Raw genomic sequence first — 461,373 nt, 5'->3', positions numbered from 1 at the left:
GAGGCCGTTCCCCTGTTTGAAGAATTCATCAAGAAGTATCCGGATAACGGCAGTTACACTCAGCAGTCGTTATTCTATCTGGCGTCTTCTCTGACATCCCTGGGACGCTGGAAGGAAGCTATTGAAGCGGATTCGGCTTATATCGAGAAGTATCCCGATTTCAAGGATAACCCCTTCATCGGAAATATGCTCTATGACCGTGCGTTCAACAATCTCCAGCTCCAGACAAAGGAAAACGATGCCCTTGCCTTGAAGGATTGCAAGACGATCATTGACAATCTCCCCGAATCGAAGGTGTATCCTCTGGCTCTTTTGCTGATGGGTAATATTTATTCTTCCGAGCCGTCCAAGATGGATGAGGCGAATGAATTCTATGTTAAGAGCTATGAAGCGGCCAAGAAGATCGGTAACAAGCGTTGCATGTCCGAAGCCGTGTATAATCTTGTCGCCAACTATGCCGGTGACGGCTCTCACCATAACGAAGAGCTGGCGAAGAAGTACTACGATATCTTCTGGGCCGACTGCGATGCGGAGAAGAATCCCTTTGCTCTCCAGACAGCCGTGGCCGGTATGGGGCTCTACAAGGACGGCAAGAAGCCGGAAGCTTTTGAAGCTGCCCGCAAGAAGCTTGCCGACATCATTGTTCGCGAAGGCCAGCTGGATTCCAAGAACCTCAAGGTGGAGCAAGCCGTCGGCAGCTACACGAAGTTCTATCTGGATGCGCATAAGGCTATGGGCAAGGAATTGACCCTCGACCAGGTGAAGGAACATTTCTACAACTTCCCCGGAGTCAGCAAGGACGATATTTCCCTCAAGACGATTTTGCGCACGGCCGTGATTGGCGTGTATCAGGATGAACTGGCACAGCTCAAGCCTGAAGAATCGGAGAAAAAGGCCATCTTGGAAGGGATTATCAGTGCTTTCTTCAAGGAGCTCAAGAATGACTATAAACCGTCGGATTTGACGCCTTACATTCTCCTGAAGCTCGGGACGTATATCGGTCAGACCGATCAGCCTCTTGAGGCTTTAGCATACTACGATGAGATTCTGAAGCGCAACAAGGGTTACAAGAAGGAAGCCAACTTCGGCAAGGCTATAGCCATGGGACGAAGCAGTGACAAGGGCAAGATCGACGAAGCGGTTAAGCTGATGAATGATGAGCTTGTCGCCGAACGCGCCAAACCTCAGCCGGACCGCAAGTCCATGGAAGAAGCCCAGATGTACATGGTGCGTTTCCAGTTGGGCAAGGAAGATTATCCCAAGGCTGCTGAAGAAGCGGAACGCTATCTGGCTGACAAATCCTACAACAAGTTCAAGCCTGAGGTCATGTTCAACCTTGGTATTGCCAATGTCAAGCAGGGCAAGATGGACCAGGCTATTGCGGCCTTCCTCAACCTGGTGAATAACTATAAGGGCATGATCAAGTGGTCTGCTCCGGCTCAGGAAGAGCTGATGAAGGCATTCTGGCAGAGGAATAATCCCCGAGTCGGTTTCGAAAAACAGTCCGACCGCTATATCGCATGGCAGAACGGTACGAATTACATCTCCGTTACCAAGCCGAATTTTATGAAGATGTCGGTGGATGAACGTAACAAGTGGCGCAAGGTCGAAGATCTTGTGAAGAAGTACGGTGCGGATCCCTCCGTCATGGAAGAACACCGTGATTACGAAGCTCGCAAGGCTGCCATCAAGGCGTCCCAGGGTAAATAAATGGTCAAATACTTACTAGAAAGCATAACAGATATGAAACGTTTTTCCATTCTCCTGTTGGCTGGCGCCTTTTCCTTGTCCGGACTTGCGTTCGGACAAGCGGCCGAACAACAGCCTTCTTTGAGAACGCGCGTCAAGTCCTCCGATCTGCCTAGCGGCGGAGCCACGGATATTTTCGTCGTTGGTGGCAACCGGGGGACGATCCTTTATAAACTCAATACCGTTCAGGTGGATCCGATGCAGTTGCCTTTCAACAAATTCGAGTACTTCTACATGATGGAACCGCCCGAATATTTATCTGCTTTGGAATCTTTCCAGAATAACAAATTGCAGGAAGCTCGCGCCAAGTTTGCTGCATTCAAGGATAAATACAAAGCGATCCTCGCCGTTCCGGACAACTATGTCCAGAAGGCTGCGTTCCTGGAATTGGAATGTGCCATTGAGATGCAGGACTGGCCTGCCGTAGCTGCACTGTACAAGGCGTTCCCACGGCAGGCGACTCCTCCGGCGGAAATGATTGTGTCTCTTGAGGCCATAGAGCCTCTTTCCAAGCTGGATGCCAAAGCATGGGCCGATGTGATTTCCGCTACAGGAACAATGCAGAAGCAGAAGAACAAGTGGAGTCTGAAGGATTCGGCCCGCATTGCCTATGCCAGAGGCGTTGCTTTGGCGGCAACAGGCAAGCCCCAGGAAGCCTTGGACGAGTTTGCACGCACGATTGTCGCTGAACACGGAGCCTATTCTCCTCTGGCTTCTGCTGCGTTGTTGCAGTCGGTGGATATTCTTGCCGCAGATCCGAAAGTTGTTGAATTCATGAAACATGAACCCCAAAAGAGCAACTTTGCCAAGGCTCCGCAGGCGTTTCGCGATGCAGCCGCTTTTGTGTATCTCCACAAGAATGTTCTTTTCCCCGAGATTAAAATGGATCCGAAGTACGATGCGTTCCTGAATGGGTATGAAACTCCTACGGAACGTGTTGCCCGTGAAGGTGTGCGTCCCAAACCCCAAAAGGAGGAGACTCCCAAGGAAGCCGGCAAGCCTGCCGCTCCCGCCAAGGATGCCAAAACCGCAGCTCCGGCTAAGGATGCCAAAGCGGCTCCGGCTAAGGCTCCCGCTAAGAAGAATAGCGGTAACAAGAAGAAATAAATTCCCGATCTGATTAAATGGTATCAGGGCCGTTTCTCCGGAGAGGAGAGGCGGCCCTGTTTAATTGGTGGAGGTTCAATGATGAGCAAAGAAGAAAACGCTAGGCCATTTGTGCAAGCCAGGCGGCATAGATATCGGGAGAAATCTCCGAAGGCTTGATTTCCGACCGGATACTCCAGAAAACAGCTGTATGCAGAACGGGGATGCCGCATGCTTCCAGGTGGGCGTCAATTGCGTTCTTATGGGCCAGGACGATGTCTTTTTCCATTCCATGGACGACGCCCATGATCTGGGCTCCGGCGAACGGTGCGCCTCCGGTTCTCCAATAGCAGTGGGTCATGCAGATATGACGACCGCATTCGGCTCCTGCCCGGGCTTCCATGCCTTCCGGGACAGTCCAGTGGAAAAGGCCGTTATAACGCGTCACGGGGCCGTCCGAGACTTTCTGTTGCATGTGTTCCAGGAAGGTTGCGAAGCGGCCGATGACTTTTTGATGGTCCAGTTTTTCAGCAATGGAGCAAAAGTGTTCCGTCGTCATGCCCAGGGAAGCTGCCCGGCGTTCCCATGGTTCTTCGGTGATTTCTTCATCGAGGAGTTCTTCCTTGAGCACGAGCAGGACTCTCCATTCCTCCGGAGTGAGGGAGGCGTGACGGGTTTCTTCCATGGCGGCGGGTTCGGGAGTCTTGTCTCCGGGTTTGAGACTGCGGCGTCTCATGTGACCTACGCCCAGGGCAAAGATGCCGCGGGCGGGTAATAGGACGAATTCCCGTGCACCGATGTGACGGGAGAGAACGGAGCAATGTCCTTCCAGCGTGTTGCAACCGACGGGAACTTTGAGAGTAGTCCAGAGTCTGAAGTTGCTTCCGGGAGTCGGTGCGTCCGTTGTTCGGAGGACAACGTGCCCTGTAAAAGGGTCTTCGTGCATAAGCCAGTCGAATGCATCATGGAGACGTTCTTCGGGGATATCCCAGGCGACAAGTGCTCCCTGGGCTAGTTTGGTTGCCAGCAGAGTTTGTCTGATACGGCGCACGACGCTAGCCTTTTTCATGGCTTTGAGACGTTCCAGGACGACGGGCAGTTCCAGTCTGCTTTGGCGGGCGATGGCATGAAAGGGATGGCGACGGAATCCGTCGATTCTATCTTCGGCGACGGAAAGCAAGGCCATGTTAACCGGATCTTCGGGGCTGACTGGGATGGAGTTCACGGTTGGATACTCTTCCTGCGAGAGATGAATTTGTCAAGTTGTTTTTAGATTAATTCCAAATTTGTGAATGAATCTTTATCTTTTGCCTATGTACGTCTGAATGGAGCGATAAAAGGATTTCGTTGCCATTCCAGAGCAATGGTTGTGGCGGGGCCATGTCCCGGGCAGATGATAGTTTCTGGCGGAAGGCTTCTCATGGCGGCGAGGATGTTGTGCATGGTTTGCTGTTCGTTTCCTCGGTATTTGCCAATGGAGCAGGCAAAGATGGAATCTCCAGGGAAGAAGAGAGGAGTACCCCGGTAGATAGTGAACCAGCCGATACCGTCCGGAGTGTGGCCGGCAAGGTCGAGAACAGTCCATTCCAGCCCGGCTATTTGCCGAGGCTGGGGATCGGGGCGTGTATTGGCTGGGTCATGGACAGGGACTTGGGAATAGGCATCCGTGCCTCCGGTGTGATCTCTGTGAAAGTGGGTGATGAGAATGGCCGCCGGAGTGTGCCCTCGGGTTGCTGCTATAAGTTGATCCGGAGAGAGTCCCGTATCAATAACGACGAGTCCTCCGTTGGCCGGAAGTGTCCAGATGTTGAGTGTCCATTCTCCAAAGGGTAGAATGTGTCTCTCCAGGCCATCGGGCAGAGGAATGGGAGGAATGGCATCGGGCATGGTCAGGAATGCTTGTGGATCCAGATGAAGGCGGGAGGAAAGAAAGTTCGGCCATTCTTCTGGAGTCTTGGGGAGTTCTTTGCGGTTAATCGCCATGTGTGACAGGGCTTTGGCAATCACATCTTTCCGCGTGTCTTCCAGAGGCAGGAGTTCGTCGGGTTCTGTCATGGCGGGGAATGAGAATGGGACGGGAATGAAAAACCCGGACATTGAACGAATGTCCGGGTTGAGATGAGGGGGAGGTGTTGTTATCCCGCCTGGTAGAGGGCTTTATTGTCGTACCTGGCGTCGTAGATGGCAAACTTCTCCCGGTGAAGCGTGGGATCGCTGCGGAAGATGAGGCGTCCGCTGTGCTTGCGCTCCAGCTCCATGAGGAGCTCCGAGTCTTCGTTCTTGAAGCGCGAGAGAACTTCGGAATTGACGACGATAACCATGTCGCCGACCGTGTCGTGGTATTTCTGGATAGCGGCATTGATTTGTCGCTGGATTTCCACGCTCATCGTCATGACGGATCTGATACGGCCGCGTCCGTTGCAGTAGGGACAAGGATCGTGGACGTATTCCCGGAGGCTTTCGTTGAGGCGCTGGCGGGTCATTTCCATCAGGCCGATGGGAGACATTTGAAGAACCTGGGTTTTGGCTTTGTCGCGCTTCATGCGGTCCTTCATCATCTTGTAAACGGCCATCTGGTCCTTGCGGTGGCGCATGTCGATGAAGTCCACGACGACGAGGCCGCCGATATTGCGCAGGCGTAGTTGGCGGGCGATTTCGGAGGCGGCTTCGAGGTTGGTTTCCAGAATGGTCTTGTCCAGGTCCTTGGAACCTTTGTTGCGGCCGGTGTTGACGTCGATGGCAATGAGGGCTTCCGTCTCGTCGATGACGAGATAGCCGCCGCAGGGCAGGAGTACCTGGCGCTGGAAGGCTTCATTGATCTGTTTCTGGATGCCGAGTTCTTCGAAGATCGGCAGGCGAACGGGGAAGTGCTGGATGTGGCGCTTGGCACGGCGGGAGATTTTGCCGGCGATGGCGCGCATGTTTTCAGTGGTTTCGAGATCGTCGCAGACGATGTTGTCCACGGCATCGGTCAGGAAATCGCGGGCGGTACGCTCGATCAGGTCCGGTTCCCGGTAGACATTGACGGGTGCCGGGTTGGCATCGCGCTTGGCTTCTACCTCATGCCACTGTTCCATGAGCATGGCCAGATCGCGGACGAAGTGGCGGTAGCGCTGGCCTTGGGCCACCGTGCGCATGATGATGCCCATGCCATCGGGGACATTGAGCTTCTGCATGATTTGACGCAGGCGGAGGCGTTCTTTGGGATCTTCGATCTTGCGGGAAATGCCGAACTGGTCCGTATAGGGCATCAGGACGAGGTAGCGTCCTGCCAGGGAAATATTCGTGGTGACTCGCGGTCCCTTGGTGCCAATGGGGCCTTTGGTGACCTGAACCATGATTTCCGAGCCGATCGGATAGATGTCCGGGATGTCCTTGGAGGTGATTTTTTTATGTTGTTTCTTGGGGCGGCCTTCTCGTTCGATTTCTTCGAGTCCGGAATCAAGTGCGGCGGGCAGGGCGTCCCAGAAGTGGAGGAATGCGTTTTTGTCTTGGCCGATATCGACGAACATGGCCTTCAGACCGGGTTCGATATTCTTGACCTTTCCTTTGAAGATGCCGCCGACGATGTTGTCTTCTCCTTCGCGTTCCAGGGTGTATTCTTCAAGGATTCCGTTTTCGAGAAGGGCGACGCGGCGTTCCAGTTTTTCCGCATTGATGACAATGGTAACACCTTCTTTGGGGTCACAGGACCCAAAGCCGAAGGCGCGTTTAATTTTTTTAAGCATTTTGAAAAGCACAGTTGTAAGGATATATGCTGGTTGTATGCAGGTATCCCGTTATGCGGTCCATGGGCGTTGTCGCCGTGATGGAGGATTGGTAACCGCAGGGCAAAGCGGACTGGGAATCCAACTCATGCCACTACCGCTTCACGGGAGTGTGCGATGAAACTATAAGATGAGATGATAGGATTCTATTGGGTTTCCGTCACATTGGTGAAGAAGTCCAGTTCCTGCAGGGCCTTGCCGGTACCTTCGGCGACGGCACTGAGGGGATCTTCAGCGATGTGGATGGGGAGTCCTGTCTGAACGTGCAAGAGTTCATCCAGGCCGCGGAGCAAACCTCCTCCGCCAGCCAGTACGATACCTCTGTCAACCAGGTCGGCTGCCAGTTCGGGGGGGCAGCGTTCCAGTGTCGTACGGACGGCGTTGACAATCGTATTCAATTGATCGGCGAGTGCTTCGCGTATTTCCTCGGATGTGATGACCACGGTCTTCGGAAGTCCCGCTACGAGGTCGCGGCCTTTGACTTCCATGGACAATTCCTTGGCCAGGGGATAGGCAGACCCGATGCGGATTTTGATGTCTTCGGCGGTACGTTCCCCGATCATGAGGTTGTACTGCCGTTTCATGTGGGAAATAATGGCGTCGTCGAGTTCGTCGCCCGCACAGCGGACGGAACGGCTGTAAACGATGCCGGAGAGGGAAATGAGCGCGACTTCGGTGGTTCCTCCGCCGATGTCGACGATCATGTTGCCGGCGGCTTCCTGAACGGGAAGACCAACTCCGATGGCTGCTGCCATGGGCTCTTCAATGAGATGGACCTTGCGGGCGCCGGCTGCCAGGGCGGATTCGATGACGGCCCTGCGTTCTACCTCCGTGATGCCGGATGGAATGGCGATGAGGACGCGGGGACGAAGGAAGCTGTGGCGAGTTGCCGCTTTTTTGATGAAATAACGGAGCATTTCCTCCGTGATGTAGAAATCGGCAATGACGCCGTCCTTCAGGGGACGGATGGCGGTGACGGACCCGGGCGTTCTGCCGAGCATGCGCTTGGCGTCATCACCGACGGCAAGCACCCTGTCTCCCTTGACGGCGACGACGGAAGGCTCCCTCATCACGATGCCCTGGTCCTTGACATTGACCAGGGTATTGGCCGTCCCCAAATCAATCCCTATGTCATAGGAAAAGAAATTGGTGAGCTTTTGTAGAAAAGAAGGCATAAAGTATTGATAGATAAAAATTCTCGACGTCTGGAATATCCGGCTTCCGGAGTGATTCCGTTTCAAGGGACTTGTCGGGAAGCCGGGAAATTGCTTGTAACGGTGATTAAACCGTTTCAGACGTCAAAACTATGAAAAGAGACGGGCCGCAGGTCAAGCCGAAGATGACAAATGACAGGATGATCGGGCGGTTTTTACCGGGGTGGAACAAATCATTGGACGGGAATGGGATTCCGAGCCGCCGGGAATTGTCTTCCGGGACGGAAAATATGCTTGAATCTTTCCGTCGTCATGGAATGAAATACGTTCTGCGACAAAGCCGCCCATAACATTATGTACAGGGATAAGTTCATCAATATTTTCTTTTGGATCCTCCGAGTGGGGACGGGGGTGTTTTTCCTGACGGTGGGCGGGATGAAGGCCATGCACCTGGATCGCTTGGAAGCGGACATCGACCGTTTTGATATTGTTCCCCATGACTGGGCCTGGCCGATGGCCTGCCTGGGTATTGCAGTGGAGCTTATCGTGGGCGGATGCCTTCTGTTCAAGAGGATGTATATGGGGGCTACGGCTTTGGGTGTAGCTTTGACCGGGGGGTTTGTCGCTATTTTCGTGCAGGGGTGGATACGCGGGTTATCTTTGTCCTGCAGTTGCCTGGGAGTCCAGCGCGAGGTGGATAATTATCCGTTTGAGGTGACGTGGCGCGTGCTGCTGCTTGGCGTGATGCTCTTGCTGTTCTGGGACGCCAACCATCGCGAGAAAGTGTACTTCAAGCCTGTCCGGCTGAATTTTAGCGATATCTGACGGGAGAAGTCTTCCTGTTTACGATGGTATTTCCCGAAGCCATGCCCGCTGTTGCAGAGCATCGGTTGCAGCGGCTACTTCGGCCTTGCGCTTGCTGGCTCCGAAACCGGAGCCGATCGGTATGCCGCGCCAGAGAGCGGTGGAGGAGAAGCGGCGGGGATCTCCGTCTGTTTGGTTGAGTTCCTTCGTTTCATAGGAAGGGGACTCGGGGAAGATGGTTTGCAGGGTGCTTTGCAGTTCGCCTTTGGGATTGTGTTCTCGGAGGTCGGAGGAAGCGGTGCGGATGGCTTCCTGAAGAATACGCAGAGCTATAGTCCGGGCTGTTTCATAATCGGAATCCAGAACGATGGCTCCGAAAACGGTTTCAAAGGTATTGGCGAGGTTGGAGAGCCGGACGCGTCCCCCGGTGCGTTCTTCTCCTTTGCCGAGAATGATGTATTTGTCAATTTCCAGCTTTAACGCCATGCGGTAGAAATGCTGGCGGCTGACGATGCGGGAACGCATGTGCGTCAGGACTCCTTCGGGGGCCTCGGGCAGGGCGTCGAAAAGTTCCCGACTGACGGCAAGTTCCAGTACTGCGTCTCCAAGAAATTCCAGGCGTTCATATGTGATGCGCGTCTTCGGGTTGGCCGAGGCGCTGGGGTGCATCATTGCCTGGACAAGCAGGGAGGGATTGTTGAAGGTATATCCCAGTTTTGCTTCCAGATCTGCGTAATCCATGGCTCAAGCGTAGGGCAGGTTCGCGAAGGACTCAAGCCTGGAAAGTTTCCAGATGCTGTCCCGAGAGTTTAAGGACGGGGAGCGGCGGTGCGGCGGTATCCATCCAGCCGAGGGTGGTGGTGGTGATGATACTCTGGGAATCGGCCGGCAGAGAGTTCATCAGGGCGTTGCGACGTGTGGTATCAAGTTCTCCGAAGACATCGTCGATCAAGTGGATGGGCGACATGCCCGTTTCTTCCTTCAGAAGGGAGGACTGCGCCATTTTCAGGGCGATGGCGATGGTGCGTTGTTGTCCCTCGGAGGCAAATTCCGCGGCACGCATGCCGTTGAGAGTGATGAGAATGTCATCCCGGTGTGGGCCTGTCTGGGTTTGTCCGGTACGGAGGTCGGAGCGAAGGGTGGCGGCGAGTTCTTCTGCAAAATCCCTGCGAACCGACGGAGCATAGGCGATCTCAATCTTTTCCGCTGTCCGGGTGATTCCGTGGCAGGCCTGGATGATGTGCGGGCGCAAGAGGTCGATGAGCTCCGCCCGGAGTGTGCCGAGCCTGGTTCCATGGTTGACGAGAGCGGCGGAATAAACCTCCCTCTGGGCCGTATCGGCAGGGCGGTGCTTGAGGAGGTGATTCCTCGTTTTCAGTACGCGGTTGTACCGGAAGAGCTCTTCCCGGTAGGCAGGGTGCCATTGCGTGCCAATAGCATCAAGGTATTTGCGTCGGGCATCCGCACTGGCTCGCACGAGTTCCATGTCCCTGTTGCCGAACCAGACGACGGGGAAGCTGTCTTCCAGGTAACTGCGCTGGTCGGTACGGCGGCACCCGTCTACTTGCAGATCGTGCTCGCTGCGGCTCCAGACGATACGGCGTGTTTGCGTACCGATGGTGCCGCGTACGCCCAGGCGTTCCGCTCCCTGGCGCATCATGACGGATGGACGCCCCGTGCGGGGTGAGACGAGGCGGAAGAGGAAGCAGACTGCTTCCAGAAGACTCGTCTTCCCTTCGGCGTTATTGCCGATGACGATGGCTCCTTGGGACGGAACATCCCATTGAAAATCAGCGTAGCAGCGGAAATCAAGCAAACGGAGCCGCGACAGGATCATGGCGGGAAACTATTCCTCAACGGGAAGGGCGCGGATGGCGTCCATCATTCGCTGGGCGAGGTGGGTGTATGCTTGTTTGCCCCTGGCATTGAGTTCTTCAGCGGTGAAGTCGATCGGGTCTCCGATCGTAATACTGACGGGATGGAACTTCATCCTGGCGGATCCGGCCGGCAGGATCTCCCGGGCGCCATGGATGCGCAGAGGTTGGACGGGAACTTTCGTTTTGCTGAGAATGAGGCCGACTCCGGCCATTCCTTCATGGATGGAACCGTCTTCCGTGCGCGCGCCTTCGGGGAAGACGAGGACGCGGTTGCCGGCTTTCAGGAGTCCGATGACTTGTTTGATGCTTTTGGGGTCCGGATTATCCTGGTCGATGGGAATAGCCTGGCACAGGGGAAGCCCCCATTTGAAAATGCTTTTGAAAAGCGTTTTCCGGGCGAAGAAGTAGATGCCTTCTTCGTAGCAGATTCCCAGCATGGGGGGGTCGACGAAGCTCTCGTGGTTGGAAACGATGAGAACCGGGCCTTCTTCGATGAGTTTTTCCCGGTGGATAACCTTGTGGGAGAAGAACGCGCGCGATGCCGACTTGAAGAGAGTATAGAAGAACCAGTAGAAGGAGTTCATAGAAGGGCCGTTTTGGTGCGGATATCGTCGACGATCATGGCGACGACTTGGTCAATCGTCAAGTCGGAGGTGTCGATCAGGCGGGCATCCGGAGCCTGCGTCAGCGGAGATGCCGCCCGGGAAGAATCCTTGCGGTCTCTTTCGGCGATGGAATCCTGCTGTCCCTGGGCTGCCCTCCGTGCCTGCCTGACTTCTTCCGAAGCAGTGACGAAGTATTTGAAGGGAGTGGAAGGAAAAACGACGGTTCCGATGTCGCGCCCTTCCATGACAACGGCTTCGCGGGTGTTGTATTCCCGCTGGCGGTTGACGAGGAGTTCCCGGACTTCCGGAATGGCGGCGATGGCGGAAACGTTGCTGTTGACTTCCGTGCCTGTGAGTTCGTCCGTCAATTCCCTGCCGTTGTAGAGGACGATGGAGACGGCGCCCTTCTTCCCGAATTCCAGGGGAGCTTCCGGCAGCAAGGCAATGACGGCTTGGGTATCGGCTGGGGAAATTCCCCGTGAGAGGACGTACCACGTCATGGCGCGGTACATGGCTCCGGTGTTAATGAATGTGTATCCCAGTTTTTCGGCGACGATTCGGGCGACGGTCGACTTGCCTGAAGCGGCGGGACCGTCGATAGCTATGGCGGGGAACATGGCAGGGTGTTGGAAATGCAGAGTGCGGGGAGATCGGGAAGTCTTATTGGGGCTTGGCATCCAGGACAATGACCTGGAAGGGCTGGAGGGTCAGCGTGACGGTTTCTCCGGCCTTCATGGATGTGATGCCGGTGTTGCTTCCGTTGGGTGAGGAAACGGAAAATGTCGTTACGGCTCCGGCAGGAAGTTCGAAAACGGCTGCCGGATCAAACGAGAATGTCTGAACCTGGGCGGACGGGTTGCGGAGGCCGACAATGCCCTGCTTCGGAGACCAGGAGGCCCAGCCGTACACGTCCAGTTTGGCCGGGTTGCCGCCGATCCAGTGGGTGTCGACGAGGGTGGCTTCATTGGCGCGGGCCCATTTGACGGCGTTGGCGAGGTCATCCCAGTTCTTGTCCGTCATCAGGGACGGGCTGATGTAGATTTCCTGCATTTGGGTGCCGTAGGCCATTCCGGACCAGATTTCGTTGGCGAGGTCGTTACCGGGGTCGGTATTGAGCTGGCGGGCTTTGGTGGCATAGATGATGCCGTGGGTCATCAGAGAATTGATCGGGAAGAGCGGAGCCTTGACGACATTGTTGTTGTAGATATTGGCGTCGCGGAAGGTCATCCACTTGTTGCGGTTGGAGCCGACGCCTACGAATTCGTGATCCCAGCCGTCGCGCCAGATGGAATCCGCAATGCTGAACCAGAAGGGCGAAGGCCAGGTTCCTGTCGTGAGGTTGATGTAGATGTCCGGGCGTTCCTTGCGGAGTTCTTCAATCAGGGAGATTACGGCCTGGAAGTCGCTGGTAAACCTGCTGCCGGGCAGGTTGCGTTCTTTGGTGGAGGTCCCGTCGAGCTTGAAGTGGTTGATGCCGTTTTCGCGGATCATCTTCAGGCACATGTTCTTAAAGTGGTTGTAGTACTTGGGGCCGGCGAGGCAGAATCCTTCTTTGACAACTTCGAATCCCTTGTCTTTGGCTGCATTGATGCGGCTATCCTTGGGCCCGCCGTAACCTCCCCACGGGGAGAACCAGACGCCGGGGCCGGAACCGATTTCTTCGGCGGCTTTGCGAACGTTTCTGAATTCCTCTGGCCATCCCTTGTGGAAGCCCCAAAGGGTAGAGACGTCGTCCCATCCGTCGTCCATCAACATGGAGTCCAACTTGACGCCGCGTTTCTTGACGAGTTCATCGCCGAATTTCTTAATCGTTTCAATGGCTTCCTTTTCACTGTAACGGTTGAAGAACCCCAGGTCGTACCAAGTGTTGTAGTTCAGGTAGAGAGAGTAGGGCCTGGCGCGTTCCTCATTGATGTAGGAGAGCTGGAAGGTACGGCGGAGCTGCCCGGGAGCGGCGACGCCGAGGACGGCGGAGACTTCTGTGGAGGAGTGTCCGGGGAGGTCGAGTTGCTTGTTAATGGCGCAGACGATGCGGTCATCTCCTTCGACGTAGTTATTGCCTAGAGGGGATTCGATGCCGGTGAAAAGTTTCCCGTTGGAAGCGGTAATCGGAGAACCCTTGACGGAGCCGCGGACAATCGGATCGGGAGCCGAGAAGTCCAGTACCCGGATTTCCCGGACGGAATGTCCCTGGTGGCGGCAGTGTACGGTGACGAAAATACGGACGTAGGGAGCGTCTTCCCGCAATTCCGCCTTCCACTCCGGCTGAAGACCGTTGTCGGCAATGGCGAATTTCATCGTAGCTTGCACTCCGGGCTTGCGGTCTACAAGGCGACGGGCCTGGGGGGCGGCGGCGATGGGCGTGATTTCGAAGCCTTCCGGGATGAAATCAGCGGGGGACAGATAGACGAATTTGTTCTTTGTCGTCGGATCGGGCTTGATGAGTGCCTTGCTTTCGACCGGATCCTCGGCTTCTGTGTCGATGCCGAGACGGAAAAGATTGGGTTTCAGGTCATAGGTGGCGCCGTTGACCTTATCGATGAATTCTCCTCCGGTAACTGTATTGTCGGCGATGGTCACCTTCAGGGCGACATGGTTGTTGGAGAGGATGAGAGTTTGCCCGTGAACTGCCGGCTCGATTTGGGAAACGAGGTGGGATGTCTCAAGAGAGTTTTGTGCGAATGCGGACGGAAGACCGAGACTAAGCCCTAAAATGGAATAGAGGAAAATTTTTTTCATGGCGTTGAGGCATAAGCCAATTGTCGTTCACACTATGGATCAATGAGGCGAAAAAGCAAGCGAGGGTTCTGTCCTCTTGGATAAAAAGAGGTTTCCTTTTGTTCGGCAATAAGGTAAATAGTGCCCTATGCCTGAGGCTGCGAGTCAAAAAATGGTGGATTTGAAAGATCTCCTTGGCGATAACGTCCGCGTTCCTTCGCTTGTGCTTTCTTCCGCTGAAAAGTTGCTGGGTCTGGAACGGCTGAACATTGCCTATGATAAGATATCCCGGGATCTTGCCAAGGAAGGAACGACCGATAATTTCTTTGATTTGTCCATCAAACACCTGAATCTGAAATACCAGCTCAGGCCGGGAGAGCTGGAGCGCATTCCGAAAAAGGGCCCCGTCGTCGTGGTGGCCAACCATCCGCATGGTTTGTCCGACGGTTTGATGATCGGGCAGTTGCTGACCCGCGTCCGAAATGATGTCCGTCTGGTTGCCAACGAACAGTTGACGCTTTGCAAGCATCTGGAACCCTGGATGATTACCGTCGATGTGTATGATGGTCCCGAAGCTCGGAGGAGGAATATGGCCGGAATCAAAAAGATGCTCTCATGGTTGGGCCAGGGTGGTTTGATCGCTCTTTTCCCTGCGGGGACGGCATCTAGTTATTCCATCCCTGACAAGCGGGTGACCGACGACGAATGGAACCGCAACATTGCCTCAATTATCCGACGTACCAATGCGACGGTGGTGCCGCTGTACATTCCCGGCAGGACGAGCCTGTTTTTTCAGGGGATTACCCTGATCAACAAGGAAGCCCGCGTGCCCTTCCTGGCTCGCGAAGTCGGGCGCGACAGCCGGCGCGTTCATAAAATCGTCATCGGGAAGCCTCTGTCCGGCTCTTCGTTAAGCCAGTACGAGTCAGATGAGGCCCTTATGTCCCACCTGCGCCTCAGGACTTACCTGATGGGGAGGAATTACGAGAAATCCCGCAAGCCGTATATCGCCAAGCATGGTTCCCGCAAGAGGCGTCTTGCTCCGTTGATTCCGCCTGTGCCGCGCGAGGAACTGGAACGCGAAGTCGCGGCTTTGCCTGCCGAATGCAGGCTCGTTCATCAGGAGGACGGAGACTGGTCTGTGTATGTGGCGGAAGCCAGCCGCATTCCTAATCTTTTGAAGGAAATAGGGCGTTTGCGCGAATGGACGTTCCGCGAAGCGGGAGAGGGTTCCGGCTTGTCCTGCGACCTGGATGAATTCGACGGACATTACCTGCACCTTTTCCTGTGGGATAAAACCAACGGCAAGGTGGCTGGAGCCTACCGGATGGGGTTGACTGATGAAATTTTTGACCGTTTCGGAACGAAAGGCCTTTATAACGGAGGCTTTTTCCAGTTTTCTCCCGACATTCAGCAAGTCTTAAGGAAAGGGCTGGAAATGGGGAGAGCGTTTATTACGCCGGAATATCAGCGTAAACCCCTTGCCCTGGGACTTATCTGGGTCGGGATCGGGCAGTTCATGGTGCATAATCCCCGATACAGGTATTTATACGGTACGGTAAGCATTTCCCGCGACTATACGAATCTCTCCCGTTCTCTCATCGTTTCCTATTTGGAAGCCCGAGAAATGGATTTCCAGTTGAGCACGGGGGTTAAGGCTTTTCATCCGCCGCATCGCCTTCGTTTGAAAGGCCCCGAATTGAAAATTCTCCCCGTGGGATTGACCGATCCCCAGGGTTTGTCCCAGCTTGTTTCCGATATCGAACAGGATGGCAAGGGGATACCTGTCCTGCTGCGGCAGTACCTGCGTTTGAACGGCAAAATCCTGTCCTTCAGCATCGACAAATCTTTTGGAGATGTGCTGGATTGCCTGATACTCGTCGATATATACAAAACGCCCGAGCGCTCGATCAAGCGCTACATGGGCAAGGAAACGTACGAGGAACTTCTTCCCTTCATCAATGAAGCACAAGAGGAAGGATGATAAGTAGGACCGATTGTAATCGATAAAGAGTAAGGTTTCCAAGCTCGTCCGGAATGATTGCACAAGACCGTTACGCGAAGCGGTTCGAAACGTGGAGCGGATGCCCCCGGCATTGACAAGCTCCTCGTTCGGATCGGTGAAGCAGGAAGCGATCTTTTCGGACACTCGGGGAAGATGCCTCCCGCAGAATGTATATCTTTTCTGAGGGAGGCGAGATGTTTCCTATTCTCTCTCTGAGGATAACGGAGTATAGTCCGGTCCGGAACCCGGCGGGGCGAAGCCCTGAAACAAGTTGTTTTGTGTGGAGAAAATAAAAATATTTGGCAATGAGGAAAAATACTCTTGGTGTTTTATTCCGATGGGTGTAGTCTGTCTTCCAGACAACGGTGTCTGTTTTATTCGAAATTGGGTAATTCTAATCCCGGACCTTCGGGAGCACATTTAAGAAAATTCAGAATGCCTGTCGAATGAAAATATGAACACAAAAATGTATGTAGGGAATTTGTCCTTTGATGCAGCTGAAGAAGACTTGAGAGATTTGTTCGGCGCTCATGGTGAAGTAACGGAAGTATTTATGCCCACGGATCGCGACTCCGGTCGTCCCAGAGGATTTGCTTTTGTCTCCATGGAGTCGGCAGATGGCATGAACGCTGCCATCGAAACTCTGAACGGGCAGGAATACATGGGCCGCGCTCTGATTGTCAACGAAGCAAAACCGCAGGTCAGCAATGGCGGCGGCGGTTACCGTGATCGCGGTAACGGCGGCAGCGGATACCGCGGTGCCGGACGTCGTGATGACAACGGCTATGGCCGTGGCGGACGCGGTGGACGCCGCTAAGAGCATTTCTGCTGCGCAAGGGTATGAATGTGCCCTTGCTTCTATCTTTTTCATGAGGTTGAGTACATTCAAGTACTCAGCCTCATTTTATATCCACTGTTGCAATTGATACTCGGACAATCAGGAAGAGAAAATTCCTCAGGAGACGGTGAAAATTCCGTCGTTATCGATGAACATGTATGCTTTTTGGATTCCGCTGGTTATAAATAAACTGTCGGGCTCCTTTTGAAATCTCCTTGGCATAATTCAGGTTTTTTCCCCTGATCGCTGTTGAGGACGGACGTAGACGATCATCTTGAGTTGCGGATGCCAGGGTTGCCTGATGTAGATGATGAGGCATCCGGTTTGGCGATCAAGGTGATGCCTCGGATGGCATTATTTATTTCAGGGAACAGAGGAATGGAGCCAATGTACTGAAGTTCATTTTCCTGGATGGTTTATAGGTCTCTTTTTAAACAATAAACCTAGACTCTAGTTCCATAAGATGAAACTGGGAGCAATGCGATATATAACACATGGATCATTTTGTCCTTCCTTCCCTCCCTTCATGCTTAGTTACAGATAATTGTATTTGTTTCTACATCCAGAATTTCACGAGAAGATGGATGCTTGAGCCATAGAATTCGGTAGTATCTGTCAGTGATTTTTAGAAGATGTCCTATGTCATGGTGATAGACGATAAACAGATATCCTTCTTTCAAGTTGATAACAGATTCCTGCTTCCAATTGGGATGTGTGATTGTAACAGTATTGGCCCGGCCTCTTGTTTTTTGAGGAAACATGAAAAGTTTTCGTCTTCCTTCTGCCTTGATTCTTGTATCAAGATCTTCCGAGTCATAGAAAAATAAGGTATGCTCATCATCCATACTGATCATGTGGATGTGTTCGGAATGGCTTTTTCGGAAAAGACCCAGATAGAATTCATCCAAATGGAGAGGAACCGATAGTTTATTGTTGCAAATAATAGCAATTTCTTCTCGGTAAGTTTCGTAGAGTTTTCTGAAAATACTGCTTTTCCCTCCATAAAATCCTCCCCCGCCAAGCTCTTCCCCCCAGCTGACATTGATCATCACAAACTCATGCTGAAAGAAATCGTAGTAATCACCAATGGCAAAATCAGCATCGATAAAATAAATGTAATCATATTGATCCCATAAATTGAATTGATCAAAATGCTCTCCGATGACGTTGTTTTTCAACATCGGACTGTAAGGCCACAGGATACCCTGGTAAGGATGGCTTTGGACGCCATCAATAGCCTCAGATTGATCGGTAAATAGTAGAAAATCCACATTCCGCCCATTCATAAAATACTCCCTGTTATAAGGAAGATAGCGTTTTACGGATTCAAAATAAATGGGGTCTTTTCCCGTCGCGATTGTACAGAGAGCTATTTTCATAATGATTTTCCGAATTTGTTACTAGCCAGCCTATCTGGTGATAGATGATGGTATGATGGATCATGAATTCCACATTGTTTCTTTGCATTTTGATGGTCTATATCCTCTTACGACCGCTATATATCCTATTGTTTCTTTCATGATACGGGATCCTTTCTTATATTATTCTAATTTATCTGCAGCATAGATTACATATATAACAGATCTATTTTTTATGAGCTATTTTACACCAATCGCTGTCTCTAATTTTGGTGAATTTTCCATAAAGCATTACGTGATCTATCGTGAAAAAATCATATTTTTTAATATTTTCTTTTGTGTAAAATACAGATAATAATTTTTTGACGTTTGCGTCTTTGATTTTTTGTGATGTGTCGTATATTAAAATGTGCATGTCTTCATCTACCAAAATAGCTAAATTTCTTGGTTTAAATGGGTTAATGGAATTATCATATTCGAGTATTAATATTTTTTTACCATTTGATCCAAAAAAACAAATTCTGGATTGTTTTTTCTTGCTTCGCTGAAATTTATTTCATTTGATAATTTATCAAGATAATAATCGGCAATATACGTATTGTATATAATACCCGACATTCTATACATATATATAAATATGAATATAAATGTTAGGAATCCGATTGTTTTTTTTGTCATTGCAGTAACGTGTTTGAAATTTAAAATTCAAATAATGGCAATGGAATTATAATACATTCCTGAGAACGGTATTATTTCTATAGGGATGTTTCCATTCCTAACTTTATTTGTTTGTAAAACTATTTTCAGAGGGCTGATTAACCTTACTGTCTCTTATTTTAGTATATCCTTCTAGCGACATTATAAATTCAATAGAAAGGTTTTTGTGTCTTTCGTTGCATTTTTTAGTATAAAACAATGATAATAAGTCTTTTGCTTTTCTGTGCCATTTTTTTCTGGAAGAATCATATATTAAAATGTGCATATTTCCATCTACAATTATAACCAAGTTGTTTGCTTTAAATGGATTGTATGAATTTTCAAATTCCAATATCAGTATTTTTCTTTCATTTGATTCAATACAATCAAATTCGGGGTTATTTTTCTTTATTTCATTGAAATTAATTTCATTTGATAATTTATTGAAGTAAGATTCTGCTGTATGATTGGTGTGTGTAATGCTAAATAGTTTGGTTGTGAATAAAAACAAAGATGTGAACAATGTAAGTATGATTATTGTTTTTGTTTTCATTTTCCAATAATTTTAGTATCTTGTATCATTTGAATATTTTTTCTAAAATTGCTGAAAAGAAATCATTTGAGACATACTTAATCTTCTTTGCGTATAGTTTGTTGTGATTTTATTTCTTGCTCATTCTATTATCGATTTCATTTTGGTTCGTTTTTATCTAAGAATTCTTCATTCAATTTTATGTTTTTATCTCCATATTCCGGATATTCTCCTTCTACTGGTACGATAGGTTGCATTTCGCTTGCAATTTTTCGAATGCTGGAGAAGAGGTGCTTAAAAATATACAACGTATCCTTTTCAGATATATATTTTATAGAATAACAATTACCCGAAATACCAAGTTGAAAAGGTAGTCCGAGCTTGATGATTTCAAAAACATTCAAAGAAGGATCTGGAAATTTGTAGCACGTTGCACGATCGCATATATCCGATATTATGGGTAATAAACTATCGATATCTTTTTTGGAAATCTTACCAAGTTCTTTAAAATACGATATGCCAAGATGGACTGCTACGCTTGATTCTGTTAATGTATATTGATCTTTGTCTTTTTCGATGGAGTAAACAAGTGTTGTTCTGTTTCCTTTTTCCCAATGAAGAGAAGATCTGCAGGAAACTGTGATAATAGACCAGTCGTTATTCAATGGGCATCGTTGAGTATTTGAACAAGACGAAATTACTAGAGAACTTACTAGTAATATTGCTATTATTATAGGTGTTTTTAATACGTTCATAATGGGGAATGGAAAAAATCTTATTCGCTGGGGCGATACCTGTATGTTGACAGGTCTTCATTCAATTTTATGCTTTTATCTCCATATTCCGGATATTCTCCTTCTACTGGTACGATAGGTTGCATTTCGCTTGCAATTTTTCGAATGCTGGAGAAGAGATGCTTAAAAATATACAACGTATCCTTTTCGGATATATATGTTACTGCAGGCTCATTATGTGAATTTATATTGAGTTGAAGAGGTAGTCCGAGCTTTTTAATTTCAAAAACATTCAAAGAAGGATCTGAAAAATTGTAGCACGCTGCACTATCGCATATATCCGATATTATGGGTAATAAACTATCGATGTCTTTTTCCGAAATCTTACCAAGTTCTTTAAAATACGATATGCCAAACTGGACTTCTACGCTTGATTCTATTAAAGTATATTGATTCTTATTCTTTATAATAGAATAAACAAGCGATGTTCTATTGCCTTTTTCCCAGTGAAGAGAAGATCTATTAACAATTGTGATATTGAACCAGTCGTGACTCATTGGACATCGTTGAGTATTTGAACAAGACGAAATTACTAGAGAGATTACTAGGAATAATGTGATTTTAATAGTCATTTGTCTTCTTTGATTTTGAAGTTGCAATCTTTTAGCTCCTTTCCAAATATATCTGCTAGTGAAAATATTTGTGCTATGTGTCGCGGTTTAATCCCTACCTTGCTAATAGAGCGTGTATGAGGGCCCATTATTTTGGTAAGTCTGATATTTTTTTTCTGGATAAATAAAAGTTATGTTCTTCAGGTGTGCGGTTAATCTTCTTGCCGAATGATTAAAAATCTATTAACAAGAAGCAAATGACGTCGATATAAAAAATAAATGATATTTTTTTCATAATTTATTATGTCTCATGACTAGATGAGTGACTTCAAGTGTATTGTAACATATTCTTGATGAGTATAAAAACTGTGATAGGATAGTATCTAAGTTCGATGGGTAAGTTATTGAAAATAATGTTGGTTTTGTAAATATGGTTATTCGTTGTTTGATAAAATATTAAATAAATCAATAAACATTTTATCTGACTCTGATTTTTTTACATTTAGTAGATCTGGGAAATATTTGTCTCTATCGCATTGAGGCCGTTGTGTTTTTAAAAAAATATCAATAAATACAGGATGATTTGAACAAAACGTGGAAAATTTTTTCTTGTTTTTCATCTCAGATGGAATGCCCAATGAAAATCGAGGGATCATATAGTATTCATTGTTATCGGTAGAAATCCATCCCCAACCATGCCAACAATAGGATTTTCCATTCAAAATAAAATAACCTAATGGTGACCAAATTGAAAGAATTCGCGGTGGTTCTTGCGGTTTTTCCTTTACCAAATTTTGTATTATTATTTTTATTTTATCTGGGGCTACGATATAATTATGTTCTGAATAAGCAAAGAAGCATGTATTTATTGTTTTTGATTTATGCATTAATTCTTTTCTGATATCTTTTTTTTTCTTCACTATGTCCATTATTGAGTCCAGGTGCCCAGGATAGGTTAGCATATGAATCTCCCTCCGGCCAAATTACGCTTCCGCATGGAGAATAACAACTAGTCAAGGCAAGTGATAGTATTATAAAATTCGCAAAATGCATGACTATGGCTTTGGTTTGTTTTTATTTAAGAATTCTTCATTCAATTTTATGTTTTTATCTCCATATTCCGGATATTCTCCTTCTACTGGTACGATAGGTTGCATTTCGCTTGCAATTTTTCGAATGCTGGAGAAGAGGTGCTTAAAAATATACAACGTATCCTTTTCGGATATATATGTTACTGCAGGCTCATTATGTGAAGTTATATTGAGTTGAAGAGGTAGTCCGAGCTTTTTAATTTCAAAAACATTCAAAGAAGGATCTGAAAAATTGTAGCACGTTGCACTATCGCATATATCCGATATTATGGGTAATAAACTATCGATGTCTTTTTCCGAAATCTTACCAAGTTCTTTAAAATACGATATGCCAAACTGGACTTCTACGCTTGATTCTATTAAAGTATATTGATTCTTATTCTTTATAATAGAATAAACAAGCGATGTTCTATTGCCTTTTTCCCAGTGAAGAGAAGATCTATTAACAATTGTGATATTGAACCAGTCGTGACTCATTGGACATCGTTGAGTATTTGAACAAGACGAAATTACTAGAGAGATTACTAGGAATAATGTGATTTTAATAGTCATTTGTCTTCTTTGATTTTGAAGTTGCAATCTTTTAGTTCCTTTCCAAATATATCTGCTAGTGAAAATATTTGTTCTATGTGTCGCGGTTTGATCCCTACCTTGCTAATAGAGCGTGTATGAGGGCCCATTATTGATGTTTCATAATCTTTTGGTAAGTCTGATATTTTTTTCTGGATAAAAAACATTATCCGTGTATTCATCATTTACTGCCCAGGAATGTTCTCTGGTTCAGGAAGTCATTCTTTTCAATCCGAAGGGAGACATCGAGGAGGCCTTGATGAGAAGATTAACTATACAAGATGAAATGATTAATCAATTTACGAAGGTTCAGTAGTCATGAACCATGAAATAAATTAACAAATTCTTCTTTCTCGAAAATCCACTTCTTGTTTATTAATTTGTAGTAATATTTTTTTTTCTGGCGGGCGTAATCTGGGTTCCAGTTTATATTCATATGTTATTATAGATATTTCTCGATTATTTGTATATATTGAAAATATTTTATTGTCTTTAGAATTATAGCTTTCTTTGATTTTATTCAGCATAGGCATGAATAGACGTGGATCGATTTTTTCCAATATTTCCATTTCAGGAAGAGAATCAAAATCTAATTCTTCAGACAGAGACGACAGGCCTCTTCTTACGGAGCCATCGAATCCAATGACGTAATAATAACTTTCGTTTTTGGTGTACTTTGAATATATTTCAATATTTCTATCATAGAAATTTATACCAATTTCAATTTTTATATTCTGTTTTTCAATATTTAGTTTTTTTACAAGCACATCAAAAATTAGCTGTGATTTTTCGCAAATGATATTGCAATTGAAATTTTCGCAATTTGCAATATTATTAAATATTAATAATATCAGTATATAAATAAATTTCATCTTGGTCGTGGGTGATAAATAAGATCATATCCTTGTCTGTTTACAGGGGAGAAAGGTGATGCATTAGTGCCCCTGCGTGATCTTTGTCTCTAAGCAAACGATGCGTCGATCATCTTATCGGGTTGGATATCTTCCTCCAGGAGGACTTGGGGTCGGCATTGCCAGTTGGTCGAATTCTTCATCATTGAAAAAGAAACTGACCGGTTTTGTGGAATTATATTCTGAATATAGTTCCGCTTTATGGCTATCATCGGTAACGAATCTAATTTCTTTGACATAAATTCTCCCATCGAGAACACTAATTATCTCTACATCATCACCTGTATCCAATAATTCAAGCAAATATTCCTTGGAACCATGGGGTGGTACTACTATTGTTCTTGATGAATTATCACTATATCTGTTCCATATAACAATGGATTGTTTTTTGTCTGAAATGTTTTTAAGATTGATAGTAACTTTATTATCTTGAAATTTTAGTTCAGTTTCAAATGGTATGATGCCTGGATTTTTATTTTTCCTCTCGGTCCTGTTCCTTTCAGAACCTTGGATTTGTTCATAAATATAATCAATTGAAAAAAAAGAATATGGAACAACCAACGTTTCTCCCTTGTATTGCGCCAGAAAACAGTTGGAATCCTGAAAGTATGTATCGTAGCTTATGTGTGAGCTCACTTCTTCTGGAGTTATCGAAAAGAGGCCGTCTTTATTGGTTGCACCTGTGTAGATGTGGATATACTGGTTGGTCGTTTTTCCTTGCATCGTCAAGGCTTCCATTTGAACCTCAGGAATAGGAGCTCCCGTCGAAGCTGTTGCAACATAGGAAAGCAATCCAATAGATCCAATTCTTGGAACAATGGCGAATTGACTGTAATAGAACATTTTATACAGTAGTTTTCCTGTTTTCTCCGACTGTAATTCAAGGATATAATACCCTGTGTGTTTACCGGGAATAGCGAGTTCACCATGAGGAGAACTTATCTTTTTTGAGACGAGAACTTGTAAATTGTGATTCGACAGGTAGGAAGCATAATCATGCTTGTTGTCCATAAACAAAGACAATTCCTTCGGTGGCACTTTGGATTTCAATCTTTCGCAGATCTCGGGAGTCAATTGGTCAAATCCTTTGAATAGATTGATTAGTGAAATGAAACCTTCATTGATAGCCGTTTTATAAATGGAAGCATTTATGGAATTCTCATCGCTGATATCCCCGTGAATGGATATAGTTCCGCCACTATCCAATGTGACTGATACACCTTCCCAATTGAAAGAAGGAGATATCTCATTTTTCGAAAATGCTAACGGAGAGAAGATAAGAAACAGAAAGTATATTATTTTTAATCGCATGTGACTAGTCGCTTGAAGTGGATGGACCGGGCTTGGCTGATAGCTGCTCAATGAGTAAGTATGCGATTGCCGTGGTAGGCAATAGGAATAATATTTCAAATATTGAGTTCGTGCTTTTATGTGGAAATTATTGTTTTATCATTCATTGAATATTTGATTTGTAATAAATTTAAAGAAAAACCATATGTTGGCAGTTGAAATAATCGATAAAACAGATGTCCTTGAAACCATATTAACCAGACTCCCAATACGTGTTGCCAAGGGAAAAATAACCGTGACAAATTACGGAGCCTAGAGGAAATTATTCTCATTCCATAGTTACTGTCTAGCATTCAAAAAGTCACATGTCTATGAATTTCTGCAATAAATTTGATGTTGGCTTTCACGGAAATTTTCCCTGCTTGTTCTTCTGCGGAAAACGGGTGTATTGCCATGAATTCAAAATAGGAAGGCTATGATAGATCAGCATTCTCTTTGAATATATAGAGGCAATTACTCGTACTGATCGGATACGGAGCAAGGTGATTTTTTGAAATTATTGGATGCTCCTGCAATTAAGGCTTGCGAAATTTGCAAAACTTGCTAGAAGGAGTATAACAAATAGGAATATGTTCCTATGATCCGTATTCCCATGGATCGGATCAATAGATCGAAATTGATTCTCAATCAATAGCTTAAAAATACAAAGTTATTGGTTCTTGTGTATTGTATTTATGAAGTTCAAATATCATGATGCCGGTTCTTGATGTGGGGAAGGACTGGGAACACCGAATTTTGATTCATTTCTCGTCCCCAAAATTTAAAAGTAGAAATAAAATGATGAAAATTGCAATATTGTTATTATGTGTAACCGTGGCAAGTCCGCTTGCCATGGCTGATGGAAGTTGGACTATTCCGGGTGACCCTAATGTGGCGAAAGAGCATTACACGAGTCCTCTGCTCAATAGTATGGAAGTTTGGTTGATGGCGGAGGACGAGGCCTATCGGGGTGGTCCTCGTTATCCAACAATTACGAAAAGGGAGGCACGTAAGAGAATGATTGTCCAAATCAAAAAAGGACTTGGTCTTAATGATTATTGGTCGTGTGATGGGAAAATAACCTCTCCGCTTACACTGGCAGTCAAGATGAAGGATACTGACATTCTTCGATTGCTTCTCGAGACAGGATCTGATCCCAATCATAAAGCGAATTGTCAATTGATGGAAGATATTCTGATGTGTACTCCCTTAGTTCGTCAAGGAGGTACTCTTGTTTTTGATGGTGGAGCCACCTACAAGACGTGCCTTACTTTTTTTGATTTGCTGCTCCAGCATGGCTGGGACATGAAGCTAAATGAAGCTTATGTGTTCGGATTTGCTCCCAAAGAAAATGTGCATCCCCTCAGTGCAGCAGTTAATTGGAGGGTAGCCCCTTATGTCCGATTCTTTCTGGATCATGGAGCGGACCCATTATTGAAGGACAAATCCGGGAATAATGCGCTCCTCTATTGCGAGAAGAAGCTGGCTGAAGTGAAAGCAAATAACAAGCCGGACAGAGTGAAGGCTATGGAGGAAATCCACCGCATGTTGCTCGACCACATCAAGGCGAAGCAATCGGCGTCATCAGCTACTGACGAGAAGTAATCAAACAATCCATTCAGAGGATTGTCGCTCTGGGCAGCCCTCTGGATGGATCAATTATAAAGATCAAACCGCAAAGTTAATGATGAAAATGGCGATATTGTTCTTCTGTGCAACCATGGCAAGTCCGCTTGCCATGGCTGACGGAATTTGGATCGTCCCTGGCGATCCAAATGTGCCGAAAGAGCATTACACGAGTCCTCTGATTGATAGTATGGATGATTGGGTGATGGCGGAGGACGAGGCCTATAGTGGCGCTCCGTATTATCCTAAAATCACGAAGAAGGATGCACGTAGGAGGATGATTGCTCAAATCAAAAAAGGACTTGGTCTCAATGATTATCGTGTATGCGATGGATCATATGAATCTCCTCTTTTGATGGCTGTTGGCATGAAGGATCCTGATATTCTTCGACTTCTACTTGAGAGCGGTGCTGATCCTAATCATGAAGGTAATTGTCAATTGATGGCTTACATCCTTAAGCGTTACCCTTTAGTCTTTGATGGAGGTGCAACCTATAAGATTTTTCTCTCTCTTTTTGAGATATTACTCCAGCATGGCTGGGACATGAAACTAAATGAAGCTTATGTGTTCGGATTTGCTCCCCAAGATGTGCATCCGCTAAGTGCCGCAGTCAATGGCATGGTGGTTCCGTATGTCCGATTCTTTCTGGATCATGGAGCGGATCCATTATTGAAGGACAAATCCGGGAATAATGCGCTCCTCTATTGCGAGAAGAAATTGGCTGAAGCGAAAGCGAATAACAAGCCGGACAAGCTGAAGACTATGGAGGAAATCCACCGCATGCTGCTTGACCACATCAAGGCAAAACAATCGGCGATACCAATTGCGGACGAGAAACCGTAGTTCACAATTCCTGTTCAATTCACGATGTACGGGCGGACGAAAAAGGCTCGAGTTTGCTAGACTCGAGCCCGTGTTACTGCCTTGGATGAGGTATGGTGCCGTTTGCGTTTTGGTGTTAGTGATGGTTGTTGGACGGCATGGAGCAAGGGGGATTACAGGCGGGTGATTTTGATATTTTTCCAGCGGACTTTGACATTGTCTCCGGAGTGGATTTGGAGGGCGATGCGTCCTTTGCCGCGACCGATTTTATCGTCATTGAAGTTCACCATGGGCTGGCCGTTGAGCCAGGTTTGGATATTGTTCCCTTGTGCTTTGATTCGCATGGTGTTCCATTGTCCATATTTGAGGATGTTTTCTTTTGCCTCGGGGATTTGAATCAGCCAACCGCGTCCGTAGGATTCGTAGATTCCGCCAGAATCTTTTCCTGGTGGGGCGATTTCGACCTGCCATCCGTTGATTTTGACTCCGCTTTCGATGAAGGAGCGAATGAAGACGCCGGAGTTGCCATCAGTTTCCTGCTTGAAGTCCAGACTCAGATCGAAGTCGTCGTAGTACTCCCGGGTAGCCAGGTAACCGTATTGTTTGTCTTGGCCGCTTTCACAGACCAGTTCTCCGTTATCGACATACCACTTTTCCGTGCCGTAGGCTTGCCAGCCGTCGAGATTCTTGCCATTGAAGAGTGCAACTTCTTTGCCGGGCTTTCTGGGGAGTTCTTTAATTTTGATGTTGCGGAACGATGCGGGGTAGCCATGGTCCTGCAAGCAGATGACACCTTTACGCGCCAAGCCGTACTCTGGGGCGTTCTGCCATTTGCCGCTGTTCTTTTTAGCGAACCAATCATCGGTCCATGCTTCGAATTGAAGGATTTTTTGACCATTCAGCCAATGTTCGACATGGCCGTTGTCGAACACGATTCTGGCGTTATTCCATTCGCCGTACGGGTTGATCTTCATTTTCGAGCGATCCGGCAGGTGCATGGCGTAGTCGACACCGGTTTTCTGCCATTCTTCGAGGGGTTCCGGGAAGTTGGGTTCGTCGATCAATTGGTATTCAGGCCCGGTTACGTAAGGAACCTTGAAAAGCGGGTTTTCGACGACGTGGTAGAGCATGCCGCTGTTTCCTCCTTTGGAGAGTTTCCAATCCCAGGAGAGTTCGAAGTTTTCGTATTCTTTGTCAGTGACGATGTATCCGGTGGCGTCGCTACCAGTTCCCTTGGCCTGGATGCAGCCATCGACGACGTGCCACGGTACTGTCAATTTGCTGTCGTTATAGTCTTTCCAGCCCTTGAGGGTTTCCCCATCGAAGAGGAGAACCCAGCCGTCGGCTTTTTCTTGGGGTGTCAGGGTATTGTGAACGGTGTCTGCCCATGCATTGCCTGCTAGGGACAGGACTCCGCAGGTCAATGCGATCCAAGTGGTTTTGTTCATGATCTTAGCGTTGGTATGGTGTTTGATGGTGTGGGTTGAAAACTTAGAGTTCGATGGCGCGCCCGGTCAGACGACTTTCTTCGGTGGCGAAGCAGGTCTTGTGGCTGTCGATTGCCGATTGCAACGAAGGGGTGTCTTCATCACAGGTGTGGTTGAACGAGGCGATGAATTCTTTCATGGTGCCGATGTCGGCAGTCACGTGAAGCGACGGCTGGTTGGTCGAGTCAAAATCGTGGACTTCGCTCTTCTGCGTTTTGAAGTTCGTGACGATGATGGAATGCTCGTTAGCGACGATTTCGCCGAAGGCGCATTTTAGTTCGATCAGGCGTCCGTCATTGAGGGTGAAGCAATTCATGGTCAGGTTCACGAGGACGCCGTTTTCCATCTCCATTGAGAGGATCTGGTGGTCGGCTACATTGTTGTCACAGTGGTACACGCACCTGCCGTAAGGGCCGTGCCGCATTTCTTCCCAAAGGACATCATGGAGCGTCATGCCATTCGGCACTGTAAAGTTCTTCGTCCATTCGCCACGCCGCAGGTAGAGGTCAATGGCCGAAAACGGGCACGATTCCTCACACGGGCAGTCGCAGCATCTCCGGGCACTATCCTTCGGCGCGTTTTTTCCGTGAAACCACGTGAGAGAACCAGAGGAAAAGACGCGCTTGGGTCGGCTGCCTGAGTACCAGTTGATCAGGTCGATGTCGTGGCAACACTTCGCCAACATGATGGGGGTGGAGGTATTTGAATTATTCCACAGCCCGCGTACATACGAATGCGTCGTCCTGTCGATGCCGACATTGACCGTGTGATTGATGGAGATGAGGCGCCCCAGGTCTCCCCGGGCCAGTATGGACTTGAGCTTCTTGAAATAAGGGTGGTAGCGAAGGACGTAACAGACTGTTACCGGGATCTGCCGCTCTTCCGAGCGAAGCAGGATTTGTTCGCATTCTTCGAGCGTTTGGGAAACAGGCTTTTCTAATAGAACGCGGTACCCCATATCCAGCGCTGCCATGCAGGGCCCGTAGTGGAGGTGGTCGGGCGTGCCAATAACAACGCCGTCGAGGGGCAGAGGCTGAGCGAAGAAATCATCGATGCTGGAGAAGCAGTATTGGTCATCCAATCCGAATTTCTTTTGGGCTTCGTGCAGCCGCAGGGGATTGGAATCCACTACGGCTGCAAGTTGAACCTGGTCGGGGTACTCTTCGACGTATTGCAGATATTTGCGTGACCGGTTGCCATATCCGATGGCAGCCACGCGAACAGGCTTGTCAGACATTTGTATATCTATGAATGTTACTTTTGAGCAGCTTGAGCACTTAAATCCAGGACGCGGATATTTTTGAGCATGAATCCGGCCCCGTGACCGCAATACGAAATAAATCCCTTCTTATTGAACATGCCCGGGTGATCCCGCTTGTCCATTGTGTAGGGATTCTTTTCACCTGCTTTCGGCGACACATTGTGGCCCTGGCAGGCTTCCCGCACATTGGCATCCAGGATGACTTCGCCATTGACTGTGACCGTAATGTGATCGCCCACGACCTTGATTTCTTCTTCATTCCACTGTCCGATGGGTTTGAGTTTGATGCGGCGAGCCGGTATGATGCCATACACCGAGCCATGGTACTGGTAATCGGCGAGGTGGGCATACTCAGGGGCGTCATTGTCGATGATCTGCAATTCGCACATGCCGTCGTATGCTGCATCGACACCTACAGGAGTTCTGACTCCGATGCCGTTGTTGACGCCTGGGCGGGCAAAGCAGAAGCTGAATCGCATGACGAAGTCCTGGTATTCCTTCCTGGTGTACAGGTTGTGACCGTAGTCCTCGACGACGTGGATGGCTCCGTTGGCAACTTTGTATCCCGTGGCATTATCCTGCCACTTGGAAAGATCCGTCCCGTCGAACAAAAGTTCGAATCCCTGCTTCTTCTCGTCATCGGAAAGGACAAAAGGCTCTACGGGTTTCAATTCGGTGAGCAACTTCTTGATGGCGTCCACAGCGTAGCCGTCATCAGCATTGCCCGTCTCTTTGAGAATTGCTATGGCTTTGTTGAGCGCCGGGAGCAGTTCTTTATTGTCGATGGGAACCGATTTGTTGGAGGCAATGGATTTGACGGTATTGGCGGCTTCGTACGCGGAATCCGGATCATCTAAATACTTGGCAGCCAATGTGAAGGAATCGCCCGTAGGTACTGTGGACAGCGCAGAGACAAGGCTCTTCTTGATAGCTGTAGAGATATTGGATTGAAGGAGTTTTCCATACTGGCCGCAACGTTCTTTGAGATTGCCCTTACTGCTTTGGGATAAAGCAATGAAACGGGCAATCACGGGTTCCGTAGCCTTATCCTGAGCAATCAGGGTCCACAGGAACTTCAAGACCGGAGGATTGGACATCTTCAGTAGTTCAGCCAAAGCCTTGTCGGCTGATTTGCCACTGTTGTATTCCTCAATCAGGCGTGTGGCTGCCGCATCCGTACCCGCAGAGGCCAGCAACGAATAATAGATCTCTGGGCGGGGCGCGTTCGCCATCCAGTCCGAAATGGTCTGCAACTTCTTGTCCGGGCTCATGGCCAACATGGCCATCTTGATGGCTTCCTGCAACTTGGGGAGGTCGGTTCCATCAGGCTTCTTGAGCATCTCAATGAGACGGTTCAGATCGGCTTCCGACACGACGCCGTTGAGTGCATTGTAGGCAGCTTGGCGCAACTGGGCATCCGGGGAATCCAGCAAGTTGAAGACTTTGTCGGCGACCTGCTTCATGCGTCGCTGAGATACAATCGACAAGACCTGTTGCTTCACTTCCTTGTCGGGAGCATCCAGCAAGGCCGCCAATTTGTCGACCAGGTTGGTCTTGCTGGCCAGAATAGCCTGGGCAGCCACTTGGCGGTTGGGGCCAGAAAGCTGCGAGACGAGGAGTTGAGCGGCGCGTTCGGTCTTCAGTTTACTGGCGGCAATCAAGGCTGATTGGCTCAGGGCAGGTTTTCCTTCCTGAACGGCTGTCTCCATGATGTCCATGCGGTCTTCGGCATGGGTGTTGCCCAGCCAGTTGACGAGGTCAATTTTAGCTGCATCCGTCAACGCAGGATAAAGAGCCGGGAGACATGTTGTAATCTCTGCTGTCATGCGTGGCGACAACATTTTGAGAACGGCATTTCTGTATTCCGAATCGGGATCCTTGAGCGTTTCCTGAAGAATCGGCTGGATGTCGGCTTCCATATTGATGACTGCTTGCATGGCTGCCGTGCGAACCTGGGTCGGCTGGTCTGTGAGCAGGGCGCGGGCACGCTGTTTGATATCATCCGACGGTGCTGCTTTCGATAGTTTCTGGAGCAAGTTCAGGTAATCCACCATCGAGATGGGTGCCAAGGCGTCCAGAGATGCTTTGCTGCCGCAGGAGGCCAAAGCCGAGCAGATCATTGCTTTTGTCGAGGCATCCGCTTCGTCCTTCAACCAGGCCAGCAAACTTGTTTCGGCTTCGGCGAGAGCCTTTTCCTTAACGGCATAGGCAAGGAGATTACGATCGAACTTCTGCTCGTTCAGCATCTTGATAATCAAGTTATCTGTCCCCGGTGTCTGGATGAGGGCATTTATCGCTGGCGAGGCAAGTTCTTTGTCCTGAAGATAAGCAGTGAGGGCGTCGGAATCTTCCGGGCCGCTGCACCATTGCAACTGGGACATTAAGAATGCCTTGCCATCGTTGAAGGGGCATTTCTGAATGGCGTTTCGCAGGCCGGCTCGGACGCTGGCGAGCGCCTGATCCTGACCAGCGGCAGTTACGTGAGAGACCAGACCGCTGATGGCGTATTCGACCTTGGCGTTCTGTCCTTTGGCTGGGTCGGTCAGCATGCTGCCGAGGATTTCCACGATCTGCTGTGGTTCCTTCAGGAAGTCCTGCATACGCTGTTGCTGTTTGGCTTGAGAATCAGCGGGGAGCTGAGCCAATACGTCCATGACGACCGTTTCAATTGTGCGTTGCTGGCTACCTGTAGACTGAGCGAACAGGGGAGATACAGCCAATAACGACATAAGGTATAAACCTTTCATTGGATATTCTGGGATTATGGTTGTTGTGTTTGTATTACATGTATCTGCCCCACGAGCCGCGCATGGGTTGGTCGATGAGCCGGTTTGCCGCATCATCGTTAATGAAGAGCTGGGTCTTCGGATCAAAATGCAGCGTGCGATTCAATCTCAAGGCACAGACTCCCATATTGACGATGGTACAACTGTGGTAAGACTTATCTTCGTCGAGGGCGAATTGTTGACGCGTTCTCACGCATTCCAGGAAGTCCGTGTTGCGGATTTCCGGATCGGGCATCGCAGCAATTTTTTCCATGACATTTGGGATGGTGCATTCGAATCCCTTATAAACTTTGCCGTTCGGCCCTTCGATATAGGGAACTTTACCCGGGCTTTCGAAGCCTTCACCTTCCAGAATAATCTTGCAGCCGTCTTCGTAGGTGAAGACGATTTTTCTCCAGATGCCGATGGCGTCCGGGTGCTGTTGAGGGGCATCGACTTCCACCTTGATGGGGAAGGTATTGTCTTTCCCCAGGATGTATTGAACGGGGTCGATATAATGCTGGCCCATGTCGCCCAAGCCACCGCCATCGTAATCCCAATACCCGCGGAAGGTCTGGTGCGTTCTGTGGGCATTGTAGGGCTTGTACGGAGCCGGCCCAAGCCACATGTCGTAATCCAGGTTAGCCGGGACGGGTTCCGGGGTCAGTTTGTCCCGTCCCGTCCAGAAGAATTTCCATGCAAATCCCGTGGCGCCGGAGATTCTCACGGTAAGTGGCCAGCCCAGCAAACCGCTGTCGACGAGCTTCTTCAAAGGTCGCGTTTCGGTTCCAAGTCCGTAGAATGTATCTTTGAATCGGAACCACGTATTGATGCGGAAAATACGGCCATGTCCCTTGACTGCCTGTAAGATGCGTTTGCCTTCTCCAATGGTACGAGTCATCGGCTTTTCACAGAAAATATCCTTGCCTGCACGGGCTGCTTCGACGGCCATAATGCCGTGCCAGTGCGGTGGGGTTGCGATATGAACGATGTCAACATTGGGGTCGTGGATCAATTCCCGGAAGTCGTGGTATGCTTTGACCTGTTGATTGAACTTCTGTTTGGCCATATTGACTCCGTTTTTCAAGTGATTGGAATCGACATCGCAAACGCCTACCAGCCGACAGGTTTGGTCGCTCGTCATGTGAAGCGGTCCTGTACCGATACCGCCTACTCCAATGATGGCACGCGTTAGCTGATCGTTGGGGCCGATGTATTTATCTCCCCCCATAGCACCCAAAACGTGTCTTGGTAAAATAGTGAATGCAGCGGCACCAATAGCTGCTTTTTTGATAAAGCTGCGTCTGTTGTTGTTCATGGTTTTAGTGGTTGTTCGAGAGTATCAAGGGATTAATGCCCGTAGATGAGGATATACCCGTATACTCTTTGTACGGTTAGGGGTATTTCATTCTTTCAGTTGATCCATTTTTGGTAAATATGTGGTACCCGTCGACCAGATTGGAAAATATGATCTTTAGTTTTTATGATAAGCGAATTCTGATGAAATTTGGAAAATTTCCATGCACTTCTTGATGTGATTCGCGATGTTATTTGGATGTACCTCCGACTGGTACAGAGCGATTTTATATGTCCGATTCTTTCCGGATCATGGAGCGGATCCATTATTGAAGGACAAATCCGGGAATAATTCGCTCCTCTATTGCGAGAAGAAATTGGCTGAGGCGAAAGCGAATAACAAGCCGGACAAGCTGAAGACTATGGAGGAAATCCACCGCATGCTGCTTGACCACATCAAGGCAAAACAATCGGCGATACCAATTGCGGACGAGAAGCCGTAGTCCACAATTCCTGTTCAATTCCTCAAGGTGCGGATGCCGGAGAACTCAATCCGGGTTCCCGTATTGACGGGCATCAGATGTATTTGCGCTCGATGACGAGGGCTTTGGCGGGGTCGCTGGCGGTGAGGTGTGCGAAGGCGATGGCGAGGGCATCCGCTGCATCGGACTGGGGTGTTTCCCGGAGTTGGAGAAGAGCCCGCATCATGAAGGCGACTTGTTCTTTGCGGGCGGTGCCTTTGCCGACGGCGGCAAGTTTGACGCTGGTAGGCGAGTATTCGACGACTTTGAGACCATTTTCAGCGGCGGCCAGGATGACGGCCGCCCGGGCGGAGCCCATGATGATGGCCGTCTGGTGGGATTGGACGAAGATGATGCGCTCGACGGCAACTTCTTCCGGCTCCCACTTTTGAATGAGGGCGGAGATGTGGTCTTTGATCGCGAGGAGGCAGGCGGACTGGGCCAGTTTGGCGGGCAGTGAAATGGTGCCGTAGTCGACGGCGTGAGCGTCCCGGACATGATCCCCTTCAATAACGGCGTAACCGGTATTGCGAATGGCCGGGTCGATGGCGAGGACTCGCATAAAAGGGGGAGGTTTGTGCGGCGCGTATCGTGGAGAGGGGTTACCTTCTTCGTCCGCGCTTGGGCATGGGGGGCTTCGGTTTCCGGACGGGGCGGATGGGTTGGTCGTCGAGGATAGCGCTGTAGGCGTAGTCGAAGCCTTCAAGCTTTTTGCGTTCGATCTTCTGGTTGACGAATTCTTCGACGGCTTTGGCGAAGTCGAGTTCGTCGGCGGTGAGGATGGTGAAGGCTTCTCCGGTAGCTTCGGCGCGGCCGGTGCGGCCGATGCGGTGGACGTAATCTTCGGGGTTTTCCGGGACGCGGTAGTTGATGACGTGGGTGACGCCGCTGACGTCGATACCGCGGGCGGCGACATCGGTGGCGACGAGGATGGCGTATTTGCCGCTCTTGAATCCCTTGAGTGCTTCCATACGGTCCTTTTGGGAGATGTCGGAGTGCATGACGGCGGCGTTGTCGCGGTAGCCGTTGCGTTCGAGCATGGAGCAGACGCTGTCCGCTTCGCGCCGCGTTCGGGTGAAGATCATGACGGAGTGGAAGTCCGTCTTTTTGAGGAGGTTGATGAGGAGTTCGTCGCGCTGGTCCATGGCGACGGGGTAGAAGGCGTGGCTGATGGTGGCGGCGACTTCCTGGCGTGCGATGGTGATTTCGATGGGGTCGTGCAGGCACCAGCGGGCGAAGCTGGAGATAATTTCCGGCATGGTGGCGGAGAAGAAGAGCGTCTGGCGGCCTTCCCAGGGGCAGAGGCTGACGATCTTGCGGACGGTGGGCAGAAACCCCATGTCGAGCATGCGGTCCACTTCGTCGAGGACGAGGGTTTTGATGCCGCCGAATCGCATGGTGGCGCGGTAGAAATGGTCGATGAGGCGTCCGGGGGTGGCGACGACGATGTCGGCTCCGTTTTTCAGGTCTTCGGTTTGTTGTCCATAGCCGACGCCTCCGTAGAGGAGGGCTACCTTGAACCCGGTGAACTGGGCGTATTCGCGGAAGGATTCCGCCACTTGGTCGGCGAGTTCGCGGGTGGGTTCCAGAACGAGGATTTGTGGTTTGCCCGTCGGTTCCAGCTTGCTGAGAAGGGGGAGGGCGAATGCGGCGGTTTTTCCGGTACCGGTCTGGGACGCGCCGATGATGTCGCATCCTTCCAGGATTTTGGGAATGGCTTGTTCTTGGATGGGGGTGGGGTGGTCGTAGCCGCAGGCTTCGACGGCTTTGAGGACGGATTCTGAAAGTCCAAGTTCTGAGAATAACATGTGTCTGATAATGATAGGGTACGAGAGGGAGTGGAGCCGCGCCGCGAGGGTGGATCAGTAAAGATAGGGATTGGTCTGTTTTTCGTTGCGGACGGTCGTGTAAGGGCCGTGGCCCGGAAAAATGGTTGTGGAAAGGGGCTGGCTGAGGATCGTGTTTTCCAATCCTTTGAGCAGGAGTTTGGTGTTGCCTCCGGGGAGGTCGGTTCTGCCGATGGAACCGGCAAAGATGGTGTCTCCGGAGAAGAGGATGTCTTCGTCCGGCAACTGGTAGACGATGCTGTCGGGAGAGTGTCCGGGGACGTGGTAGAGGTGCCAGATGAGGCCTCCCCAGGTGGCTGCTTTTTTGTTGTCGTCGATGAGGTCGTCCACGTCGTAGGGAGGAACTTCGATGTCCATGTTCCACTCTTTGGCGGCCATGTCGACGAGGGAGAGTTGATCGGAATACGCGGCACCCGCGTGAATGGCGCATCCGAACACTTCTTTCATGCGGGCGGCATCCTGCACGTGGTCGAAGTGCTGGTGCGTAATGAGGAGATCTGTGATCACGGCTTTTGGGTTTTTGGATTTGATCCAGTCAGCAAAGCCTTCGGGTGCATCGATGGCGATGTAGGTATTTTCTCCGGTTTTGAAGAGGTACCCGTTGCCAGCCACAGCGCCACCCGTATAAACACGAATCCGATTCATGGGAAAAATGATAGGCGATTCTGCCGGATTGGCGAGCGCAAATCTCGTACTATCCGGTGCGTTCTCGAAACATGGACTTGAAAAGGGATAGACATGGTCGTTTAAATACGTAAATCTTACTGTATCGGCCAGGTTCAGGATGGTGCGGCCTTTTCATCTTATTAATAGATTTTTTTATGCATATTGAGTCTCCCAAATGGTTCCGCAACATGGTCTGCTGGGCATTTGCCTCCATGATGCTCGTCTCCTGCGTACAGGGAGCGACGAACTTTGATGATGTCGGCAAAATGACGGCAATTCTTTTGCAGAATATGCATTTTTCCCGGAAGGAGCTGAACGATAAGGTTTCCGGGGATTGCCTGGACATGTATTTGAAGCGTTTGGATCCGTCCCGGATTTTTTTTACGCAGCAGGATGTGGATACGCTCAAGTCTAACTACGGTACCAATCTGGGTTATTACATGTTTACCGGCAAGCTGATGAATGCGGCTGTTCCCATGTACACTTTGTATTGCCGGAGAGTGGAGCAGAGAGTCGGATATGCCCGGGAGTTGCTGGAGAAGGAGAACTTCCAGTTCGACCGCAAGGAATATGTGCCTCTGTCCCGTCGCAAGGTAAACTGGCCCAAGGATGAAGAGGAGATGAACAAAGTGTGGCACGATATGGTGGAGGAGCAGCTTTTGTCTGAAATTTTGCGGCGCGAGACAATGGCCCGCCTCGCCAGGGAGCAGAACAAGCCCGATCCGGCGGCTTCCGAAAAATCCCCCAAGGAGAAGCTCTCCCTGCGCTACGAACGCCTTCTGAGGAATGTTAAGGAATCCTCGGACGAGGAGGATGTGGCCAGCGCGTTGTTATCGGCTGTGGCTTTGGCTTATGACCCGCATACGGAGTATATGGATGCCCGGGAAACGGATGAATTCAGGAGTTCCATGGATATGAGTATCAGCGGTATCGGTGCCCTTTTGGGAGCTGAGGACGATGGCTCCGTCAAGATCAGCGGTATTGTTGTCGGCGGCCCTGCGGACAAAAGCGGCGAGTTGAAATTGAATGATCGCATTCTCGGCGTGTCGCCGAACGATTCGCATGTGATGACGGATGTTCTTTATATGCGTGCGGACAAGGTTGTGGAGTTGGTCCGCGGAAAGGAAGGTACGCGCGTTCGCCTCAAGGTGGAACCGGCGTCTACCCCCGGACATATCAAAGAGGTTGTGCTGACGCGCGCCAAGGTAGAGACCAAGGCGGAGCTGTGCCGAGGGGAGATTATGGAGATGAAGCAGGATGACGGCAGGATCGCCAAACTGGGGATTCTGACGCTGCCCTCATTTTATGTGGACATGGATGGCGGTTCTCGAAGCTGTGCCGCGGATGTGAAGAAGATTCTCAAACGCATGGTCAAGGAGGGGGTGGAAGGTCTGGTTCTCGACTTGCGCGACAATGGCGGCGGTTCGTTGGAAGAAGTCCGCTTGATGACCGGTTTCTTCATCGGTGCAGGTCCCGTGGTTCAGGTTAAGGATTCCAGAGGCAAGGTATCCGTACTGGAGGTCTGGAATAAGGAACCTTTGTTCAAGGGACAGATGGTTGTGCTGACCAACAAATTGTCGGCATCCGCCTCGGAAATTCTGGCAGCGGCCCTTCAGGATTACGGTCGTGCGGTGATCGTCGGCGATAAGTCGACTTTTGGAAAGGGTACCGTCCAGAGCCCCATTGAGTTGAATCGTTTCCTTCCCTATTTCTCCGATAGTTCGCGGGCAGGGACGCTCAAGCTGACCGTCCAGAAATTTTACCGGGTGGCTGGCGGATCAACTCAGAAGAAAGGCGTAGAAAGCGATGTGGTACTTCCTAGTGCGCTGGCCTCCTATGAGCTTGGGGAAGAATCGTTCGATTATGTGATGCCTTACGACCAGATACCCGGATGCGAGAAATACCGGAAGGACAGATGGATCGGCACGGTGCTGCCGACGCTCCGGGAGAGAAGCGGGAAACGCGTGGCCCGTGACCGCGACTTCCGTATCATGGAGGAGGACGCCTTGGAGATGAAGAAGCGGCAGGATGAAAACAAACTCTCTCTTAACAAGGAGGAACGCGAAAGGGAAAATCGCCAGCTCTTGGAACGGCGCAAAGCCATCAATGAGGAACGCAGGGTGCGATTTGCCGAAATGGCAAAGAATGATGCCGAACGCTACAAGATTTACCGTTTGACGCTGGATGATGTCAATGCGGACAAACTGCCGCAGGCCGATCCGGAGAAAGACAACGAACAGTTCATTAAGATTGTGGAGAATCCGGATGATGAGCTGGACGATTCTCCCGAATATCCTTCCGGTCTGGACCCCGAACTTCGGGAAAGTCTGAATATCGTGGCGGATATGGTGAATCTGAAGAAAGGCGCCCCTCTTGCCTCCAGTAACTCCTAATAGGAAAGGAACTTTGCCGAGGAAGATGAAAAAGGCTGTCTCATTGTTTTTTTCCCGTCCGGTTTGGTTTGTTCTGATTGTACTGGCCGTATTGCTGCCGTTGGGGCAGGGTGCCGTGAACTACGATGAGGCGGGAAAGCTGATGTTCCGGATTTTGAAGAAGGAACACATTTCTCGCCGCGCCTTTGACGATAATGCCTCGGAACGGGCTCTGGAGATGTACCTGAAGAGCCTGGACCCGTCCAAGATCTACTTTACTCTCCAGGACGTGAACAGGCTGCGTGCTAAATTCGCTACGGATCTGGATGATTATATCCGTGATGGAGAGGCCATGCAGGTGGCCCGCCCCCTATTCATGCAGTACATGGCTCGCGTCGCTCAGAGAACGGAGTACGCGCGAGAATTGCTGGCTAAGGAAGAATTCAAGTTCGACCGTCAGGAGGGCGTGCCGCGTTCCCGGAGGCATATGGAGTGGCCCCGCAACGATGAGGAAATGAAGAAGGTCTGGAGGGACAGGATCGAGATGGAACTGCTGCAGGAAGTCCTGCAACAGGGGAAAATCGACGGCAAGGAGTATGTAGCTCCCTCTGAAGAGGCCCTGCGAAACGCCCGGAAGAATATTTCCCTTCGTTACGAACGGAAGATTCGCGATCTGAGGGAATTGACCGCTGCTGAAGATGTTGCCGAGGCTTTGCTGAATGCCGTTGCCATGGTGTACGACCCGCATACTTCGTATATGGGGGTGAAGCAGCAGGGCTTTTTCATGTCTTCGGCGAGTGGAGAGTGTACGAGTATCGGCCTGGGGGTACGGATGGATGACGACGGCGTGTTCCGGGTGGCGGAAGTTCTGCCCGGTACTCCGGCGGATACCTGCGGGAAAATTCACCGGGGAGATCGTTTGATTGCCGTGGATTCCGGCAACACGGGCAAGCTGGTGGATATCCGGTACATGAATCAATCCAAGGTGATTGATCTCCTGAGCGGTGCCGAGGGTACGGTCATTCGTTTGAAACTGGAGCCTGCAGACAATCCTCAAGAGTCCCGGATCGTGATACTGGAGTGTGTCTTGCTGGAACTGGAGGACGAGTTTGCCCGAGGCCGGGTTGTCGATGTTCTCCGCACTCCGGGAAGGAAGAATGTCAAACTGGGGATTTTGACTCTTCCGGGATTTTACAGTGCTTCTCCCGGAGAGAAGGGGCATCGGTCCGGAACCGATGTCGAAAAAATTCTAGCTAGAATGGTTCGGGAAAAAGTGGATGGCGCAGTGATTGATCTCCGGCACAATGGTGGAGGTTCACTGGACGAAGTGGTGCATATGATCGGATTGCTGACCGGAGCCGGGCCTGTTGTCCAGGTACGTGATGGGGATGGAAAGGTGGAACAGCGCATTTCCGACAGGAAAGAACCGTTGTTCAAAGGCCCTCTTGTCGTGTTGACCGACAAATGGTCTGCCTCTGCCTCTGAGCTGATGGCCGCTGCCTTGCAGGATTATGGGCGGGCCCTGATTGTGGGTGAAAAGGCAACATTCGGCAAGGGTTCCGTCCAGGGAGTGATTATGCTGGGGCACCTGATGTCGGCCTATTCGGATCGTTCTCGGGCCGGGTGTTTGAAGGTGACGATATCCAAATTCTATCGTGTTTCCGGAGGTTCGACCCAGTTGAAAGGAGTGGAGAGCGACATTGTATTGCCCGGTCTGACGACGTATTACGGGATGAGCGAGGACGGCATGGACTATGCCTTGCCGTACGATGAGGTTCCCCCTTGCGGCGATTATGTGAAGGACAAATGGCTCGCGAGCATTCTCCCCCGCCTGCGCGAACGGAGTAGCAGACGTTCTGCCGGGGATATGGATTTCCGGCTTATTGCCGCAGAGGCGGAACGCATGCAACAAGAAAAAAAGGACAATGTTCTTTCGTTGAATCTTGAAGAACGGATGCGGGAGATGAAGGAGGAAATGACGCGGATCAAATCCATTGAAGAAGAAAGGTCTGTTCGCTATAAGGCGATGAAAAAGAAAGAGTCGGAACGTTACCGCATGTACCGGTTGTCCTTGAAGGATGTCGATGCCAGACAGCTCCCTCTGCTTACGGAAAAACAATCCGGAGCACAACGGATGGAGATGAGGGAAAGATTCCACAAAGAATTAATCAGTCCGGAAGGCTATCCTTCCGGTCTTGATCCCGTGCTGCGGGAGGGGATGAACATTCTGGTGGATATGGTGGATTTGAAGAAGGGAGTTGCTCCGTCTCGCCTGGAACCCCTGCCTTCTGTTGATGATTCTCTGTCAAAAGGATCGTGATATTCTTAGAGTGTGAAGTGTCTTGTCGCGGCCCGGAGTTTTTCCTCCCTTCCGCATGACGGGTTTAATGACAGGACATGAACTCGAAAAAGAATAGACAAAGGACCGTAAATACATAAACCTGCCTTGTAAACGTTATGATAGCCGCGCGTGGCGTCGGCAGCAACAAGATACAAGCATGGTTTTTCCCACAATGAAGATACAGCTCAAGAATTGGGTTCGCAAGGTGGCTGGGGTGGTTCTCGTCGGCCTCATGGTGTCGTCCTGCGCTCAGGGGGCAACGGATTTTAATGATGTCGGTAAACGAATGTCCATTCTTTTACAGAGCCTCCATTTTTCCAAGAAGGAGTTCAGCGACAAGCTTTCCAATGACTTTTTGGATATGTACCTGAAACGTCTGGATCCCTCCCGCATCTTCTTTACGAAGGAGGATGTGGATTCCCTGCGTTCCCGGTACGGCAAGGAGCTGGATGATTATTTGCTTTCCGGTGAAGTGATGAAGGCGGCTTTGCCGTTGTATACGTTGTATTGTCAGCGGGTAGAGCAGCGTATCAAGTACGCCGAAGAACTTTTGAAAAAAGATGACTTCAAGTTTGACCGCAAGGAATACGTTGCCCGTTCACGCCGCAAGGTAGAATGGCCCAAGGACGAAGAAGAGATGAATAAAGTGTGGCGCGACATGGTGGAGGAGCAACTCCTCTCCGAAATCATGCGGCGTGAAACGATCGCCCGCCTCGCCAAGGAACAGAACAAGCCCGACCCGGCGGCTTCTGAGAAATCCCCCAAGGAAAAGCTTTCCCTCCGCTATGACCGTATCCTGAGAAACCTCAAGGAATCTTCCGATGAGGAAGATGTGGCCAATGCTTTGCTTAGTGCCGTAGCCTTGGTCTATGATCCTCATACGGAGTACATGAGCGCCCGTGAAACAGATCGCTTCAAGTCTTCGATGGGTGGATCTCTGACGGGAATCGGCGCCCTCCTCGGTCAGGAGGACGACGGTGCCGTCAAAATCAATGGTATCGTCGTCGGGGGGCCTGCGGACAAGAGCGGGGAACTCAAACTGAATGACCGTATTGTGGCCGTCGACAGCAACAACACGGGAGAGATGACGGATATACTCTTTATGCGTCTGGACAAGGTTGTTGACATGATCCGGGGCAAGGAAGGGTCTACGATTCGCATGAAGGTGGAGCCTGCCAGCAATCCCGGCCAGGCCAAGATCGTGACGTTGAAGCGTTCCAAGGTCGAGCTCCGTGACGAACTGGCCAAGGGCGAAATCCTGGAAATGAAGCAGGACGACGGCAAGATCATCAAGATGGGGGTGTTGACGCTCCCGTCGTTTTACGCCGACATGGACGGAGGTGACCGTCGTTGTGCTACGGATGTGAAGAAGATTCTCCAGCGCATGGTGAAAGAAGGTGTCGAAGGGCTGGTGATCGACTTGCGTAACAATGGCGGCGGTTCGTTGGAAGAAGTCCGCCTGATGACCGGTTTCTTTACGGGCAGTGGCCCGGTGGTGAAAATCAAGGATTCCCGCGGTGAAGAGGCAACCAAGGACGTGTGGAACAAGAATCCCCTTTTCAAGGGTGAAATCGTTGTTCTGACCAACAAACTCTCGGCATCCGCCTCGGAAATTCTGGCGGCGGCCCTGCAGGATTACGGGCGTGCCGTCATTGTCGGCGACACATCCACCTTCGGGAAGGGTACTGTCCAGCAGCCGATCGAATTGGGGCGTTTCCTGCCGTACTTTTCCGACCGTAGCCGTGCCGGGATTTTGAAACTGACGACGCAGAAATTCTACCGTGTAGCGGGCGGATCGACCCAGCTTAAGGGAGTCGTCAGCGATATTGTACTGCCCAGTGCGACAGCCGCTTTTGAAGTGGGCGAGGACAAACAGGACTACGCCATGCCGTATGATCAGATCGCCAAATCCAAGGATTACGTCAAGGACAAATGGATAGACTCCGTCCTCCCGAAACTCCGGGAAAGGAGCGAAATCCGCGTGTCCCGTGACCGTGACCTTCAGATCATGAAGGAAGAGATCGAGATGGTGAAGAAGCGTCTCGCAGAAAATAAACTCTCTATCAATAAGGAAGAAAGAGAGAAGGAAAGCAGCGAACTTCTGGCTCGCCGGAAGTCCATCAATGAGGAACGTAAAACGCGGTTTGCCGAAATGGCGAAAAATGATGCCTCGCGTTATAAGATCTACCGTTTGACTTTGGATGATGTCAATGCGGACAAATTGCCGCAGGCCGATCCGGAGAAGGACAACGAACAGTTCATGAAGATGGCGGAAAACCCGACGGATCAGCTGGACGATTCTCCGAAGTATCCCTCCGGTCTGGATCCCGAACTTCGCGAAAGCCTGAATATCGTAGCCGATATGGTAGATATGAAGAAGGGGGAACCCCTCAGTAAATTGGAACAAGAGCCCGCCGCAGGGAAGTAATCATTCGTTTTACCGATCCCAACCAATCAAAAGCTTGTTCCGTCAACCGTGCGGAACAAGCTTTTTTTGAATTACCGTTGGTGGTGCGTTTTACCGGGATTATTGCCCGACGCGCATGTAGATGATGGAATCGACGATGAGTTCACCCTGCAGGGAATCTCCGACGATGACCAGCGGCTGACCGTCCTGCACGTAACCTTCTTTTTTCAGAATGTCGATGGCTTGGTGGACCATGAGGGATGGATCTTTGAAGAAAACGAGAGGGAAGGCAGTGACGTCGCGGGCCAGGGCTAGGCGCCGGACGACGATGGGGTCGTTGCAGAAGGCGAAGATCGAGGCTTTCTCCGGCCTGAGCACGGCGGCGTCGATGGCCATGATTCCTCGGCGGGTAAAGATGACGAGGTTGGCTCCGTCGATAGAGTCGGCCAGGTCGATAGCGGCGCGCAGCGTCTTCTGACGGTCGTTTTTCAGGATGGCTTCCGAGGAGAAGTGGCTATCTTCCTCCCGCTCCATGCGGCGGGCGATGGAGTCGAGCATTTGGACGCAGCGGACGGGATAGAGACCGACGGAAGTTTCTCCGGAGAGCATGACGGCATCGGCCTGTTCGAAGATGGCATTGGAAACGTCCGTGACTTCGGCGCGTGTCGGGGTCGGCTGTGTGATCATGGATTCCAGCATGTGCGTGGCGATGATGCTGCGTTTGCCGAGCCTGTGGCATTGCCGGACGATGTCCCGCTGGATGACGGGCAGTTCCTGGATATTGACTTCGATGCCGAGGTCCCCGCGGGCTACCATGATGACGTCGCTGGCGCTGATGATGTCGTCAATGTGGCGGATGGCCTGCTGGTCTTCGATTTTAGCGATAATCTGGGCGTTTCCTCCCAGGCGTTCAATGTGATCCCGGAGTTCGGCGATGTGTGCGGCGTTGCGAACGAAAGACATGGCTACGTAATCGACGTCGCATTCGACAGCCAGTTCCAGGTCGGCGAGGTCTTTCTCCGTCAGGGCGGGGAGGCGAAGGGCTACTCCGGGGAGGTTGATGTGGCGGCGGGAACCGAAAACGCCTTCCGTCATAACGGTGCAGACAATGCGGTCCGGCATGATGTGGTCGACTCGCATCAGGAGTGCTCCGTTATCGACGACGATAGTGTTGCCTTCTTGAACATCTTCCAAAAGGCCGTCGTAGTTGACGGTTGTAGAGTAGGGCATCCCGGGGGCGGCGGAAGTCAGGCGGATTTCGAGCTGGTCGTTTTCCTTGAGGTGATAGGGTTCTGGCAGTTCTCCCGTACGGATGGAGGGCCCTTGCAGGTCGACAAGAATAGCTATGTTTGCCTGATGCCGTTCCGCTTCCAGACGGATGGCGCGGATGAGGTTGCGCACCCACTCGTGCTTGCTGTGGCTCATGTTGAGCCGGAAAACGTTGGCTCCCGCATCAATGAGCTGGCCGAGCATGTCGCGCGATTCGGTGGCTGGTCCAATGGTGCAGATAATTTTTGTGGAGCGTTTGTCGGAAATGGTGTTCATGATAGCGAAGTAGTGAAGGTCAAAGTTTCCTTCACTCGGATTATGGCCCAGGACAAGGCGAGGATAAAGATTTAATTTTTCCATTTCGGCCGGTTGAAGCTGTTGCCACCTGCGATTCAGGAGTGCATAGTGTCGGTATGGGAACATGTACCGTAGAATTGGTGAATACCGGCACGGAGTTGTTGCTGGGCAATGTTGTGAATACGAATGCCGCCTGGCTGGGGCAGAAGTTGTTTTCGATCGGGTGGCGTGTTTCCCGCCAGACGGTGGTACCGGATGGAGATGCCATTTTATCTGCCTTGCGCGAGGCGTCTGCCCGGTCTTGCGTGGTACTTGTGACCGGGGGGCTGGGGCCGACGAGTGACGATGTGACTCGTGATGCTCTGGCTGCATTGTTCGGCGTGGGAATGAAGGAGGATGCCGAGGTTGTCCGGAGGTTGCAGGACTATTTTGCTTCCCGGAATCGGGACATGGCTCCAGGCAACCTCCGGCAGGCCATGGTGCCGAAAGGGGCGGAAGTCCTTTGGAATTCCCATGGAACGGCTCCCGGATTATGGATGCCGGGCAAGCCGGAATCATCCCTGCCCGACGTGGTGCTTTTGCCCGGTCCCCCACGTGAATTGTTTTTTATGATGGAGGAATATGTGTTGCCTCGCCTGAAAGTCCGTTCGGGGGGGGCGCATGAGCGCATGATCAATGTAAAGACGGCCGGGATCGGAGAAAGCGATTTACATGAACTGGTGGATGGAGGACTGGCTGCCGTTCCCGGGTTGGAATGGGGATATTGCGCCCGTGCCGGGGAGGTGGATGTCCGTCTGATCGGGCCGGAATCTGCGTTGGCTTCTGCTTCGGAGGTTTTGAAACTGCGATCCGGAGAATATATTGTATCTGATGACGGGGCATGTCTTGAGGAGGTCCTGGTGCGGGAACTGGCTGCGAAGGGAAGAACCGTAGCGACGGCGGAAAGCTGTACGGGCGGTTTGATTGCGAAGCGCTTGACCGATGTCTCCGGGGCATCGGGGGTGTTTCATTTCGGCTGGGTGACCTATGCCAATGAGGCGAAGGAAAAGGAATTGGGGGTTTCCTGTCAGTTGTTAAAAGCCTTCGGTGCCGTGAGCGAACCTGTTGCCGGAGCAATGGCCGAAGGAGCTCTGCATCAGTCTCACGCCGATTTGGCGGTTGCCGTTAGCGGTATTGCCGGTCCCGGTGGAGGAACTCCGGAAAAACCGGTCGGTACCGTGTGTCTGGCCTGGGCTCGCCGGGGCGGGGAAACCCTGGTAGAGACGCGTCATTTCCCGGGAGACCGCGATTTTTTCCGTCAATATGTGGCTCAAACGGCATTGGCGGGCCTGTTGAGAATCCTGCGGGAGGGCTAGGTCCTTTCTAGCGCAATGTCTCGAAGGAAGGGCCGGAAAAATGTGGGGGCTGCCCTGTCGGAAGACAGGGCAGCCCCCGGTTTTTCTCTTTATTGCTTCCGATATCAGAAGTTGTACCGGTAGCCTATGCTGCCGTTGATCGTTGTCATCCGGGTTCGGATATCAGCGTTGGCTTCCATGAAAATACTTCCCTGATCTCCGGTCGGGATACTCAGGCTTGTACCGCATTGAATGGCTGTCGTACCCGCTTTGCTTCCCTTGACGGTGCGTCCGTAAGCGGGGGATGCGAGGAAGCCGACAGTGCCCTCATTCCGCGTATCTCCGCAGTCCTGGGCGATTTGAAGTCTCACTTCGCCCAGGGATTCACGCCCGAAGAAGTTGCTTCCGACAAGTCCCATCAGACGTCCCCCGAGGGAGAAGGTAGCTGTTGTTCCTTCGAGATCGCTGACATGCAGTCCGGCATTGTCAGCTCCCGATTCCGCGAAGCTGTCAAGTTTGTTCTTCATGACGGAAACGTTGAGCAGCGGTTGGAAAATGGCGGAATGATTATCATTGAGTGCGATATCGTAGGTTGCCTCGTACATGGCTCCCCAAGTCAGGCCGTTGGTGGTACTTGAGGCGATGTAGCTGTCATTTCCGAAGCATACGGTACGGCTGACCTTTGCATCGCTTCTTCCTGCGGTGACGATGAAATTGTGTCCCCATTTCCCGCTTTGGTAGCGGGCGAAGAGGTTGGCATAATAGGTATCCATGTCTCCGCTGAGATGATCAGCGGCATCTGCGGTCAGTTTGCCATAGCTGGCTGTGATAGCCATGCCCAGCGTGAGTTTTTCACTGACGTTTGCATCAATGCCGAAGGTGCCTCCCCATGTATTGAACCTGAATCCGGCCGCGTCTCCGGAGCCGTCCAGGTTATTGTAGGTGCCGTTTGCCTGGATCCAGGTATTCCATAAGGGGAGCTCGTTGCCGAAGTCGTATCCTTCGGGAAGTCCCATGATAGTCATTCTATTGCGAATCAGCGTTTGCTGGTATCGGTAGTCGGCCTTCTGGGCTCCCATGAGGCTTGTCAGGGTATTCCCTGCGCTGGCTGCCATTGCCCGGCTGGCGATTCCGGTTTGACCGGCCTGGATGGCATCCATCGTGAAGGCGAGGATGCGGTCCAGATTGGATCCGCTTGTTTGTAATCCGGCATTCCAGAGCATGTCGGCTCCGGCCGCGGCCGTTTCCGATTGGGCGTATTGTTGAAGCAGGTTGTCTTGCCGGCTTCCGGTCGGAGTGGCGACAAGCTTTTTGCCGCTGGTATCAAGGTGGAGCGTTGCGGTGGTGTAGAAAAGGGCGATGCTCTTTTCTAGAGTCACATTCCAGTCGCTCATTGTTGTTTCCTTACCTATGATTGTCCCGTTGGCATTCAGGAAACCTTGATCCGCATGCATGACAAGGAGATCGGGCAATGGGGCTTCCCAGCCGTCAGATTTGTAATTGACCAGCGTGACGGACAATGTCTTCGGCAGAGTGATGGTACCCATGGATACGACGCCTCCTTCGGAGTTGGGAACGATGGTGCTGATAGACGAACCTTCTGCGAAAACGGCATTTCCTTTCAGAGTCAAGCTGACGGGATCGGAAACGATAGCTGCCGAATTCGATCCCAGGACGAGGGCGGCTCCCCGGTTGACAGTCAGGCTTTCGGCATAGGTATCGGCAAGAATATGCAATTCCGTCGTCGTGGCATCTGCCGTACGAAGCGCCGGGTTGCCGTCCGGTTGTCCGACATTGATATGGGCGTACTCGATCGCGTTGCTGCCTGTTTCCGGCGCGTTGACGACCATGACTCCGTTTTGGATATCAATGTTGAAATTCCTGTTTCCGGACGTATTCAGGAACTGAACGCCCCGGCCTGTTTTGAGCAGGGTTCCCGCTCCCAGAAGCTGGCCGGAGAAGGTGGCTTGCCTGTCGCCGGCAAGCGTGGCAGTTGGTGAATTCCCATTCAGCGTCAGGTTGCCCGATCCGGAAAGTTCCTGGAACGTGGTATCCGCAGCGATGGAAGCGCTGCCTGTTCCCGACATGGAAACAAGAATATCTCCCTGGAACAGAACACCGTTGTTGGTGAAGGTTGCTCCTTTGTCGACGAAGATGATACCGTTACCGTTCAGGACGGAACCTTCCGCCAGGATGCTTTCTCCATCGGAGAGGGAGATGAAATCTCCTCCGAAGTTGAGTTCCGTTCCTTGATCCATGGATAGAGATCCGGCTCCTATGTTGCCGCTTACCGACATGGAACCTTTCTGCAGATGGATTCCTCCGGAAATAGCCGCATCGCCGGTGACGGCAAGTGTTGCCTTGCCGGGATCTCCGTTGTTGTAATCAACGATGACGGAAGTCGCCTTGAGTCCTTGTCCGACGGAGAGATTGCCTCCCGCAAGGTGGAGGCGGGCCGTGGTAAGGGAACCATTGATGATCATGTCCCCTTCGGTAATGGTCGTAAACCCTGCTGAGGTGGCGACATTACCGCCGATTGTTTGAGTGTACTTTCCTGTTTTTCCGATGGAAGCACCTCCGGAAATGCTGCCGGCGTAGGTATCATCCATGATGGATTTATCCATAAGGAGCGTTACTGAAGAATCGTCCCCTGTCTGGATCATGGCGCTTGTGGTTTCGCCTCGGAGATCTTTGAGCGTCATGGAGGTATCGGAAGAAAGCTCTATGTTCAGCGTTCCGTCCACTTCGATGAAGGGGAAGGAATCCAGTTCCCGTCCGCTGGTGAATGTGACTTGTTCTTCTTCCGCGATGATGTACGGCATGTTGGGATCCACTGCTCCGATGGTGATGACGCCTTGACGGATGCCTTCCAACGTGTAGCCGATGGCCTTCAACAACGGATTGAAATCAATCCTGGCGGTGTCGACATCCAGGTTTCCGTTGGTGACGAGGAAGTCATACGTGTAGTTGTTTTCCCTCTGATCCATCAAAAAGTCCTTCATGCTGGCGATCCCCAGTTGAAGATGTCCCGAAATGGACAGTTGGTCAGTGGTACCGTCCTGGAACAGAACCGCGTATTTCTTGCCTTCCATGGATGTTCCTTGCTGGAAAAGGTTGTCCATGGAGAGGGTCAGGGAAACGGAATCCAGGCTGACAGTTCCGTTAATGCCCGAGACCGTAGCTCCTGCAACGGTTTCCAAGCGGGAAATTCGCTCTCCCAGGATGCCGTTTAGCGCGACATCTCCGTCGGCGATGACGGAAACGGTCGTTCCTTCCCCGATTTGCCGGAGAGAGCCGGAATGCATGGTGACGGTCCCGTCCATGGAATTGCCGCCCATATCGAGCGATCCGTTGTTCGTGACAGTCAGAGCTCCGGTACCGATGCCCGAGGTGGTGGAAGCGATGCTGAGGGAGGCGCCGTCGACGGTCATGGAGCCTCCGTGCAGGGAAAGACCTGCGAGTGAGGCTGCCTGTCCTGCTATTGTTAAGGAGGAATCGGTGTGGGCGAGGTTCACAGTCCCGGTGAAATCGTCGAGGTTTTCCAGGCGAAGACGGACGGTCGTATCCTCTGTTCCGAGGTTAAGGATACCATCGCCGGAGATCGCGTTGGAGACGGTTCCGTCGAACTTGAGGGCGGCTTGGGAACTGGCGCCATTGACGGCCAAGGCGGATTGGCTGCCCAGGGCCTCGGCATTACCGAGGATGAGGGTTGATCCGTTTTGGACTGTTGTGGGGCCGGTATGCGTGTTGCCGGAATCCGGGCTGCCGGTCAGTGTGAAGGTTGATCCCTGATCAATAGTCAGGCCGACATTGCCGGAGATGATGCCGGAGAAGGAGGAAGCTGCGTTTGTGCGTCCGATCGTCAGGACAGTGGCGGAATCGGAGCTGTTGGTGATTCTTCCCGTTCCGGAAAGGATGGAGACGGTATTGCTTTCCCAAAGGTCGAGTGTTCCGCTGTCACCAATTGCCAGCTGATTGGAATGGGCACGATCTACGCCCAATGCCTGAGTGTGGTTGGCGATCAATGTTCCTTCGGCAATATTGAGTCCGGGCAGGTAATTGGCGCCGCTGATCATCAAACGGCCATCGCCCGTCTTTTTGAGGGTAAATTTGGTGCCGTCATTATTCGGATCGTCCATGCGGGATATCTGTCCGGCCAGTTCAACTTCAGCATCGGCAATGTTCTTCGTAGAGGAAGTCACATGGAATGTGTACGAGTGTTCGTTGCTGGTACCGAAATGGGAAATATCGGCGTCAATAACCAATTTCCCGGCGCCTTGCGAACCATCGTAGGAAAGTGCCGTACTTCCATTCGTGGTGAAGAAGAAGCCCAGAGAGTTCGTATTGCCTTCGCCGGAGTTTGTGATCAGCATGTTTTCTCCGGTGCCTCCGGCTTGCAGGGTTTTACCCAGCAGGAGAGCGGTTGATTTGTAGTAGCCGGCAGAGTTGCCGTTCAAGTCCAGCGTACCTCCTGCCATGGAGATCTGCGTTTGTACGGATGTAGCAATTTTAAGTGCGTTTCCGGATGCGAGAACAACCGTACCTCCATTGATAGTGAGGGCTTCCGCATTGCCATTGACCGATCCGCTCTGTCCGAGGGTCAGGGAACCTGTCCCGTTGACAACGAGGCTTTTCTGTAAGGCATTGGCCCAGGATACATGGTTGCCTCCGAGGTCGACTTTGACGGCGGCAGTGGAAGAGGCGTCAATCAAATCGGAAATATCCTGGGAAGCTTCGTTGCCGTAGGCAAGGGTACCGCCGTTGAACACAAGCTTGTTTCCGGATACCAGAAGGTCGCCGGATGCATCCAGTTTCAGGATGCCGGAAGCCGAAGCGAGATTCACGGCTCCGGTGCCGAGCCCCTGCGTTGTACGCAAGGTGACGGTGCCGCCGTTGATGGTAGAGCCTCCGGAGAAGGTGTTGGCTCCATTGGAGATGACGAGCTCTCCCGAACCGTTTTTGACAAGGGTTGTCTGTGTATTGGGAGCATCGGCAATGATGCCGGTGCCCTGCCAGGTATAGCTTGTTCCGTTGCTTCCCGCCGAGTTGCTGACGGTGATGGCTCCGGGGGCGACTGTGCCTTCGATGGTGAGCGTCGAGGAGGCGATGCCGGAGAGATCCAGGAAGGTGACGGCGGAAGGATCCGCATAGGCCTTGTCTCCATTCTTGCCCCAACCAGTGTTATCGCTGGCAGTGCTCCATGTGCCAGTGGCTCCTCCATGCCATTCCAGGCCGGGAGCCGTTCCCAGCATAAAGAGCAGGGATTTGCCGTCCGTGCCGCCCATGGTGAGGGTGTAAAGCGTCGAGGAATCGAGGCCTGTGACGGTGAAGGTTCCGTCGATCCAGTCCTGCGTCAGAGACGTATCGGTGGTGAGCAGGGTGTAGGTGGCCTTGTCGAGACCGTTGAAGGCGGAGAGATCGAGAGTGGCGCTGCCTCCCGTTCCCGTATTCAGGGTGCCGTTAATCGTGAGTGCCGTACTGCTGCCTGCGGTGAAATCGTCGGCTCCCAGCCTGATGGTGCCTCCGAGCAGTTCCACATTGGCCGTGAGACTGGCTCCCGTATTAGCCGTCAGGCTGATGTTGGTCGCCAGGGAATAGGTGGCGGTGTTGCTTTCACTAGCCAGTGTCAGCACAGCATCTTTGTCCATCGTAATGTTACCGTTGAAGGTCCCTGAAGCGATGGATGCCGTACCTGTGATTCCCCCGGTGATGACGAGAGACTGGCCTTGCTTGTAGTTACCGGCAAAATTGACGCTGCCACCCGCCAGCGTGATTGTATTGGCGTCTGCCCCAAAGGCGTTGGCATGCCCCGAAATGACGGTTCCCGCCTTGACGACCATGCCGCCGGAGAACGAGTTGTCAGTGGAAATGGTGACGTCGCCAGTACGGTTGAGGATGAGTTGGCCCGTCCCGGTGATGGAGCCTGCCCAGGAACCGGTTGTTCCTCCGTCGCCCAGTTGGACGGCCCCTTCCGCGATTTTCAATACACCAGTGGTCGTACTGTCCCCGGTCAAGATCCAATCTTCCGTACCTCTCTTGATGACGTTGTTGATTCGGTTGTTCGAGGCTAACATCACTTTGCCAGAGTAGGTGGCTCCTCCGGCCTTGTCGATTTGGACATCGATATAGCGGTCTCCAGCAGATCCATAGTCGGCTTTGAAGTCTCCGGAACCAGTCAGGTTGCCGATCTTGAAGGCATTGTCTTCTGTTGCGAACGAGGTGCTTCCGAGAGTGACATTAGCGCCGGCGTCAATGATGAGGTCCGGTCGATAATCATCGGCGAATGTTTGCCCATTGGCGGTAGTGGGCGAAAAGATGATATAACCGGCATTACTCTGGATAGTTCCGTCAAACTTGCTGCCTATGGTGTCTATGACGAAATTAGAAGATCCCGATTTGGCGAACGTTCCGCTTCCTTCGAGTTTGCCTTTAAGGGTTGTCGCGCCGGTGAGATTTAGCTGAATGGTGCTTCCTTGTGCGATGGAGACCGTACCGTTTTGCCATATGTCCCCTGTCACATCAATCCGTGCCGTTGCTGCCGCCGTGTTTGTCAGGATGCCTCCGTTGGAGAATGTCAGGGCATTGGAGATGGTCTGTCCATTCAGATCCAGCGTGCCTGTCCCGCTTAGGGTGATAGAAGTTGCCGAGGTAAGGGTATCGGCAGATGTGATCTGTACGGTACCTCCTTGAATGGTGAGGGAATTGGCGCCGATAGCACTGGCGGAGTTGAGAGTCAGTATTCCTGTTGTGCCGTTAATCGTCAGGTTTTTGTTGATGGCTGTTCCCCATGAGACCTGTGCTGCCCCTAGATTGATCGCAACGTTCGCCGTGGAGGAGTCGCTGATCAAGGTGGAAATATCCTGATTGGCCGTATCCCCGTAAGAGAGAGTTCCGCCATTGAAAATCAACTTGTTTCCTGATTTCAACAAATCTCCATCCGCATCCAGCAGGAGCGTTGCATTGGCGCCGGACAGAGTGATTGTGCCGGTCCCGAGGCCTTGGACGGCTTGAAGCTTGATGCTCCCTCCGCTGATGGTAGTGCCTCCGGAGAAGGTATTGGCGCCATTGGCGATGGTGAGTTCTCCGGATCCTTCCTTGAGCAGAGTTGTCGTGGCGGATTCTTCGGAATCAGCGATGATGCCGGTACCTTTCCACGTGAAGGATGTCGCCGTGTTATTGACAATGATCTGCGACGGTTTGACGGTACCTTCGAGAGTAATTTCGGAAGCGGTTATGTCGGGTATGTCCAGGAAGGAGACTTTGTCCCCATCCTTAAAGCTGTTGACGCCGGCGCCTGTCCACCCCGTGTTGCCGCTGGCGGCGCTCCAGGTGCCGGAGGCTCCGCCGTTCCAGGTGAGGGAAGAAATTCCGGATGCCTTCAGGATGGAAAGAATCAGGCTCTTATCGTTTGTGCCTCCGAATAGCAACTCGTAGGAATCTGACGCCAATCCGGATACGGAGAAGGCATTCAGAATGTTTTGTGTCAGTGATGTATTACTTGTCAGGAGTGTGTAGTTTCCCTGCCCGAACGATGCGAAGTCGGACAGGTTGAGAGTGACTGTACTTCCCTCGGAAGCAAGACTCAGGGAACCTCCGAGAGTGAGTGTCGTGGTGGTATTGGCCAGGGCGTCCGTCGAATTCAGGACGATTGTCCCGCCGTCCAAAACCATGTTGCCGGTGAGGGTTGCCCCTGTGTCGGCCATGAGCGTAATCCCGGTACCCAGAGAATAAGTAGCGGCATTAGCCCCGCTGATCAGGCTCAAGGCGGCTCCCTTGCCGATGGTCAGGTTTCCATCAAAATTGCCCGAAGCGACGGTAGCAGTGCCGCTGCCTCCGGCGATGACGAGAGACTGGCTCTTCTTGTAGTTGCCGGCAAAATTGACGTTGCCACCCGCCAGCGTGATTATATTGGCGTCTGCCCCAAAGGCGTTGGCATGGCCCGCGGTGACGGTTCCCGCCTTGATGACCATGCCGCCGGAGAACGAGTTGTCAGTGGAAATGGTGACCTCGCCGGTACGGTTGATGATGAGTTGACCTGCCCCGGTGATGGAGCCTGCCCAGGATCCCGTGGTGCCTCCGTCGCCCAGTTGGACTTTGCCTTCCTCAATTTTCAGTACACCTGTGGCGGTGCTGTTTCCCGTCAGGATCCAGTCTTCCGTGCCGCGTTTGATGGCATTGTAGTTTCGTGTATCACTAGTCTTTTGGAATTGACCCGCGAAGATGGCGCCTCCTTCCTTGTCGATTTGGACATCAACCCAGAATGGTCCTGTCCCGTAGTCTCCTGCAAAAATTCCACTTCCGGTAACATTGCCGAGCTTCAGTGCATTCGCTTCCGATTTGAATGAATTGTCCATGGTAACCTTGCCGTCGGCTCCGATGATCAAATCCGGGCGGTAGCCTTCGGCAAAGGTTTGGGCATTGGCCGTTCCGGGATGGAACGCGAAATAGCCCTGGCTGACTTTGATGGTTCCGTCGAAGGTATTACCTGTCGAAACCAGTTGCAGGTGACGGACTCCGTTCTGTACTTTTTCAAAGGTTCCGGATCCGGTGAGGTTGGCATCCAACGCACCATGATCCGATGTCATATTGATCTGAAGTGTCTTTCCTGCATCAATGGAGATGGTTCCGTTGCTCCAGAATTTGGTGTTGATGCTAGGTCCGGCGACACTGATTTGGGCGATGGTGTCCGACGAGTTGGTCAGGATGCCGCCTGCCGTGAAGGCCAGAGTCTTGGAAATTTCCTGACCGTTGAGGTCAAGCGTGCCTTTTGCTCCGATGTTGACGGCGGAAGTGCTGCCCAGGGCATTGGCATGGTTGAGCTTGAGTGTGCCTCCGAGGATATTGGTTGCGGAGGTATAGGTATTATTGCCGGAGAAGGTGACGGTTTGCGTTTTGGAGGCATCCGTGTCTTCTCCGATGTTGAGGGTACCTCCGCCGGAAAGGACGGCGCTGATGTCCCATGAATTGGTGCGGAGCAGGTTCAGCGTACCGTCGTTTTGGAGAATGCCGGTATGCAGCGTGCCGTTTCCGGTGATTTTGAGATTGACCTCGCTTTCGACCAGGATGGTGCCGGTAAAGGCGGTATTGTCTCCTGTCAGGATATAAGCCTGGTTGGTGCCTCCCGATTTATTACGGAAGGTCAGGGTGGCCTCCGTTCCCGCTCCGTCGGCGTTGGCTATGCTGCCGGTTAAGGTGAGCGTTCGTTTGTCCCCATTATGGTTTTGAAGGATGATGCCGCCGTTGGATCCGATGAGCAGTTGGTTGCCCCATGTCCAGTTGCCGGATGATGCCTGGCCTCCTCCTTCGGTACCGTAGTTGACGCCCAGCGTACCTCCGTCCAGAGTGACGGAGCCGGAACCGATGCCTCCGGTAAAGCTGCCCGGTACTGTATTCCAGAGGGCATACAGAGAGGAATTTCCAGTGATGATCCAGTTGACGGAGGGGATGGCGCCTGACGCGGTATCAATGATGGCGAGGCCTCCGCCCGTCAGGGTGATGGTATTGGCGCCTTCGCTGCCGAAATAGCCTCGGTTGTAGTTTGTCGAAACGCCGATGCGCAATACCTTGCTGGCGGCAATGTCCCATGTCTGGCTTGCGGTGACCATCAGGCTTTGGATGATGGCTCCGTTGCTGAATTGCGAGAGAACAATCCCCCCTTCTCCGATTTTGAGTGCATTGCTGCTGTTTGCCGCGCCGGATGCGTTGGTGACAATACGCACCAATGCGTTGGCCTCGTTGGAATTGTCCAGTTCTAGCCTGTAAACGGCTAAAGAAGCTTCCTGTGTGATGGCGGCTTCCTGGGAAAATGTCCCGGAGAAGCGGATCGTATTGATTGCTTCAGGGACAGAACCTCCTTCCCAGGACTCTGCGCTGTTCAGGGAAATGACGTTATTGGCTTTGATAATAGCATCACCGGTCAGGGAAGGCAGGGAGGGCAGGGTGGCGGTACCGTAGAGGGAGCCGTCCTGCGTAGGGGCGTAGCTTCCCGTTTCCCAGGAGAGATGGGACAGGAAGCCGTAGGAGAGCAACCCGTCGATGCTTCCGACGGAAAAGGCGTCCGTCAGGGTGGTTCCCCCGGCAAGGGCTTCTCCGATGAGTTGCCCGTTGCGCCAGACGTAGTACCCGGCATCGACTCCCTGAGTATTGCCGTCGGCCATGTATGTAATGCGGAGATCAAGATTCTCGTTGCCCTGGCTGCTGGAATAAAGCAGTGTGTTGTTGCTTCCCCAGTAGATGCCCGTGTTTGTGATCGTCAGGAAACCGTTGCCGGTTTCCCCGTCCCCCAAGGACATGACCATGCCGTTGCCGGAGACGGAATAGAGCTGCATGCTGGCTTCGACGGTGAAGCCTGTAGAGGCCGCGACCTCCCAGCCGGTTGCCGTCAGGGAAGCGGTAGATTTGTACCCGGCATTGATAAGAAGTCCGGAAAGTCCAGAAGACGAATCGCTATATGCTTGCCATTGATCCGGAGACGAAATTGTGAAATCTCCCAGATGGTCGAGAGTAGGAGTCATCCGGTGGCTAAAGGTGGTTGCCGCCTTGCTTTCCAAACCCAGGGTTCGCTGCCCGATGCCGAGAGCTCTCGCAAGGTTGCCGGCGACGATGAGTTCTCCCTGTTTATTGGGATGTGCTCCTGCGTTGTCGTAGTGGACGCTGGGTGACGTGCTGACCCCGCTTCCGACATTGCCGTAGGAAACGTTGGACGTTTCGGTCGACCAGGTCTTGAGGGCTTCTGCCAGTTCGGCATTGAACCCGTCGCTCAGTCCGTAGGTCCCGTTGTTGGACGCGGTCGGCAGAAGTCCCATGACCAGGACGTTAACGTTCGGATTGTACTCTTGGTAGGCCTGGACGATCGAGTGGATGTTCCCGATGACGTCGGCATTGGTATAGGCGCTCGTACTGCCGTCGGGCCGGGAAATAGCGGTTCCGTTTCTGACTGCAATCAGGTCGTTGATCCCGATCATCAGGCAGACAGTGTCCGGTTTTTTATCACCATATTTGGAAGCATACGTCGGTCCCGCGTATGTTTGAAGGTTTCCACCGTTGTAAAAGGTGGTTGGACTGCCTGTATGGGGGTTGTTGAGTCCGAGGAGGTTCCAGACCGGTGCTTCGTGGGGACGTGTGCCGGGATTGTTGTTGTATCCCCTATTATTTTCTGGAATACCGGACCATGTATAAGTTCTGGCGCTGGCGGCAGCTTCGTGTGTAGGATCGAAGTTTTGGCCTCGGTAGGGGGCGGATACGACATTTGCCCCGGTTCCTGTCGAGGTTACTTCTCCTATTCCCATGGGGGTATAGGCCACGCCGTTATCGACAAAATTTTTGAACAGGGAATAGCGGTAACTGGGTGATCCGGGCGCATAATCTACGCCTCCCCAGTGGCCGCCTTGTGTGATGGAATCTCCGACAAATACGATATTGCCGGGAGAGGAGGACGTGGTGGCTGAGTAGGCGTTGAATACCATTGCATTCAATAGCATGGACGCGAGTAAAAGAGGGAGTCGGAGTTTCATGGTTTTATTGGGAGTGAACGTACAGTTGCACGTTCCCTGGCGGGGTGTCAATGTAAACCCTGATTACTCAAATTGGCTGGAATACTCTTTGATTGTATATATAATTAACTTATAATCAGATATTTATGAGATTGTTTTCTGTGTTCGTTTGGAGGTGGTCTTTTTATCAAGAGGTGGGTGTCTGCTTTTATTTAATACAATAAATTGAAATACAATATATTATGCAAATTAATCGAGAAGATTTTGGTTTGCTATTTGGTCGGAAAATTCTATTTTGATTGATGTTAATATGCTTAATATCAATCAAAAATGTGGTTGAATCAAATAAGGGATTTCACAAGGGAAGAAATGGAACAAAGAAATAGGACCTTGGATGTGATCGGGATTGATATCTTCAATATACCGGGTGGAAATAGAACAAAGAAATAGGGACTGCTCCGTCTCCCGACGGAACAGCCCCCTGTCTTTCTCTTTCTCTTTTCTTTGTTTCTTCTGGTTTCAGAAGTGGATCGGTAGTCTGCTTTTCCGTTTTGTATACGGGAAGCTCCTACAGTTTCCTAAAACCTGTTCCTGAGAGCCGTGCGGCTCAGATCAAGAATAAAGGTTTCCCTTGTCTGTTACCACGGTGACATGATGATGACTGGGGTTAACAATGGGAACCGGCTTCTTCCTTCTTGCTTCGCTACCGGGATATTGGGCGTAACCGCGAATGAATCACAGAACGCCCAATATCCTGCAGCGTAGACGCGAGCGATAAAAGCCAGACATCATTGCTGTGTTAGGGAGTTGGCCTACTACTAGTGAATTCTTTTCTTATCGTCAAGATAAAAAAGTATTTTATGTGAATATTTTTTTTCTGTGGATCAGGATGTCACGGTGGTGTAAAAAATGATATAATATGCTTATTGTAAATAATAAACGATAGTACTTAATGTGCTTGTCGGTGTGTTCGTGTGTGCTTTTGCAACGTGAAAATATGTTATTTTAACGTTTTTAAATACGATTTTTTGTGCAAGGGTGCAGTTTCCGGTGAATGATTTTCCGGGGAATTTGGATTAGATTCCGAGGTAGTCATTAAGGACGGGCCGATCGGCGGGAGCCCATGGCAGAGTTGCCAGGTGCTGCGGGGAGAGGAGGGCAAGAGCCGCGTGTTCACGGCAGGCCGGGAAGGGAGAATTGGGGGCCAACTTGCAAATGAAGGGGAAAAGGCGGATGGCATGGGTTCCGTAATCATGCTCGTGGGGAGGCAATGGAATGAGCTCTGAGATTTCGCATCCGAGTTCTTCCCGGATTTCCCGGATGATCGCTTCTTCGGCACATTCGCCCGGTTCCAATTTGCCTCCGGGGAATTCCCAAAGCCCGGCGAGATGGGAATTGCTGCCTTTGCGGGCAGCCATGGTAATAGTGCCACCGATTTCCGTATGGATTTCGAGGAGAGCGCAGCAGACGTCGATCATGGATGGAAGGTCAGGGGATGGATGGTGAAGGTTTTTGCCTCCGTGTCGAGAATGCCGTAGGAGGATTTGCCCGATCGGTTGCCGACGACTTCACCGGGATTGGCCAGGATGCAGGAGCCGATGCGTGAAACGGCCGCCCGGTGATCGTGACCGTAGAGAACGGCATCGTACATGCCGCTTGCTGCCAGTTTACCTGCATGGTGAGGGTAGTGGGTAAAGGCAAGTTTGAAGTTGTCCGAGGTAAGTTTGCCGACTGATCCCTGAAGGGTGATGTGGGCGGCTTTGGATGCGACCATTTGAAGCCCGTATGCTTCGTCGTTGTTGCCATAGGCAATGTCGACGGGAATTCCCCGGGTTGATTCGATCAGTTCATGCAGGGTGGAAGGTTCGCAAATGTCCCCCATGCAGACGATGCGGCTGCAGTTGCTCTCCCGAATTTCTTCCAGAATCAGAGCCAAATTGACCGTGTGGTCGTGGATGTCGCTGATGGCTGCAATGAGCATGTTGCCATGCTAGCGTTCTCTGACGGGCCAGGCAAGTAACTCTTCGGGAATTTCCGGAAGCCGGGAAGGAATGGAACCTTTTTTGGCGAGAAGGCAGGTGAATCCCCCTGCTCCCAGACCTGCCGTAGGTAGAAGACGGTAACAGGGGAAAGGGGCTGATGGTACTTGGAAGCGGGCCAGTGCCGGAGTTTCGACGGCGTACATGTCCTGGTTGCGCTTCAGGAGCCAGGCGACGGTTTTTTCATTTTCTTCCGGGGCGTATGTACAAGTTGTGTAAAGCAGATGCCCCCCCGGCGAAAGTGTTTTCAAGGCACACAGAAGAATTCCTCTCTGGCGTTTGGCGTTGCCGCTGATCGTGGATGTATGGAAACAACCCGGATTGGGGATGCCTTTGGCGAGCATGGAGTGCCCGCTGCATGGGGCATCGACCAGAATGAGGTCGAAACATTCCGGAGCCTGTGCCGCCCATTGGTCTGGCCGGAGGCGCTGGGTGAACATGTGGAAGAACCCGCAGCGAGATAGATTGTGGCGCATGATGCCCAGGCGTTTGGGATGGATTTCGTTCGAAATGTGCAGACCGGGGCGGAGTCTTGCCTGAGCCAGGATGCTTTTCCCGCCCGGAGCGGCGCACATGTCCAGGCATCTTTGCGGGGGAGGGAGTTGTGAGAGTGGGGCGGTTTCCCAGACGGAGGAAAGATCCAGCGGGTAATAGTAGCCTTCGGCATAATCGCCGGGCGCACCACAGGAATCTTCGTCGCAGGGAACCGTTTCATCCACGGGGTAGATACCTTCGCCTATCCAGGGGGGGATTTCCCCGGAGCCTGTTTGGGCACCGGGAGGAATATAGCCTTCCGGGGCTCGCGGAGTCAGGACGAGCGCTCGACGGGAGGATTGCCCTTGTGTCAGGCAGACCTTCAAAGCCTTTGCCTCATCCGGGGGGATTCCCAGGCGGGAGATGAGGCGGTCCTCCGGGGTGGGGGCGTCTTGTCCCATGGAAGGGTCAGGCGTTTGTTTCCCCGGAGAATGTGTCGCGGGCCAGGCGCGCTGCCCCGATGATGCCGGCTTCCGTGCCGAACATGGCGGGGATGATCTGCAGGTGCTTGACGAGCGGTTCCGGCATTTGCTCGCGCATAAATGTTTGCAGGGGATCGAACAGAAGAGCCTTGGCCTTGGAAACGCCTCCGCCGATGACGATGACTTCCGGATTGAAAAGGTAGCAGCAGTTGATAAGAGAGCAGGCGAGTTTGCGGGCGATGTCGTTCCAGATCTTCAGGGCGATTTGGTCTCCGTTGAGAGCAGCTTTTTCCAGAGTAATCGGATTGCAGTCCACAATGGTTTTGTCCTGGCCGTGGGAGGCGTACATGGAACGGGCATCGGCGGCGAGCTCCTTGTTGCCGATGTAATCTTCGAGGGATCCGCGGTTGCCATAGTGACCGAGCCGTCCATTGTAGTCGATGCTGGTTTGTCCCAGTTCTCCGGCGGAACAGGTTGCTCCGCGCAGGAGAGCCCCGTTAACGATGATGCCGCTGCCGACTCCGGTACCCAGGGTTAGACAGATGGCGTGTTTTTTGCCGCGAGCCGCACCGAGCTGCCATTCGGCGTAGGCCATGCAATTGGCGTCGTTTTCTACACAGACAGGAAGGCCGGTGGCGGCCTGGAGCAGATCGCGGACAGGGATATTGTCCCATCCTGCGACATTGGTAAGCGTAAAGACCGTTCCTTCATAATGGTTGACGAAGCCGGGCATGCCCATGCCGATAGCCGAGGCTTCCGGATGGCTGGCGCGAAGCATGCCGACGAACTGAGAAATGGCCTGAATCAATTCCTCCGGGGTTTCATACTCCTGAGTGGCGATGGAAGGTGCCTGGGCGATCACCTGGCTTCCGAGGACGACTCCTAATTTAATAGAGGTGCCTCCAAAGTCGATACCGATGGTTGGAATTTCATTTTGGCTCATTTCTTTTTTCCATACCAAAAAATATGCCGGGAAGGAAAGCCGAAAAAAGAAATGCTGCCGGCTTTGCCGCATTCTCCGTGGAATAGACCGGCAGGCTGGCAGAGATCATAACGATTCTTCTTGAACCGGAGCAAAAAAAACATATATCCTTCTCAAAGCTGGGTTACGGAGAGCTCCGTTCCCGTGCATCCATCCTTCAGGAATCCGGCGCCCAAGCTGGTTCCTCCCAAAAAACAACTTCTGGAAAAACGCCGTTTCATCGGCCGCGAATGAACACACTATGAAAAAAGAAACTCCCCAGTCTTCTTCCGCCCACGGCGGGAAAAAGAATTCGGTTGCCGACGCTCCACCCGTTGAGGCCGTAACGGCCGCTACGGTTAAGAAAGCCCTTTCTCCGGCGATGATCAAAGCTATGGACGATCTGAAAAAGGACGCCAAGTGGATGAAGTTCGTTGAAAGCCAGAAGCAGCATCTTCTGGATCTTCGGGATAATATTCTGGATTCCATGAATGGCGTTGCCCGGGAAGCTCTTAAAACGCATCCAGAAGGAAGCGAGGCTTCCGGTTCCGGAGAACACCAGGCCGATGCCGGCAGTGATGCCTATGACCGTGATTTCGCACTGAGCCTTCTTGCCAAGGATCAAAACGCCCTGTCCGAGATTGAAGAAGCCCTCAAGCGCATCGAAGTCGGAACGTATGGAATTTGCGAAATGTCCTACAAACAGATCCCGATTTTGCGTCTGAAAGCCATTCCTTTTGCCCGGTTAACAGTTGAATGCCAGGCAAAATGGGAAAAAGAAAAAGGCCGCGCCGTCAAGTTCACGACCCGCGATGCCCTGGGCTTCGCAGGCATGCAAAATGATCCGGACTTTACAGTTTCTCTTGACGAAGACGAGGAATAGTGTAAAAGCCTTTTTCCCGAAACTTATATTCATCATGCCTAGAGACATCATCATCCTCGAATGCACCGAGGCCAAAGCCGAAGGAAAGCCGACGTCCCGCTACGTCACCACGCGTAACAAAAAGAGCCTGCGTACGCCTAACCGTCTGGAAAAGATTAAGTATAATCCTTTCCTGAAGCGCCGCACTCTTCACCGCGAAATGCGCTAATCGTATTCCTTCCGGTTTACCCCAATCATTTTTACTATGTCTACAGAACCTAAGACTGTCGAACGCCGTATTCGTTTTCGTCGCTGCAACCGCACGATGCCGCGCCGTCGCCACGATATTCCCGTTGACCAAATCAATTTCCTGAACCCGGAATTTCTTTCCAAGTTCACGTCGGAAACGGGCAAGATCCTGCCCCGTCGCGTGACTGGCGTTTCCGCCAAAATGCATCGCAAGATCACTCGTGAGATCAGGAGATCCCGGGCAGTCAATCTGCTCCCCTAATCTTTTTCGGTGATCTTTCGGTAGAATTATTTGTCTTTAAGGCGGGAGTCTGTCCGGATCATCCGGGCAGACTCTCGTTGTATTTCCTTTCGATGAGTCCGATTCAAAATCTTAGGGATACCCAGGCGGAAAGAGATTCCCGCAATATCTCCATTGACCGGGTGGGAGTGAAGGGAGTTCGGTATCCCATTGTCATCAAGGACAAGGAAAACAGAACCCAGTCGACCGTGGCGACTCTTTCCCTGGCTGTCGATCTCCCTCAGGAATTCAAGGGAACGCACATGAGCCGCTTCCTGGAAGTGTTGCATAATCGCGGTCCCCAAATGGATGTTCATTCAGCCGTTTCCCTGCCGAAAGAACTGCTGACCCGGTTGTCGGCGAGCCGTTCCCATGTGGAAATGTGCTTCCCGTTTTTCAAGAGCAAGAATGCTCCCGTCACGGGGATTCCCGGGTTGATGGATTATGAAGTCTGTTTTGAGATGGAAGCCGTCAGGGATCGCTTGATCGATTTCATCCTGACTGTCCGCGTTCCCGTGACGACGCTCTGCCCTTGTTCCAAGGCGATGAGTGAACGCGGTGCGCACAACCAGCGCGGGATTGTAACCTATTCCGTGCGTTTTGCGTCGCAGCCGATCTGGATCGAAGATTTGATTGAATTGGTGGAATCCTGTGCCAGTTGCGGCGTGTTCAGCATTTTGAAGCGCCCCGATGAAAAGTGGGTGACGGATCACGCCTATGAAAATCCTGTATTCGTGGAAGACCTTGTGCGCAATGTGGCTATGAAAACGGAACAGCACTCCGCATTCAGCTGGTATCGGGTGGAAGCTGAAAATTTCGAGTCCATCCATAATCATCAGGCGTACGCCGTGATTGAAAGAGTGTTGGAAAAGAAGTAAACTGCGGTCATGAACGATCAATACTGGATGATCGCCGCGGTTGTCTGGGCTCTCTGTGTGTCCGGATCCGGTGCGCTAAGCCTGTTCCATCCCGGCCGGAACAGGCGCTTTGTGTGGGTATTGATGCTGGTATTGATGCTGATTCAATCCGCAGCTTTGATGGAGCGTAGCGCTTTGGGGGCGACATGTCCGATCCGCGGACGTTCCGAAGTGTTGTTTTTCCTGGGATGGGCTTTGAATGCCTTTTACCTTGTTCTGGGGCGTCCCTACCGGATGTCGGTGATCGGTGCGTTTACGGCACCGTTGGTGGCTGTTTTATCCTTACTGGCAGTATTGTTTTACGATCCGGTGGTTCAATCTCTTGCCGGGCAGGGCTGGCTGACATGGCACATTGGCCTGGCAATGCTGGGATATGGGGCGCTGGGCCTGTCGGCTCTGTCGGCAGTCGTATTCCTGATTCAAAATTCCTTGATGAAGGCCGGGCGTTTGACGGGGTTGAGCCGCAATCTTCCTCCGGTGAGAACTTTGCAATCATGCATGATCCGGTTGATTGATGCGGGATTTCTTCTCCTCATGCTGGCCCAGATATGCGGATTGCAAGCCTGGATGGCGATTCCCGTTGCGAAGTGCGTTGTGGCTGCGGCCGTAAGCGTAGGGTATTTGCTGTTGATCTCCGTAACGTATCTGCGTGGCTTGCCCGGAAAGGTGCTGGCGTGGTGGTCGATCGGACTGTATGTGTTGTCTTTGAGTATTTTCCTTGTTTTGCAATGAGTTTGTCGTGTTTGGGATTGAATTACCGGACGGCTCCGGTGGAAATCAGGGAATGCTTTGCCATTGCCAGGCCTCGCCTTGCCAAAGCAGAGGCGGAGCTTTTGGAGCAAACTCCGATTGACCAATGTGTCGTGCTTTCTACCTGTAACCGTATGGAAATTTATTTCTGTGCGGATGACCATGAGCTGGCTGCCAAGGCTATCCGGGAGTATTTCACGGGTTCCCGGGAAAATATCGAGTGCCGGGACGGGTATTTTTACCAATGCTCGGGAGTAGATGCCATGAGGCACTTGTGCCGCGTATTGAGCGGGTTGGATTCCATGGTTCTGGGAGAAACGGAAATTTTCGGACAGGTCAAGGAAGCCTACCGCATCGCTTTGTCCGCCGGGATGACGGGGGGGATTTTGAACAAGGTGTTCCAGAAGGCGTTCAGCATTGGAAAGAAGGTGCGCCGTGAGACGAAAATCAACGTGGGAGCGACTTCAATCGGCTCTGTTGCCGTGGATTTGGCCGGGCAGATTTTTGGCGAATTGAAAGGTTCCCAGGTCTTGATTCTTGGTGCGGGTGAAATGAGCCGGGTAACGGCCCAATCCTTGAAATCTCGCGGCGCCAAAAGTATTTTCGTAGCCAATCGTACGCATGAACGCGCTGAAGAACTTGCCCGCATGGTGGAAGGCGAAGCGATCCGTTATGAACAGTGGTGCGAGTATCTCAAGCATATCGACATTGTCATTGCTGCGACATCGGCCCCGCATTATGTGATTACCCGGGATCTGCTCCTGCCCCTGCGTGAGGCAAGAAAGTTCCGTTCCCTCTTCCTGATTGATATTTCCGTTCCCCGTAACATTGATCCTGCTACGGCAGATATTGATGAAGTTTATGTGTACGACATCGATACCCTGAGACTTCTCGCGGATGAAGCTCGCCGTTCACGAGCGAGGGAAATCCGGCACTGCGAGGATATTATCGAACAGGACATGATGAAACATTTTCCCACACTCGACCAGTTATGACCCGTTCCAGCATCATTCTCGGTACGCGCGGCAGCGCTCTGGCCCTCAAGCAGACGGATATGGTGAAGGAGGCTTTGTCCCGTGCCTGGCCGGATCTTGGCGTGACTGTGAAGATTATTTCCACGACGGGAGATCGGAGGACGGATGTACCTCTTTCCCAGGTGGCTCGTGTAGCGGGTATTGCGGACAAGGGGATTTTCCTGAAGGAGATCGAGCAGGCGCTGGAAAACGGAGAAATCGATTTTGCCGTCCACAGTCTGAAGGATATGCCCAGCGAATTGGATGCCCAGTTTGAGCTGGCTGCCGTTTTGCCGCGGGCTCATGTGGATGATGTACTGGTGTTCAAGGGGCAAAATTCCCGGTTTTGTCGCCGCATTGCAACGGGAAGTGTCCGGCGGCGCAGGATGGGGGAGGTCTTTTGGGGGGAGAAAACGAAATTTGAAGATTTGAGGGGTAATGTACCGACGCGTCTGGCCAAGCTGGCGGCTAATCCGGCGCTTGACGGCATTATCCTGGCTCGTGCCGGGTTGGAACGCCTTGGGTTGTTTGCATCGGAATCTTGCTGCGACGGTGTGTCCCTTCGCATGGAACTGCTTCCGGGAGACGTGTTTGTCCCGGCTGCGGGTCAGGGGATTGTGGGCCTGGAAATCCGGAAGGAAGATGCGGGAATGCGCGCGATTCTCTCCGCGATCGACCATGCCGAAACTCATTTGCAAGCGCGGGCGGAACGTGAGTTCCTCAGGTTGCTGGGAGCAGACTGTTCGACGCCTGTGGGCGTACACGCGGAACTTTTGCCGGGGGGCATGATGAATTTGCGAGCCCTTTTATTCCGCGACAGTGAAGGCTTGCCTCCGTTTGCCGATTCCCTCGAAGGCTTGGCTGACGAGCCGGAAATTCTTGCCGAACGCCTTTGGAAGCGTTTGTAAGGAAAAGGCTTTTGCTTAACGGCCGGGAAGGTTGAATTTCCGGGCAAGTTCCGCCATGGAGAACATCGTCATGGTCGGCTTGCCGGACGGGGTGCAGTAAGGAACTTCGCAATTGAGAAGGCGCTCCAGAAGGTCGGGAGAAAGGGAAAAATTGATTTTTTCCGAACGGGACGATTTTTGTGCCAGTTCTGTAGAAAACGCTTCGAAGGTCAACCTGCCCGCTTTTTTTCCGGATTCGGTGTCTGTGATGCGGTCGATGAGTTCCAGAATGAAGGAACGGGCGTTTTCCGGATGTAGCATGGCGGGCAGGGATTCGACGCGCATGGTGCGTTGTCCGAAGGGAGACATGTTGATGCCCGCTTGTTCGAAGTGAGGGGCAAGCTCGTTCAGGACGGCGAAGTCGCGCGGATCGAGTTCCAGCATGACGGGATCCAGCAAAGCCTGGCTTTTGATGCCTTGGCGTGCATGTTTCATGAGCTCTTCGAAAATGATGCGTTCTCTTGCCGCCCTGGGGTGGAGGAGGACGAGTCCATCGTTGTTTTCAAAGAGGGCGTAGGTGGCGTTGAGGGATCCCAGATAGTGAAAGTCGGCGCTTTTTCGCAGGGGCGCTGGCTGTGGTCTTTCCAGGGGCAGATGGGATTGTGCTGCAGGCAGAGGTCGCAACGCACCTGCCGGAGAGGCGGCTCGGGGAGGAGGCTGGAGACTGTGGGCAGAGGAGGGGATGCTTGGTTCCTTTTTCGAAAGCGGGGGCGGTATTTTTTTACCGGGTACAGGTTCTGCCTGAAGTACGGCAACAGGTTGTTGATGAGGAGGGGCGGGGGGGGACTCCTGTATTTCTTCCGCAGCTTTGGGAGGCTTTATCGACTCTGAAATTTCCGGATCGCGATCGGCTCGAGCATGGGAAGACAGGGCACTGGAGATAGCCTCGATGACGCAGGAGACAATGTCCGATGGTCTCCGGAAACGGACTTCTTTTTTTGCCGGGTGGACATTGACATCGACGAGGGCAGGCTCTACTTCCAGATACAGGTACAGAGCGGGATGGAGGCCGGAGGGGAATCCTCCGAAGCCGTCGCGGATGGCGCGGCCGACAAGTTGGTCGTCGATAGGGCGATGGTTGAGGAAAACGAATTGTCCCTTTTTGTTGCGTCGTGCTTCAGAGAGTGGCAGGAGATAGCCGGTAGCGGTGACGCCTGTACCGATGGTTTCCGGGATGGTGATCAGGGCATCCGCCGTGCGGTGGTCTGTCAAGGCTGCGATGCGTGCCTGCAGATCGTGCGTACCGGGGAGGTCGAAAACTGTCTGACCGTCCTTGCGGAAGATGAACCGGACTTCCGGGAACGCGAGGGCGTGCAGGCGGAGCTGGTGTTCGACATGGGCTGATTCCGTTTCCTGGGATTTCAGGAACTTCCGGCGGGCGGGCGTGTTGTAAAAGAGTTCGTGGACTTCAATGCAGGTTCCCGGTGAGATCCCCGAGGATTTCGGCTCTTCCGGAATTCCGGCATGGATGTTGAGTTCACAGCCTTCGAGGGCGTCTTTTTCCCGTGTGGAGAGCTTGAGGCGCGATACGCTGGCGATACTGGGGAGGGCTTCTCCCCGGAATCCCAGATGATGGATGGCGAAAAGACCGTCAAGGTCCATCAGTTTGCTTGTCGCATGTCGCTGGAGGCAGAGCAGGGCATCTTCTCGGGACATGCCCGATCCGTCATCCGTGACCTTGATGAGGGCGGTGCCGCCCCTGGTGATTTCTACGGTGATGGTGCGTGCCCCGGCATCGAGGCTGTTTTCCACGAGTTCCTTGATGACGGAAGCGGGACGTTCCACGACTTCTCCAGCGGCGACCTGGCTCGCCAGAATATCGGACATGACGTGAATGTTGCTCATGGTTTGGAGATGGGAAAGGGGTACGAATTGCCGTGTGGAAAATCGTTTTTTTCATACCATGAACAGGAGAGTTTGGCGAGCAGATTGCCTGTCCTCTTCCGCTGAAAACAAAAAGACCGCCCGGAGGCGGCTTTTGCAAACTGGCAACCAGTACGGGAATCGAACCCGTGTTGCTCGCGTGAAAGGCGAGAGTCCTGGACCGCTAGACGAACTGGTCGTTGACCGTTTGCGCGGCGGGATTTAATCATAGCGCTAAAATTCTGGCAAGAAATTTCAACGATTTTCGGTATCAGAAATGGTGTCGAGTGCGCAATACGGTTGAGTTTCAGTTTTTCCGGTAGTATAACAAGGCGATTTTATGCTGACTGATTTTCGTCTCAAAGTTTTTGAAACGGTTGCACGGAGGTTAAGCTTTACACGGGCTTCGGAGGAGTTGTTTATTACGCAGCCTGCCGTGACGCGTCACATCCGGGAGCTGGAACAACAGTTCGGGTGCAGGTTGTTCAAGAGGAGCGGACGTAAAGTGGCGCTGACGGAGGAGGGGAAGAAACTCCTGGTGCCTGCCAGACGCATTTTGAAGGAGTATGCTCTGCTGAATGAGGTTATGGCAGGGGATTCTTCCCGTCTGCAGGGGTATCTGCACATGGGGGCCAGTACGACGCTGACCCAGTATGTCCTGCCGCCCATCCTGGCATTGTTTCACCGTATGTATCCTGATATCCGGGTTGATTTGATGGATGGAAACACGGAATGTATTGAGGCGGCAGTTGTCGGCGAAGTTGTCCAACTGGGACTTATCGAGGGCAGCGGCGAGCATGCCGATCTCCATTACCGATCCTTTATCCGGGATGAGATCGTGCTGGTAACGGCAGTGTCCAATCCGGCTCTGGTCCGTCGGGAATGGACGGTGGAGCAATTGAGGGAGCTTCCTTTGGTGCTGCGGGAGGCGGGATCCGGAACACAGGCTGTTGTCAGGAAGGCCCTTGGTGAGAAAGGGATTCTGGAAAATGAACTGAGCGTGTCCATGCGTCTGGGTAGCAGTGAGAGTATCAAACGCTATTTATCGAAGTCGAATGCTTGCGCGTTCCTGTCTCTTTTTGCCGTACGGGAGGAATTGGAACGGGGAGCTTTGGTGCGTGTCCCCGTCCGGAATTTTGATGTGACAAGGGTATTCCGATTTGTGACTCCGCATGGAGAACAGAGCCGTCTCAGCGGGTTGATGATTCGATTTTGCCTGGATTATTATAACAAAATGTAATTGATCATAAGATGTTATTATTAGATATTTTGATGAAAGAGGCGTATAAGACCATCCGTTCTGCATCTTTTCCCATTTAATATGTTTATTCAAAAACACGGTAACATCCTCCATGGCATTCTCCTGATTGTCCTGTTCTCCTGTTCTGCTTTTTATATTGCCGACATACCGTTCGTCAAAAGTTTGTCTTTCAGCCCCTTGATTGTCGGCATTATTTTAGGGATGATCTATGCGAACAGCCTGAGGAACCAGTTGCCGGAGACCTGGGTGCCGGGTATCTTGTTCTGCACGAAGAGGATTTTGCGTTTGGGGATTGTCCTGTACGGATTTCGTCTAACCTTTCAGAGTGTGATGGCAATCGGGATTCCGGCGATTGCCGTTGATGCCGTAATCGTTGTCTCAACGATTATTCTCGGCGTACTGGCCGGACGCCTCTTGAAGATGGACCGCGATACGGCTCTGATGACGGCGGTGGGCAGTTCCATCTGCGGTGCCGCAGCCGTGCTTGGCGCCGAACCGGTGGTGAAGTGCCAGCCGCACAAGACAGCAGTGGCCGTATCGACGGTTGTCATTTTCGGAACTTTGTCCATGTTCCTGTATCCAGCCTGTTACCGGGCCGGGTTGTTTGACCTGACTCCGGAACAGATGGGATTGTTCACGGGGGCAACTCTCCATGAAGTGGCTCATGTCGTTGGTGCAGGCAATGCCATGGGTACTGAAATTTCAGATCCGGCGGTGATCGTGAAGATGATCCGTGTCATGATGCTGGCTCCCGTGCTGTTGGTGTTGAGCATATTTCTGGCACGTCGCGTGGCCCGGGCAAGTTCGGCGCAGGGAGCGGAGAAGACGGTCATTACCATCCCTTGGTTCGCCTTCGGCTTTCTAGCCGTGATCGGAATCAATTCGCTGGATCTTCTCCCGGTTTCCCTCGTCCAGGGAATTAACAGCCTGGATACTTTCCTGCTGACAATGGCTATGACGGCACTGGGAACGGAAACAAGTTTTGACAAGTTTAAAAAGGCCGGAGCCAAACCCTTCCTTCTGGCCGCTATTTTGTATGTATGGCTGGTTGCGGGCGGCTATGCTTTGGTGAAGTACGGGACTTCCCTGTCGGACTGAAAAAAATATTCCCCGTCGTTCAAGAGAACGATGGGGAATGAATGGCTCCAGAGGAAATATCCGGCTTTTTATTTGCTGGCTTGATAAACGCTAAAGAGCAGGATAGCCATGCCCGTTAATGCTGCACCGGCGATGATGCCGGATGCGGTCGGGATTTTGAACTCTTTGGATTTGCCGCTGATGAAACGGTCGGCAACCCAGCCGAGGACGGCACCCAGGAAGAACAGGAGGGAATCATTCCATTGGATGGCCCATGCCAGTCCGAATCCTATGGGCGTGGGAAGCCATTTAGCCGTGGCGGGAATATAGCGGGGCGCAAGGACGAGAATAATCCCCAGAATGCCGCCTATGATGATAGACAGTACTTTGATGCTGTGCAGGTGGCTGAATCCCATGCCGAGGGCCTCCGCCGTGGCTGCCCAAGTTCTCGCTCCGGGCGCATTGAAGGCTTGCAAGGCATCGACATCGGGTACGAGAGAGCGGAAAGCGAGAACGGAGACCAGTGTTCCCAGGAAGATGCCGGAGAACTGGGCGATGAATTGCTGTCTGGGATTGGCTCCGAGGAGGTAGCCTACTTTCAGGTCTACGAGCAAGTCTGCGGAGGCGCTGGAGGCTCCCGAAGTGATGTTGGCGGCCATGAGGTTGGCTGTGACGTGTCCCGGAGCGATGCCTCCGAAAATGAGCTGGGTAACCTTGCCCATGGCACCTGTCGGCGTAATGTTGGCCTCGCCGGTGATGCGGCAGACGACGAGAGCCAGGAAGAAGGAAATGAAGACGGCGATGCAACTCATCCAGTAGGGAATGTCGAACGTGGTGTGGGCGAGATAGCTCAAGGCGATCAGGGAGATGAGCTGGCCAGTCAGGAACCAGGTCATCGGCGTCTCGATTTTTTCCACATCTGTCAGTTCTCGCTTTTTCCCGAAGGAGAACATGGCTCCCAGAGAAGAGAAGGAACGGGCAATGCTCTTCCATTGAAAGAGGAAGGAAACGAGACTGGCGACAACCATACAGGCTGTCCCTCCCCAGAGGGTCCATCCGACGCAATCGCGGTAACCGGCGCCGACGGCGAGAAGCCCCTGGCTTTCGAGCCACGGTACATACAGAATCCAGCATACCGTCCCTCCGATGAACAAACTCAGGGATGTTTTCATCCCGACGAGGGCGCCGGCGCCGACAAACATGAGGTCCCATTTGAAGAAGACGGTTCTTTGATACCAGTTACCGATGATTTGTTGCTGGATATGACCAAGCCATTTTTCCCCGCCACAGGCCATGGCAATGGCATTGGCGGATGCGAAGAGGGCGGAATAGAGCAGGGCCTTGGCTTGGCCGGCTGCCTTTTTACCTTCGGAGTATAAAACTTTGAGAGTTTCTGCCGTTGCGATGCTGTCGGGGAAGCGGATTTGTTCGATATTGATCATTTGCCGTTTCATCGGAATGGCCATTGTGACACCCAGGACAGCGATGAAGAAAATCCAGCCGAACGTGACACCTAGAGGCATGTGCTGCCCCGTCAGCAGAAGGAGGGCGGCGACGGCGGAGGTTAGCGTGCCCCCGGTAGAATAACCGGCGGAACTGGCAGCGGACTGCATGCACGTGTTTTCAAGAATGGTCATCGGGTTTTTGGAAATCCCGATTTTGACGAAGGCATTCCACAGAGCGAAGGAAATGATGCCGGCCGTCAGGGCTACACCGAAAGACCATCCCATTTTCAGGTTGGCGTACAGGTTGGTCAGCGATAGGATGGAACCGAGCAGCATGCCGACAACGACAGCGCGGACAGTCAATTGTTTAATCGTGTCTCCGGAACCGCGGTAAACCTGGTCATACCATTGTTGTTCAATTTCATCAGGTGTTCCCTTAAAGCCGTCCAACGGCAGGGGTTTGTCTAGACAAGAGAGAGGGGTTGGCTTCGTTTCGTCAACATTTTCCAGCATACGGGAGACAAACTACCATAGAAAAAAGAACATGGGAAGAAGGAAGAGCTATGAAAAGACCGATAATAGGAAATCATCTTAAAGTAAGAAACCCATGTACTTCTGTACATGGGCTTCTTTACCAACTTACTACCTTTTTGTGACTCAGTACTGCTTCTTGGAGAAGTAGGGGGAAGCTCTCTCCTTCTTCCACACCTGACTGATAAGGGTAAGACCTCTTGGAAACGGGATTTGTTCAAATGTCCGGGAGACCTTGTGTCATGCAAAGTTTCCCGGGGGGGTATTTATTCTGAAGCGGATTGTTGTTTTTTGACTTCGTCGATTTTCTTGAGGGCCGCTTCCTTGAGCTGCTTTTCCTGTTCCAGGTTATGAACCGAGTTGCCGGATTCCTTGCGACCGGGTATTTCCTTGTAGATGAGGCTTTCCTGGGGCGGAAGTGTTTCCAGTTCCAGTACGGCAGAGGCGGGCTTTTGGGCTCCGGGATGGAGGACTTTGGCCATGAGCTTGATCTTACCGGATTTGGTTGTACTGCGGATTATGACGGGAGCCGTACCCCACTGGACGGCGCGGGGATTGGCTCCGATTGAGGCATCGCCGACGATGGTTCCTTCTCCTTCGATGGAGAATTCGATCATTTCGTTATTGAGGCGTTTGACGTTACCATCCTTGTCGGTAATGGATGCGATGACAACCATCATGTCCGTACCGTTGGCGCGAAGGGGGATTCCTTCGTTGTCCGGCGTTAGCGTGATCAGGGATGGGCGTCTGGCGGGAGCTACCCGGTGCGAGGCGACGACTTTACCGTCGATCAGCCCCTCGGCCAGCATGTAGCATTGCTGCCCTTTGCCTTCGCGCGTCAATGATTTGAGAGTCATGAAATCAAATGCCTTGGGGAAGAGTACCGTCGATCCAGGGCGCATTTGGCCTTCCTTACGTACTTTCAGGGTGACGGGTTCGCGCTCGAATGCCGTGAGACGCACTTCGTCGCAATTAGTGAAGACGGTGACGTCCTGGGGCGAGAAGGGATCCATGTCATTGGCGATGTGCACGACGGGGCCGCTGGCCATGGACGAAGCACTGGTATCCGCCGGGCGTTGTGCCTGGAAGGCGTACCAGGATGTTTTCGGCTGGCGGAAGGCATCCATGATCCCACCGTAGAAAGGGTCGGGGTGGTAGCCGCGCTGGTGGTCGAAGGGGTGCCAGAGGGCACCGCCGATATGGTAAGCGGGAGCCTGGGACAGGGTTTCCCAACAGGTGTAATTGTAGTTGGGATTGGTGTAATGATTGGCCTGAATCAACATGGGGACTTCGCCCCATTCGCGGGCAACGCGGCTCGACGAATTGTGGGAACCCCAGTCATCGACATTGTCGCCCCATTCACGGGTGAAGTAGGCTTTGCCTTTGAAGCGGCGCGAGTCGTTGAGGGGACCGGCTGCGCTGACCGTGTTTTCCGTGACGGTGGCAGGGTGGCTGTAAATCAGATCGTATTTGTTGGCACCAGCTTCCCTGTCATCACATCCGGCATAACATGAAGGATATGGGTATTCTTTGTGCGTGGTCTCGTATGCTTTTTGCGCGAATTCGCCGGGGTAGGGCGTTTCATTCAGGATGGGTTCCCAGACCCAGACGCTGGGGTGGTTGCGGTCACGCCGGATCATCTGACGTATATTGTCGTAGACGAGTTCTCCGAACTGCGGGTTTTTGTTCCAGAACTGCCAGCCGGGAGTAGCGACGATCACGAAGAGCCCCAGTTCGTCGGCTGCGTCCATGAAGGCGGGATCCTGAGGGTAGTGGGCGGAACGGACGACTCGCAAACCGGCGTCGCGGAGTTTTTTCGCGTCGCGCCACTGTCCGATGTTGGGAAGGGCATTGCCGAGGTAGGCGAAATCCTGGTGGCGGTTGCCGCCGATCAGCTTGCCGGGGAAAGGCTTCCCGTTGAGGATAAATCCCTGGTCGTTCATGACGAAGTGGCGGATGCCGACTTTGATGGTTTGGGAATCCAGGACTTTACCATTTTCAATGACATTAACGGTGAGGCGCGATAACCGGGGAAAGTCGGGTGACCACAAGTCAGGGGATTTGATATCCCATTCTCCATCCACATGTGCGGATGCTCCCGGCTTCAACTTGAGGGGAGATTTGTAGCCGCCCTTTTTGTTGCCTTGTGAATCGGTCAGGACGGTCTCAACAAACAGGCTACGCTCACGGTTACTTTCATTGGCGACATGGACTTTGGCTCCGACTCGGGCTTGGTCGTCGGTGGCGGACAGAGTTCGGAAAAAGATTCCGCCTCCGGCTTCCTGGTTGGCAACGTTGGCATCGGTGATGTGTACCGGATCGGTTTCAATGAGGTAAACATCGCGGTAGATGCCGCCGAAGTACACGAAGTCCAGTGTTTCCTGGGGTTTGCCTGGCGGATAGGATGGATCGTTTTTGTTATCGACGCGGACAGCGACGATGTTTTCCTGCCCGGGGATGAGGATATCCGTTACGTCGACAATGGCGGGCAGATAACCTCCAAGATGGGTTTGTATTTTCCGGCCGTTGACGTAAATGTCGGCTTTTCCCATGAGGGCTTCGAAATACAGGGTGACCTTTTTACCTCGCAGCGATTCCGGAGCTGTGAAATGCTTGCGGTACCAGGCCGGGCCTTGGTAATTGGAGCATCCGCTGGCTTCTTCCGGAACGAGCTCCAGCCCATGCGGGGTGTTGACAATTTCCCACGCTGAATCATCGAAGCTGATTTCCTGTGCCCCCTTGGGATCTCCCTTAACGAAGCGCCATCCCACATTGAAATCGTGAGCCTGACGTGGGCTGCCCTGAGTGTTGAAGAATCCGGCACTTGCAAATTCCGGAACGGGACGAGGATTGGGAGGTGTATTTGAAATTCCGGGGAAAGAACTTAACAGCAAAGAAGCAATGAGGATGGGAGTCGTTTTCATTGACGTTAATATACGAATGAACAACTCGAATTCTATCATGAAATGACCGATGCCCCCAGACAAGACACCCGCGCTGCCGACTGTGCGGAGCGCGGGTGTTGGAGCTTAATTGGCGTCAAACAGGGAGGAGATTATTCCTGCCCCGTCATTTTTTCGTAGGCTTCTACGGTGTCGCAGGAACAGACGAGATTGCGGTCGCCGTACACGTTGTCCACGCGTCCGCAGTAGGGCCAGAATTTGTGGACACGGAGTTCTTTGACCGGATAGGCGGCTTCGGAACGAGTATAGGGATGCGTCCAGTTGTCGGAGCAGACGGCTTCCGCAGTATGCGGAGCGTTCTTCATGACGTTGTCATCCTTGTCTGCCTTGCCGTCGATGATGGCCTGGATTTCAGCATGGATGCAGGTCATGGCTTCGATGAAGCGATCAAGTTCGCGCTTGGGTTCGGATTCCGTAGGTTCAATCATGAGCGTTCCCGGTACGGGGAAGGACATGGTCGGAGCATGGAAACCGTAGTCCATAAGACGTTTGGCAATGTCATCCACGGTGAGGTGGGCGGCATCGTCAATGGGCCGGGTATCCAGAATGCACTCATGGGCGACGAGTCCCTTGTTGCCGGAGTAAAGAACCGGGTAGAGACCGTTGAGCTTTTTGGCAATGTAATTGGCATTGAGAATAGCGACGGCAGTCGCCTCCTTGAGTCCGGGTTCTCCCATGGTGGCGAGGTAGGTCCAGCAGATCGGAGCGATGGAAGCGCTGCCCCACGCGGCAGATGCCACGGCTCCCTGTTTTTTGTCCAGGCTGAGATGCCCGGGCAGGTGGGGGGCCAGGTGGGAACGGCATCCGATGCATCCGATGCCTGGGCCGCCTCCGCCGTGAGGCATGGCAAAGGTTTTATGCAGGTTGAGGTGGCAGACATCGGCTCCGATGAATCCGGGATTGGTCCAGGCCACCTGGGCGTTCATGTTGGCGCCGTCCATGTAAACCTGGCCTCCGTTCTGGTGGACGATGTCGCAGAGCTCGACAATAGTGGGTTCATAGACACCGTGTGTGGACGGGTAGGTAACCATGATGCAGGCAAGGACATCTTTGTGGGTCTCGGCCTGCTTGCGGAGATCTTCTATGTCGATGTTGCCGCCTTCATCGCATTTGATGCCGACGATCTTGAATCCGGCCATGGCGGCGGATGCGGGATTGGTGCCGTGGGCGGATGTGGGGATGAGGCAGATGTTGCGCATTCCCTGGCCGATGCTTTCCAGATAGTTGCGAATGGTCATCAGACCGGCGTATTCACCGGCTGCCCCGGAATTGGGTTGCATGCTGAAGGCGTCGAATCCGGTGATGGTGCAGAGGCGTTTTTCCAGATCGGCGAGCATTTCCCTGATGCCTTCGGACTGGTCTGCGGGCACGAAGGGGTGCAGGGCGCATGCGGTTGGCCAGGTGATCGGGGTCATGATCGTGGCGGAGTTGAGCTTCATCGTGCAGGATCCCAGGGGAATCATGGCTTCGTTGAGGGCCAGATCCCGGGTTTCGAGATGGTGGATGTAGCGCATCATGTCCGTTTCCGAGTAGTAGGAATTGAACACGGTCTCCGTGCAGAACGGTGTTTTGCGGTCGAAGCATTCGCACCAGGCGGGGCGGCCTTCCGCTGGGGAGGGGGCAGTTGTTCCCGTCAGGGCTTGGGCGAGGGCTTCGACATCTTCGCTGGTTGTTGTTTCATCAAGTGAAACGCCGACCCGATCCGCGTCGATCAGGCGGATGTTGTAACCGGCTTTCAGCGCGGCAGCCACGAGATCGTCGGCTTTACCGGGAGCTCCGAAGACGATGGTGTCGAAAAAGTCGCCCGTGTACATGGTCAGTCCGGCTGCTTTGACAGCGGCTGCCAGCGTTTTCGTGTGGGCATGGACGGTTTCGGCGATGCGAAGGAGGCCTTTGGAGCCATGGTAAATGGCATAGAAGGCCGCCATGAGGGCCAGGAGTACCTGGGCCGTGCAAATATTGGAGGTGGCTTTGTCGCGGCGGATATGTTGTTCGCGCGTCTGGAGGGACAGGCGGTAGCAGGGCTTGCCATGTGAATCTACGGACATGCCGATCAGGCGGCCTGGCATGCGGCGTTTGAGATCGTCCCTGACCGACATGAATGCGGCATGGGGACCGCCGAAGCCCATCGGTACGCCGAAACGCTGGGAGTTGCCCACGCAGATGTCGGCACCGAAGGAACCGGGCTCTTTCAGCATTGTCAGAGCCAACAGATCGGTGGCGACAACGCAAAGCGCCTTGACTGCATGAACTTTTTCAAAGAAGGAGGCGTAACATTCAACTGTACCGTACGTATCGGGATACTGGACGAGGACGCCGGCAAGGCCTTCACAGGAGGCGGGGTCGAACGTCTTCCAGTCACCAACGATGACTTGGTAGTTTAACGGAGCGCAACGGGTCTTGATGACTTCAATTGTCTGCGGATGGCAGGCATCGGAAACGAAGAAAGTAGTGGATTTGGACTTGGAACCCATGCAGAGGAAGACGGCTTCGGCTGCTGCTGTGCCTTCGTCAAGAAGGGAGGCATTGGCGATGGGCAGTCCCGTCAGGGAGGAAACCATCGTCTGATAATTCATCAGCATTTCCAGGCGTCCCTGGGAGATTTCCGGCTGGTAGGGAGTATAGGCCGTGTACCAGCTCGGGTTTTCCAGAACATTGCGGAGGATGACATTAGGCGTTAGGGTGCCGTAGTAGCCTTGGCCGATGTAGGAATTGAGAATTTTGTTTTTGCCGAGCATGGCGCGAAGCTGGTCGAGGGCTTCGTTGTCGGATAACGGAGCGGGAAGGTCCAGAGGGGCTTTCAGGCGAATGTTTGCAGGAACGACGTCGTCCATGAGATCGTCCAGCGTTTTATAGCCGAGGAAATCAAGCATAGCTTGGCGGTCGGCGCCCAAGGGGCCGATGTGGCGGTTGTGGAAGTCCGTAATGGCGGGCATGATGAAAAATAGGGGGATGAAGATTGTGAATGAAAATAAAAGAGCCCCGGTGAGACTGGACTCGCCGGGGCGGGGAGAAGAATGCTTCAGGAACAGAAGCTTTCGTAATCGGCGGCGTTCATGAGATCGTCCAATTCTGAGGGAAGCTCAATGCGCACCTTGTAGATCCAGCCGGCTGCGTACGGGTCGGAGTTGATCAGTGCGGGATCATTGGAGAGTTCTTCGTTCACTTCGAGAATTTCGCCGGAGATGGGCGTGTACACATCGCTGGCGGCCTTGACGGATTCAACGACGGTTACGGCGTCACCGGCAGAGATGGAATCTCCGACAGTGGGCAGATCAACAAAAACAACGTCGGACAGTTCTGCCTGGGCGTGGTCCGTGATGCCGATCGTGGCAATATCACCGTTGACTTCGACCCATTCGTGGTCTTTGGAGTACAGCAGGTTTTCAGGTACGTTATGCATAGCTTGAATGTGGAGTTAAAATGAGAGAAATATTCCGATTTGTCAGTTTCTTTTTTTTAGAAATCATTAGCCTTTCTTGTAGAATGGCTTTTTGACGACGACAGCAGGGAATTTCTTGCCGCGTACGTCGATTTGGAGCTCCGTTCCGACCTTGGCGTATTCCACGGGGACGTAAGCCATGGCGATTCCCTTCATCAGGGATGGAGAGAGAACTCCGCTGGTGAGTTGTCCCAATTCTTCCCCGGAAGCGGAGAAGACGGAGTAGTGAGAGCGGGGCGGTGCGCCCTTGCCCGTGTATTCGATGGCGACGAGGCGGACTTTGGGGCCGTCGGCCTTTTGTCCGCGAAGGATTTCCGCACCGGTGAATTCGGTATCGAGGGCGCAGAAGAAGCCGAGTCCGGCTTCGATCGGGGTGTGATCCGGATCAAGATCGGAGCCGTTGAGGGGATAGCACATTTCCAGGCGCAGGCTGTCGCGTGCGCCGAGACCGCATGGTTTGGCACCGGCGGCAACGAAGGCTTCGAGCCATTCGATGCCGTGTTCAGCGGGGCAGAAGAATTCGAATCCGTCTTCTCCAGTGTATCCGGTGCGGCAGAACCAAAGCTGTTGTCCCTTGATTTCGTGGGTGGCGATACCGTTGCGGACAGGGAGTTCGAGGCCGGGGAAGACCTTGGCGAACACATCCTGGCAGAGAGGTCCCTGAATGGCCATGCCGGCGTAGCGGTCGGAATGGTTTTCAAGGGTGATCCCTTCCGGTTTGTGGGAGGACAGCCATGCGTAGTCTTCGTCGATCTTGGAAGCATTGACGACGACGAAATAGGTGTCTTCTCCGCAGCGGTAAATGATCAAGTCGTCGATAACTCCGGCTTTTTCATTGAGCATGATGGTGTATTGCCCCTGGTTGATGCCCAGCTTGTCGATGTTGTTGGTCAGCATGGAATTCAGCCATGCTGCTGCACCCTGCCCGGAGACGATGAATTGCCCCATATGGGAGATATCGAAAATGCCGCAGGATTCGCGCACTGCCTTGTGCTCGTCAATAATACCGGTGTATTGGACTGGCATGTTCCAGCCTGCGAAGGGAACCATTTTGGCACCAAGTTCAATGTGCTTGGAAGCCAGAGGTGTTGATTTGATTGGGTCGTCGCTCATAGAGGGGATGAAATTGAACGTCCATAATCCTGACAATGCAGAAGCGGAAAGTCAATGGATTAGTGATTGATTTTAACAAAGATTAGGAGAATATCTCTGCCATATGCGTCGTTGGACTTCCATTCTCTTGCTGCTCGCCATATTCGGGCTGCTTCCGATGTGTTCTACCCGTCCGGGAGGGGATGGAAACGACGCTGTGCGGGAGGCTTTGGGCAGTGTGGGCATTACAACGGTGACGGGGGAGGATTATCATGGGTTGATTGTCGTGCCGGTGAAAATCGACGGAAAGGAGTGCCATATGGTGGTGGATACGGGTGCCAATGCAACGGTGTTGCGCAGGGATTCCTTCCGCCGCAACTGGTCGAAGCGGAAGACGGTTCCGGTGAATCCCGGGGAAGGAAGCAATATCCGCAGGGATGTCGATATGGCGTTTGTCCGTTCGTTAGCTGTCGGAGGTCTGAGCGTTTACGGCATGAACCTGCTTGTCATGGATATGCCTCAGTTGGGAAATTGCAGAGGAAAACCCGTGGATGGTCTGTTGGGAATGAATGTGATGGGCATGTTTCCCCTTCTTGTCGATTTGCAGGAGAATACGTTGACCTTCTTGCTGGGGGTGCCCGCGGACGATTTGCTGGAGCGCCTCCACGCCACTCCTCTTCCCGTTTCCGTCCGCAATGGTCATATGCAGGCTTTGATGTCGTTGGACGGGACTGCCGTGCGTCTGGTCATCGACACGGGAGCAACGCAAACGTGCCTTCCTTCCCGGGATTGGAAAGGGGAGGTCAAGGAAAGAAAGGGCGATGTCGTCTGGCTGGATGTCAACGGGAAAACACGTTTCGCCTCCACCAGTATTGTGGAAGTCGCATCCGTTCGGTGGGGCGGACTGGAACTTTCCGGTATCCAGATCATGCTCGGTTCGGATCTGGGGGTTGTCGGGGCGGATATCCTCTCACGGGGCAGAATCCTGCTTGACTTGAGATCCCGGCAGGCTTGGTGGATTCCGAGAAATTGATACGACTTGATGCAGCCCGCTCCCTCAAGGGAAACAGAGGGAGAATTAATCAAGTTCCCGTGCGGCAAGTTCTTGAGCGATGGTGACGCATTGCCGGCAGGGAACTTTGCATTCCTTTTTGAGTTGGAGGCAATACGTAGAACCGGCAGCTTGGAGGAATGCTTCTTTTACGGCTTCGTGACGATGAGCGGGGATGATTTGGAGGGCTCCGTACAGGGCTCCGCAAAGACCGTCCGGAGCTTTACCTCCGCCACAGGAGGAGAGTGATTCCAGAAGGTCGTCCCGGCCGAATGCGGCACAGATGGATTGGGCGCAATTGTAGCGGTAGGGATCGGTGCGGAAGAATGTAAGAGCGTTGCTGTACTGCATGATACAGGAAACGTAGATTTGCCCGGAGATGAGGTCAAGAGCAATGATTTTTATCTTCCCAAAAGGCGATGAATGGTTCAGCATGCAGACATGTCATCAGGTGAGGCCTCAATTAGAAATTCTTGCGTTTCCCGCATTAAGTTGTGCATTAATGCCTGTATTTTGTTAGAGACGGTGGCGATCCCTGTTTTTGTCGCATGTACGGTAATAGCGGCTTTGGTGTATTGGAACCGTCGTGTGGACATATGGCCGTGGTTTGTGCCTTTGGTGGCCGGACTGGTTGCCGCCGGTTTGGTTGTTTGGGCCTGGAAGGGATGTTCGTCCCGTTTGTTTTCGCGCCGGGACACTCTGGCGTTGATGGATGAACGCTTGGGGTTGAATGCGGCTTTAAGCGCGGAAGAGGAATGGGGAATTCACGTTCGCATAAGCGATATTCCTGCGCGTTCAATTCTGAATGTCAAAGCGGCTCCTGTCCTGGGGTGGCTGGCAGGCGGTGTGGCGATTCTGCTGGCAGGGTGGCTGATGCCTTTGCCGGAAATGAAGAATGCCTTGCCTCAATATTCTGAGAAATCGCCCGCTCTTGCCCAGGTGGAGGAATGGATGGAGAAGTTGGATGAGATGGAGGAAATCGCGCCTGAATCGACGGAGGAACTGAAAAAGGAGATGGAGGAATTGCAGAAAATGACCGGGGAGGACATGTACTCTCATGCCGGGTTGGAGGCTGCTGATACCCTGGCTTCGCGGACGATGGCGGCGATGAACGAAATGGCCGGTAATTTATCCAGCGTGGAGGCGGCTATCCAGCAAAGCATGCAGGGGGGGAATGCCTCTGATGCCCTGCAAAACTTGAAAGAAGCTCTTAAGGGGATGGAACAGGGAACATTACGTCCCAGCGGAGACTTGGCGGCACGTATGGATGCGATGGCTGCAGCCGGGATGAGTTCCTTGTCGCCCGACCAGCTTCGCAAGCTGGCGGAGCAACTCCGCAATGCATCCAACCAGTTGAATGATTTATGCGATAATCCGGGGAGTGGCATGTCGTCCGTCGTCAATCCCGATGATTTTCCCTCCCTTTGCAAGGATGGGAACGGGAATGGGGAAAAATGGGGGAGAGGCGGAATTTCCCGCGGCAGGGGCGATGCTCCTTTAGCTTTCGGCGATTCCAACCAGCAGTTGCAGGACGGCTCGCGTACAGGAGTTAGCAATACGGATATGTCCCATGCGGCTCTCGGTTCCATGACGGGGACGGAATCCTCGGCTCCTTCGATGGATCAGGAACAGGAAGCTGCCGGTAGAAACGGCGGGAAGGCTGCTACTCCGGCCAAGGGCGGTGATTCTATCTGGAAGGATGATCTGGATCCTGCCGAACGTGAAGCGATGCGCTCTTTTTTCAAGTAATCGGATGCGGTTGTTTTTCAGACGGTTTCGGTGCGAATGTCGTCGTGATCCTGCCTTCCGTTCTTTTTTCCGGGGAGCAGGGATATATTGAGGCGAGTGAGCAAAGCATCGGCCAGCATCAGGATCAGGAATGCCCAGATGAGGCCGTTGCGCGTATCCAGAGAGGATATGTTGCGCGGGGATTGCATGATGGAGGTTAGATCAATGCGTTCCTGCCCTCCTGATTGACGCACCATGGAGAGGAAATCCAATTTGCTTTCCGGCGTCATGGTCCATTCCGGATCCATGGACATGCTGATGGGGCCGAAGGGGATGTTGCGATCGCCGATGCGGATAGCTCCTCTCCAGGTTTCTCCATGAGCCGCCGGGAAGGAACAGCGGAAAACTCCCGGACGGATATGTTCCCAGACTCCCTTGACGGTTTTCGACATTTGCTTGCCGGTAACATTCATGGTGAGCTCCGGCATGCGTTTAGCCATTTGCAGAACGGCTTCGTCCGAGTAGAGAAGTTCCACATCAAGCCGTTCTCCGCGCATCGTGGCCCGGACGGAGAATCCCTCCGGCATGTCTCGGCGGATAAGCCAGCGGGCAAAGGTTTGGATGAAATCTCCGTAATTTTTCCATGCCAGGACGTTGGCTGCATATTTGCCGCCCGTGGGGAAGGTGATGGCTGCCGATCTGCCCGATCCGCGGTTCCAGAAGGCGACGAGGGGTGCTTTGTAGGTATCGCCGGTGATGCAGGCGGCCGTGGCACCGTCCCTCAGGTAGCATAGGTTGTAAGCGTTGACGGAGGTGGGCCATTCCATGCGGGCGGGTGATATCTGATTCCATCCGGCGACGGAATGCAGAGGGGTGTTTTCCCGGATAAAGGTAGCGCGGGCGACAGAGACGGTTTCCTGGGCGAAGACGTGCGGAATATCTTTGGGATTGTCGCAGAAAAAGATGCGGCCTTCTCCCAGTTTGGCGATTTCCTTGAGCAGGTTTGCATCGCCGTCTTTCGGCGTTCCGAGTGCGATGACGCTGACGGTGGCTCCGTTTTTGCGCATGTCGGCCAGCGTTTTTTTGTAATCGTCCGGTTCTTCCGAGTCGGCGGCATCGGCAAACAGGATGAGGTGGCGGTTGCCGAAGTCGGTTTGCTTCAACTGGCGCCAGCCCGCTCGGAGGGCTTCTCCGATGAAGATGCCTCCCCCCATGGATTCGATTCGTGGAACGACACTGAGCATTTTGTCTCTGTTGGCTCCGACGTTGCACATGGAGACGATGGCATGCGGAGAACTGTCGATGGCATGGACGGAGACGTAGTCTTCCTGTCCCAGAAGTTTGATCGTCTGGACAACTCCTGAGTTGGCCAGATCCATTTTCGTTTTGCCACCGCTTCCCGCTGACATAGCCATGGAACCGGAACGGTCCAGCACGATGCTCATGGCTGTCATCAGTTTGATTTTATCGTTTTTCAACTCCATGGAAACGGGCAGAAGTTCATCGACCGGCGAGTTGAAGTACCCGCCGGATCCGAATGAATTGGAACCGCCGCATATGAGGAATCCTCCGCCTTGTTCTCTGACGTAGAAATCAAGCCCTTTGAGGAAGTCCGGGGAGACCTCCGCCGCAGAAACATTGTTGACGATGACGAGTCCGACACCCGTCAGTGAGTTGGCGTTCAGCCGGAACGGATCGTTTGGACGGAGGATGTCGAATCCCTGAGCCCGGAGGAAGGGCTCCATGGGATCCGATTCGAACGGACTGAGGAGGAGGATTTTATTGCCACCGGTGATTTCCATGACGCATTCCGCCGTGTTGTTAAGAGTGACGGTATCGTTGGCGGGTAGGACGGAAATGTCATAGGAGACTATGCCCGGAGTGGCGCTGCGGTCGGTCAGGCGGACGGTAGCCCGGCCTTTGTCGAGAGTGGCCGTGCCGGAAATGGTAGACCCTCCGTTCTTGACGACTTTCCAGGGGACTGTGGTGTTTTGGGCGGGATTGCCGATAATGTCGAACGTCAGTGTGGCTGCTTCGCCGGGGCGGATGCGCGGCGGGCGCTGAATATCGCCGATGCGAATGTCGTCCGACATGTCCGGGGCGGCCAAGCGGTAGTCCAGAGGAACTTTTTCTTCGATAAGCCTGGCCGTGATGACGTCAAGAGGCTGGGTGGAATAACCGTCCGTCAGCATGAGGATACGATTGGTCCGCGTCCTATCCATCTGCGCCAGAATGTAGGAGATGGCATCTTCCATTCGCGTCCCCGGGATCATGCTGGAGAAGACGGGATCCCCTTTGCCGCGGAGGATGGCTTCTCCGGCAAAGTCTACGAGGCGGACGCGGTCGCCGGGCCGCTTGGCTTTTTCCAGAATGGACTGCAACTCTGTGGATTGGTTGGTCGGTATGCCTCCGGTGGAATTGGATTGGTCCACCATGACCCATAGGTCCATTTCACTGCCTCCCTTGTTGAAAACGGGGTGTGCCAAGGCAAGGATAAAGGCAATCAGGGCTGCTGCACGTACGGGTGCATGGAGGCGCAGGAACCTGTATTTCCAACCTGCGAGGGCTAGCAGGGGCAGGAGGAAAAGCCATTCAGGAGCGAGGAGGCGGAGCATCATTATGCTTGATTCCTCCTTTCCGAAGCGGGGGTAAACCAGGATCCCAGCATGCAGCAGCCGGCCAGGAAGATCCAGAAGGGAACGAATGGATCGGGTTCAAACATTTGTTCCAGGAGAGAGGCATTCTTATCGATGATTTGTTCAAAACTGCAACAACGGGTAAAATCGCTCTGCCTGGTGTCGGCGAACCAGACGGATCCTTTGAAAAGGGGCTGGGCGTCATCCCCGGACGGATCTATCCGGATGAGACAGGATTCCCCCGGGGTAGTGCCCTTGAAGATATCGTGGCGCACACTTCCGTTTTTTCTTGTGACGGTCATCCGGGAACCGTGGGGAAAGTCCAGCCGGGTCCCGGATGGGACATTGTCCTGGAGTGTTCCGGGAGCTTTGTCCTGAACGTTTCCCATGAATCTGCGGATAGCCAGCAAGGGGGCGGGAATTCGGTCGGCATTGGATTTTTCCCACTGCCAGTTCAAGACGAGCCTGTTGCCATGGAGCCATGCCAGGGGTGTTTCTCCATGCCAGAGAAGGATGATGTCCATGGGTTCCGGCGTGAGATCTCCCGGGGCGGCAATGAGGAGAGATCCCCAGCCGAGGCTTTCGGTCAACGGATGTTTTTCCGGGGTGATGGAACCTTGCGGAGGGGCGGACATGGAGTTGGCTGCCAGTACGATAGCCGGTTCGGGGGCCTGTTGCGGCTTGTATTGGGAACCGGAGATAATGCTGAGTTGCGGCTTCTCTGTCGGGGATGCCTTCCGGAATCCGGGAATGCCTTGCGCCAGTTTGAGGATGGAATTGGCGGCAGCTTGGTCTTTCAGGTTGATCGAGAAGGCGACCGGATGAGGCTGAGGGTGCACCAGGGTCAGGGAATCGTCTTCCGGAAAGGCATCGGGAGTCAGGGTCAGCTCCATGGAATCGACTCCGTTGGGCAGTACCATATCGAACTCGACGACGGATTGCGGGTTGAGTTTGAGTGTCCGGGTGGACGGTTTGCTTTCTTTGCCCGGGATGCGGACAGTCAGTTCCCGTTCCTGGGGGGTGGCGGCATTGTTCCTGACGGCGATGCGCCATTTGGGCATGGCGCTTTGTTCCTGAGGCGTAATCCCGGCGAATCCGGTGTTGTCCAGCGGTTTCCCGATACCGGTGGCCGACTGCGCCGGAGGTACCATCTCCCTGTTATTAGTGATGAAATGGGTGATTCCTATTTTACCGGCAACAGCTTCGGCCGTGCGGAGGGCGGGGGCGGGATCGTGGGTGCCGGATCGCGGTTCCCAGGAGCCGAGTGCGGTGAGAGCTTCTCGGGCATTTGTTCCCCTGTATATCGACGTGTTACGGGACGAACTGGGCATAATCGTCCAAATCGAGGGAATTCCCGAAGCGTCCAGTTCTCCCATTCGCTTGGCGACGGCCTGGATTGCCTCCTGGCGGAACGGGCCCATGGAGATGGAATCATCCACGACGAAAATAACCGGACGGGACGTGTTTTCTCGAACCCATTGCGGAGAAACCAGCACCCACGTCAACAGAAGGACACATAGGATTTGAAGCCAGAATGTCCGGGAGGTTCGCAGCCTGTCCCAGAACCTCCCCGTACGATCCTCGGGAGAGAGAACTTCCAGCAGGAACATGGTGGAGGTAAGCTGTTCCTTCGTCTTGTGCCGGAGAAAGTGGATCGCAACAATGAGGGGAATACCCAGTAATCCCCAGAGGCCGATCATGTTGGAAAGATGGGGTAGCATGAAGATGGATCCGGTGGCTTGTGGGAGGTGGTGGTTAACGCATTTCGACGGTTTCCTGTCGGAGGGCATCGCCGCACAGGGCATTGCTCAGGGAGCCTTCCGCCGGGATTCTGGCCATTGATGCGGAGAAGCGGCGGCAGGTTTCCCGCCAGAGGGAAAAGTGGCGTTCGTAGGCACGTTCATATTTCGCCGCCAGCGAGGGGGTGATTCGCTGGATTCGGGTCTGGCCGGTTTCACAGTTTTTCAGACGGATGTTGCCGATGTGATTGAATGCTGCTTCTTCCGCGAGGGCGGGAGCCAGGATGACGGATGTACCTCCTCCGGCATTCATGGCTCCAAGCAGGGTGATGGGGTCACCCGGATAAAGAAGGTCCGAAATCAGGACTTTCATACCGTCTCCCTTCCAGACGGGAATGACTGGCATCGTTTCATCGGCGCCCAGGCCATGTATGAGTTCTTTCCAGGAACCGGAGCGGACGGCATCGATTTCCAGCGGGATAATGCGGTTGCCGCAGACGGCATGGAAGCGGACGGGGGAACCGTTGCCGAGGGCGGATTCGAGGCAGAAGAGCAAAAGGGATTCTGTGCGAATGGCTTTGGTTTCGGTCATGAACATTGAGGGCGAGGCATCTAGGACAATTTCTACAATGGGGGATACTTCCGCCCGGTACAACTTCATGGTGAGTTGCCCGGTTCTGGCGTAGGCTGCCCAGTGGATGGCCCGGGGATCGTCGCCCCACTGATAGTCGCGATGATCCTGGAAGTCGATGGAACTGCCCGTATCGTTACCTTTCCAGCCACCTTGACGCCCCTGCCACGACTGGCGGGAGAAGGGCAGGCTGAAGCGCCGGGAGGCGTGGAGAGCTTCCCGGTAGGCTTCGGCGGATGTATTGTCGGGCTCGGTCATGGTTCGGTAGGATGACCCTCGGATTTTTTATGGAGTGCCGCTGCGATTGCCGATCCCTTCTTCCATACCCGGAACCAGGGTTGGGTGAGGTAGATCAGCCAGAGGGCGGCAAAAACGGACGAGAGGATACTGGACCATATGATGAGAATGGATTCGCTGCCGGTTCCGGCGTCCTTCAGCAAGACGATGACGCTGCCGTTGGGGATCAGTGCGGTCAGGAAGTCAGCCTTCATCATGGTGAAAATGCCGCATATTCCCAGGAAGATGTAGAAGAGGATAACATAAATGATGGGAGTGGCTATCCCGAGTTTTTTCTGGAACGGATACAGGAGCAATGCCGGTACGATGGTAGAGTACCAGGCTGCAAGAGTCAGGAAGAAGAACATGATTTTGGGCATCTTCTCAAAATCTTCCGGTAACAGGAAAGAGGCGGCGGCGGAGTAGAGGAAGAAAACCAGCAGGGTGAATGCCGCAGCGGAGGGAAGGCCGGGCATGAAGAAAATCTTCCGGATCAGACTGAATCGTTTTTTCGAAGCATTAATGATATGGATGGGTAAAAACGTTGTCGGTGTCGTTAGTTCCAGAATGACGATCAGGGTGACGAAAAACGAGATGAAAACGATTTGGAAAGGAATGAGGTTTTCCCAGGATGAATTCATCGTCAGCACGCATGAGGGGATGATGGACAGCAGGGGAAGACAGCGGAGCAAGGTCGCGGTGTTGATGGAAGGTGGGGAAAGCCAGCGCGCCGACAACAACAGGAATCCGGCGATGAGGATAATACTGTCCGTTACCATGATGGTCAGCGTGGCTGGTACGTCCAGAGCGTCAATAAGCCTGGCGGTCTCCATAGGCACGAAGAAGGAAGAGAGTAACGTGATGGAGAAAATACCGGTTCCCAGTGAAAAAAGCGCCCTCAGGACGATGGGCATGCCGGATATCCAGATGGCTCCCGCCGTCAGGATGGAACAGGAAAGATAGGTACAGAACAGAAGGAACAAGTCGTTGGCCAGGCTGATCTGGCCTCCGAAGTAGCGGATGATGGCAAAGGGCAGGAGGGAACAGATGATCAGGGCTGCCAATGCCATGTAGGCAACCCACTTTCCCCAAACCGTGCGGCGTGGAGTCAGCCGTGTGAGCATGATCAGGTCTCCGCTTTTGTCTGCGATGTCGACCCGCATGGAACCGAGAGCCCAGTTGGGGACGAGAATGGTCATACAGAGAACGAGGATACCCCAGAACCAGTTGTTGAGGCTGCTCTGGCCGATGATCGTATCACCGTCTGGCGTGTGGATAAGGCTGAGCAGGAATATGATGGCGAGAGAACAGGGGACAATCGTCAGCATGTTCATAAAGGCCGGGGTTCGCATGCACTGGCGCAGTTCTTTGACCAGAGCCGGAGGAATCCAGAGGGGGAAGTCGCGGGAAGAAAAGATGGTATTCATATGGCGGAGGAAGGTGGGGTATTCGTCTGGACTTCGGAGGGAGTGGAAAGCATAGCTGCTTCGATAGCAGGCTGTTGTTTCAGAATGTCGACAAAGGCTTCTTCCAGCCTCCGTTCACATTGGCGGAATCCGCAGACGGGAATGTCCTTGACCATCTCCCGGAGCTCGGCGGCGATGGCGTCCGGAGAATTGCTATGGAAGGAGGCGAGGGCTCCCTTCTTCCGTTGTTCCCGGAATTTCCAGCCGGGACGGAGGGAAAGCCACATGGAGAGCTTGTCCGTATCAGCGTCGGCAAGTTCGATTTCGAATGGCCATCCGCTTTGCTCATCATGCGTATGGAGCAGATCTTCCTTGTTGCCGTCATGGATGATGGTTCCTGCATCCATGAAGATGAGCGAATCGCACATTTCTCCGAGTTCGGAAAGGATGTGAGAGCTGATGAGAATGGTTTTTCCCATGTCCTTCAGCAAATGGACAAGGTTTTTGAATTCGAGGCGGGCTTTGGGATCCAATCCAGCGGCCGGTTCGTCGAGAATCAGCAATTCGGGTTTGCTGATAAGCGTGCGGGCAAGGCACAGACGTTGTGTCTGGCCCTTGGATAGCTTGTCGACCATGCGGTCGAGCAGACTTCCCAGTTCCGTGAAGTTGATAACGTCTTCCAGGGCATTGCCGATTTTATCCGAGGGAATGTCGTAGGCTCTGGCGAAAAAGTCGATGTATTCCAGGACGCTGGTGTTTTTATACGGGACGAATGCATCCGGCATCCAGCCGATGAGACTGCGTACTTTTTCCGGGTAATCGACAGCGTTGGTTCCATTGATGATGATTTCTCCGGAGTCGGGGAAGTCCAACGTAGCCAGCATGCGCATGGTGGTTGTCTTGCCGGCGCCGTTGGCGCCGATGAGGCCGATGACTTTGCCTCGCTCCAGCTGGAAGGAAATGTTGTCAACCGCCTTGAGCTTCCCGAATGAACGGGAGAGATTTCGGACGGTAAGCAAAGGGGAAGAAGTCATGCTTGTCAGCGGGTTGTGGAAGGTTGGATGGAGACGGGTCCGGTAACCTGGATTGTATCCTGGTTCCAATGGATATCCGGGTGCGAAGGGATGGGACCGAGTTTATCATTCTTCTCGGCATCGGCTAAGAAGGTGTTTTCCTGCATGTCCTTGTACTGCTGGTTCGGCTTTTCCACGGGTTGGGCCGAAACCTTGGTTCCGGTAGGAAGATTGGGTATCTTCCAGAATTGACCGTGTTCATCCCTGAAAATCACGTTGCTGAGGCTGGTTGGGAATGTACTTAGCAGAACGGGAGCTCCGTCTCTGCTCTCAGGCAGAAGAGTCACTCTGGCGCGTGTTTGAGTGAAAGTGCCGAGGCTTTGCTTGAGCATGGACCGGTCCGGGAACCAATTGCCGGATGCCGTGCTTCTGTTGCGTACATAATTCCCCTCATGTTCCATGCCCATGGAAGTCTCGGTGATATTGGTGATACGAGATGATTTCATGTCGACTTTTTCATCCAGGGGAAAAGACTGTCCGATGATGACCCCGGTCCGGCAGATTTGGTTCTGGCAGATGAAAGCGGAATGCGAATCGGGGAAGAGGAGAATCCGGGTTTTCCGGATGCCTTGCCCGCCTATTCCCTCGGAGAACAGGATAGCGACTGCCAGGATGGACGAAAAGACGAGTGCCAGAGAAGGGATGATGACGAACAGCCTTTGCCGTTTGCCCACGGGTGCCCAGTATTTCAAGCTGACCGGCCCGGCAAGGAGAGCGAAAACAAAAAGAAGGAAGCCAAGAAACATGGAGGGTTCTCCGAGCTTGTAAGCCAGAGCTTCCTGGTTGGTGATCGTTGGCTGGCAATTGGGCATTTTTTGCAGATTTTTACGGGTGTCTTTAATGAGTGTGTCGAGGAAGTCCTTCCGTTCCTTCAAGGAAAGTTCTTCAATGTCGGGAAGATGGAGGATCCTGCCGAATTGATGGTTTTGGATGGGCTTTTTCAGGTTCTTGTCATTGGTGACCAGCCAGAGAACGCCACCTGTGGCAACCCAGTCCAGGATGGCTTGCCGATGGGGGGTATCAATACGGTTGGTAAAAGTTTCCTCCGGGACGATAAGGATTTCCTTACTGGTGTAGACCCGCGGGTCGGCAGGCCAGTCCATGATCGAGAAGGAGGCGTTCCAATTGCCATTGTCCTTGATCGCGTCTTCGAAGGACGTTGCCTGCTTGGCCGGGAGGGATTTTTCTCCGATGTAGGAGTATTCTTCCCGGGTACGCCAGCCTGGGTTGTCCGTCAGAGAGATGGAGGAGGCTGCTTTACGTTCGATGGCAGTGCCCTCCCAGCTTGTCCTGATATCGCGGTAATCTTCTCCCAGGTTCTGGTTGAGGTAGATGATTTCCCGGAGAGTGCCTCCGGGAGGGACGGAAAATCGGTACGGCAGTTGTGTTTTGCTAAAGATAGATACCTCCCAATTCCCTTGATAGGGGGTGGAATTGGAGATTTCGATGAGCACCGGCATGAACCCATTGCCGTTCCATTCGTCGAAGGCGGGTGTCATCTGGATGGTGATCCCGCTGTTTTTAGCCGTCGGGATGGGGATGGTTTTAGCGTCGGAAACCAGGGCAAGGGCCAGGGTACACAATGTGCACAGCAGGAAGGCGCCTCGGCGGAGTAATGCCGGAGTATTCATGAAGGGGGGGAGAGAAGGATGATCGGAGAAAGGGATTATTTGACTTTGGCCGCGCTCAGGGAATCGGGAAGCGATTTTTCCTGGGCGGGGATTTCCTCAAGAATCCTGTCGACAATATCGGAGGGAGTAGTTCCTTCCAGACGAACCATGTGGTTGAGCAGGATGCGATGTTCCAGGACAGGATGGAGTACATACTGGACATCCTCAAACGAGCAGAAGGATCTTCCCTGACTTAGAGCCCGGGCCTTGCCCGCTGATGCGAGGGCGAGGGCGGCGCGGGGACTCGAGCCGTATTTGACGCCTTGGGAAGCTTTCGATTCTCCGGGATGGGTTGCATTGACAAGACGGCCGATGTAGTTGGCAACGACTTCCGGAATGCCGATGCGTGAAACAAGGTCCATGAGCTGGAGGAGGGTTTCGGCATCCAGAACGGATTTTACAGTCGGTTCGACTCCGATTTCTCGATTCAGGACGATTTTGGCAAGGACATCGGCCGGGTTGCGGTCCACGCGGATCTTGAACAGGAAACGGTCGAGCTGCGCTTCCGGTAACGGGTAAGTGCCTTCCAGTTCAATCGGGTTTTGCGTGGCGAGGACGAAAAAGGGGTTGGGAAGGGAATGGGTTTCTCCCATGACGGTGACGCGGCGTTCCTGCATAGCCTCCAGAAGGGAGGACTGCGTCTTGGGGGAGGCTCGGTTGATTTCATCCGCCAGAAGAATATTGGTAAAGACTGGTCCGGGTTGGAAGACGAAATCCCTTTTGCCATCCTGTTCTTGCAGGATGGGATTGCCGGTGATATCGCCCGGCAGAAGGTCCGGGGTGAATTGCACGCGCCGGGCCGTGATGCCGAGGGCTTTGGAGAGGCCTTTGACCAATTCCGTTTTTCCCAGCCCCGGCAGGCCTTCCAAAAGGATGTGGCCACGGGCGAGAACGCCGATGATTGTCAGATTGATGAGCTCTTCCTTTCCGTACAAAACCTGATTCAGTTCTGCGGCAAGTGCCTGGAGTCGGGTGACGGCCAGGGAGAGTTCATCTTGGGTGGGAAAGGATGGTTCAGTCATAGAAACTCAAATAAGTTATTCTATAGAAATATTCCGGAAAATCTACAAGTCAAATCAAGTCGGCAAAGGGAAATATTTTTTCCTCCCCGCATCAATTTTCTCTTTACTTGCCCGGAACCCGGTGATAGAAGAACCCCCGTTACAGCAAAAAGGCCTGTGGTGTAATTGGCAACACGACGGATTCTGGCTCCGTTGTTTCAGGTTCGAGTCCTGGCAGGCCTACCAAAAACTTTCAAAGGAGCCTCCCGGCTGGGACGGCTCCTTTTGCGTTAGGGGTTGATGGTGTTGTGGTTGGAGGTGGATTGCTGGGGGGGAGGGCGAGATGGACTCATCCATCGATTCTGACGTAGAGCCTGGCTTTGCAGAATTATTTACTGTTACGCTTCTTGGAGAGGTACTTCTCTATAAGCTATCTGAAGAGGTGGAACAGCCTTGATATTTAGCGAGTAGCAGCAAGGTAAATCTGACTTCAACTTTATTGATGAAGTCGGCTTTCCCTGAATAATGGGTAGTAGATAGATAGGGGGGAACTCAAGCATGGAGGGCATACGACGCGGCGTGGAGGACTGTGTTTATCAAGGCAAGACGATTCAAATGTCCGGTTTTTAGAAGCGTCTTCAGATAAAAGATTGGAGATCTCAGAGGGAAAAACGCAACAGTGAAACCCAGCATCAACATATTGCCCAACAATTCAATAAAGGAATTTCCAACTTCTGGCAGACAGATTCCACGTCATCCGCCTGGACGTTGAGAAATTCATGGAGTTCTTCCAGAAAAGAAAGGATGAGATCAAATGGACACGTCAATCAAGTGACATGCATTCTTCGTAAGCATGGAAAGAATGTCACAGAACGCCAGGCGAAGGAACTGAAGAGGTGTCTTGAAGCGTATGAAGTGATTGAATCAGCCTACATGTTCAAGAAGAGTTCTGTAAGCTTTTAAACAAGACGGATCAGGCTCAGGAATCCTGCAAGAGAAACATCCGTCATCTTAAGGGACTGATAGCCATCTTGTGGTACGAGGTATCCGAGAAGTTTGTGAAATTGGCTGATAACTTAAGTGATTGGTTCCTGCCGATCATACGCATGTGGGGGATATACAAAAATAATGGAATAACGAAAAGTTACCAATGGAAAATGAAACTGATTCAGAGAAGAACCTATGGATAACGAAACTTTGGAACTATCGTCTCCGAGGTCTTGTTGAATGCTCTTGTTATAGCTTTAAAAATAACGATTTTCTCCCATTTTGATATTGATTCAAAATACTTAAATGAACTCAAAAAATGAAATATTAAATATGATCTTTCGGGTGATAATGCTTATTTGTTGATATATAAATATATTTACTATTTGTTGTGTTAAGTAGTTTCTGTAAGGCTACAAGATAAGAAAAATCATATGCAAATAAGATTGACTATATATATCTAAAGATGCTTTCGCGATCAGATATTTTAATTGTTTGATTTTTGTGCGAAAAGTCTTGAAATCGAGTTATTTAAACAATCAAAAACAGGTTATTTTTTGGATGAAGAAATGCCGTAATGTTCTTTGACCAGGGGACATTCTTGCAAATATTTTAAACTTTGTTTGATTCCATGAAAAGAGTTCTGGCTAAAGTGTTCCTGTTCGACGATCAGGTACTTTGTCCCGGCTGTATCGGTGTTACGGAAAATGGCATCAAATCCCACCATTCCACTTTGTCCTATTTCTCGTTTGTCCTTGATGTGCAACAGTTCAAAACGCCCTTTGTACTTGTGAAAATAATCAACGGGGCTTTGTTGAGCAATGACCATCCAATAGACATCCATTTGGAAAAAAACGTATTTTGGGTCAGTATGTTCAATCATGTAATCATACATCAATTGTCCTTCAACTTTAGAAAATTCGTGGGAATGATTGTGGTATCCGAACGAAAGTCCCCTTTCCCTGCATTTTTTTCCTATTTCATTGAAGTAGTTACAGTAAGTTTGCAAATCTTTCAATGTATTGGGAACGGATAGCCATGGGACGATGATGTAGGTAATACCTGCTGTTTTGTGGTCGTCAATACAGGCGTTCCACCATTTCAACGATTCTCTGAAATCTCCAGACTGTAATTCATTTCTGCTCAATTCTTTTCCTACATGTGAAGATAAAGGACGAAGTCCTACTTCTTTAAGATTTTTTTTGAAGTCCTCCGGAGTCAGGCCGTAGAATTTTCCATCTCTATAATTAGCAGCTTCCACCATTGTGTACCCCGTTTCCCTGACTTGTTGAATAGTATGTTTGTAATCCTTTTGCAGGTCATGCCTGACGCTGTAAAGTTGCAGAGCAATATTTTTTTGAGGAAGGGCATTGACTTCTGCGAAGACTTGTTGTCGGTCGAAACAAAGCGCTGAGAACAGGATACACATAATTCCTGAAAGAAATGCTTTTTTTGAGTTCATTTTTTGACGAAAGTGCATAAATGGCCTGTGTTCGTAGTCAAAACGGAACACAGGCCATGGTTGTTAGAGTGAATGCCGAATCTTAGTCGAGGACTTTGATCTTGATGTTTCTGTACCAGACATCGTCTCCATGGTCTTGGAGGCCGATGTAGCCTTCTTTGGTCTCTCCCCCGCAATTGTTTAACAATTCAAAAGCCAACGGCCATTTCGACTTGCTGAACTTGCTGGCCTGCAACATGTCTGTCCATTGTTGAGTCCAAAGGTGATATTCTAGGACATTTTCGTCGTTCTGGGAGTGGACAACTGTTCCTTTGTATACAAGGATTTTGGCCTTGTTCCATTCTCCGGAAGGCTTGGCATTCTGAGGATTGGCGGGAATCATGTCGTAAAGCGACATCGACTTTCTGTTGCCTTTCTTGCCTAGTCTTGCATCCGGGTGATTATCATTATCCAAAACCTGTGCTTCTGGGGAAGAAATGTAAATGGGTTCCATTCTCCATGTGTTGGTTTTGGTGTCCTTGGATTGAATTTCTCTTGCCAGATAGAAAATTCCAGAATTGCCTCCCTTGGAAACTTTCCATTCCAATTCAAGTTCGAAATTCTTGAATTTATGGGCAAAAATAAGGTCTCCGCCTTCTTTGGTTTGGGCTTCTCCTCCTCCCGTACCGTTGAATTTGATGGCTCCGTTGTCAATGGTCCACTTGCTGGGAACGGCATCTTTTCCGTATCCTCTCCAACCTTTGAGTGTCTTCCCGTCAAAGATGTGGATGTATCCGTCCTCATCTTTGGCAAATTGACTTAAATCGACGGAAGGCTTTTCCAATTCCTTATATTCAATAGTTTGATTGTCTTCTGTGTTGACCGTTTTGACAGAGGCTTCTTTAGCGTTTAACAGTGAGCCTAATGTCAGACAACTGCTCAATACTGGGATGATGTATTTCATTTCAATAATAGATGATATTGTTGTGTTTCAATGTTTTTTAATCATGCACTTAGTGTGGCATTTCCGGAAGTTTCCATCCGTCACGATAGGTGTGCTTGATCAATTCGTTGGCAAATGCGATGGCATTGACAGGATCCGTCCATTTTTTCGAAAAAGTCGGGTGACCATCTTTGATCTGGAAACCGTCTTCGATAACCGTCCTGATTTTTGCATCGGTAGGGATGTTGGTGAATTTCATGTTTTCGCCGTCCCAGTGTAATTCCTGATTGAGGGCCTGGAGACGTATAGCGAGAACACCCATGACGACCATTTCGTTGAGAGGCCCGGCTTCCGAGAAGGGTGAAGCCGTTTCCGTCCGGTTTGAAGCACTTTCCTTACAAGCTCGAACCCAGTCCATTTCATGAGAAGTGGTGACTTCTCTCAGACCCTTAGGAACATGGGGAACTCTGCCCGATAATAACCACGGATCTTTGCCGTAACATCCGCAAATCAATGTATCTTTCGTTCCGTGAAAGATGACACATCCACCACCATCGTTGAGATCTTTGCCCGAGGGAAATCCTTCGGGCAGGGACGGCCTAAGTCCACCGTCATACCAGACAACTTCGACTTCCGGCATGCTGACTTTGGATAAATTGTCACGAGACGGGAAAATGAACCGGACAGTTTGTGCCTGAGGCGCACAGTCCGTTAGTAACAACGTGGAACTTCCTTGAACTTTGGTGGGGTAACCCAGATGAAGAGCTTTGAAGACAGGGTGTAGAATGTGACAGGCCATGTCTCCCAAAGCACCTGTCCCGAAATCCCACCATCCGCGCCAGTTCCACGGAGTGTATACCGGAGCATAATCTCTGTACGGTGCCGGACCGAGGAATAAATCCCAGTTTAAAGTGTCCGGTACAGGGGAACCTCCTGCGGGACGATTTAATCCCTGAGGCCAAATGGGTCTGTCGGTAAAGGCTTCCACTTTGCGAATTTCACCGATTTCTCCGTTCCAAATCCATTCACATATTTTACGGACACCCGGACCGGAAGCTCCTTGGTTACCCATTTGAGTAGCTACTTTGTATTTTGCGGCTAGTTTGGTGAGTAATCTGGATTCATAAACACTGTGAGTCAATGGCTTTTCACAATAGACGTGTTTACCCATGGTGATGGCTTCTGCAGCCATGATAGCATGGGTGTGGTCTGGTGTTGCGATGACTACCGCATCTGCCTCGTTACCGAGTTCTTCATACATTTTCCGGTAATCGCAGTATTGTTTTGCTTTAGGATAACGCTTGAAGACATGGTTACTGTATTTTTTGTCAACATCACACAGACCAATGATGTTCTGGCTTTCCAATCCGCGGATAACTGCTGATCCACGACCACCGATACCTATCGCAATGATGTTTAGTTTCTCATTGGGTGATTTGGAAACATTTTCCGCTTCTGCCCCGAAACTTGTACCCAATATGGTCGGGATAACCGAGAGTCCCACGGCCGCCTTGCTCCCCGTACTGAGGAAGTGTCGTCTTGATATGTTCGTTTTCATGATTTTACGCTGAAAATTGGTTGCGTACTTATTTGGTACGTTTCGGGGAGGAAAATTCTTACAAGAGAATATTGGGGGTCTATTAGGAACCGTTTTGGTTGGTGAAGCGGCGATAGGTTTGGAACCGGTAAAAAGGAAGTTGCCAAAGGGTGGGATATTTCTATAATGAAACTGTTGTTGAACCCTTTGTTTGTATTGCTATGAGTCCCGCTGTTGCCCAAATCCGTCAGTATCTTCAATTGGTTGCCATGCAGTTTGTCAAGAATCCGCAAATGGCGGAATTACGCGTGGCCGAGGTACCGGACAGTAATATTGTCCGTTTCCGCTTGATTTTGGAGAAGTCGGACGTTGCCCGCTTGATTGGCAGGAACGGCATGACTGCTTCGGCGATCCGTTCATTGGCCAAAGCTGCCGGAGAGAAAAACGGACTCAAGGTGATTGTGCACATGCTTTCCCATGAGGAAGCCGCGGCGGAAGCTGCCGGCCAGCAGGGGTAAAACGGGTCAACGTTAAAATGAGTGGGAACTGTTATTTTGAGAATATAGCCTGAGTATGCAACGAGTATTAAGAGACGATAGTTAAGTTCATCTCTACTCATTTTGACAAAGAGTTATATCTTATGCTCTGTTAAAAAACCACGCCCGGACAATACCGGGTGTGGTTTGAGAATTCAGTCTTAATGAGGGGAGAAGATTACTTCTTGGACTGAATCACTACCGGAGGAGGAACTGAGGCCGGGGCATTTTGATCCTCGCAGCAGCAGGATGATAGAATGCCGGCCGCGAAAACGGAAAGAACAAGAATGATTGTTGTTTTCATAAACGTGATTGTAAAGAATGAGTGATATTATCTATTCGAATCGCTGCCTGTCTTCTCAAAAGCCAAGGCTGACTCCGGCGTTGATCTGGTGGTATACGCCCGATCCCCTGACTTCCAGAAGATATCCGGCAAATACACGCCACTTGTCGTTTAGATCAAGCATGGTGTTGAAATCCGCACGGAAAGCATGGCGGGACGGGTCCGCACTGCCGACCTTCCACGGTCGGAAGCCTTCCATCGTCGCGAGTGAATCCGGATTGGAGCGGGAGACATCGAAGGCGTAGGATAGCTTCAGAGTATTCATCCAAGGCTTTTCCCAAAGCGAACCGAGTCTGTCTATCTGTATCCCGACAGGTACGGTCAACTTCTGCAAACGGGATTTTTCGTAGATGGCATCGGGAGTATTGTTTCCTCTCGTCCGGAAGGCGTCGCGTTTGCCTTCCGCATATTCCAGTCCGGCAAAGGGAGCCCATGTCCATGTTTCATCTATTTTCAAACGGTAGGAGGCCTCCATCTGCAACAGCCAGCCGTTGTTGTCCCATTTACCCGTACTGGACGAACCGTCCGAGTGGTAGGCGCTCAGGTGGTTTTCCGACTGGCCGAATGTCAGGGCTCCTTTGAGAAGCCAGGCTCGATCCTCGGTGGCTTTCAATATGTTACCCCAATAGACGGTTCCCATGATCGTGTCCTGGTCGATTTGCGAGGCATAGTCCCGGCTTTGCATTGTTCCCCAGATTTGCCCTATGGCGACACCCAGGAATCCGGCGTTGCCGCACAAGCGTCCATCCATGCCGGCGGCATATCCGCCGCCCGCGTAATCAAATCCGTCAATTCCTCCACGGGATTTCTGATTGGCAAAGTCTCCGATACCCTGAACCCACAAGTTGCGGCAGGGACCGGCGACCATGCGGTAGGGATTCATCTGCTCCAAGGCTCCGTTCCCCATGGCGTTCAGGTTCGTATCAAGCCCCCAGAGAGAATTTTCGACAAGTTCTCCTTTACGTTCGGAGGTGATTTCAGGCAACCCCGGACATATGGAAGATTCTGGAGATGTGGGGACTTCGGGGCATTCGGGATAATGCGGCAAATCGCAAGGCGGACATGTTCCTTCATCATCACCTTCCCAGTGAATGACGAGATCCCCATCGACAACGCGCAATGCCCAGCCTTCTCCATAGTGGTCGACCTGCAGTTCAAAATGCCGGAGGTCATCATCCGTAAGGTTCTCGTTCACGTAGTCCAGCAGCGTATAGTCGTACTTTTTATTGTAATCGCCCAGGCAGTCGACTGCGAACGTAATGGTTTCCGGATTGCCGGCACTCCAGCCGGAAGTTCCAATGATCAGGGATTGGAGAGGATGTTCGCGCATGGTGGCGAATTGGACGCTTCCCCGGGTGAGGAGCAGGTTCTCAATGGAGAAGGTTCCGGTCAATAGACGGGAGAGATCCAGTTTCCCCCCCTGGAGGGAAAAGTTGTTACGGTGACGCAGGTGGGTCCGGTCTCGTATGGGATCGAATCGATCGCGGTCGCTGTAGAATACGTCGCCGTCTTCGACGCTCATGGTCCCGTTGTATAATGTGATATTGACGGATTGGACAATCGCGGTTTTCGCGAAATAAATAGCTCCGGCATATTTTTCTCCATTTTCTCCATCCTTGTTGATCCAGACAACGTTGTCGCGGGAGGATACGGATTCGTAGTATGTGCCATCTTCTGATTTCCTAATGTTGAGGCCGCGAATGCCCCCACCAAAGTAGATGGTACGTCCTTCCTTGGCTTCCAGGTAATTGTGGTTCAAATATCCATGTAGATTAGACGGTATTTCTTCAAAGTTGAAGATGGAGTTCAGATAAATATCGTTGGGACCTTCGATATAATCCGCTCCATTGTGTTCATCGCCAAAATGACTGTGCATCGTATTATTGGAGAAAAACACATCCTTCTGATCAGCTCGTATGGTCAGGATGTGTCGGTTGATGATGGCTCCCCCTAGATCGGAACGGTTGCTGTAGAAGTCCGAGTCAATGATTTGGACTGTTCCGGCCATATTGGCTATGGCCCCTCCTCCCACCGAAGTCTCGTTTGAATTGGGATATTCCATATCCTCTACGGCGTCATTGCCCCAGAACAGGCTGTTTTTGATGTAAAGTGTTCCAACATCAGATGTGCTTCCGTTGGCAATGGCGCCCCCAAATCCTCCGTGATTGCGGTTGTTGATAAACTGGACATTGTCCAGATGGGCGAGAGCACCCTGTACCAAGAGGTTGCCTCCGGAGGATGCTCCATTGTACAGGCCGGCTCCAAAGCCTCTTCCTCCTTTAAAAATCATGGTATTGTTTTTAATGACGCTGTCGGTGAGGGTGAGTTCCGGCATGGAAGAGCTAAAAGAGTCGGAATTATAAATTGCCAGCCCGTATCCTGTTCCGACACTGTCGGAAATAGTGACGCGATCCAAGGTTGCTTTCCCGTGGTTGGTGACAATTCCCTTGCCAATGGTATCGTAATACTTCCCTTGGAGAGTTCCATTCATGAGTGTTAACGTAGAAGACTCTTTGATTTGGATACCCCATTGGAGTTTGTCGGAAACCGAGCTTCCTGTTTTTCCGAAAGTAATCTGATGGCCCTCAAGATCGATTAGAAGATCTCCGTTGTTGAGTGAAACTGAAGATGTTGTCTTGAGGTTGGTCGCCAGGATATAACTGTTGGACCCGCTATTATTGTTGACGGCATTAGCCCAGGATTCAAGAGAATCAATGACCTCTTGCGCATCGGAGATGTATGCAAAAGGAGCACAGGCAAGGAGAGGTAGATATTTAATGTTCATTGGGACATATTTGTTGTTTATGGGTAATGGAGAATTAGCGGATTTCAAAACCGCTAAAATTTCTATAATTAGCTTATTGTTAGTGATATTACAATGCGCGGACTCTATGGATGTACCGCTTTAGGATTCGTGACTGGAGCCGAATCGCAACTGATAATAAAAAAGATATTAACGAGAAAAAAAATACTTGTGCACGGTTTTGAAATCCGTAGCAAATAGATAGCAATTTCTATTTTTGACTATTTGATGAATCTTGTCGTAATAGTGCTAACATACTGATGAACAGACTCTAGAGATAGTGTGTTTCTCTCTGTTTTTGTCGATCGAGAGAACGATAATCGTTCAGAGACGTACGGTTCCGTCTTTTTCTCGTTGCCTGAATTCAGGAGCCATATGGCTCAACGTCAAAATGGATGGGAACTGTAATTTGGAGGATGCAACTCGAACATTCAACGAGTGCGTGGTACAATATTGGCAGAGTTCCGGTATCCATAGGCTCTGCGCCAAATCAACTTCATTTTGACGGAGGGTCGGATTTTTTACAAACGGAAGATCAATATAAGTTTCCCTTCCGGAGTACTCTCGTTTCTGGAAGAGAATATGAAAAAGGGTTGCCCCGCATGAGACGGGACAACCCTTGGATGAATTTCTTTCAGGAGAAGGGAAACCTTCCCGGGTGAGATTATTGAACGATGCCGAGGGGGGCGGTCGTCTTCCAGTCGCCGCGGGTGAAATCCGGGAAGACCTGCGGCATGCCGCCTTGGGCAACGGAGGTTTCGGAAAGCGGGGTTACGGCAGACCAGAAGGCGCCTTCGTAGACGTTTTGATCCATGGGTTCACCCTTGCGGAGGCATTCGATCATGCGGTAGAGCATGATGAAATCCATGCCGCCGTGTCCGCCCATTTTTTTGGCGAGGTCGCCGAGGCGCTTCCAGAGGGGGTGATCGTATTTTTCGTAAATCGGAGCAAGGGCTTCGTTGCCTTCGATCCATGCATGGTAGTTGCCGTTCCCCAGTTTTTCACCGGCTACGCGGGTCGGGAATCCGGCAAGCGTACCCAGGACGCCCTGGATGAGGTTCATGCGGGAGTAGGGGCGCGGACTGGTTTCATCCCATTCCACGAGGATAGTGCGTCCCATCGTGGTCTTGATGATGGATGTGTTCATGTCGCCGCCCTTGAAGTCGAGCTTGTTCCACTTGTGGTCGGCGGGGAAGTTCTTCTTGGCGAACAGGGCGCGTCCGATGGAGGGGCTTGAGAAGGAGACGAGGCGGCCGAAGTTATCATCCGTACGCGCGAGGTTCATGTACTGGGCAACGGGACCGAGACCGTGTGTCGGGTACAGGTTGCCATTGTGTTCGGCGTAGTGGTAGGTTCTCCATGAACCGGTGCCGGCATTGCCTTTACCGGGGGTGTCCTGATACATTTGTCCGCGGAGTTCATGGATGTAGGCGGCTTCGCCGTGCAGAAGGTCGCCGATGACGCCTTGGCGAACCATGTTGAGGAACATGAGCTCTTCACGCCCATAGTTGACGTTTTCCATCTGCATGCAGTGAACCTGGCAGGCTTCGCAGGTGTTGACGATGTCCCAGAGTTCGTCCATCTTGATGGCGATGGGGACTTCCGTGAATGCGTGGATGTGGTTCTTCATCGCGTCGCAGGTGATGCGGGCGTGCCATTCCCAGCTGGGGCAGATGATGACGGCATCCGGCTTGACTTCCTTGAACATGCGGAGGTAGTCCTGGTCGCCTTTGCAGAAGATGGGGGGGCGTTTGCCGGTCTTCTTTTCAACGGTGGCTGCGTTGTGTTCGCAACGGGCTTCGTAAAGGTCGCAAATGCCGACGACTTCGGCTCCTTCGATCGAGCACATTTGGCTGACGTGCATTGAACCGCGTTCGCCAACGCCGACGAAGGCTACCTTGACGACGTCAAGCTTGGGAGCGCGGAAGCCTCCCATATATTTGGAACCGGCGGGACGGGGTGTCCAATCGGTGGAGGGCCCGATCATGTCGGGATTGGGGACAACGATTTGGCCGGCGGCGGATTCCTGGGCTCTTGCAGGAGTGATGAGGCCTCCTGCGGCAATGGCTCCTGATGCCAGACCGAGAGTCTGGAGGAATCGACGGCGAGATGAAGATGTATCCATAGTTGGCTATTAGAATATGTGTGAGCGGGTCTCATAACATAAAACGATCGGGAATGGAAGGATCTTTCGTGAAATTGGGCAAAATGACTTATTCTTTTCAAAAAAATGGAAGGGAACTCTCTCCTGGATCTCTTGATTGTCTACCGGCTTTTTCCATTCATTGTGACCGCTTGATTCAGAAAAAAAGCGATTGTGCGGATTTTTGTTGTCTCCATTCGGGGAATTGCTAAGATACTGGGCACTGAATTCATTTTCCCCCTCTTTCACAACCTACTGATCAGATCTCTTCCAATATGAAACTCAGACTACCTCTCATGCTGGCAGCTGCCGTTATGGCCTGCTTCTCTCAAATGGAGTCCTTTGCCGCCAATAAATTTCTGGATGGCGTTACTACGACCATTAATGCCTCGAACTTTGACGCCATGAAGGCGGATCTGGGAGAGTTATGCGCAGGAAAAAATGTATCTGCCAATATGACGGAGGGCATTACCACCAATCTGACGCTGGACTTTGCCGGCAAGACGTGGGACAAGGAAATCAAGGGAGGTAACTATCTTTCCGGTAATTATACGTCCAAGGTCACATCGGCAAATTTGACTTTCAAAGCGGGTACGTTTTCTGCTGCCGTCTTCGGAACCGGGAACTATACGAATAGCGGTGGTTCCTACGAAGTGGGAAGTACGAATATTACTGTTGAGGGCGGGACTTTCTCTTCCCGTATTTCTCTCGGCGGCTGGAGTACAGCATCGACAGGCAAGCCGATAGAAATCGGAACCGCTAACTTGATTGTGACGGGGGGGACGTTTACCGGGAACAACCAGGGTCTATATGGTCTTGGTCGTTCGGCAGGTTCTTCCAAGGAACATGTTCAGAACGTTAATTTTACGATTGGTGCGGCACCGGTATTTTCCGCTACGGGATTCATCATTTCCGGAGGCGGATATGAACCCGCAAATGCCGGTACGGCCGACCATAAAAAGCTGACGCTTGACGGAACGAACAATGTGGACCAGTTTAAGACAGTTCTTTTCAAGGAGTGGGACGAAATCAGCGTGATCAATGGCGGTAACGCCTCGATATACTCTTTTGACAACAGTGGTAACAGCAACGGTACTACTGTCATCAAATCCGGTGCCGGCACCCTGACCCTCGTGAATGCCATGACGTCTTTGACGAACGGTTTCACCTTGCAGGAAGGGACTCTGGTTGCCAATGTGGCCGGTGCACTCGGTACGAACGGCAAGTTGACTGTCTCCGGACGCGGTACTATCCAAGGGGTATCGGATGCTTTCAAGAATATTACATTGCAAACCGGGGCCTATTTGACTGTCGGGATTGATGCAAATCTTCTCGCTCCGACTTCTTTGACGACGACGGGAACGGCGTCCATCCAGGGTAACGTTGCGTTTGCCGCCGATTCCAATATCAGGCTGGCCGATCTTTTGACTATCACCGGATCGGTGGCATTTGACGGTCCGGCGACTGTGAACCTCGTTGATTTCAAAGGTGGTAGTCTGGTTGCCGACCGAGAATACGAATTGATACGTGCCGGATCGTTGCCTGGTTTCAATCCCAGCAATCTGGGGCTGATCAATTACAACCTGAGCGGGTATGTTCCTACTGTGTGGAGTACGACAGGGAGCATTTCCTTCAAATTGACTTTGTTGAAGACTTCCCTTCAGTGGGGAGGGACTGGTTCTATTTGGAGTACTTCTTCCGGTGCCGATTGGACGATTCCCGGTGGTGGGGCTGCCATTTATGTGGATGGTTCCGGTGTAACGTTCGGCGATTTGGCCCCGGGAGGCATTTCCGATGTGAGAATTACGTCGAATGTGGCGCCTGCTCAAGTAATTGTCGATGCTGAAACGACGAATTACACGTTTAGCGGCAACGGAGCCATTATCGGATCGACAAGTCTTGAAAAGAGCGGCTCCGGAACATTGACGATCAATACTGCCAATAAATATACGGGAGGAACGGTGATTTCCGGCGGTACAGTGATCAGCAACAATCTTTCCGGACTGGGCTCGGGCAGTATCTCCGTCTCCGGGACGGGTGCTGTGAAGATCGGTGGAGACGGAACGTTGGCCAACAACATCACTCTTAAAGACGCCGGATCGAAGCTGTATCTCATCGGAGGTGGCGATATCCAGCTTTCCAGTACAGTGACGGGGGATGGTTCCATGACGGTCGCCATGGATTCCCAGGACAAGGTTGTCACGGTAGACGGATCCAAAAACTATGCGGGAGGGACAACGATTGAGAAAGGTACCCTTTCCATTTCGGCATTGGATGCTCTCGGGACGGGTGATATTACCATCAATGGCGGCAAGCTTCTCGTCAATGCCAACGGAACCTTCGAGTATACGATCCTCGGTGGAGAGAACGATGGAGGTGTCCTTGAATTCGGCAAGGGCGTTGCCAGTGCGACTACAAATTACAATAAAGGACTGACGGGAAACCTCGCTCTTATTTACAGTGGTACAAGCGATTTGAATATTAAGACGGCAGCATTGATCACAGGTAATAATTATACCTATACTGGCGGTACATGGATCAATTCCGGGCGCCTGGTGTGGGGATCTGGTTCTCAAGCTACGACTGGTGCTCCTACTTACAGGCTTGGTACGGGAGCGATTTCTATCGCGAACAGTGCTACTTTGTATATTCACTTTGGCGGAACGAAAGGTTCGTATACGGATCGTGTTCTGGTTCCCAATGCTATCAATCTGGCTAATGGATCAACGCTTCATGTCCAGGATGGCATGGTTGATTTTACAGATACACTCCATGTTGATGGCTCTGCAAAAATGACTATGAACTGGTCCAAACAGCAGGTGTGGCTGCGGAAGCTTTCTGGGGATTCCCTGGCAAACTTGAGTCTCTATGGATCAACCTCAGAAGCTGGCAACCCGGATTTCTATATAGCAGATAGTGGTACGAGCGGTTATGCCGGTACGATTACCGTGAATGGTCCTACGGGAGGAACGGCTGCTGATACTCATCGTACGGAACTTGTGTTGCAAACGGACCAAGCTCTTAATTCTGCAACGATCAATCTGCAAGGTTCCGCCAATGGACCGGCTTTGTTGGTTTTGGCTACGGAGAATGCAACGATCGGTGGGCTTGACAGCAATACGACAGCAAAAATTCTTCGTAATGGGACGCAGGCGACTACGACTCTGCTTGCCTTTAATGCTCCGTCTCTTGCGGAGAAATCAGCTACATTGACGATCAATGCCAAATACGGCAGTAAATTCAACGGTACGATCGGAAGCAAGATATCCCTTGTCAAGGATGGTTCCGGAGTGTTGACTATTAATAGTTCCAGCGCGGAGTTCGACGGAAATCTGACCCTTAAGAACGGTTCCGTGTTTTTGGGCATGTCCGATTCTCTCGGTGCCATGGGGACATTGAACCTGACGGTTGCTGGAGGTAACCAAATGCAGTCTACTTTCGGTATGTCAACAACCGGCAGTAGTTACACGGTGAAAACGTTGAATTTGCAGTCTGGTCATTTAAATATTTCCGGAATCGGTACGGCTGGTTCTCTGGAAGTTGCTGCAGACGGGCTGACTTTTGCGGGCGGAACCGGTATTGTTATGGACATCGGTTCAATTCAGGATCAGCTGAATTTGAATCAGAGCGTCGATTTTGGCGGTCAACGTTTTGTGCTCGGCCTTTCCTGTTTCAACACTCAAACAGGAACGAACTATACGGTCATGAGAACGACTGGCTCGTTTTCTAATATCAACGATATCGAGCTCGATTTTCAAAGCCGAGGAGCTAGCGGTACTTTGGTATTGTCTGGAGAGAATAATACAATCCAGGTACATATGCTGACAACGGGTTCGTCGTCGGAATTGACCTGGGTTGGTACGTCCGGGAATAACCAGTGGATCACGAAAGGGGGAGTAGATAACAATACACCATGGACCGGAGGGGCTAAGGGCGATAACCAATTTTACCAGAATGACAGTGTGATTTTTGGCTCCACTGGCGAAAGAAACGTTGAAATTGTTGGCAATGTCGTTCCGAACGCCATCCGAGTGACTGGCGACGGTTATGTTTTTGGTGGTACAGGATCGATCATTGGCAAGGGAACCCTTTACAAGGAAGGTTCCGGTGATTTGACGATCAAGACGGACAACTCCTACACTGGCGGTACGGTTATCAGCGGCGGTCGCATTATTCTAGATGCCCGTGACGCTCTTGGTTCCGGGCCTATTACGTTTGACGGCGGCTCTCTCGTTTACGGAGACGGGGTTGGTACGGACTTGTCCGACAGACTGTATCAGGGGACAGGGTTCGTGAATGTCGATATTAACGGTAATAACGTTACCTGGGCGAATTCGTACGAATCCAGTTTTAACAAGACGTACAATATTTCGGATTCTGCAGGGAAGGACAGCAAGGGATCTCTGACGATTTCTAATATCAGCAGCGTGGCCAACATTATTTCCAACGGCGAAGGAACTAATGTCGTCTTGCAAACTTCCGGAGAACTTGATTCCATTGGAGGTAACGGCGATTTTACGACGAATTTGACAGGTAAGCTGACCATCGGTTCAATCCAGGGGGATGCGAAGACGGGTATTCCTGCATTTACGGGGAATTTGACAGTCGGTCCCGTTGTAGGCGGCGGTACGACATTCTGTTTGACTCTGGACTCTGCAAACACGGCTACGACCCGTTTCGGTCTGAACATTCAGGCAACCAACACCGGAAACGGCTTGGATCTTTCCAATGCCATGAATGGGAAGACTCTTTACTTGAACAAACTCGAAGGTACCGGCGTTATTTCTTTCAGGGAAAATAATGATTCGAAAGTACAGACGACGGTCGACCTGTTGCTGACGGAAGATACGACATGGTCCGGGCGCGTCTATATCGGTGAAGCCAACGATAACACCCACATCATTAATCTGACTCTGACCAGTGGAGTGCCAGCCGGTGAAAAGGTGCCCGTCTTTACGATTGCCGGGGATAACGTTTCCTACTGGAACAACGGAGAATTAGCGTCCGGAGCCGGAAAATTGACAATTTCCGACGGGGGCTACATCAAGTTCATTGACGGTGGCGTCTGGGGAGGCAACATCAGTATTTCCGATTCCTCAACGGTCGAGTTCGCGTGGGATGAGAATCGTACATATGTCGGTACTCTTTCCGGTAGAGGTACAGTGTTGTATACCGGAGCCGGAACGTTGACGATTAACAATTCGTCGGTGTTTACCGGAACGTGGAATCTCGAATCCGGAACAATCGTCGCCGGCATTGACAATGTGTTCTCCGGAGGAGCCACTGTGGTGATTAACGGAGGCAATCTGAGTTTGAACGACAAGACCGCCAATTGCGTGGTCAATTGGGATCATGGCGATTTCACCGGCTACAAGAATTTCAAAGGTAGTTTGACGATTGACCAGCTTCCCGATGCTAATGGAAACTATGTTCATAACGCGGTCATGTATAAGTTGCCCGGGTTCGACGGGTCGAAGCTGACGTCGGTTAACGTAGGGGTTAACTCCGCTATCGATGAAGTTTCCGTCATTTCCGGTATTGAAGGCAATGTGACCTTGAATTACAACGGCAAGGGTACGACGCGTTTCGGCGTATCGTCCAAGATGGTAGGCAATACTGTCGCTCCTCCCGCTTCGAATGCGGCATTGCATGTTTCCTCCGGTTCTACCGTGACGATCAACGGCAACCTGACGCTTGACCTGACGATGGAAGCTGAAAACGTTCTACTCAATGCCTACCTGGCCAGCCCGCGCAACGATTACTATATTCGTCTTGTCTCCGGCGGCCTGGTGTACTCCGGCGATACGATCTTTAATGCGAACTTCGGCTTGTTCAACGACATTTACCGTGGAACCAAGACGATGTCCGATGGGTCTCTGCAGCTGATTTTTGCAGAAGAGACGACCCGCCTTGTGCTTCATGAAGGCAATCAGTACCGTTACGATATTACTTCCTATGGCCAGATCGATGCCTTTACGGGTGTGACGTTGATGGGAGATTCCGTTCTTTCCATCAATATTACGCAAGCTCCGCCCAATGCGGATGGCTTGATTATCCGCGATCTTGAAGCGGGTAGCGCAAATGCCCTGGTGAAGACGGGCGATTCCGATGCGAATGCCAATAGCTTGATTTCTTTCGAGAAAAAGGCTGATCAGAAGTCCGTATTTGCGGGTTCCATCCTTGGCAAGGCTCAACTTGCCAAAATCGGCGACGGGTTGTTCCATGTCGGTGGGGACGTCTCCGGTTCCGCGCTGACCGTGAAGGAAGGATCCATGTTGATAGGCGGTTCCCTGAATGTTTCCGGTACGACCGGCTTGCAGGAGGGTACGGAATTGACTGTTCAGACCCGCATGGATTCCAATATCACAACCATCAATAACGATGCCAAGCTGAATCTCAACGGCTCTGAAAACAATGTAGGCAACCTGACGATGGCAGGTAAGGCTTCCATGAATCTCGGTCTTGCCGCCAATGCGAATGTCGGCATGCTGACGATGACTGAGGAGTCTGTTATTACGGTGAACCAGGGTAATCTGGCCGTGAACGGATCCGTTGATCTGCTCGGTTCCATCCAAGGCACGGGTACGTTGACGGTTAACGATGGCGTGCTTACCAATCCTGAAAATATCGAAGCCGGGCAGTTCCTGGTGAATCTCAAGAACGGCACTTCCTCCATGATTGTGAAGACGGCTACGATGCCGGACTTCCGGGGGTTGAGCGGCCTCGGTTCTGTCGAACTTCAAGGTTCCACCTTGTTGATCAGCGGTGACGGCGGCGATTACTCGGGCAATATCGTGGGTTCCGGCGTGATTCGCAAGACGGGTGTCGGAACGCAGAAGATTACCGGGAACGGTAATGAAATGGTTGCCATTGAAATGGGCGATGCCAAGGACAAGACGAATACGCTTATCCTGAGCAATGCGTATTCGACGATGAATTATCGTGCCCTCTCTGTTGGCGATGCAGCGAACAATGTAGCCAATACGTTGATTGTCGAAGGTTCTCTCCAGACTCCCGAAACAACGGTTTCCAAGAATGGCGTGCTTTCCATCGGCAATGAAAAATACGAAAACAACCCCTATCCGAGCTTGATCAAGGGCCAGCTGACCACGGACAAGTTGACGATGGAACGTGGCGGTACGGTTTCTCTGGCGATGGACAAGGCTCAGATCGATACTCTGGCTCAGACCTCGTCGACGATCCTGAACGTGAAGGAAATGCATCTTCCGGCCAACGGTTTGACGGAACTCAACCTGAACACGCTGGGCAGCCAGTTCGACTGGAAGGGATCGGAATATACGATTAATCTGATGACGGCCGAAAGCGGATTGACCGAAGGTTCTCTCTCCCAGATTGACGTGACGATGTCCGGTCTGCTGGGGAACAAGAATTTGGAATACTTCATTTCCGGCGTGACGCTCAAGGATGGCAAGACCGTTCAGGTGAAGGTTGTTTCCAGCGGCAGGAACGGGATTCTCCGCTATGCCAATTCGAACAACTCCACCCAGGCCGCACAGGCTCTGTGGGCGGCTCGTTACGCCTTGAACGGCGGCACGACGCTTAGCAACATCATCGACGCCGTGATCGCCGCCGAAACGAAGTACGGCATGACAGCCGACCAGGCTACCGCGACACTGTCCGCCGTTGCCGGGAGTTCCGTGACGGCTCTGGTGGGATCTCAGCACGATGACCTCCTGCAGCAGGTCAAGTGGGTTCGCAACCGCGTTGCTCAAATGGGGCTTAATCCGGACGTGAACTATGATTCCGCTCCCTACGTCAATGCCTGGGTTCAGGCCAACGGCGGTTACGGGAAGCTCTCCTCCAGCGGAGACAAGGCCGGTTACACGATGGACACCTGGGGTGCAACTCTCGGTTGCGATGTTGACATCAACTCCCACCTCACGGTTGGCGGCGCGTTGACGGCAAATCGTTCCAATCTGTCCACTTCCGGCTATGACAATGGATCCGGAGACAATGATGGTACGTATTTCAACCTCTTCCTTCGCGGGCAGAAGAAGGCCTGGGGCCATACCCTGATCTTCACTACCGGCTGGAATGATGCGACGATGAACCGCACGATGAACGTGCCGGGACTGGATCCGATCCATACGCAGGGTTCTACCTCCGGCAGCAGCTTCGGCCTCTTCTATGAAGCCACGTACGACATCAAGATGAACGAAGAAAAGGGTACGATCCTTCAGCCTCTGGCCAGCCTTGGCCTGTATTCGACCAAGATGGACGGCTACACCGAAACGGGTGCCGGCGATGCGTCCCTGAAGGTTGACGGCCAGGATGCAACCTACGGACGTGCCGCTCTCGGCGCCCGTCTGATGGGGCTTATCGGCGACAACATCTTCGGCCGCGATGCCCTGGGTGAAGTCCGTGTCCAGGTTGTTCAGGACTTTGGCGACGAAACCAATAAGGCTACGGTATCCGCCCTTGGCATGCCGGCTGTTCCGATGAATATCGAAGGTTCCAAGGTGGGCCGCACCGGTCTTCAATTTGGCGCGGGCCTGGCGATTCCGGTTGGTCAGCAGAGTTCCGTTTACGGTGACGTTGACTGCGATATCCGCAGCCGCCAGAGCGGGTTCTCGGGTAACATCGGTTTCCGCTACACGTTCTAATCCGGGTAGATTGCCGTGAGAACATTTCCGGGCCGGTTCGCTCTTTTGCGGACCGGCCCGATTTTTATGGGCAATACCGGCCGTCCCGGTGCGAAGAAGCCGGATTATAAATTGTCGGGATGAAATACATTCTCATTGATTGATCGAGGCAATGCGGCACATAATGCTTTCATGAAACGATTGGATCAACTGACCGCCTTTTTGCGCTTTCCGAGTATTTCCGCCCAGAATGTTCATGCTTCGGATGTGAGTGATTGCGCTGACTGGCTGGTGGATAAATTATCTTCCATGGGATTTGCCGCCCGCAAATATGCGACTCCCCTGCATCCGGTTGTCGTAGCGGAAGGCCCGAAAGTTCCGGGCAGGCCGACTGTGTTGATCTACGGACACTATGACGTCCAGCCGGTGGATCCGCTTGACGAATGGAAATCCGATCCGTTTGAACCGGAAATCCGCGGAGAGCGCCTGTATGCACGCGGGGTGTCCGACGACAAGGGAGAAATCATGGCCCACATTCTGGGAGTGGAGGAATTGATGGCTCAGGAAGGGGGGACGCTTCCTCTCAATGTTAAATTTATCTTTGAAGGAGAGGAAGAAGTCGGCAGCGTCAATCTTTCTGCGTTTTTGCAGGAACACCGCGATGAATTGGCCTGTGACGTGGTTGTCGTTTCCGATACGGGGATGGTAGCTCAGAATCTGCCTACGCTGTCCTATGGTTTGCGCGGAGTAACGGGGGTGGAAATTGTCGTGCACGGGCCGGAGGCCGATCTCCATTCCGGTATTTTTGGAGGAGCCGTTTCCAATCCCGCAACGGTGCTCTGCCATTTGATCGACTCGTGTCATGATGCCGACGGTCGTGTGGCTGTCGAAGGTTTTTACGATGGTGTGGCTGCACTGGAAAACTGGGAGAGGAACATGTGGGGCAATGTCCAGGGCATGTCCAATGCCGATATCGCACGGCTTGTCGGTGTGGAAACGCTGATGCCGGAAACCGGCTATACGGGGACCGAGTGCATTTACGCCCGGCCGACTCTTGAAATCAATGGTCTCGGAAGCGGATACCAGGGTGAGGGCAGCAAGACGATTATTCCCTCGTCCGCGTTTGCCAAAATTACTTGCCGTACTGTTCCGGGACAGGATGGCGCGCGTATCCAGGATCTATTGGAAGCCCATTTCCGTCGCCTGACTCCTCCTTCGGTCAAGCTTGAGTTCCGCCGCCAGCACGTCAGTACTCCGTATTTGTGCGATCCCAAGTCTTCATTCAGTCGCGCCGCGCAGGAGGCTTTGGAGGAGAGTTTTGGAGTGAAACCCGTCCTCGTGCGCGAAGGGGGCAGCATCGGAAGTATCACGGAGTTCAAGGACATCCTCGGCGTGGATAGTTTGCTGATCGGCTTGTGCCTGCCTGACGCCCGCATCCATTCTCCGAACGAGAATATGCCCGTTGAACTGTTCAACAAGGGCGTGGAGATGAGCAAGTGCCTGTTGCGCCGCCTTGCCCAAGTGCAACTGTCGTGAGTTATTCTGCAATCTGATCCCTTTCCCATCACGATGATTCCTGCTGTCCGCGTCACCAATCTGCATAAACAATTCCTGACCCCATGGGGCAGACCGGGAGTCTATGCCCTCAAGGGGGTTTCCCTGGATGTCGGCGAGGGAGATGTGTACGGTTTGATCGGCCCCAACGGCTCCGGGAAATCGACATTGATGAAGGCCTTGCTGGGATTGGTCAAGCCGACGGAGGGAACCTGCTCGATATTCGGCATTCCCGGTACGGATCCGGACAGCCGCAACAAGGTGGGATTCCTGCCTGAGAATCCGTATTTCTACAAGTTTCTGACAGGAGCCGAGACTGTGGCTTTCTACGGGAAGCTGTGCGGTTTGAAGGGAATCGCCTTGAAGGAGAAGGTTGCGGAACTGCTTGATCTGGTCGGGCTGGAAGATGCGGCCGACAGGCGTCTTGGTGGGTATTCCAAAGGGATGCTTCAGCGCATAGGACTGGCTCAGGCTCTTGTGCAGGACCCCCGGTTGGTGGTGCTGGATGAGCCGACTGCCGGTGTCGACCCGATCGGCTCCCGTGCGATCCGCGACATTATCCTGAATTTGAAGAAGCGCGGAATGTCGGTGTTCCTCTGCTCTCACCTTTTGGAGCAGGTGCAGGAGGTATGCGACCGCGTCGGTATCATTTACAAGGGGGTGATGATTGCGGAAGGTTCCGTCGATGAACTGACGCGCGATTCTTCCCGGACGGAGATTCTTCTGGATCATGCGTCGCCTGAATTGATCGACGGGATCAAGCGGCTGGTGGCCGAGGATCCTTCCGTGACTCTGGAGAGTACGGGACATCCTCGCAATTCTCTGGAGCAAGTGTTTTTTGCGAGCCTTGCCAAGTGGATCAAAAATTCTGAGAAAAAGGACTCCGAATAGGAGGACTCCCCAGGATATCTCGTTTCCTCCTTTCCTTACAGGGGCACGAGCAGCCATTCGCAATACCATGCCCACAGCTCGTAGCCGCCCAGAATCCAGATGGCGGCGGCGAATAGCAGGCAGGGCCCGAAGGGGATCGGTTTCCCGAATCCGATGCGCCCTGCCAGACCGGCAATGATACCGGTGAGGCTTCCGGCAACGAGGCAGAAGAGGACTCCCTCCCATCCGCAAAGTGCGCCGATCATCATCATGATCCACGCATCTCCGTAGCCCATGGCTTCCCGGTTGGCTTGAATGTGTTCCAGCGTGCCGGAGGCAGACTTGATGGATTCGATGAGGAAGATTGTCCCGTCACCGGAGACGATGCGGTTCTGGTACAGGGTGAATGTATCCCCGGGAACGGAAGATCCGTCAATTTCCAACTGCGCTGCCGTGAAAATGGCCCGGTCGCTGTCGCGGGAGAAGAGATCGGACCAGGTGTAGTCCCCGTCGGGAAGCACCAGCGTGAGTTCTTCTTCGTCGGTGGACGGCTCGCGGAGTTCCCACCGGCTCCCGACTGGAAAGTCCCGCTTCCATGTGCCGAAGAGCTTTTTCCCCAGTTCAATGACGAGACGAATGCCGATATAGCCAGCGGCTGCTCCGATGAATGAGGCTTCGAGACGTTCGGTCAGGAAAGGAAGTTCTTCCATCCAGGGGGGAGAGAGCAGAGCGGCAGACACTCCCAGAAGTCCGGCGATGACCGTATCTCTTGGGAAGACGATCATGTGTTCGGCGTCGATGAAGGCGATGGCGATTCCCATGGCTGTCCATCCCAGCAGGGGGACGAGGAGCAGAGGGGATTCGTCCTGGCAGACATAGGCGGCCGCTGCAAAGAGCAGTGCCGTCATAACTTCGACTATCCAGTACCGGAAGGAGATCCGGCTATGGCAGTTGGCGCATTTTCCGCGCAGGATGAGCCAGCTGGCGACGGGAATGTTCCGGTACCAGGGGATGGACTTTTTACAGGCCGGACAGAAGGAGCGCTTCGGTTCGTTGATGGAGAGGTTCCTGGGCAGCCGGTAGATGACGACATTGAGAAACGACCCGATGCATGCGCCGATCAAGGCGCAGGCGGCGGGCAGGAACCAACAGGGAAGGTAGTCCGGCATGATGGAGGGGGATGATTGCGGAGGAGGCTCTTCAGGCTTCGGGGTATTCGTTGATGCGGTCGATCAATGTGCGGAGGCGTCCGTAGCTGGAACGGTTGAAGGTGAAAACAAGCCGGGGCATGTTGAAAATGAGAGGTTCGTCGTCTTCTTCCGGAAGGGCGTCGCAGAGCGTGATGGAACCATCCTGAATGATGTCCGCAAACTCAAGCTGGAGTCTGGATATCCATTCCTGGCTGATGGGGGTGTTGAGGCGGATGCTGATGATGTCGCCGATGAAACGGTACGAGTGGAATATTTTGTAGAACTGGTCAATGTGGTCGATGGCATCTTGAGGGCTCTTGGTCAGATAGATGAAGTCCATGTCATCGTTGGAAATCAGGCCGGATTCGAGCAATTCTACTCGGATAAATCGCAACCAGTTGATCCAGAATGTCTTGCCTGGTGAATCCAGGAGGACGAGAGGGAAGATGGACGCCTTGCCTGTTTGGATGAGCGTCAAGGTTTCAAAGACTTCGTCCATGGTGCCGAATCCGCCGGGGAAAGCAACCATGGCATCGGCCTGCGATACGAAATTGAGTTTCCTCGTAAAGAAATAGTGGAAGTTGACGAGCCTCTCGCTGTCTTTGACAATGTGGTTGGAATGCTGCTCGAAGGGAAGCTTGATGTTCAGTCCGAAAGAACGCGTTACGCCGGCTCCTTCATTGCAGGCCTGCATGATGCCCGGTCCTCCCCCCGAGATGACCATGTAGCCGTGTTCCGCCGCTTCTCTGGAAAAATCCAGGGCGGTTCGATAGGCCGGTTCTTCGAATTTGATGCGTGCGGAGCCGAATACCGTGATTTTACGGATATGACGGTAGGGGGCGAATACCTGGTCGGCTTTCAACATTTCATATACTGTGCGGACCATGAGGGCGTAGTCATGCTGGGGAAGATCGGACTGTGCCATGACGGCGCCCAAGGTGATCAGGGACTGCAGGTAGCGGGGATCGAAAGTCGTTGATACCCTTTCCGAAAATTTTCTGATTTCTTCATCGAGCTCATCGACGCCTGTCGTAAGGCCCTTTTCTTCCAGGGCGGTGGCTCGTACGCAGAGGATGTCTCGTTCATTCAGGAATTGGGGTTGTTTCATAAAGGAGTGATCTATTCTCCCTCTATAAATGCCCTAAACAGGGCGGTAAGTCACAGATTTTTTTTATACAGAGAGAAAAAGTGTTGATTGTTTTCCGTGTCAGGCTAGAGTTTCCGCCACGCGAGTTGTCATTAAAACTTGCCGTAGGTCCTCCCAGGGAAGAGGTTAACTCATTCCCGGTCAGCTCGCCAGGAGGGAAACCCGGTAAACCCAATACGACCATGTCGGATCAAGAAAACATACAGGATGAAGTGACGGTTTTGAGCCGTTTCGAAGTGCCTAGCCATCTCGAAAAGATCGAAGACCCCGAAAACCCCAACCGTCTGACCTTCGTTGCCGAACCGTTTGAAAACGGATTCGGGCATACTCTCGGCAACTCCCTGCGCCGCGTACTTCTCGGCTCGCTGGAAGGCGCTGCCATTACGTCCGTTCGCATCGCCGGTGCGCAGCATGAATTTTCCTCTCTTCCCGGCGTTGTGGAAGATGTGACGGAAATCATCCTCAACCTCAAGAAGGTCCGCTTCAGCCACACGAGCAAGGAACCCCGACTCTTGACCCTCAAGGTCCAGAAGGAAGGGGTCGTCACTGCCGGTGACATCTCCGACGATACCGTTTACAAGGTCGTTAACCCCGAACAGGTCATTTGCCACCTGGACCAAAACACTCTTTTCGATTGCGAATTCGAAGTGCGCGTCAGCCGCGGCTTCAAGACAGGTGAAGAAAACAAGCAGCCCGACATGCCCATCGGCGTGATTCCGATCGACTCGATCTTCTCCCCCGTGACCCGCGTGAAATATTCCGTCATGAATACGCGTGTCGGCCACATGACCGACTTTGACAAGCTGACGCTGGAAGTTTGGACGGACGGCCGCATTTCTCCTGCCGACGCTATGCTTCAGGCTTCCGCGATTCTTCGCCACCACCTGGACGTGTTCGTTAATTACGACGATAGCAAGGTTAGCTTCGAAGAAGCTCCCGCCGCCGTGCAGGACGAAGAAACCGCTCGCCTCCGCAAGCTTCTTAATATGAGCGTCAACGAAATTGAACTTTCCGTTCGTGCCGCCAACTGCCTCAACAATGCCAACATCACAACGGTTGGTCAGCTGGCCATGAAGAGCGAAAGCGAAATGCTCAAGTACCGCAACTTCGGTAAAAAATCCCTCAACGAAATCAAGGAAAAGCTCGCAGACCTCGGTTTGTCTCTTGGCGTCCAGGTTGATCCTTCCCTCCTGAACGGACCTGCTCCGCAGGCCAAGACCCGTATCGGAGTCGAAGAGGAAAGTCCCGTAGGCCTTGCCGACCTGATTGCACAGAATATCGAAGACGACGAAGATTAATTAAACTTAACGCAAAACCTAACAGAAACACATTACCATGAGACACGGACGTAAAATCTCCAAACTTCAGCGCAATGCTTCCCACCGTCGCGCTCTGCTTGCCAATCAGGCAGTCAGCCTGATCCTGCATGGCCGCATTACGACGACGCTTGCCAAGGCCAAGGCCCTGCGGCCCTATGTTGAAAAGCTGATTACGCTCGGCAAGCGCGGCGACCTGCATGCCCGCCGCCTGGCCATCGGTACGATTCACAACACGGAAGCCGTCAAGGTGCTTTTCGGCGCCGTTGCTACGGCCTGTGCCGAACGTTCCGGCGGTTACTGCCGCATCGTCAAGCTGGGACAGCGCATGAGCGACTCCGCTCCCATGGGTATGATCGAAATTATCGATCTTCCCCGTGAAGAGAAGACGGAAGAAGTTGCCGCTACTGCGACGACGGCTACTGCATAAGTATCCTTCCGGTCGAATAAGCCGGATTTCTTTTCTACAACCTCCTTTCTGCATGTTGCAGAGGGGAGGTTTTTTTGTGAGGAATATGCCATACAGGAGGCATTTGGAAGAAATCGTTCTGACAAGGCAGTCAAAGAGCGATGCTTTCATCTAGAAGTAGTTGCCGGATTTGCGGGCGAGGATTCAATTTGACAGGAGGGCCTCAATATGCCATGTATTAACGGGTTCCCTTATTTGCTAGTATGAAGAACAGATCCTTTTCCCGCCACGTGTTCCGGGGAGGCGCCATCGCCTCCTTTTTGGTGATTGTTATGATTGGTGCGATCCTGTGGGGAGCTTATTATGTCTACCAGAATAAACAGGAGAGGGATAGGGCAGCCCGCATTGAACAGGCGGAAAAGAAAAAAGCCCAGCAGGAAAAAGTGCGCCAGGAAAACCTGCGTATTGCCCAGCAGGCGGAAGCACGCCGCAAGGAGAAGCTGGAACGCCAGAGGAAAATGAGCGAGGAAGCACGCCGCAAGGCTGATGAAGCCAAGAAGGAAGCTCTGAAAAAACAACAGGAGGAAGAGGCCCGCAGGAAAGCGGAGGAGGAAGAAGCCCGCCGCCAGGCCGAAGAAGATGCGGCACGCAAGGCAGAACAAGACGAAGGCAGCCAGGAGGAACCGGACTTTGATGCGCTTCGCAAGTCGGATTTTCCCAAGCCTTTCGAGAATAAGATGCCCGATTTGAGCAAGTTTTACCCCAAATCCGCGGACAAGATTCCCATGAATGAGGACAAGGTGATCGGGACGTGGTCTTGGGAATCCGCCGATAAATATACGGAATTGACCGATTTCCCGACGGAGTCTTCAAAGTGGAAGGATCGTTCCAAAGCGGCGGAAATGGTGGAAACTTATCAGAAATGGAGAGGACAGGATTCTCGGATTAAGGCGAGTCCGTCCGCCAAGGATTTTCCCGGATTGCCCGATGAAGGAGCCGAATTGGTGACGAGAACAGTGGAAATCGATTCTTCCATCGGAGGCTGGCACAGTACGGGATTGTATGCTCCTCCCGGGGCCAAGGTAACCTTCTCGTTTTCCGGTAGTGCTCCCAAGGGGCAGTTGAGTGTCCGTATCGGTTGTCATACGGACAACCTGATGAATGAGAAGACGACGGAATGGGCGCGTCTGCCAATTATCGGCAACAGTACGGGCGTCAACAAGGCCAGAGTGCATTTGGCTGATCCCAGCGGCGGCTTGGTGTATGTCTGCGTGAATAAACGCAACAAACAAGCCAAGACGTTCAAGGTGAAAATTTCCGGAGCAATTCCCGCTCCTCTCTACATCATGGGAGAAACGACCCCCGAACAATGGCAGGAACAGCTTGCTCAGACAAAGGCTCCCTGGGGAGAAATCCGCATGCCCCGGTTGGTTTTCACCATGCCGACGAAAAAATTAAAGGAATGCGTCAAGATCAAGGAAGTTGCGGAACTTCTTCAGAAATGCATGGCTCTTGAGGACTGGGTGGCCGGCTGGGATGATATGACCGACCGTATTCGTACTCCCATGCGTTTTGTCGTTGACCGGCAGATTTCCGTAGGTTTCGGACATTCGGGTTATCCTGCCATGGGGTATATGAGCTGGGCGGATGCCGTAGCGGACGGTTCCATTTTGACGGAAGGGAGTTGGGGGCTTTGGCATGAACTGGGGCATAACCATCAGGGAGCACCCTTTGCGATGGAAGGTCAGACGGAGGTATCCGTCAACATCTTCTCGCTCGTATGCGAGGTGATGGGAGTCGGAAAGAAACCCTATGCTGTCCGCGGCATGTCCCCGGATGTGATGGCTCCGGACATGTGTACGTATTTGACAAACAAGACGGCCGGATACAATGATGCCGAAAACGGGACCCAGTTGTTCCTATGGGGTGAAATCATGTATCATTTCGGTTGTGAATCGTTCCGTGAAGTGAACAAGGCTTACATCAAGCATCCCTACAAGAACGACAAGACATCGGATGATGAAAAGTGGAACTGGGTGATGAAGAATTTCGGTAAAGTGCTTCAGAAGGATTTGACCCTCTTCTTTGAAACCTGGAAACTTCCTATCAATAATTCTACCAAGGGCCAGTTGAAAAAATGGGAACACTGGCAGCCGACCAAGAACTATCCCGGGTGCTACCTCGGACTTGATGAGGGCGAAACTCCTTCCGAATAGGTCGAATTCAGGATGCGATCTTTGAAATAAATGATAAACGAAAAGGGGCTGCTCCGCTTGTTTGTGCGGAACAGCCCCTAAAATAATACAGAGAAAGTTTAGCGGATGGCAGCGAGGGCTTCTCGTGTGCGTCGTCCTATTTCTTCCCAGTTGGAGGTATCAATCAGGGATGCTTCACAGATCCAGGAACCGCCGCAGGCGACAACTTCCGGAATGGAGAGCCAGTTGGCGATGTTGTCGGCATTGATCCCTCCCGTCGGCATGATGCGGATGCCCGTGTGGCGTACGGCGGCCAGGATGGCCTTCAGCATTTTGGGACCGCCCGCCGGTTCCGCCGGGAAGAACTTCTGGAAAAGGCACCCCATTGTGAGGGCCTGGCAGATTTCCGATGCTGTGGCAATGCCGGGGGCAAAAGGCAGTCCGTCTTCCTGGGCTGCCTTGACGACGACGGGATCGAAACCGGGAGAAACGCCGAAGGTGGCTCCGGCTTTTTTGGCTCGGACGACTTGATCGGGAGTGAGCAGGGTACCTGCTCCGATCAGCATTTCAGGGACTTCCCGGGCGATGCGGACAATGGATTCTTCGGCAGCTTCCGTGCGGAAGGTAATTTCGATGCCGTTGCATCCGTTGTCCACAAGCGTACGTGCCAGAGGGACGGCTTTATCCGGATCGTTGAGAACAACGACGGGAACGAGTTTGAGAGAGGAAAGAGCCTCGATAATAGTTTTCATGATTTAGAAGTTAAAATAGTTTTTAGCGTTAAAGTAAGAAATATCACTGACCATGGTGCCGATGAGCTCCATATCGTCCGGAATGAGTCCTCCGACCATGTCGCGCCCGAGAACGCGGCATAGAATGCGGCGGAAGTATTCGTGGCGCGTGTAGCTGAGGAAACTCCGGCTGTCCGTCAGCATGCCGACGAAGCGGGAGAGAGTCCCAAGTTGACTAAGAGTTTCGAGGTGGTTGATCATGCCGTCCATCTGGTCCAGGAACCACCAGGCGGCTCCGTATTGCATTTTGCAGGGGCTGGAACCGTCCTGGAAACTACCGCAGAGAGCAGCCATGAGGGCATTGTCTCGTGGATTGAGGTTGTATAGGATGGTACGGGGCAGGGCTCCTTTTTGCGCGGAACGATCCAGGATTTTGGCAAGGGGAGAGGCGTAGTTGAAATCGGCGATACTGTCGAACCCGGTATCCGGACCAAGCGTTCGGAGGGCTTCTCCGTTCGGGTTGCGCAAGGCTCCGACGTGGAGCTGGCGCACCCAGCCGGAACGGGCATCCAGATCGGCGAAGAAGTCAATCATATAGTTGGAGAAGCGTTCGGCGTCTTTGACGGCGATTTCCTGTTCCTGGCGTGCTGCGGAGAAGATAGCGGCCGCTTCCTCGTCGGACAGCGATTCTTCATCCATGAATTCGAGGGAATGGTCGGAGAGCTTACAACCGTGGGCGGCGAAATAGTCGTGCCTGTCGGAGAGGGCTTGTTTGAAGGCTTCCAGCGAGTCGAGCTCTTTGCCGGCAGCTTGTTCGAGGCGTCCCGTCCAGGTATTCCATGTCTTGACGTCCTTGAGTGCTCTTGCCTTGTCCGGGCGGAAGGTCGGCAGGACTTTGGTGGAACAGTTCGATGCTGCGATACGGGCATGAGCCTCCAGGTTATCGGCAGGATCGTCCGTCGTACAGACGGTTTCGACTTTCATGGCACGCAGAATGTCCCGGACCCCCATGTCTCCGGCTTGGAGCATGGCGGCTGTTTGGTCCCAGATCGCGTCGGCTGTATCCGGCCCGAAGAGGACTCCGGTGATGCCGAAGGGACGGCGAAGTTCCAGATGTGTCCAATGATAAAGGGGGTTGCGAATGAGAAGGGGAACAGTTTTTGCCCAGGCATTGTATTTTTCCCGGTCGGACGCATTGCCGGAACAGAATTGTTCCGGAATGCCGTTGGTACGCATGGCGCGCCATTTATAGTGGTCTCCATCCAGCCATATCTGGGCGATGTTGGAGAACTGTTTGTTTTCTGCAATAGCTACGGGGTCCAGGTGTGAATGGTAGTCGATAATAGGCAGGTTTTCCGCATACTCGTGGAAGAGGGTGCGAGCCTGCGGCGTATCAAGCAGGAAATCGTCTGTGATCATGATATAAATACAGGAGGGGAATGCTGTTAAACGCCGGAGAAGGCGAGGAACCCGCCGTCGACGGGGATGGTAATGCCGGTGATGAATCCGGCTTCATTGGACACGAGGAACTTGAGGGCACCGCACAGGTCTTCCGGTTCACCGAAACGGCGCATCGGTGTTTTGGCGATTACTTTTTTACCTCGGGCCGTAGGAGTAACTCCATCCTGTTCCATCATCAGGAAGCGATTCTGGTTGGTGATGAAGAAACCGGGAGCAATGGCATTGACGCGGATGCCCATGGGGGCCAGATGTGTGGCAAGCCACTTGGTGAAATTCTCTACGGCAGCTTTGGCGGAACCGTAGGCACCGACTTTGGTGAGGGGCAGGAAGGCGGCCATGGAGGAGATGTTGACGATGGTACCTTGGGTCTTCGTCAACAGTTTGCCGAAGATCTGCGAGGGCAGGATCGTCCCGATCATGTTCAGGCGGTTAACGTACTCGAAGCCTTCCATATCCATGCCGAAGAATCCGTCCTTTTCCGGAGTGTCCGGGGTGCATTGTTCGGCGGGTGTAGTCCCGCGCGGATCGTTGCCTCCGGCTCCGTTGAGAAGGATGTCGAGTTTGCCCCAGGCGGCAACCAATTTGTCGCAAGCCTGTTCCAAGGCCGCCTTGTCAAGGACGTCTGCTGCGAGGATGATCGTCTGAGTCAGGCCTTCTTCCGCCAGTTGTTGCTGGAGTGCGACGAGTTTGGATTCTGTCCTGCCAAGAAGGGCTACCTTGGCTCCCGCCTTCAGGAGACTGCGGGCCATGACGGAGCAGAGGACTCCGGCGGCTCCCGTGACAACGGCTACTTTACCGACCAGGGGACGGCTGGATGCCAGTCCAAAAGCCAGGCCTCGCAATTCGGCTATGCCGATGACGCGTCCGCCGTACGAATATCCGGCGTAGCAGTGTTTTTCCAGATCGATGTCCATGAGCTTGCCATGGTCCGGGCGGACGGGAATTTCCGCACATTCTTCGCCGGTTTCGCGCCTGCGGGCTTCTTCGTTGATCAGGCACTGCATGGCATAGGCCATGTCCGTGTGACCGCAAAGATGGGTCCCCGATTCGCGGAAGGTATCGGGATTCTCTCCGTCATAGACAGTGTTGCGGAAGTGGGCGAAATAGACGCGGTCGGCGAATTTTTCCATTAGCAAGTGCGGGGCATTGCTGCGGAGACCTCCCAGCGAACCCGTACAGAGAGTGAAGCCCGAGTGCATGGACGGGACTTCCCGGATAAGTTGTTCCATGTCTGCCTCGTCGCTCATGATGCGCGGCAATCCGAAGATCGGACGGGGCGGATCGTCCGGATGGATAGCCATGCGAATTCCGGTCTCTTCACAGACTGGCATGATTTCGTTGAGGAAATCGTACAGATTGCGGCGGAGACGGGCATCGTCGATCCCTTCGTAACGAGCCAGCATTTCCTTGAATTGATCCGGCGTCAGGTCGTCTACAGTACCGGGGAGTCCGAGCAGGATGGAATCACTGAGTTGTTTTTTCTGCTCGTCCGTCATTGATTCGAAGCGGCTTTGCGCACGTGCCAGCGTGTCTTGATCGTAGTCCTTTTCTGCGCCTGCCCGTTTCAGGATAAAGATGTCGAAAACTGCAACTTCATCGGCATCGCACTTCAGGACGCTACTGCCGTCCGGCAATTGCCAGACGAGATCGGTACGCGTCCAGTCCAGGACAGGCATGAAGTTGTAGCATACGACTTTGACTCCTCCCTTGGCGAGGTTGCGAAGACTTTGCTTGTAAACTTCAATGTAGTGTTGCCAGTTGCCGGAACGGGTTTTGATATCCTCATGGACGGCGATGCTTTCCGCTACAACCCATTTCATACCGGCTGCTTCAATCATTTTAACGCGTTCGGCAACAGCCTCTTCCGTCCACAAGTCACCGCAGCGGACTTCGTGGAGAGCGTTGACGATGCCGGAAATGCCGGCCTGCCTGATGTCGCGTAGCGTGATGGGGTCTGATGGTCCGTACCATCTCCAACTTTCAATCATGGTCGTAGGAATGGGTTAGCGGTTGACGCGGGCTGTGCCGCCTTTCATGACTCGTTCGACTTCGGAGAGCGATGCCGTCGATGTATCGCCGGGAGTGGTCATGGCCAGGGCTCCGTGAGCGCAGCCGCAATTGACGGCGTATTGGGGGCCTTTGTCGGCCAGGAAACCGTAAATGAGGCCTGAAGCAAAGGAGTCTCCGCCTCCGACGCGATCGAGGATTTCCAGATTCGGAAGGGAAATGGAGTCGTAGAATTCGCCATCGTAGTATAGCATGGCAGCCCAATCGTTAAAGGTTGCCGTACGGGCGACGCGCAGGGTGGTGGCTGCTGCCTTGAATCCGAATTCCTTGACGGCCAGGCGGATCATTTTTTGGTAGGCATTCTGGTCGATATGGGCGAAATCATCCGTGGAGCCCTCAATCGTGAGACCGAGCGATGCCTGGAAGTCTTCTTCATTGCCGATCATGACGTCAACAAAAGGGGCGATGGCGCGGTTGACTTCCTGGGCGCGGGCCTGGCCGCCGATACTCTTCCAGAGAGAAGGACGGTAGTTGAGGTCGTAGGAAACGATAGTGCCGTGTCTACGGGCGGCCTGGACGGCTTCCAGAACGACGGCACTCGTCGTTTCGGAAAGTCCGGCATAAATCCCGCCCGTATGGAACCAACGGACTCCTTCTTCTCCGAAAAGCTTGTCCCAATCCACATCGCCCGGCTTCATCTGGCTCGCAGCGCTCAGACCTCGGTCGGAACATCCGACTGCAGCGCGGACTCCGTAGCCGCGTTCCGTGAAGTTGAGGCCGACGCGGCAATCACGGCCAATGCCGTCGAAGGGCGTCCAGGCAACATAATCCAGGTCAAGCCCCCCTTGGAGCATGCAATCTTCCAGCAGGCGACCGACGGGATTATCGCAAATGGCAGTGACGACGGCGCCTCTTAAACCGAAGCAGCGGCGGAGTCCCCTGGCTACGTTATATTCGCCTCCTCCTTCCCAAACTTTAAACGTGCGAGTCGTGTGAATGCGGCCTTCTCCGGGATCAAGGCGCAACATGACTTCTCCGAGGGAAACGATGTCCCAGCGGCAGGCGCTGGCGGGTTTGATAGATAAGCTCATAAGTGTGTTATGTAAAATGATCGTATCTTAGTACGGTGTGATTTCCTACTTCTTACGAAAAAAAACAGAATCTGGCGAGCTAAAGAATAACTTTGTGTAATATCGATGTGCTCGTGTTCTGTTTTGTTTTTACATAATACATTTATTGTTAAGTGTTAATTGGTGTGATGAGTGAGATGTCAAATGTGCAAAACTATTTGATTTATTGGAATTGTAACTTTTTTTTACAAACATTTGATCCGCTGTAGAGAAAACCGGCGAACAGGATCTAAAATTACGTTAAAAAAATACTTTAGTATTTCACTGTTTTTACCGTTTTGGAGAGATAATTCGGAAGAGTTGTAGCTAATGGTGCGGAATGAAATGAAGAACTCTTGAATTCGATGAATCAAAGGATCATGTTTTCGGAACCTTTCACCGTTATTTGTTGGTGGATAGGAATACGGGATCCGAGATGACGGAGAAGGAGAAGTTAATATCGCACGTTATTTCTTACCGGGTAAATGTTCCAAAATTGAAAACAAATCCGACTCAAGGAGAGTTTTGCTGTGAGATCCGATGGCTTTTGAGGGGGATGCGTCTGGGTGTACCTGGATTACAGATGCCGGGAATGCCGACCTGGGTGATTTTTCGCAGCTTCGTGTTCTCCTGTTCGTTCCTGTTGGTTGGAGGTGTATGGAAATGAATTTTCTGACGAGGAAAAAAATAGATTGAAAGCATTCTTTCCATGTTTGACTGATTCGGGTAGGATGTTCCGAAAGGGAACGCTTATGATGATTATTGATACTCCCTGCTTTCTCATGGGAGATATTCATGGGAAGCCGGAAGCTCTGGAGAAATTCTTACGCTCACGGACGGGCATCAGCCTGATCCAGCTGGGAGATTGCGGTTTTGGATTTGTGCCCCGTTACCGGGAAGTGCTGGAAGAAATGGCTAGGGAGACCGGCAATCATGTGTACTGTCTTCGTGGAAATCATGACGATCCTGCCATGTTTCGCAATCCTCCGGTTGGAGAATACTTTCATCTTCTGTCGGATTATTCTGAACTGCTGTTGAATGGACGTCGGGCTCTGGCCGTGGGCGGAGGCGTTAGTGTGGATCGGTCATTCCGCGCTCCGGGTAGAGGTTGGTGGGAGGATGAGGTGATTCCATGGAATGGGGAGTTTGTGGCTGCTCATGCCGGCAAGATAGATATCCTTTTGACTCACGTCGGGTTGTTGCCTCCATCCGAACCCTCGTTGAAGGAAGCGAATCCGGGACTCTTGGATCGTGATCCGGATTTAAGGTTTGATCTGCCCAAGGAACGCAATTTACTGATGGATCTGATGGAAAAGCTCCAGCCTTCCGAATGGTATTTCGCTCATTTCCATGTGTCCGCAACCTGGCAGGTCAATGAGAAGACGAGGTGCCGGGCTCTGAAAATCGACGAAATTGTCGAAATATAAAATAAGAGAGAGGCAAAGAGTGGAGTGGGAGCAAGATAATCAATTTCTTGCTTCCAATACTTTCTGGCAGCGTTTGCTGATGGATCGGTATGTGGTGTCTGGATAGATGGATTTGAACAGGTTGATATCAAGAGTTTCTTGTTTGTTGATAAATGTTTCAAGGTAAGGTGCGTATCCGGCTTTCAAAAGCACTTTGCGGTACGTGTCGATTTCCTCCCAGTCTTCGCGGGTGAAACGATCCAGGGAAGTGATTCCTCGGGTGAGCCAAAGAAACATGGCTTCCATGTTTCCTTGTCTGGCTGCTTTTCTCAGAGCCTCGGAAGCTTGCCGGAATTTTTTAACGGAAGTGGCACTGCTGTAATCGAAAAACAGAAAGGAGACGATATTTTGAATGGTACTTCCAGCCAATGCCGGATAATCCATTACGATTTGTTTGTATATTCTTAGTCTATTGTTAAATTCATCATCAATTTTCATCCCATAAAAGCCCATTGGGGAATTCCTGCATAGTAAGAGAGCGGAGGCCAAATCGTATTTGTCCTGGCTCCGAGCTCTCAGGCTTTCCATGAGCATTTTTTCTTCCTGTATGATTTCATCATGGCTTGCCATGGTGTATGTAACTGGGGAGAGAATACTCTTGAACGCGAGATAGGATAATAAATCCCCTTCTCTCAGTTTTTCCTGGAAGGTTGAATAACCGGGGAGATTTTTGTAATTAACTTGAGAGAACTTGTCTCCAGATGAACGTGTTTTTTGTGTGGACGAAAGATCATTGATCTGGATGATTGCTTGTTGTAAATGAGAGAAGAAATTTTTCTCCGGATTTTGTCCGGGTACAAGTCGGTTGATGTGAAGTGAATTTTTGACGATATGAGTCTGAATAGAGCTTGTGGGAGGGGATTTGCGGGCGATGATAATCAGGCTGGCTTCTCGATTACCCTCCAAAGTTAATTTCTCCAATTCATGCTCTGTTAATCCGGAGAGGGGGAGTGACGGGGATGGAGTATCCGGGATGGTAATGGGGAAGGATGTTGCCTTGTCTGCCAGTGTTGTGTTGTTGTCAGTAAGGCGCTTCGTTATATCGTTTACCTTTTGATTGTACTCATAGTTGTTTTTCATGAACGCAGGCATAGATGATAGGTTGTGCTCCAGCCTGATGTTTCGTTGAGTGAAAGAATACATATAATGTGATTTATCCGTATCGATTCTGTAGTGGAGAGGTATGAGGGAGTTGAGCTCGTTCCATAGCGCTCTCTGTTGCTCCAAATAGCTTAAATTGTTCTCCCTGAGGATCAGGCAGAGAGAGCTGATGATGATAACGCTCACAAAAATACACACTCCAACGATGAGTTTGCGATTTTTCTCAAACATGAAACTACCATTAAGTCCTCTAAAAGATAAAGTCAAAGATGTTCTTCCAAAAAATAATTAAAAAATTAATTGAATCCCATCTTGATGCTTGAATGAAATCATGATGTGGCAAGGAACAATAGCGCCTGAACGACGTAGAATTCGTTCAGGCGCGGAAGAAAGGGAACAATGCCAGTCGGAAGAATCCGGTTTAGGGGAGTTTGCCCTGTCGTTGTTTGGGCTTGTCGATATCTTGAAGGAGAGCCTTCACGGCGATTTCCAGTTGTTCGTCTCTGCCGGCAACGATTTTTTCAGGAGAGTTGGCGACTTTGATATCGGGTTCGAGCTGAGTATTTTCAAGATAGGAACCGTCGTCAAGCCGGTAACCGATGATAGGAATACCGTACACGAGCGAGGAGTCTTGCAGATGTTCCCAGCAGACACTGGTCATGGTTCCGGGTACGGGCATGCCGACGAGTTTGCCAATGCCTTGGTGGCGGTAAACCCAAGGAGTACCGTGGGCATTGGAGTAGTTTGCTTCGCAGGTCAGCATGATCGAGGGTTTGTTCCAGCGGCGGCTGGGCATGTCGCATGCTTCCTTGCCGCGAATGACTTGAGTGAAGTATTTCTTTCCGCTGAAGAGTACCTCGATATCTTCGTGCAACCGCCCTCCTCCGTTGAACCGGGTATCGATGACAATACCTTCGCGGTCATTGTACTTACCGAGGATTGCGGAGTAAATGGAACGGAAACTGGGATCTCCCATGGCCTGGATATGAACGTAGCCGAGACGCCCGCCGGAGAGGCGGTCCACTTCTTCTTCACACTGTTTGACCCAGCGGGAGTAGAGAAGGGAATTCTGCTTGCTGCGGGAAATGGGAATGATGACTTCCTCAAAGCGTTCCTGCGTTTCCGGACGGTAAAGGGAAACCAGAACCTTTTTCCCTGCCTTGTGGTTCAGGAGCGGGAAGTAGTCCATGCCTGATGGGATAAAGGTACCGTTGATTGTTTCCAGAATATCTCCGGGACGAACATCGAGGTGTGATTTATCAAAAGGCCCCTGGCGGATAACTTCCTGAATGCGAAGCCCGTCTCCCGTGTAATCCTGATCGATAAAGAGTCCGAGTTCCGCCGTTTCGTCGTTACTCAGGCTGGAGGGCTTTCTGTAGGAGCATCCCGTGTGGGATACGTTCAACTCACCGAGGAGTTCGCTGACCATTTCCGCAAAATCGTAGTTGTTGTTGATATGAGGCAGGAATCGGGCGTAATTGGCTTGCATGGCTTTCCAATCGACTCCGTGCATGTTTTCCGTGTAGAACCGTTTTTGTTCTTCCCGGCAGACATGTTTGAACATGGCGGAACGTTCGGCTGCCATGTCGATGGCTCGTTCAGCCTTGGCTGAAATGGATGTGAAGGCATTGTTTTCCGCCTTCATCCAAGCGGGTTTTGTTCCAAGGATAAAAAGCATGGACATTTTTTTGTCCCATTGCAGGGAAGACGGGGAAACGTCCGGACGAATGATTTTTGCCGAACGGTTTCGAAGATCCAACTGCCATAGATCGAAGCCTTTTTGGAAAGCACAAATGTAGTAGAGTTGTTCTCCTTTTTTATCGAGGATGGCGTCCCCCAACTGACTGGATGCGGGGGTGAGACGGACGAGTCTTTCGTCAAGATCTTTCAACTCGATCTTGATAGGAGCGACAGTTTTTTTCTTCTTTTCCTTTGACTCGGATTCCTTGTCAGAACCCAGTAAAAGTTCTTTTTCCTCCTTGCTCATATTGAATTGCTCGTAAGCTTCCTGATTTAGGAAAATCAGGATGGCGTCAGTCAGGGATCCCCAGGAGGCATGGTTGCGCATGCCGTAGCGTTCGGAATGGAACAGGATGGCGTTTCCGCCGAGGACCCATCGGGGGTTGGTGTCCGTGTAGCCGCTATTGGTGAGGTTGATAACTTTCCCTCCTCCATCGGCACTGACGATGCCAATATCGGTGTAGGGGTCATGGTGATTGCTGGTGTAGGCCAGAGTAAACCATTTACCGTCGGGAGACCATTCATAGTCGATTTGTCCGCTGGTGGAATAGGTGGTCGCTCCATCCGTGATCTGGCGGACGTTCCCCGTCTTGAGATTCATGACCATCAGGCGGCTTCGGTCTTCAATGAAGGCCACTTCCTTGCCGTCTGGGGAGAATTGAGGGAGTTCCCGTTCATGTTTATTATTGTTAATGAGCGGTTTTTCATGAATGACCATCGCGTTGGGGAAGTCGGGGTCTTCCTTGCGGGCAATTTTGGCCAGGTAAATATTCCTGCTACCGTCGCGCTCCGAGGTATAGGCAAGCGTCCGGGCATCGGGAGAGAAGGCGGGTGAACTTTCCTGTTCTGGAGTTGTGGTGATCTGCTTGGTCGTGGGATAAGAAGCGGATGTGACGAAGATGTCTCCGCGGTTGACGAAAGCTATCTGTTTTCCGTCTTCCGAGATGGTACCGTTCTTCATTCCTACAGAGAGTGTTTCCTTCTCTTCCTGGGAAATGTCTCCGGTAATGGATACCTTGACCGGTTGGGCGGCAGCACCCTGGGGTTGGATATAAATGTTTCCGTTATATCCGTAACAGAGAGTCCCGTTATTGGCGATGGAGAGAAAGCGGACGGGATGGGTTTTGAAATTCGTGACTTGTTCCGGAGCTTGCTGTTTGTTGTTGAGGGCAAAGCGCCAGACATTGAAAGTACTGCTCCTTTCGCTGAGATAATAGATGTATCCGTCATCCGGACTGAAGCGGGGATCCCGGTCTTCCCCAGCGAAGCTTGTCAATCGGGTGTGGCGATTTTTGACGGTATCGTAGAGCCAGATGTCGCGTGTGATGGAGGACTGGTGATGCTTGCGCCACTCGTTTTCACCGCCTTTTTTATCCTGGTAGAGAAGGAGGGTTCCGGAATGAGAGAAAGAGACCCGTTCGGCGGGAACAGCCAGAATTTGTTCCGGACGTCCTCCGTTTATAGAAACGGAGTACAATTCTTTCATCGATGAGTGGGGATGGAGCATACTGGAGGCAGGATCGGCAATTGATGCGCCAAACAGGATGTTGCGTCCGTCATTGGTAAAGCAGTAGGGGATTTCCGCTCCGGAATGCGTGGTGAGTCTCTGCGGAGCCCCACCTTGTGCGTCGACGAGATAGACATCGAAATTACCGTATCTGTCGCTGGCGAAGGCAATCTTGCTGCTATCGGGTGACCACACCGGGGCAAAGTCATGGGCGGGATCAGTGGTCAGGCGTTGAGCTTTGCCTCCTTCGGAGGGAACGGTATAAATGTCGCCTTTATAAGTGAATGCGATGGACTTGCCGTCGGGGGAAATGGAAGGATAACGCATCCACAGAGGTGCGGCTTCCAGGGCCGAACACGAGAGAACCAGGGAAAATAAAAGGAAAAAGTGTTTCATGTCTGTTTAGAGAAAGAGAAGCGTTGTGTTGAGTCAGGAAATGACCGGACTATGATACGAAACTACTTCTCTATTTTATTTACTCTACGTTCAAGAAGGGAGAAGTCTGTCAAAATAATATGTCATGAGTGTGATTTTTGAGAGAGACACTACTGGAATTTGTCATAGCATCGGTTGTGAAATTAACTTCGACGTGTGAATGAGGAGAGGAAAGCGATGGCTCCTGACTGGGATTGAATTGAACACTTTATCCTATTTTAGAATCATACCACATATGATGAAAACGAAGAGTATTTTGTCCTTTGCTGCCGCCATTTTATGGGTTGTTCCGGCTTTTGCCGATATTCCTGAAACATCCGTTCCGGCGGAGGTCGTTTCCGGAGTGAAATCCGCTTACGCCCAGGTGCGCAAAATCGAGTGGGATTTCAATAATCGTACCAAACAGTACGAAGCGGAATTTCGCATCAACGGCTTTGACGTCGAAGTGAAGCTTACTTCGGACGGTAAGATAGTTCGTGTCAAAGAGGAAATCGATCCAGCCCTCACTCCGGAAATTGTCCGAACAGCAGCTTTGAAAGACTATCCTCAGGGAAGAATCAAGGAAGTTAAAAAAATCACCGAGGGTCAGACTGTCAGTTACGACATAGAAGTGGTTACTGACACCGAAGATTACGACCTGCTGATTTCTGCCGACGGCAAAGTCCTTCGTACAGAACGCTGATCCGGACTCGTGACTTTTGGTATATGCAGGATAGAAATAAGAAGCCCTTGCGAATTAAGGTATTCTGCAAGGGGGAGGAAAAGGCGAATTGGTACGGGTGATGGGAATCGAACCCACGTCACAAGCTTGGGAAGCTTGTGTCCTACCATTGAACGACACCCGCGTGACGCTATGTGGAGAAATGCTTACGCTGTTTTCTGAGGGGTGTCAATCATATTGTTTGCAGATAATAGAAGGAAAAAAATGAATTACATCTTGACTTCTGGTGAGGAAAATGTAGATTCTTCTCACGTCAGGCGGGTATAGCTTAGTGGTAAAGCTCCAGCCTTCCAAGCTGATCATACGGGTTCGATTCCCGTTACCCGCTCCAACTTTTCTTAAGGCTTCTCCGCAAAATCTTACGGAGAAGCCTTATTTTTATTCCGGAACAGAGTATTCCCGGATAGATACTGCCTGTATGCTTGTATGCGGGGAGTAAGCAGGCGAAACTTTATTTGACGCATGGCCAAACCGGGCCAATGGGGTCAAATGGAGGTCTGGTCCCTTGATTGAATGATGGATCGGGAAGGGAGTAATTGGTTCGGAATAGGGGCAGTATCGGAGCACCGCTGGGGTCTTTTTTAGCATAGACGGCACCAATTTCTTCGATTAACAAAAAGGCGGAAAATCCGGCTCCGGGTACTTCTGAGATCATAATTTCAATGGGATATATTTCATTGGCTGTGACAGAGAATTCAGGGCCGACAATCATTCCATTCAAGCGACTGTTGTAGTGTCCCATGGTACTGTATTTATAGAATTTGGCAGGGATGTGGTAGATGCCCGATCTCTGGATTTCTCGTTTGAGTATGGCATTTTTGGCTTTGCCTTCCATGACGAGAAAGATCTCTTCGCTTTCCATATACCTGCCTCCCATTGTCATGTAGAAGTAGCCGTGATCATATACTTCCTTGCCGTTCAGACGGACGGTCATGATATCGTCCGCGAGTCCTACGAAACGGAATTTCCCGGTTTTGGGAGCAACGATTTTTCCTCGGTAGATGGCCACCCAGTGTTTGGGCTTGACTGTGTTTTCACAACCGAATGCTTTCGGAGCTTCCTCGGCTGATCTGTGGGAGATGAAAATGTGTGAGTTGTACAATTTCCTCGGTGCTTTGTAGTATTTGGCCAGTGTGCTTTCCTTCCATCCCGATTGAACGAATCTTTTTAAGATGTTCGTGTGTTCTTCGTAGCTCAAGTCTTCTTTGAGTGGTTTCCGGGATGCTGTTTGTTTGAGATCGTAGAATGTACCAACCAGGGAACTTCCTGCTGGAGAGTCCGTTCCGAAACCTCCTCCTTCCGTACCGGGATCGTCACCTACTCCTGTACCGAAATCGACGCCCAGTTCGAGACTTTGGCCCAGATCGGAAAACTCCGGAGTGTCGATGTCTACCGAGCTAATTGCTACATCGCTTACTGTGTCGGAAGTGATGATGCTGGCGTGATTTTGAATGCTCGCAGTCGGTCGGGTGATGACTCGTTCCGGTGTCAATGGAGTATCCAGGGGAGCTCCTTCTTCGTTGCTTGCAGCATAGGCAACTATTTCCGGTATTTCCGGTTTTGATACAACGATTGCAACCATATACAGAGTTAAGCCGAACAAGCAAAAAGATAATATGGCTAAGACCAAAGCTGTCAGGAAGTTATATGTTTTCATCCTGTGGATAGCCAGGTCGGCTTCTCGGGTCATCCTAATATGAAGGCTCATATGTTTTTCATGGTGTGAAGAGGTAGGGAACCCGGAATTTTCCGTTTCCGGGCTGCGGTTCGATTGTTTTTATGTTTCGGTAGGAGACGCGGCTAGAGGTGCATTCGGTGACGCCAATTGGTTTTGTTGAGGGCGGCTCCTCCTTGCGTGTGGAGGAGCCGCCCCGCTGTTTTTCTCTTTTATTCCGTCTTCCGTTTTTATCAGAAGTTGTACCTGTAACCGATGCTGCCGCTAGCCGAGGTCATGCGGCTGCGGATGTCAGCATTGGCTTCCATAAAGACTGTGCCTTGTTCTCCGGATGGGATGCTGATTCCGGCTCCGATTTGAAGGCCGGTTGTTCCCATTTTGCTTCCTTTGACGTTTTGGCTGAAACCGGGATTCCCCTGGAATCCAACGCGGGCTTCATTCTGCGTGTCACCCATATCCTGGGAAACCTGCATGCGAAGCTCAGCCAGGGATTCTCTGCCAAAGAGGTTTCCTCCCATGAGGCCCATCCAGCGGATGCCTGCCGATATGGTGGCTGTTGTCGCGTCCATGTCTCTGACTGCGAGTCCGGCGTTTCCTGCACCGGTTTCGTTGTAGTCGTCAATGCTGCTCTTGTGGAGGGAGATGTTGACGAGTGGTTGGAGGATGGAGCTGTTGTTTTCGTCGAGGGAGATGTCGTAGGTGGCTTCGTACATGGCGCCCCAGGTGTTGCCGCTGGTTTCACTGTGTCCGGCGTAGCTATATTGCCCCAGGGGAACGGTGCGTTCGGCATCTCCCTGGCTCCATCCGGCGGTGAGGATGAAGTTGTGTCCCCACTTGCCGCGCTGGTAACGGCCGAAGAGATTGACGTAATAGTTGTCCATGTCTCCACTGAGACTATCTGCCGAGTTGGATGTCAATTTTCCATAACTGGCTGTCATGGCGATACCTGCGGTGAATCCGGGCGTGAAGTTGGCATCGACGCCAAAGGTGCCTCCCCAGGTGTTGTATTGGTACCCGGCATTGTCTCCATCGCCATTGAGGCAGTTGTAGGAGCCAGTGGCTTGCATCCAGGTGTTCCACAGAGGCAGGTCGCCGCCATAGCTATATCCCGAGGGCAATCCCATGGTGGTCATGCGATTGCGGAGCTGGGTCTGCTGGTAGCGGAAATCAGATTGTAGAGACCCCAGAAGGCTGGTGACTGTGCTGCCTGCCGAGGCTGCCATGGCACGGCTGGCTCCAGCAGCATCGTGTGCCTTGATGGAGGCATCTACGGTGTTTAGGAGGGCTGCCAGGGTACTAGTCTTGTCGGATGTTTGCGGGTTGAGGGTAATGAGGACCGTGTCCATGAGTCTGGCCCCCGACTGTGCAACTTCGCTCAGTGCATGGTGGATGTAGAATCCTTTGCGGCTGGCTGAGGTTGTGAGTACCATGGTACCGTTGATGGTTTCGACATGCGGTTGGGTTGGGTCGAAGTATTTGCCGAAGAGTTCGTCAAAGACGATCTGGACTCCGCCCTGTTGAATGACGTGGGATGCCAGAGCGATTTGCATTGGCATGGTACCGTTGATGACGCGTTGGTTGTCACCAGCGGCGATATGGATGGTGGCTCCATCGCCCATGGTGAGGTTTTCCTGCTCTCCGGTGGTGATAAGCGGTTTGGTGGGGCTCAGGCTTCCGTCCGCTTCGGTGTTCAGAACGAAACCAAGTGTGGAGTCTCCGCTGATACTGCCGCCACGTGTCAGGGTGAGTGTGTTGTTGGTGCCGGAGCCGTTACCTGCGATGAGGGTTAGCCGGGAGGATCCACAGATGGTGATGTTGGCGTAGGCGGCTTCGCCTTCGGTGTAGTCCAAGGTGAGGCTTGCTCCACCTGTAGCGGACAGGCTGGCTGCCTTGTTACCGATATTGCCGAGGGTGAACTCTCCCCGATCAACTGCAATTTGGCCTGAGAAGTCGGCGAGTGTACCCCGGTAAACGGCTCGCCCGGTGATGGTGAGCGAACCTTCGCCGGCGATCGTGCCGAGCCCGTTCCAATTGTTAATGGTAGCGCTGGTTTCTTTGTCGTCGAGATCAAGATTGGTTCCGTAAGCCGTAGTGAGGTTGATTCCGGCGAGTGCGTTTCGGGCTCGAAGGATGATTGTACCTTCTCCCAATTCGAGCGTTCCGGTTTCGTCCTGGCCTCCGATGGCCCGAATAGAGCCGGTGATGGTGCTACCACTGGCAATCCGCAGGATAGAATCCCCTCCCAGTTGAATGATGCCGTCGGAGTTTTCCAGCGTATTGACGGTTACGATACTCTCGATGCCGGAGATAGTCAGCATGCCATCCTTGTAGATGGAGAGCTTGCCGATGGTATGTTCACCGTCATTGCGGGTGAAGTCCATTCCTCCTTCTTCGATGCTCAGGCTGCCTGCGAGAGAAATATCTCCTACGATGCTGAGGGTGGCTTCACCTGTTTTGGAGATGACCGTGTGTTCATCGGATTGGAGCTTGCCTGCAATGGTGGAATGCACCAGATCTCCATCGCGATCGCGGTCATTGTAGAACTGGACGCGTGCCGTCCCTGTTCCATCGCTGTTGATGGTGAGATCGCAGCCTTTCTTCCCGCTGGCGTACTTGATGGTGAGTACCTGATCATCGCTGCCGGGCAGAGTGATATTCATATCTCTGTCCAGATAAACGGCACGGTAGTCGTTCATGTTTTCATAACCGCTAACGTGCCCTTCTTTCGATGTTCTCCAGACGGAGAGATTGCCGTCGGCGATGATGCTTCCTCCATCAATTCCGGCGACCTTGAGCCCCCATATCTTGAGGAGTGGATCTAAGTCAATCCGCTTGGGATCTACATTGAGTTTGCCATTGGTAATGGTGAAGTAGAGTCTGTTGATTTTGTCGCCAGAGTCTCCATAGTCGGGCAGGAGCTCTTCCTTGCCGAAGTTGACGGCAAATTGGTCGAGTACGTTTTCCTTCAGGTCGTCTCCGAGATTCAGGCACAGCTTCGTTCCTTCGCTTAGGGTGATGCGATCGTCTGCCTGGGCATCTGTCTGGCCTGATCCGAAGTTGATTGCGGTAATTCCGTCTCCAGTGATATCGTCCGTTGATGCTGTATATGTTTTCGTGTTGGAGACACCCAGAGTGAGGTTTGCCGTATCAAGCTCAATCGTTCCGTGGCCGATTCCCTGTACTGTGGAACCGTCGCTCGTCACAATCTTCTTGATGGCACTTGCCTTGATGTCTCCCAGGGCGATGCAGTCTGGGCCTGCCGAAGTGTCAATACTGACATGGCTGTCCCAGTTGGAAGCGTTGGTGAGACTACCGGAATACAGAGTGATGTCGTTTTGAAGAGCGAGTCCCGCCAGATCCAGAATGCCGCCGGAGACGACGAATTCGATATTATTTCCGATGCTGACTCCTTCTTTGAGGGTAACGGATGTTTTGCCCAAACTTTCGCCATCCACACGAATCTTGAATCCGCCGGTGAGGGTACCGGAGAGTTCGGCCTCCACCAATTCCAGAGTTTGCCCTTCAGCTCCGGTGACTGTGCTTCCTGAGGAAGCTGTGAATCCGGCGAGACGCAGGGTAGCGTCCGTTTCGGTCCCCAAGAGAAGTTGACATGGAGCCGTACCATTTCCCAGGATGATGCGGACATTGTCTTCCACGGTGGAAGCGGAAAGATCGAACGTGCCATGATGGAGCATGAGGCTTCCTGGCTGGCTGTCGACTTCTGCAAGACCTCTAATTTTGCCCGCGATGCCGATGGTGGAGCTTCCGGCGTTGATCGTGGCTTGACCACCATCAGCGTTGACAGTGATTCCTCCGGATAGCGTATTGGCCGATCCGGTCAGGCTGAGGGTGGCTCCATTGCGAAGTTCCAATTTGCCGTCCCAACGTCCGGCGCTTGCAATAGAGAGTTTTTTCCCGGCATTGATCAGAATTCGGCCGTCTCCCTGAGCCATATTTGCCAGAGTCAGGGAGTTATTGCTTGATCCGTCGATGATAAGGGTGTTGAGGGAATCAATGGTTACCGACTTGTAGGAAGCGCCCTGAAGAGTCAGGCTTCCTCCGGAATCCGAGCGTCGGATGCGTATGCCGGCCTCTTCCGTAGTGGCATCGGTGATGTGCATGTCTCCCGCAAAGCTTTGTGCGAGAGTTAAATTTCCGGCTCCGGACTTGGTCAGGAGCATTTGAGCGTTGTTCCTGATTCCGGTCGCCAGATTGGCGAGAGTGATGCTGACATTTTCGGAAACAGCCAGTTTCAGTTTGTTTTCGTTAACGATGAAGCGTGCTGAAATATCCGTGGCATTGTTGCCGAATTCCAAAGTGCCGTTATTGAAAATGATGGCTCCGTTCTTGCCCAAGGCATTTGCATTCTGAATGACGACGGTTCCTTTGTTCAGTGTGACATCCCCGGAGAATGTATTGGCATTCTGGAGGATGACGGTTCCTGTTCCGGCCATCATCAAGGCGGTTGGCTTCGTGTTGCCCGCTCCCGTGTAGTCTGAGATGGCCCCTCCCGTGAAGGTGTAGGAAGCATTGGATTGTATCTGGACGAAGACGGGGTTGACTCCTGTCTCATCAATGTGAATTGTTTGATCCAATGGGGATTCAGCTCCGAAGAAAACAGCTTTTCCTTCGGGGCCTGTTTCCTTGTCCTTCCAATCTTCAGCCGAGGTGTTTGACCATGTCCCCGATGAAGCGCCCTTCCACTGCCAGGCTTTGTTGTTGTCGATGCCGGCATGGAGGTAGAGTTTTGTTTTATCGTCGGAAAGCACCAAATTGAATTCGTAGACATCGGAAACATCATCCCAAAGTGTGCCCCCGAGCGTGGTCCCTGCCACAAAGCAGTTCGGGTCCAGTCCGCCTGAGACACTCAGAATGGTGTAGTTACCTTCGCTGATATTGTTGGACATGAAGTCGTCTCCGAGTTTGATGGATACGCTACCATTACCACTGACTGAGAGATTGCCGGATACCGTTATGGAGGCATCATCCCGAGTCAGGTTAAGAGCATCGATACTGATGGTTGTTCCTTCTGCCAGAGTGAGATTGCCTGTTGTGGCAAGCAGGGCTCCGGTACCGAGTGTGAGGCCGCCACTGGACGTCAGATTGGCTGTCGAGACCGTGATCCCTGCATCCATGGACAGTGACGCCACTGATAATGTCCCTGTTGTGGAAAATGCCCGGCGGGCGACTACATCGCCAATCGAAGCAGACGCGTTTCCGGAGATTGTTCCTCCTGTGGCAATAATCTTGTTGGCGAGGGCTTTGTCTGTGAGATCCAGCGTGCCTCCCTGAAGGTTGATGTCTCCATTGCCCAAGGCAGTGTCCGTCCCGGCACGAAGTGTACCGTTTGTTATGGTAATGGTGCCGCTGAAGAGCGAATCCCCATCATTGTTGCCGGAAATGACGGTTGTTCCTCCCTGGACGAGCAAGGCGCCGTCACCACGTAAATTGGCCGCGCCCATATCTCCAAGAAGAGTCAGTGCTGCGTTGCTGGCTATCTGTAAAGTTCCATTGAATGCGGAGTTGTTGCCCGACAAGGCGAGTTTGGTTCCTGCGGCGGTTTCGACTGTTCCCGCTTCAGTTGCATCGACTCCTTGTGCCGACAGGATTCCTCCGTAGTTGTACCCTTCCGTCTTCGTGGTTTTGAAGGTGAGTATGGCATCCTTATGGATGGAGATTTCCGTGGCGGCCAGTTTGGCATCGGCATTGCTCAGAATGAGTTTCCCGGTTCGGACTTCGATGCCTTTGGCGATGTTGTACTGCCCGGAGATATTCATTGTTCCGGCGCCCAGCTTGATCAATGTGCGGGTGACAGCCTCTCCGCCGGTTGTAATGAAATTGCCCGAAACCAGAAGGTCATTGGCGGCAGCCCCATCGGCGATGTCAAAGATGTTATCATCCTGCCGCAAAGAAACTTGGGTGGATATAATGGATTCTTTCGATGAAGCCAGAGTCTTTACCTGAGTTGTCTGTCCGTAGAAATCAATGCGTCCCGTACTGCCGGAAAGCGTACCGCCCTCCATGGTGACAGTCAGATCCGTGAATGTCTGGTTGTCGCTTGTGGTGAATCTGACTTCCCCGTTTTCTCGGATTGCCAGGGAAGAGACATTGTTGGCGGCCTCCCCCCATCCTGTCATGCTGACGGCGTCCAGGCTGAGAATGCCATTGACGACATCGATAGCTCCCTTGACGGCAGCGGGAGTCGTGCTGCCTCCCCCCGTCATGGAGACGATGCCTCCGCTAAGATTTTTGGTTCCGATGGTCAGGGAGCCTGTGATTCGGGCGCTTCCATTCAGGATCATGGTTCCGTTGCCCAGCTTGGTGACATGGGCCTTGTTGGCAATGGATGTACCGAAGATTACTTTGTCCTCGGCTCCGGCGATGTTCAAGGTGACATGGGAGTCTGCCTCCCAGTTTATGCGGGAGGAGACATCCTGCTGGTTGCCGGCAAGCCAGCTCAGTGTCGTTCCGTTGTTCAGGGTGATTTTGCCTGTTCCGAGGCCATCTTGTGCGAATTTCAGTTCGCCTGCCTTGACGTTGATCGTTCCTTTCCAGCTGGCATTGGCCAGGTTCATGCTGAGACTTCCACTGTTGAGTGTCAGGGAACCGTCTCCGGTGATCGTTCCCTCGGTTCCGGAATTGAAGACGTAGTCTCCGCCCTGGATTTCGATAGCTCTCGGTTTGACTGTCCCGGTGATGGATACGGTTTTGTTGCTGGCTCCAGCAGTGAAGATGACTTTGTCCCCCGTGAAGAAACCGGTATCGGCGGAAGTGATGTCGGCCGTCCACGAGGATTGTCCGCTTTTCGTCTGCCAGAGACTGCCATTGCCAGTCCATGTCAAGGTGACTGGAGCGGATTTGGTAAGCGACATGGTCGTGATGTATTTGCCTCCGAGTGTGCCTTGAGCGAAGGAGAGGGAGTCACGCGATGTATTGTCCACAATCAGGCCTTTTGTTTCGATGTCGTCGAGCGTTAATCCCGTGAAGTTGTTGTTGCTCTGGAACAAGGTGAACACATAAGGGGTATTGCTGGCTGCCAACGAGAAGAGGGAGTTGAGGTCGAGAACGACTTTGGGGGCTGTTCCCGTACCCAAAGTCAGATTGCCGTCAATGATGTACTGTGGAGTTTCCGTCGTGTCATTCAGGACGGTGACAGTACCTCCGTCGAGTACCATATTGCCAATCAGGCTGCCTGCGGAAGCCGCGCTGCCCGACAAGGTTGATGCGGCAGATAAAGTGAAGGAGTCTCCGACTTTCAATTGCCCTCCGGCAAGGCGGTATTCCGTAGCGGCTGTTCCCAGATGAGTGGCTCCGCTAATGTCCAGAATTCCAGCCCGAGCTTCCCATATCCCATTGAAGGAGGACATATCTCCGGTGAAGAAATGGGTTCCTTCACCGGCTTTCACAATGTTGACGAGCGTGCCGATGCTTCCGCCGAATGTATGGTTGGCGGCATCCCCCACGATCAGATCAACGGTACCGATGGTTTCATCTCCAGTGACAAGGCCTCCTTGTCCTTCCAGGCCGGCGACACTCATATCCCTCTGAACGATGATTTGTACGGAGTTGGGGGTGACGCTGTCATCAATGATGCTGGTATCGCCTCCTTCCGATTTACTGATGCCGACGGTTTTGATAATTCCTCCAAAAGTGTTATCGGCAGAATCCAGATAAAGCATGGTACGGTAGGCATATTGGTTTGCATCCCAGTCGGTTCCGAGCAATTCGAGTGTGCCCGTGAATCCGGCTGTGCTTCCCTGGAGAGTCAGATTGCGGAAACCATCGTATTGGCCTTGTGTTTCCGGGACGTCAAAACGGAAGGTTCCGGTTCCCGTCCATTTGGATTCTGACCCAAAATTCAGGTGATGTTTCCACAGTGACGTCGTGCGGAACATGGCTCCTTCCTCGATATGGAATGTTCCGGCATCGAATGTTTTATTGCTGCTGATGTAGAGCTTCCACGAACCATTTCTGAACACGAAGGTGCCTTCTTTTGTGCCGGTCGCATTCGCGTTGAAGGTGCCCGAACCATCCAAAATCAGTTTTCCCCCATTGGCGGCAAGCATGCCTCTTCCCGTGAAATTGTTAAGGATCAACTCGCCTTCGCTAGCAGTCAGCGTGCCGTTGAAGGCGCTCATGTCTCCACTTAAAACTTGTGTGCCGGTACCTGTTTTATTGATGCTGATTCCGGCCAGTACAGTTCCGGCATATGTCAGGGTGTCTTTACCGGAATAATTGATAGTCAGAACACTGTCAGTTAGTGTTGACCCACTGGTAATTCCTACAGTGATGTGTTCTGCTCCGGTCAGGACGGATTCCAGACCGGCAATGGTACTCTCCGCGACACCCAGGGAGAGCCCGGAGAAGGCTCCCTGCAATGAGATGAGAGCTTTTTCAGCTGCCAATTGATGATTGAGAATCAAGTGGGTTTTCTTTTCTCCATCAACTCCTGTAAGCTGTATTTTCCCGGAAAACCGGCGAGTTGCATCGTCATCCGCTCCGGTGATCACCAGGCTTGATTCCGGAACCATACTGCCGCCGTAGGATATTCCGCCGACACGTTCAAGTTTGATGGTGCCGGAGCCATTGAGTTTGGAGGTTAACAGGCCACGCTGTCCCGAGGAAAGGTAGATCAAAGCGACGTCATCAGCCGCTGCCGTAGCTTCAATTGTGATACCATTGATGAAATTGATATTTGCCATGTTGGCACCGCCTCCCTGATCGTCCGCCCAACCAACGCCTCCGTACAGGGTGCCTCCTTCCTGCAGAGTAAGAGCGGAAGATATGGTATGGGCATTGTCATTGACTGCCGGGAATTTAAGCTTCAGGGAGCTTCCGGAGTAAATGTAAAGGTTTCTGCCCAGGGAATATGTTTTTTCAGCGTCAAAAGAACCTCCGGGTAGCCAGACACTTTCTCTGTCTCTGATTTCAGTGCGTGTATTGGTCAGTCTGTTGTCCGTAGCCCATGAACCGACGGTAGCGCCAATGAGCAGGAGAGTGCCATCGCCCGAAATATTGTTGAAAGTGAAAGCATTGGAATTGGTGTCGGAGAGGATGATTTTTGCTCCGGATTCCAGTTTGACTGAGTCTCCCCCAAGACTTCCTAATCCGGTTATTGTGATTTGGGAACCGTCGTGGAGAGTTCCCGGTTTAAGCGTTCCTCCGGTGACCTTGATCGTGCTGGAAATGGTGTCGATAATCACGGAGCCGTTTCCGGACAGGACTAGCTCATTGTTAAAGGTTGTGGCACTGAGGTCCAGGGTGGTTCCTTCTGCCGTTTGCAGCATGGAAGGCCCGGTCATATTGAGCCTTCCTCCAGAGAGAGTCAGGGAACCTGATTTGAGAATGAGCCCATCCGTAGAAATGGTTCCATCCAAAGTTAGTGTGGAGCCCTCGGCATGGGCATAGATGAAAGCTGCCTGCTTCCCCGTTCCCCACGCCAGAGAGCCCGTACTTCCGCTGGTATCGGACCATTCGGCTGCTGTCCACGCAGCTGTCCCAGCAGGAGTGATACGGTGGAGAACCGTTCCTTCGTAAGAATCGACGATTTGAATGCCGGCGATGCCGCCACGTTTGCCCTCATTGTTGTTGTAGCCTCCAATGATGGAGAGGTCTCCGGTGAGACCTCCGATGGCGATGGTATTTTCCTTCAGAACGATATCATTCCTGCTTCCGGCTTGTCCCCATGCGGCATCGGATTCGACCAGATTTCCAGCTTCATCGTAGGAGTAGTACTGTCCGTTGACGAGGGGTGCAAACCATTTGCTGCCGTTATCGGTAGAATAAACAATGTAGACCGTGTATTGCAGCATGTCGATGCCGCTCACATTGATGGTCGTTGGGATATCTTTGCTTTCTCCCAGCCAACGGTCGAGGAAGTCGTTGCCGGCATCAACACGCCAGTCGCACAAGGAATTCCAAGCGACAGTCGGACCATTCGCCATTTTTTTGGAACCGGTCGTATCCGTGCAGAGGAACCAGTCTTTTCCGGCAACAGACTCCATACCGATGGATGTGTTACCGAAGAAAAGGTCTGAAGAACCTCCTTCTCCGAAGATGAGAGATCCGGCCATATTGGTGCCATCCTCTCCGAATTTGATACTCAACGTATCGGAGGCGGAGGAGGGTGATAATTGGGTGAAGCAAGCCAAAACGGCCGCCGCCAGTTGGAGGGGTAGTCTGAGTTTCATAGTGGCGAAGTAGTATTTTTTAATTTGTTGTTAGATGGAGGATGTCATGTCGGCTGGGGAGGAATAGCGGGGTTACTGTGAGGGAGGAATCGTGTGTTCCAATGATTGTTTTGTCGGGAATAGAGTGCGGTCGCTGTTTGATCTCTATTCGGATGAATCCTGGGGTAAATAATAGCTGTTTTATTTCTGGAATGTATTGTCTATAAATGGGATGTTAGCTGTTGAATGAAAGATTCCATGTGGTTTCGCCTCCGCGAGATGAAGTGAGGATCAGTTTGATTAAATCCTTGTGTCCGGGAATGGGGTTGATGGTGATATCGGCGCCTTCTGCCTCGGCTTTGTCAGGCGTCATTCCATTTGTCGCCACGATGATTTCGTACGGTTCGTTTGCAACGACGAGGGAACATCCCTTCAATTTGTGTTGCGATTTGTCCCATGTGCAGGATTTCATATCGATATAGCCCTGCATCAGGTGCCGATTGGTGGACAGATACTGGGGAACTGTCTGTTTTTTGCGGATGGAGAGCATGCGTGCTTCCCCAGGGCGGAGCGTCTGGGACAGTACATCCGTTCCCTGGATGAGTCCCATGTAGCAATCGTTCCAAAAGTCGTACACATGATAGGATGCCTGGGGGGCAAGCTCCATACCACCCTCGTTGAGTGAGGCACCGAGGGCAATGCTCAGGGTATCCGGTTTTTGGGTATCGGGATTATAGAAGGTTAATTGATGCCAGTCGGGCGTTACAGCAAAGTCATACACGCGGCAGAAGTTGTCCCGGCTGTGAAAAGCATCAAGAGGGCGTGCGCTTTGGGGGGACGTGTGATAGGGAAAGGTGCGGGAGAAATCCCTCATTTCTTCCGGAGAAAGTTGAGCGAATCCCCGTCCCATCAGGAAACGTCCGCTGGTGACGTAACACATGGTTAACATGGCTTTATTACCATCGCGATTTTCCAGGGGGGCGACATTGACGGGGTCTTTGGCATCCATATCGTAGTTGACGACGACGCGATTCTTGTACCAGCGCAGACCGCAGCGTGTGACCATTTCGGGGGTGATGATATCTGTATCCGCCCAGACTCGCTGGGAGGCGACCAGTCCCAGCGTAATGTCGGAACCGCGTAGAAGATTGCGCTCATCCAGATAACATTTGTCGCCGAGTCCCTCGTAGGCGAGTCGGTAAATTTCCCGGTAAGCGTGGGCTGTAGTTGCATTCTTGTCCTCGAATCCTCCTTCGTAGGCCCATCCTGTCAGATCCGGGTAGTCGTACATAATCCCGGCGATACCGGCATCGTGGAGGTTTCGATATACATCCTGCATGTGTTGGACGAATCCGGGATCGGTCAAGTCATAACCCCACACCATTTTATCAGTCCACCAGTGTCTGTAGTATCCTCCGACGGCATCTTCATATTCCGGCCCCGGGATGACCTTGTACCTCAAACGTTCCGGCTGGTTCATGACTTTTCGTACCGTATTGAACAGCATGTGGTCGGGATGCTCCTTCGCATAGTCCTCCGAGCGGCGCGTACCTTGGAAGTAAGTTATGGGAATGCCTCCTTTGGAGAGGATTTATCCGGCCCAGCTTTTGGTCGTCAAGTAGGGAGCGACGTAGTGGGGGCCTTCGGAAGACATGGGGTCTCCGTATCTGGCCCAATGTTCGTCGTCCCACCATCCTTGCTGATTATCCGGACCGTAGGCATCCGGGACAAGCCGTATGGCTACGCGGGTGTAGCGGGTGACTCCGGATTGTATGGCACGGTTCATTTCTTCAACGGCTCCCTTGGAGTCATTGAAGCGTGGACGGTTTTTTTCTCGGTTGATGTAGCTGGCATACCAGAGGCATTCTGTGGGGAAATCATAGTAATTCAACTTGATGGCTTGGGCTGTTTTGAGCGTTTTCCCGTAAAGTTCCAGCGCCTCAAACGGATTGGGATTATTAAGACAGACGTAGAATCGTTCGTCCGGCAAATACCGACTGCCGGCAGGAACGCCCTTGCCGACGGGATCCTCTGCATAGATATCAATACACATCTTTTTATTCTGTCGGTTGACTGCGACGAATTTCTCGAATTCTTTGTAAGTCAACCCTCCCGCAACAAAGATGCGGAGAGCGTCTCCGGTTCCGAAACGAAAAAGGAGGTTGTTAAAAGAATCGATATTGGTAGCGTTGTTTTTTACAAGGGTACGGGCGCCGCCTCCGTGACCGTCCAGAGCCTTGAAATGATCCGTGTTGTCGTTTCCTGCATAAGAACTACGGCTGGTAAGAGGATGGAACACGGCGAGGCGGTAATCTTGCCGGGTATCGTTTTCGACTCCCATGTTGAACACGACATACGGAGCGTCATCATACATGAAGACTTGCCAGATGATATTGACGTCATCTTGGAAATTAACATTGACCGTTAGACATTTACCTGTTCCTAAATCATCGTTGACATCTGCCGTGGAGTAGGTTCGTGTGGCTTCCTTGTCCTTGGAATGGAGAGCCCCGAGTTGAAAGTAGGCATAGTCGATGGCTTTTTCCCCTTTTTCATCCAACATGTAGTAAAATCCATCGGATAGGTTAAAGGAGAGTGTGTTCTTTGCATTGGAAATAGTGACCCAATTGCTGGTTTGTTCAATGCTGGTGTGGGCGTGAACAATGGGAATGAGAGTCAGACAGAAGGAGAGAATAAGTCTTTTCGAATTCATACCCTTCACTGTATAACGATTTTATGTTCTTTTGTCGTTCATTTTACAACTTTGTTGGATTTTGAACATTTTGAATGTCTCTAAAACAGGAGTACCACCAGACAAGAGTAGATCAGAGAAAACGAAAAGGCATGCCCTGAAAGAAGGCATGCCTTTTGACAATGAAAGAATTAGATTTGGATTAGACCGGAAGGAGTAACTCTTCCGGAAATCTGAATTTTCCGGTTATCGGAGATAATTGGTCGGATCTTGAAGTCCGGCATTCCGGAATGCTTCCTTGCGTTCCATACAGGTACCGCAAGTGCCGCAATGGATATCTCCTCCCTTGTAACAGGAGTAGGTTTTGGAAAAATCGACGCCGAGGTCGTGGCCGGTACGGACGATGTCTCCTTTGCTGTATTCGATGAAGGGTCGGAGAATTTCCATTCCGGCATAGGTGCCCAAGCGGATCGCGTCGGACATGGCTTTCATGAATTCTTCCCGGCAATCCGGATAGATTGTGTGATCTCCGGCATGGGCGGCAATAACGAGAGCGGTCGATTCCATGCTTTCCGCAATTCCGGCGGCTATGGAGAGGAAAATCCCGTTGCGGAAGGGGACAACGGTCTGGATCATGTTGGATTCGTCGTAATTGCCGTCTGGAATAGGATCCCCCCCTTCCAGAAGAGCGGACTTGAGGTGGCGGGAGATAGCGGAAATGTCGATCACCCGGTGTTCGATGTCCAGGGAGTCTGCTTGAAGGCGGGCGCATTCGAGCTCATGGACGGCATGCTTGGATCCGTAGTGGAAACTGAGAGCCAACCGGACGTTATGGTATCGGGATGCCCAGTGAAGGGCTACGGATGAATCCAGACCGCCGCTGAGCAGGACTGTGACTTGTTGACGGTCCATTATGTGTGGAGGTCTGGATTAAAGGGGGCGGTTTTCCGGACAGTGCTCGGCCGTGGTTGTAAGCTGGATGCCGCCGCGGGGCGAGAAACGGCCTTCTACTTTCAGCCATTGTGGCTGGATGGCGGCAACGAGGTCGTCCACGATGCGGTTGACTATTTGCTCGTTGAAGGACGGGTAGTTACGGAAGGAAGCAAGATAGTATTTAAGGGATTTCGTCTCTACGCATTTTTCAGCCGGGACATAGGTGATGGTCATGTGGCAGTAATCGGGTTGGCCGGTGACGGGGCATAGCGAGGAAAACTCGTGTGTATCAAGCGTGATGACATAGGGGCGTCCGGGCGTTCTGTTGGGGAATGCTTCCAGTTTGGCATCGTCAGGATTGGTATAGAAGGAGCTTTGTGCTCCGAGTAGGGACAGATCGTTGCTCATAGTATTGGAGATGAATGAAAAGTTGAACGGGTCAGGTTGGAAAAGCGAAGTAGTCGGTTCAGGAAACGGACGGAGTTACTGGCGGAGAGGCTGTAGGGGGGATGTCTTTTGTCGAGGCAGAAGATTGTTCCTGGGGTTGCTCAGGAAAGGATTTGACGTAAATGTCCTGTTGTGGGAAAGGAATTTCGATGCCATTGTCATTGAATGTATGGTAGATGGCTTCGCGGACTCGTGAGAGGGCGGATGCTTTGGCTCGGACTGGAACCCAGACCCAGACTCCGAGGTTGACGGAGCTGTCCCCGAAATTGTCCAGGACGACCAGGGTATTCTTGATTTTGGAGAGGACATCGATTTTCCGCGTTGCATCAAGGATCAATTGCCGGGCGAATTCGACATTGGTGCCGTAGGAGATACCGACTTCGACCTTGATGCATTCGTAGAGGTGGTTGCGTGTAAGGTTGCGGAAGTTCTTGTTGAATAACTGGTTGTTTTGGAATGCGATAATGGAGCCGTCTGTTGTTTCGATGAAAGTGGTGCGGTAGCCGATAGATGAAACTTTGCCGCGGATGCCGTCGCATTCTACGATGTCTCCTTGGCGCAACCGCCCGAACATAAGGGAGAGTCCGCAGATAATGTTGTCGATGGTATCTTTCAAGGCAAAGCCGATACCCATGCTCATGCCGCCCATGACCATGAGGAGACCGTGATAGTCGGCATGGACGATGGTGAGTGCCGTGAAGATGAAAATTCCCCACAAGGCGAAGGATGAAAGGGTGATGAAGGTGGGGATGGCACCCGTTTCGTACTGGTCCTTATAGATTTCATGAAGGGTGTGCTTACCCAGGGAGATCAAGTAGTGGAGGATGATTCCTATGACGATAATGATTATGATGTTATTGACAGAGAGCTCTTTGATAACATCGTTGATGGAGTAGGCTTTGGAAGACCAGTCCGTGAGCATGTGAGTCATGTCGAAAATATCCGCAGGCCACAGGAAACTGTAAATGATCAGGATGACGCTCATCAGGGGGAGAGCCAGCTTGGTGACGAGTATCTGAAACCATGATGTATTGTTTGTTGGGCTCTTTTTGTTGAGGCGGGCCTGAAACTGATGCAGGAGCTGGGAAATTGCCGACAGGAACAAGAGGCTGCTCATGAGCATGATCCAGATGAGAGTACAGAGGAAACTCATGAAGCAATATCCTTTGAAACAGGCGATGGTTCCGGCGATGGTGACAAGCAGGGAGACGGTGCTCAAGGCACGATCGATCATGGGGAGGCTTTTTTCCGTTTTTCTGACCAGCAGGGCGTTGAGGAAAGCCATGATCAGGAAGATGAAAGGAAGGGAAAAGTTGATGATGATGTTGGGCACCATGCAAATGCGGAAAGAAACGAAAATGGCGCACAGGACAACCATCGGAGAATAAAGACGCAATCCGGCCCACATTTTTTCATGAGGCAGTCGTATTGTCAGGGAAAGGATGATGGCGGCGACAATGAAGAAAAACTCCGTACCCAGAAGGGTGATGCTTGCCATGACGTCCAGATTTTGGAAGGTATTGACGGCGATAAAGCAGAGGGCCAGGAGGATGAAAGTGCCTGCCAGCGTATAGAACGGTATTTTAGGAAGAGCGTTTCTTTTGGTCATCAAGGATTTGAGGAAGACTCGGAAGATGAGTCTGGAGACTAGGTAACATACGACCAAAAAGATGAAAAACGAAATGCCCAATAGGCGAAGCTCTTTGTTTTTGATGGTTCCGGTGTCCTTGGTGTAAGTTGTACGGAGGGCATCAATGAAAGATGGCCAGTTGTCTTTGAAATTTGAAATAATGGGTATGGGCTGCCAGAAAGCCTGATTCATCATTTCATACATTTGACCGTCATTTCCAATGGAACCATTTTGGTTTTCAGTGGCTGGATGCGGGGCCGTGGAGACCGTATCGATTGCCGTATCCAGGATTTTTGCGACTGGAGCAGGTAGAATACTGTCTGTTTTCGTTTCCACTTGCTCTGTTTCCGAGGAAGGAGCCTGTGCCTTTTGAGGAAGGGATAATTTTTTGATATTGACGGAATTGGTGTTTCCGTTGGCGTAAGTGTTAAGTTCTTCAATTTCTTTTCCAAGTTGGATGAACAATTTTTCGTCCGCTTGGACTTGTTCGTCAAATGCTTTGATACTGCTGTTGAGCTCATCGCATGATCCGATGGCTTTTTCCCGGGCGGATTTCCCGGCAGAGGAAAGAGAGGAGGGATCGATGTTCTCCAATGCCAGCTTGAGCTGGGATAGTTTTTGCTGTTCGCTGAGGATGAAGCTCCTGAAACGGTTGAATGGAAAATGCTTTCCGTGGAATGTGGTGTTGATGTCGGCGACTCTCTGGCAATAATAGGTGAGTGAGAAAAAGTTGGCGTAACTTTGCGAATAGAGGACAACGGCCAGTTCATCCAAACTGCTTTTCAGGCGCGTCCTTTGGTTCATATAGTCGTTCCTGAGGGAGTCGAAGCGAGTCATCTCCCTGGGGAGCGTGTCTAAGCGGTTGGACAATTCGGCAGAGAGGGCCTGAATTGTTTGATCAACGGTGGCTTCCTTTTCGACCGCCTCCAATTGCATTGGATTGGCCCAAAATGCAAGGAGCAAGAGAATCAATAGGTAAAGGCGGGATATCATGGAGATGTACGCGCTAGTTCTATGTTCTTTCATCCTTTCGGTCAAGTGAGGACTCCCGGTTGCAGAGCATGATTCCGGACAAAAATGAGGAAATTTGACGTGATCGGGACAGTGACTGCATCATAACTCAAGCTTACGGCTATCCAAATTGGCTTGATACATTACGGTTTCCTAGGAAGAGAAAAATCACCAATTCCGGTATTGACAGGTATAAGGGGAAAGTGGTAGTTTCCTGCCCACAACCTTGTTAACGGAGCGGTGGCTGAGTGGCCGAAAGCACTCGTTTGCTAAATGAGCGTACTGGCACAACCGGTACCGTGGGTTCGAATCCCACCCGCTCCGCCATCAGGTTGATATGAGGCTCCCGGCAATAGGGAGCTTTTTTATTTGCATGTTTTACTATTGTTGGTCATGAGTTCATTTGTGTTTTACAATTCCGTATCCGGACAGGATTTAGGGGATGGCGTTGTACGGAAGATACTGGCTCATGACGAGAAACTGATGATGGTGGAGGTATCTTTCGACGCGGGGGCTGTCGGGGCACTCCACAATCATGAGCATGAACAGGTTTGTTATGTGCTGGAGGGACTTTTTGAATTTACGATCGGCGATGAGACCCGCCTGGTCGGCAAGGGTGACTCCCTGCATTTTTCATCGATGGTGATGCATGGTACCCGTTGTCTGGAGGCAGGGAGGTTACTGGATGTATTTACGCCCTGCCGTATGGATTTCCTTTCCTGAAGAGAATGGCGGAGGTGACAAAGCTGCTGTAAGATCGCTTCCCTCTTGAGCGTATCTTTTGCATCGCTTATGAGAAGTTCGAGAAGCAGATTGTATGGATGGGCTGTGTTTGCGGCTATGGTTCCGGTCGGAGTGGCTGTCATGTCTATTGCCGAGGCTCGGACACTTTTGAATTTCAATAGTGATTGGGGGTTTTGGCGCGGAGAAAAACCGGGTGCCGAGAAGCCGGGGTACGATGATTCCGGATTTGCCCGGATAACTCTCCCCCATACGATGCGCCTGGAAACCAAGCATTGCGGCGGAGCGGCCAATGTTTATCAGGGCATTGGCTGGTACAGACGTTATTTTACGGTACCGGATGAATTTCGCAACCAGCGTGTTGTGCTGGATTTCGAAGGGGTGATGATTGACAGTACGTACTATTTGAACGGAGAAGAAATCGGTACCAGAAACGGAGGATATATCGGATTTTCCCTGGATATTACGGACAAAATCAAATGGGGGGAATCTAATGTGCTGGCCGTGCGCGTATCCAACAGGGACAATCCGGATACTCCTCCTGGAAAGCCTCTGGCGAATCTGGATTTCCATTATTACGGAGGTATTTACCGGGACGTTGCCATGAAGGTGACGGATAAACTGCATATTACGGATTCCCTGTCGGCGGATCGCGTGGCGGGTGGCGGCGTATTTGTGACGTACCCGAGTGTCTCCGAAGAAGTGGCGACGGTTCATGTCCGAACCCATGTTAAAAACGACCGGGAGGCGGCAGCCGGGTTGAAGGTCCGCACTTTATTGAAAGATGCGGACGGACGGATTGTTGCACGTGGGGAGACCCCGGCGAGTTCCCTTTCTTCCGGAGACGACCGTCATTTCGAACAAAAGCTTGATGTACCTCATCCTCATTTGTGGGATACGAAATCCCCCTACCTCTATACGCTGGTGAGTGAAATTGTCGTCGATGGGCGGCCGGTAGATGTGGTGGAAACCCGTATCGGGATCCGTACGATTGCCTTTAAGCCGGATGGTTTTTACTTGAATGGGAAAAAGTTGTATTTGCGCGGCGCCAACAGGCATCAAAGCTACCAGAATGTCGGGGATGCAGCCCCGAATTCCATGCAGCGCAGGGATGCCTTGCAGATCAGGGACAATGGGTTCAATTTTGTCCGTGCGACGCACTATCCCCAGGATCCCGCTTTTCTGGATGCCTGCGACGAGCTCGGGCTTTTGGTGATCGAGTGTCAGCCCGGGTGGCAGTTTTTCGGGAAATCCCGGACGTTTTACGACAGGACTCACCGGGATACGCGTGAGATGATCCGCCGGGATCGTAATCGTCCCAGCGTCATTCTATGGGAGACGTCCCTCAATGAAACGGGGTATTCCGAGCAGTGGGCTCGTGAGTCTACCGAGATTGCCCATGCCGAGTACCCGGGGAACCAGATGTATACGGCGGCGGACTATGGCTATCATGGAAAGTATTACGATGCCTGCTACAAGGTGGTGGATTGTTCTCTGGATGGCGTGCAGAAGGATTTTAATCCCGACAAGCCTTTCCTGACACGTGAATGGGGAGATTGGGGACATCAGTCTTTGCGGAAGCAAGGGGAAGCTCTCATGTTGGACCAGGTTCATGCCCGGCAGGATCAGCTCAATGGTCGCGGTTATCCCGATTGGGGCGGGCTGGATGCCAACAAGCGTATCGCCGGTTATTGTTTGTGGAGTTGGAACGATTATGCACGCGGCTCGGCTTCTGTCACACTTGGCAGCGGAGCAGTGGATATTGACCGTTTCGGCAAGTATAGCGCGTATTGGCTGGAGACGATGCAGCCGGCGAGGGATCCCCAGTATGGACCGAAAGTATTTGTTGCCAGTACTAATTCGCCCGATTCTTCTCTGGATGTCGATGTCTTTTCCAATTGTGACAGTGTCAAATTCTACCGTAATGGAAAATTCGTCGGTGAACAAACGCGTGAAGAAGCCTTGAAGGCATGTCCGCATATTGGAGAAAAGGGAGGCAGTCCGATTTTCCGGTTTTCTCTGTCCGGTTATGAGGCTGGTGAACTGAAGGCCGAAGCCTATCTGGACGGGAAGCTTGTCAAAACGCATGCCGTGTCCACTCCCGGCAATCCCGCCCGCGTGGTTGTGGAGCCGGATTTGAAAGGGATTGCTCCTGTAGCGGATGGGGCCGACCTGATCCCCGTGCATGTCAAAGTCGTAGATGCCGAAGGGACGGTAGTTCCCGGTTTCAAAGGGAATGTCCGGGTTGGTGTGGAAGGGGCAGGAGCCCTCGTCGGAGGAAAGATGCCGCGCATCCGGGTGGAGAACCAGCAGCCCGATGGCGGAATCGGCTTTTTCTTTGCAAAGACGGGGAACTCCCCAGGAAAACTTATTTTGAAAGCTTCGTCCGATGGGCTGGAAGCTGGCGAAGCGGTTGTGGAATCCCTCCCGTTTACAGGACGTTTTGTACCGGGACCGGAGCCCCGGTGGACGCGCAGCGAGGCCGATTTGGAAGACAAGGCTGAATTGTTCCTCAATTTGGCGGCGGGGTGTCCTGTAACGGTTTCTTCCGCCCAAGAGCAAAATCCTGCTGCTGCGGTGACGGATGAAGACGAAGGATCCCGTTGGGCTGCCTCGGATGGTTCATTCCCCCAGACGGTGGAGATAGATCTGAAGGCTCCTGCATCCATGTCGGCCATTGAGATCATCTGGGAGAATACTCTTGCCTATGTCTTTCGTCTGGAAACATCCGGAGATGGAAAAACATGGTTCCCTGCTGTAGAAGGCAAAGCAGTCCAGGGACGCAGCTTGAGTCCGGTGCGTACTCATGCCCGTTATGTCCGAGTGGTAGTGACGGGAGTTGAAGGCGAGGCGGGTTGGGCCTCCATCCGGGAAATTCGCGTTCGTCCCCTAGGAGAAGGGGAGGAACTGTCTCCGGGGGAACCTGTTCCCAATGCCGATGTAGTGTGCTTGACTGCTTCAGCCCCTTCTGAACCGGATCGAGGAACGGATAAGCTCCGTGATGGAGAAACGGTGATCGGTTCCGGCTGGTTGTCGGCTTCATCCGAATGTCCCCAGTCGGTGACGATGGAGTTCAAATCACCGCAGACTTTGACTGGCAGCCGGATTTATTGGGAAAAAGACAGTTCCCAATACACTTACGACATGGAGGTTTCCTCCGATGGAAAAAACTGGAACAAGGTGATGGACCAGCGTCAGGTGGCGGGGCAGTATTTCAAGCCGGAGTTTTTCCCGGTTCCCGTAAAGAATGTCCGTTATGTCCGGGTGACGCTTACGCAGGTGAATTCCGGGGCTGGCGTTAACAAGATCGGAATGGCGGAATGGATTCTATACCGCCAGCCCGGGACATAATTATTGATTTTAAGCGATAATATTTGAGAATATAGCAATGAAGACTCCCTCTTTGCTTCGTTTTTGTGCTGTTGGTATGTTGAGTCTGTCCGGGGTGATGTGCCCGGCAGCGCTGTCCCTGTCTGCCGGGGCGGAGACTCTGCCGGCATGGCGTTCTCCCCATCCATTGGATCTTGAGAGAAAGGCTCCGGTGGCGCTGCTTCCATTCCCTTGCGAGCTTGCCTGGGGAAAACAGACGGATTGTGTAGCTTCATCCCCGGGTATTGCTGCCTGTGCCTTTTCCGGTGGTTCTACCCTGTGGGCATTGAAGGAAATTTTCCCCGGTATCCGTGTAGTCAAAGGGGAACCGGGAAAGGGAATCTCCTCCGTGCGTTTGAACGGTAAACTTGCTACGGGTTCTGAGGGTTATGTTCTCCGGACATGGCCGGATCGTTTTGAGCTGGAGGCAGCAACGGAAGCAGGCTTGTTTTATGGACTCCAGACCTTGTGTCAGTTGGTTCTGGGGAAAAACGACCAGGGACAGGAGGTTCTTGCCTCCGCTGAGATTCGGGATATGCCGGCATTTCCTCACCGGGGATTCCTGCTCGACGTCGGACGGAATTTTATGCCGATCGATACGTTGAAGAAGCACATCGATCTCATGTCGCGCTTCAAAATCAATCTCTTTCACTGGCATTTGACGGACAGTCCCTCCTGGCGTGTGGAGTGCAAGTCTTTTCCTCGGCTGAACGATCCTCAATTCCAGGTAAAGGGGCGTGATCCCGGGGCTTTTTATACTTACGACGAGATCCGTGATTTGATTGCTTACGCTCGTAAGAGACATGTGATGGTGGTTCCGGAGTTGGACATGCCAGGACATAGCGATTACTTCAAAAAGGCTTTTGGCTTTCCTATGGAAAGCCCTCAGGGTATGGATGTTTTGGAAAAGCTGCTGGATGAATTCTGCCGAGAAATTCCCCGTGAGATGTGTCCCTGGCTTCATATCGGAACTGACGAGTGCCATGTCCCTAATCCGGTGGAGTTTGCCAAACGCATGGTGGGCAAGGTGGTCTCCCTCGGCAGAAGGCCGATGCAGTGGAAACCGGGGTTGCCCGTAGCGGATGGAGCAGTGGCTCAACTGTGGAATGACGAGGGAATTTCCGTCACTCCCGGCCGGGAGAAGAGTGCATATATAGATTCTACTGCAGGATATATCAATGCTCTGGATCCAACCGTTATGGTCAGGAAGCAGTTTTTCCGGCAAATGTGCGGGCAGGAACGGGGAGATGACAAAGCCTTGGGGGGAATTGTTTGCCTGTGGAATGATGTCCGGGCCGATAACCCCGAGCAGATCGAACGGCAGAATCCCATGTGGCCCGGAATCATGACTTTTGCGGAGAGAAGTTGGAAAGGTTCTTCGATTGACGCAACGTTCTACAAAGGAGTGCTGCCTCCCCGGGACAGCGAGGCTTTTCAGGCTTTCGAATTGTTTGAGCAACGCTTGGAAAAACTGGGGATGAGATTGGGGCGTCCCTTTCCGTATTGGCCCCAGTGCGGTGTTTCCTGGAGGGTGACTGATCCTGTGCCGGTGAAGGATGGAAGCAAGGTGGAAGCGATGAGACGCCGCATTGTTTCCGGAGAACTCTCTCCTTTGACGAAGCAGGCGGATGGAGGGTACCTGGCGTTGAAGACCAGAGTAGATCCCTGCGGAATTTTTGCAAAAGAGTCTCCAGGGGTGACCGTCTGGTGCCGTACCGAACTGGAGTCTCCTGCCGACGGGGTTCAATATGCAGTAATCGGGTTCGATGCCCCGGCTCGTTCCAATCGTCGTTGCTCCGGGATTCCCCGGAATGGAGAGTGGTCGTCCTTCGGATCGCGGATTTGGGTAAACGGGCAAGAGATCAAAGGCCCGAACTGGCAAATGCCCGGTAGCCGCGGATACCGGGAAAACACGTGGTTCCGGCCTCCCAATGAACTCCCTTTTACCGATGAGGAATTCTGGTGGACTCGCGAACCTGTGGCTATCCCCGTTAAAAAGGGCACCAATACGGTCGTGATTGAAAATCCGTTTACCGTGCCTCAGCAGAACTGGACGGTAACATTTATCCCCGTTCGCAAGTCCGGGGATAAATGGGTATCGGCTCTTCCCTGAGCCCGGATAAGGCGGAAAAGCTCAGGATTCTTTTGCCTTGTATTGGAGGGAGGGGAAACCGGGTGAGGGGCGGTATTCCCGGTCCAGAATGGCAATGGCCTTGTCGATCAAGTCGCGGTGCTGGGCTGCAAGATTATTTTTTTCGAAAGGATCCTTGGAGATGTCATAGACTTCCCAATTATTCGGTTTTTTCTTGGGGAAAAGGTTGCGCCGGACGATTTTCATGTCTCCGAGGCGTACGGCAACCTGTCCGCCATATCCGCCTCCGGCCCAGACCATGGGGTTACGGTTGGGGAGGGATTTTTTCTTGCCGAGAATGACGGGGGTGAGATCGGTCCCCAACGGTTTACCGGGTTTTGCTCCGACGATGGCGCAGAGTGTCGGCATGATGTCGGCGTGGTAGGCCGGCTGGTCGATGATTGTACCGGGTGTCACCTTTCCCGGCCATTTGATGATTCCGGGTACGCGGATGCCGCCTTCATAGAGTTGGCCTTTCAAACCACGCAATCCGGCCACCGAATTAAAGAATTTGTGGTCGACGCCTCCGACATCGTGCGTAGTGCCGTTATCGCTGGTGAAGATGACGATGGTGTTGTTTTCCAGTCCGCAAGCCTTCAAGGTATCCAGCAGACGCCCGACATTGTGGTCCATCTGGGAGATCATGGCGGCATAGGCCGCCTTGGGGCGGGGATGAGGCAGGTAACCCGTACCTCCACGGAAAGGAGTGGGATCCCATTTCGTCGGGTATTCGTCGATCCATTTTTGCGTGGGCTGCAACGGAACATGCGGTTCCAGTGGGGCGTAGTAGAGGAAAAAGGGTTGCTTGTGATCGGAGCGGGCCTTGACGAATTCGAGCATCTTATCTGCGATCAAATCAGAGGAATGAATCTCGCCCCGGTAGTCGTCCGCGTTGATTTCTCCCTTGGGGAGGGGACCGAAAATATGACCAATTGTGGCGGGAGGATTTTTTTTGTTCAGAGCGACTTTTTCCCCGTCGTCCCAGATGAAGGGAGGGTAGTAGGAGTGGCAGGCTTTCTGGTCGGTGTAGCCGTAGAAGCGGTCGACTCCGTGCTTGTCCGGAGCACCTGTTGTCCCGAATTCTCCAATGCCCCATTTTCCAAAAATGGCCGTAGCATATCCGGCCTTTTTCAAGGCTTCGGGAAGGGTGTAGGCGTCTTTGGCTATAGGCCAGTCTCCGGCACGCAGATCGTCCCAGCTTTCTCCCGGATCGACGCGTTTCAAGTCCTGAACGTCATTGACTCCGGTGTGGCGTCCGGTCATCAGAACGTTGCGGGATGGAGAGCATACGGGAGCTCCGGAGTAGAAATAAGTCCATTTCTGCCCTTGGGCGGCAAGCTTGTCAATATGGGGCGTTTTGATCTTTTTCTGCCCGTAGCAACCGACTTCCGCCCATCCCAGGTCATCGGCATTGATGAGCACGATATTGGGTTTGGCCCCCTGACTGGCAAAGCAGCATAAGGCGTACGCCGCCGCAACGAAAAAAATTGGAATTTTCATGGGAAGGAAGAAAAAATTAAAACTAACTCATAGTAATTACTTCCATTCCCAAGTCAAAAAAAAATGGGTAAGAATTCGAAACCTATTAATCGGAAGACGGCGGGATCAGGGAGCATCAGCCAGGCAGCCGGGACAATTGCGCACCCAGTGGCCGGGTTGGATTTCGATGAGTTCCGGGATGCGGTCTCTGAGGCAGAGCTCCGGAGTGCCCAGCGTGTTTCTGGGGCGGAAAGTACAGCCGGACGGAGGGGATATCAAGTTAGGAGGGAGGCCGGGAATCGTGTACAAAGGAGTGCCCTTGGACTGCATGCCGGGGATGGAACGGAGGAGGGCACGGGTGTACGCGTGCCTTGGATGGAGGAGGAGATCGCCTGCTGGGGCGCTCTCAACGAGGCCTCCGGCATACATGACGTTGATACGATCCGCATACTGGCGAACAACGCCGAGGTCGTGCGTGATGAGAATGACGGCTGTGCCGAGTTCCTGCTGGCGCTGTTTGATGAGGTCCAGCACCTGTTTTTGGACGGTGACATCAAGGGCGGTCGTAGGTTCGTCGGCGATGAGGATTTCCGGTCGGGTGATTAAGGCCATGGCAATCATCACGCGCTGGCGCATGCCTCCGGAAAATTCGTGCGGATAGGCCATTGCCCTCTGTTCCGGATCAGGGATGCCGACGAGAGCCAATTCTTCAATGGCTCGGCTCAGAGCTTGTTTCCGAGACATCTTTTCGTGAATGACAAGGGGTTCCGCAACCTGTTCTCCAATGCGCAGATAAGGATTGAGCGATGTCATCGGATCCTGGAAGATCATGGAAATGCGTTTGCCCCGGATGCGGCGCATCACTGCTTCTGTACAATGAAGCAGATCAGTTCCGTTAAAGAGGGCCTGACCGGATTCTATTTTTCCGGGAGGCATGGGGATGAGCCTCATTAGCGAGTAGCAGGTAACGGATTTGCCGGATCCGGATTCCCCGACGATCCCCAGTGTTTCTCCGGGATTAAGGGTAAACGACACATCTTCGACGGCGCGGACGATACCGGCTCTCGTGCGGAAATGTGTTGTGAGATGGCGGACATCCAGAAGCATGATGTCGGAGAGGAGGTGTGGTTTCCAACTGTTCGTGTCAATCGGAGGTTCTGATGCGTGAACGCGGAGAGAAGAGGATTGGGATGCCTAAACCGGGTGTGCTCTGGCGGAGAGCGTTGCGCAGATATTGAGAGTAGCTGTCCGTGAGGAGGTTCTTGTCGTTGACGAACAGGACGTACTTCGGGACGGGAATGATGTCGTATTTGGGATCGACTGCTGCTGTAGCATAGTAGAGACGCAGGCGCTTGTGTCCGGATTTGGCAACTTTGGGAGGATTGCTCTCCATGGCTTTTTGCAGGATGCGGTTGAGCTTGCCGGTGGAGGGGTAGTTCTGGGCGATTTCTCGAATGGTGTCGATCTGGCGGAAAATGTCGTCGATGCCATTGCCTTTCAGGGCGGAGACTGTAACGAAGGGCGCGTAGTCCAGGAAGAAAAGCTCGGTCCGGATATGTTCCTTGGCTTCTTCTCGTCTGGCTTTGAAAGGAGCGGTGGGATGGTAGAGGTCGAATTTATTGACGACGATGATACAGGGCTTGCCTTCTTCGGCGATGATTCCGGCGATGCGGCGATCCTGCTGGGTGATTCCCAGAGCGATGTCGATGACCAGAAGGCAGATATCCGAACGACGGATGGCTTTTTCGCTGCGCATGGCGGAAAAGACCTCGACGGAGGTATCTCTTTTGGAGCGAGGACGCATGCCTGCCGTGTCGATGAGCATGTAGGGTTTGTCCCCGTGGGTGTAGGGGATATCGATGGCATCGCGCGTGGTACCGGCTATGTCCGAGACGATCGTTCGCTTGTCGTTGAGGATGGCATTGATGAGGGAGGATTTACCGGCATTGGGGCGTCCTACGACGGCTACTTTGACGGGGCGTTCGCCGTTTTGCTCTTCTTCATCCTCCTGAGGGACGGCAGCTTCGATTTCTTCGCGGGTGGGGGCGCCTATGGCTTTTAGTCTGGTGTCGAGAAGTTCCGCCAGTTTTTGGAAGCCCCTTCCATGGGCGGAGGAGACGAAAACGTGCTCTTCGATGCCGAGGCCGGCGAATTCGCCGATATTGAGTTCCTGGGTTTCATGATCCGCTTTGTTGAGGATCATGATGACGGGAACTTGCGACTTGTGCAGCTGGGCGGCGATAGAAAGATCGATGGGAGTGACGTGATCACGGCTGTCGAGGACAAAGAGGATCAGATTGGCTGTCTGCATGGCAATGTCCGCTTCCGCGGCGACGGCATCGGCAAAGGTATCGTTGAGCGTGGCACCAATCCCTCCGGTATCTACGACTTCGCAGGCATAGTCGGTGATGGTGCAGGGGGCGCTGAGACGGTCTCGCGTAACGCCTGGTTCGTCATGGACGATGGCGATGCGTCGTCCGACCATCCTGTTGAAGAGGGCGGATTTGCCTACATTGGGTCTTCCGACGATAGCAATGGTGGGGATGTCGCGCATAAAGACATCATGCACCAAATCCGTTGACCGGGAAAGCCTTTTCCCGTGGTTTTCCCTGAGGCATGCGTCAGCCCCTGTTGAGTGCTTTCCTGTGAAGGTACCAAGCGACGGCAAAACCGATGATGTTGGGTGTCCACAGCAGGATGTAGGGCAGGGGACCGGGCGTTTTTCTTGAAAGGTCGGCGAAAACGAGTGCAACAAAGTACAAGGCGGCAATGATAATGCCCAGGACGAATCCCGTCGAGGTATCTCTGCGGCGGGCGCTGATGGCCAGCGGGACGCCGATCAAAGCGAAGACGATACAGGCCATGGAGAACGATGCCCTCCGCGGGAGTTCCGTTTCAAACTCCAGCTTCTGGCGTTCATTCAGGTAGCCGGGCGTCTCTAGCGCCTCATGGATTTCATCATTGGTGAATCTGTTGGCTCGTATTTTACGGGACTTGATCTGGTTGACGCGAATCATCCACGGCATGCGTTCGACGAGCATGACTTGGCTTTTGCCGTTCGGTTGGGACATTTCCACAAAGGTATTGTGCAAGATGAAGTGGAGAATCTTCTCTTGATCATCGAAGTCGACATCGACTTTTTTTGCATGCATGGCTTTGGATTTACCGGTTGCATCATCGTGCTGGTAAACGTGCATGCCGTAGATGGTGTCTCCTTGGCGTTTGTCGATGTAGATTTCCTGATCGTCGAATTTAGTAATGGCCTGGCCTTCGTTCAGAAGTCCCTTGGGATCGATGGCAGCAGCTTTGACGATGATTTCAGTGATAGCCTGTTTGGCTTTGGGGGAGATGTCGATGTTGACCCAGTAACAAAAGGCGGAGAGAATGCAAGCGATGACGATGGCCGGAGCGCTGAGACGGAGGAGACTTTGTCCCGCCATGCGCATGGAAGTCAGTTCGTTGTCGGCAGCCAGCCTGCCGTATACGAGCAGGACAGCCGTGAGGAATCCCCACGGGATGGAAAACATCAGGGAGAAGGGGATGACCTGGAAGATGAATTCCACGACGATGCTGGTCGGAGCCCCGCTGTCCAGCAGGAGCGGCCGTAATTCCTTGAACAGGTTGCCAAGCAAAAGCAGGGCACTGAGGGCCATAACCCCGATGAGGGTGACTCCCAGAATTTGCCTGGCGATATAACGATCCAGAATTTTCATGAAGAGACGGCCTGTGTTCCTGTGTGGAGATTACCGGGCTCGCATTCTTCCGAATGTCCGTCCGGTTTGCGGTAAGCGTGGTTATGAGCGGATCAGGTCGAAGCCGTCTTTACGGTCTTTGATTGTCCATCCCAGGTCGGCGACCTGGCCTCGTAGGGTATCGGCTGCAGTCCAGTCTTTGTTCTGCTTGGCGATCCAGCGTTGTTCTGCCAGGGCTTTGACATCTTCCGGTGCTTCTTCCTGTGACTGTTCCTTGGCTACTGGCGTGATGCCGAATGCGGACAGGATGAAGTGGAAGGCGATCCGGACGGCATGGGCTTGTTCCTGTGAAAGTTCCTGGACATTGATGCGCTTGATGGCGCTGTACACGTGGCCGAGTGCTTCGGGCGTGTTGAGATCGTCATTGAGACTGTCCCAGGCTGCCTGGAATTCTCCGAGATCCGGCGTTTTCCGGCAGAGTTGCTTGTAGGGCGGGATAGCTGCATTGCCGGAGCGTTCGGCCAGTTGCATGTCGAATTTAGAGAGGCGGACGAGTGAGGCTCGAGCATCGTTGAGGGAGTCCAGCGTAAAGTTGAGAGGGCGGCGGTAGTAGCCTCCGGCCAGAACATAGCGGACGGCTTCCGGGATGTGTCCGAGACGGGAGAGATCTTCCAGCGTGTACATGTTGCCCAGGGATTTGGACATTTTGCCTCCGTCAACCAACAAGTGGGTGATATGAAACCAATTGCGGGCAAAATGGCCTCCGCAGGCACAGCGTGATTGCGCTACTTCGTTTTCATGGTGCGGGAAGACGAGGTCGACTCCTCCGGAGTGGAGGTCGAAATCCGGACCGAAGTATTTGTTGATCATCGCCGAGCATTCAAGATGCCAGCCCGGACGACCTTCTCCCCATGGCGATTGCCAGTAGTTCGGCCCGTCTTCGGGGCGGCGGGCCTTCCAGAGGACGAAGTCCGCAACGGAATCCTTTTCGTATTCGTCGGCATTGGAACGTTCATTGGCGGTTTTTCCCAAGTCGAGTTCCCTTTTGTCGAGATGGGAAAGCTGGCCGTATTCTCCGAAAGAGGAAATTTTGAAATACACGGAACCATCTTCCGATGCGTAGGCATGACCCTTGGTCATGAGGTCTTCCACCATGCGGATTTGTTCCGGAATATGGCTGACAGCGGAAGGTTCGATATGGGGAGGAAGGCAGTTCAGAGCTGCGCAATCGGCATGGAATTTGTCCGTCCATCCCTGAGTGAAATCCGCCAGGCTCATACCGGCTTTTTGAGAGTCCCGGATCGTTTTGTCGTCTACGTCGGTGAGATTGCGGACATGCATGGTCGTGACTCCGCCGAGCTCCAAGACACGGCGGAAGACGTCTTGAAGAACAAAGGTCCTGAAGTTGCCAATATGGGCCGGGCCGTACACCGTCGGACCGCAACAGTAAAACCGGAACCGTTTGCCGTCGATTGGTGACAATTCCCTGATGGTTCTGCTTTGCGTGTCGTAAAGATGCAACATGGTTTGTCCATTGCAGAATAAAACAGGCGGGCGGTCAAGCCGCCAGCACGTCAGAGGAAATGTTCGGGCAGGTATTTTTTCAGTGCCCCGAACCTTCCCAGGCCGTTACTTTGCCTTTGCTGAAGAGGACGTAGGAAGTGTTCGGAGGAATGGTCGAGATGGGGAATGTCGTACCGATGCCCGTACCGATCATGGAGGATCCGTTATGGTAATGACCGACTCCTCCGCCGACGCCGAAGGAGAACCCGCTGCCGCCTTTCTGGTAGATCCATCGTTCCGAGGGGATTCCGTCCAAATTGCCGCGGGAAATGGAGTCCGGATCTCCCCAGGCCAGTTTGACGGCTTCCGGAGTCATACCGAGAGAGATTTGCCCGGCAAGAACGAGGGATTGTTCTTGTGGAGCTAGTTTCTGGAAGGCCGGCAAGTTGGCGTCGATGCGTTCTTGCGGAGTTGTCGAACAGGATGCGACCAAGAGGCCGGACAGAAGCAAAATGGGGATGAAAGTAATTTTCATGATAGAAGTTGGTTTGCCCGGACTGGAATGTCCGGTATGGGATATGATTCGTTCTGAACGAAGAATGTTCAATAGAACAAGAGTCAGATCATTGTCTTTTATCGACATAGGCCCGGTCTTCGTCACTGAGCAGGTTCAGAGAAGAACTGAATTGGGTCCCGTCGAATTCCTTAAGCCATACCATGTTTTTCTTGGGATCGTAACGGACGAATTTAGCGAATATTTTGGTGCCGTTTTTGCCTGTCCAATCACGATATCCGGCGGAGCTGAGATGTTTTTTGAAATCGGAGAATTGTTTGTTGGCCGTTTCAACATCCTGGCGGATGCGGTCCATGACATTTTTGGAATTTCCTCCGGAATATCCCTTCCAAGAGGCGACCTGGCGTCCATCCGGTGTGAGAATAATAACGTTGGGAGTTCCCTTTACTCCATAATGGGAGAAGGCTCTCATGACGTATTCCTTCTTTTTGGTAGCGAGATTGCCGATAATGACGTTCTGATCCTTGTTGGGGGTGGTTGTGTCGTACTCGGCTGATTTGTCGTAGCAGACGCGGATCAGGTTGTCTTTGGCCCAGTCCTCAAATGCATCGGATTTGAACAATTCCGCACTTATTTTCTGGCTGGCCGGGCTATATTTGCTGTCATGGAACCAGATGAGAATCGGTTTGCCGGAACGGCGGGCATCTCGTAGAGCCTTGGAATAGCTTTGCTGCCATTGTTTGGAACGTTCGCTTTGGAGGGAAAACGCTTCATCCAATTCCTTGATGTCGGCATAGGGATTGTCCGGGTCGGTGAAGATGATGTCTTCATCTGCCTTGAGAGTCAGAAGGTCTTGCGTGCTTTTGGTCTCCAGTTCCTTGAGTTGCTTCCTGTTCCCTCCGCTCATGAGTCCCGGCGGCATGAATCCGTCGGGATTGCTGAATCCCTGTGTTTCTTCCGTCAATTGGGAGAGGAATCCCTTGGATTGGGCCTCCTTGCTATCCGGCTTGTCTTCTGCCGGATCCGTTGTGGCACAGGACACCAGCAATACGGAGGCAACCGCAATGATCGAAATTTGCAGCAACGACTTTCTCATGTTCCGATTTGTAGCATAAAGAGCCGCCTGTCTCAATCTCCAAACGGGAAGCCCCCGGGATTTCATGGCTCTCCGTAAGAAAATAACCGATGTTCGGGCCCTTTGCCGAATCAATCCCCGGATTTGAGAACGCGGATGAAGGCTTCCTGCGGGATGTTGACCCGGCCGATGGCCTTCATACGTTTTTTCCCTTCTTTTTGCTTTTCGAGAAGTTTGCGTTTACGGGTGACGTCGCCTCCGTAGCATTTGGCAGTTACGTTCTTGCGCATGGGAGAGATGCTTTCCCGTGCGATGATTTTACCGCCGATACAAGCTTGGATGGCAACAGTGAACAATTGCCGGGGGATGACTTCCTTAAGGCGAGATGCCAGATCGCGTCCACGGGATTCTGCCTTTTCGCGGTGAACGATCATGGAGAAGGCGTCGACGGGTTCTCCGGCGATCATCATGTCCATCTTGATCAGATTGGCAGGGGCGTAACCGTCATGTTCGTAGTCCATGGAACCGTAGCCGCGCGTCATGGATTTGAGCTTGTCATTGAAATCGACGAGGATTTCGGCGAGAGGAAGAGTGGCGGTGAGCATGACGCGCATGTCATCGATAGTCTCGGTGTTGACGACATTACCGCGTTTTTCCAGAACCAGTTGCATGATGTCACCGATGTAGTCGCCGGGAAGCATGATGAAAACCTTGACGATGGGTTCGCGGATTTCCTTGATTTCCTGTGGTTCGGGCAGAAGGCTCGGGTTGTCTACCAAGAGCTCTTCTCCGTTGGTCTTGGTGACCTCGTAGATGACGGACGGGTAGGTAGAAATGACATCCATGTTGAATTCTCGCCGCAGGCGTTCCTGGACGATTTCCATATGCAGCAGCCCGAGAAAACCGCAGCGAAAACCGAATCCGAGGGCGATAGACGATTCCGCCATGAAGGTAAAGGCGGCATCGTTGATCTGAAGCTTGGCCATGGATGCTTTCAAGGCTTCAAAGTCGGAGGAATCGACGGGGTAGATGCCTGAAAAGACCATGGGACGTATTTCCTTGAAGCCGGGCAAGGGCTTGTCGCATGGGTGGACGATGTCGGTATAGGTATCGCCTATTTTGACATCGGAGGCTGCCTTCATATTGGCGATGATGTAGCCGACGTCTCCGGTGCTGAGTTCGTCGGACTTGGTCATTTTGGGAGTGAAAATGCCGACCTCCTTGACTTCATATACTTCATCCGTGGCGAAGAGCTTGACGCGCATGCCGCGCTTGACGGAGCCGGAAACGATGCGTACGTAGGAGACGACGCCCCGGTACGAGTCGTACACGGAGTCGAATACAAGGGCGCGCAGCAAGCCGTCGGGGCTATCCTTGGGAGGAGGAATTCGTTCGACGACAGCTTCCAGAATGTCTTCGATGCCGATACCGGCTTTGGCGGACGCCTGGATGGCTTCTTCGTGGGGGATGCAGATGATGTCTTCAAGTTGTTTGAAGACTTTCGGGAGATTGGCGCTGGGAAGGTCGATCTTGTTGATGACCGGCACGATAGCCAGTTTCTGGTCCATAGCCAGGTGCATGTTGGCTAATGTCTGGGCTTCAACCCCTTGAGCGGCATCGACGATGAGGAGCGCGCCTTCGCAAGCGGCCAGAGAACGGGATACTTCGTAAGAGAAGTCCACGTGACCGGGGGTATCCAGCAGATTCAGTTCGTAGGTTTGTCCGTTGCGCGCCTTGTAGCGCATGGTTACGGGGTGGGATTTGATGGTAATGCCTTTTTCCCGTTCCAGATCCATGGCGTCCAGAAGCTGGTCTTGTTTCTCACGGTCGGAAATCGTGTTGGTGTACTCCAACAGACGATCGGAAAGAGTCGTCTTTCCGTGGTCGATGTGGGCGATGATGGAAAAGTTGCGTTTCTGCTCAATGCTCATAATGGATACCGGCCTTCCGAGGGTAAAAAATTCCGGCGAATGCTAATAGTACGAAGTATGAGCGTCAAGCGAAGAGACTGTCTGTGCATGGTTTCGATTGGTTTTGCAAGACTTGCGGATCGTCCTGTTCCATACATCGGTATGTTCTTACTGGCTGGGAGTATTGGGACAAGAACGTTTTACATATTCGGAAGTGGAATTCGACGGGTGGTAGAGGAGCCAAATGTTGGGGAATTAAAATGCGAAAGGCTGTAAATTAATGGTTGAGTTGCATCGGTGAATTCCATAGCATCACTTAAATTTATGCAAATATCCGGTTTGTTCATGATGGAAAAAGGAAGAAAAGTGCTTGTTGTGTGCGGAGTTGTTCTTCTTTTGTTTGGGGGATTTTGTTGGTCTCGGACGCCTCAGGATCAGAATATCCAGCCGGATGTAGCACGGGATGTTTACACGAAGACGAAACGTCCTCCCGTGGAAGAGCGGTTGTTTATTTCTCGAAGTATTGATGAAGAAATTGCACGCGTCAAAGGGATGTTGACCCATCCGAAGTTACGCTGGATGTTCGAGAACTGTTTTCCCAATACTCTGGATACGACGGTGCATTACCGTGAGAAGGACGGAGTGGATGATACGTTTGTCTATACCGGGGATATTGCCGCCATGTGGTTGCGCGATTCCGCGGCTCAGGTGTGGCCGTATGTTCCACTGGCTAACAAGGATGAGAAGTTGAGGAAGATGCTGGCGGGGGTGATCCTCCGTCAGATGAAATGCATCAATATTGACCCCTATGCTAATGCGTTTAATGACGGGCCGACTGGTAGCGAGTGGGAGTCCGACCTTACGGATATGAAGCCGGAAATCCATGAGCGTAAGTGGGAAATCGATTCCTTGTGCTATCCCATACGGTTGGCCTACCGTTATTGGAAGACGACGAAGGACGATTCCGTGTTCGGTGCGGAATGGAGCTCGGCTGTCCGGCGTATCGTGGCAACTTTCCGAGAACAGCAGAGGAAAGAGAATCCCGGGCCTTACAAATTCCAGCGCAAGACGGAAAAGGCCTCCGACACGGTCATGAATGACGGATGGGGCAATCCCTGTAAACCGGTGGGTCTGATTGCCTCCGTATTTCGTCCGTCAGACGATGCAACGACGTTTCCTTTCTTGGTGCCGTCGAATTTCTTTGCCGTGTCCTCGTTGCGCAAGGCGGCGGAAATCCTGCAATCGGTCAATCATGATGAAGAACTGGCGGGCGAATGCCTGGCTTTGGCTGACGAGGTCGAAGCGGCGTTAAAGAAATACGCGGTCGTGGAGCATCCTGTATTTGGTCGTGTGTACGCTTATGAGGTGGACGGGTACGGTAATCTCCTGTTTATGGACGATGCCAATGTACCGAGTTTGCTTGCCATGCCTTATCTGGGGGATGTCCCGGCGGACGATCCGGTTTATTTGAATACGCGCCGCCTGGTGTGGAGCGAGCATAATCCCTACTTTTTCAAGGGAAGGGCAGGCGAGGGAATCGGAGGACCTCATGTGTCCCATGTTTCGATGAACATGATTTGGCCGATGAGCATCATGATGAAGGCGTTTACGAGCCGTGACGATGAAGAGACGGCTGCTTGTATCAGGATGCTGCTGGAAACCGATGCCGGAACCGGGTTCATCCATGAATCTTTCCACAAGGACGATGCCGGCAAGTTTACCCGCGAGTGGTTCGCATGGCAGAATACGCTTTTTGGAGAGCTCATCCTGAAACTGGTCGGTGAAGGAAAGACCGATCTTCTGAATCGTCTCCCCTGACTTATTTTTTAACTGATTATTATACGATTATGAACAGCAAGACACTACCTGTTTTCCTTTCGTTCCTATGTATGGGGTTTGGCGATGCCGTCAATACCTTTGTGGGAGTGGCAAAAGATCATTTTTCTCTGACGACATTCGAATCCAGTTTCATTGCATCGGCGGGGTTTATCATGTTCGGCCTGCTCTCGGTGCCAATGGGGCTTTTCCAGGACAAATGCGGTCGCAAAAAGACGTTGCTGACAGGGTTGATCGTTGCTCTGATAGGTATTCTGACTGTGATGTTGTTCGGGTTAGACAGGTATGCTGTCTTCCTGCTTTCCATCCTTCTTCTGGGAGGCGGAGCTACGATCCTTCAGGTGGCCGGCAACCCGATCATGCGTGACGTGTCGGATGAGGGAAGGTATTCCAGCAATCTTTCCCTGGGGCAGTTTATCAAGGCTATTGGTTCCTTTACGGCTCCGCTCGTTTTTTTCATGGCGGGCAAGATGGGTTATACCGAGACTCAGAGCTGGAATGTTCTGTTCCCTATTTTTGCAGTAGCCGTTGCGGTATCTATTATTTCCGTTGCTACGTTGAAGGTTCAGGAAAAGTCTGATGCGGGCAAGACGGCTTCTCTGGGGTCGTGCATCCGCCTTCTGGGGGATCCGTCCGTGGCGTTTTCCGTCCTTGCCATTTTCGTGTATGTGGGAGCCGAAGTTTGTATGGCATCCGGCATGCCCGTGTATTTTTCCGAGCAATTCGGAATCAATCAATCCCTGGCGACCAAGTTTGTGATGTATTTTTTCGTGACGATCATGATCGGGCGTTTTCTGGGGGCGATGCTGCTACGTAAAGTACGGCCGGGACGTTTTCTGGTGGCGACATGCTATGTATCTCTGGCTGGATTTATTCTTCTGGTCTTGGGTAGCAGCGCGGTCGGGCTGATTGCTTCTCCCGATGCCCGTGAGATTGTGACGACGGCGTCTCTTGTCGTGCTGGCTCTTGGGTTTGCCAACATTTTCCCCCTTGTGTTTTCCATGGCGATCGACAGGTTGCCCGACAAGGCGAACGAGTTGTCAGGATTGATGGTATCCGCTATTTGCGGAGGGGCTTTCCTGTTGCCCCTCATGGGGTGGATCGGCGATGCCTCCGGCAATCTTTTCTACGGTTTTGTTGTACCTCTTGTGGCCGTGCTCTACATATTGGGGGTCGGGTTGGTAATGAAATCCGAAAAGAAAGAAGGGAGGGATGCCTGAGGTGGACTCCGACCGTGATGACCGCATTGTTCTGACTTTGGATGCGGGGGGGACGAATTTCGTTTTTGCCGCCATGCAAGGGAACCGCCGTATTGGAACTCCGGTTCGGCTTGCTTCGGAAGCCCGGAATTTAGAACGTTCCCTGGAGAATATCAAAAAAGGGTTCAGAGCCCTGATTGAAGAAACGGGGCAGGCGCCTGCCGCCATCAGTTTTGCATTTCCGGGACCGGCCGATTATCCCAGGGGTATTATTGACAATGTTGGCAATCTTCCGGCCTATGCAGGGGGCGTTCCCTTGGCGGATATCCTCCAAGATGAGTTTGGTGTGCCCGTTTTCATTAACAACGACGGCGATTTGTTTGTCTATGGCGAAGCCGTGGCCGGATTGCTGCCCCAGGTTAATGAGGCGCTGGCGAAGGCGGGTAGCCCGAAGAAGTTCCGCAATTTGTTTGGTGTGACTCTGGGGACCGGATTCGGCGGGGGGCTTGTGATGAATGGGCAGTTGTATATAGGCGATAACTCCAATGCCCTGGAAGTGTGGCTGATGAACAATAAGCTTCATCCGGGGACTTTTGCGGAAGAGGGCGCGTGCATCCGTGCGATTCAGAAAACGTATGCACGAGAAGCAGGGCTGCCGGAGGCCACTCATTTATCTGCCCGGGACATTGAGGAGATTGCCCTCGGTAAGCGTGAGGGGGATTCTCGCGCCGCCCGTGAGGCGTATCGTGAAATGGGACGCCTGCTTGGCGATGTTTTTGCAACGGCTGCGACGTTGTTCGATACCTTGATTGTGATCGGCGGAGGTCTGGCCTACGGACACAGGCTTTTCATGGACAGCGTTCTGGAGGAAATGAACGGGACAATCAGAAGTTACGATGGACGGGAATTGCCACGATTGGTTCAGAAGGCTTTTGATCTGGAAGATCCATCTCAGATGGAAAACTTCCTGTTGGGAGACGAACGCCGGTTGATCGTACCGGGTTCCGGACGGGAAGTCATTTACGATCCTCGGAAGAGAATCGGCATCGGTATCACGCGATTGGGAACCAGCGAAGCCGTGGCCGTCGGGGCGTATGCCTACGCCCTGAGAGCCATTGACTGTGCAATGCGATGATGATGCTTATTCAAAAGTAGCATCCACAGTCATAGGACTATCTTTGACGGTGGCTGTGATGTCTTTCGTGTTTCCGGAGGCATCCTGATAGCGGAAGGTGTAGGTTTTGTTCTTTTCCAGAAGGAACGTCAAGACATCGTTCATGTCCTGTAAGGGGCCGGAAGTACGGCCTCCGTCCATTTGGAGCTGACCGTCGAAGACATCGACGTTGACGGCGACTCTGTCTCCGGAATTCGAGTTGCTGCCGGAATTTTTAAAGATGCGGATGGAGACTGGGACATGCGTGCCTTGGGAGACGGCTTGTTCTTCCATGGCCTCGCAGGTGTCGATGTATCTCTGCGAAACGTTGACGGCGTGGACTTCCTGGGATTGATCGTTCCAGACCATGGGGAAGGATTCTCCCGTTTGTTTGAAGGAAGTGGCGTAAATGGCATATTGGCGATTGTCCGGGTTAGCCTTGCCGGCGTTTGCCAGGAACCACGGGTGATCGAGCTGGCGGGGCATATAGTATTCCGTGATGTACCATTTGCCGTCCATCCATACTTCTACCCAGCTATGATTGCCGCGATTGTCGTGCCATGAAGCCGTTCCGGCGAATCGGGCCGGAATGCCGACTGACCGAAAGGCATCCACTAGCAGAATGGCCAATCCGGTACATGATGCCATATGCTGGCGGATGGACTCCGAAGGGGATTGGTTGGGCTTCTCCCGGAGCGTATTATAGTCCACCCCCGTCAGTTTGCCTATTTTTGAGTTGATGGAGAGCACTGCATCCCGGATGGATTTGCTGTCGTGAACGAGTTTCCCAAAGAGGCCGAAGAATCCCTGACGCCAGTTTTCACGGGTTTCATCTACGACGGCATAGGGGAGGACATCGTTGAGGAAGATGTCTTCAGGGATGTCACGGCCCCAAGGGAAGGATGCTCTCGCTTGATAGGCCAGGGCGATGTTGGAGGAGAGGAGTGCTTTGTCGATACTGGTCAAATCCCGTTCCGACATGTGTTCGATGAGAAAAGCCGCTCCGGCTTTTTGTTCGGCAGGCAGTTCGGATAACAAGTCTTGCAGGGGACGGGCATTGGAACCGGCTTTGGAGAGGGCTTGTTCCAGGCCTGATGTTGATGAAGTAGCTCCTTGGCCGCCAAAGGATCCGGTTGCCAGCGCCATGCAGACGCAGGGGATGAGTATTCGATTCATAGTTGTGGTGAAGTGGGGAGAATAGTTTGTTGATCGACATTCCAGCCTTCGACGGTGACCGCCGGAATTCCGTTGTCTCCGGGAATATAGTCGATAGGAATTTCCCGGGTGGAGCCGGGAACGAGGGAGACATAGTTGTCCTGGTAGAAGGCAGGCATGATACGTTTACCCGATTTGGCGTCCACCAGGGAGATGCGGTTGAAGAATGCTATCCCTCCCTCTTTCGGGGCGGTAAGTCGGACGATGACTGTTCCCGGTTTCGGAGAGGTGGCTGTTACCTGCAGATCGGCTTTGCTCATGGAGCGGAGTCCGGAATATTGTCCGTCCTGATTCGGAAACCAATAGAAATTGTCACTGATGAGTTTCCCATCGGCGTCCATTAGCTGGAGCAGAAGGAAGCCTCCCTTGTCCCGGCATACATCCTTGATTCTTGCAGACAGGGACATGATCTTCAGACAATTGGAGGCATTGACGTAGCAGAATACCTGGTCGTTCTTTTTCTCTTTGCCTTCCGTGTTGAACAAACGGACGACGAGCATGACATCCCGGGCCGGCTCCAGTCCGTTGTTGACGACCATGACTTCTCCCGTAACAGGGTTGCACATGGCATGGAGGGGTTCGCCACCCTTGCGGGTCCCGAAGAGGCAGGCGTTGGGGTCCAAATAGTAGTCGTACATTTGTCCCCGCATGGCCGTCCATGGATTTTGTGTTTTCCAGATGATAAATCCTGTGTACCAGTCCCACATATGGGAGGAAAATCCTTCCATAATTGCCCGGTATTGCTCATAGTTGACGAGTTGAGCCTTGCGGGTAAAGTCCCGCACATCGGAAGGGGGACCATAGGGGATCAAATGGTCTTCGTATCCGACTCCCGTGTATTTGTGGTAGGTCCAGACATCGTTGACCTTTTCTCCGAAAGGTTCGGTTGGATCAAGGGTAGGGACGATCATGGAATCTTCGGGGATGAATCGTTCGAGGGATTCATAGTCGCCAACTCCGATCGAGCCTATTTCCGAGTTGAACGGCCAGGTTTTTTCCTGCCAGAAAGTCGATATCGGCTGGATTCTGTATGGACCGTCCCCATTTCCTCCCAGAGAATTGTAGGACATCTCGCAGGAGTTGGAGTAGTCGATGAACCAGCGGGTTCCATCCAGGCTGGGCAGGATGCGGTTTCTGAGGGCATCCAGAATCCCGGACGGAGGGGGGATTTCATTGCCGCCGCACCAAGCTGCAAGAGAAGGATGGTTACGGATCATTTTGACCATGTCTTCCGCAGCTTCCAGTACGAGGGCATGATCGTCGGGATACTTCCTGCGAGTCCATTGATCATCCGCTTTTAGTGCATCGCGCCAGCGACCGTTGCAATCGCCGGAAAACCAGAAATCCTGCATGACGAGCAGACCGTAGCGATCGCAGGCTTCATAGAATTCCGGACGTTCCGTCAGAGCCCCTCCCCAAATGCGGATGAGGTTCAGGTTCATGTCCCGGTGGTAGCGGATTTCGGCATCGTAGCGTTCCGGGGAGAACCTGAGCATGGCGTCGGAAATAATCCAGTTGCCGCCTCGAATGAAAAGCCGTTGCCCGTTGACGAACATTTCCCGGCTGCGGGTCCGTTCGTTCCATGCCGTGTCGAGTTCTCTGACACCGAAGTTGATGGAATGAACATCCGAAGCGGATAGCTGTCCGTTCTCCCTGAATTCAAGGCGAAGGGTGTACATATTCTGGGGACCGTAACCGGTTGGCCACCAGAGTTTGGGATTCTCCAGAACGATCTCTGGTAGTTTTGCTTGGACAGTGGAGTTCGGAGGGATTTCCACACGGCATTCTGTCTGTTTATTGCCGAGGAGACAGGCAAGCGTACCGCGAACTGTTTGCCCGGTGGGGTTTTCCAGTTCGGCAGAAAGGTTCATAAAGGCATTTTCCTGGGGAGATGATGGTTTCCTGACCCCGGGGACGCGGGTGACGATATGCGGTTCCTTGATGCGGATACGTCCGGTTTTTTCCAGAATGACCTTGTCCCATATGCCGGTGTTACGATCTCGGATAGGTTGGATCCAGTCCCATCCGGCCACATATTGATGCGTCAGGTTACGGGCGATGCGTCCATCTCCTCCCTGGCCCCCGTTCGGATTGCCGACATGATCCGGGGGATAGACGATTACGGCCAGACGGTTCACTCCGTCGGGCTTCAATAAGTCTGTGATGTTGAACGTTTTCCTCAGGAACATTCCCCGATAGGGTTTGGCGTTGACCTTGTGACCATTCAGGAAAATATCACAGGAATAATTGATGCCTCGAAACGTTAGCCATACCTGCCCTCCTTCCTTGGGAGGAAGTTCCCGGAAGTCCTTGACGAACCAGTAGGTATAGTATTCTCGGCCCGTGGCATGGATGTCCGGGATCTTTTCATTGTTCATGCCGTAGAACGGATCGGGAATTTCTCCATTGGCCAGCTGCGTGGTCAGGACGGTTCCGGGCACAACAGCGGGTTTCCAGTTGTCCAGAGCGAACGAAGGATTGGAAATTGTTTCTCCGGAGGCGGTTGTTTGCGTGGAGGGAAGACATTTCCAGTCCGTTTTCAATTCATAATGATCATCCATGGCAAGAGCCGGAATGCCGGCGGCAAGGAGGATGAGCGGAATCAGGAATTTGAAGAACATAGCGGAATGTCAGGGATTGGAAGCCATGGAGGACTCATTGCAGGACGGCAGCCAGCAGAGGGAGGAATCCCCGGTCATCTGGATTTCCAGTGTTCCTCCGGCTGCAATGTCCTTGAAGTCGATATACTTCAGTGAATGCGGTCTTCCGTTCAAGAGAATTTTTCCGATATATTTACGTTCGGGGCTATTGTCGCGGACGATGATACGGAATGTTTTCCCGTTCCCGACCTGGAGTTCCGCTCCATCGACAATCGGACTGCCGAATACGAATTTGCCTCCTGCCGGCTCTACTTGGTAAAATCCGAGGGCGGAAAGGATGTACCAGGCGGACATTTGTCCCATGTCTTCATTGCCGCAGAGTCCCTCCGGCGTGTCGTCATACATGGTGGAAAGTATTTCCCGGACTTTATCCGCTGTTTTCCATGGTTTGTCGACGCAAGTGTACATGTAGGCGACGTGGTGGCTGGGCTCGTTGCCATGCGCATACTGCCCGATCATTCCGGAGATGTCGGGGGAGGCGTCTTTGCCTAGATCTCCCTGTGCCGTAAATAGCCCGTCTAGTTTGGCCAGGAACTTTTCCGTATTCCCGAACAATTCGACAAGTCCTTTTATGTCGTGCGGTACCAGCCAGGTGTATTGCCATGCATTGCCTTCGGTATAATCATTGTTCCGGTGGACGGAGACAAACGGGTCGAAGTTTTTTCCGAACACTCCTTCCGAGGATAATCCCCGGACGAATTCCGTTTTTGGGTCGAAGTAATGCTTATAGGATTTACTCCGTTTCAGGAAGTAATCGTGATCCTGGGTTTTTCCGAGTTTGTCCGCAACCTGGGCAAGACTCCAGTCGGCGACGGCGTATTCCATGCATTTGGAAAGACCTTCTCCTTCCTTGTCATAGGGAATATAGCCGTATTCCTTGAGGTACTTGAGTCCGCGTTCGTCTAAAAGGGAAGATTCCTTCATGGCTGTGAATGCCTTTTCGGCTGATATCCCCTCAAAATTTTTCATTACGGCATCTGCGACGACGCAAACGGCCGGATTGCCTACCATGCAGTCTGTTTCACAGGCCATCAGGTGCCAGACGGGCAATTTCCCCTGCTTTTGGTAGATGTCCAGCATGGAGTTGATCAGGTCGGGTACTTTTTCAGGTTGGATGAGAGTCATCAGGGGATGGGCTGCACGGTAGGTATCCCAAAGAGAAAATCCCGTGTACTGGAGATGAGAGCTTTTGTGGATGTTGCCGTCCGCCCCGCGATAGTCCCCGTTGACATCGGAACAGACGGCAGGGTAGATCATGGTATGGTACAAGGCGGTGTAGAAGATGCGGCGTACTTTGTCGTTACGAGTGGAAATGGAAATTTTGGAGAGTTCGCGGTTCCAGGCCTGATCGGCTTGGATCACGGTTTTGTTGAAATCCCAACCGGGTAGTTCGGCTTGCATGTTGGCCTTGGCATTTTCCACGCTCACCAGTGAGATAGCGACTTTGACGAAGACGGGGTTCTCGTCCCTTGTATCGAAGACAGCCTGTCCGAAAGGCTTGCCGGGACAGTTTGTCGACGGATGTGAGCCTTCGGATTCCATCCATTGTTTCATCGGACGAGAAAATTCTATGACGAAGAAGAGCTTCCGATTGTTTGCCCAGCCTTTGGTGTGGCGGAATCCCGATATGACGGTATTGCTCTCCCGGTGGAATTGGACTTCGGTTGGGTTTCCACTGCCGACCCCATGTTTCAGGTCTACGATGATTCGTGCGTCTTCAGTCTTGGGAAACGTGTATTTGTGGAAACCTGTTCTCTGTGTGGCTGTTAATTTCACATCAATCCCGAATCGGTCCAGATGGACGGCATAGTATCCGGGTCGAACTTGTTCCGAGGAATGGTCGAAGGATGATCCGAGTCCGGAAAGCAGATTATCCTTGGAACCGCGGGACAAGGGAACTTCTCCGATGACTGGCATGAGGGAGATATCTCCAAGATCGTGGCATCCTGTACCGCTCAGATGCGTGTGGCTGAAGCCGATGATACTTGCGTCCGATATGTGGTATCCGGAACACCAGTCCCAGCCTTGGGAAACATTGGTAGGACCAAGCTGGACGAGTCCGAAAGGCACGCTGGCTCCCACAAAAACGTGTCCGTGCCCTCCCGTTCCAATGTGGGGATCGACGAATGAGGAAGGTGCCGGGCGGGGGAGCTCCTCTCCCTTTGATTCGGACAAACATGGCAGGAATGTTACAGCCAGGAGCATGAATGCCCTCCAAGAGGTGAGAAAGGAAAAACTCATACAATCACCTACGCCCGGAGGAGAGGCAATCTTTCATGGAAAAGATATTTCCGGATGAATGGGAATGAATTTTTCAGAAAAAATCAGGATAAAGGAAATTTTTATCCTTACAGGAACGTAAGTGGTCATGTACAGAATTTATTCATCTACCATTGTACGATACCATGAAAATCAAGTTATTAGTAGCTGCAGCTCTGTTGAGTTTGAGCTTTTACGCAAACCCGGCCTTGGCCGGGGACGAATATTCATTTGACCACGGTCCCTATTTGCAGGAAGTCGGCAATAAGGGGGTTTCCTTCCTGTTTACGACAACGGGGAAAGGATTTTCCTGGGTTGAAGTGAAGAAACAAGGCGCTCCCGACAGTGATGCCAAAGTTTATTATTCTCGTCGAGACGGGTTGAAGGAAGCCAACAATACATTCAATGCCATTCGCGTTCACGATTTGGAACCGGGTACAGCCTACCAGTACCGGCTTTGTTCTAAGGAGATTACCACTTTTCAACCTTACAAGGTGGTGTATGGCAAGGAGATCCAGTCTCCGTGGTATGATTTCAAAACCTTTTCACCGAGAATTGACAAATGTTCTCTGTTTGCGGCCAGCGATATTCACGATGACCCCGGCAAACTGAAAAAATTACTGGAGCTTGGAGACTATGGTTCTTGCGACGCCATGTTCCTCGTGGGGGATATTACAAGCTACTGTACGTCTGCGGGACAACCTTACAAGAGCTACATTGATTTGTGCGTCAATATGTTTGCCAAAGAAAAGCCCTTTATTCTTGTCCGAGGCAACCATGAAACGAGAGGGGCTTTGGCTCGCGACTATTCTGGCTATGTTCCTCAAGAGAGCGGGAATATATACGGAACGCAAACGATTGGAGATACGTTTGTCATATTTCTGGATTGTGGAGAGGATAAACCCGATACGCATCCTGTTTATGCCGGATTGACGGATTTTGATCATTACAGGACGGAACAGGCCGAGTGGTTGAAGGGTGTTCTGCAAAGTCCGGATTTCAAAAAGGCACGCCATCGCATTGTGATGTCCCATTTCCCGATTTCTGAAATTGAGCAATATAACAAGGAACATGGAATGAACGACATCAGCTCCAAGATGCTCAATATGCTGAATAAGGCTGGGATTGATCTGATGATTGCCGGGCATACGCATAGGTATGACTTCCATGAACCGGTACGAGGAAAGAGGAACTATCCTCTTCTGGTCGGTAGCAACCACAGCGGAGCCAGACTGGATATTGACAGGAGCGGCATTAAAATGCGCGCCTTTGATACGGATGGCAAGACGTTGATTGAGAAAAAATTCCCGACCAAACGTTAAAATGTACCTTGGCTTTTTGAATGGCCTGCTCGGGCGGCTTAACGTTCTCAAGGAACGGAGCCGCCCGTGTTTTTATTGATGAAAGATTGTGTCAGAGATAGTCGTATTTCTCGTATCACACAATTTTTTTATGAAAAACCAATATCTCCTCTTAGTGTCGGCGCTTGGTGCTGTTCTTGTTTCTGCTGGTTGTTCCAGTTTACCGGAATCGACGAATGCCGTCGCTTCAACCCAGGTCCTCCCTCCGCTTTCTTTGAAACCGCAGATGTTTGTCAATTTGGATCCCGCTACTTGTTCGGTACCCGACGGCATGTCTGTGGCGGCTGACGGAAGCATTATTCTTTCCGCCCCGAATTACATCGACTATGAGAAGGTAGGTGGATCCAAATTGTTCCGTATCGATAAAAACAGGAATGTAAGTATTTGGTTCGATAAACTGACTCCTCATCCGGACACGGGCAAGGTACACCCCATGGGCATTGAATTTGGACCCGACGGTAATCTGTACATTGCCGATAATCAGTATTTTAACGACAAAAACTACAAATCTCGCCTTCTTCGTATTGTTGTGGAAAACGGGAAGCCCGTACGGTGTGAAGTGGCGGCATCCGGCTTTAAACTGGCCAATGCCGTGCGTTGGCATAATGGAAAGGCATATGTCAGCGATACCCATTTCGATCTTCCCGGCAAGCCGAATCAGAGCGGGGTTTATGCCATTTCCCTCGATGAGATGAAGAAAGGCGAAGTGAAGCTGCTTCCCAATGCTTCCGATCCTCATCTGGTAGCCCAGTATGATGCCAAACCGTCTGCAGATCCCCAAGCGGAAACCGACGGAGCCGATGGCGTTACGTTCGATAATCAGGGGCGCATGTACAGTGGACGGTTCGGTGACGGTGTGATTTCCCGGACGACTTTTTCCGCCAGTGGCAAACCTCTTAAGCAGGAAATCATTGTCGATGATCCTTCGATCAATTGCTGTGATGGCATCGTGTGCGACCGGGATACCAACAAAATCTACGTGACAAATTCGAAACGAAATTCGATCCATATGTATGATGTGGATAAGTCTACCTTCCGGATCATCAGCGAAAACGGCAATACAACCGGTGCCGGAGGCAAACTTGACCAGCCTTGTGAACCTCTTGTGATCGGGGACGAGCTCATCATCGTCAACTTTGACATGCCATTTCCCGGGATGAAGAATACCAAGCATGACCTCCCTATCGGCTTGTCCGTGATCAAACTTGATAAGTAATAATCACCATTCCTCCTCTGCTGATATGAAGAAAAGAATGAAGCTTTTGTCAGGAGGGCTTTCTCACCTGCGTACGGTAGCGTGCGCATCTCTTTTGTGGTACTCTGGAGTTGGAACCGTTTTGGCATCACCTCCTTCCATGCCTCCTTATGCGGAAGACTGCGAGGTTGTAGCCGATGACGGTGCCTGGTGCTGGTTTTCCGATCCACGCGCCGTGTATGTGGACGGTGTGATCATTGGCGGAGCGGTAGACAGGGAGGGCAGTATCCGGGCTTTTTCTATGAATCCTACCTCCGGGGAGAAGAAATCGTTCAAGCTTCATGACAAGCTGGATTATGACGACCACGCCAATCCTTCTTTCCTGGTTCTTCCTGACAAGCGTGTGGCAGTATTTTATTCCGCTCATGGAGGGACGAAGAATTCTCCGATCTATTACCGTGTAACTAAAAAGCCCGGCGATATATCGGAATGGGATGAAGAACTAAGTATCAGACCCGATGTTAAAGGTCCGATGGGGGTTTGCTATACCAATCCGGCTTTGCTGACTGGAGAAAACGGCAGGATTTACCTCTTGTTCCGAGGACCGAATTTCAAACCGAACATGGTGTATACGGATGATTTGAAGACGTGGAGTCCGGCACAGACCTTGATTCAGGATGAAAAGACGAACAATTCCGTACGACCCTATCTGAAGGCCACCAACAACGGGAAGGATAAGATCTTTCTGGCTTTCACAGATGGACATCCAAGGAATGAACCGACAAACTCCATCTACTTCGCCATGTACCGGGATGGCTCCCTCTGGGGAGCTGATGGGCGTCTCATTGGCAAGTTGGCGGATGGCGGAGCGGTGCCTCCTTCCCGATGCGACAAGGTCTATGATGCTGGCAAAACGTTGGAGAAAGCGTGGATCTGGGATGTGGCTTTCGATGAAAACGAGTATCCAGTCCTTGTATATGCCCGATTTAGCAATGTCCTGACGGAACATTCCTACTGGTATGCTCGCTGGGATGGCTCGAAGTGGAACAATCACAAGATCACAAAGGCCGGTCGGTGGTTCCAAAGAAACGTCTACCCCAAAGAACAGTCGGAATACGAATGTAATTATTCCGGAGGGGTGTACCTCGACCATGATAATCCCGATGTTGTCTATGCTTCGCGCCCGGTGAAGGACATTTTCGAAATTGAGCGCTGGGAAACATCCGATAAGGGTAAAACATGGAAATCGGAACCAGTGACGGCATCGTCCCGGAGGGACAATGTCCGACCATTTGTGGTAAGTGGAACCCAGGGTAAGTCCAATCTTCTGTGGATGTACAACTATAAATATCCGGGATTTCGTGCTTTTGAAACAGCCATTCGCATGAATGCCCCGGCACGGTCATATGCTTCGGACTTCCGGAAGCAGGATGTGCTGAATATTGCACGCAAAGTGGCTGATTGGCAAATTTCGTACTTTCCGGATCAACCCTCGTCCCGGTCTCCGCAGAGCTGGCTCAATGGTGCCCTGTATGTAGGCATGTTCGACTGGGCGGAATTGAGCGGCGATAAAAAATATGATCAGTGGCTCCAGAAGCTCTTTAACCGTATGATATGGCAGGTGGGGCCTTACATGTATCATGCCGACGATATTTGTGTCGGTCAGGCATACCTGGACATGTATGCCAAGCATGGGAAGAAGCTGATGAAGATGCCGACGCAGGCGCGGGCCGACTGGGTGATTGCCAATCGCTGCATGGATCCAGCCAAGATGATTCATGGCACCTCCGGGCAGTATGAACGCTGGTCGTGGTGCGATGCCCTGTTTATGGCGCCTCCTGTCTATGCCCGGCTTTATACCTTGACGGGGGATGAAAAGTATATGGAGTTTGCCTCCAGTGAATACAAGGCAACCTATGACAAACTCTACGATGTTGAGGAACGCCTGTTCTTTCGCGATGCCTCGTACATCAATAAAAAGGAAGCCAACGGGCAGAAGGTTTTCTGGGGGCGTGGCAATGGATGGGTGATGGGGGGCTTGGCAGAGATACTCAAGGCACTGCCTGCCGATGACAAGAGGTACAGACCCTTCTATGAAAAGCTTTTCGTGGAAATGTGTGACCGTCTTGCCGGACTCCAGCAGGAAGACGGATGCTGGCACGCCAGCCTGTTGGATCCAGCCAGTTATCCCGCTCCGGAAACTAGTGCGACAGGCTTTATGACCTATGCCATGGCTTACGGTATCAATGCGGGATTGTTACCGAAGAAGCGTTTTCTTCCCATTGTCCAAAAGGGATGGAAGGCTCTGGTGAACTCTGTCGATACAGAAGGCAAACTCTGCTGGGTGCAACCCGTTGGAGCCGATCCGAAACAGGTGCAGAAAAGCAATACTGAAGTGTACGGCACTGGCGCGTTCCTGATGAGCGCCGTGGAGGTGTACAAGCTATCGGATTAGCAGTTTCTAAAATTATCGATATTCAACGGGGCTTTGGAGGGATGACTCCAAAGCTCCGTATATTGTTGGCTGTGTTTCAACTTCTGTTTTCCTGAAGATAAAATCATGGATGAGAATAATTAAGAGTTCAATTGCATCTTTCAACGGAGAATGCAGAATGGAACGTAAGGAATGATTCGATGTTTGAGAAATTCAACAAGTAAAGGAATGTTACGGGGTACGGGAAAAAGAGTGTGTATCCTGGGGGGGATTGTGCTTGTCTTGCTGGCGGCTTGCTGGGTGGCATGGGTGATGTGGGGAAGGGGGCTTGTAGTATTCAATCCGCAACCGATGAAGGATGCGAATACTTATGCCCGGCGTTATGCCGCATGGTCGGAGAGCAGACGGAGTTTTGAGGTGAGGGGAGAACAACTGGATGGATGGTTTCAGGAGAAGCCTGGGGCGCCTTTGATTGTTTTTTGCCCGGGAAGAGGGCGTGATGTTGCCAGTTATCTAAGTGCTGTCGATTCCTGGCCTGTGGCAAAGCTCCTAGTGAATTACCGTGGTTCCGGGAGAAGTTCCGGATGGCCGTCGGAGGAAACAGTAGTGGACGATATGATCCGTGTCGTGGAAACTATTTTGCAGGAGACGGGCCGGAATTGGTCACAGGTGGTTCTGGTAGGTAACTCGTTGGGAACCGGAGTAGCAACGCACATAGCAGCCCGGCGCTCCGTAGGAAGATTGATCCTCTGTGTGCCGTTCGACAGTTTCGGAGCATGTGCCCGGATGTATGCCCCGGATTGGATGGTGTCCGTGCTGGTGGGTGGAATATTCCGTTCCGACTTGTATGCTCCCCGGATCAAGGTGCCGGTCGTCATCCTGGCCGCGACGCATGACCGGCAGATTCCGGTAGAACAGGCCCACAGGCTTCGAGACAGATTTGCGGATGTTTCCTATGAGGAATTCCCTGGAGGGCATGAAGCGATTTGGGCGAGACCAGAAGCCCGACGTTCCTTGAAAGAACATGCCTGTGCTCCGTTGTGAGTGCGGATACCGTATTATTGATAAGCAAAAGAGTCAACTATAATTCAGAAATAGACAAATGGGGGCTACTCGCCCCCAATCCCCCCGGCAGCGTGCGACGCTGCATCCGGGGGAATTATTTTTTTCGTTAAGCTATTGAGATAAATGATTAGAGAATGACAGCAGGCAATAAGTGCACACTTTCGTGTTTTTCCCACAGAGAGAAAATGTTTGTACTTCGCCTGCAAGATTTCATTGCACCTCAAGGCACTAACCGTTGCCAAATAGAGAAGATGGCGCAGTTCCTTTCTGCCCCCATGTATTTTGCGTGTTCCTTTCATCGTTCCGCTTTCCCAGGAATAAGGCACTACTCCGAGTAGGGCTGACGCCTGCTTTCTATTAATGCTTCCCAATTCGGGCATGAGGCTAATCAACGCCATGGCATTGCGTTTCCCTATTCCTTTAACATTCAAATAGGTTTCATACTTTTCTTTTAGCTCTTGATGAGTATTGATGAGTTTTTCCATTTGAACCTGCAACGCCTCTATGCGTTTTTCTTCCTGCTTCAGGGCTTGATCCAATTGCTGTTTCAGAAACGGCTGATTGGTTGCTTTTTGCTCGTTTTTCAACTGTGCCCGTCTTTTGACATAAAAAGTAAGGACACTTTCGTATTCTTTGAGCTGAAGAATTTCTCGGGTAAGTGGATAGTCTTGCTCAAGTTGTTTGTCTTTTCCCAATTGGCAGAGCACCTGAGCGTCCAAACGGTCGGTCTTGGCCTGTAGTCCTTCACTTCTGGCATAGTTTCTTACTCGTACCGGATTAAGGCATGTTTGGGAGATATTGGCGTCCATGAAAACGGGGATAAGCCGACGGCTTAAATAGCCGGTGGACTCATACACGACATGAACTGGTTGTTCCTGTTTTTCAAAAAGACGGAACATGTTCTTATGTCCTGTCTTGTTGTTGGTGAATCGGTAGGTTTTATGCTGAAGGCAGATATCCAAATAGTCTTTGGATATATCTACTCCGGCATAGTTCTTTTGAGGTATGTTTTCTCCTACTTCACGATTGATTTTTGTTTTGTTGGGCTTCATTCTGATCTCCTCCTCAAATGCGGACTCATCTCGGGGAGACGGTCCTTTCAACTATTCGAGATTTGGAATGATCGGATCCCCGGATGGGGCTTGTATCGGCACTGACTCTTTGACATTCTCCGCCCTAGGGCGGGAATCTGGCTGTCTCTCGTGCTCAATACAAGCCAGGGCTTCGTGGTTGCGATCCTCGAAGCCCTGCTCCGATTCCACGAAGCATTTTACCCTCCGTGGTAATCAAATATTAGCTCTTTTTATTATTTGAGGCTGTTCCGAGCATGCGGAACAGCCTCTGAAGTTTTGGAAGGGGATTCTATCGGCTTCGGGATGACTTAGCGGTCTTCACCGAAGTTGATGGAATCTTCGATTCCTCCTTCTCCGTCGTCCGGAGTTTCGGGGGTAGGTATGATCTCTTCGACTCCGTCGGCGGGATGTACTTCAATGTTACGGTAGGTCGAAAAGCCCGTGCCGGCGGGAATGAGGTGCCCCATGATGACGTTTTCCTTGAAGCCTTCCAGCATATCGGTCTTGCCGAGAGTAGAGGCTTCCGTCAGGACGCGTGTCGTATCCTGGAAGGAAGCGGCGGAGATAAAGGATTCCGTTTCGAGGGATGCTTTCGTGATACCGAGGAGAACCGGTCGGGCAATGGCGGGAGTACCGCCTTTGGCGACTGTTTCTTCGTTGACGCGGTCAAAGGTGGTTTTGTCGACCTGGTCGCCCCACAGGAACTCGGTGTTGCCGGGTTCGATGATGACGACTTTACGCAGCATCTGCCGAATGATGATTTCGACGTGCTTGTCGTTAATTTCCACCCCTTGGAGACGATAGACTTCCTGAACTTCGTTGACGAGGTGTTCCTGAAGTTTTTCCTTGCCGCAGACGTCGAGGATTTCATCCGGGGAGACTGAGCCTTCCGTCAGTTGATCGCCTTGATGCACGTGGTCGCCTTCGTGGACGACGATATGCTTATTGAGCGGGACGAGGTGATCGACTTCTTCTCCCGTGGAGGGATCGACGACGATAATATTCTTCTTGCCGCGGGAGTTGGGAACTCCGTCCATTTTGACCGTACCGTCGATACGGGCGATCGTGCAGGCATCTTTGGGCTTGCGAGCTTCAAAGAGTTCGGCAACGCGGGGAAGACCACCAGTAATATCCTTCGTCTTGGACGCCTTGCGGGGCGTTCTGGCCAGCATGGTACCTGCGGTGATGTTTTCACCTTCCTTGACGGAGATATTGGCGCCAGAGGGAATGGCGTAGGAAGCCAGGATTTCGTGGGTCTTGGAATCCTTGATAACGACCTGCGGATGGAGTTCCTGTTTGTGCTCAATGACGACCATGGAAGAGGTGCCGGTCTGGTTGTCCTTTTCCTTGGAAACGGTGATGCCGACAATGATGTCCTTGAATTCTACTTTACCGGAGAATTGCGAAATGACAGGTACGTTGTACGGATCCCAAGTGGCGAGGGTATCGTCCTTGTTGATTGTACCACCGTTTGGCACATAGAGAACGGTACCGAGGATGATCTGGTAGGAATCGATTTCGCGTCCCTTGTCGTTGACGATGGATACGGAGCCCTGTTTGTTGAGGACAACGTGGTTGCCATTGGCGTCTTCGACGACGGTGAGGTCTTCGGGGTAGACGACTTTACCGGGATTTTTGACCTTGATGATAGGCTGTTTGAATGCTGTGGTCGCCGTACCGCCGACGTGGAACGTACGCATGGTGAGCTGCGTACCGGGTTCACCGATGGACTGGGCGGCAATGATGCCGACGGCTTCGCCGATTTTTACTTCGAGGCCGGTAGCGAGGTTGAGACCATAGCATTTGGCACAGCAGCCGCGCTTGAGGTCGCAGGTGAGGACAGAACGGATCTTGAGCTGTTCCACACCGATTTTTTCAAGCTTGTCGGCCTGCTTTTCATCAATGAGCTGGTTGACGTCCACAATGACTTCGCCGGAGACCGGATCCACGATACGTTCACAGGAAACGCGTCCGTAAATGCGGCTGGCGAGGGAGGCTACTTCGTCTTCACCGTCATAGATGGCATGAACGGTGATCCCGTTGGATGTGTGGCAGTCGTCGGCGAAGACGATGACATCCTGGGCTACATCGACGAGCTTGCGGGTCATGTACCCGGAGTCTGCCGTCTTCAAAGCGGTATCAGCCAACCCCTTGCGGGCGCCGTGGGTGGAAATGAAGTATTCCAGCACGGAGAGGCCTTCTCGGAAGTTGGACGTAATCGGGCGTTCGATAATTTCACCACTGGGCTTGGCCATAAGACCGCGCATGCCGGAGAGCTGCTTGACCTGGGCCTTGTTACCGCGGGCACCGGAGTCAACCATCATATAGAGCGGGCTGGCCATGGCGGAACCTTCGTTGTGTTCCAGTTTGGAGTAGAGGGCTTTCTGGATGATGTCGGTGGTCTGAGTCCAGATGTCGACGATCTTCTGATAGCGTTCGCCATCGGTGATGATACCGTTCTTGTACTGCTTGGTGACTTTTTCGACGGCTTTGTAGGCCTTGTCGATTTCTTCCTTCTTCTGGGAGGGAACGACCATGTCGACAATACCGATAGAGCACCCGGAACGCGTAGCTTCCTTGAAACCGAGGTTTTTGAGAGCGTCAAGGGTTTGAACGGTACGTTCCTTGCCTACCGTCTGGTAGCAGCGCCAAATGATATCCCCCATTTGCTTCTTGCCGACGTTACGGTTGATGTAACCGATTTCCTCAGGCCAGATTTCATTAAAACGGACACGTCCGGCCGTAGTGATAAGCACCTTTTTGGTGACGTCTCCGTAGACGACTTCTTCGGGCTTTTTACCGTAGTCGGGGTTGCGGAGACGAATCCAGTTGTGGTAGCCGATCTTGCGGGCGGCAATGGCGTATTCCACTTCTCCGATAGACTCGAAGAGGGGAAGAAGGTGGGGATTATCTTGTTGGTTCTTGATTTCCACGGCACGGGTGTGCGTGAGGAAGTAGGCGCCGAGAATAATGTCCTGCGTAGGCGTGGTGATGGGCTTGCCGGAGGCCGGGGAGAAAATGTTGTTGGTGGACAACATGAGCTGCCTTGCTTCGAGCTGGGCTTCCACGGAAAGAGGAACGTGCACGGCCATCTGGTCTCCGTCGAAGTCAGCATTGTAGGCATTGCAAACAAGCGGATGCAAGCGGATTGCAGAACCTTCGATCAGAACCGGTTCAAATGCCTGAATGGACAGGCGGTGAAGGGTCGGGGCGCGGTTCAGCATGACCGGATGTCCCTTGGTGACCTCTTCAAGGATGTCCCATACTTCAGGCGTCTTGCGGTCGATGAGTTTCTTGGCGGAGCGTACGGTATGGACGTATCCGAGTTCCTTGAGGCGGTGGATGATGAAGGGTTCGAAGAGGACGAGGGCCATCTTCTTGGGAAGACCGCATTGGCTCATCTTCAGTTCCGGTCCAATCACGATGACGGATCGTCCCGAGTAGTCGACACGTTTGCCGAGGAGGTTCTGACGGAAGCGGCCTCCTTTGCCCTTGAGCATGTCGGACAGGGACTTGAGGGGACGATTACCGGCTCCGGTTACGGCCCGGCCATGGCGACCATTGTCGAACAGGGCGTCAACGGCTTCCTGAAGCATGCGCTTTTCGTTGCGAATGATGACTTCCGGCGTCTTGAGCTGAAGCAGGGTCTTCAATCGGTTGTTGCGATTGATGACGCGGCGGTACAGATCGTTGAGGTCGGAGGTAGCGAAGCGTCCGCCTTCGAGGGGAACGAGAGGACGGAGGTCGGGAGGAATGACCGGCAGGACATTCATGATCATCCATTCCGGGCGGGTATTGGACTGGAGGAATCCCTGGGCGAGTTTCAGACGCTTGGCGATTTTACGCTTGTTCTGCTTGGAATTGGTGTTTTCCATTTCCTCCTGCAGTTGGGCGATAAGAGCTTCCAGATCAATGTTTTTAAGCATTTCCTGGATGGCGTCGGCTCCCATTCCTGCCTTGAATGCGTCGTCACCGTATTCGTCTTCATAACTGCGGAATTCATCCTCAGTGAGGATCTGTCCCTTTTCCAGGGGCGTGTCCAGAGGATCGATGACGATGTAATCTTCGTAGTAGATGACGCGTTCCAGATGGCGTGCCGTCATGTCCAGCATCAGGCCGATGCGGCTGGGCATGCACTTGTAGAACCAAATGTGGGAGACGGGGACGGCCAATTCAATGTGTCCCATGCGTTCACGGCGGACTCGGGAGTTGGTAACTTCTACGCCGCAACGGTCGCAGACGACACCCTTGTGCTTGACTCTCTTGTACTTGCCGCAGGCGCATTCCATATCGCGCGTCGGTCCGAAAATGCGTTCGCAGAACAAGCCGCCTTTTTCTGGCTTGAACGTACGGTAATTGATTGTCTCTGGATTGGTAACCTCACCGAAGGACCAGGCGCGGATGGCGTCGGGATTGGCAACGGTGATGGATACTTGATCGAACGACTTGGGCTTGTCGTTATATCCATGGAGTTCCCGGATGGAAGGGGCTTCAGACATATCTGATTAAGCTTGGAGTGGTGGGGTTTTGCCTTGCGCCCCTGAAGACGCAAGGCGGATTTTGAACTGTGTGTGTTCTGGTTGGACGAGGATATGGTTACAGGTCACCGAGGATGTCGTCATCAGAGGAGATGTCGGGCATATCGGCGGACATGTCGAAGGAAAGGTCGAGGTCACCCAGTTCGTCCAGCTCGTCGCGGGACTTCGCGAGGTCTTCCTTGCTGCCGGGACGGACATCCAGGCCAAGGGACTGCATTTCCTTGATCAACACGTTAAAGGATTCCGGGGTACCGGCTTCCAGGGAGTTGTCCCCCTTGACGATGGATTCGTAGATACGCGTACGGCCCTGAACGTCGTCGGATTTGACGGTAAGGAGTTCCTGTAGCGTGTATGCTGCGCCGTATGCTTCCAGTGCCCACACTTCCATTTCCCCGAAGCGCTGACCGCCGTATTGGGCTTTGCCGCCGAGGGGTTGCTGAGTCACGAGGCTGTAGGGACCGACTGCACGGGCGTGGATCTTGTCTGCAACCAAGTGGTTCAACTTGAGCATGTAGGTATAACCGACCACGACCGGGTTGTGGAACGGTTCGCCGGTGAGACCGTCGTAAAGAGTGCTCTTGCCGGCCACTGTGCCGTCTTTCCCGTCGCCAATCCAGGTGAAACCGTCGATCTTTTTAGCTTGGGACATGTAATCCCAGATCTTGGATTCGTGAATGCCGTCGAAAACGGGGGTGGCTACCTTGAAACCGAGAGCCTTGGCTGCGACGCCCAAGTGAGCTTCAAGCACCTGGCCGACATTCATTCGAGAAGGCACGCCCAGGGGGTTCAGCACGATGTCAACTGGAGTTCCGTCCGAGAGGAAGGGCATGTCGGCTTCGGGAACAATCTTGGCGACGACGCCTTTGTTTCCGTGGCGGCCTGCCATCTTGTCACCGACGCCGAGCTTACGCTTGGCTGCGATGTAAACCTTGACTTCTTTGATTCCGCCAGGTTCGGATTCATCTCCTGATTCCATGAGGTCGAGGCGATGTTCGCGTTCTTCATCGAGTTCGGTGAAGCGTCCTTCGAAGGAGGTGATGATTTCAAAGATTTTGTTGCGGATCGGGCTCGGGTCGATTTCGATGTGGTCGTGGACGAGGGCGAGCTTGCGAAGTAGGGTCTTGGTGATCTTGCGATTGGCAGGAATGATGATTTCACCCGTCTGGGCATTGACAACGTCGAGCGGGATTTTTTCACCCAGCAGGATGTCGGAGAGCTTCTTGGTAAGCTGATCAATCAATTGGTCGATCTTCTTCTTGTGCTCGTCGTTAATCTTCTTGAATTGCTTCTTCTTCTCGGCTGTGTCGACGATCAGATCGTCATGACCGCGGGTGGAACTGTGGGACGACGTGCGGACATCCATTACGATACCTGTACAACCGGAAGGTACGCGCAGGGAAGTATCTTTCACTTCGGCTGCCTTCTCACCGAAGATGGCTCGCAGGAGGCGTTCTTCGGGAGCGAGTTCCGTTTCGGACTTCGGAGTGATCTTGCCAACGAGAATATCGCCGGGTTTCACTTCGGCACCGATGCGGATGACACCGTCGTGGTCGAGGTTTTTGAGGGCTTCGTCGCCGGCATTCGGAATGTCCCGGGTGATTTCTTCCGGTCCCAGCTTGGTATCGCGAGCCTGTACTTCGAATTCAGAGATGTGAATCGATGTGTAGGTGTCGTTCATGACGACACGCTGGGAGATGACGATGGCGTCTTCGAAGTTGTATCCGTTCCAAGGCATGTAAGCCACGAGAACATTGCGTCCGAGGGCGAGTTCTCCTCCGTCGGTGTTCGGGCCGTCAGCCAGGACATCTCCGGTCTTAACGGCCTGTCCGCGACGGACGATAGGTCTCTGGTTGATGCAGGTGCCTGCATTGGAACGCATGAACTTGCGAAGAGGATAGACGTAGATGCCGTTGTCGCGATCGGTCTTGACGCTTTCCGGATCGGAAAGGAAGACTTCGGGACGGACGGGCAACTGACCATCGGGGGTGGTGATGATGACTTCGGCCGACGCGGAGGCGACGATACCATCGGCTTCTGCGAGTACGACGGAACGCGAATCGCGGGCCGACTTGCCTTCGAGACCGGTACCGACGAGGGGAGATTCGGCGACCATGAGAGGCACACCTTGGCGCTGCATGTTCGAACCCATGAGTGCACGGTTGGCGTCATCGTGTTCGAGGAACGGGATGAGGCCTGCGGCGATGGAAACGAGTTGCTTGGGTGAAACGTCCATGTAGGTGACGTCCATCGGGTCGACTTCGATGAAGTCGCCTCCGAGACGGGCGGTCACGTTTGCCGTGAGGAAGTTGCCTTCGTCGTCGATTTTGTTGTTCGCCTGGGCAACGAGGTGTCCTTCTTCCTGGTCGGCGGTGATGTACTCGATTTCGTTGGAGACACGACCGTTGATGACTTTACGGTAGGGCGTTTCGATGAAACCGAATTCATTGATGCGTGCATAAGTACACATCGAGTTGATGAGGCCGATGTTGGGACCTTCCGGCGTTTCGATCGGGCAGATGCGTCCGTAGTGGGAAGGATGTACGTCTCGAACTTCGAATCCGGCGCGGTCGCGGTTCAGACCACCCGGTCCGAGGGCGGAGAGACGGCGCTTGTGGGTCAGTTCGGCCAGGGGATTGATCTGGTCCATGAACTGGCTCAACTGGGAACGTCCGAAGAAATCGCGGACAACGGCGCTGAGTGCCTTCGGATTGATGAGCTTGCTGGGGGTGACTCCTTCGATGTTCTGGTCGATGAGGGTCATGCGTTCCTTAACCAGGCGTTCCGTACGAGCAAGACCCACGCGGCACTGATTGGCCATCAGTTCACCAACGGCACGTACACGGCGGCTACCAAGGTGGTCGATATCGTCGACCACACCTTCACCCTTCTTGAGTTTGAGAAGGTACTTGAGGGAACTGAGAAAGTCCTCGGCAGTCATCAGACGCTGGTCGAGGCTGGTCGTGAGACCGAGCTTTTGGTTGATCTTGTAACGTCCGACACGGGTCAGGTCGTACTTCTTCGGATCATTGAAGAGACGGTTGAGCAAAGTGCGGGCTTGCGTTGCCGTAGCGGGATCGCCGGGGCGGAGACGCTTGTAGATTTCCTTCAAGGCGGAATCTTCATCCTTGGCAGGATCCTTTTTGAGGGTCTTGATAAGGACTTCTTCCTGAGACTGGTCGATGACTTCGATTTCTTTAACTCCGAATTGGAGAAGCTGGAGAACGACCCCCTTGGTGACGGCATCGAATGCCTTGACGATGGTCTTTTCGTCGCGAATGACGGACTCGACGACGACGAGGTTGGTGAGTTCCTCTTCGGTGAGATCTTCGTTCAAGTCCAGTTTCTTGATATCGTAGAATTGCTTGACGATATCCCGGTCGGACGTGAACCCGAGGTAACGCATGAACGTTGTGGCAAGAAACTTGCGGCGGCGGCGGCGGCGGTCAAGGTAAACGTAAAGGAGATCGTTCGTGTCGAACTGGACTTCAAGCCAGGAACCGCGATCGGGGATGATGCGGAAGGAATGAAGCATCTTCCCGTTGAGGTGCTGGGTACTTTCAAAGCAAATACCCGGAGAACGGTGCAACTGGGAGACGATGACGCGTTCCGCGCCGTTGATAACGAATGTGCCGCGATTGGTCATCATGGGAATTTCTCCCATGTAAACGGTTTCCGTCTTGGATTCATTTTCGGATTTCAGACGGAAATTGACCTGTAGGGCAGCACCATAAGTTTCGCCGGAGCGGATAGCTTCGTAATCACTGACTTTGGGATCTTCAATTTCATAGGAAACGAAGTCCAGTTCAATGTTTTCGTCGTAGCTCTTGATGGGGAAGATTTCCTTCATCACTCCTTGAAGACCGATATCCTTCCGCTCTGCTGCGGGAGTGTCTTTCTGGAGAAAATCAAAGTATGATTGAAGTTGAATCTCAATCAAATTTGGCGGTTCGATGACTTCCTTAATGTTCCCGAAGTAGAGTCGCTGTGACATGGGCTGCTGTAGAGGAGATGTTACTGGTTGCATCCTTGCGCCCGGATGCTGGGCTTGGTTCGTTTTAGACAGAACCGACCGGAACCCGCAGGTTCACTCCGGCGAACTCCGGTCGATCATGTCATGGGGGGCATCCCGAATGGATGCACGCGAACGCAGCAGGAGAAGGATTTGCGCCCTCTCCTGCTGCGCAGGGGAGAAAAAGCTTACTTGATTTCAGCCTTGGCACCGGCAGCTTCCAGCTTGGCTTTGCCAGCTTCAGCTTCATCCTTGGAGACACCTTCAAGCAGGACAGCGGGAGCGCTTTCCACAAGCTTCTTGGCATCGGCAAGTCCGAGACCGGCCTTGACTTCGCGGACAACCTTAATGACGGCAATCTTGTTGGGACCACCTTCAGCGATGACGAGGTTGAATTCGGTTTTTTCTTCAGCAGCTTCGGCGGGAGCGGCAGCGGCACCGGCGGCGGCTACGGGAGCGGCGGCGGAAACGCCCCACTTTTCTTCGAGGAGCTTGACGAGTTCAGCAGCTTCAAGGATGGTCAGCGTGCCGAGGTCTTCTGCGATTTTATTAATATCAGCCATTGTATTGTATTAGTTTAGGTTCAAGTCGCGCCGGGGGGCTCCCCGGCATTTCAGTTCTCCGGCCGGAGTTCCGACAAAGGAACCATTCTGGAGATTCAGGCTCGGTTGGGTTGGATGTTATAATGCAACCGAGCCATCTGGTCAAGTGATTAGGCGGCAGGGGCTTCGTCCGATCCGTTTTCCTTGTCCACATAAGCCTGGATAACGCGAGCGAGGGCGGAGCCGGCAGCGTTGATAGTTCCGAGGAGTTTGGCAAGGAGGGCTTCACGGGAGGGAAGTTCGCCGAGGGCTTGGATAGCGGCGGCATCAAGAACGGAACCGTCAACCAGGGCTACTTTGTAGGCACCTTTTTTAGAGGTCTTGTTGAAGGCGTTCATGACTTTAGCCGCTCCGATAATGTCGGAAGAACCGGTGATGAATGCGGTTTGTCCGGTGAGGTATTCTCCGATGTCCGGAAGGCCTGCTTCTGTCAAAGCTTTGTGCATGAAGTTGTTCTTCACGACGTGGCACTGGGCGCCGGACTCGGAGAGCTTGGCGCGAAGACCGGTAAATTCGGGGACGGTAACCTTCGTGTAGTCGATAACAATCAGGAACGGAGACCCGTTGACGCGGGCGATCAAGTCGTCGATGATGATGCGCTTATCAGGATTCATATGTATTGTGTTCCGGTTTGTGTTTACAGTTTGCCGAGTTCTGCGGAGTCAACGGTCAGACCGGGGCACATAGCGCAGGAAATCGTGGCGGATTCGATGTAGGCGCCCTTCGCGGAGGAGGGACGAGCCTTGACGACGGAATCGATGAATGCCTTGGCGTTTTCAGCGATTTTTTCGTTATCGAAGGAGAGCTTGCCGACAGCGGCAGAGATGTTGGCGTTTTTGTCGACCTTGTAGTCGACACGACCGGCCTTGACTTCGCGAACAGCCTTGGCTGTGTCGTCGGTAACCGTTCCGGTCTTCGGGTTGGGCATCAGGCCGCGGGGACCGAGGACACGGGCAACCTTGCGGACCTCCGTCATGGCGTCGGGGGTGGCAATGGCCGAGTCAAAGTCGGTAAATCCTTCCTGGACTTTCTTGATGAGATCTTCGAAACCAACGTATTCGGCTCCTGCTTCTTCTGCTGCTTTTGCAGCATCACCCTTGGCAAAGACGAGAACGCGTACGTTCTTACCGGTACCATGGGGAAGGGAAACGCTCCCGCGAACCATCTGGTCGGACTTGCGGGGGTCTACCGTCAGGTGGAACGAGACGGTGACGGTGGGGTCGAATTTGGGAGCGGGGAAAGACTTCATCGTTTCCACGGCTTCCGGGATGCTGTAGCTCTTACCGGGGGTAACGAGCTTGGCTGCTTCTTGATATCGCTTGCTGCGTTTTTTGGACATGTGTGTGTTGGGCAGTGCGTTCGGATCCTTGAGGGGGGATCCTCCTGCGGATGGAAATTACATACCTTCGATTTGGATACCCATTTGACGGGCCTGGCCAGCCAGGATGAGGGCGGCCTTTTCTGGATCCTGAGTATTCATGTCAGGGAGCTTGGTGTTGACGACTTCCATAAGCTTGGCCTTGGAGATCGTGGCGACCGTTTTCTTGTTCGGTTCTCCAGAACCGGAAGCAATACCGGCAGCCTTCTTGAGAAGAACGGCACCCGGGGGCTGCTTGGTGATGAAGGAGAAGGATTTGTCCTTATAGACGGTGATCACGACGGGAAGGATATCGCCAGCCTGCTTCTGTGTGGCTGCGTTGAATTCCTTGCAAAACGCCATGATGTTGACACCAGCCTGACCGAGGGCGGGACCCACGGGCGGCGACGGATTTGCCGCGCCGGCAGAGATCTGGAGCTTGATGATTTTTGTTACTTCTTTTGCCATGGTTTTACTTTGTTAGCGGGGAAAGGGGGGAGTTGACGTGGAGACTCAGGCTTTTTCAACCTGCCAGAATTCCAGATCAACGGGAGTGGAACGTCCGAAAATGGAAACGCTGACGCGAAGTTTGCCTCGTTCAGGATCAATTTCCTCAATGATGCCTTCCTGGCTCTGGAAGGGACCTTCCGCCACACGGACGGTATCGCCCACTTCAAATTGAATTTTCGGACGGGTACCTTCGGAACGTTCCTGGATTTGGGCAAGCATGTCTTCCACTTCTCGTTCGCGCATAGGCATGGGCTTGTCTCTGGAACCGGCAAAGCCGATAACTCCATCGGTCTGAAGGACGAAATACCAGACGTTCTTGTTCAATGAACCGTCGGGCTGGAGGAGCGCCATATTGGCCAGGACGTATCCAGGGAAGAACTTGCGCTTGGTTTCCATTTTCTTTCCGTTGCGGATTTCGGAAACCATTTCGGTCGGCACAAGGATGTCGAAGATATATTCACCCATCTCTTCGGCGCAGACTTTGCGGAGAATACGGTCACGGACACGTCCTTCCTGGCCGGAAAGAACGTGCATCACATACCATTGATTCTTGGGCTCAGGGATACTGGACATGGAAGTATTGCGTATCGGGTGGGATGGATTAAAAAAATTGCAGGCGGATTAACTGGCGACACTGATGATCCAGTTAACGACAAAGGCAAGGATGACGTCAAAAGACGCCACATAAGCGCCTAGCAGTACCATTGCGATCAGAACGACCAATGTGGATCCCCAGAGTTCGCGATACTTTTTAAAGCCTTTAGCTTTCGGATCGCTGTCCCAAGGCCAAGTTGTTTTTTTAAGTTCGCCTTTAATCTCGGCGATGTATTGGAAAATCTTGCGAAACATGCTTCAAGGGATCATCTGATGAAAAGTGGCAGGGTAGGAGGGGCTCGAACCCACAACTTGCGGTTTTGGAGACCGCTGCTCTACCAATTGAACTACTACCCTGTGATAACTTTTCTTATTGTTCGGTATATTGAGGGTGCCCCATCCGGAGGCACCCTCAACATGACCAAGGGTGCAGATCTACTGCAGCCCAGTATTAGGATGCTTAGTCGAGAATGTCGGCAACACGGCCGGCACCCACGGTACGTCCACCTTCACGGATAGCGAAACGCATGGTTTTTTCCATGGCGATGGGCGTGATGAGTTCGATGGTCATGGAGACGTTGTCGCCAGGCATAACCATTTCCGTTCCTTCGGGCAGGGTGACGCAACCGGTCACGTCCGTCGTACGGAAGTAGAACTGAGGACGATAGTTATTGAAGAACGGGGTGTGACGACCGCCTTCATCCTTGGAAAGGACGTATACTTCAGCCGTGAACTTCTTGTGAGGTTTGACGGAACCCGGCTTGGCAATCACCTGGCCGCGTTCGATGTCTTCCTTCTTGAGGCCACGGAGAAGCAGGCCGACGTTGTCACCGGCACGACCTTCGTCGAGCAATTTGCGGAACATTTCGATGTCCGTAACGGCGGTCTTCTGGGTGTCCTTGATGCCGACGATTTCGACTTCTTCCATCTTCTTGATGATACCGCGTTCGATACGGCCGGTAGCAACGGTACCACGACCGGAAATGGAGAACACGTCTTCGACGGGCATGAGGAAGGGCTGATCCACGGGACGTTCGGGTTCCGGGATGTAGGAGTCAACTGCGTCCATGAGGTCGAGGATCTTCTGCTCGTATTCGGCAACGCCTTCAAGAGCTTTGACGGCGGAACCGGAAACGATCGGAATGTCGTCGCCCGGGAATTCGTAGGAGGAAAGGAGTTCGCGGATTTCCATTTCCACGAGTTCGATGAGTTCAGGATCGTCGACGAGGTCGCACTTGTTCATGAAAACAACAACGGCGGGCACACCTACCTGGCGGGCAAGAAGGATGTGTTCGCGAGTCTGCGGCATGGGGCCGTCGGCGGCGGAAACAACGAGAATGGCTCCGTCCATCTGGGCGGCACCCGTGATCATGTTCTTCACGTAGTCGGCGTGTCCGGGGCAGTCGACGTGTGCATAGTGACGTTTCGCGGTTTCGTATTCGACGTGAGCCGTGGAAATCGTGATGCCGCGTTCGCGTTCTTCGGGGGCGGCGTCAATTTCGTCGTACTTCTTAGCGGTTGCGTTGAAGCCCTGCTTGGCGAGTACGGTGGTGATAGCGGCGGTAAGGGAGGTTTTACCGTGGTCGACGTGACCGATCGTGCCCACGTTGACGTGGGGCTTGTTGCGCTGGAATTGCTCTTTGGCCATGATTTTTTGAATGGTTTGGGCTGCTTTGGTCTAGCGGGAAAAAGTGGAGCTTCTGGCGGGAATTGAACCCGCGACCTCATCCTTACCAAGGATGCGCTCTACCCCTGAGCTACAGAAGCGTTCTCTTTCCTTTTGCTTTTCGCTGGAGCTTATACCGGGGCCGGTAGCCCGCCCAAACCTTCGGTTCTAGCGGATGCTCATCCTCCCGTATGGCGCCTGACGAAAAGCGGAAAACAGTTTAGTGTTACAGTGGTGTTCTGTCAATGATAAAGGCAAATATTTTTCTTTTTTATATTTTTGTTATCATATAAATCAGTGATTTCCAATGTATTTATCCTGTTTTGAACGATTGGATTCGTCTGTCAGTTTGAGATTGGGGTCGACGTCACAATCCAGAGGGTGGTGATGCCCGTGTAATGCGTGATGCAGGCCGGCGAATGCGATCATGGCTGCATTATCTGTTGTAAATGCAGGAGAAGGAAGGATGAGTCGTATGCCGTGGAGATTGCATGTTGCTTGCAATTGGTTTCTTAACGCCTGGTTGCAAGAGACTCCTCCGGAAAGTGCAAGAGACTGGTGACCGGTTGAGCGAAGGCCGCGAAGGGCTTTGGTAATCAGGGTGTCGATAACCGCTTGTTGAAAAGAGGCGCAAAGGTCGCAAAGCGTTTGTTCCGGAAGATCGGCCGGGTTTCCGGATGGTGTCAGTTTGGGGAGGGTGTAGAGAACGGCTGTTTTCAGGCCGGAGAAACTGACGTTCATGCCGGGGTCTTTGAGGAGAGCCCGGGGTAGGTTAAAGGCACCCGAATCGCCTTGCGCAGCGAGTTTGTCGATTTCCGGGCCTCCGGGGTAGGGGAGGCCGAGCATTTTACCGACTTTATCGAATGCTTCTCCGGCTGCATCGTCCAGCGAACGGCCGAGGAGACGGTAGTTACCGAAGCTTTGAACGTCGATGTAGAGGGTGTGACCGCCGGAAACGACAAGAGCGAGGTGGGGGATGATGCCTTCGTCCGAAGTAATGAAGGGGGAAAGCATGTGCCCTTCGAGGTGGTTGACGGCGATGAATGGTTTACCTGTTGTCAGGGCAAGAGCCTTGGCGGTGGTGTTGCCGACGAGCAGGGCTGCGACGAGGCCGGGACCGGAGGTGGCGGCGTATGCGTCCGCTTGGCCGGGCTCTATGCCGGCCTGCCGGCAGGCTTCGCGGATGACGCGCGGCAGATCGACCGAGTGGTTACGCGAGGCAAGTTCCGGGACGACGCCTCCGTGCTGCCTGTGCAGGGCGATTTGGGTGGAGATGACAGAGGAGAGGAGAGTGGGGGCTTTGCGTGCGCCAGTGGATACCGGTGCACGCAAAATGGCTACGGCCGTTTCGTCACAAGAGGATTCGATACCGAGTACGGTGATTTCCTTCATGTCCGGATATGATCGGCTGAGTTTTAGGGTTTGGTGGCTATGACAGGTTTTTTACCCTTAGCGACAACATCTTTGGTGATAGTGACGGATTCGACATCTTTCATGCTGGGGATGTCGAACATGACGTCGAGCATGAGATCCTCGAAAATGGCGCGGAGAGCACGGGCTCCCGTACCGCGTTCAATGGCTTTTTTGGCCATGGCTTTCAGGGCTCCCGGCTGGATGTTGAGCACGGCACCTGATAGGGCCAGTAATTTTGTATACTGCTTGACGAGGGCATTGCGCGGCTCGGTAAGCAAGCGGACAAGCTGGTCTTCGTCCAGGGTGGTCAGGGCGGTAAAGATCGGGAAGCGGCCTACAAATTCGGGAATCATACCGAAAGAGAAGAAGTCTTCCGGCATGGCCTGGCTGAGGACTTCTTCTTCGGAAATTTCCTGGCGGTTGCGTTCGGAGTCGATGGCTGCGAATCCCATTTGGCTGGCTCCGAGGCGTTTGCGGATGATGTCCTCCAATCCGACGAAGGCTCCGCCGCAGATGAAGAGGATTTTTTCCGTGTTGACCTTGATGTATTCTTGTTGAGGATGTTTGCGCCCTCCGGAAGGAGGGACGTTGCAAATGGTCCCTTCGACAATTTTCAGGAGGGCTTGCTGGACGCCTTCTCCCGATACGTCGCGTGTGACGGAGACGTTCTGCGTTTTGCGACCGATTTTGTCGATCTCGTCGATATAGATAATGCCTCGTTCAGCTTTGGCAACGTCGAAGTTGGCTGCTTGAAGGAGGCGTTGAACGACATTTTCGACGTCTTCGCCCACGTAGCCGGCTTCTGTCAGTGTGGTGGCATCAACAATGCAGAAAGGTACGTCGAGAATTCGTGCGAGGGTTCTGGCAAGAAGAGTTTTTCCGGATCCTGTCGGGCCGGCCATGAGGATGTTGGATTTTTCGATTTCCACATCATCCATGGAGCCGTCAATAGATATCTTGTTCTGCCGAAGGCGCTGGTAGTGGTTGTAAACGGCGACGGAAAGCACTTTTTTTGCGCGAGCCTGTCCGACGACATATCCGTCAAGCGCTTTGCAGAGTTCCGCCGGCGTCGGGAGCTTGCGCGTAGCAAAGTCGTCGTCGCCAATGTTCGTCTCGGGTTCGGGTTGTGCGGTGCCTTCCAGCGGAGTGGGCATGGAGCGCTGGATGGCTTTTGCGAGGGATTCCGGGCGGAATCTCGCGACGAGGTTCAGGATGCGGTCTCCCTCGTTTTCACCCAATTCGCGCAGGAAGACAGCCGCACAGGCTTCTCCGCAATTGCTGCAGATGTTGATGGTTTCCGTGGCCCGAATGATTTTCGGAACGTCTTTTTCTGTTTTGAGGCAGAAGGAACAACGGAGGAGGTTGTTCTGGTCGGATGTGCTCATGGAGTCTTTGGTAGTGAGTGGGCGGGCTGAGAAGGGAGGAGAATTAGTCCTTTTTGTCTGTGGTCGCTTTGTTGTGTTCCAGGACTTTGTCGACCAGACCGTAGGCAGCTGCTTCTTCGGCGGTCATATAATTGTCGCGATCGGCGTCATGTTCAATTTGTTCGACGGTTTTTCCGGTGTGTTTGGCCAGGATGCCGTTGAGACGTTTTTTCAGGTTGAACATGAATCCGACGGTGCGTTCCACATCGGAGGCTGTGCCTTGTGCTCCGCCGGAAACCTGATGGATCATGACATGGGAGTTGGGTAGACAGAAGCGTTTACCTTTTGTGCCGGCAGCCAGGAGGACGGAGCCCATGGAGGCGGCAATGCCGAGGCAGTAGGTGTTGACGTCGCAGGAGACGAATTGCATGGTGTCATAGATGGCAAGGCCGGATGTGACGGAGCCGCCGGGGGAGTTGATGTAGATGTGGATGTCCTTTTTGGGGTCGGCCATCTGGAGGAACAGAAGCTGGGCGATGACGGAGTTGGCGACAAAGTCGTCAATGGCGGTACCGATGAATATGACGCGATCCTTCAACAGGCGTGAGTAGATGTCGAAGGAACGTTCTCCGCGTCCATCCTGTTCAATGACGATGGGGACGTAGTTGCGTACGGGGGTAGGATTCATGGAATTCAGATTGGAAAACATTGTTGTCTTTTATTGGTTAAAGAAGAAAAAAAGGGGGAGAAAGGAGCTTGAGCTCCCATCTCCCCGGGGGATGGAAAAGAAGGTGTTACCCTTACTTGTCTTCGCTCACCTTGACGGTAGCATTCTTGACGAGAGAGTCGAGAACCTTTGCCGTCAGCAGGCTCATACGGATGCCGTGGATGCGGCCTTCGCGCCGAAGCTGGCGAATATATGTTTTTGGATTTTGCTTGGAACGCTGGGCTTGCTGGAAGATTTCGGCAGTCAACTCCTGGTCAGTGACGTCAATTTTTTCTTCTCGGGCAATTTCCTGAAGCATGAAGTAGACTTTCAGATTGCGTTTAGCATCTTTGGTGGCTTCTTCACGGACAGATTCCATGCGGCTTTCCATATCTTCGGGGGTGGTAACCTGACCGGAGTACATGAGTTCCTGCATTTTTTGCTGGGTGATGCCGTAGGATTCGCGCTCAATCAAGGCTGCCGGCAGTTCGAAGTCGAGAGCATCGGCGAGTTTTTCCGTAATCTGGTCGGCCTTGATGTTGTCGATCTCGTTCTTCTTGCGCTTGATGAGGTCTTCCTTGAGCATGACTTTGACTTCTTCCAGGCTCTTGCCGGGCATCAGACGTTCCGCGAAGGCTTCGTCGATAGCGGGGACGACCTGTTCCTTGACTTCCTTGATGGTAACGTGGAAGACGACTTCCTTGTTACGCAATTCGGTGAAGGGGAAGGAATCGGACAAGGTAACGGGGATATCCTTGGTATCTCCGGCTTTAGTGCCTTCAAGCCCCTTGGAGAAACCGGGGATGAAACCGTCTTCTTCTACCTTCATCCACTGGCCTTCACGACCTTCCAGGAAGCCGGCGGGTTTGCCGAGTGCTTCGGCGACGGGCTTGCCGTCGAGCGTGGTTGTGAAGTCGATAATGGTGACGTCGCCTTCGGCGGCAGTTTTTTCGACGGTGTTGTATTCGGCAAGGCGGTTGGCCAAGTCGGAGAGGGCTTTCTCAATGTCGTCTTCCGTTACTTCTTCCGAAGGGACTGTAACTTCGATACCCTTGTATTCGGGCAAGGTGAAGTCGGGGACGATGGTAAGGCTGGACGTTACGGTGAAAGCGCCATCCTGTTCGTAGGATTCTACGGGTTTGCCAAAGTCGAGCACTTTGAGTTTGGGATTCTTTTCGAGGGCTTCGGAGCAGATGTCTTGAAAAAGGGAATCGGAGAGTTCAGCGGTGATTTCCTTGTTGAAGCGTTTTTCAACGGTGGAAGCGGGGGCTTTGCCGGGGCGGAAACCCGGGAGCTTCACGCGGCTGGCGTAGGTGGCGACGATGGCCTTGCGGCGTGAGGCGGTATCGGCGGCGGATACGGTTGCTTTCAGCGTTGCTGTGCAATCGGGCTGTGTCTCGACAGTGATGTCCATGAATGTAGAGTGTTGAGTAAAATGATGCAACGGGATAGGTGTGTTCGGTCCCAGGGGAAACGGGGAATCCCGGCTGGGAGAAGTTAGGCTTCATTGTATCTCTTGGCAAGAATCTTGAATGGAAATGACACGATTGTTCCTCTAAAAAGCATCACACCCTATTTAGTGCCTTGACTAGATAGAAGGAAAAGTCCTCAATACACCGACACTGATCCCGTCCAATAATTTCATATGTCCCTGAACAACTACTACAAAAAGGCATGTACGGTTCTGGCAACTGCTCCCATTTTTGCCGGCGGCGCAACAGCACAGGATGCTCTCCCTCCCCAGAATTCTCCATTTACAGGGGAAATTATGACAGCGGAACAGGTGATGAAGGAACTGGGGCCGGGAACGGGTCTTTTTGCCGGTGACCAGGCCTATGACGGGTTTACGGTATCCAATGTAGGTATTCGCTATAAAGGGGCCGGTGAAATGGTGGACAAAGCCCGCTTGTTGGACCGTATTTCCACGAAGAAAGGGGGCAAGTATTCTTCCGAAGTGGTGAATCATGATTTGGAGCGCCTCGTCAATGACGGACTTGTAACGGGCGATACAACGATTGCCGTGGAACCTACGGGCCCCAATTCCGTCCAGATTGTTTTCGAAGTGTCTTCCCAGAAGCTTTTGGGGGGGGTCGGGTTTACCGGCAATGCCGAGTTCGACAATCAGGAGCTGGCGGAAGAAACGAAGCTCGTCGGCGGCCAGGTGTTGAGTGATCGTGCCATCAGCGACGCGTTGACTAAGCTGCGTTCCTATTATCAGGATTCCCGTTATCCCGATGTGTCAATACACTACCGTTTTGTACCGACGGAACGTCCGGGCTTCGTCGACTTGATCTTTGACATTCAGGAAGGGAAGCATATTAATGTAATTGACATCGATTTCGTCGGCAATCAACATTTTGATTCCCGCCAGCTTCGCGAAGTTCTTAAGACGAAAGAACGCGGCTGGTTGACATGGATCACCAAATCGGGCCGTCTTGATCGCGAAATTTGGGAGGACGACCTGGCTGCCTTAATTACTTTCTACCGTAACCACGGTTACCTTCGCGCCCGTCTTGCCAAGGTGGAACAATTTGTCCGGGGTTCCGGCAACAAACAGCTTGTTACATTCAAAATTACAATTGACGAAGGAAAACGCTATAAAGTTAATCGTGTAGCCTTCGGGCCGACGAAGGTATTCACAGCGGAAGAGCTCGTCCCCGGGTTGAGCATGTACAACGGCGATGCCTACTCCGGTCAGAAGGTGGCTGACGACGTGACGATGATTCGCCGTTATTACGGTTCCCGCGGATACGCCGATGCCCAGGTCGCCCCAGACATTCAGGAAGTGGGAACGGATGCCAACGGCTACGGTTTGATCGACATCGTCTACCGCGTCAAGGAAGGGGATCCCTACCGCGTCGGCAATATCAGCATCACGGGCAACAGCAAGTCCAAAGACTATGTGATTCGCCGGGAACTTCCCCTCCAGTCGAACGATCCTCTTAATTCCGTCGATTTGGAAACCGCTCAGAAGCGTTTGATGAACCTGGGCTACTACGACATGGTGGACATCAGCCAGCTGGCTTCGTCCCGTCCCGGCTACCGCGACGTGAATATCGAAGTGATGGAACGGCGCACGGGAATGCTGAACATCGGTGTGGCGTTCTCGTCGATTGAAAGCGTTTATCTGTTTGCAGGTGTGACGCAGTCCAACTTTGACCTTTACGACTGGCGTTCCTTTGTCGGTGGCGGCCAGCGGTTTGCTATTAACGGAAAACTGGGTACGGAAACACAGGATGCTTCCATTTCCTGGGTTGACCCCTGGTTCATGGATCGCAAATTGTCTCTGGGTACGGAAATCTTCTATAGCAATTCGACGTATTTCTCCGATTTCTACGACCAGCAGAACTACGGTGTTTCCGTTTTCCTTCGTAAACCGTTGGGTGACCTTGAATCCGTCAAACTGGAATATAGAGTCGAAAACTTCGATATTGATGCCAAAGGTGGTGCGCCTGCTTATTTCCGTTCCCAGGACGGCAGCTATCTTCGCAGTCATATTGAGCTGTCTTACCTTTATGACAGCCGGGATGCCCAGATATTCCCTCGCAAGGGCGGCAAGTTTGAAGCCATTGGCGGTTATTCCGGTTTGGGAGGTGATGTCAAGACGTACAATTTCGGCATTAATGCCGCCTATTATTGGAATCTCAAATGGGATACCATTTTCAGCATTAACGGCGGCCTTGCAACTGTCGAAGGAACGGACAATAACAAAAATGTTCCTATCTTCGAACGTGAATACCTTGGCGGTCCTTACAATATGCGCGGTTTCCGTTTCCGCGATGTCGGTATTCATTCCGAAGAACTTACGGGAGATGAAACGATGGGCGGAAAGACGTCTGCCTTTTGTCAGTTTGAATTGTCCGTTCCGGTCATTGAGGAAGTCCGCGTGGCCTTCTTCTACGACATCGGTTTCGTTCATGAAGACGCTTTTGACTTCAAGGGCAAGAATGTAGTGTCCGATTACGGTATCGGTCTTCGTCTGAATTTGCCGATCGGCCCGCTTGCCGTGGACTATGCCATTCCGATTCAGACGGGGAATGCAATTGACAGAGGTGGTCAGTTCCAGTTCTATTTGAACTATTCCTATTAAAATCATCAGGTCTGGGACGTCTGGATCCGGGCTGAGGCCTTGTTCTCTCCTGCCGTCCTTTTCCGCACCCCTCATCCGCAACATGAACAAAACACAAATTGCCATTTTAGCTGTCCTGCTCCTGTGTCTCGTTGGGCTCGGAGGCTTGTATCTGATGAATGCACAGAAGTTCGATGAGCTCCAGCGTATGCAGGAACAGCAGGCTCTGGATAGTAAATTCGCCAAACAAGAGCAAGAGCTTGCCATGCTCCGTAAGAAGAACGCATCCCCCTTTGAAGGTGCGTCTTCCGGTACGGACACAGCAACAGATGTTTCGCGACCCGCCGCCGGAGGAACGACTGCTTCGTCTAATCAACTGCAGGATTCCATCGCCAGTCGCCAGAAGGCTGAAGAAGAGCGCATTAAAAACAAACAAGCACTTGAAGCGGAGGAAAAAACCCTGTTCGCCACCAAGGATGCCGAGAAGAACAATGCCTCTCTCAAGGAGGTCAATCAAGTTATGGATGCTCGCCTTGTCGGCAAAGTGACCTTCTATGACCGGGAGAATAATCTGGTGATCCTTCAGCCTGTCGGTCAGCCGATTCTGAAAAATGGCGAGGAACTTGCCGTCCGTAGACGCGGAGCCATTTTCGTCACTCTTATTATTGAAGAGCTGGATCCCCAGACGGGCAATTATTCGGCAGAGGTGAAAAGGAATGAACTCTACGATTCCAACAAGGAAGATTCCTTGATCGTTGGTGATGAAGTCATTATTGCACCCAAGGAACTTGAGCTTGATTTGCCCGATCTCAAGACGAATCAGCTCAATACAAAACTTCCTCCCATTCCGATGGAGCCGGACTTTGCGCCTGCTTCGTAATTATCCTTTGCCGTGCATCTGCTAGACCTGATCTCCCTGTCGGGGCCGACCTTTTCTTTTGAGTTTTTTCCTCCCAAAAACGAAGAGGCGGCCAAACAACTTTATCGGACTATTAAAGAGCTTGAGGAATACAAGCCAACTTTTGTCAGTGTTACCTACGGTGCCGGCGGTTCCACTCGTGAACTGACTCGTGACGTTGTCATGAGAATCCAGGAGCAGTCCATGCTGCCTACTGTACCTCATTTGACCTGCGTCGGTCATTCCCGGGATGAAATCATCTCTATCCTGAGTCGCTATGCCCGGGCGGGCGTCAGTGCCGTACTGGCTTTGCGCGGAGATCCACCTCGTGGAGAAACCCGGTATGACCGTTCTTCGGATGCGTTCCAACATGCTTCGGAGCTTGTCTCGTTCATCCGCGAGTATAACGAGTCCGGAATGCATCCGGACAAACGCGGTTTTGCCGTCGGCGTAGCTGGTTTCCCGGAAGGCCATCCGGAGATGCCCAACCGCCTGCTGGAGATGGATTTTCTGAAAGCGAAAATCGATGCCGGAGCCGATTATATTTGTACGCAACTGTTTTTTGACAACCATGCCTTTTTTGATTACCGCGAGCGTTGCGCCTTGGCAGGGATCAAGGTTCCCATCATTGCGGGCATCATGCCCATTACCAGTCTTTCCGGGATGAAAAGGATGGCGGAGCTTTCGGGCGGTACCTGTTTTCCGGCCCGCTTGCTCAAGGCGCTCAACCGTGCCGGAGGAGATCCCGACGCTATCCGCGAGGTCGGCATTCAGTACGCTTCGTCTCAGTGTGCCGAATTATTGGACAACGGGGTGGACGGCATTCATTTCTACACCCTGAATCAATCCGGGGCGACGCGGCGTATTTATCGTAACCTCGGACTCAAAGATTCCAGGCAATTGCAGAAAGAAGGTGGCAGTGCATGAAAAACGTCATTGATTTGCCGTCCTATTCCAGTTAGTTATTTTCCCCAAGCACCTCTATGAAGAAAAATCCTCAGAACGTCGATGATCTGTTCGCCGCGGAAGGCGTCCGCCCCGTGGCCGAAATTGAAGTTGGTCCCGCCAAGCACGAGCAGTTCCTTGATAAAAATTATAAAAAAATTACCTTGATTGTCCTGGCTGCCGGACTTGTTTTTGGCGGACTGATTGTCTACAACGGCATTTCCGAAGATCGGGAACATAGTGCAGGCGCTGCGCTTGTGGCTTCCTTCGACAAGGAGGGGCAGTTGGATCTTGCCAAGCTGCAGGCTATTCCTGCCAATTATTCCGGTACGGCTGCATCTGTAACAGCCGGTTATCTGGAAGCTATCGCCTTATGGAACCAAGGCAAGGATAAGGAAGGATGTGCCCGTATGGAAGAATTCATCAAGAACGCTCCTTCTGCCGAGTTTTCCAACCAGGCTTTGGCCGTTCTTGGATGCCAGTACATGAGGATGGGACAAACGGAGGATGCCATTCGCCAGTTCGAAACTGTCATTGATTCACAGGAAGGGATTTATACCCCTCTGGCTTATCTCTGCCTGGGCGATATGGCGCGTGCCAAGGGCGATTTCAAAACTGCACAGCAGTATTATGATAACATTGCCCAGAGATTTCCGGACGGTGCGTTTGGCACGAATGAATTCGGTGTTTCTTCCCGCGAAGATCTTTTGGATATTACGGCTCCTGAAAAAGTGGCTCCTCCGGTTTCTCCTGCTCCCGCACCTGCTGGAGAAAAAGATGCTTCTGTTCCCCCGGTTTCGGCGGGATCGGAGCTTTCCGGGGAGACCAAGTAGGCCCCGGGTTTACAGAAATGATTGATTTTCCAATGAGGAACCGGCAGTTCTGCAATTGCCGGTTCCTTTTTTGTCCTGTTTCCTGGGCGGTGGGCAAAGCTCAAATTTTGGAGATAATTAGGATTTCTTAAATAAGGCTTGCATTGGAAAAGGCAGAAAGGTAGTTAGTATACCATGATGAAATCAGCCGTAGCAACATTGCTTATGGCGGCGACTGCCGCCAGTGCCTATACGTATATGGAAGCACTGGATAGTCCCCGGCCTGTAAGCTATTACCAGAACAATTTGTCCGGGAGCGCTTCCATCGGTTACAACTCCCGGTATACTTATCAGGACATCGCAGCATCTTCATGGCTGAACAAGTCCGGCGTATTCAATGTTTCCGGCTTGGTGAATCTTCCTTTGATGCGGATGCAGCAACATATCGGCGCGACGTACGGAGCCGTTCTGGATGGTCGTTTGTCCGACCGGGACGTGTTCCAGGCCAATTGGACGGCGGATACGGAAATCTTCCCTAATTTGAAAGCAGGTGCGGGATACGACTTGAACTACGGCGGCCTGCCCGGTTATGTGGCCAAGATCTGCGGCAAGGCTCCCCATTCCCTGGCTCAGGACTTTAAGGGTTACCTCAGCTATGATGATCCCGGACGTGGGCTTTTTGCCTCGGCAAAACTCTATGGCGGATTTTACGGCTTGACCGGCTGGCGTTTTGAACTGGAAGCCGGCAAGCGCTGGCAGGGATTTCTGCACTCCCAGGCGGATCTTGAGGTGAGTGCCGGAACCGGGCTTTCCTACGGATTCTGGGCGGGAGGCGTCCATGGATGCGACCAGCTTAATGTGAAAGCCGCTTTACCATTCAAAATCAATTCGGCAAGTTTCGACCACGGGTTTAAAGTTGTTCCGTTTATTCAGGCTTTGTGGGCCGGCGATACCCGGGGTGAAGTCAATCGCGCTTGTGGAGTGCGGGTGATCGACGCTTTCCAGCTTGTGGCCGGTGTCCAGGCAGTTTACTCTTTCTGATTTTTAAGACATCCTGACGAAAGCCTCCCCTCATGTTCTCCTTTGAACTTGAGGCGGAGGCATTTCTCATCTAATGTCTGGGCATGGCGCTTCGGAAAAGTCAAAGCCGATACGATGTTGATGAACCCATTGGGAGGGAAGTCCCCCGATCCCATTGGACCGATCGCCTGTGGGGATGTATTCCGATGGCCTGCGGTTTGTTGCTGATCGTTTGCCTATCCTCGTTTCGTCTGGAGGAAATCAGTTGGGACTTTTTGAATGAAACAGGAATTGTTGTTGACCTGAACACCAATGTATTAGGTGTTTTTGGCCTCTATCTGGCCGGATTGTTGTATTGGTGTTTTGGCATCGGAACATGGTTTTTGGCGGTATTGTTGGAATGGATTGGTTTTTATCGTATTTTACGTGGAGGTGACCGGATCAAATTCATGTGGTATGCGGGGGGTGTCGCCGTAACCTGCGCTTGCATTTTCATTGCCGTTCAGCCTTGGGCCGGAAGAGCCTGGGCGGAAACCCATGCCGTCTATGGTCCCGGTGGTGCATGGGGGTATCTTCTGGGTGTCAAATGTCTGCGGAACCTGATGGGGACCGGGGGGACTCTTGCTTTGTCCTTCGTGGTTTACAGCCTGGCTTTTATTTATGCTGTCGCTTTGACGCCCAAGGCCATATGGAAAGGTCTTGCTGCGGAATACGTTGCCTTCAGGAAACGCCGCCGCTCTAAACGCGAAGCGGCCTGGAGTCTGGCTGAGAAGAAGAAAGCTCTGGAAGAAGAGGAAAAACGCGAACGAAGTCGCAAGAAATTTTCCGAGCTCAAACAGGAATTGAAAGAAGAGATCTTTTCGCACGAAAAGAAACCTGCGGTCATTGATACGGACGCTCCCGTTGTGCCTCGTCCGCGCAAGAGAACGGGAGATCCTCTGGAAATTCTTGAGGAAGAAGTCGAGAAGGAGATGGCCCAGCAACAGCTGCCCCTGACCTATACTCCCAAGATTTTTGATTCCAACCAGATGGTAAGGCCTACGGCGACTCCACCTGCCAGACCTGCGTCTTCCTTGTTCCCCGCACAGGGGAATTTGGAGAATTATGTCTTTCCTCCTTATGAATTGATGAAGAAGGTGGAGATCCCGAAGGAACAAACAGCCTCGGAAAGTCAGGAACTCGTCAATACCCAGAACGTTATTGTCGAAACGCTCAAATCTTTCGGGCTCTCCGTGACGCCGGGCAACATCACCAAGGGGCCGACGATTACCCGTTACGAGGTCTATCCGGCTCCCGGTCTGCGTGTGAACAGGATTACCAACCTGAAGGACGACCTTGCCCGCGCCGTTAAGGCCGTTTTCATCAATATCCTGGCTCCTATTCCCGGCAAGGACACTGTCGGTATCGAAATCGCCAATGACAAGAAAGTGCCCGTTTCGCTCCGTACTCTGCTGGAAGATCCGGGCTTTACTTCATCCAAGAAAAAAATTCCCATCGCGTTGGGAAAAGACGTCTACGGTAATACCGTCATTGGAGATCTGGCCGCCATGCCCCACTTGCTGGTGGCCGGGACGACCGGTTCGGGTAAATCCGTCTGCATCAACAGCATCATTACCTCCATCCTCTACCGTTTCCGCCCCGACGAACTCAAGTTTATTCTCGTGGACCCGAAAGTCGTGGAAATGGAACCCTATTCCCGCCTGCCTCACCTGATCGTTCCCGTTGTGACGGATCCCAAAAAGGTTGTTGGCGCCCTCCGCTGGTGTGTCAATGAAATGGAGCATCGATATGGCCTTTTCAAACGCGTCCATGTCCGTAACTTCGAATCCTTTAACAGTCGGCCCAAAGATGCCCCCTTGCCGGAAGAAGAAGAGGAGGAAGAACCGTTTGTCGATGAACTCCTGGCCGATTCTATTGCTCGTGAGTTTGAATCCCAGGGCGAATCTCCTGCTTCTGTGTGGGAAGCCGAAGATGATGACCCCGGATCCGATGAAGACGAAATCCCCGATCGTCTTCCATATATCGTCGTGATTATCGACGAGTTGGCCGACTTGATGCAGACCGCGCCCGCCGATACGGAAGGCTACATCGGCCGCCTGACTCAGAAAGCAAGAGCCGCCGGCATCCACTTGATCGTCGCGACACAGACTCCGCGTTCCAATGTCGTGACCGGCCTGATCAAGGCCAACATTCCGAGCCGTATCGCTTTTCAGGTATCCAGCTCTCTCGATAGTCGCATTATCCTCGATCAGGGCGGTGCGGAAAATCTCGTCGGCAAGGGAGATTTGCTTTTCCTTCCTCCCGGTTCCGCCAAGTTGGAACGCGCCCAGGGTGCTTTCGTTTCCGATGAGGAAGTTGAAGCCATCGTGGCGCACTGCAGCAAGCAGGCCAAACAACAGTTCCTGCTTGATGCCCAGCAAACCGTCGAACTTGGTGGCGATTCGCCTGAAGAAGAAGGCGGGGTCGATCCCGCCGATGAAGAAACCTTCGAAAAATGCGTTGAAGTCGTCCGAGCCGAACGCAAGGCCAGCACCTCGCTTCTGCAGCGCCGTCTTCGCATAGGTTACAGCAAGGCTGCCCGGATGATGGAACTCCTTGAAGCCCGCCGCGTCATCGCTCCCTCCGATGGAACCAATCGTCCCCGCGAGGTTCTGATTAAGCCGCACGAAGAATAAGAGAAGTATAGAGAGGAGTCGTCGTTTACCCTTTGTGGCTTTTGTATTGAAAGCGATAGAGGGTGAGTGGATATCCTGTTTTTATGAATGAAAATTTCTCTTCTGAAATAGATTGTACGTTGTCGGGGATATGCTAGTTGTTATGAGTATGGATCGCATTTTTTAGATTAATACGTACTCCAAACTCCTTTTATATTGAAACAATGGAATCACATTGTGCTTGCAACTCCGGGGGAGTTTTTGGTTCGGAGACTCCAAGTCCCCTGATAAGGTGAGTAGCACTGAACTTGCGGCGGAAATCACCTCCACCTGATTCCAGCAACACATTTTCCTGATCGGAAGAGATCAAGCAGGACATGCGGTTGCTGATTTGAACAAATCCTTTGCGATTGACTAGCCCCAGAAGCATGAAAATATGAAAGCATTAAAAATCATGATATTATTGGCAGCATCGACAATGATGCTGGGTGTACCTCAGACATTGGCAGATACTGTGTCGGTGCCGAGAGATGAATCTGCTCTTCAGGTGGAATCGTGGTTGAGGAAGAGTATCCCGCTGATCAAAACGATCAAGGCAGGATCAAGCATAGCTGATCTCAATAGATTGTTCATGCCTGCCGGGGGGCTGGTAGCTCCCGGCAAAGTCGCAACTTATGTGTTCAAGGCATGCCCCATGATCAAAATCGATGTAGAATTTGATACTGAGAAAAATGCCGAAATGGGTCGAGGAACAATCGTCAGTGTTTCCCGCCCGTATCTGGACGATATGGTAGCCTTTGATTGATTTCATTCCCTTCGTCACCGAAACTATCGCTCCCGTATCCCCAATCATGCTGGGCATACGGGAGTTGCTTGTTCTGGTGACTGGCTTCCCTGGCGAAAAAGCGAGGGAGTACCATGTCAACCCATCGGTAGTGGAGGCTCAGCTTTTGAATAATCAGAAGTAGGCGGGGGAATGCTTGTGGGGGGAAATTTCCGGTCTCAAACCTTGGAGAATGTTTTTGACGAGGCACGGGGATGAGGAGAGAATGGGGGCATGGAACAGAATCGCGTGTTGATTGTGACGGGGGATGGCAAGGGGAAGACGATGTCGGCTTTCGGGATGGCTTTGCGTGCCTTGGGGCACGGGCAGAGGGCGGCGGTGGTGCAATTCATCAAGCATGATGGAGGGTATGGCGAGGTGGAGGCTTTGAGGCTCTTGCCTGGGGCAGAGGTAATTTGTTCCGGGCTGGGTTTTACTCCGCGCCATGAGGATTCTCCGCAATGGGAACGCCATGCCGATGTCGCTAGCGGTGGTTGGCGTTGTGCCTTGGAGAGGATGCGTGACGAGGCGATTCGGACACTGGTTCTCGATGAGGTGTTCTATCCGATCAAGTACGGCCACATCGCCCTTGAAGATGCGCTGGATGCCGTACGGGAGTTTCAACAGTCCGGCGGTGGTCGTGTGCTGGTGATGACGGGGCGCGGTGCTCCGGAGGAATTGGTGGCTTTGGCTGATACGGTCAGCCGGGTGGAATGCGTCAAACACGCCTTGCAATCGGGCGTGAAGGCACAGGAGAATGTGGAGTTCTGACGCGTTGTTTTTCTAATTTCTCCAACTCTTTCTGCTTATGGCCTCGGCGATGTGCCGGGGCTGTCTTGTCCTGGTGTATCCGCGGCGGAAGAAGGGAGGAATCCGGGGATTCTTTCTAGAGCCTTGAGGAGTTCGAGCGCGCAAGCATCGGCGGATTGGTGCGTGGTGTCGATGTCGAGCTTGTAGTCCATGCACTGGTGGATGGTGCTGGCTTGCCGGAGGGCGTGGGGAATGTCCGGTTGGCGGTCGGTGCGGGAGTTTTCGCGGGCAACGAGCATGTCCTGGGCGCAATGAACCCTGATTGCCTGGAGGGGGAGGGAACCGAGGCGCATGTTGAGGTCGCGCACCCAGGCGGCGCTTTCTCCGATGACGTGATCGACGACGACGAAGGCTCCGGCGCGGGCGGAAGCGGCGATTCCGGCGTGGAAGGCTTCGATCAGGGGAAGCCGTGTATCATCGACGGCTTCGGCAACGGATTGCCCGGCACTGCCGCAGATGGGCAAAAAGCTGTCGATAGAGAAGATCATGACGGGGAAGAGGCAATGCTGGCGAAAGGCATGCGCCAGACTGGTTTTGCCGGAACTGGAGGCTCCGTTCAGGAGCAGAACCCTGCCCGCGTGGCGTGGAACGGAGCTCTGGGGAAGGGTGGTTTCCGGCGTGTGAGCCCAGTAGAGGTGAATGTACCCGGCGCGGATGTTGTTGTGGACGACGCCATCGCGGCATTCGTTGCCGCGGAGGTCCCGGTAGCTGTACAGGGGGGGATAGGACTCGTGCAGTTCCATGTCCGACCAGTGGAATTCGTGCCCGCGCAGGCTCGTGGCTCCGGGGAGCCATGGGAGGGAGCCAGGGACCAGCTCCACTTCCCGGTAGCCCAGGGAACGAAGCTTTGTTCCCATGTTGCAGGTGCCGTTGATCAGGCCGCACATGGGGTAGGCGTCTCCCCGTGCGGTGATGAGAGTTGTGCCGAGGTACATGTAGCCTCCGCATTCGGCAAAGATACTTTTCCCGGTGGCGGCAAAGGTTCGGATGGATTCCCTCATGGAGCCGTTGCTTGACAGTTCTTTGGCGAAGACTTCCGGGTAACCGCCGCCGAGGTAGAGCATGTCCAGATTATCGGGCAGGGAGGTATCGTTGAGGGGGGAGAAGGGGACGAGTTCCCAGCCCTGTCGGGTGAGGTGGTCGAGGTTTTCGTCGTAGTAGAAGCAGAAGGCTTCATCGCGGGCGATGCCGATGCGTCCTTTGCCGCCAAGTGGGGGCGTGGCGCCGCCCTTGGCGAGTTGCTCCGGGGAGTTTGTCCGCGTGAGTTCCAGAATGGTGTCGAACTCGAACCATTTTGTGTTCCACTCGCCGTCCAAAGCGTCGAACCATGATTCGAGCTGGTCGTATTCTTCCGCCGGAACGAGTCCCAGTTGACGTTCGGGCAATTTCCATTGCTCCTGATTGGTCAGTGCTCCGACGAGCGGCGGGAGGCCTTCCAGCTTCAGGGCTTCTGCGAGAAGGCACGCGTGTTTGATGCTGCCGACGCCGTTGGCGATGACTCCCGCGATGTGAACCCGGGGATGGAAGTCGCGGAACCCGGCGACGAGTGGGGCGATCGAGCCCGCCATGCCTTTGGCCGGGACGACGAGGATGACCGGGATGTCGAGAGCCAGCGCACAGTCTGCGGTGCTGCCCGCCATGTCTCCCGGCTGGCGAGAATCGAACAGCCCCATGACGCCCTCACAGATGGCGATGTCGGCTTGTGCCGCGTACTTTTGCCAGACGGCGCGGACGCCTTCATGCCCCATCATCCAGGTGTCGAGGTTGAACGAGGGATTGCCTGTTGCCTGGCGGTGGAAGGAGGGATCAATGTAATCCGGCCCGCATTTGAACCCCTGCACGCGCATCCCCCGGTTGCGGAAGGCCCGCATCAGCATCAGGACAATCGTCGTTTTGCCGCCCCCGGAATGCGGAGCTGCGAGGCAGAAGGCATGGAAGGGGCGCGAGGATGATGGGGAACCCTGAGAGGCTCCGGGTGATTCTGATGCTTGCGACATGAGCGAGAGGGAGAATAGAGCTGGGGGAAGCTTGGGGAATTGTTATTCGCCGGGTGAAACGTCGTACTTGTCGTCGTACCCGCGAGCTTCGTAGAGGGTTTCCCCATGGCGGCGGGTGCGATGGCCGCCAATGAGCACCAGCGACGACATATCCACGCGATCGCGCGGGAACTCGGCGAGCGTACCCACCCACTTTTCCTCAGCGGGGCGTCCCGCATGGCGAACAATCGCCGAGAGCGTTTCGTTTCCGCGCACCGAGGAGAACAAGTCCAGGGCTTCTTCCAGCAGGTGGCGGCGTTTGCGTCCGGCGGGGTTGTAGAGCACGACGGGCAGTTCGGTTTGCGCGGCGTTGCGCAGGTTGGTGCGTACTTCGTCGGCAGGGACGAGGAGATCGGACAGGCTGATGAGGCAAAAACCATTCTGTAGCGGGGCCCCGAGACTTGCCGCAGCGATGTTGGCGGAGGTGATGCCGGGCAACACGCGGATGGCGACTTCCGAAAATTCGGGGCTCTTTTCCTGCATTTCGTAGAGCAAGCCCGCCATGGCGAGGATGCCGGGGTCTCCGGAGCAAACCATGCAGACCTCGCGCCCTTCGGCTGCCGATTGCAGGGCGGCGCGACAGCGCGAGACTTCGCCGAGCATCCCCGTCTGGATCAAGGGCTTGTCGCCAATGCGGTCGCGGATGAAGTCGATGTATTTGGTGTACCCGGCAATCTGGTCACAGCGTTCGATGGCTTCTGATACCTCCGGCGTGATGTGCGACGGCGAGCCGGAACCGAGTCCGACGACGACGATGCTTCCGCGTTTTGTACCCTGGTTGGGCTTGCTCGCACCGTGCGGTACCTGAGCGAGTGCCAGAGTGATGCCCTCGTACTTCGTCTTGCAAACCTTGATGGGGCCGCCTGAGGCAAGGATGGCGGATGCTTCGGAAACGGACGGCGTGCCCGTCTTCTCCCGGACGATGTCGGATGGCGTGGGCGTCTCTACCTCGGCGAGTTGTTCCGCAGAAAAATAACTCACGGGCAACTCCAGATGACGGGACAATTCCAGCAGGGCGGGTTCATCCGCCTTGATCTCGCAACTTGCCAGCCCTACCACCTGACGGGGGGCGATGGTGTTGCTGCTCAGGAAGTCCGCAACGGATTGTTGCAGAAGCTCACAGGTCGTACCGCGTTTACAGCCAATCCCCAGTATGTAGGAAGCCGCCGGACGGATGACGAGCGCGCCGGGAACTTCTATCTCGGCATGACCCCAGACAACGAGGATGTCTTCCGGCATTTTGTCCGCTGCAAGTCCGTGGCGAACATGGGGAAGGCTCTTCCAGTATCGATCGTACAAGTCCACGGGACCGTCAAAGAGGATGGGACTGCCATCCAGCAGGGCGGCATTGGCGGTCTTGATCGCTTCCGGATTGCTGACGCATGCGCCTTCGAGGGCGGCGGCTTCGTCGAATGCCGTTATGCCTCGGGTGTCGGTCGCCGTGCTGATGACGGCCTGACCTCCGGTGATGCGGGCGATCTTGCGACTGAGGCGGTTGGCTCCACCCAGATGGCCGGAGACGAGGCTGATGACCCATCCACCGTCTTCCGTGCAGGAAACGACGGCCGGGTCTCCTGCCTTCGAGACGAGCAGGGGGGCTGTTTTGCGGACGGCGATGCCGGTGGCTCCGATGAAAATATGGGCGTCGTAGTACTTCCATTGGCGGGCCAGCAGAGCATCAAAATCCGCCGATGCTACCAGTTGGATGCCGTCCCTGATTTCTCCGGGCTGTCCCGGGCGCGTCGTGAAGATGCGGCTTCCCTCCATGGCTGAAGAGAGTTCGCGCGCCTTCGATACCCCCTTGTCCGTGAAGGCGTAGATAGCGCATGTGCCGTCGAATTGTTCTTGGGGAAGGTGGTTGCGGTAACCGTGGCTGAACTTGTGATCGTAGAGCTTCGACTGGGCTCCGCTGCCTTCCAGTGCCTTCCCGACGAGAATGAGGGCCTGTCGCCCGATACCGGATTCCTCGGCCAGCCCGGCAATGGTGCCGAGTGTTCCGCGAATGACCCGTTCATCGGGCCAGGACGCGCGATAGACGATGGCGGCGGGCGTGGAGTCCTCCAGTCCTGCCGTCATGAGTTCGTCCGCGAGGGGACGAATGTTGCCCATGCTCAGGAAGAAGGCGAGCGTGGCTCCCGTTTTTGCGAAGGCGGTCGGGTTTTCTCCAGCGGGCATCGGTGTACGCCCGGCAGTGCGCGTCAGTACGAGGCTTTGGCTGAGTCCGGGGTAGGTGAGTTCGGTTTTGAGTGCGGCGGCGGCGGCAAAGACGCTGCTGACTCCCGGGACGACTTCCGGCTCGACTCCGCGCTGTCGCAGGCCTTCAATTTGCTCGGCGATTGCGCCATACATCGAGGGATCGCCCGTGTGGAGACGGACAACTTTCTTCCCGGCAAGGGCGTGTTCGGACAGGATGCTCACCTGTTCCTCAAGGCTGAGTTTGGCGCTGTCGTGGCAGATACAGCCTTCCTGGCATCGAGCAAGGTGAGCCGGGTTGACGAGGGAACCCGCATAAACGACGACGTCAGCCGTTTCCAGAAGGCGCGCGCCCCGTTGCGTGATGAGGTCTTCCGCGCCGGGACCGGCACCAACGAAATAAACGAGGGGGGAGGAGAAATCTTGGATCATGGCTTGCTGAAGGTGACGAGGGTGATGCGGTGTTGCTGTTGGAAGTGGTGATATTTGCCGGCGATGCGGCATTCTTCGGCGATGGAAATTTCCTGGCATCCCGTGCGGTATTCCGGGTGCCAGTTGCGGAGTTTGTGCGTGCTCTCCAGCGTCACCGAGGTGGCGACGATGATGCCCCAGGGCGCGAGTGCCTCAAAACAGGCGTCCAGAATGACCTCCAGATTATCGCCGCCGCCTCCGATGAAAATGCGGTCGGGGCGGGGCAGGTCTGCCAGCGCTTCGGAGGCGGCTCCGGCATGCAGAGTGTAGTTGGGGAGAGCCATCTGCTGCTGGTTGGCAAGGATGAGTTCCAATCGGGATTCGTTCTTCTCTACTCCATGGACGCGTAGCCCGGGGCGGAGAGCGGCGGCTTCCAGCCCAACCGAACCACTACCCGCGCCGACATCCCAGAGAACGCCCCAGGCGGGCAAGCGCAGTTTGGAGAGAGCGATGGCGCGGACTTCCTCTCCAGTGATGAGATTGTTTTCCTTCGCGAAACGGGCGTTGTCGGAGCCCAGAGGCAGGGTTGGCGCCATCCGCGCGTCCCCAGTGGGGAGTAGCAACAGCATCGAAGTTGGCGAGCATTCCTGCCCCGAAAGTTCATGCAGGCTGGCGGCACAAATGCGTTCGTCGGGCGTGCCGAGATTCTCCGCGAGAATGGCATGACGTCCGGCACAGGATGGCAGGAACTCAACGCATCGTTGAGCCAACCTCGCCGCCGTGAGGCGCGTTCCACCATACACGACGGCCAGCGGACAGGAGAGGATTTCGCCCAACGGGATGTTCTCCGTTGCATGGGCGCTGAAGACTCGTGCCTTGTCCCAGGGAAGCCCCAGGCGGTGGAAGAGCGTCTGGAAGGCGGTTTCTGCCGGGATGAAGCACAATTCATCTTCATCTCCAGCCAGATCGTAAAGCGTGCCCCCGATACCGTGGAACAGGACGTCGCCCGAGCCCAGAATCAGCACTCGCTTTCCGTTGCGCGAGGCCTCCAGAGCTTCCTGTGCTTTGGCGCGGGCATCGGCGCCGAGGACAATTCCCTTGGCTTGAAATCCGGGGAATAGAGCCAGCAATTTGGCGGAACCGTACACGCAATCCGCCCACTCGGCCCAGAGTTCCCATTGGGTGGAACGGGGCAGGCGGGATTCGGATTCAACGCCGCAGGAGAGGAGGGTCAGGGGAGGCATGGCAGGGAATCTTGTGAAGTGGTGTCCAGCAGGAGGCTTCCGTCAAAATCGCAGATCAAAAGCCGGAATTCAAGCAAGGGAGCCCGGCGGGCAAATTGGCGGAAGGCCAGTGTGCATAGCCGTCTGTAAAGGGGGAGCCGACAATCGGCAGGGATGTGTTCGAGTGCCTGCCGGACGGAGGCACATGCGGCGATGGCCTGTCTATCCTCGGCAGTGGGGGGGTGGAATTGTTCCAGCGTATCGAGGAAGAGGTCGATGTCCTGGCGGACGCGGTGGGCGTGCGTGTTGTCGAACCCGGCGGCATATTTGCACAGTTTGCCGGGCATGCAGGCGATGGTGAGACGACGCAATCCTTGCTCACGGGCGGCATGGAGGCTGTCGGCAATGAAGTCCCCCATGCAGACGAAACTGGCATCCGGGATGCCGGGAAGGTGGCGTTTTGCTCTGCTTTGAGTGCGGCCTCCGGTGCAGAGGATGACTTCGTCGAATCCGGACAGGCGGGCCGACCTCATGCAGATGCGGATGGTTTCGATGTAGGCTTCGTGGCTGAAGGGGCGGACGATGCCCGTCGTCCCGAGAATCGAAATCCCGCCGAGGATGCCGAGCTGGGCATTGAGGGTTTTTGTCGCCAGTTGTTCGCCGTTTTTGACGCCGATTTCCGCGATGAAACAAGCGGAGAACGCGGAAGCTTCTGCCAGATTATCGGCGATCATGCGACGTGGACCGATGTTGATCGCCCAGCGATTTTGTTCGCAATCCAACCCCGGGCGTGTGCAGAGTCCTATTCCTTCGACGGCGCGGAGAATGAGCATGCCTTCTCCTGCATGGAGCACGTAGTCGTGTTCTCCGGCTTCGTCGGGAGTGCCCCGCCGGACGCGGGCGTAAATTTCAGCAAGGTGCGTGCAGTCGGGATCGTCGCCTCCATCCTTGATGGTCGAGGCAAAACCGGGGGTCTGATCTTTCATAATCAGGACGCGGTGTTTGCCATCCGGAAAGAGAATTACCCTCTCGGCGGCATGCCGACACAAACCGGAACACAGGGATTCCCATGCCGCCATGATGACAGCCGTGACGCAGGCTCCCGTGGAGTAGCCCTGTCTCAGGTGTCGGCGTGTCGGCGAAGAAGGCATGACTGGCGATAATAGGCAAGCAAATGCTCTTTAGGCACTTTCAATAATGGCATGCAGAGTGGCAACGGCCAGGGCACTGCCTCCACGGCGACCTTCGAGGACGATTTGCGGGACCTCGCACATGCCGAGCAACTGCTTGGATTCCACGACATTGACGAAGCCTACAGGCATGCCGATGACGAGGGCTGGACGCACCTTTTCCTCCAGAATGTAACGTGCGATGCGCGCGAGACACAGCGGAGCATTGCCGACGAGGACGATGCCGCCATCCAGCAGGGGCAGGGCTTTTTGGGCGGCACTGAGGGCGCGGGGCTGATTGGCAGCTCGCGCCTGGGCAACGACATCGGGATCGCTGATATAGCAATGGATGTCTTCCCGTTCATAAGCGGGATTGAGGCGTCGGAGGCGCTCAACCGAGATGCCGGCGCGGATCATGTTGGTGTCGCAAAATATGGGGGCACGGCGTTTGAGTGCCTCCAGCGCACATTCGATGGGGGCGTGGCGGAATGCCAGCGTGCGGATGATCTCCATATCCGCCGTCGTGTGGATCAAGCGGCGTGCAACGCGCCATTGAGGCTGGGGCATGGAGGCCGCTTCCGGGCATTCGCTTTCAATCGTGCGGAAACTTTCCTCTTCGATTTCCGTGGCACTGAGGTTCCAACGCAGGGGCGGGTAGTCTTGGGGAGAATCAGGCATGGTATGTGAAATGGACTAATGGGTGTAATGGATGAACAGAGCTGTCACCACAATGAGGATGATGACGCCGATGATGCGGGAAAGCTGCATGCCTACGACAATCGTTACGGCTTCCCTGGCCGGGAAGATGCCCAGCGCGGAGGGGAGATTGCGGCGCAAGGCGCGGAAGGGGTTGCCGATGGCACTGCCTACGAACATGGCCAGCAGGATTTGGGCGTTGGTTACGGCTCCGTGGTCGCGCAGGTTGGCGGCGACGGCGGCGGCCTGGACGAGTCCGCCCATTTGCGTGGCGACGATGCTCATCAATTCGGGCGGGAAGATGCGGTTGACCCAGTCAGGCACGAGTTGTTCCCAGAAGTCGAACAGGCCTTTTTTCATCATCCATTCTACCAGGAGCATCAAGGGCACCGTCAGAATCATCATGCGGAACAGGAGGGTACAGACGCGCTGGATGGTCTTGATCCCGGTTTGTCCCCAGGAAAGAGGGGCTTCGTAGGGGCTATGGCTATCCGTGGTGCCCACTTCACCGGAATCCGTATTCGATTTCCCGGCCATCCTGCGTCTGTGCCAGAGCAGAACCCCCAGAATGAAGAGGAAGCCGAAGCTGAATTGACCGCCAAAATAAAGTGCGCCGGGGATGCCCACGGCTCCGAGAACCGGGTACATGACGCGCAGGGAGTGCGACAGGTAGGAGAGGTAGCTATTGGCCATGCCGCCGGCAATCAGCGTCGAGTGTTCGATTTTGCCTTCGGCATGGCTGCTGACGAGCATGCTGTTGGCTGCCGTGTTGGAATACAGGGCAGTGGGCATGGCGATGCTGACGATGGCGGGCAGGCGCATCAGGCGCGAGAATCTCCCGAGGATGTAGCCGAAAATCAAATGCCACTTGCGTGCTTCCGCAATGCTGCCGACCATGGCGGCGATAGACACCATCAACAGGAGCTTGCCAATAACGGAGGCTTTGCGCTCGACCTTGCTCCACCATCCTTTGTTGGTAGTAGAGGTGCTGTGCCGCTTCTTCATCATGCCGCCTTCACTGCCTTCAGCTTTTGGGGAGGCAGGGGTGGCGATGGTATTGGAGGCCGCCTTTCCATGCCTTTTGGGGGTGACGTTGGGAGAATCCGCTGTGAATGCTGCGGCAGGCGAAGGCATGTCCATTTCATCTCCCCTCATGTTGTTGCCGGACGGCATCGTCTGGATCAGAACCAGCGAAGAAGCCAGTGCCAGCACGAGCCAGAACCACTGCCACGGACGTTTCCAGGGGGGTAGATGAGAGGCTTTTTTCATGCCTTTTTCACCATCATCAGGGAGAGGTATTCTTCGGGACGTTCCAGGATTTCTTCACCATTGTGGGAGATGAATTGTCCGGGCATGCCAAGGCGTTCGCCATAGACGATCCGGGTGCCGGGTTCATTGAGTACCCTGCGGATGAGGGCATTGCGGCTCCGGTAGGTTTTCATCAGCACCGTGGTTGAATTGGGCGGGAAGTCGAGCTGATCGACCATTTCCGCACGGAATGCCGGGATGACGCGCAGGCTTTCACCATTTTCCACAAGCACCGTTTGGGAGAGTGAAGAGAGCGTGCAATACGAGGTAATGCCCGGTACGACCTCCGTCTTCAATCCGGGCATTTGTGTCTGCAACAACTTGAGGATATATCCGAATGTGCTGTAGGTCATGGCGTCGCCCAGCGTGGCAAAGGCACAGTTTTTGCCTTCCTCCAGCTGTTGGGCAATAATCATGGCGTTGGCAGCGATGTGAAGCTCGCGATCCGTCTTGTCGCGCGACATGGAGAAGAGCAGGGGGACGATGGTGCCCTTGATGGCTCCCAGCGATTCGACAACGGAGGACGAAATGCTGGTTTCCGTGTTGGGCCCCGTTACTGTGAAGATGATGTCTACTTCCGCGAGAACCCTTGCGGCACGAAGCGTCAGGTACTCTGGGTTTCCGGGGCCGATGCCCACGCCGTAAAATGTGCCGAGTTGCATAGATGTTTATTCTTTCATTCCTTTTTTGACGACCAGGATGTTGTCCGTCGTTTCGCGGGCGTGGCGCAGAAAGACATTACGGATGCCTTGCAGTTCGCCCAGTCCCTTGAGGTTCAATTTGACTTCGAAGCCCTCCTTCTTCAGGACGCTTGCCCAGGAGTCTTCTTCGTCTCCGGCGAGGTCATTCGTGGCGTGGTCGCCAGCAACGATCATGAAAGGTGCCAGCCATACGGTTTTGAGCCCCTGTTTCTGGAGCTTCTTCAGTTCGGCAAGGATGGAATCGAACCCCGTTGTTCCTTCGACTGTGGCCAGGAATGCCTTGGGATCCTTCCGGTGAAGCTCGGTTTGCACGGCAGCGAACACGAGGTCGGCGCGGCCTTCCTTCTGACCGTGCCCCATCAGAACAATGGCTTCGTCTGCCTTGCGTTCCTGAGGGAACTCCGTGAGGATGGCGGTGACCACTTCCTGCATATCGCGGTTGCTTTCCAGCAGGGGGCGACCGATCAAAACTTTTTCAAATGCCCCGGGATTGTGCTCCAGATAACGCTGAATCGTGCGTTCCATTTGGGAGAATTCTTCTCCGGCTGCCATGTGGAGCGACTGGACGCAGAGGGTTTTGACGCCTTTGTCCGAGAGCATTTTAAGGCTTTCCTGGATAGACGGAACAGGGCGGCCTTCTTTGGCGATCTTGTGGCGGATGATGTCGGAGGTGTAAGCCCAGGATGTTTTATCTGCCGGGAAACAGGTTGTGAGTGTTTTCTCCGTACTGGTGTAGGACGTCAAAGCTTTTTGATGGCTTGTTCCGAAGGCGACGATGAGGAGACCGTCCCGGTCGATTGGAGTCTGGGCGGGGAGCATGGAAGTACCAAGGCTGGCGGTGGCGAGGATGCAAAGGGTTTTGAAGAAGCGGAGGATCATGGTAAAATGGGATTCAAAGAACGGGTGTTTTACGAATAAAGAAATCAGACAAGGCAACCCCTCAATCATGAGGTGAAGACCCAGCAAAAAAATGTCGGTTGCAAAAGCCCTTAACCAACAACGGCAAGGTTCGTCAGCGATGGCGGTAGAGTCTGTGCCCAGGGTGACGGCGACAGGGCGAAACAAGGAGGTAAGCCCTTCTTCAGAAGAGTGTTTGGATCAATCATGCGTTGAATAGTCTATGTGGTCATAACGGATATTCGGACTCCGGGCTTCATTTCTTCTCTTCGCCTTCACCCCTTGCGGGACTGGCTTAAGCGTGTGACCGCCTTGAAGAGTCGTAACCCGATACCGCAGCGCGACTGTTTCCGGTTCTCACGGAATTCCCCGTTGCTTGGCGAAAGTGATAGAGAAATCATGCCTCCAAGTCAACTGTGTTGGATGGTATTTTCTTCTTTACGGGAAAAACAAAGCCGTCTCAAATGATGAAAACCATTTGAGACGGTTGGTGATGATTCGGAGCAAAGATGTTTTTACCTTCCCGTTCGCTGGAGGACGATGGCGGTGCGCGGAAGGAGGTAGAGAGAGAGCTTACCGTTGGCGGTGAAGTGGTGGATGGCGTTATCCTGACGCCCGAATCCGCCAAAGCGGAGGTCATCGGTGTCAAGGATGATGCGCCATTCTCCTTCTTCATCAACGGGCAGGAGATAGTCGGGCAGGGCCTTGTCGCCGGACCAGTTGAAGATGAAGATCAGTTTGCCCCGGCGGAAGGCGAGTACCTGGTTGGTTTCGTCGATGTTGAGAGGGTAGGCGTTGGAAACGGTCAGCAGGCGACTCTGTTTCGCCATATGCACCATGGCTTTATCGAATTCCCGGAGGAAGTCGAATTTCAGAGAGGGATTGTCGACAAGCGACCATTGGCGGCGGCAGTATTGGTAGGACCAGTTGTTACCTTCCCGAGGGAAGTCGATCCATTCCGGGTGGCCGAATTCATTGCCCATGAAGGTGAGCCAGCCTTCACCGCCGGCGGCGAGGGAAACGAGGCGGATCATTTTGTGCAGGGCGATGCCGCGGTCGACGACGATGCTTTTCTGATCTTTGCTCATGGACCAGTACATGTCGGTATCCATGAGGCGGAAGGCAAGGGTCTTGTCGCCGACAAGGGCTTGGTCATGGCTTTCGCAGTAGGCGATATGAGGCTCGCCATGGCGGCGGTTGGAGAGGGTGTACCACATATCGCCCATGCGCCACTCTTCATCCTTCTTTTCTTTGATGAGTTTGATCCAGTAGTCGGGGATGCCCATGGCGAGGCGGTGGGTGAAGCCGATGCCTCCTTCATCGATGGGGCGGCAGAGTCCGGGCATGCCGGACATGTCTTCCGCGATGACGATTGCTCCCGGCTTGACGGACTGGATGAGGGTGTTGGCGAGTTGAAGGTAGGCTACGGCATCGTGGTCGACGGAGGGGCCGAAGTAGGCTCCTAGGTTGTCGAATGGTTCATGTCCTCGGTGGAAGTAGAGCATGGAGGTGATTCCGTCGAAACGGAATCCGTCGAAGTGAAATTCATCCAGCCACCACCGTGCATTGGAGAGGAGGAACTGAATGACTTCGTTGCGTCCGTAATCGAAACAGCACGAGTCCCAGTCAGGGTGGTGTCCGCGTTGACCGGAGAGGAAATATTGTCCGCCGGAACCGTCGAAGTTGCTGAGCCCTTCGGCCTCATTCTTGACGGCGTGGGAGTGAACAATGTCGAGGAGGACGGCAATGCCAAGGCCGTGTGCCTTGTCGATGAGGTACTTGAGATCGTCCGGTGTACCGAATCTGGAAGAAGGTGCGAAAAAGGAGGAGACATGGTAGCCGAAGGAACCGTAATACGGGTGTTCCTGGATAGCCATCAGCTGGATGGTGTTATACCCGCCGGCGGAGATGCGCGGAAGGACATGGTCGGCAAATTCACGGTAGCTGTGGATGCGTTCTTCTTCCCCCGACATGCCGACATGGGCCTCATAGATCATGGGTGTGTCGATGCGCGAGGGGTCGAACTGGGGAGTTTGCCAGTCGTATGGTGTTGACGGATCCCATATCTGGCCGGAAAAGTCATAGGTATCCGGGTTTTGAACGGCTCTATGGATCCACGCGGGGATACGGTCCTTGTGCTCTCCGTCGGCTCCGATGACATGGACTTTGACTCTCTGTTCGTGGATCAGGGAATCGGAGGGCAGGCGGATTTCCCAGACACCGCGGTTGTTGCGTGTCATCGGGTGGGAAGTGCGGTTCCAGCCGTTGAAGTCACCGATGAGATAAAGTTCCCTCGCACCGGGAGCCCATTCGCGATAAATCCATTCTCCGGTCTCAGGATCGCGGTTGAATCCGTAATACCTGTATGCGTTGGCGCATTCCTCCAGAGTGCCGAAATGTTCCCTGATCCCTTTGAGGCGGAAGTCGAACATGCGTTGTCTGTCCTTGATTTGGCGGGTGAAGGGTGCCAGCCAGCCATCGGCCATGACGAGTCCGGGAATTGGAGGTCTTCTCATTGTTTCAGTGTAGGGAGTGGAGATGGGTTTGTCGATGAACTTATCCCGTCCGATGGGGAATTTGATGGAGTTTTTGCCTGTTGCTTCATGCGCCGGTATGTTGCCAGAACGAGGCGGATGGGGAGGGCGAAGGTTTCCGCCCGGTTGGCACGGGCGATGTTGAGACCGATGATATTGCCGTCGAGGTCCATCAGAGGGCCTCCTGCCATGGAGGGTTGCAGAGGGGTGTCGTGCTGGATGACCATCGGAAAATTATCACGGCGAGAACTGACCCGTCCGTTGATGTCTTCGTTGGGATCAGGGGCGTCTTCGTCTTTCACGAAAGCAGATCTGGCCGCCAGGTGCATGGTAGCATCGATGCGGGCGCCTTTGCGGGAAACGGAGATGGGGAGGGCGTCTCCCGGCTTTTTGTCCTGCATGGCGGGGCCGAGATCTTCCAGAGAGGAGACGGGATGGCCAGCCAGGCTGATGACGGTATCCCCAGGCTTTAGTCCGGCTTGGTCGGCGGGGGTTCCGGAGACGACTTCGGCAATGCTGCAAGGCGGTTCGAAAGCAATTCCCATGTAAGGGATCAGATCAGATTTCCGGGGAATGGAACGCGTGGTGGCGCCGACCGTGCCGAGGCGGATACGGCGGTCTTTTCTGGTTGTGGAGCCGTTGCTGACGACGATCGTGCCGATGGGGGGAGGTTCTTCCCGGAAACGGGGCTGCGGCATTTGCATGCCGGGAATATGGAACAGGGCCAGGTCGGTGGAGGGATCCCGGGCGATGCAGATAGCTTCGGCGTAACTTTGATTACCTGCCCGGACCAGATAGGTTTTACCTTCCGGGACTTCGGAGGATTTGGTCGTGACGTCCCCGTCACTGCTGACGGGGATACCGTAGGCGATGGAGTCGTGGCCGTCGTAGAAGACCACACTGGCGTTTTGTATGTCCTGCCGCACGGGGGCGGCGGAAGCGAGAACTTCGCGACCATTGAGGCGTTTGTCGAATTCAAGCCCGGTCGAGTCCTGGACAGCCGATGGTTCGGAGGGGGACTGTTCCAGCAAAGCGGTAAAGACAGCGATGGGGATGTGGACGTTGTCTTCCAGTCCGGTGCCTACTTTACTGTGAATGCCGACGAGTTCTCCTTTCATATTGAAGAGGGGGCCTCCGGAGTCTCCTCCGATGACCTTGCAATCCGTCTGCAGCATGCCGTCCTTGACGGACACGACACGCCCCAGACGGACGACCGGGCCACGGGCGGCATCATAACCGCCGGGGTGTCCCAGGGCAAAGACCCATTCGCCGACGACAGGTGGAGCCGACGCGATGGGAACAGCCGGGCGTGAAGTAGTGAACGGGGGGGGGAGGAATGCGATCCCGGCGTCTGTCTCCGTATCCTGAATGATGGTTCTGCCTTCGATTCGTTCTGATCCTGGCAGGGTGATCTGGAGTTTGGTGCCCGGTTGACGTGTGACGTGGGCTGCGGAGTAGATGCAACCGTCGCGGTTGACGAAAACGCCGCTGCCGTGATTGCCGGCAGCGTAGATTTCCACAATGGAAGGGAGGATTTTCGGGAGAGCGTCCCGGAGGGCTTTCTGGATGGTTTTCAATTCCTCTATGTCGGCGGGCGTTCCTGCGGGAAGAACACTCCGGGGCTTCGGTGCCTGGTCGGCTGCCGGGGCGCCCGTGGACAAGATGAGGCAGCAGGCGCAGAGGAATAGCCGGAAGGGAAAGCGCATGCCGGGAAAGGGAAATATGTTACTGGATGTCTGCCGGAGTCGCATCTTCTGCTGGGGGGGCAGATGGTTCGTCCGGAAGCGTTGTTACGGCCTCCGTATTTTCCTGGATGCCTATTGCGGCAATCAGGTCGTCATAGAAATGAATTCCTGCAAAAATTCCAGCCAAGGTTACGACGACGATGATGATATCTCTCATGGTTGATGCCAGTGTATGAATTTACCGGGAACATGCCAGTGATTTCTATGCATGATCCCCGTCTTTTGCGGAAGGCTTCCAGGAAAGGGTTAGCTCCGAGAAGTTTTCCGGCAGGGTGATTGCTGCGACTCCATTCTGACGATGGGCAACAGGGACCGGTATGCCGTCGATTTCGCAACCGAGTTCTCCTGCGATGTCTGGCAGAGCATGGACGAGGAGGGTTTGGCTGGCGTGGAAACCGCTCCCTTCCCCTTCCCGGTGGCGGATGAGTTTGAATCCGTCAGCCTCGGAACGGTAGGAAAATGTGCTAAAGGTGAAGTTGCCTTCCAGGTGTTCGAATCCGTCTCCCGAGTCTTCGTACAGGTGGCTTTCGCATTCCGTATGGGGAGCCCACCAAAGATCCAGGAGAGAATCCGGACGTTCGAACTCGCCGACGAATTGCTGAACGGGCCAGTGCGGGATTACGGCGCCTCCGCGGACGAAAACTGGAATGGTGGACAGGTCGCAGGATAGCCATGAATCGGACTTGACTCCGTCCAGGCTGGCATCGTCCCGGTAGGAATACCAGTGGCCGGGCGGAACATAGAGTGAACAGCCGCCTGTTTGAGGATTGAGGACGGGGACGACATACATGTGTTCCCCTACGAAGAATTCGACCCCGCGCCAATAGGTGTCCGGATCGTGGTAACATTGCAAGGGAAGGGAACGGATGATGGGCAGGCCCTTCTTGGCGAACAGGTAGAACTGGGTATAGAAATAGGGCAGGAGGCGGTAGCGGCCTTCGATGGCTGTCCGGACATAATTTTCGATTTCTTCACCGAAACACCATGGTTCCTGACCTCCGTATTCTCCTGAAGAGTGGTTGCGGAAGAAGACGTGGAAGGCAGCCAGCTGGATCCATCGGCAAAACAGTTCTCCTGACGGATGTTCCAGGAAGCCTCCTGTATCGGATCCGGCAAAGGAGACTCCGGAAGCTGCCAGACGCTGACATTGGAAATTAGCCATTTTCAGATGTTCCCACGTGGAGCAGTTGTCGCCTGTCCATGTTGCGGCGAATCGCTGCATTCCTGCATACCCGGAACGGGTAAGGACGAAGGGCCTCCTGTTACCTCCAAAGCGCAACATGCCTTCGCGGGTAGCCATGGCCATGCAATGGCCGTACACGTTGTGGGCCTTGGTGTGCGAGCACGGCCTGCCGTCATAGAAATGCCGGGTGTCTTCGGGGAATGTTTTGTCCGGGAAAATGACCGGTTCGTTCATGTCCGTCCATATTCCCCTGATACCGAGTCGCGATACATCGTGTTCGAACAGGTCGGCCCACCAGTCCCTGACGTAGGGGTCCGTATAGTCGGGGAAGTTGCACAGCCCCGGCCACGCAACGCCTTCCAGCAGGGAACCGTCGTGTCTCCGGCAGAAACAGTTGAACTGGTAGCCGGAGCGCCAGATAGATGCATGATGGTCGATTTTGATGCCGGGGTTGACGATAGTGACGGTTTTAATCCCTTCCTCTTCCTGATGATTGATGAGCTGGCCGGGATTGGGAAACATGGACGGATCCCAGGAAAAACTCTCGTATTTGTCCATGTGGTGGATGTCCAGGTGGATGGAATCGCACGGGATGCTGTCTGTACGGAGTTTGCCTGCCAATTCGATGACGGTGTCTTCAGGATAGTAACTCCATTTGGACTGGTGATAGCCTAATGCCCATAAAGGAGGCATGGCGGGAAGTCCTGTCAAGCGGGTATAGGCGGCGATGATGCCGATGGGGGACTTTGCATGGATAAAGTAGTAGTCCATCATTCCGCGATCGGCGCCGAAGAGAAGGATGTTTTCTTCCGTTGCTCCGAAGTCGAAGTAGGTCCGTGCCGTATTGTCGTAGAAAATTCCGTAGCAGGATCCTTCACTGAGTCCCAGGAAAAATGGGATGTTTTTATAAAGAGGGTCGGAGTGTTCATGGAAGGCGTAGTGGTCGGCTCCCCACATTTCCAGGCGTCTGCCACGAAGATTAAGATCGCAGGGTTTGTCTCCTAGTCCGAAGAAATACTCTTTGGGGCGGATGGTTTTTCTGACCCAGTTTTTCTTCCCTCCCGTCCAGGCGTTGATTTCGTAGCCGAATCCATGCTCGTCTTTCTGGAGGAGTTTGCCGTCATGCTGGGAATAGAAAGCGAGCTTCAGCGTTTCCTTGTCGATGGTGATTCTGAGATCTCCAGTGGATATCCTGTGGTATGTCTTGTTGGACTGTTCTTCCAAGGAGAGGGGCTGGGAGACGTATCCGGGATCGACGGCATAACTGGGCCAGGCTTCGAGCAGGTTGCCGACAACATAGCGGATGCGGATGATTCCGCTTTCCAGAATGTTGAGTCTGAGTGAATATTCACCGCCGGCCGACTCAAAGTCACGGATCTCCCCACCGTTGGCCGGACTGTCCAAGAGAGAGGCGGCGGTAGTGGTTGTCCGTTTCTTTCTGGGGATTTGTGAGAAAGAAAACATAATAGGTACGCCCTCTCATTCTAGTGGTTTAAATTTGCGAAGACAAGAAGGTTTTAGTGAATATTAAGTTATTGCGGCATATTGAAGTTTTTTTGAATAACGGCTAGACTGAGAGTTGTCTTTGCTTTATCCTAGATACAATCTCGAAGAGGGTGGGCGTTGCATGAGCCTTCCCTAGATAAACCAAGAAAGAAAAGGAAAAACAGATCCCATGAGTAAAATTAGAGTATTAGAGCTCGGCTGGGAATTTCCCCCGATGGTCAACGGGGGATTGGGTGTGGCCTGTTTGGGCTTGTCCAAGGCATTGGCGTCCAAAGTTGAGTTGAGCGTGATTGTTCCGAAGGCGGATCTCATGACTCATTATCAGGGATTCCAACTGACGGGTATCAATAACATCAGCCTGGAGGATGTGGAAAACGTGGAACGCCGGTATGCTTATGAAAGTTTTGCTCTTGTGGAGCGCGCTCCGATCGCGCTTGATCCGTACACGACGGTGGAAGGCTCCAAGGATCGCATTGTTTTTACTCAAGAGGGGAAAATCAATTTTTCCAGGACCAGCCGCGAGGATTTGGGACTGTTTCAGTCATCCGAGGATTTGTATGCGGGCGATTTGGCTCGGAAGGTGATTGAGTTTTCCAAGATTGCCGCCAAATTGGCCTTGAAACATGATTTTGACGTTGTCCACGCACACGACTGGCTGACCTATCTTGCCGGTGTAGAAATCAAAAAAGCGACCGGCAAGCCGCTGGTTGTTCACGTGCATGCCTCGCAGTTCGACCGGGCCGGAGCCGATGCCCGGGGCTGGATTTACGATATTGAAAAGTACGGCATGGAGCAGGCGGACGCCGTGATTCCCGTCAGTAAATATACGGGTACGGTCGTCAGCGGGCATTATGCCATTAACCCGCGCAAGATTTTCCCGGTACACAACGGGGCGGATCCCGTATGCGCGTTCCGAGGGAAAAAGAAATTCCCTGAAAAACTGGTTTTGTTCCTGGGGCGTTTGACCGCGCAGAAAGGGCCGGAATTTTTCCTGCAGATTGCGGCCAAGGTTTTGGAACAGACGGATAACGTGCGTTTCGTCATGGCCGGCACTGGAGAGAAACTCCGCCAGCTAATTGAAACGGGAGCTTTCAAGGGAGTTGGGGACCGTTTCCATTTTACGGGTTTCCTCAACAAAAAGCGTGTCAACGACCTGCTTTCCATCACGGATGTTTACTGTATGCCGTCCGTATCCGAGCCGTTCGGCCTGTCTGCTCTGGAGGCGGCCCAGTTCAACATTCCTGCCGTTATTTCCAAGCAATCCGGTGTGGCCGAAGTGATGAAGGGGGCGTTGAAAGCCGATTTCTGGGATGTGAACATGATGGCTCAGCATATCGTATCCCTGATTACGGATGACGAGCTTTATGACAAGGTCGTCCGCCAAGGGGCAGCCGATATTCAGGCTTCCACCTGGGATGCTGCGGCCGACAAGGTGATCAAGGTTTATAACAAGGTGTTACACCGGGATTGAGAGCTTTTCCTTCTTCCATAGAACTTAACTCATTATTGATACTACTTCCATGAGCAACATCTGCCTGACATTCACCGCCCACCAGCCCAACAGGCTTATTCCTTATGACTTCTTCAAGATTGGCGAACACGCTTTCTATGAAGACGATGCGTTGAACGGTCGCGTTCTGAGCGCTGTTTCCGAACGCTGCTACTTACCTGCCAACCGTTTGATGAAGCAGCTCATTGAATTTACGGAAGGGAAATTCAGATTCGGGCTGGCTTTGAGCGGCGTGGTTCTGGAACAGGCCACCTACCATCGCCCCGATCTGGTCGAATCCTTGCGTGAATTGGCCGATACGGGATGCGTGGAGTTCATGATCATGCCGTATTACAATTCCCTGGCTTCCGTTTATTCTCCCCAGGAATTTGCCGACCAGGTACAGGAACACCGGGATCTGTTGAAAAAACTCTTCGGGACGGAATCTTCCGTTCTGGTCAATACGGGCATGCTCTATTCCAATGCCATTGCCTCACAGGCGGAAACCTTGGGATTCAAGGGCATACTGGCGGATGGCAATCCGACGGTTCTTCAGAATTTCTGGGATAACGAGGTTTTCCTGGCTCCCCAGGTGTTTCGGACGACGACCATTTTCCGGAACAGGACGCTTTCCAATGATCTGGCTAACCGCAGAACGGATTCCTCCTGGTCGGAATATCCTCTTTCCCCGTTGACGTTTACCGACTGGCTCTCGAACCAGCCCGGTTCTGTGACCACGCTTTCCATGGACTACGAAACTCTTGGAGAACGGCAAAATGCCGCTACAGGAGTGTTTGAATTCTGGAGGACGATGATCCTTAACTGTGTGGAACGCGGCAATACGTTTATGACACCCACGGAAGTAGCGGAAAAAATCAAACCTGCCGGAGTTTGCAATTGCACGAGGGAGATGACTTGTTCGACATTCGGTTCCATGTCGCACTGGAACGGCAACGTCATGCAGGATGAAGCGATTAAGAAAATTTATCGGCTTGAAGGCGCAGTCAAAGCGGCCAATGACGCCGATCTGACCCATGTCTGGAGAAAGCTTCAGAGTGCCGACCACTTCCATTATATGGAAAAAGGCAATTCCTTTACGCCGTACGCATCACCCTTCGATGCCTATATTTATTATATGAACGCTCTTTCCGACCTTCAGATCCGCGTCAAGAGGACGGCGGCCCTGCTTGCGGCGAAAAAGAACGAACGGCTGGTCTGATTTCCACGCATCCGGTTTATCCGATTCATCATGCAACGAAGGGAGGGGGCCTGACGATCTCCTCCTTTTTTCGTTGGAGGCATCGGAAAGAACTAATCTTGTTTTTTTGTCGGTATTCCGGGGTACAGAACGTGATTCGATGCCACCCTGAGGCAGAAGTCGGAGCGGCTGTCTTGTTCCATGCTTGGCAAAGGGGTGGGAGTTCGGATAATTTCTGCCCATGATTGAATTCACTCTTTTTGGCTTTCCCATTCGCATCCGGCCCATATTTTGGCTGGGGATGGCTTTTTTGGGTGGAGCGTTGCGGATTACCAATTCATCGGATCTGATGATGGTCGCCTTGTTCATGATTGCCGGAACCCTGACGATCCTCATCCATGAACTGGGTCATGCTTTGGCAGGACGTTGGTTGGGGAATGCGTCTGCGGCGATCGAAATGGTTTTCCTCGGAGCCTATACGCAATATTTTCATCCTCGGTTTGGGAAGCATGGCCGGGCCTTGTCCATACTGGCCGGTCCTTTGGCGTCGCTGATTCCCGGTATTCTTGCTGCTCTGATCTTGTTTTTTTATACCGGAGGCAATATGTTGGCCTGGTGGGTTTCCACAGTAGCCTTGTCGCTTTCCCCGTGGCATGGGTTCCAATTGGCTGAACCCCTGGGTTTTGACGACCAGGTTGGCATTCAACTGTACTTTCTGGGATGTCTCCTTTTTACATCCTTTTGGTGGACCGTGTTGAATGTGTTGCCGATCTATCCTCTCGACGGCGGCCAGTTCCTGGGAGAATACATGAAGTCTCCCAGGCGTCTTCACCAGGTTGGCTTGGCTCTTTCCGTCATTTTGGGGGCTTTCTCCTTCCTTTACATGGGAGCCATGCTCTTGGGCTTTTTCATGATTATGTTCGCCTTTGAAAATTATCAGGGCATGAAACGGGCCCCGTTTTAACTCTTTTTCCATCACACACACCTATGTCCCAACAAACTGCCATCACTCCTACCCGGGCCCAGGATTTCCCGGAATGGTATCAGCAAGTCATTAAGGCCGCCGACATGGCGGAAAATTCCGAAGTCCGCGGCTGCATGGTCATCAAACCGTGGGGCTATGCCATCTGGGAATTGATCCAGAAGGATCTTGACCGCCGGTTTAAAGAAACCGGGCACAGCAATGCCTATTTCCCGCTGTTGATCCCTATCTCCTATTTGGAGAAGGAGGCCGAACACGCAGAGGGTTTCGCCACGGAATGCGCCGTAGTGACTCATCACCGCCTTCAGGCCCGGAAGGATCCCGCGACGGGTAAAACCCGCATGATTCCGGAAGGAGAACTGACTGAAAAATTTGTCATTCGCCCGACTTCGGAAACTGTCATTGGCGCTGCTTTCGCCCGCTGGACATCCAGCTACCGTGATTTGCCTCTCAAGATCAACCAGTGGTGCAACGTCATGCGCTGGGAGATGCGCCCCCGCATTTTCCTCCGGACGGCGGAATTCCTTTGGCAAGAAGGGCATACGGCTCACGAAACGCGCGATGAGGCCATCGGCGAAGCCAGGACGATGCACAAAGTGTATGAGGATTTCCAGCGCGACGTGCTGGCTATCCCGACGATTCCCGGTGAAAAAACGGAGGCGGAACGCTTCCCGGGGGCAGAAATGACTTTGACGGTGGAAGCGATGGTGCAGGATCGCAAGGCCATTCAGGCGGGCACGTCTCACTTCCTGGGACAGAATTTCTCCAAGGCTCAGAACATCAGCTTCACCGGACGCGACAACACGGTTCAGTTTGCCTGGACGAGCTCCTGGGGCGTTTCTACCCGCATGATCGGCGCCCTGATCATGACGCACTCCGACGACGATGGCCTCGTTTGCCCTCCTCGCGTTGCACCTCAGCAGGTGGTGATTATCCCGGTCACGCCCAAGGCCGACACCGCCGATGCCGTGATTGCCCATTGCGAAGAATTGGCGGCCGGGCTGCGCTCCCAAAGGTTCCATGGCGAGCCTCTGCGCGTTGTTGTTGACAAGCGCGACTTGAGCGGTGGTACGAAGAAGTGGGAATGGGTGAAGAAAGGGGTTCCGGTCCGCCTTGAAATCGGCCCTCGCGATTTGGAAAAAGGTTCGGTTTGCTTGCAACGCCGTGACCAATCCACGTCGGAAAAGGTTTTCAAACCGGAAGCTGAAGTCGTTGACGGCATGGTGGCCCTGTTGGATGACATCCAGCAGAACCTGCTCCGTAAAGCCACCGAATTCCGCGATTCTCATATCCGCCGGGCTTCAAGCATGGCGGAGCTGGAAGCCAACTTCTCCGGAGAACAGGATGCCGACTGGCTTCTTGTGCCGTGGGACGGTTCCCCCGAACAGGAAGAAGAACTGGCCAAGCGCCTCCGTATCTCGATCCGCTGCATTCCCGTCGGTTCCATGGGGACAGGAGAGGAAGCCCCGTGCATCCTGACCGGCAAGCCGACGACGCGCCGCGTGATCTGGGCTCGTAGTTATTGATCCTCGCTTTCCCTGTTTTTATTTTCTAAAACCCCCATCTGTTCTCTGGTAACGGATGGGGGTTTTTGCTAGGGAATGTAGAGCGAGGTTTTCATGGGAAACTTTTACGGAACCGTTGCCGTAGGAATACATGATCAGGAAATTATGCATGAAGAACTGATTCGGTGAGTATAATGAGAAATATATTAATCCTTGTGATTGCTTTATTATCAGGAATTGGCGCCTATGTTTCGCGTGCCGAGGTGTGTCCGGAATCCCCGGCGTGCATTCCTCAATTGCGGGTCAAGAATCCCGCTATTGATAAACTTTTGGATCTATTAAAAGAGAAAAAGTATAAATCGTATTACAAGGAGCTGCGTGAATTTGGTGCTAAAAATCCTCGAGATATAACTTCTGATAAGGATATTGATGAGGAATTTCGTAATTTTGTATGGTATTGCTATTTTCTGACTAGCCTTCCTGTGTTTGATTCGAAATTATATATGGAGACAGAATCGGAAACTTATCACTATCATGAATTTAATGAAATTTTTGATTTGTGGCTTAAATTGCAATCTACACCTTCGCTTGCAATCGCTAATAGAAAGCTTCATGATTCTAATAAAATTAAGGAATCATTGAAGAAGCAAATATTGACGCGGACTATTCTTTCCTACTATGCTTGCATCCTCAATCAGTTCAAGAATGCGCATGAAACGAATCCTTGGGGTGAGAGGTCAAGTGAAGATCGGCTGCGCCTTGGAATTGAGGTCGTATTTCGACAGATGCCGGAAGAAATGCAGAAGACAGGTTTTACAAATTCATTTATCAATGCAAGGAATAGTTTTGTGGAGACTGTGACTCCATGGATGGAACCGCAATTTATGAGAACGCTCGTGCATGTTTTTCCTGGCAGGTATAACGATGTGAAGGAATACCTATTGAAGGCGGGGTACACGGAAGACGAAATTCCCGGATTGATTGACCGGACGGTAGGAAGGGATGCGTCAACGGACTTCCTGTATCGCGGGAAGCACCGTCAGGAGAACGATAAGTTGCTCAAGAAAAAGGCCGCCCAAGCTGCGAAGGCTTCGGCGGCTCAATAAATATTCCGATAGATCGCCGGGTGTTTATCTTTTGATTGCCTTGATGGTGAGGGTAGGGGGATTTTGGCGGTTGAGGTAGGCTTCACCGAAGTTACGGACGAGTTCGTAGTAAGGGCGGGCCATCGTGAAGTTTTCGGCCTTCATCAGTTGGTAGAATGCTCCGTCGGCCTGATCGCGTCCGAGTGGTGCTCCGTTCATGATGGCATGCAGCATGGCGTCGTGGAAGAGGGTGGGGGTGAGCAATTTGGCTGTGGTGGGGCCTTCGGTTGCTCCGTCCCAGACGTAGCCCGGTTCGATGGTGAAGGTTTTGCCGCGAGCCGTCATGCAGAGTTTCTTGTTCCGGGTGTCGAAGGCTTCCCAGTACCCCAGTTCGTGCTGGAATGTCCAACTGACGCGGGTGCCGGTCATGTACATGGTTTTCTGATCAATGGTGACGCAGCGGTACCAGGGCTGGTCGTCGTGTTTCAGGGAAACTTTGGCGATGGTGCCGACGCCTTTGCCGGAGCAGAGGCAATCCGAGCATGAGGTGAATGCCCATGGCAGCAGGAGAGCCATGCCACAGGGGATGACCAAACGGAAGTTGATGGGGCTTGTACTCATGATTTTCTAATCCTTCCAGTAATTTGGAACAAGTTCCGCTGATTTGCAAGACTTGGAGGCCGAGCATGACGAAAGGACGAGAAAAAACCGTGAATCCTGCCGGAGAAGTGATAGGATGCCCCACGCCCATGGGAAAGATCTCGGAGGAAAGCATCAAGCGCGTTCTTGGGGCCACGGATATCGTGGACCTGATCAATTCCTATATCCCGTTGAAGAAGGCGGGAGCCAGTTGGAAAGGTGTCTGCCCGTTTCATAACGATACGCATCCTTCGATGACCGTCAGTCCCGTGCGCCAGAGCTTCATGTGCTTTGCCTGCCAGACGGGGGGGGATGCCTTGAGCTTCGTGATGAAGTATGAGAATCTGCCCTTTGCCGATGCTGTGCGGAAGCTGGCGGAACGAGCCGGGATTCCGTTGATTGAGGAGCAGAGCAGTCCGGAAGAAGACCGACGCCGCAAGCAAAGAACGGGGCTGTTGGAGGTGAACCGGATGGCAATGGAGTATTTCCACAACCTTTTGATGAAATCGAAGAAGGCGGATCATGCGAGAGAGTACATGAAATCCAGGGGATTTGGTTCGGACATGGCCGCCCGGTGGAAGGTGGGGTGGGCTCCCGACCAATCGTCCTCGTTTTTGCGCTGGGCTCAGTCGAAGAATATTCCCGCCCGGTATTTGATCGATTCCGGTTTGGCGAGTATCGGGGAAAGAAATGACATGTACTGCCGCTTCCGGGACCGTCTGATGTTTCCCATCTGCAATGACCGGGGCGAGTGTGTGGCTTTTTCCGGGCGCGTTTTGGGGCAGGCTGTAAATACGGGTAAATATGTGAATAGCCCGGAAACGCAATTGTTCCGAAAGCGGGACATTTTGTTTGGGCTGGACCGTGCCAAAAAGTCGTTCGACAAGATGGGGCGCGTCGTACTTTGCGAGGGGCAGCTGGATGTGATCGCCTGCCATGAGGCAGGGCAAACATGCGTCGTGGCTCCCCTGGGTACCGCTTTTACCAACGATCATGTACCGTTGTTATTACGGTACAGGCCGAAGAAGGTGTTGTTATGCTTTGATGCCGATCGCGCCGGGATGTCGGCTGCGGATAAGGCTTTTCGTATTCTCGCTCCGGCGGGGCTGGATGTGGAATTGGTAGATCTTCCGGCAGGCGATGATCCGGATTCTTTCATCAAACGCGAGGGGGCCGAGGCGTTCGCCGCTCTTCTGGACGGGGCGCGCCCCTTCTTCGAAGCCCGGGTGAACCGGGCCAGAAACCAGGGACTGTTGAACGATTCTTCGTCCCGGATGGCATTTTCCCGCGATATGATCAGTCTGATGGGATGTATCAAGGATGCCGTTGCACGGGATCTTGCTGCATCGGACATGGCTACGCGCATGCGCATGGGATTTGAAGAAACGAAGCGCGAGGTACAGAAAGCCGTCCGCTCATTTCGGTACGAGCAGGCATCGAACTCTTCCAGAAACGAGAAGGAGAACGCCCGGGATGAAGAGAGGATAGAACCTATCCGTGTGGACCGTTCCGTCGTCGTGCTGTGCGAGATGGCTTTGAACGATGTGAAGGCTCAGTCCTACCTCGTAGAACGCATTGAGGATATTTGGGAAGCCATGAACTGGGTGCCCGGCGGAGAGGTGTTGAGGAAAATCCTGAACAAGGCTCCATGTCCCGAAGATCCGGCAGCTATCCAGGCGTTCATTCACTCCCTGCCTCCTGAAGAAAGCGCCGCCCTGTTGCAGATGAATATGAACACTCCTCCCATGTCTGACCCGGAACGGGCTGCAGCCGAAGCTTGTTCCGGCCTTATCCGTATTTCCCTGGAACGCCAGAAGGATGCCGTTCTGGCGGAGTTGCAGGATGAAAATTTGCCGGTTGAAAAACGCATGGAGCTGATACAAAAAAGTATTGACTTGAAGAACCTCCTCTTTAGTATTTTCACCCACACGCCCTAGGAGGGCTTGTATAATGGTTGCATAGTGCCCAGAATTTTTTCTTATGTCCAAATCCGGTGATTCATCGTCTTCGTCTTCAGCCAAGGATTCTTCCGCCAAGAAGGTCAAATCTTCTTCCGCGTCCAAGGCTGATGCCAAAAAAACTGCCTCCAAGGCAGCCTCCGGCACCGGGGCTAAAGCCCCTGCTGTCAAAAAGACACCGGTAAAACCCGGTGAACCGAAGGTATCTCCAACGACCAAATCGGCAAACCCGGCTTCCGGGAAGGCTGACAAATCCGCCAAATCCTCCAAATCCGCTCCGGCATCCAAGCCGGCTGCTCCTAAAAAGAAAGCTGCAACCAAGGCTCCCGCCGCTTCTTCAGCCCCGGCTAAACAACCTGCTGCGGAAAAAACTCCTGCCAAAAAAGCTCCAGCCAAAGCGACGGGCAAAGCTCCAGCCAAGCCAGCCGCTAAGCCGGTCGTAAAACCTGCCAAGGCTGCCAAATCCTCTCCGGATGCCGAAACGAAACAGGCCCCGGTCAAGCAGCCGGCGGCTAAGAAATCTGCGTCCAAGTCATCCAAGACTTCCGAGGAAAAGACTGCTGCTCAAAAAGAAGGGGAACGCATTAAAAAGATCAGTGAACTCCTCGAGGAGGATCGTGCCCGCGCTGCCCGCCGCAAGGTGAACAGCCCGATCGATGCTCCGGAAATTCAGGAAAAGATCCGTGATTTGATCAAACTTGCCAAGGAGCAAGGCTACCTGACTTTCGACGACATCAATGACGCTCTTCCCAACGACATCGTCGATCCCCAGGATTACGAGAGCATCATGGAACGCCTGCGTAGCATGGCATTCGATATCATTGATGCCTCCGAAGTAGATACTTATACGGATCGCATCCGCATTCGCGATACCGAGGAAGAGGACGAGGAGGAAAAGCTGGAAGCCAAAATGGACATTCTGGACGATCCCGTCCGCATGTACCTCAAGCAGATGGGGCAGGTTCCCCTGCTGACCCGCGAGCAGGAAGTTGAAATCTCCAAGCGTATCGAAACCGCCGAACAGAATGTTCAGCGCTGTGCCCATAAGTTCGGCTTCATTGCCAGAGCTTATCTGAAAGTGGCTTTCCACCTGAATGAAGGGGAAGAACGCTTCGATCGCGTGATTCTCGACAAGAAGATCGATTCCCGCGACCGCTACATGAAAGCTTTGCCCCATCTGTGCAATCAGATCGTACAGGCACATGCCGACGCCGAAGTCGCTTATAAGAAGCTTCATCAGACGCGTAAGTCCGGCAAGACAACGAAGGCGCGTGAAGCCGAGTTTCAGAAAATTCACTCCTCGCTGGTGAAACTGTATGGTCGCCTGTATTTCAAGCACAAGATCATTGAAGATTTTTGTACAATGATCGACGAAGCCAAGGAAAGCGTGGTTCGTGCCGTCAAGAAGATTGATTCCCCGACAGAAACTCCGGATGAAAAATCCGCTGTTCAGGAAAAGCTTCTGGAATATGAAATGCGGATGTGGATGACGCATGAAGAAATGGGAGTTGCCTACAAGGAACTTCGCAAATGGATTCGTGAAGCCCGCCGGGCCAAGGATGAAATGGTGGAAGCCAACCTCCGCCTTGTTATCTCCATTGCCAAGAAGTACACGAACCGCGGTCTTTCGTTCCTGGACTTGATTCAGGAAGGCAACATGGGGCTCATGAAGGCCGTGGAAAAGTTCGAATACCGCCGTGGCTATAAGTTTTCCACGTATGCGACGTGGTGGATTCGCCAGGCGATTACGCGTTCGATTGCCGACCAGGCCCGTACGATCCGTATTCCCGTCCACATGATTGAAACGATCAACAAGCTGATGCGCGTGCAGAAGCAGTTGGTGCAGGAATTCGGCCGTGAACCCTCCCCCGAGGAAATTGCGGAAGAAATCAACCTGCCGGTCGAACGGGTTCGTTCCGTCCTCAAAATGGCTCAGCAGCCTATTTCTCTGCAGGCTCCGGTCGGTGATTCCGACGATACCTCCTTCGGCGACTTCATCGAAGACAAGGCGGCTGAAAACCCGATGGAAGAGGCATCGTTCTCTTTCCTGAAAGAGAAGATCAAGGACGTGCTGGATACCTTGACCGAACGCGAACGCGAAGTGATCGAACAACGTTTTGGCCTCCGCGATGGCAGTCCCCGTACGCTGGAAGAAGTCGGACGCCAGTTCAATGTGACGCGCGAACGTATCCGCCAGATTGAGGCCAAGGCTCTCCGTAAGCTCCGTCACCCCATTCGTCTGAACAAGATTAGAGGATTCCTAGAAATGACGGAGTCCTGATCCGGAATCTCATCTTTTTCCATACCGGGAATGGGCGATTGCCGCTCATTCCCGTTTTTATAACTGTCGACAGTATATGATCTCCCATAATTTGAAATGCCTTGCCTGCCTGTCCTTTGCTTTTCTGACGCTGGGGATGGCGGGATGTACTACATCTTCTTCTCCCGTTCAGCCTTCTTTGGAGCAGCCGAATTCGCCGGTTATGCCCCATGGCTTTACCTATGTCGATGAAGTGGCTCCCCGCGTTCTTGCCGATCTGAAATACGCTGGAAACGATAATTTCATTGGGAGGCCGATGGCTGGCTACCGGGGAAAAAGACCCATTCTACGGACGCAGGCGGCGGAAGCGTTGAAGCAGGTTTCCGACGATTTATGGTCTCAAGGATACCAGTTGCTGATTTACGATGCCTACCGCCCCCATATTGCGATGATCGACATCAATAACTGGGGCAGGGATCTGTCCGACCAGAAGATGAAACGGAAATTCTATCCCGGTATTGAGAAGAAACAGATTTTTGAGGACAAGTACATCCGCGATTGTTCGGAGCATTCCCGTGGCGTTGCCGTGGATATTACACTGGTGAAGCGCGGATCCCGCAAGCCTGTCGATATGGGAGGGCACCATGACTTTCTGGATCCGACCTCGGCAACGGATACCAAGCTTGTGACTCCTGCCCGGCAAAAGAACCGCCAGCTTCTCAAGCAAGCCATGGCAAGGAGAGGATTCGTCAATTACGAACCGGAATGGTGGCATTACCGCCTTTCTCCCGAACCGGATATGACTGCCTACTACTACTTCCCCGTTTGGGATGGGATGCGGAAAGAGACGGTTTCTCCGGAAACTCCGGCAAAATCTTAGGGAACCAAGTCTCTTTCTCGAATCCGATTCCCGGAAGGAGGACGCCGATTTTGCTGGGCAAGCCTTTTTCATCGCTGTATCTTCCCGCCAGAACCATGATTGAAGATTGCTTCAGAAAGAGATTCCTGCGTTTGCTATGCCTGTTGATTATGGTGTTTTCCGGCATGGTCGCAGTAGCTCCGCAGGATGCAGCCGCTGCCGGTTCGCATTCGGTGACGCCCGCGTACCATGCTGAGGACGAAGGGGTGAAACCCCAGTTCAGCCATTTCCCCGTACCTTTGAGCGTTTATGAACAGGAGGAAAAGGCGGCAGGTATTTCGGGGGTGTGGGACCAGCTTGTGTTCCGCGTCCAGAAGGATCCCTTCAATCTGGCTGTGACCCTGGTTTTCCTTGGGGCGATTATCCATACGTTCATGGCTGCCAAATTTGAACGGATTTCCCATCGTCTGGCCCAGAGGCACAAGGCCAAACTTCAGAAGTCCGGGTACCGGGTGATGCATCCGGAGGAGCGCCCCCCCGTGTCGTTCCTGTCCGTCGTGTTCCACTTTTTAGGTGAAGTGGAGGCGGTATTCGGTTTGTGGATCATCCCGTTTCTGATCGTCTGTAACAATTACTACAGTTTTGAAGATTTCAAGCTGTATTTGAATTACGATTGCTCGTTTACGGAGCCGTTGTTCGTGATGGTCGTTATGATCATTGCTTCCTCCCGTCCGGTGTTTCGTTTGGCGGAATCCGTTCTTCACATGGGGGCGAGGCTTGGCGGGGCGACTCCGGCTGCCTGGTGGCTGTCTGTCATGTGCCTGGCTCCTCTACTCGGGTCCCTGATTACGGAACCTGCCGCGATGACGATTGGAGCTCTTTTGCTGGCCAAACGCTTTTACGACCTTAAGCCGAGCCGTCCTCTGATGTATGCGACGCTGGCGCTTTTATTCGTGAATATTTCCATTGGCGGGACACTGTCTTCCTTCGCTGCTCCTCCCGTAGTGATGGTGGCCGAAAAATGGGGCTGGGGGATGTCCCACATGGTGATTCATTTCGGATGGAAGGCCGTGGCGGCCATTATCATTTCCAATATCGTGTATTATATGGCGTTCCGGAAGGAATTCCGGCGTTTGACCGCAGAGAGCGAAGCCGCTTCCGAGTTTGGAGATGCCATTCCCCTGGCCTGGGAGGATCGCAAGGACAGTATCCCGGTCTGGGTGACGGTGGCACATGTGCTTTTCCTGGCATGGACGGTGTATTTTTCGCATGTTCCAGTGTTGTTCATCGGCGGTTTCCTGTTCTATATGGGCTTTACGCTGGCAACTCCCCAGTTCCAGAACAATATGACGATCAAGGTGCCGATGATGGTGGCCTTCTTCCTGGCCGGCCTTGTGATTCTTGGTGGCGTACAGGCTTGGTGGCTGCAGCCCGTGCTGATGGGGCTGAATGCGGACGACGTCATGCTGGGGGCGACTATGTTGACGGCTTTCAATGACAATGCCGCCGTGACTTTCCTGGCCTCGACGGTGCCGAACCTGAGCGAGGGCGTTAAATATGCCGTGGTGGCCGGTGCTGTGACGGGGGGCGGCTTGACGGTAATTGCAAATGCTCCGAATCCGGCCGGGCAGGCGATCCTCGGCAAGTATTTCAAGGGGATCAATCCTCTTTGGCTGTTTGTGTTTGCCATTTTCCCGACGGCGGTCGTGTATGTGTTCTACACCTGCTTCGGACATTGAATAGAATAAGAAACCATGTTTACTGGACTTGTTGAAACAACCGGCAGAGTCAACCGTATCCTTCCCATAGCGGGTGGGGCCAGGTTGACGCTGGATATCCCTTTTTCCGGGGAGTTGAGCCTTGGAGATTCCGTGGCCGTCAATGGTTGCTGCCTGACGGTGGATGCTCTGGATGGACACTGGGTGAGCTTTGACCTTTTGTCCCAAACTTTGAAGGTAACCAGCCTCGGCTTTTTGAAGGAGGGCGGCACGGTTAATTTGGAACGCGCCATGCGGGCTTCCGACCGCTTGGGCGGGCATTTTGTCATGGGGCATGTGGATGCCTGCGGACGGGTGACGGCTTTGGAACCCGTTGGGCAGGATCACCGCCTTGAGGTGGAGATTCCCATGGAGTACATGCGCTATTGCATCGATAAGGGATCAATCACGATTGACGGAATCTCGTTGACGATTGCCAATATCAATGGAAGGAACCGACTTGAATTCTGGATTACCCCCCATACGTTCGATCGAACTAATTTGCAGGCGATGTCTGTGGGGGATCCTGTGGACGTTGAAGTGGATATGCTGGCTAAGTATGTGGAACGCCTGTTTGGCGCGACTTTGGCGAAGGCAGGTCTTCCCGGACAGGTAACGGAACCGCATTCTCTGCCGGAAGGCATGGAGAAGAAGGAGAATATTCCTCTGTCGTTTCCGGAGATGTCCCGGGAAGATGCATGATGTTGTCTCCGGCTGGAGGAGAGTGACGATTTTGCCACCCTCTTTCCGTTGCTGTGAGAGGGGTGCCGTCTAGACTGGCGGTACATGAGAATTGATTTTCTGACGGATGTTGGTTCGTCTTCGACATGTGGCTCTGCCGTGGTTTTCCGGCAGTTGGTTGATTCGTTTAAACTGAGGGGGCACCGGGTGTCCTCCCGGGACGTGGATACGGGTTGCAAGCTGGTGGAAAGTGAGTTGGCGTTTGTTGCCGACCCGGACGATGATGTGTCAGGCGTGGATTTTAAATCTCGCTGGAGCAAGAAAAGACCGGATATTGTCTATCTGGCGCTTACGCGGACAATTACCTCGTCTCCCGTGCGCTTGGCACGCAGCCTGGAAATCCCGGTAGTGCTGGATCTTAGGGCATGGCTGGACGGAGAAGAGACATTCGACAGGCTGGCTGCGGAAGTAGCCGAGATCAACCATCATGGGTTGCACGTCATTATTCAGGATGAGTCGTTTGCGGCCTTGCTGAGCTCTTTGGAGATTTCCCGTGTATCGCTTCTCGATCAGGGGGTGGACAGGCGGATGTTCCATCCGGGACGCAGGGATGACACCCTGCGGACATCCTGGGGAATTTCTGCGAATACGGTCGTTTTCGGGATGGCTGGCAGGTTCGAGCCTGATGCCCGGTGTTATGCCATGTTGGAACGTTTCCGGCGTTTAAAGCTCCATTGGGGGCCCCGTGTTGCCCTGGTTGTAGCTGGGGAGGGAAGGCTCCTGCCGGCAATCAGGGATGAATTTCCGGATGTCGTGATCCATCCTGTGAAATCCCGGGATGCCAAGTCTCGGGTGTTTGCTTCCATAGACGTGTTGTTATGTACGGATCCGTCCTGTGTTTCTGGACAAACTTTCCGCGAGGCTTTGAGCAGCGGGACTCCTGTTGTTTGTCCCTGTACGGGGGATTGTGCAGATAGTATGAACGAAGGCGATGCCTCGCCTGTGCATTGTTTTGAGCCCGATGACGATTACTCCTGTATGAAGATACTGGACGCTCTGGCCGGTTCTGCGGGAACGGATGATTCCATGCGGCGGAATGCCCGGGAAATGACGTTTCCCATGGATTCCCGACGAATTCATGGAGAAGTGGAACAACTGCTCCGTCTGTGTCTTCTGCAACCGGAAATACGCGGTTCCGGTCGGGCTCCCCGGGATGCCGTGCATACGTGCCGGACGGTGTTTCTTTCCGATATCCATCTCGGAACCAAGGATTGTAAAGCGGATGAATGCCGGAGGTTCCTGAAACATATCCGGGCAGACAAGATCGTATTGGTCGGAGACATCATTGATGCATGGGCCTTGTCTCGCGGGTCCGTTTGGCGCAACAAGCACGGCAGGCTCGTTCGTGCCTTGTTGAGGAAAATGGACCGGGAACAGACTGAGATTGTCTATCTCCGCGGGAACCACGACGAGGTGATGGAGAAGTTCATGCCTATGACGTTGGGCAAGCTTCGTCTGGCTGGCGAATACGTCCATACGACGCGCAGCGGAAGGACTTATTTATGTATTCATGGGGACGGGTTTGACAACGTATGCTCCCATTTCCGGTGGCTGGCTCTCCTCGGTTCCCTGGGATACGATGTTCTTCTGTGGATCAACCGTTTTTATAACAGGTTCCGTGCATGGCGCGGCAAGGAATATTATTCCGTTTCCAAAGCCATCAAACAGAAGGTTAAAAGTGCTGTCAACTTTATCGGAGATTATGAGAAACAGCTCGAAAACATGGCAAGAAGGAGCCGCTGCGACGGCATGATTGCCGGACACATCCACCATGGCGCAGACAAATGGATCGGCAATATCCATTACATGAACTGCGGAGACTGGGTCGAGTCCATGACGGCTATTATTGAGGAATCGGACGGTCGTCTCAATCTCATCCAGTACGACGAGTGGATGAGGCGTCTGACGGTGGAGCATTCTGTCACATATGAGTGTGACGAAATGTCCTAGGTGGGTTAAAATGTCACACTTATTGTGGGTATTCCAACTAGGAATAGGAGATATCAATTGTAGAGTGTTTTGTTTTTCCAATTAAAATATTGTTGATAGTAAGATGGTTATATGTATTTGAAGTCCTGTGTCGAAAAATTGGCACGACATTTGCACTAAAGAAAGTATCGAAACAAGTGAGGATTGCTTCCGGAGGGGGAGCATCCATGATCTACTAACAAATAAAATCAAGAGAGGAATAAAACAATTATGAGCAAGATTCTCGGTATTGACCTTGGGACGACCAACTCCTGTATGGCCGTCATGGAAGGCGGTCAGGCGACCGTCCTTGAAAACAGCGAAGGAGCCCGTACGACTCCTTCCATCGTCGCGTTCACCAAGAGCGGCGAACGCATCGTCGGCCAGGCAGCCAAACGCCAGGCTGTCACTAACCCCAGAAACACGATTTTCTCGGCCAAGCGCTTGATCGGGCGCAAGTTCAGCGAACTGAGCGCGGAAGACAAAAACGTTCCTTACGCTATCGTTGAAGCCCCTAATGGCGATGCCCACATCGAAGTGGAAATTGCCGGAGAGAAGAAGGTATTTTCTCCCCAGGAAATCGGAGCGATGGTGCTCGGTAAACTGAAGTCCGACGCTGAAGCCAAGCTTGGCGAAACGATTACGGAAGCCGTGATCACCGTGCCAGCCTACTTCAACGACGCCCAGCGTAATGCGACGAAAGCCGCCGGTGAAATCGCCGGCCTGAAAGTACGCCGTATCATTAATGAACCGACGGCTGCCGCGTTGGCCTACGGACTCGACAAGAAGAGCAATGAAAAGATTGCCGTCTATGACCTCGGCGGCGGCACTTTCGACGTGTCCGTCCTTGACATCGGCGACGGTGTATTCGAAGTAATGGCTTCCGACGGTGATACCCACCTTGGCGGCGATGACTGGGATAATGCCATCGTCAAGTGGATACTGGACGAGTTCCAGGCTGCCAACGGCATGGATATTTCCAAGCAGGCCGACGCTATCCAGCGTATTAAGGAAGAAGCCGAAAAGGCCAAGATTGCCCTTTCGTCCACCCAGTCCTACGATATCAGCCTGCCGTTCATTACGGCCGATGCCACGGGACCGAAGCACATCCAGCTGACGCTGACCCGCAGCAAGCTCGAACAGCTTACAGAAAATCTGCTGGATCGCACGAAGCGCCCTACCGAAGGAGCTATTCAGGAAGCCGGTATTTCCAAGTCCGACATCAATGAACTCGTGCTCGTCGGTGGCATGACCCGTATGCCGGCCGTTCAGGAAATGGCTCACCGCCTCGCAGGTAAGGAACCTCACAAGGGGGTGAATCCGGACGAAGTCGTCGCGGTCGGCGCCGCCATTCAGGGCGGTGTTCTCCAGGGAGACGTGAATGACGTCCTTCTGCTCGACGTGACTCCTCTGACGCTTTCCATCGAAACGATGGGCGGTATCGCAACGCCGATGATCGACCGCAACACGACCATCCCGGTTCGCAAGAGCCAGGTGTTCTCGACGGCGGCCGACAACCAGCCTGCTGTGGACATCCGTATCTGCCAGGGTGAACGCAAGATGTTCGAAGACAATAAGCTTTTGGGCAACTTCAAGCTTGATGGCATTGCCCCCGCTCCGCGTGGAGTGCCCCAGATCGAAGTGACGTTCGATATCGATGCCAACGGCATTCTCCACGTGTCCGCCAAGGACAAGGGGACGGGCAAGGAACAGCAGATCTCCATCCAGGGATCCAGCGGCCTTTCCAAGGATGAAATCGAACGTGCCAAACGTGATGCCGAAGCCCACGCCGAAGAAGACAAGAAGCGTGCCGAAAACATCGAAGTCATCAACCAGGCCGATTCCCTCGCCTTCTCCGTGGAACGTCAGCTCAAGGACCTTGGAGACAAGGTGCCCGCCGACCTCAAGAGCGATCTGGAAGCCCGCATCAAGACTCTCCGCGAAGCTGTTGAGAAGAAGGATGTGGACGCCGCCAAGAGCGCCAAGGAAGCTCTCGAACGCAAGCTCGAAGATCTTAACCGTGCCGCCCAGGCTGCTCAGGGTGCAGGTGCCGGCCCCATGCCGGGAGCCTCTCCTGCCGATGCTCCGGAAGACTCCGGCGAGCCCCGCAAGGCTAAAGGCCGTGTTGTCGACGCTGAAATCGTTGACGACGACAAATAACCCTCATCGTCTGCACGGGATGTCCGGGAAATGGACATTCCGTGCGGACCTCCGATTCTTGAATAACAAGACGCATTTCTACAAAACGGTAGAACAAACCAACATACATAATAACTAAAACATATGGCTACAATCAAACCACTCGGACAGCGCGTTCTTATCAAACGCATCGAAGCTGAACAGAAAACGGCTGGCGGTCTTTTCCTGCCGGACACTGCCAAGGAAAAGCCCCAGGAAGCAGAAGTGATCGCCGTAGGTACCGGCGGTCGTGATGACCAGGGTAAGCTGATCGAATTCACTGTCAAAGTTGGCGACCGCGTTCTGACCTCCCGTTACGGTGGCACGGACGTCAAGATTGATGGCGTTGATTATGTGATCATCTCCGAAACCGATATTCTCGGCATCATCGGCTAAAACATTTTCCCTGAAATCCAGGACACTTATTTAACAATTACCAAGACACATTATTATGGCTAAACAAATTGAATTTGAAGAACCCGCACGCCAGTCCCTTCTTCGCGGCGTGGAAAAAATCGCCAAGGCTGTCAAGAGCACGCTCGGGCCTGCCGGACGCAATGTCGTGATCGACAAGAAGTTTGGCTCTCCCATGATTACCAAGGACGGTGTTACCGTGGCCAAGGAAATCGAACTGGAAGATCCCTATGAAAACATGGGCGCTCAGCTTGTTCGCGAAGTTTCCTCCAAGACCAACGACATCGCCGGCGACGGAACGACGACTGCGACCGTGCTTGCCGAAAGCATCTACCGCGAAGGTCTCCGCAACGTGACTGCCGGAGCCAACCCGATCTCCCTGCAGCGCGGCATCATGAAAGCTGCCGATGCCATCGTGGAAGAACTCAAGGTGATCAGCAAGCCTGTCGATTCCGCCAAGGAAGTTGCCCAGGTCGCTACCGTTTCCGCTAACTGGGACGCTGAAATCGGCCAGATTATCGCCGAAGCCATGGACAAGGTCGGCAAGGACGGCACGATCACTGTAGAAGAAGCCAAAGGCATCGAAACCACGCTTGACGTGGTGGAAGGCATGCAGTTCGACAAGGGGTACCTGTCTCCCTATTTCGTGACCAATGCGGAAACGATGGAAGCCATTTTGGAAAATCCCTACATTCTCATCCATGAGAAGAAGATCACCAACCTCAAGGATTTCCTTCCTCTTCTGGAAAAGGTTGCCAAGACCGGCCGTCCGTTCCTCGTCATTGCCGAAGACATTGAAGGCGAAGCCCTCGCAACTCTCGTTGTGAACCGCCTCCGCGGCGTCCTCAATATCTGCGCTGTCAAGGCTCCCGGCTTCGGCGACCGCCGCAAGGCCATGCTTGAAGACATCGCCATCCTTACCGGTGGCAAGTGCATCACCGAAGACCTCGGTCTCAAGCTGGAAAATGTCGGACTCGAAGATCTCGGACAGGCCAAGCGCATCGTTGTCTCCAAGGATGACACCGTGATTGTGGAAGGCAGCGGTTCTTCCGAAGCCATCTCCGCTCGTGTGTCCCAGATTCGCCGTCAGATCGAAGATACAACCTCCGATTACGACCGCGAAAAACTTCAGGAACGCCTTGCCAAACTGGCCGGCGGCGTAGCCGTCATCCATGTGGGTGCCGCTACCGAAACCGAAATGAAGGAAAAGAAGGCCCGTGTGGACGATGCTCTGCATGCTACCCGCGCAGCCGTGGAAGAAGGTATTGTTCCCGGCGGCGGCGTTGCCCTCATCCGTGCCCAAAGCGCGATTGAAAAACTGACGCTCGAAGGTGACGAAGCGACCGGTGCCCAGATTGTGTATCGTGCTATCGAAGCACCGCTTCGCCAGCTTGCTTCCAATGCCGGCCGCGAAGGCGCTCTTATCGTTGCCAACGTCAAGAAGATGGACCAGGCGAACATGGGTTACAACGTCGTGACTGACAAGTATGAAGATCTGCTTGCCGCCGGTGTCGTCGACCCGACCAAGGTGACCCGCTCCGCTCTTCAGCATGCTGCCTCCATCTCCGGCCTCCTGCTTACCACGGAATGCCTCATCGCTGACCTTCCCGAGAAGAAGTGCAGCTGCGGTGGCGGCGCTCCCGACATGGGCGGAATGGGTGGCATGGGCGGCATGATGTAATCATCCCCTCCAGTCAAACCAATACCGGAATTTGACTCTCGGAGCCGCTCCCTTGATCGGGGGGCGGCTCTCGTTTTTTGTCTCGGCCGGGCAGGATTCCCTACCGGGATTCGGTATGGAATTCAGGAAAGGAAGGAAAACAGGAAAAGTCTTTTCCTACAAGGGACTCACCATCAGATCTTATGAATTACATCTGCCATGCTGCAAAATCCCGCTTGTCTCCCCTTCGTCAATTCTCTATACTCTTGCCCCGTTAACGGCCCCGTAGTTCAATGGATAGAACGACCCTCTCCTAAAGGGTAGATATGAGTTCGATTCTCGTCGTGGCCGCCATAACATAACTAACTAAAAAATAGTCTATTAAGTGTTGTTGTAAGAGGCTCGTAAAAATGTTTTTGATAGACAAAATCGGACAAATCTAGACAATGAGTTGAGCCAAATTGAGCCAAAATCATGCCCTTACCCTCATTGACTGTTCATAAGGATGGTTCCTATTTCAGGATATTCGTTCCAGCTCGTTACTCTTCTACCGGGAAAAGAATGACTCTGCGCTTTGAGTCGAAGAAAAAAGCTTCAGAGTGGCGAAAGGATTTCCTCAATAAGATCTCAAAAGAGGGGGAATCGTCACAATCTTTGAACGCAGCGCAGATACAGGACGCAATGGCGGCCATGTCGTTACTTGCTCCATATGGAACGTCCCTAAGTGATGCTGCCAGAGCCTGGATACGCACGAACGCAGTTTATAAGACAGAAACACCGCTGGAAGATGTCTGGACTCTATTTGTGGACAGCAAGGCCGGATTGAGCAGATACGTTTTTGAGAAAATCAACAGGCTCGAAAAGATCCTTGCAAAGGTAATGAAGCGGCAGATTGGATCTATATCCTCAGTTGAATTGTCTGACATTATCACAAAGGACACCAGAACAGACTCTATGTTCAATGAGGCGTTGGGAGTCGCATCTGGTTTTTTTTCCTATGCAGCACGTATGATGTTCATAGAGCGCAACCCGGCAGAGGCTCTTTCAAAAAAGAAGACGGTCTCTAGGGATATATGCGTCGTTACTCCCGAACAGGCAGAAAGGATGATGTCTTACAAAAAGACTCAATTGCCTGTTGCCTTGCTGCTGTTTTCAGGTATCCGGCTATCTGAGCTTCGGAGGTTAAGATGGGATGATGTTGATCTTGATGAGCATAGAGTTATTAGGATTAACGGGAAAACGTCAAAGACTGGATCATTCAGACTTGTCGAGGTCAATGATACGTTGAAAGCCTGGATGGAGAAAGTTCCACCCTCGAAGAGGACGGGAGGGTTCCTGCCTGTGAATTGGGAAAACGACTGGAAGAAGTGCAGGAAACAAGCTGGGATCGTGGGAAAAGGACTTGAGAACATTTGCCGGCATTCATACGCATCGTACCTTCTCGCTGTTACGAACGATATCAATCACCTTAGAACACAGCTTGGACATGATACTGATGACGTTACGTTGAGGCATTACAGGGCGCGGGTGTACAGGGAAGCGGCTGAAAGGTACTGGCAAATCATGCCATAGTTGCAGTAGGCACATGACAGGGCTACGATGTCGAAGGTGCTGGCGGCGGAGTATTGGAGGATTTGAGTTGAATGTGGTAGAAACGGATGTCTCTATAACGTATTAATATTGAGTAATATTACGGAATTGACTTGCAAATTATACTATTGGGTCTATGAAGAGAGTGAATTCTATGGCCGCTCCTAAGAAAATGAAAATTGTAGAAGTAGCTAATAAAATAGCTCATGAAAAAAAATGCGATGTATTTCTCCTGAATGGGGATATGTCTTATTTTTCGTATATAAAAGTCAGAGAACAATTTACTTGGCGGAAAAGCAAGAATGAAAAATTATTGTTTATTTTGGTTACTTATGGCGGATCGCTAGATGTTGCATACAGAGTTGCAAGATTAATTCAAAATAATTATTCTTCTTCATCAAGCCTAATTATAGGTCCATGCAAAAGTGCTGGAACTCTATGTGTGTGTGGATCTAATGAAGTTGTTGTATCTGATGTGGGGGAATTGGGCCCTCTTGATGTTCAGGTTTTACGTGAAGATGATATAGCATCTCGCGAGTCTGGTCTTGTTGTTAAGGAATCTATTCAACAACTTCAAGAACAAGCATTATCTATTTTTAATAAAATATCTTTTGATTTGAAAGGAAAAGGTATATCGTATAGTAAAGCATCTGAAATCGCTGTAAATATTACAAAATCTATTATATCTCCAATCAGTGAGCAAATTAACCCATTAAGGCTAGGAGAATACGAAAGATATTTAAGAATAGCTAGTAAGTATGGTGAACGGCTTGAAAAAAATAGTAAAAATTTGAAAAAAGATTGTTTATCCCGTTTGGTAACGGGTTACCCCGATCATGGTTTTGTCATTGATAGAGATGAGGCGAAAGAACTATTTCATAAGGTACGTGATTTGGATGAATATGAATTAGAATTAGTGGAAAATTTTGCAGAACATGTTTTTGAACCTGTTTCTGATAGAATGATTTTTTACATTAATGGAGAACCTGTTCCTAGTGAATGAAATAAGTATGTGACAAGAATTATGAATACTAACTATCTTTATAGTATGTCTGATGAAATTATCCAAAATATCCAATCTGAAAAAACTCCTGAAGAAAAAGAAAGATTGAATATTCAAAAGGTTTCTATTTTTTTGAAAGGAATGCAAAAGAAAGATTCCGATTATAAAAATATAATAAGAGCAGTCAAAAGAAATATTAAAGACGTTGTGAGAAAAGAAGATAAAAAAGAATGATTTTTTTTACTAGGGTTATGTATATATTTATATATTAAGAATGACTTATAGCCCCTGGGAACAGGGGCTTTTTATTATCAGGTGATGCAGAAGCATATAACAAGCGGAGTAGTTTATAATCCTGCTTTTGCTTCACCCTACTCGGTACGTGAATTGAAACTTGGATTAAAGTCTGGAATCTGCCAAGCGGGTGCAGTTCTAGGGGGGAGGGCTATTCGTAGTGTTTGCGGAGGGAGCGGATGAAGATGGTTGCCGTTTCTTCGTCTACGGAATAGATGATGCGGTCTTTGGTGTTGATGCGACGGGACCAGTAACCGGAGAGGTTGCCGACAAGCTGCTCGGGTTTGCCTTTGCCAGCATAGGGAGTTTCAAGTATTTCCAACAATAGGGCGGTTACTTTCTGCGCAGCCTTGCGATCTGCCTTTTTCCAAAAGGCGAGATCTGACAGGGCTGTTTTGGAGAATTCAAGTTTCATGCTCCAGGGGTGTTCATGAAGTTCATGAGGTCGTCCGCTGTCATGATGATGGTTTCCCCACGACGTTTTTCTTCGAGGGACTGGTCCAGGTGGCGTATGTTGGACGGGGTGTCTAGCTGGTGGATGGTTTCCATCCACGAGTCGTATTCTTCACGGGGGATCATGACTACTTCTCGCTGCCGCGATTTGATGATGACGGGCACGGAATCGTCAACGCAGGTTTTGATGGTATCGGCCAGATGCTGCCGGGCTTCACTGTATGAAAGGGATAATGGGGTCATGAATAAAACGTACAAGTTTTCTGTACTCTTGTCAAGTGATCTCTCGGAGGGAGGGCTGACCTGTTTCTGTTTACGCAGTCACGCATTCTGCGCGATACTCGCCGCCTGCTTAGCAGGCCACCCCGGTCGCTTTTTTGTGTCTTCCAAATCCTAGAACCAATTTCTCCATGATACATTTGACTTATGGAGGTAGATGTGTGTAGGATACATAGGAAAAATATGGTAGGCCGCAATATAAAAACCCTGTTACGTTATCCGGGAGGAAAGCAGAGATTAGCCCCATTTGTGGCGTCGTTGATTGCGGAGAATGGTTTGGAAGGTTGTGATTATGTAGAACCCTATGCGGGCGGAGCAGGAGTTGCTATGGAACTTTTATTTTCTGGAAAGGTAGCTAGAGTCCATCTCAATGACAAGTGTCCTCAACTATTGATGTTTTGGGAATCTCTCAGAGATGATCCAGAAAGATTTGCTCATCGGATCGATTCCGCTGTTTTGAATGTTGATGAGTGGAAAAAGATGAGAACCATAATACAAAGGTTTGAGAATTATTCTCGCGAAGATGTAGGGTTTGCTTTTTTTTATTTAAATCGTACGAATTTTTCTGGAGTAATCAGTGGTGGGGTTATTGGCGGACTTGAACAGAAAGGTAATTATAAAATGGATGCTCGATTTTATCGGGAGAGATTGGCGAAATTAGCCCGATCCTATGCATCATTTTCAGATCGTATCTTGCTTTACCATGAAGATGCGATCAATTTTATCCAACGTATTCCTTTGATGTCACAAGGAAAGTGCTTTGTCTATTGCGATCCTCCATATTACCATAAGGGACAGCAATTGTACTTAAATTCCTATGGACACAATGATCATGCCAATGTAGCTCAAGTGATCAAAGAGGTATTATCCAATGAACATTGGATTGTATCGTATGATACTGAAGAAGCGATTCGCGATCTTTATGCAGGATTTCGTCAGTTCATATTCAATTTACAGTATAGCGCACGCACTAAAGTCATGGGCAAAGAAGTTTTTATTCTTGGGAACAAGGTGAAGATGCCGGCGACTCCGTGCTTGGAGCTTGTGCCTGTGGTGTGACGGACTCAAAAAGAGTGACTAGATGGGGAGTTATATTCTCGATCAAAGTTGTGATGTCTTCCTGGCTTGGTTGCCAACTATCACAATGAACAAAATTATTGAGTTGATCACGGGCAGATCCAGAGTTTTCTGTATTAGCTACACGATTCAAAAATTCATGGGTTTGAGGGAATTGTTTTTTGAAAAAATCTCTGCGATACAATTCTCTACAATAATTTTTTAATTTTCCAAGTGGATATAGTTCAAGTCCCATTGTTCGTATTGCGTGTTTGACTGCATATTCTAATATACATCGGAGTAGGAAAGCTGATGCATTAGGGAGAAAAGAATTCTTTTTTGTAATTTTACTGAGTTCTTCAATACATCTGATTGATTTATAGCATTCAGATTTACAACAAGATTTTTTTATATTATCTATGCATTCTGGAATAAGGTTTATTTTTTTATTATTAGATTTGCGAGGAGAAGTTTGATCGGTAGATGGAGATGAAGGATTTTGATTTTCAGATGAATTCCGAATTTGTTGTTCAAAATTCATCTTGCTTAACCTTTCCTGCTTATCTACATCTTCAACAGGGTAGAGGTGATACTCAGTTGTGAGCTTTCCCGGGAATGATCCATCGCGGACATCTGAGTATGTAAGATAATCCTTATCATCTGCTTTCCCTAATTTCATGAGCAGCTTTGTTATGTTATCAACTAGATCTACATCAAGATTATGAGGATACAGTTTACTCAGCTCATCTATGTTCAGATTAAGGACAGATTCCAGTTGACCTCTTTTCAGGGTTTCCTGTAACAATGTTAGGGGATAATCTGTTGTCCATTTGTGAAAAAGCTCAACAGATATTTTCTGTTTGCAATAATTAAGAAAATTGTCGATTAATACAATATAAGGACTATTTGGATTATCATATCGATGTCTCATGAGAATACCCCAGTCCTTGCCTGATCCTGGAGCATTTTTAACATGCTCCATCTGAATAAAGGCTATTGCTTGTATGTCTTTTTCTGACGATGCTTCGCAAAGAGGAATTTTTTTATTCTTATCTTTCCAGATTTCACTTGTTTTTTGTATGGTTTCTCGTATTGATGGAGAAATATTTTTCAATTTTTTAACATCAACATAGCCTAATAATAACTTCATAATTGCTGTTCGTCGATTTCCATCCATGACTTTAAAACGTCTTCCGACTTTAAGTGCAACAATTGGTTTTGATGGAATATATCCTTCCCGCTGGATGCGTTGCATCGTTTCTAAAAAATCTTTAGGATCGTCTGCAATTAGAGTATCTATTAGTTTGTTCTCATGCATATTTTTTTCATATGGAATACGTGGATTCCGGACATCAAGATAAAGACGATTTACTGCAATTTGTTTAGAATGTTCCATTATTTATTTTTTGGGTCGAATATTTTTTTAATAAGATTTATTCAGAAAATTATATCGTTATTTGATCATGTCGAAGTTGTCTAAATAATAGTAATCAACTTCTTCGGTGATGTTTCCGTTGTAGAATTCGAGTTTCCCGTTATTCATTCTGATTTTAATGGATACATTACCGTTTGGATAACTGATGGCGCCTTTTCTGATGAGTCGTTCTAAATCAATGGAACTTAAAATTATGTAGCGATTGATGTAAGCGCTGTTTGTCAGGTATCTGAAAACAATGGTGTAAAAAATATTTGTATTTGTGTTGTTGACAAAGTTGTTTGGCTTTATTGTGACGGATATTTTGTTGTCAGCAAACAGGGTTGTCTTTACTTGGATGAAAAAGAATTTGTCATTTTTTGAAGCTGTGATGTCAATTCCTTCATCAACGGACATGATGCTGGCACTGTAGCCTCTGAATAATAATTCGCTGACTACTGCAAATTCTCCTGCTTTGCCGAAATATAGTTTTCCGGTATTTGCCGTTATCCCTGTTTCATTGAAGGATGATGCTTGAGGCTGTTGCTGTGCAGGAAATAGAGGGAGAGCAGTTTGTGAGTTTTTGTCTGGGCGGATTGAGGATTTTATCTTTTTAGGAGGAGCAATAGAATAGACTCCTTTTTTGGGACGTCCAGTTTTGGGGTTGATCGTTTTTTTGTAGATTTTGTTTGTTTTGCTTTTGACGCTGGCAGCAAGAAATGCATTCACCCTTTTTTGGATATCCGTAGATTCCTGGTCTTTATACTCATCAATATTTGATTTAATGTATTCTGTAATTTCATTCACATGAAGAGACGATTGGTTCTTCAATTTGAATACAAGTGCAATAGCTTCTTTTATGGTCATGATTATTCGGAGATGAATTTGAGGAGTTTGCCGACGGTGCCGCCGAGAGATTCGATGTCAGAGCCAACGTCGGCGAGAAGGCTTTTGAGGTGTTTGAGCTTCTGTTCTGCTGTTTGAGCTCTCTGCTGCCATTCGGATTCCTGAATGTTTGCTGTGTCGGTAGCTTGGATGGGGATATCAGAGACACCCCAGAGGTAGTCCATGGAGACACCGAAATATGAAGCAATTCGGCATAGTTCCTCTGATTTTGGGGTAGTTTTTCCGAGACTGTACGCCGAAATTGTAGCTTGTGAAATTTTTACTATTTTAGATAACTCGCTCTGAGTAAGAGAGTTGTCTTTCAATAAACCTAAAAAACGAGAAACAAATACAGCTTTTCTTGAATCTTTTTCTTGCATGTTAGAGTTTTCCCTGTATAGCTTTTCTTTGTAACGGTTCTCCATTGGCACGGTGTGACCGTCACGCAATCTGAGAAACTACATAAAACGAATGAGAAAGGGAAGAAAATCATGACGCTAACACCAGAATATTTAGCCGGGCGCGGCTATACGATTTCACGCGCGGCGCGGGCCGTCGATGTGAGTACGACGCATTTGCGTTTGGTGCTCAAGGGGCAACGCACGGGAAGCCGGGAGCTGCTCAAGAAGTTGAGGACGCTGCCGAAGTATCACCCGATTACTCCGCGTGTGAGCTATACGGAGACGAAACCGGAAAAGTGATAGGCGTAACGGAAAACCAATAGAAGACTGTATGATCTACTCTTCTGTCAGCAATCTGGAAACGGCTTTTTTAAGCCCTTCCGGAGTAAGTTTTTTGAGTGCTACCAAGCCGGAAGAACAGGAGAGGCGGATGATTTCCGAGCGGCTCATTTCAAATTGCTCGGCTGTTTCGTCGATCTCTTCAATTTGTTTTTTTGTAAATCGAATCTGGAGCGAGATTGTCGCGGTGTTCTCTTTGTCGATAGGGCGCATGCAAAAAAGATATACTGTAATGTCTTACAGTACAAGGGAAAATGAAATCTGTACTGATAAACAGTACAAAAGTAGATTGACAACGAACTGGAAAACAGCACAATGAAAAGCATGGCAACGTTATCACAATCAATACAGGTTCGTCTCCTTCAGGAAGACGACGAGGAACTCAGGGCCTTGTCCAAGGCAACGGGCGTGCCGTACTCGGCACTTTTGAGGCTTTCCGTACAACTGGGGGTGCCTCTTCTCAAAAACCAACTGAATCAGAAAACCCCGAACCCGAAGAAAGCCGAATGAAGATACTAGATAAGATCGCGAAAGTCGTGATGCCCAACATCCGTTCTGGCTATTGTGGATTCCCCCAAAAGCGAGCGATGACGATTGATGTATTTCCAAGCGAAGTGAGAGATCTTGTAGGGAAGTGCGTCAGTGATGTAGCCATCCCCATCACAGATGATGATGCCATCGGCTTCAAGTCCCTTGACGATGCGATCACAGGGGCGGAGATGGTTTGTTCTCGTGTGTTGGAGTATGTAGAACCTCAAAATCTGTTTCTCGTCTTCAGTGAGGATTTGCAGGCGATATTGCATGCGTTTTTCGAATGCAAGTCTGCCTATCGTTCCCTTTATCCATACAGGAAGGGTTACGAATATGAGAATGGCGAGAAGTACAATAATAGCAGCTCCAATCACGGTGCCGTGATTTTCTTTAAGTTGATGGACTCCAAGGATCTGGATCCATTTTTCGGGAAGAAACATTATTGCCGAACAGGCTGCAAGAAGGGCTACAAGGTAAGCTGGTGCGAGCTTCAAGAGCTCAAGGAAAGATTTTACAGGGTCAATCATGCTACGATGGTAGCTGATGGGGTCGCTAAGGGCAAATGCGAAGGTGTTGATCCTGGCATAAAGCTAAACAGGGAGGGAACCGTATGAACCCTATATGCCCAAAATGCGGTGGACGGACTGAATGGGATAGCTACGGCGTAGGTGGTTACTGCATATGCAAAGATTGCGGTCACAAATTAACTGATGAAGAAATTACCGGCAAGTGGAGCAATCCACAAAATACATCTGAAAGGGAATATTCAACTTACCCTATAGGGGGTTCTTTAAGTGAAATCCATAACTATCCACACGCATTATATAGCAACTATTAAAATAATTAAAGCAATGAAGACAATAGAGCCATTTAGTGGATCATATTATTCCACAAATCCAAAAACACGGACCATATGGGATGAAGTAACAGATATACCCATGTGCGAGCAAGAAGCACGTGAACGCCTCAAAGAGCTTCAAGCGTGTATTGATAATCTGTCGTCTATGGAAGATCCACGTGATCCAATGGACATTTATAAAGAGAAAATCGAGTCACTATGATTGACGAACCTGTAATTGAAGAACTCAAAAAACTGGGCTGGGATTATGAATAAGGAACTTATGGAAAATCTACTTTCAGCAGTAACAAATATTGCGGAAATACTGAGCAAGGCTCTTGAAGAAGATACGCCTTCTTCGCCAGAAGCGGCATCGGTTGGAAGTACAACGCATAGACCTAAGCGATTGCTTACAAAAAGCGAACTGGCGAATTTATATACCGTCTCTGAAAAAACAATCGAAAGATGGGTGAAAGATGGGTGCTCACATCAGAACATTGGAACAAGTGAAGCACAAATATATAGGTTCGATCCTGAAAAGGTTGAATTGTGGTTAAGACGAGGTGGCAGACTATCTCGATTTAAGAAAAGAGCTTCTAGCTTTGCTGTAATTTCTCCAAAACAGGCAAAGAGGATGGGAAAACAAGATTTGTTTATAAACAGATGAAACTCTTAATAATCATTCGCGATATCATTCTTGGTACGCTTGTAGGAGTTGGAATTGCTGCGATTTTCTACATTTGCATGTTGGATGACGACGCTGAAATTAAATCAGGGAAAAAAGTAATACTTTCGGGGTTTGGCCCCAATTAACCGCCCCGGACGGCATCCGGGAAACTAACCAATACAACAATAATGAATACCGAAGAACTGGAAGAAATCCTTGAAAAGCACCGGAAATGGATTAACAGCGAATATGGCGGCAAGCGTGCCGACCTGCGCGGTGCCAACCTGAGCGATGCCGACCTGCGCGGTGCCAACCTGAGCGATGCCAACCTGCGCGGTGCCGACCTGCGCGATGCCGACCTGCGCGATGCCGACCTGCGCGGTGCCAACCTGAGCGATGCCAACCTGCGCGGTGCCGACCTGCGCGGTGCCAACCTGAGCGATGCCAACCTGCGCGGTGCCAACCTGAGCGATGCCAACCTGCGCGGTGCCGACCTGCGCGATGCCGACCTGCGCGGTGCCGATTTAGGATTTGATTGTTGTTTTGCATCCACAATAGGTCAGCCGATTTACCAAGTGTGCGGAGTTGGAGCGCATCGTCGTGCTTTAACCTTGCATGCCAAAGGATTACGCAATGATTGGGTTTGGTTTGCAGGGTGTTTCTCGGGAACTGAAGAAGCTTTGCGGGAGGCCGTAGAAGAAAAGTACGGCAAGGATTGCGATTACATGGACGCCATTGAGTTTTTAATCAAAACCGCAGAACGCCATTCGGGAGACTTCAAGCAGGAAGCCTAAAAAATGGCGGAAGTCCGCAGCAACGGACGACCGCCTGTAAACAATGATTTCTATCAAAATATCTACAGACATATGACTACTAGAACAGTACGCCCGGATCAAGTTGAAAACACGGGCAATAATTCACAGGAGGGTTTGATTCCTTCTTTTTCTTCGGGCGGCGGTGCGTTGGCTGCTATTACCGGCAATGCGGCGGCAACGTCAGTTCTTGCGTCCATCTGGGTGGCGAAGCAGTTTCCGCGCAATTTGGCGGAGGTAACGGCGAGGATGAGTCAGGCGTGTTCCAGGCTGTCTTTGGCGCAGTCTGCGACGTATGCTTTCCCTCGCGGCGGAACGACGGTGGAGGGGCCGAGTATTCGACTTGCAGAGGCTTTGATTTCTGCCTGGGGGAATGCGGAAGCGGGCTGGCGCGAGGTTGCCCGGCATTGGGATCCTCAAGGGGCTGATGGGCTGGGTTGCAATGTTTCGGAGTGTGTGGCGTTCTGCTTCGACAAGGAAACGAATGTTCGCCGTGAGATTGCTTTTACGGTGAACCATACTCGCGATAAGAGCGAGGTTGATTCGCGTGGGCGAAAAACAGGAAAGATGTTGCGCGTGCCGCTTGATAGCGAGCGGGATGTGTATGAACTGTGTGCCAATATGGCGAGTCGCCGCATCCGTGCTTGTATTTTACAGGTGTTGCCGGGGTGGCTTGTTGATGAGGCTCTTGAGGTGACGGCAAAGGCGATTAAGGAGGGTGATACTCGCCCTCTGGCTGATGTTGCCCGGAGTATGGAGGCGAAGTTTCTTGAGCTTGGCGTGACGCGCGATCAGTTGGTTGCCAATCTGGGTCACTCTATTGAGGAGATTACCCGGCAGGATGTTGTCCGGCTTGGGAAGATTTACAACTCCATTAAGGAGGGGATGGTTTACGTGAAGGAGGTTTTCCCGCCTGTTGCGAAGAAGCCTGATATTCCAGCCGAGCCTCTGGATCCGACTGTGACGGATGATATCCCGTTTGTGAATGAGGTTGCCGCTGCATCCTCTGCTGCTGAAGAACCCCAAACCCTGCTTTGAACAATGGAACTTGTTACTCTTAAAATTGAAACGCGCGGCGAGGTGTTGTCCTCGAACCTGAAGGAATTCCGTGAGTCTGTTAAAATGGCTTTGTCGTCTATCAATCAGAAGCCAGAGACGGATGAGGATTTCGGGAAGGCTGAACTCGACGTGAAGGCCCTGAAGAATGCGGAGTCTGTTGTGGAGCAGGCAAAAAAGGAAGCTCTTGCTCAGGCGGAGGACCTGCAAAAGCTTTTCGCAGCTCTCGATGAGTCGAAGGGCGAAATCAGCGCGGCTCGTCTGGGGTTGGAGAAGGTGATTGATAAGCGCAAGAAGGAGATCCGGGCGAACCTTGTTGACAAGGCGAAGGATCGTCTTGATTGCGCATCGCATTTACGGAGTCGCTACGATGATTTGATTGAAAGCTCTATTAAGGGAAAGCGGACGATCAGGTCTATCCAAGAGGGGTTGGATGTGGCCGTGGCTTGCGCGAACAAGTCGATTGCTGAGACGAAGAAGGTGATTGATGAGTTTGTGGCGGAGTACGGAGAAGACATGGTGATGGATCGCGAGGAGTTGGAGATCAAGCGGGCTGATGTTGTGGGCGTTGAGCTCAGGCGTCGTCTGGAGGTCAAGCGGGCAGCGGAGGAAAAGAAGCGTCTTGAGGAGGAGGCGAGGATTGCCCGCGAGGCCGAGAAGGCGGCGAGAGAGGAAGCGGCGGCGAGGGATTTACCCCCTGCGTTGCCGACGTTGCCTGTACCACCGCCGAATGTGTCTTTTGTAGGAACTGTTTCCAAAAAGAAAACAGTTCAGGAGACAGAAGAACAAGAGCTTGCAGGGTTCTGCACCCGTGTGGTTTCTGTGTTCGGTGGATTGCGTGCAGCCCGTGAAGTCTTGAAGCATCCCGGAAATATTGAACTGGTGAATGAGTTTGCCTCATCGGTGAATGAAGCATTTGCCAAGCTGAAGAAGGGAGGAAGCGCACAATGAAGATCTGGCCGAATATGGAGCAGAGAACGGAGGAGTGGTTCCGCGCCCGCGCTGGTCGGTTGACGGCGAGTAATTTTGGAAGGTTACTGACGCCGAAGACTGGCAAAGATTCCTCACAATGGGAGGCTCTTGCTATTGAGCTTTGTTGTTCGTGCATTCGCCCGGATGAGGTTCAATGGGAGGGTAATTTCCATACGGACCGGGGGGAGGCTTTGGAACCGGAAGCGAGGGAGCTGTTTGCCCGGACTATGGAGCTTGTGGTTGAGCAGGTAGGTTTTGTGACGAAAGACGATAATCCTGTGATCGGATGCTCGCCGGATGCCCTGGTCAAGCTTGACGGGAGGTATGCGGGAGGTCTTGAGATTAAGTGCCCTCTCGCGAAGAATCATGCCCGGTATATTCTGGATGGCGTTGTGCCGGATGAGTACAAGGCCCAGGTTCATGGGTCGATGGTTGTGACGGGGTTGCCGTGCTGGTATTTCATGTCGTACTGCCCTGGGTTCCCGCCTTTTATCAGGCTGGTTCCGTGGGATGCGTACACTGATAAGCTGGCAGATGCTCTTGATCGGTTCACGATTTACTACTCGGAAATTCGTAGCCGGATTATGCCAGTCCTTACCAGAAAGGAGGCCATATGAGTCAGTTGCTTGTATGCCTACCCCATACTCCGCGCGATCTCTCACCGAATGGTCGAACGCACTGGGCACGGAAGGCGGCACTGACGAGGCGTTGCAAAACAATGGCATGGGCACACACGATGGAAGTGCTGAAGGGGCGTAAGTTCGAGGCGTCCCGGTACTCCGTCAGATGGTATTACAAGGGGATGTGCCCGGATGCTGATAATGTGCTCGCTCGGCTAAAGTCGTACCTTGATGGGGCTTGTGCCGCTATGGGTATTGATGACAGAGGGCTGAGCGTCGGGAGCATCGACAGGGTTCATGATTTGAACCGTGCCGGGAAGGTGGAAATTGTTTTTGAGATGGGAGAATAAGCAATGAGACTATCAAAAGAAGAAATGATTAATTCAATAAAGGATTTATTTGGTATTTTAGCATTTGGTCTATTTATGTTATCGGTATTATCCGTATTGGGTTATTTGATTGCTAGAGTCGTAATGTTCCTTTTTGAATGAAGAAAGTATTAATCTGATGAGACTAGAACAAATTAAACAGTGGGACCTTATTGAGTACAGACCAATTAAATACGATGACAGTCGTACTGAAAAAGCAATTATTCTAAATGTATTCGAGCAAAAACCATGTGTTAGAATACTAGGGGAATTTATGGTGGAATCTATAGTAATTGACATGGACCAAATCACCCGCATTCTCTACAACATCGGAGACCCGTTCAAGCAACAGGAAAATCCAACGGAGTTTTGCACCTTATCCGAGGCTCTCGTTAAACTCGAAACCGGCGAGTGGAAGGAAGCCGTTGATGTAAAAGGGGATATAATCAAGATTCGTGAAGACAGCAAAAGAGCCTATTGTTTCCGCAGAAGCAACGGAAATTACATCTATGTGGATGGTTTTGGCTTCAACGGATCCCGTGAGTGGACTGAGCGCAAAAAGCCAGAAGAAGAATTAAAGCCCTGCTTTTGCGGGAAGCTTCCCGAGCTTATTGCATATTCGAAGGACGGGAGGACGTTTAATTATTACAACTGTGATTCTACTATTGATGAGGGTTTCAATCATTTTTTAAAGGCAGATGACGCTGGTGATGAATACGACGCTCGGGAAAAATGGAACATATTAATGAAACAGATTGATAATTGCTATGGAAAATAAACATTCTTTATGCCCTCTTTGTGGAGGAGAACCGAAACGGTTTGAATCTCCGTTTCAGTCTGAATTGTATGCCTATGGATGCCCGGAATGCGAGTTTACAACCTTTTGGGGTGTAAGGCTTCATTGGTTAGCTTGGGAAGCTCTTGTTTCCAAGTTCCCGCCGATCATGCGTATTGAGATATGGGACATTTTAGAGCTTTGTAATGGAGACCTTGTAACTGTATCGGATATTAACGAAGAGAGGGATCATTTCAAAACTAAGGGCGGTAACGTATGGTTGAATAGTTCGGTTGTGCGTACATGGCCTTGGGAGCTTGAAGTGAAAGGAGGCGACCAATGATTAAAGAACGTCCAATATTGATGTCCGCTCCGATGGTACGAGCTATCCTTGCCGGACGGAAAACGCAAACGCGGAGGCTTGTTAAATCCAAGAATGACATTAACGCATATGATTCCGTCGATGTTTTATCGAAAGAAGAATACAACGAATATGTTGCGACTGAATTCAATGCAAAGGTTGTGGCTAAAAAGCCCATGGCATTATTCTTCAAAAATTTTATCAACGACCTTGATATTGAATGCCCGTACGGCAATGTTGAAATCGTTTTTGAGACGGGAGGCGAACAATGAAAATTAATCACTTTAATTGGTCATCCGATTTAGCATTTGCTCACATGTTTGAAAACAAAGGGAAAGTCATGGAATACATTAATCCCTTTGGAAGCATCACAAAAGTAATGTGGAATGGCGCTTTTTGGATGCGGATAAACAAAGATGGAACTCGAGAAGTAACGGGATTTACGTCGTACATGACTAGATCGAAATTCCGTCCTGAAAATACGGAAGGAGGCGAGCAATGATTCATATTCTTCTATCCGTCAGGCTCCCCTATTCTGAGAAGATCCTTTCAGGGGAAAAATCTTGGGAACTGCGGAAAAACGTACCGCGTCTCAAAAAAGGCGACTCCGTAACGCTTTGGCTTTACGAGTCCGGAAAAGATGGGGCGAGGGCTATCATCGGCAAGTGCCGGATGGTCTCCTATGTACGCATGCGCCACATGCCATTCCGCTGCATTCCTGATGACTTTATAGAGGACTTTTGCGTAACGGGCGAACACCTGCGCGACTACCTCCCTTGCTATGCTTGGAGGCTTCAAGATCCTGTAAAACTCCCCCGTGCCGTCCATCTCTCGGAAATCGGAGTGACCCGCCCACCTCAAAGCTGGCAGTACATCAACGAGGAAAAGGCGGTCATTTTGGAAAAGGCGGCGTCATTGACTTCAAAGACTTGCGTTGAATGTGAGTGGTGGAGCGGTTGGGATGGCTGTTGCATGTCGTACGAATCTGGCCATATATGGGACGAGATGCCTCCGGATCATCCTGCATGTGGTAAGTTTAAACCCGAAGAAACAGAACAGGGGGAAGATGATGAAGGATCTTGAAGGAAAGGAGGTTGAGTGATGGCTGGGGACTGGATTAAAGTAGAAAAAACAACCTTGGATAAACCGGAAGTTTGGGAACTGGCCGAAAAACTTGGCATGTCAGATCCAGATTACGTTTTAGGCAAACTCATGCGTTTTTGGATGTGGGTAGACGGAATTACTGAAGATGGACAAATCAAAACATCTTACGCTTTTATTGACCGCTTAGTGCATTGCTCAGGTTTCGCTAGGGCGCTCGCAATGATTGGCTGGTTGGAAGGACGCGATGGCCTTCTTTCAATCCCTAATTATGACCGACACAATAGCCGACCTGCTAAAGCGAGAGCACTTGAAGCCGAAGCTAAGAGCCTAAGACGCAAAGAAAATAAGAATGTCGGACAAATGTCCGACACATGTCCGACAAAAACAGCAGAAAATGTCCGACCAGAGAAGAGAAGAGAAGAGAATATAGGAATAAACAAAGTAGAGAGCCATTCCACCGTGGTTAATGGGAACGAAAGCAGCACGAAAGGCTCGCTCCAATCATCTCAATTTCCAAAATCGGTTGATGAAGTCAAAGCTATACTCCAAGCCGAGGTGGACAGGTGTTTGCTGCTCCTAATGCCAGATGATCTCCACGACTGCGCTTATCAGTACTTCAATGCAATGGAAGGCTGCGGCTGGCTGGATAGTCGCGGCAGAATGGTGACAAAGTGGCAATCGCACGCAAAAACCTACGCTGCAAAGTGGGCTAAAAACATAAACACCTACTCCAAGGACGAAACCAAGGCCGGAATCTCTCTGGAATCCATGCCTTGCCTGAACGAAAACAATCAACTTAACCAACCAAACTGAAAAATGAACACTTCAATCATACTGCCAAATGCCCTCATTGCCGCAGAAAGGACGGTTCTCGGCGTTTGTTTGTCAAATCCGGTAAAGATATCGTCACTGATGCTGAAAGGCGTTTCTAGGGCGTTTTTTGCGCTTCCAGGGCATAAGGCTATCTGGGGGGCTTTGGAAGATCTTTCGAAGACTCCTGAAAAATGCAACGCAATCGAGCTTGCAAAGAAGATGGAAGCGGAGGGAACGATCGATGATGTTGGAGGGATACAAGGACTCACGGAGATTGTGTCAGGGTATTCATACCTCTACCAATTCGATGATTCTCTTAATGTCGTCATAGAAGCAAAAAAACGGCGCGATGCAATGGATGCAATCAATAGACTTCAAGAAAAGGCTGTTGATTTATCCGTTGATTCGGATGATCTGCTCGCCTATATCGAAAATGAACTTGTCGGCCTCAGAAAGACAAATAAGAATGCTTCTATCAGGCGTATCGGTGATGCGGCCGCAAAGGTTATTGACGATCTTGAATTCCGCATGGCACACCCTGGAGCTATTCGTGGACTTTCAACAGGATTTCCTTCTTTAGACAGAACTCTTGATGGACTTCAAGACGGTGCAATGATTGTTGTTGGTGCAAGACCGGGTATCGGTAAAACATCATTTCTGGTCAATATTCTTCAACATCTTACACTTTTAGAGCCCGCAATAAATGTTGGTATGATTTCTTTAGAGATGCCGGCAGATCAACTTCTTGAACGTGTTCTATTCCAGATTTCAAAGATTAATTCCGCTGAGTTGAGACGAGGAAGCAAAATAACTCAGCACCAATCACAAGCATTTACACGAGGATTAAAGGTAATCAAAAATGCTCCATTCTACATTGCGGATAAATCAGCAATGACGATAGGCGAGATACAGGCTGTTGCGCGACAGATGGTTAATGAACACGGCATTCGCTGTCTAGGTGTTGACTACCTGCAACTTGCTAAAGGCATGAGCAAACAGGGAGTAGGAAATCGTGAGCGTGAAGTATCCGAGATCTCAGCCGGTCTCAAGGCAATTGCCAAGGAGCTGAGCATACCAGTGATTGTTCTCGCGCAGTTGAACAGAGATGTCACAAAACGTGATGGCAAAGCAGCAATACCAAAAGTTTCTGATTTGAGAGATTCCGGCTCCATCGAGCAGGACGCAGACCAGGTGCTTTTGCTTCATCGTCCATCGCCTGACGACAAGGAAGCAGATAAAACAGAAGCAAGCTTGATTGTTGGTAAAAACCGATTTGGGCTAACAGGACACATAAAGCTTAAATGGAATGCAGGATTAACACAATATATGGAGGCATAAAATGACTAAAATAGAAGAATACGAGAAAATATATGATGAAGTGGAAGAAGCTGTCAAAGGCTGGAGTCATCAGACAAAGGAGGATGTTTTAATCAATATCCTTTGCCTGTACGTTTCAACGGCCAAGAACAAGAACAAAGAGGTCAGTAATCATCCTTTTGTTATTCGTATAACAGATGTTTTGCGGAGACATGGATTAAAAACAAAGGAAGAAATCATAAACGAAAAAAGGAATAAAAATGAATCAGGGATATAAGCCAGAAGTACAGGGGCGAATTGAAAAAGCAGCCATGTTGATGCGCCAGGGGTTACCAAAGTGCAGAGCATGCGTAGAAGCAAAAATTGATGTCCCCCTTGTCAATTACTGGGAAAGACAACGTCCAGACGTGAAACAGTTGATTGCCGAATCGCTGTTGATTGGAAAAACAAAGATGAAATAATCAATTTTTTAATTCCGGACTGTATGATATAGGGAAAATAATCTATGCGGCAACCGGTGATTACAGTCAGACGCAATTCATCCAAGTCAAGAACGCTTGGCTGGAAGGCTCGTCTTACTGTAACGCCGGATGCCAAACTAAAGGGAAGGACTGTTGAAATTGGGCTTGGCACCAGGTCAGAGGCAGAAGCTATCAAGAAAGCTGAAATTATCGCTCGTGCTATGTTTGCAGCAGGGTTTATCCCTAAAATGATTCCAGTCAAGATGGATAATAGAACAGTAACCCGTTTTGAACAAGTGGACAAAAAGAAACCTGAGCAATTACTGTTGAACCTATGAGCATCGATCTGAAAGAGTTTATTGCAAGTCATCCTGCACCGCAGGGACTGAGTGAGGAAACATGGGCAACCCTTGCGTCTGTGATGTCAAAGAGTTCTCTGTTTGATTCCAGGACGGAGCGGGTGAAACTTTATGCACGTTTGATGGAAATGACCGGGGAAGTCATGACAAACGCTAAAAAGACTCTCCCGGATGGAAGGACTGTTTCGAAGACTCAAGGGAAATCTGACTGGGTGAGTAAGGCGCGAGAGTTCATGATTTCAGAAGGAATAATAGAAGCTGAGGCAGTGGGGAAGAGCTATCACAATGATGTGAAACGTACAGGATCTCTTGCTCGTCTTCGTCTTGTTTTTGATGTGGCCGTAAGATCGGCTTTGGCAAAAGGAGCATGGGAGAAAGCAATGTCTCCAAGCGAGCTTGAAGAAAATCCTGCCTATCGTTTTGTGCGTTTTCCTGGAGCAAAGATTAAGCGTAAAGTTCATGAGGAAAACGAGAATGTTGTTCGCTTGAAAACGGATTACAAGTTTTGGGCTGATGAAATGAATTCGCCGGAAATTGGAGGATTCAAGCTTCCTTGGGGACCGTTCGGGTTTAATTCTTACATGTACCAGCACCCAGTAAGTCGGGAGGAGTGCGAAAAGATTGGACTTTTGAAGCCAGGGAAGAACGTTCAAGATACTGCCGGTGCCAATAGATTTGGTATTGATCTACCAGAACGATATGGAGCGGAAAAGAAGGTGAGCGTAAAGGATGTTCCTGAAGAACTGAAAGAACGTCTTCGTGAGCAAATGAGACAAATGTTTGGTGCGGACGCAATTGATCAGGATGGAAACGTTGCTTTCCCCATTGAGGAGGCTGCAAAACGTGCTCGCGAAGAAGCCGCGAAGGTTACGCGAGATATACGCGAAGGGCTTGCTCTTACACAACTTGTCAGTAAGGTTAGCGATAAGCTGGATATTCAGCCGGCACGAACTGGTATTGTTGATATTGTAAAGGAGGTGCCGAATGTTATTGATTCCGTTCACAAGGATGGTCCGTTGAACAAGATTCCGGTGTATCCGAAGAAAATTGATGATATGGGGCGTGATTCGAATGGTGGATTCGTTTACTACAGTGATTTATCGAATCATGGGTATGATCGTATAGCAGTAAAGTCTACGAGCAAGACGCCGATGATTACAATGGTTCACGAGGTTGGACATTTTATTGATTTGAGGGGTACTCCTGGTGAAGGGTGGGGGACGGATTCGGAGTTGTTCGATAGTTTTTTTAATGCTGTGTATGAGACGGATGGGTATCGCCGGATTTTTGATTGTTACGATTTGAAGTGGTGCCGGTATGCAATTCAGAAGAAGGAAATTTTTGCGAGGGCATATTCACAATATATTATGGAGAAGTCCCAGCACCCTGTGATGTTGCGTGAGTATGAGATGGCAAGGAAAGGCTCTGACGGGTTCTTCGATTTATGGGAAAGAGATGATTTTAAGGTATTAATTGATGAAATAGATGTTATATTCAAAAAACTAGGATGGTTATGAAACGGATTGATGAGTTGAACAGTCAGGAGGCTGAGGCATTTGCCGAACAGGAATCTCGGGCGCATGATGGGGAGATTAGCGCAGATGAACTAAGGCAGTGGATGGTGGAGAATGATATTTTCCCGGATCCCATTGTGTTTGTCGCTTTGGCTCAGACGATTGCCAATCGGGATGCTGAGAAGACGGGTATCCAGGTTATTTATTAAATATGAAAGAGGAAACAACAAAGAATAAAAAGCCAAGGAAGGATTCTAGGAGTATTCCTATTGGTAAGTTTAATGATATTTGTGAAGCTGTTGCTTCTGGAAAAAGCCTTACACATGCTTGTAAAGTTCAAAAAGTTTCACGTGCTTCGTTCCTACGGATGTGTGAGTTAGACGAAGAAAGGCGAAACGAGTACGTGCGCGCGCGCGAAGCATGTCTTGAAGTGTGGGCTGACGAAATTATCGATATTTCTGATGAAGCGGAAATAGTTGCCAATACACCATTTACTGGAGGAAGCGCCGTACAAGCAAAAAGTGTCAGAATTGATTCGCGCAAATGGATACTATCAAAACTTCTTCCTAAAAAATACGGTGATGCGAGTAAGCTTGAACTCACTGGTGCAGATGGTGGACCAGTTGAAGTTGTAGAACAACGTACAGCAGAAGAGGATAAACGTTTTGCCGAAATGCTGGCATCTGTACAAGCGAAGGTGCAAACGGAAGATGGACAATGATCAACCTTGCCGACAGCCCATCATATTTTGCTTATAGATATTTAGGACTGACGCTCTATCCGTGGCAGGTAGAGACTCTTGAGGCGATTGCGGCGGGAAAGAAGACGGCTTTGAGGGCTGCGAATGGATCCGGGAAGACGGCCGCTGTAATCGCTGTGGCGATTTTGTGGTTTTTATGGAGGCATCCAAAAGGGAGATGTGCTGTAACATCAGGATCATGGATGCAGGTTGAAAGCCAGCTCTGGCCGGCTATGGAGCGTTTCAAGAATCTTCCTATTTTCAAGGGCTGGAAGTGGAACCATTGCCACATTTCAACTCCACAGGGTGGGTTTGCAATTGGTTTTTCGACGGTGAATGCAGGACGTGCGGAAGGTTGGCACGGAAGACCAGGTGCGCCTGTGTTTTATGTGGTGGATGAGGCGAAGACGGTGGGTGAGGGAATATTTACTGCTATTGATAGATGTACGTTGCAATATCAGCTTTATGCGTCGTCTCCGGGTGAAGCTGCCGGACAGTTTTACAGGTGTTTTTACGATGAAGCATCATTGTTTTATAAGGTTCATGTGACGGCGTTTGATTGTCCGCATATTACAAAAGAACGTATTGATCGTGTATTGACGAAATGGGGAGAGGATCACTGGTTGACTCGATCAATGATCTACGGAGAGTTCACGGCTGATAGCGACATGCTTGTGTTACCGCCTGATGAATTGAAAAAGGCTCTCTCAATGCCTCCGTCTGAGCGGATGGGTGGTCACAGGACGGTGTTTATGGACGTTGCTGCAGGTCGTGACGAAAATGTTGTTGCTGTACGTGATGGTAATTGCATCTGGATTGAAGAAGCATGGCATGACAGAGATACAGTACAGGCTGTACGGAGAGCTATCGAGATATTCAAACGTATTGGAGTACATGATTGTGACGTGTGGGTTGATGCCCCTGGGCTTGGTGTGGCGATGATTAACGATTTCCGTGAAGAAGGATGGTATGTGAATGAATACTGGGGTGGAGCACAGCCGGAGGATCAAGAACGGTATGTATCTCTGAATGCTGAAGTTTGGTTTTCGGGATCAGTGGATATTACGCAAGGCAGGGTGAAGTTGCTTGATTTAGATCCTGTGTTGTTTAGACAGTTGACAACGCGACGGATGGAGTATGCGGATAAGGGGAAAGTGCGTCTTGAGGACAAGAAAAAGATGGCTGAAAGAGGGCTAAAATCTCCCGATAGAGCAGATGCTATACTTGGTGCAATCTGGACAGGAACGGCCATGTCTGGCGTGTGGACTGGTGAGGGCACTGCTCCTGAAGTGGGAGAGGCAGTCTATCAGCCCGAAGTTTATGCATTTGACACTCCAATTTAGCCCGTTTTGAGATAATGGACAATACTTGCTCTAGTGTCGCATGATTACGGCATGGATCTTGTGTTACATCTGGACACGCGCGATGTTACGAACAATGAAGGAAACCCGATTCGCCCGCTTTATTTGAAGCGTGGCGATGCTGCTCCGTGGAGGGTGCGTGTAGAAGGTAATGGATATGTAGGTTCGACGGTGACGTTTGCGGCTATTGTCCCGTCTTTTTCGTCAGGTGCGAATGTGATTAAAGTCGATAGCGTTATTGGTGCTGATGGATATGCAACCTTAACGCCCCAGTCACATACAACTGGACTCGACGAAGCACTTGGGCTTGGAACCTCAAATGCCGTCAGGTCTGTTATGCTTGCCGGAGAGTTTAAGCTGTCCACGTCTAGCGGTATTGTCATTGCAACTCTTGATATCCCATTGCGTTACATGATGGGGATTATCGTTGATGGCTCCGATCCGGAACAACTTGAATCAACAAAGCTTGTGGCCGGAGAGACGGTTACATTGCCGGCAGGAAGTCAAGCGGATGCGGATATTGTGTATGCGGGAGGTAATTATGTGGCTACCTTTGCGATACCTCAGGGAGAGAAAGGTGATCCTGGTCCCAAGGGCGACCCAGGCTCCAAGGGTGATCCGGGGCCTAAAGGGGATCCCGGTCCCAAGGGGGAGACGGGACCGCCTGGTGGTGTGGATAAGATTGGCAATGCGACTGGGGTTATCACGCTCGGAACGGGGTTGTCGATGTCCAATAATATGTTGAGCGCGGAAGCGGGGATGACGTGGCTGAAGCCGCATCAGCCGAGTGAGAATTATGCTGAGATCCGGGGATATAGCGAAGTGCATGACAATGTCGCTCTTGTCGGCAATTATTCAAACGCCGGAAAATTTCCGTACCAAGTGCCTCAGTTGTACTTCAAGTACAACATGGTTAACTCGTCGATTTATGCTCGGCCTTCGGTTGAGGTCTCGTCGTACAATGAGCGATGGCTTGTTAATGTGTCGATGGTCAAGGCTTTGATTGATGGTTATGGCGGCGGTGGAGGAAGTGGGGATACGACTGATGTTCCCGGAACAGGCGATTATCTTCCTGTTTATTCCCATGGGAGCAACTATTCTCCATATAGCGAACGCAGTGAGATATATGATCCTATCAATATAATTGGAGAGTATAGCTCTGATTACAATACGTCCGTGTATGGTGTGCCGTGGATGCAGTTTAGAGATACTGGTGGTACAAGCTATTACAATAAGCCTGGCGTTGGGTTTAGCGAGTATCAAGACAAATGGCTGGTAAACGTCGGAATGGTAAAAGAGCTGATTGATAACTATGGGTCAAGTGGGGGAGGCGGAAATTATCTACCTGCATCATGGTCCGATGGTGGTAATCGTTATGATATCGAGCATAATGTTTCAATCCAAGCCGGTAATACTCTCTCTGCAGACTATTTTGAGACGCGAAAAGGTGCATTTTTGAACACGGATGATTATTCCAGTAAAAATAGATTTATTATGGGTATTACTGTACCTGAGTCTAATTTTTCGTCTGGAAATTACGGATACATGGGCTGGCCGCGCCTGGGTGCATGGCGAGTAAACAGATCTGGTGATAAGAGAGATCACCACGATGCTGTATTTCCCTTCGGAAATTTCAGTACAATGGACAATACATGCATCGTAAACCTGGGGGTTTTAAAATATGCGCTCTTAAAGTTTATGGAAGAGTGGTCAGGCGGCAGTGGGACGCTGGGTCCATATTGGAGCAATTACAGTCAACTTGATCAATATTGATATGAGTGATAATAGTTTAACGTTTGTATGGTTTACGTTTCGGCGTGACGGGAGCCACCTGTTGCGTTCTGTGCAGAGTGTGCGCAGGCTGTATCCTGATGCGACACTTATTGTTGCTGATGATTTGAATGATCCGATGAGGAAACGAGCTATCAGGACATTAGAGGGTTGGGGGTGCTTGATGGCTCCTACATCGTGGCAGCGCAACGGGAACCTTCGTGGCTGGCATGTGGCGCAGGCTATTGCACGTACATTGTCCTGGGCGCAGCGCATGACAGGGGCTAGTGCTGTCGTTAAGATCGACAGTGATGTTGCCATTCTCAAGCGTGGGTGGATTGACGAATTTATTGAGTCGGACTGCATTGCCGGAGGGTTTAGGAGTAAGTGCGGACGTGGACTGTGTGGGCCATGTTATGCGCTGAAGCCGGAGGCATTAGAAGAGCTGCTACAGAGCTATGAGATGGAGATTCCATCTTATTACAATACGGAGGAGGATTATGAGATGACATCTCGTCTGATGCGGACTCATGGGACGAATCCTGACGGATGGATGATGCAAATCCCATACAGCTTTTTAGGCATGTCTCCTGAGTTTTATGATGCACGCTGTGGAATGTACTTGTGGACTCAGGATAGCCCTGCTTGGCGCAATATGATTGCTCGTCAGTGGGAAGCCCTGTGTGTCGGTTATGATCCTGCTCCACCGGATGATGCTGTTACTGCTGAACATATGACTAAACGCGGTCCAGTGAAGGTTGCAATGACAGCAAAAGGATGGGCGTTGTGGCAACGTGCGCGAGTGGCTAGGTGCCGAGTGATGAGGGATATGATGAAACTTTCAACCAACAAATAAAAAACAATGACTATGAATAATCAATGTGACCACGATGATGTAATTGGCAAGGCGTTTTATGATGTGATTGTCGATGCAAATATAGAGTACGGCAATAAGCCGTGGAAGCCCTGGAACGAGCTGGATGAGCCTCAGCGTGAGGCGTTCAGAGTTTTGGCTCGGAAGGCGCTTCCTATTATTGGAAAGCATGCCCTGGATGATGTGAAAGATTATCTGGGGGGTCAGATGGCGGCGGAATCTGGCTGGAAGCGGGTTATGTATTGGCTGGCTGCGGCTGTGATTGGTGGTGTGGCAACGTTCTGTCTGTCCGGTTGCGGACACGATGTGACTGTTGCACCTGGACATAGCGAGATCTGCAAAGATGGAACGTGCCTGGTTATTGATCGTGACTCTCAGACAATCACGTATCGTCAGGATGCGGGAGATCCACAAGATCAGCCGATTGTCGTCCAGAAGGGCAAGTGATTTTGGATGGCTCCGGTCCGTGGTGCGGTCGCGACCGACTGCATAAAAACGCGTTCGGGCCGGGGCAATCCAACTATAAAAGAATACTTACAAGTTCAATTTATGAAAATAATCACTGAGTTGATGGTTTACATCTGTGTCGCGTTTGCGTCTATGGTGTTTGGTTATTCTACCGCAAAAGACAAATATAACCCAGTAGGATCGATAGATGTCGATGCCAAGGGTTTTGGATATATCGTGTCTGTCCCCAAAGGTAAATCAATAACACTCAGAGCACCAAGCGAGCGCGAAATTACCGTTGTCCCTGATGCTAAATATTTTATCGGAGAAAATCATGAAAATTGCAATTGATATAGGACACGCGAATGGAACGGGATCACGTGGAAACGGGATGGAAGAACATGCTGTGGCAACGAAGATCGGCACCAACTTAGCTGTGATGCTGGAAGAGCAAGGCCATGAGGTCGATGTGATTGACTTTCCGAATCTGAGCAATACCGCGGATATCAATAAGACTGTCGCGGCTGTGAATGCCGGGAATTACGACATCTCGGTATCAATCCATTGCGATTCATCCGACAGCCCGAATTCTTGCGGTGCTCATGTGTGTTACAACCGAACGTACACAAAGACTGGGGATATAATCGACAGCGTCAAGGGTAAGGCTCTTGCTCGTTGCATAGCTGCTCGCATTACCAAGATACTTCCAGGTCGAGCCGATACTACCCAAGCGCGGCCAGACAAGAGCAAAAAGCTTTCGAGTATTGCTGTTCTTCGGGATACAAGGCCGCCCGCTGTGCTCGTCGAGTGCGGGTTTATCACCAACCAGCATGATGCGGAGATGATGAGAACCGCCCCTAACTGTATTGCCCAGCAGATTGCTTTGGGTATTAAGGACTTTGCCAAATGACGAACATCGGAGTAATGACCTGGATCATGGCTTCCGCTGCGGGAGTCAGTAGCGCAATGACGGACATGCCGGCATTGTCAGAATTTGCTGGATTTGGCGCACTTGGAACTATGGCTTGGATCGTGAATGCCGTGATCAAGTCACAGAAAGAAGCTCGCGAAGCACTTGAAAAACGTATGGCCGAAGAACGGGCAGAATTTCAGGAACGGCTTAACAGAAAGGATGCGCGAAACGAGGAGTTGATGAATCAGCTTATCGACAAATGCCCGAAGTGTGTCCTGGCACAAGCAGCTAACAAATCCCTCATTGAGGACGAACTACCACGAAAATGATCAATCCATTTAAGCGAGTCTATACTTATGTTGTCGAGCGATACGCTCAGGACAAATTCGACCATTGGCCGACAATATATCTTGATCCTAAAAATCTGAAAGGACTCAAGGAATCGATTGAGTCAGGTCAGCTTGATAAGCAGGAACAGCTATTCATGGCGATGATCCAGGGATGGCCTCGACTGAAGAAAAACCTGAATGAAGTGGCCGGAGCTGTATCGCGTCTCCAATGGGGCTGTACTGCATGGGCGGAGCGTGGACAGAAACCGACACCAGAAGATCAGGAAATTGCCGATATGGTTGATTCCGCGATTTGGCGAACGTCTCCTGACCCTACAAAATGGGAACAAAGCACTGAGGACCTTTTGAAGTCTTTGGCGTATATCGTTGCCTGCGGCCAGACGGTCCATGAAATCATGTGGAAGAGTGATGATATCATCTATCCTCGTGCATTTTGTCCTGTCTCTGCAAAGTATTACGCATGGGCGTATAAGCATAATGAACCTGACTGTTTGAAGCTATATCCTCAAGGCATAGACAGAATGCCGGACGGTATCGATTTCCCTCCGAATAAATTCCTTGTAGGGCTTTCTAAGGGCGACTTATTTCATCCTATTTTCAATAGCAAGCTGAGAACGCTTGTGGGTTGGTATGGTGCTTCGATGTGGGGGCTGACGTGGTTGGTTAATTACTGCCAGATATTCGGGATTCCTTTCCGTATTGCAAAAGCTCGTGGCGCGAATGCTGTTGAGGAGGCAGGCAAGGCTATGAAGCAACTGGCTTCTGGCGGGTATGCTGTTTCTACAGAGAACTTCGAGTTTGAAGTTCATGATGCGACAAAGTCCACGTCATCTATTCCGCAATCCGTCTTAATCGAACTCGCTGACAAGGTCTGTGACAATTTGATTCTTGGTCAGACGCTTACTTCGGACAACAAGGATGGTGGAGCCTATGCCCTTGGCAAGGTGCATGAGGGTATCCGGCAAGAGGTAATCATGGATATCGCTTCTGTGGTGGCAGAGGTGCTCAATACGCAGCTTGTCAAATATATCATACAACTCAATTATGGTACTCTTCCATCTCGCTTGCCTCGCTTTGTACCGACATTCCCTGGTGATGAGGCAAACCTTGATAAGGTGGAGTTTCTGCAAAAGGCGAAGGATCTTGGTTTGGATATTCAAAAGGATTGGTCATATGAGTTCCTTAGCATCCCGCAACCATCTGACGGCGATGATGTACTATCGAATGATGGTAGCGACGATTATCCAGATGATTATCAGGATGATACTGAAGATGACATTGATCCAGATGAGGATGATATAGCCAAGGCTGCCTATGAGCGGGGAAAATATCTGCGCCTATCCTGAAGGCCGAGGATATGGCGCGGAAAGCATCAATGGCCGCCGAAAGCATCCATGCAGAATGGATTTCACCTGTCCGGGAGTGGATCGAGAACATGATCCGGCTGGCAGAGGATGAAAATATATCGGAAGATGACTTTTTCGAGCAACTTCAAAACGGGCTAAAATCTTTGCCGGAAACGCGAGATGATATCTTTATTGATCGGTTGTGGGATCTTCAGGCAAATGGGTTTAAAGCAGGCTGGGAGGCCGACTGGGACGAATACGACGAAATTCATGCAAAGGGTACAAGTGAAGGTGCTCGAAAGGGATGGGATAAGCGCGGAAGAGGAAGAAGAGATGACTGGAAAAAAGCCCGTGAGGGTATGACTCCAAAGCAGAATCTTGCAAATGCTATACGCGCAATGCGTTGGGTGATGAAACACAAAAGAACTGCTACTCGTGTTATGTATCGCTATGGTCTTGGATGGGTTAATTTTCCGTATGGACTCCCTGGACATAAACGCCCAAACTCTAATGGTGTAACGCATACTGATGGATATGGTTTATCACACATCCTTGATAAACACGGGGATCGGGCTTTACGTAGAATGCCTTTGATTCTTGCATATGGGAAACTAACAAAGCATATAGACAATGAAAAAATATCTATTACATATGGTAACGAAGTTGTTCATCTTAGGAGAAATAAGGGAAGAACAAAATCTTGGGCTATAACTTCTTATGACTCCACAAAAGGAGGTAAAAGAGATGATTACTAAAAATAAAAAAAGCGACACATGATGCCGCTTCTACGATCAGATTCACGGGACCGAATCCGTCCCCAGCTACTCAACAAACCATCTGATTTCACTCTTGTCTTAGTGGAATGTGAGGTGCCGACCGGACATTTACGATACAAAAACATAGCAATCTGTCAACATGGAATTTGATATTACAATAGACCTGAGTGGTTTCGAAGGGATGGCGTTGAAGAAGTCGTTTGAATCCATTGATACGTTGCAGAAAAATGCAGTAAGATCGATGGGTAGCAAAACAATGGATTGGATTGTTGGATGGTATCAGGAGAAGGGGGAAGACTATTTTGACAATCCTGAAAGCAAGACACATGGAGCAGGTCGCCAAGATACGAGGTGGGCCGAAGGAATGCTTCAGGGATGGACGTATACTTCGACCGGTGATACAGCTATTATTGGTTTTGCACATCCTAGGGCACCAGGTAGCTTTTACTACAAGGTCCATGGTGGGACTATTACAGCAAAGAATACACGTGCCTTAACGATTCCCATCAATCCTCTGGCACATGGTAAAAAGGTTTCAGATATTGAAGCTTATTTAGGTGAAAAGCTATTCCGTCCGTATGGAGCGGATGGGAAAAAGGCTGATTATCTTGCCGCGCAGATACAAGGGGAAGGGCTTGTTCCTATGTTTGCTCTTCGAAAGTCAGTTCATATCGATCCATGGCCTGGTGCTGTGCCTGAAGAGTCTGACATCAAGGCTACCGCAACGTATGCGGCGATGAATTTTTATATAGACAATCTGGGCTAAATTAGCCCGTTTTGATGACGTTGCGCGATTCGTGGATTGTTGCCATGTTGGCGGCATGATTGTTACGAGTGTTATTGAAAACGGCGGTAAAGCCCCCGATGCCATCCTTTGGATGCCGAAGGGGGAGCATATTATTTCTGCGAGTAAAAACGGGAAGCCGTACAGGGGAAAAGTTATTGTGACGGCTGCCGCTGTTCCGAAGTTGCAGGCGGATCTTGAGGCGAAGCTTGCCCGGAATGTGAAGCCAGTTATCTATTATGATCACAAGCGGGGGGCTGTTGCTTACCAGCCCGCCAGATTTGAGTGGGATGATGATAAGGGTATTGTTCTTTGTGGTTCCTGGACGCGTGGAGGCAGGAATGCGGTTGAAGGGGGGGATTACGGATATTTTTCTCCGGCATTTTTGCTTTCCAAAACGGGCGAAGTTGCGGGTCTTCCGCGTGATATTGAGGTTGGATCTCTTGTAAATGACCCGGCATTTGAAGAAATCGAGCGTATTGCAGCCGCTTTTCACGACTGGACGGACGAAGAATTAGCCCGTTTTGCCGATATAGACGATTTTCAGGAAAACGATAACAATGAAAGCCTGAAAGCAGAAAATCAACCTGCATCAACCAGCAATAAAAACATGGACATTAAACAATTACAGGACATTGGCATTCTTACTGCTGATGAAGTCAAGGCGGCAAACGCTGAGACTATCGCACTCGACAAGCTGAAGAAGATGAAATCTGATTCTGAAGCGAAGTCCGAGGAACTCGAAGCCACCAAGAAGAAGCTGACCGACAAGGAAGGCGAGCTGACCAAGTGTCAGAAGGAACTTGATGGCTACAAGGATGAAATCAAGGCCGCCCGCGATAATACTGAAGCCCAGGCAAAAGCCAAGGTTGAGGAAGCCGTTAAGGCTGGCAAGATTGGTCCTAAAGACGAATCAGCTCAAGCGTTTTGGCAAAAGGCACTTGAAGACGATTTTGTTACTGCTTCCAAGCAAATTGACGCAATGGGAGCTAATCCTGCCCTGAGCACTGAAAAAGTGGCTGGCGGGAAAACTGTAACAGAAAAGAAGGAAGACGAAGAGGAATCAGGTTTTGACCGCCTGACTGCCGCTTTCAATGAAGAACTCAAAAACGATTAAACCATTATGCCTAAATTCCTAACACTACTGGATATTCAGAAAAAGAATGGGACCAGTAAAGATGTCGCCATGATTGACGAAATCATGATGACAGCACCGGAAGTTACTTCCGTTTCATCCCGGACTATTGCCGGGACCACGGCGAAGACATATATTCGAACCGGGGTTCCCCGTGTCGGATTCCGTATGCCTAACGCTCCCGCTGATTACGTTGCCTCAACGTATGAAGTTAGAACTCTCGAATTGTTTTCAATGTCTACACTTGTCTTTGTTGACGATTTGATTTTGGAAGCTTCCGTTGACGGCCCTGCATCTGTCATGTCGGCAGAAACGATCGGAGTTGCTCAGGGGTGTGCCTTGTCCCTTGGCTCTCAAATGTTCTATGGAAAACGTATCGACAAAGACGGTTTCCCTGGACTGTATGAGTTTATTGATGACTCAATGCTCATGTCTGCAAATGAAGCCAAGAAGGACACTGAAGAAGGTACGTCCGTCTATGCCATTGTGGAAGGCCCTCGTGGCGTTCAGTGGTACTATGGAAACGGCTCCGGTATGAAGCTTGGCCCGTGGGCGGACAAGGAACTTCCCAGGAAGCTGGAAAACGGTGAAATCGGTTCCGTGCCTGGAAAGGGCGCAAAGCTCAATTCCTGGGTTGCCATTGTCAACCATTCGAAACTGACTGCTGCACGACTGAAAAACATCGGTGATGCCGAAGGAACAACTCTAGATGATGACAAGATTGCCGATCTTCTGATGCGTTTCCCATCCGGTATCAAGCCCACGAAGTTGATCATGAACCGCAAGGCTCTAAACCAGCTTCGAAAGAGTCGTCAAATTGTAGCCGCATCCGTAAATGGTGGAAGTGTTGGTGGTGGTTCTATTACGACTGCTCCAATTCCTACCGATGCATTTGGTATTCCGATCCTTGTAACAGATTCCATTTTGGATAATGAAAGTGATTTGAGTTCCATCAAGGGCATCTCGCATTACGGCCAGAAGCCGCAGGGCAAGATCAAGTAACAATTCACAACAGAAAGGAAACTGAAATATGTCCATATTTGGAATCAATCATACACGCAAAGATGCCTTGCTTACTTCCGTTGTTACGATGACATCAACAGCCGGCACGAGCGATGTTCTCGATTTGACTCAGGTTGGAGGAATTGATGAAGCACGTCTTGCTTTTTCGTCTGCTTTGGCGAGTACCAAGGTTGCGACGATTACGCTTGAAGGATCTTCAGACCAGAAAACATGGGTTGCTGTACCGAATGTGAGCGTCAAGCTTACCGGTGTAGCTGACGGAAGTCTTCAGTCTGCATCGATTCGTATTCCACCTGACTGTCCGCAATTCATCCGTGGGAAGGTGACTGGCGAAGCTGGTCAGGTTATCGAAATCGCTATCTGCGTTTAATCATTCTTCTGTATTCATTCGTATTAGTTGGTTATGGCCCTCAGTTTGATCACTCGTGATACCGTTTCTGCGTACCTTCAGGACTCGGAGATAGACATTGTCCCGGTTGACAAACTGGGGGCTATGATTACTGCTCAATGCAATCAAATCGCTTGCTTTGTCAATGCATCCGGCAAGTACGGTAAAATGCAGCTCAACACGGACATGGTGCCGGAAGAGCTCGTCAAAGATACGTGCATCCTTCTTAGGACTTCAATCCTGTCGATGTATCCGGGAACCCAGCTTGCAGAATCGCTTGAAGGCGATGTCCGCAAGGCCGAATACAAAACGGCGGTTGAAAACATGGAATCCGTGAAAGACGGTGATTTCCGACTCGAACAAATTGATGAAGAGGGAACACAAGAAGTTACTTACGGAGGTCCAGTTTACATGAAAGGGTTTGAAACTCCGATATGAAAACGTTGCCTACAAGTCCTTTGATTGGACTTTCAGAAGCAATCTATCAGAAGATTGATCAACTTTGCAAAGAGTATGATCCTGATGCTGATATCTGCATCCGAGGCTGGGATGCGAAGCTTGTCAATATCATCACTGAGACTCTGAAGAAGCTGGCAATTGCCTGTGTAATAACTGCTCCGTCTTTAACTGCAATTGAAGACATTGCGGGTGGGTATCAGAGAGCTACAGTGAAGATACTTATTGAGTCAAACCCTCTTTTGCAACCTCAAACAGGATCTAAATCATGGAGTGCATACGATCTTGCGTCTGTGATCTCTGGTGAGATGGACGGCAGTACGGCCAATGTATCAGGAGTCAAACTTGTCAGCGACGAAATCAGAGTGAAAAGCATCGAGCAATCGAGAAATGGAACGAACGAAACAGCATCAATATCACTTGAAACACTTATTCAACTATGAGCACAAAAAACACTGAAACTACGAAGCAGGATGAAAGTCCTGCACCCCTCAAGCTCTGCAAGTGCCGTGTACTTGTCGATAAGCTTGAACTTCCTCACGGCATAGCCGCGAAGGGCGCAATTGTCCACCTCTATGAGGACGACACTTTTAAGCGTCACGAAACAGCAAAGAATATTCAATTTATTACCTACGTCTAATATGGCCGCAACACCCACATCACCCATTGTCAATAAACGGACAAAAGCCGGTAATGTCATCGATATCTGTCTTTTTGGCACGATGATCAGCACCGATGAAGTTTCTGAGACGTTCAAGCCTACGGAAGAAGACCCCGAATGGCAGTCTGCCGGGAACTGTATTGATTATCAGATTAATCCTCAGACAGAGGACGATCAGATTGACTACTTCAACCGTGACACTAAAGCCTGGACTCAGGACAAAAATACGGCTGTAACGTCGAATCAGATCACGTTCACTATGGCAGAAATGAATCAGGTCGTTTGGCAAATCCTGTACGGCGTTGATAAAAAAATGACCGTTGGAACGAAAGTCACGCCGTTTGTTCGAAACTCTGCCGGCGTAAAGTGCTGGCTACGCATGACAAAATACGACGCAGACAAGAATAAGTTGCTCGTGCTGGAAGTCTGCGGAGAACTGAAGGCAGAATCAACTACGGAGAACAACAAGCTCATGAGACCGAAATTGACGCTCGATGTCATTCAAACGTCTCTGAACGAACTGTCTCCTGAAGCTGGTGTCGGTTATCCGACTGCTTAACAATTAACGCCCTTCCTGGGTATTGTTCCGGGAAGGGCATATCTCTTGCGCCATGGATACGAGAACGAAAAGCTATATCTCAATTACGTTTACGGGTAAGAACAGGAGCGGCGAAGAGGAAATGAGGCAGATCCTTGGTGTGAATTCTATCCTGGAAGGTGAGGAACTGGAATTTCCAATGGAGATTTCAGGAGATGCAACTCCTACTATCAGAGGGAAGCAATATCTCAAAGGCAAGAGAAACGAACTGATATCACTGTCTTTTACTGTCGTAGAAGACTTTAAGAATCCTGAAAACGCGCAGTATGCAATGCTTCGGACTATTTCCGACTGGTGCGAAATGAGTGAGGGAACAGTTGAAATATCTGCTTATGGAGGCATGGGACCTATGCTCTTCGATGCTATAGTCAACAGCGTATCGCCTCGGATATTACACTACAAAAACAGGCTTTTGATTACTTACACACTTACCTTGTCGCCTCAAGATGATTGACGTTGACCTTGATAAACTTCCCGCATCGAACATACAGACAACACGTCCTTCTTTTGCCTCTGCTACGGTATCATTTTCTTTGCCTTATAATAGTAGGTCACCGTATCAAAAGCTTACAGAATGCCGTGTTTGGCTTCATGGGGAAATTGTTTTAATTGGACCTGTTACCGAATGCGAAGAATCGCGTGATGCTGATGGGGAACGAGTCTGGAATATCGAAATTTCTGACAGGTGGTATTGGCTGGAAACGTGCAGCTATGTTACAGAGCTGACGAGGTATGGTAAACCATCCTCAAAGGCGTATGTGCCTATGTGTGTACCTGGTGGGCGATACGTCATGGTTGACCCTGGCGTGTACAAACCTAAAGAGGACAAATCTGATACCACATTAACGCCTACTATTGCAATAGGTGCTGCCATTACCGATATAATCGACAACAGTAAACACCTGAACTGCAAGCTCAAACTGGACTTTGACCACGAGCAGGAAATGATACCTTTCGAGGCATCCTTGAGTTATCTTGCAGATTTGATGCGTGCTGTACAGCAGTGGCGGCCAGGACTGACGACGTTCTTTGATTATGCAGACCCGGATAAGCCTGTTCTTGTGATTACTGACAAGGGGGATGTGATTACGCTGGATGCAAAGAGAGACAATCTGACGACAATCGCATTAAAACCTCGTCCCGATTTGATTCCTCCGGCAGTTGGTGTGCTAGGACTTGCTACAACCGGCAGTCAAAATATATCCTATACGATGGCGGTTTATCCTCCGGATTCTGAAAGTAAATTCAAGGATCCTGGGGCGTTGCTATTATCCGTTTCGCTTCCTTCCGGAACTCAGACCTCCGAATCTGCTCCGTCACGTGGAGCACTCACAAACGAGCTGATTAACATGACTCCTGAAGAAGCTGCAGAACTTCTTGGGATACCTGTCGTCAAGTCTGCCGATGTTCAGAATGATGTGTTGCCCAAGGTGGCAAACATGCTGACATACAATGCTGCAAGGGCAATTTTACGTGGTGAAAAGTTTCCAGAAACGCTAGAAGAATGGGCTAATTGGTGGAAGAAGAAGGCTCCTCAACTGTTTGAAAACTGCGAGATACAGGCAAGAAAACAACCTGTCAAAAAGCCAACTACACCTGATGCAATCTACTCGAATCATGTGACGACAGATCTGCCTTATGAGTGGACATCTGGACAGTACAATGGAGTAGGAAAAGGCGTTAAATGGACAGCCCTCAGAATAGATCAAGAAATCTATATCAAGAATCCACCCGACAGGCTTAAAGGTCGTTTTCCAACACATGTTGGAGGTGGTGTGTACATGGGAAAATTCAGTTGTTATGTGCATGCAGTCGGAAGAAAATATCAAGCTTATGCGCTTGATGAGGACGGGACCGAACTTCCCGGTGAAGGCATCCCCGAACCAGATCCGGAACCTGAAGAAGACCCTGGATCTGGTGGTGATCCGCGTCCCGAACCTACGATTGATGAAGCGATACCTCAATACGATCAAGTGGTAGAAGCTGTATGGAAGGCGAGTCAAAAGCTCGAATTTGAGGGGACAATCAGTGTTATAGGCAAGGTTATGTCTGTACGTCCTGGCGACAAGATTAACATTGTAAACGATCGTCCAGAGTATGCCGGCATGGAAACAACAGTACAGTCTGTGACAGTTGATGAGTATGCCGGAACCATGACGCTTTCCGTAGGGCCGGCGAGTCATTTATCTCTTCAGACTGCCGCAGAACGTGCAAGAATCATGTCTGATAATGCAAATAAAGCATTATCCAAAACAGACGAGTTGACTACATCGTTAAATCTCAAGGTTGTCTCTGAAGGTGAAACAGAAGCCCCAGGACCAACCGAAACGCCTGGAACTGGTGGATCGTCAATCATCAATTATCCCCCTAGGCAACGTCCTCAAGCTGCTGAGGTTGGACCGTGCTTTAGGATGATTGAAGCTTCTGCGGGAAAGGTTGATATCGTTGCTGAATTCAGTGTGCGAGGCGTGTGGTCTGACGATGGAGAAACATTGAAAAGTGTGCAATGGTATGGAGGTAATGTCTATGGTCCCAAGGATTCTCTGTCTGTCGGAAAACAAGGTGAGTGGAATGACTTGGCAATTACGTCAGGAAACATCTACTGCAATATTACGATAGACAAAGAAGGAAAGGTTACGTCTGCAAAAGTAGAGAACTCAGAAGGAACAGCATATGAAGGGAAAATATGGTCTGTTGGGAAGAAGGGTAAAAGTGGAGACGATTACACGCCGTCAGGCTCAGGCTGGGATGGCGAAGATGCGACGGTATCAATACTGATTGCTTCCGTGGCAAAGGATAACATTGTTCATCATCACCTTGGATCAATATCAGTTCCAGTTATGCCAAAATACGTTCTCTTCGAATGCAAGGATTATGTCGAAGAGGATTCGCCGGCAAGCGATGACGTATCATTGATCGCTGACAAAAACGACAGATATACATTGTTGAAAAGGCTGATGCCTGGAAAGGAAGTCAAGTTTGGGGGTATCTCCGAGGCGGACCCGCCCAAGGGCTTCCTGAAGATCAATGCCCGTGAGGTCAAGATGGAGGACGTTCCCCAAGAGAAGGGATCAACGATTACACCAGGAACATCTCTGATTGATAAGGATAAGGTCAATGAAAAGGATGATGTGAACTGGGAACGCACCTTTTATTTCAGAAGCATAAAAGCGATGGAACATGAAGATTATGAACGATACGACGGAGGGGAACCGAATGGGACGCGCTGTCGTGTGGTTATCGATCTTCGTGATGGAGTCCTTCTTATAGGTGCCTATTCAGGCACAATGACAGATCCACCCTAACACACAATTACTATGATATCATTTGTATGGTTCTCGTTTGAAGGTGACTCAGCATGTCTTGTTGAGTCGGTCAAGTCAGTACGTCGCGTATATGGCAGTGACGTTCCAGTTTGTATCTTTGATGATTCAAAAGCTCCTATATCTGCAGATGATCTCACTACGATTTCACCGTCACTTTATGAAAAAACAGAGTGGGATCGTGGAGGAAATCTGAGGGGAGGAATTGCAATTACAGGAATGATCGACTGTATGCGACGAGCTGCAGAGGTTACAAAAGCCGACTGGGTGAGTAAGATTGACTGCGATACTATTTTGATTAAGCCCTGGTTGGACGATGATCTGAAATGGGCATATCAAGGCACGAGCTGGGGAAGCGAACAGCTTGGAGCAGGATTAAATTACATCATGAGAAAAGACGTTCCGGCACGGATACTGAAACATATTGCTGGCCGTCCAGGTATTTTCAAGGGGGAATGCCCAGAAGACAATACGATAGCCCTTCTTGCTGCTACATGTTTTCCTGGTGGTCTTTTGATTCATGACTCCGCATATGGTGGCAAGAACCGACTGGCCGCAGGCTGGGTTTACAGCAAATTTCGACCGTCCACCCCACAAGACTGCATGAAATTTGCAGCAATCACATTTGGTAACAGGTACATGATGCAGGATCTCCCAAGGGAAAAGCGCAACAGTCAAATTGCTCGTGACCGGGTAGCTCAGACAATGAGGATGTTCAATAGTTGGCTGGTCAATCAAGCCTGATTGAGTTCCGTGTGTTTGGGCTGTGGGTTTTTCGGGATGAGAAGTTGCAGAGGGATATTGAGTTCGGAGTGGAGGCGACTAATCATGGCAATGGACAGCTTTCTCTTGCGGTTGAGTACTTCAGATACCCTTGGCTGTGAGCCGAAGTAGGGAATCATATCCTTGGGTTCCAGATTGTTTTGTTCCATCCAGAAAAGGATGACATCAATCGGATCATGTGAATCCTTGATGGGGTAAGCGTGGTTTTCCCAATCGGAGATGAGCAGAGAAAGAGCCCTGAATTCGTTGCCTTCCGGGGTATTGGGAACAAGAGGTTTTGCCATGAGCTCATCCAGCCGTGCCAAAGCAGCACGGTAATCGGATTCATTATTGATGACAGGGATGTTCATGATGTTTTGTTATTCTATGGGGCATATTTTGTCGTATTCGGCATGTGTGCCGATCCAGTCGATTTTAAGAGTTCCAAAAGCATAGACGGCTACAACAATGAGACGGAATTTATTCCCCCCTATGTTGAAAACGACTTTGTCATTGGGGCAAATAGATGCAGATGAAAAGTCGTTCTTGATGTCTTGGGGGCAGGTCCAATCTGCCTGTTGAGCGATACAGAGCCATATATCTAGCGATTTCCTGGCACGGGCATTCTTCTTTTTGAAATCATCAAGAATATCTCTGTGGAGAATTAGCATCTGGAGTGGATTTGATGATGTGTTAATATACCAAAATGGGATGAATGTCAAGTTGTCTTATTTTTAGCCCGTTTTGAGATCGTGGATGGACTGATGTTCTTATGCCATGATGGCTTCATGGCTGACAACGAATTTGAAATCAAGGCAAAGCTCACCGCCGATACAAAGGGGGCAAAAGAAGCGACTCAGGCACTCAAGGAAGTCAAGAAGAGCGTCGATGAAGTAACACAATCTACGAATCATACAACAGGTGATGATACGTTTGAAAGGTACGCCAAATCAGCGCAGAAGGCAAAAAGCCAGTTTTTGGAACTGAAGGCTGCCTTGAAGGCAATGAGGGAGGAACTCTCTGCAATGGGAGATGATCCATATGCCAAGGCAAACCTGGGAACAATTGCTGACTTTGAGAAGCTTATGCCTCAAAAGAGTGCATTCAGTTCGCAGAACGTTGTAGAATTGGACGAAGCCACGCGCAAAGTCAAAGAGCTGACACAGGCATTTGATCAGCTCATGGACACAGGAAGGCAAATGACTGTGGATCCAAGCGCGGAAGTTGAGAAGGTCATCAAGGCTCACGAGAAGAGAATTGACGCAGCGGAAAAGGCATATGACCGTGAAGAAAAGGCTTCTGCCAAAGCGGCGGCCAAATCTGCTGCAGACGAGGAACAGAAACGTCTTGCGGCAGAAAAGTATTTCAGTTCCTACATGAACGGTCAGAAGCGCATTGCTGCTACTTTACAAGAGCTACAGGCTGAGTATGGGAAGTATATCCAGAAGCTCAATGAAGCCAGGGCGGCCGGTGACCGTGACGGTGCGAAAGATGCCATAGCAAACCTCCGGCAGCTCAAAAGCCAGATGGCGAGCGTTGAACGTCACGCCGAAGTGTACAATCATAGAATGGCTGTTACGATTCGTCGATTTACAGGCATATCAAGGGGGGCTTTGAATGCTGCGTCCGCACTGTCAGGGCTGAGTGGGTCGATGGGTACGCTTTCAAAGGGATTGGGGAATATTGCTTCAGGTGCTGTGTTCGGTGGTGTTTGGGGTGCTGCATTTGGGGCTGTCACTACTGGTATTGAATTGCTTGTTCAGCATATGAACGAGAAAACAGAAGAGGCTAAGAAGTCTCTTTCTGAGTTGGAAGAATTTGCAAAACGAGTTAAAGAAGAACAATCTAAACTCGGGAATGAAGCAACAGAAAACTATTATGAAGGAGTTCTTGATAGAACTCTGAGGAAAGAGGAAGCCATTACCGAGGAACTGAAGCGTCAGCTTGGTTACATTCAGAAGAAGATTGATTTGGAAAGCGGATTTGCCGATGACGAGGCGGAGATTCAGCGTTTGGGTGTAGAAAAGGATTACATCAATGGCAAGATTGGCAGGGGGGAACGTGACCTTCGTCTTGCCAGGATCGAAATGGAAGCCGGAAAGAAAAGACGGGATTTCGAGGAAAAGAAGGCTCAGGCCGCTGTTGATACGGCGCAGAAGGCGAGAGATAATGCTCAGAAGGCTTATGATGAGAGTAGCAAGGATGTGAGTGTTTTTTCCGACGATCGAGTTCTTGGGCAAGGTGAGGCAAGCCGACTGGCGAAGCTCATTGAAGGTCGGGAGGCTCAAATGAAAGAATTGCTGGAACAGATGACGTCAGACAGCCAGATCAGTTATTTGACGGGACTTCTGGAAGAAAGTGAGAAGTATTATGGTGTGGATAGCCCCCAGTATCGGAGTATCAGAGATAAGATTGCCGACCGTCGTTTGCAGTTCCTGAAGCCTATGGAAGTGATGCATGGACAAAATCTTGAGGACCAGGGCAAGCTTGATCGCAGTGACGAAGCCTTACGGGCTGCCGGATTTCAGACTGGTTACAAACCGGAGGATCACGACAAGGCTATTGAAGCTTATTGGAAGAAGCACAATGATTTCTTCAAGAAAACTGAGGATGCTAGCAAGAAACTGGATCAGGCGGATCTTGCCTTAAACGACAGTCTGGACAGTTTAGATTTGCTGCAACGCCGCAATGATTCCAGGAGCCGTGTTGACGAAGCTCGGTACAAGAATGTCGAAACATCCGTAGCCGTTGAACGGGAAAGGGAAGCGGCGATGAAGGAAATAGAAACTCTTCGGGGACAGATTGCGAATCTTCGTAGGGAGAAACAGTCTCTTCAGCAAGCCCAGCGAGGAAAACGCTCTGGTAACGATATTGCCGAGCAGGCATTGGATAAGGATATACTCAGATTGGGCGAGTCTGGCATGAAGCAAATTGGCGATCCGAATTCTTCCCTGGGCAATCTTCTGGCTGCCCTTCGGACAAAGGGGAAGGATGGAATGATAGATGGCCAGGAACAGGCCGAGCTTTTGAGGTCGCTTGATGAATGGGTGAAAGAGTTTACCAAAGGTAAGACGCCGACAAGAGAACAGAACAACGCTATTAAACGCATTACAGACATGATCCGGAGGTTTATTGCCCTTACAAATGATGCCAAGGGAGAAACGAACAAGGAAATTGAAGATATTGACTCCAGAATCACAGGTTTGGAAGATAGAATAAAAGAGTTGGGAAACAGGAAGTTTGGTGCCGGTGTTTCTTCCAATGGCTCTATGCCTTCTTCTGGTCTTCGTGTTGCCACTGGAAACGAAACAACAAAAGTAAGGGAAATTACAGAGCAGATTGCTCATAGCATTCCCGAACAACAGCCACTTGATGTATCTGAGATTGTTAACGGAATCATGAATTTGTCCGGTACCTTCATTCAGAAATTCGCGGAAGCCCATACATCTAACCAGAGTGCGATTGACTCTGCTGGTAGTCAGATAGCATCCCTGAATGATGCTGTATCCAAGCTTGATGCGAGTCTCAAGATAACGAATAAGACTGCAGAAAGAGCCGATAGAACAGCGACCCAGCTCATGAATTGGAAAAAATTCAATTCGAGAATATAGGGGTTGACCAAAGCCATGACTGCGATGTAGCGTTGTAGTCATGGCGAAATTCTACTATTGCTACAATGGGAATGTCCTAGGTCCAGAAAAATTGAAAAAAATTAAAGAGACATTTGGAAATATCCAGGTGTGTGAAGAAGGCGGATCGGAATGGGAGGAAATTCAAGATGCTGAGAAACGGGAAGACCATATTCGCGATGCTATTATATCTATTGGTTTTAGTACTGTCTTCGCAATTATTTCTTATATTATTTCCAATGATATTAGATGGATATTCTTGCTGATTGCTGTAATATCTTTTATTTTGTTTTTAGATAATATAAGGCGTCTTATCTTAGATTTTGAGAAACGCAATGATAAGTATAATAAACGTTCAAATGATGAAAAAAATACTGTTGATGCTTCCAAAGAATCAAGCTCACAGGGTACAAACGACGTTGAGGAAGAACCGTGGGAAGTAGTTATATCTCAAAAAATAGGTCAAAATACGACCTTGTTCGGGTTTCTAACATTTTTCGGATGGGCAAATATTGTCTTGGGAATCATCGCTATGATTGTCTTGCTCATTGTTGCAAAGTCAACGGACTCATGGCAGACAGCCTTGTATGCTCTCTTCGTGCTCTTGGGAGCAATCCAACCAGGTATAGTCATGCTCGCATTAGCGAGAATTCTTGAGCCAAAATTGAGCCAAAACTGAACTTTTTCAAAAATTGAGATTACAGCAAACAGTTTTTATTTAGTCTGTTATGTGTAATTTTATTGCCTCTCCTCCTAAAGGGTAGATATGAGTTCGATTCTCGTCGTGGCCGCCACTTGTAAATATGAGGAGCGGTTTGTTTGCTGGGGGAGATGTGTCAGATCTTGCGTTGGCTCATGAAGACATGGGCGGATTCCATAATGCCGAAGACGATTTCCGAAACGGTTAAATTGGAAGTGTTGATGGAGAGATGTGAACTCTCCTTGTACCACGGAGTTCGTTCGGCTGTCAGGTCGGAGAGTGTTTTACGTGGATTTGGGGTACGGAGCAGGGGACGGTTGGAACAACGGGATACGCGTTGCAGCAGGGTATCGACATCGGCATGGAGCCAGATGACGTAGCCGAGGGAACGGAGCAATTCCCGGTTTTCCGGACGGATGACGATGCCGCCCCCTGTCGAAATAACCATGGATCCGTTTTCCGGAGTTGTCAAAATGCGCCGGAGAAGGCTTGTTTCCAAGCCCCGGAAATAATCTTCCCCCTGACCTGCAAAGATCTCCGGGATCGTCGTGTTCTGATCTTTCTCAATAACGGCATCCGTATCAAGGAAAGGAAGATTCATGGTACGGTGGAGTTCCCTTCCGACCGTTGTCTTGCCACACCCCATCAATCCAATCAGGACGATGTGGAGCGGTGTCGAGGAGTCGGAGGTGGAGGTCTGCATCTGACATGACTTTAGAGAACCCCCGTCTTCTGGGCAATGAAATTGTTCCGAAGCATGGAGTTTAGTGGACAATATTTTTTTTTGAATGATTTTTAATAAATCCTTTGGGAAAAGGAAAAAGAGGGGAGAATGCTTCTCCGATAGAATGGACAAGATGTGGTAATGTATGGATTGGAACGAGTTATAAAGGCAGTTATTTTTTTTGTTATTTTTTGTAGAAACTATCTTGCTATCTTTCGATGAGTGGGTAATCTGAAACAAGTGGTTTCTCTGCGTCCTCTGGGGAATGAAGTCAATATCTGTTGATAGATTTCTACATGTTTCCTCCCGGTACAGGAGAAGGCAACTCTCTGTTTATTACCGAAAATTCCTGCGAAAAAATTCTCTCTTTGATTCCATGAAACTTAGATTACCAACCAAGTTATTGGCAGCCGTTGTTGCTGCGTGTTCCGTGTGTTCCTCATTCGCAATTACAATTATTGATGCTGGGGAAAACACGACGATTTCCGCCGAAACTACGGGTATGTATCCTATTTTGGTTATTAATGGAGGTATTTTGACTTTGAATAATGTCGAGTTGCTGAATATACAGAATAATTCCCGTATCAGCTTAGGCGGCAATGGCTCCAAACTCGTTACGAGCGGCAGTACATCGATCATGCCGAGTCTCAGCTCAACGGGTAGCAATACGATTCAAAACGGCAATACGGATGCGAGTGACTTGTTGATTGATACTCTAACGGTAACAACTAATATTGATGATCAAGGGGATCCAAAGGCAACGCCTCTGACGATCAAGAATATGACAGAGAGCCGTACTGTGGTGAGGTTTCTCTGGGCCCAGGATGGTGCGATTAATATTGCCGCACCTGAAAGAGCGGGGATATGGAGTGAGACTGTTCTTGGTACAACGGGAACCATACAAAACAGTAGTGCGGATCTTATCGTTACTTCCGTTGGTGGGGCTACCGGCAGCAATCCCCATTCCGCCAAGATGAATCGTCTTGTCCTTGGTGGAGTAGGGGATTATACCGACAATCAAGATGGAACGTTTTATGAAAACTTTGCCATCCGCTCCATGACGTTGGATGGCGATGGATCGGAAGTTATTTTGGCTAGAGACGTTGTAGACATTGGTAATAATTTGCCTATGGGGATTACGACTGTGACAGGTTCCTTGAGTGGCGGCGGTGTTATTGCAGCCCAGGGAAAGCAGCGTTTGAATCTTTCCGGTATGGAATCGACGACTTACTCAGGCGTTTTATCCGATAACAAGAGGAAGATTGCCAATAACCGTATCACTTTTGAAGACAATCCGGACAACGTGTTGTCCGTATCCGTTTATGAGGCGGATGTTACATTGGTGAATGCTCCCAGATACACCGGTTTTACGATGGTGAGCCATCAATCCAAGTTGGCTTTTGAGGCTGGTGAAGTGACTTTGCGTGATATTCAAGTTTCAGATACTTCGTCGCTTTCCTTTGACGGGAAGCTCAATTTGGCCGGCAATCTCTGGATGGAGGGTCAGGGGCGCCTGACAACGGGAGGAGACATGGTACTCAAAGGTGATGCGAACAGTGAGGAGGGGTACGGAAACACGATTGGTGCGTCGTCGTCTACGCCGGATGATGTACGCATCCAGATCGGGGGAGCTTTGGTTGGCTCTCTTGATGAAACCTATTATATCGATGGATCAACGGCATCGGATGGTGTTAATTATGTGTTGACCGCTGCGAAAGGTTTTTCCGGTTTGAAGGATTCTTCTTTTGCCGTTCTGGCTGAGCCTGAAACTTTGCAGAAGGCTGACTTCTGGGTGGATTTGTCGGATACAGGATTGATACTCAATAAATTGTCGATTGCTGACGCGGAAGCCGTGTGGAAAAATGCCGCCGGGGCTACTTGGACGGATGGTGCTGCTGGTTGGACAATTGGTGGCACGGAGACAGATGGCAGTTTCACGAATAATTCGGCTGTTCGTTTCCATGATCTAGCTGACGATACGGTGCCGACGACCCATACGGTGACAGTTGCCGATGATGGTGTGACGGCCGGCGACATAACGGTTGTTGCCGGAAAGAATTCCAATTATACGTTGGAGGGCGGGGCTGCCACGGCAACGAAATTGACCAAGTACGGTGCTTCGACATTGACGCTTTCCAATGCAAATACGATCAATGGCGATATCCTTCTCAACGGAGGTACGCTTGTGCTGAACAATGTTGGTGCTCTAGGCGGTACCGGTAAATTGGCTTTTGGTGCGACGAGCGGTCAGTTGAAATACGGAGATGGAATTGCACCCACTTTCGAAACGACTGTCGATGACTTGTCCACCCGTGTCAGCGGCGTAATGCGTCTGGATTTGAATGGCAATAAGGTTACGTGGACGACTCAGGCGAAGAACAGCACCGACTGGCTGACGGATGTCACGCTGTCCAATTCCAACACGGATACCGTGGGGGCGTTGAAGACCTCGACTCTCCCGAGCGGAACTTTGACATTGGGCAAGGGTACGGAATGGGTGTTGAATATGTCGGATGGTGCATTTACGGTTCCTACGGCATTGAAGGGAGAAGGTGCCGTCCGGTTGTCGGGTGGTACGGCTGGCTTGATTCTGTCCTCCACGGGCGTACCTGTCTCTTTGGAAGCCCAGGAAGAATTTACCGGGAAATGGATTTTCGACAATTATTTCGAAAAAAATCTGGATCTGACGCAACTTGGAAAGAATGCAACGGTCGTGTTCGATAATTGCAGCTCGGATACGGATCGTTATTTTGCTAGTGGAATATTAACTTTTGAGCAGAATATAGAATTGCTCAATAGCGGTTTGACTCTGAGGAACGGATATTCCACTGCCGTGTACACATTTACAGGGAAGTGGACGGGAGATGGCACATTCAATCGTTCGTCTGTTATTGCTGATACTTATATTTTTGCCGGAGATATGTCGGAATTTGCCGGCAATATGACGACTAATGCAAATAATAGTGTCTTTTTTGGAGGAAGGGATTCCGCCGCCTGGGCAACGGGAGATTTGAACCATGTTACGGGAACCGGTGCGATTACGGCAGGAAAGGAGATTGTGTACTTCTATAGCAATGACGTTAAATCCGCCAACTCTTATGCCGGTACGGGAACCCTGATCAAAAAGGGAACGAATGCCATGACGTTGACGAAAGACGTGACAATTGCGAATATTACGATCGAGGGCGGTACTCTTACCCTGGGCGCTGGCGTGACCCAACTGACCTCGACGAGCATTGCCAATAATGGCGCGTTGAAGTTCTCCCTTGGCTCAACCAACATGGCGGTGAACAGCAATATCTCCGGAAACGGAGGGATCACTCATGCCGGATCGGGGAATGTGACGCTGAACGGCGACAATACGTATCAAGGCAATACAATTGTGTCCGGAGGCGGTACGCTGACGGCTACGAAGGATGGATCTTTCGGTGCCGGCAAATTCATACTTACCGACGGTATCCTGGATCTCGGTGGTAAAACCATGGGTAACGAGATGCTTTTGGAAAAAGGTAGCGTTCTTCAGGCAGAACAGTTTAACGGCGTTAAAAATGTAACGGTGAAGATGACGTCCGGAGCTGGAGACATGTCTCTTGGCGGTATGGGCGGTTCTGCCCTGAAATCCATTGATACTTCAGCTGTTAATTCCGCTACGGATTCCGGGCCGGTTATATCCGGCATCACCGGAGGAATGTCTTTGGACAAACTGGCCCTGACTGTCCGGGCCGGCAACATTTACATTGCTTCCAATCCGGAAGTGCTGGATCTTGCTTCCGACCGGGCCGAGGCGGTCAATCTTGTCCAATTGGGAGATTCTGTTGATACGGTTACGGTGGCTGCATCCAAATTGTCCTTCAATCTGAATAATGAAGCGACGATTTCTTTGCTGAAGGACTTGCGCAGCCAGAATGATCATGGTGTTGCCGGGATTGCCGTGACGAATGGAAAACTGGATGTTACGGGCAATATTAATGATGTCAGTGCGTCTCCTCTCCTGGGGTATCTCGGTTTTGCCGCTATCGGCAAAGACGATGCGGCCTTGGGATGGAAGGATGACGGTTGCTTGTATATGAGCGGTTACACCGGCAAGGTTTATTTGGTGACGGATGATGCGGACACAACCAATTCGCATGTGATCGAAGCTTATGGAACCATGGAGCCGTTTGAATCCATCGCTGTGGAAGGAGACCAGACTCTGAAGATCAACCTCCCGGGGGCTCCTGAAGCGGATCGTGAAGGCCGTGGCCTGGAACTGAAAAACCTGATTGCGGATGAAGGCTCCCACATCCTTGTGACCAATACGGCGGGAACCGGGAATGCTCTTGTGGATATCAACAGCGAAATTTCGCAGAACGGAGGCTTGATTGTTTCCGCTGATTTGTCCGGGAAAAACGGTGTTGATTTCCGCAAGACCGGAGAGGGTACGACGGTTGTTGACGGAGACATAAACACGGACGGCGCTTTGATTGCTGGCGATGGAACGTTGATCTTGAACAGTAAATCCGTCACGACCGGCAGTATCCTGCTGGACGGCGGTGTTCTGGATATTGCCAACTCCATTACGACTGGCGCCCTGGGCGGTACGGACGGTTCCTTGACGATCCAGGACGGTAAAGTGCTTACTCTTACCGGGACGGATGGTTCCGAATCCGTCTTGTCCGGCGTGACTGTTTCCGGAAAAACAACATGGATGCTGAAGGGCAATGCCAACCTCAAGATGGGGGAAGGCAGCCGATTATCCGGGCAGGAATTGGAAGTCCGCGAGAATGCCGTTTTCAATATGGGGGCGGAAACGCACTCCGTGTCATCGTTTAACGGCGACGGTACCTTGAAGGGCGAGGGGGGCCGGCTGACGGTGGCAACAGACGGCAGCGATGTCTTTTCCGGTCAATTGTCCGGAAACGGTACGGTTGCCAAGGATGGTAGCGGTTCTCTTTCTTTGAAAACTGCCGGTACCTCTGGTATCGCTTTATCCCTGAACAAAGGTATTCTGGCCCTGTCCGGCTCTCCTGACGGACATGTTGCCTATGCCGGGCTGTCTACGGCTTCGGGGACGACCTTGAAGCTGGCTCCCGGTGCGGATGGTTCCTCCAATATGTCGATGGACCTGGGGTCCGGTAATTTGGAGCTTGCTAACAACACGCGTGTCGAATTGTCCGTGATTCCGCTTGTACGCGCCGGTATGGCGGGCCCCGTCGTGACGACCCAGGGGAACGTATCTGTCGGCTCCGGTTCATTGTTTGTACTGGGCTGTGGGGAAGAGTACAAGAATCCGGAAAGCTTCTCTGACCTTTCCATGGTTCTCTTCAAGGGATCTCAGGCGAGCCTGGGGGATCATGTGACGGTAGAAGGCAAAGGACTCTTCCTGGTGTATTACACCGATCTTGCGCTTGTTAATGACGGTGCCGGTTCAATTGTTCTGACAGGGCGTCAGCAGGATGACAACATCTTCCTGCGCGTTGCCCAGTCCTCCAATGCCCGGGCCGGTGCCGAACTTGCCTGGGATGCCCGTATGGCGGTTAGTGAATCTTCCGTCCTGGGAAGCGCTCTGGCGGCGATGGCCGATTCGGTGTATTCCGCCGATTCGTCTACTGTTTCCAAATCGTTAGCAGCCATGGCCGGTAGCTCCATCCCGAGCTTGTTGACTGCCCAGAAGGATATGCTGCGCACACAATTGTCGCAATTACGGAACCGGACGGTCTTCATGGGAACATCGCAGGGATTCGAAACCAAGGATCTCCCCTACTACAACATGTGGGTACAGGCAACCGGCAATTACAGCCAGCTGGATGCCGATGGTGACGATAGCGGCTACAAGATGAACTCCTGGGGCGGCATGCTCGGCATGGATTGCGACGTGACGAGGAATCTGACTCTCGGCGCGGCTTTGACTGTCTCCTACGGAGACTTTACTTCGAACGACGTGGATCACTTGTCGGCCGATACGGAGTACTACTACCTGAGTATGTTCGGACGTTACCAGAGCAAGGCCTGGGGGCATACGCTGATCTTAACCGGCGGCTGGAACAATGCGGACATGGATCGTACCGTTGCCTACGATGGCGGCAGTTATACGGCAAAGGCCAAGCCGACGGGCTTCGGATTCGGCGCCATGTATGAATTGACCTACGACATCCCGGGAGACGACAATGGCAATACGGTCTGGCAGCCTCTGTTCAACGCATCGGTAATCCGGGCCAATCTGAACGACTTCTGCGAAAACAGTGCAGGTGATGCCGGATTGGATGTTCGTGACCTGAGCGGTACGCTCGCAACGCTGGCTCTCGGCGGCCGTGTGGTGACGGTTGGCGGAGAAAACATGTTTGGCCGTGGATCGATCTTCCATCTGCGGTTGAACGTGGCCCAGGATTTTGGAGACACTCGCAGCGAAGCGAAGGTGAACTTGCTTGGCAATGCCGGGTTCTCACAGAAGGTGCGTGCATCGGAAGCAGGGACGACAGCTATCCAGGCCGGTGCCGGCATGGCCGTGCCGGTGGGTGTGGATGCTGCCATCTACCTCGACTTTAACTTGGATGCCCGCAGCCGCCAGATTGCTCTTGATGCCAGCCTTGGTTATCGCGTGCAACTGTAAAAATCCCGGTTTTATCGGTACAAATCCTTTCATCCCCTGTCCGGATTGTTCCGGGCTGGGGATTTTTTATGGACGGATTGTTCTCTTTTCTACTGTCGCAGTTTTCTGCAGGAGAGTGTTCAAAGCCCTCAGCTATGTCTTGACTCTCCTACAGGGAAGGTTAATCTGGTTACACAGGATGGCTGAGATGATTCCCGTGGAGGATAGGCTGTTCTACACCGTAGTCGATTTTAACTTATGGAAACAAAACCAAGTCTGCTTGATCGCGTTTGCAGTATTCTTGTTCAGCGTGGAGATGAATTTGAATGGATTTCCGAATCGGGGGATTTATCCACGAAGACGGGCATTGCCTACGTCCAATATGATACCATGATTCCGACGAGCTTTCTTTTCACGGAGGCGTCCAATCCCCAGACTCTGATTCTGGATGTGCTCTTTGCTGCCAAAGTTCCGCAGGACAGACATGTGGAAATGAGCCTGATCCTCGGTAAATTGAATGAAGACCAAATGTGCGGCGATTTCCGTCTGGATCTCAATAGCGGGTATGTGTATTTCCGCCAGTCCGTTGTGGTTGAAAAACTGAATCTTTCCGCAGAACAGTTTAATCAGCTTATCTTCAATCTGGAACGAATCGGATTGGATACGGCTGAAACATATGCGCAAACGCTGGAAACCGAATTCCCCGGTTAAAGGGCGAATTCTCGGCGAGCCATTTCATGAAACCGGATGCTCATAAGGGAACGCAATGGGTGCTCATTGCTATTCTCGTGTTGCAAATAGGCATTCTCTGTTTTGTCGGTCTCCGGAAATCGGAACCTCTTGAATGCGAGGTTTCCATGAATTCTCCCGCAAACCAGCTTCTCCCTCCGTTGGAGGAAAAGCAGCAAGCGGCGCCGGAACCGGTGTGCGTGTTTGGCACGGTGGAAGCCCTGCATGAGACGGAACTGACCTCCGGTGTTACGGGATTCGTCGAATGGATCAGTCCGGAATTGACTCCGGGAGGCAAGTTTCGCAAAGGGCAGGAAATGCTCAAGGTGGGCAAGTTGGAGTATTTGGCTCGCTTGTCCCAAGCCAAGGCGGATTTGGAACAAACTCGCCTGGAAATGGTCGAAGAAAAAGCCCAGGCTATTAATTCGGTGGGTTCCTGGGTGGGAGATAAATCGCACAAGCAGGGAAGTTCATCCGAACTGCTTGTCAGGCTTCCGCATCGCCGGGCTTTGGCTGCGCGTGTCGAGGCTATGGAGGCGGAAGTCAAAATTGCGGAGCAAGCGCTTGAGAGAACTACGGTTGTGGCCCCATACGATTGCGTGATCGGCTCCCGCTTGGTCGACAAGGGAAGCCGGGTGCAGGATGGTACTCCTGTTGCTTCGTTGTTTTCCTTGGATGAGCGGGTGGTGCGCGTTGCCGTTCCTGTCAAAAATCTTGAACAACTGGGGTGGAACTCCGAGGGAAATACCAATGCCCGTGTGTATGCCTATATCCAGGTGGGGGAACTTCGCTACCAATGGGAAGGGAAGGTGGATCGGCTGGAGGGACGGGTGGATCCCAAATCGGCTGATTTGATGCTGGTGGCCCGTATGGATGCCAATGAGGCGAATCCGGTTAATTTGCGTGTGGCGCCGGTTGGATTGTCTGTCCGCGTCGAGTTGTTGCCGTCCGGTGTAGCCGGTGATGGTGCCGATGGCGTTCCCGTATTGAAGCAAGAAGAGCGACCTGCGGGAGAACCTTGTCCTCCAATGCCTGCCTCCGCCCCTCCGGGAGTTGCAGCCTGATTTGTTTGATTCTGCTTCAGGAGGGAATGACCGGATGGTCGTTCCTTTTTTGTTTTTACTAATCGATAACCATGCGAACAATGATATGAAAATAGTTGTAAAAGTCGGGACAGGCGTTCTGACCAAACAGGAATCCGGCACTTTGGACGAAGCTTCCATCGTGCATCTCGTGAGTGCATTGGCCTCGTTGATGGAGGACGGTCATCAAGTCTTTCTCGTCAGTTCCGGCGCGGTGGGGGCCGGGGTGAATGTGATGGGGCTTTCAGCCTATCCGTCCGAACTCTCGGTCAGGCAGGCTTGTGCTGCCGTCGGACAGACCCGCCTGATGCATATTTACGACAACCTTTTCCAGCACTTCGGGATTAATGCCGCCCAGCTCCTGTTGACGGCCGACGACTTGCGGGACAGACGGGATTATGTGCATGCAACGCTGGATTGCCTGGCGAAACGCGGCAATATCATTCCTATTATCAATGAGAACGACACGGTTGCTGTCCAGGAATTGAAGTTCGGAGATAACGATATTCTTTCCGTTCTGATGGCGGAATTGATCCAGGCTGACAGGTTGTTCCTCTTGACCGGGGTGGATGGCTTGTACCCGCCGGACGAGGAACGCAAGACGATTATCTCCGAAGTGGAGAATGTGGATGATGTGCTGGGATTTGCAGGAGAGGACCACGGGAAGTTTTCCATGGGAGGTATGCATGCCAAGCTCCGTGCCGTCAAACGCGCCGTTGAATCGGGGATCGGTACATGGATCGTCAATGGATACTGCCCGGAACGCATCGGGGAGTTGATGGAAGGCCGCGGAATAGGAACTTATTTCAAACCTGTACGGTGATGAATCCCTTGACCGTTTATGGAGAACGCGCCCGTGACGCAGCCATTGCCATGCAGGGGCTGGGTACTGCCCGCAAGAACGAGGCCTTGGAACGCATGGCTGCTTTGCTGGAGGAAGAAACTCCGGCCATCCTGCAGGCTAATGCAGCGGATGTCCGTATGGCTTGTGAAGAGGGACGCAATGCGGCGTTTATCGACCGGCTGATGCTGGATGCCGGGCGCATGCGCCAAGTGGTGGCCTGTGTCCGCAAGGTTGCTTCCCTGCCTGATCCTTCGGGGCGGATACTGGAGGAGTGGAGCCGTCCCAATGGGCTTATCATCAGAAAGGTAAGTGTACCGATCGGTGTAATCGGGTTTATTTACGAGAGCCGGGGCACGGTGACGTGCGATGCGGCGTCTTTGTGCGTGAAGGCAGGTAATGCCGTGATTCTTCGCGGAGGGAAGGAGTCCCGCAGGACGAATGAAGTGATGATCGGAGCTATCCGGCGTGCTTTGGTGGAAAGCGGATTGCCTGAGGATGCCGTTCAATTGGTAGCCGGCGGCGGCCGTGACGAAGTCCGCCAGTTGTGCGAGTTGGAAGACTATGTCCATGTTCTGATTCCCCGGGGAGGCAAGGGACTGGTTTCTGCTGTAAGCCAGTATGCGCGCATGCCTGTCTTAAAGCACCTGGACGGTATTTGCCATACTTACGTTGATGCCTCGGCGCGGTTGGAGATGGCCCTGAATATTTGTGACGATGCCAAGACCCAGCGTCCGGGCGTTTGCAACGCGATGGAGACCCTCCTGGTCTGCCGCAACATTGCTTCGGAATTTCTGCCTCGTCTGGCAGCCAGAATGGAGCGGCGGGGAGTGGAGCTGCGCGGGTGTCCGGAGAGCCTTCCTTTGCTGGGTAATGCGGCTTCTCTGGCCAGTGAAGAGGATTGGAGGACGGAGTACGAGGATTTGATTCTTTCCGTTTGTATTGTTGATGGACTGGATGCCGCCATAAGTCATATCAACCGTTACGGTTCTCACCACAGTGATGCCATTGTCACGGAGGATGCCGGAGCGGTGAAGCTTTTCATGACGATGGTGGATAGTGCATGCGTTTACCATAATTGCTCGACTCGGTTCAGTGATGGGGAAGAGTTCGGCTTTGGCGCGGAAATCGGCATTGGTACGGGTAAACTCCATGCTCGGGGGCCTATGGGGCTCCGGGAGTTGACGACGTACAAGTACGAGATCGAAGGCTCCGGGCAGCTGAAGGATCATGACAGAGTCAGGGGGGTGGAATGAAAACGCCTCTCAGCCACTTCATCCCAATGGGAAGGCGGGCATGATGCCAAATCGCGCTGGATTCCGGCAGGGGAGGGGGCTATATTCATCGGTATCGTGAATTTGCCTCTGCCCCCAGATATCCATTCCGGAGCGTTTGTCCGCCTCGACGGTGGTCGCGTCTTGTGGGGGATCGGGCCGTTTTCCGAAGCGGCGGAACCTCCTGGCGAAGGTGTGGCTTTCTATATTAACTCGTTCGATTTGTCGGATCCGCTACCGTGGAAGATTCCTGCACGGGTGGAAGAAACATCTTCTCCTGTCGGCAGGGTGACGAAGGAAGTGGATATTTCCTGGGAGGCTCCCGCGCCCGATTCTTTTGCCCAGGTTTTTTCCGAGATGATGGCCGAAATCGAAGCCGGACGCCTCGAAAAAACAGTTCCGGCCTTGGCTGAATCCGGGGTGCTGCATCGGCCTGGCGATGTGGCGGAATTGATGGTTAGGTGTCTGGATGCGTCTCCGAAATTGTATCCGTACGGTTTTTGGGCGGGCGGGGAAGGGTTTTGCGGAGTGACTCCGGAGTATCTTTTTATTCAGGAGGGACGCACTCTGGAAACCATGGCATTGGCCGGAACGGCCCGTCCGGAAGACGAAAATGTTTTCATCCATGATTCCAAGGAAATCCGGGAACACGAGATCGTGGCCGGTACACTGATGAGCAGACTGGCCCCGTATGGACGCCTGACGCGTTCTCCACGCGGGATTTTGAATCTGGATACGTTGATCCACATGTATTCCTCCATCCATTTGGAAACGCGGGATGCCAAGTCTCCCGGATTTTGGATCAACCTCTTGCATCCGACGCCTGCTCTGGGATCCAAGCCCCGTACTCCGGAAACCCTGCGGCAGCTTCAGGAGTGGAGGGATCGCATGCTTTGCCCACGTCAGTTCGGAGCCCCCTTCGGCATTTCCGTGGACGGCAAGGCGATCCTGCTGGTGGCCATCCGTTCCCTCCATTGGGAGGGCGATCATATTGCCCTGACTGCCGGATGCGGAGTCGTACGGGGATCGGGCCTGATCCATGAATGGCGTGAACTGGCTTTGAAGCGCCGCACGATTCTCCATTCCCTCGGGTTATAGGAGGATACGATACGGTTGCCTGAAGCGATATCCCTAGTGTCGTGGAATACTACCTGGGTCTGGCTTCATCCGGAGCGGCTCTTCCAAAGGCTTCGATAAGCATGCCGTTACGATCAAAAAAGAGGAGAACCCAGGAACTGGCATCGCTGCCGAGAGCAAGAATAGGACCTTTGAAGTGCGTCAGTGCCTGATCGATGAAGTCGTTGTCGCTGATGAGATGGCGCAGGAAACTCTCGAATTGTTGTTTTGTACGGATATGCAGCAGGATCAGTTCCGTGGGCGGATCATGGATGATGCATTCGTTGTCAAAGGGGTAGCTTCTGAGAGTTGTCAGGCGCCCGCCGTAGAGTTTGCGGAAGGAGGCTTCTGCATCCGGCAGATTGGTGGTCCCCGATTTGACCATGGCGTCCACACGCTGCCAGTTGTCGAAGAAGCTCTTCGGGGTGGAATAGGGTTCCGCCCGGAGAAGGGGTTCTTCCACGGTGCAGGCTGTCAGCGCCAGGGTGGCTCCGAGAAGCGGAATCAGGTTGTGGAGTGGACTTCTCATGGTTTGACTTGAAGATACTGCACGAATGCTGCCAGGTCAATAGGGAGATGACCGTGTTGACGTCCATGAAATACGAAATTTGTGATCGACAGGTCGGCCTCTTCCAGTTAGAAGCCGCGAATGGATCCTGGTTGACCGGTATGCTACACCTTTGATAAATTAAAACGGCATGTCTTCCTCGGTGGTGCTGAGAGGAGCGCCCCTTTCGATGTTACAATCATGAATGATACACAATTGATCATCCGTCCGGAAACGGAACAGGACCGCAACACAACCGAAACCCTGACAAGAGACGCATTTTGGGATGTTTACCATCCCGGGTGCAGCGAACATCTGATCCTTCACCGTCTGAGATCGGCTTCCGGGATGATTCCGGAACTGAACTTGGTGGCCGAGAGGGAAGGGCGCATTATTGGGCATGGAATGGCGACGAGGGCTAAAATCGTGTCTCCCGGCAGGCGGGATGAAGACCGGATCCTGTGTCTTGGCCCATTGAGTGTTGCTCCTGATTGCCGGAAGCAGGGAGTGGGAGGGGTGTTGATACGGGCGATTGTGTCCCGGGCAAAGGAACTCGGGTTTCTTGCTGTCGTCCTTGTCGGACATCCGGAGTACTACGGACGTTTCGGGTTTCAGTGTACCCGCCCCTGGCAAATCGGTTTGCCGGGCATTGGCATGATTGATGAACTCATGCTTCTGGAGTTGCAGCCCGGAAGCATGAGTAGTGTGGAGGGAGAATTCCATACCGACCCGGCTTTTGAAGTAGGAAGTGAAGAGGTGGAGGAATTCGACAGGCGTTTCCCATTCCGTGAAAAACACATTACGGATACCCAACTTCCGTAGAGATACTCCGGAATCCAGCCACATGTGGGAAGGAGGGAGAAATAGTCTCAATCCGGTATTTTTGCCTGAAAAAGGAGGAGATGATGGAGAAAAGGCAAAGGGGAGTGAAACAAATTCTGTTTCATTTTCGTATATGGGGACATGACTTCTCTTACCAAAATGCTTGCCGTAGCTGGTATTGCCTCAGTCGCATGGACGGATGCCCATGGAAATCCCATCGTCATCGATAATTGCCGGTTTACCTTCATTACACCCAATCTTGTCCGCATGGAATATGCGAACAAAGGGAAATTTTTGGATGACAAGACCTTGTTTGCACAAAACCGGGACATCTTGTTCGATGGCGTTCAGGTCGAAAAAAAAGATAACAACCGCTATGTATTTACGACTCCGGCCATGCGGCTTGAGTATCAGAATGACGGGTTCCCGTTCGGCCAGTCGAACATAAAGGCCAGTTTCAAAATGGACGGCAAGGATTGCGGATGGGGGATGGCCAGTTCCCAGAGGCGCAATCTGAAGGGCGCCATCGCAACGCTGGATGGTATCGGTGGGCCTGTTCCCCTCGAAGAAGGCCTGTTGAGCCGTGACGGCTGGTATTTGATCCAGGACTCGAACAAGGAAGTCCTGAAAAATGACTGGGTAACTCTGCGCGATAGGGATCACGTTCAGGATTTATACCTTTTCGTGTACGGGAACGATTACAAGGCCGCGCTCCAGTCCTTGAAAGCGGTCAGCGGAGCGGCCCCGATGCCGCGCAAGTATGTCCATGGCTCGTGGTACTGCCGCTGGTGGAGTTATACGGCTGATGATTACCGCCAGCTGGTCAAGGAGTACAAGGAACATGACTTCCCGCTGGATATCATGGTTTTTGACATGGACTGGCACCGGAAGGATGGACGGGTGGGTACGGCTCATGCAGGTACTCGCGGATGGACGGGGTATTCCTGGAATCGTCAATTGATCCCCGATCCGGCGGGACTGATCGCAGAGTTCAAAAAGGACAATATCAGCGTAGTCCTGAACGAACACCCTCACGACGGCATCCGCGACCACGAGGACATGTACCCCGCCTTCATGAAAGAAATGGGCCAGGAACCGGTTCAAGGAAAGAATATTGTCTTCGACGCCGGGGACAAAAAGTACATGGATGCCTTTATGAAACATGCCCATGAAGAGTCGGATAAGATGGGCGTGGCTTTCTGGTGGCTGGACTGGCAGCAGGACTACGTTTATCCCGTCGTTCGCGGCACCAACATGAAACATCTTCCCTGGCTCAATCATCTTTACTTCAACTATTCCAAGCAAGACAATCTGCGCGGTGCCGGATTCAGCCGTTGGGGCGGTTGGGGAGACCACCGTCACCCGATCCAGTTTTCCGGCGATTCCGGAGGCAATTGGAACATGTTGAAGTTCGAAATCGAATTGACCGCTACAAGCGGTAACGCCGGATGTTTCTTCTGGGCCCATGATCTGGGCGGATTCTACGGCGGCGAAGATGCGGAACTGATGGCTCGCTGGATCCAGTTCGGTCTGTTGAACTCGTCGCTCCGCCTGCATTCCGTCGGCAATCCCGATCGCCGTCCGTGGAAGTGGGGGGAACAGGCGGAAAACTCCATGCGTTCCGTTTATCATTTGCGTTCCCGCTTGATGCCTTACATCTATTCTTCCGTGCGCCAGTGCCATACGGACATGCTGCCGCTGAACCGTGCCATGTACATCGAGTACCCGGGAGAAGAAGATGCCTATAAAAATCCGCAGGAATTTCTCTTCGGAGACTTGTTGCTGGGGGCTCCGATCACGACAGCTGGCAAAGGCGATGCCAAAGTGGCCGAACAACGCGTGTGGCTGCCCCCGCATGACGTCTGGTACCAGTTCTACAGTGGCAAGAAGTATGACGGCGGTCAATACGTGACGGAAAGCTGCGACATCAACTCTTTCCCCCTCTTTGTCAAGGGAGGTTATCCCATGCCGATGCAGCCATACACCGACCGTATGACATCCGCCGACTTGAAGACACTGGTCGTCCGTTGCTATCCCGGCTCCGAAGGTGCTTCCAACAGTTTCTCCCTGTACGAAGACGATGGAATGACCCGAGACTACGAACAAGGCAAATGTGCTTCAACCAGACTGGATTATTCCCTGAAGGACGGTGTGACGGAAATCACTGTCAACCCCGCCGAAGGTTCCTACCAGGGACAGGTGAAAGCCCGCAGTTACCGCTTTGAACTTCCCTCGACCTCGGCTGACATCCGGGCAACGGTCAATGGAAAAGACGTCCAGGTTACTCCGGATGAATCCCTCCAAGGCTTTACCGTTGAAGTCCCCGAAACCGATATCCGGGAGAAAGTAACGCTGCGTTTCAGCGCCAAATAACTCCTATCGTTACTTTTTTGCCCGTCCATTCTTTCACACAGGTGAAGGGATGGACGGGTCGAATATTCCCCCTGTGTTCTTGTGGCTGCCGTTTCGGTTCTGCGGGGGATTGGTGCCCCCGGTTTATCCCGATATAGATTCAGTCCCGGGGGGCCGGGAATCTTACAAACCTTCTTGATCGACAGAGGCTCTTGCTGCTATGTCGATTCACTGGTTTTCCGGTAGATTTTGTTTTAATCTTCCAGTTTCCGGACTTGTATGGACGGAAGTTCGTCTTACACATAGGAAAGATGGAATTCGACCTTCATGATACAATTTCCGGTGCGCGACATGATTCCTTTCTTCTTCCGTGTCGAAATGATGTCCATGGATTACACATTTGTCAGTGAGAGGGAATTTGTTTCAGCCGTTGTCAGTGTGTTTGATCTGATTGCCAAAGGGCAGTTGATTTTTTATAGTGAATAAAATGAGAATGAAACGATGAGTAGTGAGAATGAAGATCGGGAAAATGTCCCTGGTAAAGAGGAGGACGAACAGGATTTTTTTAATGAAGAAGAGCTGATCCGAGAAGGAATGAATGTTCATGTTCGGGATAGCCAGGGGAGAACTCCCTTGCATGAGGCTGTTCAATTTTGTTTTGATGATGATTCTATTCTGTCTTTGTTGGCTCTCGGGGCTGATATTCATGCACGGGACGTGGAGGGGCGAACTCCTCTGCATCTGTCTAACTCGTATGTCGTAGATATTTTGGTTGCCGGCGGTGCGGACATTAATGCCTGTGATAATCGCGGACAAACTGCATTGCATCTTGCGACCGAATATAACGAAGAAATGAAAGTGGAGATTTTATTGTTTTTGGGCGCGGACGTGAATGTTTGTGATGACGAAGGCAGAACTCCTTTGCATGTTGCCGCTTATTACCGGCATGATTTTATTGTAGATATGCTGCTGCAAGCCGGGAGCAATGTGTTTGCGCTTGATAAAAAAGGGAAAACTCCTCTGGATTTGGCTCAAAATGGTGATCATGATGAATTGGATCGCTGTTTGGATTTTTTGTCCGAGGCTATGCTCAAGGGCGATGAGCTGAGAGAGAAGAATGGGGATTCTTTTGATGGATGCGGTGACTGAGGGGTGAAAATATGGTCTGTGGAGTCTTTGATTGAAACCGGAGCCGACGTGGATGTATGTAATGGTGCGAAAAGGCCTTTTCTGCATGTTGCTGTGGAATAGGACAATATGACTATGATAGTGCTGCTTCTCTGGGCGGGGCTCTTCTTCTTTCTTCCGATGATCATGCCGATCCTCCCTTGGAGTTGATGAAAAGAAACGGAATGCAAAAAATGATCGTTTTTTGGAAAGGCAGCAGACAGGGCGGGAAGGGGACGGGGAAGGCTTGGTAGTTCAGGGGTGGATTAGATTGCCAAAGTGCGATTGATTTTATACTTTATCAAAAAGACTGTTGATACACGTGAGAGGATTTTCTTTAACCAAATACTATATGGATTGTGTAACCGAGGATGGCACGGTTGTTCTTGCTTATGCTTCCGATCTTACTCTGGGGAGTGTCCATGTGAAGCATTCTTCTCTGTTGATTGTTGATATTGACGGGATGGTTGTGTCCCGGCAGTCGTTTATCCGGGGGATGTTGCCGGAGTTTGTGCGTGGCAAGTGGCAGTGGAGATGCTGGCCTCTTTCCATTCAGGGATCGTGGACACCGGTGGTGCCGACTGCCGCCCCGATCAGCTTGTATGGATCGGGGCCATGGAGGAATGTTTCATGGCAATGCCTGGCGCCCCGAGCCAAGGTTTGGATGTCTACAAAGGGATGGCGTCTGGAGGGTACCGGGTATATGGAATGCCTGACCATGAATTTGGAACCGTGGAGTTTACCTTTGGATTCCTTGCATTGGGGGCGGTTTCATGCGGATAATGGACGGGCTCTAACGTGGATTGTATGGGAGGGGGACCACCCCTTGTCGATTATGCTGGAGAATGGGAAACCGATTTCTTTGCCGGGAGGGATTAAGACGAGACCGTCAGGGGAGGGATTGGATTTTGCGGGTTGCAGTCTGGATCTGAGTTGCGAGCGCGTCCTGCGTTCCGGTGATATTTCCGAGACGGTGTTGACTCGTAGCCCCATGGTTTTGAGACGCCTGCTTCCCGATTCTATCCTGCACTTGAAGGAAACCAAATGGGGGGGGCCTGCTTCTTTGGTTGCTCCCGGGTTGGGAGCTCCTGAAAATGGGTATGCCATTCACGAGGTTGTTCGTTTTAAACCATGAATACTATTGTTCGGGGTCTGAGTCTCTTGGTGAGGGGGCGGTTTTTTTATGGGTTTGCTTTTTGTGTCTTGATTCCCTGCCTATTGTGGAATGGAACCCTTGTATGGGAACCTTGGGTGAATCTGGAGGCTATCCATTCTGTGTGGCTTGGAGGTTTGTCCCTGTTTTTCGGCGTTTGCCTGATGGCGGGGGCTATGGTTGCGCTGAAGGTGAAGGGGGGCGGTCTTCCGATGAATGCGTTTCCTCCGCCTAAGTTTGTTTCGACGGGTTTTTACGGGATTGTGCCTCATCCTATTTATTGGGGATTTTGCCTGTCGTGTGCCGGTGTTTCGTTGCTGACGGGGTCGTCGGCCGGCTTGTATGTAATGACGCCGTTGAGCATGTTGGGGTGTGCGGCGATTGTCTGGGGTTATGAGCGCCAGGATTTGATCCGGCGTTTTGGTTCATCGGCTCCGCCGACTCTTTTAGGGCTGCCTCCCGCCAATGGAGAGCGTCCCGGCTGGGTGAAGCGTTTCGCCGGGGTGGCGATGATTGGCGTTGTGTGGGCTCTGGCTTATTATGGAGGGGCGTTGACCGGGGTGGCGGAGAGTGCCCCCGATTGCCGGATTTTTGGCGAAGATGCGGCGGCGGATATTTCTGATGCCGCGATTTGGATTTACCAAAGTATTTATCTGATTGTACCGCTTGTGCTTGTTTTTTCTCTGAATACCAATGCAAAGCTGAGGTGTATGGAGTTGTGGGCATACGGATGTTTCGGGTTGGGGGTGCTTATGTTTCTGATGTTTCCTCTGTCATGTCCCCTGGATGATTTTTATCCGGTAACGCTGGCGGATTTTTGTTTGCAGATGGATCGCGAGGGTCTACCCGATTATTGTATTGCGTTCCCGTCGTTCCATGTATTGTGGGCGTTGATGGTAGCAGGGTTCGCCTGGCGGTATGCACCCCGGTGGCTGATTGCAGCTGCCGTCGTGTGGGCTTGTGCCTTGGCTTGGAGTTGCGTGGAGACGGGGATGCACGGCTGGCTGGATGTGTTGGGGGCCTTGGCGGTTTTTTTTGTGGTTGCCGGCGCGCGGCCTCTTGCCCGGGCTGCGCTGGAATTGGCGGAAAGGCTGGCCAATTCCTGGAGAGCGTGCCGGATTGGTCCATTGCGTATAATCAACCATGGTGCCTACGTGTTTCTGGCTGCGTTTCTTGGGTATGTTCTGGCAGTGTCTCTGGCAGGGAGAGAATATCGGATTGGTATTGCCGTAGTTGCGGTCTGCTCTCTGCTTGGAGCCGGTGTCTGGGCCCAGGTCGTGGAAGGTTCCGCCCGGCTGCTTCGACCGTTCGGTTATTATGGAGCTATCCTTGGGGGGCTGGTTGGCGTCGCAGGAGCGGCTCTGCTTCATCCAGCGTCGGACGGTGGGAACGGGTTTAGTGGCTGGGTCCTGTTTGCCGCGATGGCTGTAGCGTCGCCGTGGATTCAGGCGATAGGACGTTTGCGTTGCCTGGTACAAGGATGTTGCCACGGTCATCCCGTTGGCGATTGCTGTAGGCATTGGGGCATTGTCCATACCAACCCGGCTTCTCGTGTGTGCCGATTGACGGAGTGGGCAGGTGTGCCGCTGCATGCGACGGCGCTGTATTCCATCGGTTTTAATATTGTGAGCGGCTGGGTGTTGGTGCGTCTTTGGTGTACGGGATTGCCTGCCGGATTGTTGATTGGGCTGTATTTTGTCTTGGCCGGATTGTCCCGTTTTGTCGAGGAGTCCTATCGAGGTGAACCTCAGACCGGGAGGCATGGGGGATTGTCCGATTACCAGTGGCTGGCCGTCGGCTTTGTGTGCCTGGCTTTTGTCTTCTGGAATATTCCTTCGGCAATGGTGCCCGTACCGTTGCCGTCGTGGAATTCGGAAGCTCTTGTTCCGGGTGGGTTGCTCGGGGTACTTTATGCGTTTTGCATGAGTATGGATTTTCCGGATTCCAACAAGCGTTTTTCTCGTCTGACTTCCTGAGAGGGTTGACGTTTTTGTATGAATTTATTGTGCTTTGACTGAGACAATGCCGTTCATGACGACGAAGAGGGTTCCCGTCGATATGATGACGGCGCTTTGGGAGATGAGGGAGAAGGCCCATGCTTCGGAAGGGGTGAGCGAGAATCCCAGGCAACTGGCTATGATGCTGGTGGCGATGCCTCCCCATAGCAACCCCCACCATATGAAGACGGGCGCTATGGATTTGTCTGGAGCCGTCGCCCGGCGGATATCCATCAGGACGAGGCAGGGTCGATATAGAAAGAGCGGCGGAATCAGGCATCCGGCGACGGCGGCTCCCGGCGTGTATCGGATGGGGAACTGCCCTCCCTGGGCGGATAACATCTCCACTGATTTGTAGAGCCAAGTGAGGAAGACGGCTGTAGCCAGGAAGAACAGGAAGACGTCCAGAGCCATGAGGGAACTGGTCAGGGTATCCTGAATACCGCAGAGGTACAGGTCTCTTTCCATGGTATACCTGATGTCCGCTACCAGCCGGACGGCGAGGGCTGCGGACATCAGGAAGATACATTTCCGGGTAAGCCGGGAGAGCATGGTGTCCTGGAGACGACAGTTAGAGCTGGAAGACGGGGTTTTCCAGAAGCTCCTTGATCTTGACGAGGAAGGTGACTGCCTGTTTGCCGTCGATAAGCCGGTGGTCGTAGGAAAGGGCCAGGTACATCATCGGGCGGATGACGATTTGACCGTCCTTGGCGACGGGGCGTTCCATGATAGCGTGCATGCCGAGGATGGCACTTTGCGGCGGATTGGGGATGGGAGTGGAGAGCATGGAGCCATACACGCCGCCGTTGGTGATGGTGAAGACTCCACCCTGGAGGTCTTCCATGCCCAGGCGGTTGGTGCGGGCTTTTTCGGAGAGTTCGGCCAGTTCCTGTTCCAGTTGGAGGTGGTTTTTCTCGTCGCAGTTCCGCAGGACGGGGACGGTGAGGCCCTTGTCCGTACCGACGGCAATGGAGATGTCATAATAGTGGTTGGTGATGATGTCGTCACCGTCGATGCGGGCATTGACCTGGGGGACTTCCTGAAGTGCTCCGACGACGGCCTTGATGAAAAAGCTCATGAAGCCGAGGCGTGCTCCGGTGGGGTTGGGCATGCTTTTGAACTGGCGCCGTAATTCCATGATGGCGCTCATGTCGCATTCGTTGAATGTCGTCAATAGGGCAGACTGGTGTTGGACTTCAACGAGTTTTGCTGCAATCGTACGCCTCAAGGGGGACATGCGGGTGCGTGAGTAGCGCGTTTCTTCCACAGGTGACTGGGGGGAGACTGCGGGAACAGGGATGGATGCGGCTGCGGGTTTTTCTTCTACCGGAGCGGGGCGGGGTGCCGGTTGGGCTACCTTGGATGCAACGGGAGAAGGGACTGTCCCGGCGGATGTTGCGGAGATGCGTCCAATAACATCTCCGATGCCGACGTCATTGCCTTCGGGGACGAGGATCTCAAGGATGCCGTTTTCCTGTGCTTCCAGTTCGGATGCTACTTTGTCCGTTTCCAGAGTGACGAGTACGTCTCCTGCGTTGACTCGGGCTCCGGATTCAACGTTCCAGGTAGAGATGGTGGCCGATGTGACGGATTCACCGAAGTTGGGGATGATGATATCGCTCATGAGAGAAAAGATGGTAAGAGGTTAGAGGGTTTCACGGGTGTTGAATGCGGAGCTGAGAAGGCGCTTTTGGGCGGCCTTATGCAGGGATTTGGCACCTTCTGCGGGGCACGCCATGGCGAGACGTCCGGCGTATCGGAAGGAGGCGGAGAGGATCCTGTTGAGACGGGGACGGATGTGATTCCACGGTCCCATGTTTTCCGGTTCTTCCTGGCACCAGCAGTAATCCCGGATGTGTTCGTAGGGGGCCAAGGTGTAGGTGAGCAGTTCGTCGTAGATGGGGTAGAGCTGTTCGATCCGGACGATAAGAGTGTCTGTGATACCGTGTTCCCGGCGATAGTTCATGAGGTCGTAGAAGACCTTGCCGGAACATAGGATGACGCGTCTGCACTCCCGGGGGGTCGGAGATTCCGGGTCGGGGAGGATTTCCTGGAACCCGGATGGGGAGAGGAAGTCCTTCATGGGGGAGACGGCGTCCGGCAGGGAGAGCAGGCTCTTGGGGGTGAAGATTACCATCGGCTTGGCTGCCTTCTGCTTGATTTGGCGGCGGAGGGCATGGAAGAGCTGGGCGGGAGTCGTCAGGTTCAGGATTTGCATGTTGCGCTGGGCACAGAGTTGCAGGTAGCGTTCGATTCTCGCGCTGGAGTGTTCCGAACCGGCTCCTTCGTATCCGTGGGGCAGGAGTAGGGTAATGCTGGAGCCCTGGCGCCACTTGGCTTCCGCCGCTGCGATAAACTGATCAATGATAACCTGTGCTCCGTTGGCAAAATCGCCGAACTGGGCTTCCCACATGGTGAGTGTATCCGGAGAACCGAGGGAGTATCCGTATTCGAAGCCAAGGATGGAGGCTTCCGACAGGGAGGAATTGAAGATGCGGAAGGGGGCCTGATCTGGGGAGAGGTGTTCCAGCGGGATGTGAATGGCTCCCGTTTCCTGATCGTGGACGACGGCGTGGCGGTGCGAGAACGTGCCTCGCTGGCAGTCTTGTCCGCTAATGCGGACGGGAGTGCCTTCCATCATTAGTGAACCCCAGGCGAGGGCTTCTCCCATGCCCCAATCGAGAGGAGTCCCGTTTTCGAAGGCGGCTTTGCGACGGGCAAATACGCGCTTTTCCAGAGTGGGGTGAAGGTGGAATCCTTCCGGAAGGCGGGTGATGCCTTCTCCGACGAAGCGGTACATATTCGGCGTGATGCCGGTGTTGATAATGTCGTGCGAGTATGGCAGGACGCCGTGGCCGCGGGTCGAGGAGAGGGGCGGCATGATGGAGTGGACAGACATGACAGAGAGCTGCTGGAGCTGTTCTTCCATAGCTTGCCACTGGCGGTCTGCTATTTCCTTGAAGCCGGCTTCGGTCAGGTCGCCGCGCTCGATGAGTTCGCGGGAATAGCTGGCAACGGCTCCAGGGTGGTTGGCGATTGTAGCCGCCAGCATGGGGTTGGTGAAGGAGGACTGGTCGGTTTCATTGTGACCGAGCTTGCGGTAGCAATAGATGTCCAGCACGATGTCGAAGGCGAATTTCTGGCGGAAGTCGAGGGCAAAAAGGGCGGCCTTGACAAGGGCTTCGGGAGACTCTCCGTTGACATGAAGAATAGGAGCCTGCACCATCTTGGCCATATCCGTTGCATAACGGCTGGAACGCGCTTCGCCCGGATCGGTTGTGAAGCCGATCTGGTTGTTGACGATGATATGGATGGTGCCGCCGGTCTTGTACCCCCGCAGTTGGGATAGGTTCAGCACTTCGCTGACGAGGCCTTGTCCGGCAAATGCGGCATCTCCGTGGATGAGGATGGGCAGGACTTTCTTGCGGGCATTGTCACCGATTTCATGCTGGACGGCACGGGCGCGGCCTTCCACGATGGGGTCGACGGCTTCGAGGTGGCTGGGATTGGCGGAAAGGGTGACGTCCAGCGACTGCCCGTCCGGGAAGGTGAGGGTGGTAGCGTAACCGAGGTGGTATTTGACGTCGCTTCCTCCTTCGGGGTTGTCCGGCATGTAGTCGGGCGTGAATTCGTAGAAGATATTGCGAAGGGATTTGTGCAAGATATTGGCCAGGACATTCAGGCGTCCGCGGTGGGCCATTCCTAGTTCCACATGGGAGATTTCGTTGGCGGGGCAGTTGTCCAAGATACTTTGGAGGAGGACGATCAAGCCTTCTCCGCCTTCGAGGGAGAAGCGTTTTTCACCAAGGAATTTTTTGCCCAGGAATTCTTCAAATTGTTCCGACTGGAGGAGTTTTTCCAGAGCGGAGATACGTTTTTCCGGTGTATTGAGAACTTCCTGATCGCTGGATTCGATTCTGGCCTTGATCCAGTTGACGATTTCCGGGGAATCAATGTGGGTGTATTCGTAACCCGTCTTGTCGCAATACAAGTCGAACAATCGGCAGATTGTTTCCGCATCGGCGCAAATGCCCTCCGGCAGGGAGGCAAGGCGTTCTTCCCTGGAAATGGGATAGAGCGGGTTGATGTCCGCAAAATGGTGACCGTTGCGGCGGAAGTAGGTAGACGGATCGGCTGAGACGATTTCTTGAACGGTTTCCACAGGAACAAAAGGCAACCTGGATGTCGGCCTTGAAGGTGCGGCTTCTTTGCCGGAACCGAGGGCATAGCCTTCAAAGTAGGCGGCCCAGACGGGATCCACGGATGTGGGGTCATTGTTCCAAGATTGGTAAAGCAGTTCGATTTCAGTTGGATTTAAGCGAGCGAAGATAGAGGAGCTCATGAGATTCTTGATTCTCTTACACCCTAGAACTTGAAACTGTAAAATCAAAATTCAAAATCCCGGAAAGAGTCGGAAAAAGTGTCATGCAATATCAATGTCTTTTGTTATATCGCACAATAGACTTGTACTTAAAAGTTTGAGGCGGATGCGATTTTCCGGTGGAATCGACTAGCGAGCCAATGGGGAATGCTGCAACAGTTCCAGAACCTTATGCAAGGAGGAGACACGGCAGGTCGCCAGTTCAAAATTGGCGCATTCGGTGATTCTGTTCGGAACGGCAATGACCGGGATTCCTGCGCGATGGGCGGCTGTTGTGCCGTTTTCGGAGTCTTCGATGACGAGGCAGTCCGCAGGGGGCAGGGACAGTCGCCGTGCCGATTCAACGTACAAGGCTGGATCCGGTTTGACGGGTAGCCCGTCGTCTCGGCAGAGGACGGAGACAAAGCGGTCGCGAATCCCCAGTTTTTCCAACCATCCGTCCACCCATCGATGGGATGAACTGGAGGCTACGGCCAATGGCAGGGCTTGTTTCCGGCACCAGTTTAACAGTTCCAAGGCACCGGTCATTAGCCCGGAATGGGCCAGATCGGCATGGATGCGTTTTTGGCGTTCGGCATTGATGGTCTCCCAGTCGTATGTTTTACCCGTGAGGCTTTCCAGATGGTCGGCCGGATTCCAGTGCGTGTATCCGCTTCCGAGGCATTGGTTGAAGCAGTCCAAAGGCAGGGCATGCCCGTGAGCCCGGAACACGCGTTCCCAGGATTGATAAATGGCCCATTCCGTGTCGACAAGGACACCGTCGAAGTCAAAAAGAACAGCTTTGGGGAAGGGAACGGGCGATTCGATCATGAGGGGATATGGGGATTACGGGAGGCTGCCCGTTCGGCTTTAAACTGGGCGAACCACTCTTGGAACGAACGCATGGCAAGGCGCTTCTTGAAAAGGTATACGGCAATGATGGCGTAGATGATATTAGGCAGCCAGGCTCCCAGCCAGGAAGGGAAGTAACCGGCAGATGCCAGTGTCGGAAAAAATTCGTAGAGGAACAGCATGGCGGCAGCCAGGAAAATGGCAATGCCGATGCCCGCCATTGGGGAACGCCTCTGGAATGTAATGGCTGAAGGGATGGCGATGATGCCCAGCAGGATGCAGGAGAAGATTTTAGCAATACGGACATGCCATTCCGTATGCAAAGCCCGGGACATCTTGGGATTGACGGAGCGATTGTCGATAATGCTTTTGATGGTTGGCGTTCCTTGCGTATCAACACGAAACGACGGCGAAATCAACTGCCAGGGCGTTTCCGGGAATTCGGTTACCAAGGTAGGATGAATCTTTTTTTCGAATTCCGGGACGATTTCCAAGTTTTTCGGAGTTTCATTGTGTTTGCGGTAAACGGCATTCTTGAACGTCCAGACTCGTGTGGCATGGTTCCAAGAAGCAGAATCTGCGAAAATTTCGTAATTCAACACACCGGGAGCGGAGAATTGTTCGATATGAACATCGATAAGAGGCGCACCCGGAGAATCGATTTCAGGAGGGATGCGAATATTCCAAATGCGCCCGGCTACTTCGTTTTTATATCGGCAGGCTTTGGCAAAAGGGTTGTTTTCCATATTTCGGCTGTCGGATATGGATGCAAACAGGAGCTTGCGGTATAGCGTGGAATTGGGCGCCCAGTGGAACCCGAAAATTCCGAAATACGCCGCCACGAAGCAAGAACCTACAATAATGGGCGCCGTGATGCGCAGAAGGGAACGCCCGGATTGCAGCATTCCGGTGATTTCCGAAGATCCGGACAACTTGCTGAGTGCCCACAATACGCCGAGCAGCAGCGTGTAGGGAAGCACGAGATTGAGAATCATCGGCATCTGCAGCAAGTAAAAATGGACGGTAGATAGAATGGGATCGTCAAATTCCCCGAATTCTCCCACATTCTCTGCGAAGTCCCCCAGAATGAAGATCAGGGAGAGGATGCCCGTACATAACAGGAAGGATGACAGGAACATCCGGGTAATGTACCGATCCATGATATCGATGAAAGCATAGATCAATGCCCCGACTGCCGGCAGGAAACACCCGATGGATATCAGCCAGGGCCGTAATGACTGGGCAAGTGGATACTCTGCCCGCGTGCCGGGGATTTCCCATTGCATCTGCGACCACTCGCGGTTCATCAAATAGAAGGCCAGCACGCTGCCGATCCCCAAAGTCAGGATAAATGGCAGAAATCGACGGAGCTGTGCAGAGGCTGAACTCATGGGGACGGAGCGCATTATAATAACCCGCTCAGGGAACGGAAGCCTGAATTTTGCCTTCACCCGGTAAGTTTACGTTTCCTTGTCTTTCTCTTTTTTACCAGGTACCGGGTTGGGGGATGGAATGATCCTGGAGAGGTGGCTTTGCTGTATGAATGACGCATGAGGTAGGATGTGTGCCGCCGTGGTATCTTGACATATTTGCGGAGAGCTAGCACGATTTGGATATGAATGTAAAAATTGCAAAGTGTTTGTTGTTCGTGTTCATGCTGGGATGTGCCGTCGTGTTGCCGTCCGGGGCTGAAGAAAAACCACTGGAGGAGGGGGACTCTCCCGCCCGTGTGGAACTCCTGGCTTTCAACCGCGTCGTAGCGAGCTTTGAAGGCGTGGAGCATAAACCCTGCATGTTTCGGACTTCGCTGTGTCCGGACAAGTGCGGACATGCACGTGACGTGGCGCGTTTCAAGGTTGTCCGTTATTTGAATTACGGGTGTTTCGGTAAGTATGGCGATGCCGAGCAGGAGGTATTTTTTGTGAATATGAAAGAGAATGGCAGAGAAGATCCCCAGTCTCCTGCCGTCCTGGCGGCAATCCGCGGGCTGAAGAAAGGGGATATGGTCGAACTGTCATGGGCTCATTTGTATGTGACTCACGGCGGGGTATCTTCCCCTCAGCGCCGGGTGTTGGGGATTGCTCCTGTCCCATCCGAGGTCCGTCAGGAACCGGGAACGGTGGAATCGTAGTACCTCTTGTTGCCGTGGGGGAAGAAGAGTCTCCTTGATTTCCGGATGTTTTTGCATTAAAAGTAGGTTCCATATGAAAATCAAATTCTGCGGTGCAGCAGGGACGACGACTGGGTCCCAACATTTGCTGGAAGTGAACGGCGCTCGTATCCTGCTGGATTGCGGGATGTTTCAGGGCCGGCGTGAGGAATCCCTGAGGATTAACCGAGAGTTTCCGTATTTTGATCCGAAGGGGATTGATTGTGTCGTTCTGTCTCATGCGCATATCGACCACTCCGGAAACCTGCCGAATTTGGTGAAAAAGGGCTTTGACGGCAATATTTATTGTACGCCGGCGACGCGAGACCTGTGTCTGATCATGCTGGCTGATGCCGCCCGCATTCAGGAACACGATTGTGCGTTCATTAACAAGATTAATGCCCGTAATGGTATTCGCGGCCCTCTTGCCGTGCCGAATTATACGCCTCAAGATGCCGAGATGTGTACGCGCCTGTTCATGAATATCAACTACGAACGCCCTCAGATGATTGCTCCCGGCGTCACGTTGTCTTTCTATGATGCGGGCCACATTCTCGGTGCAGCCCAGGTTTGCCTGGATATTGTTGACGAGGATGACGGAGGACGGAAGAAAAGATTGGTATTTTCCGGTGACGTGGGGCGCGGAAATAACGAACTGCTGAGGGATCCCGTCCCAGTACCGGATGTGGATATCCTCATTATGGAATCGACGTACGGAGGACGTCACCATGAGTCTCCTCCAAGGGATGACGAGACGTTTTGTGCCTGTATTGAACGATCATTGGAACGAGGCGGCAGCATTTATATTCCCGCTTTTGCCGTGGAACGTACTCAGCAGCTCCTGTATTTGCTTCACAAAGCTTTTCAGGAAGGTAAGCTGCCGCAGCTTACCGTGTATGTGGATAGCCCGATGGCGGTAAGTGCCACGGAGATTTACAGGCTCCATCCCGAATGTTTCAACTCCGAGGCGTATGAGTTCTTGTTCCGGGAGAAAGATCCGTTCGGGTTTGAACATTTGCGGCTGATCCGTTCTGTTGAGGAATCCCAAGCCCTGAACAAAATGAAGGAACAGGGGATTATTATTTCCGCTTCGGGCATGTGCGAAGCTGGACGCATTCTGCATCATCTGGCCAATAATATCGGTAATCCCCGCAATACGGTCTTATTTGTGGGTTATTGTGCTCCATCTACGTTGGGGCGCAAGATTATGGACGGTTGGAAAGATGTGCCTATTCTGGGCAAGCAGTACACGGTTCGGGCGGCAATCGAAGAGATGGATTCGTTCTCGGGACATGCCGACCACGATGAATTGCTTAGTTATTTCAAGGAAATGGGGGGCTCTCGCTCTACTGTCTTCCTCGTCCACGGTGAACCGAAAGCTTCCCAGGCGATGTATGATGCCTTGCAGGAGGAGTTTCCCGACGACGGACGCGATCTTGTGATCGCGGAGCTTGGAATGGAATATCCGGTGTGATGCGATCGACCAGAGGGGGCTGGCAGGTTCAGAACTGGAGCCTGCTGTGCGAGGCAACCTGAACGGCTACCCGGAAGGCCTGCAAGGTACTGGATGGGTCGGCGATGCCTTTGCCGGCGATTCCGAATGCCGTGCCGTGATCTGGGCTGACGCGTGGCCGGGGCAGACCGAGGGTGATGTTAACGGCTGTGTTGAAGTCGAGCATCTTCAATGGAATGAGCCCTTGGTCATGATAAGGAGCCAGGATGCCGTCGAAACGGCCTTGCAGGGCATCGCGGTAGACGGTGTCCGGTACTTCGGGACCGTAGAAGTCGGCGTCGGGGCATTCCTTGTTGAGAATGCCGACGGCAGGAGCGATGATACGCATGTCTTCGCTGCCGAAAGCTCCGTCTTCACCGGCATGGGGGTTGAGGGCGGCGAGGGCGATTTGCGGACGTTTGCATGTGCGGCACAGGCAGAAATCGGCCAGCAGCTTGCCGATGCGAACGAGTTCCGAGGTCTTCAGAAGGGAAGGAACATCTTTGATCGCAACGTGGGTGGTAGCCAGTGCCACGGTCAGGTGGACGCCGGAAAGGCACATGGCAAAGTTGGGTTCTCCAAGGCGGGCGGCAAAGAATTCCGTCTGCCCCGGCCAGGCGAAACCGACTTCGTGGAGTGCTTCCTTGGAGACGGGTGCTGTGACGATGGCATCGATAGTTCCATGGCGCAAAGCCTGGACAGCCAGTTCCAGATGGTCGAAGGCGGCTTGGGCGGACTCGCGCGATGGAGAACCGGGAACGGCATTGATTTTTTCTCCGATGAGCGTGTATTGGACGTTTCGGGGCAAATCGGGAGAAGCCAGGGCTTGGGCGATGACTTCCGGCCCGATGCCGGCTTGGTCTCCGAGTGTATAGCCGATTGTGATCTGGGACATCTATGATTATCGGATTTCGTTTTGTTCCGGAGATTGAACGGGTTCCGCGGTAGGGATATCCTCGGAATCGGAGACTGGTTCTGCTGTCGGGATGTCTTCTTCCGGCTGGGAGACCGGAACTGGCTTGACGGGCATGACGTTATCGGAAATAGAGTAGGGGTCATGCGCCTGATTCGGGGAATCCTGCTTGCTGGATAGAGGTTTTTGATCGGGGTGGAGAGAATCAATGGAATACCGCTTCGTTGTGATCATGGGATCTTCCGGGTTCCTCACGGAGAATTCTATTTTGGCATTGGTATTCCATTGATAGAAAGCTGTTGCGGCTAGCATGACGATAACGATAAACAGAAGGATGGAACCAAGGCAGGATCTCATGCCGACAGCATGAAGCCGAAATGCCGTTCATTCAAGTCAGATTGAAAGAATTTCCTCTTTGAATCAGTACATACTCCATGTATAAATCCGTCTGTAATCATGCTGTTCGGGATGCATGATATGTAAATCTTCCTGTGTGCTGTGCGCTTTTTCCAACAGATCTTATCGAAAGCCTTCAAGCTGTTTCTTTGGCTTGTTGCGGTGTTGGTTATATTGATGGCGTGGTATGCGTGGTATGCCTCGACACCGGTTCTCGTGCCCTATACCCGTCCCGCCGGCGATATACGCCGGGCGGAAGGATTGGACCTTCGTTTCCTGGAGTTTGACGGAGCGGACGGCGTGAAGGTAGATGCCTGTATTGTGTCCATGAAAAACCAGGGAGGAGAAACGACTCCCCGCCTGAGCCGCATGAGGGACCTTTTGAGAAATCGAGGGAAGTTATCCAATCTGGAACGACAGCCCGGCATTGTCCTGATCAGTACGACTTGGAATCATGGAATTGAGAATTCCATGAACTATGCAGAGAGTCTAGCCAGTGCCGGCTATACCTGCGTGTTGTGGAATTCCCGGGGAAGAGACCAGGTGAGGCCTTATTGTTCGTATGGTTATTATGAATCGGCGGATGTGCCATTGCTGCTTGATGCCGTGGAGAAGGAATTGGGAGATACTGCTCCCGTTGCGGCCGTGGGGCAGGGATTTGGTGCGGCGTTGCTGATGCAGTCCGCCGTCAGGGAACCGCGCATCCGCTGTGTGGTGGCCATGGACAGTTTTTGCATCTTAAAGTCCGCCATCATGCGGGCCATGGAGGATGACATGGGCAAGCCGACATGTTACGCCGCGTTCTGGTTGGCGGAATTGGGGATATGTACGCGTGCTGGGTATAGCAGCTACGATGTCGTTCCCGTCGATGCCGCCCGTGATTTGACGGTTCCCGCGATGCTGGTTTGTACGGATGAGTTGTTCTTTTCGGATATGAAGGATACGCTGACTTTGTATTCTGCTGTCACTTCGGAGAACAAGGTTGTGTACAATGGCCGGGCGGACGGAGAACCGTACGGTACAAAAACCCGGGAACATGTGCAGATGGTGGAGGGTAAAAAGGGGGAAAAGTTCGAGGAACGTTATCAAATCCACGTGTATGACGGGGAAGACGATTTGATGGCTTCCGTTGCTGAGTGGATTCAGGACAATAACCGTCTGCCCAAACCTAAGGTGCTGCCTGGTGAAATCCCGGGATCGGCTCGTAAAATTTGATTCATTTTCGCATGACAGGATCGGAAAACACTCACATCGTCCAAAATCAGCGCCGCAAATCCAGATTTGCTTTGCGGAGCCAGAGGCATTTCTGGGCGATTGTCCTCGGTGCCCTGACAAGTGCCATTCTGGTCCATTTATTGGGTTATTTTGTCTTGCGCGTAACCGGGGTGGGGATGACTCTTTCTCCTGTGGAAGGCCAGTTGCCACCAAATAGCAAAGAGGAAATTCTTCGACCCGTCGTCTTGCAAAGTGACGAAGAAGAGCGAGAGGAAATACCTGATGAATTGCCTACTGCCGACCCGGACAATTTGCCTGTGGAGGATATTCAGACTCCGGATCCGGTTGATATGGAACTGGAGGATGTGAGTATTGCCCCCGGAGAGACGTCCATTGGGCTGGAAAGCATGGATTCTACGGAATCCCAGGCTCTTGCTTCGCAGATGGAGCAATTGGCTGATTCGGTTGGCTCTGCCGGCAGCCCGGAACCGGGCATGAGCGAGGCATTGGCGATTACGTCCAATCCGCTCAAGGTTGTCAAGTCGGACGGACTGCCGGAAATCGACCCTGATGTATGGAACAGGGAAAATCTGACGGGCAATAAAGGAGTCAGCGATGCCAACTTACCGAGCGGTACGAAATCCTTGACTGACCTGTTGGCTCAGCCCTCCAATTCACTCGGGAAGAAGAGCGGTCATGGATTGATCGGTGCAGACCTGTTGTTTGAATATGACAAAGCGGTTATGAAGAATTCCGCCAGAATCGGCTTGCTTCAGCTCGCGGCATTGATCTGCAAGAATCCCCAAACTTCATTCATTATCGAGGGCCATACGGACAGTTTTGGTTCCCGGGAGTACAACAAACTCCTTTCCCTCATGCGCGCCAATGCCGTCCGGTTGTGGCTCCAGGCCAATGGGATCGACATGACGCATGTGTACATCAGGGCATGCGGGAATGAACGTCCCGTTGTGCCGATTACCGGTGACCGCAGAGCCCAGGCCGCCAACAGACGTGTGGAAATCCACATGCGCAAGAAGGGTGAAGATCTCCCGGCGGATGCCTTGCCGATCTCATACAAAGTGGATATGGAAACTCCGATCGCACGTCAGATTGCCGCGATGAAGCAAGGGACTGGGGCTTTGCCTGTTCCTTCTTCGGATCAGGGGCGTCCTGTAGCTCCCGTTGTTCCTGCCAAACCGGTTGTCCCTTCGGTGCCTCCGGTCACTTCCCCTGCTGCTGTTCGTCCCGCAACGCCTACTCCGGCGGCGGGGAATGTTCGCCAGCCGTCTCCGGTTGTCGTTCCGGCACCCGGTCAAGGGCAGGGGACTGCAACCGGTTCTTCCGTTCGTCAGGGAGCCCGGCCTCCTGTAGTTTCCGGCTCCAACCAGGAAGCGCCGGTGGTTGACGATGAGGAGGTCGATTTGGAAGATTTACCTGCCCGCGTCGTTGGCAAGGAGGATGATATTCCTGTTGCCCAGCCTGTTCACGATGATATTCCCGCCGCTATTCCCGTGGCGGAACCGGTACACGGTTCCGGAGCCGATCCTGCCGGAAAACCGGAGAAGGGCGGGAATAGTCCTCAGGAACCGGCTTTTCAGGAGCCTCTCCTGCCCTGAGAATGGGTTGCCATGCGGTAATGCTTCAGGTACGGTGGGGCATATGAGATTGCAAGCGCTTCCTCCTCCGGATCGTCCGGGATGGTTATTGTCCTTTGATTTCGACGATACGTTGTACGATGCGCGTTCCGCCCATGGCGTGCCACCGGATTTCTTTTCTCTGATACGCAGGTTGCGTACCGACTACGGAATCATGTGGGGGATCAACACGGGCAGAAGTCTGGACTACCTGGCGGAAGGTTATGAACGCGATTCACGGGCGCCTTTTGCCCCGGATTTTTTAGTGACGCGCGAGCGCGACATCCATCTTGCAGATCAGGGCCTTCATATCAGGCCCTATGTACCGTGGAATGATGCCTGCGATGAAGCACATGCCAAGTTGTTCCGGCATTACCGCAAGTTTTTTACGGATTTGCTCCGTGATTTGGAAGCTCATTGCGCCCATGTGGATTGGTGGTTGCAGAAGGAGGATCCTTACTCTCTGGAAATGGCTGATCCGGCGGATCTCGATTGGGCGGAGCGACTCATTATGCCTGCTATCGCCGAACATCCTGAAATATCCTTCCAGCGGGCAGGTCCTTATCTGCGATTCTGCCATGCCGATTACAACAAAGGAAGTGCACTGGCCCATGTGGCGGAACTGCTCGGGATACCGGGAGAGCGCATCTGTATTTTCGGGGACAGTTTCAATGATCTGGATGCGATGAAAGAAAATCCTCAGGCGTTTTGCTGTTGTCCTTCCAATGCCGTAGATTCCGTTCGTCACCTTGTGGCTGCCCGAGCCGGTTATGAAAGTCCTTTTCCTGGGCCTGAAGGTGTAATGGATGCCTTGGTGCAGTCTGTTATCCCTTGGATGGAATGAACGCTTATTCCCGTTCCGGCAATGTATCCCAGTGATCGATTGTTTGAGCCTTGATGTAACTTGGGGTAATTTTGAGTTTGACAAAATAGAACTGCGATAGGATCGTGATAGGCAATGGAAAATCAGACATCACCCCCTCCCTTTTCCGGTGAGACAGCCATGTCCCCCGAGTTGAGAAGATTGTATTCCATACGCATGTGGGCGGCGTTGTCTCCTTTGTTGGCTCTTCTGCTGAATCTATATTTTTGTAATATTATAGTGCCGGCCATTCTTTTCCTGTGTTTCAAGGATACGACTCCGCAAGCGGTTCCTTTCTTCAAGAGAGTGTTGAATTTCCAGATTTCATGGACTATCTGGTTGATTGTTGGATGCATCATTTTAATGTTGATAGCGGGTGTTGGATTTTTCCTGACTTCTGCTGGTCATGCGAGGGAGCCAGGTGTGGCAATATTTTGGGTTCCAGTCTTGTTGTGGGTTCTTCTTGTAATAGCGTATATGATTGTTTTTCTTGTATTTACAATCATCATGCTAGTCCGGGCCAATTCTCGTCCCGACTATGTTCCTCCATTGACGATCCGATTTTTCAAGGACTAATACCCATCATATTTTCTGACTATGTTTGCAACTATTGTTTGTTTGGCGGTTATTATCGTTGCCGGAGGCATGGTGGCTTCCGGTTACAACGGTTTGGTGACGTTGCGCAATGCCGTTCGGAATGCTTTTGCAGGTATCGACGTGCAACTTCAACGCCGGTATGATCTCATCCCCAATCTCGTTGAAGTTGCAAAAAAATACATGGAACATGAACGCGAGACGCTGGAGGCTGTGATTGCGGCACGTAATGTGGCATGCAAAGCCTCTGAAAAAGCAGTGATTGATCCGGCGAATCCGGAATCGGTTAAGGCTCTGGTTGCTGCGGAAAACTCTCTTGGCGGTGTCATGGAGCGTCTGTTTGCCCTGTCGGAATCCTATCCCGACTTGAAGGCGGATAGTCAAATGTCCAGATTGATGCAGGAATTGCGTGAGACGGAGGATAGTGTTGCCTATGCCCGGCAGACGTATAACAACGCCGTGATGAAATACAATACGAAGCGGGAGGTGTTCCCGACGAATGTTATTGCATCGGTGTTCAACTTCCAGCCGTCGGAGATGTTCAAGGTAGAGACCGAAACGGCCCGGCAGGCACCGAAGGTAAGTTTCCAATAGAAAGAGCCGGCGCTGGATTCCAGCGTTTTTCCCTTGATGATCCATGCAGGAGCTTCTCTTCCTTTCCGATTCATTGGAAGGCTATTTGTCATCGGGAGAATACATGGCTTTTGTTCTTAGTGTCCTTGTTGCCGGATGCTGGCTGCTTTGTCCCTGGGTGTTGTTGAGGGGAAGCCACCGCGCCAACCGGTTGAGGCGCTTGATGGATGCCCTGCCCACATCCAGTGTGCGTGGAGTGTTCATTGGATTGGTGGAGTTGAAAGGGACGGCGGAATGCGCCGATCCTCTGGTATCGTTCATCGCTGAAAAACCATGCGTGTGGTACAGCTACACGGTGGAGGAACATTGGAGGAGGGTGGAGGTGAGAACCGTCGTTGAGAACGGTAAAAGGCGTACCCGTACGGTGGTGAGGTCGGGATGGTCGACTGTGGCAGAGGGTGGAAGACTGAAGTCATTTTTCCTGCGGGACGATACGGGGGAAATTGCCGTTCATCCCCAAGGTGCGGATATAGAACCGATGCGAGTGGCCTCTTTCTTCAGTACTCCTTCCGATGATGCCTACTATGCCAAAGGACCGCAGGGGAGTATTGCCAATAGTACATTTGAACGTCGCTTCACCGAGGAGGCCGTTCCCATAGGAACGAGGATTTATCTGGTAGGACCGTCCCGTGAATGCCGGGATAGAGTTGCTGCCGAAATCGCCTCCGGCCAGGATGGGGAAGAGTTTATCATTTCTACTCGCGATGAGGAAGCCATCAGGAGAACGAAAGGGGTTAAAGCATGGTGTTTTGCCATACTGGGACTGGGGATTTTGGCGGGAGGCTCCTATTTCCTGAGATCCGGGATCTACGGAATTGACTCCGCCGATGGCAGTGCGTGGCCCTTGTGGATTGTTGCCGGAGGCATTTATGTGCTGGCTTGGCTGGTGTCGTGGATGTGGACGGTGTATAACAGCCTTGTCGATATCCGTAACCGTGTGCGGCAGGGATGGGCCCAGGTAGAGGTTCTTTTACAGAGACGTTATGAATTGATCCCCTCTCTGTGCCGGGTGGTTGAGGAATATACGCGGCATGAGAGTGAAGCCATGTTCCTGGTTGCCCGTTTGCGACGCCGGCAGCAATTGGATCACGAAAGTATCAATGCTCTGCAGGAGGCATATCCCGGTTTGAAAGCGGCTCCCCTGTATGAACAACTCATGCAGGAACTTTCCGATACCGAGTTGCGCATTGCCATGGCGCGGGAGTATTACAATACAATTGCCACGCATCTGAATACGCGTTTGGCTGTGTTCCCCGACGGAGTAATCGGGAATATGTTTGGTGTAAAATGCGTCAATTTGGTTGAAGGGGTATTTCGGGATGATTCCTGCGTCAAGGGGGAATGATGTTCTTGAGATGTGAAGGAAAGTTAAGTCTTGCCGTTTTAGCGTATATGACTATCATATTTTCTCTATGCCATGGAATTGACCAAGAGCAATGAAGATTATTTGGAAGCGATAGGACTTCTCGTTCGTGAACGTGGCATTGCCCAGGTCAGGGATATTGCCACGGTGATGAATGTGAAAATGCCTTCAGTTACCTCGGCTGTACGCCAACTGGCGGAACTGGGCCTGGTGGAATATGTCCAGTATGCTCCTGTCAGGTTAACAAAGAAGGGGGCTAAACTGGCTGACAGAATTATCCAGTGTCACAGGACTCTTCATGCATTCTTTAGGGATATTCTGCAATTGCCGGATAGCCGTGCGGATGAGATAGCCTGCCAGGTGGAGCACGTCATGACTCAGGAGGAAATCGAACGCATTGCGGAATTGACGGCTTGTGTGACGGCTCATGCTCCTCTGTTGAAAGGTTTTATCGATGTCGGACAACTATCCGATAATGAGGATCAGGTAGTAACGCTTGACCGGGTGCGTACCGGTCAGCGGTGTATCATCAAGTCTGTGGATCCGCAGATGAAAGGAATTGCCAGAATGGCGGATTTGGGACTGGTGCCGGGAGCGGAAATTTACGTAATCGGTTCGGCTCCGATGGGGGATCCCATCAGCATTCGCCTCCGCGGCTCATGTATTGTGTTTCGCAAGGATGAGGGAATGTCCGTTACCGTCAGAATCCTTGATGACGGTAAAAAGTAATGTTCAAGGCAACTTTACATGCAGTCGGACATTGACAGTGACTTAGATTCTTCTAACATTACTTCCGCACTATGAGGAACCACGGAGAAGAGAACTGCCTGTGCCATTGCAAGAAACGCGGGAGACATGTGAGGAGGCGGTTTTTGTGGAGAAGATTTCGTCGTTTTTTTGGCAATTGCGAAAATGGCCGCAGAATGGGTGAACCGAGAACTTTGGATCGGGTTCGGATCAGGCATTCCGTCAGGATCATATCGGTCCGGATGGACAGACTGGGCATGTACAAGCTGGCCGACATGGGAATTACGCCCGGCGTCGTGGTAGAAATCCAGGAGAAGGCGCCTTTTGGCGGTCCTTTGCTGATCCGGGTACGCGGTTCCGTGCTGGCTCTGCGTCCTCACGAGGCTTCGCGCATCGAAGTTCAGGCTGAAGTATAAAAACAGGTTCAATGAAAGAACACATGCCCAAAGTGGCCTTGCTGGGAAACCCCAATTGCGGCAAGACGACGATTTTCAATGCTCTGACCGGCGCCCGGCAGCACGTTGGCAATTACCCTGGAGTGACGGTGGAGAGTAAGAGTGGCGTGATCCATACGGAGAGGGGGGATGTGCTTGCGGTAGATCTTCCTGGGGTATATCGCCTGGGCGGAGGCGCTCCCGAGGAACGGGTCGTGACGGAAAGTCTTTCAGGAAAAGATATTGATTTGATTGTCAATGTGGTAGACAGTACCAATCTGGATCGCCATCTGTATTTGACGCTTCAACTCTGGCATTTTTCTCTTCCCGTAATCCTTGTGATGAATATGACGGATGAGGCGGAATCCCAGGGCCTTTTGTTTGATGTGGAACTGCTGGAGAAACTGCTGGGAGTGCGCATCGTCCGGACTTCGGGTTCCCGTGGCGAAGGGATTGAGACCTTGAAGCGCATGATTGCTTCCGTCGCCTTCAAACCGGGTGGCTATGAGCATCCTAAACCCATGCCCTACGGGGTGACCGAGGAAGCTGTCATCGAGGAAATGAAGGAGTCTCTCCGAAATGCCGTTTCCGGCAGGGATCCCGAGCCTGAATCCTATTTGGCGGAAAAGCTTTTGGAAGGGGATCAGGAAATAGTCTCACGTTTCGAGCAACGAGGGAATGAGGGCAGGGCCGCCGTTGAAAAGGCTGCTCTTCTCCGCCGTGTGTTGACCGAGAGGGACAATCTCCCGGCTCCGGTCGTTTTTGCCGACAGGCGGTACGGCTATATTTCCGGTCTTGTCCGCGAGGTGTTGTTGGAAAATCGTCGGGAGCGTCTTCTCTGGACGGATCGTCTGGATTCCGTAGCAACTCACCGCTGGTTCGGTATACCGCTGTTTCTGGTGGCCATGTACGTTGTTTTTTACGTGACGTTTACTTTGGGGGATCCTCTTGTGGGATGGACCGAGACCTTTTTCGAGTGGTTGGGGGCGAAGGCGGGTAGCCTCTTATCGGATTCCCCTCAATTACAATCTCTCGTGTGTGACGGAGTGTTGGGTGGTGTTGGAGGGGTTTTGTCCTTTATTCCGACGATTCTGATTTTGTTCTTATTCATCGCCTTGCTGGAAGAGAGCGGTTATATGGCTCGTGCCGCCTTCATCATGGACAGGTTCATGCATAAGATGGGGTTGCATGGCAAGAGTTTCATTCCCATGCTTATCGGTTTCGGCTGTACGGTGCCGGCCATGATGGCAACGCGCAGCATTGAGTCTCGCCGCGACCGCTTGGCGACTATTTTCGTGCTTCCCTTGATGAGTTGCGGAGCGCGGCTTCCTATTTTCGTTCTCTTCATTACGGCTTTGTTTCCGGAAGGTTATCAAGCCGAGATTCTGTGGTGTTTCTATTTGATAGGAATCCTTCTGGCTGTCAGCACGGCACGTGTGTTGAAGTCTACTTTGTTCAAGGGTGGGGATGAATTGTTCATCATGGAGTTGCCTCCATACAGGATGCCGTCGTCATGCAACCTTATGATGGTCATGTGGCAGCGGGCTTTGATGTATTTAAAGAAAGCCGGAGGGATGATTCTTTTCGCATCCGTAATCCTTTGGTTTCTCAACACGCATCCGGGATCTGAAGACGAAACCGTTCGTCAGGAAGATGGGGGCGTCGTCGCATCGGCCCAGGTCTTGGAACATTCCTACTCGGCATCCATCGGACGCTTTTTCGAGCCGTTGACCCAGTATGCCGGGATGGATTGGAAGACCAATTCCGCATTGATCGGAGCTTTTGCCGCCAAGGAAATTTTCGTGGCCCAGCTCGGTATCCTGTACGCCGTACCGGAGGGAGCTCAAGATGATTCCGGAGAAAAACAGGCGCTTTTGCGCCGGGAGATCAGTACCCATTATTCTCCCCTGCAGGGGATTTGCCTCATGCTTGTCTGTCTGATTGCCATGCCATGCATGGCGACGGTCGCAACGATGAAGAAGGAGTCCGGCTCGTGGTTGTTCACACTCGGGAATGTACTTTTCCTGAACTTTATGGGTCTGTTCCTCGCAATACTGGTATATCAGATCGGTCTGAGACTGTAGGAAAATCGGAGTGGAATGGGAAGAAGAGAGGATGTCTCGTCTCTGGAAACCGCTTTCTTTCAATACTCTTGCAAGTTGTATGAATTATTCATTGACTCGAACACCCTATCTCCTATAGTTAGGAACACTGCACTATTCCTGGTATGAGATTTCCTTCTGTTAAAAAATCAGCCTCTCTCTTCGCGCTTGCTCTTGTAGCGTTCAACTTCGTATCCTGCGGTGGTAGCGGGAGTAACAATACGAGTGCGTGGGATTCGCTTCCTGTCGGTTCCAGACTGGACTTGAATATGAACGAGTCTAGCGATGCCCCACTGTTCCTGACCTGCGTTGTTACCAATAACAATGTCGGGCAGATGACGTTTAAAGGCAAAGATCCCGCCACTAATGTTGCGTTCTCTTTCCAGAGAACCGGCACCAGAGCCATATTTACAACGTCTTTCAGGTATGTAGATGAGTCCTATATTACGTATCCCGGGCCTGTCATTCATGTTTTGTATATGCAGGCGGGTGTTCAGGCTACGTTGGATCTTGGAGACAAGGTGGAGGAATCCGGTAAGCTTCCTACCTATCTTTCCGGTAATTGCGATTATGAGGTAACCCTTGATGGTCACGAAGAAACCGCAACGGAGAAAAAGACATACAAAGGAACCGGTATTTATGGGATCAACTATAATGCCAATAATTAACCTCCGGGGATAGTTGTCTGCGAGAATCCCGCGTAGTACACAGAACTTAGATGAATAAGCGTGACCTTTGAGGAGGTTGCGCTTATTTTTTCAGCGATGGAAGGAAGGATGATCTCGTTGCTCAAGTATTGGATTGGGATTTTGTGTGTCTTGTTTGGGACGTTGGGCGAATTGTCGTATGCCTCCGGCGAACAGACCGGGACTTCCGATGCCGTCCGGAAAGAGTGGTTTTACGTCGGACAGTACCGTACTAAAATAGCTCCGGAACGGGCCCGCGTCTTTATGATGCCGGCACAGGGTGTTGTGACGGATCTGGTGGCGTCGGATAAGCGCATTGCAAAAGGAACAATCATTGCCCGCGTTAACAAGGAGGACTTGGAACTGGATCGCAAGACCATGGAGATGGAAATCCTCAAGGAACGGGTTGCTCGCAAAGACGAAATTCAGAAATTGCGCAAGGAACGTGAAGAAATTGAATTCATCAGTTCTCTGCCCCGCAAGGAACGTCAGTTCTATGACCAGAGCGGGAAGAATGTCAATTCCTCCAAGGAAGTCCTGAAAACCATTGACGAAAAGATTGAACTGGCGCAGCGGCAAATTGAGCTGCTTGATTCTCAAAAACGTGCGGAATTCGCGAAGAAAGAGGAATCCTACGTAGTAAAGATGCCTTATGACGGTCGTCTTCAGTACCAATTTCAGAAAAATGATTCCAGTGACCAGGAAGGAGCATTCCTGGAAACCGGGAAGGAAATTGCTGCCGTCTGCGATGATTCGGCATTTTATCTGACAGTGGTTATTTCCAATCCGGAAATTGCGAATATTCCTTCCGATAAATTGAAATTGAGTCTGGAAGTGAATAATTCCTGTGTGATTGACGGCCATTTTTCCCACAAGAGAGTGGAGAAGAATCAGTCCGGGGGAGGGAACATGGACATGCTTGTGTTCTACTTTAAGGTCGATCCCAAGGATCATGATATCCTCTATTCCATGCTGGGAGCCAATTGTGTGGCCAAACTTTACTTCAAGGTTGATGACGATATCCGCGTGTTCGGGAAGATGGATCTCGCCCGTCTGCCTTTAGCTTCCGCCGCAATTGATTGGCAGGAAATCATCAAGCAGGTGGCTCCCGATTACGAATTGATTTTGATCGGGGAAACTCAACTTTTCGCCCGCAAGAAATGAAACTTGAATGTGATGCCGTAACGTTTGAATACGTCCGCGGGAAAAAAGTTTTCGATCGTTATACGAAGACGTTTTCAGCGGGGATTACCGTCTTGAAGGGATATTCCGGGTGCGGGAAAACAACTCTGTTGAAAATCCTGGCGGGATATTTGAAAATTTCCTCCGGTCACATTGTGACGCCCAATGGCTGTTCGATCAACAGCCTTGCGTTTCGCCGGAAATACGTGAGCTACATGTTCCAGGGGATTAACCTCCTTCCTCTGGCTACGGTGAGCCGTAATTTGAGATTATGTGCCGAAATGGCAATGATGCCGTCTTCAAAGTGGAAAAAGCGTGCGGACGATTTGACGGAAGCCTTGGGATTGAAAGACCTGCGGAACAAAAAAGCGAACAGCCTCTCCGGTGGACAGGCGCAGAGGGCGGCTCTTGCCAGAACCCTCATGAAGGATTCCCCGATTTTGTTATTGGACGAGCCGACATCGGGCTTGGACGACTTTAACACCAACATTATTAAAAACCTGATTGTAAGTGATGCCGCCAACAAGATTTGTATCGTGAGTACACACGATGCCCGGCTTCTGGAGATAGCAGATGAAGTCATTGATTTTAACCAGCCTGTATCTCTTTAAGGATACGTTGTACCGCTGGAAGGAACGCCCTTCCAGTCTGTTGTCGCGTATTCTCGTGGTGTTTTTCCTGTCTGTGTGTGCCTTGTCCGTCTTGGCCACGTATGTGATTTCGACTCAGACTTTGAGAAATGAAGTGCGGAAGAATGGGGGGGACATGGTTATCATGTCCGATTTTGAGACCAAGGCGGATCCGGGGAAAACCAGGTTGATGAAAGAAAGCCTTTCCTCCCTTTGCGATGCCGAGATGGTGATTGTCAGCGAATTGTCCGTCGGTGACATTGAAGGGAAGAAAATCCCTATTGTCGCTTACAGTGACGAATCCTTGTCCGGGCTGAAAGATTTGCCCCTCCAGGAATTCCCCTATCTGGCACTTATGCCTCGAAGCGAAGGCGTGCTTCCGGCTCCGTCCAAATTGACGGTGGAAGATTTTTCCTTTCCCATTGTTGTGAGGGAAATGCCTTCCGGACATGTATTGGCGCATGTGTATAGCCGGGGTGTTATTCTCGTGCCGGAAGGCGTTGTGGATTTGTCCGGCAGCAACGCGATGGTGCATCGCAACTTTTTGGTACGCGTCAAGGAAATGAACTATGTGACGCTCAAGTTGGTTGAGGATACATTGAATAACATCGGCCGTCTCGACGGAACGACAACCCACGCCCGAAGCAGCGCCTCTATTCTGAAGAAGCTGGAATCCCTGCTGGATAACCAGACGGAGTGCCGTGCCGGTTTCTCCCTGGGAATCGCCTTCATTGTAGGGATTCTGCTGACGGCTTTGGCATCGATGGAATTCCGGCAGAACGAGTATGTGTACACATTGATGAAGAGTTTTGGCGTCCAGCCATTCATGCTGGTCATGACCTTTATTGCAGAGAACCTTTTCGTGGTATTGGGGGCTTTTGTCCTGGCCGTCGTGGTGTTTATCCGGGTGCAGGACATGCTCCTCAGGGAATTCTTCAAAGGAGCCAATCCTCTGCTTGGAATCCAGGAACTCCTCCCGGAAATCATCCTTCTTTCCGCCTCTCTCGTTGTCTGTGTCCTGGTCTCATCCGTTCCGATTATGGTATCGGCTTACCGTGAGATTGGCCGCGTTTTGAAATAATCGTATCCGAAATACTAAAAATATGTTGGGCAGTGAGTCCGGAATGGTATAAACTCTTGTCGCTTTTCCTATTTATTTCCGTTTGCCATGAACTGTATGAACGTGTTGAATCTTTTGAACATGCCTTCCGGGTTCTGGCGTATTGTGGCGGCGGGCGGTATGATGCTGGCCGTGACCTCCTGTTCTGTCGAAAAGATGGTACAGAAGCGTGTAGAGGCGCTTTCTGCCGAGGTGGAAAGGCAACCTGACCTGGATCAACTGCCCGTGCGCAAGGTTTCGTGGAACGACGCTGTGGCTTTTGCCCTGAAAAACAATTTGGAAATCAAACAGGGGCAGTTGTCGATCGACGATGCCGAACGGAGAGTGCGCCGCGTGTACATGGATATGATCCCCGGCGTGAACCTGGATGCCCTGATGACGAAAGACATCGGAAACCTGGGGAGCGTGTCCAGCGATGACATCGGTTTCCATACGAACATCCTCTTCAATCTCCCGTCCCTGACACAGATTCCCATTACCTACTATACGGCTAAAGCATCCGTGTTCCGGGCTAATAAATCCATGGAAATGAAGAAGAGGGAACTCATTTCCAAATTGTATAAAAATGTCCGCAGTCTTGAAATTGCCAGAGCCCGGTATGAACTCTCCAAACAGGAATCGGACATTAAGGAACGGAGTGACGGAACGGTTTCCAATGTCGACTATGAGTGGTGTGAAAAATCCCGTACCCTGGCAATGGAACTGATTTCCCTGATGGGCGACACGCATTACCGCTGGCAAATTGATGAAAAAACCGTACCCAAAGTTTCCTGGGACCGTTATAAGGCGGCATCCGGTAAGTTGGATCATCTCGTTCTGGCGATGATGGCCATGGAGTTGGAGGCATCCCGCCTGAATGTTTTGGGGATCAAGATGAGGTATTTCCCCGAGTTGAATGTCAATTTTTACAGCCCTTCTCTTTTTACGAACACCGGTGGTACGTATGGCGGCTTTTTTGCCGACAGCGGGGATATGTATGTGAATATGAACCTTTCCCTGCAGTTGGATACCAAGCTGAGCGTGTGGGATAACCTTCAGTCGGCCAAGGCATCCCATGCCATCCTGGAAAAAGAGGTTTTCATGAGGGCGTTGGAGCGCAAGGACAAAGTGAAGAAGTTGATGAAGAGTCGGGAAGACTTTGAAGCGTGGGCGTCTTATATCAAAAAACGGGCTGCTTTTCTGGACGCTACCCAGCCATTGTCTGTGGAGGAATACAAGAACAACCAGCAGGAGGTCAGCAAAATGTACCGGGATCTCTATTCCAATCGTGAAAAAAATCTGCAAACGGAAGCGGCCTTGATTATGGAATATGGTTTCCTGACCTACTGATGGTTATTTTTGCAGCGATTATGTTTGCATTTCGGAATTTCGGAAAAAATAGTTTCCGGTTCCTGTCGGGAGTTTGTGAGCCTCCCCGGGGCGATGGCCGAGAATTCCATATTCGATGACGGCTTTTCGATGACTCAGAGAAGAATCCGGGTTTAGAAACCAGCGTGTAATGGCCCAGGCCATGGCAAGTTCGCTGCGGATGGTTTCCGACTGAATTCTGAAATGGCGAAATCCCATGTGAATTAATGTGTCGATTTCCTGTTGGGAGAGGCAGAGCGGCCTGCATCCCGGCGGTAACAACGGAGAGCAGCCTCCTGTCCATTTAGAGAACAAATTCTTGCATTTGGAAACCAGATCCATGTTCCATGGTTCGCGCTTCAGCTTGCAGACAGCCTCCCAGAAAGCTTCCCGCCCCGCCATGGGAAAAATGCCGAGATCATTGACCGTGATCTCGAATTTTTTCTTCTCTCGAAGGCGGGAGAGTAATTTTGCATCCAGAGTATCCCTCGGATCTATGGCAACGCGGTTGAATTTAGTGGCCAGCATATTGTAAAAGCCGGCATCGCGTTTTTTTTCCATCAGCAGACGGTTCATTCCAAGACGAATATTGAGGCCGGGGCATTTCTGCCGCAGATGCCGGGCTAGAAGGTCGCTGGCAACATAGACTCCGTGGAGATGGCGGGCATTGGCGGAGAGCAGTAATTCAAACAGGGCGTTCCCATACGAATCTTCCAAATCCCGTTGCTGGAGCCGTGGATTGTCGAAATTCAGGAACACGCCGGCATTTTCTTCCGAGTATAAGTTCAGGATCGATTCGATGCGGTCAAGGGAAGTATTCTTCCCGGGTTCAAACGGCTCCAGCGTCCATAGGCAGGACGGAGTCAGGGTGAAATTCGGTTTTGCGCCTTCGGGGGAGGAGATCGTGTTGATCATTGCCAGACACATTTCCATTAATGAATCCCAGATACCGGTACCCCCGATTGTCCAGGACGCCGGGGGAAGTGACGGATGGAGCAGCTCTGAGAGTGGACGAGGAGTGACGGGTTCCGGGGAACCGGACAGATTGAATTCGAACTTCATGGCATGGAGGGCTGGGGTAAAGTCTCATGGGGAGGCATGGCGCCGAAGGATTCCAGGCATTTCATGACGGCATAGGCCATGGTATCGGGCGTACTTCTGTCGTCATTCAGCATCAGTCTCAGGATATCCAGGATTTGAGCCCCGGAATGACTGAGGCCGCGTCCCTGGATTTTAAACTGGCGGAATCCCATTTCGTAGAGTCGCCTCATCTCCTGGCGTGAGAGCTGGGTCGTACAGTGAGGACCATTGCCCATCAGAACATCCAGATGCGAACAGGCGTTGTTGAGGCGGAGTTCCTCGAAGCTGTCGCCGTATCCCAGGAAATTGAGGGATGTCTTTGACAAAGAATCATAATGCTTGCGCCGGATGGGGCATTGGCGGGTACAATTCTCGTTGACGAGGATTTCAAATTTGCTTTTATCTTCCAGCTTTTCCAGCAGGTCGTAATTGGTATTGTCATCCGGATGTACCATGACTTTGTCGTATTGATCGGCAAGGCGGAGGTAATAATCCAGCTTGCCGCCTCCTCGTTCCATGGTCACTTTCAGGATGGAAGAGACTGTTTTGAGGCCGGGGTATTTCGTCCGAACGTATTCATAAAACAGATCGGAGGACATGATAACGCCATTATTACCGGTCGGGTTGTTGGCTTCTACGATTTGCAGCAAGTCGTTGCCCAGAGGAAGCTTGAGATGATCCTCATGAATATAGGGGTTGGAAAACGTTAAATCGATGGCTACGTTTCTCCGGAACCATGTGTTCAGGCATTGTTCGATTTCCCGGGCCGAACGGATCAAATGAGGGAGGACGCGTCCGCTGTTCCAGAGCAAGAGAGGGGAACCGTGGACGAGTGTAAATAATTGGATTCCAAAGTACTTCAGAAAATAGTCGTGAATATGCGCCAATTCGAGGTCATTGGAAAAGATTCCCGATACGTCCCAGTGGGCATCGGGCCAGGAAGAATTGAGCAGGGATGGAGGAGACGATGGCACGAGTGGTAAAGGAAAACGGTTGATCCCCCTTAGCATATTTGTCTCTGGCAGGCAATCTCAGGAGATGTTTTTTTCAACCTTTCTCCACCGGAATGTGTACAATTTAATATTCGTGAATTTTGAACATGAATCAGATTGATTGATTTTGAAGATATGCTTAAATTAAAAAATTTATTTATTCTGTTTAAGAATTGCTGCTCGATGACTCATTAATTATCTCTGCATTTAACGTTTTTTTATCGTCAATCATGCTTGAAACAAAATTGCCGGATCTTTACATATGAAGATACTCGCATGAAGGACAAGAATTTGGAAAAATTGAATTCTCCGGAGGAAAAATTTCATTTTCTTTCCCGGCGGAATTTTATGAAAGGCCTCGGAATGGGCGGGGTTGTTTTGCTTTCTTCTCCTATGTCTTTTGCCCGATCAGGCGTTTCTGGAGGCAAGATAACGTTCGGAATTATCTCCGATGTGCATGCTGATTTGCAGCCGGACGCGAAACAGAGATTGGAAATTTTCATGGAACGTTGCATGCGGGTGAAACCGGATTTCATCATCCAGTTGGGAGATTTGCACCATGGCCCCGGGATGAAGGATATGCTGGAGATATGGAATCGTTTTCCCGGGGATAGGTTCCATGTTCTCGGCAACCACGATATGGACCATATGAGCAAGGCTGATGTCGTCCGGGAACAGGGTATGTCCGGTCCATACTATTCTTATGACCGGGGTGGGTATCATTTCGTCGTTCTGGATGCAAACCACTGTGTGAAAGACGGAAAGATGTACGACAACAACCATGGCAATTACTATAGTGCCGAGAAACGCGACATGGTCAGTCCGGAGGAGCTGGAATGGTTGCGGGAAGATCTGCGCAAGGCGGTCAAACCGTCCATTCTGTTTTCTCATGAAGCGTTTGACGATGTCTGGCAGGGAGAGACTTCTCCCAGCAAAATGGATGTTCGCCAAGTGATCCGGGAAGCGAATGGCGGAGGTGGGAAGAAAGTGATTGCCTGCTTCTGCGGCCACCATCACGTGGACCACCACATGGTCATTGAAGACGTTCACTACGTCCAGATCAACAGCGCCTCCTATTATTGGGTGGAGGAGGCTCAGGGGTTTTCCAACGGACACATGGCGGAATACAAGGATCCGCTTTTTGCCTTCGTGACTCTGGATCCCGCCAACAGATTTATCTCGATCAAAGGAGAACAAAGCAAGTTCAAACCGCCGGTCCCCAATGGGAAAACGTGTCCGAATGCCGATAAAATCTTCCCCTGTATCAAAAATAGAAGAATCCACTATTAACTACCTAGATCAACATCAACCAATTTATTATATGAAATTACGACTCCCTCTTACACTCCTCTCGGCTGTCCTTTATTGTTATCATTCTGAGGGGCATTCCGCCGAAGAGACTTTTTGGACGTGGCAGGGCGACGCCGACGGTACATTCGCCGAAGCATCGGGATGGCAGGACAAGAACCATTGGAATTATGCGGATGGAGCGGTTCCTGCGGATATAGAAATGGGCCCGAACTGGAGAAGCAGCGGTAATTGGGGATCAACGGTTCGCTTTAATAAAGAAGGATCGCTATCGTTTGAAAATCTGGATTTGGAAGGATGGGATTTTAAAATAGCCGTCCTTAACGGAGCCAAAATCAATCTGAAAGGGACGATTCAGAAATTACAGGGACCGAATACTGGCATTGATATCGGGGAGAATTCCAAATTGGTATGGGACATGAATATGCCCGGGAATGGTGTCGATTCCGTATTTAATATGTCGGTTCTACCCTACGAGGGGCTCGTCTTCAAACAGGGATGGAAGAGATATGGCGGGGCCGCGAATATTTCTCTGGGAACGCTGGGTAGTATCCATTCGGATGCCAGCCAGACCGGAGGAAACATGACCTACACGTTTCATAATACGACACTTCTCCGGTATGGTGAAGAAGGGTTTAAAAACAATGCCGGTCAGTATTCCGTCAATGATGTTTCCATGGATGGAGATTCCAATTATATCGTCTATTCCCGTCGTCTTTGGTCCGTTGCTGATCAAGTATCTCTGGGGGGAACCCTCGGAACGGAAAATTTCTTCAACCTGACGGATGGAGATATTGCCTTGACGGCATCGTCAACTGCCTTGACTGCCTCGGAAAGTTCCTTGAACAAATTCTACCTGTATCGTGGAGCGGATGGCGGGTTTTATGTGGACTATGCGACGATGATCGGCAATGAAGTCTCCGAGATGGTGATGACGTGGATGGGTGGTACCGCTTCCTGGAATTCGACGGGAACCAACTGGGCTGATCATACTGGAGCCGAGGTGAGTTTCTCCGATGGAAAAATTGCCCTGTTTGATGTCGGTCACGAAGGGACGGTTACGATAGAAGGGGTATTGTCCCCGTCTCTGATGAAGGTAACCGGAGGCGAGTATACGTTTGTCTCCGCTGATGCCGACTCGATGATCAATTTGGCCGGAGGCCTGTACATCAGTGGTTCCGACGATATCCCCACACATGTAACGTTTTCGAACGTTAATAAAATTACAGGTTCTGTGAGTGTTACCAACGCGACGCTAACTCTCGGCAATAATGCTGCACTTCTTCTCGGTAATTTGAGCTTGAATCAAGGTACGCTCAATCTGAATGCCGCAGGATTTGGAGATTTTACTCTCAAGGCGGGCATGTCGGGAACTATTCGATTGGGAGATGGAGCTTCGATGGGAGAACTGCTGGTGACAGGAGGTTCCATACATGGGGCGACCGATTCCCAAGGGACAATTTCGGGTATTCATTTCAATGCTGCCAGCGACAATACCGCTATGGAATTGAGTGGAATTTGGGAGCTTACGAACATGGTGAATATGACACGTGGGCAACTGACCATATCCGGAGATGATACCAAGATTGTGATTAACGATAAATTCGATGTTGGAATGAACAGTTCCGGGACCAATACGATTTTGATGACAGGGGGCACTTTGCTTGTCAAGGGAGGGGGCAACTACGATTCAACAGATTTTTCCATGCAATTGTCCGATTGGGGGAAAACGACGACTTTTACTCAGGAAAAAGGGAATATTCTTCTAAAAAAACAGCTGACGGTTGCTCAGAGTGGTACGGGGGCTTTTGTGCAAAAGGGTGGATTCCTGGGGACAGAGGGGATCAATATGGTGCGTAATGCAGCAACATCGTCCACATTGACTCTTGACGGTGGTACAATGATTCTGGGAGGCATCGGAATTCGAATGAGCGGTTCCGGTGATACGGCGATAACGCTTTCCGTCAATTTAAACGGAGGTACACTTGGAGCTTCGGCTGATTGGGATTTGTCCGTTCCTGCCAACATCGGCGGTTCCGTAACATTCGATACGACCGGCTATACGATTGATGACGATACGCTGGCCTATACCAAGGGAAACGAAGGAAAGAAAATCACTATTTCGGGGAATTTGTCCGGAGTCGGTAAAATTGCAACAGAAGGGGCCGGTTCTCTCGTATTAACGGGTACTAACACTCATTCCGGGGGGACTGTTGTCAAGTCCGGCATCCTCTCCATCAGCTCGATGGATGCCTTGGGGACGGGGATCAGTACGATTTCCCGTGGAGCCACATTGAAGGCTGAAGATTCCTTTGCCGATGCCGCCCTGACTTTGGCCGGGGGCAAGGGGATTGGAGTCGGAGCCGGGACGTCCGGCAGCGCCAATTTGACAATGGGTCTCAATATCAATGAAGGTGGTGTTTTTACGGTCGATTGCGGAGCTCTCGTTGGTCTTGCCGGAACCGATACTCCGTTGCTGGCTGTGACAGGGACGTTGACATCGTCCGGCTCTTCGCAGTTTTCTTTGGTGAATTTCGATGGTAGTGGAGTGGCCGATCTTTCCGGGGAATATATCCTGGCGACTGGAACTTTCGGCACCTGGTCAGACGGTGCGTTGGCATCGGCCTATCTGGATGTTGAAATCTCGCCCTATTATTCCTATGCGGTTTCCAAAAGCGATGGAAAGTTAGTGTTGAACGTAACGTCCAAGGAAGGGATTTTGTACTGGAACAAGGCCGATTCCGGCGTTTGGAAGGATGGAGGAGAAGCTATTTGGGTAAATCGAGGGGGAACGGCCTCAACCTACAATCCGGGTAATTCCGTTGTCTTCCGGGATTTGACGGTTGGAGATACGGGAACGACTCTGACGGTGAATCTGGAGGGAAAGCTTTCTCCCGGCTACATTGAATTTTCCAACTCGAAGGATCACTATGTCCTGACTCAGGGAAGTGCGTCAGGGGCTCTGAGCGGAACGTTCGGCATCGTCAAAAAAGGTTCCTCCTCGGTGACTCTTGCTACAGACAATTCCGGAATGTCCGGGACGATTGATCTGAAAGAAGGTTTTCTCGTAGCCGGACATGTCAATGCGTTGGGAACCGGAACATTGAAATTCAACGGGGGATCGCTTGTCCTTGGTGTCGACAATGTTGCCGTTTCAACCATTGAAGGGGTGGACGTAAAGATCGTCGTCGACGGAAACAACAGTTTTTCCTGGGCTTCCGGCAATGCATCCCTGGCTGATAGAAACCTGGTCAAGTCGGGGGACGGTTCCCTGGTCCTCAATGAAACAGCCTACTCCGGCAAGTTGACCAGCACGGGAGACGGCACCATTATCCTGAACACCAATGCTGCAACAACGATTTCCAATACGGTCGTTCTTTCCGGCAATATTGCCAAGACGGGCAGCGGTTCGTTGACGATAGACTCAAGGACATTCAGCAATTCCCAAAATCTGAATTTTGATGTTCGTGAAGGAGAACTTGTGTTGAAGGGAAATGTTTCTTCCGGTTCCTTCAATATCAATCTTAGTGGTCCCGGTGCCACATTGAAACTTGGGGATGCGGGAGAATCGATTGGCAATGTGAATGGCAAACTGACCATGGGTGCCGGATCCAGGCTTATCCTTTGGAATGGCAATTATTGGGGAACGACGTTTGGAATGGGCATTCAACTCAATACCGGAACGGATGGAATCGCCAATATTGACGGAACAGTCAGTGGCGGGACAACGGTTGGCAAAGCCATTTCCGGCCAGGGTAATTTGCAGGTAAACAATATGAGCGGCTGGTCCAACATTCTGACCTTGCCCTTAAACAATACATACGTGGGCAATACCTATATTGGTACTTCGGAAGGAGGGGGGGATGCAACCAACTTGACCTATTCAGGTGCAGTACCGGGAAGCGGCATCCTGACTCCCTGGGGGACGGGTGATGTCACGATCGGCATCGACAGAACTGTGGCCGACTGGGAGACTGCCGATACAAGCCCCACTCCCGTAACTCTGTCCGCAACGACTACCGAGACTACGGTCTACAGAATCAATAACAACGTGACTCTGCGGGCATTTGGCGGCAAGGCCTCCCTCAAGATGATGGGCAATGGAATTGCTACATTGGGAGGAATGATCTCCATCACGACGGACGGTACTAACACGACGGAAATTACGGCCGGCAATGCCCTGAAGATGGAAGGGGGCCTGTCCGGTGGAGGCGTGTTGGACATTACTCTCAAGGCTCCGGCGGAAGGCAGCGCCATGACCAGCCAATTGGAACTTACTGGTGACAATACCGCTTTCACGGGGTCGTTGAACGTGAACAATGCCCATGTAACGCTCGGATCTGCCTCCAGGAATTTCGGGGGATCGCTGACAACGGGAGGAGGCAATCTGTATATCAGTTCCGGCGGGCAAGTGATTTCCGGAGATCTTGCGCTCGGAACCGGGGGGCTGATTGTGGATTCCACGGCATTGGCTTCCGGATTTGCGGCTCTGACTGTCAGCGGCAATTTGACGACTGATCCCGGTACGTTTTCCCTGACGATCGATAACTCCGGTGGGAAGCTCATCCCGGATGTGGATGGCAAGTATGTGATCCTTTCCAATGCGGGGAACAATTTGTCGACGGACAGCATATCCTGGAAGACGCAGCTTGCCCCCGATATTGCGCGTTTCTATTCGTTCCAGAATATCGATGGAAAACTCTATCTCTCCATCATGGGGCTGACGTCCGTCGTCTGGGTGGGCGATGAGATAACGGGCAACGGTACCTGGTCCAACGGTACGACAGGCTGGATGGATGGCAGTATTGAATACGTCAATAACAAGGCTGTCACGTTTACCGATATGGAATCAAGCCACTCGGTGATTACCATTGGCAGTGAAGGCAAACTGGTTGTCAACCCGGCGAGCATCGCCGTTTCATCGGACGGAACGGACTATACCTGGCAGGGCGCCGGAGCCATCGGTGACCACCCTGATCACGTGACGACTCTGCGAAAGAGTGGCAGCTCAACATTGACGATCAATCAGGGTCAGGCCAATACCTTTTCCGGCGGTACGACGCTGGAGGGAGGGGCCATCGTGCTTCAATCTGTGGGAGGCCTGGGAACGGGGGGCGTTGCCCTTCACGATGGAAACCTGGTACTTGACCGGGCGGGAGAAATCCTGACATCCGGCAATAAGCTGGCGTTCCAGGGAGGTACGTTAGTCTATTCGGCGGGATCCGCTCAAGATACATCGTCCTTGATTGACCTTGATATGTCCACGGATGCCGTCCGGGTGCATGTCCTTCAGAACGGGACATCTCCGCATAGCGTATCCTGGTCCGCCGCATGGAATGCGATCGGCAGGGATTTGATACTCAATAACGGTCTTGAAGAAGGACAATCCGCCGGGCAGCTTAATATTGCCGTGACCGGGAGTTTGTCTTCCGGACTTACCATCGGAGCAGGAACGCTCAAGATTTCCGTGGATGGAGCAGGCACTTTATCGGGGGCCGTATCGGGAAGCGGGACGTTGATGCTCGAATCCCGGAATACAGGGAGTAGCAGGAGTACGGTTTTTGCCGGTGATTACAGTGGCTTTTCCGGTAAACTCGTCCTCATCGGACAGGATCCCCTGACGCGGAACAACCGTTATCAATTCAGCAATACAAGCCTGTTTGATCACGTGTCCGGCATCGAAGTCGATGGCTCCAACCTTTATGTGGAAGGTTCTGGTGAAATAGTAATCGGAGCGGATATGCTCATTCAGCCCGGCGGGGTTGCCTTTGACGGTAATAGCGGTCAGAGTTACAAATTGACAGGAAGCCTGAGCGGAACCGGATCCGTATTTTTTGCTGCGGACGGAGGAATCAACCAGTTGGCATTGGCGGGAGACATCAGCCGTTTCAATGGTTCCATTGCCTCCGGAACGGGATGTATGATCCTCTTGGGCGATGGTCATGATGCCGCATTGACGGAAGATGGATTCCTGACCCGGGCCGCGAGTCTGTACGGAGATGGCGCCTTTGTGTTGGACTACTCCAATGATGCCAGCTTGGGATCCATTGTCTCGGGTACTGCTGCCTTGCGCCAGGCCGGGAATGGAGTTCTCACTCTGACAGGAGCCTGTACTTCGTCCGGAACACTCACGGTGGATACCCGTGCTGTGCTTGCCGATGGCGCCTCCTGGGCTGGAGCGATGACCGGAAACGGAGAATTGACCGTATTGAATTCCCAGTCACTGGATCTGTCCCAAATCTCCGGCAGTCTGAACCTTGTCCATGGCGGCAGCGGCGTTCTCTCTATCCATACGGCTTCTCCCGGAGATTATACGGGTCATGTATCTGTGTCCGGAGGAGGAACGCTGGATCTTGGCGATCAGGCCTATAGCAATGCCATTACCATGGTGCATGGTATCCTTGCCAATGCCGGGCACGCAACCAACCTCCATATCGACGCGACCGGGCATGTGGACATGGGAGGCATTGACGGCAGCATGATCAAGAGCCTGACGAGTTCGGCGGGCATCATTTCCAACATCAACGGAAATATCTCCCTCGGATCGGCAACCATTGGTATTGGTGAGGAGAATATGGATAGTATATCCCATTCCGGGACGGCTGCCGTTGAGTTCAACCAGACCGACAGTACGCTGACACTAGACCGGTTGACTCTGGATGTAGTCTCGATTGAGTCTTTCCTCAAGGATCACCGCGATGAGTACAAGGTTCTTGTTACGAACGGTACCCTGGCCGGAGCGGTTGCCGAAGATACGGATAACATTGCCTTTACCCCTTATCTTGCCGATCTGGGATACGACCTTCTCGAGGTGAGCGGCGGCTACGTTTCCATCGACGGCCGCACGGTTGATACTCCCTTTTCCGTCCTTTCCGACGAAGAAAAGACCATCAAAAACCCTATTTCTCTGGAACGGTATCCTTCCTTGTTTGTGAATGGCAAACTCCATATAAGGATCAAACCTGATCAGGAAATTGTCTTCAAAAAACTGCAGAGCGATTCCTGGGCGACGGAGGCATGGATTGATTTGGGGGCCGATTCCTCTATTACCGTCGTATTAAGCAATGACGGGCTTGATACGAGCTATGCAGGCAGTATAACCGGTTCTGGCAGTATCGTCAAAACGGGAGGCAATTCCCTTGCCATTGGAGGCAATGTCTCTGCCAATGGAGGGGCCGTCGATATTCGGGAAGGGAAACTTTCTATAGGCGGTTTATTTTCCACGGATGAATTGACGGTTGCGTCGTCCATGTCCGGCAAACCGGTTTCCCTCTCAATAGGAGGCGCGGCGAGCGTGACGGGGACAACAGAGGTCGGTCGCGATGCTTGGCTTGTTTTGGGCGGTAATCTGGATTCCGGCAGTCTCCGATTGACCGGCAATGGGAAGATTTCCCTCCACCAGGCCGATATCATCCTGCACGATGAAGCCGGCAGCAATGTGATCGGTTCCGGGACATCCATTTCCGGCAGTGGTTCTTTGATCCTTGCCAATGGCAGTTCTCTGACCGTATCGGGCGGTTCGTCTATCGATGCCGGCATTATCTTTGAGCTGGGCCGGAATTGGACTCTTCGTGCCGATTCGGATATTTCAATATCCGGGCTTGACGGTGACAATACCTTGTCAATTTCCAATGAATCCGTCGTGACGCTTGCAGGAGACAAGGATGCCGAATTTACCGGAACCCTGGATGCCGACAGCTTGGGCAGTATCGTCAAGACAGGCGGGAGTCGGCAAATCCTGCGCGTTTCCGCCAAGGGACTGAGCCTTGATACCCGCAATGGAGTGATGGAAATCAATCGAAAGAACGTCACTGAAAGCATGCCGGCATTTGACAGGTTAAGTGTCGGCCCTCTGGATGACGGACATGCGGAACTCCTCCTTCGTACGGATACCAAGGCAACCGGACTTGTCGTCCGGAATCATGGCGTCCTGACTCTGGGTGATGCCGATGCCGACAGGCAATATGCTCCCGTCTCTCTGTTTGTGGATGGCAATGCCGTATTTGAAGAAGGTTCTTCCCTGAGCACGATTGTTCCCAATGAGAAAGGCGGCGTTGCGGCAACGGGTACGATTACTTTGCCGAACAGCATGACTGTCAACCTTGTCAATAACGGATCAGGCAGTATTGCTACAGCGGATGACCTTGTGGTCATGATGGCCGGAGAAGGATTGATCAACGCCGGAGGTGAGGCTCTACTGGCTGGAACAGGTTTTTCCGATTGGAAGGTAACGTTGGAAAAGAGCATTTCCCTTTTCTACTCGTCCGCCAATATCCATGTCGGAGCCGACGGCAAGTCCCTGATGGCAACTCCGGTATTCAACAAGGTCAATACTCTGGAGCAATATGCCAAGAGCGACACGGCCCTGGCCGGAGCCAACATGCTTTGGTTCGCGGGCATTCAGGCGGGAGGCTCCAATCTGGACAATCTGCTCTCCTCCATTATGGATGATATTAAAGCCGGCAATGGCACCTCGGCCAGCCGCTCCATGGCTGCTTCTGCAGGCAGTACTGTTACGTCCATGAACGCGGCGCAGATGGCGGACTTCCGATACCAGCAGATGCTTATCCGCAACAGGATGACGACCATGGGACTGAATCCGGATTACAATTACGAGGGGGAACTCCCCCTATTCAATGCATGGATCCAAGGCAACGGCTCTTATAACACGCTTAATGGTGATGGGGATTTTGCCGGGTACCAGCTCAATACCTGGGGAGGAACGGCTGGCGTGGATGTCAGCGTCTCCGGAGAGCTGACGTTTGGAGCAGCCTTTACGGCATCCTATGGAGACCTGGATTCCACGGGAGCGGACTCCCTTACCGGAAATCTGGATAGTTTCTATGTCAACCTGTTCGCCCGCTATCAGCACAAGAACTGGGGACACAACTTCATGGCTACCTGCGGTCAAAATGATATCTCGGTTACCCGAAGCGTCCGTTTCGGAGCAGATTCCTACGAAGGGTCTGGCGATACGAACGGCAGCAGCTGGGGGGCCATGTACGAGGTGACATACGACATCGCTTTAGATGAGAATCACTCATCCCTCCTTCAGCCCCTGGTCAATGTGAGTGTCGCACACGCCGGCATTGATGCCTACGAGGAATCCGGTGCCGGTAACGCCGGATTGAAAGTAGGGGACATGAAATGGACTACGGCAACTATTGCCGTCGGTTCCCGCCTATTGGGGTTGATTGGCAGCAACGTGTTCGGCCGTGAAACGTTGGGTGAACTCCGTGTGCAGGTGGCCCAGGACATAGGTGACGACCGTGGAGAATCCGATGTCTCCTTCCTGGGTAATCCGGGATATGGACGTACCGTGAAGGGGGCCGACATCGGAAAGACCGGCTTACAGGTCGGGGCCGGACTCAGCTTGCCGACAGGCACTAATGGAACGATTTTTGTGGAAGCCAATGCGGATATCCGCAGCGGGGCCACTTCCGCGAACGGCAGCTTAGGCTACCGGTATAACTTCTGATAAGAAGAAGCAAAAGAGAAGTCGCAAGAAAGGGGGCCGTCTTTCCGGGTGGAAGGACGGCCCCTGATATTGAGGATGGTGGCGGGTTAGTTGTCGAAGATGAAGACCCCGGAAGAATCCGTGCCGCTGGCTCCTTTGACCTCGGCTTTGATGGTGTACGAATCGAGGTTGGTTCTCAGTTTTTCAACAGGCAGGGTGTAAGTATTCCGCTTGTTTTCGATCCCGGTCCATCCCGGATGTTCGTCTACGGCAACGATCTTGCTGCCTTCGTACAGGGTAACTTTGCTGATTTCGAGAGCGCTGTTACCGCTTTTCCACAGGAATGTCGCTTTGTAAGTTCCCGGAGCGGTGATGATGTCCGAGACATCGAATGTCAGAGTCGTGGCTCCGTCTTTCAATGTCCATTTGGGCGCATTGTGGAGTTTGGAGTAGCTTTTGGCAAGTCGACGGGCGGGTTTTTCGAATTTGTCGAAAACCTGTTGAGCTATTTGAGCCAGATTTCCTTTCGGTTTGGAGGAGTAGGATGCGGGCTGTTTTTCCCATCCGAGCTCGAATTCGTGGTCGCGGGTTCTGAAATCGCCGTCCACGGCCTTTTTGTCCAGTTTGCCTTCCAACCCCTGGCGATAGGAATCGAAGAAGAGTTGCCACCGTTTTCCGTAGAAATCCTTCATCAAGCCTGCCAGCTGGCGATGGGAATAGTCGTTGAGCCCGTCGATGTGACCGCTCCAGGTTGTGACGAGGCGTTTGCATGCCATAGCCATATTGTTTTTTTCTTCCGGTGTCCGGCCTTTGGCGATGGCTCGTTCGTACATTTGCCCGAATCGCCACTGCGGGTAAGTACCGAGGAGTTGATCCGTGTTGTTGATCAAATCCAGGAAGAGAGAAGCTTTGGCTTCAAATTCTTTTTTGTCGCCGGAGTCATAAGCCTGCATGGCTTCTGCCAGCAGAGGTCTTGCCATATCGGAAATCATTTGGCGGAGAATATCGACGAGATCGTAGCGGAAGGTTTCCTGGCGCAGGAGTTCGGGATTTTCTCTGGCCGCCTGCAGATAGGCGGCCGCGGCGTTGATAACGTCTTCCGTATTGTAATAGATCTGTCCCGAAGACCATGTCGAAGCTTTTTGAACATTGCGGCCGGGGCGGGCGCAAAGGATTGATTCCGTACAACCTTCCTGCATGCGCTGGGGGGAATAGACGGAACGTTCCAGAAGTTGCAGCCCTTTCAGGACAGGCTCCGGAGCGCTGCCGTAACGGTTTTGGGCATAGGTCTTCATCCATGAGGAAATTTCATCGGCTGTCTGCACTTGTTCTTTGGGGGACCACAAGCGTTGGAAGAAGAACTCGTAGTACATCGGGTTGGTTTCGACGCCTTCCGAGATTAGGCCGAGCCCTTGCAGGTTATCCTTGTTGGCAAACTGCTGCATGGCGCCGAGAGATGCGATTTTTTTCAGGCTGCCGTAAAGTCCGTGATTGCCACCGAAGTTGAGAAGTTCCGTCCATATCCACGGTGCATTCTTGTAGGCATTGGTGGAACCTTCCCGGAAAGGGGAGCTCATATCGCGGTCCAGCGCAAGAACGAGGACGTATTTTTGATTCAGGCCATCCATCAGTTCCTTGCGGGGATTGCCACCCCATGCCTGGAGGAGCCAGATACTTTGCGGGCAGGAGGCATGCATGCTTTTCTGGACGGCTGTCGCGGCATTTTGAATGTCAACTCCACCGGAATTGCCTCCTTCGTGGAAGAGGTCTCCACCCAGGGCTTTGGGGGAGATACCGTACACTTTTTGCAGGTTTTTGTACCAGATGGAGGCAACTTTGGCGAATGCCGGGCAAGTGGGGTCGAGAACGATGGGACGCGTCTGTCCGCACCATTCTCCCTGGGGAATATAATGAGCGTCTTTCCCATGGAGGTACTGCTCCAGGTCGTGGGGGACGAGTCCGACAAAGCCTTGCAATACGGGCGTCATTCCATAGGATTCCATGGCGGAGACGATAGCTTTGCCGAGCTGGGCCTCACGATCAATGACATCCTGGCTGATGGGGCCGCTCATGCCTTCCAGATTGCCCATATTCCACCAGGCGGCTGCGGACGGATTCGGGATGAAAGCTCTGATTTTATCCTCAGGATAGCCTAGATCGCGCAGAGTGAGCTGCCAAACTTTTTCCAGTCCGGCCTGGACGAGAGCTATATTGACGCCGTTGAGAGCCATTCGGTCGATTTCCGCCTGCCATTCCTTCGGCCCCCAGAAGCCCATGGTGTAGGAGAGCGTGCAGTAATTGTAAGCGTAGCGCCATTTCCACGGGCTTTTGACCTCGATGGGGGTTTGTGGCATAATGGCCTTGTTCGGGATGTCCATCCTGTTGCCGTTCCACGACCAGTGGACTCCGAGGACATGACGGAGGTAGTAGCCGTATCCGGCAGTCAGTTCGTTGACATTGCCGGCGGTGATGGAAACGAATCCTCCGGTGGATGGAGTGATTCTGAATCCATTCATGGAAGGATCGATTTGTAACTTGAATTGCTTGACCAATTGCGGTGTTGTGCGGGCAATGAGTGCAGAGACGGAGGCGGGAACGGCGGCTGCGGAAGCTATGACCGGAGTGACTGCGGAAGCCGCAAGAAAACATGAAGTAAGCAGGGAATAAGACATAAAAGAGCTTTCGCTGGGATAATCTGCCCTATATATGGGCAAAAGTTGCTCTGTCTGCAATGTCAATCTGGAAGGATGGCGGTCATACTGCCGTGAATGGGGTTGTGTTGTTTCTTCCGAATCTGTAGAACTGGGGGAAGGAAGGGATTCTGGAGTCCTGAGAGCTGATGAGATGATGTTGTCCCCAAACCACCGCAAGAAACCGGGTCGACGGAGGAAACTCCGGGCGGACTTGTCTACGATTGTCTTTCTGATTCTTGCCTTGATTGTTCTTCCGTTCTACCTGGAAGACAGCAGTTCCGGCTGGACGGAAGAGACTCCGCCTGTTTCAGGTGTGCTCCGGGAGGATTCTCCCAAAACAACTCCGGTGCGAAGGAACGGATCCGGGCATTCATCGCGAAAGGCGGTGGCGGGAAAAAACAGCCCCGTCCGCTTCCTTCACATGAATGTTCAGAATTACTTTGTAGCCGGGGAACCGGTAAGAAGCCGGTATAAGATTTCCGAGAAACCGGATGTTGCCCGGGATGCCGTTGCATCCGTGATTGCTTCTGCGGAACCGGATATTGTGGGATTGTGCGAAATCGGCGGAAGTCATGCTTTGGAGGATTTGAAAAAACGCCTGGAGGCCCGGGGCAGGGAATACCCGTATGCTGTTGTTCTGGAACGTCCCGGCGAACCGCGCGGCCTGGGGGTGTTGTCTGTCTATCCCATCACGAAGAATGATTCCCGGCGTGACGTGCCGTTGCCTGGCGGCGGCGGTACGGGAGGCATGATGCTCCGCGGAATTCTGGATGTGGTGGTTCGAGTGGATGATGGGCGGGAATTCCGGATTTTGGAAGTACATCTCAAATCAAAATTTAATGAAGACGACAGGGCTTTGGCGTTACGCCGGAGAGAGGCGATGGCTTTGCGCCTGTATCTTGACTCGATCATGAAGGGTGATTCGGATGAACCGGTTGTCGTTGCCGGGGATTTCAACGACGGCACGGCGGAAGCAGCTGTTTATCTGGTCCGCGGGTCTCAAAACAGTCCGTCCGGCATGCAGCTTTTGAAACCCGTCGATTCCCGAGGGACGTCATGGACGATATTCCATGACGAAGGTGATAGTTACCATGCCTATGATCATATCCTGATCAACAAGGTCCAGAAGAAACGAATGGGGCGTTCCGGTTCCCTGGGGATTGTCGATATCCCGGAATCTGCGGAGGCAAGCGACCATCGCGCCATCTGGGTCGATTTGCGTTGAAAGCATATCATTGTCCGAGGATTGGGATCAGAAAAAACCGGACTGCCTCCCATGATGAGGTGCAGCCCGGTTCGCCGGTAGTAGTGTTGGCGCTGTTGAGAGAAAATTGATCAGTCTCCGAAGAAGTCGTCGTCGGCCTTTTTGGGTGGGGTAGCTCCGGATTTTCCTGGATCGTCCTGCTTGGTCTCCTGGCCAGTGATTTCGACCGGGGGCTTGGGCTGCTGGGCGGGAGCCGGAGCCTCCGAAACTTCATCGGTGATTTCCACCACCTTCGGAGCAGATGGCTTGCCCGCATTTTTGGAGGTTTCGGACGAAGGTGCATTTCTGGGTGGAAGAGGACCGTCGTAAACGAAATCGGAATCGTCATGCTTCGGTATCTGCCGGGGGACAGGTGGCGTTGAAGGCACTGAAGCAGAGGAAGAATTGCCGGAGGTCATGGCTAAAGAATCGGTTTCTCCATCTGTATTTTCTCCGGAAAGGATAGCAGTCAGTTCTTGGATTTTATTATTCTGTTCCCGTGTATCTTTGATTGCCCGGATCATGGAAAGCATATTGGAGCTGGCTGTTGCTTCGTCGCCTATTTTGTAACAATCCACTTCGCAGTTCCATCTCAGTGAATTGATAGCTTTCATGGATGCTTCGGCGATGTCGTTTTTGGCCGGAGTACCTCCCTGGGTATGCTTGGAACCGGTTGTTTTCTTCCTTTTGTCATCTCCAATCCCCAGGAAGGTTGCTGCTTCTTCCTCTTTGGTGTTGGAGAAGGCCAGTTCGAGTGAGATCCTCTTGTTCCATGCACTTCTCAATCCCGAGATGTTGGCGGCATTACGGTATTGCGGAAAAATGATCTGTTCAAAGACTGCATTGACGTCGAAAATGGACGTGGGCCATCTGGCTGCCTGGATACCGTTGACCTTTAAAACACGTCCAACGGGACCGCTCAGGATACTGCCCTGCATGTCTCCCCGGAATTTCTTCAAATCCTTATAGTCTGCAGCAATTGTATTGAGCATGCTCAATGCCTGGCTGGAATATTGGGAGAAGTCGGGGTTCTCGGATTTGTTTTTAGCTGCCTGAAGGGTGAGAACGGCCCATTGGCACTGGTATTTCAGAATGCGCTTGAAAGCGGAACTGGTAAGCCGGTCTTTGTTTTTGTCCTTCCATTCTCTCCAGTCTTTGTCTTTCCTCTCTTTGTCCTCGAAGTTGATTTTCTTGTAGGATTTTTCGTAGAGGTCGGATGCTGCGTTTTCATCTATGGCGGCAGCGGCGAGTACTTTCAACGCCTCTCGGACATTTTTGTCTTCGGCGGATTCATTCCCCTGGAGAATATTTTCCAGAGTATCAAGGAGTTTTTGCTTATCCTCTTCCGACAGGCCTTCGGCATGGACGAACCCGGAAGTGAGGAGGCAAAGCGCAAGAAGGCATGGGCCGAATTTCATAGTGTAAGATATTAGAGATATGCTCCTGTGGAAGCAAGGGGGAAATGCGGGAAGAGTGGATTATTTTCACTTCTTCCGGGGAAACGTTCGAGAGAGAACCTTAATCTCCGTTCAGCAATCTGCCCAGTGGGCAATGAGAGCATCAAGAGCCCGATCAAGCATATCTCCTACCTGCCTGTAGGCCGCCGCCCCCCTTCCGATGGGATCGGGGATGTCTTTGTTGTCCGCCCAGGCGGTGACAAGGTGCATTTTATGGATATATTCGGGGAAATGGTGTCCCAGGATGACGAGATGTTCCCGGGTAAGGCAAAGGATGTCTGTGGACTCACGAAGCATGGATTCCGTTATTTTACGGCTGGAAGGGATGGTGAGCCATGGGGCGCGTTCGAGGAGAATCTGTCGTGTTTCCCGGCTGACTGGAGCCCCGTCGCAAGCGGCTAATCCGGCCGAAGCGGCGGTCCATTCGGGATACTTTGCGGTTTTTATGCGGAATAGTCCTTCTGCCATGGGACTTCTGCATGTGTTGCCCGTACAGACGAAGAGAACTTTGTGGAAGGAGGGATGTGACATGGAGAGAAGATGTCTGGAAGTGGTGGAAGTCAGCGTTTTGTCTTGTTGCCCTGATCCTCTTTTTCTTCTTGGGAACGATGGGGAATGGGGATTTCTTCCGGTTCGTGGAACTCCGGTTCCTCCATGGGCATTTCCGGAGCGTTCTCTTCCTGTTCATCCGGCTCGGCATTTTCCGAAGGCGAAACCGCGCCTGCTGGATGCGGGACGATAGCCGGTTTCACGAAGAAAGAGCAGGCGGCGACGAACAGGCAGGCGATGGTAGCAGGAATGAAGGGAAACCATTCATAATCGTGCAGGAACAAAATGATGGCTGCCAAAATCGGAATGGCAATGGAAATCCCGAGAAGGGTTTTCCTGATGGGACCGGAAAAATGCAGGGCGAAAATGGCGATAATGAGAATATCAATCAGCAGGATCCATTGTGTTAATTGACTGGATTGTGGGAAGAGCAGCGGTGGCTGTTCCGTGATGCCGGAGAGGAGATTACGAATGGTCTGGGCGGAAAGGAGGGCTTCTTTCGAGGGGCCGGTTGCAATGGTTGACGGTTCTTCCACGAGGGTACAGGCCGCTTTCTTGAGGAGTTTGGAGACTGCTGTTTTCTCCATGGTGAGGGAATTCCGGGGGAGTCCGTCAATGGTGATGATATCGGCCAGGCTGATCGGAATGCCATTGGTATCCGGTCTGAGGCGGATGCGGCCTGCCGTGTCGATAGGAATGTTCTTTTTGTCGCCTAAACGAAGTTGCCCTCCCAGGTGGACATGGATGTCTTCCAGCTTCAGGTTCAAGACATCCAGGGCCGCCATTAGAGGCAGAGTGGGGAGAACGGCTTCTCCCCAGCGGACAAACAACGGGGATGACTTGCCTCCTGCCCCCATTTCTCGGAACAGGGCATCGTTTTCAATGACCGAGGGTACGCTCCATTTCTGGATCGGAAGCTGAGGAGTTTCTCCGACGAGTTTGTTGGCCGGTGGTAGCTGACTGGTGGATCCGGCTATTTGTCCGGGCTTGATAATGAGTGATTTCCAATTCTCGGGCAGAGCTTCTTCCCGGGCGGACAGGGTAAGTGCCCGACCGACTGCCAGGGTCTTGTACGACGCCAGCTCATGCATGACGGCGTCTTTGACAAAGACGTCCGGGTTTTGTTCCCAGTAAAGAGGACTCATTAGCGCAAGTTTGCCGACTCCCTGGCAATGAAGCTGGTAAAAGAGCACTGCCATGTCCATGGGGGCGGGGGGGTAACTCGCAAAGGTGTCGGCGACGGCATCCTTGTAGAGGGTGACGACAGGGACTTCAGGCGGGGTGTCGTAGTCGAACGGGGTTGCCTTGTAATTACCCTGCTTATCGAGGCCATCCATGCGCAGATTGATGTAATCTCCTCCATACATCCATTGGATGGGAGCCTGGTACATCCATGCATGCATGGAATCCGAGAAGTACCCGGCCAGGAGGCTGATGCCGATGGCTACGTGGAAGATAGCCAGATAAATAAATGAACGGAAACTTAGCATGAAGGCAGATGGTCGTATGCTGAGTGAATGGCCGGGACAAGCAGGTGCTCCAGCGGCGAAGATTGGGAGAGTTCCCTGAGAATGTCAAGAGCTGGCTTTAACTGGGCCGCATACCATGGGTGTCCGGCGAGACCGTAACGGGCGAAGGCTGCCGTGGCTTGCATGATTCTTTGCAAGGCGCACAGTTGGAGAAGAGTTCGGTTGACTGAGGCGCCCGTGATGCGTTCCCAGTGCGAGAGAAGGATATCCCTCTCGTTTGCGGAAAGTCCGGCGTAGGGATCGTAAATGAGGGAAGCAAGGTCGTATTCCGCCAAGCCATACCGCATTCCTTGAAAGTCGATGAGCCAGGCCTTGCCATGGATGATGTGAATATTCTGCGACTGGAAATCGCGATGGATCAAACAGCGGGGGAGGGAGGCCAGGTCTTCGGCTAATTGACGTCTGGCCGGGTTCTCGAGAAAGAAAGAGGGATTTTGTCCGCACATGGAGGCGATGACATGTTCGGCAAAGTATTCCTGTTCCCAAAGGTAGAGAGATGCATCGAAGGGCTGCTGGAGGGTAGGGACTGCGGCTGCATCCAGACTGTGCAGGAGATGAACCTGTTCCATGGCTGAACCATAAGCGGCCGATTTTGTTGCCCAATGGGCGGATTTGAGTCCCAGTAGGTTTTGATCGCCCAGATCTTCCGCCAAGGCGGCTCCGGAACCCGTGGGTTGTTCTGTAGCGGTCAGCAGGGCCGGTACTCTCAGACCATGCGATTTCAAGAAACGGGCTGCTGTGATGAACGCTGCGTTGTCGGGGCGAACTCCCGTCCAGTGAATGCCGATGCAGGGTGTCTGACCTTCCGGTGGGACGATGCGGACAATTGTCCTCCCGGAAGCTCCCTGGGTAATGGGGTACAAAGCCAGGCATTCCGGTGAATTCCTGTAATATGCTCCGGCCATTTCTGCAAGGATTTTTTCCGGTGCGATGGTGTCGGATGGAAGGACGGAAATCATGGATTGATGCCGGAAGTGGAAACGGCGCAGGAAGATAGGGAGAACTCAGAAAAGCTGGGTGATGATGATTTCCCCATCAAGGTCAAACCAGCCGGAACCTTTCGTGTCGATGACGAGTGTGATGTTCGAGGGAACGTTATGATCTGCCAGCGTCAACATGAAGTCTCTCCGGTTCTTGTCCTTTTGTTCGGAGGTGATTTCGGCCAGAACGCGATTGCCGGACATGAACCGGGCGTTACGGAAATCAGCCCCTCCCCGCTTGACTTTGCATTCGATGCGGTATGTTCCGGCGACTTTGACTTTGTCGCGGACATTGAGTACAAGAGGAGAGAACTCCGGTCGCAACAATTTGCCATTTAGTCGGTTGTTCTTCATGATGACGGGTTTGGCAAAATAGTTGTAGTATGCCATGGCTCCGCGTCCCATATCCGTTTTGGGATCGACCTTGACGATATTCTGGAGGGAGGAGAGCATGGCTTGTTTATTGTTATTGTCTCCTCGGGCGAGGACGAAGTAGCCGGCCATGATTTTTTGGCGCTCTTCCGGGGTAAGTCCGGGAATGGATAAACGTTGTTCGATGAGCTTTTTGGCTTCTTCCGGCTTTTTCTCATCAAAGACGAGGTGGCAGACTTTTTCGATAAAACCGAGGAAACTGCTTTCATGCTTGAAGCGGAATCCCTTGGTATCGTCTTTGTCCAGATTGCGGATTTTATCCAGTATATCGCGGCGCGTTTTGGCGACGGAGCGCGGGAAAAGGCTCAATCCTTTGTCGTATAAAGCGAGGGCTTCATCGGGAGATTTGCTTTCTTCCGCCTTCTTGAACAATTCTTCTGCCTCCTTACCATTTTTAATGGCTTTCGGAATATTGGAGAGAACGTTTTGCAGGTTTTTCAGGTTAACTCCATCCGATGAGAAGAGAAGCTGTTTATCCGGTGTGTATACCTGGATGGATGGAATGTTCCAGACATTGACGGGAGGCCTGCTCTTTTTGTCGGCTTCCTGTTCTTCCGGAGTCATGGTGCCTTTGTCGTCGTAAACGGCCCAAACGGCATCGGTCGTTGTGGTTTTAGACTTTTTTTCTACTTCTTCGACGACTTTCGGAGCCAGTTTGGACCAATCGGAACCGTTCCAGACGACAACGATGTTTTTATTTTCCTTCTTGCCTGTTTCGAGTGCGTCGGGGAAAGATGCAAGTTCCGCCTGGCAGAGAAGTGCTGTAGTTGCCAATAGGGTCAGGAATCCTTGGAAGATGTGCATATGCGGAAGGTGGTTTGTGTGAAATGATGAAAAGGAACGCCCGGCTATTTGGCGAAGATGAGGAAGTGCTTCAGATGCAGGAAGTTGGGTTCAGTGTCGTTGATGGCCTCAAACCGTATCCATTTGGCCTTGCGACCTTCTGCTGGAGCTTCGAGCCGCCATTCGGACTGCATGTTGTCCGTTTCTCCCATTGGGAACCATGTGGCTCCGTCCACGGATGTTGATACTTTTGCCTTCTTGATGCGGTCCTGCGAACCATCCGCCTTGCTGACAATGACGCCTGAGAGATTAACTGTGTTCGGAAGTTCGGCGATGACGTAAGGCTGGCTTTCCTTGTCGGTATGATTGAAGCCGCCGCATGGTTTCAACATGTCCATGTGCTCCCAAGGTCTGTCCCAGCCGCTGGTGGATGACACGCGAATCATGCCGGACGGCGGTACGAGTTTGCCTGGCAGCGGCTCGGATTTGTATGTCCTCTCTTCAGCCTTGGGTGGAGTAAGCATGAGAGCTGCCTTGGTCAAGGCTTGGAAAGCGGGAATGGAATGAGCCTGTTCAGCCGCAAAAATCGCTTTACCGTAGGCTTCCTTGAGAGATTTGGTACTCTTTTCGTCCTGAGCGGACTTGGATTGGGCGGCAGAAGCCGCAGCAACCGTGAACGCCTTGTTGAAAAGGACATCCTGCTGACCGTTGACAAATGTTTTGACCGCCCATTCCAGAACCTGTCCGAAGTTGGTGGTGTCCTTGGCATTGAGGTGGCGTGAGAAGACTGCTTCCAGGAATTGTTCCCTCCCTTGGTCTGAGTCGATGTTGGCGAGCTGGGAATCGAGGATGGAGTCGATTTTGACCGCCCACGAGGTACGGGTTCCGGCCAGGATGTCGTGGACTCCCCGGTACCATTTCAAGCGGTCTTGTTCCGGGATGGCAGCGATGAATTGCTCTTCGGCGGGCCGCAGAGCTTCCAGAGCAGCATAGCCGTTGCCTTCGTAGTAGGGCAAGGCCTCTTCTGCGTATTCAAGCCAGTCCTGGGGTGTCATTCCTCCTTTTTCGATGAGCTGTTTCTGCTGGAGTTGGCGGAAGACCGGCTGAACGGGAGAGTAGGAAATGGCTTTGTCAATGGCTTCCAAGGCTTTGTCCTTGTCTCCGGCTTGCTGCAGGGCGGAGGCCTGGCGGGCATACCGGTAGGCGTGGTCGATTGTTTTGTCGTCGCCGAATACCGTTTCCATCAGCATATACGAAGTAGGAGCCTGGGAACCGAAAATGTGGTTGTGCATCCCTCCGTCCGGACCGCCGAAACCGCCTTGCCAGTCGTTGCGTTTGGCCCGCACGGCGTAGGCGCAGTGGCCGGGCTGTCCGACCGTGTAGGTTGGCATGCCGTGTGCGGCGGCACAGAGACTGCCGAAAGTGGAAAGACCTCCGCAGACACCTCCGTGAAGTTTGGTATTTTCCGCCTGACCGTACATGTCGCGCCATGGAGCGTAGAAGAGGGGGCCTTGAATCGTGTCGCCGAAGGTATTGGTTCCCGTGTAGTCGGCAAACCAGCAGGCGTCTGTATAACGTCTCCAGGGGATATTGACGTTTTGCATGGCCCATTCGTACGATTCGTCGTCCCAAGGATGTCCGGCGACGAAGCGAATTTCCCACGGGCGGAGCTTCAGAAAGTCGGGGTGGAGACGTCCCTGCTTGTGATAAGTCTTAAAGAATTTGTAGCGGTTAAGCGGGTTGCAGACGTCATCATTCCGTTCCATGTTCTCAGCTGTAGGACCGGCGCTCCAGATGTTGGCAATGCCGGTAGCCAGAGGAAGATATGTACGGAAGTCGGGGGATTTGCCGTCAAACTTCCAGATTTCTTCCAGAACCTCAAGTCCTTTGGTCGTTTTTTCAGGGATTAATCCGGCGCCGAGGTAGAGTTCCAGCCATTCCGGATCATTGAGGAATTCTTTCATGAATGCCTGGGCTTGAGGGGAAGAACGATGGTATTTGATCAGTTCCGAAGGTGTGGTGGCATTGATCAGTTCAGCAACGGACAGGAGATGGCTGTACCGGGGATCGGCCATGGGATCGTCGCTTTTGTCGCTCATGGCTTTGATGCCGTCCAGAACCGCTTTTTGAAGGCCGGCATAGTCGCCTGACGCGATTTTGGAAAGAAATGCAGAAGGAAGGCGCGATTTGCGGATGTCGAGAGCCGGAACGGGAGGAATCGGCTTTTTAACATGTTCTATCTGGGGGACGGAGGCAGCCTTGATCTCTTGTTGTTCCGTGGCATTGTCTTGAGACGGAGCAGGGGAGACAGCTTGTGTATTTTTGGCAACGGAGGGGCCCGAAGGAACCTTGCTGACGGTATCTGCCGGTCGAGGTGTGGCCTTGACGATCTCGCCGGTGGGTGGAGCCGTGGATGTTCCGGATGTTTTGCCCGCTACTTCTTTGCTCTGCAGCATGCGGTCAAGAAGGGGAATCATGCCATTGTCGTAGGCATACCAACCGCCGCCGATCAGGGCGGCCAGAAGGATGAGTCCGGCGAGGGCTCGGGCACCGGAACCTTTTTTCTTGCTCTTCTGTCGGGAGGATGGATGCGCGGGTCTGGGAGATTTCGTTGCGGAGGAGGCTGGTTTTTTAGGAGCGGCAGAAACCCGCTGAGCGTGTTCAGGGTGCTCTATGTCCATCCCCCATGCTTCGGCGGACTGGTACCTTGTGGATAAGTCCGGAGCCATGGCCTTGTCGATTGTTGCCAGGAATGCGCGGGAGTATTCCCGTGTGAGGTCTTCCATGGAAGCCAGAGGAACGAGTGTGTCGTTGAACAGGCGGGTATCTCCTCTCTGCGGCATGGTACCGGTGAGCAGATAGTAAATAGAAGCACCAAGGCTGTACAAATCCGTCCAGGGACCGAGTTTGTTAGTAAGTCCCAGCATGAGTTCTGGTGCGACGAAGTCTTCAGTAGCCTGGGCTGCGGTCGTTTGCGGCATGTCCATGCTCCGCATGCAACCGAAGTCGATCAGGACAGGGACACCGCTGTCGGTGATCAGGATATTGACCGGCTTGATGTCACGGTGGAGTATGTTTTGGGAATGAAGGCAGGTCAGAGCATCCAGGATGCCCTTGAGGAGGATCCGGCATTGTTTTTCCGGAATCCTTTTGCCGTGTTCCTTGAAGCCGTATCTCTGCAGATTATTGGCACCGAGGTAGGGCATGGTGAAGTATGCTGTGCCGTTAGCTTCGAAGACATTGAGTATTTCGACAATATTCGGATGATGGATGGAGGCGAGCTTGCGGGCTTCTTCCAGAAAGTTTTTTTGCGTTTTGAGGAAGTTGTCTTTCGTATTGTCGGACAGGGGATGAATGGTACCGCTGACGGTATCGCGGACAGCGAATGCGCGGGGAAAATTTTCTTTGATAACGACTTGGCGTTCCGTTGACGTGTCTGTTGCCAGGTAGGTAACTCCGAACCCTCCTGCTCCAAGGATCCTTTCGATCCTGTAGGAAAGCAACATGGCTCCGGGGTTTAGATGGATGCTTGTGGAGGAAGTATCGTTGGTCATGGTTTTACCTGCTTGGAATGAGACGTGCCCAGTATCATTCATGAATCCTTCTTGTCCGCAAGCATAAACTTGAGAACAGGAGGGGATGGGCAACCGGATGCTCCTGTTTCGAATGGCGGAAGAGAAAATATTTATTGTCCGAGAAATCCGGACAGTTGTTCCTTTAACGTGTTGCGTGCCCGGAAAAGAAGGCTTTTAGTAGCGGAGACGCTGATGCCGAGAACCTGGGAGATTTCCTCATAAGAAAGATTTTCATAGCGGCGCAGCTGGATGGCGAGGGAGGCTTGTTCCGGGAGGCTGGCGATGGCATCTTCCACAGCTTGCGTGAGCTCTTTGTGTTCCAGGGAGGAATCCGGAGACGGAGCGGTGTCGATTGAGAGAATTTGGCCGTGTTCTTCCTCAATAGCATCGGCGGAAAGGACGGGTTTTCGCTTTTGGCGACGCAGTTCATTAAAAACGAGATTGCGGACGATCGTGTACATCCAAGTCGTGAATTTGGAAGAGGGCTCGTATGTGGCGGCTCCCTTCCAAATGCGGATGAAAACCTGCTGGGCGATGTCTTCCACGTCTCCTCCATGGCGCAGCATGCTGGCTACGGTGGCGTAGACGGAGTTTTGGTGACGGCGGATCAATTCTTCCATGGCCTGTGAATCCCCTCCCCGAATCCGCAACATGAGATGTGCGTCGAGGTTGTCTTCAGTAAGGCTTTCCTGTTCGTCACTCATCCGTTCGTACAATTAACACCGGAGAAGCGCTCCGGTTGCCGTTATTTGTCTTCTTTTTTCGCGTCAGACTTTCCTATTTGTCTGCGGAAAGGTCGGGGGTGGGTGCCTGGGCCGGAAGGAGGTACAGAGCTTCTATATCGTCCAGATACCGGCTGAGGGGGGTAGGTGATGACTTGGCTGGATTTCTCAGCATGTTGATGGCAGATATGTAGGAGGAAAATGTGTTGGAAAGTGTGTGCCGGGAGTTGATTTCGTACCAGTCCATGTAGTCGCGGGCCCGTATGGCCGCCTGCATGGAAAGAGCCCGGAATTTAGCCAGTTTGTCCAGTCTCTCCTGGAGGGATTTTTTATCTAAAGGTTCCTTGGTAACCCGGCTGTTTTTCAGCAGGACAATAATTTTGATGTAGTCGGTGATCAGAGGCTTGTACGTAGGAAAGCTGCGGATGTGCAGGTAACTGAGATTGTTGAGGGTGGCGGACAATTGTTCGTAAACATTCGGTATTTTGAGGGCTTCCTCCAGATTGGAAAGGGAGATGCGGGTGGAGATGCGTGTTTCCGGATCGTATTTCAGTAGGACGAGCAATTCGTCCAGTTTCTTCTCCGTATTCTGCAGGGAGAGAGCTTCCGTAACGGCCGGAGTAGCCATGGTGGAGAGTTGGAGGCTCCACCATTTATGCAACGAAGTAGGTGTGAGGTTGAGCCTGGGGAAGTTGCGCTTGATGAGGTTTTCCGGATCGTCTGATCCAAGGATGGCTTCGTTGAGAAGTCTGAACATGGCTTCTTCGCCGGCTTTCTGATTGAGCAGACAAAGAACGATGGAACCGCAGGAAGCCTTGTAGGCGAGCAGGCTGGTAGCGTCCAATTCCTTCCAGGGGTCCTTGATGGAGAGGATGGCTTTGGGAGAGAGGATTTCCCCCCGTTCAAACAAAGTGGCGTAGAGGTTGCGGTCTGCTTGGTCGTTCTTCCATTGAACGGCTTGCTCAATGCCGGTCAGGAGCCACTGGGGAAGGGAGATGCGTTCCGGGAGCCCGTCCGGGTTGATGTCGCGGAGCATGATTTCATAGAGCAACATGGTGGTGACGGCGTTGTAGAGGGCATCCAGATCAATGCCGCGTCCCACATGCAGGTTGATGTAGTAATTGGGCTTGGTTTCGATGAGGTCGATTCCCATGCGGATCGGGTTGGCCGGGGGAGGGGTTCCGGGATTTCCGTGGAGGTTGATAAAGATGTTGTCTTTCCATGTATTGGGAAGTTTCATCAGAGAGAGGAGGCCGGAGCGTATTTCATCTGCCCTGGTGCTGATAGCCGATGTCAGATTGACGTCCTTACCGCGCACGATGAACTGTTTGGATGCGGATAAACTGGTGAATGTCTGGTTGGGTTGATGAACTGGCTGGGAGTTATCCAAAGCGGCGGGGGAGATGGGCTGGGCCGTCGGGATGGCAGACATGTCTTTTTCCGGGGCTTCTTTTCCGTCGGTATCGGTTACTGCAGGGCGGGCGGGTTCAATGATTTTACCTTCTTTCGTGACTCTTGCCGGTCTGTCCGCCGGAGCATCCGATGCATCGGAAGGTACGCTTTTTTCATCAATCGGAATGTCATCCTGTTCCTTGGCATCGCTGCCGAGGGGCGGCTGCTTCCGGGAGGGAAGTTGCTCCGGAGCATTGATGACGGGCGGAGGGACTATTTTTTGCTCGTCGGCACTTCCGGGAAGTGCCGCCAGGAGGCCTAGTGCTGTGACGGCAACCGGAGCGCACCAGCCGAAGCCGGCTGCCAGAGTGGATAGGTTCATGGTTGCTGGCGTTCTCGGAAAAGGAATTTCCTGGCACCGATGCAGTAGGCGATGCCGGACCAGGCCGTCAGGATGATTGCCCCCCAGAGCAGGAGCGGGTAGAGCCAGGCATGAGAACCGGACGGGGCACAGAGTCCGGCCAGCCAGACAAGCGGAGCCGCGACATTGGGATAGGATTTTACCGTTAGATAGAGCAGGGTTCCGGTACAAAAGGCGAGCTGAAAAGCTGTTTTCCATTTGCCCGTTCGGTCGGCTGCAATAATGATACCATGTTCCTGGGCAATTTGCCGGATACCGGTGACCAGGAATTCTCTCGTAATTATTAGAATGGTGGCCCAGGCAGGGCAGGCATCGACTGATGTCAAGTAGATGAACGCGGCGGATACGGCGATTTTGTCCGCCAGTGGATCGATCAATTTACCGAATGTGGTTACCTCCTGCAATTTACGTGCCAGGTAGCCGTCCAGCCAGTCGCTGAAAGCGGCAAGGAGAAACGCGAGCAGGGCGACAGGATAACCAACTCTGTAATCGGGAGTCACGGAGATGGCAATAGTAAAAACGACAACGAGTGCGATGCGTGTCAGAGTGATGGAATTGGGGAGGTTAAGCATCGTTTCTCCTATTAGGGCGACTTTCTGTTCATCGGCAAGAATAATCTGTAGACGAACGAGGTTTTCCGGCAGATTGACCCTATGAATGGCAGGGAATCATATCTTCGTTTTTTTCCTCGAAACGGAAGAAGTTCAGGCGTATGTTGACCTCAGTTATGGCAACCCCCGAATTTCATTACCAGGAAATGTTCCCGCTGGCGAAGGACGAAGCGAAATACCGTCTTGTTACCAGCGACTATGTCAGCGTGAGCGAATTTGAAGGAAAACCTATCCTGAAGGTAGAGCCCGAAGGGCTGCGCCTGTTGGCGGCTGAGGCTTTTCACGATATTGCTTTTTTCCTGCGCGCCTCCCATTTGGAAAAAGTGGCGGCGATCCTTGACGACCCGGAAGCGAGCGCCAATGACAAAAGTGTTGCTCTTACTCTGCTTCGCAATGCGGAAGTATCCAGTGCGGGCGTTCTGCCGTTCTGCCAGGATACGGGCACGGCCAATATCGTCGGCAAGAAGGGCCAGCAGGTCTGGACGGGGTGTGACGATACGGAATATCTTTCCCATGGCGTGTACGATGCGTATACCCAGAACAATCTCCGCTATTCCCAGACGGTTGCTTTGGACATGTATAAGGAGAAGAATACCGGGACCAATCTTCCTGCTCAGATCGACGTGTTTGCCACGGAAGGCATGAAGTACAGTTTCCTCTTCGTTGCCAAAGGAGGCGGCTCTGCCAACAAGACCTATCTTTATCAGGAAACGAAGGCTCTGCTCAATCCTGCTACCCTCAAGAAATTCCTCGTGGAAAAAATGAGTACGCTTGGTACTGCCGCTTGTCCTCCCTACCACGTGGCTTTCGTCGTCGGCGGAACATCTGCCGAGCTTTGTCTCAAGACCGCCAAACTGGCCTCTACCCGCTATTACGATGAATTGCCGACTTCCGGCAACGAATTCGGCCGTGCCTTCCGCGATGTGGAACTGGAAACCGAACTGCATGAAGAAGCCAAGAAACTCGGTCTCGGAGCCCAGTTCGGAGGCAAGTGGTACGCCTTGGACGTGCGCGTTATCCGTCTGCCCCGCCACGGCGCTTCCTGTCCGGTTGGGCTGGCCGTCTCCTGCTCCGCCGACCGCAATGCCAAAGCGAAGATTACTCCTGAAGGCATTTTCCTGGAAGAACTGGAACGCAACCCCGGCCGTTTTATTCCAGAGAGACTCCGTACGGTTTCTGCCGATGCCGTCAAGATCGACCTCAATCGTCCGATGAAGGATGTCCTTGCGGAACTTTCCCAGTACCCCGTAACGACCCGCCTCAGCCTCAACGGTACGATCGTAGTAGCTCGTGACATTGCCCATGCCAAGCTCAAGGAACGCATTGATGCTGGAGAAGGCTTGCCGGATTACATCAAGGATCATCCCGTATATTACGCCGGTCCTGCCAAGACTCCCGAAAACTACGCTTCCGGTTCCTTCGGCCCGACGACGGCCGGGCGCATGGATTCCTACGTGGATCTTTTTCAGGAAAACGGCGGCTCCTTGATCATGATTGCCAAGGGTAACCGTTCCCAGGCAGTGACGGATGCATGTAAGAAGCATGGCGGTTTCTATCTCGGCTCCATCGGCGGTCCTGCTGCCATCCTTGCCAAGGATAGTATCAAGAAGGTAGAACTTCTTGAGTACCCTGAATTGGGCATGGAAGCCATTTGGAAGATTGAAGTGGAAGACTTCCCCGCCTTTATTCTTGTGGATGACAAGGGCAATGATTTCTTTGACCAGATCCGCGCCAACTGGCCTTGGGCCTGCGGTGGTTGCGGCCATTGATCCTTGCTTTCTCAGGCATAATTGATTCTCCAGAGGGGATGCGGTTTTGGCTGCATCCCCTTTTTGCGCTTGTGTGTGATGATTAGGAAAATGTTAAAAAAGTAAAATTCCCGATAGATTGATAGGAATCGTTACGTATTTCCGTGTCGGAGACCTGAATGGGATCCCTTTGTTTCTTCTCAATCCTCAATCAAACGAATATGACACATACATTGCGCATTTCCGTACTTTCTCTTGCCTCTATCGGATGTCTTGTCCTTGCCGGAGTTTCTTCCATGGCAGAGGAGGAGAATGCCGCTCTTTCCAAGGAGTCTTCCCAGACTTTTTCTTCTGCGTTCAACAAGGCCGATGTCCTTAAAGTCGGCAATAGTGTTGCCGAATGGCAAATGGAGAACTTTTCGAAGATGAAGTCTTCTTCTTTCCCTGAAAGCTGGCTGAACGGTGCCTTGTACCTCGGCATGATGGACTGGGCCGACCTGACGGGAGACAAGAAAATCGACGATTGGCTGATGAAGAAGTTCAACAGTTTCAAATGGAGACCGGCTCCGCGCATGTACCATGCCGATGACGTGGCTGTCTGCCAGACTTACTTGGACATGTATCGCAAGCATAAAAAGGAAACCATGCTGTGGCCGACACAGGCCCGCACGGAGTGGGTAGTCAACCACCCTTCCCAAGGAAGCATGGACTTGAATTACGGCAAACCTTCTTCTTTGGAACGCTGGTCATGGTGCGATGCCCTTTTCATGGCTCCTCCGGTTTATGCCCGCATGTATGCCTTGACCGGAGACAGGAAGTTCATGGATTTTGCCGATAAGGAATATAAGGCGACGTATGATAAATTGTTCGACAAGGAAGAAAATCTTTTCTTCCGGGACAGTACTTATTTTGGCAAAAAGGAAGCCAATGGCAAAAAGATTTTCTGGGGACGCGGCAACGGATGGGTCGTAGGCGGTTTGGCGGAGATGCTCAAGGAGCTTCCTCAAGACGATAAAACCTACCGGCCTTTCTATGAAAAGTTATTTGTGACGCTTTGTTCCCGCCTTCTCAAGTTGCAGTGCAAGGATGGTTTCTGGAGAGCAAGCCTGCTTGATCCGGAAAGTTACCCTTCCCCGGAGACGAGTGCGACCGGGTTTATTACCTATGGCATGGCGTATGGTGTCGAACAGGGAATTCTTCCCCGAAACCAGTTCCTGCCTGCCGTGGAAAAGGGTTGGAAAGCCCTCGTCAATTCAGTTGGACCGGATGGCAAGCTTTATTGGGTACAACCCGTCGGGGCGGATCCCAAGCATGTGGACAAACAGAATACGGAAGTATACGGAGTCGGTGCCTTTTTGCTGACAGCGGCGGAAGTTTACAAGTTGTCCAAATAATAGAAACAGAGTGGATAGGAAGGGGAAGGAGGGATCCTTCCCCTTCTTCATTGGCCTGTTGAATGAGTATTAATTATTGAGTGGATATATGAACTTGAAATCGAAATTAAATGGTTTATTTTGCCTTTCGATGGTCGTGGGAATTTGCCAGGGTTTGGGGATGGACGAGGGTTCTTGGCGGGAGTTCCGCGACCGTATTGTGAAGCTGGAGGCAGCTCCCACTCTGCATGCTCGAGTTCTCAGGCATCATGTGGAGAATTGTTTTGGAGTGGATGAAGCCCCGGCTGTTTCCGAGAAGGATCTGGCTGCGATCCGTAAAAACATGCGTCCTGACGGATCTTTCGAAGGGATTGATTATCAGAAGAAGGATCGCTCCGCCTGGGATGCCTTACAGCATCTGGACAATTGCCGTACGCTGGCTATTGCCCTGCATGTTTTTCCAGAACATGTCCTGAAAAAATACAAGGTCAGGGAGACATGCTTGAAGTCGTTCGACTGGTGGCTTCAGAAAAGGCCCGTCAACCCCAACTGGTGGAATAACGATGTGTATGTGCCCATGATGCTGGGTAATATCTCTCTCCTACTGGATCAACAGGACATGACGCCCGGGCGACTGGCCGCATTCCGGGAAATCGTCAAGAAAATCCATCCTTCCATGACAGGACAGAACAGGTTGTGGAAAAGCTGGAATTCTTTTCTGGCAGGATTGGTAGAACGCGACGAGGAACGTGTGGAGAAGGCTCTTCATGCATTGCATGAAACGATTCGCATTGCTGCCAAGGGAGACGAGGGAATTCAGCCGGATATGTCTTTTCATCAACATGGAAGCCAGTTGTATCAGGGGAATTATGGACGGCATTATCTTCATTCAGCCGGTAAACTGGTGGCTGTGACATCCGGGTTGTCCTGTGCCAGGCCGGAAAAGGAAGTTATCGTGCAAAATTTCCTTCTTGATGGAACTCGCTGGATGTGCTGGGGCGAGCTTCTGGATTACAGCGTATGGGGACGTCAGATTTCTTACAATGACCGCGTTCAGGGACCGGATCTTGTCCATGTTTGCCGGATGTTGTCTGCGGCTGGCTCTTCCCGGAAACAGGAGATAGACGCTTTAACCCGCAGCTTGTCCGTTAAGAGGGGGGCGGCGCCATTAAAGGAAGAATCTCTGTTGGGAACCCGTGCATTTCCTTTCTCCGATTACATTGTCCATCGGGCTCCCGGCTTTATGGCGAGCGTTCGCATGTCTTCCAAAAGAACCCTGGTAGGCGAAGAATGCAATGGCGATAACTTGAAAGGGGCCTATCTTTCCGATGGATGTATGCTGACATATGGAACTGGAGGGGAATATGAAGGGATTTTTCCGGTGTGGGACTGGACCTGCATTCCAGGTACGACTGCTCGTCGCGGTTTCCTTCCTGGTTTTAAAACCTGGAGCGGCAAGAGAGGGGGAAGTGACTTTGCTGCCGTGATGAATGCCGGTACCGCAGCGATGACGCTGGAACGTTTTGGATTGAAAGCCAACAAATCGTGGTTTTTTTACCCGGATCGTGTCGTATGCCTGGGAAGCGGCATCTCCGTGGAGCCCGGTTCCCGTGCCGGCAAAACGGATAATCCGATTCTGACGAGTGTAGAACAAAATCTTCTTAATGAAAAAAACGGACGGATTGCCCGGTTGAATGGGAGCGTCACGAAGGGAGTTTCCCACGGCGGATGTCTCTATTTGTTTCCTTCCGATACTCAATTGGTGATCGAAAAGGCGGAACGGCGAGGATCGTGGAAGGATATCCGTTCTGTGAGTCAGGGTGATCCTGTCTCCAAGATGGTTTTCTTGTTGGCCGTCGATCACGGTACGCAACCGTCCGGTGCCGGGTATGCCTACCAGGTGCTTCCCGGAGGAGGATTGACTGGAAAGAATTCTCCGGATGCCCTTTGGAATGGAGTGAAGATTGTTTGCAATACGGAGTCCGTCCACGCTGTTGCCCGTGATGGAGAAGTGCGTATTGCCTTTTTTAAGCCAGGTGAGTGCAAGCTTCCAAATGGTAAGATTCTTGCGTCGCAGATTCCTTGTTTGGTGTGCGTGGATGCCCGAGGGGGAATGACGGCGGCTCTTCCGCAAGGTGATGCGACCGGTAAGAACGGAACATGCCTGTTGATTCTGGATGGACGGGAAATGCGTGTGCCTCTGGAATCCTGAAACAGGGAACTATGGTGACCGTACAGATGTTCCCAAAATGACAAGATTAGGAGGAAGTAACTCATTTTCTTGATTTTGGAGAGAACATATGTCAGGAATAAGTAAGATATGGACATTATCTTATACCTTATTTTGCCATTCATGCTGTTCGGTCTTGCTTGCGAAATAGTCGAGTATGCGGCTCGGAAACGGTCTTGCCAGTTTTGTAAAAAGGTTTTCTATTCCATCATGGCTCTTGGAGTGTTCGCGCTGATTGGTGCGACATGTTTTATTGAAAAGCATTTTGGCGAGATGGTTGCTATCGCGTCATTTATTATGTTGGCGATGTATGGATTCTGGAAAATGTGGCTTGTCGGTAAGGCGACTGGCGTAGAGGATGATGACGATGCCGATGGTGGATGCGAGAATTAGACGCTTGTAGAGGACATGAAAATACCGGCGGGCAAATTGCTTGCCGCCGGTATTGTTGAAATCAGGTAGTTTGATTGACGGGATTAGGAACGATTGCCTCTTCTGGGATTGCGTCCGGCAGTGGCAGACGACGGGGAATCCGAATTGGATGTCTTGGGGGAGAGGAGTGCCTCCAGATCGCGCAGAGCCTGGTTTTTGTCATTGGGGTCCTGTAGCGCGCTGATGGCCTTCTTCATGTTATTCAAGGCACGAACTTCGTCGCCGAGGTTGAAGCAGGCTTTTTCCATTTCCCACTGGCGCTTGAGGCGTAACTTGGCAGCGGAAGCTTCGGATGTCTTTTTGTCGTCTCCGGAAGCTGCGACCAGGGCGGATTCCAGGAAGATACGGCGCTGGTATTGTGTCCTGTAATTTTCAAAATCGCCTTTGTCGATGTATGGCTTCAGGATCACACGCTCATAGATACCGCCGATATCGCCGATGTTGTCCGGGATTTCCCTGGACCGGAAGTCCGATATGTCGAGGTATTGGCGGATGGCGTTGGAAGCGCCGCCGACGGAGAAGATCTGATCGGCTATGTCCTTGGAGTTGGAGCCGATTTCATTCAGAAGGGACTGTGCGCTGGACGAGACATCCAATTCCGTTTCCTGCCTTTCGGCAGCAGCCTTTTTCAGACAGACGAGCATCCATTTCAACTGGATCTGCAGGGCTTTTTTGAAACCGGGCTTGGTGTTGGATCCGGTCATTTGCTTTTTCCAGTCATTGAAGGCACTGGCTGGCGATTGGGCTCTGTTGTTGCCTGCTCCGCCTCTGCCTCCCATCATGAAGAAACGTCCGCCTCCTCCGCGAGAGGCACCCAGAATACGTGAAGTCATGCTCTCCGTATTTGTGAAAGAATCCTTCATGGCTTTCAAGTAGAGATCCATAGCGGCATTTTCGCTGGCGGTTGCTGCAGTGATGGCTGCTTCCGCTTTTTTCAAACGGGAGGAGCTGAGAGTGTTGAAGCTGTTTTTCGCTTGTTCAAGCCATGTTGCAGCTTCCTGGCGTTGGGCGTCCGTCAGTTTTTCCTGCGCGGGAGCGATGGATATCCCGATAGATGCGGCTGCAATGATCCAGCATAGCCGGGGAAATGATCTGGAATGATATGGGGTGTTCATTTTGTAGAGGAAGGGGTTATTTATTAAAACACCGGTGGTGCGTATTGGTTGCAAGTAAAAAATAAATTGTTGTTTATATTTTCTAACCTTTGAAAACAAAAGGCAACGGAGCCTTTCCTTACGAGGGAATGGCTCCGTTTTAATAGTGTGTTTGACGGATTTGAGTCCGCTCTATTTACCCGTTAGAGGGGCAGGGGGAATGCACGGTTGAATTCGTAAACTTCCTCACGGAGAGCTTCGAAGGCGGCCGGATCGGGATGAACCTGTTCGGCGGCGTGAAGGGCCAGGGCACGAGAAATGAATTCAGCCACTTTTTCCACATCTTTTTCCAGCATGCCGCGCGTTGTGACGGCGGGTGTGCCGATGCGGATGCCGGAAGGTTTTGCCGGGGAACCGGTGTCATAGGGGATAGCGTTCTTGTTGACGGTGATGCCGACCCGGTCAAGGGTGATTTGGGCATCGGCTCCATTCATTCCCTTGGACCGCAGATCTACCATGAAAACATGGTTGTCGGTGCCATTGGCCACAATGCGGAAGCCGAGTTCCTTTAGCTTGTTGGACATCGCGCTGGCATTGGCGACGATCTGCTTGGCATAAGTCTTGAATTCGGGCTTCAAGGCCTCTCCGAAACAGGCTGCCTTGGCGGCGATGACGTGCATGAGAGGCCCCCCCTGGACACCGGGGAATACGGTGGAATCGATTTTCTTGGCGAATTCTTCGCGGCAGATGATGAAGCCGCCGCGTGGACCGCGCAGGGACTTGTGAGTCGTGGATGTGACGAAATCGGCGTAGGGGACGGGATTCGGGTGCTCCCCTGCGGCAACGAGGCCGGCGATGTGAGCCATGTCCACGAAGAGGTAGGCTCCGCAGGACTTGGCGATTTGTCCCATGCGTTCAAAGTCGATGATGCGGGAGTAGGCACTGGCTCCGGCCGTGATCATGTTAGGCTTGAGTTCCATGGCAACCTTTTCCAGAGCATCGTAGTCGATGGTTTCGGTTTCTTGGGAAACACCGTAGTGGACGACATTGTAAAGCTTGCCGGAGAAGTTGGCCTTGTGACCGTGGGTCAGGTGGCCGCCATGGGCGAGATCCATCGTCAGGATGGTATCGCCCGGTTTGAGAACGGAAAAGTAGACGGCCATGTTGGCCTGGGAACCCGAGTGAGGTTGGACATTGGCGTGGTCTCCGCCGAAGATTTGCAGGACCCGGTCGATGGCGAGTTGTTCGACCATGTCGACAAATTCACATCCTCCGTACCAGCGGCGGCCAGGATAGCCTTCAGCATATTTGTTGGTCAGGAGGGATCCCTGGGCTTCGCGGACGGCCCGTGAAGCGAAATTTTCGGAAGCGATCAATTCGATGTTGTTGCGTTGGCGCTGGCCTTCTTCCTGGATCAGGGCAGCCAGGACGGGATCGCTCATCAGCAGCGGACTGCCGGAAGATTTGATGACGCGGCGTTCGTGGCGTCCTCCTTCAAATTCTGCGGCAAGCCAGGCTTCCAGAACATCTTCCACGGCTTCGGAATCAACGTAGGCGGATCCCATGCAGAGGATGTTGGAGTTGTTGTGCTGACGGGATAGCGCGGCGGCCGGAGCTGTGCGGCAGGTAGCGGCGCGGACACCGATCCAGCGGTTGGCGGCAATGTTCATTCCGATACCGGTGCGGCAGATCAGAATGCCTTTGTCACTGGAACCGTCTGCGACGGAACTTGCAACGGCATTGGCATAATCGGCGTAATCGCAGGAGGCCTTGGTGTATGTGCCTTTGTCCGTGACTTCATGACCCCAGCCGCGGAGGAATTCGATGACAGTTTCCTTCAAGTCTACTCCGGCGTGGTCGGAGCCGATGGCTATTCTGTATTTTGCGTCCATGGTTACAAGTGATAATATCGCGCCCGTATTCTGTCAGTTTCGGCTTAACAAGCAAGCTCCTTCTGCGTTTGAATTTCCCGAGGAGCGGTTCCGGTTGGACTTGTGGTGGTGAAATGAGGAGTGGTTGCCCCGGTCATTATTCCAGCACCAGCGTCTGCCTGAGTTGGATGCCGCAGGTAGGTTGTCCGGTCGGTTCCTGGTCGGCTGTGGATGAACCGGTAGGAATATCGATACCTGTGCGGTCAGCCCTGTTTTGTTTTTTATTCTTGGAATTAGGGATGAAGGCCGAAGCATTGCCCAGTTGTATTTCAACAGGGCCGGGAGGGTTGATCCATTGCTGGTTGGCGTCGACGAGGGCCAGGAGTTCCGGCGTGAGTTTGAATGTCACGGTACGGCCTTCTCCGGGAGCCAGATGGATGCGTTCAAAACCCCGGAGGTTTTGGTCGTAGGTAACGACGGGGGAAAGCAGGCGATGTGTGTAGAGTTGGACGACTTCGTCTCCGGCTCGTTGGCCTGTGTTGGTCACGGTGCAGGAGACGGTGATGGTATCCGTGACGGATGGGGCTTTCCCTTCGCTCCTGCCGTTCCAATCCATCTTCATATTGCTGAATTGGAATGTAGTGTAACTGAGACCGTGACCGAATTTCCACAACGTACCGGAAACGGAGGCTCCCTTCAGTTCGAGTTGGGACGCCGAGATGCTGGGAAAATTGAAGGGAAGCTGGCCGACTGATTTAGGGAAGGTGGTGGTGAGCTTGCCTCCGGGGTTGATGTCTCCAAAGATGACTTCGGCTATGGCAGTGTCGCCATAGGCTCCGGGGAAGAATGCCTGGATGATTGCCGGGGAGAGCTTGTTAGCCCAGTTGATGCTGTTGGCTCGTCCGCTGTTGTGGATGATGACGACCGGTTTGCCGGTGGCGGCTACGGCGCGGATCAGGTCGTCCTGTCTACCCGGGAGGTCGAGCCCGGTGCGGGAAGCTCCTTCTCCGACGGTTGAGGCGATCAAATCTCCTACGGCGATGATGGCGACGTCTGCCTGGCGAGCTTGTTCGACGGCTTCATCAATCATTTTCTGTTCTTTGTCCGTGGGAGCTTCCCTCATGATTTCCGTTTCCGGCCAGCGTTCGTCGCGGTGATTGCAGCCTTTGGTATAAAGGACTTTGACATTGTGGGCCGCTGCTTTTTCCTCAATGGCTTTCCGCAAGGTGACGACTCCCTTGGAATCGATGGTCCCGTAGCGATTGACAGCCAGGGCGGGGGTGTCGGCGTTTGGCCCGCAGACAGCGATGGTCTTGAGTGCGTTGATGTCGAGAGGCAGGGTGTTGTTGTCGTTCTTGAGCAGGACGATGGATTCCCTGGCAGCTTTCCTGGCCAGTTCCAGGCTTTCGGGGGAACGCACGGCCCGGTCGGCTTGGCTGATATCTTTATAGGGCCGGTCGAAGAGCCCCAGATTGAATTTGACTTTCAAGACATCGGCAACCCGTTGGTCGATGACCTCCATCGGGACGGCTCCTTCCCGGACGAGCTCCCGCAGGGGCAGGACATACTTGTCCGGCATGGTGAAGTTGGTTCGGACGTTCAATCCGGCTAGGATGGATTGCCGAACGGCATCTTTCTGGTCCCTGGCCGTGCGCCGCGTCGTGTGCTGCCATTCCACGGCGTTGCTGTCGCTGACAATGTAACCGTTGAATCCCATGCGTTCCCGAAGGATGTCATGCAGGAAATGGCGGCTCGACTGGACAACGTCACCGGAATAGTCGTTGTACGAACTCATGATGCCTTCCGGCTGTGCTTCGCGGATGACGCGCGCAAAGGGCCACAGGTGGATGGCTTCCGCTTCTGAGGGGCTGCATTGCGGGTCAAGCCGGGCTTCTCCTTCGCGGGCTCCCTTGTTGTTGGAGTGGATGGCAAAATGCTTGAGCGTGGAGGCTACTCCCGCCTTGCGGATGCCGCGTACCATGCCTATGCCCAGTTCGGAAACAAGGTAGGGGCTTTCGCCGAAGTCTTCGGGGCAGCGCCCCCAGCGCGGATCACGGATGACGTCGAGGAGAGGTGTGTAGATGTTTGTGTAGCCGATTGCCGCTGCTTCCTTGCCCATGACTTCTCCTACTTGACGGACGAGATCCCGGTCCCAGGTACAGCCAAGGGCCAGAGGATAGGGGAAGTTGGTAGACTTCAGATAGTTGAGGCCTCCGACCGCTTCATTGGTGAAGTCGGCGGGAATGCCAAGACGGGTATCTTCAATGAAGAAACGCTGGATTTCATTGATAGCCCATGCATGTTTGGAGGCGGGGAAAACCCATTCGTTGTTCCGTAGGCCGTTGAGATGTTCGTCGATATTGCCGATGCCGTCTTTCCAAAGCCGTGTTGTCCAGGATTGCATGGGAAGGGCATCGGGGAGGACGCGCTTGTAGCCGTAGAGCGTGGCCAGTTGCGCGGTTTTCTCATCGAGGGTCATTTGTGAGACGAGGTCGGCAACGCGTTTTTCCGTCGGTTGCCCGGGGTCTTCGTAGATGTCCTTTTTCCCGTTTTTGTTGAGATCGATCCATCCTTCCCGGTAGATGTCGTGCCGCGTGATGACGGGGACGTTTTGTTCCATGCATTCGTCATAGGAGGGCTTGTGGAGAAGGCTGTCCGCTGCTTGGAGAACAGAAGAACCAATTCCTGTCGCGATCACGCAAAAACAGGAACAACGAGTGAGGGTGGAGAAAGTCATAAGAGAAAGGCAGGAGGGCTATTTGTCCTGAATAATCGTCAATTATACAATACCGCATACTATGCTCATTCCATTCGTAGGCGTCAAACACATATTTCATCTTCTCCTCCTTCTCTTGGTCTGTTCATTTCGGACTTGGAAAGACTCTTTCCCTGGGGGAGGAGAACGGATTCCCTCCCTCGGAGAGGACATGAAAAATTACCTGATTTTCGACTTTTGTTAAAATAGTCTTGCAATCAATGTTAGTTTAATCTAACTTTCTTTCGAGATGAAAAATCCTCAACCCCAAGGACGGAGAACTTCGCCAGGCATTCGGTCGCGATTCAAGAAATTGTTGTCGGAAACATTTCTCGTGAATCGCGGAAATGTTGACGCGTCGTGTCCTGCCTCGTCGTGCTGCCGCGGATGTTGTGGAGGTGCATGTGGTTTGTGTTCTTTTTCTTGTTCGCCTCAGGCGGCGAAGAGAACGGATGCCGCATCGCGCCAAGCGGATGCCGGCATGTAGAAACGATAGGATTTCCTCATTTCATCCCTTTTTGTGAATAGCCATAACAATCATTCACAACGGCATGTTTTCCGTTTTGTACGGGTCGGAGGCCATGCTGACGGGGGTGAACCCGTGACGGATTTAAGGTGCATAACATAATTCCAAGTGAGTTAAATTAATTGCAGGTGAATGTGGCGCTGCAGCTTTTCGCGAAGTTGCAGCGCTGCTTTTTAAGTATGCATGACATGCCTGCCACGGGAATGGGGGACTTGTAAAAGATCAAAGCCATTCTCTCGGAAGGGAATGGCTTTGATGAAAAGATGGGGTACAGGACGGGACTCGAACCCGCAACAACCAGAACCACAATCTGGGGCTCTACCATTGAACTACCTGTACCATTTGGTAGAAATGCGGACGCAATCTACACGGTACGCCGCGATTGTACAAGAGAATTTTTGTATGAACGGAAAAATTTTCGATAATGATGTCAAAACCGGGATTCCGGGGCAAACTACATGTGCTGAACCGGTGAAGAAGGGGAGGCCGGAGAAGAGAATGGCTGCATTTCTTCGACAAGATTTTGTGCCGAATGGAGACATTGTTCCCATAGTCGGTCATCCCACCGGAGAGGTGGGACGAGGTCGCGTGAAAAGCGTTCCAGACGAAGAAGCGATTCATCTCTGTCCGTGCCGTTTTGCGGGGAAGGGCGGGGATGCCATTCATTGAGATGTTCCTCGGCATGATGACAGATCAGTACGAGATCGCAACCGGCCTCCAGTGCCATGTCCGCGGCCTGCGGGACTCCGTAGTTGTTGGTGATAGCACCCATGCAGAGGTCGTCCGTCATGATGACGCCCTTGTAACCGAGCTGGAAGCGGAGCAGGCCTGTCATGATTGTATGTGACAGAGTGGCGGGCAGGTTGGCATCCAGGTGAGGAACGAGAATGTGGGCGGACATGATAGCGGGCAGTTCCGGCTCCAGCGCCATGAAGGGAATGAGAGAGGATTGCAGCAATTCTTCTCGCGATGCGTCGATTGTGGGCAGATCGGCGTGCGGATCGCTTTGGGCAAGTCCCATGCCGGGGAAGTGCTTGGCACAGGTGGTTATTCCGTAGTGGCGCAGGTTGCGGTTGAACATGCCTCCCATGGAGACGACTTCGTCCGGAGTTGTGCCCCAGCACCGGCTGGGCAATGCGTTGCGAACGGTTTCATCGTGGCAGATATCCAGCACAGGTGCAAGATCCATGTTGAATCCGAGCAGGCGCAGCGAGATGGCGATATTTTCTGCCATTTTGATGAGGGCGGGGATATTGCCTGATCGGCGGATTTGGCTAGCGGCCGGAAGTTCCAGTCCTAGTGCAGTCGTTCGGACGACACGACCCCCTTCCTGGTCGACGGCGATGACCGGGACATGGCGGCACAGAGCCCGGAGGGAATCGGTCAGTTCCCTGGTTTGCCGGGCGTTGGCGATATTGCGGGAGAACAAAACAAATCCCGCCGGCTGGCACCGGCGGATCAAGTCTTCTTCTCCGGGGGTAAGGCGGAGTCCGCCTATCCCCATGAGAACGGGGAGCATAGGGGGAACGGGATTAGTTTTCCAGAATTTCCACCTCATAGCCGTCGGGATCGGTGACGAATGCCATCTTCAGCCCTTCCTGGGTGAAAGATTCCTTCCAATCGCCGGGCCAGATGTCGATGCCTTGTGTTTCCAGCTCTGCACAGTAGGAGACGATATCATCGACTCCGATGCACGTATGCATCAAATCCTCCGGAACCTTGACTTCGTATTCGGGACTCCAGCAGAGTTCCAATTGATGTTCGGCGCCGGGGACGTTCAAATAGGCAAGCTTGTTGCCCTGGGGGGAGACGGATTGCCTTGCCAGCTCGAAGCCGAGCTTCGTGTAGAATGCAATCGTGGCTTCCATGTCGGCTACTCGAATGCGGGTATGGAGGAATTTCATCATAACGGGAAAAGGAGTGAGAGAGTTATCTCAGGAGGCTCGATCGCGAGAACAGGGGGAAAACGGGAATGCCGCGAGCTTCGATTGCCTGGCGTCCGCCTTCTTCGCGGTCGACCAGCACGAGTGCTGCCGCTACCTTGCCGCCTTCTGCCTCAATAGCGTCAATTGCTTTCAGCGTGGATCCGCCTGTCGTGATGACGTCGTCTACGACGAGGACAGTGTCGCCGCTATTGAAGTTACCTTCGATGCGGCGTCCGCGCCCATGGTCTTTGGCTTCCTTGCGGACGGTAAACACCTGAAGCATTTTGTCGGCTTTTCGTAGGGCTCCGGTCATTCCGATCGCCAAGGAAATAGGGTCGGCTCCCATTGTCATGCCGCCAATGGCACAAATCTCGGGGAACTGACGGAGAATTTCTCCTTCGACCAAGTCCCAGCCGATACTGCCGATCAATGTTGCCCCCACGGGATCAAGCGCCGTCACTCGGCAGTCTACGTACAGATCGGAGACTTTGCCGGATGCGAGAGTAAAAGTGCCGGTACGTACAGATTTCTGGAGGAGAATGGATTTGAGATGTTCCTGAGGGGATTGCATGATCGTCTACTGGAGTTGAAAAACTGAATATACATAGTTTATAGCATAACTGTTGTTCAAAGCAATGCGGAAGATCGTGATTTTTTGAACATTTGTACAATAAATATTACAAAGGCATTCCTCTTGTTGGGAATATTTATATACTTTAATTATCAATGATTTATGGTGATTATTTTTTGTTTTCTTTCATTCTGTTCTTGATGCTGAGTAGCGATTTCAAAATCCGTCATGAATGATTCGTAATGTTCTAATTATAAATATTTTATAATTATTTGGAAACCAATTTTTTGTGAAAAAATACCATCACGGATATCTTTTTCCAGAAAGGGTAAATTTCTTCTTGATAGCGGATTTTGAATACGATATGTTCAGAGCGTCAATTCTTTCTCTTTTTCATTCTATGAAACTTCGATTACCCTCGTTGTTGCGTGCGGCTGTTGTCGCATGCATATCTTCCGTATCCGTGTGCACCACCGTTGCTACCGGTACATTTGCCACAGGCGCTTGTGTGCTGATCGTTTCCTCCATGATGTCTCCGGCCTATGCGGCGGAATGGTATGAGCAATATCTAAATATCGACTATGCTTCTCAGACGATAACAGCTGCCGGACAGGCGGGAATCGTTACGGAAGATACAAATTTTGTTTTGGATTATGCAGGAACGGCAAATATTGTTTTTTCCGGAGCAGATAATCATATTAAACTAACAGGAAGGGAAACTGCGGCCTATCAAGTGGGAACGGATGCTTTGTCTTCTTCGTTATGGTTGGCCTCCGGATCGTTTAACGTTTTTACGAATAATCTATCCAACGCAGGTGTCTTGATCATTGACGGGGGACGTATGTATTTGCCTCAATCTTCCGGTAGTTTATCTGGTGGCGGATGGATTGGGAATGACATGATTTTTGGCAGGAGTACCTGGAGTGATGGCGCATCCTATAGTAGCCAGCATACGATGCAATGGGGAGGAAGAGTCCACATTTTAGATTCAGGCACGTTGATTAATAATAGAGGTGGTGGCTCCTATTATATCAATATTTACAGTGTTTTTTCCGGGAATGGAGATTTTGAAAAAAATGGAACTGGGCCGATTCGTTTCGATACAACAACCCGCTCCGAGGACGGGAAGACATACACTGCTGATTTTAGTCAATTCAAGGGAAGTATTGTAAGTAAGCAAGGGAGTATAGAATTCCAAAAAGGGGTAATTATGACCGGTTATTCCGGCAATCTTGTTGTTGGAGGAGGAACAATTAAATTGAATGCGGACCTGGATTTGTCCGGATTCAAGGGTAATCTTGTTTCAAAAACAGGTGGAACATTTTCTATTGCAACCTCTTTGTCCGGGGATTCCCTTGGTTGCGACGTCATCTCGAATGGCGGTACCATGACGATCAATGGTGCCGGCGGTTTGAATGGGTTTGCCGGCCGTTTGATTGCCGAGGGCGGGAATATTACGTTGGGCGTTGATTATGATCTGAAAGATCTCAAATTGCTGAAAGCTTCCAATGGTATCATTGATCTGCACAAGGAGGGAACCGGGAAAGACATCTCCAATGTTAAAATAGAACTCGGTGACGGTGGGATTCTTAGATTCCCCGGTACGGGCAAGGTCAATGTCTCTTCCATTACGCTTGATCCGGCTGCCGCTTCTTCGGAGATTCTGATCCGGGGAGGCAATGTGACGTTTACTGTCGGTTCCTTGTCTGGCGGGAAGGCGGATTCAATTCTGACATTGAGTCGTGACTATGGTAATCCGGCCATCTCGACCGTTGTGCTGAATGGTGACAATGATTTTGCGGGAACAATACGGGTCGGCAGCATGTGCAATTCCAGTAACGGAGGGAAAACCCAAGTCCTCCAGCTGAACAGTGCCAAGGCTGCCCAGTATGCGACGATTAGTCTTTATGGTGTCAACAATAGCGCGGGGACATATGGCTCCAGCGTGTTGGATCTGGTTCTAAATGATACGACGATCGGAGGTCTGAAAAGTGAAACTGCTTACAATTTGGTGCGTTCCAATGATACGCAACGGACATTGACGATCAACGCAGCTGCTTCTGCAAACAATGATTTTACGAGCGCTGTCGGAGCAAACGTGAGTATTGTCAAGACGGGAGCGGGAAAACAGACCTTCAGCGGGGATTTGTCAGCCGTTGACAAGGACTGGACCGTGAATGGCGGTGCCCTTGTGATTAAGACCGATTCATTGGCAACTCAAGTGCATATCGGTAACGGTGGATCTCTGCATGCCGGAGGTATCGTGAAGTTGGGAACAGTTTCGGCGGTTGGTTCCAATCTGACGCTTCTGGATGGAGGGGAAGTGGAAGGAATCGTCGGTAAGAGTTTTGCATCGACTAATTTGTCCGGAACTTCGCAGATCAACCTGATGCTGGATGCTTCCACCTCTACTTTTAGCTTGGGAACGATCAGCTTGGACAATACCGGATCCACTCTTTCCCTTCTTCTTGATGGAACGGTTCTGAAAAATGATTCCAACGAAATTACGAATCTGGATATTACAGCGTCATTCGTCGGAGGCAGTGTTCCCTCCTGGCTTGGCAATTCCATAATGGCCAAGTACGGGACAGAACTTTACTCCTGTACTTATAAAGACGGACATTTGGTGTTTTCCATTCAGTCGGCATTGGTGCAGGACAGCCCGTCCGGAGATTCTCTTGTTTACAACCGCATTGGCGGGGAAACTCTGGCTGTCAAATCAAACGGCGAAACATCGTATACGATGAAACGCTTGATTGTGGATACGCTGGCCGATGATCCTAAGAATAATATATTGACACTGAACGGTGTCACCTTGGATGTCAAGGATACGCTGGATTATCAGGCTACCACAGGGACATTTACGATCCAGGACGGAGAATCTGCCGGAAAACTTTCACTTGGAACCTTGAATATGTCGGGAGGAACCCTTAATCTTGGTTCAGCGACAACACTCAAGGGGCTTAATGGGGCTGGTTCGTTGAGTCTATCAAAAGATTTGGAAATTGATCTACTCCAAGGGGGGACTGTCTCTGGAGATATTGCTGTTGCTTCGACGACATCAAGGTTGATAATCAAGGGAGGTACGGCATCGTTTGGCTCCTTGACCGGTATTAATGCTTCAGGGCTCATATATATATGCAATGGGGCAAATGTTACTGCAACTCAAATCGGGTCAAGTACTTATAAGGAGCAGATGGTCAATAATGTAGCCATTTCGGACGGCAGTATTTTGAATATTACAGGAGCTTTTGGTTTCCATAACTCTGTTCTCAACTTGGGGGCATCGGTTGCCGGTATTGAGAACAAAGGTGTTGTCAATATGGATAAGTTTAATATGCAGATGAGCGACAGTGCTACTAATGGCCGATGCATTTTAAACGTTAATAAGGGCATTACGCTAAATATTACGAGCAATACTACTGGTGCAGATATCTGGACGACATACGCCTTTAAATTGGGTGCATGGAAATTTGGGAATGTTAACATTTATGGTGAATTCAATCTTCTCAATGCGGGCATTAGCGCTTCCGGGATGAGGGAAATTACGCCTCAGATCAATATCGAAAAAGATGGTATAGCCAATTTTAATACGGGTATATGGGGATCCTTCAACAACAATACTCAAGTGAGTGTTAATGTCGCAGATGGTGCTACATTAAATATCAATACGGCAAAAGGTATCGATAATGCAGCAGCATTGACGGTCAATTTAAAGGATGGTTCGACTTTGGGTTTGATCGATGACGCGACGGTAGCGAAGGGTTTGACGCTTCCGGACGGGACGGTGACGCTGCATACGGACAAGTACGTGCTCAACACGACCGACGCGGCCGGGGGACAGCGTTCGACGGACGGGGCGGCCATGACGATTTCGGGGGCCCTGACGGGGTCTGCCGATGCCTCACTCCGCATCGAGGGGCACGGCAGCGTCGTGCTGGCGGGCAACAACCTTTCCTATCTGGGCGGCTTTACGATCACGAAGGACGCGACCCTGACGGTCAATTCCCTGGTGGGGGTTGTGGAGGGCGACGAGAGCGGCGCCCAGGTGACCCAGAGCATCAACAGCGCCTCGGCCATCACCTTCGAAGAGGGCGGCCGGCTCGTTTTCGCCGGTTCCAAGAACGACAATTTCGCCTATGCGGGGAACTTGAGGGGGGCCGGATCGATCGGTGTGGATACGACGGTGAAGCTCTCGGATCTCGGGGTATCGGGTGAAGTGACGGTGGGCAAGGACGGGAAGCTGGTTCTTCAAAAGGGCATCGACCTGAGCGGCCAGACGGGGGCGGTGACGATCAACGGCGGCACGCTCAATTTCACCAACCAGGTTTCCTTTGGAGACAACAAGCTCGACATCAATTTGAACGGAGGCACGATCAACCTGGCGGAGAAGGAAGGTTCGGACACGTCGGCGAAGGTTCTGCTCAGGGCGGGCAAGCTGACGGTGACGGACAATTCGTCGATTTCCCTCAACAAGGTCATCGGGATCGTGTCGGCGGATTCCCTCGACGGGGATGCCGCGGGCAAGACGCTTTCCCTGCGGAAGGACTATAACAATGATGTGGACGGGATTTTCGAATTGAACGGTGCCGGGACGTTCAACGGGACGGTGACGCTGCTCAACGACTGTGGCGGAGCGGCCGGGCGGGAGCACTTCATCCTGCGCCTCAACGACACCAATGCCCTGAAGAACGCGACGGTGGAGCTGCAGGCCGATACGTCTGAAAGCGCGACGAACACCTACGGGACCTCGAAGCTGGAGCTCGGGGTGGAGGAGGTGACGATTGCCGGGTTGAAGAGCCGCGGCTACCACAACAACGTCGCCCGGGGAAGCGGCGTGGACAAGGCGACGCTGACGATCGCGACGGCGTCCGGCGTGAGCAACACGTACACCAGCGATATCGGGGATGGGGTTTCGATCATCCACGACGGGGCCGGGACGCAGATTTTGACGGGGGACCTGGGCACGTTCGACTCGGTCATGACGGCCCGCCAGGGCATTCTGGACGTGAGCGGCGCGACGAATCTCGGAGCGACGAACGCCGTGACGCTGAATCTTGACGGAGGCGCCCTGAAGCTGGGGACGCTCAGCGGCAAACAGACGCTGACGACGAGCGCGGCCGGTACGGGGACGCTTGCGGGCGGACTGGTGCTGGGCGGCGGCGTGATCGTGGCGGACTATTCGCTGAAGAACGATTCGAAGGCTCTCTACCAGGTGGACGGAGCGCTCTCCCTGGGGACGGGCGATACGGTGCTGACGCTCGACCTGGCCTCGTTTGCCGGATTCGGGGCGGGCACTTACACGATGAAGCTGCTGGGTGCGGCGAGCCTCGGCTTCAGCTCCCTGGACGACAGTCAAATTGCCGTCATCGGGATGCAGTACGACAAGACGGCCCGCAGCAAGCTGAGCTTCGATACGTCGGGCAACACGCTGACCCTCAATTTCAAGAAGAGCGATCCGGTGAGCCTCTCCTGGGCCGGCACCTCCGGCTCGCACGCCTGGGAAGTCCTGAAGGACGCCTCGTCCTGGACCAACACCCAGGGGCTGACGGGCGAAGAGGCGGCCTTCCACACGGGCGACTCGGTCGTCTTCGGAGCCGATGCGGCCGACAAGACGGTGACGGTCAACGGCACGGTGAAGCCCGGTTCCCTCTCGGTGACGGGCGGCAGCTACACGTTTGAGAAAGGTACGGACGGGGCTCTTTCCGGCAACGGAGCGCTGACGGTGTCCGGGACGGGCACGGTCGTCTCCATGAAGTTCGCCAGCTCGGACTGGTCGGGGGCGGTGTCCCTGCAGTCGGGCGAAGTGCAATTTGTCTCCGGCGGCCTCGGCACCGGGAAGATCTCGGCGGGCAGCGGCGCGAAGCTGACCTGGCTGGAAGGCAACGAGGAAGACATTTCCGCCCGCCTGAAGGACGGTGTCGCCGCCGGGACCTCCCTGGCGCTGAACATCTCCGGAGCCGGCGACGAAGTCACCTTCGGCACGGCGGTGAACAATGCCGCCTCGTATGCGAAGGAAGGAGCCGGGACGCTGACGCTCGACGGGACGGGGATTTTATCCGGTTCCCTGACCATAAACGGGGGGACGGTGGAACTCAAGGGCAACGGCGACGGCGGAGCCGGCGGCGTGGTGAAGGGGGCTGTGTCCGTCGTCGACGGCCTGCTCAAGATGGGCAAGGACGCGACGGGCTGGGGAGGTTCCTCCGTGAACACCTCGGCAATCCGCGTGGAGGAAGCGGGCCGCGTCGAACTGGCCGGCAGCCAGACCATGAAGGGGCTCGTCCTGACGCTCCGGGGAGGCTCCGTGGGGCTGGCCTCGGGAGTGACCGGCAAGGGGATCGACCTCTTCGGGGGCGGTGCGAAGATTCTTACGGAAGCGTCCGGAACGACGGCGACGATTTCCGCCGACGTGGGTCTGCGCCAGAACGACACGGTCATCAGCGTGGCCGACGGTTCGGCGGATGTGGACCTCCTCATTTCCGGCACGGTCAGAAACCACCTCGGAGGGGACGAAGGCAACCATGCCCTCATCAAGCAAGGTGCCGGTTCCCTGAAGATTACGGGCAACTATGAAGCCACCGGCGCGGTGCGCGTGGAATCCGGCGTTCTGGAATTCCAGTCCGCCTCCCTCAGGGCGGGGGACATGGCCATCGCCGGAAGCGGCACGGTCAGGTTCAACGGAACGGAAGCCGGAGGCTACGTCTACGGAGGTTCCCTCTCCGGGTACGGAGGGCTTACCGGGACGGTGGAAGTGGCCGGCGGTTCCCGTCTGTCCCTGACGGGGGCGAACGGCGATTTCGGCGGCACGGTCGTGCTGGGTTCGGGAGCCGGCCTGACGGTCGGCGGAGCCTTCGCGGCGGGCGCCGTGAACACCGGGGACTCCGCCTCGTCGCTGAGCTTCGGCGGCACGGGAGATAAAACCATTTCCGGGAGCATGACCGGAACGGGCGCCCTGTCGGTGACCGGTTCCACCGTGCTCCTGTCGGGCGACAACTCGGGCTACGGCGGCGCCGTCTCCATTTCGGGGGGCACCCTCCGCGCAGGATCCGCCTCCGCCCTGGGGACGCAGGAGGCGAGCATCTCGGGCGGCGTTCTGGACATCAACGGCAACGCCCTGGCCAACAACGTCTCAATGACGGGCGGCTCGCTCAAGGGCGGCGCCGGTTCGGGCGTCGGCAAACTGGATATCGCCCTGTCGGACGCCACGGGCACCGCCACGCTCGACGGCACCCTCACGGCCGCCTCGCTCTCCCTGGGCGGCGGCAACACCCTCTCTTCGATGACGCCGGGCTCCACGCTCTCCGTCACCGGGGGCACGGTCCTCAAGACCAACTCCCGCCTGAAGGCCGACTGCCTGGAACTGGGCACGTCGCTGACGATGGACAACCTCAGCATGTCCGCCGGGGACGCCCTCGTCAGCGTCGCCGGAGCCCTCACCTCGCAGGGATCCGTCGCGCTGAACTTCTCGGCCGACTTCCTCCAAAAGCTCTCGGAAGGCAACTACACAATCGCCTCGTTCGGCAGCGACGGGGGCAGCCTCACGGAAGGCATCGCCCTGGGAGAAGGAGGGGTGGAAATGGACTGGGACGACGTCTCGCCCATCTACTCCTACGCCCTGGAACGTTCCGGCGACGGAGCCTCGTGGGTGCTGAGAGCCTACATCAACACCGACACCAAGACCTGGATCTGGGCGGGCAACGCCCGGGCCGACTGGGTGGACGGCAACACCTTCAACGCCAACTGGCAAGGCAAGGAGGCCGAAACCGACGGGCCGGCCAACCACGCCGTCTTCTTCGGGGCGGCGGGCGACACCTCGCTGACCGAGCATACCGTCGATATCGCCGCCGAGGGGGTCACCCCCGTCTACGTCCAGGTGGAATCCAACGGTACCTACATCTTCCGGGGAGGAGCCATCAAAGACGGCCTCAATGCCGCCGGAGCCCCCCTGGCCACCACCATGCTCGTCAGCGGCGTGGGCATCGTCGAATTCCACCAGGCCAACGAATTCACCGGCGGCACCACGCTTCGCCGGGGTACCCTGGTGATGAAGGACGCCCGGGCCCTCGGCACGCAGGGCGCCATCACCTTTGACGGAGGCACCCTCGAGTTCGGCACGGCCATGGCGAAGAGCGTCTCCGACGCCCTCTCCGACCGCTTCAGCGTCAACACCACCCAGGACGACCAGGGCAACACCATCCTCAACGACCTCAACCTCGCCGTCGGCGGGGAAGCCGGCAGCGTCTCCCTCGGCCTCAACAGCGTGTTGAACTCCAACGCCGAACTCGTCCTCAACAAGTTCGGCACGGGCGACCTCGAACTCACCGGCGACTTCGCCGGGAGCATCCGCCTGACCGACCGCGATGCCGACACCTACTCCAACATCCGCCGCAGCGACGCCGGCCAGGGAGGCACCCTCACCCTCTCGGGCGAATCCTACAACCTCGTTACCGTCGACGCGGGCCACACCCTGCGCATCAACGGCGCTGCCGTCACCCTGCAGAAAGCCGTCGCCGGGGAAGGCGGAGTCTCCATCCTCGGAGGCAGAAGCCTCGCCATGCTGGAAGAAGACGCCACCGTCTCCGCCTCCGTCGCCTACGGGCAAGGCTCGTCGATGAGCGTCGGCAACGGCACCGTCCTGTCCGGGGACACCTCCCTCTCGGGCACCTCGGCCACTCTCTCGGGCAACGGCGGTCCCATCACTCTCGCGGGAGCCGTCCGGAGTTCCGGAACCGCCGGAAGCGCCTGTGAATTCGTCCTCGACCAAGCCGTCTTCAACCTCTCCGGAGCCGCCATCGACGGGGACGCCGTCACCATCGTCCTGGGCAACGGAGTCCCGGGCGCCGGAACGCGCGACACCTCCCTCGTCCTCGGGGACGGGGAAGACGCCCTCCTCGCCCTCGACAAGCTCCGTCTGAACGCCGACGCCGCCATCACCGGCAGCGAAGGCCAGCGCCTCGTCCTGCAAGACGCCGTCCTCTCCGGAGCCCTCGAAGGGGACTACACCCTCGTTGCTGCCGGAGGAGTCGACCATGTCGTCCTGCTGAACGCGGGAGTCGACACGGGCAGCGTCCTGATGGAAGTCGACGGAGGCATCCTCGACCTCAACGACCTCGCCCTGGACAACGACATCACCATCAAGGGAGGGGCCCTCCGCCGCGCGGGCGGCTGGTCGGCCTCCGGCACCGTCACCGCCCTGGGAGGCGCCATCGACGCAAGCGGCTTCATCGGCGGCCCCGCCGTAAGCCTCGACATGGGAGGGCTCACCGGCAGCGCCCTGCGGAACGCCACCCTCGCCTCCGGCAGCAGCATCGACAACCTCGGCCGGGGCAACGTGCTCTTCAACCGGGCCGACCTCGTGCTCGACTCCATGAACGCCACCATCAAAGACGCCTCCACCGGGCAGGAAATCCCGCAGGGTCCCGGCGGCGCGGCCACCGCCCTGATCAACTTCGCCGCCCCGCAGGGCAGCGAAACCACCGTCGGGATGGCCGGAGACGGCGTCATGAACATCCAGCTGGGCGAAGACCTCCAGACCAACATCCTGCGCGCCCTCACCGTCAAATACGACGCGAGCGAACTGCTCCCCGACTACGCCGAACCCCAGCCCCTGGGCGACCGCGTCTCGCTGAGCATCACCAACGGCACCCTCGACCCCGGCACCGCCATCCGCTTCAACCCCCTCTTCCGCGAATGGGGCCTGCAGATCGTCGGCATCCAGGGAGGCAACGTCATCGTCGACGGCAACCTCTCCGTCTGGCTCGCCTCCAGGCACGGCGACATCACCGGCAACGGGGATCTCATCGACTACCGTGCCGTCTACGTCGACCGGGACATGAACGTCACCCTTCCCGCCTCCGGCAGCGACGGCGACAACCCCGCCCTCGTCATGAAATACGTCAGCGGCGTCCGCGGAGCCAACCTCAACATCTCCTGCGGCGACGCCTCCGGCACGGCCCGCGCCATCCTCTTCAACGGACGCGACAAGGACGGAGACCTCGTCCACTCCCGCCTCGCCGGCAACCTCACCGGCGGCGAACGCACCCTCATCGAGAAAACCGGAGAAGCCACCCTCGCCATCGGAGGCACCCTCTCCTCCGCCGGCACCGTAGCCGTCCGCGAAGGCCGGCTCGAGCTCACCGCCTCCGGGCGCAGCCACAGCGTGGCCGCCCTCGAAGTCACCGGAGCCGGGACGGGAACGGAAGCCCTCCTCACCCTCAGCGGGCTCGACTCCGTCCTGGAAGCCGGCTCCCTGAACGTCGGAGCCAACGGGCGCATCGCCCTCGACGGAGACGGCAGCCTCCTGAGCGCCGACACCCTCGGCGGAGCCACGGGAGGCGCCATCGACCTGGGTGAAGGCACCCGCCTCAACCTCGTCCGGGGCGGCACCTGGAAAGGAACCATCCGCGCCGCCACCCCCGGGGAAGCCCTCGTCACCCTCCGGGGAGGGGAACTCCTCCTGAGCAGCCCGGACACCTCCGGAGAAACCGGAGAAGCGGCCCGGTCCGGCCTCGACGGCGTCACCCTCGACCAGGCCGAAGGAGCCACCCTCGCCCTCGAAAGCGGCGCCGAAGCCCGCCTCCGCGACTGGTACACCTCCGACTCCTCCGGCACCCCCGGAGCCGTCGCGGGAAGCCTCTCCGGGGCCGGCACCGCCGCCATCACAGGCACGGCCACCTTCGGCGGCAGCCTCGCCTCCTTCACCGGCAGCCTCAAAGCCGCCGGCGACGGGGCGCATCTCACCGTCACCACCCTCGACGGAGCCGGGGCCGCCCTCGCGGCGGACTCCTCCGGCACGCTCACCCTCGACTACCGGGCCGGCAGCGCCGCCTACGGCTCCCTGAGCGCCTCGGGAGGCGGCACCGTCCACCTCCTCGCGGGCAACTCCGAAGGGGCCAACAACACCCTCACCCTCAACAACGGCGGAAGTATCGCCGGAGACTCGGTCCTCGCCTTCACCCTCAACACCTCCCAGGGAATCAACAGCGAAGGCAGACCCCTCCTCCACGTCGCCTCGGCCGAGGGAGAAGACGCGGTCCAGGCCACCCTCGGCATCGGCAGCGGAGCCACCCTCCGCCTCGCCGCCGCCCGGGGCCAGGAATACATCGACGGGGACCTCCCCCTCCAGGTCGCCCTGGCCGACCACGTCGTCCAGGAAGGCGACGTGCGCCTCGCCTTCGACGAACTCTTCGGCAAATACTTCGACACGGCCGCCTCCAGCGTCCGCACCGTCAACGGCATCCTCACCCTCACCACCGCCGCCAACCGCAACGGCTTCTACATCCACCGGGGGCAGAGTGAAGTCGCCACGGCCGGCGGCTCCCTCCTCGACCGCGTGCTGACCACCCTCAACCCGCAGGCCCAGGACCCCGCCGGAGAACTCGCCGGACTGCTCAACGCCGTCGACGCCCGCATCTCCGCGGGCGACGCCACCGGAGCCAGCCGCCTCATGGCCGCCTCCGCCGGCAGCACCGTCACGAGCCTCCTGACCGCCCAGCGGTGGGAATTCCAGAACCAGCAGAACATGCTCCGCAACCGCGTAGCCAACATGGGCCTCAACCCCGCCTACACCTACGCCGGGGACCTCCCCCTCTACAACATGTGGGCCCAGGGCACCGGCAGCTACAACCGGGTCGACGGAGACGGAGACTGCGCGGGCTACCAGCTCAACACCTGGGGAGGCACCTTCGGAGCCGACATCGACCTGAGCCCCAGCCTCACCGTCGGAGCCGCCTTCAGCGCCAGCTACGGCGACCTCACCTCCAGTGCGGCCGACACCCTCAGCGGCACCCTCGACGGCTACTACGTCAGCCTCTTCGGGCGCTACCAGCACAAGAACTGGGGCCATAGCCTCATCCTCACCGGCAGCTGGAACAACGCCTCCTACGACCGCAGCGTCAACGGCGGGGCCGGAACCGGAGGCTACGAAGGCCACGGGGAAACCAGCGGCAGCGCCTACGGAGCCCTCTACGAACTCAGCTACGACATCCCCCTGGGGGATGAAACCTCCGGCATGATCCTCCAGTCCATCGTCACCGCCCAGGTCGCCCGCTACACGATGAACGACTACAGCGAAACGGGAGCCGGAGCCGCCGGCCTCGGCGTCGGCGGCCTGGAAGGCACCACGGCCACCGTCGCTGCCGGAGCCCGCTTCCTGAGCCTGATTGGCAGCAACGTCTTCGGACGCCAGTCCCAGGGCGAACTCCGCCTCCAGGTGGCCCAGGACATGGGCGACACGCGCACCCGGGCCGACGTCGGCTTCACGGGGCTCCCGCAATACAGGACGGGAGTGCGCGGAGCCGAACTGGGAACCACCTCGCTGCAATTCGGGGCGGGACTGAGCATCCCCAGCGGTGAACAGGGCACCATCTTCGCCGAAGCCAACGGCGACATCCGCTCCGGAGCCACAAGCGTCAACGGATCACTCGGATACAGGTACAACTTCTGATTAGGAACAGAAGACGCAAACACACAGTGCCGCCTCCCGGAGAGAGAAGAATAGGGGAGGCGGCACTCTCTTTTGCCGGAACAGAGGGAGAAGCCGTCCCAATGTGACATAGAATGGAAATTGTAGTGTTTTTCATCGAGAGCTGCTTGACAAGAAGGGCTTGGCTCTTCATAAAGCCTCACACAAATTTATTGGCAATGATTCGGTACAGTATCATCCTCATAGGCGGTTGCTTGGCTCTGGCTTCATGTATTCCCAATGAATACGCCAAGACGCAACAGGCCAAATCTTCGTATTTGCATGGAGTTGGCGGAACTTCCGGAGTCAAGACGGACATTCCGCCGGAGGCGCGGCTGGGACAGGGCTTCTGGGATTGGCCTGCGGGGCTGGAAGGCGAACGCCGGATCGTGATCGATACCAAGCTGCAAAAAGTGACGTATTATGTGGGAGATACTATTGTCGGGACCTCTCCCGTTTCGACGGGGAAAGAGGGGCATGCCACTCCCCTTGGTACGTACAAGATCATTAAGAAGGACAAGGATTACAAGTCGGGAACCTACGGAGTATTGCGCAGCAAGGCAACGGGAGCCGTTGTGAATGGCGACTTCAACAACCGTGCCGGAAGTGTTCCGGCTGGGTGCTATTACGATCCGGCGCCGATGCCTTACTATTTGTCCTTCCTTCCAGGTTACGGGATGCATCAGGGGTTTGTAGCCGGATATCCCGTTAGTCATGGCTGTGTCCGTATGCCGGAGGATATGGCACGCGTTTTCTTTGAAAATACGCCTATGGGAACGACGGTGGTCGTGAAGTAATCTAATCGTTTTTTTCTTAACAAAAACAGAAGGCCGTCGGGAATTAGATCTCGTCGGCCTTCTTGATGCCAGGGGGAAATGTCTGTTGAGGTTTCAGGGCAACTGAAAGAGGACGGGAAGGATGCCGGCTTCATGCAGGCCACTGACAAATTCAAAAATGCCGATTAACCAGATAAACCAGAGAGCATCAATAAAGTTGTGCGTGAATGTTCTCGGGTTGACTGTGTAGGTCTCCGGTTGTTTCAGGTGGAAGATGGAATGCAGGGTCGGGAAAAAGGACGGTGTTTCCCGACAGTAGTCTTTGTAATCTTTTCCGAAAATTTCTATCAGGCGTTTTTGTTCGCGTAGAATAATGAATGGGTAATAACAGGCGAATGCCAGGATGACAAGCAACGGGATGGTAAAGGTTTCCGTAGCCAGGGCGACTCCGGTTCCCCCGATGAAGCTAAAAAGATACAGAGGATTACGGCATAGGGCATAAGGGCCTGATTTGACGAGTGTACTGTTTTTGTATCCGGCGATGTACAGGGAGCACCATATTCTGCCGAAGGCCCCGACTCCGGCGAAGAAACAGGCCAGGAGCATGAGGGTTTCTTCCGTGAGCGGCGATGTTTCCCAGCGGCTTTCTCCTAAAAGGAGCGAGGATCCGATGAGCAAGGCAAAGAAGAAGGTGATAAGCGTTCTGGATTGTTCGTTCCATGATTTTTTTTTATAGGACATAGGATTGTAGATAATTGTTGATATGAGGCTCTTTTCAGAGTAGCGCAATTTTGACATCGGCGGTATGTTCTTTGTTCAGTCGGAATTCAAAAAAAACCAGTTTTTCCGGGATGATGGCATCGGCCTTGCTGCCATTTGGGTTGTTTGTCTTAAATTGTCGTATAGGTATTGTTATTTTGATCATTACGGGCCATGAATGGATGTTGTCACCCTATGAGACCGGACTTGCATGAGATAGGGGAAAGCGGGTAGCATGGCGCGCCCTTTATGAAATGTTCTTCCGTTGTTTTTCCCGAGTCCAGCCCGTATGTGTGCGGCATTGGTGCGGTTTCCTCATTAGGAATCGATAGCGCGACGCATGTAGAAAAGATGCTCGAAGGGAAGTGTGCATTTCGTCCGCTGGCGGAGTTGTGGGGGGAAGGTCACGCGTGGGATCGGATACCGGCAGCCTGGCTGGAAGACAGGGAGTTGTTCATGGGACGCCGGCAAGGGCCGGCTTCAATCCTGGCTCTGCTTTTGGCCCGGCAGGCGGTCGAGGATGCGGGGTGGGGGGCACGCGAATTGGAATCGGCAGCTTTGATTGTGGGGTCTTCGCGCGGCAATGCAATGGGCTGGCTGGATTCCATCCCCGGACGGAGGAAGATCAAATTATTGTCGGTACCTCAGTCTCTCCACAGTGAACTGGCATCCTCCGTCACGATTGAGTTTGGCATCCACGGTCCCTACCATGTACTGGCTAGCGGATGTGCGGCCGGGTTGGATGCCGTAGGTCTGGCTGCCATGCTGGTAGAGTCCGGCGTCGTGGAGCGTGCTTTGGCGATTGGGTTGGATTTGCCTCTGTCTCCATCGGTTCTGGATACGTATTGGTCTTCCGGTATGCTGGCCCAGGTCGGGGTTAATAATCCGTACGGTGAAGATGCTGACGGGATGGTGATTGCCGAGGGAGGGGGAGCCGTGGCCCTGTCCATTCATCCCGAAGAAGGCGTTCCATATGGGCGTGTGCTGGATTACCGTTCCAATTCCGATGCAAGCAGTCCTCTAGGCATGCCGGCGGACGGATTGCAGTTGGGCAGGTTGATCAAGACTTCCCTCGAGAAGACGGGGGCGGTTTGCGAGGCGTTGACGATATGTCCTCATGCCAGTGGAACGAGGAACAATGGCATCGCGGAAAAGGCGGCGTTGAAGTATGCTTTTTCCGGAGAGGAAGGAACGGCTCTCCGCTTCCCGGATGTTCGCCTGATGAAACCGTGGTGCGGTCATGCTATCGGGGGAAGCGGTATTCTGGAGTTGTGTATGATGCTGGCATTTGCGAAACGGGGGCTATTGCCTCCCAATTTACCCGGTATGGCATCGCCCTGGGAGGGATGTATCCTCTCGAAAACCTGCGATCTTCTGGATGATCGTATTCTGTTGAAGACGGCTTCTTCGATGGGCGGACATAACGCCGTTCTTGCCTTGAGTGTGAACCCAAACGCCCCAATTTTATGAAAACGCCTGAATCCGCATTGTTCCAATATGAAAAAGAAGGCTTATTGAGAAGGCTGCGCCCCATCGAATGCCTGCCGGGCGGAATGGCCCGTATGGCGGATGAGAGCGAGGTGGTCAATTGGGCCTCCAATGATTATCTGGGGCTGGCCCGGGATCCCCGGATTGAGGAGGCGATGATCCGGGGGGTCCGCGACCACGGGACAGGTGCTATGGCTTCCCGCCTGGTGACGGGGACACGCCGCGTTCATGAAGAACTTGAGGAACGCCTTGCCACTCTAAAGGGAACAGAGGCAGCAGTGGCTTTTTCCTCGGGCTATGCGACATCGGTCGGTTTGATTCCGGCGATTGTGGGGAAGGGCGATTTTGTCGTTTTGGACAAGTTGAGTCACGCGAGTTTGATTGATGGAGCCAGATTGTCGGGTGCGGAAGTGAGGACGTTTTTGCATAATAATCCGGAGTCCTTGGAAAAATTGCTTGTCCGTTTGCGGGCGAAGTCGCCGGATGCTGATATCTTGGTAGTGACGGAGTCTGTGTTTAGCATGGACGGGGATAGGGCTCCCTTGCGCGAATTGGTTGAAGTAAAAAACCGATATGGAGCTCTCATGCTGGTGGATGAAGCGCATGGATTCGGTTTGCTGGGCAGGAATGGTGCCGGTCTGGCTTCGGAACTGGGAGTGTCTTCGGCTATTGATTTCCAAATGGGAACTTTGAGTAAGTCGGCCGGTTTATCGGGTGGTTATGTGGCTTGTTCCCGAGCCTGGGCTGATTTATTCATCAATTCGTCCCGGTCGTTGATTTATTCCACAGCACCTTCTCCGGCGTTGGCGCAGGCGGCTGTGACTGCACTGGATATGATTGAAGGCGAAGAGGGAGAAGCGAAGCGTATCCATGTGCGTTTCCTGATGGATTTGTTTGTTTCTTTACTGGGGATGGAGGCAAGACCTCTGAGCTCAATTTTTCCTTATGTGATAGGAGAGAACGAAGACGCCTTATCGGCTGCATCTGCTCTTCTGAATGCGGGGCATTTGGCTCCGGCGATTCGGTACCCGACAGTGCCTCGCGGTACGGCAAGATTGCGTTTGACGTTGACTGCCGCCCATACGGAGCAACAGGTTAGGGATCTGGCTGAAGTATTGTCAAAGATGCAGAGGGGTGAACTGGCGGTTTCGCAAGCGTGAAAAGAAATACGGAAGCATGCTTGAATATAGCACTCCTTTCATAGGAAAGTGCAAGGATGACCTGTTTTTTTTGTTTAAAAAATATTTATATAAATTGATTCATTTTGTTTTTTTTGAAAAAACATAAAATAATCACATGATTCACAATGGATGGACAATAGTCATGCTGGAATAGCGGATTGCACATCCGTTTCCAAGAAAAATATTTATTTGTATAAATGTCGCAAACCATTCTTTCCCAATTAACTACATTAAATATTTATATTCTTGTTTGACAGGGTTATTGCTTGAAATATGATATACTGTTGTCCATAAAAGCGAGAATAAAACGACATTATTGACGGATGTGCAATCCGCTACATATACGCCCATGGTGAGTTCATTTTTTATCAGACGTTTCTTTGCATCGCTTCTTGCTGTAGGAGTACCTGCATCTTTCGCTTCATCGACAATTGATGACATCAACGAATCTCTTCGGCAGGCAGCCAAAGGAGATTCTCTCTCCTTCACTATCCAGGAACATATCCTTATTCCCTGCCATAGAACCTCCGGGAGTCCTTATGACGCTAAGGAATGGGGAGCCATCAGCAATCCGGACGGAGTCACTTTTCAGCTTTCTGGACTTCAGGTAAACGGAGAGAAATCGTCTTTCACCGGAGCAGAACGCAGTGATCCTCTCGATCTTACCCGAGCCTTGCTTAATAATCTGGGATCAACCATGAAGGTGGATAACCTGATCTTCGACAACTGCAGTTACTACCGAGGTGGTACCATCGCTTGTACCGGAGGAGCCATCTCGAATTTTGGAGGAACGTTGGAAGTCAAAAACTGCGATTTTTTCGGTAATTCCATCAGCAGTTACCAGCGTTTCAGTGCAGGAGGCGCTATCTGTGCCGCCCGTGAAATTTCAGGAGCTAAATCTACCGTGTGCTATACGACTATTGATGCGTGCACCTTCATCGGCAATTTTGCCACGACCGATCCGGAGGGTTATCAATCGGTTCAGGGAGGCGCCTTCTATAATGAAGACTTATCTATTGCCACAGTTCGGCGAAGTACATTCAACAACAATTATGTGATTGTTGACAAAATGAAAACGTTCGTATCCGGAGGCGGCGCCATTGGCAACTGGGGTGACATGGAGATTGAGGATTGCTCGTTTACTGGCAATTATGTCCTTTCCACAGGGGGTGTTGCCCTCTACGGCGGGGCTATCTGGTCTGAAACTAATTTAAACACTATTTATTCTCTTACCATTCGCAATTCGATTTTTGAGAACAACTACATTCAGACTTCCGAGCCACAGGGTATGGGGGGAGCCATCTGTTTCAGATCATCAGGTCTCAACACGATCATCGACAGTTCTTTCTTCAATAATTTCAACGCCTCTTCCAACTACTACGGTGGAGCCATCGACACTGCCGGACCTCTCAACCTGATTGCGGAAACGAAGGACGTCGTCTTCAGCGGCAACAGGCACTTCGTCACCCAAGTCGAAAACGGGCAGGCTCAAGATGGCCTTTCCAACGCCATTACAACCCGTGCCGGCGGTTTCCTCAACCTCGTCGCCGCCTCCCAGGCCAAAATCGTTTTCGACGACTCCCTGATGGCTGCCAATAATGACACGCCACTCAACATCAACCCGGATACCATCGCTCTGAACAACGAAACGAATGAAAAGGTCGACAACCCGTACTCCCATGACGGGGAAGTGCAGTTCAACGACGGCGTAACCGTCAACAACTTCACGGTCAACCTGGACAACGGTTCCCTCCGCGTCGGCGACAAGACCTTCATCAAGGGAACCGTCAACGCAAGGACGGGCACCGCCCTCCTGATCGACGGATTCACTACCATCGCCCAGGGAGAAAAGTTCGCCTTGGAAATCCTGGGACCCCCAACTCCGGGCACGGACGGAAACTACAATGTCACGGGAACGGAAGGCGAACACACCATCCGAGTCCGGATGAACGACGCCATGGTCGCCGCCACGGATACCAACCCCGTCTGGAACTTCGCCGACGGCTCCTCTCTGAATGCCGAGCCGGGCAAGCTCGTCTTCGTGCTGGACATCAGCGGCATCCAGTCCAGGCCGGAGGAACTCCACCCCTTCATCTTCTCCCACACGCTATCCACCGAAACCACCCAGGCAAGCGTGGCCGGCGCCAAACACGTCTACCTCGTCGATGACGATGGATGGTCCCTCGAATACGAACCCTATACCGCCAACGGGACGACCTACGACCGCTTCGACTTCCTGTCCGGTCAATACGGAGTGGAACTCCCCCAGCCACCATCCCCCATCGATCCGGAGTTCCCGGTCGACCCTGAATTCCCGGTAGATCCACCGACGCCTCCCGCTCCGGCCTGGAACGCCCCCCTCGGCGTCGGAACCGTCCAGGTCAACACGCTTTGGACCTCCGTCCGGTCTCTCTGGTCCTTCTCCGACAATGCCCGGACCAATACCCGGTACAACCTCAAGCTGGAACGCAACGTGGCCTTCTGGGTTTCCGGCATCGGCAACTACTACACCCAGGAAAACCATGACTTTTCCACGGGGTACCGCTACCGTTCCCTGGGATACGCGGCGGGCGGCGAGTACGCCTTCGCCAACAACTGGACGATGGGCATGGCCGTCGGCACCCTCTGGGGAGACCATGACGTCAACAATGGCCTGGGGCGCATCGACAAAGACACCAACATCGGCCTCCTCTACGGAACCTACGGGATGGCTCTCAACCGGCAAAATGCCTTCATCCTGGACATGCAGGCCGGCTATGCCCGCTCCAGCAACAAAGGTACAACGAGGATGCAGGCCGTATCCGAGGACAACCTGGGCGGGAAATGGACCGACCAGGCCTGGATGCTGGACGTGAAGGCGATCTGGAGCCATCAATTGAACGAAAGGCTTTTCCTGGAAACCTTCACCGGGCTCCAGTACACCTTCGCCGACCAGAACGACTACACCCTCAGGGGCGAGAAGTACCAGTACCGTCTCTCGGACGGCAGCATGAACGAGCTGCGCGCTACCGTGGGAACCGGTCTCCGTTACCGGGGTTATCTAGGAAACAAGGCCTTCACGGCCTACGCGAAGGCGGGAGTAATCCAGGACTTGAGCCGTAAGACGCCCCGGGTCGATGTCCAGGGCAACAGTCATTTCTGGACAGCCTGCGGCAGTAAACCGGGAAGGACGTCGCTGAGCACGGCGTCGGGCATGCGTTTGCAGCTTACGGAAGGTCTGAGCGCCTCGGCGAACTACAATCTTGAAGCGGCCGAGAAGAGCCTCATGCAGACGGGAAGCGTCAGTCTCATTTACGAATTCTGAGTTTCTTCCGGATACCTCTCCGGTTCACCGGAGAACCAGGAGAGGATTCTTGATTTTCCGTTCGAAGAGAATTGCGGTATTCTCTGAGATCCGGAAACGGGAGTAGGCTCAGGACGGTTCTCTTGCAAAACCGTAGATTGGGTCGCTTCCAAAACAAGCTCCCCCGGCCTTCAGTCGAAAGTCGGGGGAGCTCATTTGTTGATGATGAAGCGGATCGTATATCCGTTATTCTTTATTCAGGACAATGTCCGCGCAATGCTTTGCGAGATTGCGGAAGGCCGCGGAAGCACTGTTTTCCGCAGGATCGAGCAGAGCGACGGGAGAGCCTTCGTCTCCGCAGGAGCGGGTACGGATGTCGATGGGAATTTGCCCCAGAAGCGGCACTCCGAGTTTTTCCGCTTCGCGAGCGCCACCTCCTTCTCCAAAGATGTGATAGACCTTTCCGTCGGAAGGACATTCGAAGTAACTCATGTTTTCGATGATGCCGAGGATGGGTGTCTGGACTTTTTCGAAGAGTCCTACAGCTTTGCGGGCATCGATAAGGGCAACTTCCTGCGGGGTTGTGACGATGACGGCTCCGTCGAGATCTGCTGTTTGCACGATGGTCAGCTGGATGTCTCCCGTTCCGGGGGGCAGATCAAGGATCAGGAAGTCGATGTCACCCCATTCTACGTTGCGAAGGAATTGCTGGACGTATCGGGTGGCCAATGGTCCGCGAACAGCGACGGGAGAGGCTTCGTCGATCATCAGGCCGATGGAAAGCAAGCGGATACCGTGCGCTTTGACAGGAATGAATTCGTCGTTCTCATTGGCTCCGGGACGTTCCTTAGTGCCGAACATGAGAGCCATGGAAGGACCATAGATATCCAGATCGACCAAGCCGACTTTATAACCGAGTTTCGAGAGGGCGACTGCGAGGTTGGCGGAGACTGTGGATTTACCGACACCGCCTTTGCCGGAAGCGACGGCGATGACGTGCTTGGCTCCGGGGATGGAGGACTTCCACGAAGCGGGATCATCATTGACCGGCTTGTTGGCTGCGGGCGTTTTGTGGTCGATGTTGACATCGCAGTGCTTGACTCCGGGGATGTGCTTCATGACGTTGTGCACCCCTTCGAAGATGTAACGGGGGATATCGGCGTTGCGGCTTTCGATCTGGAGATTGATGACGACATTGTTGTCATCGTCGATGGCAATGTTTTTTACAATGCCGAACGAAACGATGTCCCGGCTGAATCCGGGATATTTGACCGTCGTCAAAGCGGCCCGGATGAGTTCCGGCGTGAGTGGTTGTTGTGAATCGGTCATGATAGAGTTAGTTCCTGTGGAGGAGTAATTGAATCGGTTTGGAGATCGGCCAGAGGATCAAATGGACGAATGATGAGAAATACTGGCAGATTAATCGGAAAATGTGAATCGGTTTTTGCAGGAAGCGATGGAGTCCTGCGTATTTTTCATACATGATGCTGAGGGCGACGATGAGAACGATGTTCGTGAATTTGAAAGAAATTCCCCCTTTCCAGATGCTGTCGATCATGCCATGGTCATAAAGGATTTCTTGTCCCATATCGACAACAAGAATCACCCCGACAAATCCGACGAGAACGAAGGCCGTATAGTTGAGAACGGGGAATTTTTCCAGGATGCCGATGCACCATCCGGCTACGATTCGGAGAGCAAGGATACCGATGAAGACGCCGGTACAGACGACCCATATATGGTATTCTTCAGGGATGTGTGCGGCATTGTTAACGAGTCCGACGGCTGCGACGACATTGTCGAGCGAAAGCGAAAGATCCATGAGCTCAATGCCGGCAATGGTCGCCAGAAAACTTTTACCTGCGAATTTGCCGGCGGAATGATTTTCATGTTTTTCGACATGTTTGAGAGAGAGGTGGTTCGCAGCCAGATAAATCAGGTAGATTGCGCCAAACCACTTGACCCATTCGTTGTGCATGAGCCAGGCGACGGCTGCCAGAGCGATACCCCGGAATACGTAGGCGCCGATGAGCCCCCAGCGAAGAGCCGCTTTTTGTTGATGCTTGGGCAAGTGGGATGCCATGGCGGCGATTCCCAAAGCATTGTCGACAGACAGGAGGCCTTCGATGAGGATTAATCCCAGAACGATTTGCAGGGCTTCGCTATAGAACCCGATGGGGATGGGGGTGTCCCATATTGCCAATAGTGAAAAAAGTGCAGTCACGTGCGCCGAGAGTAATTGATTCTCTGCAGTGATCAACCCTCAAATCTGTAATAAGACTTGGGAATACTTCTACTACTGTTACTGTGCGGGTTGGATGACTGTATTGTGGTGGTAGGATTCGAACCGGCTGTACTGTTCCGTATCCAAAGCGGACGGATAACTCATGACGAGGAGGGGGTAGGGAGCATCACCTTCCTTGTAGGGGGGGTGGATATAGTCGTACTGTTGGTTGGATATAAATCCATTGCGTTCGTAGAACATCAGCCTGCGGCGGGAAATTTCATCAACGACGGGGTCAATTTCGAGGATGACCGGGACATTGGAGTGCTGCTTGATTTCGTCGAGTATGATTTTGCCGAATCCGTTATTTCTCATGTGCGGGGAGACGGCAAAGTGTTCCAGATAGACGAAGTCGGGAGTATTCCAGAAGCAGAGGATTGCGGCAACGCGCCCGTCGGATGTCAGAAGGGCGTCATAGTGAAATTCCGGGTTGTGGAGGATTTCTTCCAGATTAGGAATGGTGCGTTGCTCGTGCAGAGGGAAACTTTGCGTGTAAATTTCGTTCGCCTCCGTAAACAGGGGATCATGGATACTTTTGATGGCGATGTGCTTGAAATCTTTCATGGCTGGGCTATTGCGTCGTATGGTGTGCAATGTCTGGTTTTTGGAACCCTACTATGAGTTATTTTAACGTCTGAAGTAAAGTCTTCTTTTCTGTTTTTTGCCTATTATGGAAGGAAGAGACGGTCATGTTGGATGTATTGATGACAATAAGGTTGTCTGAGGAAGGATGAATGAGTACGCGTTCCGGTATTGCTCTGATGGGATATTCCCCTACATTGGTGGGCCATTCCCTTTCTTGTTCCAAGAAGGGGGGCATGACTCTTCCATATGAAAAGGTATAATGAGGAAGTGACTGATGATGAAGTCCTATGGGGTCTTCTTGATCAAGGCTATACGGATTTTGCAAAGGTCTCGTTGAGAGGACTGCAAATGAGCCGTCTTCCCAATATGAAAGGGTGCCGCGTAGCGGAATTTGACTGCAGCAACAACCGCCTGACGACATTGAAGGGCGCTCCGGAGGTTTCCGGTACGTTTGATTGTTCCAAGAACCGTCTGGTGTCCTTGCAATATGCGCCTGCCGGCCCGCTTGATGCCTTCTTGTGCATGGATAACCGTTTGGAATCCCTGGCTGGCGCACCGCAGGTTGTGGAGAGGGAGTTTGACTGCAGTTTCAATCGGTTGGAGTCTCTGGAGGGAGGGCCCTCTTCCGTCAAGGTTTCCTATACTTGTTCTTTTAATCAGTTGAAGTCGTTGGAGGGGGCACCGGACGATGTCCGCGGAAGTTTTGATTGCTGCTGGAATCGTTTGACGAGTCTTCGCGGGGCTCCGCAGGAAGTGGAGGCGGGGTTTAAGTGCGGGAATAATGAACTTGTTTCTCTTGAAGGGGCTCCTCCACATGTGACAGGAGAATTCGACTGCCGGGAAAACCAGCTCGTTTCTCTGGCACATTGTCCTCAATCGGTTGCCGGACGCTTTGTGTGCAGTCATAACAGACTGGCAAGCCTGGAAGGGGCTCCGCCCGGAGTGAAGAAGGAGATGGACTGCTCGTTCAATCTGCTGGAGTCCTTGACTGGAGCTCCGCCTGCTGTGCAAGGCCGGTTCGATTGTAGTCACAACAGGCTTGTTTCCTTGAAAGGAGCACCGACAGGCGTTCGTCTGGCGTTCAACTGTTCTTCCAACAAGCTGGATTCTCTGGATTTCTGCCCTCAGGAGGTGGAAATGGATTTTTTCTGCAGCGACAATTGCCTGACTAGCCTTCAGGGCTCTCCTCCGGGAGTGAAACGGGATTTTGATTGCAGCGGAAATCGTTTGAGATCTCTGGCGGGATGTCCTGCCGGTGTTTCACGCGATTTTTTCTGCCGTGACAATTTACTGACGACGCTGGAATATGTACCGCTTGGCGTTTCCCGCCATTTCAATTGCGCATCGAATAAATTGGGATCCTTGGACTCCTGTCCACCGGGAATTCTCGGTAATTTTTCTTGTGCGGACAATAGGCTTCGTTCTTTGAGCGGGGTTCCTGCCGGAGTGGAGGGCTCTTTCGATTGCGGCCGCAATCAATTGTCGTCGTTGAACGGTTGTCCTCCCGGCGTACAGGGGAGTTTCATCTGTTCTCGCAACAAATTATCATCTTTGGAAGGTTCTCCCCAAGGGGTTCTTGAAAAGATGGATTGCAGCTACAACCAGTTATCATCCCTCCGAGGGATGCCGAAAGATGTAACGGGATACTTCGATTGCAGCCATAACAATCTGGAATCCTTGGAGTTTGCTCCTCTTTCCACGAAGGAGGGATTCAATTGCAGTCACAACCGCTTGAAGAGTTTGAAGGGTGCCCCTCTCGGTGTGGAGGGGAGTTACGATTGCAGCCACAATTGTCTGGAAACCCTGGATTACGTGGCTTCCGGCGTGACGTGGCGTTTCGATTGCAGCTATAACCTTCTTCGTTCTTTGCGCGGCGCTCCGGAACAAGTGTCTTGGCATTTCGACTGTAGTCACAACAGGATTATATCGTGGGAATATCTGCCTCTCCACGTGCAGGGGAAGATGGTAGTGGAAGGCAACCCGGCGGGAACTCTTGACGAATGTCGCAATGATCACTTGGCGGATGTAGAGGGAGATTGATTTTTTCCTCATTTTCATTAAGATGCGAACATGAAACGGGTATTTTCCTTCGGTGTATTGTGCGTCATGTCTGCAGTCTTCCTGTCTGGATGCGATGATGACAAGAAGGGGGAGGTTGTCGGACTAAGCGAACAGGACTCTCCCATGCCCGGGAATGCAGGGCGGGAGCGTACCGTCGATGCTCCGAAACCTGTAGAACGTGACGATGAACTGGACCGTGCTATCCGGGATGCGACCGATAGTACTGCCGAACATGAATATGCGGTGGCCAAACTTTATGCCGAGCGTCTCAAAGCAGGAAAGGCAAAGGTGGAACAGGTCGTCGAATGGTGCAAGAAAGCTGCCGACAAGGGCTATGCCGAAGCCCAGATGACCCTGGCCGGCATGTATTATTACGGTGTGGAACTCGGTCGCGATTCTTCCCGGGCAAAGGAGTGGTTTGAAAAAGCTGCTGCGGCGGGCAACAGGGAAGCCGATTATTACCTGGGATTGATGTATCTGATGGGGGACGGCATTGCGCGCGATACTGCGAAAGGCGTGGAGGAGATCAAGAAATCCGCTGAAAGCAATATTCCTAAAGCGATGGGGTTTCTCGGCAATCTTTATTGGGAAGGAAAGTTCGGCGTGGAAAAAGATGCCCGCATAGCCCAACAATGGTTGGAGAAGGCTGCCAAGAAGGGGGACATTACGGCTGCCCAGTTTCTTGGCAGGATTTATTACAACGGGGATGGTGTAGAAAAGAATCCCGAGAAGGCCTTCAAATGGTATGAAAAGGCTGCTCGTCTGGGAGATCCCCAATCGGAATACATTGTTGCGATGATGTGCTTGAAGGGGGAAGGGACGAAGGAAAACCCCGAAGAAGCCGTTTCCTGGTTGAAATTGGCTGCAGGTCAGGATCATGTCGGTGCCATGGCTCTGCTTTCCATCTGTTACAGCAGTGGCTTGGGTATTAAGGCTGATGCCGAAATCGGCCGGGTTTGGAAAGAACGCGCCTTGAAACTGCAGAAAGAACAAGAGGAAAAGGCCGCGACCGGGAATAATCCGCCGAGCGGTGAGGTTACGCCCGGATCGGGAGGGATGCCCAAACAGGGTGAATTGTGAACAAGAAGCTTTCAGTGCAGATCAATGATTCGTACTGAGACAATTCCATTCTTTAGGGGGGGAATGAGATTTCTTGACTGATCAGAGAAGCCGGGGTATAGACCTCCTTGGTTATTATAACCGCACGAGTTATGGACAAACAGCAAACATTGGTGCCGGCCCTGGCAGAAGGAACCGTTCTTTACGATATCTACCAGATCGTGCGTGTTTTGGGCGCGGGAGGTTTCGGTATTACCTACATGGCATGGGACATGAAGCATGAGCGTCATGTGGTCATTAAGGAATGTTTGCCGGGGGATTATGCGGCGCGCAGTGAGGATGGCGTTACCGTTTTGCCCCGCCATGAATCGACTCGCGACATGTTTGAAAATTGCATCAACAATACGATGCAGGAGGCGCAGACGCTGGCTGGATTTTCTCATCCGGGCGTCGTTCAGATTTTTGATTTGTTCCGTGCTCACGGAACCGTCTATTACGTTATGGAATTGATTATCGGACAAACGATGTTCGAGATCATGGAAAATTTAAAAAAGTCCGGCGGATCCTTTACCCAGGCCCAGGCGGAAGGATTATTGGTTAATATGCTTGATATCCTCGAGCATCTCCACGACCACGGAATTTATCATTGTGATATCAAGCCGGGCAATATTTTTATCATGGGCAACGGCATGCCGAAGTTGATCGACTTCGGAGCCGTCCGAACCAAAGTGCTCCAGCACGATGGACTTGTACAGGTGACTCCCGGTTATACCCCTCCCGAGTTCTATCCCGGGCGTTTTCGCGAGATTGGCCCCTGGTGCGACCTCTATGGGCTGGGAGCGACATTTTACGAACTTTTGACGGGCATAACTCCGGAACCTGGCGATAAGCGTTCCGTCGTAGACAGAATGGTCAAGATTGCTTCCGTGGAAGGTTTCCGCAGGAAGTACTCGCTTCCTCTTCTGACCAGTATTGACAAGGCGTTGGAACCTTCTCTGGAAAAACGTTTCAAGTCTGCCAAAATGTGGATTGAATATATGGATGCCTATGAAGCCGGCGTTCAATTGGTAACGACCTCCGATCCCAAAGCCAACGAGCGGTTGAAAATTGCCAGTTCATTGAACAAGAGAAAGAAAAGTCCGGTGGTGAAAATCGTGATCCTCCTGATTTTGATTGCCCTTGTTGCTCTTGCATGGTTTGTTCACACAGGTGAAATCGAATTGCCTTTTGAGCTGCCGCAGGAATATTCGTGGCTGATTCAGACGAAGCAACCGTAATTCGTCCTCCGAGGACTATGGCATAGGAGGCCTTTGACTCCGGCATGCGTTAAAATCCCGGTTACCGTACCGGAGCAGACTTGATGTCGTGTTCATGGTCAATCGGAGATTTCCGAAGATTTTGAATTTTGATGTATTTCAATTGACGTAATGCATAAAAAAACGGTCACCGAAGGGTAGATGCATCAAAATAACGGTCACCCAAGCTGGCGCGTGGGAAGCTCCTGGGCAAGGCTTTTTTGAACCATATCAATACTCCCGGGTGCAGCGTCGCACGCTGTCGAGGGGGAAAGGGGGGGCGAGAAGCCCCTCGTCTTCTTTCTCAAGACGAGCTTGCAGGTCAAAAAGAGTCCTTAGTGCATTCTCCAACTGATCTCTTAGATTCAATGGATTTAGGCTCTTATGTAAGGTCTCTAACTTTTCCTTCTTGCGACTAGGTTTTAGCGTTTCCATGACTCGGGCGTAGGGTGTCCGTGCCTGATCGCTTTGTCTCTTGAGTTTTCCTCCTTGCCTCGTTTTGAATATGACCCGGCTACACGCATAAAAGTGATTCGTCAATAAATTGTTGGCTCGATATACCCTATTGAGCAACTTGATATAACCGGGATGATCAAATCGACCATACCCTACCACATCTCTGACTCGGTGACGATTCTTCTCTTCGGCTCGTGCATTGTCATTTTTCATCATGGGACGCGAACGGGTGATTTCCATCTTTTGATGCTTATCTTTCAGATACTTCTGAAGATGGTAATTGATAAACTCCGTTCCATTGTCCGTGTTGATTCCTCAAGCCGGGAAGGGAAACTGGTTCATCAGACGCCCCAAGGCTCGGCACGTTTCATACTGCCCTTTGTTCCAAATAGCACGGTTGGATGTCCACTGGGTATAATCATCTGTGATCGTCAAGGTCCAGGCAAAGTCACCTTTCATTGTTGTGCCGCAGTGGGCGACTGTGTCGGCGTAGAGATAACCTGGCTTTTCGATGCGTCTTCGATAATCGACAATGGAGATAAGTGCCTTTAAGGAGGTGGTCGTTCCATTGGACTGAGTTCTGGATGCCGATGTTTTGTAAGGTTTGAGAACTCTATCCCGCGTTTCTCTTTGACGGGCTTTTCCTTTGTCGAGGATAGAACTCTGATAATCGTCTTAGTTGACTTATATCCTGTAAGTTGTTGCATTTCCAAGAGGAAGCCATACTTGTCCTTGCGCGTCTTTTTTGAAGCGTAGACCTCTCGAGCACCATTTAGTAACTCAAGTCGTGATTGTTTACTCATTTTAAGAGGCATATGAATAGTTTGAAGAAACTATTTTGATGCATCCACCCTTTTGCTCATTTCACCGGTTTTCCCTGAAAGGGCCTTCGGTGATTTTCTTTTTGATGCATTACGAAGCGAACGGTAACGCGAAGAAGATTCCTTCCACACTTGAACATGGCGTGAGGATCTGTATAATCGGCAAAGTTTTTGGTTTTCAGAGACAGCTACCGGATTGAATGAATAATGAATAATGAACCCGTAATACAGGACCCCGTTCTTCCACGGGCGACCATGGGCTCGCGTTTATTGTATTTGTGGCGCAACTACATACGGTTTCACAAATGGACGCTTTTTGCTTCTATTTTGGCAGGTGTCGTTTCGGCGGCGACGAGCGGATTCGGATATCCGTTCATGATCGACAAGGTTTTCCCCGTAGTGTTCGGGCATGCGCAACTTTCACCGGAAATACAGTCTATTCTTGTGGGAATATTCGGCGAGGCTAACCTGCACAGTGCCATGGTCTGGGTGGCGGCCTGTTTCTTGCCGCTGGTCGTTACGGTGAGTGGAATCGCCGGATTTTTCAATGCATATTGGTTGACTGCTGCCGGGTTGAGGGTGTTGGAACGTCTTCGTATTCAATTGTACACAAAGTTTCAAAACCTTTCCCTCTCCTACCATGAAAGGCACAAGAGCGGCGATTTGCTCAGCCGCCTGATGCACGACACGCAGTTTCTTCAGGAGGGGGTTCTCCAAGTGGCCAATGACTTGGTGCTCCAGCCGATGACGATGCTGGGCGCTTTAGGGTATCTTGTTTACAAAGCGAGCGAGAGCGAGCAGTTTTTTATCTTGCTGATCAATATGGTGCTGGTGGGGCTTTGTATCGTGCCCATTCAGAGAATCGGCAAAATCATGTTGAAACAGGCTCGCAAGGCCCAGGCCGGATTGGGAGACATTACGGCTTCTCTTCAGGAGAACCTTTCTTCCCAGCGTGATATCCGTGCCTACGCCATGGAGGAGGAACAGATTAAACACGTCCGTTTCCAGATTAGCAATTTCCTTAAAACCATGCTCAACGTGGTGAAATGGCAGAACGTGCTGCCGCCCATGGTGGAGATTTCCAGTGCGCTGGCTCTGGGATTCGCGTTGTATGTGGGCAATCAGAACGGGATGGCAGTCAAAGATTTCATGTCTTTGGCAACAGCCATGTATCTCTGCTATGAACCGGTCAAGAGGCTGGGGTCCGTCCATAACAGGCTGGCGATGAACATGGCGATCGTTGACCGCTTTAATGAGGTCATTTTCCAGCCTGACGATATGCCGGATCCGGAGCATCCTCATGAGATGACCCGCTGCCGGGGTGACATTGTGTTCGACCATGTCAAGTTCGCCTATGATGCCGACAAAATGGTGATGAACGATATCAATGTTCATATTCCTGCCGGTCAGGTGGTGGCCCTTGTCGGCCCCAGCGGTGCAGGAAAGACAACGTTTGCAAATCTGGTATGCCGTTTCTACGACGTGAATGAGGGTGCCGTGAAAATTGATGGTGAGGATGTCCGTAATTACAGGAAGAAGGATTTGATGAAGAACATCGCTCTCGTCTCTCAGTACCCTGTTTTGTTCAGCGGCACGGTGGCGGACAACATTCGCATCGGCAATCCGGAGGCAACGATGGAACAGATTGTCGCGGCGGGTAAAAGAGCTGCCGTTGATACCATTGTCGATGAAGATCCGAACGGATATGAAAGACCGATCGGAGAATCCGGGGAAGGGCTTTCCGGTGGGCAGAAACAGCGAGTCTCTATTGCCCGTGCCTTTTTGAAGGATGCTCCCATCCTAATCCTTGATGAGGCGACGGCTTCGCTGGATATGCGGAGCGAATCAATGATCCAGGAGCAGTTGGAGTCACTTACCCAAGGCAGGACGACTTTGGTGATTGCTCACAGATTCAGCACGATCCGCCTTGCGGATCGCATCCTCGTTTTCGAGCAGGGCCGCATTATTGCGGACGGAACACATCTGGAGTTGTACGAAAATTCCGCACTCTACCGGGATTTGTACGATAAACAACTGATGAGATCGGGAGGTAAGGGAGTATGATGAAACAATTTTTCCGATTCCTGGTTTATTTGAAGCCTCTGTTGCTGCCTTTTATTCTGGCATTGTTGTCCGGCGTCGTCGCTTCCGCTGCGAGCGGATTCGGGATTCCGATGATGATCGACAAGGTGTTTCCTGTTGTATTCGACAACAGCAAGCTTCCCCCGTTTATCCAGGATATACTGGTCGAGATGGTAGCTCCGGACCGTCTGCATATGGTCGTGCTGATCACGGCGTGTCTGATATTGCCTTTGGTGATGACGATTCGCGGCGTGGCAACTTTTATCAACGGATATTTGACGGCATTCGTCGGGATGCGAGTTCTCGAAGAAATTCGAATGAAAGCATTTTCTCATTTGCAGATGCTTCCATTGTCTTTCCATGAGAGCCAGAAGAAGGGCGACTTGATCAGCCGCCTGCTGACGGATACTCAGAACGTGCAAGCCGGGATTACTCAGGTGTCCAACGATTTGATCAAGCAGCCGATGACTCTGGTGAGCGCATTATGCTTCCTGGGGTACCAGGCTGCCAAGACATCCCAGACTTCCGTTTTATTGAGTAATTTGTTCTTCGTCTCTTTGTCCATCTGGCCGATTTACTTCTTTGGCAAGAGGATGGTGGAGAAGGCGCGTAGGGCACAGAAGGAATTGGGCGACATTATGGCCGTGGCCCAGGAAAATCTGTGCTCCCAGAGGGAAGTCCGCTCCTATGGCATGCAGGGCCAGCAGGTAGCTATCTTCCGGCAACTGACGGAGCGTTTCATCCGCATCCAGATGAAGGCCGTCAAGTATAAGCAGTTTCTTGTGCCTGTGCTGGAAGGTGTCTGTGCCCTCGGATTGGGGTATCTTTTGGTGCGCTGTAATTCCGTCGGGATGAAAGAGTCTGATTTCATGTCTTTTGCGACGGCTTTGTTCATGTGCTATGACCCAATCAAAAGGCTTGGCATGACCTACAACCGGCTCAAGCAGGCCCAGGCTTCCCTGGAGAGGTTGAATTTCATTCTGGATCAGCCCGACAATATGCCGGATCCGGAGAGTCCTGTGCCGCTGGGAAAAGTCAAAGGGAATGTCAGTTTCCGCGACGTATCCTTCTCTTACGATGGAAAGCACAAGGTTCTGGAACACATCAATGTAGATGTTCCGGCCGGACAGGTTGTGGCGCTTGTCGGCCCAAGTGGGGCGGGCAAGACGACGTTTGCCAGCTTGATCCCGCGTTTCTATGAAGTTTCGTCCGGTAGCGTGCATATGGACGGAGTCGATCTCCGGGATGCGACGAAGGCGGACGTCAGAAGCAATATTTCGCTGGTATCGCAGAGCCCGTTCATTTTCCGCAATTCCATCATAGAGAATATCCGCCTTGGTAAACCCGGCGCTTCCGATGAAGAGGTGATCGAGTCGGCGAAGAAAGCCTCCGTACATGATTTTGCCCAGCAGAAAGAGCAGGGATATTATACGATGCTGGCCGACTACGGCGACGGACTTTCCGGAGGGCAGAAGCAGCGCGTGGCCATTGCCCGAGCCTTTTTGAAAGATGCCCCCATTCTGATTCTGGATGAAGCGACGGCTTCTCTGGACTCGGAAAGCGAGAATAAGATTCAGGAAGAACTCGATAAACTTGTCGTGGGCCGTACGACCTTTATCGTGGCCCACCGCTTTAGTTCCATTCGTATTGCCCAGCGTATTCTCGTGTTTGAGAGCGGACGCATTATTGCGGATGGAACGCACGATGACTTATACGTTTCCTGTCCGTTGTACAAGGAACTTTACGATAAACAATCCATATAAATTGATTATTTCCCCGTTTTTGAATAGTTTTAACTGCATACCCCAACGAGTTAGGTTTTTATGAAAAAGATTTTTGTATCCGGATGCTACGATATTCTTCATGCTGGTCATATCCAGTTTTTTGAAGAAGCACGGTGCCTTGGAGATCAATTGATTGTATCATTTGCGTCGTCGGAAGTCCTATGGATCCACAAGCATCGCAAGGCTTCCATTCCCGATGAACATAAGAAGGCTTTGCTGGAAAGCTTAAGGATGGTGGATAAGGTGGTCGTTGGCAAGAGCCTGAAGAAAGGCCTTGATTTTGAAGATGACTTCCTGGCTGAAAAACCCGATATCCTTGCCGTGACCGAAGATGACCAGTACGGAGACTTGAAGCGTGAACTCTGTAACCGCATTGGAGCTCAATATGTCATTTTGCCCAAGACTCCTCCGCGTTTCCAGCCGGTTTCTACCAGTATGCTGGTGAATCGGATTAAGGCTCCTAATGAAGTTCCCCTGCGTGTAGACTTCGCCGGCGGATGGCTGGATGTACCCCGTTATGCCAGGGCGGGAGCTTTTGTTGTCAATTGTGCGGTGACGCCAATGGTATCCCTGATGGAATGGACGTACGAGAAGTGTGCCGGCATGGGAGGCAGTGGAGCATGGGCCATGCTTGAAGGCAGAGATCCCGTCCAGTCGGAGCTGGCTCTCGGAGTGGGGTGGCAGGATCCTGCCGTTATTTCCGAAACCGGCCTGTGTGTCTGGCGTTCCGGAGACAGACCAATTCTCGACATCAAGAGTACGGGTGACTTCCTGAATGGGCGCATGGCTATTTATTATACCAATTCCCAGCATAATACGCCGTCGATGGCCGATTGTACCCGCGATTATGAACGTATTGCCCAGTCTTCCCTTATTGCCAGGGCCGGAGTGATTGAACACAATATCGCTACGTTGGCGGCCGGTGTTTGCCTTTATCATAGCGTTCAGCTTGACGAAGGGATGGCGCGCCTGCCTGATATAGAAGGCTCGATCGCCCGGAAGTACTGCGGAGGCGGGTTCGGAGGATATGCCCTGTATTTGTTCCAGAAGCAGGAATTCCGGGACAAAGCTTTGGCGGATGTTCCCGGCATGCGGGCGGTAGAGCCGTTTTGCAGGAAGCTTTTTTAATCAATCATGTTGTTTCCCGGAAGATTGACAGTAACCCCCTCTCATGGATATGGAAAAAGAAAAGATACTCATTATCAAGCATGGTGCTTTGGGGGATTTTGTCCTGTCTGTCGGGACGATGTGCCACATTCGGGAAATGCATCCGGAGGCGAGTTTGTCTTTGATGACCATGTCTCCTTTCGTCGCTATGGCTCGTCAAATGAACATGTTCGACGAGTATATTATCGATAATAGGCCATCTGCCTGGAATCTGCCGTACATGTTCAAGGTTTTGGCGAAGATCGCCCGGGGTAAATTTTCTCATATTTACGATTTGCAGGCATCCAGCCGTACCCGGTACAGGTATTATCCTCTGCTTCGGTGGATGATGCCACGGTCGTTTGTGTGGGTAAACTACAGGAAAGGCGTTGAATACAAGATTGAGAAAAAATGCCCCGTCGGCATTGGTGCTCAACATCGGAATGGTATTCATGCTCCTTTCAAGATAAGTGACTTAACGTTTCTGAAGGGGGAGGGGAAGCACTTCGACGCATTGCCGGAACGGTACGTATTATTGATTCCCGGGTGTTCTCCCAATCATCCTTACAAACGCTGGCCGATTGAGAATTTTCAGGAACTGGTTTGCCGTCTGGCGGACCGGGGTATTCATTCCGTGGTGATCGGAACCGACATTGAAGCGGAAGAGGTCAATGCTATTGCGGGGGCTTCTCCCATGGCTGTAAATATGTTGAACAAGACGTCCCTGCTGGACGTACCGCAATTGGCGATGAGGGCGATTGCCTGCGTCGGCAATGATACAGGACCCTCCCATATGGCTTCCCTGTCCGGGTGCTTTGCCATTGCCCTGTACGATAACAGAACCAAGCAAGGGGCTTTGCGAGGGGCGAATTCCGTCAATCTCATTTCACCGGATCTGATCACTAAAATTACGGTGGATCAAGTTTGGGAAACTCTTCTTCCCAAACTGGATGAAGACCTGCAAGATGCATAGTTGATTGTCCGCAGAAGCTGGCCCTCCGGGTATTATTGCCGGGACTGGATGATGCTGAGCAACTCGTCAGGACTTGCGACAATGGCATCGGCTCGCGTAGGGACTGTTTTGTCCCGGGAGAGAAGGCAATTGAACCCGATTCCGGCGCGGATACCGGCTTCAATATCGCGTTCCTTGTCTCCAAGGCTGAGAGAGGATGCCATATCGATCCCGTATTGAGAGGCAGCTTTCAGGAACATGCCCGGTTCCGGTTTTCTGTCCTCATGCCGTTGGAGGTGTGGGCAGTGGAAGATGTCCAGGATGGTGATACCGTGTCGTCCGAACTGGCTTTTCATATACAGGGTAAGGGTCTGGAAATCTTCCTCGGTGTAATATCCGCGCGCAATTCCCGACTGATTGGTTGCGATAACAAGGTCATAGCCTAGTGATTGCGCTCCACGGCAGAGTTCGAGAATACCCGGGACGAATTCGAAATCGGCGGGTTTGTAGAGGTAGTTTTTTTCCACATTGACCGTCCCGTCGCGGTCCAGGAAAAGCGCTTTACGCATGACCGTAGATTCCCTGTTCCACCAATCCACAGATGAGGTGTCCTACGGCGATGTGCATTTCCTGGATATGATTGGTGGCATCCGAAGGCACATTGATGCAGAAATCGGCCAGCTCTTTCATTTTTCCTCCGCCCTGTCCGGTGAGAGCAATGGTGGAGATACCCATGTTGCGGGCGATCAGGAAAGCCTGGACGACATTTTCGCTGTTGCCGCTTGTCGATAGGCCGACCAGGACATCACCTTCTTGTCCCAGGCCTTCGACTTGTCTGCGGAAGATGGTATCGTAGCCGTAGTCGTTGCCGACTGCCGTCAGGATGGAAGTGTCCACCGTGAGGGCAATAGCATTCATGGCTTTGCGGTTCAATTTGTAACGGCCGATGAGTTCGGCGGCAAGATGCTGAGAGTCGGCAGCCGATCCCCCGTTGCCGCAGAACATGATTTTGCGGTTGTTCTCCAATGCCCGTCGGCAATGGAGGGCAGCATCGGCAATGATGCCCGAATACGAGGCCAGGAGTTTGAAATGTTCGGCAATTTCTAATAGTTCCGCATGGATGAAGTCTTTCATAGAGGTCAACAGGATGGATCGTTCATTTTGGAAATAATCCCGGTACTTGAAAACCCTTCGATTCGAGGAAGTTCCAGGGCTTTGCCTCCGTACGAAACCACATATCTGCCTTCCGGCCAGCGATCCAGGGGGTACCCTTCTTTGGCGATGACATCGGGCTGCAATTGTTTGAGGAGGGGCAGGGCGGTATCATCGTTGAAAATGACGACGTAATCGACCGATTTGAGAGCAAGCAGCAAAGCAGCTCTCGATTTCTCGTTATTGATAGGCCGAGCATTCCCCTTGAGTCGTTTGACGGAGGCATCGCTATTCAGTCCTACGAACAGGACATCGCAGGACTCCCGTGCCTTGTCGAAGGAATGCAAGTGACCGGGATGCAGAATGTCGAAGCATCCATTGGTAAAACCGACGACTTTGCCTTGTTCCTGAAGTGATTTCGTGAGTTTGACCGCTTCCCGAACCGTGAGCAGGCGGGAAGAGGTTGTTGTGGAAAGCTGGGTTTTGAGTTCGTTTCCGGTGACGCAGGCTGTCCCGAATTTTCCGACAACGATTCCGGAAGCGACATTAGCCAGTTTCATGGCGTCTTTCATGGAGGTACCGGAAGCCATGGCGGCTCCCAGCACGGCAAGGGAAGTATCTCCTGCCCCGGAAACATCGAAGACTTCCCGGGCTTCCGTGGCGAGACGGATAGGTTTCGTCCGCTTGGTGCCGGGGATGAAAATCATGCCGTATTCGCTGAGGGTGACAAGCAGGTTGCCGATGTCGTACTTGCGGCAGAGGGCCTGACCGCAGGTAACGGCTTGTTCCTCGAAATCCGGATCGGAAGGGTGGAGTTCTTTACCGGCTGCTGCGATGAATTCCTTGAGGTTGGGTTTAACCAGCGCGGCTCCCCGGTAACAGGAATAGTCGATGCGCTTAGGGTCAACAATAACATTTTTCTTTAATGCCCGGCATCTTTGGATGAGGGCCGGGGTGATTCTGTCGTCGAAAAAACCTTTGCCATAATCCGAAAGGAGAACGATATCCATATCCGGCAGACACTGGTCGACAAGATTCAACAATTGCTCCGAGAGCTCGCTGTCCAGATGGAGCATTTCTTCCTTGTCTACGCGCAACAGGTGATGGTTACCGGCAACATAGCGCGTTTTGACCGATGTTGTGTACCCCTTTTTTTCCAGAAGAAGCCTCGTATCCGCCCCCAGATTGTCAAGATAACTGCGCAAAGACTGTCCATTGGCGTCCTCTCCGACGATTCCAGCCATAAATGTCTGACAACCGAGGGCTCTCAGGTTGGCGACAACATTGCCGGCTCCCCCCAGCATGTTTTTTTCTCTGCTTTCCAGCAACACGGGAACAGGAGCTTCGGGTGAGACACGGTTGACACTGCCGTAGATGAAAATATCGAGCATTAAATCTCCGATGCAGAGTATTTTTGCTTTGGAAAAATGGTCGATATATCGGCTGAGGCTGGACATTGCTACATGGAACTGTTCAGTGCATTATCATGGTTCCTGCACCAGGAGGCAAGAGTAATCCGTCGTATCCGTCAGAGTCTTTGCGTTCTCTATCCGATTACGGGGGAAATGAGAAAATTGATGTTTAGAATGATCGTTTTGGGTGGATAGAAGGTCAAAAGAATCAGGTCACAACGATTTACCTACCGGAATTTTCATGGATACAGAACCTGTTAAGAAGTATTTTTCACTGTGGGAAGTAGCCTCTCTCGGCATTGGCTCCATGATCGGAGCCGGGATTTTCGCTCTGATGGGCCAGACGGTTCTGGCTGCCGGGAAGGGTGTTTTTGCCTCCTTCCTGATTGGCGGGGTGGTTGCCCTGCTTTCCGGTTATTCCTATGCGAAACTAGGATCCCGATATCCGGATTCGGGGGGGATTATGGACTATTTCAACAAGGCTTTCCCCTGTAAATTATTTTCGGGGACATTGTCGATCGTGTATCTTCTGACCCTGGCTATTACGATTGCCCTGGTGGGGAAATCCTTTGGAGCCTACGCAAGCAATTTACTGGGGTGGGAAGGGTATTGGGGGATGATGGCGACGGCTATTTTTTCATCCTTGGTGATTTTGACGTTCGGGTATGTCAACATGCGGGGCGCCGGAAGCGTCGGGAAAACGGAGATTTTGTTTGTCAGCTTTAAGCTATTGATTCTGGCTGTATTGATTGTTGCAGGATTGAGCAATCTGTCACCCTCTGCCGTACCCTCACTGAAGGAAACGGATCCCCTGACAGTATTCGGGAGTGTTGGCCTGTCGTTTTTGGCGTATGCCGGCTATGGAATGATGGCGAATACGGCAGGAAATCTCAGAGATCCAGCCAAGACTTTGCCTCGGGCCATTTTCTTGGCGATCGGGCTGGTACTGGTTCTTTATGTGATCCTTTCCTATGTGGTTGTGGAAAATATATCTCCAGAAGCTTTGGCCCTTCACGCCGATACGGCGATGGCGCAGGTTGCCAGGCCTTTACTGGGAATATGGGGCGGCGCAGCAGTATCGATTGCCGCCTTGATTGCTTCTGCATCAGCCATTAATGCAACATTTTTCAGCTTGTTGAACATATCGATCGGATTGTCGAAAAGCAAGCAGCTTCTACCCGCGTTCTCCATCCCTTTCTGGAGGAAGGGAACCAAAGGCTTTGCGTGGACGATCGGCGGTATTCTAGTTGTTACCAATTTATTCAATTTGCAAGCGATCGCCAACATTGCCAGTGCTACCTTCCTGGTCAGTTATCTCGCCGTGTTTGTGGCACACTGGAAACTGCGGCGTGAAACTTCTTCCTCTTCGTGGCCGATTGTCACCGGATTTATCCTGATGTTGGTTATTTTTTTGGCATTTCTGGGACACATTTACAGAACCCAGCCGGGAGCTCTGTGGATCATTGCCTCCTTCTTCCTTGTCAGTTTCCTTTTGGAACGGTGGGTGGGGAAGAGGATCGCCGGGAAGTAAGGGACGCTATACGCGGTTTTCTTTTCCCCTTATCGGTAAACTTGAAGAGGACCGCAAGGAGGCCCTCCTTCTGATTTCGTGCGTGTTTGTAGCGGTATCAGATCAATTCGTTCAGGTCGTCTTTTGAGAAATGATGGATTTCATTTTCGCGGCCATGATGAATTTTCGCAGCCCATGCGGGATCCCCGATCAGGGCACGACCAACGGCAATCAGGTCGAATTCTTCTGCCTGCATGCGTTCGACGAGAGAGTTCAGTTGGTGAAGAGCGCTTCCCGCTTCCGGACCATTGGTAAAAAGATGAGTGAAGTCTTCGCTTAATCCGACGGAGCCGACTGAAATGGTAGGTTTCCCGGTGAGCTTTTTCGTCCATCCTGCCAAATTGAGGGAGGAACCTTCAAATTCGGGTTCCCAGAAGCGTCGTGTGGAGCAATCGAAAATATCAACTCCGGCTTCCGTGAGAGGATGGAGGAAATCGGCCAATTCAGCGGGAGTCCTGGCTAGTTTGGCATCGTAATGGTTATTTTTCCATTGCGAAAAGCGGAAGATAATCGGGAAGCGACTCCCGACTTCGCGTCGGATGGCATGGATGATTTCGCAGGCAAAGCGAGTTCTCCCAACGAGATCTCCTCCGTAAATATCTGTTCTTCGATTGGTTTCTTCCCAGAAAAATTGGTCGATCAGATATCCGTGTGCTCCATGGATTTCAACACCATCGAAACCGAGCTTTTTCGCGCTGACTGCTGCACGTGTGAAGCTTTCAATAACTTCTTCGATCTTGGCGATGCTCATGGGATCGGCCGTTTGTTGGAGTGTTTCGACATCAATTCCCGAAGGGCCGATCGGAGGAAGCTCCGGATTGGGCAGACTGTCTCCTTGAAACGGACGAGTCATGCCGACGTGCCAGAGCTGGGGAACGATTTTGCAATCGGTCGTATGAACGGCTTGGACGACTTTTTTCCAGCCTCTTAAGGCATGTCCTCCAAAGAAATTGGGGTAGGAGGTACAAGGCGAAGCACTGGGCTCGTCGATGAATGTGCCTTCCGTAATAATGAGCCCGAGTTCCTGCCGGGCTCGGCGTTTGTAGTATTCGGCAATTTCATCTGTCGGGATGCCGCCGGGGGCATATCCTCTGGTCATGGGGGGCATGACGACACGGGAGGGAAGTGATAATTTCCGGGAATGAAAGGGACGGAATATCGTTTCAATGTCTCTTAGCCTGAGTTCTTCTCGATTGCTCATGGGATGAAAAATGGTTAACGCGTTTCAAGGTCTGACAGTTGCTGTCATAGGGGCGTTCAAGCATTTTCGCATTCTTCGGTCATGCCGAAATCCATGATGTTGACGATGTCCCTATTCAGTCTCTAAAACAACAGAGTCCGCCTTCCCCACGCGGGAAAGACGGACTCCTGTTTTTCTTGTCTTCCGACTTCCTATCAGAAGTTGTACCGGTAACCCAGCGAGCCGCTCGCCCAGGTCGCTCCGCTGCGGAGTTCCGTGTTCGCCTCCGCAAAGATTGTGCCGTTCACTCCTACGGGAACGCTCAGCCCCACTCCGAACTGAACCCCTGTCATCCCCGCCTTCGCTCCTTCCACCTCGCGGCGGATGCCGGGGTTGCCTTGCAAGCCTACCTGGCCGCTCGCGCGGTCGTCTCCCATGTCCTGCACTACTTGCACCCGCAGTTCGCCCAGCGCCTCCCGTCCGAAGACGTTGCTCCCTACAAGGCCCAGGTAGCGAAGACCCGCCGTCACGCTCCCCGTCGTCGCGTCCAGGTCGCTGACGTCCAATCCCGCGTTCCCAGCTCCGCTCTCGCGGTAGTCGTCCATGCCGACGTGTACCAGCGAGGCTCCGAACAGGGGCTGGAGGATCTTCGTCCCTTCGTCGTTGAGCTTGATGTCGCAGGTCGCTTCGTAGAGGACTCCCCAGCCTGTCCCGTCGCTTGTCCCGTGGCCGGTGTAGCTGTCCGTTCCGAAGTTCACCGTCCGGTCGACGCTCGCGTCGTAGCGGCTCCCGGTGACGATGAGTGAGTGGCCCCACTTGCGTCCCTGGTACTTCCCGAACAGGCTGATGTAGGTCCCGTCCAGGTCTCCGCTGAGGCGGTCGGCTCCGTCGCTGCTCAGGTCCCCGTAGTTCGCGCTGAAGGCTGCCCCGAGGGTTACGGTGCTGCTGACGTTCACGTCGGCTCCCACCGTGCCTCCCCAGTTGACCAGTTTGTAGCCGGCGTAGTCGCCGCTCGCGTCGAGCCGGTTGTAGCTCCCCGTCCCCTGCAGCCAGAAGTTGTAGTACGGCAGGGTGTTCTCGTAGGTGTAGTCGTTGTTGTTGAGCCCCATGCCGGCTACGCGGTTGCGCAGCATGCTCTGCTGGTAGGCGAGGTCGCTCTTCGCCGCGGCCAGGATGCCCGTGACGGTGCTGCCCGCGACGGCGGCCAGCTTGCGGCTCGCTCCGCTGCGGTTGCCCGCCTTGACGTCGTCCATGATGCTTGAGAGGACGCGGTCGAGGCTGGTGCCGGATTCCTGCAGGCCCGCCTGCCAGATGAGGTCGGCACCGGCTCTGGCGACTCCGCTCCGGGCAACTTCTTCGAGGAGGTTGCCGGAGCTCACCGAGAGGTCGGCGAGCAGGCGGCGCCCGTCGTCGCTGACGTGCAGGTTGGCTCCCGTGTAGAAGAGGCCGAGGCTCTGTTCCATGTTGACCGTCCAGGTGGTCAGGCTGCTGCCGAAGCCCAGCGTGTTGCCGGAGGCGTCGAGGAAGCCGTCGTGGGCGGCCATGAGTTCGAGGGAGTCGGTGTCGGAGGGTTTCCAGCTCCCGTCGCGGCTGCCGTTGACGAGGTTGAGGGTGACGCCGTCGCCCAGGGCGATGTGTCCGTCCGCGTCGATCGAGGCGATCGGGTTGGGCAGGACGAGGTCGAGGGTGGAGCCGGATTGCAGGTCGACGTTGCCGGCGCAGGAGAGGATGCCGGGGCGGATTTCTCCGCTGCTTTCCCCGCCGCGCAGGTCGAGGCGGCTCCCGCCTGTGACGGTCAGGCTGTTGACGAGGGTGTCTTCCGCCAGACGCAGGGCGGCGTTCCCGTTTCCTGTACCGACCGTGACCCGGTCGTAGCTGCCGGAGGGGGCGGCGAGGACGAGGGTGCCTTCACGCACGGCGAGGCTGAGGTCTTTCGAGGCTACGCCGAGGGTCTGGGTGCCCAGGCCTTCCTTGGCGAGGGTGCCCCGGCCTTCGAAGGCGATGCTGAGGTTCGAGTCGCGGTCGCTCTTCACGGTCAGGGTGCTGCCCGTTCCGTTGAAGCGCACGATGCCCGCTCCCGTCAGCAGGCCGACGGTGACGTCGTTGCCGCCGGCCACGTCGAGGACGGAGCCCGATTGGAGTTCGAGCGTCGAGTCACTCGAAAAGTCGCCTCCGTCCACCAGGCGCAGCGTCCCGTAAGCCATCGAGAAGGTGCCGTCTCCGGTGATGTGGGTGGCCAGGTCCATCGTGTCGCTTCCGGTGACTACCAGGCGGGAGTCCACTCCGCGCAGTTCCAGGGTGCCTCCCTGCCCGTATACGCCCTTCACCAGGGTTTCTCCTCCGATGACGGTCAGGCCGTCTCCGGTGCCGGCGGTGAGGCTTTCGAGGCTGTTATGCCCGTTGAGGACGAGGGTGCCTTCCCGCGTTTCGATACCGCCGTCGATGGTCACGTCGCCGTTGATGGTCAGCGATCCCGTGCCCGTCTTGACGAAGTCGACGATGCCTGCCTTGAGGTTGCCTTCGTAGACGGTGTCGAGGTTGCGCCCGTTGTAGCTGCCGTTGACCAGTTCGACACGGGCGACGCTGTCGGTGCCGAGGTTGTTTTCGAACTCAAGGGTGTAGCGTTCCCCGGTGGCGGAGTTGAGGCCACCCGAGAGGTTTTCGACGTGCAGGCCAAGGGTTGACGCGTCGCCGGGGGCTCCGCTCATGACGACGTTGAGGTCGGCGTTGATCATCACCATCTTGTAGGCGTCGAAGTAGACGTAGTGGGTGGTGGATGGATCTTGCGAAGTCGCTTCTTTGGTCAGATCAACCCGATGTTGTGCATTTCCGTCGAGGGCTGCGTCGGTGGCGTAGTAGATTTCCCCGCCGGCGGTGACGGCCAGGCGGCCCGCGTCGAGGTTGGCCTGCAGGGCGTCGGCATCCAGGTTGCGCTGGACGGCATAGCCGAGGTATTCCAGGACGGGGTTGAAGCGGATGGAGCTGAGCCATGCGTGGGCCGCGTCGCTAATGCCGTTGGCGGTGCGCGTCAGCGGATCGGTGACGGCGAGGGCTCCGTCGGTGAGCTGGAGGAGGATGGTGGTGCCTTCCGCCCGGAGGTCGTGGAGTTCTTCCAGCAGGCCGTCGGTGAGGTTGATCTGCATGTCGCCGAGGTAGACCTGGTGGGATGCCCCCGGCGTCTCGAAGGAGATGAGCGATTGAGCGCTGCCGGAGCTGCCGCCGATGAGGGCATTGCCGCTGCCGGCGGTCAGGAGAACGTTGGGCGTAGCTCCGTCTCCGGAAATGGAGATATTGCCCGTGAGCCCGGTGATGGAGCTGCCGTAGTCGAGACCGCCGGAGGAGGCACCTGCGCCAAGATGGATGCTGGTGAGGGCACTGCCGTCGAGGCCGCCCAGGTCGACGGGAGCCGCCTGACCGGTCAGTTTGACCGCGACTCCGCCTGTGGGAGCGTAGTTCGAAGCTCCGGACAGGGCGCCGCCCCGTACCGTCAGAGAGGATCCGGAGGAGGCCATGCCGTTCAATTCGAGAGTACCGCCCGAGACGGTAACATGGGATGTTCCGAGGCTGGCTTCGTCGGCAAGTTCGAGACGGCCTTCTTCCAGCGCGATCTCGCCGGAGACGGTATTGCCGCCGTTGCCGAGGACGAGGGTGCCTCCCCCTTGCTTGGTCAAGAGGCCGGAGCCGTTCAGGACTCCGCCCAGGGTCACAGTCTGTCCGTCGCCGAGGCTGACGAGAGTTCCGTTCTCGCCCGTGCCCGAAAGGGTCATGGCGTGGGAGGCTGTCCAGCCCGAGCTGCCTGTGGCCGCGGTGAGAGTTCCGTTGCCCAAAATGACCGTGCCATCCGTGCCGCCGAGAACGTCGGTTGCAGAGGAGGTGGCGGCGTTGCCCAGCGTCAGCGTACCGCCGGCGAGGGTGATACCGGAGTCGGAGTTGACAGAGATGGTCCCATCAACGGCAAGTTTTCCGTTGGAAAGCAGCTTGAGTTCGGCTCCATCGGAAAGGATCAGACCGGAGGCCGACATCGTGCCGGAAAGTCCCAGGGATTTGTCGGTAGCCGTCGAACCGACGGCGCTGACGGTAAGGGCGTCGGCCTCCAACGTACCGCCGAAGGTATCCCCTTCGTTGAGGAGGTTCAGAACGAGAGTACCGGAGGTTTTTTCAAGGGTACCCGCCACGCCGGAGAGCTTCCCGGAGAGGGTGACGGAAGTTTGCGAAGCGGCGTTGTAAAGTGCAAGGACGGCATCGGCTCCCACCGTAAGATCCCCGGCAAGGATGTCTCCGGAGCCCAGCTCCGTCACTTGCACCCGGCCGTCTCCCTGGATGTCCAGGGCATACGGGGCGAGACTTCCGCCGACCGTCAGCACGCTGGAGGCATCTTCCGTCTTCAGCCGGATGGCCGAGTCTTCGTCCGCGCGGAAGGCGTTGGCAAAGGACACTTCACCCTTCGCCGACAGAGTCCCTCCCTGGAACAGGAGTTCCCCCTTGCCCAGAGAGCCGTATTCAATATTGCCGGAACCGTCCGTGACGCTGCCGGAACGCACGAGAATCGTCCCGCCCTGCAAGAGGGTGCCGCCCGTGTAGGTATTGCGCAAATCGGAGCCTATCGTCAGGTTTCCTTCTCCCGACTTCGTCAGCACGCCGTTTACCGTCCCGTTGTCGGAAATTCCGGCAGACGTATCGCCGTTGAACACGTAGTCCTTGCCGGTATCGTTGTTCACCGTCACCGACCAGGGTTTCACCGTTCCGATGATCGTGATATTGCGATTCACCGCCGCGTTCGAGAACAAAAGTTTCTGCGCATCCGGCCCTGTCGCGAATTCGCTATCGTGGCTCCACTGAGTCTTAGTGCCTCCGGTCGCGTCGCTCCATTCGACCGAGGTACCGTAGCCGTCGGCTCCGCTCGCCCAGACCCATTCCCCGATCCGCGCCAGCTGCAGGTAAAGAGTCGGCGTACCGCCTTCCGACGCACTGATCAGCTTGTAGTAATAGGCATCCGTCGATACGGACTCATGCGACCACGTAAAGGTTTCCGGCAACGGCGCCGACTGGGAAAGCAGGGCGTAGTCGCCCGCATGGCCCGATTCCGTCTGCTGGAAGTTCTCCAGCACCAGGGAATCCAGAGAATTGCATGCCCCCGTCAACTGGACATACGGGGAATTGTCCCTCGTGAGCATGTCGGAAAGGTCCAGCGTCAGCGTGCCGCCAGTCGTCAGGCTCGCGCCCTTGAGCGTCGCTCCCGCCGAGACCCTTACGTCCTTCAGGACGGCGGAGGCGTCCGACAAGGTCAGTGTTCCCGACTTGGCATGCACCGCTCCGGCGTAGCCCGCCGAGGTTCCCGACAGCGTCGAATCTCCCGAAAAGACCAGCGCGTTGGACAGGGACTGGCTGTTGAGGTCGATTTTCGCCCCTTCCGCCAGGATTTCGTTGGACGCAGCCCCGAAGGCCGTGGAGGAGGCCGCCTTGAGCGTTCCCCCCGTCACCTTGATGCTGCCGGAGAGCGAGGCGTTGCCTCCGCCCAGCTCCAGTACGCCCGAACCCGACTTCACCAGGTTCACGGACGCCACGCCCGATTTGTTGGAAAGATTTCCCGACAGGGTGATGTCCCCACCCGTCGTGTCGATCGTCGTCGCATCGGAGCCCGTCGCCGAAAGCACGGCGACATGGGTCGTGCTCCACGCAGCCGACGACTTGAGCGTACCGCCGCCCAGTTCCAGCGTCCCCGCCGAACCGGTGATCCCCGAAGCTCCCACCGTCAATTCTCCGCCGGTCAAGGCCAGCGCGGACGCCGACGTCCCGAGCGAGATTCCTCCCGCCGAAACCGAGCCGTTGGACAAATTCAAGGAACCGCCATCCAGCGCCAGCATATTGCCGACGGATACCGTGCCGGATTGTGCGTCCGTACCGACCGTTACCGCAACGTTCGCCCCCAGGTTCAGGGAAGCCCCCGCGAGAGCACCCGTCAGCGACAAGGCACGGGACGAACCCTTACCGGCAAGCTCCAGAGTACCCGCCGTCGCCTCCAGACGACCGGACAGTGACGCATCGGCATCCAGCTCGACAAGGAGGGTACCCGCCGCTTTCGACAGCGTGCCGGCGATCGCATCCAGAGTCCCGTTCGAGGCGTTATGCCGCACGGTCACCGACCCCGAATCATCATCATTAGCCAGGCGGAGAGTCGCTCCCTCAAGGACGGACAAAGCCCCGTCCAGCACATTGCCGGAGGCCAGGCCGCCGAGCACCACCGTGCCCTTGGCTCCGGCCTGTCCGACCGTTATGTTATTGGAATTGGTATCTCCGGCAAACTGCAGCCCGGACAAAGTCATCGTCTTGCCGTCCGCCGCAGCCACCTGGATCTTCTTGCCGGAATTGGCCATAACCGTATGACCGGCAAGCTCCAGCGTATCCGTCGCCACCAGCGTCCCTCCATTGAACAACACCGTTCCGCCGTTGCCCAGGGAACTTCCCTTGCCGATCTTCAGCGTCCCGGCCGTCAACGTCGTGCCGCCCGTATAGGTGCTCTCGCCGGTCAGCTCCTGGCTCCCGGTCCCGTTCATCTCCAACGACAGCTTGCCGGAACCAAGACCGGAACCATTCTGATCCTTTACAATCCCGGAAAAGACGTGATTCTCGTCTGGAGTTATTGTTAACCTATATAACTTATTGTCAGAATCCGTTGCCGTCCAAACCCAGCCATCGCCATTGAGCCCCTTGATACTTCCGGTATCAGAACCAAGAGCTAATGCAGAACCATAACCGGTAAGGGTTACAACGGATCTTGCCAAAGCGGAAGCATGTCCAATAACAATCTGATTGCCGAAATTCTTCGATTCAACGCTGTTCATCAAATCAAGGACAGTGACATTACCGGAGAACTTTGTGTTGGCTCCATTTAAAAGGACAGAAGCTCCCCAACCTGTTTTCTTTTTGCTATCCGTGATCAGCGTTGCTCCTCCGCCCCATCCCCAGGTCCCATCCCGATGAGAATTAATCAACACCAGTTCACCGAGACCCTCCAATTCCTTCACCGTCATATAATTCTGATAACCTCCACTGATCTGAGCAACAGCATTTTCGGCTATTGTCAACTTTCCTTCCAACTGGATATTGTCTTGAGAAAACCAGATTGTATTATCCTTACCGCTATCGACAAATATATTGTTGGTCGTCACCATATTATTTTGGCTTGAAGCCAAATCGAGCCTTGTGGATAAACCATTTTCGGCGGCAATCCTGAAATCTCCCGTTCCCGCCGCCTTGAGAGTTCCTAACGTCAACCGACCGTTTTGGATCAAGGTTTCTGTAGTCAAATTGCTGTCATGATTGAGTACAAGAGTCCCGGTCCCGCTCTTAATCAACTTGCCGACACCATCGAACCCATGATTCATCGTAATGGTATAGACGCCCGTATCGAACGTCGTTCCATTGACACTCATCAAATGGATTTTGACATTGCCATTATCGAAGCCCTCTGCAGCAGTGTTTTTCTCGTCCGTATCTTTTTCTGTCGACCAATTGGCAGAAGCTCGAACAGTTCCTTCTCCCAATTGAATATTCGTAGCTTCATAAAGTCCAGATGACACATCTCCTCCTTGAGGTGTTCCCGTGAACTGATCCCGGATATTCTTGATGCCGTCGCCTCCTATCACCAACAAATTGTCCTTACCGGAATATCCGTCGGCGGGGTTGCCCATGATCAAAGCATTGTTTTTGCGGTCGTTATTACCATTGTTACTAGTTTTACGGAAATCGATACCCTTCACATAAATTTCTCCATCGATCAAATTAATGACGGAATATCCGTCATTCCCCATTTTGATTACTCCGGAAGCATTCAGTTCGCTTCCATTCTGGATATTGATGGTTGTATGCGAATTTCCCCATCCCCATACATTGAGTTGAAATGTCGTAGTCGTTAACTTTAAGGAAGAACCTTGAGTCAAATTGATGGTATGTTTGACGCCGCTTTCGCTAATGCTGCCAGAGCCTTCCACCGTCATCTTGCTATTGACAAGATTTAGCGCCGACGTCACGCCGGAGCGGTTTACACAATAGTTACCACCTATACGGACGGTATTGTTTTCCATCGTGATGGTACTATTTCGACCATACTGATAAAATGCACCGTCAATATCTATATCTCCGGTAAATTTCAATGTTCCCCCATCCGTATGCTTCAGTGTCCCCGTTCCTGAGATAGTACCGTGATAGATTGATGCCGAACTACCATACAAACGAATCGTTCCTCCGTTGGAGCCGATCATGATGTCATTGTAGATATCAAAATTTGTTGATCCCGAAGTTAAAAGTCCTCCTCCATTCAGAAAAATTACAACTCCGTCGGAATCACCTTCATTTTGCATGACATTAACGGCATCATCCCATCCCAGAAGGCCGGAACGCATTCCCACGCCTCCCGTATATCCTTCCTCAAGGGTCACCTTTGTCCGGTCACCATTACTACCGCCGTCAATACTTAAATTACCGATACCCCACAAGGATACTCCCGCCCATCCCGGACCGTCTCCAGTCACTTTGACTGTTTCCCCTGAAATAGTGTAGGTTCCGGATGTATTTGATGCATCGCCAAATGCCAGTGATGTATAATCGCTCTGTTTTGTTCCTCTTACAAGTTCCACTGTAGCTCCCGTCCCGTATGCAATGGAGGAAAACCCTTGTTCGGCATTTCCTTCCAATTTCACCTTGCTCCCACTTCCCAGAACCAATGGAGCAGACAAATTTCCACTCTTGTTTTCAATAGTCAGAGTTTTGCCATCATCCACTATGATGTTCCCCAAGGAACCGGAAAAACTATGTACAGACTGGTCTTCCTTGATCTTCAATGTTCCTTCACCGGACAAAGCAATGGACTGGGACGAAGAAAGCTCGGTTGTCCCCAGAGAAAGAATGCTATCAGCCGAGGTAATGTTCAAAATAGCCGTATTTCCGAGAGTCAGAGAACCTTCGTCAAATGTCACATTACCCGATTTTAACGAAACGAACGCTGCCTCTACATTACCCATCGTGACCACATGGCTGGCATCACCGGTCGCTGTCGACAATAAAACGGCGGAAGCCTCCGCTCCCTTCCATGCCTCTGTGCCGCTGTCGGCGCCCGCTTCCGTTGGACTCCATGTATTGGACAACCATATTGTATTTTCGGATATGCTCCTGTATTGACCGATGAATGTATTCACGATCTGAATCCCGGCAATCGTACCACGGGCACCTGATGCCGCTACGGAAGCAAGAGTCAGTGTTGTTCCGGTCAAGCCATTAATTTCCAGAACATTTGTCCCGATTGTCAGATTGTAATCATTATTGACTGAAGATCTTGTTCCCCATGTATTCGTACCAATTTTTGCAGCATTTGTCCCATCGGCTGTATAACTGGTGCCATTGACGGTCATTGCTGTAAATTTGTTATTAGCATCATCGGCATCGCCCCCGAAATAGATATATACCTTATATGTCAGATAAGGTACGTTCGCAATCGTCACCGTTTGAGACGAATTGGCTCCCGCGGAAATGGCACCAGCCAAGAGCTTTTGATTCAAGGAGGAATCTGCCGTTACTCCGGGATGGCTCCAGCCGTGAATAGCTGTGACACTGGCAGTTACTCCCGAAAGAGCAGAACCGAAATTATCGTGTAAATTGTTCCAAGTTACAGCGTTTGATCCTGTTGTCAGAGCACAGTTATTCCAATTATTGGCGATAACCTGATCCAAACCTAACATATTGGTACCTGATACCTGGTAGGCGTCATCGCCGCTTCTATAAAAGTTCAGGCTTAAACCATCTGAAGCGTAAGCAGCTGATTGTGAAAAAAATATAACGTTTGAGCAAGCGGTAAGAAGTAAAAGCTTCAAAGAGAGAGGAAGTCGTAGTTTCATGGTAAAAGATGATAAATACTTCTATAAAATAGCGTATTATCAATCCGCAATCAAGCAGAAAAATCATAAAGAAGAAAAATAGCTCCAAGAGCCATGGAGAGTTAAGTTACATTCAATAAATCATCTTTGCCTGGGAATGTTACTTTCTCATAATAAGCTTATAATGAATCAATATAGCGGATTGATAATCCGTTTGTCAACGATCATGATTATCCTCTCTTCCCGATAGAAGAAGGCTTTCAATTTCATCTTTATCTATGAATGGATTGTTATTATGATTTGATAGTAAATGATTTGTGATTAAATTAATTCGATCCGCCCGTTTCTCCATGAATCAAAAAAAGACCTCGCCGGATTTTTTGGTAGAAACGGTCACGAATGAGCAAAAAAATGTTTTTTAGAATAGTTTTTGGAAGCTATCCATGTTCCTTAACCATGAACAAACGATTACGATTTGAATTACTGGTGTATCCCGAAGGATTTTCTCTTCAACAGCAGGTTCACAAGGGCAAATACGAATTCCAATAAAGCGTCTTATTAGGCATTTTTTGAAAACGAGAAGATAAAATGCTCAAAAAATCAAGCGAGGTGCCATGATTCTATTACTCAATCCGGTTTGCCGGTTGTATTTAGACGTATCCCGGGCGTGCCGAAAGGCGACCCGTGACGATGCCCATGATACAGAATGCCGTGTAAATCAGGCAGAATGGAAGGATGGAACTACCGTGCTGGAGAACAAAACTCCCACCAAGCGCCATGAGGGCCCCCAAGGTGAATCCGAATCCCTGCGACATGCCGGATAGTTCCAGGGCCGTTGTTTCGTTATCCGCTCGTTCTACCATCAGACTCATGCCTCTGCTGAACACGGCTCCCGTTCCAAGTCCGCATATGATCGAGAACGGTATGACCCACTCCAGCGGTCCATACATGATGGCCCAGCAAGAGATTACGGAAGATGCCAGGGCCAGTGTAATGAGCCTGCCGTGCCCTCCGAGTTTTTCTTCTCCCCAGTGGGCAACAAGAGTGGCGGGGATTTGAGACAGGGTGATCAGGGAGAGCACGTATCCGGCGTCATCGCCGTTCATGCCCCTGCCTTTGAGCAGGATGGGGAACCAGGTGAAGAGGAAGTAGGCCGCTGCAACTCGGCTCATGTAGAAGAGAGTGATTTGCCAGGCTCGCGGGTGGGTCAGCAAACGGCTGATATTCGTTTCAAGGGGCTGTTGGCGTGCGTGGCTGGGATAGATTTTGAAGTAACACCCCCAGATGGCGCAAGCCAGCAGGATAGGAGCAGCCCAGAAAGCCAGTCCTTCCTTCCATCCTCCGAGGTTGGCGGCGATGGGGTAGGCGGTAGCCGCGGCGACGGATGTACCCAGGCCGACGAGGGCGCTGTAGATTCCCATCATGAACGGCGCTTTGTCCGGCATGGTATGTTTGATGAATCCGGGAATGGCTGCTCCGGCAATGCCCAGTCCCAGGCCCATGACGATCATGCCACCATACAGACCGATCATGCCACCGTAACTGCGCCAGAGGATTCCGGCAACGGCGACGAGAGGGAAAATAAGGATGATTTTCCACGGGAGGAGCAGACGGGCGACACGGGGAGCCAAGGCCGCTGCGATGCCAAGGACAAAAACGGGCAGGAGGGCAAAGGTTCCGGAATCGTCCATGGAAAGTCCCAGATCATGTCTGAGTTCCCCCAGTAAAGGGTCGGGAGCCGTCATGGCCGGTCTCAGGTTGAAACAAATGAGGATGATCGCCAGAATGAGGAATACCTGCTGCCGGATGCCGGATGATGATGCCTGGTCCATGTGGAGATGATGGTAAGGAGTTAGGAATGAGCCTACTAAAGATATACATGGAAACAGGTGTTTCCGTTCACCGGGGATGGGAGAGAGACGGGAAAAAACGGCAGGAGGCCGCTCCGCGTACTGGCGGAACGGCCTCCCGGTGTTGGCTTGAAATTGAGTTTATTGTGATGGATGAGGGAGGTTCAGGACTTGTTTTTGATGACATTTTTCCCTTTGGCTTCCGGGGAGAGATTGATGGCTCCCCCTTGTTCCACGGAGGCGATGCCTTGCCAGGCGGCATCCTTATCCACAGTCAGGGTGGCACCTTTCATGACGATGAAGTTGGCCTGGACTGCCGTGTGGGCTCCGATCGTCAATGTCGTACCGGGGTGGAGGATAATAGGGGCTTTCCCTGTTTGGACGACGGAAGTAATCCAGTCTGAAGGATCGACAAAGTTGGCGGCATGCGGGGTGGGCCTTCCGGTGATGGAAATGTGGCCGCTACGGATTTCGATACCGCCTTTGTTCGTGATTTTTCCGCTCCAGGTCCAAGTGGCTTGATCATCCTTTCCTTCGGGGGCATAGACGATTTTGAGCAAACCTTTGGCGGTATCTCCTCCGTCGGTCAACACACCGAAGAAGGAGCCGGAGCCCGTGTAGGTGAAGGTGGATGTAGTGCCGGGTTTTAGGTTGGTGATGCGGGCTCCTTCGTCGAGATGGGGCAGGGTGTTCCAGGTCAGGGAATGACCGTAGAGGTCAAGTAATCCCCCTTTGGCTCCGAAGTGGACGGGTCCGGCAAGCTGGTTGTCTCCCTGGAGGCGCAGAGCGGGGCGGCCGGATACCAGCATGACGGACGAGGCTGCCTTGCCGTTTTCGCGATTCAGGATGGTTTGTCCGTCTCCCAGGTTCAGGGAAGCCGGGTTATCTCCATTCCCTTCAATGATTAGGGTTCCTTTACCGACTTTGCGCCATTCCTGACCATCTTTGGCCGTCAGGGTTGATGTGACGGTAGTCCCCTTGCGGATATCCATGCCTGCCGAGTACAGGGTATGGGATGGCTGGGCCGCCGTGAGTTTCATGTTTGTCTTGAAAGTCAGGCTGCCGGCGCCCATATCGACCGGGGCTTCCAGACGGAGTTCGGACGGCGTGCCGGAGAAGACGAGATTACGCGTTTTTTCCAGTTCATCCATGGTGGCATCCGGGAAGGCTTTTCCCTGAGCCAGTCCATGGTATGCCCACGACCTGGCTCCCTGGACGAGTTTTCCTTGACCTTCGGTGTTCGTTGGTTTCCAGAGAATAGGGGTAGACGAAGACGAGGTGATTTCCGGATCGAAATAGGATCGGATGACATCAATGCTCCAGATGTTGCTGCTGCGCATCTGACTAAATCCGCCGCCTCCGCCGGATTGCCCCGGTCCGATATATTCCCAACGCTTGTTTTTGTCATTGTAGATCCAGCTGCCGCTTCCGCTGTCGCCTCCGAGGATGCAGATGGGCAGGGGGAGGTCAGGGTTCTTTTCAAGCTGAAGGGAATATTGGAATTGGAAGGCTCTGTATTTGCTGGCAGGGTGTTCCGGGTTGTTGGACGGGGGCGTTGACAGGACGTTTGTGAAAATGACCGTGCCTCCCGTCAGGAAGGAGTAGGCTCCCGCCACATCGTTCGAATTGTCTTTGTCGACAGCTACTTTTTGGGTGCCTCCTCCGGCTCGGAGGACGGGCTTTCCTTTGATATTGAGAAGTAATTCTTCATCTTCCACGAAGGGAACGGGTTCGGCTTCCGTGACAATCTTGTCCAATCGAGCTACCTGGATGTCATACGTGTAGTCGGTTTTTTCTCCCCATCCATTGTTTTTTTTGACGACACGGTAGTTGTCTTGGCCGCCAAAGCGTTTGGTGAAAGATGCCGTTTGGTAGCCGCCGTTGTGGGCGACAGTGGCAAGGAACTGGGGATTGCCGGTTAGAGCGGCAAAACCTTCGTCCACAACGGATTCAAAACTCATCATTCTGGGGATGGTTCCCGACGGCGTTCCGTCCTTGTAGTAAACGGGAACATTGGTGGCATCCGCAGCAAATCGACCTCGGTTTTCCGCGAAGTCCCTGTATGTTTGCAGGGGAATGTCCGGATGCATCAGGCCGGCCAGAGTTCCGTTGGCTGCCAGGAGGGCAAGGCCGCAGACTATTCCATTCAGGGGGAGGTTCCGGGTATTCATGGGAAATGGTAATAGAGATATTACTTTCGGATGATGCGTAATCTTTCACGAATTGTGCCGGGTAGGGCATGGACAGGGGAATTTTTGCCTTGTACCGGTCAGCTTGTTTTTTCATGGTAACGGGTGAGAATCATGTTCATTGCTCATCTTCCTGCCGGGTACCTTCTAGGATGTACATTTCGGAGCTGCCAGGCGAAACTGGTCATGTTCGCCGCATTGCTTGGATCCGTATTTCCGGATTTTGACCTGTTGTATTTCTATCTGGTAGACGGTCGTCAGCATCACCACCATACGTATTGGACACACTTTCCCCTCCTCTGGGTCAGCTTGAGCGTTTTAGCCGGGATTTGGGTTTTGTGCCGGAGGTATTCTTCGGTCGCCTGGGCGACTCTGGCATTCAGTTTGAGCGGAGTTCTCCACCTTGTCCTGGATTCTTTTGTCGGGGATATTCCGTGGTTTGCTCCTTTTTCTCTCAAGCTGTATGCCATGTACCACATTCCCTCCGTTTACAAGCCGTGGTGGTTGAATTTTATCCTGAATTGGTCCTTTCTTCTGGAGTTGGCGATCATCGCTTGTGCCGTCATCGTGTACCGTCTGCGCAGGTATCGGAGAAGAGAAAGTTAGGGAATATTTGCGGCACATGAAATTTTGGAGTTGGACTATCCGTGTCGAACCGGCTATCTTATTTACCATCCTCTTTTTCTTATGCAGACTTACTTTTTATACAACAAGGTGATTGCCGCGCATGCGCTGGCCTTATTTGCTGTCGGAACCGGAGCCGGATGGGCCGCTTCCGATCAATTGAATGAACAGGTTATTCGCGACAATATGGGTAAAGTTGCCGAATGGCAGGTCAAGCATCCCAAACACTCGAAAACGGACTGGACCAACGGCGCCTTGTATTCCGGATTGCTTCAATACGGGCTGGCTGTGCCGGAAGGCATCGGTCTGAAGGCCATCCGGGAAGTCGGTGAAAAAACCAACTGGGGTGTCGGCAAACGCCACTACCATGCCGACGACCACTGTGTCGGCCATGCCTGGATTGAAATGGCCGGCCGCGACGGCAACCCCGCTGCCGTGAAAAATATCAAAGAAGTTCTGGATAAGGTCAAAGATAACCCTGCCCAGGCCAAACTGGAATTCGGCACACCCAAGTGCCAGGACCGCTGGTGTTGGAGCGATGCCCTTTTCATGTCTCCTCCGTCCTATGCCAAATTAGCGGCGTATACGGGTGACGAATCGTACCTGAAGTTCATGGACAAGGAATACAAGGCTACCTACGACTATCTTTTCGACAAAAAGGCCGGCCTCTTTTCCCGCGATTCCCGCTATTTTACCCAGAAGGCGGCCAATGGTAAAAAAATGTTCTGGAGCCGTGGCAACGGCTGGGTCATTGCCGGCCTTCCTCTGATTCTCCGCGACATGCCGCAGGACTGGCCGACGCGCCCGTTTTATGAAAACCTGTTGAAGACTCTCGCCAAGTCCCTCAAGAATTGCCAGACCGAAGACGGTTCCTGGCACGCCAGTCTGCTTGACCCGGAGGATCCGCCCCTCAAGGAAATGAGCGGTACCCTGTTTATTACCTACGGCCTGATCTGGGGCGTCAACAATGGCCTTCTTGATGCCAAGGAATATATGCCCGTGATCGAAAAAGCCTGGAAAGCTGCCAATGAATGTGTCGAAGAGGACGGACTCCTCGGTTGGGTTCAGCCTATTGCCGACAAACCGGGGCATTATTCAGCCAAGTCTACGGAAGTTTATGGTCCTGGAGCTTACCTGCTTGCCGGTACCGAATTGCGCAAGGCCGTCGTGGCGAAGGAAAATCCAAGACGCCGGACAGTCACGGTGACGAATCCTCTGCCGGTGTATCGTTCGCATGAAACGATTTCCATTAAATGGCCCGATATGCCTGCTGCCGATGCCGAAAACCTGCGTGTCTTCGATGTGCGCGACGGGCGCGTCATCCCCCATCAGCTTGTGGATGAAAACGGTGACGGTAAGACGGATGCCCTCCTCTTCCAGGGCGATTTCCCCGCCAGAGTCTCCCGTGACTATTGGGTGTTTTCCAGCAAGACTCTTCCAGCTGCCTCCAAAGATACCGTCTGTTACAGCCGTTATGTCCCCGAACGCATGGATGACTTTGCCTGGGAGAATGACGTGACCGCTCACCGTATCTACGGTCCCAAGGTGTCGGAACCGGCTCCGAAGGGGGAAGGCCTCTTCTCCAATGGATCCGATATCTGGTGCAAGTACGGTCCGGGACTCGTTATCGACGAATTCTACAAGAAGGGCAACTACCATTCCGATCATGGCAAGGGGCTGGACATGTATAAGGTTGGTCCGAATCGTGGTTGCGGCGCTACGGCCGTCGTGAGGGACGGTACTCCCTTTGCTTCCGTCAACTGGGCTACAGGGAAAAACCTTTACAATGGCCCCATCCGCACTGCGTTTGAAGTGACTTATGCTCCTTGGAAAGCGGGTAGCGGCGTTACCGTTCAAGAGAAGCGAGTTATGACTCTGGATGCCGGTTCTCCGTTTACCCGGGCCGAAAGCCGGTTTGAAGTGAAGGGGACTCCGACTCCTCAATTCGCTGCCGGAATCAACACCAATCCGGAACTCAACGGTATTGAAACCACCAATGTCGATCCGAAAGCCGGTTATGTGGCCGTCTGGGGTACCCCAAGCGGTAAGGATGGCAAGGACGGCATCATTGGAAGCGCTTTGATTGTGCCGAATGCCAAGGGGAAATTGGACAAGGATGGCAACACTTATCTTTTCCGCCCGCTCAAGAGCAACGAGCCTCTCGTTTGGTACATGGGAGCCATGTGGAGCAAGGCTTCTCCTGTGAAATCCGCGGAGGATTGGACGGAGGTCGTCTCCCGCAAAGCCTGGGCCGTCCAGACGCCATTGGTTGTGCAAATGAAATAAGCTGCCGATTCTCAGTACAGAAGGGCTACCTTGCAACAATGCGCAGGGCAGCCCTTCGTCTTTTGAGATTGTCGGCGTCTAATTGTCGAAAATGCGGAAGCGTTTGATGAATTTTCCAGTTCGATTGATGCGCGACCTGTTCCGGCATTTCAGGAGGATTTTTCTACCGACCTCATTACGGGTGAAGACCAGTTTGTACGGGCAGTGGAGCTTGTCCAGATGCTCTTGGAAGGCTTCAGCTGATTCTTTATTGTTGCCGAGGATGGCGGGACAGGCATAGCTGCGGTCGTAGTCGAGAAAAAGGGCCCCCAGGATGAAGTCCTGGCGAATCAGGAGGTAGCGTGGGTTGTCGATGGGGGAGAGGAGTTCTCCGATGGCGTTGCGGAAGAGGGTTTTTTCCCGGAGAGAGCCGTTCTGTAGTTCGCAGGTGATGATCAGGCTGGAGTTGAAGGAGGCGACGCGGGCTATCGTATCTGGTGAGGCGATTTTCCCGCATTCCTTCATGGTGCTCAGTAGTGCTGTCGCAAAGCTGCGTATTGTTTTTTCCGGAGAAAGCAGAGGAAGAATCCGGTAGATGATGAGTATGTAAATTTTATGCAGAATCCAAAATGTGGCGATGAGGGCAATGAGTTGCCAAATTGTGGCGGCTTTCATGATTGCCGATCCGGCTGATGCAAAGCCTGCAACAAGAGTGCCGCCCAGTAGGAGAAGATACAGTAAATTGAAGAAGATGAATTTTGTAGGTTCTCTGGGAGGATTCAGTTCGACGGTTTCGAGGATATCCTCCTTATTGACGTCTGATCCCTGCAATAATTCTTCCCAACGTTTGCGCATTCCTTCACGGTCAGCGGCCATGGACAGCATCTGTTCATTGATTTCCTGAATGTGCTTTTTGGTGTACGGGGGCTGGATGATGTCGAGGCGTTCGATACCGTTGGTGATGTATTGTCCTTGCCTGTAGGAAGGCCCCATGAAGCTTTCGAAACGGCGTGTGAGCATGTCGTAGTCTTCACTTTCCAGCCTGGACGGTTCCTCATTGAGTGATTGGATGAATCTGACGATGGTGTTTTCTTTCAGGGCAGCTTCGGGTTCCAGCGTGGCGAGGTGCCAGATATTGGCGGTTTTATCTGGTTTGTCGGGATCGATGCGAATGGCTCGCCCTCTCATTTGATTGGAGAGCATGAAAGAGCCGATGAAACTGGCCAGGATAAGGCTGTTGATGCAGGGAGAGTCCCATCCTTCCCCCAGCAGGGATTTGGTGCCGACGAGGATTTGGCAATGCCCTTGGCGGAAGGCTTTCGTGATGACGGCAACCTTGTTTTTATTTTGTCCGCTAAAGTTTAGTTCGCAATATGGCACATTGGGCAGGGGGCGCGACGTGAGGGAAATCCCCATGTCGTGGGCGGTCTCCATCAATGCCCCCAGTGTATTGGACGGCCAAAGCACGAGGGTGCCGGACAGGAGCGCGATGCCGACCTGTTCTCCCATCTTGCGGCGGATGGCTTCGAAGATGGGTACCGTTCCCATTTCTTGCAGTGGGCGATCACTGCCAATGGTGGAGAGCAGGTTTTTCTTGATGTGATCCGTCAGCACGAGGAGGCGCAAATCGCGCCCGAGTTGTTTGTGTTCCTCCTCGGCGATGATGGTGATGCTCTCCAGCTTGCCGACTGATGAGATGAAGGTGCGCTTCAGTTTGTCATCGAAGAGGAGGCAGACCTGGTGGCGCTTGATGAGGCCGGCATGTGAGAGGGCGGTGTGCAGGTGCTCAACGCTGGCGGGTGAAAAGAGTTCCGGGTGAGCGAGGATGAAATTGAAGACCCATTCGGCATATTTGATCGAGGTGAATGAGGGGAGGCTCTTTCTGCCGGTGAGGAGACGGATAAGTTTTCTCGGGATATTTTCACCTCTGGCGTGAGCCAGAATCAGAATGTATGAGAATTGATCCGCATATTCCAGAAGGGTTTCCTCCATTTCCCGGTACCGAGTCAGAAGAGCGCTGGCTTCCAGTATTTCTCCGAATATGGGGCCGGTTAGAATGGTGTGCGTGGTTTCGGACGCTATTTGGCGGTATTTTTGGAGGGCATCCAGCTCGGGGGCGGCAGGATAGTTGAAGTAGATGTAGTCCTGATGAGGACAAAGACTTTTTTGCGAAACGAGTTGGGGAACGAAAATTTCGGCGTCGATTTCTCCGCAGACGGTCATGTAGCGTTTCCATTCCTCCGGCGTACTGTCGTAGGGAGGTGTGGCCGTGAGTGCGATGATGGAGACGTCTGCCTTGAGGGCTTTCAGGAAGGCTTCGAGAGCCTTTTGCCATTCGCTGCGGAGGTGGTGGGCTTCATCGAGGCAGATGGTGCGTATACCTGCCTTGTGGATGGCTTCGATGAGTTCGTTTCTAGCGGAGAATTCGGAGGGGGCATTGTCTTCTTCGGAAGTGGTGTCCTCCATATATTCCTGCTCGTCGCCATCGTCTTCTGCCGGAAGGGGGCGACCCGTCCATGCCGCGTGAAGAGCCTGGTAGGTGACGGAGGTGATGAGCCTGGGCTCCGAGAGACGGAAGGATATCATGCCGGAATCATCCCGTCCCGATGGCAGGAAGTTGCCGCGGAAACGTTCTCCCCATTGCTGGCGGATGGTGACGGAGGGCGACAGGATAAGCGCGGGGGCATTCTTGCGGCGGATTAACTCCAGTCCCAGGATTGTTTTCCCGCTTCCGGGGGCTGCCACAATATGGATTTGCCCGTCGTCCCAGTAGTCTTCCGCCCGGTCGAGTATGCCTTGCTGATAACTGCGGAATGTGCCTTGGAAACGGATGGAAGGATCGAAGCTGGACATGGCGGTGCGGCGGCGAAGATCTGTGCCGCTCCCAGATTTATGGACGTCTGGTGATGCGGATGACGAGGCCTCCTCCTGAGTGTAGGTCCTCGGTCAGTGAGTCTCCGGTACGGAATGTGGAACGGCGAATTTGGATGTTTTTCCTGTCGTTGGGACTGTCGGCCAGGATTTCCAAATCATAGATACCGGCGCTGAGGAACTCCAGCCTGGATTTCAGTTCCCTGGGCTTTTCTCCGTTGAGGACGCCGAGGTACCATGTATTACCTTTGCGGCGGGCGATGGCTGCCAGTTCTCCAATACTGCTTTCCGGCAGGACGACGGTTTCATCCCATACGACGGGGACACTTTCAATAAATCCCCTTCCGGGAGAGGAAAGCATGTCTTCCATATCTGCGGCCAGAATCAACATCTGTGATGTGAGCACGTAGATGGTGGCGAACTGGTGTGCAAAGGTGACGGAGGGGGGATAAGAATGACGGAAGTTGAGAGGGGTATAGTCGGCTCCGCCTGCCAGCCAGCGGGTGAAAGGAAGGACGGTGTTGTGATAGGGCCAGGGCGGACCGGGAGCCCAATTGTTTTCACCACCGACGCATTCCAGGCCGCGAACTGCTTCCTTGGCTAATAGATTGGGGTAGGTGAAGTAGTCCCCAGTGGGCTTGTTGACACCATGGAAGACGACCATCAATTTGTTGCGGGCAGCCTCTTTCAAGATGTCTTCCATCAATTGGACGGTGTAGGCATTTTCTGTGTGGAAGAAGTCGATTTTGAGTCCTTGTACACCCAATTCGGCACATTTTTTCATGAATGCGGTTCTTTCTTCCGCTTGTTCCAGTCCGATGTCGTTCCGGTTGCCAAAGCGTGGCGACGAGGGCCGCCATAACCAGATGCCTACGTGGCGTTTTTTCCCGTATTCGGCCAGTTCGGCAATGTCTTTCCATTTATCAGGCCAGTGCTCCCATCCATCATCGATGACGACTGATTCCAGTCCCAGTTCAGAGGCTCCATCAATATATTTTTTGTATGTTTCCTGGCTGAGTCGGCTGGCTCCTCCTTGGGTAAGCCATGTGAAGACAGCCCGGCCCGGCTTGATCCAGCTTGTTTTTGATCCCTGCGGGAAGAGTTCGTGATCGGGGGGATTGGAGACTTCCCGGATGATGTTGTTGTTGACGAGGCCATTCAAGTCGGAGGCCAGCATCAGGATGCGCCAAGGTGTTATGATTTCTGACCGCGAGGCGTCGGGGAATGCTTTCCAGGCGATGTCGCGAACTTCGGAATGGGCATATTGCATGGCTGGCATGCCGGTGGGTATGCCCGATTCAATGTGACCTTTGTTGTCAACAAATCCAAATCGGATGCGGTTGGGGGCATCTCCGAACATGACAGCCCCGTGGAAATGGGTCAGATTGGCCTCCGTGACGGCAGCGTAGGTGTCGGAGGGCAGACGGAATGTGGCGGGAGGGGCAAGTAGTTCTCCCTGTATGGTATCTGTCAGACGATCTTGATACGATTGAATCCACCCGTATTGGAAGGGACCACTGGCATACCAGGCCCGGGTGGAGGAGGGGAAGGAAAAGGATGTTTGCTCACGCTCAATGGTTCTGGGCGTATCGGAGGGGATTCTGTACCGAATGGCGAGCCCGTCAGGATATGTCCTGACGTCAAGGAAGTAGTTCTGTCCCCCTTGTGTTGTGATGGCGTAGGTGGCTTCTCCGCTACCCTTGTGTTGCTCTTTGATGGATTGAATTTTTTGACCGATGTCGACCCCGTCCACGGTGAGGCCGAGGGGGGAATCCAATGCGGCAGGCTTTCCCTGGAACTTTGTGTTGCCCAAAAGCTGTCCGTCTTTGGAGATTCCGAGATGGAAACAGACCGGGCCGGTTTCCAGAGAATGAGACAAACCGACCGGGGAGGCCAGGATGGTCGATTCTTCCGGATTGGCAAAAGCAGGTACCAGTGGAAGAACTCCGATGAGGAGCAGGACGGAAAAGAGGTTGGCTTTGATCATGCGTGCTGATGGGTGTTTATAATAGAACGGCTCGCCGGGAGAATCTCTTTCATGATTCATGTTCAAAATATCGCGAACGGAAATTTGATACTCCTCCGTTTTTCATCTCTGCGGGAAAGAGACGAAGAGGGGGAGCCCATCGGTTTTAGCAAAACAAAAAAACCGCCCAGCCACGGAGGCCGACCGGTTTTTAAGAAATCGTCGTGGAGTATCCTTACAGGTTGGAGAGTCCGGAGGTAAAGAGGGGCATGATTCCGGCAATGACGATTGCAGCTGCACAGCCGGTCATCACGATAGCGGTGATGGGCGTGACAATGATTGCTTCGTCTTCTTCCCGGGGCTTTTCCCAGTACATGGCGCGGATGACCTTGAAGTAGTAATAGAAACCGGAGGCTGCGCAGATGACCATGATGGGCAGGAGCCAGGATGAATAAGTCCCGAAGCGGATGACGTGCAGGAAGGATGCCATCTTGGCAAGGAACCCAGCCGTCAGCGGAACACCCGCAAGAGAAGCGAACATGATGGTGATGGCGAGAGCCAGGCGGGGATTGGTCTTGCCAAGCCCCCGGAAGGCGGAAATCTCTTCGCTGCCGCGCTGGATGCGGATGAGGCTGAGGGCAAAAAAGGCGCCGAAGGTCATCAGCATGTAGATGGCAAGGTAAAGGGCGGCATTCGGAGCTATCGTCGAATCGGGCGCGCCGTTATAGGAACCGTCCGTCAGGAAGAAGGGAAGGATGAAACCGGCCTGGGCGATGGAGGAATAACCCATCAAACGTTTCAGGTTGGTCTGGGGAATAGCTCCCAGGTTTCCGACGAGGAGCGTGGCGGCAGCCATCAGGGCGAGGATGAGCAGGACGCTCGGAATGTTGGCGAAGGGCACGAGGATAATGCTCAGGAAGGCAAAACCGGCTACTTTGGAGGCAACGGACAGGAAAGCCGTCGTCGGCAGGGGGGCTCCCTGGTACACGTCGGGGATCCACATCTGGAGCGGTACGGCACCGATTTTGAAGGCGGCTCCGATGACGAGCAGAGCCAGAGCGAAGAGGATGCCGGCGGAGTTGCCTGAAGCAATGGCGGAAAGGACAGCGCTCTTGCTGATTTCAAACGTACCGGTCATGCCGAAGTACCAAGCGAGGCCGAAGACGAGGACACCCGTGCTGATGGCACCCAGAATCAGGTATTTGACTCCGGCTTCCAGAGAGCCGATGTTGCGGCGGAAGTAGCCGACGAGGATGTAGGAGGTCAGCGTGAGTACTTCCAGGGACACGAACAGGGTGATCAGGTCCGTAGCCTTTGTCATGGCGGTGATACCGGCGCAGGCAATGAGGGGAAGAATGAAGAATTCGCCGGTTCCGTCCTGGGTTTTGCCCTGGTTGGACGAGAGGTTGATGACAGCTTTGAAATCAACGGCCAACAGCAGGGTGAGGGCTGTGGAGATCAGTGCCAGAATGGCGTAGATGTTGCCGTAGAGGTTTTCCGCCGTGTAGTACGGGATGACTGCCAGTGAGGCCAGGACCCCGATGAGGCCGAAGGCGCATTTGGGGACGTTTTTCAGGAAAGCGTCCGCAAGCAGGAGGACGAGGGCGACACCGACGAGAATGAATTCAGGCGTGTAGGATTGCATGGAATGTACCACGTGAATGAATTCAGGCGTAAGAACTTGCATGGGATGAATCGTTGGAAAGGGTTACTGGACGTGAGGGTCAATTCCCGAAGAAACTGAGGACGATGTTGGGACCGAAACCGAAAAGAACCAAAGCGGCCGTCAGGAACAGCACGGCCAGGCAGGCGGTATGGCTGGAACCGCATTTGCAGGAACATTGGGTCTCGACGCGTTCACAGGAACGGGAAAGTTCTCCCTGGAAGATGTCCTTGTAGGCTCGGAGCATGTAGATAGCACTGATGACCAAGCCCCACAGACAGAGGACCGTGGCGATTTGAACCGGACCGAAGTGGCCGGCAAATCCGGCGAACCCCGAGAAGAAGATCATGAATTCGCCGGGGAAGTTGGCTAGGCCGGGCAAGCCGATAGAGGCCATGGAAGCGATGCCGAAGATGAAGGCCAGCCGGGGAAGCTTGCTGCCGAGTCCGCCGAGGGCTCCGAGTTCCAGTGTTTGCGTACGGGCTTCGATTTGTCCGCAAAGCAGGAAGAGCAGGGCGATGGAAAGTCCGTGTGCCAGCATTAGCAGGGCGGCGCCTTGTGTCGCCCAGGGATTCGTTTCCGTGGAGACTAGTGCGGCAAAGGCCAGGAAGATGTAGCCCATGTGCATCACGGAGGAGTTGCCGAGCAGGAGATCCAGGCGTTTCTGGTTGACGGTGACATAACCGACCCAGATGACGTTGCAGACCAGGAAAATCATCAAGAGGTTGTTCCACGGGGCAAAAGCTCCGGAAATCATGGGTTGCAACATGAACAGACCGTATAGACCGAACTTTTTGAGTACGCCGGCATGCATCATGGCTACCGGAGTTGGAGCCGAGGCGTAGGCGGGCGCTGCCCAAGAGTGGAAGGGGAAGAGTGAAACGAGTGTGCCGAACCCGGCCAGCAGAAGGGCGCCGATGGTGCAGGCATGCTTCAACTGGACTCCGGCCTCAACGGCTTCACGGATGGCTGTGAAGGTGTAACCGAGCTGGGAACCAAGCATGAGAAGCCCGGTCAGGAGTACCATGGACGCCAGGCCGAGGTACAGCGTGATGCGCCAGGCGATCGTGCGCTTGTCTCCGCGTCCGAAGAGGCCGATCATCACGAATGTGGGAATGAGGGCCAGTTCATGGAAGGCGAAGAAGGAGAGAATATTGTCCGAGAGGAACGCTCCTGTTGCCCCGGCTGAGATCAGGAGCGGGGAGATGTACCAGGAGGCTTTATTGCCTTCCGGTGCGCAAACGCCCAGAATGGTGCCAAAGGTGACGAGGATGGTCAGCAGAAGCATGACTTTGGCTAGCGCGGGGGCAAGAGTCAGCTGCAGATCCGTATCCATGAACTGCGTCCAGCATGACGAGCAGGAGTCGTAGCTAACCAGAGCCCAGATGCCCAGAACCAAAGTCAGGGTAACGCTCAGGATGGCAGTCGGCTTGGCGGGTGCCTTGCAGATACCGATGAGTCCCGAGGCAATCAGGGGAATAAGTACGAGCCAGATAAGCATGGTAGTTGGTGTGGGTGGAGGTTAGCAGTGGAAGACCATGAAGTAGATAACCAGCAGGATGCCGGCTCCGAAAAGCACCGTGTAGGCGGCGATGCTGCCGGATTGCAGATAACGGAGAACCCAGCCGGCCCCGGCTGTCAGGCGGGCGCAGCCGCCTACGATGATGCCGAAGACGAATTGGTCAAGGAAGTCAATGAGTGCCGAGCAAAAGCCCTGAACTCCCTGGATGAGGACTTTGTCGTAGAAAGCGTCGATGTAGAAACGGTTGGCGAAAAGCCTGGCAATAGGGTTGGAGGAGAGCCTGTCCTTGGCCGGTACTCCGGCGTAGCAGACGATACCGAGGATGCCGCCGATGATGAGAGCTCCGAGGGAAACGTAGAAGGGCAGGCCGATGTGGAGGCCTTCCGATTGGAAATCGTTGGCGGGAACAAGTTTGTCCGCAATGAATCCGTATCCCGAGACGACGGCCATAATGGCAAGGATGACGAGAGGCAGCCACATGGCGGTTCCGACTTCATGGGAGTGTTCCGCACTCTGGGTACGGGGTTTGCCGAAGAAGACGACCATGACGAGCCGCATCATGTAGAAGGTGGTCAGCAAGGCGACTCCGGCACCGATCCAGAAGAAGAGCGGGTTGGTTTCCAGAGCGGCGGTCAGAATGCCTTCCTTGGAGAAGAATCCGGATGTTCCGGGGATGGCGATCAGGGCGGCGGTCCCGAGGAGGAAGCAAAGCGAAGTGAGTTTCATGCGTCCGAGGATACCACCCATTTTCCAGATATCCTGTTCGTGATGGCAGGCGTAAATGATGGCGCCGGCTCCGAGGAAGAGCAGTGCCTTGAACCAGGCGTGGGTGTACAGGTGGAACATGGCGGCTTCTCCGGCCAGCAGGCCGACGGCCATGATCATGTACCCGAGCTGGGAAAGGGTGGAGTAGGCCAGGATGCGCTTGATGTCATTCTGCTGGGTGGCCATGAAAGCGGCCAGGATGGCGGTGATGGCGCCAATGGAGGTAATAACCATGCAGGCCGTTTCCGTAAAGACTTCGGTACCGAGGGAGGTCTGGATGCGTACCATCATGTAAACGCCGGCGGCAACCATGGTGGCGGCATGCATGAGAGCGGATACGGGTGTCGGGCCTTCCATGGCGTCGGGAAGCCAGACATGGAGCGGGAACTGGGCCGATTTGCCGACCGCTCCGCAGAAGAGACAGAGGATGACGATGGTGAGCAGATCATTGCTGAGCCCCTGGGGCAGTTCCATGTCGGCAAAGGAGAGCGTCCCGGCAAGAGCCCATGTGGCCAGGATGCCGATGAGGAATCCGAAATCGCCGACGCGGTTGGTGATGAAGGCCTTTTTGGAGGCGTTCGCCGCGGAGTTTTTGGTGAAGTAGTGGCCGATGAGCAGGTAGGAGCAGAATCCGACCAATTCCCAGCAGATGAAGGTCATGGCCAGATTGTTGGCCAGGACGATGCCGGTCATGGAGAACATGAACAGGCTCAATCCGGCATAGTAGCGCGTCTTGGCGGAATCGTCGTCCATGTAACCAAGGGAGAACAAGTGGACGAGGAATCCTACGCCGGTGACAACTACCATCATCCGTGTGGAAAGGGGATCAAGCAGATACCCGAAGCCAATACTGAAGTTGACGTCCTGCCCGTGCAGAGTCAGCCAGGAAATGGCGTCGGTACCGGTTTGCCCCAGCAAGCCGATGGAGATGACGAGGGTGACGAGGGCACTGAGCGTAGAAGTCAGAGCGGCGATGTTGCCTCGCTTTTTCAGGAACAGCCAGTTGACGACGGCGATTGTCAGAGGCAGGAAGAGCAGCAGCCAGGTGTATTTCGTATCCATGATGAAGATGGGAGAGGAAGGAGGTTAGTCTTTCAATACGTTCAGGTCTCTGGTGTTTACCGTATGGCGCGCTCTGTAGAGCGCTACGATAAGCGCCAGGCCGATGGCTACTTCCGCCGCAGCGATTGCGACGACAAACAGGGTGAGTACCTGGGCATCGTAGTTAGGCAGTCCCATGGTGCCTTGCGCTCTGGAGAAGGCGACCAGCGATATGTTGGCGGCACTGAGCATCATTTCCAGGCACATGAAGATGACGATAATGTCCCGGCGGATGATGACGCCTGCTAGCCCGATGGCGAACAGGATGCCGGATAGAATGAGGTAATGTGTGAGCGGAACCATGATAGTGAAAAACTTGCGGGTTACTGGTTATCGCGGATGGTGTTATTGACGGGATGACGGTTTGCGCGAGAGGGAGACGACTCCGATCGTTGCGACGAGCAGGGACAGGCCGGCAATCATGAAAGCGATGTTGTACTTGGTGAACAGGGTGTTGCCCAGAAGTGCCGCATCCGGGAATTCTCCTTGCTCAATGAGTTTACGGATACGGGAATCCTGAGGGAATTCTCCGACAGCTAGGGCTGGGGCGATATCGGGGAGATGAATTTTTGGTGCATGCAGCTTTTGAACCGCCATTTTTTTATTGACCGGGGTACTGCCGGCAGTGAGCATTCTGACATCGTCGGGAGTGCTGGTTGTGTTTTCCACAAGAGCGGAGACGATATCTCCATCGGTGTTCATGATGGTGATTTTGCGCTGAATGCGTGCGGCTTCGCCATCGGTGGCGGCGTTGATGCGTTCCAAGGCAACGAAGGCTTTACCATCTTTTTTAATGACGATGGGTTCACGTTCCGCCTGGATGGCAACGATGTCTTTACCGTCTTTTTCGGACTTGACCGTCTTCATGTTGACGTCCGTGATGCGTCCGGGTTCCTTGAGGAGGTGAGTTTGTTCGGCAAGGGTTAGGAAAGAGTTGATCTTGATGGCTCCCTGAGTTTCCGGCACGGATGTGAGTTTTCCGGGTTGCAGGGTGAAGATGTCGTCCCAGGCATTGCCAAAGGTTGAGAGCGGGCAGCATTTGCCGCTGGAAGCCCCCGGGATGGAGGAGACGACGCCGGAGAGCTGGGAGACGAATCCCAAGGCGACGAGGACGCCGAGGATGATGGGAAGGGGTCTTCTGTAGGCCGTTTCCGTTTCCTTGATGTTCATCATCATGACGATGAAGACGATGAGTACCATGATGGCTCCCGTATAGACCATGATCTGGACAACTCCCAGAAAATGGGCTCCAAGGATGAACAGGATGGCCGCCGTACTGGCGAAGGAGAGAGCCATGAAAATGGCGGAGGTGACGGGATTTCTCTTGACGATCACCATGATGGCAGTGATGACGGCCAAGAGCCCGAAAACGTAGAAGAGCATGTCGCTAACAAAAGTGTCCATGAATGTGAAAGCAGTTGAGTGTCAGATATTCTCGATGTCTAGGGACGCAGGTTTTATTTGTACTGGTTCCACTTGTTAATCAATCCCTTCCGGGTACCGCCCAATTCGTAGAGCTTGGCCTTGTTATGGATGGATTCCTCATGGCTTTGCGGAGTGAGCAGGTATTCCTGGGACATGAAGATGGCTTGTTCAGGACAGGCTTCTTCACACATGCCGCAGTAGATGCAGCGGAGCATGTCGATTTCGAACTCTTTGGGCGCTTTTTCTACCTTGGCATAGGGCGATGAAGGATCGATTTCCCCCGGAGTGATGGTGATGGCGCGGGCCGGGCAGATGAATTCGCAGAGCTGGCAGGAGACGCAGCGTTCGCGTCCGTCGTCGCCACGTACCAGGGAGGGCATGCCGCGGTAGTACTTGGGCAGGTTCTTGTCCCATCTGTATTCGGGGTACTGCATGGTAACGCCCGTACCGGAACCGCCGAGCATTTCTTTACCGTGCGATTTGCCGATCAGGGACAGGAAGATGTGTTTCAGCGTAATCACGAGGCCGCCAAACACCGCTTTCAGGTAGAACCTGTCGGAGATGGAAAGCTTGGGGCGCTTGAGTATCTTGTAGGCCATGGTTGTGGGGTAGGTGGAGATTACGGGATGAAGTAAATGATGGCGGCAGTGATGAAGATGTTGACCAGAGCCGCTTCAAAGAAGACGAGCCAGCCGAGTTTCATGACCTGGTCGTAACGGAAACGGGGAAGGGTCCAACGCACCCAGACGAAGAAGAAGACGAAGAAGAAAAGCTTCAACAGGAAAGCGATGAGTTGCAGGGCGACGGTGACCCAGTTGCCGACGTAGCCGGCCCAGGTGCCGTCCAGTCCGCAATGGGAAGCCAGGCAGCTGGCTTGTGCGGGGACGAAACTGTCCAGTCCGAAGCCCATGGACCAGCCTCCGAGGAAGAGTGTGATGACCAAGGCGGAACCGACGACCATGGCTGCGTATTCGCCCATGAAGAAGAGGGCGAACTTCATGGAAGAATATTCCGTATGATAGCCGCCGACGAGGTCGGTTTCGCATTCGGACATATCGAAGGGTGTACGGTTGGATTCTGCGAAAACGGAGGTCAGGAAGATGATGAAGCTGATACCGATAGGCAGCAGGAGAATCCAACGCTGCCAGGAGAGGCCTTCGCCCCACAGCGGCAGAAGCATCCAACCGTTGTCGGCTTGGTATTGAACCATGTCGGTGAGGTTGAGGTAGCCGTAGATCATCAGGAGGGGGATGACGGAGAGTCCCATCGAGACTTCATAGGAAATCATCTGGGCGGATGTGCGGAGGGCGCCCATCAGAGGATACTTGGAGTTGGAGGCCCAGCCTGCAAGGACGAGGCCGTATACTGAGATGGCGGCGATGGCGAAGATCCACAGAGGCCCGACGCCGAGGTTGGCGACGACCATGTTGATGTTGCCGTAGGGCGTTTCCAGATTGCCGGAGAACGGGATGACGGCGGCACACATCAGGGGTGCCGCCATGACGAGGGCGGGAGCAACCCAGAAATAAACTTTGCGGACGAAGGGGGGAGTGAAGTCCTGTTTAAGGAAGAGCTTGGCTCCGTCAACGGCGGGCTGCAACAGACCGAACAGGGCAATGTCGCGGTCAAGTCTCAGGAACTTGAGCAATTCGGCGGCACGACCGTCGTGCGGAAGCCCCAATTTGTCCAGCAGGCAGGAGAAAGGGACTTCTTTCTTACTACCGAAGCGACGGAAGATAGTGAGGGGGATACCGACGCGGTTGGGACCGACACGATCCTGAATGAAGGCGCAGACGCGGCGTTCGATCAGGACGGAGACGGGGACGAAGGCGATGGTAATGGCAAAGCAGATGACCAGCTTGGCGATGGTCGTAATCAGGTAGAACCAGACGGGGGTGCTCAGCAGTTCATCGAAGAAGCGGAGAATGGTTTCCATTGTCGTGTGAATGTTGGCAGATGTTGTGGATTAACGGCCTCGGCTGGCTTTTTCCCGTTCGATCAGCGGGATGGTAACGCCGGTTTCAATGAGTTGTTTGCCCTGGTCTCCAATGGCCCCCCAGGTGACTCCCTCAAACTCGGGACATTCCCCGACGATGAGCTGGAGGATTTCCTGGGAGCTTGAAAGCTTGGAAATCGTTTCATCGGCTCCGAATGCCGTGCAAAGGTCGCGCAGGATTTGCCAGTCGTCACGGGCTTGGCCCTGGGGCATGATAGCGCGGTTGAGGCGCTGGATGCGGCCTGTGGTGTTGATCATCGTTCCGAATTTTTCAGCGAAGGTTACTCCGGGCAGCACAATGTCTGCGTTCTTGGCCGTTGGGTTGGCTGAGTGCGTGACAACGGCCAGGTAATCGAGCTTGGCGAGGTCGTCTTCCGTGCAACCGGCAGTGGCTTCCGTGAGGTCTTCACCCAGGACGAGGAGCCCCTTGATGGTACCGTTACGGATGCCTTCGATGATGGAGGGAAGCTTCTTGCTGGACTTGGTTAGCCCCAAAAGGAGTCCGGCTCCCGTGGTGTTGGGGTTGCCGTCGGGGGAGATCAGCATGTCGTCTCCTTTGCCCATGCGGGGAACGATGGCGAGGGTCGTCGTACTGATCAGGTCCGTCAGCTTCCGGGTGAGGTAGAGTTCTTCGTTGGTCATGCGGGCGGAGGCGATGATAGCCATCTTGCCTGCACCGACCCGCCGGATGGATTCCGCTGTGGATGCGATGGCGGATTCCCAGGTAGTGTGGCGATGCGGAGCTCCTGCATCTGTGCGGATGACGGGCTGGGGAATACGCTGGTCGGAATTGATATACTTGTAGTTGAGACGGTGCGAATCCGGCATCCAGCACGAGTTGACCTCATCGTTCTGCCGTGGGGTGATACGGAAGACTTCGTTGCCGCGGGACCAGACGTTGATGTTGGTGCCGGTACCGCAGTTTACGTCGATAGTCGGCGTGGACTTCAGGAACCATACGCGCATTTTGAAACGGAAGTCCTTGGATGTCAGCGCTCCTACGGGACAGAGGTCAACGGTGTTCAACGAATAGTTACTGTCGAGTTGCCGACCGGGGAAAATCGTGATGGCATTGTGAGTGCCGCGCTGGGACATGCTGAGGACTTCATCGCCGGCTACGTCTCGCATGAAGCGGACACAACGACCGCAGAGGACACAGCGTTCCTGGTCGAGGTTGACGCGGGGACCGATTTCCAGATCTTTGCCCTTCTTGGTCTTCATTTCCGTGAAGCGGCTGGTGGGTTGACCGTAGTCGGAGGAAAATTCCTGCAGTCGGCATTCTCCGGCCTGGTCGCAGATCGGGCAGTCGAGGGGGTGGTTGGTAAGGTAGAATTCCAGCACGCCGCGACGGACTTCCCGGGCGAGGGGACTGTCCGTTTTGATTCCCATATTTTCCGCTACCGTGTTAGCGCAGGAAATGATGGGGCGGGGCATCCATTGGATAGTCTGGTAACCGTCCGCATTGTATTGAGGGGCTTGGCCGGGAGCTGGGCGGGGAGGCATACCTTGTTCAACAAGGCACATGCGGCAGGAACCGGAGATGACCAGCTTGGGGTGGTAGCAGAAGCGGGGAACGTAGATGCCGACGGACTGGCAGGCTTCGATGATACGCATGCCGCGGGGGAACATGTACCAGGTACCATTGATTTGGACGTTTACTTTGCCCTGTTCAGCGGCGATGTCCTTGGGAAGTTTGAGAGTTTCTTCGCTCATGGTGCGTGAATGCAAAAGGTAGTTGTTGGGGCTTAGTCTCGAACAAGGTATTTAACTTGTTCCTTCGCTTCGGGGTTGTGCGGAAGCAGGGCGTTGATCGGTTGGGTCAGAGCGATGAATTCTTCACGGAATTTGGCGAGCATGGCCTGAACCGGCCAGGAAGCGGCTTCGCCGAAGGCGCAAACCGTTTTTCCTTCGATCTGGTTGGCTACCTGCAGGAGGAGATCGACGTCTTCCGCTGAGGCCTTGCCGGCGAGTATGCGGTTGGTGAGTTTGACCATCCAGGGGCATCCTTCGCGGCAGGGAGTGCACTGTCCGCAGGATTCGTGAGCATAGAACTTGTTAATGTTATTCAGAACCCAAGGCATGGAACGCGAGTCGTCCATGACGATGACCGCGCCGGAGCCGGCCATGGAACCGCATTGGGCAATGCTGTCGAGGTCGAGCGGGATATCGAAGAAGGTGATATCTTTTCCATTGAGCTTCAATGGGGTGTCGCAACGCATAATCTTGGAGGAAGAACCTCCGGGAATGACGGCTTTAAAAGTGTGTCCATCTCGGGGACCGCCGCAGAGGTCATAGAGCAGTTCGCCGAAGGTGATGGAGCCGGATATGATTTCATAATAGCCGGGCTTCTTTACGTCGCCGGATACTCCGATAATACGGGTACCGGGGGAACGCTGGGCTCCCATTTGGGAGTAGGTTTCACCTCCCATGCCGATGATGTGCTTGACGTGACAGAGAGATTCGACGTTGTTGACGATGGTCGGACATCCATAGAGGCCGATGGCGGCAGGGAAGAAGGGAGGCTTGATACGCGGGTAGGGGCGCAGACCTTCGATGGAATTGATAAGTGAGGTTTCTTCGCCGCAGATATAGGCGCCGGCACCGCGGTGGAGATGGATTTCCAGATCGTACCCGGAGCCGAGGATATTTTTACCGAGGAAGTTGTTGGCCCGGGCTTCATCCAATGCCTTGTTAACGATTTCCGCTGCAATCGGGAATTCCTCACGCATGTAAATGTAGGCGAGGTGTGCACCGACGGCATAGCAGGAAATGATCATCCCTTCCAGAAGCTGGTGAGGATCCTGATGGACGACGAAGCGGTCCTTGAAGGTACCGGGTTCGGATTCGTCGCAGTTGCAGATGAGGTAAACGGGCTTGGTGTTGTTCGGCGGGATGAAAGTCCACTTGACTCCGGTTGGGAAACCTGCGCCGCCGCGACCGCGCAAACCGGATTTCTTCACTTCGTCAATAATGCTCTTGGGCTCCATGGAGAGAGCTTTTTTCAACTGCTGGTAGCCACCGTCTGCAAGGTACGTCTCAATGGATGTATCCCATCCGGCGCGGTCCACGTTCTTGAAGATCATCCGGTGCTCCTTGGAGTGAGGCTCTTTGCCGGGAAGGTAAGTGATGCTCATGGTCGGAAGGCGAAATTGGTTGGATTGTTTGCGCGATGTGGCGGATCAGGCGTTCTGGTAAAGGGAGATGAGTTCGTCAGCCTTGTCCGGGGTCATGCGCGAGTGGAGCTTGTCGTTGACAAGGATGTTGGGGCCTTCTCCGCAGTTGGCTAGGCATTCTACGAATTCGATGCTCCATTTTCCATCGGGACTGACGGCAATGGGCGTCTCGTGCGTCATGGCTTTCCGGTCAATGGAAAGTTTGGAGCAGAGGACATCGACGAGTTCCTCTCCTCCGGACATTCCGCATGTCAGCGTTTTGCAGACCCGGAGATGGAATTTTCCGGGACACATTTGGCGAAGTCCGGGGTAGAAAGTGACGATGCCCAGAACGTGGGCGGGAGTCGAACCGATCTTAGCTGCAGTCCATGTCATGGCTTCACCGGAGATGTAGCCGAATTTTTTCTGGATGACGTGCAGGACGGGCAGGACGGCCGACTGGCTTTGGCCTTCGGGGTATTGAGCGATCAGGCGGTCTGCTTCGGCGTCAAGTTCCGGGGAAGGGGCAAACGGGGGATAATACTGTTCACCGGGAGAGGGCTGGTGGGCGATAGTTGCCTCAATGGCGTTCTCTGTATGTTCGGACATGGAATGAACGTGTTGAAGAGATGAAGGGTATGAAAGGATGAATGGAGTGGATGGCGGGGAAAAATCAACGGTCACATTCGCCTTGCACGAAGTCGAACGAGCCGAGAATGGCCGGAATGTCGGAGACGAGGTGGCCGGGGATCAGTTTGGGCAGGATGGAAAGCGTGCAGAAGGAGGGGGAGCGCATGCGCAGACGGTTCGGTATGCCGCCTCCCTTCGAGTCGATCATGAAACCAAGTTCTCCCTTCGGGTTTTCGGCAGCGAAATAGACTTGGCCTGCCGGAGCGTTGACGCCTTCCGTCGTGGACATGAACTGGCGGATAAGTTCTTCCATGCCGGTAAGGACGCGACGTTTTTCCGGCAGAGTGCCTTTTTGATCCACCATGTTGATGGGCCCCTGAGGCATGGTTTGAAGAACTTGTCGGATGATGCGGATGGATTGGCGGAGTTCTTCAAGGCGGCAGAGATAGCGGTCATAGCAGTCTCCGATTTCGCCGACCGGGACGTCGAATTCGTAGTTTTCGTACCCGAGGTAGGGATTGAGTTTGCGGAGGTCCCGCTGGACGCCGCTGGCACGAAGGTGGATGCCGGTAAGGCCGTATCCGAGGGCATCCTGGCGTGAGATGATGCCGATGTCCTTCATGCGGTTCATGAAGATGTTGTTTTTGAGGAGGAGGTTGTCGGCCTCATCGAGTGTCTTGGAACATTCGTCGCAGAAGCGCAGGACTTCCTTGTCCATGCCTTCGGGCATGTCGTGGATCTGGCCTCCGATGCGTGTGAAGGACGAGGTGAAGCGGGCTCCGGTCAACTGTTCATAGAAGTTGTGTACTTTTTCACGCTCGTTGTACGTGTAGAGGAAGACGGTCATGGCACCGACGTCCATGGAGCCGACACCGACGTCCAAAAGGTGGGAACCGATACGCGAAAGTTCCAGAGCAAGAACGCGCAGGGCTTGGCCGCGTTCCGGGAGTTCCCAGTCGAGCAGTTTTTCTACGGCGCAGGCGTAGGCGATGTTGTTGGAAATGGGAGCCAGGTAATCGAAGCGGTCGGTGTAAGGGACAAACTGATTGTATTGAATGGTTTCACCGATTTTTTCTATGCCGCGATGAAGGTGTCCGATGACAGGATCGCAGGAGAGGACTTCTTCCCCGTCCAGTTCCAGGATCAAGCGCAGTACTCCGTGGGTGGCAGGGTGGGATGGCCCCATGTTCAGGGTTACTGTCTCTCCTAAAGTGTCAAGGGTTTCTGCAAGATAATCCGCGCCTGCCGTAGGATCGGGCATTACGAAAGTTTTGGTTCTCGTCTTCATGGGAATGGTCCGTGCCTGTCTGGATACAGGAGTGCTCAATGATTATGCTCACTGAGTCTACGGGAGCAAGTCAAATATCCTTTTTTTGAAGGAAGAGGAGTGAAAAAACGGTAGCAGAATGGGATGTCCGGGCATTTTCATGGAGGTCGCGAATGACCCCGGAGAGGCGGATTATATATTTATCTGTTAGAGACCGAGTCCTAGATCGCCCCGTTCCGAGTCGGCTTTTTCATCGTAGCGGATGCCTAGCAGGCAGATGTCGTCGGAGAGACTCGAACAGCCGGTAAATTTGGCTGCGCATTTGAGAGTGCTCAGGACAAAGTCGCGGATACTTTGCGGATCCCTCTTTTCCAGATAGGAAATGACCCGGGCTGCGCCGAGTTCGTCGTCCTTGTCGTTGTGGGCTTCGGTGAGTCCGTCTGTATACAGAAGAAGGCGGCTTCCGGATTCAAGAGGAAGTTCAACACTGCTGTATTTGGAACCGTCAAGGATTCCCAAGGCAAGTCCCCGGGGAAGGGACAGTGTGCCCGCATGACCGTCTTGATGCATGAGAATCGGCATTGGGTGGCCGGCGGAGGACAGCGAAATGGTTTTCATCTGCAGGTCGATGTAAACATAGACGGCAGTTGCGAACATCGTGATGTTGGCATGGGAAAGGATTTTGGAAAGCTGATGATTCAAGGATTCCAGGAGCTGGTCCGGATGCATGGCCAAGTGGATCAGTTGTTCCATGATACCGCGCAGCATGGAGGCGATGAGGGCTGCCCGGATGCCGTGTCCCATGACATCGCAGACGATAGCTCCAACACCCGTTTCTCCAACGGGAAAAACATCGAACCAGTCTCCGGCAACGCCTTCGGACGGAGCGAAAATGTGGTGGAAGGTGAGTTTGCGCTGAATGTCCGATGCCTGGTAGCTGCGGGAGGGAATTTCGTATGGCAGCAGGGCCAGTTGGATTTCCCGGGCGAGGTCGACTTCTTTTTCCAGAGCATCGTTGCGTTCCTTGAGCAGTTGAGCCGTCTTTTTGATGGCCTGCTCGGCCCGGACGAGTTTGGTGACGTCGCTGGAGATGCCGACAAGTCCTTTCAATTGGCCGGAGCTGCCGTACCAGGGGAATTTGCTGACCATGCCCCATGTTTCCTTCCCGTCATTCCATGTTTCCTGATGGAGTCGTCCGATGATGGATTTGCCCGTTTCCATGATTTCTTTTTCTTCACGGCGTGAGATGTCACTCATGCTCTTGTCGAAAAAGTCTTTATCGGTTTTACCGATGACGTCGGCCGGGGTGGGGACTTGCAGTTTGCGGGCGGTAGCGGCATTGGCCATGACGAAACGCGAGTCCCTGTTTTTGACGTAGATGT

The 461,373-nt window shown here is 52.4% G+C and carries 324 protein-coding genes, 9 tRNA genes, 1 pseudogene and 1 riboswitch (2 of these 335 cut by a window edge); of the genes and pseudogenes, 164 read left to right on the top strand and 170 right to left on the bottom strand.

Features of this window, described 5'->3' with window-relative positions:
* Together QET93_RS12370 and QET93_RS12365 are read left to right on the top strand one after the other, a co-directional pair.
* Positions 1 to 1,710, top strand: partial view of a tetratricopeptide repeat protein gene (locus QET93_RS12370; RefSeq protein ID WP_280132445.1) — the 3' portion only. It extends 1,413 nt beyond the left edge of the window; only the last 1,710 of its 3,123 coding nucleotides appear in the window; its start codon lies beyond the left edge, outside the window; it ends in the stop codon at positions 1,708 to 1,710.
* Positions 1,711 to 1,743: 33 nt separating this feature from the next.
* A complete protein-coding gene (locus tag QET93_RS12365; RefSeq protein ID WP_280132444.1) occupies positions 1,744 to 2,856 on the top strand; it encodes a hypothetical protein in 1,113 nt (370 codons plus the stop codon).
* Positions 2,857 to 2,956: 100 nt separating this feature from the next.
* On the opposite strand, the gene QET93_RS12360 is transcribed toward QET93_RS12365, so the two are convergent.
* The 4 genes from QET93_RS12360 to QET93_RS12345 all read right to left on the bottom strand — a co-directional run bounded on the left by QET93_RS12360 (position 2,957) and on the right by QET93_RS12345 (position 7,777).
* Positions 2,957 to 4,060, bottom strand: coding sequence for an Lrp/AsnC family transcriptional regulator (locus QET93_RS12360; protein WP_280132443.1), 1,104 nt, complete (start codon positions 4,058 to 4,060; stop codon positions 2,957 to 2,959).
* Between the two features lie 86 nt (positions 4,061 to 4,146).
* Positions 4,147 to 4,890: an MBL fold metallo-hydrolase gene (locus tag QET93_RS12355; protein ID WP_280127386.1), complete on the bottom strand. Its 744-nt coding sequence runs from the start codon at positions 4,888 to 4,890 to the stop codon at positions 4,147 to 4,149.
* 80 nt (positions 4,891 to 4,970) lie between these two features.
* A complete protein-coding gene (locus tag QET93_RS12350) occupies positions 4,971 to 6,563 on the bottom strand; it encodes an Rne/Rng family ribonuclease (RefSeq protein WP_280127385.1) in 1,593 nt (530 codons plus the stop codon).
* Between the two features lie 185 nt (positions 6,564 to 6,748).
* A complete protein-coding gene (locus QET93_RS12345) occupies positions 6,749 to 7,777 on the bottom strand; it encodes a rod shape-determining protein (RefSeq protein ID WP_280127384.1) in 1,029 nt (342 codons plus the stop codon).
* Between the two features lie 333 nt (positions 7,778 to 8,110).
* Here QET93_RS12345 and QET93_RS12340 point away from each other — a divergent pair, with 333 nt between their 5' ends.
* On the top strand, positions 8,111 to 8,581 hold the full coding sequence (locus QET93_RS12340; RefSeq protein ID WP_280132442.1) for a MauE/DoxX family redox-associated membrane protein: 471 nt from the start codon (positions 8,111 to 8,113) through the stop codon (positions 8,579 to 8,581).
* 18 nt (positions 8,582 to 8,599) lie between these two features.
* Here QET93_RS12340 and rnc read toward each other — a convergent pair whose 3' ends face one another.
* From rnc to QET93_RS12315, 5 genes are read right to left on the bottom strand one after another with little or no spacing between them, the layout of a single operon-like run.
* Positions 8,600 to 9,301, bottom strand: coding sequence for a ribonuclease III (gene rnc, locus QET93_RS12335; protein ID WP_280127382.1), 702 nt, complete (start codon positions 9,299 to 9,301; stop codon positions 8,600 to 8,602).
* 31 nt (positions 9,302 to 9,332) lie between these two features.
* A complete protein-coding gene (gene recF / locus QET93_RS12330; RefSeq protein WP_280127381.1) occupies positions 9,333 to 10,397 on the bottom strand; it encodes a DNA replication and repair protein RecF in 1,065 nt (354 codons plus the stop codon).
* 9 nt (positions 10,398 to 10,406) lie between these two features.
* Positions 10,407 to 11,021, bottom strand: coding sequence for a lysophospholipid acyltransferase family protein (locus tag QET93_RS12325; RefSeq protein WP_280132441.1), 615 nt, complete (start codon positions 11,019 to 11,021; stop codon positions 10,407 to 10,409).
* Positions 11,018 to 11,659: a (d)CMP kinase gene (cmk, locus tag QET93_RS12320; protein WP_280132440.1), complete on the bottom strand. Its 642-nt coding sequence runs from the start codon at positions 11,657 to 11,659 to the stop codon at positions 11,018 to 11,020. The genes QET93_RS12325 and cmk overlap by 4 nt, the downstream gene beginning before the upstream one ends.
* Positions 11,660 to 11,702: 43 nt before the next feature.
* Positions 11,703 to 13,781: an enterotoxin gene (locus QET93_RS12315; RefSeq protein WP_280132439.1), complete on the bottom strand. Its 2,079-nt coding sequence runs from the start codon at positions 13,779 to 13,781 to the stop codon at positions 11,703 to 11,705.
* Positions 13,782 to 13,908: 127 nt separating this feature from the next.
* Between QET93_RS12315 and QET93_RS12310 the strand changes: the two genes are divergently transcribed.
* On the top strand, positions 13,909 to 15,744 hold the full coding sequence (locus QET93_RS12310) for a lysophospholipid acyltransferase family protein (protein ID WP_280132438.1): 1,836 nt from the start codon (positions 13,909 to 13,911) through the stop codon (positions 15,742 to 15,744).
* 475 nt (positions 15,745 to 16,219) lie between these two features.
* Entirely contained in the window at positions 16,220 to 16,582 is a 363-nt protein-coding gene (locus tag QET93_RS12305; protein WP_280132437.1) for an RNA-binding protein, read from the top strand.
* Positions 16,583 to 17,133: 551 nt separating this feature from the next.
* On the opposite strand, the gene QET93_RS12300 is transcribed toward QET93_RS12305, so the two are convergent.
* The 8 genes from QET93_RS12300 to QET93_RS12265 form a co-directional block, all read right to left on the bottom strand.
* The gene (locus QET93_RS12300; protein WP_280132436.1) at positions 17,134 to 17,982 is read right to left on the bottom strand and encodes a hypothetical protein; all 849 of its coding nucleotides are present in this window, start codon (positions 17,980 to 17,982) and stop codon (positions 17,134 to 17,136) included.
* A 760-nt stretch (positions 17,983 to 18,742) separates the two neighbouring features.
* On the bottom strand, positions 18,743 to 19,210 hold the full coding sequence (locus tag QET93_RS12295) for a hypothetical protein (RefSeq protein ID WP_280132435.1): 468 nt from the start codon (positions 19,208 to 19,210) through the stop codon (positions 18,743 to 18,745).
* A 137-nt stretch (positions 19,211 to 19,347) separates the two neighbouring features.
* Positions 19,348 to 19,944, bottom strand: a complete 597-nt coding sequence (locus tag QET93_RS12290; RefSeq protein ID WP_280132434.1) for a hypothetical protein — start codon at positions 19,942 to 19,944, stop codon at positions 19,348 to 19,350.
* 20 nt (positions 19,945 to 19,964) lie between these two features.
* Positions 19,965 to 20,480, bottom strand: a complete 516-nt coding sequence (locus QET93_RS12285; RefSeq protein WP_322190010.1) for a hypothetical protein — start codon at positions 20,478 to 20,480, stop codon at positions 19,965 to 19,967.
* Positions 20,481 to 20,968: 488 nt separating this feature from the next.
* Complete coding sequence (locus tag QET93_RS12280; protein WP_322190009.1) at positions 20,969 to 21,496, bottom strand: hypothetical protein; 528 nt, start codon at positions 21,494 to 21,496, stop codon at positions 20,969 to 20,971.
* 93 nt (positions 21,497 to 21,589) lie between these two features.
* A complete protein-coding gene (locus tag QET93_RS12275; protein WP_322190008.1) occupies positions 21,590 to 22,102 on the bottom strand; it encodes a hypothetical protein in 513 nt (170 codons plus the stop codon).
* 428 nt (positions 22,103 to 22,530) lie between these two features.
* Complete coding sequence (locus QET93_RS12270; protein WP_280132222.1) at positions 22,531 to 23,067, bottom strand: hypothetical protein; 537 nt, start codon at positions 23,065 to 23,067, stop codon at positions 22,531 to 22,533.
* Positions 23,068 to 23,181: 114 nt separating this feature from the next.
* Positions 23,182 to 24,117, bottom strand: coding sequence for a hypothetical protein (locus tag QET93_RS12265; protein ID WP_322190007.1), 936 nt, complete (start codon positions 24,115 to 24,117; stop codon positions 23,182 to 23,184).
* Between the two features lie 1,029 nt (positions 24,118 to 25,146).
* Here QET93_RS12265 and QET93_RS12260 point away from each other — a divergent pair.
* Complete coding sequence (locus QET93_RS12260; RefSeq protein ID WP_280132220.1) at positions 25,147 to 26,040, top strand: hypothetical protein; 894 nt, start codon at positions 25,147 to 25,149, stop codon at positions 26,038 to 26,040.
* Between the two features lie 79 nt (positions 26,041 to 26,119).
* On the top strand, positions 26,120 to 26,905 hold the full coding sequence (locus QET93_RS12255) for a hypothetical protein (RefSeq protein ID WP_322190006.1): 786 nt from the start codon (positions 26,120 to 26,122) through the stop codon (positions 26,903 to 26,905).
* Positions 26,906 to 27,057: 152 nt separating this feature from the next.
* On the opposite strand, the gene QET93_RS12250 is transcribed toward QET93_RS12255, so the two are convergent.
* From QET93_RS12250 to QET93_RS12235, 4 genes are read right to left on the bottom strand one after another with little or no spacing between them, the layout of a single operon-like run.
* On the bottom strand, positions 27,058 to 28,332 hold the full coding sequence (locus tag QET93_RS12250; protein WP_280132218.1) for a DUF1080 domain-containing protein: 1,275 nt from the start codon (positions 28,330 to 28,332) through the stop codon (positions 27,058 to 27,060).
* A 43-nt stretch (positions 28,333 to 28,375) separates the two neighbouring features.
* On the bottom strand, positions 28,376 to 29,608 hold the full coding sequence (locus QET93_RS12245) for a Gfo/Idh/MocA family oxidoreductase (protein WP_280132217.1): 1,233 nt from the start codon (positions 29,606 to 29,608) through the stop codon (positions 28,376 to 28,378).
* A 17-nt stretch (positions 29,609 to 29,625) separates the two neighbouring features.
* Entirely contained in the window at positions 29,626 to 32,379 is a 2,754-nt protein-coding gene (locus tag QET93_RS12240) for a family 16 glycoside hydrolase (RefSeq protein WP_280132216.1), read from the bottom strand.
* 34 nt (positions 32,380 to 32,413) lie between these two features.
* On the bottom strand, positions 32,414 to 33,715 hold the full coding sequence (locus QET93_RS12235; RefSeq protein WP_280132215.1) for a Gfo/Idh/MocA family oxidoreductase: 1,302 nt from the start codon (positions 33,713 to 33,715) through the stop codon (positions 32,414 to 32,416).
* Positions 33,716 to 34,022: 307 nt separating this feature from the next.
* Here QET93_RS12235 and QET93_RS12230 point away from each other — a divergent pair, with 307 nt between their 5' ends.
* Entirely contained in the window at positions 34,023 to 34,196 is a 174-nt protein-coding gene (locus tag QET93_RS12230; RefSeq protein ID WP_280132214.1) for a hypothetical protein, read from the top strand.
* A 73-nt stretch (positions 34,197 to 34,269) separates the two neighbouring features.
* Here the strand turns inward: QET93_RS12230 and ruvC are convergent, their stop codons facing one another.
* The 3 genes from ruvC to QET93_RS12215 are packed head-to-tail and all read right to left on the bottom strand — an operon-like array spanning position 34,270 to position 36,706.
* Positions 34,270 to 34,776, bottom strand: coding sequence for a crossover junction endodeoxyribonuclease RuvC (ruvC, locus tag QET93_RS12225; protein WP_280132213.1), 507 nt, complete (start codon positions 34,774 to 34,776; stop codon positions 34,270 to 34,272).
* A gap of 40 nt (positions 34,777 to 34,816) precedes the next feature.
* Positions 34,817 to 36,022, bottom strand: a complete 1,206-nt coding sequence (locus QET93_RS12220; protein WP_280127361.1) for a DEAD/DEAH box helicase — start codon at positions 36,020 to 36,022, stop codon at positions 34,817 to 34,819.
* A gap of 54 nt (positions 36,023 to 36,076) precedes the next feature.
* Positions 36,077 to 36,706, bottom strand: coding sequence for an MBL fold metallo-hydrolase (locus tag QET93_RS12215; RefSeq protein ID WP_280127360.1), 630 nt, complete (start codon positions 36,704 to 36,706; stop codon positions 36,077 to 36,079).
* Positions 36,707 to 36,882: 176 nt separating this feature from the next.
* On the opposite strand from QET93_RS12215, the gene QET93_RS12210 reads away from it, so the two are divergent.
* The 3 genes from QET93_RS12210 to QET93_RS12200 all read left to right on the top strand — a co-directional run bounded on the left by QET93_RS12210 (position 36,883) and on the right by QET93_RS12200 (position 43,868).
* On the top strand, positions 36,883 to 39,120 hold the full coding sequence (locus QET93_RS12210) for a carboxy terminal-processing peptidase (RefSeq protein WP_280132212.1): 2,238 nt from the start codon (positions 36,883 to 36,885) through the stop codon (positions 39,118 to 39,120).
* Positions 39,121 to 39,145: 25 nt separating this feature from the next.
* Positions 39,146 to 41,419 (top strand): carboxy terminal-processing peptidase, encoded by a 2,274-nt coding sequence (locus tag QET93_RS12205; RefSeq protein WP_280132211.1) that lies wholly within the window; start codon positions 39,146 to 39,148, stop codon positions 41,417 to 41,419.
* 193 nt (positions 41,420 to 41,612) lie between these two features.
* Positions 41,613 to 43,868 (top strand): carboxy terminal-processing peptidase, encoded by a 2,256-nt coding sequence (locus QET93_RS12200; protein ID WP_280132210.1) that lies wholly within the window; start codon positions 41,613 to 41,615, stop codon positions 43,866 to 43,868.
* 99 nt (positions 43,869 to 43,967) lie between these two features.
* On the opposite strand, the gene pyk is transcribed toward QET93_RS12200, so the two are convergent.
* On the bottom strand, positions 43,968 to 45,392 hold the full coding sequence (pyk, locus tag QET93_RS12195) for a pyruvate kinase (protein ID WP_280132209.1): 1,425 nt from the start codon (positions 45,390 to 45,392) through the stop codon (positions 43,968 to 43,970).
* 137 nt (positions 45,393 to 45,529) lie between these two features.
* Here pyk and QET93_RS12190 point away from each other — a divergent pair, with 137 nt between their 5' ends.
* The gene (locus tag QET93_RS12190) at positions 45,530 to 46,768 is read left to right on the top strand and encodes a competence/damage-inducible protein A (protein ID WP_280132208.1); all 1,239 of its coding nucleotides are present in this window, start codon (positions 45,530 to 45,532) and stop codon (positions 46,766 to 46,768) included.
* A 104-nt stretch (positions 46,769 to 46,872) separates the two neighbouring features.
* On the opposite strand, the gene QET93_RS12185 is transcribed toward QET93_RS12190, so the two are convergent.
* From QET93_RS12185 to QET93_RS12165, 5 genes are all read right to left on the bottom strand, one after another.
* Positions 46,873 to 58,260, bottom strand: a complete 11,388-nt coding sequence (locus tag QET93_RS12185; RefSeq protein WP_280132207.1) for an autotransporter-associated beta strand repeat-containing protein — start codon at positions 58,258 to 58,260, stop codon at positions 46,873 to 46,875.
* Between the two features lie 1,055 nt (positions 58,261 to 59,315).
* The gene (locus QET93_RS12180; protein ID WP_280132206.1) at positions 59,316 to 59,717 is read right to left on the bottom strand and encodes a (deoxy)nucleoside triphosphate pyrophosphohydrolase; all 402 of its coding nucleotides are present in this window, start codon (positions 59,715 to 59,717) and stop codon (positions 59,316 to 59,318) included.
* A complete protein-coding gene (locus tag QET93_RS12175; RefSeq protein WP_280132205.1) occupies positions 59,714 to 60,220 on the bottom strand; it encodes a metallophosphoesterase family protein in 507 nt (168 codons plus the stop codon). The genes QET93_RS12180 and QET93_RS12175 overlap by 4 nt, the downstream gene beginning before the upstream one ends.
* Positions 60,221 to 60,229: 9 nt before the next feature.
* Entirely contained in the window at positions 60,230 to 61,213 is a 984-nt protein-coding gene (locus QET93_RS12170; RefSeq protein WP_280132204.1) for an RsmB/NOP family class I SAM-dependent RNA methyltransferase, read from the bottom strand.
* A 7-nt stretch (positions 61,214 to 61,220) separates the two neighbouring features.
* Positions 61,221 to 62,177 (bottom strand): ROK family protein, encoded by a 957-nt coding sequence (locus QET93_RS12165; RefSeq protein ID WP_280132203.1) that lies wholly within the window; start codon positions 62,175 to 62,177, stop codon positions 61,221 to 61,223.
* Between the two features lie 280 nt (positions 62,178 to 62,457).
* On the opposite strand from QET93_RS12165, the gene QET93_RS12160 reads away from it, so the two are divergent.
* The 7 genes from QET93_RS12160 to hemC all read left to right on the top strand — a co-directional run bounded on the left by QET93_RS12160 (position 62,458) and on the right by hemC (position 67,174).
* Positions 62,458 to 63,078: a TraR/DksA family transcriptional regulator gene (locus QET93_RS12160; RefSeq protein WP_280132202.1), complete on the top strand. Its 621-nt coding sequence runs from the start codon at positions 62,458 to 62,460 to the stop codon at positions 63,076 to 63,078.
* A 34-nt stretch (positions 63,079 to 63,112) separates the two neighbouring features.
* On the top strand, positions 63,113 to 63,286 hold the full coding sequence (rpmG, locus tag QET93_RS12155; RefSeq protein ID WP_280127348.1) for a 50S ribosomal protein L33: 174 nt from the start codon (positions 63,113 to 63,115) through the stop codon (positions 63,284 to 63,286).
* A gap of 36 nt (positions 63,287 to 63,322) precedes the next feature.
* Positions 63,323 to 63,568: a 30S ribosomal protein S18 gene (gene rpsR / locus QET93_RS12150; RefSeq protein WP_280127347.1), complete on the top strand. Its 246-nt coding sequence runs from the start codon at positions 63,323 to 63,325 to the stop codon at positions 63,566 to 63,568.
* A 92-nt stretch (positions 63,569 to 63,660) separates the two neighbouring features.
* Positions 63,661 to 64,464 (top strand): GTP cyclohydrolase FolE2, encoded by an 804-nt coding sequence (gene folE2 / locus QET93_RS12145; protein ID WP_280127346.1) that lies wholly within the window; start codon positions 63,661 to 63,663, stop codon positions 64,462 to 64,464.
* A 9-nt stretch (positions 64,465 to 64,473) separates the two neighbouring features.
* Entirely contained in the window at positions 64,474 to 65,235 is a 762-nt protein-coding gene (gene ccsA / locus QET93_RS12140; RefSeq protein ID WP_280132201.1) for a cytochrome c biogenesis protein CcsA, read from the top strand.
* An 11-nt stretch (positions 65,236 to 65,246) separates the two neighbouring features.
* Positions 65,247 to 66,248: a glutamyl-tRNA reductase gene (gene hemA, locus QET93_RS12135; protein WP_322190005.1), complete on the top strand. Its 1,002-nt coding sequence runs from the start codon at positions 65,247 to 65,249 to the stop codon at positions 66,246 to 66,248.
* Positions 66,245 to 67,174 (top strand): hydroxymethylbilane synthase, encoded by a 930-nt coding sequence (hemC, locus tag QET93_RS12130; RefSeq protein WP_280132200.1) that lies wholly within the window; start codon positions 66,245 to 66,247, stop codon positions 67,172 to 67,174. The genes hemA and hemC overlap by 4 nt, the downstream gene beginning before the upstream one ends.
* A gap of 15 nt (positions 67,175 to 67,189) precedes the next feature.
* Here hemC and mutL read toward each other — a convergent pair whose 3' ends face one another.
* Both mutL and QET93_RS12120 read right to left on the bottom strand, forming a co-directional pair.
* On the bottom strand, positions 67,190 to 69,058 hold the full coding sequence (gene mutL, locus QET93_RS12125) for a DNA mismatch repair endonuclease MutL (protein WP_280132199.1): 1,869 nt from the start codon (positions 69,056 to 69,058) through the stop codon (positions 67,190 to 67,192).
* Positions 69,059 to 69,199: 141 nt separating this feature from the next.
* Positions 69,200 to 69,275, bottom strand: a tRNA-Glu gene (locus tag QET93_RS12120).
* 141 nt (positions 69,276 to 69,416) lie between these two features.
* Here QET93_RS12120 and QET93_RS12115 point away from each other — a divergent pair.
* Both QET93_RS12115 and QET93_RS12110 read left to right on the top strand, forming a co-directional pair.
* Positions 69,417 to 70,316: a LysR substrate-binding domain-containing protein gene (locus QET93_RS12115; RefSeq protein WP_280132198.1), complete on the top strand. Its 900-nt coding sequence runs from the start codon at positions 69,417 to 69,419 to the stop codon at positions 70,314 to 70,316.
* An 81-nt stretch (positions 70,317 to 70,397) separates the two neighbouring features.
* Positions 70,398 to 71,435 carry a YeiH family protein gene (locus tag QET93_RS12110; protein ID WP_280127340.1) on the top strand — a complete coding sequence of 346 codons (1,038 nt, stop codon included), beginning with the start codon at positions 70,398 to 70,400 and terminating at the stop codon, positions 71,433 to 71,435.
* A gap of 68 nt (positions 71,436 to 71,503) precedes the next feature.
* On the opposite strand, the gene QET93_RS12105 is transcribed toward QET93_RS12110, so the two are convergent.
* The 5 genes from QET93_RS12105 to gcvT form a co-directional block, all read right to left on the bottom strand.
* Entirely contained in the window at positions 71,504 to 73,372 is a 1,869-nt protein-coding gene (locus QET93_RS12105) for an OPT family oligopeptide transporter (RefSeq protein ID WP_280127339.1), read from the bottom strand.
* A gap of 284 nt (positions 73,373 to 73,656) precedes the next feature.
* Positions 73,657 to 76,314 carry a glycoside hydrolase family 2 TIM barrel-domain containing protein gene (locus QET93_RS12100; RefSeq protein WP_280132197.1) on the bottom strand — a complete coding sequence of 886 codons (2,658 nt, stop codon included), beginning with the start codon at positions 76,312 to 76,314 and terminating at the stop codon, positions 73,657 to 73,659.
* A gap of 131 nt (positions 76,315 to 76,445) precedes the next feature.
* A complete protein-coding gene (gene gcvP, locus QET93_RS12095; RefSeq protein WP_280132196.1) occupies positions 76,446 to 79,289 on the bottom strand; it encodes an aminomethyl-transferring glycine dehydrogenase in 2,844 nt (947 codons plus the stop codon).
* 86 nt (positions 79,290 to 79,375) lie between these two features.
* Entirely contained in the window at positions 79,376 to 79,756 is a 381-nt protein-coding gene (gene gcvH / locus QET93_RS12090; protein WP_280127336.1) for a glycine cleavage system protein GcvH, read from the bottom strand.
* Positions 79,757 to 79,822: 66 nt separating this feature from the next.
* The gene (gcvT, locus tag QET93_RS12085; protein ID WP_280132195.1) at positions 79,823 to 80,908 is read right to left on the bottom strand and encodes a glycine cleavage system aminomethyltransferase GcvT; all 1,086 of its coding nucleotides are present in this window, start codon (positions 80,906 to 80,908) and stop codon (positions 79,823 to 79,825) included.
* A gap of 103 nt (positions 80,909 to 81,011) precedes the next feature.
* On the opposite strand from gcvT, the gene QET93_RS12080 reads away from it, so the two are divergent.
* On the top strand, positions 81,012 to 81,920 hold the full coding sequence (locus QET93_RS12080) for an aspartyl protease family protein (RefSeq protein ID WP_280132194.1): 909 nt from the start codon (positions 81,012 to 81,014) through the stop codon (positions 81,918 to 81,920).
* A gap of 45 nt (positions 81,921 to 81,965) precedes the next feature.
* On the opposite strand, the gene QET93_RS12075 is transcribed toward QET93_RS12080, so the two are convergent.
* On the bottom strand, positions 81,966 to 82,373 hold the full coding sequence (locus tag QET93_RS12075; RefSeq protein ID WP_280127333.1) for a hypothetical protein: 408 nt from the start codon (positions 82,371 to 82,373) through the stop codon (positions 81,966 to 81,968).
* Positions 82,374 to 82,463: 90 nt separating this feature from the next.
* Here QET93_RS12075 and QET93_RS12070 point away from each other — a divergent pair, with 90 nt between their 5' ends.
* Complete coding sequence (locus tag QET93_RS12070; protein WP_280127332.1) at positions 82,464 to 83,687, top strand: hypothetical protein; 1,224 nt, start codon at positions 82,464 to 82,466, stop codon at positions 83,685 to 83,687.
* Between the two features lie 17 nt (positions 83,688 to 83,704).
* On the opposite strand, the gene QET93_RS12065 is transcribed toward QET93_RS12070, so the two are convergent.
* Genes QET93_RS12065 through QET93_RS12035 form a run of 7 tightly spaced genes read right to left on the bottom strand, consistent with a single transcriptional unit; the run spans position 83,705 to position 94,119 of the window.
* On the bottom strand, positions 83,705 to 86,284 hold the full coding sequence (locus QET93_RS12065; protein WP_280132193.1) for a VWA domain-containing protein: 2,580 nt from the start codon (positions 86,282 to 86,284) through the stop codon (positions 83,705 to 83,707).
* Entirely contained in the window at positions 86,284 to 88,092 is a 1,809-nt protein-coding gene (locus tag QET93_RS12060; protein ID WP_322190004.1) for a BatA domain-containing protein, read from the bottom strand. Before QET93_RS12060 ends, QET93_RS12065 begins: the two co-directional genes overlap by 1 nt.
* Positions 88,058 to 88,930 carry a DUF58 domain-containing protein gene (locus tag QET93_RS12055; RefSeq protein ID WP_280132191.1) on the bottom strand — a complete coding sequence of 291 codons (873 nt, stop codon included), beginning with the start codon at positions 88,928 to 88,930 and terminating at the stop codon, positions 88,058 to 88,060. The genes QET93_RS12060 and QET93_RS12055 overlap by 35 nt, the downstream gene beginning before the upstream one ends.
* Entirely contained in the window at positions 88,927 to 90,375 is a 1,449-nt protein-coding gene (locus tag QET93_RS12050; RefSeq protein ID WP_280132190.1) for a hypothetical protein, read from the bottom strand. The genes QET93_RS12055 and QET93_RS12050 overlap by 4 nt, the downstream gene beginning before the upstream one ends.
* Positions 90,372 to 91,388 carry an ABC transporter ATP-binding protein gene (locus tag QET93_RS12045; protein ID WP_280132189.1) on the bottom strand — a complete coding sequence of 339 codons (1,017 nt, stop codon included), beginning with the start codon at positions 91,386 to 91,388 and terminating at the stop codon, positions 90,372 to 90,374. The genes QET93_RS12050 and QET93_RS12045 overlap by 4 nt, the downstream gene beginning before the upstream one ends.
* A 5-nt stretch (positions 91,389 to 91,393) precedes the next feature.
* Positions 91,394 to 93,058 carry a hypothetical protein gene (locus QET93_RS12040; protein ID WP_280127326.1) on the bottom strand — a complete coding sequence of 555 codons (1,665 nt, stop codon included), beginning with the start codon at positions 93,056 to 93,058 and terminating at the stop codon, positions 91,394 to 91,396.
* A gap of 35 nt (positions 93,059 to 93,093) precedes the next feature.
* The gene (locus QET93_RS12035) at positions 93,094 to 94,119 is read right to left on the bottom strand and encodes a MoxR family ATPase (protein ID WP_280127325.1); all 1,026 of its coding nucleotides are present in this window, start codon (positions 94,117 to 94,119) and stop codon (positions 93,094 to 93,096) included.
* A 150-nt stretch (positions 94,120 to 94,269) separates the two neighbouring features.
* Between QET93_RS12035 and QET93_RS12030 the strand changes: the two genes are divergently transcribed.
* A tRNA-Gln gene (locus QET93_RS12030) sits at positions 94,270 to 94,344 on the top strand.
* 1,291 nt (positions 94,345 to 95,635) lie between these two features.
* Here the strand turns inward: QET93_RS12030 and QET93_RS12025 are convergent.
* The 3 genes from QET93_RS12025 to QET93_RS12015 all read right to left on the bottom strand — a co-directional run bounded on the left by QET93_RS12025 (position 95,636) and on the right by QET93_RS12015 (position 99,027).
* Positions 95,636 to 96,514 (bottom strand): sugar phosphate isomerase/epimerase, encoded by an 879-nt coding sequence (locus QET93_RS12025; RefSeq protein ID WP_322190003.1) that lies wholly within the window; start codon positions 96,512 to 96,514, stop codon positions 95,636 to 95,638.
* 115 nt (positions 96,515 to 96,629) lie between these two features.
* Positions 96,630 to 97,490, bottom strand: coding sequence for a DUF1080 domain-containing protein (locus QET93_RS12020; RefSeq protein WP_280127323.1), 861 nt, complete (start codon positions 97,488 to 97,490; stop codon positions 96,630 to 96,632).
* A gap of 49 nt (positions 97,491 to 97,539) precedes the next feature.
* On the bottom strand, positions 97,540 to 99,027 hold the full coding sequence (locus QET93_RS12015) for a Gfo/Idh/MocA family oxidoreductase (protein ID WP_280132187.1): 1,488 nt from the start codon (positions 99,025 to 99,027) through the stop codon (positions 97,540 to 97,542).
* Positions 99,028 to 99,227: 200 nt separating this feature from the next.
* On the opposite strand from QET93_RS12015, the gene QET93_RS12010 reads away from it, so the two are divergent.
* Positions 99,228 to 99,524, top strand: coding sequence for a KH domain-containing protein (locus QET93_RS12010; RefSeq protein ID WP_280132186.1), 297 nt, complete (start codon positions 99,228 to 99,230; stop codon positions 99,522 to 99,524).
* 377 nt (positions 99,525 to 99,901) lie between these two features.
* Here QET93_RS12010 and QET93_RS12005 read toward each other — a convergent pair whose 3' ends face one another.
* Together QET93_RS12005 and QET93_RS12000 are read right to left on the bottom strand one after the other, a co-directional pair.
* On the bottom strand, positions 99,902 to 102,670 hold the full coding sequence (locus QET93_RS12005) for an autotransporter outer membrane beta-barrel domain-containing protein (RefSeq protein ID WP_280132185.1): 2,769 nt from the start codon (positions 102,668 to 102,670) through the stop codon (positions 99,902 to 99,904).
* Positions 102,671 to 103,352: 682 nt separating this feature from the next.
* Positions 103,353 to 104,813, bottom strand: coding sequence for a Gfo/Idh/MocA family oxidoreductase (locus QET93_RS12000; protein WP_280127319.1), 1,461 nt, complete (start codon positions 104,811 to 104,813; stop codon positions 103,353 to 103,355).
* Positions 104,814 to 105,106: 293 nt separating this feature from the next.
* Here QET93_RS12000 and QET93_RS11995 point away from each other — a divergent pair, with 293 nt between their 5' ends.
* From QET93_RS11995 to QET93_RS11985, 3 genes are all read left to right on the top strand, one after another.
* Positions 105,107 to 113,455, top strand: coding sequence for an autotransporter domain-containing protein (locus QET93_RS11995; protein ID WP_280132184.1), 8,349 nt, complete (start codon positions 105,107 to 105,109; stop codon positions 113,453 to 113,455).
* Between the two features lie 171 nt (positions 113,456 to 113,626).
* Positions 113,627 to 114,970, top strand: a complete 1,344-nt coding sequence (locus QET93_RS11990) for a dipeptidase (RefSeq protein ID WP_280132183.1) — start codon at positions 113,627 to 113,629, stop codon at positions 114,968 to 114,970.
* A 33-nt stretch (positions 114,971 to 115,003) separates the two neighbouring features.
* The gene (locus QET93_RS11985; RefSeq protein WP_280132182.1) at positions 115,004 to 115,879 is read left to right on the top strand and encodes an ABC transporter ATP-binding protein; all 876 of its coding nucleotides are present in this window, start codon (positions 115,004 to 115,006) and stop codon (positions 115,877 to 115,879) included.
* A gap of 35 nt (positions 115,880 to 115,914) precedes the next feature.
* Here the strand turns inward: QET93_RS11985 and QET93_RS11980 are convergent, their stop codons facing one another.
* Together QET93_RS11980 and QET93_RS11975 are read right to left on the bottom strand one after the other, a co-directional pair.
* Complete coding sequence (locus QET93_RS11980) at positions 115,915 to 117,027, bottom strand: prepilin peptidase (protein WP_280132181.1); 1,113 nt, start codon at positions 117,025 to 117,027, stop codon at positions 115,915 to 115,917.
* Positions 117,028 to 117,058: 31 nt separating this feature from the next.
* Positions 117,059 to 118,156: a TIGR00730 family Rossman fold protein gene (locus QET93_RS11975; protein WP_280127314.1), complete on the bottom strand. Its 1,098-nt coding sequence runs from the start codon at positions 118,154 to 118,156 to the stop codon at positions 117,059 to 117,061.
* 221 nt (positions 118,157 to 118,377) lie between these two features.
* Here QET93_RS11975 and QET93_RS11970 point away from each other — a divergent pair, with 221 nt between their 5' ends.
* From QET93_RS11970 to QET93_RS11960, 3 genes are all read left to right on the top strand, one after another.
* Positions 118,378 to 119,493, top strand: a complete 1,116-nt coding sequence (locus QET93_RS11970; protein ID WP_280127313.1) for a DNA-directed RNA polymerase subunit alpha — start codon at positions 118,378 to 118,380, stop codon at positions 119,491 to 119,493.
* Between the two features lie 37 nt (positions 119,494 to 119,530).
* Positions 119,531 to 119,941 carry a 50S ribosomal protein L17 gene (gene rplQ / locus QET93_RS11965; protein ID WP_280127312.1) on the top strand — a complete coding sequence of 137 codons (411 nt, stop codon included), beginning with the start codon at positions 119,531 to 119,533 and terminating at the stop codon, positions 119,939 to 119,941.
* Positions 119,942 to 120,183: 242 nt separating this feature from the next.
* The gene (locus QET93_RS11960; protein WP_280132180.1) at positions 120,184 to 122,136 is read left to right on the top strand and encodes a M60 family metallopeptidase; all 1,953 of its coding nucleotides are present in this window, start codon (positions 120,184 to 120,186) and stop codon (positions 122,134 to 122,136) included.
* Between the two features lie 98 nt (positions 122,137 to 122,234).
* Here QET93_RS11960 and eda read toward each other — a convergent pair whose 3' ends face one another.
* The 5 genes and pseudogenes from eda to QET93_RS11940 all read right to left on the bottom strand — a co-directional run bounded on the left by eda (position 122,235) and on the right by QET93_RS11940 (position 127,405).
* On the bottom strand, positions 122,235 to 122,867 hold the full coding sequence (gene eda / locus QET93_RS11955; protein WP_280132179.1) for a bifunctional 4-hydroxy-2-oxoglutarate aldolase/2-dehydro-3-deoxy-phosphogluconate aldolase: 633 nt from the start codon (positions 122,865 to 122,867) through the stop codon (positions 122,235 to 122,237).
* 3 nt (positions 122,868 to 122,870) lie between these two features.
* The gene (gene uxaC / locus QET93_RS11950; RefSeq protein WP_280132178.1) at positions 122,871 to 124,265 is read right to left on the bottom strand and encodes a glucuronate isomerase; all 1,395 of its coding nucleotides are present in this window, start codon (positions 124,263 to 124,265) and stop codon (positions 122,871 to 122,873) included.
* Positions 124,266 to 124,291: 26 nt separating this feature from the next.
* Positions 124,292 to 125,149, bottom strand: a complete 858-nt coding sequence (locus QET93_RS13260; protein WP_345783080.1) for an SDR family oxidoreductase — start codon at positions 125,147 to 125,149, stop codon at positions 124,292 to 124,294.
* A pseudogene (gene uxuA, locus QET93_RS13255) lies at positions 125,138 to 126,295 on the bottom strand (mannonate dehydratase); the annotation flags it as partial. The gene QET93_RS13260 and the pseudogene uxuA, both read right to left, overlap by 12 nt.
* A 15-nt stretch (positions 126,296 to 126,310) precedes the next feature.
* A complete protein-coding gene (locus QET93_RS11940) occupies positions 126,311 to 127,405 on the bottom strand; it encodes a sugar kinase (RefSeq protein ID WP_280127307.1) in 1,095 nt (364 codons plus the stop codon).
* 770 nt (positions 127,406 to 128,175) lie between these two features.
* On the opposite strand from QET93_RS11940, the gene QET93_RS11935 reads away from it, so the two are divergent.
* The gene (locus tag QET93_RS11935) at positions 128,176 to 128,850 is read left to right on the top strand and encodes a metallophosphoesterase (protein WP_280127306.1); all 675 of its coding nucleotides are present in this window, start codon (positions 128,176 to 128,178) and stop codon (positions 128,848 to 128,850) included.
* A 39-nt stretch (positions 128,851 to 128,889) separates the two neighbouring features.
* Here QET93_RS11935 and QET93_RS11930 read toward each other — a convergent pair whose 3' ends face one another.
* Both QET93_RS11930 and QET93_RS11925 read right to left on the bottom strand, forming a co-directional pair.
* On the bottom strand, positions 128,890 to 129,969 hold the full coding sequence (locus QET93_RS11930; RefSeq protein ID WP_280132176.1) for a hypothetical protein: 1,080 nt from the start codon (positions 129,967 to 129,969) through the stop codon (positions 128,890 to 128,892).
* A 442-nt stretch (positions 129,970 to 130,411) separates the two neighbouring features.
* Entirely contained in the window at positions 130,412 to 133,633 is a 3,222-nt protein-coding gene (locus tag QET93_RS11925; RefSeq protein WP_280132175.1) for a S41 family peptidase, read from the bottom strand.
* 274 nt (positions 133,634 to 133,907) lie between these two features.
* Here QET93_RS11925 and QET93_RS11920 point away from each other — a divergent pair, with 274 nt between their 5' ends.
* On the top strand, positions 133,908 to 134,354 hold the full coding sequence (locus QET93_RS11920; protein WP_280127303.1) for a PepSY domain-containing protein: 447 nt from the start codon (positions 133,908 to 133,910) through the stop codon (positions 134,352 to 134,354).
* Between the two features lie 89 nt (positions 134,355 to 134,443).
* Here QET93_RS11920 and QET93_RS11915 read toward each other — a convergent pair.
* Positions 134,444 to 134,517, bottom strand: a tRNA-Gly gene (locus tag QET93_RS11915).
* Between the two features lie 133 nt (positions 134,518 to 134,650).
* Here QET93_RS11915 and QET93_RS11910 point away from each other — a divergent pair.
* Positions 134,651 to 134,724 (top strand) — tRNA-Gly (locus QET93_RS11910).
* A gap of 120 nt (positions 134,725 to 134,844) precedes the next feature.
* Here QET93_RS11910 and QET93_RS11905 read toward each other — a convergent pair.
* From QET93_RS11905 to QET93_RS11875, 7 genes are all read right to left on the bottom strand, one after another.
* Positions 134,845 to 136,101 (bottom strand): PA14 domain-containing protein, encoded by a 1,257-nt coding sequence (locus QET93_RS11905; RefSeq protein ID WP_280132174.1) that lies wholly within the window; start codon positions 136,099 to 136,101, stop codon positions 134,845 to 134,847.
* 200 nt (positions 136,102 to 136,301) lie between these two features.
* Positions 136,302 to 146,258, bottom strand: coding sequence for an autotransporter domain-containing protein (locus QET93_RS11900; RefSeq protein WP_280132173.1), 9,957 nt, complete (start codon positions 146,256 to 146,258; stop codon positions 136,302 to 136,304).
* Between the two features lie 214 nt (positions 146,259 to 146,472).
* Positions 146,473 to 147,744 carry a hypothetical protein gene (locus QET93_RS11895; protein ID WP_280132172.1) on the bottom strand — a complete coding sequence of 424 codons (1,272 nt, stop codon included), beginning with the start codon at positions 147,742 to 147,744 and terminating at the stop codon, positions 146,473 to 146,475.
* A gap of 84 nt (positions 147,745 to 147,828) precedes the next feature.
* Positions 147,829 to 148,950: a hypothetical protein gene (locus QET93_RS11890; RefSeq protein WP_280132171.1), complete on the bottom strand. Its 1,122-nt coding sequence runs from the start codon at positions 148,948 to 148,950 to the stop codon at positions 147,829 to 147,831.
* 225 nt (positions 148,951 to 149,175) lie between these two features.
* Positions 149,176 to 149,841 carry a 7-cyano-7-deazaguanine synthase QueC gene (queC, locus tag QET93_RS11885; protein ID WP_280132170.1) on the bottom strand — a complete coding sequence of 222 codons (666 nt, stop codon included), beginning with the start codon at positions 149,839 to 149,841 and terminating at the stop codon, positions 149,176 to 149,178.
* A gap of 18 nt (positions 149,842 to 149,859) precedes the next feature.
* Complete coding sequence (gene queF, locus QET93_RS11880; RefSeq protein WP_280127298.1) at positions 149,860 to 150,270, bottom strand: preQ(1) synthase; 411 nt, start codon at positions 150,268 to 150,270, stop codon at positions 149,860 to 149,862.
* Positions 150,271 to 150,328: 58 nt separating this feature from the next.
* The gene (locus QET93_RS11875) at positions 150,329 to 152,875 is read right to left on the bottom strand and encodes a mechanosensitive ion channel family protein (protein ID WP_280132169.1); all 2,547 of its coding nucleotides are present in this window, start codon (positions 152,873 to 152,875) and stop codon (positions 150,329 to 150,331) included.
* 309 nt (positions 152,876 to 153,184) lie between these two features.
* Here QET93_RS11875 and QET93_RS11870 point away from each other — a divergent pair.
* The 4 genes from QET93_RS11870 (at position 153,185) to QET93_RS11855 (ending at position 159,173) form a co-directional block, all read left to right on the top strand.
* A tRNA-Ser gene (locus tag QET93_RS11870) sits at positions 153,185 to 153,277 on the top strand.
* 66 nt (positions 153,278 to 153,343) lie between these two features.
* Positions 153,344 to 153,673 carry a cupin domain-containing protein gene (locus QET93_RS11865; protein WP_280127296.1) on the top strand — a complete coding sequence of 110 codons (330 nt, stop codon included), beginning with the start codon at positions 153,344 to 153,346 and terminating at the stop codon, positions 153,671 to 153,673.
* Positions 153,674 to 153,742: 69 nt separating this feature from the next.
* The gene (locus QET93_RS11860; RefSeq protein WP_280132168.1) at positions 153,743 to 157,042 is read left to right on the top strand and encodes a discoidin domain-containing protein; all 3,300 of its coding nucleotides are present in this window, start codon (positions 153,743 to 153,745) and stop codon (positions 157,040 to 157,042) included.
* Positions 157,043 to 157,118: 76 nt separating this feature from the next.
* Positions 157,119 to 159,173: a family 20 glycosylhydrolase gene (locus QET93_RS11855; RefSeq protein ID WP_322190002.1), complete on the top strand. Its 2,055-nt coding sequence runs from the start codon at positions 157,119 to 157,121 to the stop codon at positions 159,171 to 159,173.
* A gap of 21 nt (positions 159,174 to 159,194) precedes the next feature.
* On the opposite strand, the gene QET93_RS11850 is transcribed toward QET93_RS11855, so the two are convergent.
* The 8 genes from QET93_RS11850 to lepA all read right to left on the bottom strand — a co-directional run bounded on the left by QET93_RS11850 (position 159,195) and on the right by lepA (position 169,385).
* Positions 159,195 to 160,691, bottom strand: coding sequence for an arylsulfatase (locus QET93_RS11850; protein ID WP_280132166.1), 1,497 nt, complete (start codon positions 160,689 to 160,691; stop codon positions 159,195 to 159,197).
* Between the two features lie 105 nt (positions 160,692 to 160,796).
* A complete protein-coding gene (locus QET93_RS11845) occupies positions 160,797 to 161,777 on the bottom strand; it encodes an ABC transporter ATP-binding protein (protein ID WP_280127292.1) in 981 nt (326 codons plus the stop codon).
* A 37-nt stretch (positions 161,778 to 161,814) separates the two neighbouring features.
* Complete coding sequence (der, locus tag QET93_RS11840) at positions 161,815 to 163,224, bottom strand: ribosome biogenesis GTPase Der (RefSeq protein WP_280127291.1); 1,410 nt, start codon at positions 163,222 to 163,224, stop codon at positions 161,815 to 161,817.
* 67 nt (positions 163,225 to 163,291) lie between these two features.
* On the bottom strand, positions 163,292 to 164,383 hold the full coding sequence (locus tag QET93_RS11835) for an LptF/LptG family permease (RefSeq protein WP_280132165.1): 1,092 nt from the start codon (positions 164,381 to 164,383) through the stop codon (positions 163,292 to 163,294).
* A gap of 81 nt (positions 164,384 to 164,464) precedes the next feature.
* Positions 164,465 to 165,886, bottom strand: a complete 1,422-nt coding sequence (cysS, locus tag QET93_RS11830) for a cysteine--tRNA ligase (protein WP_280132164.1) — start codon at positions 165,884 to 165,886, stop codon at positions 164,465 to 164,467.
* Positions 165,887 to 165,965: 79 nt separating this feature from the next.
* Positions 165,966 to 166,400, bottom strand: a complete 435-nt coding sequence (locus QET93_RS11825; RefSeq protein WP_280132163.1) for a hypothetical protein — start codon at positions 166,398 to 166,400, stop codon at positions 165,966 to 165,968.
* An 88-nt stretch (positions 166,401 to 166,488) separates the two neighbouring features.
* Positions 166,489 to 167,475, bottom strand: a complete 987-nt coding sequence (locus tag QET93_RS11820) for a thioredoxin family protein (RefSeq protein WP_280132162.1) — start codon at positions 167,473 to 167,475, stop codon at positions 166,489 to 166,491.
* A 110-nt stretch (positions 167,476 to 167,585) separates the two neighbouring features.
* Complete coding sequence (gene lepA, locus QET93_RS11815; RefSeq protein ID WP_280132161.1) at positions 167,586 to 169,385, bottom strand: translation elongation factor 4; 1,800 nt, start codon at positions 169,383 to 169,385, stop codon at positions 167,586 to 167,588.
* 303 nt (positions 169,386 to 169,688) lie between these two features.
* Here lepA and QET93_RS11810 point away from each other — a divergent pair, with 303 nt between their 5' ends.
* From QET93_RS11810 to QET93_RS11800, 3 genes are read left to right on the top strand one after another with little or no spacing between them, the layout of a single operon-like run.
* The gene (locus tag QET93_RS11810; RefSeq protein WP_280132160.1) at positions 169,689 to 171,182 is read left to right on the top strand and encodes a glycoside hydrolase family 125 protein; all 1,494 of its coding nucleotides are present in this window, start codon (positions 169,689 to 169,691) and stop codon (positions 171,180 to 171,182) included.
* Between the two features lie 29 nt (positions 171,183 to 171,211).
* On the top strand, positions 171,212 to 172,420 hold the full coding sequence (locus QET93_RS11805; RefSeq protein WP_280132159.1) for an MFS transporter: 1,209 nt from the start codon (positions 171,212 to 171,214) through the stop codon (positions 172,418 to 172,420).
* Complete coding sequence (locus tag QET93_RS11800; RefSeq protein WP_280127283.1) at positions 172,413 to 173,534, top strand: ROK family protein; 1,122 nt, start codon at positions 172,413 to 172,415, stop codon at positions 173,532 to 173,534. Before QET93_RS11805 ends, QET93_RS11800 begins: the two co-directional genes overlap by 8 nt.
* Positions 173,535 to 173,540: 6 nt before the next feature.
* Here the strand turns inward: QET93_RS11800 and QET93_RS11795 are convergent, their stop codons facing one another.
* From QET93_RS11795 to QET93_RS11785, 3 genes are read right to left on the bottom strand one after another with little or no spacing between them, the layout of a single operon-like run.
* Complete coding sequence (locus QET93_RS11795) at positions 173,541 to 174,728, bottom strand: transglutaminase-like domain-containing protein (RefSeq protein ID WP_280132158.1); 1,188 nt, start codon at positions 174,726 to 174,728, stop codon at positions 173,541 to 173,543.
* On the bottom strand, positions 174,725 to 177,388 hold the full coding sequence (locus tag QET93_RS11790) for a glycoside hydrolase family 2 TIM barrel-domain containing protein (RefSeq protein ID WP_280127281.1): 2,664 nt from the start codon (positions 177,386 to 177,388) through the stop codon (positions 174,725 to 174,727). Before QET93_RS11790 ends, QET93_RS11795 begins: the two co-directional genes overlap by 4 nt.
* 9 nt (positions 177,389 to 177,397) lie before the next feature.
* Positions 177,398 to 179,668, bottom strand: coding sequence for a GH92 family glycosyl hydrolase (locus QET93_RS11785; protein ID WP_280132157.1), 2,271 nt, complete (start codon positions 179,666 to 179,668; stop codon positions 177,398 to 177,400).
* Positions 179,669 to 179,832: 164 nt separating this feature from the next.
* On the opposite strand from QET93_RS11785, the gene QET93_RS11780 reads away from it, so the two are divergent.
* The 4 genes from QET93_RS11780 (at position 179,833) to QET93_RS11765 (ending at position 185,720) form a co-directional block, all read left to right on the top strand.
* Positions 179,833 to 181,008 carry an FN3 domain-containing metallophosphoesterase family protein gene (locus tag QET93_RS11780; protein ID WP_280127279.1) on the top strand — a complete coding sequence of 392 codons (1,176 nt, stop codon included), beginning with the start codon at positions 179,833 to 179,835 and terminating at the stop codon, positions 181,006 to 181,008.
* A 130-nt stretch (positions 181,009 to 181,138) separates the two neighbouring features.
* On the top strand, positions 181,139 to 182,263 hold the full coding sequence (locus QET93_RS11775; RefSeq protein WP_280132156.1) for a hypothetical protein: 1,125 nt from the start codon (positions 181,139 to 181,141) through the stop codon (positions 182,261 to 182,263).
* A gap of 37 nt (positions 182,264 to 182,300) precedes the next feature.
* The gene (locus QET93_RS11770) at positions 182,301 to 184,697 is read left to right on the top strand and encodes a glycoside hydrolase family 88 protein (RefSeq protein ID WP_322190001.1); all 2,397 of its coding nucleotides are present in this window, start codon (positions 182,301 to 182,303) and stop codon (positions 184,695 to 184,697) included.
* A 207-nt stretch (positions 184,698 to 184,904) separates the two neighbouring features.
* Positions 184,905 to 185,720, top strand: a complete 816-nt coding sequence (locus QET93_RS11765; protein WP_280132154.1) for an alpha/beta fold hydrolase — start codon at positions 184,905 to 184,907, stop codon at positions 185,718 to 185,720.
* Positions 185,721 to 185,785: 65 nt separating this feature from the next.
* Here the strand turns inward: QET93_RS11765 and QET93_RS11760 are convergent, their stop codons facing one another.
* The 16 genes from QET93_RS11760 to tig all read right to left on the bottom strand — a co-directional run bounded on the left by QET93_RS11760 (position 185,786) and on the right by tig (position 204,987).
* The gene (locus QET93_RS11760) at positions 185,786 to 186,793 is read right to left on the bottom strand and encodes an IS110 family transposase (protein ID WP_322189958.1); all 1,008 of its coding nucleotides are present in this window, start codon (positions 186,791 to 186,793) and stop codon (positions 185,786 to 185,788) included.
* 329 nt (positions 186,794 to 187,122) lie between these two features.
* On the bottom strand, positions 187,123 to 191,313 hold the full coding sequence (gene rpoC / locus QET93_RS11755) for a DNA-directed RNA polymerase subunit beta' (protein WP_280127275.1): 4,191 nt from the start codon (positions 191,311 to 191,313) through the stop codon (positions 187,123 to 187,125).
* A gap of 97 nt (positions 191,314 to 191,410) precedes the next feature.
* Entirely contained in the window at positions 191,411 to 195,343 is a 3,933-nt protein-coding gene (gene rpoB / locus QET93_RS11750) for a DNA-directed RNA polymerase subunit beta (RefSeq protein ID WP_280132309.1), read from the bottom strand.
* A gap of 206 nt (positions 195,344 to 195,549) precedes the next feature.
* Positions 195,550 to 195,924, bottom strand: a complete 375-nt coding sequence (gene rplL / locus QET93_RS11745) for a 50S ribosomal protein L7/L12 (protein ID WP_280127273.1) — start codon at positions 195,922 to 195,924, stop codon at positions 195,550 to 195,552.
* A 149-nt stretch (positions 195,925 to 196,073) separates the two neighbouring features.
* Complete coding sequence (gene rplJ / locus QET93_RS11740; RefSeq protein WP_280127272.1) at positions 196,074 to 196,577, bottom strand: 50S ribosomal protein L10; 504 nt, start codon at positions 196,575 to 196,577, stop codon at positions 196,074 to 196,076.
* A gap of 23 nt (positions 196,578 to 196,600) precedes the next feature.
* On the bottom strand, positions 196,601 to 197,302 hold the full coding sequence (rplA, locus tag QET93_RS11735) for a 50S ribosomal protein L1 (RefSeq protein WP_280127271.1): 702 nt from the start codon (positions 197,300 to 197,302) through the stop codon (positions 196,601 to 196,603).
* 57 nt (positions 197,303 to 197,359) lie between these two features.
* The gene (gene rplK / locus QET93_RS11730; protein ID WP_280127270.1) at positions 197,360 to 197,788 is read right to left on the bottom strand and encodes a 50S ribosomal protein L11; all 429 of its coding nucleotides are present in this window, start codon (positions 197,786 to 197,788) and stop codon (positions 197,360 to 197,362) included.
* 45 nt (positions 197,789 to 197,833) lie between these two features.
* Positions 197,834 to 198,403, bottom strand: coding sequence for a transcription termination/antitermination protein NusG (nusG, locus tag QET93_RS11725; protein WP_280127269.1), 570 nt, complete (start codon positions 198,401 to 198,403; stop codon positions 197,834 to 197,836).
* A gap of 48 nt (positions 198,404 to 198,451) precedes the next feature.
* Positions 198,452 to 198,679 carry a preprotein translocase subunit SecE gene (locus tag QET93_RS11720; RefSeq protein WP_280127268.1) on the bottom strand — a complete coding sequence of 76 codons (228 nt, stop codon included), beginning with the start codon at positions 198,677 to 198,679 and terminating at the stop codon, positions 198,452 to 198,454.
* Positions 198,680 to 198,705: 26 nt separating this feature from the next.
* Positions 198,706 to 198,781 (bottom strand) — tRNA-Trp (locus QET93_RS11715).
* A 103-nt stretch (positions 198,782 to 198,884) separates the two neighbouring features.
* Positions 198,885 to 200,072 carry an elongation factor Tu gene (gene tuf / locus QET93_RS11710; protein ID WP_280127267.1) on the bottom strand — a complete coding sequence of 396 codons (1,188 nt, stop codon included), beginning with the start codon at positions 200,070 to 200,072 and terminating at the stop codon, positions 198,885 to 198,887.
* A gap of 44 nt (positions 200,073 to 200,116) precedes the next feature.
* A tRNA-Thr gene (locus tag QET93_RS11705) sits at positions 200,117 to 200,191 on the bottom strand.
* 193 nt (positions 200,192 to 200,384) lie between these two features.
* Entirely contained in the window at positions 200,385 to 201,482 is a 1,098-nt protein-coding gene (tsaD, locus tag QET93_RS11700; protein ID WP_280132310.1) for a tRNA (adenosine(37)-N6)-threonylcarbamoyltransferase complex transferase subunit TsaD, read from the bottom strand.
* A gap of 23 nt (positions 201,483 to 201,505) precedes the next feature.
* On the bottom strand, positions 201,506 to 202,888 hold the full coding sequence (gene clpX / locus QET93_RS11695; RefSeq protein WP_280132311.1) for an ATP-dependent Clp protease ATP-binding subunit ClpX: 1,383 nt from the start codon (positions 202,886 to 202,888) through the stop codon (positions 201,506 to 201,508).
* 43 nt (positions 202,889 to 202,931) lie between these two features.
* A complete protein-coding gene (locus QET93_RS11690; RefSeq protein ID WP_280127264.1) occupies positions 202,932 to 203,555 on the bottom strand; it encodes an ATP-dependent Clp protease proteolytic subunit in 624 nt (207 codons plus the stop codon).
* Between the two features lie 112 nt (positions 203,556 to 203,667).
* A complete protein-coding gene (gene tig, locus QET93_RS11685; protein ID WP_280132313.1) occupies positions 203,668 to 204,987 on the bottom strand; it encodes a trigger factor in 1,320 nt (439 codons plus the stop codon).
* A gap of 231 nt (positions 204,988 to 205,218) precedes the next feature.
* Between tig and bamA the strand changes: the two genes are divergently transcribed.
* The 8 genes from bamA (at position 205,219) to QET93_RS11645 (ending at position 215,565) form a co-directional block, all read left to right on the top strand.
* Complete coding sequence (bamA, locus tag QET93_RS11680) at positions 205,219 to 207,663, top strand: outer membrane protein assembly factor BamA (protein ID WP_280127262.1); 2,445 nt, start codon at positions 205,219 to 205,221, stop codon at positions 207,661 to 207,663.
* An 82-nt stretch (positions 207,664 to 207,745) separates the two neighbouring features.
* A complete protein-coding gene (locus tag QET93_RS11675) occupies positions 207,746 to 208,522 on the top strand; it encodes a hypothetical protein (protein ID WP_280127261.1) in 777 nt (258 codons plus the stop codon).
* Positions 208,523 to 208,534: 12 nt separating this feature from the next.
* Positions 208,535 to 209,467, top strand: coding sequence for a methylenetetrahydrofolate reductase [NAD(P)H] (gene metF, locus QET93_RS11670; RefSeq protein ID WP_280127260.1), 933 nt, complete (start codon positions 208,535 to 208,537; stop codon positions 209,465 to 209,467).
* A gap of 56 nt (positions 209,468 to 209,523) precedes the next feature.
* Positions 209,524 to 210,318, top strand: coding sequence for a tetratricopeptide repeat protein (locus QET93_RS11665; RefSeq protein WP_280127259.1), 795 nt, complete (start codon positions 209,524 to 209,526; stop codon positions 210,316 to 210,318).
* Positions 210,319 to 210,492: 174 nt separating this feature from the next.
* Entirely contained in the window at positions 210,493 to 211,338 is an 846-nt protein-coding gene (locus tag QET93_RS11660) for a hypothetical protein (protein WP_280132314.1), read from the top strand.
* Between the two features lie 83 nt (positions 211,339 to 211,421).
* On the top strand, positions 211,422 to 213,992 hold the full coding sequence (locus tag QET93_RS11655; protein ID WP_280132315.1) for a DNA translocase FtsK: 2,571 nt from the start codon (positions 211,422 to 211,424) through the stop codon (positions 213,990 to 213,992).
* A gap of 415 nt (positions 213,993 to 214,407) precedes the next feature.
* Positions 214,408 to 214,776, top strand: coding sequence for a hypothetical protein (locus QET93_RS11650; RefSeq protein WP_280132316.1), 369 nt, complete (start codon positions 214,408 to 214,410; stop codon positions 214,774 to 214,776).
* A 252-nt stretch (positions 214,777 to 215,028) separates the two neighbouring features.
* Entirely contained in the window at positions 215,029 to 215,565 is a 537-nt protein-coding gene (locus QET93_RS11645) for a cob(I)yrinic acid a,c-diamide adenosyltransferase (RefSeq protein ID WP_280132318.1), read from the top strand.
* 35 nt (positions 215,566 to 215,600) lie between these two features.
* On the opposite strand, the gene QET93_RS11640 is transcribed toward QET93_RS11645, so the two are convergent.
* The 12 genes from QET93_RS11640 to QET93_RS11585 form a co-directional block, all read right to left on the bottom strand.
* Positions 215,601 to 217,601 carry a cobyrinate a,c-diamide synthase gene (locus tag QET93_RS11640; RefSeq protein WP_280132319.1) on the bottom strand — a complete coding sequence of 667 codons (2,001 nt, stop codon included), beginning with the start codon at positions 217,599 to 217,601 and terminating at the stop codon, positions 215,601 to 215,603.
* A 42-nt stretch (positions 217,602 to 217,643) separates the two neighbouring features.
* Complete coding sequence (gene cobM / locus QET93_RS11635) at positions 217,644 to 220,265, bottom strand: precorrin-4 C(11)-methyltransferase (protein ID WP_280132320.1); 2,622 nt, start codon at positions 220,263 to 220,265, stop codon at positions 217,644 to 217,646.
* Positions 220,262 to 221,488 carry a precorrin-6Y C5,15-methyltransferase (decarboxylating) subunit CbiT gene (cbiT, locus tag QET93_RS11630; protein ID WP_280132321.1) on the bottom strand — a complete coding sequence of 409 codons (1,227 nt, stop codon included), beginning with the start codon at positions 221,486 to 221,488 and terminating at the stop codon, positions 220,262 to 220,264. The genes cobM and cbiT overlap by 4 nt, the downstream gene beginning before the upstream one ends.
* Entirely contained in the window at positions 221,476 to 222,618 is a 1,143-nt protein-coding gene (gene cbiD / locus QET93_RS11625; protein WP_280132322.1) for a cobalt-precorrin-5B (C(1))-methyltransferase CbiD, read from the bottom strand. The genes cbiT and cbiD overlap by 13 nt, the downstream gene beginning before the upstream one ends.
* A gap of 30 nt (positions 222,619 to 222,648) precedes the next feature.
* Positions 222,649 to 223,314 (bottom strand): precorrin-8X methylmutase, encoded by a 666-nt coding sequence (locus tag QET93_RS11620; protein WP_280132323.1) that lies wholly within the window; start codon positions 223,312 to 223,314, stop codon positions 222,649 to 222,651.
* A 15-nt stretch (positions 223,315 to 223,329) separates the two neighbouring features.
* Positions 223,330 to 224,601 carry a hypothetical protein gene (locus tag QET93_RS11615; RefSeq protein ID WP_280132324.1) on the bottom strand — a complete coding sequence of 424 codons (1,272 nt, stop codon included), beginning with the start codon at positions 224,599 to 224,601 and terminating at the stop codon, positions 223,330 to 223,332.
* Entirely contained in the window at positions 224,598 to 225,302 is a 705-nt protein-coding gene (gene cobI, locus QET93_RS11610) for a precorrin-2 C(20)-methyltransferase (protein ID WP_280127248.1), read from the bottom strand. The genes QET93_RS11615 and cobI overlap by 4 nt, the downstream gene beginning before the upstream one ends.
* 6 nt (positions 225,303 to 225,308) lie before the next feature.
* Positions 225,309 to 226,220, bottom strand: coding sequence for a sirohydrochlorin cobaltochelatase (locus tag QET93_RS11605; RefSeq protein ID WP_280127247.1), 912 nt, complete (start codon positions 226,218 to 226,220; stop codon positions 225,309 to 225,311).
* A 233-nt stretch (positions 226,221 to 226,453) separates the two neighbouring features.
* Positions 226,454 to 226,655, bottom strand: a riboswitch (cobalamin riboswitch).
* Between the two features lie 98 nt (positions 226,656 to 226,753).
* On the bottom strand, positions 226,754 to 228,754 hold the full coding sequence (locus QET93_RS11600; protein ID WP_280132325.1) for an alpha amylase C-terminal domain-containing protein: 2,001 nt from the start codon (positions 228,752 to 228,754) through the stop codon (positions 226,754 to 226,756).
* Entirely contained in the window at positions 228,751 to 230,478 is a 1,728-nt protein-coding gene (locus QET93_RS11595; RefSeq protein WP_280132326.1) for a trypsin-like peptidase domain-containing protein, read from the bottom strand. The genes QET93_RS11600 and QET93_RS11595 overlap by 4 nt, the downstream gene beginning before the upstream one ends.
* 19 nt (positions 230,479 to 230,497) lie before the next feature.
* Positions 230,498 to 230,674, bottom strand: coding sequence for a hypothetical protein (locus QET93_RS11590; protein ID WP_280132327.1), 177 nt, complete (start codon positions 230,672 to 230,674; stop codon positions 230,498 to 230,500).
* Positions 230,675 to 230,719: 45 nt separating this feature from the next.
* Entirely contained in the window at positions 230,720 to 233,164 is a 2,445-nt protein-coding gene (locus QET93_RS11585) for a TIM-barrel domain-containing protein (RefSeq protein WP_280132328.1), read from the bottom strand.
* A gap of 211 nt (positions 233,165 to 233,375) precedes the next feature.
* On the opposite strand from QET93_RS11585, the gene QET93_RS11580 reads away from it, so the two are divergent.
* The 5 genes from QET93_RS11580 (at position 233,376) to QET93_RS11560 (ending at position 239,486) form a co-directional block, all read left to right on the top strand.
* The gene (locus QET93_RS11580) at positions 233,376 to 234,677 is read left to right on the top strand and encodes a glycosyltransferase (protein WP_280127242.1); all 1,302 of its coding nucleotides are present in this window, start codon (positions 233,376 to 233,378) and stop codon (positions 234,675 to 234,677) included.
* Between the two features lie 49 nt (positions 234,678 to 234,726).
* Positions 234,727 to 235,914 carry a glycoside hydrolase family 57 protein gene (locus QET93_RS11575; RefSeq protein ID WP_280127241.1) on the top strand — a complete coding sequence of 396 codons (1,188 nt, stop codon included), beginning with the start codon at positions 234,727 to 234,729 and terminating at the stop codon, positions 235,912 to 235,914.
* 220 nt (positions 235,915 to 236,134) lie between these two features.
* Positions 236,135 to 236,857, top strand: coding sequence for a site-2 protease family protein (locus QET93_RS11570; protein WP_280127240.1), 723 nt, complete (start codon positions 236,135 to 236,137; stop codon positions 236,855 to 236,857).
* Between the two features lie 23 nt (positions 236,858 to 236,880).
* Positions 236,881 to 238,401, top strand: a complete 1,521-nt coding sequence (gene proS / locus QET93_RS11565; protein WP_280132329.1) for a proline--tRNA ligase — start codon at positions 236,881 to 236,883, stop codon at positions 238,399 to 238,401.
* A 173-nt stretch (positions 238,402 to 238,574) separates the two neighbouring features.
* Entirely contained in the window at positions 238,575 to 239,486 is a 912-nt protein-coding gene (locus QET93_RS11560) for a hypothetical protein (RefSeq protein WP_280132330.1), read from the top strand.
* A gap of 24 nt (positions 239,487 to 239,510) precedes the next feature.
* On the opposite strand, the gene QET93_RS11555 is transcribed toward QET93_RS11560, so the two are convergent.
* A complete protein-coding gene (locus QET93_RS11555; protein WP_280127237.1) occupies positions 239,511 to 240,086 on the bottom strand; it encodes a hypothetical protein in 576 nt (191 codons plus the stop codon).
* A gap of 65 nt (positions 240,087 to 240,151) precedes the next feature.
* On the opposite strand from QET93_RS11555, the gene dnaG reads away from it, so the two are divergent.
* The 13 genes from dnaG to QET93_RS11490 all read left to right on the top strand — a co-directional run bounded on the left by dnaG (position 240,152) and on the right by QET93_RS11490 (position 256,726).
* On the top strand, positions 240,152 to 242,041 hold the full coding sequence (dnaG, locus tag QET93_RS11550; RefSeq protein WP_322190000.1) for a DNA primase: 1,890 nt from the start codon (positions 240,152 to 240,154) through the stop codon (positions 242,039 to 242,041).
* A 43-nt stretch (positions 242,042 to 242,084) separates the two neighbouring features.
* The gene (rpoD, locus tag QET93_RS11545) at positions 242,085 to 244,343 is read left to right on the top strand and encodes an RNA polymerase sigma factor RpoD (protein WP_322189999.1); all 2,259 of its coding nucleotides are present in this window, start codon (positions 242,085 to 242,087) and stop codon (positions 244,341 to 244,343) included.
* Positions 244,344 to 244,419: 76 nt separating this feature from the next.
* Positions 244,420 to 245,202, top strand: a complete 783-nt coding sequence (locus QET93_RS11540) for a M15 family metallopeptidase (protein ID WP_280132332.1) — start codon at positions 244,420 to 244,422, stop codon at positions 245,200 to 245,202.
* A gap of 95 nt (positions 245,203 to 245,297) precedes the next feature.
* Positions 245,298 to 246,920: a putative Na+/H+ antiporter gene (locus QET93_RS11535; protein ID WP_280127234.1), complete on the top strand. Its 1,623-nt coding sequence runs from the start codon at positions 245,298 to 245,300 to the stop codon at positions 246,918 to 246,920.
* Positions 246,921 to 246,935: 15 nt separating this feature from the next.
* Entirely contained in the window at positions 246,936 to 247,640 is a 705-nt protein-coding gene (locus QET93_RS11530; protein ID WP_280132333.1) for a riboflavin synthase, read from the top strand.
* An 84-nt stretch (positions 247,641 to 247,724) separates the two neighbouring features.
* Positions 247,725 to 249,629 carry a metallophosphoesterase gene (locus tag QET93_RS11525; RefSeq protein WP_280132334.1) on the top strand — a complete coding sequence of 635 codons (1,905 nt, stop codon included), beginning with the start codon at positions 247,725 to 247,727 and terminating at the stop codon, positions 249,627 to 249,629.
* Between the two features lie 249 nt (positions 249,630 to 249,878).
* Positions 249,879 to 251,807 carry a molecular chaperone DnaK gene (dnaK, locus tag QET93_RS11520; RefSeq protein ID WP_280127231.1) on the top strand — a complete coding sequence of 643 codons (1,929 nt, stop codon included), beginning with the start codon at positions 249,879 to 249,881 and terminating at the stop codon, positions 251,805 to 251,807.
* Between the two features lie 123 nt (positions 251,808 to 251,930).
* Complete coding sequence (gene groES, locus QET93_RS11515; protein ID WP_280127230.1) at positions 251,931 to 252,221, top strand: co-chaperone GroES; 291 nt, start codon at positions 251,931 to 251,933, stop codon at positions 252,219 to 252,221.
* A gap of 52 nt (positions 252,222 to 252,273) precedes the next feature.
* The gene (gene groL / locus QET93_RS11510) at positions 252,274 to 253,920 is read left to right on the top strand and encodes a chaperonin GroEL (protein WP_280127512.1); all 1,647 of its coding nucleotides are present in this window, start codon (positions 252,274 to 252,276) and stop codon (positions 253,918 to 253,920) included.
* A 258-nt stretch (positions 253,921 to 254,178) separates the two neighbouring features.
* Positions 254,179 to 254,253, top strand: a tRNA-Arg gene (locus tag QET93_RS11505).
* Positions 254,254 to 254,460: 207 nt separating this feature from the next.
* Complete coding sequence (locus tag QET93_RS11500; protein ID WP_322189997.1) at positions 254,461 to 255,471, top strand: tyrosine-type recombinase/integrase; 1,011 nt, start codon at positions 254,461 to 254,463, stop codon at positions 255,469 to 255,471.
* Between the two features lie 172 nt (positions 255,472 to 255,643).
* Positions 255,644 to 256,492: a hypothetical protein gene (locus QET93_RS11495; protein WP_280132336.1), complete on the top strand. Its 849-nt coding sequence runs from the start codon at positions 255,644 to 255,646 to the stop codon at positions 256,490 to 256,492.
* A gap of 45 nt (positions 256,493 to 256,537) precedes the next feature.
* Positions 256,538 to 256,726 (top strand): hypothetical protein, encoded by a 189-nt coding sequence (locus tag QET93_RS11490; protein WP_280132337.1) that lies wholly within the window; start codon positions 256,538 to 256,540, stop codon positions 256,724 to 256,726.
* Between the two features lie 211 nt (positions 256,727 to 256,937).
* Here QET93_RS11490 and QET93_RS11485 read toward each other — a convergent pair whose 3' ends face one another.
* Positions 256,938 to 257,201: a Txe/YoeB family addiction module toxin gene (locus QET93_RS11485; protein WP_280126395.1), complete on the bottom strand. Its 264-nt coding sequence runs from the start codon at positions 257,199 to 257,201 to the stop codon at positions 256,938 to 256,940.
* Positions 257,198 to 257,482: a type II toxin-antitoxin system prevent-host-death family antitoxin gene (locus QET93_RS11480; protein ID WP_280126396.1), complete on the bottom strand. Its 285-nt coding sequence runs from the start codon at positions 257,480 to 257,482 to the stop codon at positions 257,198 to 257,200. Before QET93_RS11480 ends, QET93_RS11485 begins: the two co-directional genes overlap by 4 nt.
* Positions 257,483 to 257,701: 219 nt before the next feature.
* On the opposite strand from QET93_RS11480, the gene QET93_RS11475 reads away from it, so the two are divergent.
* The gene (locus tag QET93_RS11475) at positions 257,702 to 258,577 is read left to right on the top strand and encodes a DNA adenine methylase (protein ID WP_280132338.1); all 876 of its coding nucleotides are present in this window, start codon (positions 257,702 to 257,704) and stop codon (positions 258,575 to 258,577) included.
* Here the strand turns inward: QET93_RS11475 and QET93_RS11470 are convergent.
* The 3 genes from QET93_RS11470 to QET93_RS11460 are packed head-to-tail and all read right to left on the bottom strand — an operon-like array spanning position 258,513 to position 261,253.
* Positions 258,513 to 259,970, bottom strand: coding sequence for a hypothetical protein (locus QET93_RS11470; protein ID WP_280132339.1), 1,458 nt, complete (start codon positions 259,968 to 259,970; stop codon positions 258,513 to 258,515). The genes QET93_RS11475 and QET93_RS11470 overlap by 65 nt on opposite strands.
* Positions 259,971 to 260,027: 57 nt before the next feature.
* On the bottom strand, positions 260,028 to 260,855 hold the full coding sequence (locus QET93_RS11465) for a hypothetical protein (RefSeq protein ID WP_280132340.1): 828 nt from the start codon (positions 260,853 to 260,855) through the stop codon (positions 260,028 to 260,030).
* A 2-nt stretch (positions 260,856 to 260,857) separates the two neighbouring features.
* The gene (locus tag QET93_RS11460) at positions 260,858 to 261,253 is read right to left on the bottom strand and encodes a helix-turn-helix transcriptional regulator (protein WP_322189996.1); all 396 of its coding nucleotides are present in this window, start codon (positions 261,251 to 261,253) and stop codon (positions 260,858 to 260,860) included.
* A gap of 111 nt (positions 261,254 to 261,364) precedes the next feature.
* On the opposite strand from QET93_RS11460, the gene QET93_RS11455 reads away from it, so the two are divergent.
* Positions 261,365 to 261,574 (top strand): hypothetical protein, encoded by a 210-nt coding sequence (locus QET93_RS11455; RefSeq protein WP_280126402.1) that lies wholly within the window; start codon positions 261,365 to 261,367, stop codon positions 261,572 to 261,574.
* A 36-nt stretch (positions 261,575 to 261,610) separates the two neighbouring features.
* Here the strand turns inward: QET93_RS11455 and QET93_RS11450 are convergent, their stop codons facing one another.
* Complete coding sequence (locus QET93_RS11450; RefSeq protein WP_280132342.1) at positions 261,611 to 261,826, bottom strand: ribbon-helix-helix protein, CopG family; 216 nt, start codon at positions 261,824 to 261,826, stop codon at positions 261,611 to 261,613.
* A gap of 111 nt (positions 261,827 to 261,937) precedes the next feature.
* Here QET93_RS11450 and QET93_RS11445 point away from each other — a divergent pair, with 111 nt between their 5' ends.
* The 40 genes from QET93_RS11445 to QET93_RS11250 all read left to right on the top strand — a co-directional run bounded on the left by QET93_RS11445 (position 261,938) and on the right by QET93_RS11250 (position 291,869).
* A complete protein-coding gene (locus QET93_RS11445) occupies positions 261,938 to 262,123 on the top strand; it encodes a ribbon-helix-helix domain-containing protein (protein ID WP_280132343.1) in 186 nt (61 codons plus the stop codon).
* Positions 262,120 to 262,758 carry a hypothetical protein gene (locus tag QET93_RS11440; RefSeq protein ID WP_280132344.1) on the top strand — a complete coding sequence of 213 codons (639 nt, stop codon included), beginning with the start codon at positions 262,120 to 262,122 and terminating at the stop codon, positions 262,756 to 262,758. Before QET93_RS11445 ends, QET93_RS11440 begins: the two co-directional genes overlap by 4 nt.
* A 492-nt stretch (positions 262,759 to 263,250) precedes the next feature.
* On the top strand, positions 263,251 to 263,649 hold the full coding sequence (locus tag QET93_RS11435; protein ID WP_280132346.1) for a hypothetical protein: 399 nt from the start codon (positions 263,251 to 263,253) through the stop codon (positions 263,647 to 263,649).
* A gap of 188 nt (positions 263,650 to 263,837) precedes the next feature.
* The gene (locus tag QET93_RS11430) at positions 263,838 to 264,443 is read left to right on the top strand and encodes a pentapeptide repeat-containing protein (RefSeq protein WP_280132347.1); all 606 of its coding nucleotides are present in this window, start codon (positions 263,838 to 263,840) and stop codon (positions 264,441 to 264,443) included.
* 72 nt (positions 264,444 to 264,515) lie between these two features.
* The gene (locus QET93_RS11425) at positions 264,516 to 265,499 is read left to right on the top strand and encodes a hypothetical protein (protein WP_280126406.1); all 984 of its coding nucleotides are present in this window, start codon (positions 264,516 to 264,518) and stop codon (positions 265,497 to 265,499) included.
* 3 nt (positions 265,500 to 265,502) lie between these two features.
* Positions 265,503 to 266,468 (top strand): hypothetical protein, encoded by a 966-nt coding sequence (locus tag QET93_RS11420; RefSeq protein ID WP_280132348.1) that lies wholly within the window; start codon positions 265,503 to 265,505, stop codon positions 266,466 to 266,468.
* Positions 266,465 to 267,106, top strand: a complete 642-nt coding sequence (locus QET93_RS11415) for a lambda exonuclease family protein (RefSeq protein WP_280132349.1) — start codon at positions 266,465 to 266,467, stop codon at positions 267,104 to 267,106. The genes QET93_RS11420 and QET93_RS11415 overlap by 4 nt, the downstream gene beginning before the upstream one ends.
* Positions 267,103 to 267,459, top strand: a complete 357-nt coding sequence (locus QET93_RS11410; protein WP_280132350.1) for a hypothetical protein — start codon at positions 267,103 to 267,105, stop codon at positions 267,457 to 267,459. Before QET93_RS11415 ends, QET93_RS11410 begins: the two co-directional genes overlap by 4 nt.
* Before the next feature lie 157 nt (positions 267,460 to 267,616).
* Positions 267,617 to 268,255, top strand: coding sequence for a hypothetical protein (locus QET93_RS11405; protein ID WP_280132351.1), 639 nt, complete (start codon positions 267,617 to 267,619; stop codon positions 268,253 to 268,255).
* On the top strand, positions 268,245 to 268,595 hold the full coding sequence (locus QET93_RS11400; protein ID WP_280132352.1) for a hypothetical protein: 351 nt from the start codon (positions 268,245 to 268,247) through the stop codon (positions 268,593 to 268,595). The genes QET93_RS11405 and QET93_RS11400 overlap by 11 nt, the downstream gene beginning before the upstream one ends.
* A complete protein-coding gene (locus QET93_RS11395) occupies positions 268,592 to 268,885 on the top strand; it encodes a hypothetical protein (protein ID WP_280132353.1) in 294 nt (97 codons plus the stop codon). Before QET93_RS11400 ends, QET93_RS11395 begins: the two co-directional genes overlap by 4 nt.
* A complete protein-coding gene (locus QET93_RS11390; protein WP_280132354.1) occupies positions 268,882 to 269,115 on the top strand; it encodes a hypothetical protein in 234 nt (77 codons plus the stop codon). The genes QET93_RS11395 and QET93_RS11390 overlap by 4 nt, the downstream gene beginning before the upstream one ends.
* A complete protein-coding gene (locus QET93_RS11385) occupies positions 269,112 to 269,696 on the top strand; it encodes a hypothetical protein (RefSeq protein WP_280132355.1) in 585 nt (194 codons plus the stop codon). Before QET93_RS11390 ends, QET93_RS11385 begins: the two co-directional genes overlap by 4 nt.
* An 18-nt stretch (positions 269,697 to 269,714) precedes the next feature.
* Entirely contained in the window at positions 269,715 to 270,530 is an 816-nt protein-coding gene (locus QET93_RS11380) for a hypothetical protein (RefSeq protein ID WP_280132356.1), read from the top strand.
* Positions 270,531 to 270,533: 3 nt separating this feature from the next.
* On the top strand, positions 270,534 to 271,868 hold the full coding sequence (locus QET93_RS11375; protein ID WP_280132357.1) for a DnaB-like helicase C-terminal domain-containing protein: 1,335 nt from the start codon (positions 270,534 to 270,536) through the stop codon (positions 271,866 to 271,868).
* A 1-nt stretch (position 271,869) separates the two neighbouring features.
* Positions 271,870 to 272,124 carry a hypothetical protein gene (locus tag QET93_RS11370; protein ID WP_280132358.1) on the top strand — a complete coding sequence of 85 codons (255 nt, stop codon included), beginning with the start codon at positions 271,870 to 271,872 and terminating at the stop codon, positions 272,122 to 272,124.
* Positions 272,108 to 272,308: a hypothetical protein gene (locus tag QET93_RS11365; RefSeq protein WP_280132359.1), complete on the top strand. Its 201-nt coding sequence runs from the start codon at positions 272,108 to 272,110 to the stop codon at positions 272,306 to 272,308. Before QET93_RS11370 ends, QET93_RS11365 begins: the two co-directional genes overlap by 17 nt.
* Before the next feature lie 44 nt (positions 272,309 to 272,352).
* On the top strand, positions 272,353 to 272,646 hold the full coding sequence (locus tag QET93_RS11360) for a hypothetical protein (protein ID WP_280132360.1): 294 nt from the start codon (positions 272,353 to 272,355) through the stop codon (positions 272,644 to 272,646).
* Positions 272,643 to 274,184 (top strand): hypothetical protein, encoded by a 1,542-nt coding sequence (locus tag QET93_RS11355; protein ID WP_280132361.1) that lies wholly within the window; start codon positions 272,643 to 272,645, stop codon positions 274,182 to 274,184. The genes QET93_RS11360 and QET93_RS11355 overlap by 4 nt, the downstream gene beginning before the upstream one ends.
* Positions 274,181 to 274,390 carry a hypothetical protein gene (locus tag QET93_RS11350; RefSeq protein WP_280132362.1) on the top strand — a complete coding sequence of 70 codons (210 nt, stop codon included), beginning with the start codon at positions 274,181 to 274,183 and terminating at the stop codon, positions 274,388 to 274,390. Before QET93_RS11355 ends, QET93_RS11350 begins: the two co-directional genes overlap by 4 nt.
* A gap of 2 nt (positions 274,391 to 274,392) precedes the next feature.
* Positions 274,393 to 274,902 carry a hypothetical protein gene (locus tag QET93_RS11345; protein WP_280132363.1) on the top strand — a complete coding sequence of 170 codons (510 nt, stop codon included), beginning with the start codon at positions 274,393 to 274,395 and terminating at the stop codon, positions 274,900 to 274,902.
* On the top strand, positions 274,899 to 276,263 hold the full coding sequence (locus QET93_RS11340) for a DEAD/DEAH box helicase family protein (RefSeq protein WP_280132364.1): 1,365 nt from the start codon (positions 274,899 to 274,901) through the stop codon (positions 276,261 to 276,263). Before QET93_RS11345 ends, QET93_RS11340 begins: the two co-directional genes overlap by 4 nt.
* Positions 276,264 to 276,314: 51 nt before the next feature.
* Entirely contained in the window at positions 276,315 to 278,054 is a 1,740-nt protein-coding gene (locus QET93_RS11335) for a collagen-like protein (RefSeq protein WP_280132365.1), read from the top strand.
* 1 nt (position 278,055) lies between these two features.
* Entirely contained in the window at positions 278,056 to 278,907 is an 852-nt protein-coding gene (locus QET93_RS11330; protein ID WP_280132366.1) for a hypothetical protein, read from the top strand.
* Between the two features lie 12 nt (positions 278,908 to 278,919).
* Positions 278,920 to 279,372 (top strand): hypothetical protein, encoded by a 453-nt coding sequence (locus QET93_RS11325; RefSeq protein WP_322189995.1) that lies wholly within the window; start codon positions 278,920 to 278,922, stop codon positions 279,370 to 279,372.
* Between the two features lie 6 nt (positions 279,373 to 279,378).
* Positions 279,379 to 279,723 carry a hypothetical protein gene (locus tag QET93_RS11320; RefSeq protein ID WP_322189994.1) on the top strand — a complete coding sequence of 115 codons (345 nt, stop codon included), beginning with the start codon at positions 279,379 to 279,381 and terminating at the stop codon, positions 279,721 to 279,723.
* Positions 279,707 to 280,282 (top strand): N-acetylmuramoyl-L-alanine amidase, encoded by a 576-nt coding sequence (locus QET93_RS11315; protein ID WP_280132369.1) that lies wholly within the window; start codon positions 279,707 to 279,709, stop codon positions 280,280 to 280,282. Before QET93_RS11320 ends, QET93_RS11315 begins: the two co-directional genes overlap by 17 nt.
* Positions 280,283 to 280,296: 14 nt before the next feature.
* Complete coding sequence (locus tag QET93_RS11310; protein WP_322189993.1) at positions 280,297 to 280,614, top strand: hypothetical protein; 318 nt, start codon at positions 280,297 to 280,299, stop codon at positions 280,612 to 280,614.
* Entirely contained in the window at positions 280,611 to 281,981 is a 1,371-nt protein-coding gene (locus tag QET93_RS11305; protein ID WP_280132371.1) for a DUF935 family protein, read from the top strand. The genes QET93_RS11310 and QET93_RS11305 overlap by 4 nt, the downstream gene beginning before the upstream one ends.
* A gap of 11 nt (positions 281,982 to 281,992) precedes the next feature.
* The gene (locus QET93_RS11300) at positions 281,993 to 282,736 is read left to right on the top strand and encodes a hypothetical protein (RefSeq protein ID WP_280132372.1); all 744 of its coding nucleotides are present in this window, start codon (positions 281,993 to 281,995) and stop codon (positions 282,734 to 282,736) included.
* Positions 282,737 to 282,896: 160 nt separating this feature from the next.
* Entirely contained in the window at positions 282,897 to 283,523 is a 627-nt protein-coding gene (locus QET93_RS11295) for a hypothetical protein (RefSeq protein WP_280132373.1), read from the top strand.
* A 55-nt stretch (positions 283,524 to 283,578) separates the two neighbouring features.
* A complete protein-coding gene (locus QET93_RS11290; RefSeq protein WP_280132374.1) occupies positions 283,579 to 284,658 on the top strand; it encodes a phage protease in 1,080 nt (359 codons plus the stop codon).
* Positions 284,659 to 284,664: 6 nt separating this feature from the next.
* Positions 284,665 to 285,678 (top strand): major capsid protein, encoded by a 1,014-nt coding sequence (locus QET93_RS11285; RefSeq protein WP_280132375.1) that lies wholly within the window; start codon positions 284,665 to 284,667, stop codon positions 285,676 to 285,678.
* 28 nt (positions 285,679 to 285,706) lie between these two features.
* A complete protein-coding gene (locus tag QET93_RS11280; protein WP_280132376.1) occupies positions 285,707 to 286,069 on the top strand; it encodes a hypothetical protein in 363 nt (120 codons plus the stop codon).
* A gap of 33 nt (positions 286,070 to 286,102) precedes the next feature.
* The gene (locus QET93_RS11275; protein WP_280132377.1) at positions 286,103 to 286,525 is read left to right on the top strand and encodes a hypothetical protein; all 423 of its coding nucleotides are present in this window, start codon (positions 286,103 to 286,105) and stop codon (positions 286,523 to 286,525) included.
* Positions 286,522 to 286,986: a hypothetical protein gene (locus QET93_RS11270; RefSeq protein ID WP_280132378.1), complete on the top strand. Its 465-nt coding sequence runs from the start codon at positions 286,522 to 286,524 to the stop codon at positions 286,984 to 286,986. The genes QET93_RS11275 and QET93_RS11270 overlap by 4 nt, the downstream gene beginning before the upstream one ends.
* Before the next feature lie 198 nt (positions 286,987 to 287,184).
* Entirely contained in the window at positions 287,185 to 287,763 is a 579-nt protein-coding gene (locus QET93_RS11265) for a hypothetical protein (protein ID WP_280132379.1), read from the top strand.
* Positions 287,764 to 287,815: 52 nt separating this feature from the next.
* Complete coding sequence (locus QET93_RS11260) at positions 287,816 to 288,256, top strand: hypothetical protein (protein ID WP_280132380.1); 441 nt, start codon at positions 287,816 to 287,818, stop codon at positions 288,254 to 288,256.
* Entirely contained in the window at positions 288,249 to 291,107 is a 2,859-nt protein-coding gene (locus QET93_RS11255) for a hypothetical protein (RefSeq protein WP_280132381.1), read from the top strand. Before QET93_RS11260 ends, QET93_RS11255 begins: the two co-directional genes overlap by 8 nt.
* 12 nt (positions 291,108 to 291,119) lie before the next feature.
* Positions 291,120 to 291,869 carry a hypothetical protein gene (locus QET93_RS11250; protein WP_280132382.1) on the top strand — a complete coding sequence of 250 codons (750 nt, stop codon included), beginning with the start codon at positions 291,120 to 291,122 and terminating at the stop codon, positions 291,867 to 291,869.
* Here QET93_RS11250 and QET93_RS11245 read toward each other — a convergent pair.
* Together QET93_RS11245 and QET93_RS11240 are read right to left on the bottom strand one after the other, a co-directional pair.
* The gene (locus tag QET93_RS11245; protein WP_280132383.1) at positions 291,860 to 292,258 is read right to left on the bottom strand and encodes a hypothetical protein; all 399 of its coding nucleotides are present in this window, start codon (positions 292,256 to 292,258) and stop codon (positions 291,860 to 291,862) included. The two genes, QET93_RS11250 and QET93_RS11245, sit on opposite strands and share 10 nt — an antisense overlap.
* Positions 292,259 to 292,267: 9 nt before the next feature.
* Entirely contained in the window at positions 292,268 to 292,558 is a 291-nt protein-coding gene (locus tag QET93_RS11240; RefSeq protein ID WP_280132384.1) for a type II toxin-antitoxin system HigB family toxin, read from the bottom strand.
* A gap of 117 nt (positions 292,559 to 292,675) precedes the next feature.
* Between QET93_RS11240 and QET93_RS11235 the strand changes: the two genes are divergently transcribed.
* Together QET93_RS11235 and QET93_RS11230 are read left to right on the top strand one after the other, a co-directional pair.
* Positions 292,676 to 295,498, top strand: a complete 2,823-nt coding sequence (locus QET93_RS11235; protein WP_280132385.1) for a hypothetical protein — start codon at positions 292,676 to 292,678, stop codon at positions 295,496 to 295,498.
* A 40-nt stretch (positions 295,499 to 295,538) separates the two neighbouring features.
* Positions 295,539 to 296,195, top strand: a complete 657-nt coding sequence (locus QET93_RS11230) for a hypothetical protein (RefSeq protein WP_280132386.1) — start codon at positions 295,539 to 295,541, stop codon at positions 296,193 to 296,195.
* A gap of 157 nt (positions 296,196 to 296,352) precedes the next feature.
* Here QET93_RS11230 and QET93_RS11225 read toward each other — a convergent pair whose 3' ends face one another.
* Positions 296,353 to 296,919 carry a shikimate kinase gene (locus tag QET93_RS11225; protein ID WP_280127229.1) on the bottom strand — a complete coding sequence of 189 codons (567 nt, stop codon included), beginning with the start codon at positions 296,917 to 296,919 and terminating at the stop codon, positions 296,353 to 296,355.
* A gap of 397 nt (positions 296,920 to 297,316) precedes the next feature.
* On the opposite strand from QET93_RS11225, the gene QET93_RS11220 reads away from it, so the two are divergent.
* From QET93_RS11220 to QET93_RS11195, 6 genes are all read left to right on the top strand, one after another.
* Positions 297,317 to 303,529 (top strand): autotransporter domain-containing protein, encoded by a 6,213-nt coding sequence (locus tag QET93_RS11220; RefSeq protein WP_280132387.1) that lies wholly within the window; start codon positions 297,317 to 297,319, stop codon positions 303,527 to 303,529.
* Between the two features lie 237 nt (positions 303,530 to 303,766).
* The gene (locus QET93_RS11215; RefSeq protein ID WP_280127227.1) at positions 303,767 to 304,219 is read left to right on the top strand and encodes a YbjN domain-containing protein; all 453 of its coding nucleotides are present in this window, start codon (positions 303,767 to 303,769) and stop codon (positions 304,217 to 304,219) included.
* A 26-nt stretch (positions 304,220 to 304,245) separates the two neighbouring features.
* Complete coding sequence (locus tag QET93_RS11210; protein WP_280132388.1) at positions 304,246 to 305,301, top strand: HlyD family efflux transporter periplasmic adaptor subunit; 1,056 nt, start codon at positions 304,246 to 304,248, stop codon at positions 305,299 to 305,301.
* 85 nt (positions 305,302 to 305,386) lie between these two features.
* Positions 305,387 to 306,142, top strand: a complete 756-nt coding sequence (proB, locus tag QET93_RS11205) for a glutamate 5-kinase (RefSeq protein WP_280127225.1) — start codon at positions 305,387 to 305,389, stop codon at positions 306,140 to 306,142.
* Positions 306,142 to 307,416 carry a glutamate-5-semialdehyde dehydrogenase gene (locus QET93_RS11200; protein WP_280132389.1) on the top strand — a complete coding sequence of 425 codons (1,275 nt, stop codon included), beginning with the start codon at positions 306,142 to 306,144 and terminating at the stop codon, positions 307,414 to 307,416. The genes proB and QET93_RS11200 overlap by 1 nt, the downstream gene beginning before the upstream one ends.
* A 96-nt stretch (positions 307,417 to 307,512) precedes the next feature.
* Positions 307,513 to 308,532 carry a chorismate-binding protein gene (locus QET93_RS11195; protein ID WP_280132390.1) on the top strand — a complete coding sequence of 340 codons (1,020 nt, stop codon included), beginning with the start codon at positions 307,513 to 307,515 and terminating at the stop codon, positions 308,530 to 308,532.
* 49 nt (positions 308,533 to 308,581) lie between these two features.
* Here QET93_RS11195 and QET93_RS11190 read toward each other — a convergent pair whose 3' ends face one another.
* Positions 308,582 to 309,079 carry a hypothetical protein gene (locus QET93_RS11190; RefSeq protein WP_280127222.1) on the bottom strand — a complete coding sequence of 166 codons (498 nt, stop codon included), beginning with the start codon at positions 309,077 to 309,079 and terminating at the stop codon, positions 308,582 to 308,584.
* Between the two features lie 219 nt (positions 309,080 to 309,298).
* On the opposite strand from QET93_RS11190, the gene QET93_RS11185 reads away from it, so the two are divergent.
* The 6 genes from QET93_RS11185 (at position 309,299) to QET93_RS11160 (ending at position 316,567) form a co-directional block, all read left to right on the top strand.
* Entirely contained in the window at positions 309,299 to 309,919 is a 621-nt protein-coding gene (locus QET93_RS11185; protein ID WP_280127221.1) for an N-acetyltransferase, read from the top strand.
* 141 nt (positions 309,920 to 310,060) lie between these two features.
* Positions 310,061 to 312,292, top strand: coding sequence for a TIM-barrel domain-containing protein (locus QET93_RS11180; RefSeq protein ID WP_280132391.1), 2,232 nt, complete (start codon positions 310,061 to 310,063; stop codon positions 312,290 to 312,292).
* 306 nt (positions 312,293 to 312,598) lie between these two features.
* Entirely contained in the window at positions 312,599 to 312,757 is a 159-nt protein-coding gene (locus QET93_RS11175; RefSeq protein ID WP_280127219.1) for a hypothetical protein, read from the top strand.
* A 15-nt stretch (positions 312,758 to 312,772) separates the two neighbouring features.
* Complete coding sequence (locus tag QET93_RS11170) at positions 312,773 to 313,420, top strand: ankyrin repeat domain-containing protein (RefSeq protein ID WP_280132392.1); 648 nt, start codon at positions 312,773 to 312,775, stop codon at positions 313,418 to 313,420.
* A 370-nt stretch (positions 313,421 to 313,790) separates the two neighbouring features.
* Positions 313,791 to 314,573: a hypothetical protein gene (locus tag QET93_RS11165; protein WP_280132393.1), complete on the top strand. Its 783-nt coding sequence runs from the start codon at positions 313,791 to 313,793 to the stop codon at positions 314,571 to 314,573.
* A gap of 68 nt (positions 314,574 to 314,641) precedes the next feature.
* Entirely contained in the window at positions 314,642 to 316,567 is a 1,926-nt protein-coding gene (locus tag QET93_RS11160) for a prolipoprotein diacylglyceryl transferase family protein (protein ID WP_322189992.1), read from the top strand.
* A gap of 24 nt (positions 316,568 to 316,591) precedes the next feature.
* Here QET93_RS11160 and QET93_RS11155 read toward each other — a convergent pair whose 3' ends face one another.
* The 5 genes from QET93_RS11155 to QET93_RS11135 all read right to left on the bottom strand — a co-directional run bounded on the left by QET93_RS11155 (position 316,592) and on the right by QET93_RS11135 (position 323,191).
* Entirely contained in the window at positions 316,592 to 317,104 is a 513-nt protein-coding gene (locus QET93_RS11155; RefSeq protein ID WP_322189991.1) for a DUF4328 domain-containing protein, read from the bottom strand.
* Positions 317,105 to 317,159: 55 nt separating this feature from the next.
* Complete coding sequence (locus tag QET93_RS11150) at positions 317,160 to 318,212, bottom strand: 2-oxo acid dehydrogenase subunit E2 (RefSeq protein ID WP_280132396.1); 1,053 nt, start codon at positions 318,210 to 318,212, stop codon at positions 317,160 to 317,162.
* Positions 318,213 to 318,233: 21 nt separating this feature from the next.
* Positions 318,234 to 320,930, bottom strand: coding sequence for a 2-oxoglutarate dehydrogenase E1 component (locus tag QET93_RS11145; protein ID WP_280127213.1), 2,697 nt, complete (start codon positions 320,928 to 320,930; stop codon positions 318,234 to 318,236).
* 168 nt (positions 320,931 to 321,098) lie between these two features.
* Positions 321,099 to 321,779 carry an HAD-IA family hydrolase gene (locus tag QET93_RS11140; RefSeq protein ID WP_280132397.1) on the bottom strand — a complete coding sequence of 227 codons (681 nt, stop codon included), beginning with the start codon at positions 321,777 to 321,779 and terminating at the stop codon, positions 321,099 to 321,101.
* The gene (locus tag QET93_RS11135) at positions 321,776 to 323,191 is read right to left on the bottom strand and encodes an LptF/LptG family permease (protein ID WP_280127211.1); all 1,416 of its coding nucleotides are present in this window, start codon (positions 323,189 to 323,191) and stop codon (positions 321,776 to 321,778) included. Before QET93_RS11135 ends, QET93_RS11140 begins: the two co-directional genes overlap by 4 nt.
* A gap of 224 nt (positions 323,192 to 323,415) precedes the next feature.
* Here QET93_RS11135 and QET93_RS11130 point away from each other — a divergent pair, with 224 nt between their 5' ends.
* Together QET93_RS11130 and QET93_RS11125 are read left to right on the top strand one after the other, a co-directional pair.
* A complete protein-coding gene (locus QET93_RS11130; RefSeq protein WP_280132398.1) occupies positions 323,416 to 323,931 on the top strand; it encodes a hypothetical protein in 516 nt (171 codons plus the stop codon).
* A 73-nt stretch (positions 323,932 to 324,004) separates the two neighbouring features.
* Positions 324,005 to 325,423, top strand: a complete 1,419-nt coding sequence (locus QET93_RS11125) for an MBL fold metallo-hydrolase (protein ID WP_280127209.1) — start codon at positions 324,005 to 324,007, stop codon at positions 325,421 to 325,423.
* A 28-nt stretch (positions 325,424 to 325,451) separates the two neighbouring features.
* Here QET93_RS11125 and QET93_RS11120 read toward each other — a convergent pair whose 3' ends face one another.
* Both QET93_RS11120 and QET93_RS11115 read right to left on the bottom strand, forming a co-directional pair.
* Positions 325,452 to 326,336 carry a 4-hydroxythreonine-4-phosphate dehydrogenase PdxA gene (locus tag QET93_RS11120; RefSeq protein ID WP_280132399.1) on the bottom strand — a complete coding sequence of 295 codons (885 nt, stop codon included), beginning with the start codon at positions 326,334 to 326,336 and terminating at the stop codon, positions 325,452 to 325,454.
* A gap of 6 nt (positions 326,337 to 326,342) precedes the next feature.
* The gene (locus tag QET93_RS11115) at positions 326,343 to 326,711 is read right to left on the bottom strand and encodes a hypothetical protein (protein ID WP_280132400.1); all 369 of its coding nucleotides are present in this window, start codon (positions 326,709 to 326,711) and stop codon (positions 326,343 to 326,345) included.
* Between the two features lie 201 nt (positions 326,712 to 326,912).
* On the opposite strand from QET93_RS11115, the gene QET93_RS11110 reads away from it, so the two are divergent.
* The 3 genes from QET93_RS11110 to QET93_RS11100 are packed head-to-tail and all read left to right on the top strand — an operon-like array spanning position 326,913 to position 330,443.
* Positions 326,913 to 327,965 (top strand): hypothetical protein, encoded by a 1,053-nt coding sequence (locus QET93_RS11110; RefSeq protein ID WP_280132401.1) that lies wholly within the window; start codon positions 326,913 to 326,915, stop codon positions 327,963 to 327,965.
* 11 nt (positions 327,966 to 327,976) lie between these two features.
* Complete coding sequence (locus QET93_RS11105) at positions 327,977 to 329,581, top strand: OmpA family protein (protein WP_280132402.1); 1,605 nt, start codon at positions 327,977 to 327,979, stop codon at positions 329,579 to 329,581.
* A 43-nt stretch (positions 329,582 to 329,624) separates the two neighbouring features.
* Positions 329,625 to 330,443 carry an HAD hydrolase family protein gene (locus QET93_RS11100; protein ID WP_280127204.1) on the top strand — a complete coding sequence of 273 codons (819 nt, stop codon included), beginning with the start codon at positions 329,625 to 329,627 and terminating at the stop codon, positions 330,441 to 330,443.
* Between the two features lie 4 nt (positions 330,444 to 330,447).
* Here QET93_RS11100 and QET93_RS11095 read toward each other — a convergent pair whose 3' ends face one another.
* Positions 330,448 to 330,573, bottom strand: coding sequence for a hypothetical protein (locus QET93_RS11095; protein WP_280132403.1), 126 nt, complete (start codon positions 330,571 to 330,573; stop codon positions 330,448 to 330,450).
* A 485-nt stretch (positions 330,574 to 331,058) separates the two neighbouring features.
* Between QET93_RS11095 and QET93_RS11090 the strand changes: the two genes are divergently transcribed.
* The 10 genes from QET93_RS11090 (at position 331,059) to QET93_RS11045 (ending at position 341,280) form a co-directional block, all read left to right on the top strand.
* Positions 331,059 to 331,649: a LemA family protein gene (locus QET93_RS11090; protein ID WP_280127202.1), complete on the top strand. Its 591-nt coding sequence runs from the start codon at positions 331,059 to 331,061 to the stop codon at positions 331,647 to 331,649.
* A 43-nt stretch (positions 331,650 to 331,692) separates the two neighbouring features.
* On the top strand, positions 331,693 to 333,033 hold the full coding sequence (locus QET93_RS11085; RefSeq protein WP_280127201.1) for a LemA family protein: 1,341 nt from the start codon (positions 331,693 to 331,695) through the stop codon (positions 333,031 to 333,033).
* Positions 333,034 to 333,105: 72 nt separating this feature from the next.
* Positions 333,106 to 333,780, top strand: coding sequence for a DtxR family transcriptional regulator (locus tag QET93_RS11080; protein WP_280127200.1), 675 nt, complete (start codon positions 333,106 to 333,108; stop codon positions 333,778 to 333,780).
* 71 nt (positions 333,781 to 333,851) lie between these two features.
* Positions 333,852 to 334,214, top strand: coding sequence for a FeoA family protein (locus QET93_RS11075; RefSeq protein ID WP_322189990.1), 363 nt, complete (start codon positions 333,852 to 333,854; stop codon positions 334,212 to 334,214).
* A gap of 23 nt (positions 334,215 to 334,237) precedes the next feature.
* Positions 334,238 to 336,316, top strand: coding sequence for a ferrous iron transport protein B (gene feoB / locus QET93_RS11070; RefSeq protein ID WP_322189989.1), 2,079 nt, complete (start codon positions 334,238 to 334,240; stop codon positions 336,314 to 336,316).
* A gap of 143 nt (positions 336,317 to 336,459) precedes the next feature.
* Positions 336,460 to 337,002 (top strand): hypothetical protein, encoded by a 543-nt coding sequence (locus QET93_RS11065; protein WP_280127197.1) that lies wholly within the window; start codon positions 336,460 to 336,462, stop codon positions 337,000 to 337,002.
* 108 nt (positions 337,003 to 337,110) lie between these two features.
* Positions 337,111 to 338,184, top strand: coding sequence for a hypothetical protein (locus tag QET93_RS11060; protein WP_280132406.1), 1,074 nt, complete (start codon positions 337,111 to 337,113; stop codon positions 338,182 to 338,184).
* Positions 338,181 to 338,813, top strand: coding sequence for an ATP-binding cassette domain-containing protein (locus QET93_RS11055; RefSeq protein ID WP_280132407.1), 633 nt, complete (start codon positions 338,181 to 338,183; stop codon positions 338,811 to 338,813). Before QET93_RS11060 ends, QET93_RS11055 begins: the two co-directional genes overlap by 4 nt.
* The gene (locus QET93_RS11050; RefSeq protein ID WP_280132408.1) at positions 338,776 to 339,912 is read left to right on the top strand and encodes a hypothetical protein; all 1,137 of its coding nucleotides are present in this window, start codon (positions 338,776 to 338,778) and stop codon (positions 339,910 to 339,912) included. The genes QET93_RS11055 and QET93_RS11050 overlap by 38 nt, the downstream gene beginning before the upstream one ends.
* 87 nt (positions 339,913 to 339,999) lie before the next feature.
* A complete protein-coding gene (locus QET93_RS11045; RefSeq protein ID WP_280132409.1) occupies positions 340,000 to 341,280 on the top strand; it encodes a hypothetical protein in 1,281 nt (426 codons plus the stop codon).
* A gap of 18 nt (positions 341,281 to 341,298) precedes the next feature.
* Here QET93_RS11045 and QET93_RS11040 read toward each other — a convergent pair whose 3' ends face one another.
* Complete coding sequence (locus tag QET93_RS11040; protein ID WP_280132410.1) at positions 341,299 to 342,360, bottom strand: hypothetical protein; 1,062 nt, start codon at positions 342,358 to 342,360, stop codon at positions 341,299 to 341,301.
* Positions 342,357 to 343,352 (bottom strand): hypothetical protein, encoded by a 996-nt coding sequence (locus QET93_RS11035; RefSeq protein WP_280132411.1) that lies wholly within the window; start codon positions 343,350 to 343,352, stop codon positions 342,357 to 342,359. Before QET93_RS11035 ends, QET93_RS11040 begins: the two co-directional genes overlap by 4 nt.
* Positions 343,353 to 343,718: 366 nt before the next feature.
* Here QET93_RS11035 and QET93_RS11030 point away from each other — a divergent pair, with 366 nt between their 5' ends.
* Entirely contained in the window at positions 343,719 to 344,660 is a 942-nt protein-coding gene (locus tag QET93_RS11030; protein WP_322189988.1) for a metallophosphoesterase, read from the top strand.
* Between the two features lie 31 nt (positions 344,661 to 344,691).
* Positions 344,692 to 354,156 carry an autotransporter-associated beta strand repeat-containing protein gene (locus QET93_RS11025; protein WP_280132413.1) on the top strand — a complete coding sequence of 3,155 codons (9,465 nt, stop codon included), beginning with the start codon at positions 344,692 to 344,694 and terminating at the stop codon, positions 354,154 to 354,156.
* Positions 354,157 to 354,242: 86 nt separating this feature from the next.
* Here QET93_RS11025 and QET93_RS11020 read toward each other — a convergent pair whose 3' ends face one another.
* Complete coding sequence (locus QET93_RS11020; RefSeq protein ID WP_280132414.1) at positions 354,243 to 356,807, bottom strand: alpha-N-acetylglucosaminidase; 2,565 nt, start codon at positions 356,805 to 356,807, stop codon at positions 354,243 to 354,245.
* Positions 356,808 to 356,979: 172 nt separating this feature from the next.
* Between QET93_RS11020 and QET93_RS11015 the strand changes: the two genes are divergently transcribed.
* Positions 356,980 to 358,053 carry an endonuclease/exonuclease/phosphatase family protein gene (locus QET93_RS11015; RefSeq protein WP_322189987.1) on the top strand — a complete coding sequence of 358 codons (1,074 nt, stop codon included), beginning with the start codon at positions 356,980 to 356,982 and terminating at the stop codon, positions 358,051 to 358,053.
* A gap of 110 nt (positions 358,054 to 358,163) precedes the next feature.
* Here the strand turns inward: QET93_RS11015 and QET93_RS11010 are convergent, their stop codons facing one another.
* The 9 genes from QET93_RS11010 to pgsA all read right to left on the bottom strand — a co-directional run bounded on the left by QET93_RS11010 (position 358,164) and on the right by pgsA (position 370,483).
* Positions 358,164 to 359,489, bottom strand: coding sequence for a hypothetical protein (locus QET93_RS11010; protein ID WP_280132416.1), 1,326 nt, complete (start codon positions 359,487 to 359,489; stop codon positions 358,164 to 358,166).
* Positions 359,490 to 359,600: 111 nt separating this feature from the next.
* Entirely contained in the window at positions 359,601 to 360,059 is a 459-nt protein-coding gene (locus QET93_RS11005; RefSeq protein WP_280127184.1) for a hypothetical protein, read from the bottom strand.
* Between the two features lie 29 nt (positions 360,060 to 360,088).
* Positions 360,089 to 361,567, bottom strand: coding sequence for a hypothetical protein (locus tag QET93_RS11000; protein WP_280132417.1), 1,479 nt, complete (start codon positions 361,565 to 361,567; stop codon positions 360,089 to 360,091).
* Positions 361,561 to 362,565 (bottom strand): phosphotransferase, encoded by a 1,005-nt coding sequence (locus QET93_RS10995; protein WP_280132418.1) that lies wholly within the window; start codon positions 362,563 to 362,565, stop codon positions 361,561 to 361,563. Before QET93_RS10995 ends, QET93_RS11000 begins: the two co-directional genes overlap by 7 nt.
* Before the next feature lie 45 nt (positions 362,566 to 362,610).
* Complete coding sequence (locus QET93_RS10990; RefSeq protein WP_280132419.1) at positions 362,611 to 363,822, bottom strand: hypothetical protein; 1,212 nt, start codon at positions 363,820 to 363,822, stop codon at positions 362,611 to 362,613.
* A gap of 44 nt (positions 363,823 to 363,866) precedes the next feature.
* Positions 363,867 to 367,397 carry a serine/threonine-protein kinase gene (locus QET93_RS10985; RefSeq protein ID WP_322189986.1) on the bottom strand — a complete coding sequence of 1,177 codons (3,531 nt, stop codon included), beginning with the start codon at positions 367,395 to 367,397 and terminating at the stop codon, positions 363,867 to 363,869.
* An 89-nt stretch (positions 367,398 to 367,486) separates the two neighbouring features.
* Positions 367,487 to 368,080: a sigma-70 family RNA polymerase sigma factor gene (locus QET93_RS10980; RefSeq protein ID WP_280132421.1), complete on the bottom strand. Its 594-nt coding sequence runs from the start codon at positions 368,078 to 368,080 to the stop codon at positions 367,487 to 367,489.
* 73 nt (positions 368,081 to 368,153) lie between these two features.
* Complete coding sequence (locus tag QET93_RS10975) at positions 368,154 to 369,872, bottom strand: hypothetical protein (protein ID WP_280132422.1); 1,719 nt, start codon at positions 369,870 to 369,872, stop codon at positions 368,154 to 368,156.
* Positions 369,869 to 370,483 carry a CDP-diacylglycerol--glycerol-3-phosphate 3-phosphatidyltransferase gene (pgsA, locus tag QET93_RS10970; protein WP_280132423.1) on the bottom strand — a complete coding sequence of 205 codons (615 nt, stop codon included), beginning with the start codon at positions 370,481 to 370,483 and terminating at the stop codon, positions 369,869 to 369,871. Before pgsA ends, QET93_RS10975 begins: the two co-directional genes overlap by 4 nt.
* 155 nt (positions 370,484 to 370,638) lie before the next feature.
* Here pgsA and QET93_RS10965 point away from each other — a divergent pair, with 155 nt between their 5' ends.
* From QET93_RS10965 to QET93_RS10950, 4 genes are all read left to right on the top strand, one after another.
* The gene (locus QET93_RS10965) at positions 370,639 to 372,291 is read left to right on the top strand and encodes a fumarate hydratase (protein WP_345786083.1); all 1,653 of its coding nucleotides are present in this window, start codon (positions 370,639 to 370,641) and stop codon (positions 372,289 to 372,291) included.
* A 200-nt stretch (positions 372,292 to 372,491) separates the two neighbouring features.
* Positions 372,492 to 373,664, top strand: a complete 1,173-nt coding sequence (locus tag QET93_RS10960; protein WP_280132425.1) for a glycoside hydrolase family 88 protein — start codon at positions 372,492 to 372,494, stop codon at positions 373,662 to 373,664.
* 160 nt (positions 373,665 to 373,824) lie between these two features.
* The gene (locus tag QET93_RS10955) at positions 373,825 to 375,855 is read left to right on the top strand and encodes a polysaccharide lyase family 8 super-sandwich domain-containing protein (RefSeq protein ID WP_280132426.1); all 2,031 of its coding nucleotides are present in this window, start codon (positions 373,825 to 373,827) and stop codon (positions 375,853 to 375,855) included.
* Positions 375,856 to 375,963: 108 nt separating this feature from the next.
* Positions 375,964 to 376,266, top strand: a complete 303-nt coding sequence (locus QET93_RS10950; RefSeq protein WP_280132427.1) for a hypothetical protein — start codon at positions 375,964 to 375,966, stop codon at positions 376,264 to 376,266.
* Between the two features lie 83 nt (positions 376,267 to 376,349).
* On the opposite strand, the gene QET93_RS10945 is transcribed toward QET93_RS10950, so the two are convergent.
* The 7 genes from QET93_RS10945 to pyrE form a co-directional block, all read right to left on the bottom strand.
* The gene (locus QET93_RS10945; RefSeq protein WP_280127172.1) at positions 376,350 to 377,420 is read right to left on the bottom strand and encodes a hypothetical protein; all 1,071 of its coding nucleotides are present in this window, start codon (positions 377,418 to 377,420) and stop codon (positions 376,350 to 376,352) included.
* Between the two features lie 182 nt (positions 377,421 to 377,602).
* On the bottom strand, positions 377,603 to 379,291 hold the full coding sequence (gene rpiB, locus QET93_RS10940) for a ribose 5-phosphate isomerase B (RefSeq protein WP_280127171.1): 1,689 nt from the start codon (positions 379,289 to 379,291) through the stop codon (positions 377,603 to 377,605).
* Between the two features lie 136 nt (positions 379,292 to 379,427).
* Positions 379,428 to 382,007, bottom strand: a complete 2,580-nt coding sequence (locus tag QET93_RS10935; protein ID WP_280132428.1) for a glycoside hydrolase family 3 N-terminal domain-containing protein — start codon at positions 382,005 to 382,007, stop codon at positions 379,428 to 379,430.
* Between the two features lie 808 nt (positions 382,008 to 382,815).
* Positions 382,816 to 382,890, bottom strand: a tRNA-His gene (locus QET93_RS10930).
* 115 nt (positions 382,891 to 383,005) lie between these two features.
* Positions 383,006 to 384,070, bottom strand: coding sequence for a beta-N-acetylhexosaminidase (gene nagZ / locus QET93_RS10925; protein WP_280132429.1), 1,065 nt, complete (start codon positions 384,068 to 384,070; stop codon positions 383,006 to 383,008).
* Between the two features lie 13 nt (positions 384,071 to 384,083).
* Complete coding sequence (locus tag QET93_RS10920; RefSeq protein ID WP_280132430.1) at positions 384,084 to 384,458, bottom strand: VOC family protein; 375 nt, start codon at positions 384,456 to 384,458, stop codon at positions 384,084 to 384,086.
* A 22-nt stretch (positions 384,459 to 384,480) separates the two neighbouring features.
* Positions 384,481 to 385,047, bottom strand: a complete 567-nt coding sequence (gene pyrE / locus QET93_RS10915; RefSeq protein ID WP_280132431.1) for an orotate phosphoribosyltransferase — start codon at positions 385,045 to 385,047, stop codon at positions 384,481 to 384,483.
* Between the two features lie 400 nt (positions 385,048 to 385,447).
* Between pyrE and QET93_RS10910 the strand changes: the two genes are divergently transcribed.
* A complete protein-coding gene (locus tag QET93_RS10910; RefSeq protein WP_322189984.1) occupies positions 385,448 to 397,492 on the top strand; it encodes a hypothetical protein in 12,045 nt (4,014 codons plus the stop codon).
* A 197-nt stretch (positions 397,493 to 397,689) separates the two neighbouring features.
* Positions 397,690 to 398,307 (top strand): L,D-transpeptidase family protein, encoded by a 618-nt coding sequence (locus tag QET93_RS10905; protein WP_280125151.1) that lies wholly within the window; start codon positions 397,690 to 397,692, stop codon positions 398,305 to 398,307.
* A gap of 93 nt (positions 398,308 to 398,400) precedes the next feature.
* Here QET93_RS10905 and QET93_RS10900 read toward each other — a convergent pair whose 3' ends face one another.
* Positions 398,401 to 399,027: an isoprenylcysteine carboxylmethyltransferase family protein gene (locus tag QET93_RS10900; protein WP_280131295.1), complete on the bottom strand. Its 627-nt coding sequence runs from the start codon at positions 399,025 to 399,027 to the stop codon at positions 398,401 to 398,403.
* 267 nt (positions 399,028 to 399,294) lie between these two features.
* Here QET93_RS10900 and QET93_RS10895 point away from each other — a divergent pair, with 267 nt between their 5' ends.
* The 3 genes from QET93_RS10895 to QET93_RS10885 all read left to right on the top strand — a co-directional run bounded on the left by QET93_RS10895 (position 399,295) and on the right by QET93_RS10885 (position 405,018).
* Positions 399,295 to 400,515 carry a beta-ketoacyl synthase N-terminal-like domain-containing protein gene (locus tag QET93_RS10895; protein ID WP_280131294.1) on the top strand — a complete coding sequence of 407 codons (1,221 nt, stop codon included), beginning with the start codon at positions 399,295 to 399,297 and terminating at the stop codon, positions 400,513 to 400,515.
* Entirely contained in the window at positions 400,512 to 401,693 is a 1,182-nt protein-coding gene (locus QET93_RS10890) for an 8-amino-7-oxononanoate synthase (RefSeq protein WP_280125153.1), read from the top strand. Before QET93_RS10895 ends, QET93_RS10890 begins: the two co-directional genes overlap by 4 nt.
* A 346-nt stretch (positions 401,694 to 402,039) precedes the next feature.
* On the top strand, positions 402,040 to 405,018 hold the full coding sequence (locus QET93_RS10885; protein WP_322189982.1) for an autotransporter outer membrane beta-barrel domain-containing protein: 2,979 nt from the start codon (positions 402,040 to 402,042) through the stop codon (positions 405,016 to 405,018).
* A gap of 225 nt (positions 405,019 to 405,243) precedes the next feature.
* On the opposite strand, the gene QET93_RS10880 is transcribed toward QET93_RS10885, so the two are convergent.
* The 3 genes from QET93_RS10880 to QET93_RS10870 form a co-directional block, all read right to left on the bottom strand.
* Positions 405,244 to 406,326, bottom strand: a complete 1,083-nt coding sequence (locus QET93_RS10880) for a P-loop NTPase (RefSeq protein ID WP_280125155.1) — start codon at positions 406,324 to 406,326, stop codon at positions 405,244 to 405,246.
* Between the two features lie 7 nt (positions 406,327 to 406,333).
* A complete protein-coding gene (locus QET93_RS10875; RefSeq protein WP_280125156.1) occupies positions 406,334 to 407,221 on the bottom strand; it encodes a hypothetical protein in 888 nt (295 codons plus the stop codon).
* A gap of 78 nt (positions 407,222 to 407,299) precedes the next feature.
* Positions 407,300 to 407,845, bottom strand: coding sequence for a GNAT family N-acetyltransferase (locus QET93_RS10870; RefSeq protein ID WP_280131321.1), 546 nt, complete (start codon positions 407,843 to 407,845; stop codon positions 407,300 to 407,302).
* A gap of 267 nt (positions 407,846 to 408,112) precedes the next feature.
* On the opposite strand from QET93_RS10870, the gene QET93_RS10865 reads away from it, so the two are divergent.
* From QET93_RS10865 to QET93_RS10855, 3 genes are all read left to right on the top strand, one after another.
* The gene (locus QET93_RS10865; protein ID WP_280131320.1) at positions 408,113 to 409,906 is read left to right on the top strand and encodes a hypothetical protein; all 1,794 of its coding nucleotides are present in this window, start codon (positions 408,113 to 408,115) and stop codon (positions 409,904 to 409,906) included.
* A gap of 30 nt (positions 409,907 to 409,936) precedes the next feature.
* Complete coding sequence (locus QET93_RS10860) at positions 409,937 to 411,007, top strand: tetratricopeptide repeat protein (RefSeq protein WP_280131319.1); 1,071 nt, start codon at positions 409,937 to 409,939, stop codon at positions 411,005 to 411,007.
* 131 nt (positions 411,008 to 411,138) lie between these two features.
* Entirely contained in the window at positions 411,139 to 412,263 is a 1,125-nt protein-coding gene (locus tag QET93_RS10855) for a serine/threonine-protein kinase (RefSeq protein WP_280131318.1), read from the top strand.
* 789 nt (positions 412,264 to 413,052) lie between these two features.
* Here QET93_RS10855 and QET93_RS10850 read toward each other — a convergent pair.
* Complete coding sequence (locus tag QET93_RS10850) at positions 413,053 to 413,196, bottom strand: hypothetical protein (protein WP_280131317.1); 144 nt, start codon at positions 413,194 to 413,196, stop codon at positions 413,053 to 413,055.
* Positions 413,197 to 413,813: 617 nt separating this feature from the next.
* Here QET93_RS10850 and QET93_RS10845 point away from each other — a divergent pair.
* From QET93_RS10845 to QET93_RS10830, 4 genes are read left to right on the top strand one after another with little or no spacing between them, the layout of a single operon-like run.
* Positions 413,814 to 415,622, top strand: a complete 1,809-nt coding sequence (locus QET93_RS10845) for an ABC transporter ATP-binding protein (protein ID WP_280125174.1) — start codon at positions 413,814 to 413,816, stop codon at positions 415,620 to 415,622.
* Positions 415,619 to 417,403, top strand: coding sequence for an ABC transporter ATP-binding protein (locus QET93_RS10840; RefSeq protein WP_280131316.1), 1,785 nt, complete (start codon positions 415,619 to 415,621; stop codon positions 417,401 to 417,403). Before QET93_RS10845 ends, QET93_RS10840 begins: the two co-directional genes overlap by 4 nt.
* Positions 417,404 to 417,463: 60 nt before the next feature.
* Complete coding sequence (locus tag QET93_RS10835; RefSeq protein ID WP_280131315.1) at positions 417,464 to 418,552, top strand: adenylyltransferase/cytidyltransferase family protein; 1,089 nt, start codon at positions 417,464 to 417,466, stop codon at positions 418,550 to 418,552.
* Between the two features lie 49 nt (positions 418,553 to 418,601).
* On the top strand, positions 418,602 to 419,543 hold the full coding sequence (locus tag QET93_RS10830) for a glycosyltransferase family 9 protein (protein ID WP_280131314.1): 942 nt from the start codon (positions 418,602 to 418,604) through the stop codon (positions 419,541 to 419,543).
* 32 nt (positions 419,544 to 419,575) lie between these two features.
* Here the strand turns inward: QET93_RS10830 and QET93_RS10825 are convergent, their stop codons facing one another.
* Genes QET93_RS10825 through rfaE1 form a run of 3 tightly spaced genes read right to left on the bottom strand, consistent with a single transcriptional unit; the run spans position 419,576 to position 422,131 of the window.
* A complete protein-coding gene (locus QET93_RS10825) occupies positions 419,576 to 420,091 on the bottom strand; it encodes an HAD family hydrolase (RefSeq protein WP_280125170.1) in 516 nt (171 codons plus the stop codon).
* A complete protein-coding gene (gene gmhA / locus QET93_RS10820) occupies positions 420,084 to 420,656 on the bottom strand; it encodes a D-sedoheptulose 7-phosphate isomerase (RefSeq protein WP_280131313.1) in 573 nt (190 codons plus the stop codon). Before gmhA ends, QET93_RS10825 begins: the two co-directional genes overlap by 8 nt.
* Positions 420,657 to 420,661: 5 nt before the next feature.
* Positions 420,662 to 422,131, bottom strand: a complete 1,470-nt coding sequence (rfaE1, locus tag QET93_RS10815) for a D-glycero-beta-D-manno-heptose-7-phosphate kinase (RefSeq protein ID WP_280131312.1) — start codon at positions 422,129 to 422,131, stop codon at positions 420,662 to 420,664.
* Positions 422,132 to 422,327: 196 nt separating this feature from the next.
* On the opposite strand from rfaE1, the gene QET93_RS10810 reads away from it, so the two are divergent.
* A complete protein-coding gene (locus QET93_RS10810; protein ID WP_280125167.1) occupies positions 422,328 to 423,617 on the top strand; it encodes an APC family permease in 1,290 nt (429 codons plus the stop codon).
* Positions 423,618 to 423,714: 97 nt separating this feature from the next.
* On the opposite strand, the gene QET93_RS10805 is transcribed toward QET93_RS10810, so the two are convergent.
* The 4 genes from QET93_RS10805 to QET93_RS10790 all read right to left on the bottom strand — a co-directional run bounded on the left by QET93_RS10805 (position 423,715) and on the right by QET93_RS10790 (position 438,726).
* On the bottom strand, positions 423,715 to 424,857 hold the full coding sequence (locus tag QET93_RS10805) for an NADH:flavin oxidoreductase (protein ID WP_280131311.1): 1,143 nt from the start codon (positions 424,855 to 424,857) through the stop codon (positions 423,715 to 423,717).
* Between the two features lie 194 nt (positions 424,858 to 425,051).
* Positions 425,052 to 434,570 carry an autotransporter-associated beta strand repeat-containing protein gene (locus QET93_RS10800; protein WP_322189980.1) on the bottom strand — a complete coding sequence of 3,173 codons (9,519 nt, stop codon included), beginning with the start codon at positions 434,568 to 434,570 and terminating at the stop codon, positions 425,052 to 425,054.
* Positions 434,571 to 435,355: 785 nt separating this feature from the next.
* Positions 435,356 to 436,537: an MFS transporter gene (locus QET93_RS10795; protein ID WP_280131868.1), complete on the bottom strand. Its 1,182-nt coding sequence runs from the start codon at positions 436,535 to 436,537 to the stop codon at positions 435,356 to 435,358.
* A 182-nt stretch (positions 436,538 to 436,719) separates the two neighbouring features.
* Complete coding sequence (locus QET93_RS10790; RefSeq protein WP_280131869.1) at positions 436,720 to 438,726, bottom strand: S6 family peptidase; 2,007 nt, start codon at positions 438,724 to 438,726, stop codon at positions 436,720 to 436,722.
* 132 nt (positions 438,727 to 438,858) lie between these two features.
* Here QET93_RS10790 and QET93_RS10785 point away from each other — a divergent pair, with 132 nt between their 5' ends.
* Together QET93_RS10785 and QET93_RS10780 are read left to right on the top strand one after the other, a co-directional pair.
* A complete protein-coding gene (locus QET93_RS10785) occupies positions 438,859 to 439,350 on the top strand; it encodes a metal-dependent hydrolase (RefSeq protein WP_280131870.1) in 492 nt (163 codons plus the stop codon).
* An 81-nt stretch (positions 439,351 to 439,431) separates the two neighbouring features.
* Positions 439,432 to 441,654 carry a glycoside hydrolase family 88 protein gene (locus QET93_RS10780; protein ID WP_280131871.1) on the top strand — a complete coding sequence of 741 codons (2,223 nt, stop codon included), beginning with the start codon at positions 439,432 to 439,434 and terminating at the stop codon, positions 441,652 to 441,654.
* A gap of 78 nt (positions 441,655 to 441,732) precedes the next feature.
* Here QET93_RS10780 and QET93_RS10775 read toward each other — a convergent pair whose 3' ends face one another.
* The 14 genes from QET93_RS10775 to QET93_RS10710 form a co-directional block, all read right to left on the bottom strand.
* Positions 441,733 to 444,486 carry a DEAD/DEAH box helicase family protein gene (locus QET93_RS10775; RefSeq protein WP_280131872.1) on the bottom strand — a complete coding sequence of 918 codons (2,754 nt, stop codon included), beginning with the start codon at positions 444,484 to 444,486 and terminating at the stop codon, positions 441,733 to 441,735.
* 37 nt (positions 444,487 to 444,523) lie between these two features.
* Positions 444,524 to 446,551, bottom strand: coding sequence for a glycoside hydrolase family 97 protein (locus tag QET93_RS10770; protein WP_280131873.1), 2,028 nt, complete (start codon positions 446,549 to 446,551; stop codon positions 444,524 to 444,526).
* Between the two features lie 154 nt (positions 446,552 to 446,705).
* Entirely contained in the window at positions 446,706 to 448,115 is a 1,410-nt protein-coding gene (locus QET93_RS10765) for an NADH-quinone oxidoreductase subunit N (RefSeq protein WP_280131874.1), read from the bottom strand.
* A gap of 79 nt (positions 448,116 to 448,194) precedes the next feature.
* Complete coding sequence (locus tag QET93_RS10760) at positions 448,195 to 449,634, bottom strand: proton-conducting transporter membrane subunit (RefSeq protein WP_280131875.1); 1,440 nt, start codon at positions 449,632 to 449,634, stop codon at positions 448,195 to 448,197.
* A gap of 21 nt (positions 449,635 to 449,655) precedes the next feature.
* Positions 449,656 to 451,482 carry an NADH-quinone oxidoreductase subunit L gene (gene nuoL, locus QET93_RS10755; RefSeq protein ID WP_280131876.1) on the bottom strand — a complete coding sequence of 609 codons (1,827 nt, stop codon included), beginning with the start codon at positions 451,480 to 451,482 and terminating at the stop codon, positions 449,656 to 449,658.
* A 24-nt stretch (positions 451,483 to 451,506) separates the two neighbouring features.
* The gene (nuoK, locus tag QET93_RS10750) at positions 451,507 to 451,824 is read right to left on the bottom strand and encodes an NADH-quinone oxidoreductase subunit NuoK (protein WP_280126168.1); all 318 of its coding nucleotides are present in this window, start codon (positions 451,822 to 451,824) and stop codon (positions 451,507 to 451,509) included.
* 42 nt (positions 451,825 to 451,866) lie between these two features.
* Positions 451,867 to 452,925, bottom strand: coding sequence for an NADH-quinone oxidoreductase subunit J (locus tag QET93_RS10745; protein ID WP_280131877.1), 1,059 nt, complete (start codon positions 452,923 to 452,925; stop codon positions 451,867 to 451,869).
* 53 nt (positions 452,926 to 452,978) lie between these two features.
* The gene (locus QET93_RS10740) at positions 452,979 to 453,545 is read right to left on the bottom strand and encodes an NADH-quinone oxidoreductase subunit I (RefSeq protein WP_280126170.1); all 567 of its coding nucleotides are present in this window, start codon (positions 453,543 to 453,545) and stop codon (positions 452,979 to 452,981) included.
* 20 nt (positions 453,546 to 453,565) lie between these two features.
* Complete coding sequence (locus QET93_RS10735) at positions 453,566 to 454,882, bottom strand: NADH-quinone oxidoreductase subunit H (RefSeq protein ID WP_280126171.1); 1,317 nt, start codon at positions 454,880 to 454,882, stop codon at positions 453,566 to 453,568.
* A 30-nt stretch (positions 454,883 to 454,912) separates the two neighbouring features.
* Positions 454,913 to 456,655, bottom strand: coding sequence for a molybdopterin-dependent oxidoreductase (locus QET93_RS10730; protein ID WP_280131878.1), 1,743 nt, complete (start codon positions 456,653 to 456,655; stop codon positions 454,913 to 454,915).
* 32 nt (positions 456,656 to 456,687) lie between these two features.
* Positions 456,688 to 458,025, bottom strand: coding sequence for an NADH-quinone oxidoreductase subunit NuoF (gene nuoF, locus QET93_RS10725; protein ID WP_345783055.1), 1,338 nt, complete (start codon positions 458,023 to 458,025; stop codon positions 456,688 to 456,690).
* A 96-nt stretch (positions 458,026 to 458,121) separates the two neighbouring features.
* A complete protein-coding gene (locus QET93_RS10720; protein WP_280131879.1) occupies positions 458,122 to 458,703 on the bottom strand; it encodes an NAD(P)H-dependent oxidoreductase subunit E in 582 nt (193 codons plus the stop codon).
* 64 nt (positions 458,704 to 458,767) lie between these two features.
* Positions 458,768 to 460,012: an NADH dehydrogenase (quinone) subunit D gene (nuoD, locus tag QET93_RS10715; protein ID WP_280131880.1), complete on the bottom strand. Its 1,245-nt coding sequence runs from the start codon at positions 460,010 to 460,012 to the stop codon at positions 458,768 to 458,770.
* Between the two features lie 186 nt (positions 460,013 to 460,198).
* Positions 460,199 to 461,373 carry the 3' portion of a SpoIIE family protein phosphatase gene (locus tag QET93_RS10710; RefSeq protein ID WP_280126176.1) on the bottom strand. 484 nt of this gene lie beyond the right edge of the window, so the window shows 1,175 of its 1,659 coding nt (coding positions 485-1,659); its start codon lies off the right edge, out of view; it ends in the stop codon at positions 460,199 to 460,201.

It is taken from the genome of Akkermansia sp. N21116, assembly GCF_029854705.2.
Lineage (GTDB): Bacteria > Verrucomicrobiota > Verrucomicrobiia > Verrucomicrobiales > Akkermansiaceae > Akkermansia.
Note: the sequence above shows the minus strand (reverse complement) of the source record. Positions and strands in the feature narration are given on the sequence as shown.

Coding starts and splice junctions, on each gene's coding strand:
- QET93_RS12365 (WP_280132444.1), top strand. CDS start 1,744: ATGAAACGTTTTTCCATTCTCCTGTTGGCTGGCGCCTTTTCCTTGTCC.
- QET93_RS12355 (WP_280127386.1), bottom strand. CDS start 4,890: ATGACAGAACCCGACGAACTCCTGCCTCTGGAAGACACGCGGAAAGAT.
- QET93_RS12350 (WP_280127385.1), bottom strand. CDS start 6,563: ATGCTTAAAAAAATTAAACGCGCCTTCGGCTTTGGGTCCTGTGACCCC.
- QET93_RS12345 (WP_280127384.1), bottom strand. CDS start 7,777: ATGCCTTCTTTTCTACAAAAGCTCACCAATTTCTTTTCCTATGACATA.
- QET93_RS12340 (WP_280132442.1), top strand. CDS start 8,111: ATGTACAGGGATAAGTTCATCAATATTTTCTTTTGGATCCTCCGAGTG.
- rnc (WP_280127382.1), bottom strand. CDS start 9,301: ATGGATTACGCAGATCTGGAAGCAAAACTGGGATATACCTTCAACAAT.
- recF (WP_280127381.1), bottom strand. CDS start 10,397: ATGATCCTGTCGCGGCTCCGTTTGCTTGATTTCCGCTGCTACGCTGAT.
- QET93_RS12325 (WP_280132441.1), bottom strand. CDS start 11,021: ATGAACTCCTTCTACTGGTTCTTCTATACTCTCTTCAAGTCGGCATCG.
- cmk (WP_280132440.1), bottom strand. CDS start 11,659: ATGTTCCCCGCCATAGCTATCGACGGTCCCGCCGCTTCAGGCAAGTCG.
- QET93_RS12315 (WP_280132439.1), bottom strand. CDS start 13,781: ATGAAAAAAATTTTCCTCTATTCCATTTTAGGGCTTAGTCTCGGTCTT.
- QET93_RS12310 (WP_280132438.1), top strand. CDS start 13,909: ATGCCTGAGGCTGCGAGTCAAAAAATGGTGGATTTGAAAGATCTCCTT.
- QET93_RS12305 (WP_280132437.1), top strand. CDS start 16,220: ATGAACACAAAAATGTATGTAGGGAATTTGTCCTTTGATGCAGCTGAA.
- QET93_RS12300 (WP_280132436.1), bottom strand. CDS start 17,982: ATGAAAATAGCTCTCTGTACAATCGCGACGGGAAAAGACCCCATTTAT.
- QET93_RS12295 (WP_280132435.1), bottom strand. CDS start 19,210: ATGAAAACAAAAACAATAATCATACTTACATTGTTCACATCTTTGTTT.
- QET93_RS12290 (WP_280132434.1), bottom strand. CDS start 19,944: ATGAACGTATTAAAAACACCTATAATAATAGCAATATTACTAGTAAGT.
- QET93_RS12285 (WP_322190010.1), bottom strand. CDS start 20,480: ATGAGTCACGACTGGTTCAATATCACAATTGTTAATAGATCTTCTCTT.
- QET93_RS12280 (WP_322190009.1), bottom strand. CDS start 21,496: ATGCTAACCTATCCTGGGCACCTGGACTCAATAATGGACATAGTGAAG.
- QET93_RS12275 (WP_322190008.1), bottom strand. CDS start 22,102: ATGAGTCACGACTGGTTCAATATCACAATTGTTAATAGATCTTCTCTT.
- QET93_RS12270 (WP_280132222.1), bottom strand. CDS start 23,067: ATGAAATTTATTTATATACTGATATTATTAATATTTAATAATATTGCA.
- QET93_RS12265 (WP_322190007.1), bottom strand. CDS start 24,117: ATGGACAACAAGCATGATTATGCTTCCTACCTGTCGAATCACAATTTA.
- QET93_RS12260 (WP_280132220.1), top strand. CDS start 25,147: ATGATGCCGGTTCTTGATGTGGGGAAGGACTGGGAACACCGAATTTTG.
- QET93_RS12255 (WP_322190006.1), top strand. CDS start 26,120: ATGATGAAAATGGCGATATTGTTCTTCTGTGCAACCATGGCAAGTCCG.
- QET93_RS12250 (WP_280132218.1), bottom strand. CDS start 28,332: ATGAACAAAACCACTTGGATCGCATTGACCTGCGGAGTCCTGTCCCTA.
- QET93_RS12245 (WP_280132217.1), bottom strand. CDS start 29,608: ATGTCTGACAAGCCTGTTCGCGTGGCTGCCATCGGATATGGCAACCGG.
- QET93_RS12240 (WP_280132216.1), bottom strand. CDS start 32,379: ATGAAAGGTTTATACCTTATGTCGTTATTGGCTGTATCTCCCCTGTTC.
- QET93_RS12235 (WP_280132215.1), bottom strand. CDS start 33,715: ATGAACAACAACAGACGCAGCTTTATCAAAAAAGCAGCTATTGGTGCC.
- ruvC (WP_280132213.1), bottom strand. CDS start 34,776: ATGCGAGTCCTCGCCATCGACCCGGCCATTCGCAATACCGGTTACGCC.
- QET93_RS12220 (WP_280127361.1), bottom strand. CDS start 36,022: ATGTTATTCTCAGAACTTGGACTTTCAGAATCCGTCCTCAAAGCCGTC.
- QET93_RS12215 (WP_280127360.1), bottom strand. CDS start 36,706: ATGAATCGGATTCGTGTTTATACGGGTGGCGCTGTGGCTGGCAACGGG.
- QET93_RS12210 (WP_280132212.1), top strand. CDS start 36,883: ATGCATATTGAGTCTCCCAAATGGTTCCGCAACATGGTCTGCTGGGCA.
- QET93_RS12205 (WP_280132211.1), top strand. CDS start 39,146: ATGAAAAAGGCTGTCTCATTGTTTTTTTCCCGTCCGGTTTGGTTTGTT.
- QET93_RS12200 (WP_280132210.1), top strand. CDS start 41,613: ATGAAGATACAGCTCAAGAATTGGGTTCGCAAGGTGGCTGGGGTGGTT.
- pyk (WP_280132209.1), bottom strand. CDS start 45,392: ATGAACACCATTTCCGACAAACGCTCCACAAAAATTATCTGCACCATT.
- QET93_RS12190 (WP_280132208.1), top strand. CDS start 45,530: ATGGGAACATGTACCGTAGAATTGGTGAATACCGGCACGGAGTTGTTG.
- QET93_RS12185 (WP_280132207.1), bottom strand. CDS start 58,260: ATGAAACTCCGACTCCCTCTTTTACTCGCGTCCATGCTATTGAATGCA.
- QET93_RS12180 (WP_280132206.1), bottom strand. CDS start 59,717: ATGATCGACGTCTGCTGCGCTCTCCTCGAAATCCATACGGAAATCGGT.
- QET93_RS12175 (WP_280132205.1), bottom strand. CDS start 60,220: ATGCTCATTGCAGCCATCAGCGACATCCACGACCACACGGTCAATTTG.
- QET93_RS12170 (WP_280132204.1), bottom strand. CDS start 61,213: ATGGGACAAGACGCCCCCACCCCGGAGGACCGCCTCATCTCCCGCCTG.
- QET93_RS12165 (WP_280132203.1), bottom strand. CDS start 62,177: ATGAGCCAAAATGAAATTCCAACCATCGGTATCGACTTTGGAGGCACC.
- QET93_RS12160 (WP_280132202.1), top strand. CDS start 62,458: ATGAAAAAAGAAACTCCCCAGTCTTCTTCCGCCCACGGCGGGAAAAAG.
- rpmG (WP_280127348.1), top strand. CDS start 63,113: ATGCCTAGAGACATCATCATCCTCGAATGCACCGAGGCCAAAGCCGAA.
- rpsR (WP_280127347.1), top strand. CDS start 63,323: ATGTCTACAGAACCTAAGACTGTCGAACGCCGTATTCGTTTTCGTCGC.
- folE2 (WP_280127346.1), top strand. CDS start 63,661: ATGAGTCCGATTCAAAATCTTAGGGATACCCAGGCGGAAAGAGATTCC.
- ccsA (WP_280132201.1), top strand. CDS start 64,474: ATGAACGATCAATACTGGATGATCGCCGCGGTTGTCTGGGCTCTCTGT.
- hemC (WP_280132200.1), top strand. CDS start 66,245: ATGACCCGTTCCAGCATCATTCTCGGTACGCGCGGCAGCGCTCTGGCC.
- mutL (WP_280132199.1), bottom strand. CDS start 69,058: ATGAGCAACATTCACGTCATGTCCGATATTCTGGCGAGCCAGGTCGCC.
- QET93_RS12115 (WP_280132198.1), top strand. CDS start 69,417: ATGCTGACTGATTTTCGTCTCAAAGTTTTTGAAACGGTTGCACGGAGG.
- QET93_RS12110 (WP_280127340.1), top strand. CDS start 70,398: ATGTTTATTCAAAAACACGGTAACATCCTCCATGGCATTCTCCTGATT.
- QET93_RS12105 (WP_280127339.1), bottom strand. CDS start 73,372: ATGCTGGAAAATGTTGACGAAACGAAGCCAACCCCTCTCTCTTGTCTA.
- QET93_RS12100 (WP_280132197.1), bottom strand. CDS start 76,314: ATGAAAACGACTCCCATCCTCATTGCTTCTTTGCTGTTAAGTTCTTTC.
- gcvP (WP_280132196.1), bottom strand. CDS start 79,289: ATGCCCGCCATTACGGACTTCCACAACCGCCACATCGGCCCCTTGGGC.
- gcvH (WP_280127336.1), bottom strand. CDS start 79,756: ATGCATAACGTACCTGAAAACCTGCTGTACTCCAAAGACCACGAATGG.
- gcvT (WP_280132195.1), bottom strand. CDS start 80,908: ATGAGCGACGACCCAATCAAATCAACACCTCTGGCTTCCAAGCACATT.
- QET93_RS12080 (WP_280132194.1), top strand. CDS start 81,012: ATGCGTCGTTGGACTTCCATTCTCTTGCTGCTCGCCATATTCGGGCTG.
- QET93_RS12075 (WP_280127333.1), bottom strand. CDS start 82,373: ATGCTGAACCATTCATCGCCTTTTGGGAAGATAAAAATCATTGCTCTT.
- QET93_RS12065 (WP_280132193.1), bottom strand. CDS start 86,284: ATGATGCTCCGCCTCCTCGCTCCTGAATGGCTTTTCCTCCTGCCCCTG.
- QET93_RS12060 (WP_322190004.1), bottom strand. CDS start 88,092: ATGCCCTCCGACAGGAAACCGTCGAAATGCGTTAACCACCACCTCCCA.
- QET93_RS12055 (WP_280132191.1), bottom strand. CDS start 88,930: ATGACCGAGCCCGACAATACATCCGCCGAAGCCTACCGGGAAGCTCTC.
- QET93_RS12050 (WP_280132190.1), bottom strand. CDS start 90,375: ATGAATACCATCTTTTCTTCCCGCGACTTCCCCCTCTGGATTCCTCCG.
- QET93_RS12045 (WP_280132189.1), bottom strand. CDS start 91,388: ATGACTTCTTCCCCTTTGCTTACCGTCCGAAATCTCTCCCGTTCATTC.
- QET93_RS12040 (WP_280127326.1), bottom strand. CDS start 93,058: ATGAATACTCCGGCATTACTCCGCCGAGGCGCCTTCCTGCTGTGCACA.
- QET93_RS12035 (WP_280127325.1), bottom strand. CDS start 94,119: ATGACTGAACCATCCTTTCCCACCCAAGATGAACTCTCCCTGGCCGTC.
- QET93_RS12025 (WP_322190003.1), bottom strand. CDS start 96,514: ATGTGTATCCTGTTCTCAGCGCTTTGTTTCGACCGACAACAAGTCTTC.
- QET93_RS12020 (WP_280127323.1), bottom strand. CDS start 97,490: ATGAAATACATCATCCCAGTATTGAGCAGTTGTCTGACATTAGGCTCA.
- QET93_RS12015 (WP_280132187.1), bottom strand. CDS start 99,027: ATGAAAACGAACATATCAAGACGACACTTCCTCAGTACGGGGAGCAAG.
- QET93_RS12010 (WP_280132186.1), top strand. CDS start 99,228: ATGAGTCCCGCTGTTGCCCAAATCCGTCAGTATCTTCAATTGGTTGCC.
- QET93_RS12005 (WP_280132185.1), bottom strand. CDS start 102,670: ATGAACATTAAATATCTACCTCTCCTTGCCTGTGCTCCTTTTGCATAC.
- QET93_RS12000 (WP_280127319.1), bottom strand. CDS start 104,813: ATGGATACATCTTCATCTCGCCGTCGATTCCTCCAGACTCTCGGTCTG.
- QET93_RS11995 (WP_280132184.1), top strand. CDS start 105,107: ATGAAACTCAGACTACCTCTCATGCTGGCAGCTGCCGTTATGGCCTGC.
- QET93_RS11990 (WP_280132183.1), top strand. CDS start 113,627: ATGAAACGATTGGATCAACTGACCGCCTTTTTGCGCTTTCCGAGTATT.
- QET93_RS11985 (WP_280132182.1), top strand. CDS start 115,004: ATGATTCCTGCTGTCCGCGTCACCAATCTGCATAAACAATTCCTGACC.
- QET93_RS11980 (WP_280132181.1), bottom strand. CDS start 117,027: ATGCCGGACTACCTTCCCTGTTGGTTCCTGCCCGCCGCCTGCGCCTTG.
- QET93_RS11975 (WP_280127314.1), bottom strand. CDS start 118,156: ATGAAACAACCCCAATTCCTGAATGAACGAGACATCCTCTGCGTACGA.
- QET93_RS11970 (WP_280127313.1), top strand. CDS start 118,378: ATGTCGGATCAAGAAAACATACAGGATGAAGTGACGGTTTTGAGCCGT.
- rplQ (WP_280127312.1), top strand. CDS start 119,531: ATGAGACACGGACGTAAAATCTCCAAACTTCAGCGCAATGCTTCCCAC.
- QET93_RS11960 (WP_280132180.1), top strand. CDS start 120,184: ATGAAGAACAGATCCTTTTCCCGCCACGTGTTCCGGGGAGGCGCCATC.
- eda (WP_280132179.1), bottom strand. CDS start 122,867: ATGAAAACTATTATCGAGGCTCTTTCCTCTCTCAAACTCGTTCCCGTC.
- uxaC (WP_280132178.1), bottom strand. CDS start 124,265: ATGATCACAGACGATTTCCTGCTTGATACGCCGCAGGCTCGCACCCTC.
- QET93_RS11940 (WP_280127307.1), bottom strand. CDS start 127,405: ATGAGCTTATCTATCAAACCCGCCAGCGCCTGCCGCTGGGACATCGTT.
- QET93_RS11935 (WP_280127306.1), top strand. CDS start 128,176: ATGATGATTATTGATACTCCCTGCTTTCTCATGGGAGATATTCATGGG.
- QET93_RS11930 (WP_280132176.1), bottom strand. CDS start 129,969: ATGAAAAACAACTATGAGTACAATCAAAAGGTAAACGATATAACGAAG.
- QET93_RS11925 (WP_280132175.1), bottom strand. CDS start 133,633: ATGAAACACTTTTTCCTTTTATTTTCCCTGGTTCTCTCGTGTTCGGCC.
- QET93_RS11920 (WP_280127303.1), top strand. CDS start 133,908: ATGATGAAAACGAAGAGTATTTTGTCCTTTGCTGCCGCCATTTTATGG.
- QET93_RS11905 (WP_280132174.1), bottom strand. CDS start 136,101: ATGAGCCTTCATATTAGGATGACCCGAGAAGCCGACCTGGCTATCCAC.
- QET93_RS11900 (WP_280132173.1), bottom strand. CDS start 146,258: ATGAAACTCAGACTACCCCTCCAACTGGCGGCGGCCGTTTTGGCTTGC.
- QET93_RS11895 (WP_280132172.1), bottom strand. CDS start 147,744: ATGCTGTTCAATACGGTACGAAAAGTCATGAACCAGCCGGAACGTTTG.
- QET93_RS11890 (WP_280132171.1), bottom strand. CDS start 148,950: ATGAATTCGAAAAGACTTATTCTCTCCTTCTGTCTGACTCTCATTCCC.
- queC (WP_280132170.1), bottom strand. CDS start 149,841: ATGGACCGTCAACAAGTCACAGTCCTGCTCAGCGGCGGTCTGGATTCA.
- queF (WP_280127298.1), bottom strand. CDS start 150,270: ATGAGCAACGATCTGTCCCTACTCGGAGCACAAAGCTCCTTCTATACC.
- QET93_RS11875 (WP_280132169.1), bottom strand. CDS start 152,875: ATGCAATTGGAGGCGGTCGAAAAGGAAGCCACCGTTGATCAAACAATT.
- QET93_RS11865 (WP_280127296.1), top strand. CDS start 153,344: ATGAGTTCATTTGTGTTTTACAATTCCGTATCCGGACAGGATTTAGGG.
- QET93_RS11860 (WP_280132168.1), top strand. CDS start 153,743: ATGAGAAGTTCGAGAAGCAGATTGTATGGATGGGCTGTGTTTGCGGCT.
- QET93_RS11855 (WP_322190002.1), top strand. CDS start 157,119: ATGTTGAGTCTGTCCGGGGTGATGTGCCCGGCAGCGCTGTCCCTGTCT.
- QET93_RS11850 (WP_280132166.1), bottom strand. CDS start 160,691: ATGAAAATTCCAATTTTTTTCGTTGCGGCGGCGTACGCCTTATGCTGC.
- QET93_RS11845 (WP_280127292.1), bottom strand. CDS start 161,777: ATGCTTCTGGATGTCCGCCATCTCACAACACATTTCCGCACGAGAGCC.
- der (WP_280127291.1), bottom strand. CDS start 163,224: ATGCGCGACATCCCCACCATTGCTATCGTCGGAAGACCCAATGTAGGC.
- QET93_RS11835 (WP_280132165.1), bottom strand. CDS start 164,383: ATGAAAATTCTGGATCGTTATATCGCCAGGCAAATTCTGGGAGTCACC.
- cysS (WP_280132164.1), bottom strand. CDS start 165,886: ATGTTGCATCTTTACGACACGCAAAGCAGAACCATCAGGGAATTGTCA.
- QET93_RS11825 (WP_280132163.1), bottom strand. CDS start 166,400: ATGAAAATTACTTTCATCCCCATTTTGCTTCTGTCCGGCCTCTTGGTC.
- QET93_RS11820 (WP_280132162.1), bottom strand. CDS start 167,475: ATGAGAAAGTCGTTGCTGCAAATTTCGATCATTGCGGTTGCCTCCGTA.
- lepA (WP_280132161.1), bottom strand. CDS start 169,385: ATGAGCATTGAGCAGAAACGCAACTTTTCCATCATCGCCCACATCGAC.
- QET93_RS11810 (WP_280132160.1), top strand. CDS start 169,689: ATGCAAATATCCGGTTTGTTCATGATGGAAAAAGGAAGAAAAGTGCTT.
- QET93_RS11805 (WP_280132159.1), top strand. CDS start 171,212: ATGAACAGCAAGACACTACCTGTTTTCCTTTCGTTCCTATGTATGGGG.
- QET93_RS11800 (WP_280127283.1), top strand. CDS start 172,413: ATGCCTGAGGTGGACTCCGACCGTGATGACCGCATTGTTCTGACTTTG.
- QET93_RS11795 (WP_280132158.1), bottom strand. CDS start 174,728: ATGAATCGAATACTCATCCCCTGCGTCTGCATGGCGCTGGCAACCGGA.
- QET93_RS11790 (WP_280127281.1), bottom strand. CDS start 177,388: ATGTTCTTCAAATTCCTGATTCCGCTCATCCTCCTTGCCGCCGGCATT.
- QET93_RS11785 (WP_280132157.1), bottom strand. CDS start 179,668: ATGAGTTTTTCCTTTCTCACCTCTTGGAGGGCATTCATGCTCCTGGCT.
- QET93_RS11780 (WP_280127279.1), top strand. CDS start 179,833: ATGAAAATCAAGTTATTAGTAGCTGCAGCTCTGTTGAGTTTGAGCTTT.
- QET93_RS11775 (WP_280132156.1), top strand. CDS start 181,139: ATGAAAAACCAATATCTCCTCTTAGTGTCGGCGCTTGGTGCTGTTCTT.
- QET93_RS11770 (WP_322190001.1), top strand. CDS start 182,301: ATGAAGCTTTTGTCAGGAGGGCTTTCTCACCTGCGTACGGTAGCGTGC.
- QET93_RS11765 (WP_280132154.1), top strand. CDS start 184,905: ATGTTACGGGGTACGGGAAAAAGAGTGTGTATCCTGGGGGGGATTGTG.
- QET93_RS11760 (WP_322189958.1), bottom strand. CDS start 186,793: ATGAAGCCCAACAAAACAAAAATCAATCGTGAAGTAGGAGAAAACATA.
- rpoC (WP_280127275.1), bottom strand. CDS start 191,313: ATGTCTGAAGCCCCTTCCATCCGGGAACTCCATGGATATAACGACAAG.
- rpoB (WP_280132309.1), bottom strand. CDS start 195,343: ATGTCACAGCGACTCTACTTCGGGAACATTAAGGAAGTCATCGAACCG.
- rplL (WP_280127273.1), bottom strand. CDS start 195,924: ATGGCTGATATTAATAAAATCGCAGAAGACCTCGGCACGCTGACCATC.
- rplJ (WP_280127272.1), bottom strand. CDS start 196,577: ATGAATCCTGATAAGCGCATCATCATCGACGACTTGATCGCCCGCGTC.
- rplA (WP_280127271.1), bottom strand. CDS start 197,302: ATGTCCAAAAAACGCAGCAAGCGATATCAAGAAGCAGCCAAGCTCGTT.
- rplK (WP_280127270.1), bottom strand. CDS start 197,788: ATGGCAAAAGAAGTAACAAAAATCATCAAGCTCCAGATCTCTGCCGGC.
- nusG (WP_280127269.1), bottom strand. CDS start 198,403: ATGTCCAGTATCCCTGAGCCCAAGAATCAATGGTATGTGATGCACGTT.
- QET93_RS11720 (WP_280127268.1), bottom strand. CDS start 198,679: ATGTTTCGCAAGATTTTCCAATACATCGCCGAGATTAAAGGCGAACTT.
- tuf (WP_280127267.1), bottom strand. CDS start 200,072: ATGGCCAAAGAGCAATTCCAGCGCAACAAGCCCCACGTCAACGTGGGC.
- tsaD (WP_280132310.1), bottom strand. CDS start 201,482: ATGAAGGAAATCACCGTACTCGGTATCGAATCCTCTTGTGACGAAACG.
- clpX (WP_280132311.1), bottom strand. CDS start 202,888: ATGAGCACATCCGACCAGAACAACCTCCTCCGTTGTTCCTTCTGCCTC.
- QET93_RS11690 (WP_280127264.1), bottom strand. CDS start 203,555: ATGAATCCTACCCCCGTACGCAACTACGTCCCCATCGTCATTGAACAG.
- tig (WP_280132313.1), bottom strand. CDS start 204,987: ATGGACATCACTGTCGAGACACAGCCCGATTGCACAGCAACGCTGAAA.
- bamA (WP_280127262.1), top strand. CDS start 205,219: ATGTCCCTGAACAACTACTACAAAAAGGCATGTACGGTTCTGGCAACT.
- QET93_RS11675 (WP_280127261.1), top strand. CDS start 207,746: ATGAACAAAACACAAATTGCCATTTTAGCTGTCCTGCTCCTGTGTCTC.
- QET93_RS11665 (WP_280127259.1), top strand. CDS start 209,524: ATGAAGAAAAATCCTCAGAACGTCGATGATCTGTTCGCCGCGGAAGGC.
- QET93_RS11660 (WP_280132314.1), top strand. CDS start 210,493: ATGATGAAATCAGCCGTAGCAACATTGCTTATGGCGGCGACTGCCGCC.
- QET93_RS11655 (WP_280132315.1), top strand. CDS start 211,422: ATGGCGCTTCGGAAAAGTCAAAGCCGATACGATGTTGATGAACCCATT.
- QET93_RS11650 (WP_280132316.1), top strand. CDS start 214,408: ATGAAAGCATTAAAAATCATGATATTATTGGCAGCATCGACAATGATG.
- QET93_RS11645 (WP_280132318.1), top strand. CDS start 215,029: ATGGAACAGAATCGCGTGTTGATTGTGACGGGGGATGGCAAGGGGAAG.
- QET93_RS11640 (WP_280132319.1), bottom strand. CDS start 217,601: ATGTCGCAAGCATCAGAATCACCCGGAGCCTCTCAGGGTTCCCCATCA.
- cobM (WP_280132320.1), bottom strand. CDS start 220,265: ATGATCCAAGATTTCTCCTCCCCCCTCGTTTATTTCGTTGGTGCCGGT.
- cbiT (WP_280132321.1), bottom strand. CDS start 221,488: ATGCCTCCCCTGACCCTCCTCTCCTGCGGCGTTGAATCCGAATCCCGC.
- cbiD (WP_280132322.1), bottom strand. CDS start 222,618: ATGCCTTCTTCGCCGACACGCCGACACCTGAGACAGGGCTACTCCACG.
- QET93_RS11620 (WP_280132323.1), bottom strand. CDS start 223,314: ATGCCTGATTCTCCCCAAGACTACCCGCCCCTGCGTTGGAACCTCAGT.
- QET93_RS11615 (WP_280132324.1), bottom strand. CDS start 224,601: ATGAAAAAAGCCTCTCATCTACCCCCCTGGAAACGTCCGTGGCAGTGG.
- cobI (WP_280127248.1), bottom strand. CDS start 225,302: ATGCAACTCGGCACATTTTACGGCGTGGGCATCGGCCCCGGAAACCCA.
- QET93_RS11605 (WP_280127247.1), bottom strand. CDS start 226,220: ATGATCCTCCGCTTCTTCAAAACCCTTTGCATCCTCGCCACCGCCAGC.
- QET93_RS11600 (WP_280132325.1), bottom strand. CDS start 228,754: ATGAGAAGACCTCCAATTCCCGGACTCGTCATGGCCGATGGCTGGCTG.
- QET93_RS11595 (WP_280132326.1), bottom strand. CDS start 230,478: ATGCGCTTTCCCTTCCGGCTATTCCTCTGCGCCTGCTGCCTCATCTTG.
- QET93_RS11590 (WP_280132327.1), bottom strand. CDS start 230,674: ATGAGAGATATCATCATCGTCGTCGTAACCTTGGCTGGAATTTTTGCA.
- QET93_RS11585 (WP_280132328.1), bottom strand. CDS start 233,164: ATGTTTTCTTTCTCACAAATCCCCAGAAAGAAACGGACAACCACTACC.
- QET93_RS11580 (WP_280127242.1), top strand. CDS start 233,376: ATGAGTAAAATTAGAGTATTAGAGCTCGGCTGGGAATTTCCCCCGATG.
- QET93_RS11575 (WP_280127241.1), top strand. CDS start 234,727: ATGAGCAACATCTGCCTGACATTCACCGCCCACCAGCCCAACAGGCTT.
- QET93_RS11570 (WP_280127240.1), top strand. CDS start 236,135: ATGATTGAATTCACTCTTTTTGGCTTTCCCATTCGCATCCGGCCCATA.
- proS (WP_280132329.1), top strand. CDS start 236,881: ATGTCCCAACAAACTGCCATCACTCCTACCCGGGCCCAGGATTTCCCG.
- QET93_RS11560 (WP_280132330.1), top strand. CDS start 238,575: ATGAGAAATATATTAATCCTTGTGATTGCTTTATTATCAGGAATTGGC.
- QET93_RS11555 (WP_280127237.1), bottom strand. CDS start 240,086: ATGAGTACAAGCCCCATCAACTTCCGTTTGGTCATCCCCTGTGGCATG.
- dnaG (WP_322190000.1), top strand. CDS start 240,152: ATGACGAAAGGACGAGAAAAAACCGTGAATCCTGCCGGAGAAGTGATA.
- rpoD (WP_322189999.1), top strand. CDS start 242,085: ATGTCCAAATCCGGTGATTCATCGTCTTCGTCTTCAGCCAAGGATTCT.
- QET93_RS11540 (WP_280132332.1), top strand. CDS start 244,420: ATGATCTCCCATAATTTGAAATGCCTTGCCTGCCTGTCCTTTGCTTTT.
- QET93_RS11535 (WP_280127234.1), top strand. CDS start 245,298: ATGATTGAAGATTGCTTCAGAAAGAGATTCCTGCGTTTGCTATGCCTG.
- QET93_RS11530 (WP_280132333.1), top strand. CDS start 246,936: ATGTTTACTGGACTTGTTGAAACAACCGGCAGAGTCAACCGTATCCTT.
- QET93_RS11525 (WP_280132334.1), top strand. CDS start 247,725: ATGAGAATTGATTTTCTGACGGATGTTGGTTCGTCTTCGACATGTGGC.
- dnaK (WP_280127231.1), top strand. CDS start 249,879: ATGAGCAAGATTCTCGGTATTGACCTTGGGACGACCAACTCCTGTATG.
- groES (WP_280127230.1), top strand. CDS start 251,931: ATGGCTACAATCAAACCACTCGGACAGCGCGTTCTTATCAAACGCATC.
- QET93_RS11500 (WP_322189997.1), top strand. CDS start 254,461: ATGACTCTGCGCTTTGAGTCGAAGAAAAAAGCTTCAGAGTGGCGAAAG.
- QET93_RS11495 (WP_280132336.1), top strand. CDS start 255,644: ATGGCCGCTCCTAAGAAAATGAAAATTGTAGAAGTAGCTAATAAAATA.
- QET93_RS11490 (WP_280132337.1), top strand. CDS start 256,538: ATGTCTGATGAAATTATCCAAAATATCCAATCTGAAAAAACTCCTGAA.
- QET93_RS11485 (WP_280126395.1), bottom strand. CDS start 257,201: ATGAAACTTGAATTCTCCAAAACAGCCCTGTCAGATCTCGCCTTTTGG.
- QET93_RS11480 (WP_280126396.1), bottom strand. CDS start 257,482: ATGACCCCATTATCCCTTTCATACAGTGAAGCCCGGCAGCATCTGGCC.
- QET93_RS11475 (WP_280132338.1), top strand. CDS start 257,702: ATGGTAGGCCGCAATATAAAAACCCTGTTACGTTATCCGGGAGGAAAG.
- QET93_RS11470 (WP_280132339.1), bottom strand. CDS start 259,970: ATGGAACATTCTAAACAAATTGCAGTAAATCGTCTTTATCTTGATGTC.
- QET93_RS11465 (WP_280132340.1), bottom strand. CDS start 260,855: ATGACCATAAAAGAAGCTATTGCACTTGTATTCAAATTGAAGAACCAA.
- QET93_RS11460 (WP_322189996.1), bottom strand. CDS start 261,253: ATGCAAGAAAAAGATTCAAGAAAAGCTGTATTTGTTTCTCGTTTTTTA.
- QET93_RS11455 (WP_280126402.1), top strand. CDS start 261,365: ATGACGCTAACACCAGAATATTTAGCCGGGCGCGGCTATACGATTTCA.
- QET93_RS11450 (WP_280132342.1), bottom strand. CDS start 261,826: ATGCGCCCTATCGACAAAGAGAACACCGCGACAATCTCGCTCCAGATT.
- QET93_RS11445 (WP_280132343.1), top strand. CDS start 261,938: ATGGCAACGTTATCACAATCAATACAGGTTCGTCTCCTTCAGGAAGAC.
- QET93_RS11440 (WP_280132344.1), top strand. CDS start 262,120: ATGAAGATACTAGATAAGATCGCGAAAGTCGTGATGCCCAACATCCGT.
- QET93_RS11435 (WP_280132346.1), top strand. CDS start 263,251: ATGAATAAGGAACTTATGGAAAATCTACTTTCAGCAGTAACAAATATT.
- QET93_RS11430 (WP_280132347.1), top strand. CDS start 263,838: ATGAATACCGAAGAACTGGAAGAAATCCTTGAAAAGCACCGGAAATGG.
- QET93_RS11425 (WP_280126406.1), top strand. CDS start 264,516: ATGACTACTAGAACAGTACGCCCGGATCAAGTTGAAAACACGGGCAAT.
- QET93_RS11420 (WP_280132348.1), top strand. CDS start 265,503: ATGGAACTTGTTACTCTTAAAATTGAAACGCGCGGCGAGGTGTTGTCC.
- QET93_RS11415 (WP_280132349.1), top strand. CDS start 266,465: ATGAAGATCTGGCCGAATATGGAGCAGAGAACGGAGGAGTGGTTCCGC.
- QET93_RS11410 (WP_280132350.1), top strand. CDS start 267,103: ATGAGTCAGTTGCTTGTATGCCTACCCCATACTCCGCGCGATCTCTCA.
- QET93_RS11405 (WP_280132351.1), top strand. CDS start 267,617: ATGAGACTAGAACAAATTAAACAGTGGGACCTTATTGAGTACAGACCA.
- QET93_RS11400 (WP_280132352.1), top strand. CDS start 268,245: ATGGAAAATAAACATTCTTTATGCCCTCTTTGTGGAGGAGAACCGAAA.
- QET93_RS11395 (WP_280132353.1), top strand. CDS start 268,592: ATGATTAAAGAACGTCCAATATTGATGTCCGCTCCGATGGTACGAGCT.
- QET93_RS11390 (WP_280132354.1), top strand. CDS start 268,882: ATGAAAATTAATCACTTTAATTGGTCATCCGATTTAGCATTTGCTCAC.
- QET93_RS11385 (WP_280132355.1), top strand. CDS start 269,112: ATGATTCATATTCTTCTATCCGTCAGGCTCCCCTATTCTGAGAAGATC.
- QET93_RS11380 (WP_280132356.1), top strand. CDS start 269,715: ATGGCTGGGGACTGGATTAAAGTAGAAAAAACAACCTTGGATAAACCG.
- QET93_RS11375 (WP_280132357.1), top strand. CDS start 270,534: ATGAACACTTCAATCATACTGCCAAATGCCCTCATTGCCGCAGAAAGG.
- QET93_RS11370 (WP_280132358.1), top strand. CDS start 271,870: ATGACTAAAATAGAAGAATACGAGAAAATATATGATGAAGTGGAAGAA.
- QET93_RS11365 (WP_280132359.1), top strand. CDS start 272,108: ATGAATCAGGGATATAAGCCAGAAGTACAGGGGCGAATTGAAAAAGCA.
- QET93_RS11360 (WP_280132360.1), top strand. CDS start 272,353: ATGCGGCAACCGGTGATTACAGTCAGACGCAATTCATCCAAGTCAAGA.
- QET93_RS11355 (WP_280132361.1), top strand. CDS start 272,643: ATGAGCATCGATCTGAAAGAGTTTATTGCAAGTCATCCTGCACCGCAG.
- QET93_RS11350 (WP_280132362.1), top strand. CDS start 274,181: ATGAAACGGATTGATGAGTTGAACAGTCAGGAGGCTGAGGCATTTGCC.
- QET93_RS11345 (WP_280132363.1), top strand. CDS start 274,393: ATGAAAGAGGAAACAACAAAGAATAAAAAGCCAAGGAAGGATTCTAGG.
- QET93_RS11340 (WP_280132364.1), top strand. CDS start 274,899: ATGATCAACCTTGCCGACAGCCCATCATATTTTGCTTATAGATATTTA.
- QET93_RS11335 (WP_280132365.1), top strand. CDS start 276,315: ATGGATCTTGTGTTACATCTGGACACGCGCGATGTTACGAACAATGAA.
- QET93_RS11330 (WP_280132366.1), top strand. CDS start 278,056: ATGAGTGATAATAGTTTAACGTTTGTATGGTTTACGTTTCGGCGTGAC.
- QET93_RS11325 (WP_322189995.1), top strand. CDS start 278,920: ATGAATAATCAATGTGACCACGATGATGTAATTGGCAAGGCGTTTTAT.
- QET93_RS11320 (WP_322189994.1), top strand. CDS start 279,379: ATGGCTCCGGTCCGTGGTGCGGTCGCGACCGACTGCATAAAAACGCGT.
- QET93_RS11315 (WP_280132369.1), top strand. CDS start 279,707: ATGAAAATTGCAATTGATATAGGACACGCGAATGGAACGGGATCACGT.
- QET93_RS11310 (WP_322189993.1), top strand. CDS start 280,297: ATGACCTGGATCATGGCTTCCGCTGCGGGAGTCAGTAGCGCAATGACG.
- QET93_RS11305 (WP_280132371.1), top strand. CDS start 280,611: ATGATCAATCCATTTAAGCGAGTCTATACTTATGTTGTCGAGCGATAC.
- QET93_RS11300 (WP_280132372.1), top strand. CDS start 281,993: ATGGCGCGGAAAGCATCAATGGCCGCCGAAAGCATCCATGCAGAATGG.
- QET93_RS11295 (WP_280132373.1), top strand. CDS start 282,897: ATGGAATTTGATATTACAATAGACCTGAGTGGTTTCGAAGGGATGGCG.
- QET93_RS11290 (WP_280132374.1), top strand. CDS start 283,579: ATGATTGTTACGAGTGTTATTGAAAACGGCGGTAAAGCCCCCGATGCC.
- QET93_RS11285 (WP_280132375.1), top strand. CDS start 284,665: ATGCCTAAATTCCTAACACTACTGGATATTCAGAAAAAGAATGGGACC.
- QET93_RS11280 (WP_280132376.1), top strand. CDS start 285,707: ATGTCCATATTTGGAATCAATCATACACGCAAAGATGCCTTGCTTACT.
- QET93_RS11275 (WP_280132377.1), top strand. CDS start 286,103: ATGGCCCTCAGTTTGATCACTCGTGATACCGTTTCTGCGTACCTTCAG.
- QET93_RS11270 (WP_280132378.1), top strand. CDS start 286,522: ATGAAAACGTTGCCTACAAGTCCTTTGATTGGACTTTCAGAAGCAATC.
- QET93_RS11265 (WP_280132379.1), top strand. CDS start 287,185: ATGGCCGCAACACCCACATCACCCATTGTCAATAAACGGACAAAAGCC.
- QET93_RS11260 (WP_280132380.1), top strand. CDS start 287,816: ATGGATACGAGAACGAAAAGCTATATCTCAATTACGTTTACGGGTAAG.
- QET93_RS11255 (WP_280132381.1), top strand. CDS start 288,249: ATGATTGACGTTGACCTTGATAAACTTCCCGCATCGAACATACAGACA.
- QET93_RS11250 (WP_280132382.1), top strand. CDS start 291,120: ATGATATCATTTGTATGGTTCTCGTTTGAAGGTGACTCAGCATGTCTT.
- QET93_RS11245 (WP_280132383.1), bottom strand. CDS start 292,258: ATGAACATCCCTGTCATCAATAATGAATCCGATTACCGTGCTGCTTTG.
- QET93_RS11240 (WP_280132384.1), bottom strand. CDS start 292,558: ATGCTAATTCTCCACAGAGATATTCTTGATGATTTCAAAAAGAAGAAT.
- QET93_RS11235 (WP_280132385.1), top strand. CDS start 292,676: ATGGCTGACAACGAATTTGAAATCAAGGCAAAGCTCACCGCCGATACA.
- QET93_RS11230 (WP_280132386.1), top strand. CDS start 295,539: ATGGCGAAATTCTACTATTGCTACAATGGGAATGTCCTAGGTCCAGAA.
- QET93_RS11225 (WP_280127229.1), bottom strand. CDS start 296,919: ATGCAGACCTCCACCTCCGACTCCTCGACACCGCTCCACATCGTCCTG.
- QET93_RS11220 (WP_280132387.1), top strand. CDS start 297,317: ATGAAACTTAGATTACCAACCAAGTTATTGGCAGCCGTTGTTGCTGCG.
- QET93_RS11215 (WP_280127227.1), top strand. CDS start 303,767: ATGGAAACAAAACCAAGTCTGCTTGATCGCGTTTGCAGTATTCTTGTT.
- QET93_RS11210 (WP_280132388.1), top strand. CDS start 304,246: ATGAAACCGGATGCTCATAAGGGAACGCAATGGGTGCTCATTGCTATT.
- proB (WP_280127225.1), top strand. CDS start 305,387: ATGAAAATAGTTGTAAAAGTCGGGACAGGCGTTCTGACCAAACAGGAA.
- QET93_RS11200 (WP_280132389.1), top strand. CDS start 306,142: ATGAATCCCTTGACCGTTTATGGAGAACGCGCCCGTGACGCAGCCATT.
- QET93_RS11190 (WP_280127222.1), bottom strand. CDS start 309,079: ATGAGAAGTCCACTCCACAACCTGATTCCGCTTCTCGGAGCCACCCTG.
- QET93_RS11185 (WP_280127221.1), top strand. CDS start 309,299: ATGAATGATACACAATTGATCATCCGTCCGGAAACGGAACAGGACCGC.
- QET93_RS11180 (WP_280132391.1), top strand. CDS start 310,061: ATGACTTCTCTTACCAAAATGCTTGCCGTAGCTGGTATTGCCTCAGTC.
- QET93_RS11175 (WP_280127219.1), top strand. CDS start 312,599: ATGATACAATTTCCGGTGCGCGACATGATTCCTTTCTTCTTCCGTGTC.
- QET93_RS11170 (WP_280132392.1), top strand. CDS start 312,773: ATGAGTAGTGAGAATGAAGATCGGGAAAATGTCCCTGGTAAAGAGGAG.
- QET93_RS11165 (WP_280132393.1), top strand. CDS start 313,791: ATGGATTGTGTAACCGAGGATGGCACGGTTGTTCTTGCTTATGCTTCC.
- QET93_RS11155 (WP_322189991.1), bottom strand. CDS start 317,104: ATGTCCGCAGCCCTCGCCGTCCGGCTGGTAGCGGACATCAGGTATACC.
- QET93_RS11150 (WP_280132396.1), bottom strand. CDS start 318,212: ATGAGCGATATCATCATCCCCAACTTCGGTGAATCCGTCACATCGGCC.
- QET93_RS11145 (WP_280127213.1), bottom strand. CDS start 320,930: ATGAGCTCCTCTATCTTCGCTCGCTTAAATCCAACTGAAATCGAACTG.
- QET93_RS11140 (WP_280132397.1), bottom strand. CDS start 321,779: ATGATCGAATCGCCCGTTCCCTTCCCCAAAGCTGTTCTTTTTGACTTC.
- QET93_RS11135 (WP_280127211.1), bottom strand. CDS start 323,191: ATGAGTTCAGCCTCTGCACAGCTCCGTCGATTTCTGCCATTTATCCTG.
- QET93_RS11130 (WP_280132398.1), top strand. CDS start 323,416: ATGAATGTAAAAATTGCAAAGTGTTTGTTGTTCGTGTTCATGCTGGGA.
- QET93_RS11125 (WP_280127209.1), top strand. CDS start 324,005: ATGAAAATCAAATTCTGCGGTGCAGCAGGGACGACGACTGGGTCCCAA.
- QET93_RS11120 (WP_280132399.1), bottom strand. CDS start 326,336: ATGTCCCAGATCACAATCGGCTATACACTCGGAGACCAAGCCGGCATC.
- QET93_RS11115 (WP_280132400.1), bottom strand. CDS start 326,711: ATGAGATCCTGCCTTGGTTCCATCCTTCTGTTTATCGTTATCGTCATG.
- QET93_RS11105 (WP_280132402.1), top strand. CDS start 327,977: ATGACAGGATCGGAAAACACTCACATCGTCCAAAATCAGCGCCGCAAA.
- QET93_RS11100 (WP_280127204.1), top strand. CDS start 329,625: ATGAGATTGCAAGCGCTTCCTCCTCCGGATCGTCCGGGATGGTTATTG.
- QET93_RS11095 (WP_280132403.1), bottom strand. CDS start 330,573: ATGTCTGATTTTCCATTGCCTATCACGATCCTATCGCAGTTCTATTTT.
- QET93_RS11090 (WP_280127202.1), top strand. CDS start 331,059: ATGTTTGCAACTATTGTTTGTTTGGCGGTTATTATCGTTGCCGGAGGC.
- QET93_RS11085 (WP_280127201.1), top strand. CDS start 331,693: ATGCAGGAGCTTCTCTTCCTTTCCGATTCATTGGAAGGCTATTTGTCA.
- QET93_RS11080 (WP_280127200.1), top strand. CDS start 333,106: ATGGAATTGACCAAGAGCAATGAAGATTATTTGGAAGCGATAGGACTT.
- QET93_RS11075 (WP_322189990.1), top strand. CDS start 333,852: ATGAGGAACCACGGAGAAGAGAACTGCCTGTGCCATTGCAAGAAACGC.
- feoB (WP_322189989.1), top strand. CDS start 334,238: ATGCCCAAAGTGGCCTTGCTGGGAAACCCCAATTGCGGCAAGACGACG.
- QET93_RS11065 (WP_280127197.1), top strand. CDS start 336,460: ATGAGATTTCCTTCTGTTAAAAAATCAGCCTCTCTCTTCGCGCTTGCT.
- QET93_RS11060 (WP_280132406.1), top strand. CDS start 337,111: ATGATCTCGTTGCTCAAGTATTGGATTGGGATTTTGTGTGTCTTGTTT.
- QET93_RS11055 (WP_280132407.1), top strand. CDS start 338,181: ATGAAACTTGAATGTGATGCCGTAACGTTTGAATACGTCCGCGGGAAA.
- QET93_RS11050 (WP_280132408.1), top strand. CDS start 338,776: ATGAAGTCATTGATTTTAACCAGCCTGTATCTCTTTAAGGATACGTTG.
- QET93_RS11045 (WP_280132409.1), top strand. CDS start 340,000: ATGAACTGTATGAACGTGTTGAATCTTTTGAACATGCCTTCCGGGTTC.
- QET93_RS11040 (WP_280132410.1), bottom strand. CDS start 342,360: ATGAAGTTCGAATTCAATCTGTCCGGTTCCCCGGAACCCGTCACTCCT.
- QET93_RS11030 (WP_322189988.1), top strand. CDS start 343,719: ATGAAAGGCCTCGGAATGGGCGGGGTTGTTTTGCTTTCTTCTCCTATG.
- QET93_RS11025 (WP_280132413.1), top strand. CDS start 344,692: ATGAAATTACGACTCCCTCTTACACTCCTCTCGGCTGTCCTTTATTGT.
- QET93_RS11020 (WP_280132414.1), bottom strand. CDS start 356,807: ATGTCTTATTCCCTGCTTACTTCATGTTTTCTTGCGGCTTCCGCAGTC.
- QET93_RS11015 (WP_322189987.1), top strand. CDS start 356,980: ATGATGTTGTCCCCAAACCACCGCAAGAAACCGGGTCGACGGAGGAAA.
- QET93_RS11010 (WP_280132416.1), bottom strand. CDS start 359,489: ATGAAATTCGGCCCATGCCTTCTTGCGCTTTGCCTCCTCACTTCCGGG.
- QET93_RS11005 (WP_280127184.1), bottom strand. CDS start 360,059: ATGTCACATCCCTCCTTCCACAAAGTTCTCTTCGTCTGTACGGGCAAC.
- QET93_RS11000 (WP_280132417.1), bottom strand. CDS start 361,567: ATGCTAAGTTTCCGTTCATTTATTTATCTGGCTATCTTCCACGTAGCC.
- QET93_RS10995 (WP_280132418.1), bottom strand. CDS start 362,565: ATGATTTCCGTCCTTCCATCCGACACCATCGCACCGGAAAAAATCCTT.
- QET93_RS10990 (WP_280132419.1), bottom strand. CDS start 363,822: ATGCACATCTTCCAAGGATTCCTGACCCTATTGGCAACTACAGCACTT.
- QET93_RS10985 (WP_322189986.1), bottom strand. CDS start 367,397: ATGAATGATACTGGGCACGTCTCATTCCAAGCAGGTAAAACCATGACC.
- QET93_RS10980 (WP_280132421.1), bottom strand. CDS start 368,080: ATGAGTGACGAACAGGAAAGCCTTACTGAAGACAACCTCGACGCACAT.
- QET93_RS10975 (WP_280132422.1), bottom strand. CDS start 369,872: ATGAACCTATCCACTCTGGCAGCCGGCTTCGGCTGGTGCGCTCCGGTT.
- pgsA (WP_280132423.1), bottom strand. CDS start 370,483: ATGCTTAACCTCCCCAATTCCATCACTCTGACACGCATCGCACTCGTT.
- QET93_RS10965 (WP_345786083.1), top strand. CDS start 370,639: ATGGCAACCCCCGAATTTCATTACCAGGAAATGTTCCCGCTGGCGAAG.
- QET93_RS10960 (WP_280132425.1), top strand. CDS start 372,492: ATGACACATACATTGCGCATTTCCGTACTTTCTCTTGCCTCTATCGGA.
- QET93_RS10955 (WP_280132426.1), top strand. CDS start 373,825: ATGGACGAGGGTTCTTGGCGGGAGTTCCGCGACCGTATTGTGAAGCTG.
- QET93_RS10950 (WP_280132427.1), top strand. CDS start 375,964: ATGGACATTATCTTATACCTTATTTTGCCATTCATGCTGTTCGGTCTT.
- QET93_RS10945 (WP_280127172.1), bottom strand. CDS start 377,420: ATGAACACCCCATATCATTCCAGATCATTTCCCCGGCTATGCTGGATC.
- rpiB (WP_280127171.1), bottom strand. CDS start 379,291: ATGGACGCAAAATACAGAATAGCCATCGGCTCCGACCACGCCGGAGTA.
- QET93_RS10935 (WP_280132428.1), bottom strand. CDS start 382,007: ATGACTTTCTCCACCCTCACTCGTTGTTCCTGTTTTTGCGTGATCGCG.
- nagZ (WP_280132429.1), bottom strand. CDS start 384,070: ATGCTCCCCGTTCTCATGGGGATAGGCGGACTCCGCCTTACCCCCGGA.
- QET93_RS10920 (WP_280132430.1), bottom strand. CDS start 384,458: ATGATGAAATTCCTCCATACCCGCATTCGAGTAGCCGACATGGAAGCC.
- pyrE (WP_280132431.1), bottom strand. CDS start 385,047: ATGCAATCCCCTCAGGAACATCTCAAATCCATTCTCCTCCAGAAATCT.
- QET93_RS10910 (WP_322189984.1), top strand. CDS start 385,448: ATGAAACTTCGATTACCCTCGTTGTTGCGTGCGGCTGTTGTCGCATGC.
- QET93_RS10905 (WP_280125151.1), top strand. CDS start 397,690: ATGATTCGGTACAGTATCATCCTCATAGGCGGTTGCTTGGCTCTGGCT.
- QET93_RS10900 (WP_280131295.1), bottom strand. CDS start 399,027: ATGTCCTATAAAAAAAAATCATGGAACGAACAATCCAGAACGCTTATC.
- QET93_RS10895 (WP_280131294.1), top strand. CDS start 399,295: ATGAAATGTTCTTCCGTTGTTTTTCCCGAGTCCAGCCCGTATGTGTGC.
- QET93_RS10890 (WP_280125153.1), top strand. CDS start 400,512: ATGAAAACGCCTGAATCCGCATTGTTCCAATATGAAAAAGAAGGCTTA.
- QET93_RS10880 (WP_280125155.1), bottom strand. CDS start 406,326: ATGACCGATTCACAACAACCACTCACGCCGGAACTCATCCGGGCCGCT.
- QET93_RS10870 (WP_280131321.1), bottom strand. CDS start 407,845: ATGAAAGATTTCAAGCACATCGCCATCAAAAGTATCCATGATCCCCTG.
- QET93_RS10865 (WP_280131320.1), top strand. CDS start 408,113: ATGAAAAGGTATAATGAGGAAGTGACTGATGATGAAGTCCTATGGGGT.
- QET93_RS10860 (WP_280131319.1), top strand. CDS start 409,937: ATGAAACGGGTATTTTCCTTCGGTGTATTGTGCGTCATGTCTGCAGTC.
- QET93_RS10855 (WP_280131318.1), top strand. CDS start 411,139: ATGGACAAACAGCAAACATTGGTGCCGGCCCTGGCAGAAGGAACCGTT.
- QET93_RS10850 (WP_280131317.1), bottom strand. CDS start 413,196: ATGAAAGGTGACTTTGCCTGGACCTTGACGATCACAGATGATTATACC.
- QET93_RS10845 (WP_280125174.1), top strand. CDS start 413,814: ATGGGCTCGCGTTTATTGTATTTGTGGCGCAACTACATACGGTTTCAC.
- QET93_RS10840 (WP_280131316.1), top strand. CDS start 415,619: ATGATGAAACAATTTTTCCGATTCCTGGTTTATTTGAAGCCTCTGTTG.
- QET93_RS10835 (WP_280131315.1), top strand. CDS start 417,464: ATGAAAAAGATTTTTGTATCCGGATGCTACGATATTCTTCATGCTGGT.
- QET93_RS10830 (WP_280131314.1), top strand. CDS start 418,602: ATGGAAAAAGAAAAGATACTCATTATCAAGCATGGTGCTTTGGGGGAT.
- QET93_RS10825 (WP_280125170.1), bottom strand. CDS start 420,091: ATGCGTAAAGCGCTTTTCCTGGACCGCGACGGGACGGTCAATGTGGAA.
- gmhA (WP_280131313.1), bottom strand. CDS start 420,656: ATGAAAGACTTCATCCATGCGGAACTATTAGAAATTGCCGAACATTTC.
- rfaE1 (WP_280131312.1), bottom strand. CDS start 422,131: ATGTCCAGCCTCAGCCGATATATCGACCATTTTTCCAAAGCAAAAATA.
- QET93_RS10810 (WP_280125167.1), top strand. CDS start 422,328: ATGGATACAGAACCTGTTAAGAAGTATTTTTCACTGTGGGAAGTAGCC.
- QET93_RS10805 (WP_280131311.1), bottom strand. CDS start 424,857: ATGAGCAATCGAGAAGAACTCAGGCTAAGAGACATTGAAACGATATTC.
- QET93_RS10800 (WP_322189980.1), bottom strand. CDS start 434,570: ATGTTAGGTTTGGATCAGGTTATCGCCAATAATTGGAATAACTGTGCT.
- QET93_RS10795 (WP_280131868.1), bottom strand. CDS start 436,537: ATGGACCAGGCATCATCATCCGGCATCCGGCAGCAGGTATTCCTCATT.
- QET93_RS10790 (WP_280131869.1), bottom strand. CDS start 438,726: ATGAATACCCGGAACCTCCCCCTGAATGGAATAGTCTGCGGCCTTGCC.
- QET93_RS10785 (WP_280131870.1), top strand. CDS start 438,859: ATGTTCATTGCTCATCTTCCTGCCGGGTACCTTCTAGGATGTACATTT.
- QET93_RS10780 (WP_280131871.1), top strand. CDS start 439,432: ATGCAGACTTACTTTTTATACAACAAGGTGATTGCCGCGCATGCGCTG.
- QET93_RS10775 (WP_280131872.1), bottom strand. CDS start 444,486: ATGTCCAGCTTCGATCCTTCCATCCGTTTCCAAGGCACATTCCGCAGT.
- QET93_RS10770 (WP_280131873.1), bottom strand. CDS start 446,551: ATGAATCATGAAAGAGATTCTCCCGGCGAGCCGTTCTATTATAAACAC.
- QET93_RS10765 (WP_280131874.1), bottom strand. CDS start 448,115: ATGCAATCCTACACGCCTGAATTCATTCTCGTCGGTGTCGCCCTCGTC.
- QET93_RS10760 (WP_280131875.1), bottom strand. CDS start 449,634: ATGCTTATCTGGCTCGTACTTATTCCCCTGATTGCCTCGGGACTCATC.
- nuoL (WP_280131876.1), bottom strand. CDS start 451,482: ATGGATACGAAATACACCTGGCTGCTGCTCTTCCTGCCTCTGACAATC.
- nuoK (WP_280126168.1), bottom strand. CDS start 451,824: ATGGTTCCGCTCACACATTACCTCATTCTATCCGGCATCCTGTTCGCC.
- QET93_RS10745 (WP_280131877.1), bottom strand. CDS start 452,925: ATGGACACTTTTGTTAGCGACATGCTCTTCTACGTTTTCGGGCTCTTG.
- QET93_RS10740 (WP_280126170.1), bottom strand. CDS start 453,545: ATGGCCTACAAGATACTCAAGCGCCCCAAGCTTTCCATCTCCGACAGG.
- QET93_RS10735 (WP_280126171.1), bottom strand. CDS start 454,882: ATGGAAACCATTCTCCGCTTCTTCGATGAACTGCTGAGCACCCCCGTC.
- QET93_RS10730 (WP_280131878.1), bottom strand. CDS start 456,655: ATGAGCGAAGAAACTCTCAAACTTCCCAAGGACATCGCCGCTGAACAG.
- nuoF (WP_345783055.1), bottom strand. CDS start 458,025: ATGATCTTCAAGAACGTGGACCGCGCCGGATGGGATACATCCATTGAG.
- QET93_RS10720 (WP_280131879.1), bottom strand. CDS start 458,703: ATGTCCGAACATACAGAGAACGCCATTGAGGCAACTATCGCCCACCAG.
- nuoD (WP_280131880.1), bottom strand. CDS start 460,012: ATGAAGACGAGAACCAAAACTTTCGTAATGCCCGATCCTACGGCAGGC.